389 protein-coding genes and 31 pseudogenes (2 of these 420 cut by a window edge) are annotated in these 461,373 nt (G+C 62.4%); 210 read left to right on the forward strand and 210 right to left on the reverse strand.

What is annotated here, in order from left to right:
- Window positions 1-962, forward strand: the 3' portion of a protein-coding gene (locus tag OKW30_RS01465) for an IS91 family transposase (RefSeq protein WP_429345668.1). The gene continues 208 nt to the left of window position 1, outside the view; 962 of the gene's 1,170 nt are visible here — the last part of the coding sequence; the start codon falls outside the window, past its left edge; its stop codon occupies window positions 960-962.
- 712 nt (window positions 963-1,674) lie between these two features.
- On the opposite strand, the gene OKW30_RS01470 is transcribed toward OKW30_RS01465, so the two are convergent.
- Window positions 1,675-2,988 carry a hypothetical protein gene (locus OKW30_RS01470; protein ID WP_429345778.1) on the reverse strand — a complete coding sequence of 438 codons (1,314 nt, stop codon included), beginning with the start codon at window positions 2,986-2,988 and terminating at the stop codon, window positions 1,675-1,677.
- Between the two features lie 146 nt (window positions 2,989-3,134).
- A complete protein-coding gene (locus OKW30_RS01475) occupies window positions 3,135-3,581 on the reverse strand; it encodes an AfsR/SARP family transcriptional regulator (RefSeq protein ID WP_429345779.1) in 447 nt (148 codons plus the stop codon).
- A gap of 119 nt (window positions 3,582-3,700) precedes the next feature.
- On the opposite strand from OKW30_RS01475, the gene OKW30_RS01480 reads away from it, so the two are divergent.
- Window positions 3,701-4,369, forward strand: coding sequence for an FAD-dependent oxidoreductase (locus tag OKW30_RS01480; protein WP_429345780.1), 669 nt, complete (start codon window positions 3,701-3,703; stop codon window positions 4,367-4,369).
- A gap of 38 nt (window positions 4,370-4,407) precedes the next feature.
- On the opposite strand, the gene OKW30_RS01485 is transcribed toward OKW30_RS01480, so the two are convergent.
- The 3 genes from OKW30_RS01485 to OKW30_RS01495 all read right to left on the reverse strand — a co-directional run bounded on the left by OKW30_RS01485 (window position 4,408) and on the right by OKW30_RS01495 (window position 6,451).
- Window positions 4,408-5,076, reverse strand: a complete 669-nt coding sequence (locus tag OKW30_RS01485; RefSeq protein ID WP_187630589.1) for a response regulator transcription factor — start codon at window positions 5,074-5,076, stop codon at window positions 4,408-4,410.
- Window positions 5,077-5,094: 18 nt separating this feature from the next.
- A complete protein-coding gene (locus OKW30_RS01490) occupies window positions 5,095-6,000 on the reverse strand; it encodes a S1C family serine protease (RefSeq protein WP_429345781.1) in 906 nt (301 codons plus the stop codon).
- Window positions 6,001-6,241: 241 nt separating this feature from the next.
- On the reverse strand, window positions 6,242-6,451 hold the full coding sequence (locus OKW30_RS01495) for a hypothetical protein (RefSeq protein WP_084754273.1): 210 nt from the start codon (window positions 6,449-6,451) through the stop codon (window positions 6,242-6,244).
- Between the two features lie 163 nt (window positions 6,452-6,614).
- Between OKW30_RS01495 and OKW30_RS01500 the strand changes: the two genes are divergently transcribed.
- Together OKW30_RS01500 and OKW30_RS01505 are read left to right on the forward strand one after the other, a co-directional pair.
- The gene (locus OKW30_RS01500) at window positions 6,615-7,037 is read left to right on the forward strand and encodes an ACT domain-containing protein (RefSeq protein WP_184044736.1); all 423 of its coding nucleotides are present in this window, start codon (window positions 6,615-6,617) and stop codon (window positions 7,035-7,037) included.
- 123 nt (window positions 7,038-7,160) lie between these two features.
- A complete protein-coding gene (locus OKW30_RS01505) occupies window positions 7,161-7,682 on the forward strand; it encodes a hypothetical protein (RefSeq protein WP_429345782.1) in 522 nt (173 codons plus the stop codon).
- A gap of 12 nt (window positions 7,683-7,694) precedes the next feature.
- Here the strand turns inward: OKW30_RS01505 and OKW30_RS01510 are convergent, their stop codons facing one another.
- A complete protein-coding gene (locus OKW30_RS01510) occupies window positions 7,695-10,448 on the reverse strand; it encodes a UPF0182 family protein (RefSeq protein WP_429345783.1) in 2,754 nt (917 codons plus the stop codon).
- Between the two features lie 295 nt (window positions 10,449-10,743).
- On the opposite strand from OKW30_RS01510, the gene OKW30_RS01515 reads away from it, so the two are divergent.
- Window positions 10,744-11,328, forward strand: a complete 585-nt coding sequence (locus tag OKW30_RS01515; RefSeq protein WP_184039470.1) for a glutathione binding-like protein — start codon at window positions 10,744-10,746, stop codon at window positions 11,326-11,328.
- Window positions 11,329-11,390: 62 nt separating this feature from the next.
- Here the strand turns inward: OKW30_RS01515 and OKW30_RS01520 are convergent, their stop codons facing one another.
- Both OKW30_RS01520 and OKW30_RS01525 read right to left on the reverse strand, forming a co-directional pair.
- Window positions 11,391-12,323 (reverse strand): hypothetical protein, encoded by a 933-nt coding sequence (locus OKW30_RS01520; protein WP_429290296.1) that lies wholly within the window; start codon window positions 12,321-12,323, stop codon window positions 11,391-11,393.
- 228 nt (window positions 12,324-12,551) lie between these two features.
- Window positions 12,552-13,595, reverse strand: a complete 1,044-nt coding sequence (locus OKW30_RS01525; protein WP_184069680.1) for an AraC family transcriptional regulator — start codon at window positions 13,593-13,595, stop codon at window positions 12,552-12,554.
- 368 nt (window positions 13,596-13,963) lie between these two features.
- Here OKW30_RS01525 and OKW30_RS01530 point away from each other — a divergent pair, with 368 nt between their 5' ends.
- The gene (locus tag OKW30_RS01530; protein ID WP_184069678.1) at window positions 13,964-14,128 is read left to right on the forward strand and encodes a hypothetical protein; all 165 of its coding nucleotides are present in this window, start codon (window positions 13,964-13,966) and stop codon (window positions 14,126-14,128) included.
- Between the two features lie 237 nt (window positions 14,129-14,365).
- Entirely contained in the window at window positions 14,366-15,082 is a 717-nt protein-coding gene (locus OKW30_RS01535) for a transposase (protein ID WP_429345784.1), read from the forward strand.
- Between the two features lie 71 nt (window positions 15,083-15,153).
- On the opposite strand, the gene OKW30_RS01540 is transcribed toward OKW30_RS01535, so the two are convergent.
- The 4 genes from OKW30_RS01540 to OKW30_RS01555 all read right to left on the reverse strand — a co-directional run bounded on the left by OKW30_RS01540 (window position 15,154) and on the right by OKW30_RS01555 (window position 17,711).
- On the reverse strand, window positions 15,154-16,377 hold the full coding sequence (locus tag OKW30_RS01540; RefSeq protein ID WP_429345785.1) for a polysaccharide pyruvyl transferase family protein: 1,224 nt from the start codon (window positions 16,375-16,377) through the stop codon (window positions 15,154-15,156).
- Window positions 16,352-16,786, reverse strand: coding sequence for a lysylphosphatidylglycerol synthase domain-containing protein (locus OKW30_RS01545; RefSeq protein WP_429290293.1), 435 nt, complete (start codon window positions 16,784-16,786; stop codon window positions 16,352-16,354). The genes OKW30_RS01540 and OKW30_RS01545 overlap by 26 nt, the downstream gene beginning before the upstream one ends.
- A 124-nt stretch (window positions 16,787-16,910) precedes the next feature.
- A complete protein-coding gene (locus OKW30_RS01550) occupies window positions 16,911-17,108 on the reverse strand; it encodes a hypothetical protein (RefSeq protein WP_184005715.1) in 198 nt (65 codons plus the stop codon).
- A 108-nt stretch (window positions 17,109-17,216) separates the two neighbouring features.
- Complete coding sequence (locus OKW30_RS01555; protein WP_429345786.1) at window positions 17,217-17,711, reverse strand: phasin family protein; 495 nt, start codon at window positions 17,709-17,711, stop codon at window positions 17,217-17,219.
- 457 nt (window positions 17,712-18,168) lie between these two features.
- Here OKW30_RS01555 and OKW30_RS01560 point away from each other — a divergent pair, with 457 nt between their 5' ends.
- Window positions 18,169-18,939 carry a DUF3047 domain-containing protein gene (locus OKW30_RS01560; protein WP_184069670.1) on the forward strand — a complete coding sequence of 257 codons (771 nt, stop codon included), beginning with the start codon at window positions 18,169-18,171 and terminating at the stop codon, window positions 18,937-18,939.
- A gap of 147 nt (window positions 18,940-19,086) precedes the next feature.
- On the opposite strand, the pseudogene OKW30_RS01565 reads toward OKW30_RS01560, so the two are convergent.
- Window positions 19,087-19,438, reverse strand: a pseudogene (locus OKW30_RS01565) (NAD(P)/FAD-dependent oxidoreductase); the annotation flags it as partial.
- A gap of 497 nt (window positions 19,439-19,935) precedes the next feature.
- Here OKW30_RS01565 and OKW30_RS01570 point away from each other — a divergent pair.
- Together OKW30_RS01570 and OKW30_RS01575 are read left to right on the forward strand one after the other, a co-directional pair.
- The gene (locus OKW30_RS01570) at window positions 19,936-20,247 is read left to right on the forward strand and encodes a hypothetical protein (protein WP_184069668.1); all 312 of its coding nucleotides are present in this window, start codon (window positions 19,936-19,938) and stop codon (window positions 20,245-20,247) included.
- A 464-nt stretch (window positions 20,248-20,711) separates the two neighbouring features.
- The gene (locus OKW30_RS01575; RefSeq protein ID WP_429345787.1) at window positions 20,712-22,430 is read left to right on the forward strand and encodes an alpha/beta hydrolase; all 1,719 of its coding nucleotides are present in this window, start codon (window positions 20,712-20,714) and stop codon (window positions 22,428-22,430) included.
- Between the two features lie 71 nt (window positions 22,431-22,501).
- Here the strand turns inward: OKW30_RS01575 and OKW30_RS01580 are convergent.
- Window positions 22,502-22,978 (reverse strand): annotated as a pseudogene (locus OKW30_RS01580) (FadR/GntR family transcriptional regulator); the annotation flags it as partial.
- An 8-nt stretch (window positions 22,979-22,986) separates the two neighbouring features.
- Here OKW30_RS01580 and OKW30_RS01585 point away from each other — a divergent pair.
- Window positions 22,987-23,616, forward strand: coding sequence for an ABC transporter permease (locus OKW30_RS01585; protein WP_429345788.1), 630 nt, complete (start codon window positions 22,987-22,989; stop codon window positions 23,614-23,616).
- Window positions 23,617-23,698: 82 nt separating this feature from the next.
- On the opposite strand, the gene OKW30_RS01590 is transcribed toward OKW30_RS01585, so the two are convergent.
- Window positions 23,699-23,923, reverse strand: a complete 225-nt coding sequence (locus tag OKW30_RS01590; RefSeq protein ID WP_018422453.1) for a hypothetical protein — start codon at window positions 23,921-23,923, stop codon at window positions 23,699-23,701.
- A gap of 598 nt (window positions 23,924-24,521) precedes the next feature.
- Between OKW30_RS01590 and OKW30_RS01595 the strand changes: the two genes are divergently transcribed.
- Window positions 24,522-25,853 (forward strand): NRAMP family divalent metal transporter, encoded by a 1,332-nt coding sequence (locus OKW30_RS01595; RefSeq protein ID WP_429345789.1) that lies wholly within the window; start codon window positions 24,522-24,524, stop codon window positions 25,851-25,853.
- 86 nt (window positions 25,854-25,939) lie between these two features.
- Here the strand turns inward: OKW30_RS01595 and OKW30_RS01600 are convergent.
- From OKW30_RS01600 to OKW30_RS01615, 4 genes and pseudogenes are all read right to left on the reverse strand, one after another.
- Window positions 25,940-26,167: pseudogene (locus OKW30_RS01600) on the reverse strand (acetylornithine deacetylase); the annotation flags it as partial.
- Entirely contained in the window at window positions 26,160-26,837 is a 678-nt protein-coding gene (locus tag OKW30_RS01605; protein WP_429345790.1) for a DUF1028 domain-containing protein, read from the reverse strand. The pseudogene OKW30_RS01600 and the gene OKW30_RS01605, both read right to left, overlap by 8 nt.
- A gap of 10 nt (window positions 26,838-26,847) precedes the next feature.
- On the reverse strand, window positions 26,848-27,279 hold the full coding sequence (locus tag OKW30_RS01610) for a RidA family protein (RefSeq protein WP_429290284.1): 432 nt from the start codon (window positions 27,277-27,279) through the stop codon (window positions 26,848-26,850).
- Window positions 27,279-28,637, reverse strand: coding sequence for a flavin-containing monooxygenase (locus OKW30_RS01615; protein WP_429345791.1), 1,359 nt, complete (start codon window positions 28,635-28,637; stop codon window positions 27,279-27,281). The genes OKW30_RS01610 and OKW30_RS01615 overlap by 1 nt, the downstream gene beginning before the upstream one ends.
- 178 nt (window positions 28,638-28,815) lie before the next feature.
- Between OKW30_RS01615 and OKW30_RS01620 the strand changes: the two genes are divergently transcribed.
- The 7 genes from OKW30_RS01620 (at window position 28,816) to OKW30_RS01650 (ending at window position 36,195) form a co-directional block, all read left to right on the forward strand.
- Window positions 28,816-29,739 carry a LysR family transcriptional regulator gene (locus OKW30_RS01620; RefSeq protein ID WP_090811864.1) on the forward strand — a complete coding sequence of 308 codons (924 nt, stop codon included), beginning with the start codon at window positions 28,816-28,818 and terminating at the stop codon, window positions 29,737-29,739.
- Between the two features lie 124 nt (window positions 29,740-29,863).
- Complete coding sequence (locus OKW30_RS01625) at window positions 29,864-31,015, forward strand: SRPBCC family protein (RefSeq protein WP_184069659.1); 1,152 nt, start codon at window positions 29,864-29,866, stop codon at window positions 31,013-31,015.
- A 43-nt stretch (window positions 31,016-31,058) separates the two neighbouring features.
- A complete protein-coding gene (locus OKW30_RS01630) occupies window positions 31,059-32,264 on the forward strand; it encodes an ABC transporter ATP-binding protein (protein WP_184069657.1) in 1,206 nt (401 codons plus the stop codon).
- A gap of 2 nt (window positions 32,265-32,266) precedes the next feature.
- Window positions 32,267-33,322 (forward strand): ABC transporter substrate-binding protein, encoded by a 1,056-nt coding sequence (locus OKW30_RS01635; protein WP_187630572.1) that lies wholly within the window; start codon window positions 32,267-32,269, stop codon window positions 33,320-33,322.
- A 39-nt stretch (window positions 33,323-33,361) separates the two neighbouring features.
- Window positions 33,362-34,618 carry an ABC transporter permease gene (locus OKW30_RS01640; RefSeq protein WP_184069653.1) on the forward strand — a complete coding sequence of 419 codons (1,257 nt, stop codon included), beginning with the start codon at window positions 33,362-33,364 and terminating at the stop codon, window positions 34,616-34,618.
- Between the two features lie 66 nt (window positions 34,619-34,684).
- The gene (locus OKW30_RS01645; RefSeq protein ID WP_090810989.1) at window positions 34,685-35,512 is read left to right on the forward strand and encodes an ABC transporter permease; all 828 of its coding nucleotides are present in this window, start codon (window positions 34,685-34,687) and stop codon (window positions 35,510-35,512) included.
- 233 nt (window positions 35,513-35,745) lie between these two features.
- Complete coding sequence (locus tag OKW30_RS01650; protein ID WP_184069651.1) at window positions 35,746-36,195, forward strand: SET domain-containing protein; 450 nt, start codon at window positions 35,746-35,748, stop codon at window positions 36,193-36,195.
- 158 nt (window positions 36,196-36,353) lie between these two features.
- Here OKW30_RS01650 and OKW30_RS01655 read toward each other — a convergent pair whose 3' ends face one another.
- On the reverse strand, window positions 36,354-37,130 hold the full coding sequence (locus tag OKW30_RS01655) for a maleate cis-trans isomerase family protein (RefSeq protein WP_429345792.1): 777 nt from the start codon (window positions 37,128-37,130) through the stop codon (window positions 36,354-36,356).
- A 312-nt stretch (window positions 37,131-37,442) separates the two neighbouring features.
- Here OKW30_RS01655 and OKW30_RS01660 point away from each other — a divergent pair, with 312 nt between their 5' ends.
- The 7 genes from OKW30_RS01660 (at window position 37,443) to OKW30_RS01690 (ending at window position 45,511) form a co-directional block, all read left to right on the forward strand.
- Complete coding sequence (locus OKW30_RS01660; protein ID WP_429345793.1) at window positions 37,443-38,645, forward strand: branched-chain amino acid ABC transporter substrate-binding protein; 1,203 nt, start codon at window positions 37,443-37,445, stop codon at window positions 38,643-38,645.
- Between the two features lie 25 nt (window positions 38,646-38,670).
- On the forward strand, window positions 38,671-39,570 hold the full coding sequence (locus tag OKW30_RS01665; RefSeq protein WP_018422469.1) for a branched-chain amino acid ABC transporter permease: 900 nt from the start codon (window positions 38,671-38,673) through the stop codon (window positions 39,568-39,570).
- A 3-nt stretch (window positions 39,571-39,573) separates the two neighbouring features.
- On the forward strand, window positions 39,574-41,382 hold the full coding sequence (locus OKW30_RS01670; protein WP_429345794.1) for an ABC transporter permease subunit: 1,809 nt from the start codon (window positions 39,574-39,576) through the stop codon (window positions 41,380-41,382).
- Window positions 41,370-42,101 (forward strand): ABC transporter ATP-binding protein, encoded by a 732-nt coding sequence (locus OKW30_RS01675; RefSeq protein WP_429345795.1) that lies wholly within the window; start codon window positions 41,370-41,372, stop codon window positions 42,099-42,101. Before OKW30_RS01670 ends, OKW30_RS01675 begins: the two co-directional genes overlap by 13 nt.
- 168 nt (window positions 42,102-42,269) lie before the next feature.
- Window positions 42,270-43,115, forward strand: coding sequence for an urea carboxylase-associated family protein (locus tag OKW30_RS01680; RefSeq protein WP_184069641.1), 846 nt, complete (start codon window positions 42,270-42,272; stop codon window positions 43,113-43,115).
- Window positions 43,116-43,222: 107 nt separating this feature from the next.
- Entirely contained in the window at window positions 43,223-44,467 is a 1,245-nt protein-coding gene (locus OKW30_RS01685) for a D-amino acid dehydrogenase (RefSeq protein WP_429345796.1), read from the forward strand.
- 351 nt (window positions 44,468-44,818) lie between these two features.
- Window positions 44,819-45,511 (forward strand): hypothetical protein, encoded by a 693-nt coding sequence (locus OKW30_RS01690; RefSeq protein WP_429345797.1) that lies wholly within the window; start codon window positions 44,819-44,821, stop codon window positions 45,509-45,511.
- Here the strand turns inward: OKW30_RS01690 and OKW30_RS01695 are convergent.
- Entirely contained in the window at window positions 45,493-46,041 is a 549-nt protein-coding gene (locus OKW30_RS01695; RefSeq protein WP_429345693.1) for an IS630 family transposase, read from the reverse strand. The genes OKW30_RS01690 and OKW30_RS01695 overlap by 19 nt on opposite strands.
- Complete coding sequence (locus OKW30_RS01700; protein WP_429346090.1) at window positions 46,038-46,448, reverse strand: helix-turn-helix domain-containing protein; 411 nt, start codon at window positions 46,446-46,448, stop codon at window positions 46,038-46,040. The genes OKW30_RS01695 and OKW30_RS01700 overlap by 4 nt, the downstream gene beginning before the upstream one ends.
- On the opposite strand from OKW30_RS01700, the gene OKW30_RS01705 reads away from it, so the two are divergent.
- From OKW30_RS01705 to OKW30_RS01720, 4 genes are all read left to right on the forward strand, one after another.
- Complete coding sequence (locus OKW30_RS01705) at window positions 46,438-47,268, forward strand: hypothetical protein (protein ID WP_429345798.1); 831 nt, start codon at window positions 46,438-46,440, stop codon at window positions 47,266-47,268. The genes OKW30_RS01700 and OKW30_RS01705 overlap by 11 nt on opposite strands.
- 124 nt (window positions 47,269-47,392) lie before the next feature.
- Window positions 47,393-47,584 (forward strand): hypothetical protein, encoded by a 192-nt coding sequence (locus tag OKW30_RS01710; RefSeq protein WP_429345799.1) that lies wholly within the window; start codon window positions 47,393-47,395, stop codon window positions 47,582-47,584.
- Window positions 47,585-47,857: 273 nt separating this feature from the next.
- Window positions 47,858-48,214 carry an STAS/SEC14 domain-containing protein gene (locus OKW30_RS01715; RefSeq protein WP_184024102.1) on the forward strand — a complete coding sequence of 119 codons (357 nt, stop codon included), beginning with the start codon at window positions 47,858-47,860 and terminating at the stop codon, window positions 48,212-48,214.
- Between the two features lie 181 nt (window positions 48,215-48,395).
- Window positions 48,396-49,298 (forward strand): NAD-dependent epimerase/dehydratase family protein, encoded by a 903-nt coding sequence (locus OKW30_RS01720; protein WP_184024092.1) that lies wholly within the window; start codon window positions 48,396-48,398, stop codon window positions 49,296-49,298.
- Window positions 49,299-49,472: 174 nt separating this feature from the next.
- Here the strand turns inward: OKW30_RS01720 and flgM are convergent, their stop codons facing one another.
- Window positions 49,473-49,784 (reverse strand): flagellar biosynthesis anti-sigma factor FlgM, encoded by a 312-nt coding sequence (gene flgM, locus OKW30_RS01725; RefSeq protein WP_429345800.1) that lies wholly within the window; start codon window positions 49,782-49,784, stop codon window positions 49,473-49,475.
- A gap of 850 nt (window positions 49,785-50,634) precedes the next feature.
- Here flgM and OKW30_RS01730 point away from each other — a divergent pair.
- A complete protein-coding gene (locus OKW30_RS01730) occupies window positions 50,635-51,102 on the forward strand; it encodes a CBS domain-containing protein (RefSeq protein WP_184069633.1) in 468 nt (155 codons plus the stop codon).
- A gap of 31 nt (window positions 51,103-51,133) precedes the next feature.
- Window positions 51,134-53,149, forward strand: a complete 2,016-nt coding sequence (locus OKW30_RS01735) for an acyl CoA:acetate/3-ketoacid CoA transferase (protein ID WP_187630563.1) — start codon at window positions 51,134-51,136, stop codon at window positions 53,147-53,149.
- A gap of 72 nt (window positions 53,150-53,221) precedes the next feature.
- Here OKW30_RS01735 and OKW30_RS01740 read toward each other — a convergent pair whose 3' ends face one another.
- A complete protein-coding gene (locus OKW30_RS01740) occupies window positions 53,222-55,552 on the reverse strand; it encodes a filamentous hemagglutinin N-terminal domain-containing protein (RefSeq protein ID WP_429345801.1) in 2,331 nt (776 codons plus the stop codon).
- Between the two features lie 555 nt (window positions 55,553-56,107).
- Between OKW30_RS01740 and OKW30_RS01745 the strand changes: the two genes are divergently transcribed.
- Entirely contained in the window at window positions 56,108-57,331 is a 1,224-nt protein-coding gene (locus OKW30_RS01745) for a YeeE/YedE family protein (protein ID WP_187630561.1), read from the forward strand.
- 18 nt (window positions 57,332-57,349) lie between these two features.
- On the opposite strand, the gene OKW30_RS01750 is transcribed toward OKW30_RS01745, so the two are convergent.
- Window positions 57,350-58,057, reverse strand: coding sequence for a DUF4410 domain-containing protein (locus tag OKW30_RS01750; RefSeq protein WP_429345802.1), 708 nt, complete (start codon window positions 58,055-58,057; stop codon window positions 57,350-57,352).
- A 566-nt stretch (window positions 58,058-58,623) separates the two neighbouring features.
- Between OKW30_RS01750 and OKW30_RS01755 the strand changes: the two genes are divergently transcribed.
- Window positions 58,624-60,276: an FAD-dependent oxidoreductase gene (locus OKW30_RS01755; protein ID WP_429345803.1), complete on the forward strand. Its 1,653-nt coding sequence runs from the start codon at window positions 58,624-58,626 to the stop codon at window positions 60,274-60,276.
- A gap of 42 nt (window positions 60,277-60,318) precedes the next feature.
- On the opposite strand, the gene OKW30_RS01760 is transcribed toward OKW30_RS01755, so the two are convergent.
- Entirely contained in the window at window positions 60,319-61,221 is a 903-nt protein-coding gene (locus tag OKW30_RS01760; RefSeq protein WP_429345804.1) for an ATP adenylyltransferase family protein, read from the reverse strand.
- A gap of 51 nt (window positions 61,222-61,272) precedes the next feature.
- Window positions 61,273-61,758, reverse strand: a complete 486-nt coding sequence (locus OKW30_RS01765; RefSeq protein WP_429345805.1) for an adenosine-specific kinase — start codon at window positions 61,756-61,758, stop codon at window positions 61,273-61,275.
- A gap of 413 nt (window positions 61,759-62,171) precedes the next feature.
- Here OKW30_RS01765 and OKW30_RS01770 point away from each other — a divergent pair, with 413 nt between their 5' ends.
- The 3 genes from OKW30_RS01770 to OKW30_RS01780 all read left to right on the forward strand — a co-directional run bounded on the left by OKW30_RS01770 (window position 62,172) and on the right by OKW30_RS01780 (window position 64,756).
- Window positions 62,172-63,479: a tryptophan leader peptide gene (locus tag OKW30_RS01770; protein WP_429345806.1), complete on the forward strand. Its 1,308-nt coding sequence runs from the start codon at window positions 62,172-62,174 to the stop codon at window positions 63,477-63,479.
- A gap of 68 nt (window positions 63,480-63,547) precedes the next feature.
- Complete coding sequence (locus OKW30_RS01775; protein WP_187631739.1) at window positions 63,548-63,877, forward strand: hypothetical protein; 330 nt, start codon at window positions 63,548-63,550, stop codon at window positions 63,875-63,877.
- A 33-nt stretch (window positions 63,878-63,910) separates the two neighbouring features.
- Window positions 63,911-64,756 carry a GNAT family N-acetyltransferase gene (locus OKW30_RS01780; RefSeq protein ID WP_429345807.1) on the forward strand — a complete coding sequence of 282 codons (846 nt, stop codon included), beginning with the start codon at window positions 63,911-63,913 and terminating at the stop codon, window positions 64,754-64,756.
- A gap of 114 nt (window positions 64,757-64,870) precedes the next feature.
- On the opposite strand, the pseudogene OKW30_RS01785 reads toward OKW30_RS01780, so the two are convergent.
- Together OKW30_RS01785 and OKW30_RS01790 are read right to left on the reverse strand one after the other, a co-directional pair.
- Window positions 64,871-65,035: pseudogene (locus OKW30_RS01785) on the reverse strand (chemotaxis protein); the annotation flags it as partial.
- A 16-nt stretch (window positions 65,036-65,051) separates the two neighbouring features.
- Window positions 65,052-65,948 (reverse strand): LysR substrate-binding domain-containing protein, encoded by an 897-nt coding sequence (locus tag OKW30_RS01790; RefSeq protein ID WP_409340040.1) that lies wholly within the window; start codon window positions 65,946-65,948, stop codon window positions 65,052-65,054.
- Between the two features lie 179 nt (window positions 65,949-66,127).
- Between OKW30_RS01790 and OKW30_RS01795 the strand changes: the two genes are divergently transcribed.
- The 3 genes from OKW30_RS01795 to OKW30_RS01805 all read left to right on the forward strand — a co-directional run bounded on the left by OKW30_RS01795 (window position 66,128) and on the right by OKW30_RS01805 (window position 70,418).
- Window positions 66,128-67,294, forward strand: a complete 1,167-nt coding sequence (locus OKW30_RS01795; protein WP_184069617.1) for a mandelate racemase/muconate lactonizing enzyme family protein — start codon at window positions 66,128-66,130, stop codon at window positions 67,292-67,294.
- 144 nt (window positions 67,295-67,438) lie between these two features.
- Entirely contained in the window at window positions 67,439-68,809 is a 1,371-nt protein-coding gene (locus OKW30_RS01800) for a dicarboxylate/amino acid:cation symporter (protein ID WP_184069615.1), read from the forward strand.
- Window positions 68,810-68,870: 61 nt separating this feature from the next.
- Entirely contained in the window at window positions 68,871-70,418 is a 1,548-nt protein-coding gene (locus OKW30_RS01805) for a methyl-accepting chemotaxis protein (protein WP_429346091.1), read from the forward strand.
- 34 nt (window positions 70,419-70,452) lie between these two features.
- Here the strand turns inward: OKW30_RS01805 and OKW30_RS01810 are convergent, their stop codons facing one another.
- From OKW30_RS01810 to OKW30_RS01825, 4 genes are all read right to left on the reverse strand, one after another.
- Window positions 70,453-71,976 (reverse strand): ATP-binding cassette domain-containing protein, encoded by a 1,524-nt coding sequence (locus tag OKW30_RS01810; protein WP_429345808.1) that lies wholly within the window; start codon window positions 71,974-71,976, stop codon window positions 70,453-70,455.
- Window positions 71,973-72,899, reverse strand: a complete 927-nt coding sequence (locus tag OKW30_RS01815; RefSeq protein WP_187613388.1) for a branched-chain amino acid ABC transporter permease — start codon at window positions 72,897-72,899, stop codon at window positions 71,973-71,975. Before OKW30_RS01815 ends, OKW30_RS01810 begins: the two co-directional genes overlap by 4 nt.
- 23 nt (window positions 72,900-72,922) lie before the next feature.
- On the reverse strand, window positions 72,923-73,798 hold the full coding sequence (locus OKW30_RS01820; RefSeq protein ID WP_184069609.1) for a branched-chain amino acid ABC transporter permease: 876 nt from the start codon (window positions 73,796-73,798) through the stop codon (window positions 72,923-72,925).
- A 91-nt stretch (window positions 73,799-73,889) separates the two neighbouring features.
- On the reverse strand, window positions 73,890-75,155 hold the full coding sequence (locus tag OKW30_RS01825; RefSeq protein ID WP_187615613.1) for an ABC transporter substrate-binding protein: 1,266 nt from the start codon (window positions 75,153-75,155) through the stop codon (window positions 73,890-73,892).
- A 569-nt stretch (window positions 75,156-75,724) separates the two neighbouring features.
- Here OKW30_RS01825 and OKW30_RS01830 point away from each other — a divergent pair.
- The 7 genes from OKW30_RS01830 (at window position 75,725) to OKW30_RS01860 (ending at window position 82,915) form a co-directional block, all read left to right on the forward strand.
- Window positions 75,725-76,981, forward strand: a complete 1,257-nt coding sequence (locus OKW30_RS01830) for an ABC transporter substrate-binding protein (protein WP_184069604.1) — start codon at window positions 75,725-75,727, stop codon at window positions 76,979-76,981.
- A 40-nt stretch (window positions 76,982-77,021) separates the two neighbouring features.
- A complete protein-coding gene (locus tag OKW30_RS01835) occupies window positions 77,022-77,891 on the forward strand; it encodes a carbohydrate ABC transporter permease (RefSeq protein ID WP_184069602.1) in 870 nt (289 codons plus the stop codon).
- Window positions 77,891-78,742, forward strand: a complete 852-nt coding sequence (locus OKW30_RS01840; protein ID WP_184069600.1) for a carbohydrate ABC transporter permease — start codon at window positions 77,891-77,893, stop codon at window positions 78,740-78,742. Before OKW30_RS01835 ends, OKW30_RS01840 begins: the two co-directional genes overlap by 1 nt.
- Window positions 78,743-78,844: 102 nt before the next feature.
- Window positions 78,845-79,693 (forward strand): phosphatidylinositol-specific phospholipase C, encoded by an 849-nt coding sequence (locus OKW30_RS01845; protein WP_429345809.1) that lies wholly within the window; start codon window positions 78,845-78,847, stop codon window positions 79,691-79,693.
- Window positions 79,694-81,165: 1,472 nt separating this feature from the next.
- Window positions 81,166-81,909 (forward strand): acetoacetyl-CoA reductase, encoded by a 744-nt coding sequence (gene phbB, locus OKW30_RS01850; RefSeq protein ID WP_184069596.1) that lies wholly within the window; start codon window positions 81,166-81,168, stop codon window positions 81,907-81,909.
- Between the two features lie 303 nt (window positions 81,910-82,212).
- A complete protein-coding gene (locus OKW30_RS01855) occupies window positions 82,213-82,479 on the forward strand; it encodes a hypothetical protein (protein ID WP_184024008.1) in 267 nt (88 codons plus the stop codon).
- Window positions 82,480-82,660: 181 nt separating this feature from the next.
- Complete coding sequence (locus OKW30_RS01860) at window positions 82,661-82,915, forward strand: hypothetical protein (RefSeq protein ID WP_090810919.1); 255 nt, start codon at window positions 82,661-82,663, stop codon at window positions 82,913-82,915.
- A gap of 119 nt (window positions 82,916-83,034) precedes the next feature.
- On the opposite strand, the gene OKW30_RS01865 is transcribed toward OKW30_RS01860, so the two are convergent.
- Window positions 83,035-83,412, reverse strand: a complete 378-nt coding sequence (locus tag OKW30_RS01865) for a DUF3022 domain-containing protein (RefSeq protein ID WP_184069594.1) — start codon at window positions 83,410-83,412, stop codon at window positions 83,035-83,037.
- A 603-nt stretch (window positions 83,413-84,015) separates the two neighbouring features.
- On the opposite strand from OKW30_RS01865, the pseudogene OKW30_RS01870 reads away from it, so the two are divergent.
- Window positions 84,016-84,558 (forward strand): annotated as a pseudogene (locus OKW30_RS01870) (ABC transporter ATP-binding protein); the annotation flags it as partial.
- Window positions 84,559-84,602: 44 nt separating this feature from the next.
- On the opposite strand, the gene OKW30_RS01875 reads toward OKW30_RS01870, so the two are convergent.
- Window positions 84,603-85,466: an alpha/beta fold hydrolase gene (locus OKW30_RS01875; RefSeq protein WP_429345810.1), complete on the reverse strand. Its 864-nt coding sequence runs from the start codon at window positions 85,464-85,466 to the stop codon at window positions 84,603-84,605.
- A 108-nt stretch (window positions 85,467-85,574) separates the two neighbouring features.
- On the opposite strand from OKW30_RS01875, the gene OKW30_RS01880 reads away from it, so the two are divergent.
- Window positions 85,575-86,426, forward strand: a complete 852-nt coding sequence (locus OKW30_RS01880) for a LysR substrate-binding domain-containing protein (RefSeq protein WP_184069590.1) — start codon at window positions 85,575-85,577, stop codon at window positions 86,424-86,426.
- A 128-nt stretch (window positions 86,427-86,554) separates the two neighbouring features.
- Here the strand turns inward: OKW30_RS01880 and OKW30_RS01885 are convergent, their stop codons facing one another.
- The gene (locus OKW30_RS01885; RefSeq protein ID WP_429345811.1) at window positions 86,555-87,685 is read right to left on the reverse strand and encodes an MBL fold metallo-hydrolase; all 1,131 of its coding nucleotides are present in this window, start codon (window positions 87,683-87,685) and stop codon (window positions 86,555-86,557) included.
- An 84-nt stretch (window positions 87,686-87,769) separates the two neighbouring features.
- Between OKW30_RS01885 and OKW30_RS01890 the strand changes: the two genes are divergently transcribed.
- From OKW30_RS01890 to OKW30_RS01905, 4 genes are all read left to right on the forward strand, one after another.
- A complete protein-coding gene (locus OKW30_RS01890) occupies window positions 87,770-88,384 on the forward strand; it encodes a TetR/AcrR family transcriptional regulator (protein ID WP_187626968.1) in 615 nt (204 codons plus the stop codon).
- A gap of 250 nt (window positions 88,385-88,634) precedes the next feature.
- Window positions 88,635-89,009 carry a hypothetical protein gene (locus OKW30_RS01895; RefSeq protein ID WP_184067907.1) on the forward strand — a complete coding sequence of 125 codons (375 nt, stop codon included), beginning with the start codon at window positions 88,635-88,637 and terminating at the stop codon, window positions 89,007-89,009.
- Between the two features lie 4 nt (window positions 89,010-89,013).
- Window positions 89,014-89,352 (forward strand): hypothetical protein, encoded by a 339-nt coding sequence (locus OKW30_RS01900; protein ID WP_429345812.1) that lies wholly within the window; start codon window positions 89,014-89,016, stop codon window positions 89,350-89,352.
- 23 nt (window positions 89,353-89,375) lie between these two features.
- Entirely contained in the window at window positions 89,376-89,867 is a 492-nt protein-coding gene (locus tag OKW30_RS01905; protein WP_187626966.1) for a lytic transglycosylase domain-containing protein, read from the forward strand.
- A gap of 74 nt (window positions 89,868-89,941) precedes the next feature.
- Here the strand turns inward: OKW30_RS01905 and OKW30_RS01910 are convergent, their stop codons facing one another.
- A complete protein-coding gene (locus OKW30_RS01910) occupies window positions 89,942-91,210 on the reverse strand; it encodes an RNA polymerase sigma factor (protein WP_184069580.1) in 1,269 nt (422 codons plus the stop codon).
- Window positions 91,207-91,575: a YciI family protein gene (locus OKW30_RS01915; RefSeq protein ID WP_184023933.1), complete on the reverse strand. Its 369-nt coding sequence runs from the start codon at window positions 91,573-91,575 to the stop codon at window positions 91,207-91,209. The genes OKW30_RS01910 and OKW30_RS01915 overlap by 4 nt, the downstream gene beginning before the upstream one ends.
- A gap of 428 nt (window positions 91,576-92,003) precedes the next feature.
- On the opposite strand from OKW30_RS01915, the gene OKW30_RS01920 reads away from it, so the two are divergent.
- Window positions 92,004-93,095 carry a glycerophosphodiester phosphodiesterase gene (locus OKW30_RS01920; RefSeq protein ID WP_311540086.1) on the forward strand — a complete coding sequence of 364 codons (1,092 nt, stop codon included), beginning with the start codon at window positions 92,004-92,006 and terminating at the stop codon, window positions 93,093-93,095.
- 572 nt (window positions 93,096-93,667) lie between these two features.
- Window positions 93,668-93,982 carry an alpha/beta hydrolase gene (locus tag OKW30_RS01925; protein ID WP_311540091.1) on the forward strand — a complete coding sequence of 105 codons (315 nt, stop codon included), beginning with the start codon at window positions 93,668-93,670 and terminating at the stop codon, window positions 93,980-93,982.
- A gap of 141 nt (window positions 93,983-94,123) precedes the next feature.
- Here OKW30_RS01925 and acnB read toward each other — a convergent pair whose 3' ends face one another.
- Complete coding sequence (gene acnB, locus OKW30_RS01930) at window positions 94,124-96,709, reverse strand: bifunctional aconitate hydratase 2/2-methylisocitrate dehydratase (RefSeq protein ID WP_184069577.1); 2,586 nt, start codon at window positions 96,707-96,709, stop codon at window positions 94,124-94,126.
- Between the two features lie 343 nt (window positions 96,710-97,052).
- Here acnB and OKW30_RS01935 point away from each other — a divergent pair, with 343 nt between their 5' ends.
- The gene (locus OKW30_RS01935; protein ID WP_184069575.1) at window positions 97,053-97,655 is read left to right on the forward strand and encodes a DUF1326 domain-containing protein; all 603 of its coding nucleotides are present in this window, start codon (window positions 97,053-97,055) and stop codon (window positions 97,653-97,655) included.
- Window positions 97,656-97,657: 2 nt separating this feature from the next.
- On the forward strand, window positions 97,658-98,449 hold the full coding sequence (locus OKW30_RS01940; RefSeq protein WP_184069715.1) for a DUF2182 domain-containing protein: 792 nt from the start codon (window positions 97,658-97,660) through the stop codon (window positions 98,447-98,449).
- Window positions 98,450-98,483: 34 nt separating this feature from the next.
- On the opposite strand, the gene OKW30_RS01945 is transcribed toward OKW30_RS01940, so the two are convergent.
- Together OKW30_RS01945 and OKW30_RS01950 are read right to left on the reverse strand one after the other, a co-directional pair.
- Window positions 98,484-99,434 carry an alpha/beta fold hydrolase gene (locus tag OKW30_RS01945; protein WP_184069573.1) on the reverse strand — a complete coding sequence of 317 codons (951 nt, stop codon included), beginning with the start codon at window positions 99,432-99,434 and terminating at the stop codon, window positions 98,484-98,486.
- Window positions 99,435-99,568: 134 nt separating this feature from the next.
- Window positions 99,569-100,126 (reverse strand): TetR/AcrR family transcriptional regulator, encoded by a 558-nt coding sequence (locus tag OKW30_RS01950; RefSeq protein ID WP_184069571.1) that lies wholly within the window; start codon window positions 100,124-100,126, stop codon window positions 99,569-99,571.
- A gap of 259 nt (window positions 100,127-100,385) precedes the next feature.
- Between OKW30_RS01950 and OKW30_RS01955 the strand changes: the two genes are divergently transcribed.
- Complete coding sequence (locus OKW30_RS01955; RefSeq protein ID WP_429345813.1) at window positions 100,386-101,915, forward strand: CHAD domain-containing protein; 1,530 nt, start codon at window positions 100,386-100,388, stop codon at window positions 101,913-101,915.
- Window positions 101,916-102,006: 91 nt separating this feature from the next.
- On the opposite strand, the gene OKW30_RS01960 is transcribed toward OKW30_RS01955, so the two are convergent.
- The 7 genes and pseudogenes from OKW30_RS01960 to OKW30_RS01990 all read right to left on the reverse strand — a co-directional run.
- The gene (locus tag OKW30_RS01960) at window positions 102,007-102,408 is read right to left on the reverse strand and encodes a hypothetical protein (protein ID WP_187626960.1); all 402 of its coding nucleotides are present in this window, start codon (window positions 102,406-102,408) and stop codon (window positions 102,007-102,009) included.
- 120 nt (window positions 102,409-102,528) lie between these two features.
- Window positions 102,529-102,702, reverse strand: coding sequence for a hypothetical protein (locus OKW30_RS01965; RefSeq protein ID WP_184069565.1), 174 nt, complete (start codon window positions 102,700-102,702; stop codon window positions 102,529-102,531).
- Between the two features lie 280 nt (window positions 102,703-102,982).
- Window positions 102,983-105,409 carry a filamentous hemagglutinin N-terminal domain-containing protein gene (locus tag OKW30_RS01970; protein WP_429345814.1) on the reverse strand — a complete coding sequence of 809 codons (2,427 nt, stop codon included), beginning with the start codon at window positions 105,407-105,409 and terminating at the stop codon, window positions 102,983-102,985.
- A gap of 188 nt (window positions 105,410-105,597) precedes the next feature.
- Complete coding sequence (locus tag OKW30_RS01975; protein WP_429345815.1) at window positions 105,598-105,717, reverse strand: DUF3562 domain-containing protein; 120 nt, start codon at window positions 105,715-105,717, stop codon at window positions 105,598-105,600.
- Between the two features lie 138 nt (window positions 105,718-105,855).
- The gene (gene pstS / locus OKW30_RS01980; RefSeq protein ID WP_187626959.1) at window positions 105,856-106,890 is read right to left on the reverse strand and encodes a phosphate ABC transporter substrate-binding protein PstS; all 1,035 of its coding nucleotides are present in this window, start codon (window positions 106,888-106,890) and stop codon (window positions 105,856-105,858) included.
- Between the two features lie 220 nt (window positions 106,891-107,110).
- Complete coding sequence (locus OKW30_RS01985) at window positions 107,111-108,913, reverse strand: thiamine pyrophosphate-binding protein (protein WP_429346092.1); 1,803 nt, start codon at window positions 108,911-108,913, stop codon at window positions 107,111-107,113.
- 354 nt (window positions 108,914-109,267) lie between these two features.
- Window positions 109,268-110,308, reverse strand: a pseudogene (locus tag OKW30_RS01990) (methyl-accepting chemotaxis protein); the annotation flags it as partial.
- 93 nt (window positions 110,309-110,401) lie between these two features.
- Between OKW30_RS01990 and OKW30_RS01995 the strand changes: the two are divergent.
- Both OKW30_RS01995 and OKW30_RS02000 read left to right on the forward strand, forming a co-directional pair.
- Window positions 110,402-110,515, forward strand: a pseudogene (locus OKW30_RS01995) (LLM class flavin-dependent oxidoreductase); the annotation flags it as partial.
- 133 nt (window positions 110,516-110,648) lie between these two features.
- Window positions 110,649-111,152: a flavin reductase family protein gene (locus OKW30_RS02000; protein ID WP_429345816.1), complete on the forward strand. Its 504-nt coding sequence runs from the start codon at window positions 110,649-110,651 to the stop codon at window positions 111,150-111,152.
- Window positions 111,153-111,172: 20 nt separating this feature from the next.
- Here the strand turns inward: OKW30_RS02000 and OKW30_RS02005 are convergent, their stop codons facing one another.
- A complete protein-coding gene (locus OKW30_RS02005; protein WP_429345817.1) occupies window positions 111,173-111,622 on the reverse strand; it encodes a hypothetical protein in 450 nt (149 codons plus the stop codon).
- Window positions 111,623-111,751: 129 nt separating this feature from the next.
- Here OKW30_RS02005 and OKW30_RS02010 point away from each other — a divergent pair, with 129 nt between their 5' ends.
- Window positions 111,752-112,258, forward strand: coding sequence for a PRC-barrel domain-containing protein (locus OKW30_RS02010; protein ID WP_429345818.1), 507 nt, complete (start codon window positions 111,752-111,754; stop codon window positions 112,256-112,258).
- A gap of 80 nt (window positions 112,259-112,338) precedes the next feature.
- On the opposite strand, the gene OKW30_RS02015 is transcribed toward OKW30_RS02010, so the two are convergent.
- A complete protein-coding gene (locus OKW30_RS02015) occupies window positions 112,339-112,578 on the reverse strand; it encodes a hypothetical protein (protein WP_184023905.1) in 240 nt (79 codons plus the stop codon).
- Window positions 112,579-112,927: 349 nt separating this feature from the next.
- Between OKW30_RS02015 and phaZ the strand changes: the two genes are divergently transcribed.
- A complete protein-coding gene (phaZ, locus tag OKW30_RS02020) occupies window positions 112,928-114,226 on the forward strand; it encodes a polyhydroxyalkanoate depolymerase (protein ID WP_429345819.1) in 1,299 nt (432 codons plus the stop codon).
- Between the two features lie 69 nt (window positions 114,227-114,295).
- Here the strand turns inward: phaZ and OKW30_RS02025 are convergent, their stop codons facing one another.
- The 3 genes from OKW30_RS02025 to OKW30_RS02035 form a co-directional block, all read right to left on the reverse strand.
- Window positions 114,296-114,610 (reverse strand): hypothetical protein, encoded by a 315-nt coding sequence (locus tag OKW30_RS02025; RefSeq protein WP_184023903.1) that lies wholly within the window; start codon window positions 114,608-114,610, stop codon window positions 114,296-114,298.
- A gap of 137 nt (window positions 114,611-114,747) precedes the next feature.
- Window positions 114,748-115,494: an acetoacetyl-CoA reductase gene (gene phbB, locus OKW30_RS02030; protein ID WP_187626954.1), complete on the reverse strand. Its 747-nt coding sequence runs from the start codon at window positions 115,492-115,494 to the stop codon at window positions 114,748-114,750.
- A gap of 64 nt (window positions 115,495-115,558) precedes the next feature.
- Window positions 115,559-115,906, reverse strand: a complete 348-nt coding sequence (locus tag OKW30_RS02035) for a polyketide synthase (protein WP_429345820.1) — start codon at window positions 115,904-115,906, stop codon at window positions 115,559-115,561.
- Between the two features lie 205 nt (window positions 115,907-116,111).
- On the opposite strand from OKW30_RS02035, the gene OKW30_RS02040 reads away from it, so the two are divergent.
- Window positions 116,112-116,951, forward strand: a complete 840-nt coding sequence (locus tag OKW30_RS02040) for a universal stress protein (protein ID WP_184069548.1) — start codon at window positions 116,112-116,114, stop codon at window positions 116,949-116,951.
- Window positions 116,952-116,974: 23 nt separating this feature from the next.
- Complete coding sequence (locus OKW30_RS02045; protein ID WP_429345821.1) at window positions 116,975-117,478, forward strand: universal stress protein; 504 nt, start codon at window positions 116,975-116,977, stop codon at window positions 117,476-117,478.
- A gap of 68 nt (window positions 117,479-117,546) precedes the next feature.
- Here OKW30_RS02045 and OKW30_RS02050 read toward each other — a convergent pair whose 3' ends face one another.
- Window positions 117,547-118,008 carry a universal stress protein gene (locus OKW30_RS02050; protein WP_184069544.1) on the reverse strand — a complete coding sequence of 154 codons (462 nt, stop codon included), beginning with the start codon at window positions 118,006-118,008 and terminating at the stop codon, window positions 117,547-117,549.
- A 666-nt stretch (window positions 118,009-118,674) separates the two neighbouring features.
- On the opposite strand from OKW30_RS02050, the gene OKW30_RS02055 reads away from it, so the two are divergent.
- The 3 genes from OKW30_RS02055 (at window position 118,675) to OKW30_RS02065 (ending at window position 121,104) form a co-directional block, all read left to right on the forward strand.
- Window positions 118,675-119,082 carry a response regulator gene (locus tag OKW30_RS02055; RefSeq protein WP_187626952.1) on the forward strand — a complete coding sequence of 136 codons (408 nt, stop codon included), beginning with the start codon at window positions 118,675-118,677 and terminating at the stop codon, window positions 119,080-119,082.
- A gap of 16 nt (window positions 119,083-119,098) precedes the next feature.
- Window positions 119,099-119,881 (forward strand): fumarate/nitrate reduction transcriptional regulator Fnr, encoded by a 783-nt coding sequence (gene fnr, locus OKW30_RS02060; protein ID WP_429345822.1) that lies wholly within the window; start codon window positions 119,099-119,101, stop codon window positions 119,879-119,881.
- Between the two features lie 122 nt (window positions 119,882-120,003).
- Window positions 120,004-121,104, forward strand: a complete 1,101-nt coding sequence (locus OKW30_RS02065) for a PAS domain-containing sensor histidine kinase (RefSeq protein WP_429345823.1) — start codon at window positions 120,004-120,006, stop codon at window positions 121,102-121,104.
- A gap of 33 nt (window positions 121,105-121,137) precedes the next feature.
- Here OKW30_RS02065 and OKW30_RS02070 read toward each other — a convergent pair whose 3' ends face one another.
- The 3 genes from OKW30_RS02070 to OKW30_RS02080 form a co-directional block, all read right to left on the reverse strand.
- The gene (locus OKW30_RS02070) at window positions 121,138-121,608 is read right to left on the reverse strand and encodes a universal stress protein (protein WP_184069536.1); all 471 of its coding nucleotides are present in this window, start codon (window positions 121,606-121,608) and stop codon (window positions 121,138-121,140) included.
- A 50-nt stretch (window positions 121,609-121,658) separates the two neighbouring features.
- Window positions 121,659-122,660 (reverse strand): universal stress protein, encoded by a 1,002-nt coding sequence (locus OKW30_RS02075; RefSeq protein WP_429345824.1) that lies wholly within the window; start codon window positions 122,658-122,660, stop codon window positions 121,659-121,661.
- Window positions 122,661-122,818: 158 nt separating this feature from the next.
- On the reverse strand, window positions 122,819-123,808 hold the full coding sequence (locus tag OKW30_RS02080; RefSeq protein WP_429345825.1) for a zinc-dependent alcohol dehydrogenase family protein: 990 nt from the start codon (window positions 123,806-123,808) through the stop codon (window positions 122,819-122,821).
- 342 nt (window positions 123,809-124,150) lie between these two features.
- On the opposite strand from OKW30_RS02080, the gene OKW30_RS02085 reads away from it, so the two are divergent.
- Window positions 124,151-124,525 carry a DUF3564 domain-containing protein gene (locus tag OKW30_RS02085; RefSeq protein WP_184069530.1) on the forward strand — a complete coding sequence of 125 codons (375 nt, stop codon included), beginning with the start codon at window positions 124,151-124,153 and terminating at the stop codon, window positions 124,523-124,525.
- Between the two features lie 46 nt (window positions 124,526-124,571).
- Here the strand turns inward: OKW30_RS02085 and OKW30_RS02090 are convergent.
- The 5 genes and pseudogenes from OKW30_RS02090 to OKW30_RS02110 form a co-directional block, all read right to left on the reverse strand.
- Window positions 124,572-124,694 (reverse strand): annotated as a pseudogene (locus tag OKW30_RS02090) (RNA polymerase sigma factor); the annotation flags it as partial.
- Window positions 124,695-124,749: 55 nt separating this feature from the next.
- Window positions 124,750-126,168 carry an FAD-binding oxidoreductase gene (locus OKW30_RS02095; protein WP_429345826.1) on the reverse strand — a complete coding sequence of 473 codons (1,419 nt, stop codon included), beginning with the start codon at window positions 126,166-126,168 and terminating at the stop codon, window positions 124,750-124,752.
- A 146-nt stretch (window positions 126,169-126,314) separates the two neighbouring features.
- Window positions 126,315-127,862: a UxaA family hydrolase gene (locus tag OKW30_RS02100; protein ID WP_429345827.1), complete on the reverse strand. Its 1,548-nt coding sequence runs from the start codon at window positions 127,860-127,862 to the stop codon at window positions 126,315-126,317.
- Window positions 127,863-127,910: 48 nt separating this feature from the next.
- Window positions 127,911-129,200 (reverse strand): MFS transporter, encoded by a 1,290-nt coding sequence (locus OKW30_RS02105; protein ID WP_429345828.1) that lies wholly within the window; start codon window positions 129,198-129,200, stop codon window positions 127,911-127,913.
- 131 nt (window positions 129,201-129,331) lie between these two features.
- Window positions 129,332-129,487: pseudogene (locus OKW30_RS02110) on the reverse strand (mannitol dehydrogenase family protein); the annotation flags it as partial.
- 333 nt (window positions 129,488-129,820) lie between these two features.
- Between OKW30_RS02110 and OKW30_RS02115 the strand changes: the two are divergent.
- A complete protein-coding gene (locus OKW30_RS02115) occupies window positions 129,821-130,531 on the forward strand; it encodes a FadR/GntR family transcriptional regulator (RefSeq protein ID WP_429345829.1) in 711 nt (236 codons plus the stop codon).
- A 44-nt stretch (window positions 130,532-130,575) separates the two neighbouring features.
- On the opposite strand, the gene OKW30_RS02120 is transcribed toward OKW30_RS02115, so the two are convergent.
- From OKW30_RS02120 to OKW30_RS02180, 13 genes and pseudogenes are all read right to left on the reverse strand, one after another.
- Complete coding sequence (locus tag OKW30_RS02120; protein ID WP_429345830.1) at window positions 130,576-131,553, reverse strand: N(4)-(beta-N-acetylglucosaminyl)-L-asparaginase; 978 nt, start codon at window positions 131,551-131,553, stop codon at window positions 130,576-130,578.
- Window positions 131,554-131,594: 41 nt separating this feature from the next.
- The gene (locus OKW30_RS02125) at window positions 131,595-132,305 is read right to left on the reverse strand and encodes an ABC transporter substrate-binding protein (RefSeq protein ID WP_429345831.1); all 711 of its coding nucleotides are present in this window, start codon (window positions 132,303-132,305) and stop codon (window positions 131,595-131,597) included.
- An 84-nt stretch (window positions 132,306-132,389) separates the two neighbouring features.
- Complete coding sequence (locus tag OKW30_RS02130; protein ID WP_429345832.1) at window positions 132,390-133,310, reverse strand: LysR substrate-binding domain-containing protein; 921 nt, start codon at window positions 133,308-133,310, stop codon at window positions 132,390-132,392.
- A 74-nt stretch (window positions 133,311-133,384) separates the two neighbouring features.
- Complete coding sequence (locus tag OKW30_RS02135) at window positions 133,385-134,632, reverse strand: amidohydrolase family protein (RefSeq protein WP_429345833.1); 1,248 nt, start codon at window positions 134,630-134,632, stop codon at window positions 133,385-133,387.
- Window positions 134,633-134,698: 66 nt separating this feature from the next.
- On the reverse strand, window positions 134,699-135,889 hold the full coding sequence (locus tag OKW30_RS02140; protein ID WP_429345834.1) for a M24 family metallopeptidase: 1,191 nt from the start codon (window positions 135,887-135,889) through the stop codon (window positions 134,699-134,701).
- A 73-nt stretch (window positions 135,890-135,962) separates the two neighbouring features.
- The gene (locus tag OKW30_RS02145; protein WP_429345835.1) at window positions 135,963-136,850 is read right to left on the reverse strand and encodes an ABC transporter permease; all 888 of its coding nucleotides are present in this window, start codon (window positions 136,848-136,850) and stop codon (window positions 135,963-135,965) included.
- A gap of 3 nt (window positions 136,851-136,853) precedes the next feature.
- Window positions 136,854-137,915, reverse strand: coding sequence for an extracellular solute-binding protein (locus OKW30_RS02150; protein WP_090810835.1), 1,062 nt, complete (start codon window positions 137,913-137,915; stop codon window positions 136,854-136,856).
- An 11-nt stretch (window positions 137,916-137,926) separates the two neighbouring features.
- Window positions 137,927-138,980 (reverse strand): annotated as a pseudogene (locus OKW30_RS02155) (ABC transporter ATP-binding protein).
- A gap of 2 nt (window positions 138,981-138,982) precedes the next feature.
- Complete coding sequence (locus tag OKW30_RS02160; protein ID WP_187626937.1) at window positions 138,983-139,846, reverse strand: ABC transporter permease; 864 nt, start codon at window positions 139,844-139,846, stop codon at window positions 138,983-138,985.
- Between the two features lie 261 nt (window positions 139,847-140,107).
- Complete coding sequence (locus OKW30_RS02165) at window positions 140,108-141,403, reverse strand: MFS transporter (RefSeq protein ID WP_429345836.1); 1,296 nt, start codon at window positions 141,401-141,403, stop codon at window positions 140,108-140,110.
- A 149-nt stretch (window positions 141,404-141,552) separates the two neighbouring features.
- The gene (gene treA / locus OKW30_RS02170; protein ID WP_429345837.1) at window positions 141,553-143,361 is read right to left on the reverse strand and encodes an alpha,alpha-trehalase TreA; all 1,809 of its coding nucleotides are present in this window, start codon (window positions 143,359-143,361) and stop codon (window positions 141,553-141,555) included.
- A gap of 353 nt (window positions 143,362-143,714) precedes the next feature.
- Window positions 143,715-144,695 (reverse strand): annotated as a pseudogene (locus OKW30_RS02175) (alkaline phosphatase family protein); the annotation flags it as partial.
- 292 nt (window positions 144,696-144,987) lie between these two features.
- Window positions 144,988-146,905: pseudogene (locus OKW30_RS02180) on the reverse strand (potassium transporter Kup).
- A gap of 404 nt (window positions 146,906-147,309) precedes the next feature.
- Here OKW30_RS02180 and OKW30_RS02185 point away from each other — a divergent pair.
- From OKW30_RS02185 to OKW30_RS02205, 5 genes are read left to right on the forward strand one after another with little or no spacing between them, the layout of a single operon-like run.
- Window positions 147,310-148,005, forward strand: a complete 696-nt coding sequence (locus tag OKW30_RS02185; protein ID WP_429345838.1) for a TetR/AcrR family transcriptional regulator — start codon at window positions 147,310-147,312, stop codon at window positions 148,003-148,005.
- Entirely contained in the window at window positions 148,002-148,967 is a 966-nt protein-coding gene (locus OKW30_RS02190; RefSeq protein WP_429345839.1) for an HlyD family secretion protein, read from the forward strand. The genes OKW30_RS02185 and OKW30_RS02190 overlap by 4 nt, the downstream gene beginning before the upstream one ends.
- Window positions 148,964-149,944 carry an ABC transporter ATP-binding protein gene (locus tag OKW30_RS02195; RefSeq protein WP_187626931.1) on the forward strand — a complete coding sequence of 327 codons (981 nt, stop codon included), beginning with the start codon at window positions 148,964-148,966 and terminating at the stop codon, window positions 149,942-149,944. Before OKW30_RS02190 ends, OKW30_RS02195 begins: the two co-directional genes overlap by 4 nt.
- A 32-nt stretch (window positions 149,945-149,976) precedes the next feature.
- Entirely contained in the window at window positions 149,977-151,092 is a 1,116-nt protein-coding gene (locus OKW30_RS02200) for an ABC transporter permease (RefSeq protein ID WP_184024287.1), read from the forward strand.
- 12 nt (window positions 151,093-151,104) lie between these two features.
- A complete protein-coding gene (locus OKW30_RS02205) occupies window positions 151,105-152,631 on the forward strand; it encodes an efflux transporter outer membrane subunit (protein ID WP_429345840.1) in 1,527 nt (508 codons plus the stop codon).
- 277 nt (window positions 152,632-152,908) lie between these two features.
- Here OKW30_RS02205 and OKW30_RS02210 read toward each other — a convergent pair whose 3' ends face one another.
- The 5 genes from OKW30_RS02210 to benA all read right to left on the reverse strand — a co-directional run bounded on the left by OKW30_RS02210 (window position 152,909) and on the right by benA (window position 158,031).
- On the reverse strand, window positions 152,909-154,174 hold the full coding sequence (locus tag OKW30_RS02210) for a benzoate/H(+) symporter BenE family transporter (protein ID WP_429345841.1): 1,266 nt from the start codon (window positions 154,172-154,174) through the stop codon (window positions 152,909-152,911).
- 165 nt (window positions 154,175-154,339) lie between these two features.
- Window positions 154,340-155,131 (reverse strand): 1,6-dihydroxycyclohexa-2,4-diene-1-carboxylate dehydrogenase, encoded by a 792-nt coding sequence (locus OKW30_RS02215; RefSeq protein WP_184069466.1) that lies wholly within the window; start codon window positions 155,129-155,131, stop codon window positions 154,340-154,342.
- On the reverse strand, window positions 155,128-156,150 hold the full coding sequence (benC, locus tag OKW30_RS02220) for a benzoate 1,2-dioxygenase electron transfer component BenC (RefSeq protein ID WP_429345842.1): 1,023 nt from the start codon (window positions 156,148-156,150) through the stop codon (window positions 155,128-155,130). The genes OKW30_RS02215 and benC overlap by 4 nt, the downstream gene beginning before the upstream one ends.
- A 25-nt stretch (window positions 156,151-156,175) precedes the next feature.
- A complete protein-coding gene (gene benB / locus OKW30_RS02225; RefSeq protein WP_429345843.1) occupies window positions 156,176-156,667 on the reverse strand; it encodes a benzoate 1,2-dioxygenase small subunit in 492 nt (163 codons plus the stop codon).
- On the reverse strand, window positions 156,664-158,031 hold the full coding sequence (benA, locus tag OKW30_RS02230) for a benzoate 1,2-dioxygenase large subunit (RefSeq protein ID WP_187626927.1): 1,368 nt from the start codon (window positions 158,029-158,031) through the stop codon (window positions 156,664-156,666). The genes benB and benA overlap by 4 nt, the downstream gene beginning before the upstream one ends.
- A gap of 458 nt (window positions 158,032-158,489) precedes the next feature.
- Here benA and OKW30_RS02235 point away from each other — a divergent pair, with 458 nt between their 5' ends.
- From OKW30_RS02235 to OKW30_RS02255, 5 genes and pseudogenes are all read left to right on the forward strand, one after another.
- Complete coding sequence (locus OKW30_RS02235; protein WP_187626926.1) at window positions 158,490-159,407, forward strand: LysR family transcriptional regulator; 918 nt, start codon at window positions 158,490-158,492, stop codon at window positions 159,405-159,407.
- A 286-nt stretch (window positions 159,408-159,693) separates the two neighbouring features.
- Window positions 159,694-160,467, forward strand: a complete 774-nt coding sequence (locus tag OKW30_RS02240) for an ABC transporter substrate-binding protein (RefSeq protein WP_429345844.1) — start codon at window positions 159,694-159,696, stop codon at window positions 160,465-160,467.
- Between the two features lie 83 nt (window positions 160,468-160,550).
- Window positions 160,551-161,240 (forward strand): ABC transporter permease, encoded by a 690-nt coding sequence (locus OKW30_RS02245; RefSeq protein ID WP_184069456.1) that lies wholly within the window; start codon window positions 160,551-160,553, stop codon window positions 161,238-161,240.
- Window positions 161,237-161,950: an ABC transporter permease gene (locus OKW30_RS02250; RefSeq protein ID WP_429345845.1), complete on the forward strand. Its 714-nt coding sequence runs from the start codon at window positions 161,237-161,239 to the stop codon at window positions 161,948-161,950. Before OKW30_RS02245 ends, OKW30_RS02250 begins: the two co-directional genes overlap by 4 nt.
- 37 nt (window positions 161,951-161,987) lie before the next feature.
- Window positions 161,988-162,756, forward strand: a pseudogene (locus OKW30_RS02255) (ABC transporter ATP-binding protein).
- Between the two features lie 100 nt (window positions 162,757-162,856).
- Here OKW30_RS02255 and OKW30_RS02260 read toward each other — a convergent pair.
- The 4 genes and pseudogenes from OKW30_RS02260 to OKW30_RS02275 all read right to left on the reverse strand — a co-directional run.
- Window positions 162,857-163,111 carry a hypothetical protein gene (locus OKW30_RS02260; RefSeq protein WP_184069452.1) on the reverse strand — a complete coding sequence of 85 codons (255 nt, stop codon included), beginning with the start codon at window positions 163,109-163,111 and terminating at the stop codon, window positions 162,857-162,859.
- A 195-nt stretch (window positions 163,112-163,306) separates the two neighbouring features.
- Entirely contained in the window at window positions 163,307-163,618 is a 312-nt protein-coding gene (locus OKW30_RS02265) for a YciI family protein (RefSeq protein WP_429345846.1), read from the reverse strand.
- 5 nt (window positions 163,619-163,623) lie between these two features.
- The gene (locus tag OKW30_RS02270; protein ID WP_187626924.1) at window positions 163,624-164,496 is read right to left on the reverse strand and encodes an intradiol ring-cleavage dioxygenase; all 873 of its coding nucleotides are present in this window, start codon (window positions 164,494-164,496) and stop codon (window positions 163,624-163,626) included.
- Between the two features lie 45 nt (window positions 164,497-164,541).
- A pseudogene (locus OKW30_RS02275) lies at window positions 164,542-164,868 on the reverse strand (maleylacetate reductase); the annotation flags it as partial.
- Between the two features lie 162 nt (window positions 164,869-165,030).
- On the opposite strand from OKW30_RS02275, the gene OKW30_RS02280 reads away from it, so the two are divergent.
- Window positions 165,031-165,342 (forward strand): high-potential iron-sulfur protein, encoded by a 312-nt coding sequence (locus OKW30_RS02280; protein WP_184069709.1) that lies wholly within the window; start codon window positions 165,031-165,033, stop codon window positions 165,340-165,342.
- Window positions 165,343-165,616: 274 nt separating this feature from the next.
- Window positions 165,617-166,768: an IS110 family transposase gene (locus OKW30_RS02285; protein WP_184074566.1), complete on the forward strand. Its 1,152-nt coding sequence runs from the start codon at window positions 165,617-165,619 to the stop codon at window positions 166,766-166,768.
- Between the two features lie 684 nt (window positions 166,769-167,452).
- Here the strand turns inward: OKW30_RS02285 and OKW30_RS02290 are convergent.
- Together OKW30_RS02290 and OKW30_RS02295 are read right to left on the reverse strand one after the other, a co-directional pair.
- Window positions 167,453-167,986, reverse strand: a pseudogene (locus OKW30_RS02290) (dihydroxy-acid dehydratase); the annotation flags it as partial.
- 359 nt (window positions 167,987-168,345) lie between these two features.
- Window positions 168,346-169,131, reverse strand: coding sequence for an IclR family transcriptional regulator (locus tag OKW30_RS02295; RefSeq protein ID WP_018422624.1), 786 nt, complete (start codon window positions 169,129-169,131; stop codon window positions 168,346-168,348).
- Between the two features lie 127 nt (window positions 169,132-169,258).
- On the opposite strand from OKW30_RS02295, the gene OKW30_RS02300 reads away from it, so the two are divergent.
- Together OKW30_RS02300 and OKW30_RS02305 are read left to right on the forward strand one after the other, a co-directional pair.
- Entirely contained in the window at window positions 169,259-170,602 is a 1,344-nt protein-coding gene (locus OKW30_RS02300) for an MFS transporter (protein WP_429345847.1), read from the forward strand.
- A 4-nt stretch (window positions 170,603-170,606) separates the two neighbouring features.
- Window positions 170,607-171,053, forward strand: coding sequence for a type II 3-dehydroquinate dehydratase (locus OKW30_RS02305; RefSeq protein ID WP_090810774.1), 447 nt, complete (start codon window positions 170,607-170,609; stop codon window positions 171,051-171,053).
- 84 nt (window positions 171,054-171,137) lie between these two features.
- Here OKW30_RS02305 and OKW30_RS02310 read toward each other — a convergent pair.
- Window positions 171,138-171,467 (reverse strand): annotated as a pseudogene (locus OKW30_RS02310) (NIPSNAP family protein).
- A 117-nt stretch (window positions 171,468-171,584) separates the two neighbouring features.
- On the reverse strand, window positions 171,585-171,857 hold the full coding sequence (locus tag OKW30_RS02315; RefSeq protein WP_429345848.1) for a hypothetical protein: 273 nt from the start codon (window positions 171,855-171,857) through the stop codon (window positions 171,585-171,587).
- Between the two features lie 302 nt (window positions 171,858-172,159).
- Here OKW30_RS02315 and OKW30_RS02320 point away from each other — a divergent pair, with 302 nt between their 5' ends.
- Window positions 172,160-172,975, forward strand: a complete 816-nt coding sequence (locus tag OKW30_RS02320) for a class I SAM-dependent methyltransferase (protein ID WP_090810770.1) — start codon at window positions 172,160-172,162, stop codon at window positions 172,973-172,975.
- 24 nt (window positions 172,976-172,999) lie between these two features.
- Here the strand turns inward: OKW30_RS02320 and OKW30_RS02325 are convergent, their stop codons facing one another.
- Window positions 173,000-173,305, reverse strand: a complete 306-nt coding sequence (locus OKW30_RS02325) for an acylphosphatase (RefSeq protein WP_429345849.1) — start codon at window positions 173,303-173,305, stop codon at window positions 173,000-173,002.
- Between the two features lie 19 nt (window positions 173,306-173,324).
- Here OKW30_RS02325 and OKW30_RS02330 point away from each other — a divergent pair.
- Window positions 173,325-174,901: pseudogene (locus tag OKW30_RS02330) on the forward strand (IS3 family transposase).
- Between the two features lie 197 nt (window positions 174,902-175,098).
- On the opposite strand, the gene OKW30_RS02335 reads toward OKW30_RS02330, so the two are convergent.
- Window positions 175,099-176,187: a hypothetical protein gene (locus tag OKW30_RS02335; RefSeq protein ID WP_429345850.1), complete on the reverse strand. Its 1,089-nt coding sequence runs from the start codon at window positions 176,185-176,187 to the stop codon at window positions 175,099-175,101.
- Window positions 176,188-176,209: 22 nt separating this feature from the next.
- Window positions 176,210-176,650 (reverse strand): hypothetical protein, encoded by a 441-nt coding sequence (locus OKW30_RS02340; protein ID WP_429345851.1) that lies wholly within the window; start codon window positions 176,648-176,650, stop codon window positions 176,210-176,212.
- A gap of 1,016 nt (window positions 176,651-177,666) precedes the next feature.
- Between OKW30_RS02340 and OKW30_RS02345 the strand changes: the two genes are divergently transcribed.
- The gene (locus OKW30_RS02345; RefSeq protein WP_429345852.1) at window positions 177,667-179,301 is read left to right on the forward strand and encodes an NADP-dependent glyceraldehyde-3-phosphate dehydrogenase; all 1,635 of its coding nucleotides are present in this window, start codon (window positions 177,667-177,669) and stop codon (window positions 179,299-179,301) included.
- 251 nt (window positions 179,302-179,552) lie between these two features.
- Here the strand turns inward: OKW30_RS02345 and OKW30_RS02350 are convergent, their stop codons facing one another.
- From OKW30_RS02350 to OKW30_RS02365, 4 genes and pseudogenes are all read right to left on the reverse strand, one after another.
- Complete coding sequence (locus tag OKW30_RS02350) at window positions 179,553-179,732, reverse strand: hypothetical protein (protein ID WP_429346105.1); 180 nt, start codon at window positions 179,730-179,732, stop codon at window positions 179,553-179,555.
- Window positions 179,733-179,742: 10 nt separating this feature from the next.
- Window positions 179,743-179,919 carry a hypothetical protein gene (locus OKW30_RS02355; RefSeq protein ID WP_184005448.1) on the reverse strand — a complete coding sequence of 59 codons (177 nt, stop codon included), beginning with the start codon at window positions 179,917-179,919 and terminating at the stop codon, window positions 179,743-179,745.
- Between the two features lie 317 nt (window positions 179,920-180,236).
- Window positions 180,237-180,683: an SRPBCC family protein gene (locus OKW30_RS02360; RefSeq protein WP_429345853.1), complete on the reverse strand. Its 447-nt coding sequence runs from the start codon at window positions 180,681-180,683 to the stop codon at window positions 180,237-180,239.
- Window positions 180,684-181,031: 348 nt separating this feature from the next.
- Window positions 181,032-181,397: pseudogene (locus tag OKW30_RS02365) on the reverse strand (transposase); the annotation flags it as partial.
- A gap of 206 nt (window positions 181,398-181,603) precedes the next feature.
- Between OKW30_RS02365 and OKW30_RS02370 the strand changes: the two are divergent.
- Both OKW30_RS02370 and OKW30_RS02375 read left to right on the forward strand, forming a co-directional pair.
- Window positions 181,604-182,545, forward strand: coding sequence for a sterol desaturase family protein (locus tag OKW30_RS02370; protein WP_429345854.1), 942 nt, complete (start codon window positions 181,604-181,606; stop codon window positions 182,543-182,545).
- Window positions 182,545-183,699, forward strand: coding sequence for an acyltransferase family protein (locus OKW30_RS02375; RefSeq protein ID WP_429345855.1), 1,155 nt, complete (start codon window positions 182,545-182,547; stop codon window positions 183,697-183,699). The genes OKW30_RS02370 and OKW30_RS02375 overlap by 1 nt, the downstream gene beginning before the upstream one ends.
- 36 nt (window positions 183,700-183,735) lie before the next feature.
- Here the strand turns inward: OKW30_RS02375 and OKW30_RS02380 are convergent.
- A pseudogene (locus OKW30_RS02380) lies at window positions 183,736-183,855 on the reverse strand (IS5/IS1182 family transposase); the annotation flags it as partial.
- A 297-nt stretch (window positions 183,856-184,152) separates the two neighbouring features.
- Entirely contained in the window at window positions 184,153-185,283 is a 1,131-nt protein-coding gene (locus OKW30_RS02385) for an IS110 family transposase (RefSeq protein ID WP_429345856.1), read from the reverse strand.
- Window positions 185,284-185,483: 200 nt separating this feature from the next.
- Here OKW30_RS02385 and OKW30_RS02390 point away from each other — a divergent pair, with 200 nt between their 5' ends.
- On the forward strand, window positions 185,484-186,218 hold the full coding sequence (locus OKW30_RS02390) for a haloacid dehalogenase type II (protein WP_429345857.1): 735 nt from the start codon (window positions 185,484-185,486) through the stop codon (window positions 186,216-186,218).
- Here the strand turns inward: OKW30_RS02390 and OKW30_RS02395 are convergent.
- Window positions 186,201-186,800 (reverse strand): NUDIX domain-containing protein, encoded by a 600-nt coding sequence (locus OKW30_RS02395; protein WP_184023738.1) that lies wholly within the window; start codon window positions 186,798-186,800, stop codon window positions 186,201-186,203. The genes OKW30_RS02390 and OKW30_RS02395 overlap by 18 nt on opposite strands.
- A gap of 79 nt (window positions 186,801-186,879) precedes the next feature.
- Here OKW30_RS02395 and OKW30_RS02400 point away from each other — a divergent pair, with 79 nt between their 5' ends.
- A complete protein-coding gene (locus OKW30_RS02400; protein ID WP_184068102.1) occupies window positions 186,880-187,635 on the forward strand; it encodes a DeoR/GlpR family DNA-binding transcription regulator in 756 nt (251 codons plus the stop codon).
- A 9-nt stretch (window positions 187,636-187,644) separates the two neighbouring features.
- Here OKW30_RS02400 and OKW30_RS02405 read toward each other — a convergent pair.
- Window positions 187,645-187,869 (reverse strand): annotated as a pseudogene (locus OKW30_RS02405) (aspartate transaminase); the annotation flags it as partial.
- Window positions 187,870-188,105: 236 nt separating this feature from the next.
- Here OKW30_RS02405 and OKW30_RS02410 point away from each other — a divergent pair.
- From OKW30_RS02410 to OKW30_RS02420, 3 genes are all read left to right on the forward strand, one after another.
- Window positions 188,106-188,906: a transporter substrate-binding domain-containing protein gene (locus tag OKW30_RS02410; RefSeq protein WP_184068106.1), complete on the forward strand. Its 801-nt coding sequence runs from the start codon at window positions 188,106-188,108 to the stop codon at window positions 188,904-188,906.
- 318 nt (window positions 188,907-189,224) lie between these two features.
- Entirely contained in the window at window positions 189,225-190,898 is a 1,674-nt protein-coding gene (treA, locus tag OKW30_RS02415; RefSeq protein WP_429345858.1) for an alpha,alpha-trehalase TreA, read from the forward strand.
- Between the two features lie 206 nt (window positions 190,899-191,104).
- Window positions 191,105-191,473 (forward strand): DUF2784 domain-containing protein, encoded by a 369-nt coding sequence (locus tag OKW30_RS02420; RefSeq protein WP_184068112.1) that lies wholly within the window; start codon window positions 191,105-191,107, stop codon window positions 191,471-191,473.
- A 160-nt stretch (window positions 191,474-191,633) separates the two neighbouring features.
- Here OKW30_RS02420 and OKW30_RS02425 read toward each other — a convergent pair whose 3' ends face one another.
- Window positions 191,634-192,071: a lipocalin-like domain-containing protein gene (locus OKW30_RS02425; protein WP_262421368.1), complete on the reverse strand. Its 438-nt coding sequence runs from the start codon at window positions 192,069-192,071 to the stop codon at window positions 191,634-191,636.
- 714 nt (window positions 192,072-192,785) lie between these two features.
- Here OKW30_RS02425 and OKW30_RS02430 point away from each other — a divergent pair.
- Window positions 192,786-194,621, forward strand: coding sequence for a S10 family serine carboxypeptidase-like protein (locus OKW30_RS02430; protein ID WP_187626912.1), 1,836 nt, complete (start codon window positions 192,786-192,788; stop codon window positions 194,619-194,621).
- Between the two features lie 51 nt (window positions 194,622-194,672).
- Window positions 194,673-195,071: a 2-oxoglutarate dehydrogenase gene (locus OKW30_RS02435; protein ID WP_429345859.1), complete on the forward strand. Its 399-nt coding sequence runs from the start codon at window positions 194,673-194,675 to the stop codon at window positions 195,069-195,071.
- A 114-nt stretch (window positions 195,072-195,185) separates the two neighbouring features.
- Here the strand turns inward: OKW30_RS02435 and OKW30_RS02440 are convergent, their stop codons facing one another.
- From OKW30_RS02440 to OKW30_RS02455, 4 genes and pseudogenes are all read right to left on the reverse strand, one after another.
- Entirely contained in the window at window positions 195,186-195,599 is a 414-nt protein-coding gene (locus OKW30_RS02440) for a VOC family protein (protein ID WP_184005430.1), read from the reverse strand.
- A gap of 111 nt (window positions 195,600-195,710) precedes the next feature.
- Window positions 195,711-195,977: pseudogene (locus OKW30_RS02445) on the reverse strand (amidohydrolase family protein); the annotation flags it as partial.
- Between the two features lie 2 nt (window positions 195,978-195,979).
- A complete protein-coding gene (locus OKW30_RS02450; protein WP_429345860.1) occupies window positions 195,980-196,609 on the reverse strand; it encodes an MFS transporter in 630 nt (209 codons plus the stop codon).
- Window positions 196,610-196,977: 368 nt separating this feature from the next.
- Window positions 196,978-197,511, reverse strand: a complete 534-nt coding sequence (locus OKW30_RS02455) for a helix-turn-helix transcriptional regulator (protein WP_429345861.1) — start codon at window positions 197,509-197,511, stop codon at window positions 196,978-196,980.
- A gap of 246 nt (window positions 197,512-197,757) precedes the next feature.
- On the opposite strand from OKW30_RS02455, the gene OKW30_RS02460 reads away from it, so the two are divergent.
- Window positions 197,758-197,889 (forward strand): hypothetical protein, encoded by a 132-nt coding sequence (locus OKW30_RS02460; RefSeq protein ID WP_260336466.1) that lies wholly within the window; start codon window positions 197,758-197,760, stop codon window positions 197,887-197,889.
- A 148-nt stretch (window positions 197,890-198,037) separates the two neighbouring features.
- On the opposite strand, the gene OKW30_RS02465 is transcribed toward OKW30_RS02460, so the two are convergent.
- Window positions 198,038-199,111: an AI-2E family transporter gene (locus OKW30_RS02465; protein ID WP_184061789.1), complete on the reverse strand. Its 1,074-nt coding sequence runs from the start codon at window positions 199,109-199,111 to the stop codon at window positions 198,038-198,040.
- Window positions 199,112-199,578: 467 nt separating this feature from the next.
- Here OKW30_RS02465 and OKW30_RS02470 point away from each other — a divergent pair, with 467 nt between their 5' ends.
- Window positions 199,579-200,856 (forward strand): hypothetical protein, encoded by a 1,278-nt coding sequence (locus OKW30_RS02470; protein ID WP_429345862.1) that lies wholly within the window; start codon window positions 199,579-199,581, stop codon window positions 200,854-200,856.
- Between the two features lie 39 nt (window positions 200,857-200,895).
- Here the strand turns inward: OKW30_RS02470 and OKW30_RS02475 are convergent, their stop codons facing one another.
- Entirely contained in the window at window positions 200,896-201,684 is a 789-nt protein-coding gene (locus tag OKW30_RS02475; RefSeq protein WP_187616462.1) for a hypothetical protein, read from the reverse strand.
- A 296-nt stretch (window positions 201,685-201,980) separates the two neighbouring features.
- Here OKW30_RS02475 and OKW30_RS02480 point away from each other — a divergent pair, with 296 nt between their 5' ends.
- Entirely contained in the window at window positions 201,981-203,567 is a 1,587-nt protein-coding gene (locus OKW30_RS02480; RefSeq protein ID WP_429345863.1) for a phospholipase D family protein, read from the forward strand.
- Window positions 203,568-203,575: 8 nt separating this feature from the next.
- On the opposite strand, the gene OKW30_RS02485 is transcribed toward OKW30_RS02480, so the two are convergent.
- Entirely contained in the window at window positions 203,576-204,130 is a 555-nt protein-coding gene (locus OKW30_RS02485) for a hypothetical protein (RefSeq protein WP_409258981.1), read from the reverse strand.
- Window positions 204,131-204,236: 106 nt separating this feature from the next.
- The gene (locus OKW30_RS02490) at window positions 204,237-204,620 is read right to left on the reverse strand and encodes an SHOCT domain-containing protein (RefSeq protein WP_429345864.1); all 384 of its coding nucleotides are present in this window, start codon (window positions 204,618-204,620) and stop codon (window positions 204,237-204,239) included.
- A 245-nt stretch (window positions 204,621-204,865) separates the two neighbouring features.
- On the opposite strand from OKW30_RS02490, the gene OKW30_RS02495 reads away from it, so the two are divergent.
- A complete protein-coding gene (locus OKW30_RS02495; protein ID WP_187616464.1) occupies window positions 204,866-205,081 on the forward strand; it encodes a hypothetical protein in 216 nt (71 codons plus the stop codon).
- An 82-nt stretch (window positions 205,082-205,163) separates the two neighbouring features.
- On the opposite strand, the gene tssH is transcribed toward OKW30_RS02495, so the two are convergent.
- The gene (tssH, locus tag OKW30_RS02500; protein ID WP_429345865.1) at window positions 205,164-207,851 is read right to left on the reverse strand and encodes a type VI secretion system ATPase TssH; all 2,688 of its coding nucleotides are present in this window, start codon (window positions 207,849-207,851) and stop codon (window positions 205,164-205,166) included.
- A gap of 614 nt (window positions 207,852-208,465) precedes the next feature.
- Between tssH and OKW30_RS02505 the strand changes: the two genes are divergently transcribed.
- The 8 genes and pseudogenes from OKW30_RS02505 (at window position 208,466) to OKW30_RS02540 (ending at window position 216,963) form a co-directional block, all read left to right on the forward strand.
- On the forward strand, window positions 208,466-209,083 hold the full coding sequence (locus OKW30_RS02505) for a TagK domain-containing protein (protein WP_429345866.1): 618 nt from the start codon (window positions 208,466-208,468) through the stop codon (window positions 209,081-209,083).
- Complete coding sequence (locus tag OKW30_RS02510; protein WP_429345867.1) at window positions 209,067-209,903, forward strand: type VI secretion system accessory protein TagJ; 837 nt, start codon at window positions 209,067-209,069, stop codon at window positions 209,901-209,903. The genes OKW30_RS02505 and OKW30_RS02510 overlap by 17 nt, the downstream gene beginning before the upstream one ends.
- Window positions 209,900-210,418, forward strand: a complete 519-nt coding sequence (gene tssE, locus OKW30_RS02515; RefSeq protein WP_429345868.1) for a type VI secretion system baseplate subunit TssE — start codon at window positions 209,900-209,902, stop codon at window positions 210,416-210,418. Before OKW30_RS02510 ends, tssE begins: the two co-directional genes overlap by 4 nt.
- A 1-nt stretch (window position 210,419) precedes the next feature.
- Window positions 210,420-212,300, forward strand: a complete 1,881-nt coding sequence (gene tssF, locus OKW30_RS02520; RefSeq protein ID WP_429345869.1) for a type VI secretion system baseplate subunit TssF — start codon at window positions 210,420-210,422, stop codon at window positions 212,298-212,300.
- A gap of 2 nt (window positions 212,301-212,302) precedes the next feature.
- Entirely contained in the window at window positions 212,303-213,370 is a 1,068-nt protein-coding gene (gene tssG, locus OKW30_RS02525) for a type VI secretion system baseplate subunit TssG (RefSeq protein WP_090811834.1), read from the forward strand.
- Window positions 213,367-214,429: pseudogene (locus tag OKW30_RS02530) on the forward strand (ImpA family type VI secretion system protein). Before tssG ends, OKW30_RS02530 begins: the two are co-directional and overlap by 4 nt.
- A gap of 72 nt (window positions 214,430-214,501) precedes the next feature.
- Complete coding sequence (locus tag OKW30_RS02535) at window positions 214,502-215,518, forward strand: fimbrial protein (protein WP_429345870.1); 1,017 nt, start codon at window positions 214,502-214,504, stop codon at window positions 215,516-215,518.
- A 41-nt stretch (window positions 215,519-215,559) separates the two neighbouring features.
- Window positions 215,560-216,963, forward strand: a complete 1,404-nt coding sequence (locus OKW30_RS02540) for a GlcNAc-transferase family protein (protein WP_429345871.1) — start codon at window positions 215,560-215,562, stop codon at window positions 216,961-216,963.
- On the opposite strand, the gene OKW30_RS02545 is transcribed toward OKW30_RS02540, so the two are convergent.
- The 24 genes from OKW30_RS02545 to OKW30_RS02660 all read right to left on the reverse strand — a co-directional run bounded on the left by OKW30_RS02545 (window position 216,868) and on the right by OKW30_RS02660 (window position 251,676).
- Window positions 216,868-220,302: an RHS repeat-associated core domain-containing protein gene (locus OKW30_RS02545; protein WP_429345872.1), complete on the reverse strand. Its 3,435-nt coding sequence runs from the start codon at window positions 220,300-220,302 to the stop codon at window positions 216,868-216,870. The genes OKW30_RS02540 and OKW30_RS02545 overlap by 96 nt on opposite strands.
- A 16-nt stretch (window positions 220,303-220,318) precedes the next feature.
- A complete protein-coding gene (locus OKW30_RS02550) occupies window positions 220,319-220,585 on the reverse strand; it encodes a PAAR domain-containing protein (protein ID WP_090810707.1) in 267 nt (88 codons plus the stop codon).
- 89 nt (window positions 220,586-220,674) lie between these two features.
- Window positions 220,675-223,008: a type VI secretion system Vgr family protein gene (locus OKW30_RS02555; protein ID WP_429345873.1), complete on the reverse strand. Its 2,334-nt coding sequence runs from the start codon at window positions 223,006-223,008 to the stop codon at window positions 220,675-220,677.
- A gap of 33 nt (window positions 223,009-223,041) precedes the next feature.
- Window positions 223,042-227,007: a type VI secretion system membrane subunit TssM gene (gene tssM / locus OKW30_RS02560; RefSeq protein WP_429345874.1), complete on the reverse strand. Its 3,966-nt coding sequence runs from the start codon at window positions 227,005-227,007 to the stop codon at window positions 223,042-223,044.
- A gap of 13 nt (window positions 227,008-227,020) precedes the next feature.
- Window positions 227,021-228,355 (reverse strand): type VI secretion system protein TssL, long form, encoded by a 1,335-nt coding sequence (tssL, locus tag OKW30_RS02565; protein WP_184068168.1) that lies wholly within the window; start codon window positions 228,353-228,355, stop codon window positions 227,021-227,023.
- Entirely contained in the window at window positions 228,352-229,701 is a 1,350-nt protein-coding gene (tssK, locus tag OKW30_RS02570) for a type VI secretion system baseplate subunit TssK (RefSeq protein ID WP_184068171.1), read from the reverse strand. Before tssK ends, tssL begins: the two co-directional genes overlap by 4 nt.
- A 5-nt stretch (window positions 229,702-229,706) precedes the next feature.
- Complete coding sequence (gene tssJ / locus OKW30_RS02575) at window positions 229,707-230,252, reverse strand: type VI secretion system lipoprotein TssJ (RefSeq protein ID WP_429345875.1); 546 nt, start codon at window positions 230,250-230,252, stop codon at window positions 229,707-229,709.
- A gap of 140 nt (window positions 230,253-230,392) precedes the next feature.
- On the reverse strand, window positions 230,393-230,875 hold the full coding sequence (locus OKW30_RS02580; RefSeq protein ID WP_184023663.1) for an Hcp family type VI secretion system effector: 483 nt from the start codon (window positions 230,873-230,875) through the stop codon (window positions 230,393-230,395).
- Between the two features lie 109 nt (window positions 230,876-230,984).
- Window positions 230,985-232,487, reverse strand: coding sequence for a type VI secretion system contractile sheath large subunit (gene tssC, locus OKW30_RS02585; protein WP_184068177.1), 1,503 nt, complete (start codon window positions 232,485-232,487; stop codon window positions 230,985-230,987).
- 46 nt (window positions 232,488-232,533) lie between these two features.
- The gene (gene tssB, locus OKW30_RS02590; RefSeq protein WP_184068521.1) at window positions 232,534-233,067 is read right to left on the reverse strand and encodes a type VI secretion system contractile sheath small subunit; all 534 of its coding nucleotides are present in this window, start codon (window positions 233,065-233,067) and stop codon (window positions 232,534-232,536) included.
- 205 nt (window positions 233,068-233,272) lie between these two features.
- Window positions 233,273-234,949: an OmpA family protein gene (locus OKW30_RS02595; RefSeq protein ID WP_429345876.1), complete on the reverse strand. Its 1,677-nt coding sequence runs from the start codon at window positions 234,947-234,949 to the stop codon at window positions 233,273-233,275.
- The gene (locus OKW30_RS02600; RefSeq protein WP_429345877.1) at window positions 234,946-235,701 is read right to left on the reverse strand and encodes a DotU family type IV/VI secretion system protein; all 756 of its coding nucleotides are present in this window, start codon (window positions 235,699-235,701) and stop codon (window positions 234,946-234,948) included. Before OKW30_RS02600 ends, OKW30_RS02595 begins: the two co-directional genes overlap by 4 nt.
- Window positions 235,682-236,242, reverse strand: coding sequence for a fimbrial protein (locus OKW30_RS02605; RefSeq protein ID WP_429345878.1), 561 nt, complete (start codon window positions 236,240-236,242; stop codon window positions 235,682-235,684). Before OKW30_RS02605 ends, OKW30_RS02600 begins: the two co-directional genes overlap by 20 nt.
- Before the next feature lie 73 nt (window positions 236,243-236,315).
- Window positions 236,316-238,967 carry a fimbria/pilus outer membrane usher protein gene (locus OKW30_RS02610; RefSeq protein WP_429345879.1) on the reverse strand — a complete coding sequence of 884 codons (2,652 nt, stop codon included), beginning with the start codon at window positions 238,965-238,967 and terminating at the stop codon, window positions 236,316-236,318.
- A 198-nt stretch (window positions 238,968-239,165) separates the two neighbouring features.
- Window positions 239,166-239,930: a fimbria/pilus periplasmic chaperone gene (locus tag OKW30_RS02615; RefSeq protein WP_260330353.1), complete on the reverse strand. Its 765-nt coding sequence runs from the start codon at window positions 239,928-239,930 to the stop codon at window positions 239,166-239,168.
- Between the two features lie 99 nt (window positions 239,931-240,029).
- Window positions 240,030-240,578 carry a fimbrial protein gene (locus OKW30_RS02620; RefSeq protein WP_184068186.1) on the reverse strand — a complete coding sequence of 183 codons (549 nt, stop codon included), beginning with the start codon at window positions 240,576-240,578 and terminating at the stop codon, window positions 240,030-240,032.
- A gap of 254 nt (window positions 240,579-240,832) precedes the next feature.
- The gene (locus tag OKW30_RS02625) at window positions 240,833-241,483 is read right to left on the reverse strand and encodes a response regulator (RefSeq protein ID WP_429345880.1); all 651 of its coding nucleotides are present in this window, start codon (window positions 241,481-241,483) and stop codon (window positions 240,833-240,835) included.
- A 726-nt stretch (window positions 241,484-242,209) separates the two neighbouring features.
- Complete coding sequence (locus tag OKW30_RS02630) at window positions 242,210-242,467, reverse strand: hypothetical protein (protein WP_429345881.1); 258 nt, start codon at window positions 242,465-242,467, stop codon at window positions 242,210-242,212.
- A 51-nt stretch (window positions 242,468-242,518) separates the two neighbouring features.
- Window positions 242,519-242,761: a hypothetical protein gene (locus tag OKW30_RS02635; protein WP_429345882.1), complete on the reverse strand. Its 243-nt coding sequence runs from the start codon at window positions 242,759-242,761 to the stop codon at window positions 242,519-242,521.
- Between the two features lie 316 nt (window positions 242,762-243,077).
- Window positions 243,078-244,505, reverse strand: a complete 1,428-nt coding sequence (locus OKW30_RS02640) for a basic amino acid/polyamine antiporter (RefSeq protein WP_429345883.1) — start codon at window positions 244,503-244,505, stop codon at window positions 243,078-243,080.
- Window positions 244,506-244,574: 69 nt separating this feature from the next.
- Entirely contained in the window at window positions 244,575-246,011 is a 1,437-nt protein-coding gene (locus OKW30_RS02645; protein ID WP_429346093.1) for a basic amino acid/polyamine antiporter, read from the reverse strand.
- 141 nt (window positions 246,012-246,152) lie between these two features.
- Entirely contained in the window at window positions 246,153-247,649 is a 1,497-nt protein-coding gene (locus OKW30_RS02650; RefSeq protein WP_429345884.1) for an efflux transporter outer membrane subunit, read from the reverse strand.
- Complete coding sequence (locus tag OKW30_RS02655) at window positions 247,646-250,705, reverse strand: efflux RND transporter permease subunit (protein WP_429345885.1); 3,060 nt, start codon at window positions 250,703-250,705, stop codon at window positions 247,646-247,648. Before OKW30_RS02655 ends, OKW30_RS02650 begins: the two co-directional genes overlap by 4 nt.
- Window positions 250,702-251,676: an efflux RND transporter periplasmic adaptor subunit gene (locus OKW30_RS02660; RefSeq protein WP_184068203.1), complete on the reverse strand. Its 975-nt coding sequence runs from the start codon at window positions 251,674-251,676 to the stop codon at window positions 250,702-250,704. Before OKW30_RS02660 ends, OKW30_RS02655 begins: the two co-directional genes overlap by 4 nt.
- 873 nt (window positions 251,677-252,549) lie before the next feature.
- On the opposite strand from OKW30_RS02660, the gene OKW30_RS02665 reads away from it, so the two are divergent.
- On the forward strand, window positions 252,550-254,838 hold the full coding sequence (locus tag OKW30_RS02665; RefSeq protein ID WP_429345886.1) for an esterase/lipase family protein: 2,289 nt from the start codon (window positions 252,550-252,552) through the stop codon (window positions 254,836-254,838).
- A 2,085-nt stretch (window positions 254,839-256,923) separates the two neighbouring features.
- Here the strand turns inward: OKW30_RS02665 and OKW30_RS02670 are convergent.
- Together OKW30_RS02670 and OKW30_RS02675 are read right to left on the reverse strand one after the other, a co-directional pair.
- A complete protein-coding gene (locus OKW30_RS02670) occupies window positions 256,924-257,898 on the reverse strand; it encodes a ParB/RepB/Spo0J family partition protein (protein ID WP_429345887.1) in 975 nt (324 codons plus the stop codon).
- Window positions 257,895-259,106 (reverse strand): ParA family protein, encoded by a 1,212-nt coding sequence (locus OKW30_RS02675; protein ID WP_184061762.1) that lies wholly within the window; start codon window positions 259,104-259,106, stop codon window positions 257,895-257,897. Before OKW30_RS02675 ends, OKW30_RS02670 begins: the two co-directional genes overlap by 4 nt.
- 1,047 nt (window positions 259,107-260,153) lie before the next feature.
- On the opposite strand from OKW30_RS02675, the gene OKW30_RS02680 reads away from it, so the two are divergent.
- On the forward strand, window positions 260,154-261,557 hold the full coding sequence (locus tag OKW30_RS02680) for a replication initiation protein (RefSeq protein WP_167368809.1): 1,404 nt from the start codon (window positions 260,154-260,156) through the stop codon (window positions 261,555-261,557).
- 124 nt (window positions 261,558-261,681) lie between these two features.
- On the opposite strand, the gene OKW30_RS02685 is transcribed toward OKW30_RS02680, so the two are convergent.
- Complete coding sequence (locus OKW30_RS02685) at window positions 261,682-263,178, reverse strand: GntP family permease (RefSeq protein WP_429345888.1); 1,497 nt, start codon at window positions 263,176-263,178, stop codon at window positions 261,682-261,684.
- A gap of 2 nt (window positions 263,179-263,180) precedes the next feature.
- A complete protein-coding gene (locus OKW30_RS02690) occupies window positions 263,181-264,224 on the reverse strand; it encodes a patatin-like phospholipase family protein (protein WP_429345889.1) in 1,044 nt (347 codons plus the stop codon).
- Window positions 264,225-264,792: 568 nt separating this feature from the next.
- On the opposite strand from OKW30_RS02690, the gene OKW30_RS02695 reads away from it, so the two are divergent.
- The 7 genes from OKW30_RS02695 (at window position 264,793) to OKW30_RS02725 (ending at window position 271,381) form a co-directional block, all read left to right on the forward strand.
- On the forward strand, window positions 264,793-265,164 hold the full coding sequence (locus tag OKW30_RS02695) for a GFA family protein (RefSeq protein ID WP_429345890.1): 372 nt from the start codon (window positions 264,793-264,795) through the stop codon (window positions 265,162-265,164).
- Entirely contained in the window at window positions 265,161-265,283 is a 123-nt protein-coding gene (locus tag OKW30_RS02700) for a hypothetical protein (protein ID WP_260336473.1), read from the forward strand. Before OKW30_RS02695 ends, OKW30_RS02700 begins: the two co-directional genes overlap by 4 nt.
- Before the next feature lie 7 nt (window positions 265,284-265,290).
- Window positions 265,291-266,031, forward strand: a complete 741-nt coding sequence (locus OKW30_RS02705; protein ID WP_018422680.1) for a response regulator — start codon at window positions 265,291-265,293, stop codon at window positions 266,029-266,031.
- Window positions 266,028-267,371 carry an ATP-binding protein gene (locus OKW30_RS02710; RefSeq protein ID WP_184068221.1) on the forward strand — a complete coding sequence of 448 codons (1,344 nt, stop codon included), beginning with the start codon at window positions 266,028-266,030 and terminating at the stop codon, window positions 267,369-267,371. The genes OKW30_RS02705 and OKW30_RS02710 overlap by 4 nt, the downstream gene beginning before the upstream one ends.
- Before the next feature lie 527 nt (window positions 267,372-267,898).
- A complete protein-coding gene (locus tag OKW30_RS02715; protein ID WP_184023610.1) occupies window positions 267,899-269,320 on the forward strand; it encodes a basic amino acid/polyamine antiporter in 1,422 nt (473 codons plus the stop codon).
- Between the two features lie 125 nt (window positions 269,321-269,445).
- Entirely contained in the window at window positions 269,446-270,636 is a 1,191-nt protein-coding gene (locus OKW30_RS02720; protein WP_409340033.1) for an arginine deiminase, read from the forward strand.
- 409 nt (window positions 270,637-271,045) lie between these two features.
- Entirely contained in the window at window positions 271,046-271,381 is a 336-nt protein-coding gene (locus tag OKW30_RS02725) for an RcnB family protein (RefSeq protein WP_184023606.1), read from the forward strand.
- A gap of 98 nt (window positions 271,382-271,479) precedes the next feature.
- Here the strand turns inward: OKW30_RS02725 and OKW30_RS02730 are convergent, their stop codons facing one another.
- The 4 genes from OKW30_RS02730 to OKW30_RS02745 form a co-directional block, all read right to left on the reverse strand.
- On the reverse strand, window positions 271,480-272,736 hold the full coding sequence (locus OKW30_RS02730) for an MFS transporter (protein ID WP_184068231.1): 1,257 nt from the start codon (window positions 272,734-272,736) through the stop codon (window positions 271,480-271,482).
- Window positions 272,733-273,296, reverse strand: coding sequence for a GAF domain-containing protein (locus tag OKW30_RS02735; protein ID WP_429345891.1), 564 nt, complete (start codon window positions 273,294-273,296; stop codon window positions 272,733-272,735). The genes OKW30_RS02730 and OKW30_RS02735 overlap by 4 nt, the downstream gene beginning before the upstream one ends.
- 38 nt (window positions 273,297-273,334) lie before the next feature.
- Window positions 273,335-274,762 carry an MFS transporter gene (locus tag OKW30_RS02740; RefSeq protein WP_184068236.1) on the reverse strand — a complete coding sequence of 476 codons (1,428 nt, stop codon included), beginning with the start codon at window positions 274,760-274,762 and terminating at the stop codon, window positions 273,335-273,337.
- Window positions 274,763-274,831: 69 nt separating this feature from the next.
- Window positions 274,832-276,616, reverse strand: a complete 1,785-nt coding sequence (locus OKW30_RS02745; protein WP_429345892.1) for a gamma-glutamyltransferase family protein — start codon at window positions 276,614-276,616, stop codon at window positions 274,832-274,834.
- Between the two features lie 220 nt (window positions 276,617-276,836).
- Between OKW30_RS02745 and OKW30_RS02750 the strand changes: the two genes are divergently transcribed.
- The gene (locus tag OKW30_RS02750; protein WP_184045149.1) at window positions 276,837-277,514 is read left to right on the forward strand and encodes a FadR/GntR family transcriptional regulator; all 678 of its coding nucleotides are present in this window, start codon (window positions 276,837-276,839) and stop codon (window positions 277,512-277,514) included.
- A gap of 40 nt (window positions 277,515-277,554) precedes the next feature.
- Here OKW30_RS02750 and OKW30_RS02755 read toward each other — a convergent pair whose 3' ends face one another.
- Together OKW30_RS02755 and OKW30_RS02760 are read right to left on the reverse strand one after the other, a co-directional pair.
- A complete protein-coding gene (locus OKW30_RS02755) occupies window positions 277,555-278,880 on the reverse strand; it encodes a type II toxin-antitoxin system HipA family toxin (RefSeq protein WP_429332594.1) in 1,326 nt (441 codons plus the stop codon).
- 2 nt (window positions 278,881-278,882) lie between these two features.
- On the reverse strand, window positions 278,883-279,356 hold the full coding sequence (locus OKW30_RS02760; RefSeq protein WP_429345893.1) for a helix-turn-helix transcriptional regulator: 474 nt from the start codon (window positions 279,354-279,356) through the stop codon (window positions 278,883-278,885).
- An 898-nt stretch (window positions 279,357-280,254) separates the two neighbouring features.
- On the opposite strand from OKW30_RS02760, the gene OKW30_RS02765 reads away from it, so the two are divergent.
- The 3 genes from OKW30_RS02765 to OKW30_RS02775 all read left to right on the forward strand — a co-directional run bounded on the left by OKW30_RS02765 (window position 280,255) and on the right by OKW30_RS02775 (window position 282,895).
- Window positions 280,255-280,632, forward strand: a complete 378-nt coding sequence (locus OKW30_RS02765) for a hypothetical protein (protein WP_184068248.1) — start codon at window positions 280,255-280,257, stop codon at window positions 280,630-280,632.
- A gap of 11 nt (window positions 280,633-280,643) precedes the next feature.
- Window positions 280,644-280,862 carry a YMGG-like glycine zipper-containing protein gene (locus OKW30_RS02770; RefSeq protein ID WP_187626878.1) on the forward strand — a complete coding sequence of 73 codons (219 nt, stop codon included), beginning with the start codon at window positions 280,644-280,646 and terminating at the stop codon, window positions 280,860-280,862.
- Between the two features lie 467 nt (window positions 280,863-281,329).
- Window positions 281,330-282,895, forward strand: coding sequence for an alpha/beta hydrolase (locus OKW30_RS02775; RefSeq protein ID WP_184068251.1), 1,566 nt, complete (start codon window positions 281,330-281,332; stop codon window positions 282,893-282,895).
- A 113-nt stretch (window positions 282,896-283,008) separates the two neighbouring features.
- On the opposite strand, the gene OKW30_RS02780 is transcribed toward OKW30_RS02775, so the two are convergent.
- Entirely contained in the window at window positions 283,009-284,163 is a 1,155-nt protein-coding gene (locus tag OKW30_RS02780) for an endo-1,4-beta-xylanase (protein WP_429345894.1), read from the reverse strand.
- 1,526 nt (window positions 284,164-285,689) lie between these two features.
- Between OKW30_RS02780 and OKW30_RS02785 the strand changes: the two genes are divergently transcribed.
- The 9 genes from OKW30_RS02785 to OKW30_RS02825 all read left to right on the forward strand — a co-directional run bounded on the left by OKW30_RS02785 (window position 285,690) and on the right by OKW30_RS02825 (window position 295,437).
- Window positions 285,690-286,844 carry a porin gene (locus OKW30_RS02785; RefSeq protein WP_184068257.1) on the forward strand — a complete coding sequence of 385 codons (1,155 nt, stop codon included), beginning with the start codon at window positions 285,690-285,692 and terminating at the stop codon, window positions 286,842-286,844.
- Between the two features lie 199 nt (window positions 286,845-287,043).
- The gene (locus tag OKW30_RS02790; RefSeq protein ID WP_184068260.1) at window positions 287,044-288,135 is read left to right on the forward strand and encodes a LacI family DNA-binding transcriptional regulator; all 1,092 of its coding nucleotides are present in this window, start codon (window positions 287,044-287,046) and stop codon (window positions 288,133-288,135) included.
- Window positions 288,136-288,324: 189 nt separating this feature from the next.
- On the forward strand, window positions 288,325-289,572 hold the full coding sequence (locus OKW30_RS02795) for an ABC transporter substrate-binding protein (protein WP_429345895.1): 1,248 nt from the start codon (window positions 288,325-288,327) through the stop codon (window positions 289,570-289,572).
- 129 nt (window positions 289,573-289,701) lie between these two features.
- The gene (locus OKW30_RS02800; RefSeq protein WP_429345896.1) at window positions 289,702-290,736 is read left to right on the forward strand and encodes a carbohydrate ABC transporter permease; all 1,035 of its coding nucleotides are present in this window, start codon (window positions 289,702-289,704) and stop codon (window positions 290,734-290,736) included.
- Complete coding sequence (locus tag OKW30_RS02805; protein ID WP_429345897.1) at window positions 290,733-291,563, forward strand: carbohydrate ABC transporter permease; 831 nt, start codon at window positions 290,733-290,735, stop codon at window positions 291,561-291,563. Before OKW30_RS02800 ends, OKW30_RS02805 begins: the two co-directional genes overlap by 4 nt.
- A 59-nt stretch (window positions 291,564-291,622) precedes the next feature.
- Window positions 291,623-292,960, forward strand: a complete 1,338-nt coding sequence (locus tag OKW30_RS02810) for a GH1 family beta-glucosidase (RefSeq protein WP_429345898.1) — start codon at window positions 291,623-291,625, stop codon at window positions 292,958-292,960.
- Between the two features lie 112 nt (window positions 292,961-293,072).
- Window positions 293,073-294,203: an ABC transporter ATP-binding protein gene (locus tag OKW30_RS02815; protein WP_429345899.1), complete on the forward strand. Its 1,131-nt coding sequence runs from the start codon at window positions 293,073-293,075 to the stop codon at window positions 294,201-294,203.
- A gap of 614 nt (window positions 294,204-294,817) precedes the next feature.
- Entirely contained in the window at window positions 294,818-295,048 is a 231-nt protein-coding gene (locus OKW30_RS02820; protein WP_008921569.1) for a type II toxin-antitoxin system Phd/YefM family antitoxin, read from the forward strand.
- Window positions 295,048-295,437, forward strand: coding sequence for a type II toxin-antitoxin system VapC family toxin (locus OKW30_RS02825; protein ID WP_090810623.1), 390 nt, complete (start codon window positions 295,048-295,050; stop codon window positions 295,435-295,437). The genes OKW30_RS02820 and OKW30_RS02825 overlap by 1 nt, the downstream gene beginning before the upstream one ends.
- On the opposite strand, the gene OKW30_RS02830 is transcribed toward OKW30_RS02825, so the two are convergent.
- On the reverse strand, window positions 295,416-296,492 hold the full coding sequence (locus OKW30_RS02830) for a LacI family DNA-binding transcriptional regulator (RefSeq protein ID WP_429345900.1): 1,077 nt from the start codon (window positions 296,490-296,492) through the stop codon (window positions 295,416-295,418). The two genes, OKW30_RS02825 and OKW30_RS02830, sit on opposite strands and share 22 nt — an antisense overlap.
- 245 nt (window positions 296,493-296,737) lie before the next feature.
- Here OKW30_RS02830 and OKW30_RS02835 point away from each other — a divergent pair, with 245 nt between their 5' ends.
- The 13 genes and pseudogenes from OKW30_RS02835 to OKW30_RS02895 all read left to right on the forward strand — a co-directional run bounded on the left by OKW30_RS02835 (window position 296,738) and on the right by OKW30_RS02895 (window position 311,801).
- Window positions 296,738-297,760 (forward strand): extracellular solute-binding protein, encoded by a 1,023-nt coding sequence (locus OKW30_RS02835; protein WP_429345901.1) that lies wholly within the window; start codon window positions 296,738-296,740, stop codon window positions 297,758-297,760.
- Between the two features lie 26 nt (window positions 297,761-297,786).
- Window positions 297,787-298,035 (forward strand): hypothetical protein, encoded by a 249-nt coding sequence (locus OKW30_RS02840; protein WP_429345902.1) that lies wholly within the window; start codon window positions 297,787-297,789, stop codon window positions 298,033-298,035.
- 60 nt (window positions 298,036-298,095) lie between these two features.
- Window positions 298,096-299,013: a carbohydrate ABC transporter permease gene (locus OKW30_RS02845; RefSeq protein ID WP_429345903.1), complete on the forward strand. Its 918-nt coding sequence runs from the start codon at window positions 298,096-298,098 to the stop codon at window positions 299,011-299,013.
- Window positions 299,014-299,016: 3 nt separating this feature from the next.
- Window positions 299,017-299,847, forward strand: coding sequence for a carbohydrate ABC transporter permease (locus tag OKW30_RS02850; RefSeq protein ID WP_184068281.1), 831 nt, complete (start codon window positions 299,017-299,019; stop codon window positions 299,845-299,847).
- Between the two features lie 69 nt (window positions 299,848-299,916).
- The gene (locus OKW30_RS02855) at window positions 299,917-301,047 is read left to right on the forward strand and encodes an ABC transporter ATP-binding protein (RefSeq protein WP_187626867.1); all 1,131 of its coding nucleotides are present in this window, start codon (window positions 299,917-299,919) and stop codon (window positions 301,045-301,047) included.
- Between the two features lie 279 nt (window positions 301,048-301,326).
- On the forward strand, window positions 301,327-303,732 hold the full coding sequence (locus OKW30_RS02860) for a glycoside hydrolase family 3 N-terminal domain-containing protein (protein WP_429345904.1): 2,406 nt from the start codon (window positions 301,327-301,329) through the stop codon (window positions 303,730-303,732).
- 65 nt (window positions 303,733-303,797) lie between these two features.
- Complete coding sequence (locus tag OKW30_RS02865; protein ID WP_429345905.1) at window positions 303,798-304,565, forward strand: SDR family NAD(P)-dependent oxidoreductase; 768 nt, start codon at window positions 303,798-303,800, stop codon at window positions 304,563-304,565.
- Window positions 304,562-305,446 carry an SMP-30/gluconolactonase/LRE family protein gene (locus tag OKW30_RS02870; RefSeq protein ID WP_429345906.1) on the forward strand — a complete coding sequence of 295 codons (885 nt, stop codon included), beginning with the start codon at window positions 304,562-304,564 and terminating at the stop codon, window positions 305,444-305,446. The genes OKW30_RS02865 and OKW30_RS02870 overlap by 4 nt, the downstream gene beginning before the upstream one ends.
- A 156-nt stretch (window positions 305,447-305,602) precedes the next feature.
- Entirely contained in the window at window positions 305,603-306,598 is a 996-nt protein-coding gene (locus tag OKW30_RS02875) for a LacI family DNA-binding transcriptional regulator (RefSeq protein ID WP_187626863.1), read from the forward strand.
- Window positions 306,599-306,765: 167 nt separating this feature from the next.
- Window positions 306,766-307,230: pseudogene (locus OKW30_RS02880) on the forward strand (MFS transporter); the annotation flags it as partial.
- A gap of 32 nt (window positions 307,231-307,262) precedes the next feature.
- Window positions 307,263-309,047 (forward strand): IlvD/Edd family dehydratase, encoded by a 1,785-nt coding sequence (locus OKW30_RS02885; protein ID WP_184023534.1) that lies wholly within the window; start codon window positions 307,263-307,265, stop codon window positions 309,045-309,047.
- Between the two features lie 84 nt (window positions 309,048-309,131).
- A complete protein-coding gene (locus OKW30_RS02890; RefSeq protein ID WP_429345907.1) occupies window positions 309,132-310,319 on the forward strand; it encodes a fumarylacetoacetate hydrolase family protein in 1,188 nt (395 codons plus the stop codon).
- Window positions 310,320-310,358: 39 nt separating this feature from the next.
- Window positions 310,359-311,801 carry an aldehyde dehydrogenase family protein gene (locus tag OKW30_RS02895; RefSeq protein WP_429345908.1) on the forward strand — a complete coding sequence of 481 codons (1,443 nt, stop codon included), beginning with the start codon at window positions 310,359-310,361 and terminating at the stop codon, window positions 311,799-311,801.
- 153 nt (window positions 311,802-311,954) lie between these two features.
- Here OKW30_RS02895 and OKW30_RS02900 read toward each other — a convergent pair whose 3' ends face one another.
- The 3 genes from OKW30_RS02900 to OKW30_RS02910 all read right to left on the reverse strand — a co-directional run bounded on the left by OKW30_RS02900 (window position 311,955) and on the right by OKW30_RS02910 (window position 314,014).
- Complete coding sequence (locus OKW30_RS02900; RefSeq protein WP_184068302.1) at window positions 311,955-312,221, reverse strand: DUF4148 domain-containing protein; 267 nt, start codon at window positions 312,219-312,221, stop codon at window positions 311,955-311,957.
- 198 nt (window positions 312,222-312,419) lie between these two features.
- The gene (locus tag OKW30_RS02905) at window positions 312,420-313,253 is read right to left on the reverse strand and encodes a DUF2182 domain-containing protein (protein ID WP_429345909.1); all 834 of its coding nucleotides are present in this window, start codon (window positions 313,251-313,253) and stop codon (window positions 312,420-312,422) included.
- Window positions 313,250-314,014 (reverse strand): DUF899 domain-containing protein, encoded by a 765-nt coding sequence (locus tag OKW30_RS02910; RefSeq protein ID WP_429345910.1) that lies wholly within the window; start codon window positions 314,012-314,014, stop codon window positions 313,250-313,252. The genes OKW30_RS02905 and OKW30_RS02910 overlap by 4 nt, the downstream gene beginning before the upstream one ends.
- 167 nt (window positions 314,015-314,181) lie before the next feature.
- On the opposite strand from OKW30_RS02910, the gene OKW30_RS02915 reads away from it, so the two are divergent.
- From OKW30_RS02915 to OKW30_RS02935, 5 genes are all read left to right on the forward strand, one after another.
- A complete protein-coding gene (locus tag OKW30_RS02915; RefSeq protein ID WP_429345911.1) occupies window positions 314,182-315,411 on the forward strand; it encodes a helix-turn-helix domain-containing protein in 1,230 nt (409 codons plus the stop codon).
- A 14-nt stretch (window positions 315,412-315,425) separates the two neighbouring features.
- Complete coding sequence (locus OKW30_RS02920) at window positions 315,426-316,100, forward strand: PQQ-binding-like beta-propeller repeat protein (RefSeq protein WP_184023520.1); 675 nt, start codon at window positions 315,426-315,428, stop codon at window positions 316,098-316,100.
- A gap of 612 nt (window positions 316,101-316,712) precedes the next feature.
- A complete protein-coding gene (locus tag OKW30_RS02925) occupies window positions 316,713-319,127 on the forward strand; it encodes an alkaline phosphatase family protein (RefSeq protein ID WP_429345912.1) in 2,415 nt (804 codons plus the stop codon).
- 123 nt (window positions 319,128-319,250) lie between these two features.
- On the forward strand, window positions 319,251-320,759 hold the full coding sequence (locus OKW30_RS02930) for a cytochrome-c peroxidase (protein ID WP_429345913.1): 1,509 nt from the start codon (window positions 319,251-319,253) through the stop codon (window positions 320,757-320,759).
- A 27-nt stretch (window positions 320,760-320,786) separates the two neighbouring features.
- Entirely contained in the window at window positions 320,787-321,458 is a 672-nt protein-coding gene (locus tag OKW30_RS02935; protein ID WP_429345914.1) for a hypothetical protein, read from the forward strand.
- Between the two features lie 87 nt (window positions 321,459-321,545).
- Here the strand turns inward: OKW30_RS02935 and OKW30_RS02940 are convergent, their stop codons facing one another.
- The 7 genes from OKW30_RS02940 to OKW30_RS02970 are packed head-to-tail and all read right to left on the reverse strand — an operon-like array spanning window position 321,546 to window position 327,101.
- Window positions 321,546-324,641, reverse strand: coding sequence for a complex I subunit 5 family protein (locus tag OKW30_RS02940; RefSeq protein ID WP_429345915.1), 3,096 nt, complete (start codon window positions 324,639-324,641; stop codon window positions 321,546-321,548).
- The gene (locus OKW30_RS02945; protein ID WP_184023510.1) at window positions 324,635-325,009 is read right to left on the reverse strand and encodes a sodium:proton antiporter; all 375 of its coding nucleotides are present in this window, start codon (window positions 325,007-325,009) and stop codon (window positions 324,635-324,637) included. Before OKW30_RS02945 ends, OKW30_RS02940 begins: the two co-directional genes overlap by 7 nt.
- 16 nt (window positions 325,010-325,025) lie before the next feature.
- Entirely contained in the window at window positions 325,026-325,730 is a 705-nt protein-coding gene (locus OKW30_RS02950) for a Na(+)/H(+) antiporter subunit B (RefSeq protein WP_184059171.1), read from the reverse strand.
- Window positions 325,727-326,071 (reverse strand): monovalent cation/H(+) antiporter subunit G, encoded by a 345-nt coding sequence (mnhG, locus tag OKW30_RS02955; protein ID WP_429345916.1) that lies wholly within the window; start codon window positions 326,069-326,071, stop codon window positions 325,727-325,729. The genes OKW30_RS02950 and mnhG overlap by 4 nt, the downstream gene beginning before the upstream one ends.
- Window positions 326,072-326,074: 3 nt before the next feature.
- Window positions 326,075-326,317 carry a hydrogenase subunit MbhD domain-containing protein gene (locus OKW30_RS02960; protein WP_018422732.1) on the reverse strand — a complete coding sequence of 81 codons (243 nt, stop codon included), beginning with the start codon at window positions 326,315-326,317 and terminating at the stop codon, window positions 326,075-326,077.
- 3 nt (window positions 326,318-326,320) lie between these two features.
- The gene (locus tag OKW30_RS02965) at window positions 326,321-326,581 is read right to left on the reverse strand and encodes a monovalent cation/H+ antiporter complex subunit F (RefSeq protein WP_018422733.1); all 261 of its coding nucleotides are present in this window, start codon (window positions 326,579-326,581) and stop codon (window positions 326,321-326,323) included.
- Window positions 326,574-327,101, reverse strand: coding sequence for a Na+/H+ antiporter subunit E (locus OKW30_RS02970; RefSeq protein ID WP_429345917.1), 528 nt, complete (start codon window positions 327,099-327,101; stop codon window positions 326,574-326,576). The genes OKW30_RS02965 and OKW30_RS02970 overlap by 8 nt, the downstream gene beginning before the upstream one ends.
- A gap of 460 nt (window positions 327,102-327,561) precedes the next feature.
- On the opposite strand from OKW30_RS02970, the gene OKW30_RS02975 reads away from it, so the two are divergent.
- Together OKW30_RS02975 and OKW30_RS02980 are read left to right on the forward strand one after the other, a co-directional pair.
- Entirely contained in the window at window positions 327,562-328,344 is a 783-nt protein-coding gene (locus OKW30_RS02975) for an ABC transporter substrate-binding protein (RefSeq protein ID WP_184023501.1), read from the forward strand.
- A 252-nt stretch (window positions 328,345-328,596) separates the two neighbouring features.
- Window positions 328,597-328,923 carry a DUF190 domain-containing protein gene (locus OKW30_RS02980; RefSeq protein WP_184023499.1) on the forward strand — a complete coding sequence of 109 codons (327 nt, stop codon included), beginning with the start codon at window positions 328,597-328,599 and terminating at the stop codon, window positions 328,921-328,923.
- Between the two features lie 50 nt (window positions 328,924-328,973).
- On the opposite strand, the gene OKW30_RS02985 is transcribed toward OKW30_RS02980, so the two are convergent.
- From OKW30_RS02985 to OKW30_RS03005, 5 genes are all read right to left on the reverse strand, one after another.
- On the reverse strand, window positions 328,974-329,402 hold the full coding sequence (locus OKW30_RS02985) for a VOC family protein (RefSeq protein WP_090810573.1): 429 nt from the start codon (window positions 329,400-329,402) through the stop codon (window positions 328,974-328,976).
- A gap of 141 nt (window positions 329,403-329,543) precedes the next feature.
- Window positions 329,544-330,023, reverse strand: coding sequence for an SRPBCC family protein (locus OKW30_RS02990; RefSeq protein WP_429345918.1), 480 nt, complete (start codon window positions 330,021-330,023; stop codon window positions 329,544-329,546).
- Window positions 330,016-330,351: an ArsR/SmtB family transcription factor gene (locus tag OKW30_RS02995; RefSeq protein WP_018422741.1), complete on the reverse strand. Its 336-nt coding sequence runs from the start codon at window positions 330,349-330,351 to the stop codon at window positions 330,016-330,018. The genes OKW30_RS02990 and OKW30_RS02995 overlap by 8 nt, the downstream gene beginning before the upstream one ends.
- Before the next feature lie 122 nt (window positions 330,352-330,473).
- Window positions 330,474-330,803: a hypothetical protein gene (locus OKW30_RS03000; RefSeq protein ID WP_184059163.1), complete on the reverse strand. Its 330-nt coding sequence runs from the start codon at window positions 330,801-330,803 to the stop codon at window positions 330,474-330,476.
- An 87-nt stretch (window positions 330,804-330,890) separates the two neighbouring features.
- Complete coding sequence (locus OKW30_RS03005; RefSeq protein ID WP_184068532.1) at window positions 330,891-331,343, reverse strand: MarR family winged helix-turn-helix transcriptional regulator; 453 nt, start codon at window positions 331,341-331,343, stop codon at window positions 330,891-330,893.
- A gap of 156 nt (window positions 331,344-331,499) precedes the next feature.
- Between OKW30_RS03005 and OKW30_RS03010 the strand changes: the two genes are divergently transcribed.
- Window positions 331,500-331,919: a PPC domain-containing DNA-binding protein gene (locus OKW30_RS03010; RefSeq protein ID WP_184023491.1), complete on the forward strand. Its 420-nt coding sequence runs from the start codon at window positions 331,500-331,502 to the stop codon at window positions 331,917-331,919.
- 39 nt (window positions 331,920-331,958) lie between these two features.
- Here the strand turns inward: OKW30_RS03010 and OKW30_RS03015 are convergent.
- From OKW30_RS03015 to OKW30_RS03035, 5 genes and pseudogenes are all read right to left on the reverse strand, one after another.
- Window positions 331,959-332,306 (reverse strand): annotated as a pseudogene (locus OKW30_RS03015) (LysE family translocator); the annotation flags it as partial.
- 56 nt (window positions 332,307-332,362) lie between these two features.
- Window positions 332,363-332,749, reverse strand: coding sequence for an MAPEG family protein (locus OKW30_RS03020; protein ID WP_184068340.1), 387 nt, complete (start codon window positions 332,747-332,749; stop codon window positions 332,363-332,365).
- A 187-nt stretch (window positions 332,750-332,936) separates the two neighbouring features.
- On the reverse strand, window positions 332,937-334,619 hold the full coding sequence (locus OKW30_RS03025) for an alkaline phosphatase family protein (RefSeq protein WP_429345919.1): 1,683 nt from the start codon (window positions 334,617-334,619) through the stop codon (window positions 332,937-332,939).
- Window positions 334,620-334,736: 117 nt separating this feature from the next.
- The gene (locus tag OKW30_RS03030; RefSeq protein ID WP_429345920.1) at window positions 334,737-335,123 is read right to left on the reverse strand and encodes a hypothetical protein; all 387 of its coding nucleotides are present in this window, start codon (window positions 335,121-335,123) and stop codon (window positions 334,737-334,739) included.
- A gap of 430 nt (window positions 335,124-335,553) precedes the next feature.
- Window positions 335,554-335,958, reverse strand: a complete 405-nt coding sequence (locus OKW30_RS03035) for a DUF427 domain-containing protein (RefSeq protein ID WP_429345921.1) — start codon at window positions 335,956-335,958, stop codon at window positions 335,554-335,556.
- A 348-nt stretch (window positions 335,959-336,306) separates the two neighbouring features.
- Between OKW30_RS03035 and OKW30_RS03040 the strand changes: the two genes are divergently transcribed.
- Together OKW30_RS03040 and OKW30_RS03045 are read left to right on the forward strand one after the other, a co-directional pair.
- Window positions 336,307-337,293, forward strand: a complete 987-nt coding sequence (locus OKW30_RS03040; RefSeq protein ID WP_090810559.1) for a hypothetical protein — start codon at window positions 336,307-336,309, stop codon at window positions 337,291-337,293.
- Window positions 337,294-337,525: 232 nt separating this feature from the next.
- Window positions 337,526-337,861 carry a hypothetical protein gene (locus OKW30_RS03045; protein ID WP_429345922.1) on the forward strand — a complete coding sequence of 112 codons (336 nt, stop codon included), beginning with the start codon at window positions 337,526-337,528 and terminating at the stop codon, window positions 337,859-337,861.
- Between the two features lie 42 nt (window positions 337,862-337,903).
- Here OKW30_RS03045 and OKW30_RS03050 read toward each other — a convergent pair whose 3' ends face one another.
- The 3 genes from OKW30_RS03050 to OKW30_RS03060 all read right to left on the reverse strand — a co-directional run bounded on the left by OKW30_RS03050 (window position 337,904) and on the right by OKW30_RS03060 (window position 339,233).
- Window positions 337,904-338,503 (reverse strand): hemerythrin domain-containing protein, encoded by a 600-nt coding sequence (locus OKW30_RS03050; RefSeq protein ID WP_184068351.1) that lies wholly within the window; start codon window positions 338,501-338,503, stop codon window positions 337,904-337,906.
- Between the two features lie 66 nt (window positions 338,504-338,569).
- Window positions 338,570-338,911 (reverse strand): hypothetical protein, encoded by a 342-nt coding sequence (locus OKW30_RS03055; protein WP_429345923.1) that lies wholly within the window; start codon window positions 338,909-338,911, stop codon window positions 338,570-338,572.
- A gap of 70 nt (window positions 338,912-338,981) precedes the next feature.
- Window positions 338,982-339,233, reverse strand: a complete 252-nt coding sequence (locus OKW30_RS03060) for a hypothetical protein (protein WP_429345924.1) — start codon at window positions 339,231-339,233, stop codon at window positions 338,982-338,984.
- A 1,053-nt stretch (window positions 339,234-340,286) separates the two neighbouring features.
- On the opposite strand from OKW30_RS03060, the pseudogene OKW30_RS03065 reads away from it, so the two are divergent.
- Together OKW30_RS03065 and OKW30_RS03070 are read left to right on the forward strand one after the other, a co-directional pair.
- Window positions 340,287-340,637 (forward strand): annotated as a pseudogene (locus OKW30_RS03065) (nitric oxide dioxygenase); the annotation flags it as partial.
- Window positions 340,638-340,715: 78 nt separating this feature from the next.
- Window positions 340,716-341,579 (forward strand): MBL fold metallo-hydrolase, encoded by an 864-nt coding sequence (locus OKW30_RS03070; RefSeq protein WP_184023474.1) that lies wholly within the window; start codon window positions 340,716-340,718, stop codon window positions 341,577-341,579.
- Between the two features lie 199 nt (window positions 341,580-341,778).
- Here OKW30_RS03070 and OKW30_RS03075 read toward each other — a convergent pair whose 3' ends face one another.
- Together OKW30_RS03075 and OKW30_RS03080 are read right to left on the reverse strand one after the other, a co-directional pair.
- Complete coding sequence (locus OKW30_RS03075; protein ID WP_184068538.1) at window positions 341,779-342,294, reverse strand: hypothetical protein; 516 nt, start codon at window positions 342,292-342,294, stop codon at window positions 341,779-341,781.
- A gap of 145 nt (window positions 342,295-342,439) precedes the next feature.
- Window positions 342,440-342,610 (reverse strand): hypothetical protein, encoded by a 171-nt coding sequence (locus OKW30_RS03080; protein ID WP_429345925.1) that lies wholly within the window; start codon window positions 342,608-342,610, stop codon window positions 342,440-342,442.
- A gap of 137 nt (window positions 342,611-342,747) precedes the next feature.
- On the opposite strand from OKW30_RS03080, the gene OKW30_RS03085 reads away from it, so the two are divergent.
- The gene (locus OKW30_RS03085) at window positions 342,748-345,039 is read left to right on the forward strand and encodes an FdhF/YdeP family oxidoreductase (protein ID WP_184068357.1); all 2,292 of its coding nucleotides are present in this window, start codon (window positions 342,748-342,750) and stop codon (window positions 345,037-345,039) included.
- A gap of 922 nt (window positions 345,040-345,961) precedes the next feature.
- Here the strand turns inward: OKW30_RS03085 and OKW30_RS03090 are convergent.
- Window positions 345,962-346,318 (reverse strand): hypothetical protein, encoded by a 357-nt coding sequence (locus OKW30_RS03090; protein ID WP_429345926.1) that lies wholly within the window; start codon window positions 346,316-346,318, stop codon window positions 345,962-345,964.
- A 512-nt stretch (window positions 346,319-346,830) separates the two neighbouring features.
- Between OKW30_RS03090 and OKW30_RS03095 the strand changes: the two genes are divergently transcribed.
- Window positions 346,831-347,013, forward strand: a complete 183-nt coding sequence (locus OKW30_RS03095; RefSeq protein WP_187620124.1) for a hypothetical protein — start codon at window positions 346,831-346,833, stop codon at window positions 347,011-347,013.
- Between the two features lie 216 nt (window positions 347,014-347,229).
- On the opposite strand, the gene OKW30_RS03100 is transcribed toward OKW30_RS03095, so the two are convergent.
- A complete protein-coding gene (locus OKW30_RS03100; RefSeq protein WP_429345927.1) occupies window positions 347,230-347,502 on the reverse strand; it encodes a hypothetical protein in 273 nt (90 codons plus the stop codon).
- Window positions 347,503-347,704: 202 nt separating this feature from the next.
- Here OKW30_RS03100 and OKW30_RS03105 point away from each other — a divergent pair, with 202 nt between their 5' ends.
- A complete protein-coding gene (locus OKW30_RS03105; protein ID WP_184068541.1) occupies window positions 347,705-348,760 on the forward strand; it encodes an AI-2E family transporter in 1,056 nt (351 codons plus the stop codon).
- Window positions 348,761-348,883: 123 nt separating this feature from the next.
- Here the strand turns inward: OKW30_RS03105 and OKW30_RS03110 are convergent, their stop codons facing one another.
- Window positions 348,884-349,639, reverse strand: coding sequence for a TetR/AcrR family transcriptional regulator (locus OKW30_RS03110; RefSeq protein ID WP_187631352.1), 756 nt, complete (start codon window positions 349,637-349,639; stop codon window positions 348,884-348,886).
- A 503-nt stretch (window positions 349,640-350,142) separates the two neighbouring features.
- Between OKW30_RS03110 and OKW30_RS03115 the strand changes: the two genes are divergently transcribed.
- The 6 genes from OKW30_RS03115 (at window position 350,143) to OKW30_RS03140 (ending at window position 359,739) form a co-directional block, all read left to right on the forward strand.
- Window positions 350,143-351,231, forward strand: coding sequence for an efflux RND transporter periplasmic adaptor subunit (locus OKW30_RS03115; protein ID WP_429346094.1), 1,089 nt, complete (start codon window positions 350,143-350,145; stop codon window positions 351,229-351,231).
- A complete protein-coding gene (locus tag OKW30_RS03120; protein WP_184068373.1) occupies window positions 351,228-354,401 on the forward strand; it encodes an efflux RND transporter permease subunit in 3,174 nt (1,057 codons plus the stop codon). The genes OKW30_RS03115 and OKW30_RS03120 overlap by 4 nt, the downstream gene beginning before the upstream one ends.
- 2 nt (window positions 354,402-354,403) lie before the next feature.
- Window positions 354,404-355,867: an efflux transporter outer membrane subunit gene (locus OKW30_RS03125; RefSeq protein ID WP_429346095.1), complete on the forward strand. Its 1,464-nt coding sequence runs from the start codon at window positions 354,404-354,406 to the stop codon at window positions 355,865-355,867.
- Between the two features lie 182 nt (window positions 355,868-356,049).
- Window positions 356,050-357,390 (forward strand): paraquat-inducible protein A, encoded by a 1,341-nt coding sequence (locus tag OKW30_RS03130; protein WP_429345928.1) that lies wholly within the window; start codon window positions 356,050-356,052, stop codon window positions 357,388-357,390.
- A gap of 67 nt (window positions 357,391-357,457) precedes the next feature.
- Window positions 357,458-359,053 (forward strand): intermembrane transport protein PqiB, encoded by a 1,596-nt coding sequence (locus tag OKW30_RS03135; RefSeq protein ID WP_429345929.1) that lies wholly within the window; start codon window positions 357,458-357,460, stop codon window positions 359,051-359,053.
- Window positions 359,050-359,739 carry a PqiC family protein gene (locus OKW30_RS03140; protein ID WP_429345930.1) on the forward strand — a complete coding sequence of 230 codons (690 nt, stop codon included), beginning with the start codon at window positions 359,050-359,052 and terminating at the stop codon, window positions 359,737-359,739. The genes OKW30_RS03135 and OKW30_RS03140 overlap by 4 nt, the downstream gene beginning before the upstream one ends.
- Window positions 359,740-359,910: 171 nt before the next feature.
- Here the strand turns inward: OKW30_RS03140 and OKW30_RS03145 are convergent, their stop codons facing one another.
- Window positions 359,911-360,654 (reverse strand): TetR/AcrR family transcriptional regulator, encoded by a 744-nt coding sequence (locus tag OKW30_RS03145; protein WP_184068385.1) that lies wholly within the window; start codon window positions 360,652-360,654, stop codon window positions 359,911-359,913.
- Between the two features lie 223 nt (window positions 360,655-360,877).
- On the opposite strand from OKW30_RS03145, the gene OKW30_RS03150 reads away from it, so the two are divergent.
- The 12 genes from OKW30_RS03150 to OKW30_RS03205 all read left to right on the forward strand — a co-directional run bounded on the left by OKW30_RS03150 (window position 360,878) and on the right by OKW30_RS03205 (window position 379,131).
- On the forward strand, window positions 360,878-362,458 hold the full coding sequence (locus OKW30_RS03150) for an FAD-dependent monooxygenase (protein WP_429346096.1): 1,581 nt from the start codon (window positions 360,878-360,880) through the stop codon (window positions 362,456-362,458).
- Window positions 362,459-362,515: 57 nt separating this feature from the next.
- Window positions 362,516-363,586 carry a VOC family protein gene (locus OKW30_RS03155; protein ID WP_429345931.1) on the forward strand — a complete coding sequence of 357 codons (1,071 nt, stop codon included), beginning with the start codon at window positions 362,516-362,518 and terminating at the stop codon, window positions 363,584-363,586.
- 35 nt (window positions 363,587-363,621) lie between these two features.
- Window positions 363,622-364,578, forward strand: a complete 957-nt coding sequence (locus tag OKW30_RS03160; RefSeq protein ID WP_184068392.1) for a fumarylacetoacetate hydrolase family protein — start codon at window positions 363,622-363,624, stop codon at window positions 364,576-364,578.
- Complete coding sequence (locus tag OKW30_RS03165) at window positions 364,575-366,551, forward strand: acyl-CoA synthetase (RefSeq protein WP_429345932.1); 1,977 nt, start codon at window positions 364,575-364,577, stop codon at window positions 366,549-366,551. The genes OKW30_RS03160 and OKW30_RS03165 overlap by 4 nt, the downstream gene beginning before the upstream one ends.
- Before the next feature lie 762 nt (window positions 366,552-367,313).
- Window positions 367,314-368,036 (forward strand): OmpW/AlkL family protein, encoded by a 723-nt coding sequence (locus OKW30_RS03170; RefSeq protein WP_429345933.1) that lies wholly within the window; start codon window positions 367,314-367,316, stop codon window positions 368,034-368,036.
- A gap of 145 nt (window positions 368,037-368,181) precedes the next feature.
- Window positions 368,182-371,160 (forward strand): molybdopterin-dependent oxidoreductase, encoded by a 2,979-nt coding sequence (locus OKW30_RS03175; RefSeq protein ID WP_429345934.1) that lies wholly within the window; start codon window positions 368,182-368,184, stop codon window positions 371,158-371,160.
- Window positions 371,161-371,170: 10 nt separating this feature from the next.
- A complete protein-coding gene (locus tag OKW30_RS03180; RefSeq protein ID WP_429345935.1) occupies window positions 371,171-372,034 on the forward strand; it encodes a 4Fe-4S dicluster domain-containing protein in 864 nt (287 codons plus the stop codon).
- Between the two features lie 413 nt (window positions 372,035-372,447).
- Window positions 372,448-373,125, forward strand: a complete 678-nt coding sequence (locus OKW30_RS03185) for a TetR/AcrR family transcriptional regulator (protein WP_184068406.1) — start codon at window positions 372,448-372,450, stop codon at window positions 373,123-373,125.
- A 573-nt stretch (window positions 373,126-373,698) separates the two neighbouring features.
- Entirely contained in the window at window positions 373,699-374,532 is an 834-nt protein-coding gene (locus OKW30_RS03190) for a MinD/ParA family protein (RefSeq protein WP_429346097.1), read from the forward strand.
- A 251-nt stretch (window positions 374,533-374,783) separates the two neighbouring features.
- Window positions 374,784-375,146: a DUF3331 domain-containing protein gene (locus tag OKW30_RS03195; RefSeq protein ID WP_184068553.1), complete on the forward strand. Its 363-nt coding sequence runs from the start codon at window positions 374,784-374,786 to the stop codon at window positions 375,144-375,146.
- A 228-nt stretch (window positions 375,147-375,374) separates the two neighbouring features.
- Complete coding sequence (locus tag OKW30_RS03200) at window positions 375,375-376,292, forward strand: LysR family transcriptional regulator (RefSeq protein ID WP_184068413.1); 918 nt, start codon at window positions 375,375-375,377, stop codon at window positions 376,290-376,292.
- A gap of 487 nt (window positions 376,293-376,779) precedes the next feature.
- Complete coding sequence (locus tag OKW30_RS03205) at window positions 376,780-379,131, forward strand: DUF3141 domain-containing protein (protein WP_429345936.1); 2,352 nt, start codon at window positions 376,780-376,782, stop codon at window positions 379,129-379,131.
- Window positions 379,132-379,255: 124 nt separating this feature from the next.
- Here OKW30_RS03205 and OKW30_RS03210 read toward each other — a convergent pair whose 3' ends face one another.
- From OKW30_RS03210 to OKW30_RS03220, 3 genes are all read right to left on the reverse strand, one after another.
- Window positions 379,256-379,882: a UPF0149 family protein gene (locus tag OKW30_RS03210; protein WP_429345937.1), complete on the reverse strand. Its 627-nt coding sequence runs from the start codon at window positions 379,880-379,882 to the stop codon at window positions 379,256-379,258.
- A gap of 237 nt (window positions 379,883-380,119) precedes the next feature.
- Entirely contained in the window at window positions 380,120-380,869 is a 750-nt protein-coding gene (locus OKW30_RS03215; protein ID WP_429345938.1) for a hypothetical protein, read from the reverse strand.
- Between the two features lie 103 nt (window positions 380,870-380,972).
- A protein-coding gene (locus OKW30_RS03220) for an IS630 family transposase (RefSeq protein ID WP_184074580.1) occupies window positions 380,973-381,967 on the reverse strand; the annotation gives its coding sequence in 2 pieces (ribosomal slippage) (window positions 380,973-381,502 and window positions 381,502-381,967; 996 coding nt in all).
- Window positions 381,968-382,358: 391 nt separating this feature from the next.
- On the opposite strand from OKW30_RS03220, the gene OKW30_RS03225 reads away from it, so the two are divergent.
- Complete coding sequence (locus OKW30_RS03225; protein ID WP_429345939.1) at window positions 382,359-384,911, forward strand: DUF3772 domain-containing protein; 2,553 nt, start codon at window positions 382,359-382,361, stop codon at window positions 384,909-384,911.
- A 67-nt stretch (window positions 384,912-384,978) separates the two neighbouring features.
- Here OKW30_RS03225 and OKW30_RS03230 read toward each other — a convergent pair whose 3' ends face one another.
- Window positions 384,979-385,356 carry a hypothetical protein gene (locus OKW30_RS03230; protein ID WP_429345940.1) on the reverse strand — a complete coding sequence of 126 codons (378 nt, stop codon included), beginning with the start codon at window positions 385,354-385,356 and terminating at the stop codon, window positions 384,979-384,981.
- Between the two features lie 511 nt (window positions 385,357-385,867).
- Between OKW30_RS03230 and OKW30_RS03235 the strand changes: the two genes are divergently transcribed.
- Window positions 385,868-386,290 (forward strand): DUF4148 domain-containing protein, encoded by a 423-nt coding sequence (locus OKW30_RS03235; RefSeq protein ID WP_429345941.1) that lies wholly within the window; start codon window positions 385,868-385,870, stop codon window positions 386,288-386,290.
- An 80-nt stretch (window positions 386,291-386,370) separates the two neighbouring features.
- Here OKW30_RS03235 and OKW30_RS03240 read toward each other — a convergent pair whose 3' ends face one another.
- Entirely contained in the window at window positions 386,371-386,535 is a 165-nt protein-coding gene (locus tag OKW30_RS03240; RefSeq protein WP_187630633.1) for a hypothetical protein, read from the reverse strand.
- Window positions 386,536-386,928: 393 nt separating this feature from the next.
- On the opposite strand from OKW30_RS03240, the gene OKW30_RS03245 reads away from it, so the two are divergent.
- The 3 genes from OKW30_RS03245 (at window position 386,929) to OKW30_RS03255 (ending at window position 389,227) form a co-directional block, all read left to right on the forward strand.
- Complete coding sequence (locus OKW30_RS03245; RefSeq protein WP_429345942.1) at window positions 386,929-387,489, forward strand: hypothetical protein; 561 nt, start codon at window positions 386,929-386,931, stop codon at window positions 387,487-387,489.
- A gap of 932 nt (window positions 387,490-388,421) precedes the next feature.
- On the forward strand, window positions 388,422-388,544 hold the full coding sequence (locus OKW30_RS03250; protein WP_429345943.1) for a hypothetical protein: 123 nt from the start codon (window positions 388,422-388,424) through the stop codon (window positions 388,542-388,544).
- 71 nt (window positions 388,545-388,615) lie between these two features.
- Complete coding sequence (locus tag OKW30_RS03255) at window positions 388,616-389,227, forward strand: recombinase family protein (RefSeq protein ID WP_184023420.1); 612 nt, start codon at window positions 388,616-388,618, stop codon at window positions 389,225-389,227.
- Window positions 389,228-389,392: 165 nt separating this feature from the next.
- Here the strand turns inward: OKW30_RS03255 and OKW30_RS03260 are convergent, their stop codons facing one another.
- The 8 genes from OKW30_RS03260 to OKW30_RS03295 form a co-directional block, all read right to left on the reverse strand.
- Entirely contained in the window at window positions 389,393-390,391 is a 999-nt protein-coding gene (locus OKW30_RS03260) for a UDP-glucuronic acid decarboxylase family protein (protein WP_429345944.1), read from the reverse strand.
- A gap of 51 nt (window positions 390,392-390,442) precedes the next feature.
- Entirely contained in the window at window positions 390,443-391,399 is a 957-nt protein-coding gene (locus tag OKW30_RS03265; RefSeq protein WP_429345945.1) for a glycosyltransferase, read from the reverse strand.
- A complete protein-coding gene (locus tag OKW30_RS03270; RefSeq protein ID WP_429345946.1) occupies window positions 391,389-392,528 on the reverse strand; it encodes a glycosyltransferase family 9 protein in 1,140 nt (379 codons plus the stop codon). Before OKW30_RS03270 ends, OKW30_RS03265 begins: the two co-directional genes overlap by 11 nt.
- Window positions 392,525-393,613, reverse strand: a complete 1,089-nt coding sequence (locus OKW30_RS03275; RefSeq protein ID WP_187630628.1) for a glycosyltransferase — start codon at window positions 393,611-393,613, stop codon at window positions 392,525-392,527. The genes OKW30_RS03270 and OKW30_RS03275 overlap by 4 nt, the downstream gene beginning before the upstream one ends.
- Complete coding sequence (locus tag OKW30_RS03280) at window positions 393,610-395,355, reverse strand: carbamoyltransferase family protein (protein WP_429345947.1); 1,746 nt, start codon at window positions 395,353-395,355, stop codon at window positions 393,610-393,612. The genes OKW30_RS03275 and OKW30_RS03280 overlap by 4 nt, the downstream gene beginning before the upstream one ends.
- A gap of 22 nt (window positions 395,356-395,377) precedes the next feature.
- Window positions 395,378-396,619, reverse strand: a complete 1,242-nt coding sequence (gene waaF / locus OKW30_RS03285; RefSeq protein WP_429345948.1) for a lipopolysaccharide heptosyltransferase II — start codon at window positions 396,617-396,619, stop codon at window positions 395,378-395,380.
- On the reverse strand, window positions 396,616-397,218 hold the full coding sequence (locus OKW30_RS03290; protein ID WP_429345949.1) for a D-glycero-alpha-D-manno-heptose-1,7-bisphosphate 7-phosphatase: 603 nt from the start codon (window positions 397,216-397,218) through the stop codon (window positions 396,616-396,618). The genes waaF and OKW30_RS03290 overlap by 4 nt, the downstream gene beginning before the upstream one ends.
- Before the next feature lie 123 nt (window positions 397,219-397,341).
- Window positions 397,342-398,649, reverse strand: coding sequence for a glycosyltransferase family 4 protein (locus OKW30_RS03295; RefSeq protein ID WP_429345950.1), 1,308 nt, complete (start codon window positions 398,647-398,649; stop codon window positions 397,342-397,344).
- A gap of 378 nt (window positions 398,650-399,027) precedes the next feature.
- On the opposite strand from OKW30_RS03295, the gene OKW30_RS03300 reads away from it, so the two are divergent.
- The gene (locus tag OKW30_RS03300; RefSeq protein ID WP_429345951.1) at window positions 399,028-401,724 is read left to right on the forward strand and encodes an ATP-binding cassette domain-containing protein; all 2,697 of its coding nucleotides are present in this window, start codon (window positions 399,028-399,030) and stop codon (window positions 401,722-401,724) included.
- Window positions 401,725-401,752: 28 nt separating this feature from the next.
- On the opposite strand, the gene OKW30_RS03305 is transcribed toward OKW30_RS03300, so the two are convergent.
- The gene (locus tag OKW30_RS03305) at window positions 401,753-402,685 is read right to left on the reverse strand and encodes a glycosyltransferase family 2 protein (protein WP_187630622.1); all 933 of its coding nucleotides are present in this window, start codon (window positions 402,683-402,685) and stop codon (window positions 401,753-401,755) included.
- Between the two features lie 58 nt (window positions 402,686-402,743).
- The gene (locus OKW30_RS03310) at window positions 402,744-403,451 is read right to left on the reverse strand and encodes a PIG-L deacetylase family protein (RefSeq protein WP_429346098.1); all 708 of its coding nucleotides are present in this window, start codon (window positions 403,449-403,451) and stop codon (window positions 402,744-402,746) included.
- Window positions 403,452-403,803: 352 nt separating this feature from the next.
- Here OKW30_RS03310 and OKW30_RS03315 point away from each other — a divergent pair.
- A pseudogene (locus OKW30_RS03315) lies at window positions 403,804-404,124 on the forward strand (phosphatidylserine decarboxylase); the annotation flags it as partial.
- A 28-nt stretch (window positions 404,125-404,152) separates the two neighbouring features.
- Here OKW30_RS03315 and OKW30_RS03320 read toward each other — a convergent pair.
- Entirely contained in the window at window positions 404,153-408,235 is a 4,083-nt protein-coding gene (locus tag OKW30_RS03320; protein ID WP_429345952.1) for a CheR family methyltransferase, read from the reverse strand.
- Between the two features lie 87 nt (window positions 408,236-408,322).
- Window positions 408,323-408,694 carry a hypothetical protein gene (locus OKW30_RS03325; protein WP_429346106.1) on the reverse strand — a complete coding sequence of 124 codons (372 nt, stop codon included), beginning with the start codon at window positions 408,692-408,694 and terminating at the stop codon, window positions 408,323-408,325.
- Here OKW30_RS03325 and OKW30_RS03330 point away from each other — a divergent pair.
- From OKW30_RS03330 to OKW30_RS03340, 3 genes and pseudogenes are all read left to right on the forward strand, one after another.
- A pseudogene (locus tag OKW30_RS03330) lies at window positions 408,588-408,933 on the forward strand (hemerythrin domain-containing protein); the annotation flags it as partial. The gene OKW30_RS03325 and the pseudogene OKW30_RS03330 overlap by 107 nt on opposite strands.
- A gap of 168 nt (window positions 408,934-409,101) precedes the next feature.
- Window positions 409,102-409,374: a DUF6723 family protein gene (locus OKW30_RS03335; RefSeq protein ID WP_184068463.1), complete on the forward strand. Its 273-nt coding sequence runs from the start codon at window positions 409,102-409,104 to the stop codon at window positions 409,372-409,374.
- 302 nt (window positions 409,375-409,676) lie between these two features.
- Window positions 409,677-409,955, forward strand: a complete 279-nt coding sequence (locus tag OKW30_RS03340) for a DUF2934 domain-containing protein (RefSeq protein ID WP_187618538.1) — start codon at window positions 409,677-409,679, stop codon at window positions 409,953-409,955.
- Between the two features lie 81 nt (window positions 409,956-410,036).
- Here OKW30_RS03340 and OKW30_RS03345 read toward each other — a convergent pair.
- A pseudogene (locus tag OKW30_RS03345) lies at window positions 410,037-410,538 on the reverse strand (CinA family protein).
- A gap of 229 nt (window positions 410,539-410,767) precedes the next feature.
- Here OKW30_RS03345 and OKW30_RS03350 point away from each other — a divergent pair.
- Window positions 410,768-412,798 (forward strand): protein-L-isoaspartate(D-aspartate) O-methyltransferase, encoded by a 2,031-nt coding sequence (locus tag OKW30_RS03350; protein WP_429345953.1) that lies wholly within the window; start codon window positions 410,768-410,770, stop codon window positions 412,796-412,798.
- A gap of 282 nt (window positions 412,799-413,080) precedes the next feature.
- Window positions 413,081-413,305 (forward strand): annotated as a pseudogene (locus OKW30_RS03355) (peroxiredoxin); the annotation flags it as partial.
- A 107-nt stretch (window positions 413,306-413,412) separates the two neighbouring features.
- Here the strand turns inward: OKW30_RS03355 and OKW30_RS03360 are convergent.
- Complete coding sequence (locus tag OKW30_RS03360; RefSeq protein WP_429345954.1) at window positions 413,413-414,147, reverse strand: ABC transporter substrate-binding protein; 735 nt, start codon at window positions 414,145-414,147, stop codon at window positions 413,413-413,415.
- Window positions 414,148-414,837: 690 nt separating this feature from the next.
- Here OKW30_RS03360 and OKW30_RS03365 point away from each other — a divergent pair.
- The 3 genes from OKW30_RS03365 to OKW30_RS03375 all read left to right on the forward strand — a co-directional run bounded on the left by OKW30_RS03365 (window position 414,838) and on the right by OKW30_RS03375 (window position 416,493).
- Complete coding sequence (locus tag OKW30_RS03365; RefSeq protein ID WP_429345955.1) at window positions 414,838-415,155, forward strand: hypothetical protein; 318 nt, start codon at window positions 414,838-414,840, stop codon at window positions 415,153-415,155.
- A 269-nt stretch (window positions 415,156-415,424) separates the two neighbouring features.
- Window positions 415,425-416,021 (forward strand): lysozyme, encoded by a 597-nt coding sequence (locus tag OKW30_RS03370; RefSeq protein WP_429345956.1) that lies wholly within the window; start codon window positions 415,425-415,427, stop codon window positions 416,019-416,021.
- A 199-nt stretch (window positions 416,022-416,220) separates the two neighbouring features.
- Complete coding sequence (locus OKW30_RS03375; RefSeq protein ID WP_260336484.1) at window positions 416,221-416,493, forward strand: lysozyme inhibitor LprI family protein; 273 nt, start codon at window positions 416,221-416,223, stop codon at window positions 416,491-416,493.
- Window positions 416,494-416,592: 99 nt separating this feature from the next.
- On the opposite strand, the gene OKW30_RS03380 is transcribed toward OKW30_RS03375, so the two are convergent.
- From OKW30_RS03380 to OKW30_RS03390, 3 genes are all read right to left on the reverse strand, one after another.
- Window positions 416,593-417,882 carry an MFS transporter gene (locus OKW30_RS03380; RefSeq protein WP_429345957.1) on the reverse strand — a complete coding sequence of 430 codons (1,290 nt, stop codon included), beginning with the start codon at window positions 417,880-417,882 and terminating at the stop codon, window positions 416,593-416,595.
- Window positions 417,883-417,933: 51 nt separating this feature from the next.
- Entirely contained in the window at window positions 417,934-419,262 is a 1,329-nt protein-coding gene (locus tag OKW30_RS03385) for an MFS transporter (protein ID WP_429345958.1), read from the reverse strand.
- A gap of 72 nt (window positions 419,263-419,334) precedes the next feature.
- Entirely contained in the window at window positions 419,335-420,609 is a 1,275-nt protein-coding gene (locus OKW30_RS03390; RefSeq protein WP_184068486.1) for a glucarate dehydratase family protein, read from the reverse strand.
- 205 nt (window positions 420,610-420,814) lie between these two features.
- Here OKW30_RS03390 and OKW30_RS03395 point away from each other — a divergent pair, with 205 nt between their 5' ends.
- The 3 genes from OKW30_RS03395 to OKW30_RS03405 all read left to right on the forward strand — a co-directional run bounded on the left by OKW30_RS03395 (window position 420,815) and on the right by OKW30_RS03405 (window position 422,550).
- The gene (locus OKW30_RS03395; RefSeq protein WP_184068489.1) at window positions 420,815-421,519 is read left to right on the forward strand and encodes a GntR family transcriptional regulator; all 705 of its coding nucleotides are present in this window, start codon (window positions 420,815-420,817) and stop codon (window positions 421,517-421,519) included.
- A gap of 292 nt (window positions 421,520-421,811) precedes the next feature.
- The gene (locus OKW30_RS03400) at window positions 421,812-422,069 is read left to right on the forward strand and encodes a hypothetical protein (protein WP_429290070.1); all 258 of its coding nucleotides are present in this window, start codon (window positions 421,812-421,814) and stop codon (window positions 422,067-422,069) included.
- Between the two features lie 133 nt (window positions 422,070-422,202).
- Window positions 422,203-422,550: a hypothetical protein gene (locus OKW30_RS03405; protein ID WP_429346099.1), complete on the forward strand. Its 348-nt coding sequence runs from the start codon at window positions 422,203-422,205 to the stop codon at window positions 422,548-422,550.
- Between the two features lie 97 nt (window positions 422,551-422,647).
- On the opposite strand, the gene OKW30_RS03410 is transcribed toward OKW30_RS03405, so the two are convergent.
- Entirely contained in the window at window positions 422,648-423,661 is a 1,014-nt protein-coding gene (locus tag OKW30_RS03410; RefSeq protein WP_184068495.1) for a Gfo/Idh/MocA family protein, read from the reverse strand.
- A gap of 176 nt (window positions 423,662-423,837) precedes the next feature.
- Complete coding sequence (locus OKW30_RS03415) at window positions 423,838-425,502, reverse strand: alpha-amylase family protein (RefSeq protein ID WP_429345959.1); 1,665 nt, start codon at window positions 425,500-425,502, stop codon at window positions 423,838-423,840.
- Window positions 425,503-425,550: 48 nt separating this feature from the next.
- On the opposite strand from OKW30_RS03415, the gene OKW30_RS03420 reads away from it, so the two are divergent.
- Window positions 425,551-427,164, forward strand: coding sequence for an alpha-amylase family glycosyl hydrolase (locus tag OKW30_RS03420; protein ID WP_429345960.1), 1,614 nt, complete (start codon window positions 425,551-425,553; stop codon window positions 427,162-427,164).
- 74 nt (window positions 427,165-427,238) lie between these two features.
- Here OKW30_RS03420 and OKW30_RS03425 read toward each other — a convergent pair whose 3' ends face one another.
- Window positions 427,239-428,096, reverse strand: coding sequence for a helix-turn-helix transcriptional regulator (locus tag OKW30_RS03425; protein WP_429345961.1), 858 nt, complete (start codon window positions 428,094-428,096; stop codon window positions 427,239-427,241).
- Between the two features lie 104 nt (window positions 428,097-428,200).
- Here OKW30_RS03425 and OKW30_RS03430 point away from each other — a divergent pair, with 104 nt between their 5' ends.
- Window positions 428,201-429,100 (forward strand): SDR family oxidoreductase, encoded by a 900-nt coding sequence (locus OKW30_RS03430; protein ID WP_429345962.1) that lies wholly within the window; start codon window positions 428,201-428,203, stop codon window positions 429,098-429,100.
- Window positions 429,101-429,156: 56 nt separating this feature from the next.
- Here OKW30_RS03430 and OKW30_RS03435 read toward each other — a convergent pair whose 3' ends face one another.
- A complete protein-coding gene (locus OKW30_RS03435) occupies window positions 429,157-429,849 on the reverse strand; it encodes a phosphatase PAP2 family protein (RefSeq protein WP_429345963.1) in 693 nt (230 codons plus the stop codon).
- Between the two features lie 247 nt (window positions 429,850-430,096).
- Here OKW30_RS03435 and OKW30_RS03440 point away from each other — a divergent pair, with 247 nt between their 5' ends.
- The 3 genes from OKW30_RS03440 to OKW30_RS03450 all read left to right on the forward strand — a co-directional run bounded on the left by OKW30_RS03440 (window position 430,097) and on the right by OKW30_RS03450 (window position 432,207).
- Window positions 430,097-430,969 (forward strand): endonuclease/exonuclease/phosphatase family protein, encoded by an 873-nt coding sequence (locus OKW30_RS03440; protein WP_187630603.1) that lies wholly within the window; start codon window positions 430,097-430,099, stop codon window positions 430,967-430,969.
- Window positions 430,970-431,108: 139 nt separating this feature from the next.
- Complete coding sequence (locus OKW30_RS03445; protein WP_184068515.1) at window positions 431,109-431,894, forward strand: COG4705 family protein; 786 nt, start codon at window positions 431,109-431,111, stop codon at window positions 431,892-431,894.
- 133 nt (window positions 431,895-432,027) lie between these two features.
- The gene (locus OKW30_RS03450; protein WP_262421625.1) at window positions 432,028-432,207 is read left to right on the forward strand and encodes a hypothetical protein; all 180 of its coding nucleotides are present in this window, start codon (window positions 432,028-432,030) and stop codon (window positions 432,205-432,207) included.
- Between the two features lie 310 nt (window positions 432,208-432,517).
- Here OKW30_RS03450 and OKW30_RS03455 read toward each other — a convergent pair whose 3' ends face one another.
- Window positions 432,518-433,702 carry a glycosyl hydrolase gene (locus OKW30_RS03455; protein ID WP_429345964.1) on the reverse strand — a complete coding sequence of 395 codons (1,185 nt, stop codon included), beginning with the start codon at window positions 433,700-433,702 and terminating at the stop codon, window positions 432,518-432,520.
- A gap of 1,879 nt (window positions 433,703-435,581) precedes the next feature.
- On the opposite strand from OKW30_RS03455, the gene OKW30_RS03460 reads away from it, so the two are divergent.
- From OKW30_RS03460 to OKW30_RS03480, 5 genes are all read left to right on the forward strand, one after another.
- Window positions 435,582-436,226 (forward strand): SCO family protein, encoded by a 645-nt coding sequence (locus OKW30_RS03460; protein ID WP_429345965.1) that lies wholly within the window; start codon window positions 435,582-435,584, stop codon window positions 436,224-436,226.
- A gap of 17 nt (window positions 436,227-436,243) precedes the next feature.
- A complete protein-coding gene (locus OKW30_RS03465) occupies window positions 436,244-438,202 on the forward strand; it encodes an RICIN domain-containing protein (RefSeq protein ID WP_429346100.1) in 1,959 nt (652 codons plus the stop codon).
- Window positions 438,202-438,636, forward strand: coding sequence for a hypothetical protein (locus OKW30_RS03470; protein WP_184074558.1), 435 nt, complete (start codon window positions 438,202-438,204; stop codon window positions 438,634-438,636). The genes OKW30_RS03465 and OKW30_RS03470 overlap by 1 nt, the downstream gene beginning before the upstream one ends.
- A 461-nt stretch (window positions 438,637-439,097) precedes the next feature.
- Complete coding sequence (locus tag OKW30_RS03475) at window positions 439,098-441,359, forward strand: polysaccharide biosynthesis tyrosine autokinase (RefSeq protein WP_429345966.1); 2,262 nt, start codon at window positions 439,098-439,100, stop codon at window positions 441,357-441,359.
- 228 nt (window positions 441,360-441,587) lie between these two features.
- Complete coding sequence (locus tag OKW30_RS03480) at window positions 441,588-441,860, forward strand: hypothetical protein (RefSeq protein ID WP_429345967.1); 273 nt, start codon at window positions 441,588-441,590, stop codon at window positions 441,858-441,860.
- 706 nt (window positions 441,861-442,566) lie between these two features.
- Here OKW30_RS03480 and OKW30_RS03485 read toward each other — a convergent pair.
- Window positions 442,567-443,826, reverse strand: coding sequence for a glycosyl hydrolase (locus tag OKW30_RS03485; protein WP_429345968.1), 1,260 nt, complete (start codon window positions 443,824-443,826; stop codon window positions 442,567-442,569).
- 1,043 nt (window positions 443,827-444,869) lie between these two features.
- On the opposite strand from OKW30_RS03485, the pseudogene OKW30_RS03490 reads away from it, so the two are divergent.
- Window positions 444,870-445,466: pseudogene (locus OKW30_RS03490) on the forward strand (sugar transferase); the annotation flags it as partial.
- Between the two features lie 105 nt (window positions 445,467-445,571).
- Window positions 445,572-446,696, forward strand: a complete 1,125-nt coding sequence (locus OKW30_RS03495; protein WP_429345969.1) for a glycosyltransferase — start codon at window positions 445,572-445,574, stop codon at window positions 446,694-446,696.
- Window positions 446,697-446,977: 281 nt separating this feature from the next.
- On the opposite strand, the gene OKW30_RS03500 is transcribed toward OKW30_RS03495, so the two are convergent.
- The 3 genes from OKW30_RS03500 to OKW30_RS03510 all read right to left on the reverse strand — a co-directional run bounded on the left by OKW30_RS03500 (window position 446,978) and on the right by OKW30_RS03510 (window position 450,108).
- Entirely contained in the window at window positions 446,978-447,898 is a 921-nt protein-coding gene (locus tag OKW30_RS03500; RefSeq protein WP_429345970.1) for a glycosyltransferase, read from the reverse strand.
- Between the two features lie 99 nt (window positions 447,899-447,997).
- The gene (locus OKW30_RS03505; RefSeq protein WP_184074550.1) at window positions 447,998-448,939 is read right to left on the reverse strand and encodes a glycosyltransferase; all 942 of its coding nucleotides are present in this window, start codon (window positions 448,937-448,939) and stop codon (window positions 447,998-448,000) included.
- A 257-nt stretch (window positions 448,940-449,196) separates the two neighbouring features.
- Entirely contained in the window at window positions 449,197-450,108 is a 912-nt protein-coding gene (locus OKW30_RS03510) for a polysaccharide deacetylase family protein (protein WP_090811951.1), read from the reverse strand.
- Between the two features lie 402 nt (window positions 450,109-450,510).
- Between OKW30_RS03510 and OKW30_RS03515 the strand changes: the two genes are divergently transcribed.
- From OKW30_RS03515 to OKW30_RS03530, 4 genes are all read left to right on the forward strand, one after another.
- Window positions 450,511-452,772 carry a polysaccharide biosynthesis tyrosine autokinase gene (locus tag OKW30_RS03515; RefSeq protein ID WP_429345971.1) on the forward strand — a complete coding sequence of 754 codons (2,262 nt, stop codon included), beginning with the start codon at window positions 450,511-450,513 and terminating at the stop codon, window positions 452,770-452,772.
- Window positions 452,773-452,840: 68 nt separating this feature from the next.
- Window positions 452,841-454,079 (forward strand): lipopolysaccharide biosynthesis protein, encoded by a 1,239-nt coding sequence (locus OKW30_RS03520; protein ID WP_184073888.1) that lies wholly within the window; start codon window positions 452,841-452,843, stop codon window positions 454,077-454,079.
- 82 nt (window positions 454,080-454,161) lie between these two features.
- Window positions 454,162-455,310: a hypothetical protein gene (locus OKW30_RS03525; RefSeq protein ID WP_429345972.1), complete on the forward strand. Its 1,149-nt coding sequence runs from the start codon at window positions 454,162-454,164 to the stop codon at window positions 455,308-455,310.
- Window positions 455,311-455,346: 36 nt separating this feature from the next.
- Window positions 455,347-455,529 carry a hypothetical protein gene (locus OKW30_RS03530; protein ID WP_429346107.1) on the forward strand — a complete coding sequence of 61 codons (183 nt, stop codon included), beginning with the start codon at window positions 455,347-455,349 and terminating at the stop codon, window positions 455,527-455,529.
- A 34-nt stretch (window positions 455,530-455,563) separates the two neighbouring features.
- On the opposite strand, the gene OKW30_RS03535 is transcribed toward OKW30_RS03530, so the two are convergent.
- The 4 genes from OKW30_RS03535 to OKW30_RS03550 form a co-directional block, all read right to left on the reverse strand.
- Window positions 455,564-456,394 carry an ATP-binding cassette domain-containing protein gene (locus OKW30_RS03535; protein WP_184073898.1) on the reverse strand — a complete coding sequence of 277 codons (831 nt, stop codon included), beginning with the start codon at window positions 456,392-456,394 and terminating at the stop codon, window positions 455,564-455,566.
- Window positions 456,394-457,398 carry an ABC transporter permease gene (locus tag OKW30_RS03540; RefSeq protein WP_184040728.1) on the reverse strand — a complete coding sequence of 335 codons (1,005 nt, stop codon included), beginning with the start codon at window positions 457,396-457,398 and terminating at the stop codon, window positions 456,394-456,396. Before OKW30_RS03540 ends, OKW30_RS03535 begins: the two co-directional genes overlap by 1 nt.
- Complete coding sequence (locus OKW30_RS03545) at window positions 457,398-458,507, reverse strand: sugar ABC transporter substrate-binding protein (protein WP_429345973.1); 1,110 nt, start codon at window positions 458,505-458,507, stop codon at window positions 457,398-457,400. Before OKW30_RS03545 ends, OKW30_RS03540 begins: the two co-directional genes overlap by 1 nt.
- Before the next feature lie 238 nt (window positions 458,508-458,745).
- Complete coding sequence (locus OKW30_RS03550; RefSeq protein ID WP_429345974.1) at window positions 458,746-459,291, reverse strand: DUF488 family protein; 546 nt, start codon at window positions 459,289-459,291, stop codon at window positions 458,746-458,748.
- A gap of 287 nt (window positions 459,292-459,578) precedes the next feature.
- On the opposite strand from OKW30_RS03550, the gene OKW30_RS03555 reads away from it, so the two are divergent.
- Window positions 459,579-460,979 (forward strand): MFS transporter, encoded by a 1,401-nt coding sequence (locus OKW30_RS03555; protein WP_187631605.1) that lies wholly within the window; start codon window positions 459,579-459,581, stop codon window positions 460,977-460,979.
- Between the two features lie 33 nt (window positions 460,980-461,012).
- Here the strand turns inward: OKW30_RS03555 and OKW30_RS03560 are convergent.
- Window positions 461,013-461,373, reverse strand: a pseudogene (locus OKW30_RS03560) (sulfonate ABC transporter substrate-binding protein); its annotated part runs 20 nt beyond the window's last position; the annotation flags it as partial.

A 461,373-nucleotide genomic window follows, 5' to 3' on the forward strand; every position in this document is an offset into this window, starting at 1 on the left:
GCAGTGCTGCGCATCGCTGGCTCCAGGCACGCCAGGCCGATCTGCTTCCGGTCGGGTACTACCATGTCGTCTTCACGCTGCCCGCGCCCATCAGTGCCATCGCCTGGTACAACAAGGCCGTCATCTACGGGCTGCTGTTCGATATCGCCGCCGAAACGCTACGCACCATTGCCGCTGATCCGAAGCACCTCGGCGCCCAGATCGGCGCGACGCTCGTGCTGCACACCTGGGGCTCGGCACTCACGCATCATCCGCACGTACACGGTATCGTCCCCGGTGGTGGGCTGTCGCCCGATGGTCAGCGGTGGATCGGATGCCGGCCCGGCTTCTTCCTGCCGGTACGTGTGCTATCGCGCCTGTTCCGCAGGCGCTTGCTCGAAGCGCTCACGGACGCGCACCGGCACGGCCACCTGCAGTTCTTCGGCCAGTACGCTGAACTTGCCGACCCAGCTGTCTTTGACGTGTGGCTTGCGCCGCTGCGTGCCTGCGAATGGGTCGTCTACGCAAAGCGTCCCTTTGCAGGACCCGAAGCAGTGCTCGCGTACCTGTCGCGCTATACGCACCGCGTCGCGATCTCCAGCCAGCGCCTGCTTGCATTCGATGAACGCGGCGTGACCTTCCGCTGGAAGGACTACCGTGCGAAGGGGCACACCCGCTACAAGACCATGACCCTCGAAGCCGGCGAGTTCATGCGCCGCTTCCTGCTCCATGTGCTGCCCGGTGGCTTCCATCGTATCCGTCACTACGGACTGCTCGCCAACCCGGTGCGCCGCGCCAGTCTCGCGAAGGTCCGCGAACTGCTGCACGTCGCGACCGACGTCAACACATCAGCTCACGAAACCGTCATCGAAACGCGCCCCGCCTTCATCTGCCGGCACTGCGGCGCGCCGATGATCGTCATCGATATCCTTGCGCGCATTGCACCGATCCGCGCACCACCCACGCGCCGGGGCGAGATATGAGCGCCACTGTTCCAGGACGAACAACCCGACCCTCGGCTTTGCGGCAACGCGGCCCACGAGCAGACCTTTGCGTCTGTCGCTTCGCACAGGCCCTTGCACGTCCGTTCCGCCATCACGATGGCGCCACTGCACCGCTTCGGCACAACCTCAGCCCTCAACCGGCCTCCCGCCTGACCACGCATCCCGCAACACCGCTCGCCATCCCGGGCAATCAATCGCCATAGCCCCGAAGACTCCATTGCATCAGAGCACTCCGCGGTTTCCTCCCTTCAGGTTTATTCAACGCCTGCCCGCACGCGCCGGCGCGCACCCCGAGTCCACGGACATGGGCAGGCATCGAACAAACCTCAAGAGGAGTCCGCGTTGAGTATCCGGCGGGTCACGAAGTGGAGCAGTCGTTCGAATGAGCGCTCGAAAATGCGGTCGAGCGGCAGAAACTGAGCCGGCTTCTGCCACAGCGTGGTCTATGGTTAGCACAACCCCACATACAACGCCCGCGCAATAGGTAGCGCGGTGAAAAGCGAACGTGTACGTCGATCCCAACGCGGGTCTTTCAGTATTCGCAGACATTTCTTCGGTCGAGAATCTGCGAGCGCAAGGTGGGATCAGCAAGGTGCTGCGTGCCCGGCGAGTGATCTTCGCGTTGCGGTACATCCGCGATGTACCGCGGCACGGTCTGGGCGGCTCGCAAGGCGAACCGACATCTTCGACGTCAGCTCGTCGCGCCGAAGTACACGGGTTGGCCGAAATGCTGATTGCGTGGCTCGTCGATTACCTGGCGGAACTGCTCGTAGCTGAGCGCCCACTGGTCGATCGACTGGATCTGGACCGCGTTGCCGTCAACCAGACGTTCGCCTTCGATGCGCCCGACCTGTATCTGCGCTTCGAGCGGATCAAGCACGGCATCGGCAGCCTGCCTGTCACTGTCGAAATGACCCTGGGCATACAGAGCGCGCTCGACGTTCTCGTGCCAGTCGCCGCCCATCTGGTAGCGCACCTGTTCGATAAAGGCGATCACGCCATGTCCGCGCGTCGGGCCGAGATGAATCCGGCGCAGCTTCAGACCGAACAGAAAATCTTGCAGTGCCACCTCGCGCACGCCGCGCTCGATGCACTGGTCCTGCACGCCGCCCATTTCGTTTTCGAGAAAGTCCTGGGTGTGCACCGCGTCGCCTAGCACCTTGAATGAATAGGCATACGACTGCGTGGCCAGGAACACGCCGGTGCGCTGCGTGCCGTTGACCGTGCAGGTGACGCGGGCCAGCAACACGTCGTTAGCGCGTGCCTGTTCCAGTTGGCTTCGAGTCCAGTGCATGATCAGAGCAGACGGGAATTTGAAGATCTGCTCGTCCTCGATCAGCGGAAAACCGACCGAAAGCTTCATGGTCTCGGCGACGCTCAGCACCGAGAACAGGCAGTTGTCACCCGACGCGCCCCGAAAGTACATCCGGTCCTTGTGCGGTGCCTGGCTGAATGGATGCCACGGCTGTCCCATGTTGTTGAGGCCGAGATCGACTCGGTTGAGCGCGCCACCGTGCTCCCTGACCGTCGCGAAGTCGCGCCCTTCGCCGCGGCATCCGATCGGTAGGATTAGGCGGCCACCGCCCGCCGTCCTCAGCCGCAGCTTGTTGCGGAAGTAGCGCCGCACCTCGAGGCCGCGCGCAATGCCCCCGGTTGCCAGGCCGCCCGGCATGTCTTTGAAGCCGATCTCGAGGGCGAGTTCCAGGACCGCCCGCTTGTCGGCGTCGGTGTCGGGCCAGGATGCGGCCTGCTGGACCACGATGGTCGCGCCGGCCGTCTTGCGCTGAACGAAGTTCATTGTCGGCAGTGTCGGATCGCGATAGACCCTGACAAACAACGCCTTGAGTTTCTCGTCACCCGGATCGAGCCGGCCGCCCGACGCACGCGCTTCCTTCCAGAAATATGCACACCACCAGCCGAAATCGAAATCCTGGTTGCTGGCATACAGTCGTTGCAGTCCCTTGAACTGATCGAGCTGCGGCTTGGTGATCCAGTCATGAGCCATTCCGGGTGCCTCCTGCAGGCCGTACGTGGTCGGGCGGTGCGATAAAGGATCGGCGCTGCCCGCAAACGCCGGTTGGCAAAATCGTGCGCGGTATCCATGAGGTCGCGCGTGATGAGGCTCGACGCATTGCGGCAACCCCAGCATGTTTATTTCCAGTCATGCGGCGAGACTGCCGACAAATTGTCTGACGCTGGCGAGGACGGCTCTCTGGTCGCCCGCGAAAACCCAGTGATCGACGCCGTCGAGTTCGACGTATCGCGCCTGTGCGATGTGGCTGGCAAGATGCCGGCCAGTTGCGAATCAATTTGCAGGTTGGTCGCTGATGACCATCGAAGCGTCGACCGGTCGGTGGTCAGGACGTCGTCGCCCAGCGTGAGCTGGAGGCGGTACATGAGGCGCCGCAGCCGAACGCGAACGACATCTTCGCCACTATCCGGCCACAACATGGTCGCGACGACGTCGCGCCCGACTGGGCCCTTCGCTTCCGCCAGATAGACCAGCAGGGCCAGACCTTTGCGCAAGCCTATCGGACACGGCTGGTCGTCCCGACGGATCTCCGGAAAACCAAGCGTCCGCACGCTGAATAGAGCCATCGTAGTGCGACCCTCCATGACGGCGTCCAGGGGACGCTCAGGGGACGCGTCGATCCTACCATGCACGGCAGACGATCATCGCTGCACTCATTGCGGCGGATCGCACTGGAGGCTTTGCCATGAAGAACCTGGGTAAGCATGCGATCGTGATAGGCGCCGGAATGGGTGGGCTGCTGGCCGCACGCGCGCTATCGGATTTCTATTCCACCGTGACCGTGCTCGAACGCGATGCGTTTCCGGCAGCGGACACCTGGCGCAAAGGCGTCCCGCAGGGTCGTCACACTCATGGGCTTCTTGCCCGCGGCAGCGCGGTGCTCGATGAATTCTTTCCCGGATATAACAGTGAGGTCGTCGCGGAGAGCGGCGGGTTGCTCGGCGATGTCGCTGACGATCTGCTCTGGATCGGACGCAACGTCACGCTTGCCAATGGCAAGAGCGACCTGACCGGTCTGCTTGCGAGCCGTCCCGTGCTCGAAGGCCATCTGCGACGGCGGCTCCTGGAACTGCCGAACGTGCGCGCCATCGAGAATTGCGCAGTGCGAGGGCTCGCCAGCAACTCTGCCCGCGAGCGCGTGACAGGTGTGCGCATACGTGCCGAAGGCAGGCCCGAAGAGACCGTCGGCGCGGACCTTGTCGTCGATGCGACTGGACGCGGCTCGTCCAGCGCGATGTGGCTCGAAGAGCTCGGCTACCGACCTCCCGTCAGCGAGAAGGTCGAGGTCGGCATCGGCTACACCACCCGGACCTATCGACGTCGGCCGACGTTGGTGGAAAACGTTCGAGCATGACGTCGTCTGGTGTCGTGGGTAGAGAAACGCGAGCTTGTCTACACCATGATGAATCCGTGCCGCATGCCGAGCATCACCGCTTCGGTGCGGTTGGTCGCACCGAGTTTGCCGAAGATTGACGAGAGGTGGAATTTCACCGTGTTGTCCGAGATGTCGAGGTGCCGCGCGATCTCCTTGTTGCCGAGTCCGTCGGCGAGCATCGCCAGCACTTCGATCTCTCGCAACGTCAAGGCTTCGAATGGTTCGCCGGATCCCTTCTGGCGCGACGGGCTTGTTTCGGCCAGCAGCCTTGCGAGGATGTCGGGCGTCAGCACGCAAAGGCCTGCGGCGACGGCTTCGATGGACACGACGATTTCAGCTGGCATCGCGTTGCGCGGCAGGATAGCCACCGCATCGGCCGGCAACGCATCGAAGATCCAGTCGCTGTCCGGGTCGTCGCTCAACAGGACGAGCGACGGTGACGCGGGCGAGAGTTCGAGTAGCGTCTTGAGCGCATCGCTCGCCTCCGGCGCGATGTCGGTGACGACCACATCCGGCACCGATCCGGCGAGGCAATCGACGAGCTTTTCGGCGTCGGGCGCGCTACCCAGGAACTCAAGTGCCGGGTTCGCCTCGACAAGCGCTTGCAGGCTTGCGCGCTCTTGCCACGATGCCGCAATCACCACGACCCGTAAAGGCGCCCTCCGTATCGTCTGTCCATCCGACATTTGGTCGCTTCCCGGACGTCACCTGCACGAATTCCGTTGGGGCCGTTCGCCCACCGTTACCGAACACGCGTGGCGTTCGCCGCCTCGGATCAAGGCGATGTGCAACTGCTGCCCAATGCTTGCGGAGCCCAGCGCCGCACTTACGTCACCCATGTCGCGGCAAGGCTTGCCGTCCAGTTCGATCAGTACATCGCCTATCAGCACGCCCGCCTGCTCCGCAGGGCCGCCCGGCGCAAGCGAATTGATCAGCAATCCACTGCTGAACGACAGGTTCATTTTATTGACCCAGGCGTCCAGCAGGCCGACCCGCTGCGTGCCGACACCAAGGTAGCCCCGCGAGACGCGCCCTTTAGCCAACAGTTCATCGGTGACACGCTCCACGGTCATCCCCGGAATCACGACGCCGGCGCCGCGCATCAGTGCCGAGGTGCAGATGCCGATGACCTGCCCGCGCATGTCCGCGAGGGCCGCCCCGGAGAAACCCGGGCGCAGACCGCCGTCCAGTCGCACGAACGCATCGAGTTGTCCGCCTTTCCATGTGCGCCAGGGACCACCTATGCTGCCGATCACGCCAAAATCAGCGCTGACGCCGGAATCGTCCGCACGTGCGACGGCGAGCGCAAGATGACCCGGCTTCAGTGAGTGGGCGTCGCCAGAATCGATCGGGTCGAGGTCCACGCCGTCCAGTTTCAGCACGCCGACGTCGGACCCCAGATCCAGGCCCGCGAGGACTGCGGCGACCGTACGGCCGTCGGTCAATGTGACTTCGATGCCGTCCTCACGCCTGAGCGTGTGTGCAGCCGTCACGACGACGCCACGTCGCCAGATTACGCCACTCGACGGCATGCGATGTCGGCCGTGTACTGCGACGACACTGCGCCCGACTCGCGCGACGATGTCTGCCAGATTGTCCGAGAGATCCATCAAAGGATTTCCGCTCGAGGATGTGGTTTCCATTTCAAGCCCCCTGTCAATTGCGTGCGACCTGCCAGTGCTTCGCGTCGACGTTTGCTCGCCTGTCCAGCTAGCGTTATGACGACGGGTTCACAATGACAGAACGACGGGGGGCGCACACCACCCAAATGGGTAGCCGGGTAGATGCAATGCGGACTTCACGATGCAACGAGTCTGGTCTGCGACCAGCACGTCCCTGATCACACTGCGGTTAGCGCCGCCCGCTACGGCCCCATACATAGCGAACCCACCGCTGCCACCGGCTTTGCGGTGGAGCGGGCGCGTGGCGCGCAGTCTGCGCTTCGCAGTCGCGCTGGACGGACTTCTGCACCTGTTCGTGGATCTGCCTCAAACTCATGCCGCCTGGGCCTTTCAGTTTGTCGGGATCGGTAGCAGGATCGCCATCGGGATCGTCTGTCATGAGAGTCGCCTGTCTGTGATGAGGCGACTTGATCTTGATACAGATGCTCAGTAGCAGCAAGTTGGACACGGATCGCCGACCGGCGCGTAGTCCGACAGTCCTTGCCGGCATGGCGTTCGTGAAGTAGATTTTTCTAATGAGGTTCGAGCCGGGAGGGACGGCCATGGAACTGAGCGTGGAACGGGTCGAGGTTTGGGCAGCTACCATCGACGATAAACCGGGAGGCCTTGCGAAGGTCTTAAGCGTCTTGCGGGATGCTGGTGTCGACTTGCAGTTCGTCGTGGCACGTCGAACGCCAGAGGCAGCGGGTAAGGGAGTCGTGTTTGTCGCTCCGCTACAGGGAGAAAGTGCGATCCGTGCCGCCACACAGGCGGGGTTCAGCGTCACCCCGAGCCTTCACTCCGTCCGTGTAATGGGTCTGGACCAGTTGGGCATCATCGCGCAATTGACCCAGATGTTGGCGGATGGGGGGATCAACCTTCGCGGCGTCTCGGCCGCTGTACTTGGCACGCAGTTCATTGCGTATCTCGCGGTCGACTCGTTGGACGATGCCGAAAAGGCGATTGACCTTCTACAAAGGGCCTGAAGTACCCGTACCGGACCGCGAACCGGCTTGGCTCTTGCTGACGAGGCAAGGGGGCCGCTCTGTCTGACGCGACTGCCGTCGACCATCTCAAATCCGTTGCGACAAAGCCGAGCGGCCATTTGAATGGCGAACGAAGCGCCGGGCATGGCGGCGAATCCCGATGCCGGTAGGAGGTCGACAGTGATGAAGACACCGACGACCCGAAGGCGGGTGCTTTGGGCGCTCTCGCTTTGCATTACCGCGACTTGCATGGCAGTTGGCGGGGCATTGCTGTTCGAGCTGTCGGTGGTCGGCCGTGCCGTGAGCGATTTCCGCCGGGACGCGACCCTGGCGCAAGCGGACATCGCGCGCGGCGAGCCGGCTACGCCCGACGAGCGCATCAACCCGCCCTATCTGAAGCGATACGGGTTGGACCGTAACCTGTACAAGGACATTCACGGAAACTTTTCGCCAACAGGTGCTGACTGGCGCCAATGGGGGCTGCGAACCAAGGTCGCAGCCACTGTGTTGTGGCTGGGTCACGATCCACCGGGAACGTGGTGGACCTACGTTCAGATCAAGTGCGTTGACCGGTTTCCTCGAGCTCACGCCGACAGCGAGCCGATCGTCGATGTTGCCGACGCTTGCCTCGGCGAGCCGCATTGATCGTCCCGTTGGTCACTTCCGATCATCGGAACGGCCAGCGCCGAGTGCCTCGAGCAACGGCCGGAGGGCATCCAGTTCCGCGCCGAAGCCACTCCAGTCTCCCGCCTTCAGTCGCTCGATGGCGCGGTCATAGTGGACAAGTGCCTCTCTCGCGCGAGCGTCCACGGTGCCTCGGGCTGGCGATGCCGCTTGTGCGGTCTCACTGAAAAGCGCCGCCAGCGCCTCATCCAGAGTGTTCTCCATCACCACACGGTCCCCATAGGCGGCAATCACCCGCTTCAACTCCGGCAACTGACCGGACGCCGCGCGCAAATAGAGCGGCGAAACGTAGAGGATCGAGTTCTCGATCGGCACGACCACGAGATGACCGCGAATGACGCGTGAGCCCATCTGGTTCCACAACGAGATCTGCTGCGAGATCTCGGTATTCTGCTGAATCCGCGCTTCGATCTGAAACGGCCCATAGATCAGCTTGTCCTTGGGAAAGGTGTACACGACGAGCTTGCCGTACCCGGGCGGATCGCAACGCGCCGCCAGCCAGGCAATCATGTTCTCCCGCTGGCTCGGCACCATCGGCAGCATGAGGATGAACTCGGCGCGTGCGTCGCCGGGGAGTCGCATGATCGTGTAATACGGCGGCATCGTGCTGGCGGTGCTTCCGCCATCCATTCCGACCAGCTCCCGGGGAAACTGCCACAGATCCTCGCGGTTGTAGAAGATCTCCGGCGCATCCATATGATAAGCGCGGTAGAGCTGCGCCTGGATCAGGAACAGATCTTCGGGATAGCGGATATGCTTTCGCAGCTCCGGTGGCATCGCGTCCAAAGGCTTGAACGAACCCGGGAAGATGCGCTCGTATGTGCGCAGGAGCGGATCGGCGGGATCGCTGACGTAGAAATCGACCGTGCCGTTATATGCATCGACCACGACCTTGACGGCGTTTCGGATGTAATTGGCGCCGTCGCCGAAACCCGGCCGGGAGTAAGGAAACCACTGGCTGACGGTGTAGGCGTCCTGGATCCAGAACAGGCGCCCATTGCTTGCGACGACATAGGGGTCATGATCGAGAGTCAGGAATGGCGCGATCGTACGCACGCGGTCCTGAATGTTGCGATGAAGCAGGATCCGGCTCTTGTCTGTGATATAGCCGCTCAGCAGGATGTTCGGATCGTCGAGCTGCCAGGCGAACAGACTCCGGCGTGCCACACTGCCGATGCTGACGCCATCGCGCCCGCTATATGTCGTGTAGGCATTAGTCGGCCGTTGGGGATAGTCGAACTCAGCTACGTTGCCATTCACGATGACGTAGTCCTGGCGGCCTTCGCTGAAATAAAGACGTGGTTCGCGAATGGCCGGGCCGCCGTTGGAGACTGGCGGAATATCGCGCAGATAGAAAAACGGTAAGCCCTCGGTGGATTTCTCGGTGACTGGCGACATCACGACGCCGATGCCGTGAGTAAAGATAAGGCGCAGGTTCACCCAGGTTTGGGCGTTGGTCGGAAGCATCGCCGGTTCCAGTTCACGCGCCGACAGCATTACCTGTCTGTATCCGGCGTCAAGCTGATAGCGGTCGATGTCCACCGAAATAAATTTGTAGTAAGTCCTGATCTCCTGCAACTGTGCATAGGTATCCATCAGCGGTTGCACATCCCATAGCCGGATGTTGTCGATGGTCGCCCGATTGGCCTGCAGCGAGTCGAGAGTCAGTCCCTGCTCGGCCTCAAACGGTTTAACCTCGATCTTTGCGAGGCCGTAAGCCTGTCGCGTTAGCGCGATAGTGTGCTCGATATAGGGTGTTTCCAGTTTCAGCTCGCTCGGTTTGACATAGAAGCGCTGAAACAGCGACGGATAGATCACAGCGAATACAAACGAACTGCCGAATACGAGCAGCGCGAGAACGACGGGTTGCAGATGGCTCCGTCGGCGCATGTTGATCCAAAGGGCAACGGATGAGGCCGCGGCAAGGCCGACAAGCATCCACAGGACCGGCAACTCGACGTGCACATCGGTATAGCTGGCGCCGACCACGACGCCGTTGTCGCCATAGAGCAGCAGAAAGCGGTCGAGCCACCACGACCAGGCCTTCACCGCAAAGAACAAACCGAGCAGTGCCGAACCATGAGTGAGGGGGGCGGCCGAGAGCGTGCGTGGTGGCCGCTCCAGCGCGATGTCACCGCGCAACCCGTAGACAGCACCTGCCACGATCGCGCTCCAGAAGATTAGCTGCAGCAGCCAGTTCTTGAGTGCGACATACGCGGGGAGCGAGAACAGATAAAAGCCGATATCCCTGTCAAAGATCGGATCGCGTTCGCCAACAGGGACCTGATAAATGAAGCGAAGCGCGAGGTCCCAGTTCGAGACTTCGCTAGCGGCAATAACCAACCCCAGGACGACCGCGGCGCAGGCAATACTGGAGCGCCAGGGAACGTGCGGCGCGATCAGTTCAGACAGTTCAACGGCAACTTCCGTCGGACCCGATCGATCAACAGATTGCGCTCGCAAGACATCGACGCGCCTCGCGTAACGATGCGCCAAAATCCCGGACAGCCATATCGCGCACGCCGAGACTGCGAACACCGCGGCAAACAGCAGCGCTCTCGCGCAGAGGATGGTCCAGAAAACGCCACCATAGCCGATCGAAGAGAACCAGAGCCAGTTGACCAGGATGCCGGTGATGCGTCCGACGACAAGCAGGCCAACGATGACGGCCGTCACCGCGATTGCATAACGTCTCAGGCGCACGCCGGACTTCACTTCCGACCGCATGGTCTCTCCTGTGCTGGCCGTCGCCGTGCCCTGCTGCGATTGCGATCCGGGTTCGGATGGCTACATTAATTCAAGCTATCTGAAGCCGCTCCACGAACCATGACGAAAGACCCTTGTGGACGTGGCGCGAGTCAAAACGGACAGTGCCCGGCGCAGCGATGCGGCAATTATGCCAAAGTTCATCCATCGCAATCGACGCTCGACGTCGAACTCTCGTTGCAGGTGTCGACGGCGGCGGCACGCCCTTTGCTGCGTTGAAACGGTTCAGTTCATCTCACGAAAAGGGACCCCTGTCATGAAGCTCTACTATTCGCCTGGTGCCTGCAGCCTCGCCGACCATATCGCAATGCACGAGGCCGATCTCACTTTCGAAAGGATTCGCGTCGACTTGAAGTCCAAGGAGACCGAGACTGGGGAGCAGTTCAATCGGATCAATCCAAAGAGTTACGTCCCAACCCTCGAAATGGATGATGGTCAACGGCTTACCGAGAATATCGCGATTCTTTCGTGGGTCGCACAGCGCAAGCCTGCCCTTGCGCCGAATAGCGAAACCGGCAGCCTGCGCCTGCTCGAGATGCTCGCGTTCATTTCGACGGAAATCCACAAACAGTTCAGCCGTGTTTTCAAGCCCACTTCGGATGCTGAAGCAACGGCAGCGCGCGAGAAGCTCGGTCAACGCTTCCAGTTGATCGCCACCATGTTCAAGGGCGAATACCTGTTCGGCAGCGAAGCGAGTGTGGCGGACGCCTATCTGTTCACGATGCTGCTCTGGGCCAAAAAGGTAGGAATCGAAGTGCCGGAGAAATTGCGAAACTTTGCCGAACTGATGCGCGCGCGTCCGGCCGTCCAGCTTGCCATGAAGCACGAGGGACTCGACTGATGAAACGCAGATCCTCGCCGCGCGCACCTTTAGCTGGATGATTCGTGTGCGTTCGGGCTCGCTCAATGCAGCGTGGCGAGTGCGGCGCGGATACGCATCCCCTGCTCTTCGGAGACGAGCCGATCGAGCACTTCCGCGAAATGGGGGTGATGCATACCGGAATGGAGGTACTGCCACCGGTAGGCATGATGGAAATTCGCTTCGATCGACACGGCTTCTGCCTCGACGACGGCACGCCCGCAGTTCGCGATGAAATACCGCGAGTCCGCTGTCGCCTGCCCGCGCAAAATGCCATCGATCGCAATCATCAGGTCGATGAACTCGTTGACCGCGTTGTCGCGCGCCGCATCTGTCAGCGTAGCGTCGTGCCGCTTCCATTCCAGCTCATCGAGAATGGCGTGCTGACTTTCTTCCTTCCAGTGGTACAGAAATACATCCTTGAACAGCTCGGATAACTGATCGTCAGGATGAATGCTCTGGCGGTAGTGAATTTGCGAGAAGAGTTCAATATGCAGCGTCATGGCCAGCACCGCCCACGTGCTCTTGCCGAGGACCACGGCGGCAAGCGCATCGGGATCGACGTCGAAGCGGTAACCCGCGGGCAGCGTTTCGCCGATCATTTTTTCGATGCGGCGAAACAGCGCCTGGTGTTTAAGCTCTTCGTCGCTGAAACGCACGAGCGCTTCGAGTGCCACCTGATCGCCGAGCCAGTAGTCGCGGCTCACTTCCAGCACCTTGGCGTTAATGAAGCGCTCGACGAGCCCGAACACGTTCGCGTATGTACGCCCCTGAATCTGGCTGACGAACCGCTTCTCAGCCTCCGAGAGCATGATGAAATCCGGCACCAGCGAGAGCCCGTCCGGCAAATACTTCTGGGACATGTCGAAGGTACGGCCTCCAATCACGTCACGGTCGATGTCCCAACTGACCATCTTCGAAGCGCGAATGCATCGGGCGTAGCGATCGCGATCGGACAGCCGCAATATTGCGTTCATGAAAGTTCTCCCAATATGGACCGCCACGCGGTCTAGCGTTGAGTGTCGATTCACCGGGCAGAGCCAGTCGAAGGATCTGGCTTTCCGGCACGCTCAATTTACGATTGGGAGTCTTGAAGTTCTATGATCGAGTCGCCGGACGATATGACTGAAACGCCGTTTCGTCACGTTGGTCGCACAGGTCGACGATTGAGTGGGTAGAGACAGCGCGGCGCGTCACGGCAGGCATCACTGATCCCGCAGTGCGGCAACGCCACGCGTAGGTTGCGCGTGCTGCGCTGATGTGGCCACGCCGTTCGTCTTTCCTTTGCTCTTGCGCCAGCCGGCCGGCGGCATGCCGAATTCGCGTCTGAACGCGCGACTGAATGCGGCTTCCGACTCATAGCCAATCTGTTCCGCAACGGCGTTGAGTGGCTTGCTACCGATCAGAAGTTCGTGCGCCGCAATCTGCATGCGCCATCTCGCGAGGTATTGCATGGGCGGCTGCCCCAGAAGATCGGTAAAGCGTTGCGCCAACGCGGAACGCGACAGGCCCACTTTGCGCGCAAGTTCCTCGACGGTCCACGCATGCGCCGCCTGCGCATGAAGCAGCGAGAGCGCGCGTCCAACGTAGCGGTCACGCACGCCGGCGAGCCACCCGGTCTGGTTATCAGGTAACGCTTCAATACAGCTACGGATTGCTTCGACAAACAGCAGTTCCGATAGCCTGGCAAGCACAATCGTGCCGCCCGCGCGCGAGTCGGCCGCTTCCGCGGCAGCAAGTTTGAGAGACGACTCGAGCCATGCCGCACGCGGATCCTGGCGCATGTCGATCTTGAACAGTCGCGGCAGCGATGAGAGCAGCGGATTGCTCAAAGTATCGTCGCAGGCCAGAAAGCCGCACACGATGCGCGTCACAGCGCCCCCGCCGCCATAGGACAGCGTCATCACTTCACCGGGTGCTGTCGCCATCTGCCCGGCCAGTAGCGAGTCCGACGGCACAGGGGAAATATCGATCGCGCTGCCGATGATGTGCGTTTCACCCTGAGGCACCACGATCAGTTCGCCGGCATGGACGTGAATCGCCGAACCGGGATCGTCGGCCAGCTTCGCCCAGCAACTCCCCTCTATGATCAGATGATAAGAAACGACGCGCTCGGAAGGCGGCAAGTAAGCGCCGCAGAGCGATGCATCGGTGCGACCGATCAGACACCACGGCGCGGTGAGTGTCCCGTTCAGAAACACGGCGCCGCTCAGACGAACAGCGCGCAGAACATCAGAAACTGCATCCATGGATAGCTCGCGTGAAATGCGTTTCCCGGGCGAGAAACCTGGCCGCCGTTCATTCGTCAGGATGGCCAAGGGCTCCATGTTATACCCGCAACCTCACTTGATGACAATTCCCTTACTGGCGTTTTGCGCGAGGCTTATCGGCAGGAAGTGGACGATCGGACAAGAAAGATCGACGCACGGACAGGACGGCAATGGCTTGCCGCGGGCAGAGTTCATGACAGGAAGGAACATCACGGATCGGCGTCATCCGTACTTCGCCAACAAGCCTTCCTCGGACTCTGGAAACCTGGCGCATCACCCAACTTGCACGAATCGGTTCAAGCACAGCAACTGACCGCTTCGCGCAAACACAGTAGCGTGAGACACCGATGAAACGCCTGATAAGCCGTGCGATGTACCACCCGATCATTGCGCTATCCGTTTTCCATCTGGCCGACGTTATGCATCACGTCGATTACAGCATCGCTGGTGCATTGCTGGTTCTGACCGCGAAAACGATCTCGCGGGTTTCAAGTCTGTTCGACAAGGGATAGAGTTGCGATGCGAAGCGTTCGTCGATCAATGTCCGAGCGCGGCGCTGCAATTCAGCATTGGCATAAGAGACACTGGCTGCGATCGGCAAATCGACGAACAGAGGCCATAAAAAAGGCCTGTTCGTGATGCAGATGGACGAACATGATCGATAGAATTTCCTCCAGCACGTTACACACGGTCCCGCGTCCGATATCTGTCGGACCGCTTTCTCACATCGGATCTCCGGTTAATTCAGCATGGCACGGCTTGCACGGCACTACGTCCCCGATCAACCGCAGCACGTTATCTTGCAGGGACTCGCGGGGCCCGCTTTCATGGACGAAGGAGACTACCTGTACTTCCTCGCCTGCGTGGCAGACGCAGCGCGCGTCGCCGATCTGGCGGTCCACGCGTGGGTGCTCATGCCTGATGCGGTACAGTTCCTCGTCACGCCTTCGTACGAGTCGAGCATCGCCATGGCAATGCAGGCGGTTGGCCGTCGCTATGCCGAGACCTTCAACCGCCGCCATGGACGCCGCGGTGCGGTATGGCGTGGCGAGTACCGGGCGACAGTGATTGAGCCCGACCGATATTTCCTGCTCGCGAGCCAGATCATCGATCAGGCGCCGGTGCGCAATGGCCTGGCGGCCGAGCCGGGAAACTACCCGTGGTCGAGCTGCGCGCACCACATCGGGCTGCGTGTCGATAGGTTCATCAAGGACCATCCACTGTACCGGGCGCTCGGCAATACGCCGTTCGAGCGCCACCAGGCTTATCGCGATCTGGGCGCACAGCCTGTCGACGAACGCGAGATCAATAACCTGATGCAGTCGACGCTCAACGGCTGGGTGCTCGGCAGCCCCGCGTATTGCGAATGGGCGGCGCAGACAGCCAATCGGCGCTTGATGCCACTGCTGCTGCGCGACCGGCCGTCCACGGTTCGCACCACACGCTCGCTCGTACACGTGGGCTGAGCAAAGAACGATCGAGCTTCGCGAGATTACACGACCGCGCCGACACCGCTCGTCGCGCGAGGCCCTGCATTTCACGCACAACACATTGCCGCTCGCGTCTGCGCGAATCCCTCGCGATAGCGAGCGGTGAGGTGTGTGGCCGTGCGCCGCAGCAACGTCCGGTCGATCGTCAGGGCATGGAGCATTGCTTGCGAAAGCGCCTCGATCCCGACGCTGCCCGGCACGCACGCTGGCTCCCACGTCGCGGCAAACGCGGACTGTTTCGTCGTGTCGTTCGCGCGCGCCGGATGGAAGAAGTTCACCCGCGGCAAGCCGCACGCCAGCGCGACGATCCGTCCGTGCAGGCTGCTTCCCGCGTAGGCCGTGGCGTCTGCGATCAGTGCGCAGATGTCCCATATCTCCAGCGAACGGAAGAGTTGCGTACGTGAGACTTTCATCCGTGCCGCAATCCGCTCGTAGCAGGCCATATCGTCATGCCAGGGCGCCGCACCCGCTCGAAAGAACACAATACCGAGCCCGCTCTCGTTCGACACGCGATCGAGCTCGCGCGCAAGCACACCGAGCGTTCCGTCGTCGCCGAAATCCGCACTGAACTGCACGGCGACATACCCCTCGGGAAACGCCCTTTGCAAATCCGCCACGCCGCTGCGTTCCCTGCACGCGCGAATGTTCGCGCCGAACAGCTCCGTCACCATCACCGCCGGATCCGGCACGAGCCGCGCGAGAATGCCTGCTGCGGCGAGCCCGTTCTGGGTGTGGATGTCACGCACGCTGACGTCGTCGGCTTGCGCGAGCTTCGACAGGACTTCTGCTCGCATCCCGGGATCCAGTCGCTCCACATCGACGCCGCCGGCGGCTTGATAAGTGACGCTCGACGCACAGGGAAACATCTCGCGAGACGTCATGTAGGGGGCAAGCGCATCGAGACGCGTCAGCGCACGTGCCCACGCGCGTCGCTCGTCGTTGTGCGTTTCCAGTCGCGCGATGATCTTCTGTGCCTGGTCCCACGGCAGCAGCATCACCGCCGCCTCCCAGTCGCCGCAAGTCAGGATCTCGCCGCCTGCGTGCACGATATGCACACGGTCCTTGCCGCGTTCGGCGGCCAGTTGCGCGAGCGCCTGAACAGCGTGGCCGCCGTGGACGCGCAGGTCGCGCTCCGCGAGCCCGGCGAAGATCACGTCGTCGCACGCAAGCAGTTTTGCGACGACGTGAGGGAACAGCAGGTCACCCAGGTTGTGGCGATCGAAGGCGCCGAACACCACGACCGCATCATGTTTTCCTGTGTCTCGCATCATGATTCGGGCCCCGACCTCCCTCGGTACGAAGTCGCCGCTCGTCGTGCCACTCCTCCACCTGCCAGGCGATGAGTCCAGGCAGAAAGACGATGATGTCACGAATACGGCGCGCACCCGCGAGCGCGAGGCAAAGCTGCGGATGGAAACCAGGCACCGTGCCGATCAGCAGAAATCCACCTTCCTGAACGCCGAGTGCGCCAGGCACAAAGAACGCGACGCTACTGAGCGCCTGGATGAGCGACTCGAGTACGACTGCCTGCAGGAAACCTGCTTTTGCCGACAGAAAATAGAGCGCGATCCATAGCTCGAGCGCCGTCGCGATGCATTGGAGTGATTGCCAGATGAGCAGGTAACGGATGATGACGCCGGGCTGATGCCAGAGCTCACTGATCGATTGATCGATGCGCACCGACTCGCCGACGAGCGAGCGGAACTTGCCGCTCGTGATGCGATTGAAAAGTTGATTGCCGAGCGGCGGCGAAGGCGGCCCACCCAACGTGTATAGGTCGTCAGATACGTTGTCTGCGCACCGGTCAGCGGACCCGTGCGAACGCTCGCAGCACGGCGTCGCCGCGCGGCGTCACGTGAGGTAACCGGAAGCCCGGCCCAGCTGGCTCATTCGCAATCAACTGCAGTTCGCGGAGCGCGCCAAGCTCTGCCCGATCCGAATCAATTCGTTCAGGCGCATCCTTCAACAGCAGCAACGTGGCCACTTCGTGCGGGCTCAACATGTCGTTTACCTCACGGCGGGAGCGAAGGAACGGGTGACCAGATCCGGCCACGGCTGCATCGGCAGCACGCGAATACCGGAACCGGCAGGATTGGCGGAAGCTCGTCGCCTATCGGGTTGACGAGCGACGTGTGCGAGGCGGACCTCGTCGTTCCGCCGTGTCAGGCGTCGCCTTTTCGACGCGCTCGAGAAAGGCACGGACCATTTCTCCGACCTGTGCCTCGGCGACGGACGCGCCGTCCGGCTGCACTTCCGGCGGCACGGCCGCGCGCATCATCGCGTCGACGCCCGTTGCGCAGACCGGCAGGCCAGCGGGCCTGGTGTCCTCGTGGAGCTCACGCTCGTCGTCGTGATCGCCGCCGGCGTGGCACGGTCTGATTGTTTCAGACGCGATGTCCATCCAGCCGCGGGTGTATCCGGCGAACTGCAGGGTAAGCCAAGGCATCACATCCGCTTGACGTCTGAGGAACTGTTCAGGCGTCTGGGCGCGCAATACGCTTTCCCAGTGCAGCGCGGCACCCGTGACCGCGGACCTGTATGTATCCACGTTCAGCCGTATCAGCGCGCAATAACCGGCGAGGAACTGGTTGGGCAGTTGCGACACGTCGGTCGGAACGGATAGGGTAAATGGCATCTGTTTTGGGCTGCTCACGGAATATCTCTCAGGTTCTCGCGGACACGGCGATCGCTGCCACTGCGATTCGTGAAGGTCGTTCCCACACCGGGCCGTTGGCCAGACAGCCGGTCTGAAGCCGTCTTAGAGTCGTCATTCTAACTTTGTTAAGTCGCACTACGATTTTTACGAGCCAGGGAGTTTCCCCAATATGTGGGAAATTGACGCCTGTGATGAGTGGCGGCGGCCATGGTCATTGATAGCGAACCCCTCGCGCGCCGCACGACGCGACGCGACGGGAATACCGCGCGGCGCGTTGCGAGCCTCGTCATGCAAACGCTACGACGCAGCAAACAGAACCCCAACCGCCGGCATGAAAGCTCCGCTGAAATGTCGCCCGAGGAGCCCATTACAATGGACGCTATCCAAAATACGAATGCGACCTGCCATGCATCTTGCCTCGCGCCGTCGAGCGCAAAAACGAACAGCCCCGTCAGCCTGGATCGCCGCATGCGTCGCGCTTCTTTTGTTGTCGCCACCCATCCTTGCCCAGGACGAAAAGCCCGGTATCGCCTTTTCCTCGATCGAGCCCGGCGCATCGCTGCCCGCGGGCTGGAAGAACATGCCGGTCGTGCGCGGCAAGCCCATCACGCAATACACGCTCGTTCGCGACGACCACACCACTGTGCTGCAGGCGGACGCGAACCGCTCTGCTTCCGCGCTGATGCACGAGGGTGATATCGACCTCGCTCGCACTCCCGTCGTGGCATGGCGCTGGAAAGCGGATAGACCGATCGAAGGCGCCGATAACCGCGTGGCGTCGAAGGAAGACGCGCCAGCGCGGCTGGTGTTCATGTTTGCCGGAGACAAGAGCAAGCTGTCGCTTTTCGACCGGGCAAAGATGGGGCTGGCCAAGCATCTGAGTGGCGAAGATCTGCCCTATGCCACGTTGATGTACGTGTGGTCGACCACCGCCGCGCCGGGTACCGTCATTGCCAACCCTCGCACGAACCGCGTACAGATGATCGTGGTCTCCGGTCTGCCTGGCGATGCGGGTCAGTGGCAAAGCCTGCGCCGCAATATCGTGCAAGACTATGAGCGGGTCTTTCACGAACCGCCAGGACGAATCACAGGCTACGGGCTGCTGACCGATACCGACAATACCGGTACCACGACACGCGCCTGGTACGGAGACGTCCAGTTCCTTCCCGGGCCTTGATCACCGGGTGCCGTCGAGTCGATCGAGCCCGTCGGCGCGGCGTGGCCGGCTGAGTGTCCCGCGCGCTTTCGTAAGCGGAGATGACGCGCCTTGCCGATCACCGGCTTGCTTTGGGGCGCAGCCATCGACCCTTCATTCCTCAGGCGCTCAGATGAGTTCCCGCAGTTTGTAGTACCACATGCCCAGAATCAAAGCCTGGGTGCGCAGCATCTTGCCGCCCGGGAACCGTCGATGCCTGATGCTGCTGAATACGTCGAATGGAGAAGCGTCGCCGCCGATCGCGTCCGCGAGAATTTTGCCGGCCATTCCCGCGAACACCAGCCCATGTCCGGAGAAGCCTTGTACATAGTAGAAGTAGAGGTTGTCGCCGACACGACCAGGATCCGGCGCGCGGTTCATCGTGACGTCGACAAAGCCGCCCCATGCAGTCGATGTTCACGCCGTCGAGCTGCGGAAAAACGCCCGTCATGCGACTGCGCATGCGGTCGATGACTTGCCGCATCGCTACCGAACCCGTGTCGATGCGCGTCCGCAGGCCAATGCCGTTCATGCGTACCCCATCGTGGTTCCGCCGGCTGCATGCCCTCTTCCACGAACGCGTCGACGGACCACGTATCGACGAACTCGCTTCGCGCCTTGCGGCGTTTGGCGACCTGGAAGTCCCGTTCCGCCACCTGAATCGCCTTGATGTTCAGCCGGTGCGCGAGCGCCGCGTCACGAAGATCGGGGAAATGGCCACGAGCGCAGCCGCGCTGCGGGCCGAGACGATGGTTGCCGCGCGGGAACGCGCGTTGCTCGATGTGCATCGTCAATACGAAATGCATAACGAGACACCCTTGGGCTGCGCGTTTTTCGCGGCCGAACGGCGCGACCAGCGGGGCGAGCGTCTATGTCCCGGTCGCGGACGAGATCGACTATCCCGCCGATCTGGAGGCCGCGCGCGACCGCCGGCAACGCAGACGTACGTGGCAAGCGTTCAGTTGTGGGAGAAAAGCGATGTCCATTCAGGAATATGCGCCGTATCGCGGCTGCAATATCGAGGTGAACGTTACGTTATCGAAGACGCATTGGCTCGGCGGCAAATATCGCCGTTATCGCGTGTCATGGACCGTGACGTTGCCCGGCAATCCGGAGCAGGAACTGCTGAGTTTTCCGGAACAGTTCGATTTTCTGACCGAGCATGAAGCGTTCAAGTATGGAGAAAATCGGGCGCACACCTTTGTCGATTCGATGTTGTCGACGCCTTCTCAAAGGCGCAGGCTCCGCGACGCGGTCGCTCGGCCCGCAACGCGCCAGGACGTTTTTTAATGCGCCGGCGCGCCCTTTCGGAGCGGGCTTGATCGTGCCACCGGGTGGCGACCAGCGCGACGAGCAAGCAGCGTGCGCGCAAGCTCCGTAAAGCCCTCGCTCGGGCGACGTCGCCACCGACAGGCCGGTTCATCGATGTTTGAACACGATGCGCGCAGAGCGACGATGTTGTTCGGGGGACAGAAAGGTAAATACAATGCGACGCATGGCCGGTTTATCGTTGACGTTTTTTCGACGCAGGAGAAACATCGCACGAGATCGGAGCAGCCCCGTCCATTCCGCTGCCCCGATGTGTCGCGCCGCGCGCGGTAATCTGGAAAACATCGTCGTGGTTGATCATGCGGCGGCATCTTCCATTACTGCCCTCCTGGCGGAGTCTGAATCAAGGCTGGTCGCGTCATCAACTCCTTTGCGGGTGACCCGCGGAAACGAGGTGCGAGTTGTGCCAATCCGAGCGAGCACGCATGCGGGACTCCCATGAGCCGGTAGCCGCCGGGCTTCGAAGCACGTCCTGGACGCCGACGCTCAGCGGCTCGCTGCTCGCGCTCGTGTTCTGGTGGCAGTCACTGACGCCGACACTGATTCCGCGGTCGTGGGGAACGCAAACCGTGGTCGGCGCGTTCTGTCTGGCCATCGGCTATGGGATAGGCACATTGGTCGGCCGCGGCGTGCATCGGCTGCTGGAGCGATGGGGGCGCGTGGCCGGCAGCGAGGTCCGACGGCGCAGCTGGATCGTTCTGGCAGCGGCGTGGCTCATTGCACTATTCGTTGGCTCGAAGCTATGGCTCGGCTGGCAGAACGAGCAGCGTAGTTTCATGGGGATGGCGCCGATCGCCTGGTTCGACGCCGTGCTGGTGATCGTCCTGTCGCCGTTGAGCGCGGTGTTGCTGGTAGTCATCGGGCGATTGACGGCGCGCGGTGCCGCCGCAGTCAAGCAGGTCATCCAGGGCCACGTGCCCCCGATCGTTTCGGTGCCGGCAACAGCGCTGCTCATCATCGTGATTGGCATGGCGCTCGGTCGCGGAGTGGCCTTTCCCGCCCTCACCACGGTCTCCAACTTCGTCCACGGGCGGGTGAACGAGAACACGACCGAGGGAATCGTGGCCCCCACGTCGCCAACGGTGTCCGGCAGCAGCACGTCGTTCGTCGCATGGGACACCTTGGGCCGCATGGGGCGCGGCTTCGTGGCGACAGCGACAACCACGCAAGAGCTCGCGAAGTTCCACGGGACTGATGCGAAACTGGTCGATCCGGTGAGGGTCTACGTCGGAGTGCGTTCCGCGGACTCCCTCGAGCAGCGTGCGCAGATTGCGGTCCGCGAGCTCGAGCGCGCCGGCGGGTTCGAGCGGAAAGTGCTGGTCGTGTGGATACCCACCGGCACGGGCTGGATAGTCCCCAAAGCCGCGGCTTCGCTGGAGCAACTGCACGGTGGCGACACGGCGATCGTGGCGATCCAATACTCTTTCCTGCCTAGCCGACTCGCCATTTTCATGGATGCTGGTCTCGCGAACGAGGCGGGTGTCACGCTCTTCAACGCGGTTCGCGCCCGATGGTCGATGCTCCCGCCGAAACGACGGCCAAAGCTCGTTCTGTTCGGCAAGAGTCTCGGCGCCGCGGGGGTGGAAGCGCCTTTCGTCGGGAAAGACGCCTCTGCCTCGGTAGCCAACATGATTGCCCGAACGGATGGCGTGCTGATCGTCGGCGCCAAACAAAGCAACCCGATCCATTCGCAACTCACTCGCGAGCGCGATAGCGGGTCGCCCTTCTGGCAGCCGATCTTCGATGGGGGGCGTTCGGTACGGTTCTTGAGCCGCGATCCGCATCAGATGGCATTGGACACCGACTGGCCGGCCCCGCGAATCGTGTACCTTCAGCATCCGGCCGATCCGGCCGTGTTCTGGAGTGCCAGTGCGTTCTGGTGGCCGCCCGAATGGCTGGCTCGGCCACGTGGCTTCGACGTGCCTGACGCCATGCATTGGTTTCCCATCGTCTCGGGCGTGCAGGCGGTGGGCGATCTGATTCACCAACTCGGCGTGCCGGCGGGTTTTGGTCACAACTACTCGTCGGAGGACTACGCCAACGGCTGGGCCAGCGTGGTGCCTCCCGAGGGCTGGACGCACGCCGATACCGAACGACTGGCCCGGTTCCTCGACCAGATTGCCGGCGATGAATCAGAGCCGTGACCGAGCTGAAGGCGAACGGATTGGGGCGGTGCCGCTGCAGCTTGCGGCGCGCACCACAGAACATGGTCTAACTAACGCCAGGCTCGTGTGAACTCGCCGACCACGCGCGCCAGATGCGCCTGCATCGCCGTGCGCGCGGCGGTCGCATCTCGCGCCATGATGGCCGCAAAGATGCGCTGATGGTCATCCTGTGACGCCGCCCGCAATGCGGGAGTATGAAAGTGCTCCTCGATCTTTTTCCACAACGGGTCGGCACGGGAATTGTCCCACATCGCTGTCACCACGAGCCGGAGCATTTCGTTTCCCGTCGCCCGCGCGATCGCCAGATGGAAATCACGGTCGGCGGCCTCGTTCGCAGCCTTGTCGTCCATGTTTTCGCGCATCGCGCGCAACGCGGCGAAGAGCCGGTCGAGGTCTGAATCTTTGCGCTCGGTAGCGGCTAAGGCCGCGATCCCGCTTTCGATCACCGCCCGCGCGCGCAGCGTCTCGATCGGGCCCAGTCCGCGCGGCAGTTTAAACATGGCGGAGCGCGCCTGCGGCGCTGCTGCTGCGCCCCGTGCCCGGCGGCTCGATCAACGAGGACCTCGCCGACGCACTGACCGGCAAGGTCGCGACCAATGCGGTCGCACAGGGCATCATGATCGTCGATACCGACGGATCGTCGCCGCAGGATTCCGCGCCACAGGTGATGCGGTGGCTCGCGGCGGGCTGGCTCGTACCGGGCGTGCCGAATGCAGTCGCGCTATGGCTCGTGATCGGCGGCGCCACGGTGTTCCTGTTGTCGCGTACGACCTTCGGCCGCACGCTGTACGCGATCGGCAATACCGAACGCGCGGCGTATCTGTCCGGCATCAATACGCGGCGCGTGACCGTGGCCGCATTCGCCGTGTGCAGCGCGTTCGCGGCGTTCGGCGGCGTATTGCTCGCCGGTTATGCGTCGAAGGCAGCGCAGTCGATGGGCGATGCCTACCTGTTGCCGGCGATCGCGGCAGTCGTGCTCGGCGGCACATCGATTCTGGGTGGACGAGGTTCATACCTCGGCACCGTGGCTGGCGCGATCCTCATCACGCTGCTGCAGTCGATCCTTTCAGTCGCGCAGATGCCCGAGGCGGGACGTCAGATCATCTACGGCGCGGTGATAGCGGCAATGTTGCTGCTGTATGGGCGCAGCAAGCGGGAAGCGTAGTTTGAGTCGATCCGCTGGCGCGTCCCTCCCGGCCCACCAACAGCAACGGCTCCAAGCCTCGACTACCCTGCCACGCGCAAGCTCATCCATGAGCATCCACCCACGCGCGCGCCCAATCCAGGCCTGCATGGTGGGCTTCCTCCTCGCTATCGAATAGTCCCAGAATGCCTGATGCTTCGATCAGCTTTCCGCCTCGCGTAATGGTTCCGCTCGCCGCATAGCGCTCCGGTTGCAGGATGCCTTCGCCTTCCTGCTGAAGGATGGCATGCCCCCACAACGTGTACCCGTCGTAGTCGATCGTTTCCATTAGCGCACGACCCTGACGGATGCGGCGCGAGTCGTCACTCGAAGCATGTTCGCGCGTGCCTCTGGTGGATTCCAGACCTCAGCGTAGTCCGATGCGTGCGCGCCCGTGCAAGGCGTCATGATCAGAACCGTGAATCCTGTCTTTTTCAAGATTTCTCCTTTCCAGCGATTTTCTTCAGCGGCTCGTCGCAACTGTCACTATGTCCGGCACATCCAGCATCCCTACCGAAGCAGGTCGGGAATTCAGGCAAACGCAGCGAGTCAGCTGCGATGCAGTATGGCCGAATGTGTCATTCACCGCTTTGAATCCGTTTCGATCGCCGCAGCGCGGAAAAGACGCGTGGGCATTGAGACCTCACTTGCGGGGAGCTATCGCGGAGACTGGTCGCTCGCTCGCCGCGGTCGACGAGCGTTTCGCGCTGGTCGGCGCGGTTGAAGATGTGACATTGTATCGTCAGCCTGCGGGAGTCCTGATAGTCGCCCCCGATAGCGTCACATCCGCTGAATATGTGTGCCAATATGTGTGCCGCGAAACGAGTCGACGAAGGAACGTTTCGTGCGAGCGCTACAGCATCCCTGGTTTCCCGACGGTCAGGCGAATGCACTCTTCCCCCGACAGGGGCGCGGCGCCCCGCGCCGCACAAGGTAATACGCACGCTGCCTCGTCGCAGCCCGCCCGCTCGTGGGCCGCCGATCTCGGGCCGGGGCTGGCAAGTCTCGGCTGCGATAACGATCCCAGCGGTATCGCGACATATTCACTCGCGGGCGCGTGGTACGGCTACGACCTGCTGTGGACCTGCGTGCTGTCGTTTCCGTCGATGGTCGCGTTGCAGCTGGTCTCGGCGCGTGTCGCCGCCGTCACCGGACATGGCCTGACGGCGAACATGCGCGCGCACTATTCGCCGGTGTTCTTCTATTTGGCGGTGGCGCGGTTCGTGATTGCGAACACGCTGAATATCGCCGTCAATGTGATGGCGATGGCCGCGGTCGTGCAACGCTTCACTCATGGGCCGCTTTGGTTACTTGCCCTCGCATGCGGTTGCACCTCGATTGCGTTGCAGTGGTTCATTCCCTATGCGCGCTATGCGCAGGTGCTCAAATGGTTGATGCTGCCGATGCTCGCGTATGCCGGTGTGCTGCTGATCGTCGATGTGCCGTGGCACACGGTCGTGCTGCGCTCGCTCGTGCCGCACGTCGAGTGGAAAGAAGATTTCGTCACGATGCTGATGGCCGTGCTCGGTACGACGATGAGTCCCTATCTGCTTTTTTCGCAGGCCGAGCAGGAAGCACAGGAACAGCATCGACAGCACGAACAGCGCGCGGCGCGGGGCGATCGGCATTCGTCAGAGCAGCTTCGCCGGTTGCGCATGCAGACCTTGACGCGCACCGCGCTATCGAGCGTGGCCGCATTGTGCATCATGATTGCGGCTGCGGCGACGCTGCATGGTGCACAGACGCGCCCCGGCGAGCCCATGGAGCTTTCCAGGGTGCTCGAGCCGCTAGTGGATGGCTACGGCGGCACACTGCTTGGGCTTGCACTGATCGGCTCAGCGCTGCTCGCACTACCTTCGCTCGGGGGTTCCGCTGCGCAAGCGGTCGCGAGTTCGTTCGACTGGCCCCACGGCCAACGGCGTGATCGGCGCATTGCTGTTCTGCTCGTTGCGCTCGCGGGGCTCGGCACGCTGCTTGGCGTTGCGCTCGGCCTATGGCACGTCGACCCTGTCAAGGCGCTGTACTGGAGCGCCATCGTCAACGGTATGACGATTACGCCCGTGCTGGTGCTTCTGGTGCTGCTGAGTGCGAAACGAGAAGCGGTCGGCGAAATCGTCGCGCACTGGTCGTTACGCGCGCTCTGCTGGCTCGCGACCCTGATCACCGGCATGGTCGTGGTCGCGCACTTCGTGCTCGAAGTGGCCGAGCGCGTGTCCTGATGAACCCCTCACGCCCGATTTGCACCGCAGACGCGCAGGCTACCTCACGCTTTTGAGATGTTCAGCGAGGCGAGCGAACATCGCGTCACACCATCGGTATGCCCGGACAGCACGATGCCACCACGCTCTCGCGGACCGTTCGTGGCGAACCGGTTCGCCTTGGTACGCTCGGCGTTATGGAACAGCTCGCTGTCCACACCTGGATCCGCGAGGTATTGCTGCACGAAGCCGATCAGTTCCAGATTGGAGTCGCGGCTGACAGTCGCAAAACCGGTCAGCCGTTCGAGCAGCGCACGGCTCGACAACTCACTCATCGCCGGGCACTCCGTAGCTCGGCGCCGCGGTTGGATTCAACGCGCGTGCGATGTAGTCCCGCATCTGCGGCCGATACGCTTGCCAAAGCGCGGCAAGTTTGCCGATCGGATCGTCGTCGGCCCAATCGACACGCAGATCGACGATCGGCCAGACCTGTGTATCGACGATCTTCAGAGCCGCCGAATTCACGGGCCCAGCTTCTCCGCCCGCTTCGACGGCCGCATGCATCGCGTGCAGCAGACGATCGGCGAGCGCGCCTTGTGCGCTCTCGAACGCTTTCACCATCGCGTCGATCACCGGCTTGCCGGCGAGCAGATTGCCCGCTGCCACACACTGATTTCCCGCGACGGCGTGATGCACGCCGAGTGCTTCCTTGCCGGTGAACATCGCGGTTCGCCCCTCACTGTCGACCACCGTCACCTGCCGGTATTCGCTCCATTCGCTCGCGCCTAGCGCCCGTTCGAGCGCCGTATCCGCCGCGATACGCCCGCTTTCCAGCAGATCGAGAATCTGCGGCCCGAGCGCGGGCAGCGTCACGTTCTGCGTCGCCACCGCACCGACGCCCGCGCGCGCCCACGGACACCTCGCACCCACCGCAATGCTCGACGAACTGATCGCGATACCGAGCTGACCGGTCTTGCCGCAACGTCCAACGATCGAGAATGTCATGGCTAGCTCCTCACGCCTGAGATGGCTTCCAGTTGTCCGGAATCACGGCGATCACGTCGATTTCCATCAGCCATTGCGGCTGGCCGAGCGCGCTGACGCACAGCCCCGTCGAAATCGGATACACGCCCTTCAGCCACTTGCCGACTTCCTGATACACCGGCTCGCGATAACGGGGATCAGTGATGTAAGTCGTCGTCTTGACGATATGCGACAGGTCGCTGCCCGCTTCCTCGAGAAGTTGCTTGACGTTCTTCATCGCCTGCTCGGCCTGCGCGCGCGGATCGCCGAGACCGACCAGCTTGCCGTCGAAATCCGTACCGACCTGGCCGCGCACATAGACCGTATTGCCCGCGCGAACCGCCTGGCAAAGATCGTTATCGAGCGACTGGTTCGGGTACGTATCCTTCGTATTGAACATGCGGATGCGGGTATGCGTAGGCATCAGTTCACTCCCACTTCTTTGGTCTTCGGCGCGTGCGATTCGTCGCACGCGGTATCGGTTGGATTCGCGCCGTGCACGCCGCGCGCGTCCTGCCGACGCTGCGACGCGTCGCGATACGCGAGGTATTTGCGCTGCGTGACGATGTGATCGGCGATGTGCTTTGCGTCGTGCCAGACGCCCCAGATAAACGACGACGCGCGCCGCGACAACCACGGCAAGCCGAGGAAATACACGCCCGGTTCCTTCGATACACCGCGCTGATGCTGCGGCTTGCCCTTATCGTCGAATGCGTTCACGTGCAGCCAGCTGAAATCGACGGCATAGCCGGTGGCCCAAATGATCGTGCTCACACCCGCCTTCTTCAGATCCAGTTCCGGGAGCGGATGCGTCACGCACTCCGGGTCTGGTGGAAGCAGGCGTGCGTCGGGGTCTTGCGGCAGGTCCACGCCGTTGCGCTCGACGTAGTCGTCGGCCGCGTCCAGTAGCGACATCAGGTTTTCGTCGCCACGCTTCAGATTGGCGGCGAGGTCCTGTTCGAAGGTCGCGACGCCATTCGCGAACGATTTCGTCGTGCCGACCAGCGTCATGCCCTGATGAGCGAGCCTGCGAAAATCGATGGTCTGGCCGCCGTACGCGCCGCTGACGGCAATGGTCACATGCTCGCGTCCCGGCACGGCGACTTCCTTGTCCCATTCGCCGAGTACACCGAGCCACCAGCAGAAATCGCGACCGCGATAGGCGCGCGGCGGACGGTCATGCGCACCGACGGACAGATAAACCTTGCGGCCCGCGCGTTGCAGTTCGTCCGCGATCTGCACGCCGGACGACCCCGCGCCAACCACGAGCACCGCGCCTTCGGGCAGCTGCGCCGGGTTCCGATAGTGGGCCGAATGAAGCTGCGTGAGCTCGACGTCCTGTGGCGCGATGGGGGGAATGACGGGCCGCTGGAACGGCCCCGTCGCAACGACCACGCGACAGGCTTCGATCGTGCCATCGGACGTTGCGACCGCAAATCCTGCCCGGCCCTTCAGACGCTCGACGCTCGTGACTTCGACGCCCGTGCGGATCGGCGCATCGAACTTGCGCGCATAGGCCTCGAAGTAATCGGCGACCTGATCCTTGGCGGCGAACCCATCAGGATCGAGTCCTTCGAACTCCATATTAGGGAAGCGGTCGTGCCAGGCGGGACCATTGGCGACCAGTGAATCCCAGCGGCAGGTACGCCAGCGTTCGGCAATGCGGTCGCGCTCCAGCACGAGATGGGGTACGCCGAGTTTGCTCAGGTGTTCGCTCATTGCCACGCCAGCCTGACCCGCGCCTATGACCAGCGTGTCGATCGACAATTTTTCAGCCGACATGGCCTTCTCCTTCTGAAAAGCGCTCTGGATTCAGGTCACTCTCTCTCTTCGGTCGGACAGAATGTACGCCGCGCGGCGGGCAACAAAAACTATATTTTAAAAATGCTTTGCATCGTTTTTCGCTATGCAATCGACAATTGGCGAGCGACAATCGGTTCGACCGAACACGGAGCAACTGATGGACGGCAACTCGATACGCTACTCGTTGCGTCAGCTCAGGTATTTTGTCGTCACGGCCGAGACGCTTTCGTTCACCGCCGCGGCAAAGCGCCTGCACATTTCGCAGCCGTCCATCTCGACGTCGCTCGCGGATCTGGAGGAATCGTTCGGCGTCCAACTGTTCATCCGCCATCACGCCAGCGGGCTGTCGCTCACGCAACCGGGCCGCGATCTGCTCGGCCACGCTCGCAATCTGCTTCAGAACGCCGAAGAATTGCAGCTGACCGCGAAGGAAATCGACGGCGGCATGTCGGGCTCCATCTCGCTGGGCTGCATGGTGTCACTGGCCCCGCCGCTGATGCCAGGCATCATCAGCCGCTTCGTGCGGGACTATCCGGCAGTCACCTTCCGTACGACGGAAGCGCATCAGGACACGCTTTTGAGCGGCCTGCGCGACGGCTCGCTCGATATCGCGCTGACCTACAGCCTCGATATCGCCGATGGAATCGCGTTTACCCCGCTGCTTTCGCTGCCACCGTATGTCATCCTGCCTAAAACACACAGGCTTGCACGGGCCCGCAAAGTGTCGCTGGCCGATCTGCTGCCCGAGCCCTATGTGATGCTGGACCTTCCGCATAGCCGCGAGTACTTCTCCGCGCTGTTCGACGCAGTCGGCAGCCGCCCTACCGCGGCTTTCCGGTCGTCACAGCCTGAAGTGGTGCGTGGCATGGTTGCCAACGGCTTGGGTTACAGCATACTCAACTTCCCGCTGAAGTCGACCCGAACAGTGGACGGCGAAGACTTCGTGATTAAACATTTCAAGGAAAGCGTCAATGCGACGACGCTTGGCATCGCACTATCGGGCGCCGTCAAGCCGCGCGAGGTTGTGAAGCGCTTCTCGGCATTCTGTGAAACGTATATTCGGCGCCTCCACATCGGTTAGCGGCCCGGAAAGCCTCTCGGCATAGGCTTGAGCTATGCACTGCATGCAAAAACAATATTTTACCTAGCAATTTGGATTGTTAGATTGGTGCTCATCGGATGCACACACTGATGGGGGGCCCCCTATGTCAGCCATTCTTCAGTCGACGGACGCTGAGCTCGACATCGTTCGCGCCCTGCGCGAGAACTGCGAGCGTCCGTTCGGGGATGCACACGCAATGCCGCCGGCCGTCTACACGTCGGAGGCGTTTCTCGCGCTCGAACGGCGCGACGTGTTTCGCAACGAGTGGTTGTGCGTGGGCCGCGCGAGCGCGCTCGCACAGAGCGGCGACTACCTGACCGCGCAAATCGACGACCAGCCGATGTTCGTGCTGCGCGATGCGAGCGGTGCGTTGCGCGCATTCTCGAATGTTTGCCTGCATCGGATGTCGATATTGCTTGAAGGGCGCGGCAACGTGCGCCGGATCGTGTGCCCCTATCACGCATGGAACTACACGCTCGATGGTTCGCTCGCGGGCGCGCCGTTGATGGATCGGCAGCCGGGCTTTTGCAAGGAACAATACAAGCTGCCTGCCGTGCGCTGCGAGACGTGGCAAGGCTGGATCTACGTAACGCTCAACGCGCACGCGCCTTCGGTGGAATCACATTTGTCCGGGCTGACGAAGCTGATCGAGCCGTACGGCATGAGCAACTACGTCGAGACCTTCCACGAAGAGCACGTGTGGGACACCAACTGGAAGATCCTCGCGGAAAATTTCATGGAGAGCTACCACCTGCCGATGCTGCATCGCGCAACGGTCGGGCCGCACTCGAAGCTCGAAGAAATGGAATGTCCGCCGGGCTTGCCCGCGTTCAACTATCACTGGATCACCAAGGAAGCATCGCTGCCGATCGGCAACGCGCATCCCGCCAACACGCGCCTGCAAGGGCACTGGCGCCGTACCACCGCGCTGCTGGCGATCTACCCGACACACCTGATCACGCTGACGCCCGGCTACTTCTGGTATCTGATCCTGCAGCCGCGGGGCGTCGGCCGCGTGCATATCCGCTTCGGCGGAGGCCTCGCACCGGATTTCGTCGACGATCCGCGGGCCGCCGATTACATGGCTACGCTGAAGACGCTGCTCGACGAAGTCAACGCCGAGGACCGGCGCGGCGTCGAGGCCGTGTTTCGCGGCGTGCACGCGCCACTCGCGAAGCCTGGCCATCTGAGCCCTCTGGAACGCCCGAATTACGACTTCGCCCGCTATCTGGCGGGACGCCTGGGCGCGAAGTGATTTGCCGCCCCACGTGGACCGCCAACACTCTGCCGAGTTACTCATGTCAAGCCAACCATTTATTTCGTTCGACGGCGTCAGCAAGTCATACGACGGCGTGCATAGCGTCGTCGAGGGACTCGATCTCGATGTCGCGCACGGTGAATTCGTTTCGCTGCTCGGTCCGTCCGGTTCCGGCAAGACCACGACACTGATGATGCTCGCGGGATTCGAAGCGCCGACGCGCGGCGAGATCCGCCTCGCCGGCAAGCGTCTGGACGACAAGCCACCGCATCGGCGCGATATCGGCATGGTGTTTCAGAACTATGCGCTGTTCCCGCACATGACGATTGCCGAGAACGTCGCGTTTCCGCTGTCGGTGCGCAAGATAAGCCGTAGCGAACAGAAAACGCGCGTGACGCGCGTGCTGGACATGGTGGAGTTATCGCATCTGGCGGCACGGCGTCCGTCGCAACTGTCCGGTGGCCAGCAGCAGCGCGTTGCACTTGCCCGCGCGCTGGTTTTCGAGCCGAGCGTGGTGCTGATGGACGAGCCGCTCGGCGCGCTCGACAAACGCCTGCGTGAAACCATGCAATACGAAATCATGCGGCTGCATCGCGAACTGTCGCTGACGATCGTCTACGTGACCCACGACCAGAACGAAGCGTTGACGATGTCGGACCGCGTCGCCGTGTTTTCCGATGGACGCATCCAGCAGGCCGCCGCACCGACCGAACTCTACGAAAACGCGGCGAATGCGTTCGTTGCCAATTTCGTCGGCGAGAACAATGGACTGACCGGTCGCGTCGATTCCTACGGGACGGAATGGGCTGCGATGCAGCTCGCCGACGGCAGCACCGTGTGCGGACGCCCAGGCGTCGGGCTCGCGTCAGGCGACACGGCGGTGCTGGCGCTACGTCCCGAGCGCGCGCACATCGCCGCGACGCCGGACGCTTTGCAGGAAGCGACACGGCAGAACATGAACATCGTGCACGCGCTTGTCGAGGAACTCGTTTACTGCGGCGATCATCATCGCGTGCATCTGAAGCTCGGCCATGGCGAAAGCATGGTCGTCAAGCTGCCGAACACACAGCACCATGACCTGCCCGCGCTCGGCCGTCAGACCGCCGTGACCTGGCGACGCGACGACTGCAAGGTGCTGCCAGCAATGGCGGCCGCGCCGCAATCCACCGCCGGGTCCGGCGGCGTCGACTATTCCACCGTTTCCGTTCCCTCGTCCGCCTCGCCACTTATCGCAGGAGCCAACTAGAAATGAAGACCACACTCTCGTCCTTCCGGACCACCATCGCGGCGTGCGCGCTCGGGGTGTTTGCCACGGCCACGGTTCACGCGGCCGAAACGATTTCCGTCGTCACCTTTGGCGGTGCGTATGAAGCTGCCGCGAAAAAGGCATGGTTCGAACCGTTCACTGCGAAAACCGGCGACCAGTTCTCCACCGAGTCCTACGATGGCGGCCTCGCCAAGCTGCAAGCGATGGAACAGTCGAAGAACCCGACCTGGGATCTGATCGACCTCGAAACCAACGACGAGATCACCGCGTGCGACGAAGGCCTCATCGCCAAGTTCGACAAGAAGTTGCTCGGCAACACCAGTGACTTCCTGCCGGGCTCGATCAGTGATTGCGCCGTCGCGGCGATGGTATGGTCCACCGTCTATGCGTATGACACCAGCAAGCTGAAATCTGCGCCGACCACCATCAACGATTTCTTCGACCTCAACAAGTACCCGGGCAAGCGCGGCATGCGCAAGTCGCCGAAGGTCGCGATGGAATGGGCCTTAATCGCCGATGGCGTTGCACCCAAGGACGTGTACAAGATCCTCTCCACGCCGGCTGGCGTCGATCGCGCGTTCAAGAAGCTCGACACCATCAAGCCGAGCATCGTCTGGTGGGAGGCGGGTGCGCAGGCGCCGCAACTGCTCGCCGACGGCGCGGTCGTGATGACGCAGGCGTACAACGGCCGCATCGACGACGCCGTGCACAAGGACAAGAAGCCCTTCAAGATCGTCTGGGATGCACAGGTGTACGACTACGAATGGTGGGCCGTGGTCAACGGCGCGAAGCATGCCGACGCGGCGCGGAAGTTCATCGTCGCATCCTCGACACCGCAGGCCTATGCGGACCTGTCGAAGTACATCGCGTACGCGCCGCCGCGCAAGGACGCCATTCCGCTGATCGACAAGGCGCGTCTGAACGATCTGCCGACAGCGCCGGAGAACTTCAAACGCCCGCTGCAAATCAACGCGACGTTCTGGGCCGACAACGCGGATGCGATCAACAAGCGGTTCCAGAACTGGCTGGCGCAGTAGCGCCAGATCGAACGAACGTCACCCGGGAGATCGAGCACGATGAACACGCAGCTGCCGTCCACCGCCCCTTTTGGCCGCGGCCCGCAGGCCGCGAACCGCGAGTCGTTCCGCGCCGCGCGCCGCAAGGCCGCGATGCGCGCGTTGCTGCTGGCTTTGCCGTTGCTCATCTTTCTGCTGGTGACGTTCGTCGCGCCGATCGCGAGCCTGCTCGCGCGCAGCGTGAGAAACCCTGAAGTACGCGCCGGCATGCCGCAATTGAGCACGGCGCTGGCCGGATGGGACGGTGCGGGCGTACCCGGCGAACCGGCCTTTGCCGCACTCGCGCACGACCTGAAGGACGCCAGCGAATCCGGCCAGCTCGGCAATATCGCGCGACGCATGAACTTCTCTCAACCAGAGTTCCGCAGCCTGCTGTTCAAGACGGCGCGTGCCACACGTTCGCAAACGCCCGCGCAATGGAAGCCCGCCCTGATCGATCTGGATGAACGCTGGAACACACCGGAAACCTGGCGGCTCCTCAAGCGTGCGTCGATCTCGCCCACGCCCGACTATTTGCTGAACGCCGTCGACGCGCAAGTCGCGCCCGATGGCTCGGTGACGTCCGTCGCGGCGGACAGCGCCATCTTCCGCGCCGCCTTCGGACGCACGGTCACGATCAGTGCGACGGTCACGCTGCTGTGCCTGGTGCTGGGTTATCCCGTGGCGTATCTGCTCGCGACATTGCCGGAGAACCAGAGCAACCGGCTGATCCTCTTCGTGATCGTACCGTTCTGGACATCGCTGCTGGTGCGGACCACCGCGTGGTATGTGCTGCTGCAACCGGGTGGTGTGATCAACAGCGCGTTGCTCCGCTTTGGGCTCATCAATCATCCGTTGTCGCTGATTTTCAATCGCACGGGTGTGTTGATCGGCATGACGCACATCCTGCTGCCATACATGATCCTCGCGATCTTTTCGGTGATGAAAGGTGTCCCGCCCGTGTACATGCGGGCGGCGAAATCCCTCGGCGCGCATCCGGCTGTGGCCTTCGTGCGAGTGTATATTCCGCAAACGCTGCCGGGTGTCGGCGCGGGATGTTTTCTCGTGTTCGTGCTCGCGCTCGGTTATTACATCACCCCCGCCCTGCTAGGCGGCGCCGGCGACGAAATGATCAGCCAGCTGATCGCGTCGCAGACCAACGATCAGCTCAACTGGGGACTCGCGGGTGCGTTGTCGTGCTATCTGATCGCATTCACGGCGGTGTTCTATTTCATCTTCAACCGGCTGGTCGGTATCGACCGCTTGCGCTTCGGCTAACGCGCCGCGCAACCGACGCTAATGGGTTGTCGCTCCTTCGTATGGTTGATCAACAGGCAGACTCGGATGAAAGACGGACGAACCCGGCTACTCTCGGAACGCATCGCGGGCGCGGGACTACGTGTGCATTGCGCGCTCATTTTCTTTTTCCTCGTCGCGCCGATCCTCGCGATCGTGCCGCTGTCGTTCAACTCCGGCTCATTCTTCTCGTACCCGATGCAGGGCTTCTCGCTGCGCTGGTACGCGCAGGCGCTGAGTTCGCCGGACTGGCAACGCGCGTTGGCGAACAGCATCGGCATCGGCGCTGCGTCGACGCTGATCGCGACGGTGCTCGGCACGCTCGCCGCGCTCGGCTTGAGCCGCACGCAGTTTCCTTACCGCTCGATCATCATGCCGATCATCGTGTCGCCGATGATCGTGCCTATCGTTGTCGTCGCGGCAGGGTTTTATCTGGTCTTTTCGCCGCTCGGCCTGGTCAATTCGTATCTCGGCGTCGTGCTTGCGCATGCCGCGCTCGGTACGCCCTTCGTGGTGATCACCGTGACGGCTTCGCTGCTGTCGTTCGATCAAAGCCTGCTTCGCGCTGCGTCGGGGCTGGGCGCGCAGCCGTGGGTCGCGTTTCGTCGCGTCACGCTCCCGCTGATCACGCCCGCCGTCGCAACGGGCAGTGTGTTCGCATTCGCGACGTCGTTCGACGAAGTGATCGTCATTCTGTTCATTGGCGGCCCCGAGCAGCGCACCGTGCCGCGGCAGATGTGGAGTGGCATCCGTGACCAGATCGACCCATCGATCCTTGCCGTGGCCACACTGCTGATGGCGTTCGCCATCGCCCTGTTCGCCTGCATGAACTGGTTGCGCAAGCGCGCAGCGGCGGCCAGCCGCTCGTTTGGCTGAGCCGACTGTTGTGCCAGCGTGATGCCGTGGACATGCGACTTGATGACCTCCCTGTAACCGTCGACCGTTGCCAGCCTCGTTGCGGCAAAGCCGGAACCCTTGGCGCGGTCCGTCCTTGGCTGTTAGTTGCGCTTTTAAAAAGAAAAATATTGAGCGCCTGACTGTGTGGCGATATGCTTCGCATCGCCGCTCAACCACATGCAACGACCGAGGGTCGCGAAGGAAACGACAAAATGCGATTGCGACGCATCACCGCACGACGCTCACCAGTGCATGGCATGGGACTGTTTGCCCTGCAGCCGATCGCCCCCGGCGAACGGGTGATCGAGTACAAGGGGGAAGTGACCAGCTGGCGGCGCGCCGCCGCCCGTCAGCGAGCCGACGCGGGCCACACGTTCGTGTTTGGGCTGTCCAGCGGACGAGTGATCGACGGCAGCCGCGGCGGCAACAGCGCCCGCTTTCTGAACCATGCGTGCGCCCCCAACTGCGAGGCCATCGAGACGGGCGACCGGGTGTTCATTCATGCGCTCGCCACGATCGCACCCGGGGAGGAGCTTTTCATCAATTACGGTCTGTCAGTGGACGGCGCGGTCACCGACGACATTCGTGCCCAGTACGCGTGTCATTGCGGCGCGCCGGCATGTCGTCGAACCATGCTGGGAAATGACGGACGGTCGTCGTAGTCCTGCCGCCGCGCAGACGCTTCGATGAGCGATTCCTGCGGCAGTTCATCCGACGCGCCTGCCGCGTCTGTGGTGCGCGTCGATGTCTGGAACATGGCCTCGGCGTCGATCGCCGCATGGTCGCCCCGTCGCGCTGCGTCGCGTTTCAAGGTACAACGTCACAGCGCAAACAGCCGCCCAAGATGAGGCTCGCAATCTCCCACGCCGGCGAGCCGCAACGCGTGCCACGCCATCGCGTAGTTGCTCGATATCACCGGCTTGCCGATCGCCGCCTCTAGCTCCGGAATCAACCCGGCGATGCGCAAGCTCGTGCACGATACGAAAATCGCGTCCACGTCACGATTGCGCGCAAGTCGCTCAACACCAGTTCGCAATGACGCCGCATCGATCCGCGCCACTTCGTTATCGTTCGCATGCTCGAACGACGCCATGCGCGTAATGCCGTGACCACGCGACTCGATATAGTCGCGCATGTATTCGTTGATCGAACGCACGTAGGGAGTAAGCAGGGCCATACGTTGGACGCCTAGTGCGCGAAGCGCCGCCAGCGCCGCGGTGATCGGCGTAGTGCACGCGGCGTCCGCACGCGCTTCGCGAATCCGCGCGAACACCTTTTCCTCCCCAATCACCATCGACGCGGACGTGCAGCCAAACGCCACCACATCGATACGCTCGGCCGGACGGATCAGCGCGACCGCCGGTGCAATGCGGTCCTCCATTTCCGCTAGCCGTTCGGGCGTGATGTCCGCGGAGTTATACACACGGCTTTCGTAGAACGCCACGCCGTCCTGCGTCAGCAAGCCCCGCCACTCATGCTCGATCGTATGATCGGTGGCGAGCACCACGAGCCCAATCGCGGCACGACGGCAGACGCCGTCGTCCAGCGTGAAATCGAGCTTCGTGTACACGTCGTCATGCTGTGCAATCGCACTCATTTCGGAGTCGTCCTGTCATGTCGCGTTCGCCGCTCGCGAGTCTCTGTCGTCACTGCCTCTTAAAGGTAGGGGATTGCCGGCGCCTTTGTGTAATGGTTTATACGCAAATACCCTATACCGTCCCAACGCACACCGGCTTCTATCATGAAAGAAGCGCTTTAGTGTCAGCGCTCCGGTGAAACCAGCAGTCACGCCGTTGACCTGGTGGGTATGAATCACACGCAATCGCCCCATTTCCGTCCGCTTTCCGATGTCACCGGTATACCCGTGCGGCGGATCGTCCGATCCCTCTCACAATAAGGAGTCTCTAACATGTTTGCTCAGACGATTGGCTGGTCCGGTGCAAAGCGGGGCTCGCGGCAAACGGCCTTTGCGGGCATGGCGGCCGCCGTGGCCCTGCTTGTCGGCATGGCTCCCGGTTCGGCGCTAAGCCAGGGCGCCACCATCAAGATCGGCGTGCCCGTCCCGCTGTCGGGCAGCAGTGCCAATGCCGGCACGGATATTGTCAATGGCGCGAAGCTCGCCGCCGCCAGAATCAACGCGGCCGGTGGCGTGCTCGGCAAGCAGATCGAGCTGGTGCCCGAGGACGACGCCTGTGATGCGCAGACCGCGGTGCAGGCGGCACAGAAACTCGTCGATGCGGGCGTTGTCGCGGTAGCGGGCGGATATTGCTCAAGCGCGGCGCTGCCGGAATCGACAACCTTTCATCGCGCCGGGATTCCCTACGTGCTGGATGCGTCGACGAATCCGCAACTGACCGAGATGGGCTACGACAACGTGTTCCGCACGATCGGCCGTGACGACCAGCAGGGCCCATTCGCGGCAAGCTTCATGAAAGACGTTCTGCACGCGAAGCGCGTGGCGGTGATCGACGACAACACGACCTATTCCAAAGGCCTCGCCCAGAACACCGTGCAAGCCCTGAAGAAGGACGGTGTCGATGTCGTGTACGCCAATTCGATCACGCCCGGACAGATGGACTATTCACCGACGCTCACGCGGGTCTCCTCACTGAAGCCTGACGTGATCTACTACACAGGCTATTTCTCCGAAGCCGGCCTGCTGGTCAAGGAGGCGCGGCAACTGGGTCTGAAAATGACCTTCATGGGCGGCGACGCCACCAATGACCCCACCCTGATGAAGACGGCCGGTCCCGCCGCCGACGGCATGATCATCACGACGGCACCGCTCGCGCAGTTCCTGAGCGGCGCGCACGCCTACGTCGATGACTATACGAAGGCTTACGGGCAAGCGCCGGGACCGTACTCGGTCTATGAATACGATGCTGTCGGGGTCACGGCGAAAGCCATCGCGGACGCGAAATCGGCACAGCCTGCCGCGATCACGGCTGCTCTGCACAAGATCTCGAACTACCCGGGCGCGACCGGAACGATTGCCTTCAATTCGAAGGGGGACCGCAGTAAAGCCGTGTACATCACCATCATCGTGCACAACGACAACTTCGAGCCCTACCAGAGGCAGGATGCGAGCGGACATTGGGTGGCGATGAAGTAGGCGTCATTACGCGCGCGCCCCCGTCATGAGCGACTTCTTCCAGTTCGTCATCGAAGGGCTGACGACCGGCTCGTTCTACGCGCTCGTCGCTCTCGGCTACACGATGGTCTACGGCATCATCCGGCTGATCAACTTCGCTCATGGCGACCTGTTCATGGTCGGCGCGTTCATCGGCTGGACCGGTCTGATGGTGCTTGCGTCCGCGCATCTGCCGCTCGCCCTGGCGCTGCTGATCGCCCTTGTGGCCGCCATGACGGTCACAGGCGCGCTCGGCCTGCTGATCGAGCGGCTCGCGTATCAGCCGTTGCTGCGCGCGCCGCGGCTGTCGATTCTGATTACGGCGCTGGGCGTCTCGCTGGCGCTGCAAAATGGGGTGCTGCTGATCTACGGCGCGGGCTTTCGCACCTATCCGCACGTGCTGAGCCAGGCCGGATTCGAACTCCACGGCGTGCAGATCACCTTCGCGCAGATCGGCATCATCGTGACGAGCCTGGCCCTGATGCTGGCACTGTATTTCTTCGTTCACCACACTTTCCTCGGCACCGCGATGCGCGCGCTGGCAATCGATCAGGACGCCGCGCGTCTGATGGGCATCGACGTCGAACGCCTGATCCAGCTCACCTTTCTGCTCGGGTCGGTGCTGGCCGCCGTGGCGGGCGTCATGGAAGGGCTTTACTACACGCAGATCAATTTCTTCATGGGCTTCGTGCTAGGCCTGCGCGCGTTCACCGCCGCCGTGCTCGGCGGCATCGGCAACATCCCGGGCGCGATGGCGGGCGGCATCCTGATTGGCCTGCTCGAAGCCTTCGGCGCGGGCTATGTCTCTTCGCAATGGACCGACGTGTTCGTCTTCGGCGTGCTGATCGCCGTGCTCGTGATCAAGCCGACCGGGCTGTTCGGCGAACGCGTTGTCGAGAGAATGTAGTCCATGAGCGCCAGTCAGGTCTCCGCGCGTTGGGCCAGGCCTGTCGGCGGTGCGCTGCTGGCCGCCGCCGTGGCGCTGCCCGCTGTCGTCAGCAACTATGTCGTCGATGTCGGCCTGACCATCGTCACCTATTCGATCCTGGGTCTTGGGCTGAACATCGTAGTCGGTTATGCCGGGTTGCTCGATCTGGGCTACGCGGCCTTCTTCGCGATCGGCGCGTACACGACGGCGTTGCTGGAAACCCTGCTGCACTTCTCGTTCTGGGAGACGCTGCCGTTCAGTCTGGCGTTCGCCGGGGTATCGGGCATCGTCATCGGCTATCCCACCCTGCGCCTGCGCAGCGACTATCTGGCGATCGTCACGCTGGGGTTCGGCGAAATCACGCGTATCGTCGCCACCAACCTCGACATCACGGGCGGCCCGAACGGCATCTTCGGCATCGCGAGCCCGAGCCTGTTCGGTTTCGAGATCAGTTCGCCGCTAGCGCTCTACGAACTGGGCATGGCGTTCCTCGTGCTGGTGCTCGGGTTCGCCATCCGGCTCGGCCAGTCGCGGCTGGGCCGCGCCTGGACCAGCATCCGCGAGGACGAGGCAGCTGCCGAGGCCGTCGGCGTGCCGACGCTGCGCGTCAAGCTGCTCGCCTATGTGATGGGCGCGCTGATCGGCGGGCTGGGCGGCAGCCTGTTCGCCGCCCGCTTCGGCACCATCGATCCGACCGGCTTCACCTATCTGCAGTCCGTCACGATCCTGATTGTCGTCGTGCTCGGCGGCCGGGGCAGCATTCCCGGTGTGCTCCTCGGCGCCATCATCGTCGCCGGCCTGCCGGAGATTCTGCGTTTTCTCAATCTCTGGCGCATCTTCGCTTTCGCGATCGGGCTCGTGATCCTGATGCTGTTAAGGCCGCAGGGGTTGTGGCCAGCGCCGTTGCGCCGCGTCGCACCGGCGCGCAAGGGCGCTGACGCCGATCGCGTCGCTGTGCCCGATCACGCCGTCACCGATGAGATCCTGCTGGAGGTGCGCGACATGCAGCGCCGCTTCGGTGGCGTGCTGGCGGTCGGCGGTGTCAGCTTCATGGTGCGAAGCGGCGAAATCGTGAGCCTGATCGGTCCGAACGGCGCCGGCAAGACCACCGTGTTCAACTGCCTGACCGGCGTCATCCGCCCGACTGGCGGCCAGATCGTCTGGTGCGGGGAACGGCTTGCCGGCGGCGCGCCTCATCGCATCGTCCATCAAGGCATGGCGCGCACCTTCCAGGGCATCCGCCTGTTCGGCCACATGACGGCCTTCGAAAACGTCCTGACCGGCATGGACCATCGGCTTCGGACACCGCTCGCAGCCGAGCTTCTGGCGTTGCCGTCCGCGCGCGCCGAGGCGGCGGACCATTCCACCGAAGGCCTGCGCTGGCTCGCCTTCGTCGGTCTTGCCGGCAGGGCGGGCGAGCGCGCCGCCGATCTGCCCTACGGCGACCAACGCAGGCTGGAGATCGCCCGTGCGCTCGCCAGCAGCCCTCGCCTGCTGCTGCTCGACGAGCCGGCTGCAGGCATGAACCCGACCGAGAAACGCGCGCTGATGGAACTGATCCGGCGCATCCGGGATCATGGCGTGACGGTGCTGCTGATCGAGCACGACATGATGCTGGTGATGGGCGTGTCGGACCGGATCATCGTGATGGACCACGGCGTCATCATCGCCGAGGGCCAGCCCGCCGCGATCCAGGCGGACCCGCGGGTGATCGATGCCTATCTCGGCACAGCCGGAAAGGACGAGGCGAGCGACGATACTGCCGGGGAGAAATCGCTGTGGGACTCCTAGAAATCCGCGATCTGCGTGTGAGCTATGGGACTGTCGAAGTGCTGCACGGCATCTCGCTGGACGTCGCGGAGGGCGAGATCGTCGCGTTGCTCGGCAGCAACGGCGCGGGAAAAACGACCACGCTGCGGGCGATTTCCGGATTGATCCGGCCGCGCGCGGGCGACATTGCGATGGCTGGCCAGCGCCTGACGGGCTTGCGCGCACACCAGATCGTGGCGCTGGGTCTGGGTCATGTGCCCGAGGGGCGGCGCATTTTCGGCGCGCTGACGGTGGAGGAAAATCTGCATCTCGGCGGCTATCTGATCCGGCGCGACAGTGCGGCATTGCAACAGCGAAGGGATCAGCTCTATGCGGCTTTCCCCCGGCTCGGCGAGCGACGCAGCCAGCTGGCTGGCACGCTCAGCGGCGGCGAACAGCAGATGCTGGCGATTGCCCGAGCCCTGATGCTGCGCCCGCGTATCGTGGTGCTGGACGAACCGTCGATGGGACTCGCGCCGAAGCTGGTCCGCGCGATCTTCGGCATGATCGCCGACATCTGCCGCGAAGGTACCTCGATTCTCCTCGTCGAGCAGAACGCCCGCCAGGCGCTGCGGATCGCTCATCGGGCTTACGTGCTGGAAAGTGGGCACATTGCGCTCGCGGGGTCCGCCCGCGAGCTGGCTCAGGATAGCCGGGTCCGCGCTGCCTATCTGGGCGGCAGTGCCATCTCGGCAGAGTAACCCGCCAACTGGGCAATCGACCTTGGCTGAAACGGGTCAGACGTAATGGAGGCAAAACATGTCGGAGATCGATAAGGAAAAGGTCGCTGCAGTGCTGCGTCGCCCGAGCGATGACGACGCCGCCTCGTCGCGGCACGGCGCCGGCCTGAGTTCGACGGAGCATGCATCATGCTGAATTATCCTGCTGCCTATCAGTCCACCAAAGGCTCAGCGCTCGACGTCGACAAGACGTTCTATCAGCGCATCGCCTCACAGCACGACACCCGCACGCTGGTCGAATCGATCGTCGTGCCGATCCGCTCGGGGCAAGCGTGGACCGTGCCGGCCGGCCACGTGTTTCGCATTGTCACGATCGAAGGCCCGCAGGTTGCCGACCTGAACATGTGGAACCGGCACAACCCGCGCGAGCGCATGTGGGCATCGCGCACGCGCCAGTTGCAGCAGGCGCACGTGAGCACGTTCGACCGTCTGTGGTCGACGCTGCCATTCCTGCGTCCGATGGTGACCATCACGGACGACAGTCTCGCAGGCTACGGCGTCGACGAGCACGGCGGCCGTGTCCACGATCTGCTCGGCACGCGCTGCGACCCCTACGTGAACCGCATGCTGACCGGCGAGGATTTTCATTTTCACTGCCACTCCAACCTGACGCGCGCCATCGCCCCGTATGGATTGACTGAGTACGACGTCCACGACGTGCTCAACGTGTTCCAGTGCACCGGCCTGAATCTCGAAGACAAATACTTCATGAAGGCGTGTCCGGCAAAGAAAGGCGATTACCTCGAATTCTTCGCGGAGATCGACTTGCTGTGCGCGCTGTCGACCTGTCCGGGCGGCGATCTGTCAGTGCCGATGTGGGGACCCGACGCGCGCGATCCGCTGGAAGTGTGCCGGCCGCTTGGCGTCGAGGTCTGGCAACTCGCGCCACAGATGCTGGATGGGTGGACGCCGCCGGCCGTGGCTGCCTACAAAGGGCAGCACGGAATGGTGCTGAATCAGCCGCAATGGAAGTGAGACTGGTGCTTCCTGTCCAGCAGGAATCGAGGGCGGCGCAGCACAAAAGCCGGAGCGAGACCGCGCCGCCTTGAATGCCCGCCGGCCCCCTTGTATCTGAGGACATCATGAAAGTTGTCGTGCTCGGTGGCGGGGTAGTCGGTGTGACAACCGCGTACCAGTTGCAGAAGGATGGCCATGAGGTCGTGATCGTCGAGCGGCAGCCTTTAGTCGCATCGGAAACCAGTTGGGGCAACGCGGGCATGATCGCGCCCGGGCATTCCTTTGTCTGGTCCTCGCCCAAAGCGCCGATGATTCTGCTCAAATCGCTGGTGCTGAAAGATCAGGCGTTGCGCTTCAAGTTCTCGGCGGATCCCAGGCTTTACAGCTGGTCGTGGCGTTTCCTGATGGAATGCACATCAGAGAAGGCACGCCGCAATACCCTGCTCAAGCATCGGCTTGCCGCGTACTCGCAACGCGTGCTACAGAATGTGATCGCTGAGGACGCCATTGAATACGATCGAAATGACCGCGGAATCCTGTATTTTCATCGGACGCAGGAAGCGCAGGATCGCGGAGTCGAACACATGAAGCTGCTGGAATCCGATGGGCAAGTCATCAGGGTTCTCAGCCGCGATCAGGTCGTCGCACTCGACCCGTCGCTGGCTTCGGCAAAAGACAGGATAGCGGGTGCCATTTACTGCCCGACCGATGAGACCGGAGACCCTGCGAAGTTCACCCGCGCCCTTGCGGAAAAGATTGTCGCGCGTGGCGGTACGCTTCTGACGCACACCACCATCGACGGCTTCGAAACCGCTGGGCAGGACGTGGTGGGCATAAGAACGAGTCGAGGCCTTGTAAAAGCCGACGCGTATGTGCTCGCCCTTGGCCCCTATAGTCCGGTTCTTGGCCGACAGATCGGCATCGATCTTCCGATCTATCCGATCAAGGGTTACTCCCTCACGATTCCGATCGATGGCCGGCCCTTGCCGCCCTCCGTTGCAGTGGTCGACGAGCACAACCTGGTCGCAGTCTCGCGCTTCGGCGACCGGATCCGGGTCACCGCAACGGCGGAGTTTGCCGGCTACGACACGAGCCATAAGCCTTCTGATTTTGCGTTTATGAAAAGCGTGACACAAGAACTCTATCCGGCCGGCGCCAACTACGATTGCGCCGAAATGTGGGCCGGTCTCAGGCCGATGACGCCGACGAACCTGCCGTTTCTTGGGCGCAGGAAGTATCGCAATCTTTATCTGAATACCGGTCACGGTCATATCGGCTGGACCATGTCGCACGGATCGGCTCGAATCACGGCCGACCTGATCGCGGGACGAACCCCGGCGATTCCGATGGTGGGGCTGCTTTGCGACTGATGGCGACGCGTTTTGCAGCCAAAACATGGGGCCCCAGCCGAACGATGCCAGCAAACTATTGCATCGACCGGTCGAATCCGCCGCGCACGACCCGTCGGTACACGTCGCGCTCAAGGAATTGCGACTTCGAGACGCGTTATCGCGCGTCGGTCGCGGTGTGTGACGGCATTGAAGTATCGGGAGACATTCCACCCTGATCTGTCAGACCGTTCGGCTCAGTATGGCATCATGAAGACGGGATTAAGCGGAGGCGGAAACACGGCAGCATGAAAACGCTGGCACGGCGAATGTCATCGCCAACGTAAACGCCGATTTCCTGATTGACACAAAAAACCTATATAGAATCGCAAGATGAACTCGAAGAATAGAACGGATGCAATGAAAATATTCGCATCCACCGTATGTTTAGTTTTGTTTTCAATATGGATAGTTTCTCTTAGAAAGGAAATAAACGCCGACGATGTCGTGTCATTCTCCCAAGCGAAAGATCTTATTGAGTTTGGCAGCCTGAGAGGATGGACTTACCCCGGTGCGCCATCGTTTTTTCCAGATATATTGCTATCAATACCATTTGAAATTCTTGCTCGAACTCCGTATTTTTTTCATCTGGTAACGGCGCCCGTTCAAGTACTGATATTTGTATTTGCATGCAGCCTTCTAACATCGAAGGAACGCCCTTTCGCCCAAACATACACAAATCTAACGATATCGTTAATCGCTATCGCGGCGAGCGGCCTGCTGGTGATCGGAAAAGACTTTTATTTTCTGATTGAAACGGTCTTTAGCTTCGAACATCACGGCTTCGCAGCGGTGCTAGCCGTAATCCTATATTTCTACGTAAAAAGCCATTTCAAGCTCACGGTCCTGAACAGTGCCGTTTTGGTAATCGTGATTTTTTTGCTCGGCATATCAGATCTTTATTTCGTTCTCTGGTTTGGAGCACTGTTGGCATCGGAGGCCATATTCGGCGAGAGAAAAAGATTTCTCGCCTTTACTGTGGCCTTCTCCGCTTTGGCAATAAGTGTTCAGGAAAAATTGATTTGAAAATCGGCGCCGTACCTGCTTAGCAGTGCTGCGAGTTCGGCATCGATGGTCTCGCGCGTCCAGGTGAGGGCTCGACGCCATCGGTATTTCAGGTGCCGCCAGACGATCTCGATCATGTTGAGCTCGGGGCTATAGGCAGGCAGGTAAAACAGGATGACCTTATGTTCGAGCAGCCAACGTTGGCGCGTCGCGTCGCTGATACCGTGATGGATGCTGGCATTGTCCAGCACGATCACCGTGGGCAGACCGTTCCCGGTGGCGAGCACACTGTCGATGAAGCACTCGACATCCTGGGCTTTAATGGTGCCGGTATGCGCGGCGTGGATCAGCGTGTTTTCGCCGAAGTCCAGTGCGCCGATCACGCTGCGGCGGCAGTGATGGTTCGGTTCGACCTGGTGAGGCAAGCCTCGTGGTGACCAGCTACGTTGAACCGGCGGCGATCCATGGAAGCCCGCCTCATCGAGATACACCAACCGCACGGCGTCCCCGCGTGCAGCCTGTTGGAGTTTCTCGAGTGTGGCCTGTTTCATTGCGAACGCTTCTTCGTTGCGCTTTTTTTGAGCGCGTAGCGGTTGCGCTTGAACGAAAAGCCGTTGCGCTTGAGAGCTTCGCCCAGCGTTTCGACCTTGCAGGGCAGCGGCTCGTTGAGCGCGGCTTCGACGCGCTGGGCAATGCCACCAAGGGTCAGCGGTTCGGCGCGGGCGATCTCAAGGGCCACAGCGATCTGGGCTTCAGTCAGCAGCGCATGCCGGCCGCCGTTATGTGCGCCCATCAAGCCGCATATGCCCCGCTCGCGCCATGCGTGCGACCAGTTGTAGACGCTCTGGCCACTCACGCCCAGTTGCGCCGCAATGGCGCGGGCCTTGAGGCCACGTCCGAGCATCAACAGGCCCGCCGCGCGTGTGCGCGTATCCCGATGACGGTGATTGATCGACATCTGCTGCAATGTCAGCTCCTCGACTGCCTTCAACACTACGACACACTTCATCCACGACCCCGGCACCGACCAAGACGCCAGGTTAGCCAAAGTCAAACCGTTTTACCAGGAACACTTATTTATCTTTCTTGTCTCGCTTGAAATTAATTCCTCGCTGGCCATTCAGGCTAAAAATTCCGCGGCCGAGGATTATACTGATAAATTTAGAAATTTATTTCATATTGCCATAATTTTGTTTTTCATGATTTCTATTTTTATAAAAACAAAATCGTTCAAATATAGCAAATCACTGTGCGCAGCCGCCATTTTTTCGATCGCCGTGGTCTGTGCCGCCGGATTGATTCATAACACATATGAATTTCGCTATCTATCCATAACCTACATAATTTCTGCCTGGATGTTTCATGATCTGATAGATCGCTCAATTAAGATTAAAAATATCGTTGCCCTGACGTCGATAATATTGCTGGTCGCGCTCGCGGCAGCGCCGAAGATCCCGCAAAACGAAAACTTCCAGCGAGAAATTGATTGCCTGTCTCGCCAGGGGATAAGTGGCAGCACCGTTTATGCAGAGTATTGGCCGGCGAAGATCATATTCGAAGGAACAAATAGAGTTTTTAACTTGATACAGATCGATCGAGATTTAAACGAGACGAGCTGGAATTACAACTCAAGATGGAAATCACTGCACAACGACAATGGGGTCTCTTATTACCTGACCGACCATTTAAGTCATAATGCCACACAACATTTGATCGACATTAAAGGCTCTGAACTGATTTGTGACGGAAAGATCGTTACCGTAAAAGCGCAACAGTAGGATCTGACGGTGACCGTCACACCAGGGCTCGACTTTTGCATCTTAGCCGAGCGCGATAGCGGCCTGTCACGCGCAGTTTTTCGCCATCAGAACCACTCCAACTATTCGTGATCGTGCCGCAGTCGTGAGCCACGCGCCCATCACGCCGTACGGCGGCCGGCCGGTGTGCGCGATCCTGCTGTACCGGGTCAGCCGCATCTGGCTGATCGCCCATCGCGGACAGATGCACGACGATCCAGTGCTGTTTGCCGCGAAGGACCGCGCGAGCTGGCTCATGATCGCACTTTGCGCGGCGTGTTTCTGGACGGCGATCTAGATGGGCGCCCTGCCGTGGCGCATCGCTGGGACATGGCGTGTTCATGGCGGGCGATCATGCGTCGGATGGTCCGCGCTCATGGCCGTCCTCTGCCCTTCTGCGATACGCTCGCAATCGCCCCGAAGGTGGCGCCGATGGCCTCGACTGCCTCTCAGGGGAAGATCGGCTCGTAACCTAACCGAGCGAGTGGAAAGAGGTACCATGGGTACGCCGTCGAACGCCAGGCTCATCCGTGCCTGAGCGTGTAACGTCTCTCTGGCTAGAGGTCCTGCCATGATCCTGTATCACACCGTCCCCGATTCGTCGGTCATCGAAATATCCGTCGAAGGCAAAATCACCGACCACGAACTGCGCGAAGCCATCGAGCGCATGCGTGGTGATCTTGAACTGAACGGTAAGACCCGCGTGCTCGAACGCATCGAGCATTTCAGCGGCATCGAGCCGAAGGCGCTATGGACCGACCTGACGCTCGGCGTCTCCGTCGCCCGCAAGGTCACGCGCGCCGCCGTGGTGGCCGACGCGGGCTGGATTCGCGCCTCGATGCATTTGGCCCGGTTCTTCACGAAGGCTGAAATCAAGGCGTTCCACGTCAACGAGCTGGAACAGGCGCGAGCCTGGATCAACGCCTGAACGTCGTCTCCGGCCGGCCGCATCGGGCGGAGGCCGGCCAGTTGGAGCCGCACGACTCAACATCAGAACTGTTACTGCCGAATCAAGGACACGGAGCGCAACGATCCTATGATGGAATGAGGCCGCGCGACACGCGCGGAAAAGCGCTAAAACATGTAGGAAAACAGGAGAAGAGGAGCACATGACGAAGCGAGTGATCGTGACCGGCGGCAGCGGCCTGGCCGGAAAATGGGTGGTCCAGAACCTGGTCGAGCACGGCTACGAGGTGATGAATCTTGATCGCGTGCCGATGGCGGCGCGCACGGCGCGCACGTTGATTACGGACATCACCGATGCGGGCCAGGTATTCAATGCGCTGGCATCGAGCACCGCGCCGGGAGAATTCGCCGACGACCTCGAACCAAAGCCGATCGACGCGATTGTGCATTTTGCGGCGATCCCTCGCATCATGATCACGCCCGACAACGAGGTCTACCGGATCAACGTGATGGGCACGTACAACATCCTCGACGCAGCGTCGAAGCTTGGCATCCGCAAGGTGATCGTGGCATCGAGCGAAACCACATACGGTATGGTGTTCGCGCACCGGGATCGCAGTCCGGAGTACTTCCCGCTCGACGAGGAATACCCGGTGAACCCGATGGACAGCTACGCGACGTCGAAGGTTATCAACGAAGTGACGGCGAAGGCGTTCCACGCACGCACCGGCTCTGACATTTACTGCTTTCGTATTGGCAACGTGCTCGAACCCAACGACTACGCGAAGTTTCCGGCGTGGCTCAAGGATCCAGCACTGCGCAAGAGGATTGCGTGGAGCTATATCGACGGGCGCGATCTCGCGAGCGCGTGCCGGCTTGCCATCGAAAAGGACGGCCTCGGCTTTCAGGTCATGAATGTCGCGGCCGACGACGTGTCGTCCGACGTACCTACCGCGGAACTGCTCCGACGCTACTACCCCGGCGTGCCGCTCAAAAAGCAACTCGGCGAGTTCGAGACCCTGCTCAGCAACGAGAAGCTCAAGCGCCTTCTTGGGTGGAACCAGCAACACTACTGGCGCGACGAAGCGAAAAAGGTCGTCCAGTAAGCATGGCGGGCCGGCCCCCGGCCGGCCAATCACGCCGTGCGAGTCTTCATGGACTGCCTTGCAACGACGCAGACCGGCGCAATGGCGTCGTTCCCGCAGTCGGGTGGTGGGTCTCGGGAAGAATTTTCGAACAAGCCCGCAGCGAAAATTCTCCCTGCTACGTTCAGCCGCCGGTCAGCGAGTAGTCGTTTGCAGCAGGTCGCGCGCGGTGCTTAGCATGCCGTCGGCGATCTTTCCGGAATCGACCTTGTAGCTGCCGTCACGCAGGGCGCCCTTGATCGACTCGACCTTCGCCGTGTCGCTATCCGAATCGCTGGACGTGTGCATCGCGAACACTGACGAGAGATTAACCGTCGAATTCTGCGCGCCGGCAGCGCTGACTTGGTGCGCGGACTCGACGGCATCCTTCGCATCGCTGTTGATCATTGCGCGTGGCGGACCGTTCTGCGAAGCCGCGAGCGGGTAATTGCTGGATTCAATCTTCATGGTGTGTGTTCCCCACTGGTTGAGTGCTTTAACGGTTCAGCGTTGGAAATCTTCACCCTGCCGTGGGAAGCGGAACCGTGTCCACGTTTCGCCGTGAGCCGCTAAGCCTTGCCGGGCGGGCACTCTAGCCGCCTGCAGCAAATTGCAACAAAGTGTGAGCAATACCACACAACGGCTATAAGCTGATCGAAGCGTCGACCCGCTCCGAACCAAAGGCGCAGGTATGCTTGAGAACGCGACGCCGCACCCCATTTTGCTTGCTGTGAACAAACGTACCCGCCGCCCCTTGCAGCCTCGATGGCCCTTTCCGCCAAGTCGCGATGTCGCTGGTCGCGCCTTTGGCGATCTCGTCGCGCTTCAATATTGCGGCGCGGACGTGTGGCTCTGGCGATGCCGATGCGGCGGCCATGTGACTTCCACCCTGAAGACGGTAGAGAGCGGTGCAGTGCGTGATTGCGGCTGCCGTGAGCAGCGTCGCGTGTGGCGGTCGCGACCGGGCTCACCTGCGCTGAAGAGCGGCGAGGTTTTCGGCCAGCTGACGACCGAGCGGTACGCTGGCGATGGATTGTGGGTTTGCCGGTGCGACTGCGGTGGTGAGGCGACAGTTAGCGCCGGACGGTTGCGAATGGGCAAGGCGCGCTCGTGCGGCAGGTGCCTCGTCGCTTCGACTCACCGAGTGGCGTAGCGCCGGAACGGAAAATGTTCGTTCGACTCAGGTCAAGCGATCTACACTGCAATTCAACGAATAAGAAAAGATCGCCAGCCTTGGCTGGGTCTGGACGATCGTATTCCGATTTCGCTTTGATCAAGCGTAGTCCGTACATGCTCCCCTTTCTGTCTGGAGGCGGTCATGAAAAAGGAAAGGAAGACAGCACGGCAAATTCTGTCCGGGAACCCTCGGGAGGTTATCTCAGTGGGCCCCGACGACACGGTGCTGAACGCGTTGCAGTTGATGGCCGACAAGGACGTGACGACGGTGCTGGTGCTGCAGGGCAGCAATCTGGTTGGCGTGCTGTCTCAGCGCGATTACGCCCGCAAGGTCGAGGTGCTTGGCCGCAACGCCGCGAACACCAGGGTTGGCGACATCATGACCACCCAGGTGCTTTATGTGACGCCCGAGCATACCTGCGATCAATGCCTCGCGTCGATGCATACCCGGCGGATCCGGCACCTGCCTGTGATCGAATCCGGGCGCGTCATCGGCGTGCTTTCCAACAGTGACGTGCTGGAGGAACTCCTGCAGGAGGACGAGCATTTCATCAGGATTCTCGAGGACGACATGCTCCATCTGACCATTGATACCGGTGGCGCCTATTAGCCAGTCGCGCTCGCATCAGGCGAGGTGAAACGTGAGCACGCAATCAACCGCGGGGGCGCTTTCACCGGCCATCCTTTCCCGCTCGTCCGGCAAAGTGGCGTCGGCGCGCGATGCCGTGCGCCTGATCCGCGACGGCGATACGGTCGCGACGGGTGGCTTCGTCGGCATCGGCTTCGCCGAAGACATCGCCATTGCCATCGAGGAACTCTGTACGGCGCGTGACGAGGATACGTTAGTCACCCTCCCAAAGCCCGCCAACCTCACGCTAGTCTATGCGGCCGGCCAGGGAGACGGCAAGGAACGCGGACTGAACCACCTGGCGACGCCGGGACTCGTCAAGCGCGTCATCGGCGGACACTGGGGCCTCGTGCCGAAGCTACAGCAGCTTGCGGTGGATAACCAGATCGAGGCGTATAACCTGCCGCAGGGCGTGATCAGCCACCTGTTTCGCGACATTGCGGCCGGAAAGCCAGGCCATCTCTCCCGAGTCGGCCTCGGCACCTTCGTCGATCCGCGCTTCGGTGGTGGCAAACTGAACGAGCGCACCACCGAGAATCTGGTCGAGTTGATGCGGATCGGCGACGAGGAATATCTGTTCTACAAGGCCTTCCCGATCAACGTCGCGATCGTGCGCGGCACCACTGCCGACCCGGAAGGCAATGTGACCATGGAGCGCGAAGCCCTGACACTGGAGGCTCTCGCGATCGCCATGGCCGCGCACAACTGTCACGGCCTCGTGATCGTCCAGGTGGAGCGCATCGCCGAAAGCGGCTCGCTCAATCCGCGACAGGTCAAGATCCCCGGCGTGCTGGTCGATTGCGTCGTGCTGGCGCCGCCCGAGAACCACCAGCAGACCTTTGCCACACCATACAGTCCGGCGTACGCCGGCGAAATCCGGATCCCCGCGAGCAGTGTGGCGCCGATGCCGATGAGTGAGCGCAAGGTGGTCGCGCGACGCGCGGCAATGGAACTCCAGCCAAACAGCGTGGTGAATCTCGGGATCGGCATGCCCGAAGGCATCGCCAGCGTCGCCAACGAGGAAAGGATCCTCGACCTGATGACGCTGACCACCGAGCCCGGCGTCATCGGCGGCATTCCAGCGGGAGGCTTGAACTTCGGCGCGGCGACCAATGCGCAGGCGATCATCGATCAGCCCGCCCAGTTCGATTTCTATGACGGCGGCGGGCTCGACGTCGCCTTTCTTGGCCTCGCGCAGGCCGATCGCATGGGAAACCTCAATGTGTCGAAATTCGGGCCGCGCCTGGCCGGTGCCGGAGGCTTCATCAACATCAGCCAGAATGCCAGGAAAGTCGTGTTCGTCGGCACTTTCATGGCGGGCCACAGCCAGATTGCAGTCGTCGACGGCAAGCTGCGTATCCACCGTGACGGCACCGCCAGGAAATTCATCGAGGAAGTCGAGCATCGCACGTTCTCTGGCCCGTATGCGGCGGCAATGGGCAAGCCGGTCCTCTACATCACCGAGCGTTGCGTGTTCGAGCTGGGCGCCGAGGGCATGGAACTCATCGAGATTGCACCGGGCGTCGATCTGGAGCGCGATATTCTGGCCAGGATGGACTTCGCACCGATCCTGCGTTCGCCCACGCAGATGGACGAGCGGATTTTCCTGCCTGAACCGATGGGCCTGCGCTCGAATGTTTTGCGACTGCCGCTGGAAGCGCGCTTCATCTACGACGACGACAAGAACATCATGTTTCTCAATTTCGCGCGCCTCGAGGTGAAGCGTCCCGACGACATCGCGGCGATCCGGACTCAGGTATGCCGCGTCTGCGAACCACTGGACCACAAGGTTTATGCAGTGGTGAACTACGAGGGTTTCGTGTTGGACCCCGCGCTGGAGGACGCGTACGTCGAAATGGTCGAGGATATGGTGCAGCGCTACTATCTCGGCGTAACACGCTTTACTACCAGCGCTTTCATGCGCGCCAAGCTGGGTGGCGCCCTTACGCGGCGCGGGCTGTCACCTTATGTCTATGAGACGGAGGCGGAAGCGCAGGCCTACCTGCGCGAACAGTCGTCAAACCGCTGAATCCGGCTTGCATCGTGATCGCGGCACCGAAGGCCGAGTGTGCCCGCGCCGGGTTCTGTCGGACCCTCGATGTCAGTGCCCTGCCAGCCAGCCCAACTGAGGCCCCGGATATCCCGCGACCCACGTGCCGTTCGCGCTGAAATCCCACGTCGGACCGAAGCTCGCCGGCTCGAGCAACTGGGTGTCCGTGAGTCCGCTCGAACTGGCCACCGCCGTGCCCGAACCGACACCCGCCGCTGCCCCCGACGATTGGCTGTTCCAGAACACGTTCGCCGCGATCCGGCCGCTGTTCGTGCCCGCGATACCGCCCTCCGTCGAGTTCGCGCCCGCCGTGAGTCTGGACGCGGCATACGACTCGCGGATGAAGCCCGTATTGATGCCGACAAGTCCGCCGACAGTCGCGCCGCCGTTCAGGAATTCGTAGGCATACGATCGGCCGATGACGCCATGGTTCGTGCCGACGAGTCCGCCGACCGTGCTTTGCGCACCGCCCGATGCGGGGGCGATCGCGAAAGACTGATCGATGCGGCCATCGTTGAGCCCGACCAGCCCACCGATCTGGCCCACGCCGATGATGTTCACGCCCGCCCACGAACGCTCGATGCGCCCAAAGTTCTCGCCGACCAGACCGCCGGCCACTGTGTTCGTGTTGCCCGGGGCACCGATGGCGCCCGTTGCGCCGACGTTCACCATGTATCCGTAGTTGATGCCGGCCAGCAAGCCGACCGTTTCTCCCGAGGACGTCGCGGTGCCGTCCGCGAGCGTGAAATTGCGCACGACGCCGCTCTTGCCGATCACGCCGAAGAGTCCGGTATCGGCCGCGCTTGAGAGACGCAGATCCGCGGGGAGATGCCCCATGCCGTCGAACTGACCGGTGAACGGATTCGCGGCGGTGCCGATGCCTCCGAACTCCGGCGCACCCGCGAATTCCAGCCCCCTGCTGCCCAACGCATAGTTGCCGGAGAGGTTGTTATTCACCGCGCTCAGGTCCGTCATGGAGTTGACGAGCTGATAGGCCGTGAACTGCGTGACGAGCCCAGTAAACGGCGCGGGGTGCCACGATACGTTGGTGTACACCGTGCCGGGCGTGTAGCTGCCGTTCATGTCGTACAGGCCGCTGACGATGCCCATGCTTCGCGACCAGTCGATCGTGCCCTGGTTGGTCAGACTGCCGCCGTTGTCGAAACCATAGGTGTCGGCGGACAGCGTGAGCGAGCCTGTGCCCCTATTGGCGATGGTCGCCTGCGGTGCGATCGTCAGCGAGTGCGCCGCGTCGAGCGTCAGGGAGGAGGCTCCGTGCCAGCGCACGCTCGCTTCGATCGCGATGTCTCCCTCGCCGGTCGCCCCGAGCTTGCCGTCCGCGCCGTTCGCGAGCACGGAGATGGACGCGCCGTTGCTCAGACTTGCGCCGAGCGTGTTGGCGGTGGGGACGTCCGCGGTGAAGTCCCCCGTGGTGATGTTCCATGCTTTCGCCCGCACATCCGCGCCGCCGACCTTGACGTCCTTGCCGGACATGTCGAGCGTGCCGCCGCTGCCGTCCGCGTTACGCGCGCTGATTTGCGCCCCGCGCGCATCGACGTTGCCGGCGTTGACGACGACCCCGTTGACGGTGGTGTTCGCGACGAGCCAGACGTGGCCGTCGCGCGTCGCGGTGCCGGTGGCGCGCAGGGCGCCCGAATGACCCGCGAGCGCGAAGATATTGCCGTCGGCGGCTTGCACGTTGATGATCGCCGCCCGTACCGTGCCTGAGTTCGTCACCGTGCCGCCGCTTCCCATGTCCACGAAGACTTGTTGAAAGTTGCCGTCGAAGAGCCGGACCTGACGGCCTGCGACGAGTTCGACATTGCCGTTCGGCGCATCGATCGTCCCTGCGTTCGTGACCTTGCTGGCCGATATCAGGAACACGTCCCCACCCGACGAACTGATCTTGCCGAGATTGACTACATCCGCCGTGGAACTGCCTGTGTAAGCCGAGCCACCGAACGCGGGCGGGTTGAGAAAGACGTCGTTGGGGACGTCGAGCGTCGACGCGACGAAACGCCCTCCCGTCGACACCACGCCGCCTGGCCCGATGAGCACGCCATGCGGATTGACGAGGTAGATGCTGCCGGTGCCCTTCAGCGTGCCGTAGATCGCCGACACATCGTTACCCGTCACGCGATTGAGTGTCGCGCCCGTGCCGTTGTTGATCGACACCGTGCGGCACGATCCGATCGAAAAACTGTTCCATTCGATGATGCCGCGCGAGCCCGCTTGCGTGATGCTCATGCCGGCATCGTTCTGAGTGATGCTTCCCGAGCCGGCGACGAAATGCCCGCCTTGCGGCAGGGTACCGGCCGCGCACGCGACGTGCGTCGTGGAAAGTCCGGTCAGCGAAATGGCGATGGCAAATGAAATTCGCACGCTTGCACGACGGCGTTGCGATGGACGTTGCCGCAGCAGAGATGGCCTTCGAGTGCTCATACATCCCCCTTCCACGCTCGCGCGAAACGGTTGCCAACGACCCGTGGAGCCGACCGGAAACGCGTGAGTCGCCGCGTATGAAGATTAGCAGTTCGCCTCGTCGCCACTTAACGACCGTGGCTGATTTGGTCGATATTTCGGCCCGAAATGTTGTTGCGCGACCGGGACGGGATTACCGTCGCCTTCCATCTTGATAACGATTTCAATGCCAGTTTGAAATACCGTTATTACGGGAGGTTATTAAGTCACTGGTTTCAAGCGCGGCCGACCACCGTCAAGCCCCCGTGCGGCGGGCCTTGCAGCCTGGCGGCACCGTGCGCGCCCGGAGTTGCCATCGGGCAGCGCGAACCTTGCTGGGCAACAGCCGCAACGCGACATTTCGGTATACTCGCGAGCTTTCCCAAAAACGATTATTCGCGGCCCTCCGCCCGAGCAGCGACCGCCGTTTCATAGGCGTGCCGCCCTCGCGCGACAAGCGTGCCCGCCCCGCTCACTATGTCCGATCTCTCCACGCCGTTCGGCGCGCCCCGCCGTCTCGTCAATATCAATCCGAAGCCGCTCGCCGTCGCGCTCGCGCTGGTCGTGCTCGGCGCGATCTATCTCGCGCAGACCGTCAGCGTGAAACAGGCCGCGCTGTACGTCCTCGGCGCGCTGCTCGGCGTCACGCTCTATCACGCCGCGTTCGGCTTCACGTCCGCATGGCGCGTGTTCATCGCCGACGGCCGCGGCGCCGGCCTGCGCGCGCAGATGCTGATGCTCGCGATCGGCGTGCTGCTGTTCTTCCCGGCGCTTTCCGCCGGCACGCTATTCGGTCATCCGGTCGTCGGCGAAGTGTCGCCGGTCGGCACGTCGGTCCTGATCGGCGCGTTCATGTTCGGCATCGGCATGCAGCTCGGCGGCGGCTGCGCCTCCGGCACGCTGTATACGGTCGGCGGCGGCAGCACACGGATGGTGGTCACGCTGATCGCGTTCATCATCGGCTCGGTGATCGGCACCGCGCACATGCCGTTCTGGTCCGCGCTGCCGCATCTGCCGCCGATCTCGCTCGTGCAGACGCTCGGCGTCGGCCCGGCGATCGCGCTGAACCTCGTGGTGTTCGCGGCCATCGCGGCGCTGAGCGTGCTGATCGAAAAGCGCCGTCACGGCCGTCTCGTCAGCGGCGTGGATCGCGCCCCGAACGCATCGCCGTGGCTGCATGGCCCGTGGCCGCTCCTCACCGGCGGCGTCGTGCTCGCGATCCTCAACTTCGCGACGCTCGCGCTGTCGGGCCATCCGTGGGGCGTCACGTCGGCGTTCGCGCTGTGGGGCGCGAAGGCGTTCTCCGCGATGGGCGTCGACGTCGCGAGCTGGCATGTGTGGAGCACCGGCCCGAACGCGGCCGCCCTTGCCGCACCGATCAGCCACGACGTGAAGTCGGTCATGGACATCGGCATCGTGATCGGCGCGATGGTTGCCGCTTCGCTGGCCGGCCGCTATGCGCCGGTGTGGCGTCTGCCGCTGCGCTCGCTGATCGCGGCAATCATCGGCGGACTGATTCTCGGCTACGGCGCGCGCCTCGCGTACGGCTGCAATATCGGCGCGTACTTCAGCGGCATCGTGTCGGGCAGCCTGCACGGCTGGCTGTGGCTCGTCTCGGCATTTTTCGGCAACGTGGTCGGCACGAAGCTGCGTCCGGTGTTCGGCCTCGCGGTCGAGCGCGTCAAGCAGACGGGCTGCTGAGCGGGCGGCTTCGGCCGCCTATCGGGCGGGGGCTGCGCTGCCGGCCTCCCTTGCACCCGTCTGAAGCCGTCGCGCGAGTTCGTCAGCGATCTGCTCCGCGCTTTTCCTGACCGCCGTCTTTTCATCGCGGCCGGACAGAACGACCTTCGCGGCGATCACGTACGGGTTGAGCTTGATCACGGCGCCCGGCATATCCCTGCTCGCCCCCTCTTCAACAGTTTCATAGAGCGGCGGTAACTCCGGCGTAGCCAGGTTATCGCAGGAAACCGCGACCTGAAACTGGCTTTGGCCCGCGCCCATACCCACCATCGCGCGACGCAGCCGATTACCCTCATCGACACTGATAAAAACGCCGCGCACCTGCCAGCCGTCGTGGGGCAGCGGTTCACCCGGCGTGACGCGGCGCGCGTCTACTCCGGCCTTCTTCAGATCGTCCGTCAGAGATTGCGCCATCAGCGCAACCATGTCTCGCGCACGCGCCTGCGGATCTTGCTGCTGACGCAGCGGGCCTTCAGGCACGAGATTGCCCAGGATGCCTCGCGCGCGGTGGCCTGGCCCGCTGTCAGGGGCGATGTTCGCGGCGTCGAGATCGAAATCGGAGACATAGACGACCGGCGGCGCGACAGGAGCCGCGAGCGCTGCCGACGAATCCGCGGCCAGACATCCTTGCGCGCTGGCAAACACGTACGTCGCCAGACATACCATTCGCACCCATCGCAACACCATTGCGCACCTCCACGCTGATCGCCTGGTACTAGGGTCTGTTTACATATGGAACGCACGTGCGTTGCCGCGAGAAGGGCCGCTCGCAAGGATTGCGACGCCGCGAATACTCGACGTATTCGCAAGGAGCATGACGCAGCGAGCGGCCCTTCTCGCGGCAACCCCAGTTCTGAATTTCATTCCAGGGGAATGCCCGCTATCGGCCGCATGGCGGCGTCGTGCGTCGCTCACGTGGCGCGGCCACGCAGCGCTCCTTACTCCTTGCCCTGCGGCCGATAGCGGGCATTCGCACGTGCGTTCCATATGTAAACAGACCCTAGTTGCATGGCAGCGACGAAATACGGCATTCATATCGCGGCCGTTCATCCAGCTTAGGTCTTTCAGAAGCGCACCCATGGCTCGATCGTCTGCATCGCGATCTGAAAATCCTATACTGGGTCGGTGCGGTTGCTGACTTCGCGCCTTGTCTGCACATCCGTTTGCGCGAGTCCAATCGTCCGACATGACGCCGCTGAAACCCGGTCAACCGCGCGTTGCGTCATCTGCCCGACAGAACGGAAAATCAAGCCATGCTGACGATCGACGACATCCGCGCCGTGCCGCTGTTCTCGACCCTCCCCGACAGCGAACTGGAAATCCTCGTGCACGCGTGCGCCGACCTGCATCTATGCGCGGGCGAGTTCGCGGTCCATGAAGGCGGCGAGCGCGCGTTATACGCCGTGCTGTCGGGCAAGATGGAAGTCATCAAGACGTTCGACGGCATCGAGCGAACCTTGGGCTGGCGTCTGCCCGGCACGATCTTCGGCGAAGTGCCGCTCGCGCTGAGCTCACCGTTTCCGGGCGCGTATCGAGCGGCCGAGCCTTCGCGCGTGATGCGGGTCGACGCGCCGCAATACTATGCGCTCGCGGCGGCGTCGCCCGACGTGGCGTTCAAGATGGGCGCGCTCGCGCGCGAACGCATCGGCGGGCTGCAAAGCCTTTCCGCCGAGCCGCCGAAGGCGCGTGTGACGATCGTCGGCAACCGTTGGGACAATGCGTGCACGCTGCTGCGTCAGTTCCTCGCGCGCAATCAGATCAGCGTCGACTGGCTGGCGCCGGATGCGCCCGAATTGGCCGCGCGCTGGCCTGGCACGTGTCCGACGGAAGGCGAGTGCCCCGCGTTGCGCCTCGTCGACGGCACAGTGCTGAGGCGGCCCGCGACCCGCGAGCTTGCGGGACTGCTCGGCCTCCAGACGCAGCCGCGTCTGGCCGGATACGACACGGCGATCATCGGCGGCGGCCCCGCGGGGCTGGCTGCCGCCGTATACGGCGCGTCGGAAGGTCTGCGCACGCTGGTGCTGGAGCGCGAGGCGCCGGGCGGACAGGCGGGCACGTCCTCGCGCATCGAAAATTATCTCGGCTTTCCCAATGGTGTTTCCGGCGACGAACTCGCGAGCCGCGCGCTGCAACAGGCACGGCGGCTCGGCGCGGAGATCCTCGTCACGCGCTCGGTCGAGCGCATCGATGTGCAGGCGCGGCGGATTCATCTCGATGGCGGCGACGCCGTGCACGCTCGAACCATCATTCTCGCGACGGGCGTCACGTGGCGGCGGCTTGCGATCGACGGCTTCGACCGCTTTATCGGCAAGGGGATTTACTACGGCGCGGCGCGCAGCGAAGCGAGCGCGACGCACGGCCTCGATGTCCATCTGATCGGCGGCGGCAATTCGGCCGGCCAGGCGGCGTTGTACTTCGCCAATCATGCGCGCAGCGTGACGCTCGTCGTGCGCGGCGATTCGCTCGAAAAGGGCATGTCGCGCTATCTCGTCGAACAGCTAGCGGGCAAATCGAATGTCGCGGTGCGGCTGCGCTCGGAAGTCGTCGGCGCGCATGGCGATACGCATCTGACGGCCATCAGCGTTCGCGACTCGACGAGCGACGCAGTGAGCCGACACGACTGCGGCGGTCTGTTCGTCTTCATCGGAGCGGATGCGCAGACGGAGTGGCTGCCGCCCGAAATCGCGCGCGATGTGCGCGGCTACGTTCTGACCGGCGATGACGTCGTCAAGGCCGGACGCTGGTCGCATCAGCGCGATCCTTCTCTGCTCGAATCGAGCGTGGCTGGCGTGTTCGCGTGCGGAGACGTGAGACTGAGTCCTGTGAAGCGCGTCGCTTCGGCCGTCGGCGAGGGCAGCATGGCGATTGCTTTCGCGCACAGGTATTTGCAGTCGGACGGAGCTTGAGTTCGTCGCGTGAGTCTGCTGCGCGATCGGGTTGCGCGGCCGCTATGTATTCGCAGGCAGCGCGACGCGTTCCAATACCGTCATCGGGCCGAGCCTTTCGATCACATCCAGTTGAGCCGCATCGCGCACGAACAGCGAACCCGCAAAGCCGAGCGCGTTGACCGACACGCCTTCGACTCGCTCTTGCGATCTCGGCACGAGCAACATCCAGCGCCGCGTGACCAGCAGGTTGTAGGGCGTCGCATGACAGCAGGCACGGTCGATTTCGAGCGCGCCGATATCCGCCGCGTCGAGCAGCGTGCGATAGCGGGAAAGCGCCAGCTTCGGCGCATCCGCGCGAGCCAGATCATCGGCGTGAAAGCGTGCGAACGCATGCCGAAACGGCAGATCCGGCAAGCCGTTCTCCGCACCGAGCAAGGGCTCGACAGGCACGGACGGATCGGCTTCCCCGAGCGGCAGCGGCACGATCTGCAGGTGCTTGTGCGGCTGGCTCGCGCCCGCCTGCGTGCCGGCGTTGTAAAAGCCGATGCCGTCGAATTCGGCCATGCACGCGAGCAGCGCTTCGAAATCGGCAAGATCGAGCAGCGCTTCCTGCGGTTCGAATTCGCGCGTGACGATCAGCAGATGATGATCGATCACGTTGAACTTGTTCAGCAACGCGAGGTGAGTATCGGAGATGTCGGCGACGAACAGATCCGGCTCATAGGGAAGAAATGGGTTCGCCTGAGGGTGCTTTGCCGTCTGCAGCTTTCGCGCTTGCTCGCGTTGCTGTTCCTTGCGCGTCAGGCTCGACACCTGACGCACGAGAAAGCGGATGCCGCCGCTGTCGATCACGGACTGTTGCGTGTCGATCGGTCGCAGCGCGCCGCAGCTCAGCGCATGTCCGGTCTGTCGCACAATGGCGGGCCATAGCGTGCCCGGAATCAGGCGTCGTTGTCGTTCCATAGCATGTCGGCAGGCGTGGCGGCGCGCGTGAAGCGGGTGAACGCGCAGCCGCTACAGCTTGTAGCCTATCGTGCGCAAAAGATCCTTGCGCCATTGAATGTCCTCCGCGCTTTCCGTGCCGACCGGCGAAAAACCATCGATCACGCCGACGATACCTCGCCCCTGATCTGTTTCAGCGATCAGCACTTCGACGGGATTCGCCGTTGCGCAGAAGATGCGGCAGACCTCCGGCACGGCCTTGATCGTGTTCAGCACGTTGACGGGGAAAAAGCCGTCGCCCAGAAACACGAAGAAGCTATGGCCCGCGCCGACGTTGGTTGCGTTCTGGCATGCCATCTCGACGAGGCTTTCGTCGGTGCCGGAGCGCCGCACGAGGCGCTTGCCGGAAGCCTCGCAAAACGCGAGACCGAACTTGATGCCGGGCACCGTGCCGACCATCGCTTCGTGAATATCCTCGACAGATTTGATGAAGTGGCTTTGCCCGAGAATGAAGTTGGTCGCTTCGGGCTTGACGACCTTGACGGCGGACAATTGCATGGTGGACCTCGCTCCATTGCGGCAACACGCCGATGAAAACACGTCGAACACAGGCCAACGCGACCGTGGATGGTTCGCGCGTCAGCCGGTCTTCGTCGATCCGGCTTCTAGCCTAGTACTAACCGCGCGTGAGCGAAACCTCGACCGACCACGAGCCGCGGGATTCGAACGCGCCCGGACACCGCTTCCGGGTCGCGCCGGTCCAGGATCGAGCAGGCAGAGAAAGCCTGGCTTATGGCGGCACTGATCGACCAAAAGCCGATTCATCCTCATAGCGTTTTGACCCGCTTTAAACCCCTTCGCACCGCGGCGACCTCTCCGGGTCAACAAGGTCAACCGCCGGTTTACGCCCCCGACCGAGTGTGCAAGTATCTTCACCAAGCCGCATCCCGCACACTCTTGCGAGGTTCACGATGGCCTGGAAACTTTGGAAGACCGAGAAGCGGTACGACGAGACGCGAAGCTGGCCGAGCGGCACGCATGAGTCGTTGAAGCAGCTTCTGGATATGTATCTGGGCAGCGACTCGCCGCCGTTTGCGAACTGGGCCGCGCCTGGAATTACTTTTACGCCCGAAGTCGAAACGCTCGCGCGAAACGGAGTCCGGGGGTATCAGCTTGCCCTCTGGTTGTGGCTTTTTGCCGAGAAGCACGGCACGATCGCGGCAAAAATGGTGCGCGAGTCTTTGTGCCTGCTCGCCGACGCGATGCAACCGTCGTCCGGCGACAAGATCGACTCGCTCCTCGACCTCGAAAACCGCCTCGCGCATTCTGTCGAGGACCTTTCCGCTCAACAGCGCACCTTCCGACTGGAGGGTCTGTCCGTCGAGCTACCCATGGAGTTTTTCCTCGCTACCGCCTTCCTCAGGCTCGCACCGGACTCGCCTTACGCCGGGAACGAAGGCACCGACCTGCAAGGCAACGACTTCAAACTGGCCGACTGTTTTGAGCATGCAACCGAAGAGGGGCTGGCGGTATTCCGGCCCATGATAGACGCGGTCGACTTCGACGCGAAATCGCTGCCCAACTGGAGATGGAGCGCTCATCCCGGCGCCGCCGAGCGACACCTGCAACGCCGCCACAAGAATCCCCTTTTCGCCCTTCATCGCCAGATGGTGACGGCTCACGAGGTCTATGAGGCACGGCTCGCCGACGCTCGGGCCATCGAGGACATCAGGACCGAGCTCAATGAGACTAGCCGGTCGTTCTCCGAGACGACCGAATTGCCGTTGAACTGGCAGCCCTTCCTCGAAGGATACCGGGACCACGTCGACAGGCTCGACGAACGCCGGCTCGTCGTTGGCGGACAGAGCACGTCGCTCGGCAATGCAATTGCAGCGTTGCGCGCCGACATACTTGCGACCTGGCGCGCTTCGATTCACAAGAACCGGCACAGTCTCGCGACTCTGGAGCAGGAAGAAGCGAAACGGGCTGAGCGACGGACGCTGCTGTATGGATGCGAGTGGACGGCCCAGCTTTTGAGCCACGGGTCGCTGATTCCGCCGGAAGAGGTGGTTCCCGCCCTGCTAAGCGAGCCCCCCTCCGAGCTGGAAAAGGTGGTGACCGGTCTGCGGGGCGAACCGCGACTGCATGAGACGCTTGCGCAGTGTTGTGCTACTGCGCATCGGCTTGTGAACGAGCTTCGCGCGGCTGGCCATCAGCTTCCCGACATCGACGACAAGCTTCGCATTCTGGATGGTGCGCCCGGCCAGTTGCCGGTCTGATCGTCTTCGAGGTGTGCCATGTCTTGTTACCTATTTGGATGCCACGCCCGACCCACAAAAGGCCACTTATGAACTCTTCCTCTCGCGACCCGCTCGATGTAGCGACCGAGGCGGTATCTACGCTTTCAGAGTACCTGGAGCTTTCGCTAGACAAAGGAAAGAGCCTGATTTTTGTGCTCTCTCAAGGCGAAAATTGCGAAGTCTACCTTGGTGATCCTGGCGAGCCAGACGCGGACTGGACAAGCTGCGCGGCCATTCCGAACAAGCTGGTCCACGCGCTTCTGGAGACCACGCGGTCAGGATTCAACCAGTTGGTCATTGAAGGACAGGCCTACCGCTTCGCTCGGACCTTCGCGCAAGTTGCCGAGCATGGCGCTGTCGTCTTCACACCTGCGTAGACGTTGTAGCCAATCACGTTGATGCATTTGATCATGGATGATCGTGACGATTTCCTTGTGCGCAACATGGCGTTCCGCGAGGTCGATCTGGCGGTCGAATGGGCTGCGGCAGAGGGGTGGAATCCGGGCCTCGACGACGCGAGGTGCTTCTGGAATGCAGACCCCAATGGCTTTTTCGTCGGTACCTGGCGTGGGGAGCCGGTGGCATGTATCTCGGCAGTCGCCTACGATGAGCGCTTCGGTTTCATCGGCCTTTACATCGTCAAGCCGGCGTTTCGCGCCAGGGGTTTCGGTCTGCGCACCTGGCAGCACGCGATGCGCTATCTGGGAGATCGTACGATCGGCCTCGATGGTGTCGTTGCCCAGCAGCAGAACTATCAAAAATCCGGCTTCCAGCTCGCCTATCGCAACATCCGCTTCCAGGGCGTCGTGCAAGCGGCGTCGACGCCAAGCCTGACGAACGCGCGGGAGGTACCCTTCGCGCAACTGGTTGCCTACGACAGCGCGTGTTTTTCGACCGCCCGTCCCCGCTTCCTGGCGGACTGGATCGCGCAACCACAGGCGCTGGCCCTGGCGGATGTGCGCAACGCTCAGATAAGGGGGTACGGCGTGCTGCGCCGTTGCGGGACCGGCTACAAGATCGGTCCGCTCTTTGCCGACGACGCACGGATCGCCAACGATCTGTTCGACGGACTGGTCGCGAGCGTCGCAGGCGAAGTCATCGCGTTCGACGTCCCGGAGGTCAACTCGGCCGCCATAGCGCTCGCTGAACGCTACGGCATGGTTAGCGCGTTCGAAACGGCGCGAATGTACACTCGCACCCCGCCGGCCATTCCCGTGCAACGCGTGTTCGGGGTGAGTTCGTTCGAACTAGGTTGACTGCAAAGATCGAGCCGCTGGCAAAAACCGGCGGTGATGCGCTAGACCTCCACTACGATCCGGGCGGTCCGCCCCGAAAGGGAACGATTATCGAGCGACCGTAAGCGACGACTCACGCATCTGTGCGTAGGTCGACTCGGCAAGCTTCACTTCGTCTCGCGAAGGCTTGGTACGAACGCTCAGATAGCCGACGGTCTTGCCGCCTTCAATCACCGGTGTGACGGTCGCGCATACCCGGTAATGGTCACCATTCTTGCGGCGGTTTTTCACGAGCGCTGTCCTCGCGACATGAACGTCACTTTCGCGAGACCCTCTTCTTCCTTTCCGGAACTTCGACGGTGGCGTCGACCGGTGTGAACGGTGCGTGAAAATGATCGACGAGGAAGTCGATGAAGGCGCGCGCCCGCGCGGTCTGATTGCGCTGCCTGGGGTAATAGACGAACAGGTCCGCGGACGGCAGCACGGTATTCGGCAGCACCAGCTTAAGGCGCCCGCTCTGTACATACTTGGCCAGATCCCATTCAGAGCGAATCAGAATCCCATGACCGTCGAGCGCCCACCGAAGGACAATGTCGCCGTCATTGCTCGATAGCGCGCCTTTCACCTTGATCGCCTCGATGTGGTCGTTCACGATGTAGCGCCACACGCCATAAGCGTCATCGTTCTGCCGATGAATGATGCAGCGATGCTGGTGCAGGTCCTCCACCCGCTCGGGCGTTCCAGAACGTTCCAGATATTTCGGGGACGCGCAAAGAAAGCGGCGATTGCTCATGATGCGCCTCGCGCTCAGGCGACTGTCGGGTAGCTCGCCGAACCGTATCGCCATGTCGAAGGCCCCTTCGACGAGATCGACCGGCCGGTCTGTCACCTCGAACTGAACTTCGACATTCGGAAAACGCTTTGCAAAGTCGGAGACGAGCGGCGCGATGGTCGTCCTGCCAAAACCGAGCGTCGCGTTGATGCGCAACGGCCCATGCGGATCGCGTCTGGCGCCGGATATGGCCTCCTCCATCTCGCGGACCTGCCCGACGATCTGGGACGCGTAGCGCAGATAGGTCTCGCCCTCGGGTGTCAGGCTGACGCTGCGCGTGGTCCGGTTGACCAGACGCGCGCCGAGCCGCTGCTCGATGATCCCCAGCCGCTTGGTCGCCGCTGGCGGACTCAGATCGAGCGCCCGGGCGGCGCCGGACATGCTCCTGAGATTCGCCAGGAGAATGAAGAACTCAAAGTCGGATGCGGGAGCAGTACTCACTTTTGGTGAAATATGTAATGAACGTAAGTGAATTCTAGCAAGCTCTTTCGCGGCTAAGCTATGCAACACATTGAAGCCGGTGTGGCTCAATAACTGTTCAAATCTCTGGAGACAGTGGCGTGAGAATCGTTGAAATCCGCGAAAAAACCGTTCCGATCAGTTCCCCGATCCGGAACGCCTACATCGACTTCAGCAAAATGACCTCGAGTCTCGTCGCGGTCGTCACGGACGTCATTCGCGACGGCAAGCCGGTGATCGGCTACGGCTTCAACTCGAACGGCCGTTACGGCCAGGGCAAGCTGATGCGCGAGCGCTTCATCCCGCGCCTGCTCGAGGCCGCCCCTGCCTCGCTGGTCGACGACTCCGGCGACAATCTCGATCCCCACAAGATCTGGGCGACGATGTTCATCAACGAGAAGCCCGGTGGCCACGGTGAGCGGTCCGTCGCCATCGGCACGATCGACATGGCCGTCTGGGACGCGGTGGCGAAAATCGCGGGCAAACCGCTGTTTCAGCTCCTCGCGCAACGGTACGGCAATGGCCAGGCCAACCGCAAGATCTTCGTCTACGCGGCGGGCGGCTACTACTATCCGGGCCAGGACCACGAAAAGCTCAAGGATGAGATGCGCAGCTACATCGACCGGGGCTACACGGTCGTGAAGAAGAAAATCGGCGGTGCCTCGCTCGACGAAGACCTGCGACGCATCGACTCGATCCTCAGCGTGCTGCAGGACGGCCAGAAGCTCGCGGTCGATGCCAATGGCCGCTTCGACCTCGATACGGCGATCAGGTATGCGAAGGCCCTGTCGCAGTACGACCTGTTCTGGTACGAAGAGGCGGGCGACCCGCTCGACTTCGAGTTGCAGGCGACGCTGCGCAACTACTATGACAAGCCGATGGCAACTGGCGAAAACCTGTTCTCGATGCAGGATGCTCGCAACCTGATCCGCTACGGCGGCATGCGCCCCGATCGCGACTGGCTGCAATTCGATTGCGCGTTGAGCTACGGCCTCGTTGAATATCTGCGAACGCTCGACATGCTGCATCAGCATGGCTGGTCGCGCAGCCGTTGTATTCCCCACGGCGGGCACCAGATGTCGCTGAACATCGCGGCGGGCCTCGGACTTGGCGGCAACGAATCGTACCCGGACCTGTTCCAGCCATACGGCGGCTTCCCCGACGGCGTTCGCGTCGAGAACGGATATATCACGATGCCGGAGCTGCCCGGCATCGGCTTCGAAGGCAAATCCGACCTCATCGCCGAGATGCGCAAGTTGGCTGAATGACGCGCGCGCAACGGCACCGACCAGTATTCCCGGTTGAATGGCTCATATAAAGACGGAACGAAGCCGGCTCAATGCGGCCTTTCCACGCTGCTGCGTGGGAGGGCCGCATTTTCCCTTTGAAGACGCCGTGCACAGGAGACAGACATGCCAGTATCGAAAGTAAGAAGAGCACTTTCCAAGCTGTACGTTCAGGTCCTCATCGGGATCGTGGCCGGTGTCCTGCTCGGCCACTTCTACCCCGAGCTCGCCTCGCAGATGAAACCGCTGGGCGACCTGTTCATCAAGCTGATCCGGATGCTGCTTGCACCGATCATCTTTGCATCGGTCGTGGTCGGGATTGCGCGCATGAACGACCTTCATCAAGCGGGCCGGGTTGGCGTGAAAGCCCTCCTGTATTTTGAACTGGCGTCGACCATTGCGCTCATAGCGGGAATGGTGGTCGTCAATGTCATCAAACCCGGCAGCGGAATGAACATCGATCCCTCGCAGATCGATGCCGCTGCGATTTCGACCTACACGCACGCGGCGCAGCAACACGGCATGCTCGACTTCTTCATGAGCATCGTTCCGAATAGCATCGTCGGGGCATTCGCCAAAGGCGAGATGCTTCCCATCATTTTCTTTTCAGTCCTGCTCGCCATCTCGCTGGCAAAGCTCGGCCCTCGTGCCGCGCCATTCGTCGACATGCTCGACATGTTCCTTCAAGGAATGTTCGGCGTCGTGCGAATCGTCATGTACGTTGCTCCGATCGGCGCGTTCGGGGGCATGGCCTTCACCATCGGCAAATACGGCATCGGCACCCTGGCATCGTTCGGCGAGTTGATGCTTTGTCTGTATCTGACTTCGTTCTTCTTCGTGTTCGTCGTGCTCGGCCTCGTCATGAAAATGTGCGGGCTATCGCTGTGGAAGTTTCTCCGCTACATCAGGGACGAGATTCTGATTACGCTCGGCACGGCGTCGACGGAAGCGGTGTTGCCGCAAATGCTGATCAAGATGGAAGCGCTGGGCTGCCCTCGCCCAGTGGTCGGCATGGTCTTGCCTACCGGCTACACGTTCAATGCCGATGGAACGGCGATTTATCTGACGATGGCGGCCTTGTTCATCGCCCAGGCGATGAACGTCCACCTGAGCATCTGGGACCAGTTGCTCGTGCTCGGCGTACTGCTGCTCACGTCGAAGGGCTCTGCGGGTGTGGCCGGGGCGGGATTCGTCGCACTGGCCGCGACGCTCGCCTCGATGCACAAGATTCCCGTGGAAGGCCTCGTGCTGCTGCTCGGCGTGGACCGCTTTCTCAACGAGGCGCGCGCAGTCACGAACCTGATCGGCAATGGCGTTGCCACCGTCGTCGTCGCTCGCTGGGAGGGGCAACTCGACAGGAAGCTGGCGCGCGCGGTGCTGGATCGCGACCATACGCCTCACTTCCACACACCTGGTCCTGCCGCGCAACCGGCGATCCCGCCGGCACCGACGACCGAAGCCGCCGCGGTTCTCGACGGCTCGCCGAATCATCGCTAGAACTGAACTTTTCCGGGTGGGTGCCGTTAATGCAGAGATATCTCACTCCACCGAGTTCAGCATGAAACTGACCATCAAGTTCCGTCTTCTCGCCACACTCACCTTGCTCGGGATCCTGCTGACGGTGAACGGCGTGCTGGGGATCGCCGGCATGCGTGGTTCAAACCATGCCGTTGCGCAGGCGTACACGAACGACGTGGCTGCCGCTACCGCGCTCGGCAGGTCCAACCTGAACCTGACGGTAGTGCGTACCACGCTCGACCGCGTGCTGCTGCACCCGGAAGCAGCGGACAGAGCCGCGCTCATCGATAAGGCGCGCAACTATCTTGCGGTCTCCGACAAGGCCTGGAAAGAGTACCGCGCACTGCCCGTTTCCGAGGCCGAGGCGGCCTTGTCGAAGGCCGTGGCCGACGCCCGTGAAGCGATGCTGCATGGCGGACTCGAGCCGATGATGGACGCGATGAGCCGTGGCGACCATGAAGCCGCCGACCACGATGCGATGGTCGTGATGCCACCGCTGTCGGCGGCTCTCACGCAGAAAACCGCGGCTCTGGACAAGTTTCGCAACGAGCAGGGCAATGTGCGTTACAAGACGGCACAGGACCGGTATGACACCCTCGTGACAATTACCGGAATCGCTATCGCCGTCGGTCTTCTGACCTGCGTCACCTGCGGTTTCACGCTGCTTCGCGCAATCGCGCGCCCGATCGATATGACGGTGCGCCATGTCGAGCGACTCGCTCAGGGTGACATGTCGCAGCAATTGCGCTTCGACAGTGATGACGAAATGGGTCGCCTCGTCAGAAGCGTCGGGCAGATGCAGAAGGACATCGGCACGATGATCGAACAGATCGCGCGCGGCAGCGAGTCGATCGCATCCGCGACCCAGCAGATCTCGGCCGGCAACGCGGACCTGTCGGCGCGCACCGAGACGCAGGCGGCGTCCATCGAGGAAACGGCGGCGAGCATGGAGCAACTCACCAATGCCGTCACGGAGAACGCCGCGCACGCGCGTGAAGCGCGCGAGCTGGCCGACGCGACGAAGACGACGGCCGGTGCGGGTGCGGACGTGGTGCGTCAGGTCATCGCCGCGATGAGCGACATTCACGACGGTGCGAAGAGGATGGGCGAGATCATTGGCGTGATCGAAGGCATCGCCTTTCAAACCAACATCCTTGCGTTGAATGCGGCTGTCGAGGCTGCTCGCGCCGGAGAGGAAGGACGTGGCTTTGCCGTCGTCGCTGGCGAGGTGCGCAATCTCGCCCAGCGCTCAGCGACAGCGGCGAAGGAAATCAAGGAGCTCATCGACGCCTCGACAGCCCGCGTCGCGGACGGTTCGCGCCTGGTCGGTCGGGCCGGTGAGACCATGGGCGAAGTACAGACGGCCGTCAGCCGCGTCACGTCGATCATGAGCGACATCGCGACGGCCTCGGCCGAACAGAGCGATGGCATCGAGGAAGTCAATCGGGCGATTACGCAGATGGACCAGATGTCGCAGCAAAATGCCGCGCTGGTCGAGCAGGCAGCCGCCGCGGCCGCGTCGCTGACCGAGCAGACCGGTCTGTTGACGAAGGCGGCGGGTCGATTTCGCTTTGCGTCCCTGTCCTGATGCCGCGCTACGGGCTCGCCTGCCGCTGCTGGCCTTAGCTGCGCGCGTCGCCGGAGGTCGTGGCGTCGGGCTCACCGGTAGCCACCGCCTCGAGAAAGCCGCGCCCCATCTCAGCCTCGAAGCGCGAAGCGCTGCCCTCCCAGATGATGCGTGCATGTTCGAGCACGTAGACACGGTCCGCCTGCGGCAGCGCAAACCTGACGTTCTGCTCGCCCAGCAGTACGGTAATGGGCGTGGACTTTTGCAGCGAATCCAGCGCTTTCGACAATTGCTCGAGAATCACGGGCGCGAGCCCCAATGTCGGTTCGTCGAGAATCAGCAGCTTCGGCCGGGTCATCAGCGCGCGCGCGATCGCGAGCATTTGCTGCTCGCCGCCGGAAAGCGTGCGCGCGGTTTGGCCCTGGCGCGATTTGAGGATCGGAAAGAGATCGAACAGCCACGACAGCTGTTCGGCGCGCACCGTATCGGCGAGATGATATCCGCCGAGTTCGAGATTCTCGCGTACCGTCATGTCGCCGAATAGCTCGCGCGTTTCCGGGCATTGCACGAGGCCGGCGCGCGAGATCGCGGCTCCGCTGCTGCCGCGCAGATCGCGCCCGTCGAAGCGAATCGTCCCCTTGTACGGCACGAGGCCCGAGAGCGCGTTGAAAAGCGTCGTCTTGCCCGCGCCGTTCAGACCGACAACCGATACGAACTCGCCCTCGCGCACCTGCAGACTGACGTCGTCGAGTGCGCACGCCTTGTCGTAAAGCACACGCACACCGGTCACCTCGAGGATCGTGGGCCTGGCAATGCCCGCGGCTCCGGTGCGCTGGCGCAACTCCAGCTTGCCGCCCAGATAGACCCGGCGCACTGTCTCGTTCTGCATCACTTGTCCGGCGGTGCCCTCGGCGACATGCTCGCCAAGGTACATCGCGAGCACGCGGTCGGCGAGCGCGGACAGACTTTTGACGTTGTGATCGACCAGCAGCACCGCGCGGCCTTCGGCGCGAAAGCCGCGAATCAGCTCGGAAAACGCCTCCGATTCCGCCACCGTCAGTCCCGCGAACGGCTCGTCCACCAGCACGACCTGCGGGTCGCGCGCAATCGCTTTGGCCATCTCCATGCGGCGCAGATCCGCAAATGGCAGTGTCGCGGGATGCCGATGCATGACGGCGGCAAGGCCCACACGCGAGGCAATTTCCTGCGCGCGCTGGTGCACGTGCGGTTCGGCGGCCAGCTTGACGAGCGAATCAGGAAGCAGCGCGAGCTTGATGTGTTCCAGCACCGTCTGCCGATGGAGCGGCCGCGAATGCTGAAACACGATGCCCACGCCCGCGCGCGCGATCCGGTGCGGCGCCCATCCGGCCATCTCCACGCCATTCACCTTGACCGACCCCGCGTTGGGCCGCTCGATGCCCATGATCAGCTTCATGACGGTGGACTTGCCCGAGCCGTTTGGTCCGATCAGGCCAAGGATCTCGCCGGGCCGGATGTCGAAGCCGATATCCTTGACTGCGACGAGACCGCCGAAGCGCTTGGTCAGTCCGCGTACGGAGAGCAGCGGCGTGTCGTTCATTGGCGCTCCCTCGCACGCAGCAGATTGCCGAGCAGACCGTCTGGAAAGAACAGCAGCGCCGCGAGCGCGACCGCTGCGACGACGAATGTGTTGAGCTGGCCGAGCGGGCGCAGAAACTCGCCGGCGACGATCAGGAAGATCGAGCCGAGCACCGCGCCGAGTATCGTGCGGCGTCCGCCGAGCACGGCCGCGATGATGATCTGTACTCCCACGCTGAGATCCACCACCGTGCTCACGGAGGCCGTGCCCTGGTAGAACACCAGCATCGCGCCGGCCACGCCGGAGAAAACGGCGCTGATGCAAAAGGCCACGAGCTTGTGTCGCGTGACATTGAAACCCAGCGCCTGCGCGCCGGTCGCGTCCTGGCCGCTTGCCTGCAGGATCAGACCGACTGCCGAACGCGACAGGCCGAACAGCAGGACGGCGCAAACGATCAGGAATGCGAGCGCGATCCAGTAGTTATGGTTCGCATCGACCGACATCACGTCCGGCACCATCATGCCGATCTCGCCGCCAGTTATGCCCGCAAAGATCACGATGGCGTTCTGCAGCAGCAGCACGGCCACGAGCGTAACCAGCCCGAAGTAAGGACCGCGCAACCGCAGCGCGGGCACCGCCAGCAGCAGGCCGCCCACCAGCGCGACGCCGCCGCCAGCGAGCACGCAAACGGGTATGGGCAGACCCCATCTGGCGTCGAGGATCGCGGCCGAATAGGCGCCGAGTCCGATCAGGAACGTCGGCCCGAAGTTGACCTCGCCGGCAAAGCCGAACAACAGGTCCCACGACATGGCGAACACGCCGAAGTAATACGCAACCGTGAGCACGCCGAGGATGTAGCCCGAAAGCCACCACGGCAACGTCGCCGCCATCGCGACGAGCGCAACGGCGATCCATGCGCCACGCGAACGGAGAAGAACGGACATGGGGGTACGCTCCATTCGCACTGTTAGCGGCGTCCCAGGAAGCCCTGGGGTCTTACATACACCACGAGCACCAGCAGCAGCAACGCGGGCAGCGGCCGCAGGGTCGGCGCGATCAGATAGGCCGTAACGGTTTCCAGATAACCGACGACATACGCGGCCATCAGCGAACCGGACACGCTGCCGAGCCCGCCCAGCACCACAATGGAGAATGCGCCGGCCGTGAGCTGCCCTGCATTGTTGGTGCTCACGCCGAGGAACGAAGCGAGCAGCACGCCCGCGATACCGGCCAGCACCCCATAGATGCTCCACGCGAGAAGATAGATTCGGGAGAGTTCGAAACCGAGCAGCGTGAGACCACGAGGGTTCATCGAAGCCGCGAGCAGCGCCTTGCCTGCGCGCGTGCGGTTCACGAACAGCCACAACATGGCGATCACGACCCAGCAGACCACCGCGATCATGATTTCGTTGAACGGCACGCGCACGCTGCCGACCATCGCCACACCGCTGATCAGCGGGCGCATCGTCACCGGGTTGTCGGTGAAGAGCCACGCCATGCCCTGCTGGATCATGATGCCCCACAGCAGCGTGCCGGTGAGCACGAAGATTTCCTTCTCTTCGCCGGGAATCGCGGCCGAGCGTTGAATGGGCCGCACCACCATCAGGTAGGTGACGAAGGCCGTCACGAGACCCGCCAACACGCCGAGCAGCGTGCCGAGATAGGTGCCAAGTCCCGCCTCGCCCGCGAGCATCCAGCCCATCAGCGCCGCGACCAGCATCACGCCGCCGTGCGCGAGATTCAAGATGCCGGAGACGCCGAAGATCAACGTGAAACCGATCGCGCCCAGCGCGTAGAGGGAACTGATTGCAAAGCCGTCGACGAGAATCTGCAGTAGCAACATGCCCGGCCTTTCATGTTGGTTAAGGTGTCGATGCGTGCGCTGTCCGGGCCTTCGCTATGTGCGGATCCGGACAGTCGCGATCTTCGCGCTGCTAGTTCGCGCTTGCCTGCTGCACCTTCATGAAGGTCGGGAATTTGACCACGCCGTTGGCAATCGACTTGGGCCAGATCGCAACCTGCTTGCCGTTTTGCCATTGCAGGTCGATGCCCGTGATATAGCCGGGCCCGTACTTCAGCGCGTGCGTGAACTGATCGCTCTTGCCGTAGAACTGCCAGCGTCCGATCGTCCCCACATAGTCGGTTTTCTCGAGTGCGTCGACCATCTGGTCCGGATCGGTCGAGCCCTTGTTGCGCTTGATCGCGTCCGCGAGGATGTAGACGAGGTCGTAGCTCGTGAAGCCGCAATACGCCGGAGAAACGCCGAACTTCTTCTGATACTCATCCGTAAATGGTACCGTTTTCGGCGTGATCGCCACGCCCGGCGCCGCGGCCGAGGCCGTGATCACGCCTTCCGTCGCGCCGTTCGTGTCCTTCCAGAAGCTCGTGGTCGTGGCCTGCGAGCTTTGGCCCGACATCGGGATCGGCACCTGCTGGTCGTGCCATTGCACGGTCGGCTGCACGCCAACGTGGCTGATGCCGGTGGTGATCGTGTCGGGGTGCTTCGCCTCGATCTGGTTGAAGATCGGCGTGAAATCGGAAGTGTCAGGATTGAAGCGGATGTGATCGAGCACCTGAAGTCCCGCTTTGGGCAGGCATTCGAGGTAGCGTTCGTCGAGCGGCTTGGTCCACGCCGCGTCCTCGCTCATGACGACCGTCGTTTTCATCTTGAACTGGCCGACCAGAACGTCGTGTGAGAAGTCGCAGATGGACTGTGCGATGAACGCCGACGTCATCCAGCCGTGGAACGTGTACTTGTAGTGGTCGTAGTCGTCGTGAACGTGCTTCGAAATGTCGTTGCTAGCCGCGCCGGGAGTGATGAAGGGCATCTTCAGGCGTGCCGACCACGGCTCCATCGCGAGCGCCACTTCGCTGATGTAGCTGCCGATCACAGCGACTACCTTGTCCTGAGTCGCCGCGCGCTGGAAGGCGCGCACGCCGTCCGAAGCCGATGAATGGTCGTCGTACGCGACGATCTGGATGGGCCGGCCATCGACGCCACCGCTGGCGTTGATCTGGTCCGCGGCGAGTTGCGCCGCCTTGCTGATCGAAGCGCCCGCCACCGAGGATTCTTCGCTGATCACGCCGATCTTGATCGGCTCTGCCGCCGCATGGGCGCCTGCCGCCAGACCTAGCCCCGCCGCTGCCATCCCCGTCGCGACGACGCAATGAAGGTTTCGCCACACATTGTTCCTGGACATCATGCATCTCCGATTCGAAAGGATCGTTGAGCAACACTTGCCCGCCACATCGCAGCATTCGAAGAATGCGCACACAACAATATTCACGGGCCTCGCAGCGCTCAATCGGTACAAACGATGACCGGGTCCCTACGGATTTCATGGTGCAGAGCGGAAAAAATTTTGCCGCCCGCGCCGCCGGACGCGGTTTGTCCATCGTGAGAGCGATGGCTATGGACCGCGAGATTAGCGGCCTTCATCCTCTCGCTCATTCGTCATCCGAAGCATTGTGGCCGCATCGCTTTGCGGGGTTGGTGCGGCGGTTCAATGGACCAACCCGCGCCATGATCAGCTGAGGGCGGTCGCGGCGCGGAAACGGACCACGCGGCAAGTGTGCCTGCGTGCGGGTCCGAACACTACCCGGCAACCCTGCTCGCTGACACATGTACGTCATGATAGGTTGCTGCAATTCCCGCTGCCGCATCTGGCATCTATTTTTCGCAACGCTGCGCGCGATCAAAAAAAAGCGGGGTGGGTTGCTCTGGACTCATCGTACGCATACGCCTTTCCCCTGGAGGAATTCAAGAGCCATGGCTTCAATGATCCAGCGGACGACCCTGTTCGCCTGCCTGCGCGCGGCTTGCGTCGCGGCTTGCCTGTCCGTCGCCGCCCTTGGTGCCCATGCCGCGGATCTCGTGATCGCAGGCCGGGACGACATCTACGGCCGCGGACTCGCGCAGGCGGTGGACGGCTACAAGAAACAGCACCCGGGCGTCGATATCGAGTTGCTGAAGCTGCCGAACAACGACCTGTATCAGAAACTGAAGCTGTCATTACGCGAAAACACGCGCGCCTATGACCTCGTGATGATGGACGACACCTGGTCCCCCGAATTCATCGCCAACGGATGGCTTCAGCCGCTGCCCGCCACGCTCGCGGATGCCGACATGGTGACGTCCACGATCTCCCTCGGACGCACGTCGACGGGAACCTTGTACGCGATGCCGATCGTCGGCAATGTCGAGATGTTCGCTTATCGCAAGGATCTGCTCGCGAGTCGCGGCCTGCAGCCGCCGCGCAGTTGGGACGACGTGCTGAAGATCGCGCAGACCATCGGCACTGCCGACAAGGACGTCTCGGCTGTCGTGTTTCGCGGCGTGAAGGGTAACCCCGTCGTCACCGGTTTTCTGCCGATCCTTTGGGCCTATGGCGGAGAGGTCGTCGACACCAACGGCAAGGTTACGATCGATTCGCCCGAAGCGCTGGCCGCGCTGAAGATGCTGCTCGCCCTGAAGAAGTGGGCGCCGAAGGACGTCGACGTATATGGCGCCGGTGAAGTGCGAGACGCCCTGCAAGGCGGCACGGCCGCGCAGGCCATCGAAGTGTGGCCCGCCTGGCTGCCCGCGCTCGACGATCCGGCGAAGTCGCGCGTCGTCGGCCAGGTCGCGCTGCAACCGCCGCCCGGTCAGGTCAAGGGGCCGGCGCCGATGCTCGGCATCTGGCAAATGGGCATTGCGAAAGATGCGGCACATGCGAAAGTGGCGGCGGATTTCCTCGCCTATCTGACTTCGTCGGCCACGCAAACACAACTGGCCGTGCTCGGCATTCCGCCGACGCGCAAGAGCGTCTTCGTCAATCCGACGCTCGTCAAGCAGTATCGCTGGTACCCGGACCAGCTGAAGGCGCTCGAAGCGGGCCGTGCGCGGCCTCGCGTGAAAGACTGGCAGCAGATCGAGGCGATTCTCGGCGACGCGTTGCAACTCGCGCTGACGGGGCAGGCCGCGCCCGACGCAGCCTTGCATCAGGCGGCGCAGAAGATCGCCCAGGCCAACGCCGCATTGCAGTGAAAGCGGCGGTGACAGCGCAGACAAGCGTGGGAAAGAGTCGATGAGCGGGTTGCGACGTTATCTGCCGCTGATCGTCCTGATGAGCCCAGCCGCCCTCGTGCTCGGCGTGCTGGCGCTCTACCCGATGGCGCGCGTGCTGATCGATTCGTTTTTCTCGGTGAATTACGCGTCGGGGCGTCGCTCGTTCATCGGGCTCGCCAACTATCGATCGGTCATTGCGGACGGCGAGTTCGGCACGAGTTTCGTCAATACGATCCAGTTCATGAGCGTGGCCTCGCTCGCTGAAGTCCTGTTCGGCCTCGCGCTCGCGCTGCTGTTCGTGCGCGGGTTTCCGGGCCGGCGCATCGCCTTGCCGCTCGCCGTGCTGCCGATGATGCTCTCCACGCTCGTGTGCTCCGCCATCTGGCGCAATTGGCTCAATTACCGCGGCTTCCTGAATGCGCTGCTCACGGCGGCAGGTCTGCCGGCGGTGCCCTGGTTATCCGATCCGCACCTCGCACTCTGGTCGCTGATGTTGGTCGATGTCTGGCAATGGACGCCGATGGCATTCCTGATCATTCTCGCGGGGCTGCAGTCGATTCCGCCGGAAATCGCCGAGGCGGCCCGCACCGACGGCGCGAACGAATGGCAGTGCCTGCGATACATCACGCTGCCGCTCGTTGCACCCCACGTCGCCCTCGCGATGCTGCTGCGCTCGATCGACACCTTCAAGCTGTTCGACAAGGTGTACGCATTGACGGGCGGCGGTCCGGGCAATGCCACGCAAACGCTGTCGACGTACATCTACGACACGGGTTTCCGGTTCTTCAACGTAGGACCCGCCAGCGCGGCTTCGGTACTGATGCTGCTCACGTGCGCGGTGCTGGTCTCGGGATACATATGGAAATCGGCCGTCAAGCGCGACCGTTGATGCCTCTCGCACGCTTGCAGGGTTTCGCGCGACGCTCGTCCGCTGCCGCGGTGCGAGGGCTGTTGCGGATCGCTGCGCTGGCGGTGTTGCTGCTGCCGTGCATATGGATGGCTGGCGCGGCCTTCACGCCGACGCTGGAACGCCTCGCCCATCCGCTCGCGTTGTGGCCTTCGGCACCCACGTTCGAGCACTTCGCGGCGGTGTGGGAAAGCGGCATGGCCCAGTCGGTGCTGAACTCCGTGTGGGTCGCGCCAGGCGCCACGTTGCTCGCGCTCGCGCTGGCTTTTCCGGCCGCTTATGCCCTCGCGCGGCTTGCGTTTCCCGCGCGCCTCGATCTGCTGTTCCTGCTGCTCGTGCTGGCACTGAAGCTGATGCCGCCGATTACGGTGGCCGTACCGCTGTTCTCGCTGGCCAAGTGGCTCCATCTGCTCGATTCGCTGTTTGGGCTGATACTCGCCTATCAGCTGTACGCCCTGCCGATGGCGATCTGGATGTTGCTGCCGTTCGTGCGCGACGTGCCGATCGAATTCGAGGAGGCCGCGGCGCTCGACGGCGCGAACCTCGCGCAGCGCATCGTCTTCATCGTCGTGCCGCTGTGCGCGCCAGGTCTCGTTGCCACCGCCATCTTCGTGTTCATCATCGCGTGGAACGAGTTTCTGCTGGCGCTGTTGTTCGTCTCGTCGCCGAGTCATTTCACGCTGCCGCTCGCCATGGCGGGTTATGTGACCGAGAACGGCATCGACTGGGGCGAACTGATGAGCGCGGGGCTGATTTCGTCGGTGCCGACGCTTCTGCTCGCGGGCTATGTGCAGCGCTATCTGCTGCAGGGCTTTTCGGGCGGGTTGAAGTAGGGGGCTCCGACTTCACGCCGCCGCTGCAGCAGACGCTTTGCTTATCCAGAGGTTCTCTTGCGCCCTGCCCTGACTGATCACACCGTTTCACCGGCTGACTGGATGTCGGCCATCGATGGCAGCCGCTTGCTGTCCGCACTGACGTTGCCGGGCAGCCATGACACCTGCGCCTACACGGTCGATGACCGGCTCGCGCGCACGCAGCATGCCACGCTCGACGATCAGTTGCACCATGGCGTGCGGGTCCTCGACATCCGCTGCCGCCATGAGCATGATCGCTTCGCGATTCATCACGGCGGCATCTCGCTGGGTCTGACTTTCGACGATGTGGTGCGGACATGCGCTCAGTTTCTCGCGCTTCACCGCGGCGAATGTATCGTCATGTCCGTCAAGGACGAATGGCCCGCGCGCGACTGCGCCCGCGCGTTTGCCGCGACCTTCGAATGGTATGTGGAAAGACATGCGGAGGTGCGCTGGCGGCTTGCTTCCGGGCGGCCGCGGCTGGAGGCGGTACGCGGGAGCATCGTGCTACTGCGGCGCTTCGCGAGTGAAGAGCCGCTCGGCATCGACCTGACAGTCTGGCCCGACAATGCGACGTTCGAGATCGACGTCGTGCCGACGCCATTCACCATTCAGGACGAGTTTCGCGTGCCGGTGCCGACATCGATCGCTTACAAATGGCGCGCCATCGATTCACTGTTGAACCTCGCCCCCGCTCTGTGCGGCGAGCGGTGGGTCATCAACTTTTGCAGCGGCACGGGGATGGCGGCGGCGCCGGTCGTCGTGGCGTGTGGCGATACACGGCATCGCGGCATTCACGAGCAACTTGCGGAGCGACTCGCGGCTCGTCCGGAACCAGGCGGCACAATGATGCTCGACTTTTGCGACTGGCAGGACTGGCGCCTCGTTGATGCTCGACTTTTGCGACTGGCAGGACTGGCGCCTCGTTGATGCGTTGATCGACTGCAACTGGAGCCGATAAGGTTTCGCTGCGGGTATGACGTTGCCCGCGAACGTCAGCGTGGTTCCTTGTTTGCCTGAGGCTGCCGCGGTGGCGGTTTCGATTCTTGTCCGCGTTGCGCCGGTTCACGCGTACAGGCGTCCGGCGGCGTGACATAAGGAACGTCGTCGCGGCAACACGCATAGATCGGAAACCCATACGCGTTCGTGCCGACGATGGTCGTTGGCCCGTGCAGCGGGCACACCGCCTTCATGGCGCCCCCTTGAAACTCATCGATCAATCGCTTCCATCTTACGCTCGCGTGCGAACGGTGTTTCATGTGCGCCTGCATTGCCTTCGAAACCCGGTCCCGTTCACCGCCGCCGACACGCATTCGCTATGCGTGCCGCGCCGCAGCGTTCGCCCTTCTCTACAGCACGCGCCGCGGACGAGCGACGCTGCCTGGGCAGCCGCCCCCTCGTGCAGCGAGCCGGCCGGGCCCAGGCAGGAGTGTCTGACAGGGTCGGCTGAATTGTCCTTTTCTTGCATAATATGCAATGATGCATCCGGTGGTGCTCACTGCAGTGTCCTGTCATTTCGGCCATTTTCGTGACATTGTTGGGGTGCTCTGCGAAGCAATCGGAGAGCGCACTCATCATCGCTGGCCATTCGCGTCCTTCGTTCGGACGTTCAAACGTCGACTTAGCTCGACTACGCCCCTGACAGCCGACCTTTCTGGATAGGGGTATTCACCTAGCCTTTCTTCTCAAAAATTTAACATTTCGAAGTTAGAATTAACCTTCTAAAATCGATTGTTATGTCATTTCATGACAGTTGAAATAGAGGGCGAAGCATCCGGTCAGTGGCACGGCAGGACTGACGAGGGTTATGGCCAACCGATCGGCCGCGACCCGATGATGGACACCGTGTCGTCATTCGACTGTTGAATACCGACGATCAGAAGTGCGATCCGGGCCGAACTGGTTTTGTGGTGTTTATTTAGTCTTACTTATAACACTTTTGCTCCGGAATCCTCTCCGACCGAGCACATTCATTGCGCATGTCGTCTCCGGGGCAAGCGGGTTCGAATTCAATTCAGGGAGAAGCAATGAAAGACCTTTCGTCCGAAGTTTTGCTGAAATTCTGCCGAACGAATGCGTCGATTTTTCTTTCGCTCGCCAGCGAAGCGTTTGAAGGGCACAGAAACTCGCCGCCCTGAACCGGCAGGCGAGAAACACCATTCGGGGCATCTGGAATCTTTGAGCAGTGCGCCGGCGCGGCATATCGCCGCGAGCTGACGCACCCGGCTCCATTCGCGCAATACCACAAGCCTGTAAAAACCCGCGCAGTTCAATCAATGCCGCAGCCGTTCCTCCCTCGACGCTGGAGGCGGCAGCGCATTGTGGCAAAGCGATGGCGGGTATGCGAGACGGCCATTGGGTATTCACGATCCTCGCAGACGTTACGATCACGGATGGAAAGGATGACGAAACGAATCGTAGTAGTAACGGGCGGCATGGGCGGCCTTGGAGAAGCGATCAGTACGAAACTGCACGACGCAGGGTATGCGGTGGTAGTCACGCACTCGCCGAACAACACCGGTGCGGACAAATGGCTGGCTGACATGGAAACTCAGGGCCGGAGCTTCCGCGCTTACCCGGTCGATGTGGCCGACTACGACTCATGCCAGCGTTGCGCGGACAAGATTCGGGCGGAGGTCGGCCCGGTCGACATCCTGGTCAACAACGCGGGGATCACCCAGGACATGACTCTCAGGAAGATGGACAAGGTGAACTGGGATGCGGTCATTCGCACGAACCTCGATTCGGTCTTCAACATGACCAAGCCGCTGTGCGAAGAGATGGTCGCACGAGGCTGGGGGCGCATCGTCAATATTTCGTCCGTCAACGGTTCAAAAGGCTCGGTCGGCCAGACCAACTACGCCGCGGCCAAGGCCGGCATGCACGGCTTCACCAAGTCGCTAGCACTGGAAGTGGCACGCAAAGGGGTCACCGTCAACACGATTTCGCCGGGCTACCTGGCCACCAGGATGGTCACCGCGATTCCACAGGAGATCCTCGATACGAAGGTCCTGCCGCATATCCCAATGGGCCGTCTCGGCAAGCCCGAGGAAGTCGCGGCGCTCGTGCTCTATCTCTGCTCGGACGATGCCGGCTTCGTGACCGGCTCCAATATCGCGATCAACGGCGGCCAGCACATGCAGTAACGCGACACACCGCGCCGGTACGCCCCGGAACATCGGACGAAACGGCGTGAACCATTCACGCAACACCGCTGTGCTTCCATGAGAGGAACGTGTCATGAGTGAGACCTGGATGGGCCTGATCATTGGGGGCTCGTCCCTCGGCATCGCAATGCTGATGGTGATTGATCACTATCGCCGTGAGCGCAGACGGGCACGACTGCTACGACATCTGGATCAACATGAGTGGTGGCATCAACCGCGCGGGCGAATGTAGGTGCATCGTTCGTGCCAGTAACAAATCAGATACATCGAGAGGGCTGAAGAATGACACCGGAAACCACCGGACAACTAAAGGCCACAGGCCATCAGATTACGGTTCGTGCGAGGCGCGGCTGCATGCGGGTCGCCGCAGTGTGGCAGGTATTGATGCCGGTCGCAGATGCCATCGAGGACGTACGGATTACGAGCAACCGTAAACGTGACGTCGAAGACATGACGATCGCGTTTGCCGACAGGCTCTCCGGATCGCTGCACACCGTTCTCAGGCAGTTCGAGACGATGCCTTGGGTGGCCGCCGCGGAGCTTTGCTGAACGCCGGGGCCGTGCCGCTTGCAATGGGTCGCGTCGCCACGCGACCCCGCGCGCGTCATGCTACCTGGCCCGCCAGGTAGCTGACGGGTGCGCGCCCCGCATGGGTTGTTTGGCACGAACCGGCCAATTGAAGTCGGACGTATACGACCGGACCCAGCCGCTCACCACCTGAGAGGAGTGGATGAAAACAACAATCAAGAAAGGGCCCCCGGACAGGGAGAGCCCCTATACACCCCTGACCGCTGGAGATGCGATTTCCCATCTCGAACGGATCCTGTCCTCCGATGGCGCGGATTCGCTGTTCAGCCGGACCTACTGGCGCGCGCGTGTTCAGCAGGTGAGCGCTACTCAAGGACTGACTCCGCAGCAGCAGGCAAGGCTCGTGAAGTTGCTCGAGTCGCTCCCGCCCCCGGTCCCAAGCGAAGAATCGTGCTAGGGCCTGTTCACTTTTCGACCTCGCTACATCGTGGAGATTCGGGCGCAACTCGATTGGCAGGCGGCCGCCGGCTCGGACAGCCAATCGCCAAGCCGCGGACGTACGCCGTCCGCGATGGATCAGAGCTGATCGTCGACATCCAGCAGCCGATCCTCCACATGCAGGTCTTCGGCGCACTCTCCCCGCAAGGGCAGCTCACCGCCTTCCGCTCGGAGTCGATCGCGGACCATTTGGCAGAGGCGTTCGCGCACGAGGATACGTTGTGCCGTGTCCATCTGCGCGTAACGCTGAATCTGCGAATCCGAAAAGTGGAGTGTGAACACGCATCGCGCATCCAGCGTCGTGTCGCCATGTGACTCGACGACCCAGGAGGCCTGGATGAAGAACGTCCGGCCGTCGTCGTAGCTGCTGATCGCGGGCGCCTTCGGCGACTCGAATAGTGTGGAAAGAGCCAGTTCGATTTCTTCTACGCGCTGGTTCAGATCGATGTCTTTCATTGAAAGTCCTCCTTGCGGTCGAGGGCCCGGTTGTGTGGGATCGGGCGTCGTCGTGACCGCGGGTTCGCTCGACGCTGCGCCCGAGTCGCCCGCTGGCACGACGGCGCTCGCGTGTCAGCACTATGCGTGCCGGCTTTGCGCCTGGCCCCGCCGAATTGATGAATCGATGAATACGCGAGCAAGAACTGTGTCCGGCTGCCGTTGGCCGCCCGATGAAGAGGCAGCGTGCTTCGGCTGAAGCCGTCGAAATCGCTGGCGCGTCCCGAAGTGGGCGCGCGGCTCGTGAAGCAAAGCGCGGACTCCGACCGTGCCGTCGAACAGATCGTCGGGTTGCAAGCCGAAGGCCTCCGTAGTCAGGCTATCCAAACCCTGAACGAGGAGCTGCTGACGATCTACATCGGTTACACGGCGACACTCGAGGACATCAACCAGTTTCAGGTCGCCGGGACAACGATGGCCACCGCCGCCATCACGGACATCGCCCAGAAGAGCTGTTTGATATTGGCCTGCCTGGGCGCGGCGGTCCTTGCCATGAGCGTTGGTTTCGGCTGGGTGATCACACGCAGCATCACACGCCCGCTCGCGGAAGCCTTCAAGGCTGGCATCGTCGGTCACACGCGTCGTTTTAGCGGACGGATCTGGCTCGATGGCAAGGACGTCACCGCATTCAAGCCGCACCGGCGCGCGCCGGCCGGCATCGGCTGGGTACCGCAGGAACGCAATATCTTCAAGTCGCTGACGGTCGAAGAGAACCTGACGTCGATCGCCGTGTCCGGTCCGTGGGATCTGGCTCGCATCTACCGGATGTTCCCGCGCCTGCAGGAGCGCCGCGCCAATATGGGCAACCAGCTCTCCGGCGGCGAGCAGCAGATGTTGGCCATCGGCCGCGCGCTGATGCTCAATCCCAAGGTGCTGCTGCTCGACGAGCCGCTCGAGGGCCTCGCGCCGATTATCGTGCAGGACTTGATGCGCATCCTCTCGGAGATCATCCGCGAAGGCCTCTCAGTGATTCTGGTCGAGCAGAACGCGCGCAAGGCGCTGGGCATCACGCACAACGCCGTGGTGCTCGAGCGCGGCTCGGTCGTTCATTCGAGTACGGCGGCCGAGTTGCTGGCCCAGGATCACAAGATCGATACCTTGCTGGCCGGGAAAACCAGCGTGCACGCCGGAGCACTCTCCCGTCAACCGGGCTACGCCGCGAAAGTCGCTACCGCCCTGTTGAACGCATCCGGTCTCGCGACATTCATCCCATGCGACGCACCGTCGATCGTTTCGCGTTCGGCAAACTCGATCCACTGTTCGAGCTTGTCGACCGTATTGCGGAACATACGGGGACTTTTCTGGCCGTCGATCAACAACGTACGGCACTTGATATCGCGCGCGACTCCCGGCGTATAGGCGGGAAGCGGATCGAGCAACTGCTTTGGCAGCGTGAGCGCGTTGTCGAGCGCCATGCGACGAAAGCTCTCCGGGCTTTTGTTCCAGAACCCCGGCATGCTCACCGAGTCGACGAACATCGACAAGCCGGCGTCGAACTCGCCCCGCTCGATCAGTTCCGCGACCCGTGCGCGCAACACGTTGGTCGCCGGCGGCATGAACGCGGGCTGCCCCCTCGGTTCGGTTTGCAGCGGGCCGCCGGGATCGGCTAGCGTCAGCGTTTTCACGAGGCGCGGAAATTCGCGCGCGAGATGGAAAGCCACGCACCCACCCCGCGAGTGACCGACCAGATGAACGGGAGCAAGGTCGAGCGCCGTGATGAATCCGGCAATTTCCTCGACGTGCGCCTCCCAACTGAAGTCGCTGTGTCCAAATGCATCGATCTCGGGCCAGTAATGGCTCAAGCTCGGCGCGAAGCAGCGAAACCGGCCCGACAGGGAGGCCATCTGGGCGTCCCAATAGCGATAGTCGCAAAGCGAGCCGTGCACGAACACCATCGGCTCGCCGCGCCCGGACTCGACATACGGTATCGCAAGACTCGATGCGGTGGTCACAAACGATGGCGCGGACGCGCCAAAGGCCGAGGCCAGAATCGATGGGCTGGTACGTGCATTCATCACAGGGCTCCTTTGGCGCCACTATCGAGGGTGTGCTCGCAAAAGAAAATCGCATAATATTGATGGAATCGATCTACTTTTCTGATATCAACCATCATGGCAACGGAAATGAAAGCGCTCGATCTGGACGTGCTGTCCATGATCATCGCGGTCGCGGACGCCGGCACGATCAGTCGCGCGGCGCAGGTCGTGCATCGTTCGCAATCGGCAGTGAGCATGCAGATCAAGACGCTCGAGACGGCGCTCGGCAAGGCGCTTTTCGTGCGCAAGCCTCGCAGCGTGGTGCCGACGCAGGACGGCGAAATGCTGTTGACCTACGCGCGGCGGATGATCGCCCTGCGCGACGAAGCGTGGGCAGCGGTGGTACGGCCCGACGTGACCGGACGCGTGGTGATCGGCGTGCCTGACGACTATGCGACGTCACTGTTCCCGCCGATCCTCAAGAAATTCTCGGCGACCTATCCGAAGGTGGAGATTCAGGTAGTGGGCCTGCCAAGCGTCGCTCTCGAGCCCATGTTGAAAGACGGCACGGTCGATCTCGTCTGCGCGACGCGCGTGAAAGGATTGCACGGCGAGTTCCTGCGTCACGAACCGATGGTCTGGGCCGCCGCGCCAGGCGCGACCGAGATCTGGCGTGAAAGGCCCTTGCCCATCGCCGTGTTTTTGCCCGGCAGCGTCGCGCGGGAGAAAGCCATCCGGAGCCTGGAGCGCGCGCGCATCACGTATCGAACCTCGTATGAAAGTCCGAGTCTGCTGGGTCTGCTGACGATGGCCGAGGCCGGACTCGCGGTGACCCCTTTGGCCAAGTGCGCGGTACCGGCTCACTTCTCGCTGCTGGGAACCGCGAACGGCCTGCCGGAAATCGGCACGCTTGAAGTCGTGCTGGCGCGAAGTGCCGCTTCGAAACGACCTGTGTGCGATTTTCTCGCGGAACGCATTCTCGCCGACCTGAAGAATTAACCCGCAGATCGACGGTTGCGGGCGTCATGCGGACCGGCCGTCCAAATACGGCCGGACGATTCAGGCCAGCAATCAGCACTTGTGACGGATGCCGACCACCGCCGAAAAACGTGGCCGTGCCAACGATCTCAGGACGACTCCCCTTCCCGAACTCCACGCGACGCGCACATCCGCCACGACGCCTTCGGCGCAGCGACGGTTTGCGCAACGTCGCGCCACCAGCGTTCGCCGCGATGCACCGCGGTCAGATCGAGCCGCTCGCCCATGCGCGGTGTCGACAGCGCGACGCCGCGCGCGAGCGCCAGCCCCGTCACCCTTTCGAACGGCTCCTGCCAGCGATGCATCGCGAGGTCGAAGGTGCCGTTATGGATCGGCACGAGCCAGCGGCCGCGCAGGTCGATATGCGCCTGCACGGTTTCTTCGGGCTGCATATGGACGTATGGCCACATCGCGTCGTACGCGCCGGTTTCGATCAACGTGACGTCGAATGGTCCGAGGCGCTCGCCGATCGCGCTGAAACCCTCGAAGTAACCGGTGTCGCCGCTGAAAAACACGCGCAAATCGTGATCGACGATCACCCACGACGCCCACAACGTCCTGTTGCCGTCGAACAGGCTGCGCCCGGAGAAGTGCTGCGCGGGCGTCGCGGTGAACTCGATGCCCTCGACCTCCGTGCCCTGCCACCAGTCGAACTGCCGGACCTTTGCCGCGTCGATACCCCATTCGATGAGCCGGTCGCCGACCCCAAGCGGCGTCAAAAACACCTCGGTACGCTGCGCCAGTATCAGCACGGTTTCGCGGTCGAGATGGTCGTAGTGATCGTGCGACAGGATCACGCCGTGCAGCGGCGGCAAATCGTCGAGCGAGATCGGCGGCGCATGAAAGCGCTTCGGACCGAGATTGCGGAACGGAGACACCCGCTCGGCGAACACGGGATCGGTCAGCCAGAACTTGCCGCGCAACTTCAGCAGCATCGTCGAATGACCGAGCCGGTACAGGCTGCGGTCGGGCGCCGCGTCGAGTTGCGCGCGCGTCAGCGTTTCGACCGGCAATGCGTCGGCCGGCACGGTGCCGCTCGGCTTGTTGAACAGCATCGTCCACGCGAGGCCGAGCGTTTTGCGCAGGCTTTCCGCCGGACGCGGCTTGACGTTGCGAAAGCGCTCGCCGTCATGCTGCGGCGACAGGCTGAACCTCGCGCGGCTGCGTTGTGCGGCGTTCACGCCGAGCATTCGGCGGACCAGGGCGGGAAGCGACGTCATGAAGTTGACCTTCCGAAGAAAATGTACACTCGGCAGTGTAGATTATCTTAAAGAAAAGTAAACTGCTCAGTGTAAAATCGTTGGATGGAATCCTGTGCCCGCCCCCAACGTCTGACTGACCGAAAGCGCGTCGCGATCGTCGCTGCCGCGATCGAGGAATTCCTCGCGGCCGGCTACGACGCTACCAGCATGGACCGTATCGCCGCCCGCGCGAACGTCTCGAAGCGCACGGTCTATAACCATTTCCCGAGCAAGGAAGCGCTTTTCGCGGCGATTCTCCATCAGCTGTGGGACGCGAGCCATGACGGCGATGCACCCTCTTATCGTGCTGACCAACCGTTGCGCGCGCAGTTGCTCGATCTGCTGAAGCGCAAGCTGCGGCTGCTTCACGACGAGTCCTTTTTGTCGCTTGCCCGGGTGGCGATCGCGGCTGGCATACATTCACCGGAGCGCGCGCGGGACATGGTCGCTCGCATGGGGGAACGCGAGGAGGATCTGACGGCGTGGGTCCGGGCGGCCGCCGCGGACGGCCGCATCAAGACCGATGACCCCGTCTTCGCGGCACTGCAGTTGCAGGGGCTCGTGAAGGCTTTTGCCTTCTGGCCGCAAGTGGCGATGGGGCAAGTGCCGCTCGATGCCAAGGAGCAGAAGCGCATCGCGGAGGCGGCGGCGGATATGTTTCTCGCGCGGTATGCGTGAGTTGGTTTGCCGGGTTGGGGCGTCACGTCGATCGCGTCCCGACGAGCCTACGCGTAGCAATCGCTGTGGCTGTACCCGACAGGGCAAGAAGTTCTTTGCTCGAAGACGGAGGGGCACGCAGCAACTTTCCGGGAAGCGGCGCCGCGAGAGCGAACTCTTTCTTTTTCGCAAACGTTTGCCGCCAGGTATCAAGTCTCAGCATCCCAAGCCGAAAACGCGTACATCGCTACGAAACTTTGGAGACCCCGACGTGACGCGCGTTGTGCTCTTACTTGCCGTAATGTTTGTAACAGGCTGCGCACAACTGCAGCAGCCCAATACGGCTCAAGCCGAGAAACCTGCGGTGTCGGACGTGATCATGAAGTTCGACATTCCCGCCGATGCACTCGGCGCGCGCGATCCGCAACTGACTACGGTCCTCGCCAAGGCGGGTGCGCTCGCTGCCGCGCAGAAGCAGCCCACTGTGATCCGCGTAACGGCGCTGGGCCAGGACTTCAAGTACATCAACCAGGCGATCTGGCGGGGCGTGCCGCAGCAGGGGCTCAAACCCACGCTCGAAAACCTTACGACCGGCGCGAACCAGACGTACAGCGTCTCGATCCAGCCGCTGCATGCGGGGAGCTGACACGATGCGCCTGATTGCTTTCGCCGCGGCATCGCTATGCTTAAGTTCGGCCACATGGGCGGGCCAGCCCGCTGCCAGCGCGCCTGCAACTGCGGCCAGCACTGCCACCACAGCCTCTGCGGACAAGGTCTACCCGCCGCTGCCCACGCTCGCCATGCTGCCGCCCTCCACCGGGGACGACGACGACCTTCCCGCGCCGCGCTCGACGTCGCACAACAAGAAGAAGACGCACCAGCACGATTGCCGCTGCGCGATGCCGACGCCGCGCCTCGTCGTCTCCGATGCGTCGCGCACCTATCTCACGGACATCGAGCGGCAGCTCGATTCCGCGCTGGCGCAGTAAAGCAGGACCTGGAGCTCCGACCCGTGGACCAGCACAAGACCAACGCCTTCCGCCCTTTGCGGTCGTGGGCCATATGCGCCTGGGCGGCGCTGCTGGCGCTCGGCAATTCGGCCGCGCAAGCGGCCCCGTCCGCCGACGATTGCTTCGACAAGGCCGGCGCTTACCAGGGCGTCAATCCGCACGTGCTGCGCGCCGTGGCATGGCGCGAATCGAAAGGCGACGCGACCGCCATCAACCGCAACGCCAACGGTTCGATCGACGTGGGACAATTGCAGATCAATTCGATCCACTTTCCGGAACTCGAGAGCCGGGGCATTCCGCACCGCGCGCTCACGGACCCGTGCGTGAATATCTTCGTGGCCGCCTGGCTGCTCAAGCAGAAGATGGTGCGATACGGCAACACATGGCGCGCAATCGGAGCGTATCACTCGGAATCGCCGCACGAGCGCGACGCCTACGCGCGCAGCATCCAGGCGATTCTCGTGAGCTGGGGGCTGTTGCAGCCGGAGCGGTGAGGTTCAGGCGCAGGCCTGTCGGGGCAAAGCCGCCACGCCCGACCTGGCGAAGCAGGCAAACGCAACCCGCTCCGCTAACTGCTCGTCGATGCAAGCTCCATTCGCTTGCGCTGCAGGAACCGGCGCACGGCCGGATCACGCTCAAGGCCGATTGCCAGATCGTACGCGTCGAGTGCTTGCGCAGTCGCGCCGGCACGCGCGAGCAAATTGGCGCGTGCGGCCCAGTAGGGCTGGTAGTCGGCCAGCCGCGGGTCGTCCGCATACGTTGCAAGTGCGTCGAGCGCCGCCTGCGGGCCGTCGCGTTCGGCCACGGCAAGCGCACGGTTCACGGCGACCACCGGCGACGCCGCAATGGCGAACAGCCCATCGTAGATCTGCACGATTTCGTCCCAGTTCGGGCGACGCGTCCGGCAGCGATCCACATGCGCCGACTGCAGCGCGGCCTCGAGCTGAAAGCGCCCGATTGCGTTGAGCGCGTTCGCGCGCCGCAGCAGTGCGTTCGCCGCCTCGATCATCGGCGCGTTCCACGTTGCAGGGTCCTGGGCCGACAGCGGCACGTAGTCGCCAGCCGCATCGCGTCGCGCATCACGTCGCGCCTGTGCAAACAGCATCAGCGCGAGCAGGCCCAACGTCTCCGGTTCGTCGGGAAGCAACTCGACGAGCAGTTGCGCGAGATACAGCGCCTCGTCCGCGAGGTCGCGTCGCTCGGTATCGCCGCCGACCGGGTCCGTCCAACCTTCCGCATACGCCGCATAGACCGCTTCGAGCACCGCGTCGAGCCGGCCCGGCAGCTCCTTGCGCTCGGGCACGCTGAACGGAATGCCCGCTTCGCGGATCTTGGTCTTCGCCCGCACGAGACGTTTGCTCATCGCGGCGGGCGACATCAGGAACGCCGACGCAATCGTCTTCGCTTCCAGCCCCAACACCACTTGCAGCATCAGCGGCGTCCGTATCGCGGCCTCTAGCGCAGGGTGCGTGCACGCGAACAGCAGCGCAAGCCGCCGGTCGGGCAACGCGCCTGCCTCACTCTCGTCGATCTCGTCGGCGAGGATCATCAGTTGGTTCGCCACGTCGTCGCCGACCTGGCGATGACGCGCGCCGTCGATCGCCCGGCGGCGCGCGACCGTCATCAGCCACGCTTCCGGACTCGCGGGACAGCCGTGCTCCGGCCAGTCCGCGAGCGCGGCCGCGAATGCGTCGGCGAGCGCGTCCTCGGCTGCGGCGACGTCGCGCGTGCGCATTGCCAGCAGCGCGACGAGCTTGCCGTAGCTGCGGCGAGCGACCGCCTCGGCAATCGAACGCGCGGCGCCGTCATCGCCAGGGGCGCCGCCGGACGCACTCATGCAGTGGGTGCCTCGTAAGGGGCGGTCCAGACCGGGCGCACCTCCATGACGCCGTGCGCCGCGCCGGGACAACGCGACGCCCACGACATCGCCGCGTCGAGGTTCGGCACGTCGATCAGGTAGTAGCCGGCGAGTTGCTCCTTCGAATCGGAATACGGTCCATCGAGCACCTGCGGCTTGCCGTCGACGAGCCGCACCGTGGTGGCCGTGTTCGTGTGCTGCAGCCGGTTGGCCCCCACCAGAGCCCCCGCTTTCTTCAACGATTCGGTGTACGCGTGATAGGCGGCAACGCCTTGCTGCCGCTCGCTTTCGGTCATCTTGTTCCAGCCGTTTTCTTCCGAGTAGATCATCAACAGGTATTCCATTTGAGCCTCCGTCATGAGGTTGAGGCGGATGAATTGCATCGGCCGCCATCACAATGACGCGCGGGCCGTATGCTGACGGACAGGGGTAGGGGTAAGGATTCGTGCGGAAATGCGTAACATCACCCGGAGAAGCTCGTCGTTCAAGCTTTTCGCCCGGATGCAGTTATGCAAACAACGAGTCTGGCAGCTGTCCCCATTGAAGCTGTCGAGAAAACTGCCCGCAGTGGCAAGCCCCGTCGGGCGGGATGTTGTCCCGTTCAAAGTAATCTTTAACTGGGACATCGTTTCGATCGTACGCATTTTCGCACGAATCCTTACCCCTACCCAAGCCGCTACGGAACTGCAGCGACGCCTCAATTCTTTCATCTCATAATATATATTACATAATCATAACGGAAACTCCCGGCTTCTTTTAAGGGAGCCCAGTCGTGACAAAAAGTAATATCAAGCGGGGATTGTTCGTCTGTGCCGTGTCGGCATTGCTAGGCGGTTGCGGTGGTGGCAGTGACAAAGTCGCCTCGGTTGATCCCACGCAGCATCTGTTTTTCCAGCCGCGCCAGTTCGACTTGCAGGCGCACCGCGGAGGTCTGGGCCTTGTTGTGGAAAGTACGCTGCAATCGTTTGCGAGCGGACTGGAGACCGGTGTCACCACACTCGAACTCGACACGCAAATTACCAGTGACGGCATCGCGGTAGTCACCCACGACCGTCAGGTCTCGAAAAACAAATGCCTGGACACTGGGCCTGTTACGCAGGGTGATCCTCTGTACCCCTACGTCGGACGTTATATCAAGGAGTTGACTCTCGCCCAGGTCAAGACGCTGGATTGCGGCTCGCTCAGACAAAGCGACTTCCCCACTCAGCGACTGGAACCGGGAGCTCGGATGCCTACGTTGCGGGAAGTATTCGATCTTGTGAAGTCGTATAAGGCGGATCAGGTCATGATGAACGTTGAAATCAAGGTGGAAGCTGGAGCGCCATCCGAAACTGCGCCGCGCGACATATTCGTGCGTACGGTGCTGGACGAGATCCGTGCTTCAGGACTCACGCGCCAGATCACCATTCAGAGTTTTGACTGGGGGGCACTGATGCTGGTCCGTAAGCTCGAACCGACCCTCCCGATTGTCGCACTTACCAATGGTCAACAGTTCCTTCAGGTCGGAGTCCCCGGGGCCTCGCCATGGCTTGGAGGGATCGATATCGATGACCCGCAATTCGGTGGTGATCTTGTTAAGGCCGCTGCCTCGTTCGGCGCCGATGCGATATCGCCGGTCGCGGGCGACCCGCAAAACGGTGTGTACGGCCAAGAGGGATACGTTCCTTATACAACGCCAGAACTGGTTGCCCGCGCTCACGCTGCGGGAATGAAAGTCATTCCGTGGACGGTCGATGCCCCCGCAACGATGAACTATCTGATCGATGCGAAGGTAGATGGATTGATCACCGACTATCCGGATGTTCTGCGTCGAGTGATGGCTTCGCGCGGTATCGCGTTGCCTTCGCCAGTCGCGAAACCTTAGGAGCTTTATCGACACCTAGGTCTAGGTAACCGTCAAAAGTGGGTGCGGCGGGAGGCATCGAGGTCCTCCCCGGCTCCAGATACTCAGAACTGCTCAAGGTCGTCTGTGCGTTGTACTCCGTCCGATGATGGACTAAGTTCGCGTTGACCCTGCAGGGTCGGCGTGATATGGCGGATCAGTCAAGCCGCTTTACAGCGAGGTCCGCCATGCGCCGTCTGTTTATCGTTCTATGCGCCGTCTTCTGCGCAGCCTGCACCCTCATCCATATCGAGGGGGACTCGAACAACGTCAGCGACATCGAAGGCCACACTGGCACACTGAAGGTGCCTGGGTAGGGGTAAGGATTCGTGCGAAAATGCGTACGATCGAAACGATGTCCCAGTTAAAGATTACTTTGAACGGGACAACATCCCGCCCGACGGGGCTTGCCACTGCGGGCAGTTTTCTCGACAGCTTCAATTGGGACAGCTGCCAGACTCGTTGTTTGCATAACTGCATCCGGGCGAAAAGCTTGAACGACGAGCTTCTCCGGGTGATGTTACGCATTTCCGCACGAATCCTTACCCCTACCCATACTCGCCGATGCCGCCGCCGCGTACCTTGGGTCAGCCGATCCCGCGGACCGACGCGCGTCGCCGCTGTACCACGTTCCCGCACATCTGCCGCCGATCGCCATTCAGGTCGGTACGGACGAACTACTGCTCGACGACGCCCGGCGCTACGCGGCTGCCGCTGCGCAGCGGGGAAACACGGTGCAGTTGGAAATCTACGAGGGACTCCATCACGCGTTCCAGCGCTCGACCGACGAGCTTGCAAGCGCCCGATACGCGTTGGACCAGGTCGCGGGGTTTGTCTTGCGATGCGGATCGGCTATCGCCAGGCCCTGAGATTCCTCTGCGATCCCGGCGAGGCTGGCCCGCGCGGACCTCGACTCGAACGCCGAAAAAAAATGGCGCCGCAGGCATTCAGCCCACGGCGCCATTTCTGGCGCTACGACGCGAACCACACGCCGTAGTCCGACAGCACACTTACATCGTCACGGCGTCGGCGACTTCCTTGAAGTCCTCGATCTGGTCGAAGTTCATGTATTGATAGATCTTGTCGCCGTTGGCGTTGAGCACGCTCATGTCGGCCATGTACTCTTCCTTGGTCGGGATCTTGCCGAGGCGTGAGCAGATCGCCGCCAGTTCCGCCGAGCCGAGGTACACGTTCGTGTTCTTGCCGAGGCGGTTCGGGAAGTTACGGGTCGACGTCGACATGACCGTCGCGCCTTCGCGCACCTGCGCCTGATTGCCCATGCACAGCGAGCAGCCCGGCATTTCGGTACGCGCACCAGCCGTGCCGAAGACGCCGTAATGGCCTTCCTCGGTCAGCTGCTTCTGGTCCATCTTGGTCGGCGGGGCCACCCACAGCTTGACCGGGATGTCGCGCTTACCTTCCAGCAGCTTCGACGCGGCGCGGAAGTGACCGATGTTGGTCATGCACGAGCCGATGAACACTTCGTCGATCTTCGCGCCGGCTACGTCGGACAGCGTCTTCACGTCGTCCGGATCGTTCGGGCAGGCCACGATCGGCTCGTGGATGTCGGCGAGATCGATCTCGATGACGGCTGCGTATTCGGCGTCGGCATCCGGCGACAGCAGTTGCGGGTCGGCCAGCCACTGCTCCATCGCCTTGATGCGGCGCTGCAGGCTGCGCGGATCCTGGTAGCCCTGGGCGATCATCCACTTCAGCAGCGTGACGTTGCTGTTCAGGTATTCGATGATCGGCTCCTTGTTCAGGTGCACCGTGCAACCGGCGGCCGAGCGCTCGGCGGAAGCATCCGACAGTTCGAACGCTTGCTCGACCTTCAGATCGGGCAGGCCTTCGATTTCGAGAATGCGGCCGGAGAAGATGTTCTTCTTGCCTTGCTTGGCAACCGTCAGCGTGCCTTGCTTGATCGCGTACAGCGGGATTGCGTTGACGAGGTCACGCAGGGTCACGCCCGGCTGCATCTTGCCCTTGAAGCGGACCAGCACCGATTCCGGCATGTCCAGCGGCATCGTGCCGGTGGCGGCCGCGAAGGCGACCAGACCCGAACCGGCCGGGAAGCTGATGCCGATCGGGAAGCGCGTGTGCGAGTCGCCGCCGGTGCCCACGGTGTCGGGCAACAGCATGCGGTTCAGCCACGAGTGGATCACGCCGTCGCCCGGGCGCAGCGCGATGCCGCCACGGTTGCTGATGAAGTTCGGCAGCGTCTGGTGGGTCTTGACGTCCACCGGCTTCGGATAAGCGGCGGTGTGGCAGAACGACTGCATGACGAGATCGGCCGAGAAGCCGAGGCACGCCAGGTCCTTCAGTTCGTCGCGGGTCATCGGGCCCGTGGTGTCCTGCGAGCCGACCGAGGTCATCTTCGGTTCGCAGTACGTGCCCGGACGGACGCCCTGGCCTTCCGGCAGACCGCAAGCGCGGCCGACCATCTTCTGCGCCAGCGAGAAGCCCTTGCCGCTGTTGGCGGGCTGCTGCGGCAGGCGGAACAGCGTCGACGGGGCGAGGCCCAGCGCTTCGCGTGCCTTGGCGGTCAGGCCGCGGCCGATGATCAGCGGAATGCGGCCGCCGGCGCGCACTTCATCGAACAGCACGTCGGACTTGACCTGGAACTCGGCGATCACTGCGCCGTTCTTCAGGGCTTTGCCTTCGTACGGGCGCAGTTCGACCACGTCGCCCATTTCCATCTGCGACACGTCGAGTTCGATCGGCAGAGCGCCGGCGTCTTCCATCGTGTTGTAGAAGATCGGGGCGATCTTGCCGCCGAGGCACACGCCGCCGAAGCGCTTGTTCGGGATGAACGGGATGTCTTCGCCCGTGAACCACAGCACCGAGTTGGTGGCCGACTTGCGCGAGGAGCCGGTGCCGACCACGTCGCCCACGTACGCGACCAGGTGGCCCTTTTCTTTCAGCGACTCGATGAACTTGACCGGGCCGCGCTTGCCGTCCTCTTCCGGGGTGATACCGGGACGCGCGTTCTTCAGCATTGCCAGTGCGTGCAGCGGGATGTCCGGACGGGTGGTCGCATCCGGGGCCGGCGACAGGTCGTCGGTATTGGTTTCGCCCGTCACCTTGAAGACGGTGATGGTCAGGCTTTGCGGCACTTCCGGACGGCTCGTGAACCATTCGGCGTCGGCCCAGCTCTGCATCACGGCCTTCGCATTGGCGCTGCCCTTGTCGGCCAGTTCCTTGACGTCGTGGAACTGGTCGAACATCAGCAGGGTTTTCTTCAGCGCGTCGGCGGCCACGGTGCCCACTTCGGCGTCGGACAGCAGTTCGATCAGCGGCTGGATGTTGTAGCCGCCCAGCATCGTGCCGAGCAGTTCGGTGGCACGGGCGCGCGAGATCAGCGCGCAGGCGGTCTGGCCGTTGGCCACGGCGGCGAGGAAGCCTGCCTTCACGCGGGCGGCTTCGTCCACACCGGCGGGCACGCGGTTGGTGATCAGGTCGAGCAGCGTCTGCTCTTCGCCGGCGGGCGGGTTCGTCAGGAGTTCGACCAGCTCGGCGGTCTGCTGAGCCGTCAGCGGCAGGGGAGGAATACCGAGCGCGGCGCGTGCGGCCACGTGAGCACGAAAATTTTCAAGCATGGGGGACCTGCTGGTATTTGCGTTTCAGGGAAAGGCTTTTAAGGCACTCCAAGCTGTGCCGGGCACTGCTTCGATCGCGATTTTAATTGCAATACCCATCCAAGGTCAAATGTCTTATGTCTTATATAAGAGTTGCGCGCGAAAATCGTCGATGCGCCACGCGCTTCAGGACCGCCAATCTGACTCCGCGCCCCCTCCTGCACCGCAAAAGCACCGACTGTGTAAGCCGCTTCAATCATTCGCAGTGCCCCGAACACTTTGATTCCTGCCCGCTTAACGGCTACAACAGAGGATGTCCGGCGATGTTCTTCCCGGCCGGATCCAACCGGCAGCGGAGGCGCGAATGAGCTATCAACTGATGGGCAGCATCCTCGAAGTGTGTGAATGCAAGGTGCTGTGTCCATGCTGGATCGGGGAAGATCCCGATAACGGCGTTTGCCGCAGCGCGCTTGCGTACCACTACGAGCAAGGCATGATCGACGGCGTCGATGTATCGGGCCTGACGATCGCGTTCGCGGCGTTCATTCCCGGCAACGTGCTCAAAGGCGGCTGGCGCGTCGCGATGTTCGTCGACGAGCGCGCGAGCGACGCGCAATTCGACGCCCTGGTTAGCGTGCACCGTGGCGAGCGCGGTGGCCCCCTCGCGGATCTCGTGCAGTTGATCGGCGAAGTCGTGTCCGTGGAACGCGCGCCGATCGAATACGCGGTCGTCGACGGCAAGGGCAGGATGAAAGTCGGCGAAGCCATCGAGGCCGAGTTGGAGCCCTATCGCGGCCCGACCGGCGAGCCGACCAAACTGGTCGAAAGCATCTTTTCGACGATACCCGGCTCCCCTGCTTTCGTCGGCAAGGCGAACGCATTCCGCCTGCGGCACGAAAAGCTCGATCTCGACCTCGCCTTGACCGGACATAACGCCATTCAGGGATCGTTCAGCTTCGCGTCGTGAAGATGCTCGCACGCTCGCGGCTGTTCGCGCCGCTCTTCGTCGCATTGACGGGCAGCGCGTGGATCGCGTTATGGATATGGGACGCGGGGCCCTATGCGCGTTTTCTGCGTCATGCGAGTTGGGCCGAACTGCCGCTCGTCGGCACGATATGCCGTGAGGTGCCCGGCGCGAGCCTCACGATTGCGGCATTGCTGCACAGCGTCGCATGGCTGCTGATGATCGCGGCGATGATGCTCCCGACCGCCTTCCCGCTCTTCGACACCTTTCGGCAGATGACCGTCGCGCGCGCAAACCGGCGCACGCTGATGGCGCTTCTGATCGTCGGTTATGTGACGATGTGGGCGCTGTTCGGCGTGCTCGCGCACGGCTTCGACGCGGCGCTCCATCTGGTCGCGGACCAGTCTGCGAGCTTGCTTGCAAACGGCTGGCTGATCGGCGCCGCGATCGTCGCGCTCGCGGGCCTTTATCAGTTCAGCAGCCTCAAGCACCGATGTCTCGACAAATGCCGCTCGCCGCTGATGTTCATCACCGAGCATTGGCGCGGCAGGAGCGCGCGTCGCGAGAGCTTTGCGCTCGGCATCAGTCACGGCGCTTTCTGCATCGGCTGCTGTTGGGCCCTGATGCTGCTGATGTTCGCGGTCGGCACTGGCAGCGTCGGCTGGATGCTGGCGCTGGGCGCGATCATGTCGGCCGAGAAGAATTTCCGCTGGGGCAGCTCCATCGGCAAGCCGCTCGGCATTGCGTTGCTTGTGTGGTCCGCATGGATCGTCCTACAGCACGCCCCCATCGCCTGAGCCATGCGCGGCATCTTGCGCCCACGTAGCCCCGTTACCCCTCTGCGCTTCCAAAGAACGCGGTGAGTTCGTCGGCGACCGCGCGCGGTTGTTCTTCTGGAATGAAGTGCCCGCAGTGACTGATGGTGCGGCCTTGGACGTCGGTGAAAAAGGCTCTCAAAGGTGTTGCCATATCGGCGATGGAACCTTGATCGGAACCGAGCGTCAGCAGTGGCAGGTCGAGCATGCCTCGTTGCTTCAGTTCTGCATTCTGTTGGGCGGACACATGCGCGGCCCGGTAATACGCAAGGCCCGCGCGTAAGCCGCCGTCTTTCTTGAGAATGCGTAGATATTCATCGATATCGGCGTCAGTGAAAGTATCGGGATTGGCCGCCTTTCGCCGCAAAAACCAGTCGAGGTATTCACGTTCCTTGCCGGCGAGCAGCACTTCCGGCAGGTCCGGTAGCCCGTGAAATGCGAAATGCCAGGTACGCCATGCACGCTCGGGCGCGCTCGGCAACGCATCAGGCAACGTCACGCCGGGGATCCCCGCATCCAGCAGCGCGAGTCGCCGGACCTCGTCGCCGAACATTACGGCGTAAGGAAAAGCCACCCACGCTCCAATGTCGTGTGCTGCAAGAAAGTACCGGGTCATCCCCAGTTGCTGGAGCAAACCGTGAACATGGCTCGCAAGGGTTTGTGTGTCGTAGCCGTCCATCGGACGATCCGAATCACCTTGTCCGGGAAGGTCCGGTGCGACGACTCGGTAGGTCTTTGCAAGCAGTCCCATCACTTTGCGCCAGGCGAACCAGCTCTCGGGAAAGCCCGCGAGCAACACGACCACGTCGCCCTGTGGGTTTCCACCGGTGACGTAGTGCAGCCTCAGTCCGTCGACGGTCGCGAACTTGTGCTCGAATCCTGCTAGCCCCGCAACGGGTCTTGCTACTGGCAACGTGCTTACGATTCCGGAACTCCCTGATGGTACCGGCGAGTGATGTGTTTTCACGAACGAAACTCCTCTGCGTTGAGGAATGACACCGTTGAGCGGCTTTTCTCATTGGCGGATGATGTTAGGAAATGGACGTTTCCTAATAGGGTGACCGGCACGCGGAGGTCATGCGATGCTATGTCTTGCTGTGCTTAGTCCAGCAGACGCATGGCCTGATCCGCCGCCGCCATCATGTGTGCCCGGGATCGCCCGACTTTGCCGACGACTCTCAAACCTTGCGTCAGACTCAGCAGTGCGCGGCCGGTAGCGTCCGGATCCACGGCGGACGCGATCGAACCGTCTGTCTGGCCCACTCGGATCAAACGACACAACAGACGCTCCGTTCGCTGCAAAGACGCGACCACATGACTCGCGACCTCATCATCGAAGGCCAGCAGGTCGACTGCACTTCCGACTACGAGACAGCCTCGCTTGCCCTCTTCGCCAATTGCAGACTCAGCATAAAACCGCAGAATGGCCCGTACCTTGTCGCGGCCGGTCTGCTCCGCGTCGAGCAGGCTCTGCAACTGGCCATTTCGTAGATGGATGTAGCGCTCGAGCGCGGCAAGGAATACCGCTCGCTTATCGGCGAACGCCTTGTAGATACTGCCGGCCGTGAGCCCCATCGCGGACCCAAGGTCGCCAAGAGACGTCCCTTGATAACCGCGCTCGCGAAAAATCTGGATTGCGCCGTCCAGCGCGACGTCCATTTCGAATTCGCGTGGACGACCTGGAGCACGTGGCTGTCTGGCAGCATGGTTGCGTGTAGTCATACGGCGATTATAGGAAATGATCATTTCCTAATCAAGATGTCCCAACGTGTTCAGGCATTCGCGCCAGGCTCGTCCACCGTCTCATCCACTTTTTCCGTGTACGACTTTTATCTGAGGCCGCTGGGGACGATCGGCCGTGACGCGCTCCAGGCAATCCGGTGTAGTCTGACAGTCTGGTGCTCATTTCGGAGGCAGCATGGAACGGGAGCTGAAGCTGCGCGTTGCGAATGAAGATCTCGGCAAATTGCGTAACGCGTCGATGCTTGCGCAATCAGAAGCCACAGCGGGAACGCCTCACCTGCTGACGAGCACCTATTTCGACACGCCCGATTTTTCATTTCACTGGTGCGGGGCTTCGCTGCGCGTGCGCACCGTCGGCAACGACAAAATCCAGACGCTGAAGCGCGAAGGATCGGCCAAGGCGGGGTTGTTCGAGCGGGACGAGTTCGAGATGCCCGTGAATAGCGACGCGCCCGATCTGACGCTGCTGTACGACCAGATCCCCGACGACAGCGACTGCGGAAAGCTGATTCGCGACGAGACCGTTGCGGCCCAACTGAAGCCGGTGTTCGTCACGCGGATCAACCGGTCAGCGTTTGTGCTGCGCCAGCCGTCCGGAGACGAACTCGAGCTTGCTCTCGACGAAGGAAGCGTCGAGGCGGATTCTGGATCAGTGCAGATCGCCGCGGTGGAACTGGAACTGAAACAGGGCAATCCGGATGTGCTGTACCGCGTCGCGCTGGAAATGCTCGAAACTGTGCCGCTGCGTATCGATCATCGCAGCAAGGCAGATGTCGGGTATGCACTGCTCATTGACGAGCACACCGAGGCCGTGAAAGCGCAACCAGTGCGACTGAACAAACGCGATTCGGTCGAGGATGCGTTCTGCGTGATTGTGCGCAACTGTCTGGACCAGGTCCACGCGAATGAACGGGGCGTCGTGTCGGGCCACGATCCATCGAGCGTCCATCAGATGCGCGTGGGACTTCGTCGCTTGCGTTCGGCTCTCGACCTGTTTGCGAAGGTCATCCCCGCCTCGTCCGGATTCGACGAGGAGTTGCGCTGGATTGCCTTGGAACTCGGTGGCGCGCGCGACTGGGAAGTGCTTGCGGGATCGACGCTCGACCATGCCGGCGCCGACGGCAATGCGGACGAGATCCGGCCCGTCAGAAAGGCTTGCGAGCAGATTGCCGTCAACAACCGGCAGCGCGCGGCTGCCGCGGTCGAGTCGGTTCGCTACACGCGGCTCGCGCTCCAGTTCGCGCTTTGGGTGAACCGCAAAGGTTGGCGAGATGAGATGTCCGACGAACAGCGCAACGCAATCAACGGCCCGGTGAAGTCATTCGCCGCCGATGTCCTGTGTCGTCGGCACAAGAAACTGATCAAACGTGGCAAGGGTTTGGCCGATCTGGACGATCACCGTCGTCACCGCGCCCGCATCGCGGCGAAAAAAGTTCGATACGCCACCGAGTTCTTTGCGTCGCTATGCCCGAAGCAGGCCGTTCGCCATTATGTCGACGCGCTCACCGCGCTTCAGGATGATCTCGGCTGGCGCAACGATGCCGTCGTCGCCGATCAGCTTCTGAAGTCGTTGTTGAAAACGTCGCCGGAAGCCGCCTCGGGCGCGGCCTTCGCACGCGGCTTCCTCGCGTCACGCGTCGCTGCCGATCATCAGACATTGAAGAAGCTGTGGAAGCGCTTCAAACTGCTTTCGTCACCGCACTGACGCGAACAATTCACCGCGATGTATCCGGGCACGAACGTGTCACGCGCAACACTGATCGTGAGGTCTCACGATGTTCGAGATCGAAGTCTTATTATCCGAACAAACGCGACCACGCCGCGCGTACGCGGCGCGCGCGGTCCTCGAACAGGTACGACGCAGCGAGCGCGAACAGGCCTGACATGACCCCCGTCGCGACGTGTTCGAGAACATGAAAGCGGTACTGGCTGAAATGAGAGTAGGCATCGCCGATAGCGGTCAGGCAACCGACGAGCAGTGCGTTGCTATAGCGATTCCCGTACCACTTCGCCGCCGGCGTGAAGGTGAGCAGCAGGGCGAGCACACCGGTGAGCAGCCCGGTTTTGAATGCGATCGCCCAGTGCGTGAGGCTCATGATGTTGCCCCAGCTCCCCGGCATACAGGTCATGCACGCGCTGGTTGGCTGCCAGAAACGCTGGATAAACAGTTTGAAGCGGCGTTTCCATGCGCTTCCCATGATGTACTCCACGATATCCAGCGCGAGATTTCACGCAGACATGGTACATCGCGAGCGTGCCGTAGCGTGGCGTGTGATGAGCGTTCTCACCTGATGGATCCGACAAGCAAACGCCAATGGCTATGACGACCGATCGCGATTACGCGCACGCGTGGCGCCCGTAATCACCGCAATGCCGAGCAGGATCACGGCCACGATTGCGATGACGTGCTGCGCGACATGCAGCGCCATCAATCCCCACGCGACGCCGCCAATGAAAATGATCCATCCGACCAGATAGATGAGCAGGGTCATCGATTTCTCCTTGTGGTTTCGGCCAATGACGCCGGTTGCCTGCGCTGCACGATTTACCGTGCGCTCCGATGATCCGCTGACAGCACTTCTAGCGGCGCATGGCGCGGTGCACACGGCGCCCTCGCCGCAAAAGCGATCAACGGGTCTATCTCCCAGCACATTGCGCGCCTGCCGCCATGTCGCGTTATGTCTGGCATCGTCAGACGCAAGGACGAGCCGAGCTAGCAGGGCACGTTCACGGGCGCGCGTCGGTACTGCTGCCGCGGCCTCACAGCAGCGCTTACTGGCCGAGTTGCCAGCGCAGGATGGGGTGGGTCGCGCCGGCAGGCATGACCCACGCGCCGGTTGGACTGAAATCCCACGATGCGTCGAAGCTCGCCGGGTTGCTCATTTGAGCAGTCGTGAACCCGTTTGACGCGGGCAGTTGCGACACGTCTCCAGTGCTCACCATACGTGTCGTCGTCTCTTTGTCCCAGTAGACATTGCCCGCAATCGTTCCGCTGGCGCCGTATGCCACGATTCCCCCGTAAGTGCCGTAGCCCGGGCCTTGGTAGGAAGGTCCTAGCACCGGACCAACCGCGAACGACTGCTCGATCACGCCGCTATTTGCGAACGCCAATCCGCCAGCCGCAAAAAGCCCTAACACCCTGCCGGCGGCATAAGACTGTGACACCGTGCCACTGTTGATGCCGACGAGTCCGCCCGGTTCCATTCGCACATCTCCGCTAACATCCGCAGTAGTAAATGATTGAACGATCCGGCCGGTGTTGACGCCGACGAGCCCCCCTGCCTCGCCGGCATCATTCACTGAAACGCTGCTCCACGAGCGCTCGATGAGACCATCATTGGTGCCCACCAAACCGCCGATCGGAACGTTCCCATAGTGGGGCGACGTGCGCAGGCCGGTTGTATATGCGTAGGTGATCAACCCCTGGTTCCGGCCGGCCAGTATGCCGTACGTGACAGAGATGGGATCGTTGAACGAAATGTCGAAGATGGCCGTAAGTTCGCTGTTCGTCATGCCGACGTTGCGTACGACGCCCGTGCTCCCGATTTCGCCGAACAGGCCAAGCGACCGGGTACCCGACGGCGAGTAATACTCCTGCTGACTGAAGTGGTCGATCACATGTCCCATGCCGTCGAACTGGCCTGAAAAAGGTGTTGCCGCGCTGCCGAGCGAGATGAAGTCGACGCCGCCGGCGGGAGTGGAAGAGAGATTTGTCGCACTCGCGTTAATATCCTTGCCGAGCGCATAGTTGCCGGTCAGATCGAGCGATATGTTCTGCAGGTCGGAAAGCGAATTGACGAGCTTGTAGCCGGTCACTTGCGTCAGAAGACCGCTATAGGGCGCGGCAGTCCACGCGGTATTCGAGCGGATGGTCCCTGGGCTGTAGCTGCCGTTCATGTCATAGAACGAACTCACCGAACCAGTACTTACCGACCAGTCGATCGTGCCGCGGTTGGTCACGCTGGCTGCGTTATCGATGCCCATCGCGTCGGCCCGCAAACTCAGGTTGCCACTGCCGGTGCTCCTGAGCATCGTCGCAGGTGCGATCGTCACGTTGCCAAAAGCCGCGAGCGATAACGACGCCGGTCCTCGCCAGTTGAGATTCGACGCAACCGTCATGTCGCCGCTTGCGCCGTTCGTGCCGGTCGCGGTTGCATCGACGGATGTGCCGGCGTTCAGACTGCGCATGAAAGCGTCGGCTGTGCCGCGATCGATCGTGAAGTTTGGCGTCGACGCGTTCCAAAGCCCTGCTCGCACGCGGGCGCCATGCGCCAGCGTGAGTGTGTCGGCAAGCGTATCGACGGTGCCGCCGCTGCCGTCGGCATTCGTCGCGGCGATCGTGCCTTGCTGCGTCACGTGCCCGTTGTCGGCGACCAGCCAGATGTGGCCGCCGCGCATCGCCGTGCCCGTCGCGCGGATACGCGAGCCACCACCTGCAAGGGCATAGATATTCCCGTCGGCCGCTTCCAGATTGATCTGCGCGGCTTGCGTGGCACCGCGATCTATCACGGTTCCTGTGCTGCCTATCTGCACGAATACCTGCCTGCTGCCCGACGATTCGAGCAACGCCACTTGCTGCCCCGTGACGAATTCCGCGGTGCCGTTCGGTGCGCTGACCGAGCCCGCATTGACCACGACACCGCGTGCAATCAGGAAAACATCGCCTCCGCTGGAACTGATCTTGCCGAGATTCACCACATTGCCATTCGATGTGCCCGTTAGCGTCAGCGTCCCGCCATTCACGAAGGGTGTGTTCGGCAGATCGAGCGTTGAAGCAACGAATCGTCCGCCGGTAGTGATAGTCCCGCTACGACCCACCACGATGCCTTGCGGGTTGATCAGATACACGCTGCCAGTTGCCTTCAGGCTGCCGAGAATCGCGGAAGGCGCGCAGGCCGTCACGCGATTGAGCGTTGCGCCCGAACCGTTGTCGAAGTTGACGGTGCTGCCTTTGCCGATCGAGAAGCTGGTCCAGTCGATCACGCCGCGAGTCGAGTTCGGCTGCGTGACGGTGATCGCGTTGCCCTGACCGGCGATGGTTCCCGCCCCGGCAACATAGTGCCCGCCCTGCGGAAGCACGCCACCGGCAAAGGCCGCGTGCGCCAACGACAATCCGGCGATGAAAGGTGAGATGTGTTGAAACGGATGTCGGCGATAGAGCGCGCGCAGTGTCGGACGACTTAATGACAAAGGTGTCATATGTCCCCCTTCCGCGGAAGTTGGACGCCATCGGCCCGCAATCCGACCGGAGTCGCGTGAACCGTGGTGGGCCCACACGCAGAATATTAGTCAGCTTGTCCGAGAGATACCAGCGAATCCCGCACTTGCCGCCTACGCAAGTCGTCCCGCACACGACGAGCGACCAGCACCGTCAGGTAGTCCGTGATTCATGCACCTTCGCTGTATTCAATCCACGTCTGCGCGTACATCTGCGAGACCGTTTCCTCAGGAGTGTCGGCAGCGGCGGCAATCTGCCTGATGACATCCTCGACGTTGCGCGTGACCATGGCTTGCTCCGGGCGTGCGGTGATAAAGGACCGTCACACACACGTTACCCGCCTCTATGCGTCAGTCAATTGACCCGCGTCAATTGACTTCCTCCATGATCGCTTACAAGCTGTTTGAGGCGGGTGGCATCGAGACCTTCACTGAAACACCGGTTTTCCCGACGCGTCCTTGACCTTGGTCTTCCATTGCGCGCGGATTTCCGACACGACCGAGTCCGGCAGCGAAATGTAGTCGAGATCGCTGGCAGCCTGCTCGCCGTTCTTGAACGCCCAGTCGAAGAACTTCAGCGTTGCCGCGCCTTGCGCCGGCTTGTCCTGCGTCGCATGCAGCAGCACGAAGGTCGCGCCGACGACCGGCCACGCGTCCTTGCCGGGCTCGTTCGTCAGGATCTGGTAAAAGGACGTCTTCCAGTCCGCGCCCGAGGCGGCCGCCTTGAAGGTTTCGGTCTTCGGCGCAACCACGATACCGGCCGAATTCTTCAGGCTGGTGTAGATCATGTTGTTTTGCTTCGCATATGCCCACTCGACGTAACCGACCGCGCCCGGCAGGCGTTGCACGAACGCAGCAACGCCGTCATTGCCCTTGCCGCCCGTACCGGTCGGCCAGTTCACCGTCGTGCCTTCGCCGATCTTCGACTTCCACTCCGGGTTCACCTTCGACAGAAAGTTCGTCCAGATGAAGCTCGTGCCCGAACCGTCGGCGCGGCGCACCACGGCGATGTCCGTATCTGGCAGCTTCATACCCGGATTCAGCGCGGCGATCGCCGGATCGTTCCATTTCTTGATCTTGTTCAGATAGATGTCGCCAAGCACGGCACCCGACAGAATGAGTTGACCCGGCTTCACGCCGGGCAGGTTCACGACCGGCACGACGCCGCCGACCACGGTCGGGAATTGGAACAGGCCAGTCTTCGCCAGTTCGTCGTCCTTCATCGGCGCATCGGAACCTGCGAAATCAACGGTCTTCGCGATGATCTGCTTGATGCCGCCTGCTGAACCGATGCCTTGGTAGTTGACCTTGCCGCCTCCCGCCTTATGGTAGGCGTCAGCCCACTTGTTATAGATCGGGGCCGCAAAAGTGCTGCCCGCCCCGGTGATGTCGACGGTTTGCGCTTGCGCGGCCGCGAGCGGTAGAGCAACGGCAAGAACTGCAATTCCGCGTTTTAACAGCATGGTTTGCCTCCACGAGATTGACTGACCGGTTCAATGGTTGCAGCAAGCTACGCGCCGCGACCCCTCTCTTGCGCCTTCCGCAGGCCGGGCGTGCCCATCGCCGCGTCGAGCCTTGCCATCGGCCCGAACGTCTAAACTTAGGCGGTTCGAATGACATTTCGTTGACAACCGCGGCGCGGCGTTCAATGCGGTTGGCTTTGTCGCGTTGAAGGATGGAATCTCACGGACAGGCTTCGGCTTCTGCATAGTACCGGTTCGGCGCGGGAAAAACTCCGGTGATGACTTCAATCAGAAAGGGGCCGTCATATTGACAAGCTTCACTCAATACACCATCAAGCTCGTCGATGCGCTCAACCGCGCGCGCGGCCACACCGATCGACGATGCAAAAGCCGACCAGCTATGACAGGGCAATTTGGTGAACTGCTCTGAAATCGAACCACTCCTGATAGCGTCGATATGGATTGCGCCATGTGCGGCGTTGTTCAGAACCACATAGATCACCTTGACTCGGTATCGAGCCGCGGTCTGAATCTCCATGCCGTGCATCATCATGCACCCATCGCCGGTCACCACGACACACGGGCGTTCCGGGGCTGCAAGCTTGACGCCGATTCCGGCTGCGATGGCCCAGCCCATCGGGGCGAACGAGCTCGACGAAAAGTAGTTGCCCTTACCTGACGACAGCCAGTAATGGGCCATGAAGATGCGGTGGGCTCCGGAATCCACCACGACGTTGCTGTCCTTCGGCAGCATTCGGCACAAGTGCTTAACTACGTCTCCAGGATATAGCGCTTCGTCGCCGCTGGAAACTCGGGCTCCTAACTGCTCGAACCGGTGGTCGTACAGGGGGGTCTCGTTGATCTCGGCAATCCACCCCTTTCTTCTTTGCAGTGCTTGCGGCAGCCCGGGAGGGTTGTCCGCGGCTTTCTGGGCCAGCAACCGGAAGCTCGCGGAAATTCCGGAGAAGATTCCTTGACGCGAAATGTGCCCCATCGCCGGTGAATCGAAGCTGTCATCAAAGATGAATAGCTCCTTCCCCCCTGTCAGCCTCCTGCTCCAGTTCATGCTGTCTCGCTGGTTCAGGTCGCTACCAAACACGACTAGTACATCAAGTTCGTCGGAGTTGATCACCCGTGCAGCGCGCGAATGACTTGAAAATCCGTACACACCCAGTGCAAGGGCATGTTGCTCGGGAAATGCGCCTTTTCCCGATAGTGTCGTTGCGACTGGAATGTGAAAGCCTTCGGCAACCTCGAGAAGAAGCTTTGCAGTTTCCGCATCATTGCCACGACTTCCGACCAGAAACGCGACTCTCTTCGACTGAAACAAATACTGATCGCACAGCGCATCCAGAGCGGCGCGGTTCGCGGGCACTTCGCATGCGTTAAATTCGCGGTGAGCGTAGGGTTGCCGTGCCACGTCCTGACCGGGCAGGACATCCTGCTTTTGAACGTCTACGGGGATACTGATGAATGACTGCGCTCGACGCATCCAGTTCAACGCTTCGATCGCACGACGCATCTCGGCCTGAGTATTTTCCTTGTTCTTTAGCTCGACGATATCCGTCACCAGACTTCTGACCACGCCGCTTTCAAAAATGCCTCCGGGCGTGGCATCCTGGAACGCCCCTTTGCCTTCCGCATGCGACGAGATCCCGCCGGCAATATAGAGCATCGGAATCCGGTCTGCGTGAGCGGCTGCCATGCCGGGAACGAAATTCATCGTGCCTGGGCCGGAAATCCCTGCGCAAACGCCGAATTTCCGGCTGGCGCGGGCATAGCCATCGGCCATGAAAGCACTGCCAGTCTCATGAGCGCCGACGATTCCGCGAGTCAAAGGGGAGTTGTCGATTGCGTCCAGCAGCGGATAGATCAGTTTTCCCGGGACCAGGAACACGTGGTCTATTCCGACGGACTCCAACGAGTTCACAACCATTGTCGAGACATTGAGCGGAGCGTTTGATCCCATAGTTTTGATTACGATCTCACGAGTTACCGTTAATCGAATCTCACCGCTGCGCATCTGCCCGTCACGCGCTGCATGTCGGAGCGGCGCGAGACGAGATCGGCGATGGCCGGTGCGCGGAGACGGCGAGACGACATTCAAGGCGCTGCACGTCGAGTGCAGTCGCGCATCACGCTATTTCCTCGAACCCGCTTGACCGGCGGGCACGGGTGTCTCCGTCTACAATCACACGCCCTGGCTGCACCGTTGATCATCCACGCTGCCTGCGTGCCCGAGGCAGTCGCCGCGGCGAATTGATAGCCATCCGGCGCACGTGTATCGCGGATCTTCGCCCGCTCGACTCCCGCGGGGCTGGCACGCGCCGACGGTATGAATCGACGTCATCCAGCACCCGGAACCGGTCGGAATCGCTCAGAATTTCTGCCAGTCCGTCTCAGTCGCGGCGGCGACGACTACCGGACCTTCTGAAGAGGGGACTGGTCTCCTCGCAACCTTTGCCGGGGTTACAGCAGAGGACGGGGCGCGGTTCAGGGCCGTCCGTTGCGGTACTGCCGCTTGCGTCGTCGCTCGCGATGAAGCAGCCTTCTCGCCATCGACCTTGAAAAAAGCGACCGTCTTGCGCAGGCTTTCCGCTTGCCGGGCCATTGTCTGGGCTGCCGCCGACGCCTCTTCGACAAGCGCAGCGTTTTGCTGTGTGACCTGGTCCATCTGGTTGACTGCCTGATTGACCTGTTCGATACCGGTGCTTTGCTCGCTCGATGCCGACGAGATTTCGCCCACGATGTCGGTCACGCGCTTCACTGACTGCACGATTTCCTTGATCGCACCGCCCGCTTCTTCGACGAGCATCGAGCCTGCCTCCACCCGGCTGACAGAGTCCGAGATCAACTCCTTGATTTCCTTCGCGGCAGTCGCACTGCGCTGCGCGAGCGTGCGGACTTCGCCCGCAACGACAGCGAAGCCCCGCCCCTGTTCTCCCGCGCGGGCCGCTTCGACCGCTGCGTTCAGCGCGAGGATGTTGGTCTGGAAGGCGATGCCTTCGATGACGCCGATAATCTCGGACATCGTGGCCGAGCTGGTGGAGATGTCACGCATTGTGTCGACCACGCGCCCGACGATCTCGCCGCCATGTTGCGCGACGCTCGAGGCGGTACCCGCGAGCGTGGCAGCCTGGGTTGCATTGTCCGTGTTGTGGCGGACCGCCGCAGTCAGTTCCTCCATGCTGGAAGCCGTTTCTTCGAGCGACGCCGCCTGTTGCTCCGTGCGACTCGACAGATCCAGATTGCCTTGTGCGATCTGCGCACTCGCAGTCGCGACACCTTCGGCGTTCTCGCGCACCTCTGACACGACCCGCACCAGGGCGTCGCACATGGCTTTCAGCGACGCCATCAGGCTGTTGGTATCGCCGGGCCGCAGGGCGATACTGATGTTCAGGTCGCCGGCCGCACTCGCTTGGTGCAAAGCTTTGGGTCGCCCCGAACATTTATCGTTTGCATAACCCGGTGATAGCCTGAATTCGTCCCACAGGCGTGCACCGCGTCACGTCTGCTTCCGCGGGCCTGGACCGAAGAGCGGCCGTTCGATCACGAGGGCCGTTTCTACCGCTTCGAAAAAGCCTTCTCCGATGTGAAGCCGAAACAGACGCCCCACCTGCCGATCTTGGCGACGAACAACCGCGCTGAGATTCATTCTATTTCGATATGTTTATATCGATTCAATATTTAAGTTTTGCATCTTCCGGAGCAGCCGCACAGGCATGCAACACGCGACGAAATTTTATCCAGGAGGCCCTATGAGCAATTGGATCGCGCAGCTTTTCCGGCATTTGACTGCGGGTGTATATGTGATCGGCGTAGCGGACGGCGAGCGCCGCAATGCGTTCACCGCAAGCTCGGTGATGCAGGTTTCGTTTGCACCATTGCTGATCGCGCTCGGCATCAGTCCCGAGCATGAATCGTACGAACTCCTGCGCAGCGGCGCGGTGTTCACGATCAGCGTGTTGCGCGCGGATCAACAGAAGCTCGCCGAGCACTTCGGCACGCAGTCGGGCCGAGCCGTCGACAAGCTCGCGGTGGCTCGCTGGCGTACCGGCGTGACCGGCGCGCCGCTGCTGCTCGATGCGCTCGCGCATTTCGACTGCCGGGTGACCGGCGACATCGAGGCGGGAGATCATCGGCTGATAGTTGGGCGTGTCGTCGATGGCGCGCTAGCCGGCGCGGACGGCGACCCGCTGATCTACGCGCAGACTGGCAATCTCGACATGAGCGAGGATCTTTATCCGGAGACGTTTTCGTAGTTGGCTGGCGTGCTGGCTGCTCAATGCCCGTGCCCGCCATGTCCTCCGTGCCAGTGGCCGTAATAGCCGCCACGGCCATAGCCACCGCCCCAGTAGCCTCCGATCACCACTGACGGTCCCCACCATCCGTAGTAGCCCGGCCATGAATAGCCATAGGGATAGCCGTAATAGCCCGGATAACCGTAATACCCGGGATAGCCGTAATAAGCAGGCGCAGGTACCGCGACGTACGTGCAATTCTGTCCCGACAACGGCAAGTCGTTTGGCGCCGCATTCGCGGCCGCCGTACCGCTCGCCGGCACAGGCGCGTTGCCAGACGATGCTTGCGCGGGGCCAGTGGCAGTGGCGCTGGTGCAGGCGTAATAGCCACCGGCTCCCGGATAGTACGAATAAGGACCGTAATAGACGCAGCCAGACAACACACATACGCCCGCCACGCCAGTGCATAGACCAACGATTCCACAACGCATGATCGCTCCCCCTATCCGGGCGCAGCGCAGCCGTCTCGACACGGCCTGTTTTTATTCTAGTCTTCGAATCCGGTCTCGGGTACGGGTCTTGCAAACGGCAGGTATTCCGTGGAAATCAGGAGTTTCGACATGAACCCGCTCGATCCTCTCGACCCGAACGCCTCCGCGACTCCCGTACAGCCCAGCGCCGGCGCACGTATCGCCGGCAGCGGCGTCGGCGACGGTCCCGGACCCGAGGTCATGGCCGCCGCGACGCTCGACGGCAACAAGGTGATCTCTTCCGATGGCCAGGACCTCGGCAAAATCTCCGACATCATGCTCGACGTGCGCAGCGGCCGCATCGCGTATGCGGTGCTGACGGAGGGCGCTTTTCTCGGCATCGGCGGGACCTTGCACGCGATCCCGTGGCGTTCGCTGACGCTCGACACGGACCGCAAGCGCTTCCAGCTGGACGCCACGGCCGAGCAGGTGAAAAGCTCGCCGGGCTTCGACAAGGACCATTGGCCGGCGATGGCCGATCGCGCATGGGGGACGTCGGTCCATCAGTTCTATCATCGCGAACCGTACTGGGAAGCGACGCGCAGTGTCGTCGAAAGCGATCCCGCGACACGTGTCGATCCGACGAGCGGAATCTGAAGACACGCATCGCGACGCTCGAGCACCGCTACCTCGCACGCGTTGCCTGTTACGGCGAGCACGCGAGGCGCGGTGCGCCGTTACACCCCGATGGTCCGCGTCGTCTTCAGCGCGATCCACGTCATGCCTTCGCGCAAGCCTTCGAGTACCGCTTCTCTTTCCACGGCGAACACCTGCGACTGATGAAAGGTGCGTTCGAAGTCACCCTCGGGCGACACATGTTTGACATGGATCGTCGACAGAAACCCGCCTTCCTGCGCCTCCCGCGTCTCGACGCTCACGGACCAGGTTCCTTCCTGCGCGTTTGCTGATATGGTCATTGGATGCTCCTCGGGGTTGTCGCGAGCGACTGGCATCGTCAGCGTAATGACCCGCAACGCCTCTCTCGTTGATCCACGTCAACCGTCAACACGAACCATGAGTCACGCTGGACGTCGTTCGCTTTCCCCGATACTTTCAGCTCCGTTTCAGACGCACGCCATCGCGTGAAAACCCTGCCGGGAAAACGCGCAACGCCTCTTGCACGCGGCGTGCTTAGCGCGCCGCGCGCACCGATTTCGCGCCCCTCGCCCCGACGTTTCGCGGTAAGCTTTGCGACGGTATCCGCGTCATGAGTTCGTGCCGGTGCGGCAACGCTGCCCTCATGATCGACGAATGTCGGAGTTCATCATGTGGTACGCCTTCATCGATGCACAGCAACGCCTCGCGCGCGCGATGGTCGGGGGAGTTCTGTCCGAACCGGAGTCGGGGCCGCGCCCGCAAGCAGGCTGGCTCGGCCCGGAACAGGCGGCCGACGCGCTCAGCAACTGGCTGCTGAGATCCGCCTGCGCTTTCGAACGAACGCCGACATTCGCGATCCACTCCGTTGCCGGCAACGGTAGCCGCGTTACCGTCGACGAAAGCGTCGTCGCCTCCTTGCCGCTCGGCGCGCTGCTCAGGTTCAAGCGCAACCACTCTACACCCCCTACCGACGCAAAACTGCCGGTGCTGTTGTGCGCGCCCCTCGCCGGACATCACTCAGTCATGCTGCGCGAGACCGCCGAAACGCTGCTCGAGGAACGTGACGTGTTCGTGACCGATTGGGCCGACGCGCGCGACGTGCCGCGCGAAGCGGGCCCGCTATCGCTCGACGACTACGTGCAGGCGCTCGAAAGCTTCGTCGGCGCCGCCCGCGCGTTCGGTTCGCCGGTTCATGTGATCGCGATCTGTCAGGCGAGCGTGCCTGCGCTCGGCGCCGCGGCGCTGCTCGCCATGGACGAGGCGGCGCCGATCGCGAGCCTCTCGCTACTCGGCGGCCCGATCGATACCCGTTTGAACCCGACCATCACCGACCGCTTCGCCAGTTCCCATTCGCTCGAGTGGTTTCACGACCATGCGATCGATATCGTTCCACCGCCCTACTGCGGCGCGGGGCGTCTCGTGTATCCGGGCTTCATCCAGCAGACCGCGATTTTTGCCGCGCATCCGGAGCGGCAGTTGCGACTCGAAGCGGATTACTGGTCCCGATGGCTCGCCGGCGATATGCCCGGTGCGCAGCAGGCGCTGCGCTCGGCAAACGAATATGCCGCGGTGCTCGACATGGCGGAGTGCTACTTCCTCGACATGCTTCGGGTGGTGTTTCACGAACATCTGTTGCCGCGCGATCTGTGGTCGGTCGCCGGGCGCCGGGTACGAATCGCCGCGCTGCGCGATACCCCGCTGTGCACGATCGAGGGTGACAGCGACGAGATCACGGGCGCGGGGCAAACGCATTGCGCGCATGCGCTGTGCGATGCATCGCCGATGCGAGCCGCGCGGCAGCTCACCATCGAGCAGTGCAATCACTACGACCTCTTCATCGGGCCGCGTTGGCGCGATGCGGTTCATCCGGGGCTCTGCGAATTCTGGCGCGATGTCGAGCACGCCGCGTTGAAGGTTTGCCGGCCGCGCCGCGCGGCCAGGGGTTCGGCAAACCGCAAATCGGCGTGAGGTGGCCGGGGAAAACGTCAGCAGTCCGCATCTGACGAACGCCGAGCGTCACGTCACGACGCAAGTTCGTCAGTTCCCACGCTCGGTGCCGATCGCTGTTTCGAGGGTCATTTCCGCCACATCGAACGCGCGACGGATCGCCGCTTTGGCGTCGTCGTCAGTGCAGTGCGCGACGGGCTTGAGCTCGTGCGCGGGCGTGACCAGATCCAGCCTCACGTCATACAGCGGATGCGCCGATCCCGGACGCAACGCCTCGATGGCGAGATGGCAGTGCGACACGAGCGCGCCAAACCGCGCGAGACGCACCAGTTGCGCACCTGCTTCCGCTTCGAGCGGAGCGGCACCCGCAAAGCCAAGGTAGACGATCTGCATGTCGATGCCCATCTTCGCCTCCCCTTGCGAGTGTCGATCGAACCTGTTGCGCGCAGACTCAGGGTCCGGGCGCCTGCTATGGGGCTTATCCTGTTCTTGCCAGAAAGGCGGTCATTGACGTGGGTCAAGCGCGGTGAAGGCGAGCACCCTCACTGCATATGCATACCCCCGTTAATCGCAATGTCCGCACCGGTGATAAAAGCCGCCTCCTCTGAGCATAGAAACGCGATCAACGCCGCCACCTCGTCCGGACGTCCCAGCCGGCCGAGCGGAATCTGCGGCAGGATCTTCGTGTCGAGGATCTCGCGCGGCACCGCTTCGACCATCGCGGTCGCGAGATAACCGGGCGACACCGTGTTTACCGTGACGCCGTGCTTCGCGGTTTCGAGCGCAAGTGCCTTCGTGAAGCCGTGCACGCCCGCTTTGGCAGCTGAATAATTGGTTTGCCCGTAGGCGCCGCGCGAACCGTTGACCGACCCCACGTTGACGATGCGGCCGTGGCGCCGCTCGAGCATGCCGGGCAACAGCGGCTTGCTCATGTTGAACAGGCCATCGAGATCGGTGCGCAGCACGGCGTCCCAGTGCTCCTTGCTCATCTTCGCGAAGCTCGTGTCGTGCGTGATGCCCGCGTTGTTGATCAGCACGTCTACCGCGCCCAGTTCGGTCAGCACGCGTTGCGCGCAGCGCGAGCATGAATCGAAGTCGGCGATGTCGGCTTCGTAAGCGTGAAAGTCGCGCCCCGTGTCGCGCTCGTGCTGCAGCCATGTCGACACGTGATCGTTGTGCGTCGAGTGCGTCACCGCGACCGTCATGCCCGCGTCATGAAGCGCCCGGCTGACCGCCGTGCCCAAACCGCCCATCCCGCCTGTGACCAATGCCACGCGATCCGTTCCCATCTGAACTCCTCCTTGCCGTGTCTGCCATTGACGGTGCGCGCGCCTGCCTTGCCGGCGCGCGCGGCTAAACGACGCCCGCGAACGGCAGCGCGTTCTGCGAGCTCCACCACCATGCGCTCAGGCCGCCCGCGAGCGGCGCGACGCCTGGCGCGATCCCGTACACCGTCTGCCACCACGCATACCAGGCGGCGCAAGCGCGGTTGGCCTCGCCGAACCAGTCCGCCTCGCGCTGCGCGACGAAAGCGATCGACTTGCTCCAGTCGCCGAAGCACCGCTCGGCGTACTCGTGTGCCGCGCCCTGTGCGGTCTGATACGCCGCCGCGTAGTCGAGCCAGCCTTCGGGCGGTCCGGACGCCGTCGAGGTCCACGGTGAAGCGGGGCGCCCGGGCGGCGCATCGGATTCGGCAACCATGATCGCTGCCCTCCAGAGCACAGCATAGGATTGCCAGGCGCGGTTGCAAACCGTCGAGCGCGCCTGCTACTGTAATTTGAGCGCGCGGCGGCCCCCGCTTGATCTGCATCAACAGCCGCGGCCGCCGGGCCCTTAGACTCCATTTGACGACGGGCTCGAGCCTGCTTGCGCCCGTTTCCCCACGTTCTGTCACGGAGCTTTGGCGATGAGCTACAAAAGCATTCTCGTTCACCTCGATACGAGCGTTCGTGCACATCCGCGCCTCGAAATCGCATTGCAGCTCGCACACCGCTTTCATGCGACGCTGACCGGCCTGTTTTCGACGTACGTGCCACCGCGGCACGCGTTCTTCGTGATGGCCGGCACCGCCGACTACTACGCGGAGCACGAGCGTCTGCGGCACGAGCGTGCCAGCGCGCTCGAGCGGCTGTTTCGTGCGGAACTCGCGCGCGCGAACGTCGACGGTCACTGGATCGCCGCCAACGGCTACGCGAACGACGTGGTGCCGCCCTATGCGCGTCTCGCCGATCTGATCGTGCTCGGGCAGACCGACCCGACCGACCCCGAGGCGTTCGTCGCCGAACAGTTCGTCGAGCACGTCGTGCTGTCGGCCGGGCGGCCGGTGCTGCTGGTGCCGTCGGGCGGCACCTTCGCGGCGCCCGGCCGCCACGTGCTGATCGCGTGGGACGGCAGCCGCGAAGCCACCCGCGCGATCCACGACGCGCTGCCGTTCCTCGCGCACGCGTCCAAAGTGACGCTGCTGACGGTTCATTCGTCGGGCGATCGTCCGCCGCGCGACACGGTTCCGGGCGACGACATCGCACTCACCGTCGCGCGTCACGGCGTCAAGATCGACGTGCGCGAACTGAGCGTCGCGGACGGCACGCCGGTCGGCGACGCGCTGCTGTCGCAGGCGGCCGACCTCGGCTGCGACATGATCGTGATGGGCGCTTACGCGCATTCGCGTCTGCACGAAGTCGTACTGGGCGGCGCGACGCGCACGATGCTCGAGTCGATGACCGTGCCGGTGCTGTTGTCGCACTGAAGTGCGCGCTTAAGGAGTCCGCCATGTTTCACCGCCTACTCGTCGCGCTCGACGGCAGCGACACTGCCTCCCGTGCGTTCGACGCCGCGCTGACCCTTGCCGCCGAATCGGGCGCCGAGCTGCAGCCGCTGTACGTGATCGACGTGCCCGTCATCGCCTACGACGCGCCCGGCTTCGACCCTTGCGTGATCCAGGACGCCTTCATCGAGGAAGGCAAGCGGATCGCGGCCGATGCCCAGAGCCGGATGACCGCGCGCGGGATCAAGGGCACGGCCCGCACCGTCGAAGCCGCGATCACCGGCGAAGACGTCGCGCATCGCATCGTCGAGGCGGCGCTCGAATGGCACGCCGACGCGATCGTGATGGGCACGCACGGCCGCCGTGGTGTTCAACGACTGATGCTCGGCAGCGTCGCCGAGCGCGTGCTGCGCAGCGCCAGCTGCCCGGCGCTGATGGTTCCCGCGCACGCGAACGGCGCGACGCGCGCTCAGTCAGTCCCGGCCTGCGCCGAAAACGAACTCACCTGAGCGGCGAAAACCAGGCTGCTGCGCGGCCGCTCCGACGCGATCGCGCCACGGCTCCGCGACGCGGCGCTTCAGGGCCGCGCGTGCCCGTGTTCGTCATGCCGCACGATCAGCACCGGCTTGTCGGTCGCACGCACGAGCGACTCGGCGACGCTGCCGAGCAGAAAGCGCTGCACGCCGCGGCGACCGTGCGTGCCCATCACGATCAGATCGGCTTCGATCTCGTCGGCGACGCGCGCGAGCACCGCGGACACGCTTTCGGCGTACGCGTCGATCACCCGCACGCCGCCGGGCACCTGCGCCTCGCGCATCAACTCGCGCGGCGCATCGAGCGCGCGGCTGGCGAATTCTTGCGCCGCGGTCGCCGGTTCCGGCTCGAAAGCCACATCGGCATTGTCCGACCACTTGCCGTGCCCTACCACGCAGCAGGCTTCGAGTGTGGCGCCCGTCAGCTTCGCGAGCTTCAGCGCCTCGGCAAAGGCGCGCTGCGCGCTGGGACTGTCGTCGAGCGCAACCAGAATTCGTGCATACATGTTGGACTCCCTGTGAAAGCGCTGGCATGAACCGAAGCGGTGCCGTCGCGTGTCCGCGCCGACAGTGTGAAGCGCGCGCCGCCGCGCGGCTTGACGCAGGTCAATGGCTCGCCGCTCGGGAGCTGGTTGCGCACGTCCACCGGGATCGTGACCTGGCCCTTCGAAGTGATAGTTGCTGCTGCCATAGTGGCACCTCCGATGCTCCTAGCATTTAGGTAAGGAGAAGAAAAAGGCAAGGACGAAATGGCCGCACGCCGATGAGGTATTTAACAGCAGACAGGCTAGAAACGCCGGGCAGCCTCGGAAGGCAGCGTCCAGACGTTATCGTCTATCGTGCCAGCACGGTCGACGATGAGCAGGAGTGGGAAATATCGATAATTTGCATCGTAGGCACGTCTTCCCCGGCAGTAACAAGCCCACTCAGATACTTACTATTCTTCGAATAATTGAAAATACATAATGGCCGGTCTATCGCACAGCTTTCCACTTCTTTAATGCCACTTCGTATTAATATATTTTCGACGCCGATATGTTCGCCCGTCACTTCTGATTGAACAGCAAAGCAGCCACACCATAGGAATATTCCTACAACATTACCCGAACTCCTAGCGCCGCTTAAATCCCCGCCGATATATTTCTGAGATGAGGTTGCCAATACTGGTCGGTATGGACACCGCCCCGCCAGCCACCTTATCGAGAGTCTTCCTCGTCGACGATGCGACCGAGGTCCGACGCCGGCTTGCTTGCCTGATCGCGCTGATTCCCGGCATCGAAATCGCCGGCGAGTCCGCCGGCGTCGAGCACACGTTCGACGACATCGTCGCGAGTCGCGCCGATGTCGCGGTGCTGGACCCGTGCTTCTCGGGCAAGACCAATCTGCTGCTGCTCGCGGCGCTGTCGCGGGTGCGGCCGTCCATCGTCAGCATCGTGTTGACCAATCATTGCGCGACGGCGTTTCGCCGAGCGTGCGAAGCGGCGGGCGCCGACTTCTTCTTCGACAAGACCTCGGAGTTCGAACTCGCCTGCCGTGCCATCGAAGCGATTGCCTATGCGCGTCGTGCGCATCCGGTCTGACCGCCAGGAGCCGATCATGCAAGTTGCCGCAGTCTGTGAACCCCGCCACGACGCGCCCCGCACTTCGCACGTCGTACCGATCCACGTCGTGCCACGCACCGCGGCCACACGCTACGCCGTGCCGCGCTGCTCCACCTGCGCGATGCGCGCGATCTGCATGCCGCTCGAGCTGACATCCGACGAACTGAGCCGACTCGACACGTTGATCTGCTCGACGCGCTCGATCAAACGCGGTGATCCGCTGTATCGCGCGGGCGACGCGTTTCAAAGCATCTACGCGATCCGCGCCGGATCGTTCAAGACCGTGGTCATGCATCGCGACGGCCGCGAGCACGTGACTGGCTTCCAGATCGCCGGCGACTCGCTCGGCCTCGACGGCATCAGCGAGGGCAAGCAGAATTGCGATGCGATCGCGCTCGAAGACAGCGTCGTGTGCATCATTCCGTTCGCGCAATTCGAGGCGATCTGTCGCGAGATGAAGCCGATGCAGCATCACATCTACCAGATGATGAGCAGCGAGATCGTGCGCGAATCGAGCCAGATGATGCTGCTCGGCACGATGAGCGCCGAACAGCGCGTCGCGACGTTTCTGCTGAATCTGTCGAAGCGCTTCAAGGCGCGCGGCTTTTCCGCGGCGGAGTTTCATTTGCGCATGACCCGCGAGGAAATCGGCTGCTTTCTGGGCATGAAGCTCGAAACGGTGAGCCGGATGTTCTCGAAGTTCCAGCGCGAGCGCCTCGTCAAGGCGAACGGCAAAACGATCCGCATCGAAGACGCGGAAGGACTGGCTCGGGTTTGAACGCCGACGCGACGCTCGCCTCACGTTCGTTCGCGGGACATGCGGGGTGGAACAAGCGCTCCCGAACTGATATAACTCGGTGCGTTGCGGTGCGCGACCTTGCGTGACCACCCGGAGGAGCGATGGGTCTGTCGAGCGGCGAGTCTTCCTGCTTCACCGGTGCGGCGTCCGTGTCGGACGTGCCAGTAGAGGATCGCTATTTCATGTTGATCGATGCGGTTCAGGACTATGCGATCTTCATGCTCGACGTGTCCGGCCGCGTGACCAGCTGGAATCCCGGCGCACAGCGCATCAAGGGCTACGCGCCCGAAGAAATCATCGGCCAGCATTTCTCGAAGTTCTATACCCCGGAAGACATCGCGGCCGGCAAGCCCGCCCGCGAACTGGAAATCGCCGCAGCCGTAGGCCGCGCCGAGGACGAAGGCTGGCGCGTACGTCGCGACGGCTCGCGTTTCTGGGCCAACGTGGTCGTTTCCGCCGTGCACGACGCGTCGGGCGCGCTGCTCGGCTTCGCCAAGATCACGCGCGACCTGACCGAACGTATGCGCCTCGCGGAACTCGAACGCGCGAATCAGGTATCCACGCACGTGCAGATCGCCCGCGAAAACGAACAAAAACGTATGGCGCGCGAACTGCACGACGATCTCGGCCAACGGCTGACCGCGCTGAAAATGAGCGTCGCGCTGCTCGAAGCGAAGCTGAAAAGCCAGGCCGACACCGAGCCGCTGGCCGCGCAGACGCACGAACTGCAAAAGCAGATCGACTGGATGGCCGCTTCGCTGCGGCGTATCGCCGCCGATCTGCGGCCCCCGCTGCTCGACGACCTCGGGCTCGCCGCCGCGCTCGACTGGCTGGCCGAAGACTTCACGAAACGCTACAACGTGCGCTCGAGCGTGCATCTCGAACCGGCCGAGCCGGTATGCGGCGAATTCGCGGCGACGGCGCTGTTTCGCATCGTTCAGGAGGCGTTGACGAACGTCGCGCGGCACGCCAAGGCCAGCCGCGTACGCATCGACATGACCTGCGCGGGCCCCATCGTATCGCTCGATATCGAGGATGACGGCGTGGGTGTCGCGCTGGATCGGTCGCAGGGAACAGATTCATTCGGTTTGCTCGGCATTCGCGAACGCGTGCGGCAGTTGCGCGGCAACGTGTCGTTCACCAGCTCGCCGGGCCATGGCTTCAGGATCTCGATCCAGATACCGGCCGACGCGCTCGCGTAATGCTCACGCGCTGTCGCGCCCCGCTGTCGCGGGTTACTCTGCAGGCGCATCCTCGGTGCTTTGCTCGCGCATGAGCAGCACCGGACAGGTCGAGAAACGCAGCACCCGCTCCGCCACGCTGCCGATCACGAGGCGCCGCACGCCGCGTCGCCCATGCGTGCCCAGCACAAGCAGATCGGCGTGGATCTGCTCGCCGTGGCGCAGCACGATCGCGGCGACGTCGTCGGACAGGCTCTCCGACTCGATCATTTCAGGGCGGCAAGGCACATCGGCGGCGGCGCAGGCCTGTTCGGCCTCCTCCAGCACCAATTGGCCGTCCTGGCGCAAGGCTTCGACGAGCGTGAGCGGGTCGTAATAGCCGGCATAGGAAAAGAGCGGGGTCTTGTCGACCACATAAACCGGATGCACGACGCCCTTCGTCAACGCGGCGAGATTCACCGCTTCTTTCAGCGCGCGTTTCGAGAAAGTACTGCCGTCTAGCGCGACGAGGATATGTTGGTACATGCCGATTCTCCACTGAGGTTGGATTTGTCAACGCGCGTGGCGCGCTCCTGCTACAGATAAAACGGCCCGCCCGGACTGCCCGGATACGGCTCGCGCCACTCGCCGTGCGGCACGTCGTCCGCCCGCAACGACGACGCGCCGCGCGGACACACGAGCACGGGACACGCCGCGTCGCGCAGCGTGCGCGACGTCACGTGCCCCGGCAACGGGTGCGGCGCGCCGCGCATGCCGTGCGAACCCATCACGATCAGGTCCGCGTGCCAGCGTTGTGCTTCGTCGAGAATCGCGCTCGACGCATCGCCGGAAGCATCGTCGAACTCGAGCAATGCGGTTTCGGCCGCGCGCCGGCTTTGTTCGAGCATCGCCGCGCCGCGCCGCAAGACATCGATTCGATGCTGCGACACGACTTCGAACGGTAACCATTCGCACCACGCGAAGCGGTCGTCGGCCGCGTAGACGACCTTGATGCGCGCGTCGGGCGGCGCTACCGCGAGCGCGGTGCGCAGCGCGTCGAGCGCGGTGTCGCTGCCATCGATCGCGACCAGCACGCGGCTGACCGCCGAGGCATCGCTCGCGTCGGTCGACCTCGCCTGCATGTACAGCACCGGACGCCCGATCGACGCGACCAGTTCCTCGGGATCGATACGGCTGTCCCAGCGATGTTCACGCGGATGCGCGGCCACCGCGACCAGATCCGCGTCCCATTGCGTCGCCGTGTGGGCGAGCGCTTCGGCCGCGCCCTGATGCAGCGCGGTGAGATCGACGATCTCGGCGTCGGTCGCCGCGACGACGCCGTGCAACGCGATCACCGCGTCGCGCAGCGCGGCCTGCGCGCCGTGCAGCATCGCGCGATGCGCCTCGCACCAGTCCGGATAGCTGAGCATCAGCGTCGGATAAAGCGCGGCAGGATTGCAAACGATATCGACGAGACGAAAGCGCGCATCCGCCGCGACCAACTGCCGGGCGACGCGCGTGCCGAGCGGCAGTCCGCTGCCGCCCGCGGACGCGATCATCACGCGGTGGAAGGTGTTGCGCTCGGCAGCAGTGTTCATCGGCTCTCCTCGGATCGTCGCACCGCGAGGCGGCGCGCCGACCGCATCGCTTCACACCTCGGGCCGTGACGGGGACGCCAACGGTTCGCGCTTACATGATGAACGCCGACGCGGCGCGCGGCTTGATCTGTATCAAGCGCCAACGGCTCGCTAGCGGATCACGAGCGGACCGCGAGCACGGCCGCGCCGGTCAGGTTGCCGTTGCGCAGATCGTCGAGCGCGCGGTTCGCGTCGCGCAACGCGTAAGTCGTGGTCTCGATCGCGAGCTGCATCTCGGCGGCGCTGCGCATGAACTGAAGCCCATCGTCGCGGGTCAGATTCGCGACCGACACCACGCGCCGCTCGCCCCACAGAAACGCGTACGGGAACGACGGAATGTCGCTCATATGAATGCCGCCACACACCACCACACCGCCTTTCGCGACCGCCTGCAACGCCAGCGGCACCAGTGCGCCGACCGGCGCGAACAGCAGCGCGGCGTCGAGTTCGCCGGGCGGTGCCTCGTCGCTGCCGCCGGCCCATGCCGCGCCGAGGCGCAGCGCGAGTTGCCGGGCCGCGTGGTCGCCGGGACGCGTGAACGCATAGACGGTGCGCTGCTGGTGACGCGCCACCTGCGCGACGAGATGCGCGGCCGCGCCGAAACCGTAGATGCCGATCCGTTCGGCGTCGCCCGCCATGCTCAACGTGCGATAGCCGATCAGACCCGCGCACAGCAGCGGCGCGGCCTCGATATCGCTGTAGTGCGGCGGCAGATGAAAGCAGTAGCGGCTATCGGCGACCGTGCGCTCGGCGTAGCCGCCGTCGATCGTGTAGCCGGTGAAGCCGCCGTCGTCGCAGAGATTTTCGCGGGCGGACAGACAGTAGCGGCAGTGGCCGCAGGTGCGCCCGACCCACGGCACGCCGACCCGCTCGCCCACCGTGAAACCGCTGACGCCCGCGCCCAATTCGGCCACCACGCCGACGATTTCGTGGCCAGGAATCACCGGCCGCTTTGGATGCTCGAGCTCGCGGTCGACCAGATGCAGGTCCGTGCGGCACACGCCGCACGCATGAACGTCGATCAGGATCTCGCCGGCACCGGGCCGCGGATCAGGCACTTCCCGCTCGGTCAGCGTCGCCGAGCTGCCGTCGAACACCATCGCTCGCATCGGGTTCTCCTTCAGACTTCGGCGGCGACAAGCTGCCGTCATGGCAGACAGCGAGGCGCGCGCCGTTCTCATCAGCGTAGGCGCGCCATTGTGTCGCGCGATCGGCCCGCGCCGTAGACCGTTTGATCGAAGTCAATGAGGGCGGTTTCGCCGCCCGTACACTGATCTTATTCCTGATACGGGAGTACGTGCCGTGATTGCGCGAATCCGAAACTGTCTGCTCGTGTGCTCGGCGTCCGCGCTGACGGCCGGCGTTGCCTCGATGCGCACGCAGCGGGCCCGCTGCCGACGCGCGATGGCGCCGGCAATGCGAATCAGTTGTATACATTGCGGAGACATGTCATGCGTTTGACTGTTCATCTCGACACGTTCGATCGTGTCAACCCGATGGCCTTCGCCATTCTCTGGCTCGACAAGGACACGCGGCAATGGTCGCGCGAAGGTCATTTCGGGCTCGAGTTGCCCGAATGGGGCGCGTTGCATATGGATTGCGGCAATACGCTCGTGTGCGCGCCGCATAGCTCCGCGCCGGTCTGCGCGCTCGAGGGGCTCGATCTGAATCAGCTCGACGGGCCGTTCGAAGGCGAGGTCGGCCGCGTGCAGTGGTGCGCCGAGCACGGCCGCATCCTGGTGAGCGGGCACTGGCGCGTGCAATGCATCGACGTCGAACGGACGGCACCGGAAAACGGCGTATTCGCAACCGGCGAAGACGCCTGAATCGGCACAGCTCCGGCGTACCGCGTCGCCGATGCCATGACTCGCCGCCGGATATTTCCGTGAGTACGCTCGCAACGATGCGATCGCACTGCGCCCCGCCGAATTCGAACACGTCGCGCTCGGCGAGATCGAGTGCCTGAGCAAGCGACTCGCGCAACATGCTGCGCGCGTTCCCGAGCGGCTGAAAGCGCCGTGGCTGCGCACGCAGATTCGCGCCGCGCACACTACATCGCGATCACCTTGCCAGGGTTCAGGATATTGTGCGGATCGAGCGCGAGCTTGATCGCCTTCATCGCGGCGAGTTCGGCCGGCGAGCGTGACAGGCCGAGCACGCCCAGCTTCTCCTCGCCGATCCCATGCTCGGCCGATACCGAGCCGCCCATTTCCCCCGTCAGTTCATAGACGACGCGCTTGACGTCGTCGATGGCCTCGTCGGTCCAGCCAGGTTCTTGCACCACTACGTGCAGATTGCCGTCGCCGAGATGCCCATAGACGAGGATCGTCGCTTGCGGCCAGCGCGCGCGCAACCGCTCGTCGCAACGCTGCGCCGCGTCGCCCGCCTGCGCGACCGCGAAGCTGATGTCGAACGAGATGCGTCCCGGGATCAGGCGCGGATATTCGGCTGGCGCGTCGCGAATCGCCCAGAACGCCGCGGCGTCCGCGTCCGATTGCGCGATTGCGGCGTCGGCGATCACGCCGGCGTCCAACATGTCGGCGAGGAATTCCTCGAAAGCCGCAGACTGCCGTTCAGGGTCCGCGCCGCAAGTCTCGAGCAATACGTAGTAGGCGTGATCGCTCGCGAGCGGCACGCGCAGTTCGGGCAGGCGTTGCCGCACGAAGTCGCAATAGCTCGGCCACATGACCTCGAACGCGGACACGCCGGCCGGCAGCCGCTCCTGCGCGCGGCCGAGCAGCGTGGTCACCGCCGCGTAGTCCGGCATGCCGCACCATGCGGTCGAGATCGCGCGCGGCTTGGCCCGCAGGCGCAGCACCGCGCGCGTGATGACCGCGAGCGTGCCCTCGCTGCCCGTCAGCAGGTTGCGCAGGTCGTAGCCGGTATTGTTCTTGATCATCTTGCGCTCGCCGCCGATTACGCTGCCGTCGGCGAGCACCGCTTCGACGTCGAGCACCTGGTCGCGCATCATCCCGTAGCGGATCACGCGATTGCCACCCGCATTGGTCGCGATGTTGCCGCCGATCGTGCAACTGCCGCGCGCGCCGAGGTCGAGCGCGAACATGAAGCCTGCGTGATCGGCCGCTTCCTGCACGACCTGCAGCGGTGTGCCCGCGAACACGGTCATCGTCGCGCTGACCGGATCGATGTCGATGACGCCGTTCATCCGCTCGACGCTCAGCGCGACCTCCCCGCCAAGCACGCAGGCGCCGCCCGCGTGCCCGGTCATGCCGCCTTGCGTGACGACCGGCTGCCGGAATTGATGGCAGATCCTGAGCGCGGTGGCGACCTCTTCGGTCGTGCGCGGGCGGATCAGCGCGATCGGATCGGTCGATGGCGTGCCGCTCCAGTCCGCGAACTGCCGCCCGCCAAATTCGGCCGGCAGGCTCACGATGTCCGCGCCGAGCGCAGCGCGCAGCGCGGCGGCGGCTTCGTTACCGCGGGTCGCGGAGATCGGTTCGTGCTGCATCTGGTATCTCCAGTTCGTCAGACGGGCAGAGCCGCTGCGCGCGCTTCACTTCGCGGCCTGAAGCCTGAATAAAGGCGGCGTTCCAATTGCATCCTCCAGTGCGTGATCCATTCGGCTGTTCGGCTGTGTCGCTGCAATGCACCCGCTCAGGTCACCGCGCCGACCTGCCACGGCACGAACTCGCTTTGCCCATAGCCGTGCAGCTCGCTCTTCGTGCGCGTGCCGGACGCGCAGTCGAGCATCATGCGAAAGATCGCTTCGCCGAGTTCGTCGATGCTCGCGCTGCCGTCGATCACGCCGCCGCAATTGATATCGATGTCGTCCTGCTGGCGCTCCCACAACGCGGTGTTGGTCGCCAGCTTCAACGACGGCGACGGCGCGCAGCCATAGGCGGAGCCGCGCCCGGTCGTGAAGCAGATCAGGTTCGCGCCCGAGGCGACCTGTCCCGTCGCCGACACCGGATCGTAGCCGGGCGAATCCATGAACACGAAGCCCTTCGCGGCGATCGGCTGCGCGTATTCGTAGACGTCGACCAGATTCGTCGTGCCGCCCTTCGCGACCGCGCCGAGCGATTTTTCGAGGATCGTCGTCAGGCCGCCCGCCTTGTTGCCCGCCGATGGGTTGTTGTCCATCGCGCCGCCATTGCGCGCGCAATAGTCCTGCCACCATGCGATGCGCGCGAGCAGCTTGTCGCCGACCGCGGCGCTCACCGCACGCCGCGTCAGCAGATGCTCGGCGCCGTAGATTTCCGGCGTCTCCGACAGGATCGCGGTGCCGCCGTGCCGCACGAGCCGATCGACCGCGGCGCCGAGCGCCGGATTCGCGGAGATGCCGGAGTAGCCGTCCGAACCGCCGCACTGCAGACCGACGCATAGATGCGAAGCCGGCACCGGCACGCGCTGCACGCGGTTCGCGTCGGCGAGCATCTCGCGCACCATCGCGATACCGAGTTCGATCGTCTTGCGCGTACCGCCGCTGTCCTGGATCGTGAAGCTGCGCAGCTTCGTCGTGCTGGCGTCGAGACCGCCCGCGGCGAGCACGCCGTCGATCTGATTCGTCTCACAGCCTAGCCCGACGAACAGCACCGACGCGAAGTTCGGATGCACCGCGTAACCGGCCAGCGTGCGACGCAGGATCGCAATGCCCTCGCCTTGCATGTCGATGCCGCAGCCGAGCCCGTGCGTCAAGGCGATCACGCCGTCGACGTTCGGATAGTCGGCGAGCGCGTCGGGACGCACGTCGCGCCGGAAATGATCGGCAATCGCGCGCGCGACCGTCGCCGAGCAGTTCACACTGGTCAGAATGCCGATGTAATTGCGCGTCGCGATGCGGCCGTCGTCGCGGCGAATGCCCATGAAATGCGCGGGTTCGTCGACGTAGACGGTCAGCTGCGCATCGACGCCGAACGCGTGCTCGCGCGCGAACTCCGACATGCCGAGATTGTGCGTGTGAACATGCTGGCCGCGCGCGATCGCCTCACGCGCGACGCCGATGATCTGGTTGTAGCGCTTGACCGGCTCGCCTTGCGCGATGTCGCGCGTCGCGATCTTGTGCCCCGGTGGAATCAGTCCGGCGACGACCAGTTGTTCCGCCTCGATGCGCGTGCCCGGCAACAACTGCCGGGTCGCGATGATGACGTCGTCGCCGGGATGCAGGCGGATGATCGCGGACGCGACGCTAGCTTGAGTCGACATGAAAAGCCTCGAAAACAGGGTTGTCCGTATGCGTTGACACAGAATACGTCAGATCGTGGAGCCCGCGCCCTTCGGCAGATCGCGGCTTTCCGATTCCAGCGGCAGCGGCTCGATGCGTCCCACGATGAAAAGATAGCTGAACGCGCCGAGAAAGCAGAAGCCGCCCGCGACGACGAGCGGGATCGTGAACGAGCCCTTCGTCATCGCGACCATCACGCCGGTGAACGTCGTGATCACGATCCCCGCCAGATTCGACGCAAAGTTCTGGATGCCGCCGATCGACGCGACATGGCGCGGTGTCGGCGCGACGTCGCAGGGCAGCGACCAGATGCTCGCCGCGGCGAACGCGAGGCTGCCATAGGCGATACCGAAGAACGCGAGCATCAGATACGTGTTCTCCGTGAACGCCGACAGCGTGATCACCGACGACACCAGCATGCCGCCGACCATGCAGGTCTTGCGCGCAGCCGTCAGGCTCCAGCCGCGCCGGAACAGCGCGTCGGACACATAGCCGCCGAGCCAGCCGCCCGGAATCGCGATCAGCGCCGGAATCATGCCGAGCGTGCCGAGCGATTTCAGCGAGAAACCGCGCGTCTGCACGAGATAGCTCGGAAACCACGTAATGAAGAAGTAGATCACGAAGTTCAGGCAGAAGAAGCCGAGCATCATGCCCCACAGCGTGCGATGGCGAAACAGCGATGCCCACGTCACGTCGTCCTGGCCGCCTCTCGCTCGAGCCGCCGGCGCAGCGTTGCGCGCGGTCTCCATCGCGTCCTGCACGGGATTCCGATAGATCACGAACCAGCCGACGATCCACACCGCGCCGAGCAAACCGGTGAGGACAAAAGCGGCCTTCCAGCCGAGCGTGCCGATGATCAGCGCGACCACGGGAATCGACAGCGCGGAGCCGACCCGCGAGCCGCTATCGAAGATGCTCGTCGCGATCGCGCGCTCCTTTGGCGCGAACCATTGGCTGACGAGCTTCGTGCAGGATGGATACGCGCCCGCCTCGCCGACGCCGAGCAACAGGCGGCAGCCGAACATGCCCGCGACGCTGGTCGTGACCGCGGTGGCCGCGGTAAACACCGACCACCACCCGACCGCGAGCGGCAACGCGATGCGCGCGCCGACACGATCGACGAACCAGCCGAACGGCATCTGCATCAACGCGTAGGTCCAGAAGAATCCGCTCAGGATGAAGCCCATCTCGGCGGGGCCGATGCCGAGCGCCTTTTCGATTTGCGGCGCGGCGACCGCGAGATTCGCGCGATCGATGTAGTTCACCGCGATCGCGAGAAAGCACAGAAAAATCACTACCCAACGCATCTTCTTCTTCATGAAACCGTCTCCTCCTGGGCTGGCATCTACTCTATTTGGATGAACCATGCGGCCTCGTGGCCGCCGGTGTGCTGCCGGGGTGTGCTGCCGGGGTCTGCTACAGATCTACTGCGGATTTGCGGCCCGCGTCGTTAGCCGTCGTGCGTGCACGCGGCAAGCGCCGCGCTTAGACGCGGTTGCTCGACACGCACGCCAAGCTCGCGCGCGAGTTCGATCACCGGCTTGAAACGCCGCTCTTTCTTTTGCTCGTGATTGCGCGCGATGTCGGCGAGCCGATGATCGAGGAACCGCCGGCATCGCGCGTTCGACGAGCGCGAGTTGGCCGGGTTGTTCGCAAATGACAGTCTTCATCGTCATGGAGAAATTGATCGGGTATCGGGATGCGGAGCGACCAGCAGGGCTGCACGGCTGGCGTCTCCGTGGCGTCAATCCGGCCTTACCAATTTGCAAAAATAACGGCGCGTGCGATACTGGTCAAGCCAATTTACACGGAGTTGGGGAAATCCCGAACACTGTCAGCGCGCCGCCGAGGGCGCGCGGTTTGCGTGCCGGGCGCTTCGATCTACAATCGGCGCTCGCCTTATCGGGCTTGCACAAGCTACATCGCCGGGAATCGTTTCGTGACCGCCAAACCTGCCGACACTCGCCGTCTCTATCTTCAGATCGCCGAAAAATTGCGCGATCTGATCGCTCAGCCGGACTTCGCGCCGAACGGCCGCCTGCCGCCCGAGCGCGCGCTGGCGGAGACGCTCGGCGTGTCGCGGCCGTCGGTGCGTGAGGCGCTGGTCGCGCTGGAACTGGAAGGGCTCGTCGAGATTCGCATGGGCTCGGGCGTCTATCTGTGCGCGACGCCGTCCGCGCAGAATGATGCGTCGCTGTCGCAGGCCGAACTCGGCGATAGCCTGCTCGACATCCTCGGCGCGCGCTGCCTGATCGAAGGCTCGATCGTCGCGAGCGTCGCACCGTTCTGCAAACCGAAAGATCTGAAGATGCTGCGCGCCATCTACAACGAGATGGAGCGCGAAGTAAAGGCCGGCAGAATTCCGGTCGCGGCCGATCGCGCGTTCCATCTCGCGATCGCGCAAATGTCCGGCAATGAGGTGCTCGTGCGCACCGTCAGCTCGCTCTTCGATGCGCGGCATAGTCCGCTGTCGGAAAAGCTGCGCGGCCACTTCGAGAACGAGACGACGTGGGGCGCCGTGCCCGACGAACATCTCGTGATTCTCGAAGCGCTGGAGGCGCACGATGCGATTCAGGCGCAGGCGGCGATGCAGCGTCACTTGAAGCTGTCGTTGGAGCGGGTGATTGCGGGGGGGCAGCGGACGTCTTAGGTGCCGCTGCGGGAATACCGCTGATTCACCAGTGCGCGTCACCCTCAAACGTCGGTATAAACCTGCATCGCAATCCGCTTGCTCTGCGGCTCACCCTCCGAGATCCGGATCAGCTCGCAAGCACGGCTCTCCGGCTGCGCCATGACTGGCGTCCACACCCAGTAGTGATTGCCCGGCAAGCCATTGACCGCCACCACGCGGTGATTGCCCGCGGCATCGATCGCATGGATCGTCACGCGGCTGATCAAGCCGCCCTTGAGCGCGCGCATATCGTCGACCGCTTCGCTGACCGCGCGCTCGACGCTCATGCCCATTTTCATGTAGAGCACCACCGCGCGCGCCGTGCCGGCGCGAATCGTCATCTCGCCCGCGCCCGTGCATGCGCAGGCGCCGTAACGGCTATCGGCATAGGAGCCCGCGCCGATCACGGGGCTGTCGCCGAGACGGCCCGGATATTTCCAGCCCCATCCCGATGTACTCGTGCCGCTCACGACATTGCGCGCGCTGTCCATTGCGAGAAACACGGTCGTGTCCTTGCCGATCTCCGGATCGACCGCGTCGTGGCAATAGCGTTCGAGCGGCACGTTCGGCCACGCGGCCCTGTCGGTCGCGCTGACTTCGCCGTCGAACCAGCGCGCGTATGCTTTGCGCGAATGTTCGGCGAGCAGCTCGCAGCGCTCCGCACCCGTTTCGGCCGCATAGCGCGCGGCGCCCTCGCCGATCAGCAGCTCGTGCGGCAGCCGTTCCATCACCGCGCGCGCGACGCTGACCGGATGCCTGAACCCCTTCAGGCCGCCGACCGCGCCGGTCCGCAGCGTCGAGCCATCCATCACCGACGCATCGAGCTCGACTTCGCCGAGCAGATTCGGCCAGCCGCCACGCCCGACCGTGCGCACCTCTTCGTCATCTTCGACGAGCCGGATGCCTGCCTCGACCGCGTCGAGCCCGGCACCGCCATTGCGCAGCAGTTCCGCGGTCAAGCCGATGCCGGATTTACCTTCGTTGTTGGTCAGAATAATCATGTGTTTGGGTCTTGCAGGCAGAAATGTGCGGAGCCTCAGGGTCAAAGTCCAGCGCGGAAATCCTTGTTCCAGAAGTCGAGCATTTCCGTTTTGTGTTTCATCAGCATCGCGAAGTCGACCGGCACGATCCGCTCCAGCTCCTTGCCCGAGAAGCCCACCGCCTGTTGCAACGACGGCGGCAGGTTCGCGTTCGCGATCGTCGGCGCGTAGCCCATCGATTCGGCGAACGCGCGCTGGGAACGCGGATCGAGCATCGCATTCAGATAGGGAAACGCGCAGGCGGACGATTTACTGCCCGCGGTGACCGCGGCCTCGAACGTGGCCGGTAATGCGCCCTCCTTCGGGAACACGTAATCGACCGCGAGGCCCGCTTTTTTCCACTGCAGCGTGCGCGCCTTCCACGTGACGGTCACGACGATCTCGCCGCTCTTGAGCGCCGACGCCAGTGCATCGACCGACGGATACACTCGCGGCGATGCCTCGCGCAGCGCGCGCAAATACTTCTGCCCGAGCGCGAGATCGCTCGCTTGCCCACCCGAGGCAAGCGCGCCCGCGAGCGTCAGATAGTCATACTGATCATCGACCAGGCCGATTTTGCCCTTGAATTGAGGGTCCAGCAGCGCGGCGAGACCGTCCGGGCGCGTGCGCACCTTGTCGGTATCGTAGACGAGCACGAGCGCGCTGAAGATGTGCGGCACCGCGTAGCTGCGACGAAATTGCGGAATCACGTTGGCAAGGTTCGGCAGCCGCAACAGACGACGTCAGGCCTCGGTGGCCCGATCTGTATTTCATTGGATAGGTGGGGAACGCCGCTGCCGCCGCGAAGCGGCAATCGGTCAGCTCGCTGCCGTCAAGCGCGTATTCACGGCCGCCAGCACTTCTTCGAGCGTCTCCTCCATCACCTTCGACAATTCGTCGAGATGCGGAGCCGGCGCGGCGCCATGCGGCGTGATCTTCAGCGTATAGAAAGGCATTGCGTGTTCGAAGCGGCGCAAGATCAGATTCGAGTCGAGAAAGTCGTACGCCGACACCGGATGCAGCAACCCGATGCCGAGGCCTTCCTTGACCATCGTCGCGATGTTGACCGAATACGGCGCGGTCGCCACCACCTGCGATTGCAGCTGACCGGTCGCGAACACCTGATCCATGCCCCAGCGCACGAGGTCCGGCAGATCGTACGACACGATCGGCTGATTGCGCAGATCCGCCACCTTGATGACCTTGCGCTTGCCCAGCGGATAACCGGCCGGCAACGCGCAGATCGCGTCGAGCTGCGCGAAGGCGGTCGAATCGGTGCCGGTCACGTCGACCGTATTCGTGACGAGACCGAGCGCGAGTTGACGCGACACCACCTGATCGCGAATCAGCGACGATGCCCCGGTCGTCAACGCAATCTGCACGGCCGGATGCCGGCGATGAAAGTTCGCCACGACGCGCGCAAAGTAGCCGAGCCCGAACGATACGACCGAGCCCACGCGAATCACCGCGGTCGACGGATTGCGCAAGCTCAGCGCGAACTCGCGGATGTTGTCCAGGCCGGCATAGCGCCGCTCGACTTCCTCGAACAGCGCCAGGGCTTCGACGGTCGGTTCGAGCCGGCCGCGGCTGCGATCGAACAGCGTGAGACTGGTCGAGCGCTCCAGATCGGTAATCAGGCGGCTGATGCCCGACTGCGAAGTGCCGATGACCTGCGCGGCGCGGGTCGTCGTGCGCGTGAGCATCAGCGCCCTGAATGCGTCGATGTGCCGAAAGTCCATCCGTTCTCTCCGGATTGCATGGGCCGCCGGCGCTTCCCGCTGTCAACCTCGCTCGCAAGGGAGCGCTGCGCATGTCACGCCGGCAAATCAAAGGCATGGATTCTACCGCCCTTCATCACGACCGGAATGCGCTCGCCCTGCCCCAGCAGACAGTCGAGCGACGCAAGCGGATTGCCGTCGACGACGAGCATGTCGGCGTGCGCGCCTGCCGTGATCTGCCCGAGCTGCCCGACCTGGCCGAGCACCTGCGCGCCGACCACCGTTGCGCTACGCAGGATCTCGAGCGGCGTCAGCACTTCGCTGCGCAAGCGGAATTCATCGCTTTGCAGACGCTGCGATTCGCCGAGCAGATCGCTACCGAAGCCCATCGGCACGCCCGCCGCGCGGAAGATTTCGAGCGAACGCAGGCCCGCCTGGCGCACGCTCCCGATCTTCGCGACGCTGTCGGCGGGCAGGCCGAGCGCTTCGCCTTCGTTCTCGAGCGCGTCGTAGGTGACGAGCGTCGGCACCGCGAACGCGCCGTGCTCGGCCATCACCCGCGCAGCCGCTTCGTCGACCAGATTGCCGTGCTCGATCGTGCGAACGCCGCAGCGTACCGCGCGCGCGATCGCCTCGGCCGTGTACGCGTGTGCGAGCACGTAGGTGCCGCGCGCCCGCGCCTCGTGGACGATCGCCCTGATCTCGTCTTCCGAATAGCCCCATGCGCCGACCGGATCGGTGGGCGAGGCGACGCCGCCCGAGGCCATGATCTTGATCTGGTCGGCACCCATCTGCAGCTCTTCACGCACTGCGCGACGCACGGCATCGACGCCGTCGGCGACACGCGATATCGCGCCGACCCGTGCGCAACACGCGCATGGGCTGTCGGTGCCGATGTAGTCGCTGCGGCCGCGCATGTCGCCGTGTCCGCCGGTCTGGCTGATCGCGCGGCCCGATACGAACAGGCGCGGACCTTCGGCGAGCCCCTGTTCCAACGCCTGTTTGAGCGCGAAGCCCGCGCCGCCCGCATCGCGCACTGTCGTGAAGCCACGCCGAAGCATGCCTTGCAACAACGGCAACGACTTCAGCGTGACCAGCACGTTCGGCAAGTTCACCTGTGCCGCGAGATTGAGCTGCGTCGCATGCACGTGCACGTGCAAATCGATCAGGCCAGGCATCAGCGTCTTGCCGCGCAGGTCGATTTCGCGTGCGGACGCGCTGCGGATCGGCCGGTCCGAGACCTCCTTGATGCGTCCGTTTTCCACCAGCACCGCGTGGTCCTCACGCAATTCGCCGGCAGCCGGATCGAGCAGCGCGCAGTGCGAGAACAGAATCGACTCCATCAGGTCTCCTCCCGGTACAAGATCCGGGTCATCTCCAACGTTGAAGGGTGTCGCGCGCTGCGCGACTCAATCGATGGTCGCGTGCGCAAGCGTGCGCGGGGTCTTCGTGAGCAGCTCCGGCGTCGGGCCGGTCACGACCGAATCGTCGAGCCGGAAACCGCCGAGGCCGTACACATAGATGCCGGGCTCCGCCGAGTACACCTCGTTGTCCAGCAGCGCGCGGTGATTGAACGCCATGTCGTCCGGATACTCGTGACCGATGATGCCCATGCCATGCCCCGTGCGATGACGGATGTACTTCGCGCAGCCGGCCTGCTCGATCACCGCCTGCGCGGCCGCGTCGATACCCGAAACCGGCTGACCCGTGACGGCCGCCGCGACGGCCGCCTCGTTGGCCGCGCGCGCGACCTCATGAAAACGCGCCTGCTCGGCGCCCGGTTTGCCGCAGAACCAGGTGCGCTCGTTCTCGATCACGAGACCGTTCAAACGCGGAATCACGATATTGACGAGACCGTCGCCCGCCTTGATCTGCGCGCCGCATGACGCGCCGTCGCCGTGCGGCGACGCCGATGCCGGTCCCGACAAAGTCCAGCAACGCATCACTTCGAGGTTCTCGCCAGGAAAGCGGCGCGCGCCTTCGGTCACCATCAGGGCGGCCATCTGATAGTCGAGTTCCTGAACGAGCCGTCCGGGCCGAATGTTCTCGCGATAGCGGTCCTGCACCCAATCGGCGAGGCTTGCGGCGGCCCGCATGATGGCAATCTCCTCCCGGTGCTTGACCCAGCGCAACGAGCGCAGCTCGGCGAGCATCGGCAGGAACTTCGCGTCCGGCAGCAGCGCCGCCGCGCGGCCGAGCGGACCGCCGGCGGCTTCGACGCCGATTCGCGATGCGCCCAGCCCGGCGGCACGCAAACGCGCGGCGATCAGTTCCGGGACTTCCGCGAGTAGCGGCTGCCGCTCGACCACGCGCGGATGCTCGGAGTAGAACGAGATATCGTCGAGCCACAGATGTCCACGCTCGCGCGCCATCATCACGTGATGCGTCGACAGCTCGTTCATGATCGCGAACGGCTCGCCCGACAGCGGCACGCACACGGCGATCGGCCGCTCCCAGGTCTGCACGTCGACGTGGAAATTGGTCGCCCACTGGAAGAAGTCGGCGGACGTGAAGATCAGCGCATCGACTCGCTGACGTTCCATCAGTTTTTGCATCAGGTCGTGACGGTAAGCGCGAGTCTTGTCGGTGAGGATTGGCATCTGTCGTTCCTTCAGGAAGAAGAATTAAGGAGAGGCGCATCCCACCCACCAGCCCGCGGCGCGCCCTGCCAGTTCAGGTCATCATCGTCTTCGCGTAGCGCCGCTGGATGATCCAGTGCGACGACAGCGCCAGCGCAAACGTGACGACCATCGATACGATCGACAGCACGGCCCCGAACGGCCAGTTGTTCGCCTTGGCGATCTGGTCGTAGATTGCCGGCGTCATCATCGTGATGCCGGTGCCGCCGAGCAGAACCGGTGTCGCGTACGCGTTCATGCACAGAATGAACACGAGCATCGTGCCGGCCGCGACGCCGGGCGCCGCGATCGGCAGCACGACGCGCGCGAGCGTCTGAGCGAAGTTCGCGCCGAGATTGCGCGCGGCTTCCTCGATCGAGAAATCGAGGCCTTCGAGCACGCTCTGCAAGGTCAGGATCATGTACGGCAGAACCACGGCGGTGGTGCCGGCCACCACCGCGAACGGCGTATACAGCAGCCGCACCGGTTGATCGACGAGGCCGAGCGCCATCAGCATCGCATTGACGAAACCCGCGTTGCCGAGCATGACCATCCAACCCGCCGCGCGCACGACGTTGCCGACCAGCAGCGGAAACACCAGCAGCATCACCAGTTGGCTCTTGAAGCGGCTCTGCGTTTTAGCAAGCACATAGGCGACCGGAAAACCGAGTACGAGCGACAGCGCCGTGCACAGCGCGGCCACCTTGATCGTGGTCCACAGCACCGCGTGGTAGTACGGATCGGTCAGAAACTGGACGTAGTTCTCGAGCGTGAACGCCGCCTGCATCATCTGGACCGAGTCGAAATGATTGAAGCTGTAGCGCACCAGTTGCACGCCCGGCAGCACGATCACGAATAGCACGACCAACACGGCGGGCGCAGCGAGCAGGCCCCCGGCGAAGTCGCGGCGCCGCGGCGCGGCGTTCAGTGCGCTCGTCGTCATGGTTCAAAGTCCCGGCTTGAATTCCTTGTTCCAGAAGTCGAGCAGCGCCGGTTTTTCCGCAGTGAAACGCGCGTAGTCGACTTTCACGAGGCGATCGAGCTCGGCATTCGTGAAGCCGACGCTCTGTTGCAGCGTCGGCGGCAAGGCCGCATCGGTGACGGTCGGCGCATAGCCCATCGTCTCGGCGAAGCCGACCTGCGCGCGCGGATCGAGCATCGCGTTCAGATAGTTGAAGCCGCACGCACGCGTCGGCGCGTTCTTCGGCACGGCGGCCTCGAACGTGACCGGCACGCCGCCCTCTTTCGGGAACGCGTAGTCGACCGGCACGCCGCCTTTTTTCCACTGCAGCGCGCGCGCTTTCCACATGCAGGTCATCCAGATTTCGCCGCTTTTCAGCGCCGCCGCGACCGTTTCGTTCGACGGATAGACCTTCGGCTGCTGCTTGCGCACCTCGCGCAGAAACTGGATACCGGCCGCCGTGTCGCCATTGTGCTGGCCCGCCGCGAGCGAAGACTGCAGCACGTTGAAGTTGTACAGAATGTCGGAAAAACCCACCCGTCCCTTCAGTTTCGGATCGAGCGCGACCGCGAGCGAATCGGGCTTCGCCTGAAACTTCTCCGGGTTGTAGACGATCACCATCGCACTGAAGATGTGCGGAATCGAATACGGGCGGCGCAGCGCTTCGATCGTGCGCGCCGAGTTCGGCACCAGTTTCGTGTCGAGCGGTTCGAGCACCCCAGAACGGTTGACGTCGAACATGTCGATGTCGGCGAGACAGGCGACGTCGAGCGAACCGTGACGCGACATCTTCTCCGCGCGCAGCTTCGTCATGCGGCCGATCTGATCCGCCGAGTCGTACGTGACGCGACCGCCAGCGGCCTCGATGATCGGCTTGCCGATGTTCTGTTCGAGCAGGTTCAGATAATCGCCGCCCCACGTGCCGACGACGACGTTGGGGCAAGCGTCGGCCGCCAGCGCCGTACGCGGATCGAAACCGAGCGACGGAGCGACGAGCAGACCGGAAGCAGCTTTCAGAAACGTGCGGCGCGTGATGGGATAGCTCATTTAATGGTCCTTCAGGCGGAAAAAAGCAGGCAGTCTTCGGTTCTGAAGCACGCGTGCAGCGTGTCGCCCGGCGACCATGCGCCGGCACCGGCGTGCGCGGTGTTCGGCACGAGCGCGACGAGGCTCTGGCCGCGCTCGCTCGTGAGGCGCAATTCGACGGTCGCGCCGAGATAGATCCGGTCGGCCAGCCGGACCGGGATCGACGCTTCGCTGTGCTCGGGCCGCCGCGGCGAGACGCAGGCGCTCGGGTCGGATGCCGAGCGTGTTGGCATTGCGCGCGGCCGCGTTGACCGTGATCTTTTCGCCGTTCGCGGTGATGAACTGGCCGTTGTCGACGTGGCCCGCGAGGAAATTCATGCGGCCCAGGAAGCTCGCGACGAACGGATTGGCGGGCCGCTCGTACAACGCGTCCGCGCTGCCGATCTGCTGCACGCGTCCGTCGTGCATGACGGCCACGCGGTCCGCCATCGCAAGTGCTTCCTCCTGATCGTGCGTGACGAAGATCGTCGTGAGACCGAGACGCTGCTGGAGCGCGCGAATTTCTTCTCGAACCTCGACGCGCAGCTTCGCGTCGAGGTTCGACAACGGCTCGTCGAGCAGAAATACGTCGGGCCGGATCGCGAGGGCGCGCGCAATCGCGACGCGCTGCTGCTGGCCGCCGGACAACTGCCGGGGATAGCGTTCGGCGAGCGAGCTCAGCCGCACCATGTCGAGCGCCTCGCGAATGCGCGTGTCGCGCTCCGCCTTCGGTACACGCCGCATTTCCAGACCGAACGCGACGTTCTGCGCGACGGTCATGTGCGGAAACAACGCATAGCGCTGAAACACCATGCCGGTATTGCGCTTGTCGGGTGCGAGCCGGGTGACCTCGGTGTTGCCGATCCAGATTTCGCCGTCGCTCGGCTCGACGAAGCCCGCGACCATGCGCAGCGTCGTCGTCTTGCCGCAGCCGCTCGGGCCGAGGAACGCGACCAGCTCGCCCTCGGCGATATCGAACGACACGTCGGCGACCGCGGTCGTCGCACCGTACTGCTTGCGCAGATTGCGCAGGGATACCTGAGCCATGATCAGATCACCTTGCCGAGCTTCACGAAACGATCGGTGATCAGCATCACGATGCCAAGCAGCACGATCTGCGCGGCCGATACCGCCGCAATGGTTGGGTCGAGATTGAATTCGAGGTACTGCATGATTGCGATCGGCAACGTCGTCTTGCCGGGGCCGACGAGCGGCAAGGTCATCTCGAGGTTCTCGAACGAGACGATGAAGCCGAACAGCGTGGACGCGACGATCGCCGGCCGCAGCATCGGCAGCGTGACGCGCCACAGCGTGCGCCACGCACCGGCGCCGAGATTGCGCGCCGCCTCCTCGACGGTAGTGTCGAGCTGGCCCAGGCTCGCGGTGACGAGCCGGATCGTCCATGGGATCGTCAGGCAGATATGCGCGAGCAGCAGGCCGCCGAATGTGCCGACGATGTCGGTGTCGAGCGCATTCTCGGCGCGCAGGTAGAACAGATAGGTCGCAATGCCGGCGACGATACCAGGCACGACTAGTGGCAGCAGCAGCGTGTTGCTGACGAGGCGACGCCCAGCAAACCGGTAGCGCGCAAGCGCGAGCGAGGCGGCGACACCGAGCACCACGCCGCCGATCGCGGCGCCGACCGCGAGCTTCAGCGACAGCACGAAACCATGCGCGAACGCGTCGTTACGCCATGCGTTGACGTACCACGACAGCGTGTAGCCGGACGGCGGGAACGTGATGATCGCGTCCTTGAAGAAGCTCAGCCAGATCACGAAGATCAGCGGGCTCAGCATGAACAGATAGATGAGCGCGACGCCCGCCCTGACGAACCATTTCGCCGGGGACAGACGTGGGTGGGACAAAGCGCGCGCGGAAACGATGCTGCTACCGTCGATCGGAACCTGCGTCACCGCGCTTTCTCCTTGGTCGGGATTACACGTTGGGGTGTGTCCGGCGGGGTGGCGACGTCAGGCCACGCCCGCTTCGCCTCGGCTGGTCACAATGTAAATTTGCATAGCCTGACGAACTGTGATTCACAGTAGCATGAATAAAAAAAGGAGCAAAGCGGGTTCTGGCTAGACGCGCGCTGGGGTTTACGCGGGCGCCGGTCGCCCAGGGAAAAGGTGTTTGCGCCGGAATGGCAAACGTGTTGACCGTCGAGGTGGCTTGTATCAGCGCGCCACCGCTGCCCGTGCCCTGCCCGACTTCACGCGCCAGTTCGCGAGCGCGCCGAGCGCCATCAGCACGCTGGTGCCGAGAAACACCGCGCGCATGCCGACGTGTCCGCCGACGAAACCGCCCAGCAACGGGCCGGCCACCTGCCCCGCGTATTGCGACGACACCGAGTACCCAAGGATCGCGCCCGTCACGCTCGCCGGCACGTTATGGCGGATCACGCTCGCGATGCACGGCAACAGGCCGCCCAGTGCCATCCCCATCAGGAAACGCAGCACGATCAGCTGCCAGCTCGCGCTGACGAACGCCTGCGGAACGAGCAACACCGCCGATACGGCGAGGCAGCCGACGATCACATTCCAGTGCCCGGCGCGATCGGCGAACTTGCCGAGACGCGACGACGAGATCACGCTGCCGAGCGCCGCGCCCGACATCACGAAGCCCGCGACCATCGTCACGCTTTGAGGCTTCGTGAGCTGGGCGACGTAGACGGTGATGATCGGCTCGATCGACATATTCGCGACCATCAGCAGCAGACCCGTGGCAAGCATCGCGATGGCCGGCCGCTTGTCGTCCACCGAGGCCCACGCGCCCTGCTTCGGCGCGCTGTCCGCGCGCTTGCGAACCGGCATTTCGCGAATCAGAAACGCCGTCGCGAGAAAGGCGACGAAGATCGCCGCGCCCGAGGCCCAAAAGGTCGCGCGGATGCCGATCAGCGGCGGCAGGAAGCCGCCGATCAGCGGGCCGACCAGATTGCCCGCCATGATCCCCGACGACAGCACGCCGAGCGCCCAGCCCGAACGCGCCTTCGGCGTCTGCGTCGCGACGAGGATCATCGAGCCCGACGCATAGCCGCCGAGCAATCCGGCGAGCAGCCGCAACGCGACCAGCTGCCATGCCGAGTGCGCCATGCCGATCAGCGACATCGCGACCGCCATGCCGAGGCTCGAGCGGATCAGCATCAGCTTGCGGCCGTAGAGGTCCGCGAGCTTGCCCCACAGGGGCGCGACGAGCGCGGCGCTGAAGAAGGTCGCGCCGAACGCGGCGCCGGACCACTGCACGATCGCCGCATGACCCTTTACGCCGAGCTGCTCGACATAGAGCGGCAGGAACGGCAGCAGCAGCGTCATCGCGACGATGGTCGTGAACGAGCCGAACACGCACACGCACAGATTGCGCTGCCAATGCGCGGCGGCTTCATCGCCGGCCGGCGGGGCGGCCTTGGCTGTCGCCGTGGCCTGCGCCTGCGGCGGCACCGGTTCAGCCGATGGTACGTCGAGCTTGCGATTCATCTTCGAGGCTTTCCAGGGTGACGAGGGTCTGTTCGAGCTATCCAAAGCATCGTAACGGGCTGCGCCGCCGCCAGGCAGTCAACCCATCATCCTGGTATCGCGACTACCTCTTCGGAACGCGCGGGCCTGGCTGCGCGCCTCGTTTGCAACTAGTGGCCCGCGGGCGACGTGCTGTGCGACGTCTGCGGCGCGGCCGCCGCCGATGCCGCCGCATCCGACACCCCCACCGCGCCGCCCGGCAGATCGGCCGGCCGCGTCGAACTCACCGCATCCGGATAGAGCTGCATCAGCACCCGCAGCACGCCATTGGTCCAGCCGAAGCCGTCCTGCAGCGGATACTCGCCGCCCCCCGCCGACTTGCCGCTCGCGTCGACGTCGTACTTCTCGACCAGCTTGCCGGTGCGCTGGTAGTACGCGACGTCGGTGCGGATCCAGCGCGTCGCGATATCGCGCGCGAGCTCCGGCTCGCTATAGCGGCGCAGCCCGATCACCGCGAGGTACTGCAGCGGCGCCCAGCCGTTCGGCTCGTCCCACTGCTGGCCGGTGTTGGTCCGCGTCGTCGCGAGACCGCCCGGACGCAGCAGATCGCGCCGGATCGTCTGCGCCACTTCGCGCGCGTCGTTGCGTGTCGCGACGCCGGCGTAAAGCGGGTACACCGTCGCGGCAGTAAGCCGGTGCGTGAGCGTGCGGTGCACGAAGTCGTAGTCGCCGAAAGCGTGCAGTTGCGGATCCCACAGCACCCGGCGGATCGCATCGGCGCGCACCCGGGCGCGTAGTTCGAGGTTCTCGGCGTGGCCTGCATCGCCGGTCACACGGTAGGCTTTCGCGAGCGTGCGTTCGAGGTCCACCATCAGGCAGTTCAGGTCCACTGGCACTAGCGAGGTCACGTCGATGCTCGCGAGCGTCCTGCCGTCGGCGAACCAGCGCGAGCTGAAGTCCCAGCCGGTTTCGCCGCCCGCGCGCAGGTTGCGCCACAAATCCTGCGCATCGCGTTGCGGCATCCGCTGCGCCGTCATCACATCCTCGCGGTACGACTCGTCGCGCGGCGCCGCGCGCTCGTCCCAGTAGCGATTGAGCAGCGTGCCGTCGGCGAGGCGCACGAGATGGTGGGCCGCGTTGCCCGGTGCGAGATGGTCGCTGCCGGCCATCCAGTACGCGTATTCACGGCGCAGCTCGGGCAGATAGCGGGCGTAGACCTGATCGCCCTCCTTGCGCGCGACGAGCTGCACCATCTGCGCGAAGAACGGCGGCTGCGAACGGCTCAGGTAATACGTGCGATTGCCGTTGGGGATGTGGCCATAGCGGTCGATCAAGGTCGAGAAATTGTTCAGCTCGTCGTCGACGAGCGCGTGCTGGCCGCTCGCGTCGAGCCCCAGCAGGATGAAGTACGAGTCCCAGTAGTAGATCTCGTCGAAGCGGTCGCCCGGCACGATGTACGGCGACGGCAGCGGCAACAGCGACGAGTACGGGCTCGCGCTCGCATCCGGTGCGCGGCGCAGCACGCTCCACAGCGTATCGATGTGCGCGGTGACGCTCTCGTCAGGATCGGACGCGTAGCGCTTCGGCGCGCGCGGGGGCAGCGTGAAGCGCTGTTCGACAAATTGTTTCAGGTCGAAGCGCGGCTGAGCACGCTGGCTGTCGTAGTCGGCGATGACCTGGGTCGGCGGCTCGCCTGGCGACATATCGGCGAACGTCTTGCTGTCCGGGTAAAGATGCGCGAGTTCGACGTCGCGATACAGCTCGCCGTACAGCTCGGACGGCGGCGTCGGCACGACCGGCGACGGCTGCGCGTGATTTGTGTTTTCGACGTGCCGGTCCGCTGCGCTGCTGGCGGCATTCGCGGCGGCGGCCGATGCGGGCAGCGTAACGGCCGGCACGGCCGGCTGGGTCTGCGCAACCGTCGGCGCGGATTGCGCAATGACGCTGGTGCTTGCGGCGAGCGCCAGCGCGGCGGCCACGTTGGCTACAACGCGGTGGTACGGCCGCTCGCGGGAACACCAAACGGGAAGATCGTAACGAAATGGCATCGGCGGACCCGTTGAGGACGACGCGGTGACGTCGACGTAGGCGGCCCGCCGCGCGCGCCGATGACATGCTGCACGCTGCCGCGGGGCTTCGAGACGGTCTCGCCAGCAAGTGCGGGGCCCGCTTCGCAAAACGATGTCGCGCGCCAGCGTTTCTCACCAAACTGCGCTCAAGGCATGAGCCTTCATCAGGCCGTGCATCCCGCCGTGCGCGCTGCCATTCAGAATCCAGCGCGGCCCGGTCCGGCGCCGGCTTGCGGCCCGCTCATTTTAAGCGGAAACCCAGCTTAGCCTCCGGTCCGGAATCCTAGTGACGCCGCCTTCGCGCGCAGATCCGCGAAGCGGTCCGCCGTCGGGTTGATCGCCAGCTTTTGCGACTGATCGATCGCCGCTACGGAGCTTGAGGGCGAAGGTGCCGCCGCCCCCAGACAGATCCCGCCGAACGGCCCTTGGGCGACCGTGAACGCGGGAGCGTCGGTGCGCGGCGCGTCGTCGAGATCGAGCGCGTAGGCAAGATTGAACGTCGCCGGATCGCTGCCGCGCACGCCAAGCGGCTGTAAGTCGAAGCGCCATTGCAGCAGCGCGTGAATCGAGCTGGGGTCGAACGGATAGCGCGTGATCGAGTTCGCGCGCACGCGCGGGCCAAGCAGCGCGAGCGGCACGCGAAAGCCGAGCTTGCCGTCGTTGCCGAGTGTGAGCTCGCCGTTGCTGATCGGCCTGGTGGGCGGCACCACGTGCTCGAGAAAGCCGCCCCATTCGTCGTAGACGACGATCATCAGCGTGCGGCTCCACGTCGGGCTCGTGCGCAGCGCCTCGTAGACCTGCGCGAGAAACGCCTCGCCGTCGCGGATGTCGGCATGCGGATGATCGTCGGCGGAAACACCTTCCGGCTCGCCCGCGAAGGACGGATCGACCATGCAGAACGGCGGCAGCGTCCCGGCCGCGGCATTCACGAGGAAATCCGCAAACGGGCGCGAAATGCCCAGATAACGCGTGCCATAAAGCGCCGTGAACGGCACGTCGTGGTAGTAGTAGCGACAGTCGATATTGCCGTCGCTCAGCTTGTCCCAGATCGTGGCGAGCGACGAAGTGTCGGTGCTGTCGTCGAGCCGATCCGTTGCGCCGCTATGCAGATAGAGGCGATTGGGAAAGGTGCTGGTCAGGATGCCGCTGAAGTAGAAGTCGCCGATCGTATAACTGCTCGCCACGGCGTTGAAAAATTGAAGATCGGCCGACGTGTAGTAGCCGATAGGCAGCAGGTCGCACGTGCGTTGCCGCGAGAAGGGCCGCTCGCAAGGATTGCGACGCCGCGAATACTCGACGTATTCGCAAGGAGCATGACGCAGCGAGCGGCCCTTCTCGCGGCAACCCCAGTTCTGAATTTCATTCCAGGGGAATGCCCGCTATCGGCCGCATGGCGGCGGTTACGGTGCTCACGCAGCCTGGTCACGCCAACCAGACTGACGAACTTACAGGAGACCACTCCTACTCGATGCCCGAATTGGCCGAGGAGTATCGAAGCAGGCCCGCCGCTGCTCCACGCTGGCTGAACGGCGCGCTCTAGATCTCCACGCGCGCGCCGACTTCGATCACGCGATTGGCCGGTAGTTTGAAGAACGCCGCGATATTGCCCACGTTGTGCAGCATCACCGCGAAAAGCCGCTCGCGCCATAGCGCCATGCCATGGCCGCGTTTGGGTACCACGGCCGCGGCGGCTCAGGAACCACGATGTGTCGTCCAGGTTGAAGGCCAGTTCCGGCGATTTGTAGGCGGCCAGCGTGCGCGGCAAGTCCACTTCGTCCTTGAATCCGTACTTCACCGTTGCGTGCCAGCAACCCGTGCACAGCGGCCTGATCTGCACGCGCTCGCTGTCGGCCACCCACGGCACGTTCTTCGTTATGACGCTCAGGAAAACCGTGCGCTCGTGCAGCACACGGTTGTGCCGCAGGTTGTTGACGAGCGCGTGCGGCACCGCGTCGGCGTCCGGCGTCAGGAAGATCGCCGTGCCGCCCACGCGCGTCGGCGAACTTTCGAGCAGCGCAGCGAGGTACGGCTTGAGCGGCGTCTTTCCCGCCCGCACGCGCGCTTCGGCCAGCATCATTTCCCAGCCGCGTCCCCACGTCGCCATGACCGTGAACACGATCGCGCCGATCACGAGCGGGAACCAGCCTCCATCGACGATCTTGAGCAGATTAGCCGAGAAGAACAACGCGTCGATCACGAAGAAGAACGCGGTGGACAGCAGGCACAGCAGCCAGTTGTAGCGCCACGCGTAACGCACGACGAAGAACGTCAGGAACGTGGTGATGAGCATCGTGCCGGTCACGGCGATGCCATACGCGGACCCGAGCGCCGTGGACGAGCGGAAGCCCAACACCGCCCCAACCACGGCGATCAACAGGATCCAGTTGATGCCGGGCACGTAGATTTGCCCGATCTCGCGCTCCGACGTATGCACGACGTTCATGCGCGGCAGGAAGGAAAGCTGCATGGCCTGCATCGTCATCGAATAGGTACCCGAAATAACGGCCTGCGAGGCGATCACGGTGGCGATCGTCGCCAGCACGATCATCGGCACGATGGCCCACTGCGGGAACAGGCGGTAGAACGGGTTTTGCACCGCGCCGGGATTCGCCAGCAGCAGCGCGCCCTGGCCCAGATAGTTGAGCGCGAGCGCGGGAAAAACGACGCCGAACCAGGTGAGGCGGATGGGTCGCTTGCCGAAATGGCCCATGTCGGCGTAGAGCGCCTCGGCGCCCGTCAGCGAGAGCACCACCGCGCCGAGCGCGACGAACGCGAGCCAGCGGTGATGCATGACGAAGCCGAGCCCTTCCAGCGGATTGAGCGCATACAGCACGACCGGCGCGGCCATGATGTTCGAGACGCCCGCCACGCCGATCACGACGAACCAGAGCACCATCACGGGCCCGAACACGGCGCCGATGCCGCCCGTGCCGTGCTTTTGCGTGACGAACAGGATGATGAGCGCGGCGAGCGTCACTGGAATCACATAGGTCTTGAGCCCGGGCTCGACGACTTGGAGCCCTTCCACGGCGCTCAGCACGGAAATGGCCGGCGTGATCACGCTATCGCCGAAGAACAGCGCCGCGCCCATCACGCCCACCACGAGGAGGCCGCGACGCAAACGCGGCCGCGACGCGATCGACGACGCCGCGAGCGCGAGCAGCGCCATGATGCCGCCTTCGCCATGATTATTCGCCCGCAGGATCAGTACGACGTACTTGAGCGAAACGACGATCATCAGCGACCAGAAGATCAGCGAGACGATGCCGACGATATTGAAAGCATTGAGCGTGAGACCGTTGCTGGGATCGAACACGGTGGCGAGCGTATAGAGCGGGCTCGTGCCGATGTCGCCATAGACCACGCCGAGCGCGGCCAGCGCGAGCGCTGGCAGAGCCGGCGAGGCTTCGCCGTGGCCTTCCTTCGCCGGCGCGGCGGTTGAGGAATGTGCCATGTCTGCCTCCTCATACGAATCGCGCGTGAGCCGTGAGGGCCGCGCCGCGGGTTCGCTTCGATTCTTTCGTTTCGTTGATGTGAATTCGTTTGGGTCGTACGGGCTGGATCGTGCCGGGTGTGCGCTAGAGAAAGTATAGAAATTTCCGGCGAAAATGCGCTTCGCGCGGGGATGCCAGCTACCGTCCATTGTCAGCTTAACGTCAGGCGGAACGGCGAAAGCGAAGCTACCCAGGCAGTGACGTCGCGCGTTTCCTGACGCGGATCAACGAGAGAATAAAGGCCGCCCGCCGCCAGGGATTTCCCCTCCTTCGCCATACCGGGAAATATCCTAGTATCAACGAATTAAAACTAACTAACTCATCAATTAGTCTGGTGTCCATGCCGCAAGCCGCCCGTTCCCGAATGGGTCGCCGTCCTCATCCGCAGGACTTCGACGCACGCGAACATCTGCTCGATGTCGCGGTGGCGCTGTTCGCCGAGCGCGGTATCGCCAACACGACGGTTGCGCAGATCGCGGCGGCGAGCGGCGTGACATCCGCGATGGTGCACTACTGGTTCCAGACGCGCGAAAAGCTGCTCGACGCGTTGTTCGAGGAAAGGCTCGTCGCCGCGTTCGGCGCGATCTGGGACCCGGTCGATCCCGAACACGACGAACCGCTCGCGCTGACGCAAGGCATCGTCAAGCGCATGTTCGATGTCACCGAAACCATGCCGTGGCTGCCTTCGCTCTGGCTGCGCGAGATCGTCAACGAAGGCGGTTTGCTGCGCGAGCGCGCGTTTGCGCGCATCCCCGTGCAAAAGCTCGCCGCGTTCGGTCAGAACATCGCGCGTGGCTGCGCGTCGGGTCAGTTGAACGCCCAGCTCGAACCGTTGCTGCTGTTCAACTCGGTGCTCGCTCTGGTGATGCTGCCGCAGGCAACCGCGAGGATCTGGCAGCGCCTGAATCCGCGTACCTCGTTCGATCGCGCGACGCTCGAACGCCATGTCGTCGCGCTGCTCGCGCAGGGCATGAGCGCAACCACGGCGGTCGAAACCAACGCCAAGGCCGGAACCGGGGCGACGTCCACCGCACGCCGCGCGAAGGGGAAGCCGTCATGATCGTGTTCGCCAGCTCATCCCGACGTGCCGCGTTGCTCGCGCTGTGCATCGCGTGCGCAAGCTGTTCGCGACCACCGGCGAACACGTGGCAAGGCTATGTGGAAGGCGAGTTCCTGTACCTCGCGTCTTCGCAGGCGGGACAGTTGACCGAGCTCGCGGTCTCGCGCGGGCAGACCGTCGTGCAGAACACGCCGCTCTTCGCGCTCGAAGCGCAGAACGAAACCGACGCCGTCGCGCAGGCGGGCGAGCAACTGCGCTCGGCCCGCGCCCAGCTTGCCGACCTTGGAACCGGCAAGCGTCCGCCGGAAGTCGATGTGACGCGCGCGCAACTCGTGCAGGCCGAAGCCGATGCGACGCGCGCCGCGACGCAGTTCCGCCGCGACCAACAGCAATTCGGCGCGGGCGGCATCGCGCAAAGCCAGCTCGACGACTCGCGCGCGACCGCGTTGTCGAGCGCCGCGCACGTGCGTGAGTTGCAAAGCCAGCTGGCCGTCGTGCGTCTTCCTGGGCGGATCGAACAGATCCGCGCGCAGCAGGCGCAGGTCGACGCGGCGCAGGCCCAGCTCGGCCAGGCCCAATGGAAGCTCGATCAGAAAAGCGTGCACGCGCCGCACGCCGGCCTCGTGTTCGACACGATGTATCGCAGCGGCGAATGGGTGCCGGCCGGCAGCCCCGTCGTGCGCATGCTGCCGCCGGAGAACGTCAAGGTGCGCTTTTTCGTGCCCCAGGGAGTGGTCGGTTCGCTCGCGCCGGGCCGTCGCGTATCGATTCATTGCGACGGTTGCGCGGCCGATGTGCCGGCCGTGCTCAGCTTCATTTCGGACCAGGCGGAGTACACGCCGCCGGTAATCTTCAGCAACGAAAGCCGCGCGAAACTCGTGTTCATGGTCGAAGCCCGACCCCGGACCGCCGATGCGCCGAAGCTGCGGCCCGGCCAACCCGTCACGGTCACGCTGCAATGAGTGCGCCCGCGCCCCCCGGCAATGCCAGCGACCCCGTGTACGCGATCGACGTGCAGGGGCTGAACAAGCATTTCGGCACCAGGCACGTGGTCAACGATGTCACGATGCGCGTGCAGCGCGGCGAGATTTTCGGCTTTCTCGGCCCCAACGGCAGCGGCAAGACCACCTGCATCCGCATGATGTGCGGACTGCTGACGCCCGACTCCGGCAGCGGCACGTGTCTCGGCTACGACATCGTGCGGGACAGCGCGCAGATCAAGCGGCGCACCGGTTATATGACGCAGCGCTTCTCCTATTGGGAAGATCTGACGATCCGCGAAAACCTCGACTTCGTCGCGCGCCTCTACGAGATGAAGAACCGCCGCGAGGCGGTCGATCGCGCGCTCGAACAGCTTGGCCTTCAAAGCCGTGCGAAGCAGTTGGCCGGCGCACTGTCGGGCGGATGGAAGCAGCGTCTCGCGCTGGCCGCGTGCATGCTCCATGAGCCGGCACTGCTGCTGCTCGACGAACCGACCGCAGGTGTCGACCCGAGCGCGCGCCGCGACTTCTGGGAAGAGTTGCATCGCCTCGCGGCGCGCGGCATCTCGGTGCTCGTCAGCACGCACTATATGGACGAAGCGGAACGCTGCCACAAGCTCGCTTATATCGCCTACGGCAAGCTGCTCGCGCAGGGCACGTCGAAACAGGTCATCGATTCGCAAGGGCTCGTGACGTGGGCCGTGTACGGCCAGAATCTCGTCGAGCTCGGCGACCGGCTGCGCCGCTCGCCCGGCGTCGAGCAGACGGTGGCGTTCGGTTCGTCGCTGCACGTGAGCGGTCCGGACACGCCCGAACTCCACGCCACGATCGACCAGCTGGCTCATTCGGACCCGGCGTTGCGGATCGAAAGACAGGAAACCGGCCTCGAGGACGTGTTCATCTTCATGATGAACCGCTCGACCGACAATTACGCCACCCCTTCGGGCAAAGCATCGTGAATTCCGCCCGCCGACTTCCACGCTTTTCGCTGATGCGTTGGTGGAGCGTCGTGCGCAAGGAGTTTTTGCAACTGAAGCGCGACCGCATCACGTTTGCGATGATGATCGTGCTGCCGATCATGCAGATGGCGCTGTTCGGCTTCGCGATCAATACTGACCCCAAGCATCTGCCGACCGCCGTCATCGCCGCCGATCACAGCGAGTTCACGCGCAGTTTCCTGATGGCGATGCGCAACTCCGATTACTTCGACATCGTATCGACGCTGCCCGACGAAGAATCCGGTCGCCGCGCGCTCGCGCAGGGCAAGGTGCTGTTCGTGCTGAATATCCCCGTCGGTTTCACGCGCGATCTGGCCAAGGGCGCGCGGCCATCGCTGCTCGTCGAAGCCGACGCGACGGACCCCACCGCGGTGGGCACCGCGCTCGGCGCGCTGCCGTCGATCGCGCAGTCGGTGTTGCGGAAGGACCTCACGGGTCCGCTGTCGACGCTCGCGGTCGGCCCCGCCGCTTTCGACGTTCAATTGCACCGGCTCTACAACCCCGAAAGCCTGACCCAGTACAACGTGGTGCCCGGCCTGATGGGCGTGATCCTGACGATGACGATGGTGATGATGACGGGCCTCGCGATCACGCGTGAACGCGAGCGCGGCACGATGGAAAATCTGCTCGCCACGCCGGTGCTGCCGCTCGAAGTGATGACCGGCAAGATCGTGCCTTACGTGGCGATCGGCCTGGTGCAGGTCAGCATCATTCTCGCGGCGGCGCGCTTCGTGTTCAACGTGCCGTTCGAAGGCAGTCTGATCGCGCTGTATCTGTCCGCTCTATTGTTCGTTGCGGCCAATCTGACGATCGGCATTACGCTGTCGTCGCTCGCGCAGAACCAGTTGCAGGCCATGCAACTGACGATGTTCTATTTTCTGCCCAACATCCTGCTGTCGGGTTTCATGTTTCCGTTCGCGGGCATGCCGAAGTGGGCGCAGTACATCGGCAACCTGTTGCCGCTCACCTACTTCAACCGGCTGGTGCGCGGCATTCTGCTCAAGGGCGTCGGTTGGGCCGACATGTGGCCGCATGTATGGCCGCTGCTGATCTTTCTGTTCGTCGTCATGGGTATCGCCGTGAAGTTCTATCGGCGCACGCTCGATTGAGGAAGGCCTGCAATGTGTTCCGCTCCTGGCTTTCGTGACGCGGTTTTTCATCGCGCGGCTTGTTGGTCCCAGCGTTCCGCCCTGCGCCGGCTGGCCGTCTTCTGCGCAAGCGCGGCATTGTGCGCGTGCAGCGTCGGCCCGGATTTCCATCGACCCGACGTGACCCGCGTGTCGAGCTATACCGCCGCGCCGCTTGCGGCGAGCACCGTCGCAGCCGATGGTCCCGGCGGCGCCGCGCAACACTTCGTGCCGACAGACGTACCCGGCGACGGCTGGTGGCGCGCTTTCGGCTCGCCGGCGCTGAACGCGCTCGTGCAACAGGCGCTCGACGATAGCCCGACTCTCGCGCAAGCCCGCGCGAAACTCGACGAAGCGCAGCAGGACTATCGCGCGCAGGCGGGCGGCACGCTATGGCCGCAAGTCGATGCGAACCTGTCGACCACGCGCGAGAAAATCGATCCCGAGGCGCTCGGCTTCGGTCAGCTGACGCAGGGCCGCGCGTTTGCGCCGTTCACACTGTACAGCGCACAGGTCACGGTGTCGTACACGCTCGATCTGTTCGGCGCGAATCGCCGCGCGCTCGAAGCGGTGGCCGCGCAGGTCGACTATCAGCAATACGAACTCGAAGCCGCGCGTTTGACGGTCGCGGGCAATGTCGTGACGGCGGCGATCCGGCGCGCCTCGCTTGCGCGGCAGATCGCCCTCACCGAAGCGCTGCTCGCCAACCAGATGCAGCAACTCGATATCGCCGAACGCCGCTATGGCGCGGGCGGCATCTCCGAGGTCGATCTGCTGAGCCAGCGCACGCTCGTGCAGCAAACCCGCGCGACGTTACCGCCATTGCGCACGCAGCTTGCGCAGACCGATCATCAACTCGCGATCTATCTGGGACGCGCGCCGGCGGAATTGGCCACCACCCACGACCTCGCCGCGCTCGACCTCGACACGCTAGTGCTGCCGGCCGATCTGCCACTGACCTTGCCGTCGACGCTCGCGCAGCAGCGGCCCGACATTCGCGCGTCCGAGGCGCTGTTGCATCAGGCGAGCGCGAACATCGGCGTCGCGACCGCCAACCTGTATCCGCGCATCACGCTGTCGGGCAGCGCGGCGACCGAACGCGTCAACGTGTCCGATCTGCTGACGGGCTTCAACGTGTGGAATTTCGGAGCGGGTCTCACGCAGCCGCTGTTCCACGGCGGTGAACTGCTGGCGCGCAAGCGCTCGTCGGAGGCGGCCTGGCAAGCGGCGCTCGCCGTCTACAAGCAAACCGTGCTGCAGGGACTGCAACAGGTCGCCGACGCGCTGCGCGCGCTCGATCAGGACGCGATTGCATTGCAGGCACTCGACGCCGCGCAGCGCAGCGCACAACACAGCGCCGGGATCGCCAGCCAGCGGTATGCGGCGGGCGGCATCAGTCAATTGACACTGCTCGATACGCAGCGCCAGGAATTGCAGACCGGACTCGATCGCACCAAAGCCGCCGCGCAGCGTTATGCCGATACCGCCGCGCTCTATCAGGCGCTCGGGGCGCGGCCTTGAGTCGATCGGTTGGTCATCGGTTTGCAGGCGTCTCGCGCCGCACCTTGTTCAGCACTAGGGTCTGTTTACATATGGAACGCACGTGCGTTGCCGCGAGAAGGGCCGCTCGCAAGGATTGCGACGCCGCGAATACTCGACGTATTCGCAAGGAGCATGACGCAGCGAGCGGCCCTTCTCGCGGCAACCCCAGTTCTGAAATTCATTCCAGGGGAATGCCCGCTATCGGCCGCATGGCGGCGTCGTGCGTCGCTCACGTGGCACGGCCACGCAGCGCTCCTTACTCCTTGCCCTGCGCCCCGAAGGAAGTCCCCTTGGGGGACGGCCGATAGCGGGCATTCGCACGTGCGTTCCATATGTAAACAGACCCTAGGTACGCGAACGAGCCGATCACGATGCCCCAGAACGCGGAGCCGAGCCCGAGGAACGTCATACCGGATGCGGTCGCGAGAAACGTGATCACGGAGGCCTCGCGATGGTCTTCGTCCTGGATCGCGCCCATCACGTTCGACGTGATCGCACCGATCAACGCGAGGCCCGCCAGAATCGCGACGAACTCCTTCGGCAGCATCGTGAACAGCGCGACGATCGCACCGGCGAACGTGCCGCCGATCAGATAGAACACGCCGTTCGCCATGCCCGCGATATAGCGCTTGTCCGGGTCGTCGTGCGCATCCTTGCCCGTGCACAACGCCGCCGTGATCGCGGCGATCACGATCGTGATGCCACCGAAAAACGCCACGCCGATCGACGCGATGCTCGTCGCGGTGATGATCGGCCGGGCCGGCGTGTGATAGCCGGACACGCGCAGAATCGCCATCCCCGGCAGAAACTGCCCGGTCAGACTGACGACCACGAGCGGCAACGCAAGACTCAGCGTCGAACTCAGTGTCCATTCGGGTTTGATGAAGATCGGCCGCGTGACTTGCAGCGGCAGCGCGCCCAGGTGCGCGGCGCCGAGCGCGATGGCGAGCACCGTGCCCGTCAACAGCACCAGCACGATGCAATAGCGCGGCAGCAGGCGCCTGAACACGATGTACGCGCCGATCATGCCGAACGCCAATGCAGGCATCGACGCCGCCGCCTTGAACGCATGCGTGCCGAACTGCAGCAGAATGCCGGCCATCATTCCGCAGGCGATGCCCTTCGGGATGCTGCGCACCATGCGGTCGAAATAGCCCGAGATACCGATCAGCAGAATGATCACGGCGGCGCTCAGATACGCGCCCACCGCCTGATGCAGCGTCAACGCGGGAAACAGTCCGACCAGCAGCGCGGTGCCGGGCGCCGACCACGCGGTCACGACCGGCACTTTCAGCTTCCAGCTCGCGAAGATGCCGGAGACGGCCGCGCCGATCGAGATGCCCCATACCCACGACGCAACCATCTCGTTGGGCATGTGGGCCGCTTGCGCCGCCTGGAAGAAGATCACGAGCGGGCCCGCGTACGAAATCAGCACGGCCAGAAAGCCGGCCACGACGGCGGACACGGACCAGTCCGCCGCAACGGCGCGCGTGGTCGGCGCCTGGCTAGGGGTGGGATTCATCGTCGATGTGGGTCAGGGCGGCCCGCTGTCGGTGACACGCGCCTCGCGGCGCAGGTTGCCGCTGGCCGCCGCAAGTCACCGTCAGAGCGCGGAGTCATTCCGGGCCGATAGTATGAAGGACGATCGCCGCGCGGCCTATCGGCATTGTTCAGCCGCAGCCGCTCGCTAGCCCTGATCCCCGCCGCCGACCGGCAGCACGGTGCCGGTGATATACGACGCATCATCGGAAGCGAGGAACAGGATCGCGCCGACCTGTTCGTCGATCGTGCCGTAGCGATGCATCAGGCTCGACGCGATCGTTTGATCGACGATGCCCTGATACCACGTCGCTTCCTGCTCGCTTTGCGGTGCCGTATTGCGCGGCACGCGGCGCGGCGGCGCTTCGGTGCCGCCGGTCGCGACCGCGTTGATGCGGATGCCGTGTTCGGCATGCTCGAACGCGAGGCTCGCGGTCAGCGCGTTGACGCCGCCTTTCGAGGCCGCATACGGCACGCGATAGATACTGCGCGTCGCAATTGACGACACATTGACGATCGCGCCGCTCGCGCGCTTCAGCATCACGGGCAACACCGCGTGGCAGCACCATAGCGTCGGGAACAGCGAACGCCGCACCTCGGCCTCGATCTGCTCTGCTTCATATTCCTCGTACGGCTTCGCCCAGATCGTGCCGCCGACGTTGTTGACGAGCGCGTCGATGCGGCCGAACGCCTCGATCGCGAAGGCCGTCATCGCGGCCGCGCCCGCATAGGTTTCGAGGTCGGCGATGAACGCGCGCGCTTCGCCGCCTGTGCGTGCGATCTCTTCGGCCACCTCGTGCACGATCGGGGAACGGTCGACCAGCACCAAAGCCGCGCCCTCGCGCGCCGCGCGCAACGCGACGCCACGGCCGATACCCTGGCCCGCGCCGGTCACGAGGAGCACCTTGCCCTTGAAGCGATCAATAAAGGTCGAAGTCATGCTACGTTGCTCGCCGAGAATTTTTCGTAGTAGAAGTTCACGGGCTCGACGCTGCTGTCGCGCAGCCAGTCCTGCACCGCTTCGACCATCGCGACCGGGCCGCACAGGTAGACGTCGACGTCGCCGTCGTTCAGCCATTCGCTATCCACATGCGCGGTCACGTAGCCCTTGCGCTCGTGGCTGCTCGCGGAATCGACGACGCAGGTGCGATAGCTGAAATTCGGCAGTGAGCGCTGCGCCTCTTCGATCTGTTCGAGCGCGACCAGATCGATGTCGTTGGTCACGCCGTACACGAGGCGCACCGGCTGCAGGTTGCCGCTCGCCTTCAGCACGTCGAGCATCGACAGAAACGGTGCGATGCCGGTGCCGCCCGCGAGGAACAGCACCGGACGCTGCGGATCGCGCAGATAGAAGCTGCCATACGGACCCGTGAAGCCGATCTGCTGACCAGGCTGCGCATCGTTGCTCAGAAAGCCGCTCATCTTGCCGTCCGGCACGTTGCGCACGACGAACGCCGCGCGCGTCGCGCCCGGCGCCGAGCTGAACGAGTACGACCGGCTCTCGCCGCTCGCGCCCGGAATCTCGACGTTCACGTATTGACCCGCGAGGAAGCTCGGCGCGCTCGCGCCGTCGATATCGACCGAGAAATGGATCGTCGAATCCGACAGCCGTTCGACCGCCGCGAGCGTGCCTTCGAAACGCGACACCCCGGTCTTGCACGCCGCCGACGACGCCTGCACGCGAATCACCAGATCCGAGCGCGGCCGCGTCTGGCACGCGAGGATATAGCCCTGGCTCGCTTCCTCGGGGCTCAACGCATCTTCGACGTAGCTCGACTCGGGCATGTCGTACGCACCCGATTCGCACAGCCCCCGACAGGTGCCGCACGCGCCTTCACGGCAATCGAGCGGAATGTTGATCTTCTGCCGGTAAGCGGCATCCGACAGCGTTTCGTTCTCACGGCAGCTGATGAAGCGCGTGACGCCGTCTTCGAACTGAAGTGCAATAGTGTGTTCCATGACCTGTCTCCTGCAACCGCACCGGCTAGATGTGGTAGATGTCGATGACCTGATTGATGTAGTCGTTCTTCAGCACGGCGTACTTGCTCAGGATTTGCGGCTGCGCGCCGTTGAAGTCGATCACGTAGCGCGACATGCCGAAGTAGCTGTAGTTCGTCTTGTAGCGATGGCTCAGCGTGTGCCAGTTGAAGCGCACCGTGTACACGCCGTTGTCCGCGCTCTCCACTTCGACGTTGGCCACGTTGTGGCTCGTGCGCGTGTCGGGCATCGTCGCGCTCGAACGCTCGGTCTTGATGCGGAACACGCGGTCTTCGAGGCCCTGGCGGTTCGGGTAGTAGATCAGCGAAATCTCGCGCTGCGGATCGGTGACGAGCTTGTCCTCGTCATCCCACGACGGCATCCAGAACGACGCGTCCGGGTGATAGCAGGCGAGCCACTCGTCCCATTGCTCGTCGTCGAGCAGGCGGCTTTCGCGGAACAGGAAAGCCTGAATATCGGTGATGGCGATGTTGCTCATGCGCGGCTCCCCGGCGCATTCAGCGCCTTTTTCATCGTGTCGATCCAGTAGCGGTGCTGCACCGTGTAGAGGCCCTCGTCCTCGGTCTTCACACCGCTCATCACCGGATTGAGGCCGATCTTTTGCGCGGCTTCGTCCGCGCCGTCGATCCAGTGCTTCGAACCGCGGCACATGTCGTTCCATTCGACCGCGCGGCCCGCGTAGCCCAGCTGGCAGGCGCGGAATTCCTCGAGGTCGTCGGGCGTGGCCATGCCGCTCACGTTGAAAAAGTCCTCGTATTGACGGATGCGGCGCGAGCGCGCTTCGTCGGACTCGCCCTTCGGCGCGATGCAGTAGATCGTCACCTCGGTCTTGTTGACCGACAGCGGCCGCAGCACGCGAATCTGCGAGCCGAACTGGTCCATTAGATACACGTTCGGGTAGAGGCACAGGTTGCGCGAGTTCTGGATCATCCAGTCCGCGCGCTCGGCGCCGCAGCGCGCGGCAAATTCCTCGCGGCGGCTGAAGTTCGGACGGTCTTCGGGATTCGCCCAGCGCGTCCACAGCAGCATGTGACCGTGCTCGAACGCGTAGAAGCCGCCGCCCTGACGGCCCCAGCTGCCGGCATCCATCGCGCGGATCTTGTCTTCGCGCGCGTTCTCTTCCTTGCGATGATTGGTCGTTGCCGCATAGTTCCAGTGCACGGCCGACACGTGATAACCGTCCGCGCCGTTTTCGGCGGTCAGCTTCCAGTTGCCTTCGTACGTATAGGTCGACGAGCCGCGCAGCACTTCGAGACCGTCTTCCGACTGGTCGACGATCATGTCGATGATGCGCGCGGCCTCGCCGAGGAACGTCTCGAGCGGCGGCACGTCATCGCTGAGGCTGCCGAACAGGAAGCCGCGATAGTTGCCGAAGCGCGCGAGCTTCTTCAGGTCGTGCGAGCCTTCCTTGTTGAAGCAGTCGGGATAGCCGGCGTCCGCGGGGTCCTTGACCTTCAGCAGCTTGCCGCTGTTGTTGAAGGTCCAGCCGTGGAACGGGCACGTATAGGTCGCCTTGTTGCCACGCTTGTGGCGGCACAGCATCGCGCCGCGATGGGTGCACGAGTTGATGAACGCGTTCAGCTCGCCCTGACGATTGCGTGCGATCACGACCGGCTGACGGCCCATGTAGGTCGTGAAGTAATCGTTGTTGTTCGGAATCTGGCTTTCGTGGGCCAGGTAAATCCAGTTGCCCTCGAAAATGTGCTGCATTTCGAGTTCGAACAGACGCTCGTCGGTAAACGCGCTGCGATGCAGGCGGTAATCGCCGCGCTCGCTGTCTTCGACGAGAAAGTCGTCGATGTTCTTCAGTTGCGGAGTGTGATCCGGGTAGATCGGAATCATGCCTGTCTCCTGATTCGGACTGTTGGTATGCGTGCGACGCACGCGTATAGGGAGCGGCCTGCCTGCCGGGAGGCCGGTGGCCGGTTGGTCTTTCACGTCGGGAAGCGGAGGCGGTGCGCCTCCGTATGGCGTCAGGCCGTGGCGCGCAAGCGCTCGACCTTCGGCACGGGAGGCGGGACCTGGTGCCTGGGGGAATCGGCGCACAACCCTTGCATCGGGGTTGCGATATCAGCATGTCTCATTGCTGCTCCTGAACTCTTTCTAGGTCTTGGATCCCATGCGCGAGGATTTGCCTGCGCCGTCTCCGGGGGCCGACCGACGCTTCAGACCCGGCCGAGTTATCGATGCTCGGGAGGTATAATTTTGTGGGGCGTCTACGGTAACTGAAGGATAGTTCTACGCCATTTGCATCGTCCAACACTGATTTGGTATCGCGACGATACTTAAAAGGTATTTCTATGGAACTGCGCCATCTGCGCTACTTCGTGGCCGTCGCCGAGGAATGCAATGTCACCAAGGCCGCCAAACGTCTGCATATTGCGCAGCCGCCGCTGAGCCGGCAGATCCAGCAGCTCGAAGACATCCTTGGCGTGCAGCTGTTCGAGCGCAACTCGCGGCCGCTGAAGCTGACCGAGGCTGGCCGCTTCTTCTACTCGCACGCCGTGCAACTGCTCGCGCAAACGACGGAAATCGAGGCGATGACGCGGCGCGTCGGCAAGATCGAGCGCAGTTTGTCGGTGGGCTTCGTCGGCTCGACGCTGTACGGCATGCTGCCGAAAATCATCCGGCGCTTTCGTACCGAGAACAGCACCGTCGAGCTGAGCCTGCACGAGATGTCGACGATGGATCAGATCAAGGCGCTCAAGGAAGGCCGCATCGACGTCGGCTTCGGCCGCATCCGTCACGAAGACCCGAGCATCCGGCGCATCGTGCTGCGCGAAGAACGGATGATCGTCGCGCTGCCGCTCGGCCATCCGCTGATCGCCGCGAAGCCGGTGCTGTCGCTGCACGACCTGACCGGCGAAACGCTGATCATTTTCCCGAAGGCGCCACGGCCCAGTTACGCGGACCAGGTGCTCGCCGCGTTTCACGATCGCGGTCTGAAGCCGCAGCGGCTCTACGAGACGCGCGAATTGCAGATCGCGCTCGGCCTCGTCGGCGCGGGCGAAGGCATCTCGATCGTGCCGGCGAGCGTGTACGGCTTGCAGCGCGGCGACGTCGCCTACAAGGACCTCGACGATCAGAACCTCGTGTCGCCGATCATCATGAGCATGCGCATGCTCGATGAATCGGCCGACATCCAGCGCATGCTCGAACTGATCTACGCGCTGTACGACGAAGAGCACATGACCTATCTGCCGCCTTCGCATTCGTAGAGCGGATTGCGCGGTTCGCGGCCCGACGCCCAGGCGGGCGTCGCCGTAACGAAGTTGTATGGACAAGATATCCGCCACGGTATAGACCGCGGGTATACGCGAAAATTCCGGCTGCGCCCGCAGCCCTTCAACTAGCCTTCCAAGCTTGTCCACAAGGGCTTTCACGCCTATTCTCTGTCTCCTTCCCGGGTGCCCGTAAGCACTAACCCTGATTGCCGCTCATCGCTCGTACGGGATAATTTGTCTATACAACATCGCACCTCGCAGCATCCCTCCCGGAGACTTTATGAAGAAACTCGCCTTGTCCCTCGCCCTCGCGCTCGCTGCCACCGGCGCCTTCGCCAAAGATTGGTCCACGGTTCGCTTCGGCGTGGATGCGAGCTACGCGCCGTTCGAATCGAAAGCGACCGATGGCAAGCTGGTCGGCTTCGACGTCGACCTCGGCACCGAAATCTGCCGCCGTTTGAACGCGAAGTGCGTGTGGGTCGAGCAGGACTTCGACAGCATGATTCCGGCACTGAAGGCAAAGAAGTTCGACGGCGTGCTGTCGTCGATGTCGATGACACCGCAACGCGCCGAACAGATCGCCTTCTCGTCGAAGCTGTTCAACACGCCGACACGTCTCGTCGCGAAGCAGGGTTCGGGCATCCTGCCGACCGCCGACTCGCTGAAGGGCAAGACGGTGGGCGTCGAACAGGGCACGATCCAGGAAACCTACGCGAAGACCTATTGGGAGGCGAAGGGCGTGAAGGTCGTGCCGTATCAGAACCAGGACGCGGTCTATACCGACCTGCAGTCGGGCCGTCTGGACGCAGCGCTGCAGGACGCCGTGCAGGCTGACCAGGGTTTCCTGAAGACGCCGCGCGGCGCGGGCTTCGCGTTCGTCGGCAAGGACCTCGACGATCCGAAGATCCTCGGCAACGGCGCCGGCATCGGCATGCGCAAGGAAGACACCGATCTGAAGGTGAAGGTCGACAAGGCGATCGCCGACATGATCAAGGACGGCACCTACAAGAAGATCGAGCAGAAGTACTTCAACTTCGACGTGTACGGCAGTTAAGTCCGCCCCCACGAGCCCGCCCCACCCGATCGCCAGGCCCCGCGCGCATGCGCGCGGTTCGCTCCTTCAACAAGGACACTCCCATGCTGTTTCAAGGCTTCGGTCCGCTGCTCCTCGCGGGCACGTGGGTAACCATCAAGCTCGCGGTGCTGTCGCTCGCGGCGTCGTTTGCGCTGGGACTTCTCGGCGCCGCCGCGAAGCTGTCGACCAACCGTGCGATCTCGCGCATCGGCACGATGTACACGACGCTGATCCGCGCCGTGCCCGATCTCGTGCTGATGCTGCTGCTGTTCTACAGCATCCAGATCTGGCTCAATGATCTGACCGACATGTTCAGCATGGAGCAGATCGACATCGATCCGTTTCTCGCCGGTGTGATCACGCTGGGCTTCATTTACGGCGCGTACTTCACCGAAACCTTCCGCGGCGCGTTTCTCTCCGTGCCGCGCGGGCAGATCGAAGCGGGCTTCGCGTACGGCATGAGCGCGCGGCGCGTGTTCACGCGCATCCTGTTCCCGCAGATGATGCGCTTCGCGCTGCCCGGCATCGGCAACAACTGGCAGGTGCTCGTGAAGGCCACCGCGCTCGTGTCGATCATCGGTCTCGCGGACGTGGTCAAGGCATCGCAGGACGCCGGCAAGAGCACGCAGTCGTTCTTCTTCTTCACGCTGGCGACCGGAGCCATCTACCTCGCCATCACCACGATTTCGAATCTGCTCTTGAACCGCCTCGAGAAGCGCTACTCGATCGGCGTACGGAGGGCCGCGCTGTGATCGAACTGACTCGTCAATACTGGCAGAACTACCTGTTCACGGACGGCTTCAACTACACCGGCCTCGTCATCACGCTGTGGTTGCTGGTTGCGTCGATCGTGCTGGGTTTCGTGCTGGCCGTGCCGCTCGCGATCGCGCGCGCGTCGCGCAACCGCTACATCTCCGGACCCGTCTGGCTTTACACCTACATCTTCCGGGGCACGCCTTTATACGTTCAGTTGCTGTTGATCTACACGGGCCTCTACAGTCTGCATTTCGTCCATTCGCACCAGATGCTCGACAGCTTCTTTCGCAATGCGATGAACTGCACGCTGCTCGCGTTCGCGCTGAACGAATGCGCGTATGCCACCGAGATCTTCGCGGGCTCGATCCGGGAGACCTCGCACGGTGAAATCGAGGCGGCCCAGGCTTACGGCATGTCGAAGTTCAAGCTGTACACGCGCATCATCCTGCCTTCGGCGCTGCGCCGGGCACTGCCCTCGTACAGCAACGAGGTGATCCTGATGCTGCACGCGACGACACTCGCGTTCACCGCAACTGTGCCCGACATTCTGAAGGTGGCGCGCGACGTCAACTCCGCGACCTACGCGACGTTCCAGGCGTACGGCATCGCGGCGATCCTGTATGCGACGATCGTGTTCGCGCTGATCTGGGGCTTCCGCAAGATGGAAATCCGATTGCTGGCTTATCTGAAACCGCAAGCGCATTAAACCCGGGCGCATTCGCGTCATGATGGAGCATACGAGCATGTACAAGCTGACGGTCGACGACCTGCACAAGAAGTTCGGCGACAACGAGGTATTGAAGGGCGTCTCGCTGAAGGCGAAGGCGGGCGACGTGATTAGCCTCATCGGGTCGAGCGGCTCCGGGAAAAGCACCTTCCTGCGGTGTATCAATCTTTCTCGAATCGCCGTGCTCCGGGCGCATCACGCTGAACGGAGAGGAAATCAACACGAGCAGGGATCGCAACGGCTCGCTACGCGTGACCCATCCGAAGCAGTTGCAAACGATGCGCACGTGTCTGTCGATGGTGTTCCAGCATTTCAATCTGTGGGCGCATATGACGGTGCTCGAGAACATCATCGAGGCGCCGATCAGCGTGCTGGGATTGAGCCGCGCGCAAGCCGAGGAACGCGCTCGGAAGTATCTGACCAAGGTCGGTTTGCCGGCCAGCACGGAGAAAAAATATCCGTCGCATCTGTCCGGTGGTCAGCAGCAGCGCGTCGCGATTGCTCGCGCGCTTGCGATGGAGCCGGAAGTGATGCTGTTCGACGAACCGACTTCGGCGCTCGATCCCGAACTCGTCGGCGAAGTGCTGCGTGTGATGCAGGCGCTCGCAGAAGAAGGCCGCACGATGATCGTCGTCACGCACGAAATGGGCTTTGCGCGCAACGTGTCGAATCATGTCGTATTCCTGCACAAGGGCAAGATCGAGGAGCAAGGGCATCCGCATCAGGTGCTGACGAATCCGCGCAGTGAGCGGTTGCAGCAGTTTTTGGCGGGGCGGTTGAAGTAGCGGCGGCGGGGTATGGCGCGTCGACCGGCGTCGCGCCTTACCTCGAATCATTTCCAGAACGACTGCGCCACTCACCCGATCGCACTGGTCTGCGCGCGGTTCACAGATACACCGTGTGTTCGCTCTCGCCCTCCGGCAGCACGAGGATCACGCCTGACTCGTGTGACCGCGCCGCGAGGCTGCCCGCATCGCCGCTTTGCTGCGAAAAGAAGCGCCACGTAAAGAGCCCGGTATCGAGCTGTCGTTCGCGGTTCGATACGTCACGCGGCGCCACGTGCACGAGCAGTTCGTCGCCGACGATCTCCACGCTGTGCGGTGCCGCCGAATACGACACGTTCAGGCCGTCACGGATCAACCAGTTGCCATCGCGGAGCGAGCCCGATGCGCAAGGCCATAACGGTACGTCACCGGAGGGCTGCTGTCGAGACTCGAACGAGACGGCTTGAATGTCCTCGACAGGGTCAGGCGAGCGTCGACTAAGGGTTCAACACGACCCACGCGTTCCCGTCGACCGCGATCTTCACCGCATCGAGGGTGTTTCGTTCATCGCTCAGACTCTCCGTTCCGGATTGCCGAGGCTCCAGTCCCACGGACGGATCTCGACGCAATCGAACAGCCCCGCCTGCATATACGGATCGTTGCTGACGAACTCCATCACATCGTCGATACGCTCCGCTTCGACGACCAGCAACGTGCCATTCATCGCATCGCATTGCGGCGCGAGCGTCGGACCGCCGAGGCGCACGAACACGCCACGATGCGTATTGCCGCGCAACCACGTCCGATGCACCGGACGCACCCGTTCGCGCACTTCGCGCATGCCGGGCTTGTCGGTCGCGAATACCGCGAAAAAACGTGCCATCGTCATCAACTCCGATCGAGGATGAAGTCGTAGCGCGCTTCGCGGAACGGTCCATCGAAACCGAAGCGGCGCGCGAGTTCGTGATCCGCGGAGCACTCGCGATAGTCGACCATCAGCGAGGGCTTCACGCCGAACACCGCGTCCGAATCCAGATACGGATCCTCGCGATCGAACACATGCGTGACCAGTGTCCGATGCCCCGGCGCATCTATCATGAAGTGCAGATGCGCGGGTCGCCACGGATGCCGTCCAGTCGCTTCGAGCATGCGGCCGACCGGGCCGTCGGTCGGAATCGGATAACTGACTGGCACGATCGTCGAAATCGCGTAGCGGCCTTCGGCGTCGGTGCGAAAACGTCCACGCAGATTGCCGTGCGGCTGCTCGGTGTCCTGCCCCGAGTACATGCCGTTATCGGCGGTCTGCCAGACGTCGAGCACCGCGTTGGCAAGCGGCTCACCGTCCGTCGACAGCACGCGCCCATGCACGAGTGCGGGCGTGCCCGGCGTGAACGCGATGTTCTCGCCGTACGCGCGCTCGGGCATGCCGCGAATATAGAACGGACCGAATACGGTGGTGTCGGTCGCGCCCGTCGCGAGACGGTGATTGATCGCGTCGACGAGCATCGATACGCCGAGCGTATCCGACAACAGGATGAATTCCTGACGCACGAGTTCATCGCACATCTTGCCGGTGTCGGTCAGAAAGCGAATGGCCGACATCCATTCGGCCTCGGTCGGCTCGACTTCACGCACGAACGCATGCATGTGCCGCACGAGGCTTTGCATCAGCGTGCGCAGCCGTTCGTCGGGCGTGCCCGCGAAGCTTGCTACCACCTGCTCGGTCAGGGCCTGCTCGGCCTCTTTGCTGTCTGTCGACATGTCTTCCTCCATCGATTGTTCTGGCGGCGCTGCGTTGGCCAATGCTCAGGCGGGTTCGACGCCCTGCCACGCAAGTTGCAGCAGCGCGCGGATCGCGTCGCGCGCCACGGGACGCGGGTTCGCATACGGATTCTTGCACGCGAGATCGGCCGCTTCGTCGAGTCCCTGCTCGGCCATGCCGATCTGCGCGAGCGCCATCGGAATGCCGAGCGCGCGGTTCAGTTCGAACAGCAGCGGACCCGCGTCGGCCGCGCGCTTGCCGCCGAGCGCGCGTGCGACGCGCGCAAGCGCATCGGGCGCGGCGTCGTGGTTGTAGTGTGCCGTATGCGGCAGGTTAAACGTACCGCCCAACGTATGACACAGCTTGTGATGGGAAGTGAATGCTGTTTCGCTGCTAATCGCTGAATCTGTCAATCCGTCACGCTGGATCGTGCAGGTATGCTGATTGCTCATGTTATGACGAGATGGTTTGCGATTGACCGGTTCACCGTCACTTTGCCACCGTCTGATTGTGTCTCGAAAGGAGTTTCGATCGTGTCGCTCTCTCGCCGTCATTTCATGATACTTGCCGCATCCGTTGCCTCAACGACGGTTCTCTCGACAAAGTCAAACGCGGACGCGCCTGTGCTGTCCGAAAACGATCCGACCGCACTGGCCCTCGGATACAAGATGGACGCATCGAAGGTCGACAAGGCGAAATTCCCTCGGTACCAGCCAGGGCAGACCTGCGCCAATTGCCAACTGTATCAAGGCAAACCCGGTTCCACGAATGGACCGTGTCCGACTTACGGGGGCAAGCTGGTCGACGCAAAAGGGTGGTGTAACGCCTACGTGAAAAAGGCGTAATTTACAGGCCGTCGTTGTCATTGGGCATACCGCTGTGTACAGCGTCAACCTACGGGTGTGGAGCGCCGTCGGATGGACGTCGCGCCCCTTAACTGCTCTTCCAGCTGTCGTCACGTCACCGTTCGCTTCATCGTAGCTCGCGCCGATAGCCGCGATCCAGTGCGCCGTTATGACAAGGAATAACAAGCTAGATACTATGGAAGGGCGCCACGGAAGTAAGCCTCCTGGAGTAAAACGAGGATCCCGACACCCGTTTTCCGAGAGGAGTACGCAAATGAATGCGCCTCGCACGGCCCTTCGCGGGCAGGATACAACCATCACCGGATCGCTGTATGTCGCCTTCGAACTGGGTGACAGGAGCTGGAAGCTCTCCCTGGGCGATGGGGTGCGCGCGCCGAGCCGCTGCACCGTGGCCGCCGGCGATACGGCCGCAGTTTTCACGGCGATTGCAAAGGCCAAAGCGCGCTGTCATCTGGCGGCCGATGCTCCGGTGCGGAGCTGTTACGAAGCCGGGCGTGACGGCTTCTGGCTGCACCGCTGTCTGGAAGCACATCAGATCACGAACCTGGTGGTGGATTCAGCCAGTATCGAAGTGAACCGGCGCAGACGTCGCGCCAAGACTGACCGGCTTGACAGCGACAAACTGCTGTCGATGCTGATGCGTTACTACGCTGGTGAACGCCGGGTGTGGGCGGTCGCGCGCATCCCGACTCCCGAACAGGAAGATGAGCGGCGGGTACACCGTGAACTCGATCGCCTGCGCCAGGAGCGCACTGCCCATAGCAACCGCATCCGCTCGCTGCTGGTACTTCACAACCTGCGGCCCGAGCGAATCGGTGGCCGCGCGTGGGCGCACTGGTGGGCCGAGCACACCACTCAGCTGTTGCCAGCCCTGCGCGCCGAGATCGAGCGCGAATGTGAGCGGCTGTCGCTGGCTGCCAGGCAGATCAGGACGCTCGAGGCACAGCAGCAGCGCGAGGTGCGCAGCGGTGTGCAACCCGCGATTGCGCGGCTCGCGCACCTCGCGGGTATCGGAACGGGCAGTGCCTGGGTCCTGGTCAGGGAACTGTTCGGCTGGCGACAGTTTCACAACCGCCGTGAAGTGGCCGGCTGCCTGGGCCTGGCCCCGACGCCCTATGCCAGCGGTACCAGTGAAGTTGAGCAGGGCATCAGCAAGATCGGCAACAAGCGAGCCCGATGGCTGATGGTGGAACTGGCGTGGAGCTGGTTGCGCTTCCAGCGCAGCAGCCAGCTAAGCGACTGGTTCAACGAGCGCTTTGCAGGCGGTGGCAAGCGTATGCGACGCATCGGCATTGTGGCACTTGCCAGACGTCTGGCGGTCGCGCTATGGCGCTATCTGGAATTCGGCGAGATTCCCCTCGGGGCAACCCTCAAGCCGCCTGCGAAGAAGGTGACGGCGACCTGAACAGCCAACGTCGAGCGGCAGCAGCGTTTGAAGGTTTGGCGCGCCCGGAACGGAGGTGGGTTGTCCGGCGGATAACCGTGGTTCTAGATGGGGCGCGTCCGTAATGGGGTGGTTCCAGCGCCTTGCGCATGCGGTATGTGGTGACCGGTCTGGTGGCCGGCACGGATAGAAGTTGGTCCGGTCAACTTGTCCGGACTTCAGACACCCCGACCTCACTGCTGTTCTCGCTTGATATGGAGGATTGCAAATCATCTTATCGAGAGGTTATCCACCACCGGCCAGCGTCATGGTCGTGACAGGCGACCCGTTGGCCGGTGGTGGATAACCTCTCGCGCTCTCGAATGGGAGATAACTGACGGGAAAATGGATCGCGAAAGGGCTTGACTTCCAATGCCCCATAGAAGCCTCCGTTCAGCACCATCTCGCCTGGTCATATCCAACAGGATCGACGGTCTAGTCCGGCCACTTGCGAGATTGAGCCGCGATACCAATGGGCGTTACACGCCTCGAAACACTGGGGCCGTGGCAATCCGCCATAGTCGGGAATCACATCCGAAACGTTGTTTCGGCGCGTCTTGACGACTGCCGGAACGCGTCCGAAGCCGGAACTCTGAGCCGGAACGACCCGTTCCCGATCGAATTCGACGATCGAATCTTCGACGACACCTCTGATGGGGGATGAACTTACTTAAGCTCTTCGGAAGGAAACGCGGTGAGAAAATCAAAGTCGCACCCTGCGGCGACAGAGAGCACGTGATCGTGATAGAGCCGCTGGTAACCGCGCGCATACATCCCTTGCGCCTGACGAATCTCAGCGGCACGACGCGCCAGCTCGACCTCGTCGACCAGTAGATCGATCCGCTTGTCCCGCGCCGAGAGCCGGATCCGATCACCGTTGCGCACCAGCGCCAGCGGGCCACCGAGCGCCGCTTCTGGCGTCACGTGAAGCACGATGGTCCCGTACGCCGTGCCCGACATGCGCGCATCTGAAATCCTCACCATGTCCTTCACCCCCGCCCGTGCAAGTTTCTGCGGGATCGGCAGATAGCCGGCCTCGGGCATGCCTGAAGCACTGCGCGGCCCCGCGTTCTGCAATACGAGAACGTCGTCCGCGCGAACGTCCAGACCGGGGTCGTCGATGCGCGCGGCCAGATCTTCGAGCGAGGTAAATACCACGGCACGCCCTTCGTGTTCGAGCAGTTCGGGAGTAGCGGCGGCCACGCGTGAATGTCGGCATCGTCGATCACGGTCGCGACGGCCACTTCGCTTTGCGCGCGCGCCATGTTGTGCGCACGGCAGATGAGCGACGTGTTTGCTGTACGAAAGCGAAGTCGCTTCGATGGAAGCGTGCTATCCCGGTGCCAACCAGACATAACGCAGCGACGGCAAGTCGTCGTGGCCGCCTTTGTCAGCGGGTTTTGGGGCAAAGCCCGGGTGTCATGGCAGCATGGCGCCCGACCGTTAGTTGCGCATCCGACAGGAAGACGTTCGGTCATCTGCGCCAACGTATCGGAGGCCGCAGGTCGGCGCGAAGCGCACGAAATTCGCCGGTCGGATGGTTTTACACTTGTGTCTCGTCATCCCTTGCCGAGCGGCGGCCGACTCGGGAATCCCGCCATATTGCTTAGCTGGGCCAGTTCATTCGCCGCCTCGCGCAGCAGCATCGAGTACTCGTGAATCTTCTCGGTCGTCAGCCGCACCCGCGGACCGGCCAAACTGATGACGCCGACGCAACGCGAGCCGCTCACCACGGGCACCGCCACCGCTGACATGCGCGGGGCAAACACCTCGTCGATCATCGCGTAGCCACGCACGCGCGCAGCGTGCAGGAAGCCCAGCAGCGCCTTGAGCGTCGTCGGCGCATTGGGTCCAAACTCATTGGGCTGTCCAAAACCCTGCTTCAAAACCAGTGCCGCCGCCTGTTCGTCAGTCATTGTCATCAGCCATGCGTGTCCGGTCGACGTGCATGAAAGTCGTGCTGCCTGGCCCATGTCAGGATCGTAGCGAAAGCCGATGCGCTGTCCGTCCGCCTTCCCCACCCAGATGATTGCTTCGCCGTCCACCAACGACAGCCGCGCCAGTTCGCCTGTCTGCGCAGCGACGCGTTCGATGATCGGCTGGGCGATATCCGCGATGCCCGTCAGGCTCAGGAATTCCAGCCCGTTCGACGTCATACGCATTGTCAGAATGTAGCGGCTGTGATCGACCAGTTGCCTGACATAGCCGCCTTCGATGAGCTCGGCGAGCACGCGGTGGCACGTGCTGCGGGGCAGGGACAAAGCGTCGGCAATCGCCAGAAGACCCGCGCCTTCGGCTTGCGTCGCCAGGAAATCAAGAATTCTCAGGCCGTTTTTGAGCGACATTTCGCGTGATTTTCATTATGCGCAATGCAGTTCCGGTGCGGAACGCCTCGCTTTCTGAGCGCAAACAATAGCACTTGTTCGTCGCCAGATACGAACGGTTCGACATATGAGGAATTCAGGAGACAACATGTCATTTTTTGCTGATTCAGGCCTTGCCGCGGAACAACAGTCCGCGCAGGCTCACTTGATGGCGCGTCGGGCGGTGGCAGGCGCAACCGTCGGAACGGCACTCGAATGGTTCGACTTCGCGCTGTATGGTGTGGTCGCGGCCACGATCTTTCCAAAGCTGTTTTTCCCATCGCTGGACCCGACCGCCTCGCTGCTCGCGTCGTTGGCTAGTTTCTGGGCAGGGCTGGCCGCACGCCCGCTAGGCGCGGTGATCTGCGGGATGCTCGGGGACCGTTGGGGACGCCGCAAACTGATGCTTATCACCGTGTCGGTAATGGGAGCTTCATCGTTCCTGATGGGGCTGTTGCCCACTTACCACCGGGTTGGCATCCTCGCGCCGACGTTGCTGGTGACACTGCGCATCATCCAGGGATTCGCGCTTAGCGGCGAGTCGACGGGCGCGCAACTGATGGCGGTCGAGCATGCGCCTGCTAACCGACGCGGTTTGTATTCGGGCCTGCTTGGCATCTGCTCGCCACTCAGCCAGATTCTCGCCAACTTCTCGCTCTTTACACTGGCCGCGTTGCTTTCATCGGACGACTTCGACTCCTGGGGATGGCGAGTCCCGTTCCTCGCAAGCTTTGTGCTGGTGCTGCTGGGCATCTACATCCGCAGGAAGGTTAGCGAGACACCCGCCTTCGAGGCGCTCAAGAGGACTGCCGTTCCCACACGCGCTGCCAATCCGCTAGGCACCGTTTTCAAATATCACTGGCGCACCGCGCTTCGCCTGACGCTGTTCTTCTGTGGCCCGGCCGCACTGTTTTATCTGATCGTGGTTTTCTCGCTCAGCTATCTGACGAAACACCTCGGCGTACCAAAGCAGACCGGTTTCATGCTGCTGATGGTTGCGAATGTCTGTGCCATCGCGGGAGCGCTGGCGGGCGGTTATCTGAGCGATCGGATCGGACGCAAACGTGCGCTGATGATCGGCTCGTTCTGCACGCTGATCTGCTGCCTGATCTACTTTCCGATTCTCAACCAGAACTCGATCGCCATGACGATGGCCGTGATGGGCGCCTTCCTCGGCTTCACACAGTTCCAGAGCGGCATCCAGCCGGTGTGGTTCGCCGAGTCATTTCCGACCGATGCGCGCTACACGGGGTCCGCACTGTCGTACTCGGGAGCCAACCTGCTCACCGGCGGCCCGATGCCAATCGTCGCCGTGGCGCTGCTCAATGCCTTTAACGGTTCCCCTTGGGCCATCGTAGCGGTCTGCGGCTCGCTGAACCTGATCTCCTTCCTGATGATCGCAATATCCCGGGAAACCAGAGACACGGCCCTGGAACGCTCTTCTACACACTGACACCATGACTCGCAAACTCTACATCCTCAATGGCTCCAACCTGAACATGCTGGGCGCGCGGGAGCCTCATCTTTATGGCAGCACTACGCTGAAGGACATCGAACAGAACTGCCTCGCGCTGGCCGACGCCCTCGAGTTCGACTGCGTATTCCGACAAACGAACAGCGAAAGCGAGTTGATCGACTGGATCCAGGAAGCGTTCTTGCAGGACGCCGCGCTGATCATCAATCCAGCCGGCTTTTCATTCGGTCGGATTCCGGTGCTCGACGCAGTCAAGCTCATCCGCCGACCAGTAGTGGAATTGCATATCACCAACATCCACCGACGCTCGGAGGAATATCGTCACTCGACGATTTCGGTGGCGGCTACCGCGGTAATTTGCGGGGCTGGCGCAAACGGATACTTGCTAGCAATCCGCGCGATTGACGATCTGTGGGGCAACCAGACCTGAGCCGGCTCCTCGATTCATGAAGCACGCGGGCTCCTCGATGGAGCCCGCTTCGGCCGCAGCACCGGCTTACTCTGCGACGCTATCCTACGCGGAGGCACGAATGAGCCGTGTCTGCTGTGCCGTGATCAGATGGCCCGATGCCTTGAGAGAGGCGGGGAAATCCGGATGCGTATCGCGTGCAAGGCACCGTCGTTCGTAGTCTGCCAGATCGTCATACCCCCACAGGTGGGTGAACTGGTTCTGCGGCCCGACCAGACTGGTTCAAAAACCGAGCGGATGTCCAAGCGTCTCGAGCAGGATTGGCATGGCGAGCCTGTCAAACACGTCGATAAACTCGGGCATCTTGCGCAGCGCGATCGTGTAGACCCGGAAATTCAACAGGGGCTTTGCCAGATAGATGGGGCGGGTGCTCATGCGTACACCTTCTCTTTGGAGGTCATGGTTTTGGTGGCGATCGCGTTACCGGTGAGCCCGGACCGCTGGCTGACGGTGGCGTTCACGCGCGACCCGCGCTGGTTGTAACTTTCGCGGCTAGTCCCCGAAAGGGTTGCCGGTGTCCTTCACTTCGGTACTGAGGTTGTATTCCGCACGCATGGCCTTGAGTACGCCCTCGATGTCGCGCTCGAAGCCGATCGCGTTACCGAAGTGGGTCATATCCCAGTTGCAGCCTGTCTTGTCAGCCTCTTGCAATTGCGGCCGCGGCACGCGAATCTTCACGCCATCCTCGACGATTTCCTGCAGTCGATGGATTCGCCGACTGACCTCCTGCTGAAGCTGCGAGGCATTAAGCGTCTTGCGTATCATCCAGGTCTCCTCCCGGTTGCTCGAGCCAGTCTAACGCAAGTGAGGCGTTTCGCGACCTGGCGCTGAAATGCGAAGCGCCAGAGAGAAAGCAGGCGTATCGGTTCGTGGGGGTACGTCAGCCAGCGCCGACGCGCGCGAAAGTCTGGCGGCTTTAGACGACGTTGGTTGTGCGTCGCACCACACATTCGTTCGCTTTCTCTGTCGCCGGCCTGGATTGTTTCCCCGATAGCCAGACATACGGATTACGAGGAACATAGGCATGCGCTAAAGGTTGCCAACGTGTAAAACCGGTGGGGGTAAGCATGGGACAACTCGACTTCAGTACCTTCGAGCACGAAGGTTGGGAGCGGGTCGCGCAGGCCTATCATGAGTATTTTGGTGATTTGACCGCCCAGTCGAACCAGGCCATGCTCGAAACCCTCTGCATTCGGCGGGGAGCCCGTTTTCTCGACGTCGCCTGCGGCCCGGGCTACCTCGCGGCGGCCGCCGCGCGCAGCGGCGCGGATGTCGCCGGGGTGGATTTCTCGGTCGCGATGGTCGACAAGGCGAGACGCGTCTTTCCGGCACTTGAGTTCCGCGTCGGCGACGCGGAGGATTTGCCATTTCCCGACGCAAGCTTCTCGGCAGTGGGGATCAGCTTCGGAATGTTGCACTTTGCGCACCCCGAGCGCGCGCTCGCGGAGGCGTTTCGTGTACTGCAACCTAACGGCAGAATCGCCTTCACGGTATGGGCGACACCGAACAAGGCGGTTGGCTTCGGCATGGTATTGAAGGCAATCGAGGAGCACGGGACGACCGACGTACCCGTCCCGCCGGGACCACCCTTCTTCCGATTCAGCGATTGGGAGGAATCGAAGCGCCTGTTGCTCGATGCCGGGTTCGTCCAACCGGAGGTGCGGGAGTTGGACCTCACGCTCGTGCTTCGTGCTCCCAATACACCTTTTCATGCACTCCTGCGTGGTGGCGTGCGGGTTTCCGCGTTGCTACACGCGCAGACGCCGGCGGCGCTAGCGTCTATTGAACGGGCCGTCGCACACGAGGCGCAGGCGTATCGCAGCGATACGGGGGACCTCAGGCTTCCGATGAGCTGCGTTCTGGCTTCCGCACTCAAGCCTTAGGGCGAGCGGGTTGACTCAACTCAACTAGACCGTCGCGGCGAGCTTGAATTCATCGAACCTGGCTACTGGTGGCGATAGTTCCTGGACTTCCAGACGGTCCACCAGAGCTGCATGCGCACCGTCAACCAGCCAATGGCAGATTCGCTCGAGTTCTTCAGCGTGTCCTTGCAACACAGCCTCGACCGAACCGTCCATCCGGTTGCGCACCCAACCCGTGATGCCTCGAGCCGTGGCCTCGTCGATGCAAGCCTGCCGGTAACCTACCCCCTGCACGTGACCATATACCCCCCCGGCGTCATAGTAGTTGTCGCCTCTGAACTTTCTTATCAAGAAGAGTCAGAGGTACAAGTTGAAGACGAAACAAACGTATTCTGTTGAGTTCAAGGAGCAGGCGCTGTCGAAGGTTCTGCAGCGCGGGAGCCGAACGGTTGGCGCCGTGGCTGACGAATTGAACGTGAACGTACTGACATTAAGGAATTGGATGAGAGGCACCGCCGCCGCGAACCGGAGCTCGAGTTCTGGGCACACAAGGCGTCCGGAAGACTGGTCGCTGGAAGAACGCCTGATTGCCTTGCAGGAGAGCCACGGCCTGGCGGACGAAGCATTGAACGGCTGGTGTCGGGAGCGCGGCCTGTTTTTGCATCATCTCGCGCAGTGGCGAGCGGATTTTTGCGCCGTTGGCGCAGCCGGTAGCCGACGTGAGAGCGCCCAGGAAGTACGGGATCTGAAGCAGGCCAATGTTCAACTGCGGCGCGAACTGAAGCGCAAGGAGCAGGCGCTGGCCGAAGCTGCGGCGCTACTGGTGCTGCAAAAAAAGTACCGCGCGCTCCTCGGGGACGAGGCCGAATGACGGCCCCTGAAGAGCGCAAGGCATTGATCGGCCTCATCAACGAGGCGACCCTGGCCGGGGCTCGGCAGGCGCACGCGTGCGAGATTCTGGGGCTCAGCGCGCGCACAGTTCAGCGCTGGCAGCGGGGCGAGCCTGACGCGATGGACGGGCGCTCGTTACGGCACCACGAGCCGCGCCACAAGCTCTCTGCCGAGGAACGCGCCGAGCTTCTGGCAGTCGCGAACTCGGCCGAATTCGGTCATCTGCCGCCAAGCCAGATCGTGCCGCGACTGGCAGACCAGCAACGCTATATTGCCTCCGAATCGACGTTCTACCGGGTACTGAAGGCCGAGAAGCAACTCGCCCACCGGCGCAGCGAACGGCCGGCCCACGCTCGCAGCAAACCCCGTTCAGTTTGCGCCGACGCGCCGAACCAGCTGTATTCCTGGGACATCACGTATTTGCCGACGACGATCCGTGGACAGTATTTTTATCTCTACCTGTTTCTGGATGTCTTCAGTCGCAAGATCGTCGGCTGGCAGGTCTATGCCGAGGAAAGCAGCGTACTGGCCAGCGAAGTCCTCAGGGACCTCTGCGCGCGCGAAGCGATACGGCCCAACCAGGTGATTCTGCATTCGGATAACGGCGGCCCGATGAAAGGCGCGACGATGCTCGCCACCCTCCAGGCGCTGGGCGTCATGCCGTCGTTGAGTCGCCCGGGCGTGAGCAACGACAACCCTTATTCCGAGTCGCTGTTCAAGACCCTGAAGTACCGGCCCGCTTACCCGCTCAAAGCGTTCGATACCCTGCTGGCCGCACGTACCTGGGTCGGCGCACTGGTGCGCTGGTACAACGATGAGCATCGTCACAGCGCAATCCGGTTTGTGACGCCCGCGCAGCGTCATGCCAACCTCGATCAGGATATTCTGGAACGACGCACGGCGCTTTACGCGAGTGCTCGGCAGCGCAATCCGCTTCGATGGAAGGGCCGCACGCGCAACTGGCAGCGCGTCGATGCTGTGCATCTGAACCCTGATCGCATCGATGACCAGGGCATCCATCAACAACGCCGCAATCTGGAGCGAAAGGCCGCCTGAAATTTATTCGTTGAGGCGACAACTAGCTTGAAAATTTCCGTACCCTGACCAGTCTGGTCCGTAAATCGGTATCGAACTGTGGCGTCATGATGCACGTAACTCCAGGTCGGATAAGACGCAGCGCAATTGCCTCTGGTCGCTGTCGCTGTCAGTCCGGAAGCAAAAGCTCTGCTCGACACGAATCGCAGGTTCGACAGTCAACCTCCGCGCACCTCGTCGGTTTCGCCTGCCGAGTCTGTCGCCTCCCAATCCGCCTTCGTCGTTGCTGCTGGCGTCACCGGCTTGATACGTGTCCACCACGCGGTATTTGCCGGCGCATGGAAGCGGAACTGCGTGCTCCATGCCGCCCAGAACTCCCGCTGTGCGGCCTGGGACGTCGGGAGAACAAAACCTAACTTCTCAGCGAGTGCCGGAAGATAAAGGTCAAACGCTGATTTGACAACGTCGCCCCAGCTTCTTGCCTCAAGAATCGCAAGCCGATACGCAATTGCCGCAATGGCGGCCGCAATCGCAGCGTTCTGAAAAAGATCCGCCAACAGGTAATTACCGGACAGTCCGTCCGCAAGCCAGATGTCAATCGCTCGCACCAAGGTAAAGATGGACGTAAAGGTACCCAGAACGACGAGTCCGACCAGAAAGTCAACTGGAGCTCTCGCATCCGCAATGATTGCCTGATAGTCCTTTGGGATGACTGCAAGAAGACGCGGCCATACGAATATGCTGTCAACCTTATAGACTTCGCTCGAGTAACCCTCGAATGCACGCAACGTGTTCCCAAAGGCCGTAGGAAGAACGAGATTTTCATACCGGGGGAAATCACGGGCGTTCCGCTCCTGGTTGCGGTACAGCCTCGCCCTTACGGTGGCTAGGTTCGATTCAGCCTTTCTGTATTCCAACGATTCCTTTGAGGCTTTAAGCCGCTCGATTGTACTGTTCTCTGTAGCGAGTTCCGTACGGAGGCGTTCTATGAGGTCCAGCTGACGATTGCGGCGATTTCGCTCATCGCGCTTCCATGCCTCGCGATTGAATGGCCATTTGTATCCTTCGAGAACCTGATAAAACCAGTTGTTCAATACCAACAGGATCAGCGATAGGACCCATACGATGATGAGGAAAGAGAACAGGCTTCCAACCTTGTCGCTGTCCGAGGTCGCTTTGTGTAGCAAATCGCAAAATGCCGGGATATCGGCGTTTGCCGCGAGAAAGCCTGTAAAGCCAAGCAGGGCCGGCAAAAAGAAGCCGAGGATAAATGCTTTGTCCAGCAGTTTCGATAGGCCCGAGAGCATCGGAGATTATCCCTTGGCAAGTTCAGCGACGCACTGGCGGTGGGTTGTCGTCATCTGGGTCCTGCTGCGACTGTCCCGGAAGACCTCCGAATTGAAGAGCCCGGTGAACCGCATTCAAATCGACGCTTGCCAGTTTGCTCGGCGGCGTTGCTGAGCCGGAGTCGTCTACAAGATGCTGATAGAGGAAATCGACAACCGCACTGAGGGCATTGAGGGCGCTCGCGTAATCTCGTGCAATCGCCAGGTCGTGGACTTCTACGGCCCGCCTCATCACCAATTCGCGTAGCGGTTCCGGTGCTGATTCGTATTGGCGAGCAAACGCGGCGTTCCGTTTGATTTCTTCAAGCCGGTCGATCGCTTTTGAGGCACTGCGGCGGCTCTGCCCCCTAGGTACATGCGTGGCGCTGCGCCCGACCACTTTTGTCAGCAGTTCGACGATTTCACGAGATGAGTTTTCTTTCATCCTGGCTCTCCAAGGGGAAAACACACTCGCCTCCCCGGCCCCGCCCGGTCGTCAATGCTCGAACCGTTACTCGATGTTAGTACAGCTGTTCGGTAGGAGGAAACAGTATATCGGTGCGCACGCCACAGAAGTGTCACGTGGACTTCGCAACAAGTGAACTATCGCCGGGTTCCTCGCTGCCTCGCACATACGGTTGTTCGAGCGAGCGGCACAGGACAATCCCTGAACGCTTGCCGGGCAATGTTCAGGAACATGCGGGCGCAATTCTCCGCAGCGAAATGTTGGTTTCGGACCGTCACTGTCCGGTCAAAGTGTAGGGCGAGTCCCACCACCGAGTCCACGTCGCCACTGTCACGCGAGCATTCAACGCCTACGCAGCCGGTTAGCGGCACGCTTGCCTGACAGCCCCTCCGTCGGCACGGTCTTTGCGTCCAGAAACTGCGTCAACCGGAGATAGCCATGATGCGATGTTTTGCGGACTTCGCTCCCAAGCAAGCGCTGCGCGGCAGTGCAGCCGTACTTGCTGCCACCTTACTCCTAACAGCATGCGGGACGGGAATGGCGGCATTCGCCGGACTGCTTCCGAAATCCGACGGGGTAGCGACCGCAGTGACCGCTACGCCGTTGGTCGAACTGCAGACCACGATGACGAATCTAATCGAATCCGGTTACGAGGACATTTCCGCAGCTGCTGACTAAGCTCGCCCGCAAGCTCGGCGGTGCCGCGCCGCGCCACGTGATATCACTGTCGGAACCGACTTCACCGTTCATCAGGTGTTGAACACGGTTCGTCTTCAACTCTGTTCTCTGCCATTAGCTATGCTTCTCTCTGTGTCTTGCGCCCGCCGCGAAGCACAGCCACCAAACACCGGCACAGTCGCTTGCGCACGACCCAATGATCGGTCCGACAGGTACCGTTACGTCACCAGCGGGTAGGCACGGTCGCATTGATTGCGTTTGAGCAATCCCCAACACCTGGCGGACCACCGCGTACTGCACGAACATAGGAGCGAAACGTGGCAAATATTGACTTCGAGAACCTCTGGCAGTTGTTTCCAGTCACCGACGATATTCCCGATTCCGCCCGCCTCGCGGAGCCGATTCATCAGCGCGTCTCGCTCGTCGATGGAGAACTGAAGGCATGGGATGGCGCCTGCAAGAGCGTGCAGTCGCCAGTCTGCGTGCGACAAGCCTCCGGCGACGCTGAACAGGTCGTCATTGGCAGTTATCCGGTCATGGGCGAGGTCGAGAGCGATGCCGCGCTGAACGCGGCCGTGCGAGCCTACGATCACGGCCGCGGTGAGTGGCCAACGATGACAGTCGCGCAGCGCATCGGCTGCATGCAAGACTTCATTCGTCTCATGGCGGCCAGGCGCCATGAGATCGTGAATCTGATCATGTGGGAAATCGGCAAGAGCCTTGTCGATTCGCAGAAGGAGTTCGACCGCACCATCAGCTATATGCAAGACACTATCTCGGCGCTCAAGGAGCTAGACAACAGCAACTCGCGCTTTGTCATCGCCGAGGGCACCATCGGCCAGATTCGCCGCACCCCGCTGGGCGTCGTGCTGTGCATGGGGCCTTACAACTATCCGCTGAACGAAACGTTCGCGACGCTCATTCCCGCATTGCTGATGGGCAACACCGTCGTGTTCAAGCCGCCCCAATATGGCACGCTGTTGTTCTTTCCACTGCTCGAGGCTTTCCGCTCTGCTTTCCCGAAAGGCGTCGTCAACACGATTTATGCACCGGGTGCGGTGGTGGTGCCACACATACTCGCCTCAGGAAAGATCGACGTGCTTGCCCTCATCGGCTCAAGCAAGGTTGCAGACCACCTGAAAAAACAGCACCCAAAGTCGCATCGGCTACGCGCCGTTCTCGGCCTTGACGCCAAAAACGCCGCGATTGTGTTGGCTGACGCCGACATAGACCTCGCCGTGAAGGAATGTCTGCTCGGTACGTTGTCGTTCAATGGTCAACGGTGCACAGCGCTCAAGATATTGATGGTGCACCGCTCGATCGTCGATACGTTTCTTCAGCGCTTTAACGCAGCGCTCAAAAATCTCAAGGTCGGCATGCCGTCGGAACAGGGTGTGTCCATTACACCGCTGCCGGGGATGCATCGCACGGCCTACATGACTCAGGCAATTGACGATGCGAAAGCGAAAGGCGCGGCGGTCGTGAACGAAGGTGGTGGCGTGTTCTGCAAAACTCTTTTCTATCCGGCCGTGGTGTACCCCGTGAAGGAAGGGATGATGCTCTATCGTGAGGAGCAGTTCGGACCGATCATCCCAGTCGTGCCGTTCGATGACATCGATACACCACTCGAGTATGTCATCACTTCGGACCACGGTCAGCAGGTCAGCATTTTCGGCACCGACGCTGCCCAAATTGGCTCGCTGGTCGACCCGCTCGTCAATCAGGTGTGCCGCGTCAATCTCAACAGCCAGTGCCAGCGAGGCCCAGACGTCTTTCCGTTTGCCGGCCGCAAGGATTCTGCGGAAGGTACGCTATCGGTCACCGATGCGTTGCGCGCGTTCTCGATTCGCTCTATGGTCGCGGCCAGGGAGACCGACCTGAACAAGACGCTGCTCGATACGATGGTCACGAATCATCACTCGAAGTTCGTGAACACCGGTTTTATCTTTTAGCGGCTCGACGGGTATCGAACTCGAGTCCCGGTGCGGAGATTCAGCGCGCGATGCCGTAAAGGTCAGCGCATCGTGCGCATGGTTGAGTGAAAGGGTCCATTCGTCAGTTGGGGCGATTTCGCACGACGTCCGGCCAGTCGATGCCCGTCGAAAAGCATAGGTTTAAAAGCGACGAATATTTGCGACGTCCTATGGCGCTGCTTCATGCATCGACCCAACGCTTTTCCCTGGTGCAGGATGCGCGGAGCGGGTCACTGCGGGTCCGGATGAGCCACGCCCGCTTGCTCGATAATCTGCTCGTATTGTTCCACACCGACTACGGCTCGGTATTCCTGCATCAGCCGGATGAGCGCCTGCGACGCCCTGGAAATCACACCGTAGACTTCCAGCTGCTCGGCGTGCACCAGCGCCTGCCCCAAAGTCATGGCCACGTCAGTCTCCTTATTGCAGTTGAACAGCGAGCAAGTCGTTGGCGAACGCGGGCCGGGCGGAGGCGAACTCCATCAGGTCGAGGAAGCCCTCGCTGACCGCAAACTCATGCAGCGCATCATCGCCGCTGTCAGCTTTGATGCGACCGTAGCTTTCGACCATTTTCAGGTCGGTAATCAAGTACATCATCTCAACCTCTTTCTGTCTGGGAATGCCCCGAGTTGTCGCGCTCATACCTCGACGGAAAGAATGCGCCCCGTCGGGCCGTTGTCGTCTCATGCTTCGGTCCGAAGAGTACGTAGCGTGGCTTAATTCAAGCTTAAACAATGCCAACGATGAGAATGCCTCGCCGCAACGAAGATTCGGCGGCGCCCAATCGGAAAACCTCGCGGAATAGCATTCAATCCGTCGCGAAGCGGTTGAACACTGGACGGTCGTTTGGCGGGGAGAATAAAGTGCCATCGGGTCACTTGCTCGATGGCGGAGCAAGCGGCTGTTATTGAATGTCAGTCCGCAATCTCCGGCTCGACCAGCTTCGCCAGTTGCGCGAGCGACTCCTGCCAGCCGAGGTAACACATCTCGACCGGAATCATCTCGGGGATGCCTTCCTGCACGATGTTCAGTTCGGTCCCGCACGACACCTGCCGCAACGAAACGGTCGTGTGCATCTGACCGGGCACATTCGGGTCGTCGAAATGGTCCGAATAGCGGATCTTTTCGAACGGCACCAGTTCGACGTACTCGCCGCCGAACGAGTGCCCCTTGCCCGAGCCGAACTTATGAAACGACATCCTGTAGGTGCCGCCGACGCGCGCATCCATCTGATGCACGTCGCAGGTGAAGCCATACGGCGGTAGCCATTTCGCCATCGCGGCGGGTTCGAGGAACGCGCGATAGATACGCTCGGGCGTCGTGCGCAAGACACGGTGGAATTTGACGGTTCCGGTAGCCATGATGAGTGTGCCTTTCACTGGAGGGGTTGGACATACTGTCACGACGCGCCCGCGTTGCGGGAATCGACACGCACGAGACCAGGCAAAACCCGTAGACGGTTGACACTCGTTTAACAGGTATATCGCCCCATACGGACTGCGTTGCGGTCGAAGCGTCCCCGGTCGCCATAGCGTCCCGGTCCTTTTTAGAGGATCGATGATTGCAACGCATCAGGGACCGCCGGCCTACGCCGCCATTGAAGTCCGGATGCATGGCTGCAATCGTTACCTTCAATCCGTTCCAAACGAGAACCTGGCAAGCCGGGGGCGTCCATGCATGGTGTATAGGCAACTTGATGAGCAGGGACTTCAGGCGGCGAGTTCCTGCTGAACCGGTTGATCGTCTTTCACCGGTTCGCCATCCCTGAAGGCAATGCCTTCCAGCAACAGCTTGATCTTTTCGGGCCCGTTGACGCGGCGCCAGGTTTTCTCGGCTTCCTCGATCAGCTTGAATGCCAGACCAAGGAAGGTTGGTCGCGACACACAGTTGCGCGTGCGCGTCGTACGGTGTCGCACCGTCGCGAACGTCGACTCAATCGCATTCGTGGTCCGCAAATGCTGCCAGTGCTCAGCCGGGAAGTCGTAAAACGCCAGCAGGCTTTCCCGGTCCGTCTTCAACGTTTCCGTTGCCTTCGGATATTTCGCCGCGTAGACCGTCACGAAACGATCAAACGCGCCTTCCATTCGCCATTCGAGGTCTTTGCCGCAACACTTGCTTCAGCAGCTCAACCTCAAGGCTCTAAACATTAAATCCGCCGTTGCGCTTCGACCTTGAAACCGCCGTTTACGTACGGCCATAAAACATAATTCGTATTACGATTAGGGAATACCCGCTGAATGATGGCCGAAACTGACGGTGTGATGCGCCCCCGAGAGCACCCGTGTCCCACTATCCTCATCCTCATGGCAGCGTTGTGCAGCACAGCATTCGAAGACCTCCACATCTCGAATCGGGGAAAAAGATGCAAACGTTCGATGTGTTGACTTATGTTGCTCATACCTTGCGTGCGGGAGAGCGCGTCGCTGTTGCCTCTATTCTCTGCGTCGCCGTCGAGATCATGCTGCCGTATGGCAAGGTGTCGTTTGCATCACGCGCGCGCGGCATTCTGTTTCACATTTGTTATTTGTTTATAGGTGGGCTTTTCTTCGAACTTTATCATTCTGTGATCGTCGCACTGCATATCCGACCGCTTTTCTCGATATCGCTTGACGGCGTATTGGATTCGCCGCGGCCAGTCTGGCACGCCACCGGCATCGCCCTTGCTATCGCTGGGGCGATACTGATTGGTGATTTGCTGTACTACTGGTTCCATCGCGCGCAGCATACGTTCGGTTTCTTATGGCGGTTCCACCAGGTCCACCATTCGATTCGCGAGATGAATGTGTGGAACTGCAATATGCATGTATCGGAGGAGTTGCTCCGTCCCCTCGTTGTCACGCTTCCAATGGCACTACTGATCGACTTCCATCCTCCATTCCTATGGTCGTTGATTGGCATGGTGATACTCATTCAGGGCACCTTCGAGCACGCCGATACACGCATCAGCTTTGGCCCGATTTCCTATCTGTTCCCAGACAATCGATTTCATCGAATTCACCATTCAGTCGAGTTGCGCCATTACAACCGAAATTACGCTGCAGTCGTGACCTTATGGGACGTATTGTTTGGGACCGCACACTTCCCGAAGAAAGGCGAATGGCCCGAGGTCGGTCTTGACTACACTGATGAACCTGACGGTCTGGTTGATTATCTGCTGATGCCATTCACCGTCAGGCTACCCGCCACCGCTGTACAAGACCCATCCCCACGGAGGACGGAGTGATGTCCCCACTCGCAACGACACTCGGATCGCGGCTTGCCGATGCGAAAAACAGGCCATCGGGTTTCGACTACATGCGTCTCGTGCTCGCCGTCCTCGTGGTCGCGAGCCACACCATTAACGTCTGTTATGGTCACAAGTTCACTCAAGCGGTATGGTCCGGGCCTGCACGAGCACCGCTCGCGCTAATCTTGCCAATGTTCTTCGCTCTGAGCGGTTTCCTGGTTGCTGGCAGCTTCGAACGTTGCCGCACGATCGTTTCCTTCTGCGGGCTGCGGGTACTGCGGCTGCTACCCGCATTGGCGGTCGACACGCTGATCGCCGCATTGCTGATCGGGCCGTTCTTTACCACGCTTCCACTTCATCAATATTTCACTGATCCCGAGTTCCGGGCGTACTTCCTGAACATTCTCGGAGACGTCCATTTCGCGCTGCCAGGTATGTTCGCCAACAATCCTTGGCCGGATGCGATCAATCAGCAATTGTGGACGTTACCGTTCGAACTAGCCTGTTACGTCGCATTGACTATTGCGTCGTATGCCGGCATGGCACAACGACCGCATCTTTTACTCGCCGCATCGATTGGTGCGAACGTCTTACTCGTTGCGCTTGCGCACCGTTCCGGTTCGGCCGGTATGACCGTACACGGACCGATGCTCGTTCTCTGTTTCTTCTATGGCGTTTGCGCGTACCAGTTCCGCAACCGGATCGTCTGGAGTTCATGGCTCTGTGTGCTATCTGGCCTCGTCGCAGTGATTTGCCTATCCGTTCGCGGCGCGGATTACTTCGCGGCGCTGCCCGCCGCCTATCTGACCGTCTTTCTCGGACTCACGCAACCAAGACGCCACCGCTTTGTCGCAAGCGGTGACTACTCATACGGCATCTTTCTTTACGGTTTCCCGATACAGCAAACTGTGGCCGCGCTGCTTGCCCCGGCCGCCCTCACCTGGTACGTTCATTTTCCGATTTCCCTCGCCCTCACGCTTCTCTTTGCAATGATGTCGTGGCATGGCGTCGAAAAGCGTGCCCTGAAACTGCGCGGCTTGCTAGACCGTATCGAAACCGGTGCGTTGCATATCGCCGCCGCCGTGCCGGGGGGGCGATATCTCGTACCGGCGCCCGCGGTCCGAATCACGAAGTCGCCGACGCTCGAATGATCGTCAGAAAGCGGGGAGAGGCAGCCGCAGAGATTCAATCTCGCGCAATTCGTAGCGGCGCTGCGGTGCGTCTTTGCTCACCAAGGTCAGATACGGAGCAGCGAAATACCACTCTTCATCCAATACATCCGTTGGGTAGGGCCCGCGTTTTTTCATGCCGCCAGGATGATATGACTTCTCGTGTCAATATGATCGGTTCTGTGTTTTCGGTGTTTGAATTTCCTGAGGGCGACGTAGCAGTAAATCTCGACGGTGGATCAAGCTGATATCCGCGGATTGGCTACCGCATTACAGATGTCCGCCCAATGAGCCTTCCGCTACCTACCACCGCAAGTCGGATGAGATCCGTTGCCTACCCTGGTCGCGGGTTACTCGTGTGCCGGGCTACGCCGCCTTCAGGAAACTCCTGCACGTGTGGTTACGGTGGATGCAGACGCAGGGCATTGCTGTACATCATGGCATCTGTGTCTCGCGCGGTATGGCCAGCGACAAGGAAAGCCGGCAGATGTCCCAGATGAATCCGCTGAGTTCACGGGCAACTGCGACTACGGCGATATTCTTCTGCTTGCCGCGCGCGACGAGTTTGCGATAGCGTCGGCACAAGCGCACCTGTGCGTCCCATGCTCGATCTACAATCGGTTTAGGCAGACCTTCGTGGCGACGCTGAATATCGGGGCTCACACGCGCAGGGTGGCGATAGCTCCATGCAGCTTCAACTAGCAGCTTTCTTGCATAACTGTTGCCGCTTTTAGTGATGCTGCCCTGACGACGCTTGCCGCCAGATGAGTGCTCGGAGGGCGTCACCCCGAGCCACGCCATCAACTGGCGTGGGTGCACGAAGCGTGAGAGATCGCCCAGCTCGGCGAGCATGCCCACTGCCGTGGTGAACTGGACACCGCGCATTGCCTGCAGGCCCAGGACGGCGGGATAGAAGCGCCAGTTGACGACTGCCTCACGCAGCGCAGACTCCAGCCGGTCACATTGGGCGAGCCGGTCTTCGATCGCGCGACGTAGCTCTTCAAACGCAAACTGCTGCCACGCACTGTCGAAGCTGTGTGCGCTCAGCCAGCGTCGGTGCGCCGGCCCCCAGTCGGCAGAGCGGGTGTAGCGCACGCCGTGCGACAGCAGAAAGGCTTTTACCCTTTGCCGTGCACGCTTGAGGTCGTCCTTGGCAATCACCCATGCGCGGGCCAGATCCCGGAATGCTTCATCGTCGACGCTGGGGACGTATACGGCCGACAGGTCGCCGGCACGCAGCGATCGGACGAGCTTGACGGCATCACGTCTGTCAGTCTTGATGTGCTCACCTGGCTTGCGGGGAATCAGCGAGGGCGCGCAGACCATGCACTGGAATTCTTTCTGGACAAGCTGCCGGTAAAGCCCATATCCGCACGGACCGGCTTCGTAGACGATGCTGACGCATCGCGCTTTAGATTGCAGTCGCTTGCACAACCGTTCCACGTCGGCCTGCGTAGTACCGATCTTGCCGAGCAGTTCAACCTCGCCCGTACCAATGGCATAGGCGACCGTGATCGAATCCTTATGAACATCAAGACCCACGTAAAGAGTGCTATCGTGCTCCATGCTGGCCTCCGCGTCGGAAATCGCCGGGTGCGGCACGTCCGCACCGTGCGGCTCTGACAGCAATGCTAACCCGCGTTTGATTCCGTTGCGGCAGGCCAGCCTCTGTCCCGCAGGAAGTCATACTGCCTACCAGGTCTGGCGCGAGGTTCCTGACACGCATCCAAGATGGGTGGTTCCCGTCAGAGCCACAAAGGAAGGTCATGGGCATCGACTCGACACATCAAACCGCCATCAAAGCTTTCGTGTTCGATGTCTTCGGAACCGTGGTTGACTGGCGAAGCGGCGTCGCGCGCGAAGCGCAACCGTTTCTGCAGCGGCACGCGCCGAATCTCGACGCATCCGACTTCGCGGACGCATGGCGACGCGAGTATTCGCCCGCGATGGAAGAAGTGCGTAGCGGACGCAGACCGTATGTGCGTCTCCACGTGCTGCACCGGGAAAACCTCGTCAAAGTGCTGGCGCGTTTCGGCATCGCCAACGTTCCCGAGCCGGAGATCGATGAGTTGAACCTGGCCTGGCATCGGCTGGACCCCTGGCCCGATGCCGTCGACGCATTGCGGCGCCTGAAGGCGCGCTTCATCATCGCACCGCTATCCAACGGCAACATTCGCCTGATGGTGGACGTGGCAAAGCGTGCCGGTCTGCCTTGGGATGCCATTCTCGGTGCCGAAGTCGTCCGCGCCTATAAACCCTCGCCGCTGGTCTATAGCGAAACGGCGGAAATTCTCGGCATTGCGCCCCGCGAATTATGCCTCGTGGCCGCGCATAACAACGATCTCGCCGCTGCCCGGCGCGTCGGCTTGAGCACCGCGTTCGTCGTGCGGCCCACCGAGCATGGCCCTCAACAGACGAGCGATCTGAACGCGCACGAGGCGTGGGACTTCATCGTCGACGATCTGCACGAACTCGCGACGCAACTAGGCTGCGCGCGCTGACGCAAACCCGCGCAAGGCGACGTACTGCAACAGCATGATCGTCTTGCCGTCGACGATTTCCCCTGCGTCGACCGCTCGCAACGCGGCTTGCAACGGCATTTCGATCACCTCGAGATCTTCCCCTTCATCCTCGACGCCGCCGCCGTCGTTGACCCGCATCGACGCGTCGTACTCGCCGACATAGAAGTAGAGCTTTTCGGTTACGGATCCCGGGCTCATGTAGGCCTCGAAAATCTTGTGGACCTGACCCACGCGATACCCCGTTTCCTCCTCGACTTCGAGCCGGATGCGTTCTTCCGGCGAAGCGTTGTCGAGCAACCCGCCCGGCGCTTCGATCATCATGCCGTCGTGACCGTTCACGAACGCGGGCATGCGGAATTGTCGCGTGAGTATCACGTTGCCGGTGCGCGGACTGTGCAGCAGGATCGTCGCGCCGTTGCCGCGATCGTAGGTCTCGCGGTTCTGCCGCTGCCATGTGCCATCGCGACGCAGGAAGTCGAACGTCACCTTCTTCAGCGTGTACCAGTCGTCGGATAGCAAGGTCGTTCCGACGATGCGAACCCGGTCTTTCGTTGCGGTCATGGCGCCTCCTGTCGACCATGGACAATGATTCATGGTATCGTGCAACTTCGTGCAATTTCAAGATATTTCATGCAATGCAATGTTGACGGCCCAACGCAAGAAAGCGATCCTCGACGAACTCGCGCGCAACGGGCAGGTCCTGGCAGGCGAGCTGAGCGCGGCGTTTGGCGTGTCGGAAGACACGATCCGCCGCGATCTACGCGAACTGGCCGCGCAGGGGCGCTTGCAGCGGGTCCACGGCGGCGCGCTGCCCGCGTCGGCGGCGCTCGCGTCATTCGAGCAGCGTCAGGACATCGAGACGCTCGCCAAGCGGCGCATCGCTCGGCGAGCGGTCGAGCTGATCGCGCCGGGGCAAACCGTGATCGTCGACGGCGGCACCACGTCGGCGCTATTGGTCCAGGCGCTGCCGTCCGATTTGCACGCGACCATCGTCACGCATAGTCCGAGCGTCGCCACGGCGCTTGCCGCGCATCCTTGTGTCGAGGTGATCCTGATTGGCGGCCGGCTTTACAAACATTCGATCGTGGCCGTCGGCGCCGCGGCGATGGAAGGCATTTCGCGCATCCATGCCGACCTGTACTTCATGGGGGTGACCGGCGTGCATCCCAGCGCTGGGCTGAGCACCGGTGACTTCGAGGAAGCCGCGATCAAGCGCGCGCTCGCCGCGCGGGCGGCGGAAACGGTCGTGCTCGCGTCATCGTCGAAACTGAACGCCGCATCGCGGTTCGTGATCGGCGAGATCAAACTCGCGCAGACCATCGTGGTCGAGAAGAAGACCCGCGCGGAATTGACGAAGCCGATCGAAGCGGCTGGGGTGACTGTGGTGAGAGCGTAGAGGTGGCGCGCCCTGGATCACGCCGACGTCCTGGCTTTCGAGCAGGTACATGACGAAATCGCTGTCGTTGGCGATCACGCGTGCGTCGGGCGTACGCCGCCCGATCACACCCGCGCATGACGGATAGACATAGAAGGCGCCGGTCGGACGAGGACAATAGAGTCCATCGATCGCATTCAGTCTATCCACCACGAGATCGCGCCGCCGCTGGAACTGCGTGCGCCAGTCGGCGAGAAAATCTTTCTTCGCCGATTTCGTCCGGCAAGGCGAGTTCGCGGTACTGTATTCGCAGCCGGAGTTTCATCCGCGCGCGGCCGCTTCCGAACAAAGATAAAACAGGCGACTTCTGGAGTGCTAGGATGACGCGCGCAACCCGGCTTGTTCCACGAAGCGACACTGCCGGGTTGCCGACACGATGGTGAAATCGTTGCGTTACGCAGCCTGATACTCAAGTACAGAGGAGACACTCAATGAAACTTTCGAAGCTGCTTATAAACGCGTTGGCGCTCTCGGCTCTCAGCTTTACCGCGGTCGCGGCTCATGCCGAAGATCTGCTCGACTCGGTCAAACAGGCCGGAGTCCTGAAGATCGGTCTCGAAGGCACCTATCCGCCGTTCGACTCGCGCAACAAGGACGGCGAGCTCGAAGGCTTCGACGTCGATGTCGCGAAAGCCGTGGCGGCGAAACTCGGCGTAAAGCCGGTATTCATTCCGACCGAGTGGAGCGGCATTATCGCGGCGCTGCAGAGCGGCAAATTCGACGTGATCGTCAATCAGGTCACCATTACCCCGCAACGCAAACAGGTTCTTGATTTCAGCCAGCCGTACACGTACTCGGCCGCGCAGCTGATCCAACGGGCGGACGACAAGCGTGAGTTCAAATCGCTCGACGAATTCAAGGGCGACAAGAAGATCGGCGTGACGCTCGGCACCAACTACGACCAGATGGCGCGTGCGGTACCTGGCATCAACGTGCAAACTTATCCGGGTGCGCCCGAGAAACTGCGCGATCTCGCCGCCAGGCGTATCGATGCGACGATCGATGACCGGCTGATGCTGCCGTACATCATCAAGAACTCGCAGTTGCCGTTGCGTACGGGCGCGGTGCTGAAAGGCGCCGAGCAGGAAATGGGCATCCCGTTCCGCAAGGACAATCCGAAGTTCGCGAAAGCACTCGACGACGCGCTGACCCAAATGAAGCAGGACGGCACGCTCAAGAAGATCTCGATGCACTGGTTCGGCACGGACGTGACTCAGCCTGTCGCGCAGTAATTTTCTCGTTGGTCTCGCGTACCCGCGCCGACCTGCCGAATGGTCGACGCGGGTACGCCGCTTGCTCGCTAAGCGGTTTTTGCCGCGGAATCGCTCGCGATCAACGCTTCCATTGCTTCGAATCACGAAGCAAGCGCGGATACGCATGCTGAATGCATGCACGCTCTGCTGCGCCGCAGTTGCCTGATGCTTCGAAAGCGTGCGATGCTTTCGGAGCCATTGATCCGGCCACCTCGTGTCGGACTCGCATGTCGCCGGGAGACGACCTCGAATGGCACGCGATGAGACCAGTGAAATGCCCACAACCTTGGAGGCATCATGAGCATTCAATCACTGTCTCGCAGCAGCACCGCATCAACCGCCCATCTCTTCTCCAGCTCAAGTAAGTATTTCGTGCCGCGGCGTTCGCCGATCACGCTCGGCGTCGCCTGCATCGCCTCGCTCGTCTTCGCATCCGCGAGCTGTCTGGCCGATACCCAGGTGGGCGCCACGCTGCCGCCGGCGCCCGACATTCTGTACGGCGATCTGTTCGTCGCCGTGCAAACCGCGCAGATCTTCGCCGACCAGAAGACGTTCGTCGACGCAACGCCGAATGGCAATCCCGCCGCGATCGTCCAGCTATACGAAACGCAGAAGAATCAGCCCGGCTTTTCGCTGCAGAAATTCGTCAGCCAGTACTTCACACCGCCGCCCGATCAGAGCATCACGCCGCCGCCGAACCAGAGTCTGCGCGAGCACATCGACTGGCTCTGGAACGGCCTCACGCGCACGACGACGAGCGCGCCCGACTACAGCTCGCTGATCCCGCTGCCCAAACCATACGTCGTGCCGGGCGGCCGCTTTCGCGAAGGCTACTACTGGGATACCTATTTCACGATGCTGGGGCTGCAGGAGTCCGGGCGTGAAGATCTCGTCGACGATATGCTCGACAACTTCGCGTACATGATCGACACGTTCGGCCACATACCGAACGGCAATCGCACGTACTATCTGAGCCGCTCGCAGCCGCCGTTCTACTCGTATATGGTGGAGCTCGCGGCGCAAAAGGAAGGCAACAAGGTTTATCAGAAGTACCTGCCTGTGCTGCGCAAGGAGTACGCGTACTGGATGCAAGGCTCGTCCAGCACGCCGCCCGGCGGCGCTACGCGCAATGTGGTCGTGCTCAACGATGGCACCGTGCTGAACCGCTACTGGGACGATCTGGACACGCCGCGCGACGAGTCGTACCTCGAGGACGTGCAGACCGCGCACGCGAGCGGCCGGCCGGCCAACCAGGTCTACCGCGATCTGCGCGCGACCGCCGAAAGCGGCTGGGATTTCAGCTCACGCTGGTTCGGCGACAACCAGACGCTCGCAACGGTGCGCACGACATCGATCATCCCGGTCGATCTGAACAGCCTGTTGTTCCATCTGGAGACGACGATCGCGCGCGGCTGCTCGGAGACACGCGACTTCCGTTGCGTCGCGCAGTTCATCGGCTACGCGGCGCGGCGCGCGGAAGGCATCAACCGCTATCTGTGGAATCGCAACGGCTACTACGGCGACTACGACTGGCAACTCGGCAAGTCGCGCGACAACCAGACACCGGCGATGCTGTATCCGCTGATGGCCGGCGTGGCGTGGCCCGATCGCGCGTGGAAGACCGCCCAGACCGTGGAGAATGTGCTGCTCAAGCAGGGCGGCCTCACGACGTCGACCTATAACACCACACAGCAATGGGACGCGCCGAACGGCTGGGCGCCGTTGCACTGGATCGCGATTCAGGGCCTCAAGCGCTACGGACGCGCCGACCTCGCGCAGCCGATCGGCACGCGCTTTCTCGCGGACGTCGAGAACGTCTACAACACGCAGCACAAGCTCGTCGAGAAGTACGTCGTGGAAGGCGCGGGCGAAGGCGGCGGCGGGGGTGGCGAGTATCCGCTGCAGGACGGCTTCGGGTGGACCAATGGCGTAACGTTGATGCTGCTCGATCTGTATGGCAATGGGCAGTGAGTCCCCGCGGCATTTTCAGGCGAGTGCCGTGAGGTAGGTCTTACGATTGCAGACACATGATGCCTACGAGGTCGTGAAAACCTCGTAGCCAGAATTTCACGCCTCGGCCACTCGATACACCGACCCGGATTCGCCGCACGAATCGCTCTGCGGGCAGTCCAAATCTGATCGACGTCGTCAGTAAGATCATCTCCGGTGGAAGCAGCATGATCTGGCTCGCCAATATTGTTCTCGTGCTGCACGCGCTGATCGTGCTGTTTATCGTCGGCGGACTATTCGCGATCTGGATCGCCCACGGTTTGCAACTCCGGTGGGCGCGCAATCGCGCATTCCGGACGACACATGTTCTCGCCATCGGTATCGTGGCGACCCTTGCAGTGCTCGATGTGCCGTGCCCGTTGACCGTTCTGGAGGACTATCTGCGCACGGGCGCGTCCGGTCCGCAAGGCTTCATACAGCGCTGGGTTAGTGCCTTGCTCTATTACGACTTTCCGGGCTGGGTGTTCGTGCTCGCATATGTCGCGTTCTTGCTGGCGGTGCTTCTCACGTGGCGCCGAATTCCGCCACGATCGTAACTGGGACATGGCCGCCCGAGCACCTGATCCGCTTGCGCAATTGCGCAGCTGACCTGCTCGATGCCAGACGATTGCTCTTCCGAGGTCTACTGGACGGCGAGCGGCTTCGCTTCGCCCGTTGGTTCACGCCAGGAAGCGCCGGCTTATCGCAAGCGATTTTTTATTTGGCCGCCTTGTCGACGGATTTGACCTTGGTCCATACCAGCACTGAAGTACTTTGCTTTCCCGTTACCGGGTTCTTGTCCGGCAGCGTCGTGATGTACAGATGCTCGCCGTCGATTCTGAATCGACGCACCTGCACCGTGCCGGTCCACGACTCGTTCCACGACGCGTCGACATGATGACTGACGAGGTCGCCGTCGGTGTTATACGTTCCCGCGTAGGCGCTGAGTCCGCTATAGAGTTCGATGCGCTCGGCGTCGGTCGGTACGACACCCGCAGGTGCCTTTCGTCCTTCCTTGAGCACAATCGCGTGCATGCGGCCGTCGGCGCTATAGCTCAGATAACCGTCCGGGTGTGCGCCGAACAGATCGGTCTTTTCGCCATTGGCGAGGTCTTCGGTCGTGAAAGACCGCAGCTTCCAGGTTCCCAGCAGCATAGTGTTGCCGTTACGCCGATCTCGTGCCACCGCCGCCTCCTTTTCCGGAAACGAAGTACGCAACTCGCTTCAACATCGCGATCGTTGGATTCCCACGACACTACGCGCAACCGCTCGCCCACGCAATCACCGCCACCCGAACGGAATTTCCGCAACTTACCTTTTAATTCTATTGAGAACATATTTTCACCGGTTAAATTTACCATTTAATTAGATTTTACAAGCGCAATTAATTCCGACAACGTATCCCACGAAAATCCGCAGTTCATCGTCGCTATTCAATGCGATTCGAATAAACGCCGCCGGCATTTTTCCGCCCCATGCCGCCGCAACCGCACCGATGCTCGATCACAGCGCCCTATTCCTCGACAACGAGCCGACTTTATTCTGAATCACATAATTGCCGCTTGATCCTTGACAAGACCGCATTTCACATCCTATTTTCACTCTTGCTGTAAGCATCGGAAAGATTCAATTTTAAATTTCTCTTGAAATGTCGAGATAAATCGACAGGGAATTCCTTTATCCGTTCAATTAGCAATTGCAGAAAGCAAATCGAAATATTGATGCAGGCATTTTGAATTAATGCATTGCGAAAAACTGTCCATGCAACCGCTGCGTGCCATCGAGTGCGGTGCGGGTTATTCGATCTCCCATGCGCGCGACCGGCGAAAAGCGGCCTTTGTGTAGCGGTATCACTCACCAGGGAACGAGATGAAACCAGACAGAAGGAATACCGACGATGGTCGCGTCCGTCGTCATGGCCGGCTCGCCGCGCTAAGCGCGCTGACACTCGGAATCGTTATCCTCGCCGGATGCGGCGGCAGCGACGGAGGTTCGTCGGCGTCGGCGGTACCAAGCGGCATGGCGCAGGTCGCCAATCAGGCGCAAGCGGCGTCGGCGCCGCAGACGCCATCCGCCAATCAGCCCTACACCGATCTCACCACCTATTCGACGAGTGCGACGTCCGGGATAGCCGCGTCGCTGGTCGCGGAGAAAGCGGCGATCATGCATTACCAATGGACGTCCGGCAGCACCACCGTCAATTACACGACGACCACCGGCCACCTGACCGCAATGGATCTGACGAGCGGCGCACCCGAAGCGACGATGTCCTACGTGGCCTACACGGCGCCGAGCACGAATGGCAAACCGCGCCCCGTTACGTTCGTCTATAACGGCGGGCCGGGTTCTTCGTCGATCTGGCTGCGTCTCGGATCGTTCGCGCCGACGCGCGTCGCGACCACCGATCCGCTGCTGAACGGCACCAGCTGGCCGAACTATCCGCTTGTGAACAACACCGAGAGCCTGATCGACACGACCGATCTCGTGTTCATCGATCCGCCGGGCACGGGCCTCTCCGAAGCGATCCTGCCGAACACGAACCAGACCTACTGGAGCACCGATGCCGACGCGAACATCATGCGCGACTTCATCATCCGCTACCTGACGGTCAATTCACGCAGCAGCTCGCCGATCTATCTGTACGGCGAATCGTACGGCACGCCTCGCACCGACATCCTCGCGCTCGCGCTCGAATCGGCCGGCGTGCAACTGACGGGGATCACGCTGCAGTCTTCGATCCTGAACTACTTCGCGGATGCGATCGAGGCGGTGGCAATCACGGGTTCGCCCGACCAGCTCGCGCTCGAAACCGATACATTGAGCGGCTACATGCCGGGCTACGCCGAGGTCGCGGCGTACTACAACCAGGTATCGCCAGCGCCAGTGAGTCAGGCGACCTACGCGCTTCGCAGCGAGGCGTTCGTGACCGCCAACTACAACCTGTTCAAGAATTATTCGCTGTACTGGACCTTGAGCCAGCTCGGCGCGCCCACCTACGCGGGACCGCCGAACTTCCCGCCGACGTGGCTGGAGAAGGTCTGGGACGCCGAATCCGGTCTCACGTTGCAGGCGATGCAGGGCTACTTCAACATCAATCCGTTCAACCTCACGCTGGTGCCAGGCTCGACGATAGGCCGCTACGATGGTCGCGTGTCGTTGCCCAACTCGGACTCGCGTCTGCAGAGCGACGGCGACCCGTCGGACATCCTGATCTCGCTGCCATTCACCAATGCATTGGCGACACAGATGCCGGATTACCTCGGCTACACGGCGCCGAACGCGGCGTACATGCCGCTGAACGACGCGATCATCGAGGTGTGGGATTTCTCGCACGGCGGCCAGCCGCTGCCCGACACGATCCCCGATCTGCTCGGCGCGCTAAAGCTGAATCCGCAACTGAAGGTGCTGGCGGAAAACGGCTTCCACGATCTCGCCACGCCGTTCTTCAATACCGAGAAGCAGCTCGCGCGGCTCAAGACGGTCCAGGGTCTCAACCCGAATCTGCAGGTCAACTTCTTCCAGGGCGGACATATGATTTATCTGGATGACGTGGCGCGCCCGCAGATGAAGGCGGATCTCGCGGCCTTCTATGGCGGCACGCCGATAGCGGGCGCGCTGACGCTCGCGACGCTGCCTCAGCCGTGGGCCGACGAAGCGTCAGCCGCTACGCCGACGAGCGAGGCGCTCGCCGCGGCCGCGCCCTGATCGATGGTGGTTTCGCTTCGCGCGAAACCCTCTGACTACTTTTTATGGCGAATGATCATGTCTTCAATCGATATCTTGCGACGTACTCTGGCGTTGATCGTCCTCGGTGTGATCGTCGGCAGTGCGCATGCGTTGCCGCCCCAGCCGGTGGCGCCCGTGACGCTGCCCAACGGCGGACACGGCGTGGACGGTCCGTTCTTTCCTCATAACCGTGCCAACGCGGTCGCGCCGACCACCGGCTCGACGCTGCAGCAGCAGGCTCAGCAGCGCGTGAAGAACAGACTGGGCGCGAAATCGGTGCTCAGCAACGGCTCGTCGATCACCAAGGCCCAGGCGCAAAGCGATGGGCTCGGCTATATCGCCAGGCATTTTGACGAGATCGATACCGCGCATTCGGGCCGCGTGACGTTGAACGACGTTCAGCAGTATCTGCAGCAGCATCAGCAGTGAGAGTCAGCTAGTCCAGTGGTCCGGGATGACGGCCGGCGGTGCGTCGCGATCGTGCGACGCACCGCCGGCAGTATGCAGCTGCGCGCCGCGCCGCGCGCGGCGGATCGCTCACGCTCACTTGCCCGTTGCCGCCTGGATCATCTTCCATCCATTGCCCGCCGGATCGCGAAAGCCCGCATCGACGCTGCCGAAACGATCCACCGGCTCCTGCGTGAATTCCACGCCGCGCGCCTTCAACTGCTCGTAGCTCGCGCGACAGTCGGCAACGGACAGCACCAATGGCGGCATCGCCCCCTTCGCGACCATCGCGCGCAGCGTTTGCGCGGTCGCTTCATCGTGGACCGGCGGCCCCGGCGCGAACAGTCCCAACTGGAAAGACGGCTGTTCCGGGTGCTGGACCGTGAGCCAGCGGTAAGCACCGTTGCGCACGTCGGTGTGGACGCGAAAGCCGAGTTTGTCGACGTAGAACGAAAGCGCCGCATCCTGATCGTCGACGTACAAACCGACCACATTGATACCCTGATTCATAACTCCTCCCTCGCTGGTTGAGGGTTCGACTGTATCGCTGGCCACGCGGCGGCGCTTCTCCAAAACTGCGATCGGCAGGTTCGGGCGTTTGCCCGGCCTTCGGCACGTTGGCGCGCCGGCTTCGGCGACGACCGCGCGAATCTCGTCCTCCGAGTAACCGAGCGCGCCGATCGGATCGGTCGGCGACGCGACGCCGCCGGAGGCCATGATCTTGATCTGGTCGGCGCCCATCTGCAGTTCTTCGCGCACGGCGCGGCGCAACGCGTCGACGCCATCGACGACCCGGCTCAATGCACCGACGCGCACGCAGCAGTTGCAAGGCGCATCGCCAGGCATGAAGTCCGTGCGCGCGCGACCTTCGCCATGGCCGCCGGAGCAGTTCAGCGGTTCAGGCGCATCGCGGCGATTTCTTCGAGTGACCGGCCGCGGGTGGACACGCCCATGGTCAGAACCGCGAGCGCACCGATGATCAGCACCAGCGTCGTGCCGCCGAAAACCCCGCCGAAGCCCAGACGCGGATACAGAAAGCCGACCAGGATCGGCGCGGCGATCGCGCCGAGGCGTCCGATCGCCGAAGCGACACCCATGCCGGTCGTGCGCACTTCGGTAGGGAACACCTCGGGCGCGTAGGCGTAGACGCCGGCATAAGTCCCGTTCATGAAGAACGACAGCAAAAAGCCCGATGTCAGAATTTCGGCATCGCTGTGCGTGAGCGCGAGCCCTAACGCGGAGAACCCGCCGCGCGCCATGTACGTGACGATGGTCGCGCGGCGGCCGATCTTTTCATTGAGCCACGCGCCCGAGAAGTAGCCGGGAATCTGCGCGAGGTACATAACCAGTGAATACGAAAAACTACGCGTGATCGTCATGCCGCTTTGCACCAGCAGACCGGGAATCCACGTAAAGAACGCGTAGTAACTGAACGTGATCGACAGCCACATCAACCAGGCCATCGCGGTGATGCCGGCCAGTTGTCGCGACCAGAGCGCCTTGAGTTTCGCCAGTGGCATGCCGGACGCGACGGGGGCTGGGGCGCTCGCCCCGACCGCTTGCTCCGGCAGGAGTGGCAAGCCGGCGGCGTGTACCACTGCTTCCATCCGTTCGACGATCACCGCGGCTTCGGCGGTTCTGCCGCGGAAAGGACAGCGCCGTGGCGCCGGGCATGGTCGAACGAGTATAGGAAGTCGGAATGAGCGGGTCTTGGTTGGAAACCGCATCGAACATGCGGATTCCGGCATCAGGGCGCGGCGTGCCGCGAGATGCTAAAGCGCTTCGCAAAGGCAGCGGGGCATCGGTATCGCGGCGCTCGCGCGTCGAACGCGAGCGCTGCGTCCCTTCTGATCGTCGACGTGCGCGCCGACCACATCGATACCCTCATTCACGACGTCTCGCTGGTAGGAGGCTCGACGGTGTCGCCGACCACGCGGCGGCGCTTTTCCAGAACTGCGGTCGTCAGATCGGGGCGTTGTGCGGCCTTCAGCACGCAGGCGGGCACGCGATCGAGTTCAGCGGGATTGGCGCGTGCCTGCACGCGCATCTCGCTCGGGCTCAGGCCGGTAATGTCGCGAAAGACGCGGCCGAACGTGCCGAGGCTTTCCCAGCCGGTCGCGAACGCAATGTCCGTCATGCCGAGGTTGGTGTCACGCAGAAGCGTGGTGGCCTGTTCGATACGCCGCGTCAACAGATAGCGGTGTGGCGGCACGCCGAAGGCCCGCTTGAACGAACGCGCGAAGTGCGCCGCCGACACGCCGCTGACTTCGGCCAGCCGCCGCACGGGCCAGGCTTCGTGCGAGGCGGCATCGATGCGGTCTTTCGCACGCAGCAGGCGACGCAGCAGCGCCGGGTCTTCGAGTGCTTCGGCGCCGCCCGAGACGGGGGTCGGTTGGACTGCAGGGTCGTGTGAGCCGGGCATATGTTCGCGTTAGAACCGATAGCCGATGCGCGGCCGCCGCCGCGCCAGGAACGATCGCGGCCATGAGGAGCGTCCAGGCAGGCTTTGTCATCGAGCGGCAGGCCTCGTGTTGATGGAACGACGCACAAGCTGCGGCCCCTGGCCCTGACCGCAACCCGAGGCCATTGTTGCACGGCTTTGCGTGAACCTCGCGTCAAAGGCCGATCGAAAATTTCTCGATTTATTTAAAGAGATGGCAACGGTGCTGTGGACGATACCGCGAAGAACACCGACGCGTTCGACGGCTACCTGAAGAACGTCGTGTTCGCCTACAACATCAGCACCGGCGACGACCGGCCAGACGTGGTCGGGTTCTTCGCAGTAAGCAGCAAGCGTTAAACGCTGATGGCAACAGCGTGCGGCGGCGGCAAGCCGCACGCGTCGAGATAGACGTGTTTCATTCGACGGCCCGCGCGGACTATTCCGCACGGGCCGTTTTCATTTCATGCGCCTGGTCGACGATCATATGTCCGCCATGGTGGGCGCTTCACGCGGTCTGTTCGGTCTTGCCGTAAGTGAGCCGGCCGTTTTTCGACAGCAGCACCGCAACCGGCCGCGTCATTTCGAACTCGGAGAAAATGATCGTCATGCTGGCGGTGATCGGCACCGCGAGAAAGGCGCCCGGCACGCCCCACAAAGCCGACCACACGGCCATGCTCGCGAGAATCGCGAACGGGCTCAGGTTCAGGGAGTTGCCCGTCAGATACGGATCGAGAATATTGCCGATCACGAAGTGAATCGCGGTCAGCGACACCAGCACGACAAGGATCGAATTCAGGTCGCCGAACTGCAGCACCGACATCAGCACCGGGAACACGATCGCGAGCACCGAGCCGATATAGGGCACGTAGTTCAGCAGCGCGGTCAGTATCGCCCACAGCCCGGCGAACTCGAGGCCGACGCTGCGCATCGCGAGCCAGCAGATCCCGCCTAGCAGCACGCCGAGGAACGTCTTCAGCGCGAGATACGCGCCAATGCGCCGGTTGATGTCGGTGACCACGCCCCGGATACGCGCCGCGTTGGTCGAATTGGCGGTCATGTTCGTCAGCTTGTCGCCGAACGTCCGGCGCTCGACCAGCAGAAAACTCGCATACAGCACGATCACGAACAGGTCGATGATCACCGACGAAAGCGACGCCAGCATGCCGGTCACCATCGCCTGAATATTCAACTGTGTGAGCATGTTCCGCCGCAGCGATTCCCACGTCGGCTCGCTTTCGAGGTGCAGCAGCGTCGAAATCTTGTGGATCATCAGCAGGACCGAGTCCTGGTAGCGCGGCGCGAGCGCGACGAGCGCGTCGTAGTTCTCGACGAGCATGTCGACCGCGAAGAAGATCGCGGCGCCGATCAGAAACATCGAGAGTCCGTAGCGCAACTGGACCGGCAGCCGCGGGCCGATCACCGGAATGCGTTGCAGCAGCCGCGTGAAGTCGACCACCACGTATACCGCGATCGCGCCGAACACGATCGGCACGAAAACCGCGCGCCCGATATACAGCACCCAGCCCACAATCAGCAGCAGCACCACTACATATACGGACGCTTGCAATCTGTCGGTCATTGGTCAGTGCTCCATGAATCCGCAAACAGGTGCGCCAGAGAGTCACCCCAGGGTCACCCGAGGACGAAGGCGATGGCCGGGCACGCGCCCGCCGTGCGATCCCCTTACCAGCCGGTCGCGCGATGGACAGCACTGATCTTCGCACAGAACGATGACAGCTCACATAAAAAGCGCGCCAGATCGCTCCGCCGGCAAACTCCGGGCCGACACCTCGAAATGCGCCAGCAGAATGTCGCGAAACGTTGCGATGCGTCGGATTCGCTCGTGAAACCCATCTGCTACGCTGCCCTAATCGGTTTCAATCACCTGACGTGATCCGAAGCGAGCGCCTGCGTCACGCGGTGGCAGCGCACGGCCGAATCCATGCAGTGAAGCCGCGCCGCGCGTGCCCGTGCGATGTCCGCGCTATATCTGTGCGTGATGTCCGATTGCACGCATCCTCTCACCTCACGACATGGGAGTACGAGATGCTGCAACGGCTGGGGTCGCGATTCGTCGCAGTGGGTCTGATGTGGACATTGTCCGCCTGTGGCGGTGGTGGGGGCGGCAGCGGCGCCGACCCGGCCAGCACCGGCTCGAACGGCGCGGCTGGCGCGACCACGCCAGCATCGAGTCCCGCGCCCGCGTCGAGTCCGACACCGGCATCTAGCCCGGCCCCCGCGTCGAGCCCGTCGAGCGCATCCGACGCGAGCGCCACGACACCGAAGCTCGCCGCCGCGACGCCGATCATCGACGGCACGACACTCGGCGCCGCCATCTGGCCCGCGGGCGTCACGGCTTCGGGCGGAACCGGTCAGCCCGTCAGCGGACTGAACTGCGGGTTGCGCAGTACCGCGTACACGTACGCGCATCTGTCGATCTACCAGAACGGGCAACTCCTGACGCTGCCACCCAACATCGGCATGGTCGAGCCGACCCTGACCACGCCGACCGGCTGCGCGTATCCGGTGCACACGGTCGATTCGAGCGGCAAGATCCATATGGACGCGACGACCGGCGCGACCTATACGCTCGGCCAGTTCTTCTCGATCTGGGGCGAGACGCTGAGTGCGTCGAACGTGGCGGGATTGACCGCCTCGCCAATCGCGATCTACGTGAACGACGGCGGCACGCTCACGCAATATACGGGCGACCCCGCGAGCCTCGTGCTGAAGCCGCACACCGAAATCACGGTCATGGTCGGCACGCCTGTCACCCAAGTGCCCACCTACACCTGGACCGATCCGCCGCCGTTCGACCCGAACCCGATCACGCTCGTCTTCGGAGGCGTGGTCGGCTCGTCGTTCTGGCCGAACGGCACGACCTCGACGGGCGGCACCGGCACGCCGGTCGACGGCCTGACCTGCGCGCCGGACATGAGCGTGCTGTACCACGTGCACGCGCACCTCGCGATCATCAAGGACGGGCAGTGGCTCGCGTTGCCGATGAACGTCGGCATCCTGTCGCAATGCACGTATGAGATGCATACGCACGACAACACCGGCATCATCCATATCGAAGCGCCGAACCTCAAGACCTATACGCTCGGCGACTTCTTCGATATCTGGGGCGAGCCGCTGACGAACACGAACGTCGCGGGCATCATGGGCGACGTGGTCGCGTATATCAACGACAACGGCGATTCGCGCCGCTATATGGGCGACTTGCGCAGTATCGAGCTGACGTCGTTGCGCGACATCACGCTGCAAATCGGTACGCCGCCGGTAAGCACGTTGGCGACGTATTCGTGGTACGAACCGCAGTGACGTCGGCCGGAGGCCGCGTCACTTCGCCATGGCGCGGCTTCAACGCGACGTACCCGAATGCCCGATACCGCCCGGTCCGCGCGGCACGATGCCCGCGACGGAGCGCGGCGCCGCGTTCGCGACCAGAATCATCGCCGCGCCGGCGAGACCGCTCGCCACGTGCTTCAACGCATGGCCGGCGATCACGTGATGCGTCAGCTCCCATATCTGCCAATCGAGGCTTTCGAAAATCTTCGCGACCCCGTAGAAGACGATCACGAGCGTCCATGCGATCACGCCGTCCACCTTGCGCGTGAGCGTCAGGCCGACGATCAGCATGAGCCCGCCGAACTGAAGAATCGCGTAAGGCCACAGGCTGTTGAACACGAGCCAGTAGCCGACGGTGGCGGGCGACACGACCACCATGATCAGCATCTGCGCCCAGCCGACGCGCTGTCCGCTCCACGACGTCCATAGCATGGCGAGGATGCCGGCGAACACGATGGTCATCGGCAGGCGGTCCCAGACGAGCGTCGCATCGTTGGGCGCCATGTGGTAGTAAGCCGAGCCGAACGCGGTGAAGAGCAGCCCGAGCGCGGCGACGACCATGCCGGGAAATTGCGCCGGCTGGTCGGACGCATGGCGCCGGACCCAACGCAGACAGAACACACCGGCGATCAGAATGACGACGTTCGACAGCACGTCCGCCGCATGGTGCAGCGGCCCCAGCGAGCGTTGATCGGCGAAGTGGTGATACGAGGCCGGCTGCGCGAGCGGCCATATCATCTGCAGCGCGGTGCCCACCACGAAAAGCAGCACGCTAGCAAGCAGCAAGCGGGAGATCTTCACGTTGCTCGACTCCACAGTGGGCGAAACGCTCGAAGGCGCCGTGAACCGGACCCTTTATGACCCTTTACGCTGACACGGAGCGGATCACGCTCGATTGCATGGAAGCCATGCGGTCGATGCGCAGCCGGGTTGGCCCCCGTTCGAATTCGCGCAGCCTGCTCGTATCATCGGACAAAGCGCTCTGCGCAACAAGAGCGTCGGGCGGCGCACCGATGGGCATGCGCCCATAGTATTCTTCTCAACCAATGCAAGTTGCGTGCAAGCATGCGCGCGGCCCAAATGAAGACCTGGACTCCATGCAAGCGCAGATACACCACCCGTCGTTCCCGCATCGCCGATGGAGAAGCGCGCTGTGCGCGCTGCTGTGCGCAAGCCTGCTGGCCGGCTGCGCGCCGTTACCGTCGCTCGAGGGTCGCCAGGAGTCGCATGCGTTGTCGCCCGCGGTGGCGGCCACCACGGATCTCGGTCGCGCGGTCGCGCCCGAGCTGGCCGCGCACGCGGGGCTGGCGGGCATTTATCCGCTGGCGGATGCGCATGTCGCGTTTGCCGCGCGCATGGACCTGATCCGTTCCGCGCAACGCACGCTCGACATCCAGTACTACATCTGGCGCGACGATCTGACCGGCACGCTGCTGCTAGAACAGATCCACGAAGCGGCGGACCGGGGTGTGCGGGTGCGCCTGCTGCTCGACGATCTCGGCATCGCCTCCGCGCTCGACCCGACACTGGCGGCGCTCGACGCGCATCCGAACATCGAGGTGCGCCTGTTCAACCCGTTCGTCGTGCGCAGCCCGAAAATCCTCGGCTTCGTGACCGACTTTTCGCGCGCCAATCGGCGCATGCACAACAAGTCCCTGACCGCCGACGCCACCGCGACGATCCTCGGCGGCCGCAACATCGGCGACGAGTACTTCGATGCCACGGACGGCGTCGTCTTCGCCGACCTCGACGTGCTCGCGGTCGGACCGGCCGCGACCGACGTCTCGCGCGATTTCGACCGCTACTGGGCAAGCGCGTCGGCGTATCCGGTCGGGAAGATCCTGCCGCACGAGAGCGTCGATGAGCTGGCCACGCTGGAGCGTAATGCGCAGGCGATCGAGCAGGATCCTGCCGCCGCTGAGTATAAGCAAGCGCTGCGCGGCCCGCGCGTCGTGCAGAACCTGCTCGACGACAAGTTGCCGCTCGACTGGGCCAAAACGAAGATGATCAGCGACGACCCCGCGAAAGGCCTGAACGACGCGCCGCCGGAAGCGCTGATTTCCCACCAGCTCCGCGAAGTGATGGGCCAGCCGACGAAGTCGCTCGACCTCGTCTCCCCGTACTTCGTGCCGGCAAACACGGGCACGCAGTATCTGAGCGGGCTCGCCGCCCAGGGCGTCGACGTGCGGGTGTTGACGAACGCGCTCGAAGCGACCGATGTCGTCGCCGTGCACTCGGGCTATATGAGGCGGCGCGTCGAGTTGCTGCAAAACGGCGTGCACCTGTATGAATTGCGGCGCGTGGCGGGCGCCACCTACAAGAAAGAACAGTCGCCGGGGCCGTTCGGCAGCTCCGGGTCGAGCTTGCATGCGAAGACTTTCATCGTGGACTCCCAGCGGGTCTTCGTCGGTTCGTTCAACTTCGATCCGCGCTCCGCGCATCTGAATACCGAGCTTGGACTCGTCATCGACAGCCCCGATCTCGCGACGCGGGTCGATCGCAAGTTTCTCGCGCTGCTGCCGACAGTCGCGTACGCGGTGCATCTCGACAAAAACGGCAAGCTGTACTGGATCGAAACCAACGGCGACGTCGAAACCCGCCACGACACCGAACCGAATACGACGTGGTACGCACGGCTCGGTGTTTGGATGCTGTCGATTATGCCAATTGAGTCGCTGCTATAGCTCGCAGTTCAGAATCGTCGCAAATCGCGATCTCGCAGTGGATCGGGCGTGCGCTGCGTCTCGCGCAACACGCCGTTGGTGTCGAACGCGAAATTGAACAGCATGTGGTGGATGTTGCTTTCGATATAACGGTATGACCAGACTTCGCGTTGCGAGAGCCGGAAGAACTGCGTTTGCACGGGGCGGCCGAAATTGACCAGCACATCGTCGCGCGTCCATTTGCCGATTTCCGCGCGATTGAATTCGCTCAACTGCAAGACCTGACGCACGTTCACGATCTTGCCTGAAGCGTCGATATCGGCGGCGACGGTGGTCGAGCCCATCGGCTGGGTCGGCCACATCAGTCGGCGGCCGCCCCCCGGCAGGTCATAGACTTCGCGCGGCGGACCCATGCGGGCGACGATCGCCGCTTGATCCTGACCCGCCTGGAATTGCTGCCACGGTTGCGCGCAAGCCGCGAGCATCAACGCCGTCGCGCACGTGAGCGCGGCGCGGCGCAATGCCAGCGGCGCGCGCGCGGTTCGCGCGGCAGCGTTCCGAACGTGGGCGAGGCGGGTAAGCAAGGGTTCCTCCCGTTACGTTCGATCGCACGATCCCTCACCGCGCAAAAGCCGAGGCGACACGGGCTGCGCGCCCGCTCGCCCATGGCTGCAGTCAGGTAACCGACGCTTACTGCACGAGCTTCGCGCGCAGACGCGAGTGCTCTTCCTCGGAAATTGAACCGGACGCTTTCAGCTTGTCGAGCTTGTCGATTTCGTCGGCGACACTGAAGCCCACCACATTGCGCAGATCTTCGCGCACCTGCTTGACCCGCGCCTGATCGCGTTCCGCCATGCCGCGATGCTGCGTGAGCAGATACGCGAAGATGCCGATATACGGCAGGATGATGAGAAAAATCACCCACAGAACCTTGCCCCATCCGGACACGTCATGGCGGCGGAACAGGTCGCTCGACACCGTGATCAACAGCCAGAACCACAGGATAAAGATGAAGATGGAGAAAACGTCGGCCAGAAAATTCGGGAATGTGAAACCATCATTAAAGAAAAGCATTGTTGTTCTCCAGTCATTCCGGTTGCAATTGAAAGGCTTAACGGATTTCGACCTATGGTTGCCCCGCTATGGACGACGCATACGATCAGCACGGCAGCGCCGAAACCTACCATGACCGCATGTCGATTGCGCACGCGCATTCATACTGTATGAAAGACATGCATGAGTTTCAATGGCTCGTTTAAAGCCGCAAACCCGCTGTTCGTCACGTCTTTCATTTGTGCTCCTCACTTCGGGCGCCGCAAATGCATGATGCGGATCTTTTTGTCTTTATAGCTTATCCCGATCGTGTAACGCGAGCAATTTTTAAGGATTCCGTTCGATTGACGATTTCTGGTGGTGTGGCGATCATGCCGCGTGGCATTGAACATGCATATGTGAAAATGATGTCAAAAACCAGCGCTTTGGCCCGCAAAAAAATGCCAAAAGAGGCGTTTGCGATGCATCCATGCAGCCCCTGACCGGCCGGCTATGCGCCTCGTCACGCCGCTGCACGATCAACGACTCGTCATTCGCGATGCAGGTCACCGAGTGCGAAGCCGACTACACATGGCAGGACGACCGAACCACGAGCGCTTCAACAGGTGCCGCGGCTGGATCGGTCACCTCGATCGTCATATGCGTGAGCGCGCTTTTCGCTGCAAACGCATCGAGCCACTGCCGGGCGAGGCGCGGCAACACGTGCTGTTCGATAAAGCCGATCAAAAGACGCGCACCGGTCTCCTGCACGAGGCAGCGCCCGACGATGTAGTCGACCACCTCCGCCGCATAACTCAGCGCGATGCGGTTGTTGTCCGCCATCCGCCGAACGACTCGATCGAGATGCAAACGCACGATCCGCGCGAGCGAATCCGAGCCCAGCGGACGATATGGCACCAGCGTCACGCGTCCGAGGAAGGCGGCCGGAAACGCCTTCAGCAATTCCGTCGAAAGCGCGGAACGCAGACCGTCAAAGTCCGGCGCAAGCATTTCGTCCGCGCATAGGCTCGCGGTCAGATCGGAGCCGACATTGCTGGTCATCAGGATGGTCGTATTGCGGAAATCGATATAGCGACCATCGCCGTCTTCCATGTAGCCCTTGTCCAGCACCTGGTAGAACATTTCGTGCACGTCGCCGTGCGCCTTTTCAATCTCGTCGAGCAACACGACCGAGTACGGACGTCGGCGCACCGCTTCGGTCAGCACGCCGCCATCGCCGTACCCGACGTAGCCAGGCGGCGCGCCCTTGAGTCCCGAGACCGTATGCGCCTCCTGGTACTCGCTCATGTTGATCGTGATGAGGTTCTGCTCGCCGCCATAGAGCGCCTCCGCCAATGCGAGCGCGGTTTCCGTCTTGCCGACGCCGGACGGCCCCGCGAGCAGGAAAACGCCGAGTGGCTTGCGCGGGTCCGCGAGCCCGGCGCGCGCCGTCTGCACGCGCTCGCCGATCTGCTGCAACGCGTCGGGCTGGCCGATCACGCGCGCTGCCAGCGTGGCGGGCAGCACCTGAACGGCGCTGACCTCATCGGTGATCATGCGTCCGACTGGAATACCGGTCCAGTCAGAGACGATGTCGGCGACGATCGCTTCGCCGACTTCCGGGAACACGAATGGCGTATCCGCCTGCAGGTTCGATAACGTCCGCTCCAGCTCGCGCAACGTCTCCAGCGCGGTCGCCGCGCGATCGCGCCCTTCGGCCTCGGGTCCGGCGGCGCGCTCGCTTTCGACCTCGCGCGCGTGCGCCAGCGCCTTCGCCACATCGGACTGGGCCTGCCAGGCGGCTTCGACAACACGTTCCTCGAGCTCGAGCGTCGCGATGGTCGCCTTGACGTCGGCCAGCGCGGCCTCGCTGCCGAGCCCGATGCGCACCTCGTTACCGAGCAGCTCGGCTTCGACGCGCGCGGCTTGCAAGCGCTCGCGTATCCGCTGCAACTCGCGCGGCGGCGCATGCTGCGATAGCGCGACGCGCGCGCAAGCGGTGTCGAGCAGGCTGATCGCCTTGTCCGGCAACTGACGCGACGGGATGTAGCGATGCGACAGTGTCACGGCTGCGCGAATCGCTTCGTCGAGAACCACGACGCCATGATGGCTCGCGAGCGTGCGCGCGAGTCCGCGGACCATATCGATCGCGGACGGCTCCTCGGGCTCGGCGATCTGCAGCACCTGAAAGCGCCGCGTGAGCGCCGGGTCCTTCTCGATGTGCCGCTTGTACTCGGCCCACGTCGTCGCGCCGATCGTGCGCAACGTGCCGCGGGCGAGCGCCGGTTTCAGCAGGTTCGCCGCGTCGCCGGTGCCGGCCTGGCCGCCGGCGCCGACCAGCGTGTGAATCTCATCGACGAACAGCACGACCGGCGCCGACGACTTCGCCGCCTCCTCGAGTACCGACTTCAGCCGGGCCTCGAACTCGCCCTTCATGCTCGCGCCGGCAAGCAGCGCACCGACGTCGAGGCTCAACAGCCGCACGTCGGCAAGTTTCGGCGGGACTTCGCCGGCCGCGATCGCGCGCGCGAGTCCTTCGACCACCGCCGTCTTGCCAACCCCGGCGTCACCGGTCAGCAACGGATTGTTCTGACGCCGGCGCAACAGCACGTCGATCATCGTGCGAATCTCGACTTCGCGCCCAACCACCGGATCGATTTCACCGGCGCGCGCGCGTGCGGTCAGATCCGCGCAAAACTGCGCGAGTGCCGCGCCCTTCACCGATGCAGCGAGCGCACCGGACGCCTCGCCCGGCACCGCCGACGAAAAGTCACTCTGGTCGTACGGGGCGTCCTCCGCTTCGGGGGAGCCGGCAATCCACGCCGGCAACGCATCGTGAAGGCCGTCGACGGCAATCTTGCCGAATTCCGGCGAAATGGCCAGCAGCAAGCGCCGCAACTCAGGCGTCTCGACAAGCGCCGCCATCAGCCATGCGCCGCGGATCCGACCGTCGCCGAATGCCAGCGTCGCGACCACCCACGCGCGCTCGATTGCCGTCTCGACGTGATGCGAAAAATCCGTGAGCGCGCTCGCGCCTGACGGCAGCGCGGCAAGCGCGGTCTGCAGGTCCCGCTCGAGCAGTTCGCGGCTGATGCCGCAGTGTCTGACGATGCGGTGCAGGTCGCTATCAGACTGCGCGAGCAACTGGTGCAGCCAGTGCGCGAGCTCGATATACGGGTTGCCGCGCAGCTTGGAAAACGCCGTTGCGGATTCGATGCTCCTGAAGAGCGTTGCGCCGAGCTTGCCGAACAACGCGTGGCGTGAAATGGACATGATGACGTTGCAGGTAAAGATGTTTGTAGCGGAAAGGCGTGGCCTCGCGTCGGCATCCCGCGCTCCGCGGGCAGGTATCCGAAAAAGCGCGCCGGCCAGACTGATCGAGCGACAAAGGATAGCCGGTCGATCGCTGCGTGTATTTGGGCCGTCGCCCATATTCCGCTCAAGGAGCGCGAAGTAGCATTCATATCTTCCACGCGCCAACCCACATTTTCAGTTGGTGATTTTTTTATTTCTGCGGCGAGAGAGTTTTTACAAATGCGCGCTTTCCAGGCAAATCTCATTCGCCGTTTCATACCGGTCAGGCCATGACTGGATATCACGCACGCTGGGACCATTCGCCCTTCGAAGCAAGCGCGCTCAGGACCTTCGCACGAACGATCCAGTCTTTCCGGCTCGCTCCAACCGTTTCGCGAATCGATCTGTCGGAAATGAGTGAGGCAAGCCAGCGGGCCTTCGTAGGCGAGAACAGTCACGCCGGCGTGGAGTGTTCGCCTCGCGCTAGGCCGAGCACGCATACCGACCTTCAGCCTATGCCCGATTTATTACGGAACCCGCCTCTCGAAATAGCGAATACGTCTGGAGACTTTGTCCAGGCACCACCGTCGAGCGTGAATTCTGCCGCGGACCGGATCGAGCCCGTGCTCATGCAGCCGGACGACTTCAGCGACCTGATCGCACTAGCCGACGAGGACGATAACGATGCGCTGCAGTTGCGGCGCGAACCGAATCCAGCGGAACCCGGCGCACACGACGGCATGGCAAAGCTTCTGACAGCCGACATCGACGCAGCGGACCCGCTCGCCGCGCTCACGCTGGAATATCGTCAAGCGCTGTTGAGCCAGGAGAGCGGCAACGCGCACGAGCCCAAGGCGTCGGCCGAAGATCACGGCGAGTCGATCATCGGCTCACCTCACGATCCGTTCGCCGAGCTTGTCGATCCGTCGCGTGCTGAAGCGTCGGTGTTCGACCTGCTGACGAAGGGGAAGAACATCGACACCCTGCTCGATAGCCTTGACTCGTTCAGTGCCGAGCAGATTTTCGAGGCGGACGAAACGCACGAGATCCTCGCGCTGCTCGCGCCGCGCGGAATTCCCGCGCACCGTGCGAGCAGAACCGCGCAGCTTGCGCGCGAAGAACATCACATGATCAGTATGGACAGCCACATCGCCATGCCTGAATCGATCGAATACGAAGAGCCTGAATTTTCAGATGAAAATAACCGCTGACCTGCCCAAGTCGGACTCGCCAACACTTCGCAGCCTGCTCGACGCGCAGACTTACTGCGAACTCAAGGAGCAAACCATCGACAACCTGCGCAAGCATCCGTCGAACGTGCGCGAACGCTGGCTGTTGTTCGAGCTGTTGTGCCTCGACGGCGAATGGAAACGCGCGTTACAACAGCTGCAAACCTGGGCCACGCTAGAGCCGGAAGGCACATCGCGCGCCCAGATGTATCGCGGGCTGATTCGCAGCGAGATGTTCCGCGCCGAGGTGTTCGCGGGTCAGCGCGCGCCGGGCGAGATCAATCCGCTGCCCGAGTGGGTGAAATCGCTGCTGCAAGCCAACGTCATGCTGGGCGAGGGCAACCTCGCCGCCGCCGACGAACTGCGCGGCGCCGCGTTGAACGCCGCGCCGGCCACGCGCGGCGACAGCACGCAGATCGGCGCATTCGAGTGGCTGACCGATAGCGATAGCCGGCTGGGCCCCGTGTGTGAGCTGACCGTAGCGGGCGGGTATCGCTGGGTGCCGTTCGACTCGATGAAATCGCTGACACTCGGCCCGGTCACCGCGCTGACCGACCTCGTCTGGCGCTCGGCCGTCGTGGGCCTACGCGACGCGACTATCCTGCGCGGCTACCTGCCGGTGCGCTATCCAGGCTCGGAAAGTGGTCCCGCCGCCACCCGGCTCTCGCGCGAAACTACCTGGAAAGACGTAGGGGAAACCGGCGTGATCGCGCTCGGCCAGAAAACCTGGAGCACCGACAAGGGCGACGTCGGCCTGCTCGACATCGGCGAATTGCGGTTCAATCACGACGAGCACGTATGACCACGTCCGACGCGCGACACCGGCAAGCCTACATGCCGTCGCTGATCGACCGCCTGCTCGACGATGCGCCCGCGCGCCACAGCGAGCGGCCGGAGGCCTATGCGCCCAACAGCGAAGGCATGCGCCGCATCATCCAGCGTGATCTCGGCCTGCTGCTCAACACGACGAACCTGGACGACGAAATGGACATCGCGCGCTACCCCATGCTAGCCGCGTCGGTCGTCAATTACGGCATTCCCGCGTTGTCCGGTAGCTACCTCACCAGTCGCAACTGGGAAACCGTCGAGAAGATGGTCCGCAACGCGATCGTTCGCTTCGAGCCGCGGCTGATTCCGGAGTCGCTGCGCATCCGGCCGCTCAATAGCAAGAACCCGGTACGTTACAACCAGCTCGAGTTCGAGATTCATGGCCTCATGCGCTGGTCGCCCTATCCACTGGAATTTCGCATCCAGAGTGCATTCGACATCGAAATGAATCACGTCGCGTTCGAGCTGGGCTCCGGCAAGGGAAGTTGACATGGACCCACGATTTCTCGACTACTACAGCCGCGAACTGACCTACATGCGGGAAATGGCCGGCGAGTTCGCCGCCCAGCACCCGAAAATCGCGCGCCGCCTTGGCATGGAGGGCATCGACGTTGCCGACCCCTACGTTGAGCGGCTCATCGAGGCGTTTTGCTTCATGTCGGCGCGCACGCAGATCAAACTCGACGCCGAATTTCCGCGCTTTACGCAGCGCCTGCTCGAAGTGGTCTATCCGAACTATGTCGCGCCGACGCCGTCGATCGCCGTCGCGCAATTGCGTCCGAGCCTGCGCGAAGGCGATTTCACGAGAGGGCTGAAGGTGCCCCGGCAAAGCATGCTGCGCTCGGCGATCCCGCCCGGCGAGCAAACCGCGTGCGAATTCCGCAGCAGCCAGGACGTCACGCTATGGCCTATCGAGATCGCTGAAGCCCGGCTCAGCGCCGTGCCGCCGGATATCCCCGACACCGATCGCCATCTGTTGCCGCACCTGCAATTGCGCGGCGCGTTACGGCTGCGCCTGCGCACAACAGGCGAAGTGAAGTTCAACCAGATGACAGACTTCGACCGGCTGCCCATTTACATCGGTGGCGACGAACGTATCGCTTCGCATCTGTTCGAGCTGATCCACGCCGGTAGCGTCGCCTCCGTCGTGCGCGCGTACGGCGCGTCGAGAGACGAAGGGCACGTGGTCGCGAAAACACCGGTCGAATTTGAAGGTCTGCAAGCGCAACAGGGTCTGCTGCCGCTCACGTGGAATACGTTTCACGGCCACAACCTGCTTCAGGAATACTTCGCATGCCGCCAGCGCTTCTATTTCTTTGCGCTGACGCAGCTCGCGGCGGGTCTCGCGCGCGTGGACAGCAAGGAGGCCGAGGTCGTGCTGCTGCTCGACCGCCTGCCGGAAGAGCTGGCCGCGCACGTCGACGCAGCGCGTTTCCTGCTGTTCTGTACGCCGGTCATCAACCTGTTTCGCAAGCGCACCGACCGCGTCGAAATCAATCGCGCGCAAACCGATTTTCATCTGCTCGCCGACCGCACCCGGCCGCTCGACTACGAGATTTTTTCGGTATCGCGCGTATTCGGTCAGCGCGCGCAAACATCGCTCGAAGTCGAGTTCAATCCGCTTTATCAGACGCTGCATAGCGACGTGGGCAACCACGGCCGCTATTTTTCGGTGCGCCGTGAGCAGCGCGCGCTGTCGGCCAATGCACGCAAGTACGGCACCCGTACGCCGTATATCGGGACCGAGGTCTACGTGTCGCTCGTCGATCAGGCGGAGGCGCCGTACGCTGACGACATCCGCTACCTGTCGGTCGAAGCGTGGGTCACGAACCGTGACCTGCCGCGCCTGATTCCGCGTAACGGCAAAACCGACCTCACGATGTCGGACTCCGTGCCGATCGAGGGCGTGCGCCTCGTGCATGCACCGAGCGCGCCGCGCGCGCCGTACGCGAGCGGTGAAACGGCGTGGCGTCTGATCAGGCAGCTGAGCTTCAACTACATGCCGCTCGCCGAACTCGACCACGGCGACGGCGGCCAGGCGCTGCGCAACATGCTCGGCCTCTTCATCGCCCCAGGCGAGCGCGAACAGGCACGGCAGATCGAGGCACTCGTCGGCGCACGCACTGAACCGGTGGTCCGGCGTCTGCCGGGCGACGGACTACTCGTGTATGGGCGTGGCGTGCGCTGCGAACTGACGGTCGACGAAACCGGCTTCTCAGGCGTCAGCCCGTATCTGCTCGGCCTCGTGCTCGAGCATTACCTCGCGCGCCACGTCTCGATCAACGTGTTCACCGAAACCGAACTTCGTTCGATGCAACGTGGCCTGATCACCCAATGGCGGCCACGCATGGGCGGCCGCGGAGCGGTATGAGCATGGATGGGGCAATGGCGAGCGCCGTCGCGCCAACGCGATCATCGCTCGATCCGCAATCGCTCGACGCGTGGTTCGATCCGGACACGCCGTGGCAGTCCGGCTTCCTGAGCCTGCTGCGGGCTATCGCCGCGCGCGACCCGCTGATGCCGTTGCCGGGCACCGCGAGTCTGCCGCAAGAAGAGCCGTTCCGGATCGGTCAGCAACCCACTCTGGCGTTTGCGCCACGCGAAATCGCGTCGCTCGGCATGCGAGACGGTCGCCTCGACGTGCGGCTGTTCGGGCTCGGCCTGTGGGGGCCGCAGGGGCCGCTGCCGCTGCATATGACGGAGCTGGCTCACAGTCGTGTGGAAAGCCACCAGGATCATGCGCTCGTCGGGCTGGTCGATCTGTTCCATCACCGCGCGCTGTCGCAGTTTTATCGCGCGTGGGCATCGGGGCAAGCCACCGCGTCGCTCGACCGTGCCGGCGACGAAACGTTTTCGTTCTACGTCGCCAGTCTGATCGGCGTCGACCCGGCCGAGGCGGAGCAGTCCTGTCTGCCCACGCACTCGCGCTACAGCGCGGCGGCGCACCTCGTGCGCGAGGCGCGAACTCCGCACGGCATCGCGGCGACGCTCTCGCATTACTTCGGTGTTCCGATGACGATCGAAGAATTCGTGCCGCACTGGATCCATCTGTGCGCATCGGAACATACGAGGCTCGGGGTGCCGGGGCCCGCGGCGATCATCGGTGAATGCGCACAGCTGGGCGAGGCAATTCCCGACCGGCAACACAAGTTCCGGCTCGTCGTGGGTCCGCTCGACCTCGATCAGTATTTGCGCCTCACGCCGCACGGCGAGGACTTGCCGACGTTCGTCGAATGGGTGCGAGCCTTCGTCGGCCACGAATACGCGTGGGAGGTCAAGCTGCTCGTCAACCCCCGCGCGGCGCCACCCGCCTGCATCGGCACGTCGCAGAGACTCGGCTACTCGACGTGGCTCGGTGATTCCCTCGACGACCTGCCGGTCGTCGGCATGGTTTTCGAACCTGAACAGTACAACGACCGACCCCGGAGTTCCCTCGCATGAACGCCAACACTCCCGCCGTCGTGCTGCGCTACGCCGATCTGCTCGAACCGGTCTCCGCACACGCGCCTTGCGGTCCCGATCTCGAATACGATCCGGCCTTCGTGATGCTGCAGGCGGCCGCGGCCCCACGCGCCGAAGCGCAGTACGGCGACTTCGTCGACGTGCCGCCAACGGCCAATTGGGCCGACATTGAACGCGACTGCCGCGCGCTGCTGCTGCGGACAAAAGACATCCGCCTCGCGGTGATCCTGCTGCGTTGCCGAACCGCGGCTCGACGGCGCGGCTGGCCTGCGCGACGGACTGGCATTGCTGATGGCGATGCTCGAATGCTATGGCGAAGCGCTCCACCCGCTGCCCGTGTTCGAAGGCGAGCGAGACCCGGCGATGTTCGCCAACGCGATCGGTGGACTCGTCGAACCGGATGGCCCGCTGGCCGATGCGCGCGACATCCCGATGCCGAGGGCCGCGGGACTTCAACTGCATTTGCGCGATATCGAAAAATCATTCGCGACGCCGCGCCAGAAGGACGCGCTCGCCCCTGAATCCGTCGCCCGGTTGCTCAAGGAATTGTGGGGCCGACGCGACGCGGCAATGGCCGCACTAGTCGAAGCGCAGTGTCTGACGCAGCGCATTGCCGCATGGTGCGATGAGATGCTCGACGCCGACGCGCCCGATCTCGGCGCGTTGTCCCGAGCGCTGGAGCCATTCGCGCAGCATCGGGTGGGCGGCGGCGGGTCCGCGCCAGCGCCCGCCCGAGCCGTCAACGAGCAGGACAACGACAGCGTGCGTGGATCGGCGTCGGCGATCGTGGCTACGGCGACGCTACCGCAGTCCGACGCGCCGACCGATCTGCCAATCACTGCGCCTTCTCCAATGGATCGCTGGAGCGCGCTCGCAGCCATTCAGGAAACACGCATGTGGTTCGAGCAAAACGAACCGAGCAGTCCTGTCATTGTTTTGCTGCGCCAATCGGAACGAATGGTGGGCAAACGGTTTTCAGAACTCGCCCATATCATTCCCGCCGATTTACTCGCTAAATGGGACGTAGCCGACAGTTGAGGCGACGTGCGCGCATGTGCGACTTTCCCCGCTGTCAGCCCATTCAGTCCGCCGGTCAACCAACAACTTCCAATGAAAAGACTCATTCATTTTCTTATCCTGGTTTGCTTCGCGATACCCCATTTCGCGTTCGCCACCTGCATCCAGTTGAAGCCTTCGCAAATTTCCGAACTGCTGTCTCAAGGCTACATCGCGGGACAACCATTAGCGGTCAACATACCGTTCCGGGAAAGCTCGGTATCGATCGATCCGGCGTTACCGGTCGGCTCAGTGATCGCCACGGGCTTGTCGCCGGCGTACGCGACCTATGCGAACTTCGCGGCCTGCACCGACGGGGGCACGATATCAATGCAGTATTCCAACGCAACGCCGTCCGTTGTATTGGGGGCTACCGTCTATAACACGAACGTCCCAGGCATCGGCTTTCGTTTGACCTATCTTCGTGCAACCGGCGTGAACTCGCCACTTCCGTTTACGTCGTCCTATCCCGCGGGCGACCCCAATCAGGTTATCTATGCGCGCTTCGGCATTGGCTCGCAATTCGAGATCGAACTGGTCAAAACGGGCGACATCGCAAGCAACGTCAACGTGATACTCAACACCGTGGGAGCCGGCTTCGCCGAGGGTGACGGCACTCGGGTCGTGACCATCACGGGCGGCAGCATCAACGTCAAGGTTCTTCCAAGTTGCTCGGTCAATACCAGCACACTGAACATCGATTTCGGCACGTTCGGCCCAAGCGATGTGTCGACCACAAGCGGGCCAACCCAGCCAGTCGACTTTACGGTGCTCTGCACCGGGCCCACGCCACCGGCTTCGATTACTGCCGTACTTTCCGGAACCCCCGATACAGAAGATAGCAGCCTGTTGAAGAACATCGGCGCGACGCATCTCGCGATTCGTTTGCGGGATGTTTCAACCAACACAATCTTCAGGCCCAACGATCCGACGAGCACCCTCGTCCACACACCGCAGGGCGCGATGCAATCGCCGTTTGCACTCGAGGCGACGGTGCTGCGCGTCGGAACAGCAACGCCGAGCGCAGGCAGGATCCAGGCAACCGCAACAGTCACGATGACCATTCTTTGAATCGACTATTCAACGACGAAGGTCCACCAGAATCAACGCGCATGACCCAGTTATCCGTCACACCGCCGAACTCGATCTTCGTGCAAATCGCGAGTTATCGCGACCCGCAGTTGATCCCCACCCTGCTGGATTTGATCCAGAAAGCTAGAAAACCTGATCTACTACGGATCATCGTCTGCTGGCAGCATGCGCACGACGAGACGATGATCCAATTCTGGCAGCAAGGCTTTGGCAATTGGCGAACCGAGCAGACCGACAGTTGGACCATCCAACATCTCAGTCATCGTGAAGCGAAAATCGAATTGATCGACGTGCCCCACATGATGACGCAGGGCGCATGCTGGGCTCGCAATCTGGTCCAACAGCGATACGGCGGCGAGCGCTACACGCTGCAACTCGATTCGCACCACCGCTTCGTCGACGCATGGGACACGCTCGCAATCGAGATGCTGGAGTCTTTACGCGATGCAAGTCCGAAACCCGTGCTGACCGCCTACCTTCCGATGTACGACCCCGAGAACGACGACGCTCGATCCAGCGACGAGCCGGGGATATTGGCCTATGCAAGGTTTTCCAGGGAAGGGGTGGTCCTGTTTCGCTTGAAGACACTCTCCGACTGGAGAACGCGCATTCGCCCGGTCCGTTCGCGCTTCTTCAGCGCGCACTTCGCATTTGCCGACGGTCACTTTGCCCAGGCGGTCCAGCACGATCCTGACTATTTCTTTCACGGCGAGGAGATTTCGCTTGCCGTCCGTGCGTTCACCCACGGCTATGACCTGTACAGTCCGCACAGGCTGATCGGTTGGCACGAATATCTGCGCTCATACCGCGTCAAGATGTGGAACGACCACAATCACGAGGCCAAGGAACGGGGTGAAATCGACGAGCCCTGGCACGAGCGCAACGAGCGCTCGTTGCAGCGCAATCGTGCTCTGCTCGGTATCGACGGAGAAACGGTGGCTGACGTTGAGTTCGGCAAGTATGGACTCGGAGCGGAACGCACGCTCGCCGATTACGAAGCCTACGCGGGCATCGGCTTCAAGTGGCGCGGTGTCCAGCAGTCGGTATTGAATGATGTTCCACCAGTCGGGGGCACGCAACGTCCCGACGAAGCGACATGGAAAGCTTCTCTGCTACGCGCAAACGACGTCCGTGTGTGCGTACATCAGAATGGATTCGACAGGCATCTGGTCACGCCCGGCGTCGAGCACGCGCTGCGGGCCGCGACGTCAGTCACCGTCGTGATTTACGGCAACGACGAGACGGTACTGCGCCGCGAGACCGTCGACGGCAGCGGTCTTTCCCGATACCGGAAAAACGGCTGGCTCGACTTCCATGTGATTTTCGAATCAGAACTTGGCCAGCTCCCAGCCTGCTACGTCGTGGAGTTGTTCGACGACGCCGGCAAGGTATTGAGCCGGGTCCGGTGCGCCATCGATGCATGACGCATCCGCAACGACGACGCACGGAAACGCCTCCGGCGTCGCGCGGCCGACAGGACTGCACCACGTCAGCGGATTCGGCGCGTAGCGATACGGACTGGCTCCGCCTTCGCCGTTGCGATCGGGGCTGATGTAGCGGCCCGCGTGAGGATCATAAAAACGCGCACCGTTGTAGTACAGCGTGGTTTCATCGTCCGCGTATTGGCCGGCATAACGAAGCGGCTGCGCAAACGCGTCGCTGCTTGGCCACTCCGGCGTCACGAGACTGCCCCACGCCCGGTAACGCCCGCGCCATGCCACCTGGCCGGTCTCATCCGTGAGCGCGACGGCCGTACCGGCGACGTCAGTGTGATAGTGATAGACCTGCGTGTTCTTGATCGCGCCATCATCGGTGAGGGTCTGGTCCACGCAAGCGAGCGGCGCGAAGCCGGTTGAGCGGTCGGGCTCGGGTTGATACAGGTACGTGCGCAGTTCCATCGCGCGCTGCTGCTGGATCAGTCTGTGTCCTTGCCACAAATAGCGCGTGACCTCGTCCTGTTCCGGCGTCGATGACTGCTGCGCGCGCCGTGACGAAGCGGGTTCGACACGCCTGCCGATACGCCGACCGATCGCGTCATACTGATAGCGCACGGTATAGCCCTTGCGATGCGCGGCGATGACGTGCCCCTCCGCATCCCAATCGAGCGTTAGCGTATGGTTGCGGCCACGCCTACGCACCAATTGCCCCCACACATCATAGTCATAACGATGTCCGCGGCATTCCCGTAACCGGTGGTCGGGATACGCGGCCGGGAACCAGCTGCCGCCAGGCGTATCGAGCAGATTGCCAGCGGCGTCCCACGTGAAATACTCGATGTCCCCCTTCTCCGACACCGAGCGCAACAGACAGCCACGCCGGTCGTAGTCGTACCACGTCTGACCGTCGGCCTCGGCGCCCGTTCTGACGATCACGTCAGCGAGACTGTAATCGGCTTCGCGCCACAATCCGGCGACAGGTTCTGTCGCGCAGCCCGGCGTATCCACGTCGCGCCCCGTCACCGAACGCCACCACACCGGCAAGCCGAGCGGCGAATAGCCCGTATGCGTGCGCAAACGGCCTTGCGTGCGCGCAACCGGACGCCTCATCGCGTCATACCAGAAGCGCGCAATCTGTCGATCGTCCAGTTCGACGAACGCGACAGCGCCAGTTTCGAAGCGACGCATACGCAACTCCTGCCCCTGTGGCAGCTGAATCGCGACAAGGCGGCCAACGACGTCGTACGTGTAGCGCAGTGTGCCGTTTGCGCCGTGCTCGGCGATCAGACGGTCACCGGCGTCGTGTTCGAAGCGGATCTCATCCGCTCCGATTCCGAGTAGCTCGCCTTCTCGTGTTGGCTCGCGGCTCACGCAGTCGAGCAATCCGCGCGGCCCGTAGCGATACATATAGCGGTTGTGCGCGGTCTCACGCCGGATCAGACGGCCCGCGCGGTCGTAGTCGAACGTTTCGCGACGCTGTTGCGCGCCCGCCTGCCACGTGAGACAACGGACCTGCCCGGTATTCGCATAGTCGAAGTTGCGTTCCACGCCATCGGCATCCGTGATCGACAGGCAACTGCTCGCATTCCACCGAAGCAACTGCACCGCGCCGTTCGCGCTTTCGATTCGAACCGGGCGCCCATGCGCATCGTATCGACGCACGATCACGTGCCCCTCTTCGTCAACCGCGCGTACGACATTGCCGCGCCGGTCTCGATACCAGTGCCGGCTTCGGTCACTCGGGCCGACGAACGACGTCCGCTGGCCAGCCGCATTCCACACATGACGCTCGGCCTGTCCGTCCGGACGCGTGATGGTCAACGGTCGGCCGAGCCCATCGCGCTCGATTCGCGTGACCGCGCCGAGCGCGTCGGTCACACTGACTACGTAACCATTGACGTCATACTCGTAATCCGTCGTGCTTCCGCCAACTCCGGTGCGACGTGTCACCTGCCCCCACGCGTTATGCGCGAAGGTCGTGGCGACCCCCTGCGCATCCGTCGAGCACACGACATCGCCATCGTCACCATATTCGAAACGCGTGAATTCTCCAGACGGGGTTTGATAGTGCAACGGCTGCAAGCGATCGTTGCGTGCCCACATCCACACACGGCCATCGCTCAACGCGACTGACACGGGCTCGCGTGACGCAAACGCATACTGCGTCGAGCGGGTTGCGCCCTGGAGATCCGTCTCACACGCGACGCGTCCGAGCCCGTCGTATTCGACGTGAACCACCCGCTCGCCGGGCAGTTGCATGGTGAGCGGCGCGACGGCGTCGCCGTAGTCGAACCGGTAGCGCCGGTCGTCGAAGTCTGTGTGCGACAGCACGCGGCCCTGCTCGTCGTATTGCCAATGCGCCCTGTTGCCGAAGACGTCGCTGACCTCACTGGTCCGGCTATCGAAGTCGTAGGCGAAGCGCTCACGCGCGCCTTCTGACGTGACTCGTCGAATCACCCGCGCGGCGCCGCCGATCGTCTGCCACACATAGCGTGTCGCCATTCCGAGCGCGTCTGCTTCTTCGACGATCCGCCCATCGCGGTATGCAAAGCGACGCACGATTTCGCCGACCCGGTTGCGTACCTCGGTGAGTTCGCCGCGCTGGCTGTAGCCGTACTGGACCAGCGCGCCGGTGGGACCGCCGTCGACACACTCGACAGCGCTCAGACGCGCGCCCATCCGCGCTTCGTAGTGCATGCGCAGCTCGTGGCCGCAGGTTCCACGCATGCGCAGCAAGCGCCCACCGGCGTCCCAGATCAGGCCGATCCGCTGCTGACGAAGATCCTCGACGTATTTGAGCCGTGCGATTCCGTTCGCGTCGAAGTCGCCGAACACGCGGTAATGCGGCGTCAGATCCGCGACGACGAGGCGTCCGTCGCTCAGATGCGCGATGTGCAACTGCGCAGCCGACGCAATCACCTGCGACCCGCGCTCGGGAAACGGCACGCTGAGCGTGCTGCCGTATTCGTCGGTGTAGAGCAGTCGATCGTCCCGCTTGTGCAGCGTGACTTCCCAACTCGTGCGCCAACCGACGCCGAGCAGCCCGAGCGCGTGCTGCTCGCTCGAATAACAACGCGACCATACGAGCGGAAGACGGCCTCGCAGCCTGAAGTCGGTTTCGTCGGTAGGTAGGCAGATTTTGCTGCCGCTGATTACCTCGACCGAGCCGCACAGAATGCCCGACAGCGCACGACGCGTCCGAAAGCGGTCGACGACGTCGCCGAGCCGCTCACAGCGATCGAGCAACGGTCCGACACTGGCGAGGGGCAATACGACGCCGGGCAAGCCGACCAGCTCGCCGCCGATTCCCGCGACTCCCGTCGTCACATGGCCCCCATCGTCATCATGAACCGATGCGCACGTCTGGCGAGCCAGCGGAACACGGCGCGCCACACGAAACCTTGCCGCCAACCAATGCCGCCGGCACGTTGTTGATCAACACCGTACCCGAACCCGCGACCACAGCTTGCGAGCACGGGTGCAGCGCGCAAACGGCAGAGCTCATACCGACGAGCGCCGCAGGCAATCGATTGATGAAGACCGTCGGGGAACCCGAGACGATCGAACCGCCATGTCCGATCGCATCGCCTTTGCGAGCCGCTGGAAACATGATCGATTTTCTCCTCATGGAAACTGAACGTCCGTGCAGGGCGATGTGCGAAGGCATTCGCCGTCTGCACGGTATTGCGAAATACGCTGTTATATGTCAATGCCGGTTTTCGGCGGCTCTTCGGACGGCGGCGGCTCCTCCGACGGTGCCGGCTCTTCCGATGGCGCCGGCTCTTCCGATGGCGGCGGCTCTTCCGACGGCCGTGGTTCTTCCGTCGGCAGCGGATCTATCGTCGGAAGCGGCTCGTCCGATGGAGGTGGCGGAATAACTGGAACGTCCAGCGCATCGAGCACCACTACAGGAACTGGCACCGTCACTGCGCTGCCGCATACCTTGTCACCGGGGTTAAGGTCCAGCGGCGTGCCTTGCACCACGACACGGGTGTCACCCTGGATGCGGATCGACTTACCAATGAGCTTGATCTCGCCATGCTTGTTCATGGTCAGCGACGACTTGCCGCACACGATAGACAGCGCCCCCCCGGCCGACAGCGAATAGGCTCCGCCTACCGCGTGCGTCGACGCGCCACCAACCGTGACCGTACGTGCACCGCCCACCGTCAGAAGGGAGGCACCCCCAACCGCGGTTTCCTCCGCCCCGCCAATCGAGACAAAGTGTGCAAGACTCACGGAATAGAAGGAAACACCCTTCACCCTTACCGAGTACTTGCCGCCGACGATCGTGCTGGACGTCGCCCCGACGGTCATGCTGTGCGCCGCGGCCACGCCGATCGTGTAGTCGGCACCGACGACGTGTGACTCATTCAGCTTCGTCAGGCGGTTCATGTCCCGTTCCGCCTGCAACGTGAATTCCTCGGCACCCGCCTTGTCCTCGAAGCGGATGCTGTTGTAGTTCTGCAGGCCCCCTTCCATCGACCGGCTCATGAAACCGCTCTGCGTCGCGTTGCCTGGCAAGTCATAGGGCGGACGCGTCGCCGCGTTGTACAGGCTCCCGGTGATCAGCGGACGATCCGGGTCGCCGTTCCAGAAGTCGACGATGACTTCCTGGCCGATGCGCGGAATGTAGATACCACCGAAACCCTGACCGGCCCACGCCTGGCTCACACGGACCCAGCAGGAGTCGGTTTCGACGTTTTGGCCGTAACGGTCCCAGACGAAGCGGACCTTCACGCGGCCGAATTCGTCGGTCCACAGTTCCTTGCCCTCGGGACCCACGACGACAGCCGACTGCGGCCCGTTGACGACCGGCTTCGAGGTCTCCCGCGGCAGTCTGAACACTTCGCTTGTCGGTTGCACGTCGAACTTGTTGCTGCAGGTGTATTCGTAGCCGCTACCCGATTCGTCCGGCGTACCGGTCAGGTCGAGCTTTGTACCGATGACGAGGTATTCGCAGTTCGCGGCCGTATAGTCGTAGTTGGTCAACACGAACGTCTGCCCGCACGCGAGTCCCCGCACGTTACCTTCGCCCTTCGCTCGCGTACCCGGCGCGCGCAGTGCTTCCATGCGCGTACGCGCCAGCAGTTCACCGTGGCTGCTGTCGGTGTAGTCGCCCGGCCAGTCGTAGCGCTCGAGCAGGTTCCAGCTGGTGTCGCGCGGTTGCTGATTGATCGCCCGCATGTCGGCGCGCGAACGCGTGAAGTCGAAGTCGCTCGTCACGTAGTGACCGGTGCACAAGACTTCGGCCGTCGAAAACGCGCTGATGTATTCGGTGTCGGTCTTGCCGCCCTGCGGTTGGAACGCCAGTGTCCGGTATGACGGGTTCGGCGAGTGGCGGTGCGCGCCAATGTGATCGCACAGCACGAGCCGGTGCTTGCCGTCGGCATGCTCGAAAAACCAGTAGATGCCCCACTCTTCCATCAGGCGATGAATGAAGTCGTAATCGGTCTCGCCGTACTGGACCTGGAACGCGCGCGGTTCGTTGGTCGGACTCTCACCCTCGAGCGCATAGCGGCTCACGTCGAGGCGCTTTTCGACCGGGTACGGATAGTCCTTCAGCACCTCGTCGATGATCTCGATGACCGTCCTGTTCTGGAAAATCTTGTAGTCGGTCGTCAGGGTCGCCAGCCACAGCCACGGCTTCAGCACGACACGATAGACGTTGTAGCGGCCTTCCCGACGCAGGTATTGCGCGGCGACGACGAGTCCGGTGATTTCGCGCTGACATGCTTCGGTGTCGGCGCTCGGCTGGAGGTCGATCGCGACGGTCATTTCCTTGCCTAGCAGCGCCTTCAGGTCGAGGTTGGCACTGACGGCAAGCGGTACCGTGTAATCGTCAGGCGTGCGCAACAGCAGTTCGTACTCAAACAGCTTGCCGAGATGCTCGTCGCCGTTCAATGACATGAACTCCAGCGCCGGCTGCGTCTGTCCGTCCGCGGTCTGCCCCGGCCACCGCGGTATCGCCGCGCTGGATACGGTCACTGAGCGGCTTTGCACACTTATCGCGTTCAAGGGATTACTTGACATGCACTCCTCTAAATTCTCTATATCGAAAAGACGCTACTGTTCGTCGGCGAATGCGGAGCCTGACGACGCGTCCGCTCCCCTTCCCATCGCGCTTCCGCTACCGGGACAACGAAAATCGTGCAGCAACGCCGTGAGTTGCGGTCCTGACTGTCCGCCCGATGTCAGTTCGATGACCGCGTGCCGGTCGTCGAAATTGAAGTCCACCGCCGAGCGGCTCGACGACAACGTCGACGTCACGCGGCCCCGGTCGATCAGACGGAACAGCGCCCACGGACCTTCGGTCATGACGGTCGACGTGTCCGGACGCACGCGCGGATTCGCGGTGAGGCCGGCCATCGAACCGCCGCGCGGCCCCGGCCAGGTGATCGGGGACGTCGTGACCGGACCATGCGCATAGCGCAGGTTTTGCCCGTCGACGTCGATGAGCAGATCGGTAATCTCGGGGTCCAGCGACACGACCTTGAGGCCCGCGTTCCACGACATCCGGGTCGCGCCGGGATCGCGGAAAAATGTCTGACGGATCGCCGCGGCGCGCTCGAACGGTTCGAGGCCCGGTCCCTGCATGGGCGGCATGCCGGGGCTGACCGGCTTATAGCGCCATGGCCGCATGCTCGTATCGACGCGGCTGGCGAGCGTCTTGTGGAAGAAGTCGTCGAGCAGGCCGCCGGCCGCGAACACGCGATTGAAATCGTCGATGTCGACTTCCTGGGCGCTCGCGGCAAACGGATATTTGCCTTCGACAGCACGGCGGCATTGCGCGCCAACGCTCGATTCGACCTGCATCGTGAGCAGGGAGCCGACATTGCGGTCCACCTTGCGCATCGACTGCGACGCGAGGCCCACGAGCACGGCCCGAAACGGCGGCGGAAGCTTCTGCGCCTCGAGCTGCATCGTGGAGCCGAGGTCATCCGTGGGCGGCATGCTGTTGGTGGCGAGCACGTCGCCGGCCGTCATCAATCGCGTGTACTGCTCGTTGATCAGCCCGATGACGCCGCCCAGCTGCAGCACGCCGCTGCCGCCAGGCAGCGCGCTCCCGCTATCGGCCTGGCCGGTCACGACTTCGCGCAGCGCGGCAAAGCGTCTGTCGACCAGTTCACGTTCCATCTTCTGTTGCGCGAGCTGACCGATCGTGGCGGTTGCGGCCACGGCGCTCGCTGCGCGCGCCGCCTGCGAGCGACGCATGATCACGTTGATGGCACTACCGGCGGCAGACGGCTCGTCCGCGCCATCAACGATCGACAGCGACGTCTCGCGCGCGGCCGTTCGCGCGAGTCTCGCCAGCGGCGAATCCGGCGCAGCCAGCGTACGCAGCGTCTGCAGATCGGGCGCCAGGGTGCCTTCGCTGCCGGACACCGGTCTCACGTCGTCGAGAAACTGGCTCCAGTAATTGCCATAGTCGGTCAGGTATTGGCGACGGATATCGTCGGCGAGCCTGTCCTTGCGCGGTGCGTTGCCGTTTGCCATCCGCCGCCGCCGCGCCGATGCATCGGCCTCGCCCATCACCCAAGCGTCCTGTTTTCGCGCCTGCTCGAGAAAATCAGGGAGGCGCTTGTTAAAAACGGCGTGATAGCCGTCGTAGGTATAGAGACCGGGGATACCTCGCGCGAGCGTCGAACCGCCGGCCAGCATGAACACGGTAGTGGCCTGCGGACCCGCGGCGCTCAGCAGCGTGACGTTCTCGGGCGCCTCGGGAGCCATCGCGTTCATCGCACGTTCGTAGAGCCGTCCGGACGCCGGATTGCGGCCAAGGAACTCGCGCGCGCGGCGCACGAGCTGTGCATTCACCGGTCTTGCCGGCACCGCGGGCACCCCGTCCACGATCAGCGCATCGAGGTGACGCGCCATCACGTTGCGCTCGCCGAGCGATGCGACGCTGTTGGCGTGTTCCCAGTCGCCGAGCACCCATGCCTTGATCGCTTTCGCGTCGTAGTACGAGCCATCGAACAGCATCAGGTAGACCATCAGCGTGCGATAAACGCCGTCCGCGTCCTGTACGCCGATTTGCGTATCGAGCACCGTTTCGAGCCGGCCGACGACTTGCGGCAGCAGCATCTGTTTCAGCAGATTGTTGTAAGTCTCGCCGGCCGCGGCGCGGATGGCGGGCACCGTGTAGAGCCCGTAGTGCCATGCGACACCGGGACTGTCGAGGTCCATGCCGTCGAACTGAGGCAGCTCACGCGACGCCGACAGAAGCGTCCCCATCGTCCCGGGCTGCGGCGCCTTCCGTTGCGACAAGACCCGCGCGGCGAGCGCATTGGCCTTGCCATCGATCGCGGCGAGATACTCGCGGTTGTTGCCGAAGCTCACGACGAGCGCACCAATCAGCCACACCGCCACGACGATCGCGAGCAGATGTCCGATAAGACGCAACGCGCGGAAGCGGACTTCCCAGTACAGGTTCGGCCGCACCAGATGCGCTTCGGCCAGGATCACGCGCTGAAACAGATTGCGCAAGAAATAGCCGCGATAGCCGGTAGGCGTCGCGTCGCCGGACGACGGCGAGACCGTTTTCGGCGCGGCACCAAACAAACCCGCGAGCCCGCGACGCAGCCGCTGCAAGAGCGTGGAGCTGTCGGCGGACACGGCCTCGTGAGTTTGCGCCGCGCTCGTGAAATAGACGCCGCGCAGCGTGCTGTTCAACTGCGTGTCGTCGTATTTCGAATCGAGAAACACCAGCGCGAGCAATTCATTGAGTTCCGCGCACAGGCTACGAAATTCTGACGGCAGCGCATAAAGTTTCTTGCGCAGATCGACCTCGTACACCTCTTGCAGCCTCGTGTTGACGCCGTCTTCGAGTCCCTGCTCCAGCTCACGCATTTCGGCCGCGCAGTTCAGGCGCAGTGTGTCGCGGCCGTGTTCTTCCGCCGCTTCCTGATAAGGCAGTGTGAAGCCGAAAATCTGCGCGCGGCTTTCCGCCGTCAACGACTGGAAATACTCCCCGAAGCCGGGCAGCAGATCGAGCTTCGTAACGAGCACGTAGACGGGGAATCGAATCCCCAACTGCTGGCGCAACTCGCCGAGCCGAGCGCGCATGGACGCGGCGAGCGCCTTTCGTTCGGGCGCTGGGCGCGTCAACAACTCTTCGACCGAAACGACCAGCAACGCACCGTTGATCGGCGCGCGCGGGCGCCGCTTGCGAAGCAGCCCCAGAAGGCCGCGCCACTCGGCCTCGTTCTCGCTCTTCAGGTCTTCCGGATCGACGTCAACCTTCGCGGCGTCTTGCGACGTTGCGTCCTGAACCGTATAGCGGCCAGCGGTGTCGATCAGCACCGCTTCGTTCGCGAACCACCAGTCGCAGTTCGCCGTTTCGACGCGGCTTCTCAGCGACGCCGCGACCATCTGATCCGCCTCCGGAAAATCCAGACCCGAGTTCAGGACCAACGTCGTCTTGCCGGCGCCTGGCGAGCCCACCACCATGTACCACGAGAGTTCGTACAGATAGCGCTGGCTTTCGAGCAGACGACGCAGCCCTGCCGGTCCGCCGCGCATGCGTTTGAGCTTGTCGATGGCCTTCGCGACGACCGCGTGAAGCGCGCGGATTTCGTCTCGTGCGACAGGGCTCGCGGCCGACTTCTTCGTGAACGGGTTCAGAACGCGCTGCAGCAGCACGTCATCGCTGCGCACTGCCCGCCACAGACGATACAGCCCATAGATCGCGTAGCAGGCAAGCAGCACCGAGATCAGCAGCACGCGGGACCATGTGGTGCCGAGTGGATGCGTTTGGCCGAACGCGAGTATCGGTCCGAAATACCAGAGCGCGAGACACAGCAACGCGACGCCGATGACGCCAGGCGACCAGCCGAGCAGCCAGAACAGCAGCAGCAATAACAGCACGACGATCGACAGCGTGCGCGAGAGCACGCTCTCGAGTGGGCGGTAGTCGCCAAATGCAATCAGAGGTCCCACGAACCAGACGGCCACAGCCGTCACGAGGATCGCGGCGAGCACCAGCGTCTGGCGCGTGAGCACAAGTTTCGATAAGCGGTTCAAATAAGACATCAAGGCTTTCCCGTTAATGCGTGACGAAGACTTCCACGCGTCGATTGCGGGAACGACCTTCCGCTGTACTGTTGTCCGCGACAGGTTGTGTATCGCCCTTGCCGACAGCCTCGATGCGATTGCCGGGCATGCCGTGCGCCTTCAATACGTCGGCGACGAACGCGGCGCGCTTTTCCGATAGCACCAGGTTGTCAGGAAACTCCGCCGTATGAATCGGCTGGTTGTCGGTGTGCCCGGTCACCGTGACATTGCCGCCGACCCGGACGACCTCCTGCGCGACCTTGGTCAACACCGGATCCAGTTCCGGTCGAATGCGGCTTTGCCCCGGCAGGAACACGTAGTCGCCACGGAACACGACCCGGCTGCTGCTCGCGTTCTCTTCGACGGAGACCTGGCCGCGAGCGATCTCGTCTTTCAGCAAAATCGACAGGCGCAAGCGCTCGTGAACGACCGGAGCCGCGACCTTGATCGGCTCTCCGATCGCGAGAATCTTCGCTTCCAGCGCATTGCTTTGCGCCAGAAGCCGATACTTGTACCAGGCGAACAGCGAGAACACACATAGCGCAGCGACGCCCGCCGTCGCCCAGACCGGCACGCTTTTCAGCAGCCGCATCCTGCCCGGCTCCTCGCCGCGCCAGTGCGGCGACAGTTCGAGCCGCATCGTGTCCCGCGTGCCGCTGATAAGCGTCAGCATCCGCTGCCGGATCTGCTCCAGATGACGTGGACCGTCCGCGGCAACGCTGTAGCGTCCTTCGAATCCAAGGCTGAGAATGCGATACAACACCTCGAGGACGTCGAGGTACTCCTGGGGATCCGTTGCCATGCGGCCGATCAGCAGGAAGAACTTCTCGCCGCCGTCCACTTCTCCTTCGAACTTGAGCAGCAGCCCCCCCGCGGCCCAAATTCCGCCGCTCCCCCAACGCGTGCGATTGGCGGCTTCGTCGAGCGCGGTGCACAGCGCGTAGCGGACAGCCGCTACGTGCTTCCACGGCAAACTCGCTTTGTCGCAGACCTTCTGGAATGCGGCGACCTCGCGCACCAGCAGCGAGCGCAAGCTCGCGACCGCAGCCAACGAATCGAGCGAAGCCGGCATGTCCGCCAGCATGCGCAACAAAGGCTGCGCGGCTTCACACAACGGATTGCGCGCAGCCTTCATGCGCTCCAGACGCGTCTGCACTTGTTCCGGCGGATCGAACGCGGCCGCATCGACCACCGGTTCCTGATTGGCGACGCCCGCGGTTGTGGGACGTCCAGCGGGAACGGCAGACGGCTGGCTCCGGCCAGAAGCAGAGTTGTCGGGGTTCAACAGAAACTCGAACGCGTCGTCCCCGTATGCACCGGTACTCATTTTTGACGCACGCCCCACAGCTCAAGCTTGAGTTCCGGGAAGTGCCCGGCGACATGCATGGCAAGCCCTCCGTGCCGCGCAATCTGTTCCCAGAACGGTCCGGTACGCGACAGTTCGAAATAGATAAAGCCCGAGTTGAACGGAATCTGGCGCGGAGGAACCGGCAGCGCCGCTACTGCCAGACCCGGCAGGTGCGAACGGATCAATTCCGGCAAGCGCTGCGGATGACTGATCTTCGTTTGGGCAAGAAACTGCTGCTGCAGCAATTCGGAAGGCATCTGCGCGCCCACGGCGAGCACGAGGCTCGAATAGCCGGCCAATTCGTTCGGCAGCATGGCGGCCGTACGGATGCCATGCGCCTGCTCCGTAAGCGGAATGGGCTGCGCACCACGAATCAACACCTGGTTCAACAGATAGTGAACCTCCTCGACGAGGGGCCTGATACTGCGGTAGAGCTGCGCATGGTCATAGCCCGGCGCCGCCCGCGGACGCCGCGTTTGCGGACGCACGAAGGTCGAAAGCTCGCCCGCGAAAAGCGCGAGCTCGCGATACAGGGTCACCGGCGCGGTCTCCTCGAGTTGGCAAAAATGCTCGAGCAGCGGCTCATAGCGATTGAGCACCTGGAGCAGCAGATAGTCGGCCACTTCGGCCGCCGCGCCCGTACGGCCATCAGCACCTGACAGACGGGCGGCGAGCGCGTCGGCGCGTAGTCGCGCGAGGCCGTGCAGCTGCATCGCCCATTCCCGCAGCAGTGGATTCGCGCCGTAACCGGTCACGGGCGGAATGTGGTCGGCGCTGTGCAGCGACACGGCGCCGTCGGCGTGCAGCGCCTTCACGCGCGTCAGCGCAAGCCCGATCCACGACTGCGTCAGCTCTTTCTCGGGCAACAGCCGCAAGCGCAGATTCGAGAGTTGGACGGGCTTCGGACCTTGGCCGATCGCGTTGCTGTCGCGCAGTTCGGCGTCGTACGCATGGTAACGGGCCAGCGATCCGCTCTGCTCGGTGAAGGCGGTTTCCTCGGTGTTAGGCAAGCGAAGCGGGACCGCCAGGTAAATCACCTGCTCCTGATGTTCCGGTCCGATCGTCAGTGGGGGCGGGGGCAGCGTCAGGCCAGGCACCTCGAACGGTGTGCCGTCTGGAAATACGCCGAGCCCGCTCTTGAACACCAGCTTGCCGAACGCGAGCGATTCCTGATCGATTTCATAACGGCTGAAGCCCCAGAAAAACGGGCTCAGCGGCGCGCTCCGGCGATGCGCGAACGACTCGAAATACCGCTCCTGCTGCTGAAACAATTGCGGGCGCAGGAAGAGTCCTTCGCTCCAAACAACTTTGCTATACCAACTCATCGAAATTAGTCTGACTTTGAAATCGAAACAGTGCGCTGATCGAGCTGGATCGTCAGCTTCTGTTCCTTGTCTGGAAGAGCCATCCTGTACCATGCGGCGTCGGGCGCGATTGGCAACCGGTAAACCGCGCGCCAGACCGATTTCCCGAGATTCCGGTAGCCGGCCAGCACGCCAATTGCGGTAGTGGCGGGGTTCGACTTCCGGACGATCTCGCGTGTATCGCCGGGACGCAGAATAAATTCATCAACGACCAGCACATCGTCGCCAAGGACTTTTTTGTCGTCGCTTTGCAGCGTGAAAAAGTCGCCGGTTTGAAACGCCGTCGGCGACTTCAGTTCGTAGATCCGCACGAGGATCGGCGCCGCCGTTCCCCACTCGTTCGGATTGACGTTCTCGTTTGCCGCGATCTGAAGCCGGAGGGTCGTTCGCTCCTTGACAACGGGAGCCGACGCGGTAGCGCACCCGGACAGCCATGCGCTCGCCCCGCTTAGGGCTAGCCAGCCCCCGATACGCAGCCATATCGCGAAGCGGGAAAAAAAGATCGAAACCATCTGACGGTATCAAGGTGATCTCGCACATCGCCCTGAATGAACCAGGATGCCTGCATCCAGCCGGGCATCCCGGTTAACAACCTTGACACGGCGTCCCGGACAAAAGGGTCGTCGTGCCAAGATTCAGGAAAATGTGCGATTTAGGCCGTGTTCTTCTTGATATCGAAGGTCGCCGTGATCGCACCGCCGCTACCGCCTTGCGCGTTCTGCACCACATATTCCTGCTTCAGGCGAGCAAAGGACAGACGCACCGTTTCGCACGGACGCGATTCACTGTCGCTGACGCCGGACGGATGCACCGAGGTAACCAGCACGTCGTTCATCGTGAATTTGATGTATTCGAGCGGATTACCGCCAGCCTTGCGCACGACGAGTTTGGCTTCGTCGATGTGCTTACCGGTCAGGCAGTATTGCGTCAGGTTGGGCGTTGCACGATCGATGAAATGCTCAAACGTGAAGTCGTCGACCGTGGCTCGGCCAGCGCCACCACCGGAACCAACGTGCATATTCGATTGCTGCGTAACGCCCCACGCCCAGCTCAGAACATCGATTTCGTCCTTGTGGTTAGCGTCTGCCGACTCACCATCAATCCCGTTAATCTTGAGAAAGATGTCTTGCGCCATAAAAATACTCCTTGGTACCGATTAGTTTTAAAGATGCTCAATGAAAGTCAGGCATATTTAGTGAGCGCCTGTCCGTCGCTCATTCACCGAATGAACGGTAGACGTCAGATCAGGCTGCATCCTTCACGAGCGGCAGCTTCGCGACGAGACGCAAAGAAACCGTCAGACCTTCAAGTTGGAAATGCGGACGCAGGAAGAACTTCGCCTGGTAATATCCCGGATTTCCCTCGACGTCCTCGACGACCACTTCGGCCGCGGCCAGCGGTCGACGTGCCTTGGTTTCCTGCGACGAATTCGCGGGATCGGCGTCAACGTAGTTCATGACCCATTCGTTGAGCCATTGCTGCATTTCGTCCCGCTCCTTGAATGCGCCGATCTTGTCGCGCACGATGCACTTCAGGTAATGCGCAAAGCGCGAGCACGCGAACAGATACGGAAGACGTGCCGATAGATTCGCGTTCGCAGTTGCGTCGGGATCGTGGTACTCGACCGGCTTCTGCAACGATTGCGCGCCGATGAACGCCGCGTAGTCAGTGTTCTTGCGGTGAATGAGCGGTATGAAACCACTCTTCGACAATTCCGCTTCGCGGCGGTCGGAGATCGCAATTTCCGTCGGGCACTTCATGTCGATGCCACCGTCATCCGTCGGGAACGTGTGACACGGCAGGTTTTCAACTACCCCACCGCTTTCCACGCCGCGAATCAGCGTGCACCAACCGTAGTTCTTGAACGAACGGTTGATGTTCACCGCCATTGCGTAGGCCGCGTTCGACCATACATAGCGTTGATGATCCGCGCCGGCGGTCGCCTCTTCGAAATTGAATTCGTCGACCGGATTCGTCTTGACGCCATACGGCAGACGTGCAAGGAAACGCGGCATTGCAAGGCCGATGTAGCGCGCGTCTTCCGAACTACGCAGCGAGTTCCAAGGTGCGTACTCGAGGTTTTGCGTAAAAATCTTCGTCAGATCGCGCGGGTTGGCGAGTTCCTGCCACGAGTCCATCTGCAGCACGGACGGTGCCGCGCCCGTAATGAACGGCGCATGCGAAGCTGCCGCCACCTTTGCAATCGAGCCTAGTAGGTCGACGTCGGCGGGCGTGTGATCGAAGTAGTAGTCGGCGACGAGACAGCCGTACGGCTCGCCACCCAACTGCCCGTATTCTTCCTCGTAAATTTGCTTGAAGAACGGACTCTGGTCCCACGCAATCCCTTTATAGCGCTTCATCGTGCGACGCAGGTCGTCCTTCGACACATCCATAAAGCGGATCTTCAGCTTCTCATCCGTTTCCGTGTTCGCGACGAGGTGATGAAGCCCACGCCATGCGCTTTCAAGACTCTGAAAATCTTCATGGTGGAGAATCAGGTTGATCTGTTCGGATAATTTGCGATCGATCTCCCCAATAATTGACTCTATGTTTTTGTACGCGTCGTCGGACACCGTTGCCGATGTAAGCAGTGCTTGTTGAGCGAGCGTCCGGACAGCCCCCTCGACAGCCTCGCGCGCGCGCTCCGTTTTGGGCTTGAATTCGCGCGATAGGAGTGCATTGAAATCGGACTGATTGGTCACGCTCGCCGTTGCCTTGGCGCGCGTGTTCGCTTGAAGTTCGGCCATCATTTCCCCATTGTTTCAGGCTGTGCTTTCGTGCGGAAAGCAAAAATCATTCGTTGGTCACCGGTTCGCCGGCGGATGCCGCTTCCGGCTTTGGCGCCTTTGCGAGCGCTTCGAGTAACGCTGGGTCTCTCAACACCTTGCTGACCAGGTTTTCCGCGCCACTTTTGCCATCCATATACGTTTGAAGATTGGCGAGTTGCGTACGCGCCTCGAGTAGCTGCGCAAGCGCGTCGACCTTCTTCGCGACGGCTGCGGGCGAGAAGTCGTCCATGCTTTCGAACGTGATATCGACCATCAGATGACCTTCGTTCGTCAGTGTGTTGGGCACCGCGAACGCGACACGCGGCTTCATGGCCTTCATTCGCTCATCGAAGTTCTCGATGTCGATATCGAAGAACTTACGATCGCCGACGGCGGGCAACGGTTCGAGCGGCTTGCCCGACAAGTCGGCGAGGACGCCCATCACGAACGGGAGTTCGACTCTCTTTTCCGAACCGTAAATTTCGACGTCGTATTCAATCTGGACGCGGGGGGCACGATTACGTGCGATGAATTTTTGAGAACTGGTAGAAGCCGACATAGTGCTCTGAGGTTGTTCGCTCAAGTAAAAGAAGGAGCGGCGACACCGCTCGCTTTCGTATGAAGTCCGCAAGCTGAAGATGTTATGTCTCGGAGCAGCGCGGCGATATGGGCGGTTGCCCAAAAGTCTGTCCCGTTCGCAAAAGCGAGGCCGGGTTGGCGTGTGCGAACGCAGGCTCCGAGAGGGCTACCCGCGACGAGTACTTTCAGTGCGTGCCTGAATCGGGAACAACGGTGATTTCGACACGACGATTCATCTCGCGCCCCTGACTAGTTTCGTTGCCGGCGATCGGCCGGGTATCGCCATACCCCTGAATTGCGAAACGTGTGACGGGCAACGTAGCCGTGTTGACGAACCAATCGCGGATGGCCCGCGCGCGTGCCTCGGAGAGCTTTTGATTCGCGACGCTGGCACCCACGTTGTCAGTATGACCCGCGATGAGAATTCGCTTGTCGGGATTCGCGCGAATCAGATCGAGAACCGCGTGGAGCCTTGGCTCTGCACCTGACTTGAGCGTCGTCTTGCCGCTGTCGAATAACAAGAGGCTGTCGATCGTCACAGCAAGGGGCGGGGAATGCGCGGCGATCGTCGGGGAATGCGATGTCGCGGTCACGCGTTCAAGCGCGACTTGCAACTGCTTGCCCCGATACAGTCCCCAGCCGAGCCCGGTCGGCACACCGTTGCTCGCATAGCGAGCCAGCTCGGCGGATTGTCTGCGCAACGATTCGAATCGCTCACGCTTCGCATCCGCGCGGGCTGTGGGTATATGCGTGTAAGCCTCGAGATCGTCGGCGACTCGCGTGACCAACCTGCTGTTCGACCATGCGGAGACACCAATCGACACCATCAGGACGACCGCCGACGCAGCCAACGCGTGCAAGCTTCCGGAATACGACCGGGCCCACTCGCTCTTCGAAACCCGGAATCTGTCGTTCCGCGCGATGGTCGTAAGTAAAGGCAGAGACAGCGGCTTCGGTTGAGCCTTCGGCCTCGTCAGCAGCGGCCGCAGCGCGGTCTTGCCGGTGAGCCATCGCGTCCATGCGCCTGGACGCATCGGCGGGTGTCCGATGTCGGCCAACAGCAAGCCGCGCAGCGAGAACGGCGCGGTGTTCGCGAGCGATGAAAGTATCGATAGCAGCGCCTCATCTTCTAGCCAGTCGAACACTGCATGCCCCAGACCGGCGCGCGACGCACGTTCCGGGGCGACAGCGAGCCAAGCCTGATCCAGCTGTTGCCTGAGCGCTTGCACATGTTGCCGCGCGGTTGCGGTCGCGGGTTGCATCGTCGAGATATTCATGGCATCGCCGAACCAGACCGGTTCCACTGCGTGGTCGCTATTCGAGCCGAGGTACGCGTAGATCGCGATATAGCAGGGTAATACGAACGCCCGGGGACCGATGCAGGCGTCGATTTGATGCTTCCAGCGGGAAAATTCGCGGCGAATCACAGCATCGTCGCACTCACCGTCGGGAACAACGGGCATCAACACGGCATCCGGCGGACGTTGATGCGACTCCATCACCGTGTCCAACACGCTGGACAACTGCTGCGGGGACCGGACACGCAACCACAGCGCATCACCGTTACGTCGCAGTGTGGATGTCTGGCCATCGTGTGCAAACAACGCGCCGGCATGCGGCCCGACGACGAGAACAATCGATAACTGACGCACGTTCCCGAGCTGAAAATCCTGATCCTCGTGGGTCGGATGCGATCGCCCGTAAGCTGGCAAAACGGCGGCGCCCACCCCCGTCAACAGAACAAGACTGAGCACAACGGGCCACGATGGTTGGAGAGCAAGCGGCAAACATAGCCATATCAGTCCAACTACGGAGACAGCGATCCAGATCAGCGCCGCCCGGCAGCTGTTTCCGGAAATCATTGCGAACGCTCCGTCTGCATAGGACTACTCTGCGGCGACGACGTTTGAGGTAGACCGCGTGTCGCAACGTCCAGACTAAGGTCCATCGCCGTCCATAGTGACGCGATGGCAACCGCGCCAGCAATCACCCCGCCGGCGGTTCTGCGTGAATGTGAGATCCGTGACACGTCCGACGGCCGAAGCGAATTGGTCAGTGGCATGCTGTTATCCGGTGCGTCGGGTATGGAGAACGCCGCCTTATTACGCAGATGCCCGTTCAACGCCGATTTCGCACGCTCCAGATATGCGTTGGCGTTTTCGCGTCCGCCGTCGAAGCCCAGCCCCAGCAACATGGTGTAGAACTCAAGTCCGGCGGGGTCCGGATCGCCGCCGTCCACCACCGCCTCGATCCGGTGCCATACCCATGCGGCGCCATCGCGCACGCCATGAAAACGCATTTGCAGCGGGTCACGCAACCATTCCTCGCGCTGCCTGGACGGCAATGCATGCAACGTCAGTTCATCTAGCAGAACGCATTGTGCGAGGCTGACTTCCCGGATGTCCGTTGCCGGAAAAGTTCGATCCAGCATTTGCTGCTGTAGCGTCTCGACCAACGTACTGCAACGCGCGCGCCAAAAAGGAATAGCCGGCAGCTCCGCGCCGTCGGACAGCAGTGCTGCATGCAACGCAGTCGCTCGCATGAGCGCGACTGTTGAGTCAAACATAATAAGAGACGTATTCGCGCCGGCACCCTCAGGGCATTTCGACGACATAGGTGACGAATGTATTGACGGTGCCAGCCGTGGCCCGACCGGTTGCGTAGTAGCTGGCAATGAAATCCACCGGCGTCGGATCCGTGGACGTGATCGGAACGACTCTCATCGTAGACCGGTCGCCGACCTTGATCCGCGATCCGTCCGCATTGGCCAACATGACCTGTACATTCGTTGCCGACGCCGCCCCGCTCGCATTCTGCAGGTCCAGATTCCCGGTGTTGGGATCGGTCGACGAACCGCTCTCGAAATACACGCGCGCCCCCGTTACACCGCTTGGACATTGGATCGTGATGGTAAAGAACTTTGAGCCATCTATAACTCCGGCCGTCGGCAGCGATCGCGTCGAAAGCGTCGGCAACGTGACCGTCATGTCGGGCGAACTCACCAGCGCACACGTCGTCGCGTTATAGGTGCCACTAAAATTGAGCGTGACCGAAGGCGAGCCTTGCGCATGTACGCAAACCGATCCCAACAGCGCACCTGCGATCAATCCGGAAACTAGCCCGGCAATCCGAAAGTATCTGCAAATATTTTTCATTTTCTGACCTCTACTGTCGGCGGAATCATCTAAGCCGCAGCGCTGGAGCTGACCGGGTATCGACCTTCGCACTTCAGCGAAGCGAACTGACAAGCGCCGCGCCCGCTGAACGTCGCGCTACGGGCTTTGCCGGCGGAGACCAGACTAGCGCTGGATCACAGCTCAGCTTGATGCGCGCAACGATGCCCGCGCGCTGACCGCTGTCCGCCTTGTCGTCGTCCGGCACCGTGTAGGGCATCACGCACTGCTCCGCTGCGCGATTGCCCCAGCGCACCAGCAGCTTGCCTTCGTGTTCGAGGCCGCGCAGGTACGAGAGGCCACCCTGACCGACGATGCCCACCGATTTCTCGGACTCGTCGAATAATTCGGTGCCCATTGGCATGGCTTTGCCTTCGCGATCCAAAACCTCGGCGAAAATCGGCGTGCCCTGCGTGGTCGCAATCTTCACCTTGACGAGCGAACTCGCGCGCGGCACGACTTCCTCACTCGTGTTGCCCAGTTCAACGTCGAGCGACACGTCGCTCGGATCCAGCGCGACCGTGTTGACCCGGTATGGCATCAGCGAAGACACCACCGCATAGCCGTTAGCGTCAATCCTTGCACCCTGGCCATTGACGATCCGGCCACCTTCTGCGCCTTTCGCCTCGACGAGCGCGAACGCCTGCCCAAGCGGCGGGCTCAGCGTCATGCCGCCACTGTGAACGACGACCGCGCCGTCGGCATTGAACGCGGCTTGACGGGTCTGATTGCTGATCGATGCATTGACGTTGTAGGTACCGAACGGCGCGCGATACATCGCATAACCACCCGCGGAAACGGTCCGATTGTCGCCGGCGACGATCCGTGACGCGTTGACACCGTAGGTGATCGGCGTGGCTCCGCTCGTGTTGCCCGACGCAGTGGCCTGAATTGTGCTATCCCCGTTCGAGCCGCGCGAAACGTTGGTGGTCAGATAGTCGAACATATGATGCTCGTTCGAGTCGACCTTGCCGAGCGGAATCGTCAGGTTCAAACCTACCTGCGTGCTGATCTTCGAGTTTTGCAGGCGCGTGCGTTGCGCATATAGCGAGTAGGACACCCGCTTGTACGCGCTGTTGAAACCAACCTGATATTGCAGATCGTAGCCCTTCGACGCGCCCCAGTAGTTCTGCGAACTGCCGGCGATATAAAAAGAACTCGACTCGCCGATTGGCTGGTTGATATTCAGCTGCAGACGGCTGCGCGTACGGTAGTCATACTGACCCGTGGTGTCTCGGGAGCCATATCGCGCGTACATCGCGTCATGCAGGCTATAGAACCGTGAGGTCGAGTATCGGTAAGCCGCAACCGAAAAATTCGTGTTGGGCCCTGGAAGGAGCTTGCTGTAGCTGATCCGCGTACTGTAGCCGGGACGACCACCAGACACGCCGGGAATATTCGTTCCCGCCGCCGTTACGTCAAACGCGAATGCGCCGAGCGGCGTATTGAGCGCGACACCCACCAGGCCAGCCCAGTAACCTTCCGCAAACTGTGCACCGGTGTAGCCGGTCAACAGGTTTGTCAGGCCGCGCTGATAAACCGCCTGCGCCACCCACGGATGGTTATTCAGCACGGTATCGCGATAGACACCGGTCGTCAGATTGAAACGTGCAACACCAGGCCGCAGCAACTGCGGGACGGACGCAAACGGCACCAGAAAAGTCCGCTGACGGCCGTCGGATTCTGTAATAGTGACCTGAAGGTCGCCGCCATAACCCGTAGCCGGCAGGTCGTTCAGTTCAAATGGCCCCGGCGGCACGCTGGTCTCGGCCACGATGATGTTGTTCTGACGCACGATGATGCGTGCATTGGTATCAGCCACGCCACGTACAACCGGCGCGTAGGAGCGCATGGAATCCGGCAACATGCGGTCGTCGCTCGAAAGCTGGACGCCACGCACGTTGAATGAGTCGAAGACGTCACCGCTCGTCGAGCTGTCGCCGATCGTCAGTTGGCTCTTAAGCGCCGTGACATCGTGTTGCGCAAACAGCGCGACACTTTGCCAATGCGTGCCGGAACCCCGGTTCTGCGAGCTTACCGTGGACCACTGGCGGAAACGCCAGCCGTTCACGTTGAATCCGCTTTGCAGACCGAGGTAGACACTGCTGAAGTCTCCGCTACCATTGTTCTGGTGAGTCGTATAGCCGGCGAGACTGTATTGCACGAAGCCTGCGTTGATCCCGTTGTCCCAACGGGACGGATCAACGTAACCGGCAGCCTCCTTGCGCAATTCGATCTGTGGAATCGACAGATCGAGTTGCAGATCGGCGGTGTTGAACGATGCAACCGATCCCGGTACGGCTTCAACCAGTGGGACGCATTGCACTGACGCGTCCGTATCGTCGAAGTCGCCCTTTCCTGCTTCCTTCAACCGCTGGGCCACGCGCTCGGTATCTACGCCAGCGCGGTCGAGGCCAGGCATCGTGAAACAGGGCGTTGCGATATCCGAGCCCGGCACTGCCTGAAACAGGACATCGAAGCGTCCACGCTTCTTACCATTGACGAGCAGTTCGAGCGGATAAACACCGGGAGCAACAGGATTGCCTCGCGTATAGCGTGACAAATCGGCGACGTTGCCCGTAAAGAATGCTGGATTGAACTCGACTTCTTGCGGAACTTCCGCAGCGGGCGCATTTGATGTCGCCGCGGTAGATGACGCATCCGTACGCGCAGCCTCTCCGTCGACACCGGCTGCCTGTTGCGGCAACTCGGACGCCGAGCAGTCGCTGGATGGCGTCGCCGCTGAGTCCGGCGCGCACGCGGCGACCGCGGAATTTGAGCAAAAGACCCAGCCCGACGCTATGATTGCCGCCCAAGCCAGTGGGTGAAACCGGAAAGGGACATTACTGAATACTCTTTCAACCGCCGTCTTACTATTCCGCACGCCCGACATCCCGTATTTCAATTATTGATTCTTTTGCGCTTCCGCGCTTTGAGCACCTGTCACTTCCGCCGAGTCCTTGATCGCTGTACCGAAGTCGTTCAGAACCGTATAGGAAACGGTGGCAGGAGCTTTGATATCCAGCTTTCCATCTTGTGGACGGAGATCGACGTGCCCGAACGGCGGTGCCATATCGGGCAAAAGAGCGACTTTCCTGCCTGCCGTTTCTACCTCTGCCGTGCCGACGGAAATGTAGTAGGGCGATGGGTTGTCCAGACGAACGATGCTCTGACCTTTGTCATTTGCCTCGACATGCCACTTCAGCTGGGCCCGCCCCGCCGTTGGGTCATCGAGCAACGATACCGGCCGGTAGAACATCTTGATACGCGTTCGGAACGCGAGCTGAATCATGTTCCGGTCATCAGCGTCCTTGGGCTTCGGCGGAATTTCGAGAACGTTCAGCCAATAGACAGCCTCACGGTCCTTCGGCATGTCGCCGCCTGTGAACATGATGCGCAAAGCCTGCCCTCTGTGAGGCTCGACCCGAAATACCGCCGGCAGTAACGTGAACGGCACCTTGATTTCATTCGGGGCAGCTGCCGCATCGCCGTCGTCCAACCACGCCTGGACCAGGACCGGACGGCTGTCAACATTGTTCAAACGAACATTGACTTCACGGTTTTGCGCCGGATAAATAACTCGGGTACCGGTAATGGTGATAGCAGCTTGTGCAGCAAACGAGGTCACACTTAAGGCGACAGCTGCGGCGAACAACATTGGAAACTTCATTGAAGACACTCGCTCCTCCACGCGACAGATAAGCGGAATGCCACTTCGGGTTGCCTTCGAACTAGAAGAGCAACCCGATGCCATTCGGCTTAGATTCGCTTACTGGTATGCCAACGTGTAGCGAACAACAGCCGTCACGTTACCGGCCGTGGCTCTGTCTGTTGCATAGTACTGGCCGGCGTAGTACATCGTTGCCGTACCGTCGTTCCCAACAGCAACGAACTCGCCCGTGCTGCCCAGCGGAAGCACCTGCGCCGCGCCACTCGTGACATTGTGGTCAAGCAATTGCACTTCGACGTTCGCGGCCGGCGAGGTAGTTGCCTGGTTAATGGCATTACGCGTAACCGGGTCCATGTTCGTGGTCTCGAAATGCGCCGCGACATGGGTCAGCGTTGCCGGGCACTGCGACACCGAAATGTTGAACGGCGTGGACCCGCCCACTACGCCAGCCGCAGGCAGCGTCTGCGAAGACACCCGAGGCAGCGTGACCGTTTGGTCCTCGTCACCCGAGTTGATCACACAGGTGTCGTCATACAGTTCTCCATTGAACGTTACCTGACCTGTGCCCGGTACAGCTTGAGCGAAAACCATCGGCGCGACGGACAGGCCCATCAGCGCGATCATGAGTTGCGTTACTTGTTTTTTCATGAGATTCCTCTTTGTTGCCATTTCAGAACTACAAACCCTTGTGAAGCCGGGACGTCCAGCGATCGTCAAGGCAGAGGAATGATCTCATTGAAGAAGATCGGTGTTAATGGGCCAATACCCAAAATGAAAGACCAAATAGGTCAGTCGAGAAACGACGTGTCGATTCCTCGAACTGAACAGGTGACAGGACCACCATACGATAGGGAGAAGGCGCCACGAGAACGACAGAATCCGCCTGAGAATCGCGGCAATTGCTACGAGCAGGACCACTCGCGCACGATTGTGACGAGTTCTACGTCGTTTCTGGCACCGAGCTTCTTCATGCCAGCGTTCTTCTGATTGCTCACGGTCTTGGGACTGCGATTGAGCCGCTCGGCAATTGTTGCGATCGACATCCCGTCGCAGATCATTCGCACGACCGTCGATTCTTTTTCAGATAGCAAATTGAGAGAAGATCCGCCTTGCGCTGCGCGCCCCGTTGCGCGCAACATCTTGTCCGCAATGGAATCAGGCAGAAACACGCTTTTATTTTTGGCAACGCGAACGGCAGCGGTAAGGCTGACAAAGCCCTCGGGACCCTTGCCGACGAAGCCGGCCGCCCCCGCGTTGAGCGCAGCTGAAATGATGTGCGTGGAAGAATGCGTGCTCAGAAAAATGACTCGTATGGCTGGGGCGACACGCCGGATCCGGTCAAGAAGGTTGAGACCGTCGGCATACGGATCGCCTTCGAATTCGTAGTCGCACACAAGAACATCGACTGGCACTTCAACCAGCCGCTGGAGAAGCAGGCCAATACTTTCGCTTTTGAAGCAGACCTGGATGTCAGGACAACGCTGAAGAAGATGCTCGACGCCGAGGAGAATAAATGGATGATCGTCGGCGATACCCACTCTTATTTTGTTCACTCACACTCCATACCACGCAGGTGAATACCTTTTCCTTGCCGAAACACCCTGCATGATTTGTCACCAAAGTACCATGTCATTTCACGCCGTTACATGATGAGAAATGGCGCAGGGCATCTCGTCCCATCCACTCGCCGACTTCCCTGATCCTGTGTGTCGCCACGGGACGCTGCGTTTGCGTGGGCCTAGCCGCACACCTCAGCAGCAAGATCGAGAGCCGCAACCTTCCTGCTTCTAATGAAGCGAACGGCGTGGGGAACGCCTATCATCTAAGCGCACCAGTCGGTGCAGTCCAAATAGCGCATATCAAATTGTCTTGATCGTTCCAGAAAAGCATTTTGGCACCACGCAAATAGAAGTTTTCGAACCACTGTTTTTTAAAACGATGCAAAATAGGTGAGAAAGCCGGTGTGCTTTGGTAAAGACAAAGCAATTTTTGGGCATACAACCTAGCATGGATCAATCATGAAGATGGGATAGCGCAACGCACCCCAACTCGTCGGCGAGGAATTAAAACATCTTCGCCTTGCGCAGAGGCGGATTGTACGATGCGCTAACAAGAAAAAAGTCAGCAGAGTCCTATATGCGTCATAGGTGCAAGAAGTGCTTTCAAGATCCAGCCCAGTCGGCCCGTCGCAATGCCCCATCGCCGCCGGCGTCACCGCCGTGTTTCTTCTAGCGGACCGCGCGACAGCAGGTCCGTGGTCGGCGCGCTGCCCGTCAACGTCACGACGCCGTTATCCGCGCGCACTGTAATGTTGCTGGCCCGTAGTCCCTGGCTTCGTGCGTTTCTGAATGCGCGGGGCGTAGGTCCCGCATGAGTTGCCGGTTGGTAGCCTTGATCTCGCCCGCGGTTGGCGCCGAACTCGCCGCAGCTTGTGCCGCGGGACCCGATCCGCCCGCTTGCGGCTGCGCGTGCGCATTCAGGCAAGCGAACACGACCGCGCTCGCGCAAACCAGCTTCAGCCATTTCTGTGCGTTCATTTCGTTCTCCTGTTGTGTATGGCCGGATGACATCGACGGTGACTCCGGTCACTAATCGGTAATGCGCTCGTCGAATACGGTCAGCGCGGCGAGACTGACGAGACAGCACGCGCTCATGTACCAGGCCGGCGCATAGGCGCTGCCCGTCACGCCAATCAGCCACGTCACGACGAACGGCGCGAAACCGCCGAACAACGTCACGCCGACGCTATAGATGATCCCGAGCGATCGCCCGCGCAGTTCGCGCGGGAATCCTTCGAGCAGCAGCAGAAACCCAGCCGGATTGCCGAGCACCCACAGGCCGATCCCCGATATGGACGTAGTCTGGCCGCCGGCCCGGCAGCCCGCCGGGTCGGCGAAACGCGAATTGGCGAAGTTCAGGCTGTAAGGTATTGCTCGACGAGCGTGGCCCAGTAGGCGGCGCCGATCGGCAGTGCCTGATCGTTGAAGATGAAAAAACTGGATTTCATTGAAACGTCGCGCACGGCGAGACTGCATCTGATGCAGCGCGAAGGCGCGATTCACACGCGCCCGGCCGACTATTTCATCCGCTGCATTCGCCAGGCCGCGATCATGTGAGCCGCGCGGCGCGCGAGCGGGAGCGGGAGCCTTAGGCCGCAAAATGATTGCGCACGAGATCGACGAACGCGACCAGCCCGGTAAGCAGAACCACGATGAACAGCCAGCGTTCGAGCAGCGCAAACACAGGCCGTTTCCCCTTGCGACGCTCGGCGATGTAAAACCACACGGTCGCCGCCGTATAAAGCACGGTCGACATCAACAGATAATGCAGGCCGCCCGCGTACACGAGAAAGAGCGCGTAGCCGCAGCCCAGCAGCGCGAGCATGAAATCGATGCGCCGTGACCACGGCTGCCCCGCATACGATTCGCCGCTCGCTGCGAGCTTCAACCCATAGCCGGCGACGAGCAGATACGGGATCAGGTTCATCGACGTCGTGAACTCCTTGGCCAGCGTGAACGCTTCTTTCGAAAACAGCGTCACGATCAGAAAGGCCTGAATCACGAGGCTCGTCATCCACAGTGCGGCGACCGGTACGTGGTTGCGGTTTTCTCGCCCGAGAAACGCGGGCATCGTGCGGCTCTTGCCCGCCGCGTGCAGAATTTCGGCGGCGAGCAACGTCCATGCAAGATAAGAACCGAGTACCGATATCAACAGGCCGAGCTTGACCAAGACCGCGCCCCAGGCGCCGACCGCGGCGCTCAGCACGCCAGCCATCGACGGATTTTTCAGCGTGCCCAACTGCTCGAGCGGCAACACGCCATACGACAACAATGTGACCATGACCATCAACGCAAGCACGCAGAGAAAGCCGAGTACGGTCGCGACCCCGACGTCGCGCCGTTCGCGTGCATGCCGTGAATAGACACTCGCGCCTTCGACGCCGAGAAACACGAATACCGTGCCCAACATCGTCTTGCGCACCTCGCCGAACAGACCGGTCGCCGACGGCTCGGGAACGGTCCACAGGTTTGCGACGAACAACTGCCACTTGACACTCGATAGCACGAGCACCGCGAACAGTCCAAGCGCGAACAGCTTGGCGGCCGTCATCGACGCATTCACTACCGACGAGCCCTTCACGCCGCGCAGTATCAGAAAGTGAAACACCCAGATCATCAGCGAGGAACTGACGATCGCGCTAAACGTATTGCCAGCGCCGAATGAAGGCGCGACGATCGCGAGCGCGGACTTGATCAGCACGAGATAGGCCACGTTGCCGAGACAGCTGGCGCACCAGTAGCCGAACGCCGACAGAAATCCCGTGTAGCGTCCAAACCCGACGCGCGCATACGTGTAGACGCCAGCGTCGAGTTCCGGCTTGCGCCATGCGAGCCGTTGAAAGATCAGCGCGAGTATCAGCATGCCGGAGCCGGTGATGGTCCAGCTGATCAACGAACCGACTACGCCGGTATATTTGCCGAGCGCCTGCGGCAGCGAAAAGACGCCCACCCCGACCATCGAGCCGATCACCATCGCCATCAGGCCCGGCGTTGAAAGTCTGACGCGCTTGTCCATTGCTGCGATCGCTCTCCCGCGAACACGTTCCGATCGAGCCGCGCTCGTGCGACTACGATGATCGACCGCTCAGATGACGATCGTGCCGGTCGCGAGGCCGATCAGCGCGCCAATCGCGCCGCAGGCCGCGACGGCAAAGATGACCCACTCGACTTTCGAAAACACCCGCTGGCCGCGCTCGCGTTTGGCCACGACATACAGCACCGTACCGGGCGCATAAAGCAGCGCCGATAGCATCAGGAACTTCAGGCCGCCCGCGAACAGCAGAAAGGCCGTATACAACGTCGCGAACATCGCGACGAAATACTCGGTGCGCAACGCGCCGCTCAAGGTGCCGCCATTCTGTCCACTATCGTCACGCGCGGCCTTGATGCCGTATGCGGCCACGAGAAAATAAGGAATCAGCGCCATCGAGCTCGTGAGATTGAGCATCAGCGCAAACGCATCGGTCGACCAGTACGTGCTGATTATGAAACACTGCACCACGGTACTCGTGAGCCAGATCGCGGCGACCGGCAGCTTGCGCTCGTTTTGTCGCGCGAAGATACGCGGCATCGTCTCGAGACGCGCGGCGGCGAACAGCACCTCGGCACAGATCAGCGACCATGCGAGGTATGCGCCGAGGATCGAAATGATCAGACCGGCGCTGACGAACACGACACCGAATGGGCCGAGCAGCGCGCCGAGTACCGCGGCCATCGACGGCTGGCGCATCACCGCGATATCGGCGCGCGGCAAGGTCGCGTAAGGCAGCAGCGTCACCAGCACCAGCAGACACAGCACGGCGACGAAGCCGGTGATCGTCGCGGCGCCGACGTCCGAGCGCTTTTTCGCATAGCGCGAGTACACGCTCGCACCTTCGATACCGACGAACACGAAGACGGTGACGAGCATCGTCGCGCGAACCTGCGAGAACAAGCCCTTGCCGATCTGATCGCTGCGTTCCCACAGATTCGCGCGAAACATGTCGGCGCGAAACAACGCGATCAGCATCACGATGAACAGCACGATTGGAATCAACTTCGCGACCGTTACGATCGTGTTGATCATCGTGGCCTGCTGGACGCCGCGCAGCATCACCAGATGAAACAGCCAGATGCCCACCGACGACACGATGATCGCGGTCGCCGTATTGCCGTTGCCGAAGGCCGGCACGAAAGCGCCGAGCGTCGATTTGATCAGCACCCAGTACGACACGTTGCCGAAGCAGCCGGCCATCCAGTAGCCGAATGCCGATAGAAAGCCCGCATAATCGCCGAAGCCCGCTCGCGCGTACGCGAACACGCCGGCGTCGAGCTCGGGCCGTCGCTGCGCGAGCGCCTGAAAGACGCGCGCCAGCGCATACATGCCGATGCCCGCCACGCACCATGCAATGACCGCGCCGAACGGTCCGGTCGCGCGCGCGAAATTGCGCGGCAACGAGAAAATCCCTGCGCCCACCATTGAGCCGACGACCATCGCGGTCAATGCGGGCAACGACAGTTTCGTCTCGACCTGGCTTGCCATCGTCCACCCTTCAGAGAAGCTGATTTCTTCCAGACAGGGACTTACGCAGAGCAGGTACGCGTGCATTGCGCATCTCCTGTCAGTCCTCCCCGACTGAAGCCAACGGCCTTGCGAGTACCGGACCGCACTCCTCCTGGTCGTTCACTGTGCGGCCGGCGCCGGCGCGGTGGCGGGCGCGAGTTCCGTCGGCGCTCGTGTATTCGAGGCCACTGGCGGATTGGCCAACCAGCCGCCTCCCAACGCCCTGAACAGCGCGAACTGTGCCTGCAGTTCGCCGACCTCTTCCCTCGCCTGCGACGACTGGCTTTCGAGCAGCGCAACCCGCACCTGATCGATATCGACGCGGCCGGTATCGCCGAGTTCGTAGCGACGTCGCACCTGGCTCAACTGCGTGGTGCGACGCATGACTTCTTCATTGCGTGCCTTGAACAACTCGTCCTGCCGGTTCAAACGCGCCAACGCACGGTCGACGTCATAGAACGCGCCGAGCGCGGTCTTTTCGTAGTTCAACATGGCCTGCTGCGCCTGCGCATCCGACGACTCCACCTGCGAGCGCCGCGCGCCAAAGTCGATCAGCGGCAGCGCCATCGCCGCGCCGAATAGCCAGAACGTGCTGGGCCCGAGGCCTTGACCCGCGATCTCCCAACCATTGCGTGCAAGCAAACCGCTCAACGACATGGTCGGCCAGTAGTTGAGCCGCGCGACATCCGACTGCCTGAGCGCCGCATTCACGCGTGCCTGCGCCGCGATCAGATCCGGGCGCCGCATCAGCAGGTCGACCGGCTGGCCGGGCTCGATATGCGGCAGCGCGGTCATCAGCGTGTCGCTTTCATCGAGAATCCCAGCGAATTCCGCGGGCTGCACGCCGCATAGATTCTGCAAATTGAGTCGTGCCTGCGCGATGCCGTTCTCCACGTCCTGCAAACGCGCATCGACCTGCGCGCGGCCGGCGCGCGCTGCTTCGATGTCCGTACTCAGCACGAGACCCGCGTTAAAGCTCTTCTCGGCGATGTTGACGAAGTCGTCCGCGATCGCGCGGCTCTGCAGCAAAATCGTGCGCTGACGCAGCAGCCCGCGATAGGTGACGTACAGATCCGCGACACCCGACACCACGCTCAGCCGTACCGCCTCCGCGTCGCCCGCGGCCGCGCGTGCCTGTTCGCGTGCCGCCGAGAGCCTTGCGCGTCCCTGACCGAACAGGTCGATCTCCCATTGCGCCTGCAAGCCGACACGCCAGAACTGCGCATCGGTATTGTTGATGCCGAGGAATTCCGCGAATTCGAGCTGCGTCTCGCCGCCGTGGTACTTCGCAGCGCTCACGCCAGCACCGACCGACGGCAGCAGTTGCGAGCGAGCCAGCCGGATCCCGGCCTGCACCTGATCGACGCGTGCGTAAGCGGTCGCGATGTCGAAGTTGTGCGCGAGCGCGAGATCGATCAGTTTGTTCAGCGTCGGGTCGTTGTACTGGGTCCACCATGCCGCGAGCTGCTGCTCGGACATCGGCGTCGCCACGCCCGGTTGCGCCTCCGAATACTGCGGCGGAAACGCGGCGGGCTTTTGCAGCTGCAATGAACCCGTACAGCCGGCTTCGAGCAGCAGGGCCGCGATGGCGAGAAGATAAGAGCGCGCGCGGATCATTTTTCTTCCGGGTGTCGACCCGGCTCCCATTCCGCCTGCCTGATCGAGAACAGCATCGCATACAGCGCCGGCACGGCGACCAACGTCAGCACGGTGGCAAAAACAAGGCCCGCCATAATCGTGATCGCCATGTCCTTGAAGAAAGGATCCCACAACAACGGCGCCATGCCGAGCGCCGTGGTACCGCCCCCCAGTATCACCGGCCGCAGACGGTTCATCGCGCCGTGGGTCACCGCCTGCATGCGCGGCACGCCCGCGGCGATCTGCGAATCCATCTCTTCGACGAGCACCACGCCGTTCTTGATCAGCATGCCGATCAGACTCAATAGACCGAGCAACGCCATGAAGCCGAACGCGCCGCGAAATAGCAGCAGACCGAGCGTGACGCCGACGATCGACATCGGCACGACGAGCAGCACGACGAGCGCCGGCTTCAGGCGTCCGAACATCATCAGCACGAGCAGCGCCATGCCGATGAAGCCGAGCGGCAGTTGACGGAACAGGCTCTGCTGCGCGCGCGTCGACGATTCGTGCTCGCCGCCCCATTCGAAGCTATAGCCCGGTGGCAGCTTGATGTTCTCGATGCTGGAGCGTATGCGGTTGAACGCGTCGACACTGTTCTGCCCATAGATCGGGTTGGCCGAAACCGTCAGCGTGCGAATCCGGTTTTCGCGCGCAATCTGGCCTTCCTCGGTACCGACCGTGAAGCCGTTGACCACGTCGCCGAGCGGCACGTAACGGCGCAGCCCCGCGCTGAACACCTGCAGGTCCTGCAGACCCGCGACGCCACGCGTGTAGTCGGGCGAACGCAGCACGATCGGCAGTAGCTGATCGCCTTCGCGATAGATGCCCGCCCGCAGGCCTTCGGTTGCATAAGCCATCGTGTCGCTAACCTGACGGCGCGTCACACCGAGCGAGCGCGCCCGCGATTCGTCGAATTCCGGCCGCACGATGCTGATCGGGTTCTCCCAGTCGTCGCGAATCGCGATGATGCGGCCGTCGGCCTTCAGCACGTTCTGTGCTTCCTGAGACAAGCGACGCAGCACGATCGGGTCGGGTCCGGAGAAACGTGCCTGAATGGCCGCGCCACCGCCAGGGCCGAAGTTCGGCCGCGTGACCGTCCAATGCTGTTCGGGGAAGCGCTTCTTCAGATCCGCTTCGATCTCCGGAATCATGTCGTCGATCAGGCCCTGGTCCTTCACGCCGACGATGAACTGCGCGTACGACGGATCACGCCCCTCCGGATCGTAGACGAGGAAGAAACGCGTCGCGCCCGAGCCAATATACGTCTGCACGTTGGTGACGTCCGCATGCTTGAGCAGCACCTTCTCCACCTCGCGGCTCTTTTCGACGACCGCGCGAATATCGGCGCCGCGCGGCAAACGCATGTCGACATAGAAGATCGGCGTGGTCGACGCGGGGAAGAAGCTCCGCTCGACGAAACGGAACGCCCACCCGGCCAGCACGGTCAGCGCGACGAGGCCGATGACCACGAACACGCGCTGTCGGGTGACCCATGACAACAGCTCGCCGTAACGCTTGTACAGCTTCGACTTGAACGGGTCGTCATCGATGATGTCCGCGGGCTTGAAAAGATACGTGCCGAACAGCGGTGTCAGGGCGATGGCGATCACCCAGCTGAATAGCAGCGAAATCGCAGCGACGGCGAACAACGAGGCACAGAATTCGCCGACCGCATCCGGCGACAGGCCGATGCCCGAGAAAGCCAGAATCCCCACAATGGTCGACGCGAGCAGAAGCCATTGGCTTTGTTTGAGAATCTCGGTCGCCGCCTGGAGATGCGACTTGCCTCGTTGAACCTTCACGAGCATCCCCTCGACCACCACGATGCTGTTGTCGGTCAGCATGCCCATCACGATGATCAGCGCGCCGAGTGAGATACGCTGCAGCTCGATGCCTGCCGCGTACATGACCAGCAGCGTGCCGAGGATCGACAGGAACAGCTCGACGCCCAGCACGATGCCCGCGCGCCAGCCGAGCGCAATGCCCAGCGCGACACCGACGATCGCGACGGACAGGAACACGTCGAAGATAAAGCCGCGCACGCTTTCGTCGACGACCTGCGGCTGATCGTAAAGCGAGTGCAGCTTGATGCCGATCGGGCGGTTACGCTCGAGTTCGGCGAGCCTCGCCTTGATCTCCTCGCCGACCCTCACCACATTGACGCGCGGCCGCGCGCTGATACCGATCGTAACCGCCGGCTGGCCGTTATAGTGAATGACCTGGTTCGGAATCGTCGCGTAGCCGTGGCTTACGCGCGCGATGTCGCCGAGCAGCAGCGGGCCGGGCGTAATGTTGACAGGCAGCGAACGAATGGCCTGCAGCGAATCGAGCGAGCCGGTCGGCGCAATCCGCAACGACAGGTCGCCGACACGTTCGCGGCCCGCGGGCCGAACCTCGTTCTGCACGAACAGCGTCTGCGCAAGATCGTCGGTGGACAGGTTGTTGGCGATCAGTTGCGACTGGTCGACGTCGACCGAGATCTGCTCCTGCTGCTCACCGGCGATCACGATGTCGGACACGTCGCCTAGTGTCAGCAGTTGGCGGCGCAGTTCGCGCGCGTACTCATACAGTTGCGCCTGCGTGTAGCCCTCGCCGGTCAGCGCGTAGAACACCCCGTAGACGTCGCCGAAACGGTCGACCACGAGTGACGGTCCCGCGCCCGGCGGAAGCCGGGGCTGTGCATCCGATACCGACTTGCGCACCTCGTCCCACACCTGCGGCAATTGCGCCGACGTGTACTGGTCGCGAATCTCGACGCGGACTTCAGAGTAGCCCGGTGTCGAACGCGAGGTCAGCTTGTCGACCTGCGGCATCTGCTGGATCGCGCTTTCGAGCCGGTCCGTCACTTCCTGCTCGACCTCGTGCGCACTCGCGCCCGGATACAGCGTCACGACGACCGCGGTCTTGATCGTGAACTTCGGGTCTTCGAGCCGCCCGATGTTGTAGTACGCGAAGATCCCGCCCAACAGCGAGATGAGCGTTAGAACCCACGCGATCAGCGGCTTTTCGATAAGGGGGCGCGCGAGATTCATTGAGGCGCATCCATTGGACGGACCGCCATTCCCTCTTTCATGAACTGCGAGCCGCCGGCCACCACGCGGTCGCCCGCCGCAACCGCCCCCGCGACGACCACATCGTCGTTGCGAATTTCGCGCACGCTGACCGGCACCGCATGCACACGGCCGGACGCGGCGTCGTAGCGCCACAGACTGCGCTGACCGTCCGCGCCGATCGACACCGCGGCGATCGGAATCGCGAAGTACCCTTTGTTGTCGTTTTGCGCGACCTGACGCGCCGTTTCGGAAATCTGTACGCGCATCGCCATGCCGGGGAACAGCATCGCGCTTTGCGGTCCTTCGATCGAGAACACGAGCCGGTAGGCCGCCGAAGTCGGCGAGGTCTGCGTGGTCCGTTCGCGGAACACTAGCGGGAAGCGGTTCTGCGGCCGCTCGGGCAGCCACGCCTCGGCTCTCAGCGTCTTGTCGACGAACAGCCGTTCGGCAATGCTCTGAGGCAGATCGACGCCGACATCGACACGGCCGATGTTTTCCAGATTGAACGCGGGCGCCCCAGCCTGCACGAGCTGCTGGATCTCGATGTTGCGGCGAGCGATCCGGCCGTCGAATGGCGCGACGAGCTGGGTATTGCGCAGGTCGCGGCTCGCCAGGTCGCGTGACGCGCGTGCGGCGTCCGTGGCAGCCGAGAGCTGCTCATAAGCAGCCTGAGACAGAATGCCGTCCTTGCGCAGCACCGCCTGGCGCTTCAGGTTGTCGCTCAGCTGCTGATACTGCGCGTTCGCGCGTTGCAGTTGCAGCTTGTAGGGTTCCTCGTCGATCCGCGCGATCAGTTGCCCGCGTTTCACCGACGCGCCTTCGAGCACCGCGATCTGCACGACGCGGCCCGATACTTCGAACGCGAGCGGCGAGATGCTGGTCTGCTCGACCCGCCCGGTAAAAATGCGAATGGCGGAAGCGTCGGCCGGTTCGACCCTGGTGAGCTGCACGGCTGGCCTCGTATCGCCACTCTGTGTTTCGGTCTGCCTTTGGCAGCCCGACAGTGAAGCGACAAGCGCGCAGGTCAACGCGCACGACACTGCGCCGGTCAGTGCGATTCCGCCTGATCGGCGGGGCCGCGGTGCATCGGAGCGGTTTGCATTCATGACGTTCTCGGCTGACTGCTGGCGCAACCCATGTCGTAAGCCCGGCGGCAACGTAGCTCACGGGCCGGCGAATACGAGACCCTACAGGTTGCTCAGCAATTCATAGGGGCCCATAACAGTGGACCGATGGGTGCATCCGCTTCGACTTCCGCCGCCAGGTCAGACTCGAGGAACAGCGGCATCCCTTCTGTCGGACCGGCAACGTCGTTCAAACCAGTCTATCGGCGACAATGGTTTTGTGGCCGTCGGGACTACAGCCGCGACCCATGTGTCGTCATTCCGGCTCCGTTCATCAGGCATCGTGTCGAACTGCCAAACTGCTTCGCCATGCCGAAGCAAGACTGAGGAAATTGACGAATCCGCCCTGTATGGAATGCACGACGATTCCGCAAAACCTGAAGACGAATGAATATGCGGGCGGATTGCAGCGTTGAATCAGATCCCTTCGATTGAACCTTGCTGCAAAATTATTAAAGTTCCCAAACAATTCGTTGTCAAGAGCCTCGCAGGCGCAGCACGATCGTATCGATTGCTTACCTTAAGTGGTATATCAAAGCCGTCATAGGGTTCATGACTTCGCGCAGTTCACTGGTGGTTTGCCCGTGTCATGCGTGCGTCATTGCCCCCTTTCAGTTCGTCACAGGCATCATGGCCGAACAATGCGCAAGCCGTCAATCGATTCGCGACTTGCTACGGTCATACCGACTCGTTCTATGGTTGCTTCGGCTTCTGTTAATATACGCATGGCTATTCTGCTGTACTAGTGACGAAATGCCATGGGGAAAAAACGCTATAGGTTTCAAGGAATTTTTGTTTCGCCGATGGGTGACGCAACTCTGCGTGAAAAGAAAGTTGGCAATTGCAACGTCGCGGGCCGCCGCCAGCGTTCATCGTTTGCATCGGCGTAGCGCGGCTGCCCTCTCGCACGAACCGGTTCGACGCATCATGACGCGCTCGCTCGCATCGTGGACATCGCGGTGCGCGGCACTTGCGCTGCTCACTGGCGGTCTTCTGTGCGGCTGCGCGATGGTCACCGTCAGCTCACAAGGCCCGGAGCAGTACATCGCGATGCGCCGCGGCGACATTCTATCGACCGACCGTCTGAGCGCCGCGACGCGAGATACCCTGCACATCGCGGCACTCGATGGGAACACCTGCCAACGTGAGCCGCTCGATTGCATCAATACGATCTCGACCGTCGGCGGAATCAATACCGACCGGCGATTGTCGAGCCTCGCCGAACTGTCGTTGCAGATGGCCATCACCAACACGCCGCCCAACGCCAGCGATTGGAGCGACGCGCAATTCGATCTGTGGCTTAGGGCCGCGCGATTCGCGTATGCGTTTCTGTTCCTCGGTGAACGCACTGCTGGCGAACGTGCATTCGAAGATCGTCAGACCCAGGTCCGTGACTACTACAACTACGCGGTGCAGGAACTTGCCCACGCGCTGTTTCTGCGTGGCGCGCTCGCTACCGATGCCGGCAACGGCGTGCCGGGCACGCAGTACATCGCAGGCTGGTCCATTCATCTCGACCTGAGCCGAACCCGGTTACCCGAAGGCGTGCGCGAACCGCGCGAAGTCATCCCGGCGTCGCGGCTGTCGTTCGCGGGGATACGTAGCATTTATCGACGCGATGGTTTGGGGGCGGAACTCGTTGCTGTGATGAACGTGCCGACGCCTGAAGATGATGTCGATGCGGGTGGCAATGCCAGCGCCGACACGAATGTGTCCGCCCGCGTCGATGGTCCCGCGAGCGCACCGTTCAACCCCGGCGTGTCGTCAGCAGCCGCGGGTCGGCCAAGGCCGGCGTCGCGCTTTTTCCGCGAGATGCCGTCGCCGAACGTCACCGCGTTGATCTGGTTCAGCCAGGGCACGCTCGAACAGGTGCTTGCCTCGCATGAGGTCGTGCTGTCCGTCTATGATCCGTATCGCGAAGACAGTGTCGAGCGACACGGCCAGACTGTGCCACTTTCGGCCAACTTCAGCGCCGGCTACGGCATCTGGCTCGCGCGCTCGGGCTTCGCCGGGCAATCGTTGCGCACGCTGTTTGGACGCGCACACGGTATCGATACGCCCCGCATCTACATGATGCAACCGTTCGATCCCAATCGACGGATCATTCTGATGCTGCACGGCCTCGCGAGCAGCCCCGAGGCATGGGTCAACGTCGCCAACGATATTCAGGGCGATGAAGTGCTTCGCCGGCATTTCCAGGTGTGGCAGGTCTACTACCCGACCAACGTGCCGATTCTGGTCAACCTCGCGCGCATCCGCCGCGCCACGCAGCAGACGCTCGCGCACTTCGATCCAGACGGTACGGCGCCGGCGTCGCATGGCATGGTGTTGATTGGTCACAGCATGGGCGGCGTTCTGGCGCGGCTGCTCGTGTCGACTTCCGGCGACGCGCTTTGGACGACGTTCGAGGACAAGTACGTGCCCGAGGGCACCGATATCGATCGCGAGGACGAGCGGCTCGATCGGCTACTGAACTTCACGCCGATGCGGCAAATCGAGCGCGCCATATTTATCGCGGCCCCCCATCGAGGCACGCCGTTCGCGAGCAACCGGCTGTCGCGCTGGGCGGCCAACCTCGTGCGTCTGCCGCTTGCCCTGCTCAACGAGATCGAGGAAGTGATGCAGACGGCGACGAACATCGAACCGCAGGGACGGACCTTCCATGTGCCTAACAGCATCGAACAGCTGCGCGAAACCGATCCGTTGATTCGCGCGACGTCGCAGTTGCCGATCAGCCCCCGGGTTTGCTTCCATTCGATCATCGCACGGCGCCGCGAAAACGGGCCGCTCGAAGATTCCGATGATGGCGTGGTCCCTTATCGCAGCGCGCATCTCGTGGGCGCGCTGTCGGAGAAGGTGATTGTTGCTGGACACAGTGTGCAGGAGACGCCGCGGGCGATCCTCGAGATTCGGCGGATCTTGCATGAGGATATTGCGCAGATCGATCAGCGCGGGGAGGTTTGCGGGGAGGCTGGGATAGCGAAGTGATGGCGGAGGGGCCGGCTGTCTTTTGCGGCGGCCCGGACTTGACGAGGTTGCTGTTGCAGGGCGCTGTTCGAATCACCGGTTCAGCGTTCCGACTCAAGCCAGCGTGATCGAGGCAGGCGCGGAAGATTGGTTCGAATGAGCGGTCAGGTCAGCGGAACGCTCGAAAGATCGCGACGGCCGCTCGAAATTCTTTCGCTACAAATTACGTATTGAATGTTACGGATTGGCGGGGCACGTGTGTTCATTCTGACGTGTTGTCGCCGTTTGGTGGGAGTAATCGGGTATCGTGCACCAATTTGACTGATTGGCGTGAAACAATGGCGCGCATTGGTCAAAAAAGTCTTTTAAAACAATAGGTTGACACGCATAGAAGACGTTTCGCCATGTTTCACGCCGTGTCGGTTGGCGAGATTGGCCGAAGAATCGAAAATTCTCGCTCGTATTGGCTAAGAGTCACTTGTTTTTCGATATTTAGTTCGCAAAAGTTGATCGGATGTTCTGCCCCCGTATATTGTTAGGTTGCCGATGCGGGACTGCTGCCCCTGCTGAAGTTCAACTTGGCCACGCGCGTGGCGACTGACAGTCGCTCGCATTGCGGATGCGCGATCGTCTTGCTAATCAATATCACAGGGCGGGCCGGGAGAGACTCTTTACGTTCGCGAGATTTGCGCGCTTGCCCTCACCTATCCTGCCGTCCATCGTCCGACGGATTTCTTGCGGATGATCTGAGAGCAGCGATGTTGATTTCGCGCTGAACGAGTGGTCTGACGCAGGCCCATCCGGGTGGCATGACATACGATCGGACGGAGATCATTCGTTGCGGTCGAGTCACTCATTACTCCGGTGCTTGCCCAAAAATGATCGGCGCGGTCGCGATGCATCCCTTCGAATACTTCTATCTGGGTGGCTCCCCGGCGGGTGGGTAGATCGGTAGGCGTGACGACCGACATCAACTACCCTTAGAGTGTCCTCTCTTGACGACGGTGGGATGTCGGTTTAACGCGATTACGGCCAATTCATCGCGGCCGGCAGGCGTTCGCGATTGACTTTCTGGTCGTCGATCGTGACGCTGGATCAGCAACGGGATCTGATTTGAGGACAAGCTTGTGCCGTGGCGAACACCGTTTGCGGAACGGCGATGCATCGTTTGAGAGAACGCGCGATACATGATTCGGGATCCCTTAACGCGACGTTCCAGTAATAACTGGCTCCCGCCGGATCTTGACGCATGTCGTCTGTTCGCTGAGGCAAGCCCCATTCACAGCCTTCCTTTGCGCGTTTGTTCGTGCCGCTTTCATTGCTAATCGTACGGAACAGCTTTTCCGGCAGAACGACTGCCGACTTTGCGGTCGATAATCGGTGGCCTCAACGCTGCGCGCGTTCATTGCCTGAGGTACACCGGGAGAGTGAAGCATTCTTGCGGGATGTCGACGATCTTCGCCGAGGTTTGCTGCGGCCGACAGCGCCATCATGAACACAGCTGTTCATGGACAACCATGTGCAATGCACGTCGCGCACTAAGGGCCGCGGCCTTTCTCATTGAGAAGATTGGAACCGACGATAGCGGAGTCGAGTCGTCTCGGGGAAACGCGCTGATGCGGCGTTGGGTTGAGAACGACCGTGGATGGTACGTTTATAGGACAGAGGGCTGGCCCTCCATCCCGTCCGTCATATGTCGCCTGTGCGATTTTGTATGTATTCCGGGTAATGCGACCGTCAACGAAGCAGCCGAACCCGGCTCAATGGATGCATCAGAAATCCCCAGTCATTGGCTGTCTCGCTCATGACGAGCGGTTGACCCCGCCGCAGGTGCCTGCGAGATCGCTGCGAACGCAATACTGCGCGAATCGCTCCGCGGGTCGTGCAAGGCACGAAGGATGTGCGTTCGCGCGGACGCGGCACGCTTTCATCGGCATCGGGGGTGCGTCGTCGAGAGTGTCTAGAGTCTAGACACCGGATGGCGCAAAGGTAGGGCTGCGGAGTGAGTGTCTAGACTCTAGACACTCTTCGAGGTGGACCGATTTGATTGACCCAAAAAAAAGCCCGCACTAAGCGGGCCCTTTAACACTACAACCGAACCACCGATTAGCTCGTCTTCGGCTGCGATTGGAACATCTGTCCGATCAACTGTCGTATCTGAACTTCTTGCGCCTCGGTGATCACTCCGGTCTTGATCTTGATCGTGAAGTTACTCACATCCTTGGTGATGCTCCCAGCGTGCTCTCGTCCCGCGAAAAATTTCTCGATGCTGCGTCCGCTGGTACCACTCGACGTCGTCTGCCGGGTCGCCAGGGCGGTGATTCCCGCCGCGACCTTGCCCTGATCCATTTCGCCTCTCACCAACAGAGGCCAAATTTCGCGAGCGGCTTTAACGCCATCCTCGCCATGCTTTTTGATAGCCGCTGCAATTGCTTGCGCCGCAGTCCCGCCCAATAGTCGCGGTTGAATATCGAGATCTTTCTTGATGAAGTCCGGCAGATTGTCGAACGACAAGAACTGATACAGACCTGCCCGCGACAATCCCATCGCTTCCGCCAGTCGTTTGCGATTCGGGAACTCTGTTTCCGATCGACGAATCGCCACGCCGATTTCATAGTCAGCAAGGTCGTCGCGGCTAATGTTTTCGACCATTGCGAGCACGGCCATATCCGAGTCGGAGCAATCCGCAACCACGGCCTTGATTGTGTCCAGCCCCAACATCTTGTGCGCACGCCAGCGTCGTTCGCCGGCGACGATCTGATAGTCTTCCGCAACACGACGGACCACGATCGGCTGCATCAGTCCAACTTCCCGGATCGACTCCGCAAGCTCGGCTAACTTTGCTTCGTTGAACACGCGACGCGGCTGCCAAGGGTTCGGCAAGATGCCAGCAACTGCCAGTTGCGATGCGACGCCAGTCGATTCCAGTTCCTGCACGCGAATTTGCGCAACGGCCAGCGCGCCGGCAAGGCCGGGCGCCGTTTGCGTGCGGTTGCTGCGCTTCACCTCGTCCTCGTTGATCGACGAAGTTTTGCGAATGCCGGACGTCTTGGCCAGCAACTGTTCTCGCATATTGCTCATTGCGCGTTCCTCCATTTTTCCGAATAGATCTCGTCGATCCAGCGACAGTAGTCGACGAGAGGTTGCCGCACGCGTTGCAACGATTTGGCCGCGCTGTGATTGCTGCTGATGTCGAAGACGGTCGAGAACGCCAACGCCCCGGTGCTCATCACCGAGCTCGCCGGTACCTCGATCGAATGCAGCCAGTTTTCGTACGCGCTTTGCGCCCACGCACGCACGATCGGCGCCGACGAGTTCCGCCCATAATCGACCCGCGACAACACTAGCGATACGAAGTCGTACTTCTTGTCCGTCTCGAATTTGATAAAGCTTTTGGACACGTCCGAGAAAAGTCGCCAGAACGACAGCGAGCTGATGAAGTCCAGGTTTTCCGGCACCATCGGCATCACCATGGCATCCGCGGCCATCAGCGCATTCAGATTGAGGTACGACAGCGACGGCGACGTATCCATGAGAATGTAGTCGTACTTCTTGCGCAGCGGCTCGAGCCCTTGACGAAGCACGGTCCAGAAGCGAAAACCCGGTCGCATCTTTTGCATCGCCGGCAGATGGAACTCTGCTCCAATCAGTTCTGTGTGCGCAGGAATCACGTCGATGCCATCCCAGTACGTCGACTGGACCCGCCCCTCGAGGCCACCTTCGCTGTCCTGGTCGTAGACGTACGGCAATACTGTGTCTTCAGGCGTCACGTCTTTTTCCGCGTACAGTCCACACAGTTCCGAAAGCGACGCCTGCGGGTCGAGATCAACCACCAACACTTTGCGTCCCCGCAGCGACAGCCCCTGGGCGAGGCACATCGTCGTCGTCGTCTTGGCGGAGCCACCTTTGAGCTGCGCGGTGATAATGATCTTCCCGTCCGGCTCCTTCAGGCGCGTGACCAGTGGAGTCTGGTAGATGTCGGAAATCTTTTGTACCCAGATCCGCGCCTCTTCCAGCGTGAAGGTCCGGGTACGGCCCGTGCCTGCCGCCGTGCCCGACGGCAGTTCTCCGTCGCCTTTTGTCGCGAGATACTGAACCTGCGAGTGTGAGACGTTGCACATCTCGGCAATCTCGCCGGTCTTGAAAACGGGAGCCGTTTTTCGAGGACGCGGAGCCAGAATCGTGTCACGCAGCTCATTAGTGAAGATGGTGACTTTTTCTGCGAACTCACTGATCTGCTCAAAGTGAACGGTTCGGTCTACGGCAGGAAGTTGGCTCGTTCTGACCATTCTGAGGTTTTTCCATAAAATTCCAGAAACCTCAGAATACAGGAAATACTTGAAAATAGCTTTTTAAATTACTGTTTTTATGCGGATTTTCTGCAAATTTCTGTATTTCCAGACCGTTTTCGGTTGCGGAATCGCCGTGGAAACTAAACGAGCCTCGAAACACTGCGTCCTCGAAGGCACAAATGACCTCACCTTTCTTCGCAATCCGGGTAGCGGAGTCGGCACTCCTGCTCGAGACTTAGGCACTTGGTGAGGTCATTTGTGCACTTTCTCATTTTCTGAAAGACCGGTCCGGCGATCTTCTGCACAACCGACCTCACCATTGTTAGATTTTCGCCACCTCCCTGCGAGCGCTCCCCGCACTTGGAACGCAAATGCACAATCAACCTCACCCACAGAAGCGGCGATACACCGGCGCCAGGCCGTCAGCCAGAGGTTCAGCTCATCGCCAAGGGTTGCCAATCACCGTATCAGCACAACCAACCTCACCTTGGCAACAGCTCTTCCAAACCCGCTCAACGTTTCGCACAATCAACCTCACCATGCCGCATCGCGCAATCTTCAGCCGCATTTATTTGTGTGTGCCGGGTTGGTAGGTTTTTTTTAAAACCGAGAACAAACCCACAAACCAACGCAACCAAACACTATTCAATCCGTTCAAGCACTTAAGTTCCAAAAGGTGAGGTGCGTTGTGTCGAAGGTGAGGTTCGCTGTGCTCAGAGGTGCGGTTGGTTGTGCAGCAAGGTGAGACCGATTCCCCACCAAGGTGCGGTTCGATGTGTTTGCCACTGCGTCAAATCACGAAGGTGAGGTGGGTTGTGCAGCTACTGGGAACGAGGTTGAAAGGGCCGTCGCATAAGGCCTTGCCGCGCGAACGCCCGCCCGCAAGGTGAGGTTCTTTGTGAACATGGTGAGGTTCTGTGTGCCGAAACGCGGAAGGGACGCCGAAACGGCCTCCGTCGCGGTCGTTTGATGGTGAGGTTCTGTGTGTTGACAGCTCACCACCGCATGCTTACAGTCCCGGGAGCGAAAAAGTGGATGAAGAACATGGCCGCGGACAATCCGGAAGAGGGCAGGTCGAAAGCGACGTCACGCCAGATGGCGCTCGCGCTGTTCGAAGACATGTTCGATCAGGGATTGCGCATCAACGAGGCCAATCGCGAGATCGGTTATCAGCGCAACGATTTCTTCACCGAAATCGTCAATATGGGGCTGCCGGCGCGGCGCTTTCTCGATGCCGCGTACTTCATCGTCGCGCAGGAGCCCGAGCAGCGCGATCAGTACGACGTCGAACTCAACTACTTCAAGTGGCTGATGCGTTACGACAGCCGCAACCTGAAGCACTTGCGCACGATCGCCGACGAAGCTCAGAACGCGAAAGTTCGCGTGACGAATACGCCCGCGGACCGCGATCCCAACGAAAACGATCTGTGGGTGCAGGTTCAGTTGATCGGCATGGTCGGTTTTCATCGCGGACGTATGCGTTTCGACGTCCATCCGCGGCTCGTGCCGCATATCCGCGATCCGCAGAAATCGCATTGGCTGAGCTTGCGCATTTCCACCGCCTTCACGCGCAGTCTCGCGCGCGCGATCTACGACAAAGTGTTGCCCAACGTGCCCGCGGGACGCACCGACTGGATCCAGCTCGAGGAAATGCGCAACTGGCCCGGCAAAATGGGCGCGAATGCCGCCATCTTCAAATACTTCAAGCGCGATTGGCTCGAGCCGGCGGTGCGCGAGATCAACGAAGTGTCGGACGTCGAGATGTCCTATGAGACGCGGACTGCATCCACGACGTCGAAGAAAATCGACCGCATCCGCTTCCTGCTCAAGCGCAAGGACACAGCCGACGCGGTACTCGCGAGCCTCGCCGACGCGAGCCATCTGTACAAGATTCTCACCGACGAATTCGGGCTCTCGACCAAGCAGTTCAGCGAGATTTCGGAGAACCGCGAACTCTGGACCGACGAACGTATCCAGCAGGCCGTCGAATACACGCGCTTCAGGGTCAAGCGCGGCCAGGTCAAGAAGAGCCCCGCGGGCTACCTGATGCGCGCGCTACGCGACAACTGGAAGATCTCCGACGCCGAGCGCACGATGGTCGACGTACAGGCCAAACTGCTCGCCGACGAAACGCAGGAACAGGCGGTCAAGACCGAAACGAGAAAGACCGTGGCGCACAGCATCGCGACGCGCGAAGAAGAAGTGCGCGCGCGCATGAACGAGGATTCGCGCAAGGGCCGCGACCATTTCAACGCCGCCGATGCGAAGACGCGCAAGGAACTGATGCATGCGTGGACGACGTCGCGCGAAGGCAAGCTGATGCTGCGTCGGATGAAGCTCGAACCGTCGACGGTCACCGAAGATGCGATTTTCGCGAATACCGAGCTGGTCTGGTATCTGGGGCAGTTCGTGTTCGGCCGGATGAATGCGGCGCGCGCGGCGGCGTGAAGTGAGCCGGAAATCGGCTGCAAAGCAGCCCAAACTGAGCCGACCGGCAAATAGAAAGGGGTCTTGCACTGACGGATAGCAACGTCAGTGCAAGACCCCTTGCTACTTCAGACGCTCAGAACGCTCAGAACGACCCGAACAGCGAGCCCAGCACGATCACCACCCCCAGCGCGAGTAACGCGCCGAGAATCCCGACGATCACGATGTCGCGATAGCTTTCGCGGTGGTTCGACCCACACACGGCAAGCAGCGTCACGACCGCGCCGTTATGCGGCAGGCTGTCGAGTGTGCCTGAGGAAATCACGGCGACCCGATGCAGCAGCGCCGGGTCGATGCCGTATTGCGCAGCCAGTTGCAGATAGGTGCTGCCGAGCGCGTCGAGCGCAATGGTCAGACCGCCCGAGGCCGAGCCGGTCAGCGCCGCGAGCAGATTGGTGGCGACCGCGAGCGATACGAGCGGACCACCGCCGATACCCAGCACCCATTCGCGCACGAGCGCGAACGCTGGCAGCGCGGCGATCACCGCGCCATAGCCGACCAGACTGCCGACGCTGAGCACCGGCAGCACCGATGCATTCGCGCCCGCATCGATCGTCTCGCGCAGCGCTGGCAGGCGATGCCGATTGAGCAGCACGAGCACGACGATCGCGACGGTGAGCGCCACGCACACGCCCCACACACCGCCGACCGCCGCAAGCGACGTCTCGCCCCAACGGACCTCGGCCAGATAGTCGGCGTCGATGCGCGGCAGCACGATCACGTTCATGACGAAGTTCGTCAGCACGACGAGCACGAGCGGCGTGAGCGCGACGCCGAACGAGGGCAGACTCTCGCTGACATGCCCGCGCTTCGCTTCCTCCGGATCGAAACTCTGCGATACGCTCGCGCGCTCGCGCACGAGGTTGTCGCTGGCCGGCGCCCCGGTGGATTTCACCGCCGCCTCGAGTCCGTCGAATCCTTCATTGGCCGCCTTTGCGCGCGATTGCTGCAAGGACAACCACCAGAGCCCGAACACCACCATCACGATACTCGCGATGATGCCAAGCCCAGGCGCCGCAAACGGCGTCGTACCAAAGAACGGCATCGGGATCGCGTTCTGGATAGACGGTGTGCCGGGCAGCGCGGACATCGTGAACGTCGACGTGCCGAGCGCGATCGCGGCCGGCATCAGACGGCGCGGAATATTGGCGGCCTGGAAGAGGGCGGTGGCCATCGGCGCGAGCACGAAGAACGCCACGAAGAGGCTGACGCCGCCATAGGTGACGAGTGCGCCACCGATCACGACCGCGAGAATCGCCCGATGCGCGCCAAGCTTCTCCGTCATGTAACTGGCGATCGCCTTCACGGAGCCGCTGTCTTCCATCAGCTTGCCGAACAGCGCGCCGAGCAGGAACAACGGAAAGAACTGCGCGAGAAAGCGCGCGGCGCTGAGCATGAAGGTTTGGGTCCAATGCGCGAGAATCGGTTCGCCCGAAATCGCGGCGGCCAGCATCGCGGCGAACGGCGCGAGCAGCAGCACGGTCCAGCCGCGGTACGCGAAGCCGATCAGCAGCGCGAGACTCGCGAGCATGCCGAAAAGCCCTAGACCGATCGCGAGCGGTGACAGGGTGATGACTTCCATGGTCAGACTCCGTCGAGCAACGCGTCGAGATCCAGCGAGGAGCGCACGCCGATCGAATCGCCGTGCTCGGCGAGGAACGCGTCGGCGGCACGCCGGCCTTCGTCGCGCAGCATCGTCAGAAAGCTCCACTCGGCGTTCAGCTTCGACGAGTAGCCGAGTTCGGTCATCAGCTCGCTCGCGATCCGATGGATGCGCATCGCCGCCCAATGGCGGCCTTCGTCGCTGCCGGGGTCCGCCGCGCGGCGCAGCAGCGCGATCATGCGCAGCTCTTTCAGCAGCGGCGCGTTGAAGGCAACTTCGTTCAGGCGACTGATGATGTCGCGCGCGGTGCGCGGGGTTTCCTCCCGCACGACGGGATTGACCTGGATCAGCAGCGTGTCGCTCGACGTGCATTCGCGTACCAGCGGCGTCATGGTCGGATTACCGGCATAGCCGCCGTCCCAGTAGTCTTCACCGTCGATCTGCACGGCCTGAAACAGCGTGGGCAGGCAGCCGGAGGCGAGCAGCACGTCAGGCGTCAGGTCGCCATTGCGAAACACACGCGCCTGGCCCGTGCGCACGCGCGTCGCGGTGATGAACAGCTTGATCGGCGCGTCGCGCAGATGCGCGAAATCGATCGAGTCCTGCAGAATCTTCGCCAGCGGATGTACGCCGCGCGGGTTCAGGTCGTATGGAGAAAACACGCGCGCCGCGAGGTCCATCGCGATGAAGAGCGGCGAGTAGTCGAGCGTCCAGCGGCCCATCAACACGTCGAACGGGGTACGGCGAAACGGGCTGTACACCGATGCTTCGAATACTCGCCGCCAGAAGGCTTCGAGCGCGGCGCGCGCGCCGGCCGCGCCGTCTGCCTGATAGCCGCTCACCAGCACCGCGGCGTTCATCGCGCCAGCCGACGTACCCGATATTCCTTCGATCTGCAGCCACGACTCTTCGAGCAAACGGTCGAGGACGCCCCATGTAAAAGCACCGTGCGATCCGCCGCCTTGCAATGCGAGGTCGATAAGGGCGGGTTCGCGGTGGGTGGGTTGGTTTTTTGTTGCAGCCAAGACGACTCCGTAGTGAGGAGTGCTCCATTTCGCTAGCTGACGCCGCATGCACGGCGGACGAATGAACTGCTGGCCAATGCTGTGAACTACCGAATGACGTGAGGCGTGTTTCAAAGGCGAAACATCGCACTGCACCATTGGTATTGGAAGTGGCCGGTGACTAAAAGTCAAGCGTATTCAACTTGATTCACAGAGCTTGCGAGCAACCGGCTCGTGGCCGTCATCGCCCGCTTGCTGGTCACGCCGAGGTCACAAACAGCGTGTAGGGAGCCCGGCCGGCGCGCCCCGTCGCGCCGCTTACATAAGCCGCTCACATAATCATGGATAGGCGGAGTATCTTTGCACGGTTGAGCGCGATAATGCGGTGGCAATCATGCAATCTGCGTTATCCGTTTGCGCGTGCCGCTTAAATGCTAACTCGCGTGTATATCTTCGCTGTTTCGCCTTGCGCTAATCGCCGCGGCGTATTGCAATGTAATGTATCGTCTCGGCCGCCGGATACATTACGACATAATTCGACTGATGAACCGGGCTATAAAGCAGGCATCGTCAAATCACGGAGAGCATCATGAACGCCGGGTGGCTGCAAGGGTCCTGTCACTGCGGGGCCGTCAAGTTCGAAGTTCGCACCGAAATCGTTCCGGCTGGTCGTTGCAACTGCAGCCTGTGCCGCCGCAAGGGCGCGCTGATGACACCGCTCTTTCCCGCCAGTCAGTTGAAGATTCTGAGTGGCGAGGATTCGCTGACGCTATACCAGTTCAACACGAAGGTCGCGAAACACTACTTCTGCAAGCATTGCGGCATCTATCCTTTTCATCAGACGCGCAAGGATCCGCAGCAATGGCGCGTCAATATTGGCTGCCTCGACGGGGTCGATCCTTACGCGCTCGAAGCCGGCGTGGCCGATGGCGCGAGTCTTTCCGTGCTGGAGGACGCATGAAACGCCTGTTTGCCATCGCTGTATTCGTGGCGGGCGGCTTCACGGCCGAACTCGCGCATCCGTTGCAGTGTTCATTGATCCAGTCGAGCGACGTGCAACTCAAACGCCGCAGCAGATAATCCGTCGATGGAAACCTCCGACCACGTACTGATCGTCGATGACGATCGCGGTATCCGTGAACTGCTCGCGGGATACCTCGAGAAAAACGGCGTGCGTGTCTCGCTCGCGGCCAATGGCCGCCAGATGCGCGCCGCGCTCGAGAACGGCGCGCCCGACCTGATCGTGCTCGACCTGATGCTGCCCGGCGAAGACGGCCTCGTGCTGTGCCGTGAGTTACGCGCGGGCAAGTTCCGCACAGTGCCGATCCTGATGCTGACGGCGCGCAGCGAGGAAGCGGACCGGATCGTCGGCCTCGAAATGGGCGCCGACGATTACCTGACCAAACCGTTCGCCGCACGCGAGTTGCTCGCGCGAATCCGTTCGGTGCTGCGCCGCGCGCGCATGCTGCCGCCCGGCATGGAGGTGACGGAGTCGGCGCCGATGCTGTGCTTCGGCGACTGGCGGCTCGACACGACCGCGCGCCATCTGCTCGACGCGGACGGAACCGAGGTGGCGTTGAGCGGCGCGGAGTACCGTCTGTTGCGTGTGTTTCTCGATCATCCGCAGCGCGTGCTCACGCGCGATCAGTTGCTGAACCTCACCCAGGGACGCCAGGCCGATCCGTTCGACCGCTCGATCGATCTGATGGTGAGCCGCCTGCGTCAACGCCTGCGGGACGGCGCGCGCGAGCCGCGCTACATCAAGACGCTGCGCAGCGAGGGCTATGTGTTTTCAGCGGCCGTGACCGCGATCGGAGATCCGCAATGAGCGCATCTCCATCACCGTCGTTGCTGCGCTGGCCGCATTGGCCGCGCACGCTGTTCGCGCGGCTCGCGGTGATTTTGTTCGTCGGGCTCGCGCTCGCGCAGGCGCTGTCGTTCTGGCTCACGATGACCGAGCGCGACCAGACGATGACCAACATCATGATGGGCTACATCGAGCGCGAGGTGGCGAGCTCGGTCGCGCTGCTCGATCATCTGCCGCCCGACGAGCGCGCCCAGTGGCTGCCGCGGCTCGCGCGGCGCAGCTATGAGTTCGTGCTCGGCCCGGGCGTGCCAGGCACTCCGGTCGACGCGAGCCTGTCGGCGCGCGTCGCGCAGTCGATCGGCGATGGCATCGGCACGCGTTATCCGTTGACCGTCAACGCAGTGCCGGGCGATCGCGAGCGTCTGCAGGTGCATCTGAAACTGAGCGACGGCACGCCGCTCACCATTGACCTGCGGCCGATGCCCGGCGCCCCGTTGTCGCGCTGGCTGCCGCTCGTGCTGACGCTGCAGCTGCTCGTGCTCGCGGCCTGCTGCTGGCTGGCGGTACGGCTCGCGACGCGCCCGCTCAATCAGCTCGCAGTCGCGGCCGACACGCTCGGCCCCGACCTGAAGGCCGCGCGTCTGCGCGAAGCCGGTCCGTCCGAAGTGGCGCGCGCCGCGCGCGCGTTCAACGCGATGCAGGACCGGATCGCCACCTACATGACCGAGCGCATGCAGATTCTCGCGGCGATTTCGCACGATTTGCAGACGCCGATCACGCGCATGCGTCTGCGTGTCGACACGATGGACAACGACAGCGAGGCCGCAAAGCTGCGCCAGGATCTGCAGGAAATGGAGGCGCTGGTCAAGGAAGGGGTCACCTATGCGCGCACGATGCATGGCACGACCGAGGTGCCGCGCCGCATCGATCCCGATGCGCTGTTCGACAGCCTGGTGTGCGATTACGTCGACGCGGGTCAGCAAGTGTCACTGCAGGGCCACTTCGGCCAGTCGCTGACGATGCGTCCGCAGGCGTTGAAGCGCATCGTCGGCAATCTGGTCGATAACGCGCTGAGGTACGGCGGCGCCGCGCAGATCCATATCGGGGCATTGCGCGATGGCGAGGCTACCGTGTCGGTGCTCGATCGCGGTCCCGGCATTCCGGTCGAGTCGCTGGAGACGGTGTTCGAGCCGTTCGTGCGGCTCGAAGGATCGCGCAATCGTCAAACGGGCGGCACGGGTCTGGGGCTCGCGATCGCGCGGCAACTCGCGCTCGCGATGGACGCAACGCTCACGCTGCACAACCGCGTCGGCGGCGGTCTCGAAGCGCGGCTGACGTTGAGGAAGTTGCGCGAATCATAGTTGGACCTCTTGCGGCGCGGAGACGCGGGCGATTCCGTCAGAAAAATTCACAAAGCGCGCCATTACGAAATCGTCATTGGGTTTGGACTATTAATGACCCCCGCGCGCCATTTCGAACTGTGACTCTGGCGCTTCTCAGTAGTTCTGAACGGCCACCGGTTCAGCTCGCTTCAGCGATTCCCCATCATTTGAGAAAACCGGTGCGGTGATGCGGCAGGTCGCATCGTTGTTAAATCATCGATATTCAAAGCGACTTATCGATGCGAGCGATTGAGATGCGTGGTGAATTGTTAATTCGCAAATTCAACCAGATTCGGCAACGCAGCATCGATGGATTCGATCGCATAGCGAGCCACAGTCCGTTACCTTGTCTTCGATAAATTGACAAACGCCAACGGACAGACCATTCTTTTCGTGTGGTGGTTGCAGAGTAGCGCGGCTGATCAACAGCAAGATTGGCCGAGAGACACGTTTCGTTCGAATCTGATTACAGATCCTTGTTAAAAAGGTAACTAAAAGGAATCCGAATGGCGTCCACTCCACAAAAGATGTCAAAAATGCAACTCACCGGGATGGTGGTGGGCGGCATGGTCGGAGCCGGGATCTTTTCCCTGCCGCGCACTTTTGCCAATGCCACCGGTCCGGTGGGTGCCGTGATTGCCTGGCTGATTGCGGGCACGGGCATGTATATGCTGGCGCGCGTGTTTCAGGCGCTGGCGGAACGCAAGCCCGAACTGGACGCCGGCGTGTTTGCGTATGCGAAAGCGGGCTTTGGCGACTATCCGGGCTTTCTCTCCGCATTTGGCTATTGGATCGGTAGCTGTATCGGCAACGTTTCTTACTGGGTGCTGATCAAGTCGACACTCGGCGCGTTTTTTCCCGTGTTCGGCGACGGCAATACGGTCGTCGCGATCGTCGTTGCATCGATCGGCATCTGGCTATTTCATTTCATGATCCTGAAGGGCGTGCAGCAGGCGGCCTTCATCAACAGTATCGTCACGGTCGCCAAGGTCATTCCGATTCTGGTGTTCATCGTGATCCTGATCTTCGGCTTCCGGTTGGACCTGTTCCAGGCCAACCTCTACGGCGGAGGACTCGAAGGCAATATCCTCGAGCAGGTGCGGGCCACGATGCTGGTCACGGTGTTCGTGTTCATCGGTATCGAAGGGGCGAGCGTTTATTCCCGTTATGCGAAGAAGCGCTCCGATGTCGGCCAGTCGACGATTCTCGGCTTCGTCGTCGTGACCTCGCTGATGGTGCTCGTGACGATGCTGCCTTACGCAGTGCTCCAGCGCGCCGACATCGCGGCCATGCGGCAGCCGTCGATGGCGGCGGTGCTCGAAGCGGTGGTCGGTCATTGGGGCGCGGTTTTCGTCAGCATAGGTTTGCTGATTTCGGTACTGGGCGCTTATCTCGCCTGGTCGCTGATCTGCGCCGAAGTGTTGTTCACGGCGGCAAAGACCGAAGACATGCCCGCCGTATTCGCGAGGGAAAACGCCAACAAGGTACCTGCCAATGCGTTGTGGCTGACCAACATCGTGGTGCAGCTGCTCGTCATCAGCACCTACTTCTCGCGCGATGCGTTCGCGCTGATGCTGAATCTGACGAGCGCGATGTCGTTGATTCCGTACCTCTTCGTCGCGGTGTTCGGCTGCATGAACGCGAATCGCGGCGACGGTTACGACGTGCGCGCCGACGAGCGCCGGCGTGACTTCATCATGGCCGCAATCGCCTCGATTTATACGGTCTTCATGATCTGGGCGGGTGGCCTGAAATTCATTCTGCTTTCCGCCGTGCTGTATGCGCCAGGAACGGCGCTTTATATCTGGGCTCGGCGCGAGCAGAACAAGAATGTCTTCATCGTTTCCGACTGGATCATTTTTATCGTTGCGATCATTGGCGCGATCATCGGCATCTATGGCCTCGTAACCGGAAGGATCGCGATTTAGCTTTAATGAAATCCGATTGAACAGAGCGGGCCAACATTGGCATTCAGGAGATCATCATGGCGAACACGGACGCGAAAGCGGGTGAATTGGGTGTCTACTCGGAAGTCGGGCAGCTGCGCAAAGTGATGGTCTGCGCACCGGGGCTCGCGCATCAGCGTCTTACCCCGAGCAATTGCGATGAACTGCTGTTCGACGACGTACTGTGGGTCGAGAACGCGAAGCGCGACCACTTCGACTTCGTCACGAAGATGCGCGACCGCGGCGTCGAAGTGGTGGAGATGCACAATCTGCTCGCCGAAACGGTCGCGGTGCCCGAAGGCAAGAAGTGGATTCTCGACAACCAGGTGGTGCCGAATCAGGTCGGCCTCGGCTTTATCGATGAATTGAGAAGCTATCTGCAAGGGCTCGACAATCGCAAGCTGGCCGAAACGCTGATTGGCGGGCTATCCACTCACGACTTCCCGGAAGCGCATGGCGGCAAGGCGCTGGAGGTCGCGAAAGAAGCGGCGGGCGGCACCGAATATCTGCTGCCGCCGCTGCCGAACACGCTGTACACGCGCGACACGACGTGCTGGATCTATGGCGGCGTCACGCTGAATGCGCTGTACTGGCCGGCCCGCCACGAGGAGACGATCCTGACCACGGCGATCTACAAGTTCCACCCCGATTTCGCGGGCAAGGTCAACGTGTGGTGGGGCGACCCGACTCAGGACCACGGTCTCGCCACGCTGGAAGGCGGCGACGTGATGCCGATCGGCAAGGGCGCCGTGCTGATCGGCATGAGCGAGCGCACCTCGCGGCAGGCCATCAGTCAACTGGCGGCAACGCTGTTCAAGAAGGGCGCGGCCGAGCGCGTGATCGTCGCGGCGATGCCGAAGATTCGCGCGGCAATGCACCTCGATACCGTGTTCACGTTCGCCGATCGCGATTGCGTACTGGTCGCCCCGGACTTCATGGCGAAGACGCGCACCTATTCGTATCGGCCGAGCAGCCATCCGAGCGGCGTCGAGTTGCACGCCGAAAACAAGCCGTTCACCGACGTCGTCGCCGAGGCGCTCGGGCTGAAGCATCTGCGCGTGGTCGAGGCGGGCGGCAGCGACTATCAACGCGAGCGCACGCAGTGGGATAGCGGTGCGAACCTCGTGTGCGCGTCCCCGGGCGTCGTCTATGCATACGACCGCAACACGTACACGAACACGCTGTTGCGCAAGCAGGGCATCGAGGTGATTACGATCGTCGGTGCGGAGCTGGGCCGTGGACGTGGCGGCGGTCACTGCATGACCTGCCCGATCATCCGCGATGCGGTCGACTATTGATCAGTCAAGCGAATCAATCTGGCCGGTGACTGGCAAAGTGTCGCCCACTCGCTGAAGTGGCGAGCGGGCGACAGCGCCGCGTGCGCTTCCGCCGCCGCCAGGAACGGCGCGATCCGTCCAGATGATCGACGCGACGAATCGAATCGCCCCGCTAATCGCCGGGTTGACGCACGCGGTAGTGGTGGGCAGGTCCGGCTTGAAGTCGAACTTCCTTTTACTATACTTTTTAACGACTTCGCGCCTGAATTATCGAATTTGATATCTCGCGATTTGCAAGGATTACATTCGATAGACCAGCGATCGCTGCAATGAAGTTCGAGTTAATGAATCTGCGAGTAGCTGGACGATCACGTTTCACGTCAATCGCGTGAATGCTCGGAGCTTTCTTCCACCGCACGGAGGTTCGAATATGAATAATCGCTTTGTTGCGCAACTCGTCGCCTTGTCATTTGCCGGTATGTCCGCGCTCGCGATTGCGGCTGGGCCCCCCAAGGACGAGGGCGGCGGCCAGATGGCCGGTACGGGCCGTCAGCAGGTGATGCCGACGATTCCGCACCGTGACTGGCATAAAGGTCAACGTGTGCCGGCCGAATACCGTAACTACAACTTCATGATGGACGACTGGCGCGGACATGGCCTCAACGCGCCGCCGCGCGGGCACAAATGGCTGGGTGTCAATGGCGACTATGTGCTCGTAACGACGAACAACTGGACCATTTCAGACATTGTCGCCGGAACGCAGTAATGCTTCCTCTTGGTGCCCGGGCTATCCGGCGACCAGTTTTAGCGCCGGAACCTGGGCCATTCATCGACACGACATGATTTCGTCATTTTGGCGTCGATTTAATGCTGCGTGTCGTATAGCCGGTCGGGAACGAACAATGCAGTCACGCCGCTCAAAAAGAACACCGCGCCGACCACGAGAAAACCAAGTCCGATTGAGAACTGCGTCGCGATAAAACCGATGACGATCGGCGCCGCCCCCGAACAGAAGCGCCCGAGATTATACGAGCCGCCCACCGCGGTGCCGCGCACCGACGTCGCAAAACTCTCCGACATGAATGTGCCGATCGTGCCGAGCGGCACGCCGTACAGAAAGCCGAAGACAAGCATCAGCGTGGAAATGTTGTCGTGGGTGTGCCAGAAAATGATCACGGGCAGAAAGAGTGCCGCACCGATACAGCCGAGCACGTACACGCCGCGCCGGCTCCAGCGGTCACCGAGCCAGCCCGCGAAGATCTTGCCGATGAAGGCGACCACGTATGTGCCGATCATATAGCCGGTCAGCGAGCTGAACTTGATGTGCAATTCCTTCTCGAGATACGTCGGCAGCCAGTTGTTCAGGCCGTAAAAGCCGGACAGCACGAAGACTGACGCGAAGGTCCACAGGATGAACATCGTGCGCGCCTGGCGGTCGCGGAAAATCTGCGCGTAGCGATTGTCGACGAGCCGCGTTTTGCTCGCATGGTCGGCAGCCCGGCTCGCGAGCCATGCCGCCGGTTCGGGCACCGCGAACTTGATCGCGAATGCGAGCAGCACCGGCACGGCAGACACGTAGTACAGCGTGCGCCAGCCGTACTGCGGCAGGATCCAGTTGCTGAGTGCGATCACGACGATATAGCCGGCCGAAATGCCGGTTTGCAGCATGCCGAGTACCAGCGAGCGCCGTTCTGTCGGCACATATTCGGCTACGAGCGTGGTGACCAGCACCATGCAGCCAATGCCGAGCGAACTGATAAAGCGCACCGCCGCGAATTCGACGAAGCTGTGCGTGAACCCGAGCATCCCCGCGCCGAGCGAGAACAGCGCGAGCGCCCATGCGATGACCCGCACGCGGCCGAGACGATCGCTCGCCCAGCCGCCGACAATGCCGCCGATCGCCATGCCGAGCAAGGTCAGACTGCCGAGCGCGCCCGCTTCGACATTGGTCAGCCCGAAGTCGTCCTTGATGCGCGACAGGGTGAGGCCGTACATCATCACGTCGGCGCCATCGGCGATCAGCGCGAGGTAGGCGAGCACGAAGACCAGCACCCAGCGGCCTTGCGAGACGGCGGAATGGGTCACCGCTCGATAGTTTTGCAGGTCGGATGGTGTTTTCATGAACGGGCGGCGCAAGCGGGGGATGCCGTATTCTGCTTGAGCAGAGCGGGGACAAGGAAGGCGCCGATCAGGAGGCCTATGCTTTCATGACGGCTGGTGTACCAGCCTTCCTTGTGGGTCAGGTTCATCGTACCGATGCACACGCCATCATAGGCGATCGGAATGTTCAGGATCGAGCCGAGACCGATACCTGTCATCACCGCGTGATCGTCGAAGGCCTCGCGAATGCCTTGCGACGTGGCGGCACGAAACGGCTTCAGATCCTGAAGTATCTGTCGCGCCCACGCGGTGCCTTGCTTCTTTTTGCGGCCGCCCAGTGGATAGACGTCCGGCATGTTCGTGTAGACCCGTTCGACCTCGTGACGCCGCGCATCGTAGGACATGATCGTGAACAGGCTTAGGCCTATCGCCTTTGCCGCCACCGCGTGAACCGCGCGGAACAGCTCGAGCGGTTGATTCTTCAGGCGCATCGCCAGCGCGAGACGCTCGAGGTCTGCGATATCCAGCATCTGCGTATCGTGCGGTGCGGGTTCGGTCAGGTTGCCTTGCATCATTTGCATCGCGTTTGCATCGGAAAGTGTGAAAAGTCGCAGTGCGTTCAGCCGTGCATGCGGGTGGAGTTCAGCTGGCCTCGCGCGTCGCGAGCCGGTTCGAGTTCGCTCGCCTCGATATCTTCGAGCGAGCGGTTGCGCGTTTCGATGCCGAGGAAGAACACCACGCATGCGCCGATCACCAGCACCGTCGTGGTCATCGCGAATACACCGAGGAAACCGGACAGCGGATAAACGAGGCCGACGAGGATCGGCGCGCTGACCGAGCCGATGCGGCCGAACGATGACGACGAGCCCGTGCCCGTCGTGCGTACCGCGGTGGGAAACACTTCCGGCGTGTAAGCGTAGACGCCGGCGAATGCGCCGTTCATGAAGAACGACAGCGCGATGCCCGCGGTCATGATCTGTATGCCGGTATGAGAAAACGCGAGCGTGATCGCGGCGATGCCGCCGAACAGCATGTAGGAAGCGACCACCGCCTTGCGGCCGATCTTTTCGTTGAGCCACGCCGCCGAGAAGTAACCGGGAATCTGCGCGCCATAGATTGCAATCGAATAGCCGAAGCTCTTCGTCATCGTCAGCCCTTCCTTGACGAGCAGGCTCGGGATCCACGCGAAGAACGAGTAGTACGCGAACGCGACCGAGAACCACATCAGCCAGCTGACCGCGGTCGTGCGCGCGAGTCGCGGCGACCACAGCGTGAGCACGTTGCGCCACGCGTTGGCGCGCGCCGGCGTCGAGGCCGGCGTGGGCAGCGCGTGAAGCGCGTGGTTCGCAGTCACGGGCGCAAGCGCAATGCCGCGCTCGACGAACGCCGCTTCGATGCGGCCGACGATGCCGTTCGCTTCGGCCGCGCGGCCCTGGCTTTCGAGCCAGCGCGGCGATTCCGGCAGCGTCCGGCGCCACCACAGCAGCATCACGACGGGCAGCGACGTGATCACGGCCAGATAGCGCCAGCCGTCGACGAAGTTGCGCACCACCGCGAAGCCGAGAATCGACGAGGTCAGATAGCCGAACGACATGAAGCCGACCAGCGCGCCGCAGAAAATGCCGCGATAGCGGCGCGGCACGAACTCGGCGAGAAACGGCGCGATCACGACCGTCTCCGCGCCCGAACCGAAGCCCGCGACGACGCGCAGCGCGAAGAACGTGTGCCAGTCGTGCGCGGTCGCGCTCGCGAGAGACGCGACGCAATAGATGGCGAGCGCGCTCATCATGATGCGGCGCCGGCCGATCACGTCGGCGAGCACACCCGACAGGAACGCGCCGAAAAAGTAGCCGATATAGGTGCTGCTCGCGACGAGCCCGGTCTCAGCGCTCGTCAATTGCCACAGCTTGCTGACGACCGGCAGCAGAAACGCGAGCGACGACGAATCGAGCCCGTCGAACATGTACCCGAGCCCGCCGATCAGCAGCAGTCTGCGGTGAAAGCTCGACAGGGGAAGTCTTTCAAGACGGGCGGCGACGGCGGACACGGCAACTTCTCCTGAAGGAAATGGCGCGGCGAGGCCGCGCGTTCTGCGCTGATGGATGCTTCGGGCCGCTTATCGGCCGATTGCGTAGGCCTGCATCTGACGCGGTGTAGCGGCGCCTCGCATCAAACCGTTGCGGATCGCGACCGCGCAGACCCGGCCGAGCGCCCACGGTTCCGCGACGGTGAGGTCGTGGCCCCGCGCGTGCAGTTCGGCGAGCGTGCTGTCCGGAAAGCGCGACTCGGCTGACATCTTGCCGAGCTGCATCGCGCGCGGATAGAACGAGCCGGGGAAGTGCGCGGTCTGGAACGAGGGCGCATCGGCGGCGGCCTGGAAGTTCATGCCGCCATGCACGTGTTTGAGGAACAGCTGCAGCGACCACTGATCCTGCTGGTCGCCACCCGGCGTGCCGAAGGCCGCGTACGGTTTGCCGTCGCGCGTGACGAGCGTCGGCGACAGCGTGGTGCGCGGCCGGCGGCCCGGGCCGAGTGACGAAGGCAGGCCTTCTTCCATCCAGAACATCTGCGCGCGCGTGGTGACGTTGAAGCCAAGCCCCGGCACCGCCGGCGACGCCTGCAGCCAGCCGCCCGACGGCGTAGCCGACACCATGTTGCCCCAGCGGTCGACCACGTCGAGATGCACGGTATCGCCGCGCAATTCGGGCAGCGGCGCGAAGGTCGGCTCACCTTGGCCAAAGCCGCCGGCCTGCTCGCGCCCGGCATTCGCGACGATGCGCGCGGCGCGTTGCTCGCTGTCGCCGAGCAGCCCGGGACGGAATTCGAACGACGCGCGGCGCGGATCGACGAGGCGGCGCCGCTCGTCGTTGTACGCGTCGCTGAGCAGCACGTCCATCGGCACATGCGAAAACGCCGGGTCGCCGTAGAACACTTCGCGATCGGCGAATGCGAGCTTCGAGCACTCGATCACCGTGTGCACGAAATCGGGCCCGAGGGGGTCCATCGCGCCGAGATCGAAACCCTTCAGCAGCGCGAGCTGTTGCAGGAACATCGGGCCCTGGCCCCACGGGCCGGTTTTGTGCACGCGCATGCCCGCGTAGTCGTAAGACACCGGGTCTTCGTAGGTTGGCTCCCAGCGCGCGAGATCGCCCGCATCGAGCAGACCGCTATTGCGCAGGCCCGAGGTGTCGAGCACGGCGGTCGAACGGAAGTACTGGTCGATCGCGTCGGCGACGAAGCCGCGATAGAAGACATCACGCGCGCGTTCGCACTGCTCGGCGCGATCGCTGCGCGTATTTGCCTCGCGCAGGATGCGCTTGTAGGTTTCGGCGATCGCGGGATTCGCGAACAACTGGTTCGGCATCGGCGCCTCGCCGTTGCGCAGCCATTGCTCGGCCGAGGTCGTCCATTCGGTGCGGAAGAAGTCCTGAATCGCGAGAATCGACGATGCCATGCGTGGCAGCACCGGATAGCCGTTTTCCGCGTAGCCGATCGCATAGCTCAGCACTTCTTCGAGCGGCAACTGGCCATAGTCGCGCAGCAGCGCCATCCACGCGCCGAATGCGCCCGGCACGACCGCGGGCAGCAGGCCCGTGCCCGGCACCACGTCGAGCCCCATCTTGCGCATCCGCTCGATCGTCATGCGCGCGGGCGTCACGCCTTGTCCGCACAGCACGCGCACGCGTTCTTCGCGCGCGCTGTAGAACACCACCGGCAGCTCGCCACCCGGACCGTTCAGATGCGGCTCGACGATCTGCAGGACGAAGCCGGCCGCGGCGGCGGCGTCGAACGCATTGCCGCCTTTTTCGAGGACCGCCATCGCCGATGCGCTCGCGAGCCAGTGCGTCGAGGCCACCATGCCGAAGGTGCCGATCAGTTCTGGACGGGTTGTAAACGACATGCGCGACTCCTTGGCGACGACGGTCCGAATGGCGGAACCAATATGAAATGGTTCAATTGGAAAAAATGAAAGCGTAAAACTAACGAAGCCGGGTTGCACCCGGTGTTAACCATCAACATGCGACCCAGTATAGCGAATCAAAAATCACCGGGTGCTGGTATGTCATGCCGCCGCGATTCTGGTATCGTTTGGACCAATACAAATTGGTTCAGTGGACAACATGGACAAACCGGTACTGGATGCGCTGCTCGACTACATCGCCGATCATCAGTTGAAGGACGGCGACGCGCTGCCGCCCGAACGAAAGCTCGCCGAGGAACTGGACGTGAGCCGCCGCGAGCTGCGCGCGGCGCTGGCTTCGCTCGAGGCGTCGGGGCGCGTGTGGCGCGGCGTCGGCCGCGGCACCTATCTGGGCGCGCGGCCGCTGAAGTTTGCGCCGACGCTGCGCGGCTTGCGCGCCGGCACCAGTCCCGCGGATATCGCCGAAATGCGGCTGCTGTTCGAGCCGGCGCTGGCCGCGCTGGCCGCGACGAAAGCGAGTGGCGACGACCTGCAGGAACTGGAGAAATGCGCACGCAAAAATGCCGCCGCGAAAAACGACGACGAGTGGCAGCAATGGGATCATCGCTTTCATTTGCTGATCGGACATGCCACGCGTAATCCCGCGTTGATTGCGTTGATGGAGGTGATCAACGGTATGCGGGTGAAGCCGGAGGTGCGCGAGAAAACGTCCGCGCAGGAGACGCGGCAGTTTTTCGCGCAACAGCATCAGGCGATCGTCAATGCGCTGAAAGCGCGCGATGCGGATGCGGCCGCGCAATGCATGCGCGAGCATCTGCTGAGCGTGCAGTGGCGTGCGTCGGCGAAGACCGATGGTGCGGCGGCGCGGCGTGCGTGAGGTTGCCGTGGTGCCGCGCGTCGATCGGGATGGCGGCGCTTTACTGCGCAAGCTTCCGGTTCAGCCGGCGCATGCCGTCGAAGACCGCATCGGCCACGTCCAGCGGAAAGTCGGCGGGCAGTTGCGACGAGACTGTGTCGATCACCGTCTCCGTTTGCGCGGTCAACTGATCGATCAGCGTATCGACGTCCGCGGCGGAAAAACCGACGCGCTGTCCTTCGGCCACCCAATGCCGGCGCTGGATCTGATTGAGCAGGTAGTGGACGTTCTTGCCGCGAACCGCCATCGCCAGTTTCACTTTTTGCGCCGCGAGGCGCCCCGCGCCGCTGCCGATGATCGGATGCGCGGACAGCACGTCATAAAGCGGCGTGGATTCGTAGCGATTGCCGGGCAGATGCGCAATGCTGAAGTTCTTCGCGTGGCCATCGGTCGCGGCGAGCAGCCAGAAAACCAGCTGCGTCGCGAAGAAGTTGCGCCGGTCCGTCGTCGCGCGTGTGGACCTCGCGAGTATCTCCATGATCGCCTCGATGCCCGGACCGCCATCGGACTCGTACTTGTGCAGCGCCGACGTGCCAGTGGCCTGGCACATGTCCTCTTGCGGCAGACGCACGATCCACGTGGCGTCGCTCGACAAACGGCGATCGAAGCGCTCGACGATCAATACCTTCTGCTCATCGAATCGCGCGATTTCGCAACGCGCGACGGGCAGCCCGTAGGCCGCGACGATCTGCGAGCACAGCCATTCGTTTTCCACCGACGTGCGCATATCGGCGCGCATGTTGCCGACGAGCCCGAGCGGCAGCTTGAAGATGTGCGTGGTCGGCGTGCTGCCTTCGGGCAGCAGCCAGCGATTGCGATGACGGAGCAGCGCGGTTTTTTCCTGCGCGCCGGCGATCGACAGACGCAGGTCTTCGAGCGGATCGTGCTGCCCGAGCGGCGCCGCCGTCGTCGTGCCGCGTAGCAACGCCGCGATGTCGCTGTCGCTGAGTTCGCGACCGTGGATGCTCGTCAGATCGCTCGGCTCTTCGTCCGGCGACAGCAGTTGCAATGCGCCGACGCAGTCGCGGCCGAGCGCGGTGAGCAACGCAAACGGCGCGGCGCTGCCGGTCCGGTAGCGCGCGGCGATGCGGCGCCGGATCGGTTCGCTGTCGGGCAGCAGGTTGTCGAAATAGTCGGCGACGATCTGGCCGCGATACGCCTGATTGCCCGGTGTGAACGGCAGCGACAGCGATAGCGGACGTCCTTGCGGATCGTCGATCCATTCGTCGGCATAGCTCAGACGTTCGCCGCTGCGTGTCGTTTCCCAGGCGCCGACCCGCAGGCCGTTCATCCACAGATTCAGACGGTTCGGTGTGCTGCGCGCCATGCTTACCAGTCCTCCCGTTTCTTGCTGGTGCTGGCCGCTTTGGTTGCCTTGGCGGGTTTGACCGCTTTGGGCTTTTGCGCCGACGCTCCCGGTTTGAGCGGCACGCGCGTGGCGCGTTTAGCGTTGCCTTTTGCGTCGACCGGCGTTCCGGCGACTGGCGTTCCGGCGACCGGCGCTCCGGCGGCCGGCGTTCCGCTCCCGGCGCGGCGGGAGCGGTTCGGCGCCGGCGCGGCGTCTTCCACGGCCACGCTTTGCGTCGATCCGCTCTGCGCGAGCTTCAGATCGACCTGCAAGACCCGCAACACCCTGAAGAGCCGTTCGACGCTGACGGTCGCCGGATTCGCTTCGAGTTGCGCGTAGGTCTGTTGCGTGACCCCGAGATGCGCGGCCATCGCGGCCTGAGTGAGGCCGGCGGCCTTCCTGAAGCCCTGCAGGATCGGTCTGAGCTGGCTCAGTGTCTTGATGGCGTAGTCCACGGTCGATCTCCGGTTCGGCTGCGGCGGCGTAACAGCCTAAAACCTGTAAATAACAGATACAGTCTATACTCTGTATTTAGCAAATACAAGCTAGAGACTGTTAATGACGAGCACGGACGCATTTGAAACGGCGTCCCGTCACGCTACTCATCACGCAACTAACGGTCAACCGCACACCGCCACCCCCTTCGCTGCTGCGCAGCCCCTCCGCCGCAGGCAACATGTGATCCGCCGAAAATAAAGATGATCGACAAACGCAACCATAAAATCGCATCTGTTTCACTGCTGGTTGGTGCTGCCACCAGAAGAAGCAACGCCTCGACCGGAAATAGATAAATCCGAATCGTTTTCGATTGACGATCTAATCAGGAAGCCGAACATTCAGGCAAAACAAAAGCTGTTTTCGCATTGCGTGGCCAGAACACTGAATGGCCGTCGATAACGAATCGCTAGCAATATCACGGGCGCTCAAATCGAGCGCAGGATAACTGACGAGTGTCGACGCGCATTGCATCGTATCCTTTCGCTCGCTGAATGAAATTTGACACAAATGTCACGCGCCGCGCATCGAGAGGAAACGGGCTTGGAAATTACAGAAAAGGCTGTAGACTCTATAGCGTGTATTACGCGGCGACGCCAACACGAGTCCAATCGTTGCGCGCACACAGCATGTGTGCAAATCACTCCAATCCGCCACGAGATTTTTCTGCCATCAAGGTGTCTATTCGCTGATACGACCCAACGCCAATAGAAGCCGAACCGGCGAACCACGCCGACCGGTGAACCTGAAAGGAGATTCGACGAGACACACAGACCATTCTTCCAAATAACGCGATCGACGCCGCCGGATGCGGTCGCCGGCGGGCCGCTGGAGAACATAACTTCTTTGGAGTATGTGATGGCAAGCAAACCACAATGGCGAACGCTGTTATCTCTGACTTTTCTATCGCTGGCAATGATGGGCAACGTCGCGCGTGCGGAGAGCATTCCAATTGTCACAGGCCAGCAATGGATGCAGTCGACCGATGAGCAGAAGAAAGCGTATCTGGTCGGCATCTCGAATTTGATCGACGTCGAGCGCGCCTATGCCGGCAACACGGCGAACAGCAATGACATCGCACAGCGCTTCGGCAAGGGCATGCAAGGCCAGACACTCGACAGCGTGCGTCAAGGCCTCGACGGCTACTACGCCGCCAATCCCACGATGATCCAACACCCGGTGATCGAGACCCTCTGGTTCCAGATGGTCGTGCCCGGCCTGAAGAAAAATCAGTAAGGAGAACGATCATGAAACGACTTGGGTGGATCGTCAGTATTGGCGCACTGGCCGCGATCATCGGTTGCACGGACATGAGCCCGCAGACGCAGGGAACGGTGAGCGGCGCGGCACTTGGCGCGGGCGCCGGTGCGGGCATCGCGGCGATCTCCGGCGGCGATGCGTGGACCGGCGCGATCATCGGCGGCGCGGCGGGCGGCGTGGCCGGCAATATCCGCGGCCGTCAGTAATTACCGGCGAGCAGGCAAGGCTGGGGCGCGACCTGGGTCACGTCCCGGTTTCGTTACTGAAGCGCACGGCCCGATCAGGCCTTGATCAGGCATTCCACGGCCGTCGAGTGAAGCGATTTCCGAGGCGTCGCTGAAGGACCGTTCTTCCATGAGGCACCTCTCCCTTCCCCGCGACGCCGTATGCATTCCGTGCCATTTTCCTCACGTCGAATGTCAAGTAGCGAAGCGAATGGGGCGAATTCATTCGCGCTCGCGACATCGCGCATCCCCAGTTCGTCATGAAAATAATCCGTTCATACTCGAGCCGCTGTCGACGTCGCGTTGGCCGCCCGGCCGACAAAGTTTGAACCGGTGATTAAAAGCCCTTAGGATATCCACATCGGAAGCCGCCGCGATGGCGGCATGCGCACACCACGCAGAGAGCAGTCTGCGCGCGGTGCAACCTTCATCTCATCAAGAGAACACGAATGCTGCGCACGTCACTGAAGGTGATAAAGATAAGTGCATGGGTTCTGGTGCTGCTGGCGGTGCTCGCATTGGGGCTACGCGCGTGGTATTCGCAGCGCGGGCCGGAGCTGTCGGTATGGCACACCTATGTGCCGCGCGAAATGACCGTCGAGGAAATGGACACCGCCGACTGGAACGCATACATCAAGGCGGAAAATCGGATTTTCGACGACGTGCGCGTCAATGTCGTTGAAAAGCTGCGGCCGTCCGAGCGCATTCCGGCGAACCGCTATTACGAGGGCTCGCCGATTTTTCCGTGGCATTTCGCCGAAAACTGGAATCACTCGTACATTCTCGAGCCGTCGGGGCCACCCGTCGGCGCGGTCGTGCTGCTGCACGGCATGACGGATGCGCCGTACAGCATGCGGCATATCGCGCGCCGATATCGTGATCGCGGTTTCGTCGCGATCGGCATCCGCTTACCCGGACATGGCACGGTGCCGGCGGGGCTCGTCGACGTGCACTGGCAGGACTGGACCGCGGCCACTCGGCTCGCGGTGCGTGAAGCGCGCCGTCGCGTGGGGCCGGACAAGCCGATCGAGCTGGTCGGGTTTTCGAACGGCGGCGCGCTCGCACTGCAATATGCGCTCGACGCGATCGAGAATCCCGCGCTCGCGCGTCCGACGCGCGTCGTGCTGATCTCGCCGATGATCGGCGTCACGCGTTACGCACGCTTTGCCGGTCTCGCCGGATTGCCCGCGGTGCTGCCGGCCTTCGCGCGCGCCGCGTGGCTCGGCATCGTGCCGGAGTTCAACCCGTTCAAGTACAACTCGTTTCCTGTGAATGGCGCGCGACAGTCCTTTCTCCTCACGAGCGTGATTCAGGAACAGATTGCGCGGCTCGAGCGCGAGAACCGGCTCGATAAGTTGCCGCCTATCCTGACGTTCCAGTCGGTGACGGATTTCACGGTCAGCACGCCAGCGGTGATGTCGGCGCTCTACGACAAGCTGCCGGAGAACGGCAGCGAAATCGTGCTGTTCGACGTGAACCGCAGCGTGCGCTTCAGGACCTTCCTGCGCTCCGCGTCGTACACGGCGCTCTCGCGCCTATTGCGCATCGGTCCGCAGAACTATCGCACGACGGTGATCGCCAACGTGTCGCCGGATTCAGCGCGTACTGTCGAGCGCAGCGTTTATGCGGGCGAAGTGCAAACGCGTGTCAAGCCGCTGGATATCGACTATCCGCAGGATATTTTCTCGTTGTCGCACGTCGCGATTCCATTCCCGATCACCGACGCGCTGTACGGCATCGCGCCGGACGATTCGGAGAACTTCAACGAGAACCTCGGCACGCTCGCGCCGCGCGGCGAACGCGGCACACTGATTCTGACGCTCGATTCGATGTTCCGCATCGCGTCGAATCCGTTCTTCCCGTATCTGCTGCAGCGTATCGACGAAGGCATCGGCAAGATGCCGCCGCCGGTCGTCAAGTCACCGCCGCGCACGCATGAAACCGCCGACGGTTCGCCCGACGATTTCGCCGAAAATCTGAATGCGCTCGAGCAGGTCGGCTCGGACGAGCCTTGAAATCTCGATGCTTTGAATCAAGCTGACGGCAATTGCACTGCCACCCTCGCGAGATGTGACCAGACGGCCCGCACCTACCGCGGGCCGCCTGCTTTTCGGCTCGAAGATCGACGTTACGGCTGATACGACGAATCGACGATCGTCCACAGCGCCGCTTTCGGCTGCAGGTTCGCATCGAACAGTAACGGCAGGTTGTTGCGCGGCACCGGCGTCGACGTCAGCCACGTGTGCTTGTCCGAATAGCCCCAGAACGTGACCGCCTTGATGCTCGGCTCCTGCTCGAACAGAGCGAACACGGCGCGATAACGCTCGGCCTGCGCGCGCATGATGTCGTTCGGCACTGGATGCCCGAGGTCCGGCAGACATGCATGCGGATCGCTCCAGCATTCACCGGGATCGGCATAGAGACTCACGTCGAGCTCGGTCACCTGGTTTTCGAGGCCGAGCGCGGCGACGTCGTCGAACGCCTGCTTGATGTTCGGCAGCGGCGGCCAATTTACGCTGATATGCATCTGATGCCCGACACCGTCGATCGGCACGCCCTGCGCGCGCAAATCGCGGATCACCGCGAGCAGCTTTGCGCGCTTGCCCGGATCGTCGGTGTTGTACTCGTTGATATAGAGCTTCACGTTCGGGTCCGCCGCGCGCGCCGCGCGGAAGGCGATCGCGATGTAGTCCTTGCCGAGCGTCCGATACCACGGACTGTCTTCGCGATACACCTGATGCGGATCGTCGCTGATCACTTCGTTGACTACGTCCCACGCGTAGACCTTGCCTCGGAAGTGTGTGACGACGTCGGTTACATATCGATCGAGCCGCTTCGCGACGATGTCGTAATAGAGCGGATCTTTCGGATCGCCGGCGAAGAACCAGTCCGGCGCCTCGGTCCAGTCGCCGGCCTTGAAGTGCCACAAGAGCGTGTGCCCGCGCACCGCAATGCCGTGCGCTTGCGCGAACGCGACGATCCTGTCGGCCGGTTCGAAGTTGTACTTGCCTTCCGCGACGCCGATCGTGCCCGGCTTCATCTTGTTCTCGGCGGTCAGGCTCGAGAACTGGGCGGCGACGAGCGCCGCGTCGGCGGGACTGTCGATTGAATCAGGTTCAATCGCCGCGCCGACCTTGAAGTGCGCGGCCATCACACTGCGCAACGGCGGCAGCGCTTCAGCGGGCGCCGCGGCGAGCGGTTGGCCGTCATGAGCGACGGCGGCCTGGTTGTGCGCGCAGCCTGCGGTTGCGAGCGCGCAAACGGCGACGGCTGCGCAGAGCATGCGCATTGAAGTCCTCAAAGGACGCACTCCTGGTCTCCTTGTGACGGAATGCCGGTTCGGATGTCTTCTCTAACTATGCTTACCGTTACCGGTAACAGAGAAGATGTTAAGCAGCCTCTGTCAGCCCCGCTATGAGGGATTTACCTGACATATCGACGAGACATGGATGGTGAATCAGCGTCGAGTCGACCGGCTTGACACGGCGTGGGTTGAAAGCGCTTTCAGATGGGGATTGCACGGAACCGCCGCGCGGCTAACGGCGCGAAACAGGGCGCCAGTCACTGAATCCCAACTGGCGAGACAGGAAAACCGAATCCGTTCAACGCGCGGGTTTGCTTCAATCGTCGTCCGCGCGGCGATTCAGTTTGATTTCAATGCCCGTTCAGCGAGCCAGCGTCGGGCGAGAGCCGGTTGTCCACCGAGGTGACACCCGGAACCGACATCGCACTCTGCTCGGCACGCGCGACATGGTCCCGTGCTCGGGCACCCATCCGACCAGCGTGATCCGCCCCGAGTGGGCAAAGACGAACACATGTGACATCCCGACTCCGCTGTGCGCCTCCGCGACCCGCACGCTATGGGCGAGTTGTTGGTCGGTGGCTTGCGAATCCTGGGCATGGGCCGCCGGCGCTATTGCGCTTGAAATCAGCAGCGCGAGTGTAGAAACAAGGGCTGTTTTCACGATACCTCCTTAGAGTGCCAAGGTGTGCCGGCAAAATCCGCCGGCAAATCTTCCGGTTCGACTCGATGCGAGGCGTCGGAAGTGCACTGGACAAAATCCTCTTTCCACTGCACGCGTCGCGGTTATCGCGGTTGCGCGCCGAGGTTTTGCCAGTCGGGGCGATGGGCGGTCGTGCCTTCGCCCGCAGAAAAGTTGCAAGGGCAGCGTGTTCGAACGGGACGTCGCATGTGCGGCGTGGCGGGGGAACAGCGAGAGCCGAGGGATGGGAGCTGGTTGGAGCGGTCGTGATGGAGCGCGAGAGCCAGACGGATGCGCCGACAATCCTGCACCCAGCCTGCTACGCGGCTGAGCCCGGCTCGTTGCCCGGCATCGTATGCATTGATGATAGTCGCTAATGTCCACCACTGCTGGCGGCTCCTGCGCCAGTTCGTCAAGCCCAAACCGGCAATGCAAGCGGGGCGGCTCGTTGCATCTTCGCAACATCAAGCGCGAAATTTTGCTTGCATTCGAGCGTGTCTTCCTTGTTAAGCAAGCGCTGAGCGACGCGCGAGACGGATTGGCGCATCGTTTCGGTGCATGAGTTCAAACGGATTTCCGACGCTTGTGACCATCACGTAATGGTCACAAAGCAGGGCGCTACTGCGGGATCGTCCGGCGCGCAACTGTTATCGATAACAGCGTTTTCCCTAAGCAGTTAGTTTGATGCGCGGCGCAAGGTCATTCCTATAATCGCCTCGAAATGTGAAGCAAATAAGTAGCGAACATTTCGGCAAGAGGGGAAACGTGTGAGAACGCGTGCGTCCTGTGCGGCTTGGAGACGCCAAAATATATATAGGATATCTAAATGAAGAAGAAGCTTATTGCTGTGTCGGTGATGGCAGCCGCGACGACGGTGGCCCATGCGCAGAGCAGTGTCACGTTGTACGGCCGTATCGACAACGGCATCCAGTTTGAAACCGGCCTCCCGGGCGGCCACGCGTGGTCAGCCCAAAGCGGCGACTGGGGTTGCTCGTGGTTCGGCCTGCAGGGCGCCGAAGATATCGGCGGCGGCACGAAGACGGTCTTCCAGCTCGAAGGACAGCTCAACACGATGACCGGTGCATCCGCGGGCAATCTGTTCGGCCGTCACGCAACGGTGGGGCTGACGAACGACCACTGGGGTTTGTTCAAGATCGGTAACCTCGGCGCCGGCGAACTGGCGCAGGACAGCTGGGGCACCGACCCGCAGGTGATGCAGCGCTACGCGATCTCGACACTGGTGCGCGGCCGCAACTGGACGAGCACCAGCAACGGCGCGGAGTACAACTCGCCGGTGCTGTTCGGCGGCCTCGTGCTGAAGGGCCAGTATTCGCTGACCAACAACACGAGCTGGAACTCGGCGCCTGTCAACTCGGCTGGCGTGCCGACCGGCCAGGGTCGTACGAACGCGGTCGAAGGTGTGTACACGTGGGGCAACGGCGACGTCCGCGTGATCTATGACGAAGTGCGCGGCGCCAACGGCTCGTTCAACAACGTCTACTCTGCTTCGCGGATGGCCCTTGTCGGCGGCACGTACGTGCTAGGTCCGGTCAAGCTGTACGCGGGCTACCAGCACCTGAGCGCGCCTGACGCGACCAACGCGAGCGTGGGCGTAACCGATGCGTCGCAGCCTCTCGGCGTGAGCGCGCCGACCAGTGTGAACCACGAATGGTTCGGCGCCGCATGGCAAGTCACGACGCCCACGCAGGTGACGGCTGCGGTCTACCACGCGAACGCGAACAACGGCAACGGCAATGCAACGCTGTTCACGCTCGCCGCGACGTACGCGCTGTCGAAGCGCACGTTCCTGTACACGGAAGCCGGCTACGTGCACAACAGCTCGACATCGAACCTGAACCTCGGCAACGGGCCGTACGGCAACAACAACTTCGATGCGGTGACGGGCACGTCGTCGAACAGCAACCCGAACTATGGTCATAGCCAGACCGGCGTGTTCGCCGGGATCATGACCTCGTTCTGAGTTGAGGTTGCCTGATCAGCAATCGCAGTGATCTCTTTGTTTCAAGGACTGTTTATTTCTCTTTCATAGAGAGGCCGGTGCGACGCCTCCTCCACCCTCGTCGCATCGGCTGCTTTTTGTTTTTTTCGAATTCATCACCGGACGTAGTGCGCCTCTTCATATCTGAAAGCGCTTTCATCACAGGATTCAGGCAGAACTCATGACCCACGACGGCTCCAACGATAAACCCGGCGCGCCCAAGGTATCCAACGTACCCCCTGCGCCCAACGTGACGCTCGAAGCCATCGCGCGCGCGGCTGGTGTTTCTCCGAGCACCGTATCGCGGATCCTGAACGGTTCTGCGCGCGTGCTTCCCGCCAAGCAGCAGGCGGTGGAAGCGGCGATCGCGCGTTTCAACTATCGGCCGAACGTGCTCGCGCGCAGTCTCGCGAGCGGGCGGACCGAAACGATCGGCGTATTGACGCAGGCGGTGTCGAGCCCGTTTTACGCCGAGTGGCTGCGCGGCATCGAGGAGTCGTTGTACGAGCCGGGCTTTACGCCGATCTTCGTGAGCAGCCGCTGGAACATCGACGACGAAAAGGCGCGCCTCGAGCAGTTCATCGCGCGGCGCGTCGATGGAATCATCTTGCTGCACGCGCAACTCGATGAGTCGACGTTGACCGACTACTCGCGGCACGCGCCAATGCTCGTACTCGGCCGCTCGGTACAAAACAGCGCGACGCTCGCTGGCCTGCCGATCGACAACATGCAGGGCGCACGCGACGCGACCCATCATCTGATCGAGCAAGGCCATCGCGAGATCGCCTTCATCGCCGGGCCGGCAAGTCACGAGGATGCGATCGAGCGCCTCGTCGGCTACCGGACCGCGCTCGAGGAAGCGGGCATCGGTTTCGATGCCGATCTCGTCGAGCAGGGCGATTACCTCGAAACGGGCGGCGTCGCAGCGATGGAGCGCCTGATGGCGCGCCATCCATCGTTCAGCGCGGTGTTCTGCGCAAACGATCAAACCGCATACGGCGCGCGCCTCGCGATGTTCCGCCGCGGCGTGCGGGTGCCGGACGACGTGTCGCTGGTCGGCTTCGACGATTTGCCGACCTCGTCGTACATGACGCCGCCTTTGACGACGGTCCGCCAGCCGACTTACGAAATCGGCCGCCTCGCCGCACAGGGCATCGTGCAGATGATCCGCAAGCAGTCGATCGCGCTAAGCCCGATTCCGCTCACGCTCGTGACGCGTGAAACCACGCGGCGAATCACGCCGCCGGTAAAACAGGGGGATACGCCTACGTAGCGGCTGTTTTTTCGCCTCAACGTGAAAGCGCTTTCAGGTATCGGCAGTCAAGCAGAAATTCAGCAGAGCATTCAGCACCAGGCAAAGCAGCACCAAGCAAAGCAGCAACAAAGACAACAGGGGAAGAAGGTCGCAGCAACCGGGTATTCATCGAATGCAATTCAAACAGGGTTCTTCAGGAGACGAGTAATGAAATTCCGCTTTTCAGGCTCTGCCGCCGCCGTTCTGCTCAGCCTGGCCGCAGTCGGCGCGCACGCCAACACCACGTTGACGGTCGCGGTCTTTCCGAAGCTGGATCAGGAAATCAAGGACGCGCTTCCGGCGTGGAAGAAGCTGCATCCGGACGTCGACATCAAGGTGTCGTCGCTCGCGATTGCCGATCACCACAACGCAATGACCACCGCACTCGCGACGAGCTCCAATCTGCCCGACGTGATGGCGGTGGAGGTCGGCTTTATCGGCCGCTTCGCCTCGGGCGGCGGTCTCGAAGATCTGTCGAAGGCGCCGTATAACGCGGGCCAGTACAAAAGCCAGTTCATCAACTACACGTTCGCGCAGGCGACCACGCAGGACGGCACGATCGTCGGCATGCCGGCCGATATCGGTCCGGGCACGCTGTTCTATCGCAAGGACCTTCTCGACAAGGCGGGCGTGACCGAAGCCGACCTGACGAAATCGTGGGACTCGTACCTGGCGGCGGGCGTGAAGATCAAGAAAGCGACGGGTGCGTACCTGATGGCATCGTCGCGCGATATCGAGGACATCTACATTCGCGCCGACCTGAAGGAAGGCGATGGCGTGTACTTCGACAAGGCCGGCAATCCGGTCGTCACGTCGCCGCGTTTCGTGAAGGCGTTCGAGCTCGCGAAGAAAGCACGCGACCTCGGTCTCGACGCGAAGATCGCGCCCTGGTCGAACGAATGGGCCGAAAGCTTCAGGCGCGGGACCGTCTTGACGCAGATGATGGGCGCGTGGCTCGGTGGCCACCTGTCGTCGTGGATCGCCCCGGACACGAAGGGTCTGTGGCGCGCGGCCAATCTGCCGAACAACGCGTACGCATCGTTCGGCGGCACGTTCTACTCGATCCCGGCGAAGGCGACGCAAAAGCCGATGTCGTGGGAATTCATCAAGTTCCTGACGACGCGCCAGGACATGCAGCTCGCATCGTTCCGTTCGATCGACGCATTCCCCGCGCTGCTTGCCGCGCAGAACGACACGTTTTTCGCGGAGCCGGTCGCATTCCTCGGCAACGAGAAAGCGCGTCTGATCTGGCGTGACGCAGCCTCGCACATCCCGGCGATCCAGCGTAGCAAGTACGACCAGGTCGCCGAGGAAGCGGTGCACTCGGCGCTCGACAAGGTCGTCGACGACGGTGCAGACGTGCATACGGCGCTCCAGGAAGCGCAGGACCAGATCGCGCATCGGGTCCGCCGTTAAGCGGTATCGATGCAAGGTCGCGGCACGCTGCGTACCGCGACCGAAGTGTGTCGCAGTGCGCTGCAAGTCTGCTGCAAACAGCGTGGCCGGTCATCGATCCCGGCTACGCCCGACTGGACGGAACTATTGATGAACACCCCGCTGCCCACGACCCCAGAGGTCGCCCGCGATGCGCGCGCGAGCGACGTGCTGAGCTCGCCCGCGCCGTTCGCCGCGCCGCGCAGAACTTCGCGGCTCGATCCGGTGAAAGTCGCACCCTACCTGTTTCTCGGTCCATTTTTCCTGCTGTTCGCGCTATTCATGGCGTTCCCGCTGCTGTTTTCGCTGTACCTGTCGTTCCAGAGCTGGGACGCGACGGCGGGGCTCGCGAGCATGAAGTGGGTGGGTCTGTCGAACTTCACGTTCACGCTGACCGACCCGTGGTACTGGAAGTCGCTGTACAACACCGCGTCGATGGCGATCATGTCCGGCGTGCCGCAGCATCTGGTGGCGCTGCCGCTCGCATTCTTTCTGCAAACCGCGTTTCGCCGCTGGCGCAACCTGGTGGTCGGCCTGTACTTCCTGCCGTTCATCACGTCGAGCGTCGCGATCGCGCTGATCTTCTCGTCGCTGTATTCGACCGACTTCGGCATGATCAACCTCGCGATCGCCGAGCTCGGCAAACTGCCCGGCCTGCACTGGATCGTCCCTGCGCATCCGATCGAGTGGCTGTATAACCCGAAGAACGTCAAGCCGGCGGTGTCGGTGGTGATCTTCTGGCGCTATGTCGGCTGGAACACGGTGCTGTATCTGTCGGCGCTGCAAACCATTCCGAAGGACCTTTACGAGGCCGCGCGCATCGACGGCGCGAACGGCTGGCAACAGTTCACCCGCATCACGATTCCGCTGATCAAGCCGATGATTTTCTTCGCGGTCACGCTGTCGATCATCGGTGGGCTGCAACTGTTCGAAGAGCCGTTCATCCTGCTGCCGAACGAAGGCATGGGTACCAGCCAGTCCGGTCTGACGACGGCCGTCTATATGTATCGCACCGCATTCCACGACGGCGATTTCGGCACCGCGAGTTCGATCGCATGGCTGCTGTTCATTTCGATCGGCGCGTTGATGTGGTTGAACACGAGGATCTTTCACCGCAGCGGCATGAACGAGGAGACACAGCGATGAAATCGTCGAACAACAAGGGCCGTTATATCGGCTACGCGATCGTGGCGGCCGGCGCGCTGCTGATGTTCTCGCCGTTCTACTTCATGTTCGTGTTCGCGACGCACACGAGTTCCGAGATTTTCTCGATGCCGCCCCCGCTGTGGTTCGGCAGCGCGTTTCTCGACAACATGGCCTCGCTGATGCGGCACATTCCGTTCTGGCGAAATCTCGGCTGGAGCTTCTATACGGCCACGATGCAAACCGTGCTGACGCTGCTCGTCACGTCGATGGCCGGCTACGCGTTCGCGATGTACGAATTCCGCTTCAAGAAGACGCTGTTCGCGATCGCGCTGACCGCGATGCTGGTGCCGCCGTTCCTCGGCATGATTCCGACCTTCATGACGATGAACCTGCTCGGCTGGATCGATCAGCCGCGCGCGCTGTACGTACCTGGCGCGGCCGCCGCGCTCGGCGTGTTCCTGATGCGCCAGTACGTCGCGGCGGCGATTCCGTCCGAGCTGATCGAGGCGGCGCGCATCGACGGCTGCAGTGAATTCCGCATCTACCGGAGCATCGTGATGCCGCTGCTGGGACCGGCGCTGGGTACGCTTGGACTGATCAGCTTCATTCAGGCGTGGAACAACTTTCTGTCGGCGCTCGTCGTGCTGCGTTCGCCGTCGATGTACACGCTGCCGCTCGCTCTGCGCATTCTGCAAAGTCCGACCAATTCGGATTGGGGTGCGGTGATGGCGGGCTCAGCGGTCGCGGTGCTGCCGTTGCTGGTGCTGTTCGCATTCACCTCGCGGCGTCTGATCGACGGTCTGACGACCGGCGCGGTCAAGGCTTGAGATTCTCTCTTTCATTTTTCACGCCCTAGCAGGCGTGACCATTCAGGACAACAACATCTATGTCGACGTATCGATTCAACGAAGACTTCGTCTGGGGCGTCGCCACCAGTTCCTACCAGATCGAAGGCGCAGCGCATGAGGACGGCCGCGGCCCGTCGATCTGGGACGCGTTCTGCAACGTGCCGGGCAAGGTCGTGAACGGCGAGAACGGCGATGTCGCATGCGATCACTATCACCTGGTCGAGGAAGACCTCGACCTGATGGCCGAACTCGGGGTCAAGGCTTATCGCTTTTCGATCGCCTGGCCGCGCGTGCAGCCGACTGGCCGCGGCGCATTCAACGACAAGGGCCTCGCGTTTTACGAGCGCCTCGTCGACGGTTTGCTCGAGCGCGACATCCAGCCGTTCGCAACGCTGTATCACTGGGACCTGCCGTTGTCGCTGCAGCATACGCAAAACGGCTGGGAAAGCCGCGACACTGCTTATCGCTTCGCGGACTACGCACGCAAGATCGGCAGCGTGCTCGGCGATCGCATTGGATCGATCGCGACGCACAACGAACCGTGGTGCACCGCGTGGCTCGGCAACGCAACCGGCTATTTCGCGCCGGGCAACGCCGATCTGAAGAAGGCCGCGCATGTCGCGCACCATCTGCTGCTGTCGCACGGTCTCGCGTTGCAGGCACTGCGCGCCGATGGCGTGAAGGCGCCGCTCGGCATCGTGCTGAACCAGTCGCCGGCGCATGGCGCGACGGATGCGCCCGAAGATCAGGCCGCCGCGTCGCTCGAATACGCGAAGTTCGTGCGCTGGTACATGGACCCGCTGTTCAAGCGCGAGTATCCGGCCGAGGCGCTGGAATGGTATGGCGCGAACGGTCCGCAAGACGTGATCCGGAGCGGCGATTTCGACGTGATCGGTACGCCGATGGACTTCCTCGGCGTCAACTACTACACGCGGATCTTCGCGAGCGCATCGGGCGAGAAGCGTCCGCCGGGCGCGCTCGGCTTCACCGACATGGATTGGGAAGTCTATCCGCAAGGTCTCACCGAATTGCTGACGCGCATCAACGCCGACTACAAGCTGCCGCCGATCTACATCACCGAGAACGGCTGCGCGGCGAAAGACGTGCTCGATAACGGCCGCGTGCACGACGCCGAGCGCGTGCGCTTCTACGACCTGCATCTCGCCGCCTTGTCGGACGCGGTGAAACAGGGCGTCGACGTGGCGGGCTATTTCGCCTGGAGCCTGATGGACAACTTCGAATGGGCGTCGGGCTACGACAAGCGCTTCGGCATGGTCTACGTCGACTACGCGAGCCAGGAGCGCACGCTGAAGGACAGCGCGTTGTGGTATCGCGACGTGATCGCGCAACACGCCGGCGTCGCGGCCGTGCGCTGAGGCGCACGCCCGACGACGGGCGCATCGAACCTCGCGTGGCGCGACAGTAGTACGGCAGTGGGATAGCGTCACGCGGGGTCTGCAAGTACAAGGATTGAGGAGGAGGCATCAAATGGGCGAACTCGTATTGCGCAACGTCACGAAGACGTATGGCGAAGGACCGCAGGTGATCCAGGGCATCGACCTGCACATCCCGGACGGCCAGTTCACGGTGTTCGTGGGACCGTCGGGCTGCGGCAAGTCGACAATGCTGCGCATGATCGCGGGGCTCGAGTCAGTGACGGGCGGCGACATTCTGATCGACGGCGTACGCGTCAACGATCTGCAGCCCACGGACCGCGGCATCTCGATGGTGTTCCAGAGCTACGCGCTCTACCCGCACATGACGGTCGCGGAAAACATGGGCTTTTCGCTGAAGCTGTCGGGCAAGTCGAAAAAGGAAGTGCGCGAGGCGGTGGGCCGTGCCGCCGAGATCCTGCAGATCACACATCTGCTGGAGCGCAAACCGAAGGCGCTGTCGGGCGGCCAGCGCCAGCGCGTCGCGATCGGACGGGCGATCGTGCGCAAGCCGCGCGTGTTCCTGTTCGACGAACCGCTGTCGAATCTCGACGCTGCGCTGCGCGTGCAGATGCGTATCGAACTCGCGAAGCTGCATCGCGAACTCGGCACGACGATGATCTACGTCACGCACGATCAGGTCGAGGCGATGACGCTGGGCCAGCAGATCGTCGTGTTCAACAAAGGCCGCATCGAGCAGACCGGCGCGCCGCTCGACCTGTATGAGCGGCCGTCGAACCGCTTCGTTGGCGGCTTCATCGGCTCGCCGCAGATGAACATGCTGACCGCGACGCTGGTGTCGCGAAGCGATGCGCAAACCGTCGTGGCGCTCGCCGGCGCGAGCCAGCGCATCGTGCTGCCCGGCCGGCCGGCGCAGCCGGTCAGTGGCGAATTGACGCTCGGGGTGCGCGCCGAGCATCTGGGCATCGGCTCGCTCGACGAAGGTCTCGCCGCGCGTGTCGAACTGGTCGAGCATCTCGGCGACGTCTCGATCCTGCATGCTCGACTCGATGGCATGGCGCACGCGATCGCGCTGAAGCTCGACAAGAAGGACGCGCAGCACGCGGTCGGCGCGCGTGTCGGGATCAAGGTGGCGTCGTCGTCGGTCACGCTGTTCGATGCGAACGGCGCCGCGGTGAGCCTCGCGCGACCCGAAGTCGGCGAGGACGTCGGCGCGGTGGTTTGACAGGCCGATGTCGGCGGGTGAGCAGCGGTACACCGATGGCGGATAGGAGCCTTCATCCGGGCCCCCTGCATCGAACGACGAAGACTGACGCAAGCAGCGATGACGTTAGCCAGTTCGCATTAAATATTACGCAGTACTTTCGACGCCTTGCATGGAGCTTTCTCCTTGCCGGGCTTGATTTAGAGGGTCCAGTCGAGGGGTCGGATAGTGATTTGGAGCTTAGGTAAACTCCGCATGGCGGCCGCAAACATGGGCCATTAACATCCGCTAACGTTAAGGGTAACGTTAAGCAAGTTTGCATCTATTCGAAGATCTATAACACGGGGCAAAACATTGCAAGCCAAGACGCGCCGCGCCGCTATCCGGCACGACCCGGTATGGCCAGAGCGGTCTGTGTAAAACCAATTGATTAGATGAACGTGCATCGGTTGCGCGCAGGAATTGGCGCTACCGATGCAGGCTGTGTCGCGGTTACGGTAGTTGTCGCCGCTGGGAAGCAACGACTGAGAGCAAGGTTGATAAAGAATGTCGGGCACGCATCGCGGGTGTTCGCCTGCGGGCGCACCGGCCCGATACAAAAAATACCGTTGGAATTTTGCTGGGTGGAGAGCGTCATGGAAAAGCGAGTATCTAAAGCCATTTTCAAGTCCCGGGCCTGCGAGTTGTTCCGTCAGGTCGAGGCATTGGGCGAAACCGTGGTCGTCACCGACCGCGGGCAACCCACCATCGAAATCCGGCCGTATCGCAGCAAGCAGGAAAACCCGCTCGAACTGCTGCGCGCGTCGATTACGCATTTCAACCTGAAGCACGCGTTGCAGCCTGTCACTGCCGAGCAGGACGAGTAATGATCACGCTCGACACGCTTGCGCTCGTGTGCTGGCTCGGCAGGCAAAAAGCGCTGAGCCAGGCCGCGCACGATGCGATCGATCGGGAGCTCGCCGGCGGCGAGATCCTGATTTCGGCAATCAGTGCGTTCGAAATCGCGGAGTTCGTGAAGGTCGGCAGTCTCGGGCTGTCGATGGACGCGCGCAGCTGGATGTCGACGTTTCTGTCGCTCGACGGCGTGCGGATGATTCCGGTCGACACCGAGATCGCGTTTCGCGCGGCCACGCTGCCGCCCACGCTCGCCTTGCATCAACGCCTGATCGTCGCGACCGCGCGCACGCATGGCGGCGCGCTCGTGACTTCGGATGCGAAGGTGCGCGCGTCGACTTACGTCGAAACGATCTGGTGACGGCCGCGGCGCTGCCTGGTGCGGACTGGGCCGGTGGAATCGCGCACCACCAGTTCCGCCGGGAGCGTGATGCGCTGCGAAGCGGCGTCGATCCCGGCGATCTGCGCGAGCAGCGTGTTGACCGCCGAGCGCGCCATTTGCTGGAACGGTTGGCGGATCGTGGTGAGCGCCGGGTGAAACTGCTCGGACATCGGGATGTCGTCGAAGCCGATCACCGAGATGTCGTCCGGCACGCGCAGACCTGCTTCGCGGATCGCGGCGATCACGCCGAACGCGCTCTGGTCGTTGGCCGTGAAGATCGCGGTGGGCGGCTCGGCGAGGTTCAGCAGGTCGAACGTGACGTCGAACGCCATCATTTGCGACAGGTCGCCCGTGGCGACCAGCGCGTCTTCGCGCGGCAGGCCGAGGCGAGCCAGCGTGTCGTGATAGCCGCGTTGCCGGTCGCGCACGCCTTCGATCGTTTCGTCGCCGGCCAGAAACGCGATGCGCTTGTGACCGAGCTCGGCGAGGTGCTCGACCGCGAGACAGGCGCCGCCGTAGTTGTCGACCGACACCGACGGGAAGCCCGTCAGCGTGCCGCGCTGATCGACGACGACGACCGGTACCTTCGCGGTGGCGAGCGCCTCGAGGCACAGCGACTCGCGCGGAAGAATGGCGAGGATACCGTCGGAGAATTGCTGGATGAGCCCTAGCAGGTCGTGATGCGTATGACGATCTTCGTCGAACACGGTGTAGACCAGCATCTCGCAGCCTGCGCCACGCGCCGCGCGGCCCGCGCCGAGAATCAGTTCGCTGGAGAATTGCGTGTCGAGTGTCGGCGTGATGATGCCGATGATGCCGTTGCGGCCGCCCGACAGTTTCTGCGCGGTGCGGTTGACGACGTAACCGATGTCCGACGCGATTCTCAGGACTTCGTCGCGGGTTTCGCGCGACACGCCGGGACGGCCGTTGAGAGCGCGCGACGCGGTCATCTGGGACACCCCGGCAAGCTTGGCAACGTGCTCAAGCGTTGGGGTCTGTCTTGCCATGCGGGTCGAAGGTGTGCGAGAGGTCATTGGATGGGTCGACTCGCTAGTCGCGTTAGCGATAACGTTTATGTAGTCGTTATTCTAGCAGAACCCTTTATATTTCAGCTTTCCCACAATCGGTCCATCTTATCCGGCAGTTGCGTCGCAGCCCGCCGGGACCAGGTAAAATCCCGCATAGCCTTACTTCACGCATCGACCTAACATTCACTAACGTTAAGGCTAACGTTAATGTTTCGGTGATTTCTTATAAATCCAGAAGAGGGGACACACCCATGGCGTACCCGGCTTTGTTTAAAGCGCGGTCCATCATCGGCGCGACGGCGCTGCTGTTTTCGTTGTCTGCAGTTGTTTCGAACGCCGTAGCGGCGGACTCCAAAACGATCACGGTATGGGACCAGCAGACCAATGCGTCGTCGAGCAAGATCATTCGCGACGCGTCGGATCGATTCGAAAAGGCGGTTCCGGGCTACAAGGTCGAGAATTCGCACGTCCTGAACGAGGCGTACAAGACCAAGCTGAAGGTCGCTTTCGGCGCGAACCAGCCGCCGTGCGTGTTCGAGAACTGGGGCGGCGGCGGGCTGCACGAGTACGTGAAATCCGGCCAGATCGCCGACCTCACGCCGTACCTGGAGAAGGATCCGGCGTACCGCAGCCGCTTCATGCAAGCGTCGTGGAATGTCACGACGTTCGACGGCAAGACCTACGGTGTTGCCGCCGAAAACGCGGCGGCCGCAGTGATCTTCTACAACAAGGAAGTGTTCAGGAAGTACGGCATCACGCCGCCGAAGACGTGGGATGAACTGATGCACGTCGTTGAAGTGCTGAAGTCGCACAACGTTGCAGCGTTCTCGCTCGCGAACAAGAACAAGTGGACCGGTTCGATGTACTACATGTACCTCGTCGACCGTATCGGCGGTCCGCAAGTCGTGAAGGACGCGATCGAAGGCAAGGGCAAGGGCTTCGAAGATCCGGCGTTCGTCGAAGCCGGCAAGCGCATTCAGGAACTCGTGAAGGCTGGCGCGTTCGCACCGGGCATCAACGGTCTCGATTACGACTCGGGCGCCTCGCGCCGCCTGCTGTACACGGGCAAGGCTGCCATGGAGCTGATGGGCGCCTGGGAAGCTTCGACGATCGCGAACGAAAATCCGACGTTCTCGAAGGATCTCGACTTCTTCGCGTTCCCGAGCGTGCCGGGTGGCAAGGGTGATCCGCGCGACCTGATCGGCACGGTCGGCGACGGCTTCCTCAGCATCTCTCGACCGAGTGCAAGACGCCGGACGCAGCGTTCAAGCTGATCCAGGCACTGACCGACGAGCAGGCGATGCAGGCTCGCGCGTCGGATGACCACAAGCTCCCGCCGGTCAATAACGTCAAGATCGACGATCCGTTCACGCAGCGTCTGCAGCAAATGCTTGCCGCCGCTCCGAGCGTGCAGCTCTGGTACGACCAGGCACTGCCGCCGGCCCTCGGTGAATTGCACAAGGACACGACGCAAGCACTGTTCGGTCTGTCGCTGACGCCCGAGGCTGCTGCGCAGCAAATGGAAGCCGCTTCGAAGAAGGGCGGCTGATCTCCAGTCTTAAAGAAAAGTCCGACCGGCACCGCGAGGTGCCGGTCGGCATACAAGCCCGTGAATATCGCACTTTCCGCTACACCCGAACGCCGGCTGAGATTTTCATCGCAAACGCTCGTCACCGTTGTGTTTCTTGCGCCGTCGCTGCTGCTGCTGGCCGTGTTCCTGCTTTATCCGCTCGTCTCCAGCCTGCGGCTGTCGCTGCTCGACTGGAACGGTCTCGGCAACACTGCCCGTTATATCGGGCTCGCGAACTGGGCGCGGCTCGCGCACGACACGGTGTTCTGGCAATCGCTGAAGAACAACGTGATTCTTGCTGTCGCGTCGATCGTCGTCCAGCTTCCGATCGCGCTCGCGCTCGCCGTGCTGCTGGAGAAGGCCGGTCGTGGCTCGCGCTTGCTCAAGGTTCTCTATTTCCTGCCGCTGCTGATGTCGAGCGTGGCGATCGGTGTGCTGTTCAAGCAAATCTACGATCCGAATTTCGGTCCGATCAACGTCGCGCTGCAGGCTTTCGGGCTTGATGGCCTCGCGAAGGACTGGCTGGGCGATCCGCATTTTTCGCTGGCTTCGACCATCGCCGTGATCATCTGGCAGAACGCGCCTTTCTACATGATTCTGTTTCTCGCCGGCCTCTCGTCGATGCCGGCCGAGGTCAACGAGGCTGCGCTCCTCGACGGCGCATCCGAGTGGACCATTTTCTGGCGCATCAAGCTGCCGCACCTGCAAGGCACGGTGCGCACCGCTGTGCTGCTGTCGGTGCTCGGGTCGCTGCGTTACTTCGATCTCGTCTTCGTCATGACCGGTGGCGGCCCCGAAGGCTCGTCCGAGGTGATGGCCACCTACATGTATCGCACGGTGTTCAGTTCGTTTCAACTCGGCTACGGCAGCACCATCGGCTCGGCGATGTTCCTTATCGTCATCACGGTGGCGGCGGTGTCGATGTACTTCACCCGCCGTTATGCAACCGAGGTCTGAACCATGAACAAGAAACTACGCTTCCCCCGTGTGGGGGTTCCTCTGCTGGCACTGATCTGGCTGGCCGTCACGACGATTCCGTTTCTCTTCATGGTCGCATCGAGCTTCAAGAGCCAGGAAGAGACCTTCGCGACGTCAGTATGGGCGCCGCCGAGCCGCCTGTATTGGGGTAACTACGCGGCTGTGCTGCAGGGGCCGTTTTTCACTTATTTCCGTAACAGCGTGTTCACGGTGGGCGTGTCGGTGCTGCTGATCGTCATCATCAGTGCGATGGCGGCCTACGTGTTTGCGCGCTTGCGCTTCTCGCTGAACAAGACGCTGTTCGGTCTGGTGGTCGCCGGCATGATCGTGCCGCTGCATGCGACGCTCGTGCCGATCTATCTGCTCACGCGCAACCTCGGCCTTTACGACACCGCGTTCGCGCTGCTCGGCCCTTATGTGGCCCTCAGTTTGCCGGTGTCGATCTTCATCCTGACCGAGTTCATGCGCCAGATTCCGCGCGAGCTCGAAGAAGCGGCGCAGCTCGACGGCTGCAGTCCGTTCCGCATCTTCTGGCGTATTTTCTTCCCGCTTTCGGCACCGGGGCTCGCCACCGTGACGATCTTCAACGGCATTGGTCTGTGGAACGAGTTCATCTTCGCGTACATGCTCACGTCGACGGCCGAGCACCGTACGCTGCCGCTCGCGATTTGGGACTTCATGGGGCAATACGCGTCGAACATACCCTCGATGCTGTCTGTCCTCGTTCTCACGTCGCTGCCGCTGATCGTTGCCTACGCGTTCGGTCAGGAGCGCGTGATCAAGGGGATGATGGCCGGCTCGCTCAAGGGCTGATCCGCATCGCACCTCACCTCGAATCGTGTGGGCCAAAGTGGCCCGCACACCGAACTTCGCATAAACGATATGGCAAGCATCTCTCTCACTAACGTACAGAAGTCCTATACGAGCGGTAACTCGGTGATCCGCGACGCCAACCTCGAAGTCGGCAGGGACGAATTCTGCGTGTTCCTCGGGCCGTCGGGCTGCGGCAAGTCCACGCTGTTGCGCATGATCGCCGGTCTCGAATCGATCACCGACGGCGAACTGCGCATCGACGGTCAACTGATGAACAACGTCGAACCCGCGAAACGCCAGGTCGCGATGGTGTTCCAGAACTACGCGCTCTATCCGCATATGAGCGTGTACGAGAACATGGCATTCGGCCTGCGTCAGGCGAAGGTCGATAAGGCCACCATCGACAAGAAGGTGCGCAGCGCCGCTGCCGCACTGCAACTCGACAGCTACCTCGAACGCCGCCCCGCTGCGCTGTCCGGCGGCCAGCGCCAGCGCGTGGCGATCGGGCGCGCCATCGTGCGCGAGCCGGGCGTGTTCCTGTTCGACGAGCCGCTGTCGAATCTCGACGCCGCGCTGCGCGTGCAGACGCGCACCGAAATCGCCCGTTTGCATCGCGAGTTCAACCGCGCGAGCGCGGTGTACGTCACGCACGACCAGATCGAAGCGATGGCGCTCGCCGACAAGATCGTGCTGCTGCACGCCGGCGCGGACATGGAAAAGCACGGCAGCATCGCGCAGATCGGCGCGCCGCTCGATCTGTACCACCGGCCGAAGAGCCGCTTCGTCGCTGGCTTCATCGGTTCGCCGAAGATGAACTTCATGCCGGCCACGGTGCTCGCGGTCGACGACAAGGGCATTCAGGTCGAGCTGACCACGGGCGAGCGCGTGCGCGCCGAGGTCGACGGCCGCAGGCAGCGCGTCGGTTCGCAGGTCACGCTCGGCATCCGGCCGGAGCATCTTGCCCTGCCGTCGGCGCAGGCCGGCGTGCAGACAATCCGCTGCGCTGTGCGCCTGGTCGAACGGATGGGCGAGCACAGCTACGTGCATGTGGACGGTGGCGTGCGCGACGGCAACACGATGATCGCCAAGCTGCCCGGCGACGGTGGCGTGACGCACGACGAACGCGTCGAACTGGCGTTCGCACCGCACGCGTGCCACGTGTTCGACGACAAGGATTTCGCGCTGCCGCGTCTGCACTGATCCGCTTGCGATCGCGCCGCTTGCACGACGCGAGCAGGCGCGGTCCCATTGCATCGGGTCGCTAGACGCAACGAACGACCCGTAGTCGATCAAACACGGCGAATTCGAGTCGCGGCTGCGTTCGATCGATTAGCAGGACTGCGAAGTCTGGAAAGGTATCTGAAATAGAAGGGATGGCATCCGGGCTGAAGCAACGCCATGCCGCACGCTTGTCAGAAACAACGGATTTGTCGGCGCTTCATGCGCTTCGTACCCCAGGATAAAAAAAAGGAGTTTTCGATGTTGCTTCGCCAAAGTGAGGTCCCGCTCTACCGCAATCCAGCGGCAGCCGTGGAAGAGCGCGTGGCCGATCTGCTCGCGCGCATGACACTCGACGAAAAGATTGCGCAGCTTCACGCCGCGTGGCTGAAGCTGTCGGCCGATGGCAATCACAAGGCGCGTAGCATCGATTTCGCGCAGAGCGCCAACCAGATCACGGTCGACGAGATCCTGCAGCATGGCCTCGGCCAGATCACGCGTCCGCTCGGCACGCATACGGTCGATCCGAAAGAAGGCGTACGCGCGCTCAACGAGCTGCAGCGCAAGATGGTCGAAGACACGCGCCTCGGCATTCCGGTGATGTCACACGAGGAATGCCTCGTCGGGCTCATGATCAAGGACGCGACGCTGTTCCCGTCGCCGTTGAACTATGCGGCGACGTGGAATCCGCAACTGGTCGGCGAAGTGGGCACGATCATCGGCGAGCAGGCACGCTCGATCGGCTGTCATCAGGGGCTCGCGCCGGTGCTCGACGTGTCGCGCGACCCGCGGTGGGGCCGCACCGAGGAGACGCTCGGCGAAGACCCGTATCTGGTTGGCGTGCTCGCGTGTCATTACGTGACGGGCCTGCAGGGCGAACAGCGCGATCTGCTCGCGACGCTCAAGCATTTCGTCGGTCATTCGGCGAGCGAAGGCGGCCGCAATCATGCGCCGGTGCATGTCGGTCCGCGTGAGCTCAACGACGTGTTCATGCTGCCTTTCGAAATGGCCGTGAAGCTTGCGAACGCGGGCTCGGTGATGCCCGCCTATCACGACGTCGACGGCGTACCCTGTCATGGCGATCGCGCGCTGCTGCACGACACGCTGCGAGAGAAATGGGGCTTCGACGGTCTCGTCGTCGCCGATTACGCGGGCGTCGACCTGCTGTTCAGCCATCATGCGGTGGCGCGCGACAGCGCGTCGGCCGCAGCCCTCGCGTTCAACTCCGGCCTCGACGTCGAGCTGCCGGGTCACGAGTGCGCGGTGCATCTGAAGGAAGCGCTCGAGCGCAACGAGATCAGCGAAGCGACGATCGACACCGCCGTCTCGCGCGTGCTGCGCGTGAAATTCCAGCTCGGCCTGTTCGAGAATCCGTACGTCGATCCCGAACGCGTCGACGTGAAAAGCGCGACCGCGGGCGATACCGCGTATCAGGTTGCGCTCGAATCGGCGGTGCTGCTGCGCAATCAAGGCGACGTGCTGCCGCTCGACGCGCACGGCCCGGAAAAGATCGCGGTGATCGGCCCGACCGCCGACGATCCGCTCGCGCTGCTCGCCGGCTACAGCTTCCCGGTGCACCTGATCAACAGCGGCGAGCAGTCCACTGCTTCGATCGCGACGCCGCTGCGTTCGCTGCGCGCGTTGCTCGGCGACGAGCGCGTCATTCACGCGCAGGGTTGCGACATCATCAAGGAGCGCCGCGCGGGCGCGCCGGTGTTCCCGGGCGACGTGTCGCTCGATCTGACCGGCGACGCGCATTGCGACGAGCTGATCAGCAAGGACACCGACGGCATCGCGTCCGCGGTCGAGGCCGCCCGGCAAGCGGGCGTCGCGCTGGTGTTCGTCGGCGATCTGGCGGGCCTGTTCCAGTCCGGCACGGTCGGCGAAGGGTCCGATACCGACAGCCTCGACCTGCCGGGTGTGCAGCAGGCGTTGCTGCAGGCAGTGGTCGATAGCGGCACGCCGACGGTCGTCGTGATGACCGGCGGCCGTCCGTACAATCTCGGCGGCCTCGAAGACCGCATCGCCGCGCAGATCATGGCGTTCGCGCCGGGCGAGCGTGGCGCCGAGGCGCTGGCCGATCTGCTGGTGGGCCGCGCCAATTTCAGCGGCCGTCTGCCGCTGTCGGTGCCGAAGAGCGCGGGCGCCGTGCCGTACGTGTATAACCATCGTCTGAAGAGCGCGGGAACGCCGATTGCATACCATTTCGGCTGCCGCTATCCGTTCGGTTTCGGTCTCGGCTATACGCAGTTCCGTTACGGCGATCTCGCGCTCGCGCACAGCGAAGTGCCGATCGAAAGCGGTACGATCGAGTTGAGCTTCACGGTCGACAACATCGGCGCGCGCGACGGCACCGAGATCGTGCAGATCTACGTGCGCGACCGGCACGCGTCGGTCGCGCGGCCGGTCCGCGAGCTGAAGGCGTTTGCGCGCGTGCCGCTCGCGGCCGGTGCGTCGGCGCGTGTGCGCGTGAAACTGCCGGTCGACATGCTGAACTTCACCGACGCGTGCGGCGAGCGTATCGTCGAGCCCGGTGACTTCGATCTGCTGGTCGGCAGCTCGAGCCGCGACATTCATCTGAGCGGCACGGTCGCCGTCGCGGGCTCCGCGACGAGAACGCTCGAACGCAACTGGCGCATGCTGAGCGAGGTCGAGATCGTGGCCTAAGCGGCGGGTCAGGGCGGCGAGCGCCGTCCTGTATGTGGTCCTACTCGTAACAAGTGGAAAATCTGATGTCGTACGCAACCTATCCAAGTCTGTCGGACAAAACCATCGTCGTGACCGGCGGCGGCGGCGGGATCGGCGCCGCGATCGTCGAGGCCTTCGCGCAGCAAGGTGCGCGCGTGTTCTTCCTCGACGTCGCCGAGCACGGTTCGCTCGCGCTGCAGGAAACGCTTCGCCACGCGAAGCATCCGCCGCTGTTCCGCTGCTGCGACCTGAAAAATGTCGACGCGATCGAAAACACGTTCGCCGACATCGTCGATGCGGTGGGCCCGATCGACGTGCTCGTCAACAACGCCGGCAACGACGACCGGCACGAAATCGGCGAGCTCACCGCGAGTTACTGGGACGACCGTATCGCGGTGAATCTGCGCCACCAGTTCTTCTGCGCGCAGGCCGCCGCGAACGGTATGCGTCGCGCGGGGCGGGGCGTGATCCTGAATCTGGGCTCGGTGTCGTGGCATCTCGCGCTGCCGAACCTCGCGATCTATATGACCGCCAAGGCCGGCATCGAAGGGCTCACGCGTGGTCTCGCGCGTGATCTGGGCAGCGCGGGCATCCGCGTGAATTGCATCATCCCCGGGGCGGTGAAGACGCCGCGGCAGATGCAGCTGTGGCAATCGGCGGAAAGCGAAGCGAAAGTCGTCGCGAGTCAGTGTCTGCAACTGCGCATCGAGCCCGAGCACGTCGCGCGTATGGCGCTGTTCCTCGCCTCCGACGACGCGTCACGCTGCTCCGGCCGCGATTACTTCGTCGACGCAGGGTGGTACGGAGAATGAGCATGCCGGTCCCAGCATGCGTATGGGCGGTCGGCGCCGAACTGGCCGAAGGGCCGCTATGGCAGGCCGCCGAAAACGCGGTGTATTTCGTCGATATCAAGGGGCGCCGGATTCATCGGCTGTCCGTCGCGACCGGCGAGCAGCGGACGTGGCAGGCGCCCGACCAGCCCGGTTTTCTGGCGCCGCTCGCGGACGGCACGTTCGTATGCGGGCTGCCATCCGGCTTGCATCGCTTCGATCCGGCGAGCGGCGAGTTCAGCAAGCTCGCCGAGGTCGAACCGCATCTGCCGGGCAACCGCCTCAACGACGGTTTCGTCGATGCACGAGGACGCCTGTGGTTCGGCTCGATGGACGATGCGGAAGAGGCGCCGAGCGGCACGCTGTATCGCGTGAACGAGCAAGGCGCGGCAATCGCGCAGGACGACGACTACGTGATCACGAACGGCCCGGCGATGAGCCCGGACGGCCGCACGCTGTATCACAACGACACGATGCGGCGCGTGGTTTATGCCTTCGACGTCGCCGCGGACGGCACGCTGTCGGGCAAGCGCATCTTCGCCGCCATCTCCGGCGACGGCCATCCCGACGGCATGACAGTCGATGCCGACGGCTTCGTGTGGATCGCGCTGTTCGGCGGCTGGCGGATCGAGCGTTACTCGCCGGCGGGCGAGCTGGTCGATCAGGTGCCGTTGCCGTGCGCGAACGTGACGAAACTCGCGTTCGGCGGCGACGATCTGCAAACCGTCTATGTGTCCACCGCATGGAAGGGACTGACGGCGGTCGAGCGCCAGCATCAGCCGCAGGCGGGCGGGCTGTTCTCGTTCCGCGCGCCGGTGGCGGGGCAGGCTCAGGCGCGCTGCACGGTGGGCTTCGAGCGCTAGACGACAAAAACACAGCGACAGGACAGGCCGCAAAACGCAACCCTGACGTTGCCTGGTCGCTCCGCAAGGAGCGGCCCGCTATCATGTGCGTTCCATGACTTTCGCGCATTCGCCCCGATACCTATCATGACGTCCAGGCCGCCAGTCCCGCCCCGCATGTCCGATGTTGCCGAACGCGCGGGCGTCTCGAAGATGACCGTGTCGCGCGTGCTCGCCGGCCGCAACGTGTCGCAGGCGACTCGCGAACGCGTGCAGAAGGTCATCGACGAACTCGGCTACGTCGCCGATGCGGCGGCGGGCGCGCTGTCGTCGGGACGCTCGGCGTTCGTCGCGGTGCTGGTGCCGTCGCTGTCCAGCTCGAACTTCTCCGACACCGTGCGCGGACTGAATGCCGCGCTGGGCCCGCACGGTCTGCAACTGCTGCTCGGCGACACGGACTACCGTCTGGAACAGGAAGAACTGCTGGTGCGCTCGATGCTGCGCCACCAGCCGCGCTGCGTCGCGTTGACGGGCGGCCGGCACACCGAGGCGACGCGCATGCTGTTGCAGCGCGCCGGCATTCCGGTCGTCGAAATGTGGGATTTGCCCAGCGATCCAATCGATAGGGTCGTCGGCTTTTCGAACTCGTCGGCGGCGCGCGCGATGGTCCGGCATCTGCACGAGCGCGGTTATCGGCGGATCGGCTTCATCGCGGGTGCCAGCGAGCGCGACCGGCGCGGGCACGACCGGATGCGCGGCTACGTCGCCGAAATCAAGGCGCTCGGCCTCGGCGAGCCGCGCGTGATCCGGCTCGGCGATTCGCCGATCACGATGAGCCACGGCGCACCGGCGATCGGCGCATTGCTCGACACGTGGCCCGATACCGAGGCCGTGATGTGCGTGAGCGACATGTCGGCGTTCGGGGCGATCATGGAGTGTCACCGGCGCGGGCTGTCGGTGCCGGGCGACATCGCGGTCGCCGGGTTCGGCAACTTCGAGGTGTCGTGGTGCTGTCAGCCGAGCATCACGACGGTGTCGGTCGACGCGTACGGCATCGGCCTGCGCGCTGGCGAAACGCTGCTCGCGGCGCTCGCCGATCGCGAAGCGGGCGAGGTGCAGCGCAGGAAAGCGGTGAAGATCGATTTCACGGTGATTGCACGCGATAGCGCGTAGAGGGCACGCTGCGAGCATCAGCGGCGCGACGCTGAATTCGCAAGCCGCGAACACCTCGAACTACCCCTCAATTAAACAGCTCAGGGATATCCCTTGGTTGCCCGGACCATAAGCCGGGCGTAACATCCACAGTCAGAAATGTTACCGGTAACGTCACGGCGAGGTTCGCCGGCACGGCGCATTCAAAGAAAACCGGTGAGCGGCGCCTGCATGCGGCGATTCCCGCGCTGAGCGGCGGAATCGGTCTGATCATGAGTGCGGCTTTGGCGCATCATGTGGTGTGGGCGATCACGTTTCTGACGATCGCCACCGCCGGCATCCTTGCGCTGATGCCGATTTACTGGACGTTCCCGGGACAGCTGCTGTCGGGCGCCGCCGCGGCGGCCGGCATCGCGATGATCAACGCGTTCGGCAATCTGTCCGGCTTTACCGGTTCGATGATCACCGCCGTGGCGAAAGATTTGACCGGCGACATCAACAACGGCACTTACGCACTCGGTGCGTGTCTGCTGGTCAGTTGCGTGCTGATCCTGCTCGTGCCGCGCACGATGCTGACGCGGGCCGCCTCGAATGAAGGCAGCGGCCCCGGCCGCGAGACAGCGCGGGCACAGAAACACGCAGAGCACGCATAAGAAACCCTCACCCAGATAGAGAGACAAGCATCATGTCAGCATCCACCCCGCGCCGGCTGCGCAGCCAGGAATGGTTCGACGATCCCTCGCATGCGGATATGACGGCACTGTACGTCGAGCGTTTCATGAACTACGGTCTGACGCGCGAAGAGCTGCAGTCGGGCCGGCCGATCATCGGCATCGCGCAGACCGGCAGCGATCTCGCGCCGTGCAACCGGCATCACATCGAGCTCGCGGCGCGCACGAAGGCCGGTATTCGCGACGCGGGCGGCATTCCGATGGAGTTTCCGGTGCATCCGCTCGCCGAGCAGAGCCGCCGGCCGACCGCAGCGCTCGATCGCAATCTCGCGTATCTGGGCCTCGTCGAAATCCTGCACGGCTTCCCGCTCGACGGCGTCGTGCTGACCACCGGCTGCGACAAGACCACGCCCGCGTGCCTGATGGCGGCGGCCACCGTCGATATGCCGGCGATCGTGCTGTCCGGCGGTCCCATGCTCGACGGCTGGCACGACGGCAAGCGCGTCGGGTCGGGCACCGTGATCTGGCATGCACGCAATCTGCTGGCGGCCGGCGAGATCGACTACGAAGGCTTCATGGAGCTGACTACCGCGTCGTCGCCGTCGATCGGTCACTGCAACACGATGGGCACCGCGCTGTCGATGAACAGCCTCGCCGAAGCGCTCGGCATGTCGCTGCCCGGCTGCGCGAGCATTCCGGCTGCTTACCGCGAGCGCGGCCAGATGGCCTACGCGACCGGCAAGCGCATCGTCGACCTCGTGCGCGAGGACCTGCGGCCGTCGAAGATCATGACGAAAGAAGCGTTCGAAAACGCGATCGTCGTCGCATCGGCGCTCGGCGCGTCGACCAACTGCCCGCCGCATCTGATCGCGATTGCGCGGCACATGGGCGTCGAGCTGAGTCTCGAAGACTGGCAGCGCGTCGGCGAGCAGGTGCCGCTGATCGTCAACTGCATGCCCGCCGGCGAATATCTCGGCGAGAGCTTCCATCGCGCGGGCGGCGTACCGGCCGTGATGCGCGAGCTCGCGAAAGGCGGCCTCGTGCACGAGGATTGCCTGACCGTGTCGGGCCGCACGATGGGCGAAATCGCGGCCGCCGCACCCGCGCCGGATCGCGAGGTCATCAAGACGACCGACGATCCGCTGAAGCACGGCGCGGGCTTCATGGTGCTGTCCGGCAACTTCTTCGACAGCGCGATCATGAAGATGTCGGTGGTCGGCGATGCGTTCCGCAAGACCTACCTGAGCGAGCCAGGCGCAGAAAACAGCTTCGAAGCGCGCGCCATCGTGTTCGACGGCCCCGAGGATTATCACGCGCGCATCAACGACCCGTCGCTTGAAATCGACGAGCATTGCATCCTCGTGATTCGCGGCACGGGTACGGTCGGCTATCCGGGCAGCGCCGAGGTCGTCAACATGGCGCCGCCGGCGGCGCTCGTGCGCCAGGGCATCACGTCGCTGCCGACGCTCGGCGACGGCCGTCAGAGCGGCACGTCGGCGAGCCCGTCGATTCTGAACATGTCGCCGGAAGCGGCGGTGGGCGGCGGCCTTGCGCTATTGCGCACGAACGACCGCATCCGCGTCGATCTGAATTCGCGTAGCGTCAAAGTGCTGGTGGACGAAGCGGAACTCGCGCGACGTCGCGAAACCGTGCACTTCGAGATTCCGCCCGCGCAAACGCCGTGGCAGGAGCTGTATCGCAAGACGGTCGGCCAGCTTTCGACCGGCGGCTGCCTCGAACCGGCGACGCTGTATCTGAAGGTGATTGCCGAGCGCGGCAACCCACGGCATTCGCATTGACCTGCAGGTGACAAGGCCGGGCTTCGCACGCAACGCGACGCCCGGCCTTGCCCGCTTTCCCACTTATCCGAAAGAGCCCATCCCATGTCCGCAACTTTCCCCTCCAGCTTTCTTCCCGGCGATCTGAACGACGCACTGCTGATCGGCCGCGTGTGGCGCAAGACCGAGCAACATGAAGGACCGTGCGTGGTCGTCGTGCGCGGCGGCGAGGTGTTCGACATCACCGCGGTCGTGCCGACTACCGCCGACCTGTTCGAGCGCGACGATGCCGTGCAATTTGCGCGCAGCGCGCCGGGCGTGCCGCTCGGGCCGGTCGCGCAGCTGATCGAGGCGAACCTGCCGGGCGCGAGCGCACCGGCCGTGCGCGTGCTCGCGCCGTGCGACGTGCAGGCGATCAAGGCCTGCGGCGTCACGTTCGCGGTGAGCCTGATCGAGCGCGTGATCGAGGAGCAGGCCGGCGGCGATCCGGCGAAGGCGAAGGAAGTGCGCGAGACGATCGCGTCGACGATCGGCACCGATCTGTCGAAGATCAAGCCGGGATCGGAAGCGGCGATGAAGCTGAAGGCCGAGCTCGAGCGTCGCGACGCGTGGTCGCAATACATGGAAGTCGGCATCGGTCCGGACGCCGAAGTATTTTCGAAATCGCAGCCGATGTCGGCAGTCGGCTTCGGCGCGGACGTCGGTCTGCTCGCCGCGTCGGTGTGGAACAACCCGGAGCCGGAGATCGTGCTCGCGGTGAATAGCCGCGGCGGCATCGTCGGCGCGACGCTCGGCAACGACGTGAACCTGCGCGACATCGAAGGCCGCTCGGCGCTGTTGCTCGGCAAGTGCAAGGACAACAACGGCTCGTGCGCGATCGGCCCGTTCGTGCGGCTGTTCGACGACACCTTCTCGCTCGACTCGGTGCGCGCGGCGAGCGTGTCGCTGCGCGTCGAAGGCGCCGACGACGACTTCGTGCTCGACGGCGTGAGCCACATGAGCGAGATCAGCCGCGACCCGGCCGACCTCGTCGCGCAGACCTGCGGCCGCCACCACCAGTACCCGGACGGCTTCATGCTGTTCCTCGGCACGATGTTCTCGCCGATCAAGGACCGCGACGCGCCCGGCGGCGGCTTCACCCACCACCTCGGCGATCGCGTGACGATTTCGACGCCGCAGCTCGGCGCGCTGACCAACACGGTGCGCCTGTCCACCGAAATCGAGCCGTGGACGTTCGGCGTGCGCGCGCTCTATCGCAATCTCGCGGCCCGTGGCCTGCTCGTTGCTGAATAACCGGATTGTCGCTGCAATTTTCGAAAGGAGAATCAGGACATGAGTCAGTTCGCAAACTACATCGACGGACAGTGGGTCGACGGCGCGAGCGTGTCGCGCAACGTCAATCCGTCGAATCTCGACGACGTGATCGGCGAATTCGCGCAAGCCGACGCCGAGCAGACGCATCGCTCGATCAGCGCCGCGCGCAAGGCCTTCGCGCAGTGGTCGTTGTCCACGCCGCAGCAGCGCTTCGACGTGCTCGACCAGGCGGGCAGCGCGATCCTCGCGCGCAAGGCGGAGCTCGGCAAGGTGCTCGCGCGTGAAGAGGGCAAGACGCTGCCCGAGGCGATCGGCGAAGTGGGCCGCGCCGGGCAGATCTTCAAGTTCTTCGCGGGCGAAGCGCTGCGCGTCGGCGGCGAAGTGATGCCGTCGGTGCGGCCGGGCATGACGGTCGAAATGACGCGTGAGCCGGTTGGCGTGGTCGGCCTGATTACGCCGTGGAATTTTCCGATTGCGATTCCGGCGTGGAAGATCGCGCCGGCGCTTGCGTACGGCAACACGGTCGTGATCAAGCCGGCCGATCTGGTGCCGGGCAGCACGTGGGAGCTGGTCAAGATCATCGCCGAGGCGGGCGCGCCGGCGGGGGTGATCAACCTCGTGATGGGGCGCGGTTCGGTGGTTGGCGAGGCGCTCGTGTCGTCGCCGGATGTCGATGCGATCAGCTTCACCGGTTCCGTTTCGACGGGCCGCGCGATCGGCGCGAAGTGCTTCGATTCGGGCAAGAAATTCCAGCTGGAAATGGGCGGCAAGAACCCGATGGTCGTGCTCGACGACGCCGATCTCAATGTTGCGATCGAAGCGTGCATCAACGGCGCGTTCTACTCGACGGGCCAGCGTTGCACGGCGTCGAGCCGGCTGATCGTGACCGCGGGGATCTATGACCGCTTCATCGACGGCATGAAGGCGCGCATGCGCGCGCTGAAGGTCGGCGATGCGCTCGCGGACGGCACGCACATCGGCCCGGTCGTCGACGACAAGCAGTTGGCACAGGACGAGCGCTATCTGGCGATCGCGCGCGAAGAGGGCGGCACGGTGTTCGGCGGCGAGCGCGTCGAAGGCTCGACGCGCGGTTATTTCCTCGCGCCGGCGCTGGTCACGGAGACGACCCCGGCTATGCGCATCAACCGTGAAGAGGTATTCGGGCCGGTGGCGTCGGTCATCAAGGTCAAGGACTACCAGGAAGCGCTCGCGGTTGCCAACGGCACCGAGTTCGGGTTGTCGGCCGGCATCTGCACGACATCGCTGAAGTACGCGAGTCATTTCCGCCGCCATGCGCAGGCCGGCATGGTGATGGTCAACACCGCGACGGCGGGGGTCGATTATCACGTGCCGTTTGGCGGGCGGAAGGGGTCGAGCTACGGTCCGCGCGAGCAGGGCGCCTACGCCCGCGAGTTCTATACGTCGGTGAAGACCGCGTATATCAACCCGGGCGCGGTCTGACGCAGAACTAACAACAGAGCTCCCCAAAACGGAACTGGCCCGCCATCGCATTCAGTCGCGATGGCGGGCCAGTAGGGGAAGCTGCGAGAGCGCCAAGCCGAGCGCTCCGGCAGGTACAGCTACATCAACAGCAACTTGCCAACCTGCAACGCCTTACTGCGCTGCGTGACCTTGCTGCGACGAACCGCTGGTCACGCCGCCGACCGCGGTGTTTTGCGCCGCGACGCGGGCTTCGGCAGCCTGAATGTTCGACGGATATTCGTTCGGGTTCGAACGTGCCGGGTTGTAGCCGGCTTTTTCGATCTGAGCCAGCTCTTCACGGACTTGCGCGCGGGTCAGCGGCTGGTTCGATTGAGCGAAAACGGCAACCGGAGCAGCGAGGGTAGCGGCGATAACGACAGCTTGAACGAGCGATTTCATTTTTACTACCTCCAGGTTTTGTCTTGTTAGGCTGCGAAACCATTGGTTTGCAGCAGTGATGACAGTCTAGGGGGAGCGGAAAGTAGGGTAAATACCTAATTTCTGAACTCACTGTTTCCGAAACCAAAACAATAATGAGAGAGCAAGGCCGTCGAGCGTCGATTTGCGAAGCGATCCGCGACAGCTGGCGCGCATGAGTCAGCCGGCTGATAGGGCCTTGATGAACAGCAAGCCCGCGCCGGCGACGGCTATGGCGCCGCTCGCCCGGGCGACGAGTGCGCCGTCCGGCGCAAGTCGCTCGGCCGTAATGGCGGCCGTCACGGCGGCCATCAAGCGCAAATCCGTCATGCCGACGACCAGCACAATCGCCGTGAGACCCCCGCAGCAACCGGCGCAATCGATGCCGATGCGCAGACCGTATCTCCACGCGCTCGGCGCATCGGCAGGAAGGCTGGGTGTCGTGCGGCTGCAGGCGAGGCGGCGGGCTTTCCATGTGCTGAACTGCAACGCGCCCGCGAGCAATACGACCACGCTGACCGCCAGCGGCATCGAACGCGCGAGCGCTGGCCACCGCAACTCGAGCGCCGCGAGCGACGCGCCCAGTGCAAACACGGCCACGCCGAGCGCCGTCCATACGACCGCATACGCGCCACTCACGAGCATCGTCAGCAGGGCCAGTCGCTCCGCACTTGCGCGCGAGCCGATCGCGTCGCGATAGCGCAGCAGCGTCGGCATCAACGACGGCAGCATCATCGCCGCCATCATCACGATCCACATGCCGATGAACGATGCCGCGGCGCGGGCCCACGTGCGCCCGCAGGTCGGCATCCACAGCGTCGACATCGACCAGCCGCCGGGCATCGGCAACGCGCCCATCGCCGCCATCGACGCGCCGTGGGCCAGTGTCGCCGCGACGCTCGCGCCGAACATCAGCAGGCAGACGCCGACGAACACGCGCTGCGATGAGCGCGCCGCGCGCCGTGTGGCAAGGCGCTGCCCGCTCGTGCAGACAGCGCGCACGAGCGGGCTCATGACCGCTCGTACTCGTCGTGACGGCGCCACCAGATGCCCGCCTCGTTGCGCCCCTTCGGCGCGCGATCGAGCCACTGGTACATGCCCCACAGCGCATCGACACCGCGCGCGTAAGTCGAGTACGTGTGATAGACGACGCCGTCTTCGAGCACGAACGCGCTCATGCCTGGCCGGTCGCGCGAATAGGTGGCCGCGTCGGTGCCGCAGGTCGCCGCGAACTGCGCGACCGGTTCGGGCGCGGGACTCACGTCCATTGCGTGACTGTTGCGTGCGTAGTTGTACTCGATATCGCCATCGCGCTGCTGTGCCTCGGTGAACGAGACGTTGAAGTCGAAATTGAAATCGCCGCTTGCCGACGAAGCCCATGGAAACGTCCAGCCCATGCGCTGCTTGTACGTCTGCAGCTTGTCGAGCGGCGCGCGCGACACCGCCGTCAGCATCACGTCGTGATGCGCGAGATGCACGGCGAAGCCGGCGAAGCCGTCCGCGATCGACGAGCATGACGGGCAGCCCGCCTTGTAGTCGGGGCCGAACATGAAGTGGTAGACGAGCAGCTGCGAACGTCCTTTGAACAGATCGGCGAGCGACGCGCTGCCTTGGTCGGTATCGAATCGGTAGGCCTTGTCGACCCTGACCCACGGCAGCGCCTGGCGTTGTCGCGCGAGCTCGTCGCCGTGTCGCGTGTGGGTTTTTTCCGCGTCGAGCAGCGCGCGGCGCGCGGCGAGCCACTGTTCGCGTGTTCCGATCGGATGCGTAGTCATCGTGGGTACCTCCGTGAGTCGTGCCGCGCCGCGCGAACCCTTGCCCGACGGCGTCGGTGACGGTTGATGGTCGTGCTAGATTAGGGCCGGGCATCCATCGGGTGGGAGTGACAAGTGTGGCGGGATTCACTTGATGCATTGACGTGCTACGCGCGGACTCGCACGCCGTGGACGCGCTGATTTCCGCGGCGGCGCGCGCGCTCGCGGCCGGCGATCCGCTTGGCGCGCTCGACCACGTCGCGTTACGCGACGACGCGCCGGCGCTCGCGCTGCGCGGCATCGCGATGGCGCAGCTCGGCGATTTCGGGCGCGCAAAGGCGCTGGTGCGCGACGCCGCGCGCGCGTTCGGCGCGCAGCATGCGGTGGCGCGCGCGAGATGCGTGGTCGCCGAAGCGGAGATCGCGCTGGCGTCGCGCGATCTCGCGTGGCCCGCCAAAACACTCGACGCCGCGACCGCCACGCTCGACGCGTACGGCGATCGCGTCAATGCCGCGCATGCGCGGTATCTCGCAGCGCGGCGTCTGCTGCTGATCGGCCGTCTCGACGAAGCGGAGTGCAAGCTTGCCGCGCTCGATCCGCGGCCGTTTCCGCCCGCGCTGCGTGCCGCGCATGAACTGGTGGTCGCGGGAGTCGCGCTGCGGCGTTTGCGCAGCAGCGCCGCCCGTGACGCGCTGGCGCGGGCCGGACGCGCGGCACGCGAGGCCGGCATTCCGGCGTTGATCGCGGAAGTCGAAAGCGCGTCGGTGGCACTGGGCAAACCGGCGGCGCGCATGATCGCGCATGGCGAAGAAGAACCGATCCTGCTCGATGAAGTCGAGAAGCTGTTGACCTCGAATCGCGCTGGCGGCGCGTTGATCGTCGACGCTTGCCGCTACGCGATCCGCGATGCGAACGCGGCGGTTGCGCTCGCGAGCCGACCGGTGCTGTTTGCGCTCGCCCGCATGCTCGGCGAGGCATGGCCCGACGACGTGCCGCGCGACGCGCTCGTCGCACGGGCGTTCCGCGCCAAACGCGCCGACGAATCGCATCGCGCGCGGCTGCGCGTCGAGATCGGCCGGCTGCGCACGGCGCTCGGCACGCTCGCGAGCGTCAGCGCGACGACGCGCGGCTTCGCGCTCGCGCCGCGTCACGCTCGCGAGGTCGTCGTGCTGGCGCCGCCGGTCGAAGGCGAGCATGCGGCGCTGCTCGCGTTTCTGTCGGATGGCCAAGCGTGGTCGAGTTCCGCGCTTGCCCTCGTGCTCGGCGCGAGTCAGCGCACCGTGCAGCGCTCACTCGACTCGCTCGCTGCGGCCGGCAAGGTGCAGCCAGTGGGCGAGGGGCGCGCGCGCCGCTGGATGACGCCGCCCCTGGCCGGATTCGCGACGGCTTTGTTACTCCCTTCCCCGTTCCCTTCATGATTAGGATGGCCACCATGAACCGCTCCGCCGCCAGAATCGTCCGTGAATATGGGCCCTTTACGGGCGTCGATAAAGTGCATGGCGTCACCTACGACGGCCGACAGGTGTGGATCGCGACCGGCGAACGGCTCGACGCGTTCGATCCGGCGAGCGGCGAGACGCTGCGCTCGATCGCGGTGCCCGCCGACGCGGGCACGGCCTTCGACGGCGAACACCTGTTCCAGATCGCGCACGGCCGCATCCAGAAGATCGACCCGCAGAGCGGCCGCGTGCTGTCGACGATCGCGGCGCCCGGCGACGGCGGCCAGTCGGGGCTGACATGGGCCGAAGGTTCGCTGTGGGTCGGTCAGTATCCCGAACGAAAAATCTATCAGGTCGATCCGGACACTGGCGCGGTGCTGCGCACGATCGAATCGAATCGCTTCGTGACCGGGATCACGTGGGTCGACGGCGAGCTATGGCATGGCACGTGGGAAGGTGACGAGAGCGAGCTGCGGCATCTCGATCCGCGCAGCGGCGAGGTGCTCGAGCGCGTCGAGATGCCGGCCGGCGCGGGCATTTCCGGACTCGAATCGAACGGCGCGGATCTGTTCTTCTGCGGAGGCGGCGGCAGCGGGCTCGTTCGCGCCGTGCAGCGTCCCTTGCGAGAGAGCGACTCGCAATTGCCGGTCGATTCGACGAGCGAGTGATTCGTCATGCACGCAGCGCGTCCTCGTTATCCGGCGCTGGTATTTGGCTCACTTGTACTCGCCGATAACGTAAGTCATCGTTGGTAAACGAAGTATTCCATTGCGTTACTCTTATCGCGAGACTACTCCCCATACGCGGGCCGCCTGCAGCGACTTCCAGCAGGCCGTGGCAAAGCATTCAGCCACCGCCGGATAGCGGTCCCGTCATCTCGCTTCTTCAGCCTCGCCCCACCAGTGCTCGCATCAGACCCACCGACGCGGCGCATGCGCCACCACCCGGGACTCGAAAGTCCAAACCGCAACACACTCGGATGCTGCACCGCACACGCGAAGTACTCCGAGTGTTTTTCAATCGTAGCGGGGAATTGAGAGCATTTTCGCTGCACCCGCAACAACTGCGACGGTTGGTTCTCAGCTTTATTTTCGTCTTCGTTGCTTGCCCGTGCATGGCGGCTGTTCGAAAAGATGTGATCAGAACCAAGCCAGGTTCACACTCCAATCCTTACCGTTAGCAGACATACGCGTTACACAAACCCTTCATATTATTCGCTCGTTGTACTAAGTCTTGCCCCACACAAGCGGTTGCCGATACAACTAACAAAGGGTCCCCAAATGTCATCGCATCACAAAATGCGCCCAGCGCTTTGTCTAACGTCCGTTGCCGCTGCCTGCGTGCTCGCAGCTTGCGGCGGAAATTCGGATAGCCCCTCTGCCAGCAACAACAACGGTGGCACGACCGCCGGCACGACTTACTCGGGCGTGGTCGCCGCAGCCGCCTTCATCCCGGGCAGTTCGAGCGGCAACCCGACCTTGAAGGCCGGCTACTACTCTGGCGCCACCGTGTTCGTCGATGCCAATGGCAACGGCGTGCTCGACAGCGGCGAAGCCTCCGCGAAGACCGACGGCAACGGCCATTTCTCGCTGACCACGACCGCCACGGGTCCGCTCGTCGCTGACATCACGACCTCGGCCACCAACACGGCATCGGCCGCCAAGGTCGCCAGCCACCTGATCCTGCGCGCTTCGGCCGACCAGATCGCCGACCAGGGCGCCACCAAAGTCGTGATCAGCCCGATGTCGAGCGAAGTGCAGCGCCTCGTCGAAGCCAACGGCACCAAGTACGCGACCGAGAAGGCTAATCTGTCGACCCGTCTGTCCGGCCCGGCATTCAACAACGCCTCCGTGACGGTTCCCGCCGGCGACGTCCTGGCCGACGCCAACACCCTGTCCGGCGCCGAGCAGTACGCGGTGCTGTTCGAAGAAAACGCACTGACGAACCGCTACACGTACGCCACCACGAAGCTCGATCGTGGCGACAAGTACCCCGATGCGCTGGCCGTTGCCGGTGGCGACCCCACCCTGACCGGCGTTTCCGGCATCACCGCTGGCGAAACCATTCCGACGGATACGCGTAAGGCGATCACCTTCGCACAAGCCCAGCAGGCTGCGTTCAATGTCGAGGCGATTCCGCGTTACGACAACGTCTTCGTGATCATGCTGGAGAACAGCAGCACGAACCGCGTCAAGGGTTCGGCGTACATGCCGGCGGTCAACTCGATGATCACCAACGGCAACTACTTCTCGACCTACTTCGCGACCGGCAGCCCGTCCGAGCCGAACTACACCGCCCTGGGCGGCGCCGACGACTTCGGTATCGGCGACGACAACTGGTGGGGTTGCGCCGCCGCCGGCGCCAACGCCCCGACGGACAAGGCTTTCGCCGGCGGCACGGCTTCCGACGGCCAGCCCCTGCCGTCCCACGTCGCGCTGACGCCGAACGACCCGATCATCGGTACCACCGCCGGCGGCGCCACGGTGGCCGTTGGATCGCTGCTGTCCAATTACACGGCGGCCGCCAACAAGGCGTGCTCGACGGACGGCACCGGTTCCGTCGCCAACCACAACATCATGAACGCGCCGAACCTGTTCACGCAGATTTCGAGCGCGGGCCTGACGTGGCGTACCTACAGCGAATCCATGAACCCGGGTCAGGATCCGCGCGCCGACAGCCTCGGTGACACGGGTGTATCGCAGGCCTACAACCAGACGGACGGTAGCATCACCGTGACGGGCACGCCGTTCGCCATGCCCGGTTCGCTCTACAAGACCAAGCACCATCCGGGCATGGCCTATCAGAACGTGCGTAACCAGCCGGAGTTCTTCGCGAACAACCGCACGATCTTCGGTACCCAGTACTACACGAACGCGGCCGACCTGACCAACACTACGCTTTACAAGGTTCCGACCGGCTACAACGTCGACCAGTTCAGCACCGACCTGGCCAAGGGCGACGTCGGTACGCTGAACTTCATCATGCCTGACCAGTGTGATGACCTGCACGGCGCCGGCAGCGACGGCACCTGTAAGGACAGCGCGACCGCCTCGGGTACCGTTCCGGCTCACGCGCTGCTGACCCGCGCCGACTACTACACCAACGCCGTGGTGCAGAAGATCAAGGCCTCGCCGCTGTGGCAGAACAAGCAGCGCAACGTTGCCATCGTGGTCATGTTCGACGAAGGCAATGGCGCGTCCAACGGTGCCGGCAGCTCGTGCTGCGGCTGGGACGTGGGTGGCAAGGCTACGCAGATGCAGAACGCGGACGGCAGCTGGACTCCGGTTCAGGCGAAGTACGGCAACGGCAACAAGGGCCATGGCAACTCGATCTTCGTCCTGATGACCAACCAGCAAGACGTGGGCGCCGCGCCGAAGGGCGTCGCCGACAGCGATACGTACAGCCACTTCTCGTTCGTGCGCACGGTGCAGGACATGTTCCAGCTGGCCGACCCGGCTGTTCCGACCTCGTACGCCAACCGCTCGAAGTACACGGAGTCGTACATTGCGCAGAACATCGCCAACCTGCCTGAGTACGCTGGCAGCGCCGACACGCACTACGACGCGGTTCGTCCGATGAACCACGCCTACGTGATTCCGGCCGGCTACACGCAGAAGTTCCAGACGGGTGACGTGAGCGATCCGGCGCAAGTTGGTCCGGACGCGACCCAGAAGAACCTGTGGGCGACGAAGTAATAAAAAGCACTAAACGGTAAGCACGCGCAAGCGTGCCATTCATCAAGCAGTAGCCTGCGCGGGGGAGCGGTTCGGCGGCTCCCCCGCCAGCTGTTTTATCGAACAAAGCCGGGGGGAGTAGCGATGCGCAAGGTTTATGCGGGGGCGCTGTATGTCATCTTGTCGACACTGGCCGCTTGCGGGGGCGGGAGCTCGTCACAGTCTGCTTCGACGGACGCAGGCACGGGCTCCACGGGCTCCACGGGCTCCTCGGGCTCCTCGGGCTCCACGGGGTCGGCGCCCACGAGCAAGCTGAGCGCTGCGGCCCAGGTCGGCGAGAAAATGTTCTTCGACAAGAACCTGTCCGGCGGCAAGAACCAGGCATGCGCGAGCTGCCACGATCCGGCGTATGCCTACGGCCCGCCCAACAGCCTGGCGGTGCAGCTGGGTTCCGATGGCGTATCGGAAGGCCAGCGCGCGGTTCCCTCGCTGCGCTACAAGGCCATGACGCCCGCCTACGACGACAACGCCTCGAACCCCGACGGCATCACGGCGAACGCGCCGGGCGGCGGATTCATGTGGGACGGCCGCGGCAAGACGCTGGCCGACCAGGTGGCGCTGCCCCTGCTCAATCCCATCGAGATGAACAACGCCTCCAAGGACGCGGTGGTGCAGGCGGTAAAGAGCTCCTCGTATGCCGCACAGTTCACGGCGGCGTACGGCCCGGCCGTGTTCGGCGATACGGACACGGCGTTCCAGGACATCGGACTCGCGCTGCAGGCCTACCAGAATGAGGACCCGAGCTTTGCGCCGTATTCCAGCAAGTTCGACCTGTATGCGAACAACAAGATCGGCGGCACGTTGACCCCGGCCGAATTGCGCGGGATGAACCTGTTCAACGATACCGATCACGGGGCCGGCTGCGTGGCCTGCCATTTCATGGGCGCCAACTTCAACGGCTCGAACGCGCTGGGGACCGACTTCACCTATCAGGCGATCGGTGCGCCGCGCAACGACACGTCGATCCCGGACAATCCGAACCCCATCGCGGCCAACCTGAACGCGAGCTACTACGACATGGGGCTGTGCGGCCCGATCAATAACGGCAGCTATGACAGCCACACGCCGCTTTCGGCCTCCAGCGGCGCCGGCCCGGACCCCTTTACGGGCGTGAACAACCCGGATCCGTATTGCGGCCGCTTCAAGGTGCCGACGCTGCGCAACGTCGCCGCGCGCAACGCCTTCTTCCACAACGGCGTGTTCCACTCGCTGGAGCAGGTGGTGCGCTTCTACAATACGCGCGACACCAACCCCGAGTACTGGTATCCGTCCACGGGTGGCGATTCGACCAAGCTGACCAGCAACCCGGGCTATGCGCTGCAACCCACCTATGCAGCGGGCGCGACGGTGAACATGTTCAACGATCTGCCGGCCGCCTACCAGGGCAATATCGACGAGGAACTGCCGCTGGGGCAGGGCCAGACCGACGCGGGCGGCACCACCGCGTTGAACGGTGCGCAGCCGCGTGCTGTCCATTCGGCGCCGCAACTGTGGGATCAGGACGTGCAGGACGTGATCTGCTTCCTGAATACTTTGAGCGACGGCTACCAGCCTCCCGCGACCCAGCCCACGAGCGGTAGCTGCGTGAATTGATCTTTTTGAATACCTGAACTATCCACGATGATGCATTTTTCGAATCCGGTGCGCGGCACTGCCATTGCGGTTTCCCTGACGGCGTCGTTCCTGCTGGGCGGTTGCCAGAACAAGGCCGAGCCTACCGCGGAGAACTTTACCAACACCATCACGCACTACCTGGCCGATCGCGGCCACCTGTGCGTGGCGAAATACGATTGGCCCATCCACGTGGCCGATCAGGACATCGTGGTCACGCATTCCCGCGATGCGCTGCAATTGCCGGTGATGGAAAAGCTGGGCCTCGTCAAGAGCACCGTCATGACGGTCGAGCGCACTGGCGAGGACGGGGCCAGGATCGAGGCGCCGGGACGCGAGTATGTGCTGACCGACGAAGGCAAGCAGTTCTACCTGCACAAGCCGGTGGTGGTGGCGACGCCCGGCAAGACGGTCACGCACGACGCCGATTTTTGCGTGGCCACGCTGACCCTGGACAAGGTGGTGGGCTGGGAGCCGCCCCAGAGTCACGACGGGGAGACCAGGACCTCGGTGCTCTACACCTATAAGATCGACCCGGCGCCCTTTGCCAGGACTCCCGAGTTCCAGCGAGTGTTTCCCATGGTGGCGCGCGTGATCGAAGGCGCGGGCACCATGCAACTGCGCGAAGGCGTGCGCTTGACCAAGGACGGCTGGGTAGCGGAAGAATATCTCGTTCGATGATCGTTGAGTTCGCCGACGCCGTGCTCCAAGGCGATCGTTCCCGCACGTGGGCCGGTCCATGCCGGTGTGCCAGGACCAGGTGCACCCTTACGGTGTCCCCGCTGGACTCAGCCCCGTGCTCGCAAAATAGATGGCGAGAAAATACAGCAGCACATAGAGCGCGTAGGTCTGCCCGTTGCCGGTATAGACGCGGCGTATCCGAGCCGCCGCCACGAGCGCGAAGTGCGATATGCCGCGCCAGAACATCTGCGCGACCGGCGGCACCGTGCGGCTCAGGATCGGCCGGTAGAAGTGGTAAAAATCCGGGGCGTTGCGCGCATTGCCGCGGCGGCTGCGGTAGTACAGCACACCGAGCCCGAACACGATCGCCGTGACGATCAGCACGACGATCACGACCGGCGTCGGATTCCAGAACCCGTAGATGCTTTCGAGCGACATGCCGCCCCACACCAGTGTCGCCGCGAACTGCGGATCGATCGCGGCCGACACCGGTTCGAGCAACACCTTCGGAAAGAATGACAGGATCACGATACCGACCACGAACAGCAACTGCGGCACCAGCAGCATCACAGGCGCTTCGCGCACCTGCGGCCGCTGCGGCGGGCGCGGTTTGAGGAAGACGCCGTTCAGCAGGCGCAGCATGTACAGAAAGCCGGCGCAGGTCGCGATCAGCCCGCACACGGCGAGCCCGTACCAACCCTTGTCGGTCATTGCGCTCAGCAGCAGCCATTTGCCGCCGAAGCCCATCAGCGGCGGCAGGCCCGACATCGACACCAGCGCGATCACGACCATCGCGAACGTGAGCGGCATCTCGCGCGCGAGGCCGCCCACATCGGCGAAGTTGCGCGTGCCGGTGCGCGAGATCACGCCTGCGAGCGCGAGGAACAGGATGCCCTTCACGAACATGTGATTGGCGACCAGATACAGCGCGGTGACCCAGCCGAGATGGCTCATCAGGCCGATCGCGGCGACGATATAGCCGGTCTGGCTCATGCTCGACAGCGCGAGCATCCGTTTGAAGTCGTTCTGCCGCAACGCCATCAGCGCGCCGAACAGGGTCGTCAGCATGCCTATCCAGGTCATCGCGTGCGCGAGTTCGAGGCCGACCTCCGAGCGTATCGTCAGATAGGTGCCGATCAACAGGCCGAACATCGCGACCTTGCTGACCACCGCCGACAGCATCGCGGTCACGTCGTCTTCCGCTTCGGTGTAGGCGCCCGGCAGCCATACGTGCACGCCGATCGCGCCGGCCTTGATCAGGAAGCCCGCCGCGAGCAGCACGAACGCGCGGTTCGCCTCCGGTCCCGAATGGATCAGCGCCGACAGCGCGATGCTGTCGTCGATCGCCGCGACGTTGGCGAAGCCCGCCAGCAGGAAGAACGCAGCCAGCAGCGAAAACAGCAGGAAGGTCAGCACGTGCGGTCCCGCGCGCCGGCACTTCGCGATCAGGAAGCACGACGACAGCGTGATGATTTCCCAGCTATAGAAGAACTCGAGCGAGGTGGATGAGCGCAGCAGCGCCGGAATCGACAGCGACAGCACGACGAGCATCGGATAGAAGCCGGCGCGCACGTCGTCGCGATAGAGACTCGCCGCTGCGATCACGAGGCTGCCCGCGAGCAGCAGCCAGGCGAACAGTCCGGCGATACCGCGCGAGCCCTCGCAGAGCAGACTGCCGATCAATCCAATCGCGATCACCGCGAGCACGCCTTTCACGCGCCCCGGCAGACGATCGGCCGCATAGAACAGCGCACCCGCCGCGAGCGGCGAGAAGATCCACGCCGACACGACGCCCGAGAACACGGCTGCCATATAGGCCGCCGCGATCAGCAGCACGGCGACGCCGAACAGCGGCAACAGCGCGGCGATGTTCGGCCGGGCTTTGGCCTCGACGTCGGACGGAGCCAATGCGCGCACGAACCAGTGGAACATATAACCCGCTTCGAGCAGCGAGCCGGTCAGGATCAACACGATCCAGTACGGCTTGCCGGCGGCGGTGAGGCGCATCACGAGTTCCCACTTCGCCCAGAAGCCGGGGAATGGCGGCAGTCCCGCGATCGCGACCATGAAGAGGCCGAGCAGGCCGATCAGCAACGGGCTGCGCGACAGGATCGCGCGTGCATCGTCGCCGTGCCGCCGCAGCACGCCGATCAGCCAGAACAGCCCCGCCTTCGCGAACAGATGGTTGATGAAGAGCCCGCCGACGACGAGCGGGATCGATGCGTCCGCGCCGATCTGGCGCAACAACGCGAGCGACAGCATCAACAGCGCCATCTGCCCGATCGACGAATAGCCGAGCAAGCGTTGCGGCTTCGTCTGCTTGATCGCGAGCAGGTTCGAGAACAGGAACGTGACGCCGCCCGAGACGGCGAGCAGCGTCAGCAGGCCGTCGAACAGCGGCAGCATTTTCAGCAGCGCGAAAAACACGCCCGCCGATACGCCGACCGATATCATTGCGCCGACGCCGCTCGGCGCGGTCTCGTAGACGTCGAGCCCCCAGCCGTTGGCCGGAAACGGCTTCAGCTCGATCACGAGACTCGCGAACACGAGCAGGATCGCGGTCGTGCCGATCGGGCCGCCGAGCTGGTCGCGCAGCGACAGCAGTTCGTCGATGTTCAGCGTGCCGCTCACGTAGTAGAGCAGCACCGCGCCGAGCAGAAAGAGCGTCGACGCGATCACGGTCGCAAAGATGTACTTGAATGCGGCGGCGAGCGCGGCGGGCGTGCGCTCGAGCCCGAACAGGCCGTATGTCGCGATCGACACGATCTCGAGAAACACGAACAGGTTGAACAGGTCGCGGGTCATCACCATGCCGTCGATGCCCATCACCAGAATCAGGTACAGCAGCAACGCCGCGTAGTTGCCGCGCAGACGGTCCCACAGATGCAATGCGCCGAGCAGCGCGACCACATTGACGCTGAACGTGAAGAAGCCTTCCCACAGGCCGAAGCGCAGATTGATCGACACCGGCGGCAGCGCGCCCGCGGTCAGCACCTCGATCGTGTCGCCGCCGTCGAGCAGGCCGTAGAACGACACGCCGGAGACGAGCACGATGCCGCACAGCGCGATGAAAAAGCCGAGCGTGAGCCATGGCTTGCCGAGCCGGTACAGCAGCGGAATGACGAAGCCGCCGCCGAGCCCGAGAATGAAGATGTGCAGCGGATGAAACAGCGCGGCTACCATTTCGACTCGGTGAAGGCGTCGATGGAAAGCGTCTTTTTGGCGGCATGAAGACGGATCGCGAACGACAGCATGATGGCGGTGACCGATAGCCCGATCACGATCGCCGTGACGACGAGTGCCGATGGAATCGGATCGATCGCGCGGTGCGCGGCGGCGGATTTGCTGAGCGCCGCGTCGATGATCGGCGCGGTGCCGCCCGTGACGTAACCGGTCGCGACCATCACGATGTGCAGGCCCGTGTCGATCACCGCGAAGCCGATGATGATGCGCAGGATGTTGCGGTGGGTCAGCATGCCCCACAGGCCGATCAAGGAAAGGCAGAAGCCCGTGATCAGCAGGATCTTCGAAACCGGGATGCCCGTGCTCATGCGCTCTCCTTCTCGTTCAGCTTCTGAACCGGTCGATGATGACGCTTAGCTCCGCGCCGACCTTGACGCCGAGCAGCGTGGAAATCAGCGGGATCGCGCCGGCGCTGAAAAACGCGCCGAACTCGCCGCGCGGCAGAAAGCGCGGGTCGAGAAAACCGCCCGCGAGCACGAGGCCGAGAATGCCGATGCACACGTAGATCACGCCCGCGAGCGACTCGACGACGCTCAGCAGCGCGACGTTCAGCGTCGAGCGGGGCCGCGCGAGCAGCATCAGCATCACGGCGGACGCGACGATCGCGCCGCCCTGGAAACCGCCGCCCGCCGACAGATGGCCGTTGACGATCACGTAGCCGCCGAAGGTGAGGATCATCGGCAGCAGCACCTGCTTGCCGGTATGTACGATCTCGCCGGCTGGGCGGCGCGCGGGCGCGGATTCGTCTGCCGCAGCGGCGGAGGTCGCGTTGCTTTCCTCTTTCAGCAGCACCCCGACGCTCGCCGCGACCATGAACAGCACCGCGACTTCGCCGAGTGTGTCGAAGCCGCGAAAGGTGATCAGAATGCCGGTCACGATGTTCGGCGCGCCGAGTTCGAGCGGCCCTCTGACGACGTAGTACCAGGCGAGCGGGCGCAGCGCCTGCAACTCCGTGTAGCCGCCGACCAGCCGCCAGAACACGACCGCGAACAGCAGCACCGTCAGCAGCGCAAACGCGCGACGCATCATGATTCGGCCTCCCCGGCGGTGCGCCCGCCTTCGTCGGCGAGTGCGTCGGTGATCATGGACGAGGTCATCGGCGTGCGGATCAGCCAGGCGGCGCGCGATAGCGCATGCGAGGACACCGGGTTGGTCACGAGCACGAAGTAGATCAGCAGGATCAGACGGAAGGTCCAGCTCGGGTGATAGAACGCGAGGCCGATCAGCACGAGCATGTTGCCGAGCGTCGACGCCTTGGTGCCGGCCTGAATGCGCGTATACGCATCCGGCATGCGCAGCAGCCCGAGGCCGGCGGAGAACAGAAAGACGGCGCCCACCAGGATGAACACGCTGCCGATCAGTTCGAACATGCGCTAGCCCTTCTGATAACCGGTTTTGCGGATCGCGTACAGAAAGATGAAGGTCGCGAGTCCGGAACCGATCGCGGCTTCGGCCATCGCGACGTCGGGCGCGGCGAGCAGCAGGAAGGCTATCGCGGCGAACAGGCTCGCGAGCCCCGAGCTCACCATCGCGGCCAGCAGATTCTTCAGGCAGACGGCCAGTACGCCGCTCACGAGGATGCTCGCGCACATCAGCAGCAGAAGCAGTTCGAGCATGGCTCACAGCCCCCTTTCGAGAAAGCGCGCAATCGCGAGCACCGCGAGAAAGCTCAGCAGTGCATAGACAAGTGCGACGTCGATATAGACGAAACGACCGGAGACTTGCGCGTACAGCGCGATCAGCGACAGCGAGACGACCGTCAGCATGTCGATCGCGACGATGCGGTCGACGAGGGTCTTGCCGATCACGAGACGGATCACGCCGAACAGGATCGCGAAGAAGATCAGCACGGCGGCGATCCGGAGCATGATCTCAGCCAAAGATTTTCTCCAGATGCTTTTCGAACGGTGCGACGAGTGCCTCGGTCGCTTGGTCGATATCGGTCGTCTTCACGTCGAGCAAGTGAATGAATAGTATGTCGTCCCGAATATCCACGACGAGCGAGCCCGGCGTGAGCGCAATCGAATTGGCGAGCGCGAGACGGCCAAGCGGTGTTTGGAGGCGCGTGCGAACCTTGACGATGCCGGGCTTGATGTCGATACGCGGCGAGTACACCAGCGCCATCACGTTCAGATTGGCGCGTACGAGCTCGATGACGAAGGTCGCGCTATACGCGGCGAAGTGATACGGTGCGCCTGGCGTTAGACGTAGGCGCTGCCATGCTTCGCTCGATGATACGAAGACACGCGCGATGACGAAGGTAATGACGAGACCGACGAGTGCGGGTTCGACGGCGAGCGATGCATTGGCGATCATCCAGATGACGAACAGGACGACCCAGAGGCCAGGCATTCCCCGAGGAAAGAACGACGACACCGGTTTTCCGTTGTTCGCAGCCATGTCATCGGTTCCTCAGGAGGCCTTGCGGAAAATTCTAAGTGACAACCTATGGCAAAGCAACCGGCGCACGGTTGTCCGTTGGTGGTCGTTTTGTGTGCGTAAATCCGCGCGGCGCTTATCGGCTGCTCATCGAGTGAATTAGTGTCATTGCGATCTGTTCAATAAAATGGCGCGCGAAAAGCCGACGCCGATCGGCGCGCATTTATTTTGAAACAGACTGCGTTGCCGCGATAAGACGCGACGTTGAATCTCTAAGCGGCGCCGTACCGTTTTTTAATCACCTGTGACTGATCGGAATCTGGAAGTCTAGTCGCCAATCTATGCGCGCGCTGCATAAATTGATTTTTTTAATGAATTTGCGCCGGCGACCAGATCCCGGTCGAATGTCGGGTTTCGCGCGGTCCGTGTGTGTCGCCATGCCGCCGGTTTGAATTCTTCAAATGACCAATAAGGAGCAACAATGAAAGCCATGCTGGCAACCCTGACGATTGCGCTGCTGGCCGTCTCGTCCGGAAGCGCAATCGCCAAGGATTGGTCGACCGTGCGGTTCGGAGTCGACGCGAGCTACCCACCGTTTGAATCGAAAGCGGCCGACGGCAAGCTCGTCGGCTTCGATATCGATCTCGGCAATGAGATCTGCCGCCGGCTCAACGCGAAATGCGTGTGGATCGAGAATTCGTTCGACGGCATGATTCCCGCGCTGAAAGGCCGCAAATTCGACGGCGTGCTGTCGACGATGTCGATGACGCCCGCGCGTCAGGCGCAGATCGCGTTCTCGTCGAAGGTGTTCCGCATTCCGACGCGTCTGGTCGCGAAGAAGGGCTCGCCGATCGAGCCGACGCCGGAAGCGCTGAAGGGCAAGCGCATCGGCGTCGAGCAGGGCTCGATTCAGGAAACCTACGCGAAGACGTATTGGGAGCCGGCCGGCGCCGCGATCGTGCCGTATCAGGATCAGGATCTGGTGTATTCGGATCTGCTTGCCGGCCGTATCGACGCGTCACTGCAAAACGCGGTGCAAGCCGATATCGGCTTTTTGCGCACCGCGCGCGGCAAGGACTTCGGATTTGCCGGCAATCCGCTTTACGACGCGAAAACGCTCGGCAGCGGCACAGCGATTGGTTTGCGTAAAGAAGATACCGATCTGCAGGAAAAGATCGACAAAGCCATTGCCGAGATCCGCGCCGATGGCACTTACGACCGCATTGCGAAAAAGTATTTCGATTTCGACGTGTACGGTCAGTGAGCCGGGGCCGCGCCGCACGTGACCAGTTTCGACCTGGCACTCGCGCGGCCCGACACCTAAACTTGTGTCATGACCGTCCTGAGCCGTGCTGCGGCAAGCCGGGATGCCCGAATCGGTTGCAACCGGCGCCTCACGCGGCGCTGCAGGTTTCCGCTTACAAAAGTAAGCGGGCAGGGGACGGCGCAATGCGGCCACCGGCTCGCGTGCGGATCGCCTTGCGCACGGCGCGATCCGCATCGGGGAGGCACCGACATGCACGGCTTTCAGATCACGTTCTTCACCCAGCAGGGGCGCAGCCATCATGGCAAGCCGCTTGCCGACTGGCTCGTGCGTCTCGCGAGCGAACTCGGCCTGCGCGGCGCGACCTTGATCCCGGCTTGCGAAGGCATCGGCCATCATCATCGCATTCACTCCGCGCACTTCTTCGAGCTTGCCGATCAGCCGTTGTCCGTCGTGATGGCGGTGACGAGCGACGAAGCCGATCGGCTGTTCGATCGACTGCGCGCGGAGGGGTTGCATCTGTTCTACGTGAAGACGACCGCCGAGTTCGGCGTCGTCGGCGAGGCCGACGGGGCTTGAACGACCGGACCTCGAGTGCGTGTGAGATGGAACGCCGGCCCGCTTCAATGCTATGCCGTGGGCTCCTCGTGCCGCACATTGACCATCCAGGGCACGCCGAAGCGGTCGATCAACGTGCCGAAGCCGCTGGTCCAGAAGGTCTGCTGGAATGGCATCGTGATCTGTCCGCCGTCCGCCAGCGCGTTGAAGTACTTTACGCCGGACGCCTGGTCGTCGGCGGTGACCGACAGGCTAAAGCCCGCATGCACGGCATTGCCGCCGCGGCAATCGCCATCCGACATCAGCACGTGCGTGTTACCGATGACGAGCGTCGCGTGCAGGATCTTGTCGGCGTGTTCGGGCGCCACCGGGCGAGCGGGATCGGGCGGCGCGTCTTTCGCGCGCAGCTTCAGCAACTCCTGCGCGCCGAGCGCCGAACGATAGAACTCAATGGCTTCCTCACAACGGCCATTGAAGAACAGATAGGGCTGGATTTCCATGCTGATTTCCTGAGACGGGCGAGGGTCGGGCAGACGATTCTATCAGCGTGATCTCGCGGATGGACGGCTGTCGAACCTGGGATGCATCGTTCGGCCCCACGATGAAGCCACACACCTGATGCTCTACAGCGTATCCCCGCATCAGGCCTTCCCGGCATGACTCCCGCCATCGGCCGGATAAGCCTCCTGCAACGCGATCGAGCCTGTCTCCAGCAGCGATTTGAGGTTGGACATGATCTTCGGCCAGCCACCCGACACCGCCTCGATGAATTTCGATGGATCGCGCTCGATCGTATGCGTGAGCGTCAACTTGACCGCCGTTCCGCTCGGTTCGAGCTCCATCGTGCAGCGCGAATCGCCTTCGGCCTGCAACTCGGGACGAATCTGGTGCTGCCAGCGGATCACCAGACGCCGCGGCGGATCGGCCTCGACGATCTCGCCCGCGTCGAAGATCTGGCCGCCGCTCGACACGAGTTTCCACGACGAGCCCGCCGTCCATTCGCTTTCGCAGTGCATGCCGAACCAGTACTGCTTGATGAACCTCGCGTCGGTGAGCGCCGACCACAACTGTTCCGGCGTAGTGCGGATATAGGTCACATAGACGAACGTCGATCTAGTCATTGCCTTTCTCCAGGCGTCGTTTCAGGGTCGAGAGCGCCTTCAGGCGCGGCTTTTCGAACTTGGCAATCCAGCGCTCGTAGATCTGCTGCAGCGGCACCGGATTGAGGAAGTGCAACTTTTCACGCCCGCTGCGTACGGTAACGACGAGGTTAGCCGCTTCCAGCAGGCCCAGATGCTGGGTCACGCCTTGCCGCGTCATGTCGAGGTGGTCGCACAGGTCGTTCAGAGTCTGGCCGTCGTGCGCGTGCAGCACATCCAGCAGCTTGCGCCGGCTCGGATCGGCGAGGGCTTTGAATAGCACGTCGGTGTCGTCGGGGCGCTCGGCCATGAACGGCTACAGGCAAGTAATTTGTTGCGTTTACTATAGGCAAGAGATTGCTTGCATGTCAAGGCGACGTGAGGGACACTCCGCAGGTCCGACACATGCGCCGACCACCGTTTACGAGGCGCTCAAGTACGTTTCGGAATGTTGCCGCCATGCAAAGGACCGAACAGCCGCGCACAGAGCATGCCCATCGCCAGGATACCGAGGCCGAATGGCACGGCATCGCCCGTTGCCTCGATCCGAAAGTCGCCAACACGAAAAACCAGAAGATAGCCGACGACCATATTGAAGAAGCCCCACAGTACATTGACGGTCGATGACGACAGCCCTTTTCCGGACGGCTTCGCGAACGGGCTCTGAAACGGCTCGCCCATCACACCGCTGACGAAATGCGGCACGGCATTCGCGAACAGGACACCGCCGAAAAAATAAGAGACGACATGCGGCCAATCCATTTCAGTTGCTCCTTGAATCGAGTAAATCGATGAGGTCGCGGGCTGTGCCCGTTTCGATGCCGGTTCGGATGAAGCACCTGCAAACGTTCAGGAGTCAGCGAGCCGCTGCAGCAGTTCCACCGCGGCGGCGAGCGTGGCCTGTTCTCGCGGCGATAGCTGCGCTTGCAAGGCACCGATCAGCCAGTCCTCTTTGGCCGCCCGACTTGCCTTGAGCGTTCGTCTGAACGTGGGGGTGAGATGGATAAGAGTTTTGCGTCCGTCGGTTGGATCCGCTTCGCCTTTGACGACGCCCAGCGTCTCCAGACCGGCAACGGTAATGCGCATGGACTGGGGCTTTACGCGCTGCGCTCGCGCTAGCGCGGAAACTGTGGCTGGGCCGCCGCGCTCCAGATGAAACAGCACCGACTTCTGCGCCGACGTAAAGTCGCTCGATTGCGAATGTTCTCGCGCGCGGCGAACCAGTTTGCTCACGGCAATGCGCAGTTCGCCCGCAAGGGCGGCTAGATCGGTAGATTGGGAAGACGGTGATTGTCGTGACATGCCGAAAACATAGCATATGTACAGTTTAACTGTACATATAAACTGAATATATTTTCGCCGTCGAGTCCGCACGAACCCAGCATACACAAGCGCCTGTGAGATACTTCCTCGTTCACGCATAATCCCTGAGTCCACCACGTCTCAACCGGCCAAGGCATGCAAGCCCATCCCCTCCGACTCGCGCCCGGCGACGACCTTCGCGTCGCCGTCGAAGACGCGCTTCGTCAACGCGACCTGCAAGCGGCCTTCGTCGTCCAGGGCATCGGTAGCCTCCACGTTGCGGCATTGAGGTTCGCTGGCGCGCAAGCGCCGACGGAAATTCGCGGCGACCTCGAAATATTGACCCTCGCAGGCTCCGTCTCGCCCGATGGCGCTCATCTGCACATGTCGATCGCGGATGCGCGCGGGCAGGTATTCGGCGGTCATGTGGCGCGCGGCTGCACGGTACGCACGACCGTCGAGTTGTTGCTCGTGTCGGTTCCGGGCTATTCGTTCGCGCGGGAGCCTGATCCGCAGACGGGTTTTATGGAACTCGTGATTCGCGGCGGCGGCGCCCCGCAGTCCGGCTCCGCCTGATCACGCAAAGGCGCTATCGCTTCGCGCGCCGGTAGTCGCTCAACGCCCCGCCAATATCCGCCCGCCGACCCCCACCAACAGCACACCCGCTGCCGTACCCAGCACGGCCTTGCGCCGAACCAGCGTGCGCCGAACCGACGGGTGCGAGGCAAGCAACGCCATCGCGCAGTACCACGCGCACGAAATGCCGATCGACAGCGCCACGACCGCGATATCGAGCCACAACGGCGCATGCGCGGGCACCATCAACGCAAAGATGCTGCCGTAGAACGCGATCGACTTCGGGTTCGTCATGCTGACGAAATAGCCTTTCTTCGTCGCAGCCCAGCCGGACGCGGTGCTGCCGACGTCCGCGGACAACGGCCGCCGCGTGGTGGGGCTTATTTTCTTTTGGACTGGCGCGGGAAGTCATCTATCCACTGTGCGTCGGTCCCGGCCTTGCCTCAGCGCATTAGCGCCAGACACAACCCAATCCCCGCCCCATAAGTCCCAAGCGCACCGACCAACCGCAAAGGATTGGGCTTCGCCATCGTCGGAAATGCAAGCAGTCCAACGACGAGCAAACACCGGCACGCGGTCGCGATGACCATCAGCGACACGGACACCGCGGACGGCGATCTCGCGCCAAGAAAAAGAAACAGCACCGCCAGGAACGGCGCGTATTCCGCGGTATTGCCATGCGCTCGAACCAGCTTGTGCAGCAGGTTGGCCGGATCGTCGGCGCAGCCCGCATTGGTGCGTTCGCGAAAACGCGTCATCGATACCGACAAGCCGAGGCCGAATAACAGCAGCCCCAACACCGCTACGCATCCGAGAGCAATGTCGTTCATGGCATTGCGGCTCCTTGTCAGGCAATCGACGCACGCCTGATTGGCGAGAATCAGGCGGCTCCCATTCTCGCACGGGCCGGCACGCGAGGTCCGCGCGGCTGGACCCCGCAAAAACGACTGCGCCGCGGTCGTTCCAACACCGATCGCGGCGCAGCTTACTACTCAAATACGTGGACTACGGCCATGCTTAGTCTTCGTGATCGAATTCCGGCAGCGCACGCGTTCCTTCAATCGCGACCGAATGCAGCAGCTCAGGCTTCAGATCGAGCAGACGCAAGATCGTCGGCGCGACCTGCGTGGTCAGCACCGGCTGGTCGTTGACCTGCCCGGCGTGATGCGTGTGAGGCACGTACATCACGAGGCCGAGATGGCTGTCGTCAGGCGCGTTGCCGCCATGCTCTTCGTCCTTGGACGTGCTCGACGTGTAGATGACGCCCGGGTTCGGTTGAACGATGATATCGGGCGTACGTCCGCGCGACGGGTCGCCGAACCGGTTAGCCAGTTGCGGGCCGGACAGGATGTACGCCTGAGGGCCGTCCGCGCAAATGCCGGGTGCGTTGCAGCTCAGATTGGCTTTCAGCGTCTTCACGACCGAAGACACCTGGCTTTGATCGCGCAGCCAGATCAGGCCGACGTCGTCGGTCTGCACGAAACCCGTGCCGACAAGTCCGGTGCCGTCGTTGAGGTTGCCGCTCTTCGTAGCGGCCTGCCCAAAATTGCCGCCCGAATCCAGGTAGTTGTTGGCTTCGAGCAACTTGGTCAGCGTATCGCCGTTCTTCACGAGCTTCGAATGATCGGTCGGCGACTGGCCATGCTTCGCGGTCACGATGATCGCCGTCGACGAATAGAGATTGCGTTGCTTCAGTTCGGACACGACGCGTCCCAACGCGTCGTCGATATACGCGATCGCGCCGGCGACTTGCGGACCCGGCGTGAAGCTCGCATCCAGATAGCCGCCGCCCGACGCGACCGTGGCCTTCTGCGCGACGCTCAGCGTCTGGAAGTTGGCGCCGAACACGGTCGGCACCGCGACGTTCTTTTGACCTGTCGAATCCTTGCCATCGATTTCGTTGATCAGCGATTGCACGTGGTAGTTGTCGAACTTCTCCGTGTGCGTGTACGTGTCGAGGTAGTAGGTATTGGTATCCGGATCGATCGAATTTATTTCGGTGCGCGAAAGGTCGTCGACGCCCGCGCCCGACGGTCCGTTGAGCCAGTCGTAGCCCCACGCGTGCTTGTCCGCCCACGCGGTGCGCGCGCCGTTGACGTTGCCCTTGATCACTTCGAAAACCGTGTTGGTCTTCAGATAGTTGTGCGGATAGACGGGCGTACAGACGCCATTGACGAGCGCATGCGGAATCGCCTGCGGATTGAACGCGCCGCCGCCGTCGAGATGGATCAGCGCGCCGCCGTTCTCGCCGTCGATGCCGGTCGTTTCATCGAAGACGACATTCCAGCCGGTCGGGCCCGTGCACTGGGTATCGGACGGCGCATAGAGCGTGCGGTCGTAGGAGACGTCGTAGAACAGCCCCGCGGACTTCGGCGAGCCGCCGGTCACGAGCGCGGCGAGGCCCGGAAACGAATCCGACAGTCCCGGTGTATGCGCGTTCGTATAGGTGGTGCCTGACTTCGCGAGCAGCGCCAGGTTAGGGCACGTATTCGCGCCGATGCAACGCGCGACGTCCTGCTCATGCAGACCGTCGAAGCTGATCAGCAGCACATGCTTGACAGACGCGCGATCGCGATCGTGATCGCGGCCGTGGTCGTGATCGTCGCCGGCTGTTGCGACTGCCGAGTACAACCCGGCGAGCAGTGCGACGGCGGCGCACATTGCGCTTTGCTTACGCTTCCATTTCGTGATCGGTTTCATGTCTCGTCCTTTTGTTTGACAACAAATTTGGGTAGTGCGGGACGAATTTGAACCGTAAAAAAGTCATTGGCGTGACCTGAAATTAATATTTGGCAATACTGAGGTGTTAAGGTCTTGTTAAGGTCTTGTTAAGGTTGGGGTGATCCATTCGACGCGCATGCGCTGTGAACCTGATTCGATTCCGCGCGTGATTTTTCGCGAGTCGGCAAGCATAAAAATGGCACGGGCTATTACAGACCCTGCCGTTTCGCCGGTCGGTAGTCGAATATCGCCAGGCGTCATCCCAGTGAATGCCGTCACCTGCACCGGCCTGACGTTGATCGATTGACTATAGAGCGGCGGCAGCGTCGTCAGCAGCTTGCTGCGTAGCCGCGCGTGACTTCGAGAAAGGCGCGCCGAATTTTCGACAGCCCCTCGACGCCCGGCAGACACAGCAGCAGATAGCCGGGTGTCGAGCATCGCGACCGCGTGCCCCGCGCCGCCGTTCTTCAGGTCTTCGGCCACCGCTTCCTTCAGAAATGGCGCGTGCCCCGTTATCATCGACCAGCGCGCCGCTAACGCTGAACGAGCCGGCGCAGTTCGCCGTCATCGCCTGGAGCGCGGCCTGTGTCATCGCGGATTCCGTCGATGTAACTTTTTCAGCCATGTTGATTCACCTCTGTAGCGCGGATTGAATACCGACTGCAAAGAGAATGAGCGGCACCGGCGGTCGGATGTGCGCCCATTTGGGTGGCGCCGGCATGAAAGCCGAGTGAGGGAGCAGGCGTGACGATAGATTCTGTTACTTCGAACGCGAGAGGGAAACCCGCTCGGATTGATAGCTTGCGTGGTGCGAGCAGCGGCCGCCGCGCGGCGCCGCCGCCGTCCGTGCCGCTCGCGCCATGCCGGTCGCCGCGATCGCCGCGCCCGCACGCGGTATGACGCGCGCGTTCGCCTAGTGCGCGGCCGGCTCCTGCGTGATGGAATCCACGCGGTCGGGATAGAACGCAAGGTGCTCGCGGATCGGCGCGACAGCGTCATATGGGTGCTCGTAGGTCCACACCGCGTTGGTGCCGCGCTCGCCGGCCGCAGGAATCGAGAAGTATGCGCATTCGCCCTTGTACGGACAATAAGTGGCGTGCGCCGTGCGTTCGAGCCGGGTCATGTCGACGTCCTTGCGCGGGATGTACAGCACGGCCAGATAGCGGGCTTCGAGCAGCGTCAATGCGTCGTGCGTATCGGCAATCACGTGACCGCCTGCCATGACGATCACGCGCGCCTGGTGGTGCTCGATCATGATTGGATGATCCGGGCCGGGGATCTTGACGGGTTTGTCGTTCGGGACCGAATGAGTGGACATAACGAGGCTCCCTGCGAAAGTGGGGCTGCGAGGTTTCGTGAGTCGACGGCGATGTTCGTCGCCGAACGCCACGCAAGCGACTGAAGATCGCCCGTATTGCCGTACTACTTCCTTTCAGGTATTTCTATCACATACTAACGCAGACCTTCCAGGTGCTGTGAGCGGCGCAATGCCCGTCGGAATTGCATCAGTTGCGTGCGCGTGCTTTTGTGCAACGGGATGGCGACTTCGCGGAAGACGAACACGATCAGCCGACTGACAGGAGCGCGTCATGCTCGTTGGATATGCCGTGTATGACCCTGCAAGTGAGCCTGCAATCTCGTCAACAAATGGCGAGGTTGTTTGACTATGCCGGCGCTTCGGAAGTGTTGGTCACTTCGCGCATTTGGGGCGTGTGCCGCTCTAACCTTGAACCTGTTGTCCTGCCCTTCGCACGCACAGGTCGCGCCGAGGCAATTGTCGAGCAATACCGTGATTGGCGGCAATGTAAAGCAGCACGCAGACGCTGTGCTCGCGATCATGACCTACACGACAGTCCCGGACGTTACGACCAGTAACCTGTCGGTCAACAACGGCCTGACGGGTAATCCCGGCTTCGGGCAGACGCAATTTGGCGGCGGCTTCACCCTCAGCAGGTCGTTTCCGTTGTACATGGAGGGCACGCTCGCCTACAGCCGCTACGATCCGATCTTCATTGCCACGGATGGCGCCCAGCAGCGTGCGGTGCCGACGAAGTGGAACACCTTCAGTGGCACGGTCGGCTTGGGGTGGGATTTCCGCATCACGGACGAACTGGTGTTCCGGCCGATCTTGAACGGCACGATTGGGCGTGTCTCGAGTGACCTGAAGGTGGGGCAGACCCTCTTCAATCATGTCACCGACAGCAACCTGCAGTTCCTCGAAAACGGCTCGCTGAACGCCTACGGCTATGGCGGCTCCCTGATGCTCGACTACGAGCATTACCGCGAAAACTACGAAATCGACGCCGAATTGCGGGCAACCGATATTTACCTGCGCAGCTTCGGCGGTTCGTCGGAGGCCGTTCAGGGCTCGGCCATGGCGCAGCAGGTGAGCCTATGGACGCGCTGGCGCGCGCCCACCGGCTGGCACGCACTGGACCGGCCGGTCCGCTATGTGCTCGAAGCCGCTTACTCGCACTATTTCGGCGACAGTGCAGGCGTGCTGGGTTTCAACGACCTCACGTCGCTGGGAGTCGGCCTCGAACTCGACAGCAGCAGGTATCCCGTCATCGTCACCCGTACGCGCGCGATGGTGCGCTATGTGTTCGGTCGCAACGTGCACGGGGTGTCGTTCGGATTCGCGATGAGTTTCTAGCCGGGCCAGCTTGCCGGTCCAGCAACGAGGCTCGAACTCATGCGCGCGATCCAATGCTTCTGGTTCGCGCTTGGCCATGCGGTATAGCGCTTGCTCGGCCCAGACATGAATCGATCAAAGGAGCCGTGATGAACGACAAACCGAAACAGCCCGATGCCGGCGGCAATCTGCCGGGCAACGTTGTAGCAGAATTAGGCCCTGAACGAAGGGCCAAAACGAAGGACCTCGTGCCATGCGTACATTCGGACAGAGCCGGTCGACGAAGCGGATCGACAGCGAGCCGGACATGCGCCTGCAGAAGATAGAGATTGCCGACTTCCTCGTAAGCTGGACCGTCATCCGGGATTCGGAAGGCGCTTTCCAGTGGGTCGTGACGGAGCGTGGCGGCGAGCATCACACGATCTTCGAGCGACGCGGGACGTGCGGCCACGTGTCATGGGACGACGCGCTCGACATCGCGGCCGAAACCGCGCGCCGCGTCGCGGCCGGGCTCGTCGAGCCGGGTGAACCGGCGAAGACGAAACAGCGGCGCGGGCGCACGCCGGGTGCATCGCGACCGAATCGTTGATGCGCGATCGCGGGCGGCGCCCCGTGGTGTCAGTAGAACGTGCTAGTTCCATTGACGCCGCGTCTGTGTCGCGCGACGCGACCTCGGCAGCCAATGCCGCAACGCGAGCAATACAGTCGATCCCAGCAGCAGCGTGGCGATCGGAAACGTGCCCGCGGCATTCACCGCAATGTCCATCGGGCGCTCTCCGAGCAACTGCATCCGGCGGCGCGTCATCGCGGCGCCGAGCGACTGCAGTTCGTTCTTCAGCACGCGCTCGGCGTCAGGCAGCAGGATGGTTTCCTCGTCGGCGACATGATGAGCGACTTCGCGGATCAGTTGATAAAAGAGCCCGTCGTAGGCGGCGTTTTCGGGGCCCATCCCGCGCAGCTTCGCGATCGTTGCGCGCATCTCGTCGTGCTCGGGACGGCTTTTTCTCAGTGCCTCGTCATTGCCGAGCGCGCGGTCGAGCGCCGGGTAGAAAATTTCCTCCTCGAGCTGCGCGTGGATATCGAGCGCGTCGCACACGCCGTTGACGATCGCGCGTTTGCGCCACCACGGCGTGGACGCGTGGTATCGGTGCGAAGCGGCGAGCACGTGCATATGGTCGAGGCGGATCATCGACGTAATCGACGGCGACAGCGATGAGGCGTCATTGGACATGGCGTTTCTCCAGGGAAAGGGTGCCGGCGGTTACCGCATGCGCCATTCCCGCTGCCCAGCAATCGATCAACGCGGTGCCGGCTGCCGCGAGCGCACTGCTTTGCTGCTCGTGAGGGCGCTCAACGCGGAGTCCGCGGCATCCGCCGCACGGGCGAACAGGTCGTCGACGAGTCGGCGCGCCGCGCTATATCCGCCCATCAACGCATCGGCCTCGGTGTCGAACGGCCGGCTGCCTCCAATGTCGACGCGCAGCGGCGAGAACGTTGCGACCGCAGCACCCGCCTGATAGATGTGAACCACCGCCGCGTAGCGTGTGCGTACCGCCGCGCGCCCGGCGGGGCGCAACGTGAAATCCGCCTCGACGGTCACCTCGATCGTGAACCCGTGGTATTCGTAGGTCCGCATCATCATCATGTCCTTCGTCGCGTGAGTGTGTGATTGTGCCGGTGCGCGATGATAATGCGCGACGGGCGCGGCGCTAATTGCCGCCCTGCGCGCTCGAGCGGCGCTGGCTCCGTGCTTCGAGCGTAGCGAGCCGCGCTTGCGGCTGCAGCGCCGGCGGCAGTTCGGCGTTGGCCTCGATGCGCGCGCGCCAGTAAGCCGGCGTCGCAATTCCCGTGCCCTGCCAGTCGACGCGATCGCATTGAACGAGTTGTTCGAGGCGCTGGACAATCGCGCTGATGTGCGTCAATTTCCTTGTGACGTCGTTGTGATTACGCGCGGCTTTCACAGGTTCTCTCCCCGTTTTGTTATCTCCAGCTTACTCGTCGTTCACAGTAAGTCATACCGGCTTGATGACATGTCCGAAAACGCCGGATTCAGCATGCTCGCATTTGCAAAAAAAAAAGTACATCGCAGTGAGTTGTCCGAGACAGCCGCATTGTGGACAGCCCCGTCCACTCTCGCGCCGCAGTTTGCGGAACCCACATTCGACGAACCCACGCGCCGGATTGCTTCTACGCTCGACTGTTGGTGTGACGTCGTGATGACAGCGTGTGCAAATGAAGTTCGCGCCGTCGTCGGTTGGTCGGTCAACTTCTGATCTGGATCAAAATAGCAAAAGGCGGTGTGGTGATCGCGCCAGCGCTCGGGTACCCTCGTTGGAAATCCCTTTGTGCGTGGCACGATGAACGTGGTGACTATCGCGAGGGAGGGCGAAATGCCTGATGTCGGACAAGGCTCGTGCGCTACCGATGCACGCAAGCGCGGCGCATCCGCGCGTTGCGATGGTGATCGCAACGCGACTCACGCAGCGAAGAATCGGCGCGCGGCAGCGCTGCGCGGAACGCTCGTGATGACATTTGCCGTCGCCATGATGGGTGGATGCGCGACGTCGGCCGAGCGCACCAATGTGCAGCCTTCGGGTCAACAGACGTGCAATGTGGCCGGCAAATTCTGCAACACGTTTTTCGGACCTTGACGGAAACGCTCCCAGCGCGTGTCGGCGCGCACGGCACGTTTCCTGACCGGCCCACGTTCGTCTGCAATCGGACGACCGATGTTGGACGTGTCGCGGCGTGCGTTTGCTCGGGCGTGTCCATGGCCTTCAGCTTGTGGACAGCGAGCATCGGTTGGAGGAGCATGGTCGCCTGGATACGCTTGAAGGGGTATGCGCGATCGGACAATTCCACCCCACCATTTACGCGCACGATCGAGGCGACCAGTCGTCCTATTGCAGGAGGAAAGAAATGCGGACGCAGAAAACCAAGGACATCGTCAAGGCCACGGCCCCGGTTCTGGCCGCGCACGGCTATACGATCATTCAACTTTTCGTGAAGGCGGAGCACTATCCGATCGTCGGCGGCGCGTGGTGTTCATTCACGGTGCGCGCAACGGCGCGGTGCATGCGATGCGCGGCCGTCTGCAGCAGACTGCCGCCACCCAGCCGAATTTCCGCGCGATCGTGTTCTACGACGCGCCGCTCGATACCGACGTACAGGGCCGCGACTACGACAACGCGGGTTTCATCGACCTCAGCAAGCTGCGCGACGAGATCCTGTTGTCCGAGCCCGACTACTACATCTGCGGTCCCGTTCCTTTCATGCGGCTGCAGCACGACGCACTGAAAAACATGGACATTCACGAGTCGAAGATTCACTACGAGGTGTTCGGACCGGATCTGTTCGCTGAATGACGCATACGGCGCGTGCCGCGCGACGGCTGCCGCGGAAGCGACAAGCACGAATGCAGTCACCGTGACCGGGAGCGCGGCATGAAAGTGCACCATCTGAACTGCATTTCGACTTGCCCGCTGTGCGGCAAGCTGTTCAACGGCCACCCCGATTCGTTGATCCGCCGCGGGCATCTGACCTGCCATTGTCTGCTCGTCGAAAGTCCGGCGGGGCTCGTGCTCGTCGATACCGGTTTCGGTTTGCGCGATGTCGCCGATCCCTATTCGCGCCTCGGCAAATTCTTCCTGAGGCTGCTGAAGCCTGAGTTCCGAAATGAAATGACGGCGATCAGGCAGATCGAGCGGCTCGGTTTCGACCCGGCCGACGTGCGCCACATCGTGATGACCCACCTCGATTTCGACCATGCGGGCGGGCTCGACGACTTTCCGCACGCGACGGTGCACATGCTCGCGAGCGAGCGCCAATACGCGGCGCAGCAGAAGACGTGGCTGGACCGGCAGCGCTTCAGGCCGCAGCAGTGGTCGTATCAGAACATGTGGCGCGTGCATTCGCCGCAGTACACCGAGCGTTGGGAGGGCTTCGCCAAGGTCCATCCGATCGAAGAACTCGCGAGCGAGATCGCGCTCGTGCCGTTGCGAGGCCATACCTATGGTCACGCGGGCGTCGCGGTACACGGTGATGGCGGCTGGTTGCTGCTCGCGGGCGACGCCTATTTCGACAACGGCGAGCTCGACCCGGTGCGTCCGCATTGCGCACCCGGTTTGCGCTTCTATCAGTGGATGCTCGAAAAGGATCGCGCGGCGCGACTGTACAACCAGCGCCGCCTGCGTGATCTGGCGAAGCGGGCGAGCCCCGCGTTGACGATTTTTTGCAGCCACGACGTCGACGAGTTCGAGCGGCTCGCGGGCCGTTCGGTGGCGGTGCCGGCGGAGCAGATGGCGTGATGCTCGCAGGCTTGCGAGCGCGCCCGGTGCTTCGCGGATCGCTCACGTCTTGCGCCTGGCCCAGGCATCGTGCGCGGCGGGGCGCGTTTCCTATACTGCCTTTGTCCTCCGTTTGGATTCCAGGGGACATCGTTCTCAAATGCGCTTGCGGCGACCATGCCGGTTGAAGGCGGGTGGCTCTTTTTTGCGCGAGCGCATTTCATCGATCCGGCCGCCGCAGCAGCGCGGCCGCGAGCAGGCCCGCGCCGAGCGCCACGTAGACGTTCCCGAGCGAGCGGCGCGACAGGTGCGCCTCGAATCCAGGGGTGAGCCTGTTGGGCACCACCTTGTAGTCGACCACATACGCGCTCGCCACGGTCGTGGCTGCGGCCACCGCGGTCGCGCCGGGCCGTCGTGACGGGTCGGGGCCGGCCATCCGGTCAACCAGTTGCTCGAACATCATTGCCCAGAAGATCGCGGCTGCCTGATGGATCGCGAAGCCGGTCACCGTATGCCGGATGCTGAAGCCGCGTTCACGCAGCGCGCGTTGCGGCCACAGGCAGTGGGTGACGGCATTGATCGGCGCGAGCGGGCTGCCCGATGCGTCCGTGGATGCCGCCGCGGCTGTCGCCGCCGACACGCAGCCGGCCAACAGCCCCGATGGGACGGCTCGGCGTAGCGTCGCACGGGTGGCCTGATACCACGGAGAACCGATTTTGTGCTCGAGCGTTTTCATGGCAGGCTCCGGTTCGGGCGCGCAAACGCACGCCCCATGATCGCGGACGGCGGTACGCGCGAGGAGCAGCATGGCGCGTTCCGCGCGGACGATGCGCAGGAATGCCGGCCGAAAATCGTGGCCCCACCGCGATACGTAGTGCGCTTCATCGACGACGACGAGTTCGATGCGTTGCCGAGAGCGCGCCCGCAATGACGCTGCGGATGATGTCCCGTTGGCCGGGGCGCAGCCGGCTGATCCCGAACACTTCGCGCAGCGTCCTGCGCATCGCGTTCAGACTGGCGGACGTGTCGCGCGGGATGGAGGTGTCGGTCATGAAGTTGGCGGTTGGCTTGCGGCACGGCGAGTCAGCCTGCGACGCAGCAAACATCGTACCGCGACGCGGCGCCGCAGCCGGGAACGCGATGTGCTGATACGTCATGACGTGACATTTATGGCCAAACGGGTGGACTCATGAACAAGGAAGACAAAAACGACGCGTATCCCTACGCGTCGGGCGGATGGGGGTCGGTCAAGGCGGTGGCGACAATCCTGCTGCAGGAAAAAGCACCGCTGAAGGATAGCCAGGTTCTGATGCATCAGAATAAGCCCGGCGGTTTCATGTGTGTCAGCTGCTCGTGGGCGAAGCCGGCCGATCCGCATACGTTCGAGTTTTGCGAAAGCGGTGCGAAAGCGACCGCGTGGGATCTGACGGCCAAACGCGTAACGCCCGATTTCTTCGAGGTCCACACGGTCAGCGAGCTCGCCAAATGGCACGACCACGATCTCGAGGAAGCGGGGCGGTTGACCGAGCCGCTGCGCTACGACCCGGCTACCGACCGCTACGTGCCGGTGCCGTGGCAGGAAGCATTCGATGCGATCGGCGCCGAGCTGCGCACGCTGGACCCGGCCAGCGTGGTGTTCTACACGTCGGGCCGCGCTTCGCTGGAAACCTCGTACATGCTGCAGCTTTTCGCGCGCATGTACGGCACCAACAATCTGCCTGACAGCTCGAACATGTGCCACGAAAGCACCAGCGTCGGCCTCAAGGAAGCGATTGGCGTGGGCGTCGGTACGGTCTCGCTCGACGACTTCGAGAAGACCGACCTGATGTTCTTCTTCGGCCAGAACGTCGGCACCAATAGCCCGCGCATGCTGCATCAGTTGCAGGACGCGCGCAAACGCGGCGTGCCGATCATCACGTTCAATCCGCTACGCGAGCCGGGGCTGCTGCATTTCGCAAACCCGCAGTCAGCGTTGGAGATGCTCACCCCCACGGATACGCAGATCAGCACGCAATACCACCAGGTGAAGACGGGTGGCGATACCGCCGCGATCCTCGGCATCTGCAAGCTCGTCATCGAAGCGGACGATCGCGCGGTGAGCACGGGCGACGCGCGCGTCGTCGACGTCGATTTCATCCGCGAGCATACGAACGGCTACGAGCAATTCGCTCAGTACGCGCGCGACGCGAACTGGGACGACATCGAGCGAGTGAGCGGATTGCCGCGCGACGCGCTCCGGGCAGCCGCCGACGAGTACATGAAGGCGAACGCGGTGATCATCCATTACGGCATGGGTCTCACGCAGCATCGGATGGGCGTGCAGAACGTGCGCATGCTGTGCAATCTGCTGCTGCTGCGCGGCAATATCGGCAAGCCGGGCGCGGGGCCGTCGCCGGTGCGCGGGCATTCGAACGTGCAGGGGCAGCGCACGGTCGGCATTACCGAAAAGCCGGAGCTCGCGCCGCTCGATCAACTGGCCAGACAGTTTTCGTTCGAGCCGCCGCGCGAGAAAGGCATGAACATCGTCGAGGCCTTCGAGGCGATGCTCGACGGCAAGGTCAACGCGATGATCAACCTCGGCGGCAACCTCGTGCGCTCGGTGCCCGACCGGGTGCGCACCGAACCGGCGTGGGCCGCGCTCGGGTTGACCGTCAACGTGGCGACCAAGCTCAATCGCAGCCACCTGGTGCACGGCCAGCGCTCGTATCTGCTGCCGTGTCTGAGCCGCATCGAGATCGACCGGCAGGCGGGCGGCGCGCAGGCGGTGTCGATGGAAGACAGCACGGCGCACTTTCATGGCTCGCGTGGCATGGCCGAACCGGCCGCGCCGACGATCCGCTCGGAGCCGTTCATCGTCGCGGGCATCGCGAAGGCGACGCTCGGCGAGCGCTCGAGTGTCGACTGGGATGCATGGCGCGACGACTATTCGCGCGTGCGTCTGGAGATGTCGAAGACATGGCCCGAGATGTTCGGTGATTTCGAGGCGCGTATGTGGACACCCGGCGGCGTGATCCGGCCGCTGCCGGCGCGGGAGCGCAAGTGGAAGACCAAAAGCGGCAAGGCCGAATTCATGGTGCCGACTTCGATCGGCGAAGATCCGGACATGCCCGCGCGTGAGCCCGATTCGCTGCGGTTGATGACCTTGCGCAGCGACAGCCAGTTCAACACGACCATCTATGGCCTCGACGACCGCTTCAGAGGCATCAAGGGTTCGCGCATGGTGATTCTGATGAATCGGGTCGACATGGAGAAGCGCGGACTCGCGCACGGCGACCGCATCTGCCTCGAGACGATCGCGGACGACGGCGTCGAGCGGCACGTCGACGGACTGACCGTCGTGCCGTTCGACGTGCCGCAGGGATGCATCGGCGGCTATTACCCGGAATGCAATCCGCTGCTGCCGCTATGGCACTACGCGAAAGAGAGCAAGGTGCCGGGCGCGAAGTCGATTCCGGTGCGCGTACTGGCGGCCACGCGGTGATCAGTGCTTCGTGGATACAAAGAGGCCGGCATCGTTACCTGCGCCGGCCGCCGAATTACACCCGGGCAGCGCGTGAAGGGCATGATAAGCGCGTGCCCATCTCCTTCTTCATAGTCGGGCCAGCGGCCCGCAACGCGTGATGTCCGTTACCCAGCACTGAAGGACAGCGCACGACGCCACATAGTGTTCGGATACTGCGACGTCCCCTACGGATTCGGGGATAGCGTTTCTCCGGAAGCGCTCATGGCGTTCCATCGCTGCCTCCGGGCTGCGGTTCGATTTGCCGGCAACCCGGCATCGTCCGTTTCATCGCGTCGGCAGCCCCCGCACGCGACACGCAGTCCATGCGATCGCCGAAACCCGCAGGCGGCCGGCGAAGATGCCGCGCCTTATCGAATTGCTGAGGAATTGCTGAGGAAGGGTTGAGAGCAGTCTATTGCTCAACCAACCACGGTCTCGCGGCCAGCGATTTGCCGACGACGTGAACGAATCGCCGGCAAACGCCGTCGTGCATCACATGCGCCTACGGCGATGAACAGAATCCGGCTAGCCGCGACATTCGCCGGTCTCCCAGGTATGGCTGCGCGGGTTGCGCAGCCATACGGGGTTATTTCGAAAGCTGGGTCGGGACTTGCGTCGACGCTTGTGTCGGGAGCTGGTTCGGAAGTTGCGTCGACGCTTGTGTCGGAAGTTGCGGAAGCTGTGGAGGTTGCGGAAGCTGCGGCCCACCCTGTGAAAGCTGCTTCGTGGACGGTTGCCCGGCGGACGCTGGCTGCTGCGACGGCAATTGCTGCGGCAGATTGCTTTGCGCAAGCACGGATGTGCTGGTAAGGAAGGCGAACAGTACAAGGAAGGTCTTTTTCATTTCAATTCTCTACAGTTGGTTGTTTGATTTTGATGCGATTAGCAGCCGCGGGCCGTATCAACGCGCGGCCAAGGTTGCCTTGTAACGCCAGGACGCTGTTGCGGTACTGAAGTCGACGGGGCTACCCGACGCTACGTTGTCTGACGGGAGGGGAGCGGACGAACTAGTCACCCCGCCGCAGTTGTTGAACGCTTGCCGCTGGGCTTCCACGCGGGCTAACGCCGCCTGAAAGTCCATTGCATGTTGTGTATTGGCGCCCGTGTGGTCATGGTAGCCGACCGTTTGACGCTGAACCGGTTGCACAGCCGCTTGCTCATAGGTTTGGGGACCGCTGCTGCTAGCGAATGCGGCGGTCGAGAAGGACAGGATCGACGCGACAACAGGGACGGGGATGAAGGTCTTCGACTTTGGCATGATCAGACTCCATATCGAGCGTCGGATTCAGGAGACGCGGTGTTTGGGGAACAACGGTCTGGCGAGGCATGAGTGCTGTTTGCCAGTTCGTTGGTGCCAGTCTAGTCACTTACGGTCGGCTTACAAGCATCTACGGGGCAACGGATAGTTGCCGTCGCTGCAAGGTTGTAGCCGATTGCGCTGAAGCAGTGTGTGCTTCTTTAGTGTGTCCGGAGGCAAGGGCGGTGCGGGCTGTCTGAATGACACGCAGCAATTCGCTTCGACTGTATCCGCTGGTCGTTACACAAACGAGATCAGCCGTCGAGCATGCGCGCTTCCATCGCCGTTCGTCGACAAGACGCTACGTGGGTATCGGAATACGTCCGCTTGCTGTTCTTACGTCAGCGATTCGCGATTCACGCAAACCGTGTATTGAAGATCTCGCAACTCATAATTGCGCGCGTCGAATGGCGGCGCGCTTTGCTTATACTGCGTCCACCTGAAACAGGCTTCGTTTTTACGCAGGAATACTTATGGCACACCAACTTACGTTCCACGCCGGTTCATCGAACACGGACGTCATTCACGAAATCGTTCAGCACGCGTTGCGCAGCGCTGCTACGGCCTCCACCACGAATGGAGCTATCGATGTGCTTGGTCAGGCGCTACTCGAGGTCGAGCGCCTCGCCGCGCACCCGAGCGTCCTGACGCACTGAGCCCGCTGCGCGTCTGCGAACTGGCCGGGAGTCGGACCGGCAGCGCGCACGGCGTACCGCCGATGGCGGATGCAGTGCGGCTCGATCTTTAGAATCAATATTGACCGATCGCGCGAATGTGATAATATTATCACATAGTGGCCCGTCCGCGAAGTTGCTGTAGGCGAGTCGCCGCAATGCCAGCGCACGCTGAATCAACCGTGGAGATGTCACCCATTACTGCTCAACCAGACCTGAACGATTCGCTGCATCGGTGGCGGGAATGACGCGCCGACCGCGCTTCTGTTTCGCCTTGCTGTGCTCGTTCCCGCTTGTTGCGACGGTCTGCGGTTGTTCCACGACCGTGATGCCCACGCCGCGCGTCATCGCGATTGTCGTTCCCGCGATGCAAGCACCGGCAATGATGTCGCCGCCCGATCCGATGGCGCTTCCATTGTGGATCGAAGTCACCGGGCAACCCGGCGGCCAATCGCAGACAGGCACCAGCAAACCGGCGACGCCGCAAGACCCGTCGCGCCAGCACGGTGATGACAGGCGTACCCACAGCGCGGCTAGCGGCGCGACGCCGATCTGACGGATGCGCCGCGCGGCGACGCGGCATCGCCGGCTCCTGCGGTTAAGACGGATACTTCCGCCGATGCTTCGGCTCAACGACGAAAGCCACTCGATCACTCGCCCAGTGGGCGCGCTTATGACTGTATACCATCGTCAATCTCTGTTTTGGGGCGCCGTTGCATTAGCGGCCGGCGTGTTGCTGTGGAACCTGCGTGCCGTTCTCACGCCGTTTCTGCTCGGTGCGCTCGTCGCATATATTTTGCAGCCGGGCGTGGAGTGGCTGGTACGCCATCGCATTCCGCGCGGCCTTGCGGCGCTGGTGATGATGTCTTTGTTTGCTCTGTCCGTCGCACTCGTCATGCTGCTCATGTGCGTAGTTGTCCAGAAGGAAGGGCCGGAACTCATCAGGCAAATTCCATTTATCGTCGCAAAACTCGATGGATGGCTGAAGCCGCGTCTGGCTTTTCTGGGACTGGATTATTCGCTCGATGTGACGAATATCCGCGAGGCGCTGGCGGCCCGTCTCAAAGCGGACGGGCAGGGCGCGATGCTTGCCGTATGGCAGTACCTGCGCACCAGCAGCAACGTGATGATCAATGTCGTGAGCAATGCGGTGCTGATGCCACTCGTCCTGTTCTATCTGCTCTACGACAGGCACGAGGCGTTCGCGCGCATGGCGAGCTTCGTGCCGCGGCGCTGGCTCGGCAAGACACGGGAATTCGTCGGAGAGATCGATCGCATGATGTCGCAGTATCTGCGCGGGCAATTGCTGGTGATTGCAGTGCTCGCCGTGTTCTACCCGACTGTGCTGACGATTGCAGGGTTGGATCTGGCGGTGCCCGTCGGCTTGTTTAGCGCGCTTGCAGTATTCGTCCCTTACATCGGCTTTGCGACCGGCCTCGCGTTCGCGCTGCTGGCGGCGCTGCTGCAATTCGGTGACTGGTATGGCGTGGCCGTGGTGGTCGCGGTGTATGGCGTCGGCCAGATTCTCGAAAGCTTTGTGCTGTTGCCGAGACTGGTTGGCGAGCGCATCGGCCTTCATCCGCTCGCGGTCATCTTTGCGTTGCTGGCGTTTGGGCGGCTGTTCGGATTCTTCGGCGTGTTGCTCGCGTTGCCGGTCAGCGCCATCCTCGCATCGGCATTGCGGGAACTGCGCCGCCGCTATCTCGCGAGTGCGCTTTACCAGGGCTGACCGGCATCGCGATCGCCCGATTCGATGTCCGGGCACCCGCCCCGCCCACCCACCAACCCCACACCGCACCGCACCGGGCGGCCGCACCTGCGATGGCGCGGAAACGCCGCGCTAGTTGCACTGTCACGGCAAGGTCGGAGCATCGGGAACGGTGGGCAGTGGACGTCGCGCGATCCGCTCGGCCTCTACACGTGTGAGACCGAACGCCTGCAACACAATGGCGGCGGTTCGCTGGGCAAACTTGTCCTCCTTCGAGCGAAGCACCTTTCGCGCACGAACGGTCCGCTTCGACGAGTTGGCCAGTTGCAGTTCGGCGGCAATTCCCGCGAGCACCGTGCCAATCACGGTGATAACGGACATGAGCCGGTCCGCGATCACAAAGCGCCTTTCTGAAATGCCCTTCTCGCTATCGCGCAGCAGGCGCAGGCCGAGACCCCTGCTGAGCAGGCGCGGCGACAAACCTTCGCGAATGAGAAGTTGCCCCCACACTGGCTCGCGGTAGGCCCGCAGGAGCGTGTGACGGACTGAGACGGCGATCACTTCCGCTGGATCGGACAACCCCGCGGCGAGGCGATCGAGCGTATCCGCAAATTCCTCGAACAGCCATTCGATGAGCGCCGTGAAGATGCCTTCCTTGGATTCGAAGTGGTTATAGAAGGAGCCGAACCCGACGTCGGCTGCCTCGGTGATTTCGTTAATGGTGACGGAGCTCAAACCCTTGGCCGCCACCAGTTTCAGCGCAGCGTCGAGCAGGCGCGCGCGCGTCTCGCGTTTGCGACGGGCACCGCGCGGATAGCTTCGATTGATCGCGTCGCGGGACGCACTTGGCGCCTTGAGAGAGCGTCCGCGGCTCGCGCGCGGTGTGGGGGCTTGTGGCATGTCGGCTTCGTAGTCGTGATTATTCGATATCCGTATTCTAGATTTTTATGTCATAGTTGACAATATACTCAGTATTGGGTCTAATCTCACCCTCGACGCCGACAACCGGACGTACGAAGGACCCAACGATGCCGACGGAGCGAAAAAATTCCGTTAGCGGTCGATCCCAAGTCCTCGGCCGGAACTGACAGACCCGCAGATCACCGGGCGGTAGGCATGAACGGGCGCTGCCCCACGTACTGGTTGCGTGGAGGCACATCGAGATGGCAAGTACCGACATGCACGTCGATAAGTAGGACTAACGTATCAACGAAGCTTGTTTTATGCGTCCGCGCTGATAGCGAACCGTGCTTGCTGGCACTCGGGTTTGCACGGCATCGGGAAACTTTCTTACCAGGGTTATCACCCGTCTTGTGAACATCGTGAAACATTCCGGCCCTATCGCGCAGGCGCCTGCGCGTCGCTTCTTACCTTCCCTCGTCCAATCTCCGCAGTGCGCACGCATGGTGCTTGCGGCTTGCTGCGCGGTCATGCTCACGGCATGCCACCAGCGCGAAGCCGCCGCTCCAGAGCCGAAGCCCGTGGTCGCCCTGGCCGTCCATGCTGACGGGCGCACGGCAAGTGCGTCGCTGCCGGCTCAGGTGCAGGCGCGCTACTCCACGGCGCTTTCGTTCCGGGTGGGCGGCAAGATCATCGAACGGCGCGTTCGCCTCGGCGACGCCGTCAAGGCGGGACAGGTTGTTGCGCTGCTCGACCCGACCGATCTGCGCAGTAACCTTGCCAACGCGCGAGCGCAGCTCGATGCCGCCGAACACCGGTTCGTCTACGCGAAGCAGCAGCTCGATCGCGATCAGGCGCAGGCGCAGGCAAACCTGATTGCACCGGCGCAGCTCGAACAGACGCAGGACGCGTACGCATCCGCTGTTGCGCAGCGCGACTCGGCGCGCGCCCAGATGGCGCTCGCCTCGGACAATCTGCGCTATGCGACGCTGACAGCGGACCACGACGGCGTGATTACCTCGGAGGACGCCGACACGGGCCAGAACGTTCAGGCAACCCAATCCATCTATCACCTCGACTGGACGGGCGACGTAGACATCGTCTGCGACGCGCCCGAGCGCACGCTGAGCTCGCTGACAGTCGGCAGCATGGCGCGCGTAACGCTGCCGGCGCTACCCGGCAAGACCTTCGAGGCCCGCGTGCGCGAGGTGTCGCCTAGCGCTGATCCGCAAAGCCGCACCTGGCGCGTCAAGCTCACCCTGAACGCGCCCAGCCCTGCAGTGCGCCTCGGCATGACGGCCACCGTTGCGTTCGATGTCGTCGGTGACGCGTCGGGCGCACAGCCGTTCACTGTGCCGGTGACGGCGCTCTTTCATCAGGGCGAGAACCCTGCTGTCTGGGTGGTGCGTACCGGCACCGACACACTCGAGCTGCGTCCTGTGACGGTGCAGCGATACGACGAGCGCACGGTCTCCATCGCATCGGGCCTCCACGACGGCGACCGCGTCGTGGTGCAGGGTGTGCACGCCGTTAGCACGGGCCAGCACGTGCAGGTGGTGGCGCCCCTGCATCGGGAGGATTTCCCGTCATGAACTCCCGTGACCAAGAACCCGTGCGCGAGAGCGCGCCTGTCCCGTCTTCCGGGGCAGACAAATCTGGCGAAGGCGGCTTCAATCTTTCCTCCTGGGCGCTGCGTCATCAGCAGCTCGTGATCTTTCTGATCGGGCTCGTCACGCTTTTCGGCGTGATCGGTTATACGAAACTCGCTCAGTCGGAGGACCCGCCGTTCACCTTCCGCACGATGGTGATCAAGACCTATTGGCCCGGTGCGAGTGCGCGCGAGGTGCAGGAACAGATCACGGACCGGATCGGCCGCCAGCTACAGGCCGCGCCGAACATCGACAACATCAAGAGCTACTCGCGGCCTGGCGAGTCGATGATCTTCTTCGCCATGAAGGACTCCGCGCCCGTCAAGGAAGTGCCGGAAACCTGGTATCAGGTGCGCAAGAAGGTCGGCGACATTGCCGCGACGCTGCCGAAGGGAACCGTCGGCCCGTTTTTTAACGACGAATTCGGTGACGTCTACACCAACATCTATGCGCTTGAAGGCGACGGCTTTTCGCCGGCGCAACTGCACGACTACGCTGACAAGCTGCGAACAGTCCTGCTGCGCATACCCGGTGTGGCGAAGGTCGACTATTTTGGCGACCCCGATCAGCACATCTTCGTCGAGATATCGAATGCGCAGCTCACGCGGCTTTCGATCACGCCGCAACAGCTCGCGCAGGCGATCGACGCACAGAATGCCGTGGCGCCCGTCGGCACCATCACGACCGCGGACGACCGCGTGTTCGTGCGGCCGAGCGGCGCGCTCAAGGATGTGCAGGCGCTCTCCGACATGCTGATCACCATCAACAAGCGCACGTTCCGGCTGGGCGACATCGCGAAGGTCACACGCGGTTATGACGACCCGCCGGCGACCCAGATGCGCGTCGGCGGCCAGGCGGTGCTCGGCATCGGCGTGACGATGCAAAAGGGCGGCGACGTGATCGACCTCGGCAAGGCGCTCGACGCAAAAGCCGCCGAACTGCAGGCCACGCTGCCGGCGGGTCTGAAACTCGCGGCGGTTTCGAGCATGCCGCACGCGGTCAAGCACTCGGTGGACGAGTTCGTGAAATCGGTTGGCGAAGCGGTGGCGATCGTGCTGGTCGTGAGCCTCGTCTCGCTCGGCTTGCGCACCGGCATGGTCGTCGTGATCACGATTCCGATCGTGCTGGCGGTGACGGCGCTTTGCATGCACATCTTCAATATCGGGTTGGACAAGGTCTCGCTCGGTACGCTCGTGCTCGCGCTAGGCCTGCTCGTCGACGACGCGATCATCGCCGTCGAAATGATGGCGGTGAAGCTGGAACAGGGCTGGAGCCGGGCGCGCTCGGCAGCGTTCGCGTATACCAGCACTGCATTCCCGATGCTCACAGGCACGCTCGTCACCGTATGCGGCTTCCTGCCGATTGCGCTCGCCAAATCGAGCACGGGCGAATACACGCGTTCGATCTTCGAAGTGTCGGCCATCGCGCTGATCGTTTCGTGGTTCGCGGCCGTCGTGCTGGTGCCGTTGCTGGGTTATCACCTGCTGCCGGAACGCAAGCCTCAACCCGGCGGTGCACACCATGATCCGCATGAAATCGGCAACACCGGCTTCTACCGGCACCTGTCGGGATGGGTTGCGTGGTGCGTCGAGCGTCGCTGGGTCGTGCTCGGCGTCACCGTCGTGCTTTTCGCGATTTCCATGCTGGCCTTCACGCGCGTGCCGCAGCAGTTCTTCCCGAACTCGGAACGGCCGGAACTGCTGGTCGATCTGCGATTGCCGGAAGGCGCCTCGTTCGAAGCGACGCTGCGTGAAGCGAAGCGCCTGGAAAAAGTGCTCGACGGCAAAGCCGGGATCGACCACTTCGTCGACTTCGTCGGCACCGGCGCGCCGCGTTTTTACCTGACGCTCGACCAGCAGCTTCAACAGCCGAATTTCGCGCAGTTCGTGATTACCGCAAAAAGCGTGGAAAACCGCGAGGAACTGATGCGTTGGCTCGACGGCAAGCTCGAGAAGGACTTCTCCGGCGTGCGAGCGCGCGTCTCCCGGCTCGAGAATGGTCCGCCGGTCGGCTTCCCGATCAAATTCCGCGTGAGCGGCGACGATATCGCGACCGTCCGATCGATTGCGCAGACGGTGTCGGACAAGGTCCGCGCCGATCCCCGCACGCGCAACGTCCAGTTCGACTGGGACGAGCCGGCGGAGCGCTCGATCTCGTTCGAGATCGATCAGAACCGCGCGCGCCAGCTTGGCGTCACGTCGGAAGATGTGTCGAACTTCCTCGCGATGACGCTATCGGGCTACACGGTGACGCAGTACCGCGAGCGCGACAAGCTGATCAACGTCGATCTGCGTGCGCCCAAGAGCGAACGTGTCAATCCGGCGCAACTCACGAGCCTCGCGATTCCGACACCCCACGGCCCGGTGCCGCTCGGTTCGCTCGGCCACGTGCGCAATACGCTTGAGTACGGCGTCATCTGGCAACGCGACCGCCAGCCGACCATCACGGTGCAGGCGGACGTGCGCGGCGACGCGCAGGGCATCGACGTGACCCACGACATCGAACGTGCGCTCGCGGCGGAAACCGCCAAGCTGCCGGTCGGCTATCGCATTCAGGTGGGCGGCGCGGTCGAAGAAAGCGTGAAAGGCCAGACTTCGATCAATGCCGAAATGCCGTTGATGATCATCGCCGTGCTGCTGTTGTTGATGATCCAGCTCAAGAACTTCGCGCGGACCTTCATCGTCGTGCTGACGGCGCCGCTCGGCCTGATTGGCGTCGTGGCCGCGCTGCTGCTGTTCGGCAAGCCCTTCGGCTTCGTCGCGCTGCTGGGCGTGATTGCCATGTTCGGCATCATCATGCGCAACTCCGTGATTCTGGTCGACCAGATCGATCAGGACATCGCGGCAGGGCAGCCGCGCTTCGACGCGATTATCGGCGCAACGATAAGGCGTTTCAGGCCGATCATGCTGACGGCCGCCGCCGCCGTCCTCGCGCTGATTCCGCTGCTGCGCTCGGGCTTCTTCGGTCCGATGGCGACCGCACTGATGGGCGGTATCACGATTGCGACGGTACTGACCGTGTTCTTCCTGCCCGCGCTGTACGCGGCGTGTTTCAGGGTCCGGCACGACGAGCGCGGAACGCAACCGGTCGTCGCCGAGCAGATGGAGGTTTGATGATGAGCTTCGCCTACAAGACATCCGTGATGGCCGTGGCTGTGGCCATCGCACTGACGGCCTGCACGTTCGGCCCGAACGGCGCGCCCCCGGCGATGCCTTCGCCTGCGCACTACGGTGCCGAGGCACAGCCGGCGAAGACCGTCGCAGCGGGCGGCGTGGCGCAGCAGTTCGATATCGGCGCAGTGGGCGTTCCGCAATGGTGGCAGCTTTACCGGTCGGACGCGCTGAGTGCACTGGTCGAGGAAGGCTTGCGCAACAGCCCCACGCTCGGGGCTGCGCAGCGGACGCTCGCAGCCGCGCAGCACGAGCTGCGCGCCCAGGTCGGCGCATCGACGCTGCCTTCAATCGATGCTGCCGCACAAGTCGATCGCGGGCGTTCACCGCTTGTGCCCGGCATTGGCCCCAGCGAGGTTCGCTATAACTTTTTTGCCGGACAGTTTCTCGCGTCCTACACCTTTGACCTGTTCGGTGCGACGCGTTCGGCGAATGCGGCCAGCGCCGCTCGCGTAGACGTGCAGGCGTATCAACTGGAGGCGGCGCGGCGCGCGCTGGCGGCAAACATCGTCGGTACGACCATCAGCGTGGCGGCACTCGATCGCCAGATCGCGCTCACCGAACGGCTCGTCGCCGTGGCCAGGACGGCCGCGGACGAGGACCAGCACCGCTACGCACTCGGCTCGGTCTCGCGTGCGCAGGCGCTTGCGTCGACGCAGGATGCGGCTTCGGCTGCGGCGAGTCTTCCTGCGTTACGCCAGCAGCGCGCCACAGCCATCCATGCGCTCGCGGTGCTGATGGGGCGCACGCCGGACAACGCCCCGGCCGTTCCCGATCTCGACAGCCTGACGTTGCCCGAACACGTGCCCGTCGTGGTGCCGTCGGACCTGCTGCGTTCGCGCCCCGACATTCAGGCAGCCGACGCCGCCGTGAAGGCCGCCGCCGCCGATGTCGGCGCTGCGACCGCGCAGCTCTTTCCGAGCCTGTCGCTGACGGCCTCGATGGGCCGCGGCGCCTTTAGCTGGCCGGAGCTTCTCTCGGGCGCGGGCGGGCTGTGGGCGATCGGTGCGGGACTGTCGCAGCCGATTTTCCATGGCGGCGCGCTGTTCGCGCACCGCAAGGCGTCGATCGATGCTTACGATGCGGCGGTGCTGAACTACAAGTCCACCGTTCTGTCGGCGTTCCAGAATGTCGCGGATTCGCTTGCCGCGCTGGATAACGACGCACAGACACTCGCGTCGACTGAAGCAGCGGCACAGGCAGCGCAGGCGGGATTCGACGATACCGCGTCGCGCCGCCGCATGGGTTCGCTGCCGTCAACGGCACAGTATGCCAGCGAGCAGCGCTTTCTCAACGCACAGATCGGCGCCGTGCGCGCGGCAAGCCAGCGCATGAACGATACCGTCGCACTGTTCCAGGCGATGGGCGAACTGCCGCCGGGCCAGCCGCAAACAGCGTCGTCGCAATGATCGCGTGTCGATGAAGACGGGAAGAGCGACCTGCCGATCAGGCCGCTCTTCCTCGACTGTACCGGCGGGTATCGGAGCAGTCGTTTTCTATCCGAAATCAGAATGCGCCCACGCACGGGAAGGTCAAGCCGGACTTCACGTGCATCGAACGCGCCAGAACTTCAGGTTGTCCAGTTCCCTGTATGGAATATAAGAAACTGATCGCCTGTCACGAGTGCGATCTGCTGTTTCGCAAGCCTCTGCTGCGGGGCGGGCAGACGGCGAGCTGCTCGCGCTGCCGTGCGGGCCTGGAAGGAACGCAGGGAGCGGGCGTGCCGCTCGACCGGATTGGTGCGCTCACCGTTGCAGCTTTGATCACATTCTGTATTGCGCAGGCTTTCCCGGTCATACAACTGCAGACCAACGGTATGACGTCGGCGGCGACGCTATTCGGCGCGGTGCGCTCGTTGTGGACGGGGGACATGCGCATCGTCGCAACGATGGTCTTTTGCTCGGCGATCCTGTTTCCGCTGATCGAACTCCTCGCCCTTCTCTATGTGCTGGTTCCGCTGCGCCTTGGCAAGGTAGTACGTCATTTCAATCGAATGCTTCGCGTCGTGCAGCTCATCCGTCCATGGGGCATGATCGAAGTGTTCATGCTCGGCGTGGTCATCACGATCGTGAAAATGGTCAGCATGGCGCAGGTGATCCTTGGGCCAGGACTGTTTGCATTCGGTGCACTCACGTTGATGTTGGCGTTTCTCGCCACTTTCGACCCGCGCGTGCTCTGGTCGACGCGGGACGAAATAAAGTTTCGACAACCCGCTGAGATCCGCTGGACCAGAGTGAAGCGCAGGTGCACCGCGCGAGCCCCGACGTTCTTCGGCCTGAAGCCCGCGCCGGCGGCGCATATGACGGCGCGCAGCGCCGGGCTCATAGCCTGTCATACCTGTGGACTGGTGCAGAAGCACATCGCGGCGTCGTCAGAGCAGCGCTGCTCGCGGTGCGAATCGGTGCTGCACACGCGCCATCCCGATAGCGTGACGCGCACGTCGAGTCTGGTTCTTGCCGCCGCGCTCGCCTACATACCCGCGAATCTGTTGCCGATCATGCACGCGTCATCCCTCGGCCACTCGGAGGACGACACGATCCTCGGCGGCGTGGCGTACTTCTGGACTTCAGGCGACTGGCCGCTCGCCGTCGTCGTGTTCGTAGCCAGCGTCGTGGTGCCGATGCTCAAACTCGCCATTCTCACGCTGCAGATCGTAGCGGCCCGTCGCAGTCCGGACTGGCAGCCGCTCGAACGCGCGAGGCTGCATCGGCTCGTCGAGTGCGTGGGCCGGTGGTCGATGCTCGATATCTTCGTTGTCGCACTGACGGTCGCGCTGGTGCATTTCGGTTCGTTTGCGGTTGTCACTGCCGGTCCGGGCGCGCTGGCTTTCGGCGCGGTGGTGATTCTCACCATGCTCGCGTCGCATCAATTCGATCCGCGGCTGATCTGGGACAACGTCCGCTGCGGGCCAGCGCGTGGTTCACGGCGATGAACGAATACCGTTCTAGCGGCGTCCGCACTCCTAAATAACCTCACATTTGCGAACTACTCTCCGAGCGATGCATCTTCCCACGCCACCCAGACCTGACATCAAGCCGCGAAAACGCTGGATTCCCTCCCTCATCTGGTTAGTGCCGCTCATCTGTGCGCTGATCGGTGTGGCGCTGGTAGTCAAATCCGTCACCGACAAGGGACCGACAGTGACGGTCACGTTCGGCAACGCTGAGGGCATGGAGGCGGGCAAAACGAAGGTCAAATACAAGGACGTGGAGATCGGTTCGGTACAGGCGGTCGCGCTGTCAAAGGACCTGCAGCACGTCATCGTCACGATCGAGCTGACCAAACAGGCAGAAAAATTCGCAAGCCGCGGCACGCGCTTCTGGGTGGTTCGCCCGCGCGTGGGCGCTAACGGCATCTCGGGCCTCGGTACGCTGCTCTCCGGCGCGTATATCGGTGTCGACGTCGGGAAGTCTTTGGAAAGGCAAACCACATTTGTCGGCCTCGAAAGTCCGCCGATCGTCACGTCCGGGCAGCCGGGGCATCAATATACGCTGAGGGGCGACTCCTTGGGCTCCGTCGATATCGGCGCGCCGATTTTCTACCATCGCATCCAGGTAGGCCAGGTGGTCGGCTTCTCGCTCGATCCGCACGGCACCGGTGTCATCGTCAATGTTTTCGTCAATGCCCCGTTTGACCAGTATGTCGGCACCAATACACGGTGGTGGCACGCAAGCGGTGTTGACCTCCGTCTCGATTCGAATGGATTGAAGCTCAATACACAATCTCTGGCGACGGTGGTCGTCGGAGGCCTGGCGTTCCAGTCGCCGCCGGGTCAGGACGCCGGACAACCGGCCGCTGACAAGGCGGCGTTCCGACTCGCATCGGACGAGTCGGACGCGATGCGCGAGCCCGACGGCGCGCCGCTCAATGTCGTGATGCGGTTCAACCAGTCGCTGCGCGGCCTGTCTGTCGGCGCTCCTGTCGACCTTCGAGGCATCGCGCTGGGGCAGGTGACGGACATCGGTATCGAATATAACGAAAAGGAGAAGAGTTTCAGCATGAAGGTATCGCTGGCGCTGTATCCCGACCGGCTCAGCCGGCGCTCCAACGAAGCGCTACCGGCTCCGAACTCGCAGGGTGGTCATGCGTTGCTGCAAAACCTCGTCATGGAGGGAATGCGCGGTCAGTTGCGAACCGGCAACCTGCTGACAGGCCAGCTATTCGTGGCGCTCGACATGTTTCCGAAAGCGCCTCGGGCGAGCGTCGATGTTCATCGCAATCCTATTGAACTGCCGACTGTGCCTAACACCCTTGACGAACTTCAGGTGCAGATTGCCGATATTGCGAGGAAGCTGAATCAGGTGCCGTTCGACAAGATCGGAGCCAATCTTAACGGCGCACTTGAAAACGCCAACAAGCTGTTCGGGCACATGGACACAGAGGTCGTTCCGCAAGCCCGCGACACCCTGGCGGCCGCGCAGAAAACCTTCAGTACCGCCGAAACGACGCTCCGGCAGACCGCGCCCCTGCAGTCGGACATCCAGGATGCGATGCAGGAACTGACGCGCACCCTGCAATCCCTCAATGCGCTCGCCGATTATCTGGAACGTCATCCCCAGGCGCTCCTGTTCGGCAAGAAAGGAGACCAACGATGAAACTGATCCAATCCCGCGTGTGGCGCGCGATCGCCCGTATTGCGACCGTCATGGGTCTGGCCGCGCTGAGCGCCTGTGCTTCCCCGCCGGCCCGCTTCTATACCCTCGGCACTGACAGCGAACCGACGCGCGCAAACGTTACGGTCAGTCCGGCCTTCCGGATCGACATGCGCATGGTGAAGGTGCCGGTTTCAGTGGCAAGGAGCCAGCTCGTCGTACAGGTCGATGCGGCGCGCGTCAGGATTCTGGAAGACGAGCGCTGGGCATCGCCGCTTGCAGACGAGATCCGCAATGCGCTGCTCGCGGCCGCGACTCGACAGGCGGGCGGCCCCGACACGTACCGGTCTGGTCACGCCGAGGACGCTCGCACGTATCAGGTCTCCGTCGACGTGCAGCGTTTTGAATCGTGGCCGAGCTCACACGCGCTGCTTGACGTCACCTGGAGTGTACGCAAGTCGAACGACTCACGAACATTGACCTGCCGCAGCATAGTCAGCCAGCCCGTATCGGCCGGCTACGATGCACTCGTCAACGGCCATCGAGTCGCAGTGAGAAGGATAGGCACTCAAATTGGCGAAGTCGTCCGGGAATTTTCGGCGGCGCCTAGCGTGTCCGCCGTTGCACCGGCGCGCATCCCTGCGAGTACGAGAAGTTCGGCGTTGTTATGCCCGGCGCTAGCAGGCTGAACCGATTCTGGAATTGGTGCATCACGCCGACAAGGAGCGCGAGCTGATTGCTAGCGTCGAGGCTTTAGCAGGTGATTGAGCTTAATCGCTAGCGGCCCGACCGGGCTTCTTCGCCGGGCCGCACCCGGCTGACTTCAGGCCGATCAGACCGATGGCGCCGGACCTCTTGATTCAATCGGCGTCGACAGTCTCCTCCACGACCGGCAGCGGACGCGCTGCAATCTTCTCCGCCTCCGCGCGCTTGAGTCCGAGTGTCTGCAGCAGCACTGCTGCAGTACGCTCAGGGAAGTGCTCCCCGCTAAAGCCAAGCTCCTTGAGTACGCTTGCCGCGGGCGCGCCCGGTGCGACGAAGTTCAGCTCGGCGGCGATTGCACAGAGGACCGTACCGGCTACCGCAAGAAATCCGATGAACGGGTCGGCGACCACAAAGCGCTTCACGGCAATGCCATTCACAATGTCGCGCAGCAGCCGCTGGCCCAGTCCGCGGCTCATCGCATGCGTCGGAATAAACCCTTCACGTACCAGGAAACGTCCCCACACGGGGTCTTGCTGCGCACGCAGGACCGTATGACGCACGGCGACAGCGATCACCTCGGCCGGGTCGGAAAGGCCAGCGGCGAGGCGATCCATCATGTTAGCGAAATCCTCGAACACCTCGTCGACAAGCGTCGCGTAAATCGCCTCCTTCGATTCAAAGTGGTTGTAGAACGAGCCAAAGCCGACATCAGCGGCTTCGGTGATTTCATTGATCGCCACGCCCTCCATGCCTTTTTCGGCCATCAGTCTGAGGGCGGCGTCGAGCAGACGGGCACGCGTCTCGCGCTTGCGACGCGCACCGCGCGGCTCGCGTTGTTCGGGAACGGCAACCGGGGCGACTGGCGCCGCACGGGTAGGACGCTTTGTAGTGTTCGGCATGATGGATCCAAGCTTGGTTATGCCTAAGTATAGATCGTAATGTCTAGGTTGACAAAACGGTCAAGAATGACTTTAATGTCATTAAAGACGACCCGAAGGCCGGCCTTACATACAAGTACAACAGACAACATCTGGAGTGACTGTGGAGACAGCAGCAAAGGACGACGCCGCGCCGTGGAGCCGGCATGAACAGGTTCGTCCGCCGATTGGCGCATTACCGTCGGTGGTTGACGTCTTACTGGTGGGTTGCGGACCTGTCGGTGCAACGATTGCCAATCTACTGGCGCGCTACGGCGTGCATGTATTGATTGTCGACAAGTCGACCGAGGTTTCCATCGCGCGCCAGGCAATCGAGTTGGATAACGACGCGCTGCGCATCCTTCAGCTTGCGGGCATTGGGGAGCCCGATTTCGAGACCAGCACCATTCCATATGTGCGGATGAGAACGCCCAGCCTGGGGCAGGTCGGCCAGATCAGTTCGGCGAGCCGCCAGGATGGCTATCAGAAGCCCGTCACGTTGTACCAGCACGAACTTGAGCGGTGCCTGCGGGCCCGGCTCGAGAAATACGACTGTGTGCATATCGCGCCAGGTGTCGAACTGGGGAGCTTCACGGAAGAAGGCGACCATGTGCTCGTGTCGCTGGAGCTTGATCACGGCCGCCCTCACATCGTCCGGGCGCGCTACGTGGTCGGTGCAGACGGGGCGTATTCACTGGTTCGGCAGACTATCGGGCCGCACTTCTGGGGTAAGACATTTGCCGAGGAATGGCTCGTTACCGCTGCGCGGCATCTTTCGCGCCCAGCCGATGATATCGAGTTCATCTCCGATCACCGTCCGCCAAACCGGTGCATGGTCGGTCGCAGCGGGCGTGAGCGCTGGAAGTTCATGCTGCAGCCGGACGAGCGCCACGAGAACATGAAAGCCGAGGTCCGCATACGCGAGGTGGTCGCTCCATCGGGCAACCCGGAAGACTCGATGATCGAGCGCAAGGCGGTGTATCGCTTCCGATCGCGAACCCTTAATGCATTCAGCCGGGGGCGTGTGTTCTTCGCGGGCGACGCCGCGCACATTGGGCCTCCATCCGTCGGCCGAGGGTTGGCCGCGGGACTGCGAGATGCCGCCAACCTGTGCTGGAAGCTTGCATGGGTGGTGCAGGGGCGAGCGGATTCACGCATTCTCGACACTTACGACGAGGAGAGGCGGCCCCACGAGAAGGCGATAACAAAGCTCGCAAGGTTCATGAGAAAGCTCGTCACGCCGCGCAATGGCGGCATTGCCTTGTGGGCTCATGGGCTAATGCAATTGTCGCCACCGGTGCTCCCGCTGCGTGCGCAGCCCGAGGAATCGCAGATCCAGCCGAAAAAAACAACTAGAAGAGGTGTGTTTGTCAAAGGCCGCTCGCCGACGAAGCTTGTGCGCGGCGCAGTCATTGGGCAGGGGCGGGTACGTGGTTCGGATGGCAAGGCGCGTCCGAGCGACGAGGTGTTCGGGCAGGGTCTGGTGCTGATTGGATTTGGCACAGATGCCCGAGCCTCGCTTGATTCTTCTGAGGCAGCAGCCTTCGCGCGTGCCGGCGGAAGCACTGTGCAGATCGCACACCGTGGAGAGCGGCCGCATCTCGCTCGGCATGACAGCTGGGAGGACCTCGACGGTGTGTTCCTTCCGCGTCTCGTACCGGTTGGTTGGGCCGCCGTGGTGCGGCCCGACAAGACCGTCGTTCACGATGGCCCGGCGACCGATGCGTCGCGGCTCGTGCGCGAGAGTCTTTCCTTGCTAGGTCAGCACTGCTGGGTCATGCAGTGATCGCGAAGCCGCATGCCATCTCGAAACCCCATTCACACCGTGTGATCTCTTATCGCCATGAACCTGACCACAGTACAACCAGCCCGTCACCCCGATCCTACGACGAAAGCGTCGGCATTGGCCTATCTGATATTCGACCGGCCAGATCTCGAGAAAGCCGAGCAATTTCTCAGTGACTTCGGGCTCCGAACGGTATCGCGCGGTGAAGCGCTCCTGCTGCTGCGGGGAACGGGTGCCTCACACTTCTGCTATGTCGTCCGGAAGGCCTCGAAATCCCGGTTCGTTGGTTTTGGGCTACAGGTCGACAACAGGGCCGAGCTTGATGCACTTGCAAAACTGCCGGGCGCCTCGGACGTCGAACGCTCGCCCCTGCCCGGCGGCGGCTATACGGTACGGCTGACCGATCCTTCAGGCTTTCGCGTCGACGCGATATGGGGCCAGCAGCCAGCTTCGACGTTGTCTCATCGGCCACCCTTGCCGTTCAACTCCGTGGATGCGACGGTCCGGATCAACGGGACGCAGCGACCGCCCGAAGGCGCGCCGGAAATTATCCGGCTCGGACACGTCGTGCTCGAACTCGTCGACTATCAGGAAACCTGCGCGTGGTATACGCGGCATTTCGGCTTCATCCCCAGCGATGTGCAGGTGCTTCCCGATGGTTCGCCCGCCGTCGCGTTCATGCGGCTCGATCTCGGCGACAAGCCAGCCGATCACCATACGCTCGCGCTTGCACAAGGCTTCGTGCCCACCTACAGCCATAGCGCGTACGAAGTCGTTGACGCCGACGCGGTTGGCATGGGCCAACGCATTCTGCGCGACAAAGGTTGGACGCACGCATGGGGGATCGGCCGACATATCCTGGGCAGCCAGGTGTTCGACTACTGGCAGGATCCGTGGGGAGACAAGCACGAGCACTATTGCGACGGCGACCTCTTTACGGCGGACGCGCCGACGGGTGTCCATGCCGTGAGCCGCGAAGCGATGGCGCAATGGGGACCGACGATGCCACGCAGCTTCACGAAGCCCAGGTTCACACCCGCGAGCGTCGTGGCACTTTTCAGAAACCTGCGCCGCAGCCCCGACCTGACGTTGAGCAAGCTGCGCACGTTGGCGAAGCTTTTCGCCTGAACCACCCCACTTTCATCGAATCCGGAGATCGATAAATGGCACTTCACGTTCTGCATTACCTTCATGATGGCCGCGCCCAGTGGGGCGTAGTCGCCAATGGCGCCATCACGCCGATTCATGGCGAATTCAAGTCGACCGCCGAGTTTATTGAAGCCAATCCCGTCGAACGGCTGGCGGTACTGGACGGTTCTCCGATTCCCGAATCGGATGTGCAATGGCTGTCACCCGTGACGGCCAACCAGCAGTTCATCTGTCAGGGCGCGAATTATCGCCAGCATATGATCGACTCGGGCATGGACCCGGATGTGAAGAAATTCAACATGATCTTCACGAAGGCGACGAGCTGCATCGTTCCTGCCGACTCGCCCCTCGTGAAACCCAGGGAGGTGCAGTTGCTCGACTACGAGATCGAACTCGGTCTTGTGCTCAAACGCGACGTCACGTCCCGCGAAACGGTCACCGACGAGAACCTGCATGATTACATTGCTGGCGCCGTGATCGTCAACGACTACTCCGCGCGCGATATCCAGATTCCGCAGATGCAGTTCTACAAGGGCAAGAGCTACCGCACGTTTGGCCCTGTGGGCCCTTACCTTTGCCTCCTTGAGAAACATGATATTCCGAAGTTGAAGGAGCTCGTGCTGACACTGACGGTCAATGGAACCGTCCGCCAGAATGACACGACGGCGGGTCTCGTCCATGGGCCGGCAGAGACCTTGACGGAGCTTTCCGGCGTGCATGATCTGCGCATCGGTGACCTGCTCGCGACGGGCACGCCATCTGGCTGTGCACTGAGCATTCCATCGCCCGAAAAGCAACGCGCCGCGGCGCAGCTGCCTGAAGCGGAAAAATGGCGTCTGTTCCTGAAGATGCAGGCGGAAAGGCCGCAGTACCTGAAGGTGGGGGACGTCGTGGAGGCGCATATCGTCAGCTACGATCGCTCGATCGATCTGGGCGTGCAGCATAACGTCGTTGTGGAAGAGGCAGCATGAAAGGCATCGCAAACGTAGACGAAGTCCTTGCCATCGAAACGCAAGGGCTGCCGGCGGATCTCCCGTCGAGCACCTACGAGATGATCTGCCGGGGCGCGGCGATTAATCCATCGGCACCGGCACTTTCGTTCTTTGCAACGGCCGACGACTATCGGAACGCCGAGTGCTGGACGTATAGTGAACTCGTCCGAGATATCACGCGCACCGCGAACATGTTCTCGCGCCTCGGAGTACAACGCGACTCAGTCGTCGCATATGTTCTGCCTAACCTCCCTGAAACGCACTTCGTGATCTGGGGTGGGGAGGCCGCCGGAATTGTCTGCGCGATCAATCCATTGCTCGAGCAGGAAGCCATCGGCCAACTCCTCAACGCTGCAGGCGCCAGCGTGCTGGTAACGCTGGCGCCGTTTCCCGGAACTGATCTTTGGCAAAAGGTACAAGCGGTGCTGCACAAGGTTTCTTCGCTGAAGAATCTGGTGCTCGTGAATCCGGCCGAACGTGTGACGGGTTCAAAACAGTCCGCGACGCGGATGCTGCAGCGTAACGAGTGCTCAAGGCTGCACGGCGAGGGCGGCGTGCGGGGCGCGGTTCCTGCGCATATCGAGATCCACGACTTCGGCGTTGCCATCGCGCAGGAGTCGGGAACGGCACTTCAAGGCGCGCGGCACTTTGGCGCCGACGACGTGTCGTCGTACTTCTGTACGGGCGGGACGACCGGCCTGCCGAAAATTGCGATGCGCCGCCACGGCAATGAGGTGGCTAATGCCTGGAGCACGGGTCAATTCTTCGGCGACAGCGTTGGGCCAGGCAAGACGCTTTTCTGCGGACTGCCACTCTTCCACGTGAATGCCGTCATGGCAACGGGTCTCCTGCCTTTTTCCAAAGGCGCCCAGGTCGTGCTCGGCACGCCACAAGGTTATCGCGGCGATGGCGTTGTCAAACGTTTCTGGGAAATCGTCGAGCATCACCGCATCAATTTCTTCAGCGGTGTCCCGACGCTTTATGCGGCCTTACTCGATATTCCTGTCGGCGAGCACGATGTGAGTTCGCTGGAGTACGGACTGTGCGGTGCGGCTCCCATGCCGGTCGAAGTTTTCCGGACCTTTCAGGAAAGGACGCGCATCCGGATTCTCGAGGGCTATGGCCTGACCGAGGGGACCTGCGTGAGCAGCGCCAATCCGCCGCTGGGGGAGCGCAGGCTGGGCTCAATCGGGCTCCGCATTCCGGGCCAGGCGATGAAAGCCGTCATCGTCGACGCTGACGGGCGATATGTACGGGATTGCGAGATCGATGAGGTCGGCATGCTGACTATTTCCGGCCCGAACATTTTCCTCGGGTATACCGTGCCCGAGCAGAACAAGGGGCTGTGGCTGGATCTCGGCGATGGCAGGTGCTGGCTCAATACCGGCGACCTCGGTCGATGCGATGTCGATGGTTATTTCTGGCTTACCGGTCGCAAAAAGGAAGTGATCATTCGTGGCGGTCACAACATCGATCCGGCAGCGATCGAGGAACCGCTCTATCGCCATCCCGCCGTCAACATCGCGGCGGCGGTCGGTCGTCCCGATGCACACGCCGGGGAGTTGCCGATTGCCTATGTCCAGCTCAAACCGGGTGCAACCGCGACTGAGGACGAACTCGCCGAGTTCGTGCGACTCGAGATAGGCGAGCGCGCGGCACTGCCTAAACGGATCAGAATCCTGGATGCGATGCCGTTGACAGGCGTGGGCAAGATTTTCAAGTTGGCGCTGAAACAGCGCGAAACGGTAGACGCGTTACAGTCGGCACTCGTGGAGGCTGGCGTCGAGGGAGCAACCGTTAGGATCATTGAAGATACTTCGCGCGGGCTTTCGCTTCACGTCGAACTTCCCGACCCCGCGCTCGAAGCATTGGCGACTTCCGCGCTCGGGCGCTTTCCGTTCGCATTTTCGCTTTCGGTTGCCGCGAGGCCATCACGGAAAGAGCAATGTTGATGTACCAGCGGCGATAGAGACGCACAGCAGGCCAAGGTGATAGGAGCCTGACATCAGCGGGGGCGCTCAGTCACGCGCACGCGGCTCGATGCGGCGTTTCAAACGCCAGTGTCATGAGTTAAACGCTCGCGTCGGTTTGGAGGAAAGAAGATGAATACTGCTTCAGAAAGGTCCTTGCGTTCGCTTGTTGAAAAATGGCTCGGGCCAATATCGGCGAGTGCGGTTCGGATTACCCGGTTCGGTCGTGCCGGCTCAAACCAGAGACCCTATGTGCATATCGAGCTACTGCTGCCGAAAGGACCGGTTGGGTTATTTTTCTTCCGGCACCCCGACGGTGCGTGGTGCGTATTCCCGCCCGAGACTGAACGTTTGGCAATGCGCGCTTACTAGCGTGCAGGGCGATGGAGGCATGCTGTACCAGCAGTTATTCCAAAGGCAGAGAACGAATAATTGAACGGATTAAAGTCTCGACACCAGGAGGTACGAAGAATAGAAAGGATGGTAAGGATAACGCGAAAGCGTATTTCCACATAACGTGTACGAGGCAGTAGCAGTGTTCTAAACATTCGTGCCTGTTTCATGTCATTTAGTAAAACCACCTAATCAGACATAACCGGCGGACCTGATAAGCGGTCGAAGCCTATGAGGAACGACGCAACGACCCCAGACGGAGCGCCGCATCGGTTCCACAGGAAGCGCCACGGGTTCACAAAAATGCCCGGGCAACGAGACAGGAGAAGACACGTGAGGAATTACAGGCGAATGGTCAGCTCTGCCGGTATGGCGGCTTGCCTCTGCTCGGCTGCGCTTACCGACAACGCAAACGCCCAGTCGGCGGGAAGCATTACGCTGTCCACAGGATGGCTTCACATCGCGCCACAGGGCGACGCAACGCCACTCACCGTGGAGAGTATTGGCGGCGAAACGGTGAATCGCCAACTAGCCGGTAGCGGGGGGCATGCGACGTCAACGAATACGGTGGGAATTACCACCGAGTACTACGTCACGGACAACATTGGCGTCGCTATGCTTTTGGGACTGCCATTGACAGTAAATCTGGTTGGCGATGGGACGCTGGAGAAGTATGGCAACCTCGGCTCGACGAGGCCAATGCCGCCAGCCATCGAACTTCGATACCACCTGTTTTCAGCCGAATCGAAATTCCGTCCGTTCATGGGGCTCGGCGTGAACTATACGTGGTTCACCCAGGTTCGGATAACCAATAGCCAGTTTGTCACTGATAGCGTTGGTCCAGGCGGTTCGGCACACGCAACACTCAGTTCATCGTGGAATCCGGTATTCGAGATCGGGGCAAGTTACGCCATTACAAAACACTGGTCTGTCGGAACCTCTGTGAACTATATGCCGGTGAAGACCCACCTTACGTTAGACGGACACACCGCGACTGGAACGCAGATCGTTTCCAAATCGACGCTCCGGCTCGATCCCCTGAGCGTCTTCCTGAACGTCGCCTACACGTTCTAGCGCGTACGACTCGTTAATGCACCGATCGAGAGATCTGAATGCCCATCGAACACATCGACAACGTTATTTTTCGCGCCCCGGGCCTGGCTGCGGTCCGCGACGTCATGCCACCGCTAGCGCACCCCGCTTCCCTTCGGATCGAATAATGAAACGACAGGTCCTCAAGACTATTCTTTTTGCTTTGCCCAAGGTTCTTGACCTGACGGCACGCCGCTTTCCCGCTTATCGTGATCGCCTGAAGGAGCGCGATCTCGTGGCCTGGATCGGACTTGCGGATCAAAGCATCGGTCGCGTCATCAGGTTAAAGAACGGACGTGTTCGGTCCAGCGCCGGCAGGCATCCTCGGCCCGACGTGAGCATGGTCTTCAAGGATGTCGCCACCGCCCTGAAGTTCCTTTCTCCCACTCCGGACCAGGGCGAAATCATCCACGCTGCCAAGAACTTCAAGGTGGTCACCGAGGGCGAGGACGAACTGTTGGTCTGGCTAATGCAGACCCTGAGCATGATGCGGACCGTCGGCCTGCCGATGGGCACGCCTTTGCGCGACGGTACCCGCCGCTACACCACCTGCACCAACGGCGGGCCTCTGTTCGTCTACGTCAAGGATGGCCGCGTCGTTCGGGTGACGCCCATCGAGCTGGACAGCACGGATGCGCCAAGTTATGTGATCGAGGCGCGCGGCCGCCGTTTCAGCCCGCCACGGCGTGGCCTGGTCGCGCCCCACGCGTTGACGCTCAAGTCGCTGGTCTATTCCGACAAGCGCATCCTTCACCCCATGAAGCGGGTCGACTTCGACCCTGACGGCGAACGCAATCCCCAGAACCGGGGCAAATCCGGCTATGTGCGTATCAGTTGGGACGAGGCCCTGGACATTGTCGCCAGGGAAATCAACCGGCAGAAGCGCGTTCACGGTCCCGGTTCCATCACCTTCCCGATGTCGTCCCATCACCAGTGGGGCAACGTGGGTTACTACCTCAGCGCGCTGACGCGCTTTGCCAACCTGATCGGCTTTACCCGGGTCGCGGCCAATCCGGATAGCTGGGAAGGCTGGTACTGGGGTGCCATGCATCATTTCGGCAACTCGATGCGCGTCGGCGTGCCATCCGGCTATGGTGGCGTCGAGGATTGCCTGAAGGAAGCCGACATGATCGTGTTCTGGTCCTGCGACCCCGAAAGTACCAACGGGGCCTATGCGGGATTCGAGGGGACTCCGCGACGCCTGTGGGCAAAGGAACTCGGCATTGAGTTCGTTCATATCGACCCACACTGCAACCCCACCGCGCAGTTGCTGGGCGGGCGCTGGATTCCGGTCCGACCGCAAACCGATGCTGCTCTCGCCACCGCCATCATGTACGTATGGGCCATGGAGGGCTTGTACGACGAGGATTACATCGCCACCCGCACGACCGGTTTCGACGAGTGGAGGGCCTATCTTCTGGGCGAATCCGACGGCGTTCCCAAGACGCCCGAGTGGCAGGAGGGCGAAACCGGCGTGCCCGCCAAGGACGTCCGTGCGCTTGCGCGCCGATGGGGGAACAGGAAGGTCCATCTCGCGGTCGGGATGACCGGCGCGGGATTCGGCGGCGCGGGCCGCGGCGCGACCGGAGCGCAATGGGCGCGCTGCATGATCATGATGATGGCGATGCAGGGCTGGGGTAAGCCGGGGGTCAATTTCGGCTGCCTCGAGGCCGGCGTGCCCCACGACCTCCATTTCTATTTCCCCGGCTACGCGGACGGCGGCATATCCGGCGACCTGGCGTGGACCGCCAATGCGGTGAACAATTACCAGCGCATGCCGCACATTCTGTCCATGAATCCGGTCAAGCAAATGGTCCCGCGGCAGCAATTGCCCGACGCCATCATCAACGGCCATGCGACGGGCTACCTCTGGGACGGCATGTCCCAGGAAGCCCAGTTCGCGCCGTTCAGCTACCCCATGCCCGGATATTCGCCGATTCACATGATCTACCGCTACGGCGGATCCGCCTTCAGCACGGTGACGAATTCCGGACGCTGGGCTGAAGCCTACCGGCACCCGAGCATCGAGTTCGTGGTCAACCAGTCGATCTGGATGGAGGGCGAGGCCCAGTTCGCCGACATCATCCTGCCGGCGTGCACCGCGCTGGAGCGCTGGGACATCGGCGAATGGGCGAATTCCGGCGGCTACGCCCACCATGGGTTTAGCACGGTCAATCATCGCGTGATGACGCTGCAGCACAAGTGCATCGAACCTTTGGGCGAGTCCCGTTCCGACTACGACATCTTCACTGCCATCCTGACCCGGCTGGGCCTTGGCGGGGTGTTCACCGAGGGATGCAGCGAGCTGGACTGGGTCAGGCGGGTCTTCGACTCGTCGGATCTGCCCGATCGCATTTCGTGGCGCGAGTTCTGCCGCAAGGGCTATTTCGTCGTGCCGGCCGAGAAGCCCGAGTTGCGCCATCCGGTGGACATGCGCTGGTTCGCGGAGGGACGGCGCAAGGACCTGCAGGAACCCCATCCGCTGCCGTCGCAGTTCGCCGAAAAATTCGGCATGGGCCTGCAGACGCCGAGCGGCAAGCTGGAGTTCGTGCCCGAGTTGCTGAAGCGGCACACTGCGGACAATCCCGAGCGACCACCGCTCAACCGATACATCCCGTCCTGGGAGGGGCTGCGTTCGGACCTGGCTCAGCGTTATCCGCTGCAGTTGATCGCCACTCACAGCCGTTACAGCTTCCATACCCATTGTGATGGCAAGAACTCCTCGGTCAACAGCATCGATGACCATCGCGCGCTGATTGGTGGCCATCGCTTCTGGCTGCTGAGGCTAGGTCCGGCCGACGCGGCCATTCGAGGCATTGCCCACCGCGACCTCGTCAAGGTGTACAACGACCGCGGCGCAGTGATCTGCGCGGCCGACGTCTCGCCGCTGGTTAGCGCGGGAGTGGTCAAGTCGTATGAGGCGAGCGCCGAATTTCAGCTGGTCGAAATAGACGGCGAGTGCGTCGAGATTGGCGGTTGCATGAACATGCTCACCCCTGACCGGCCTCAAACCGCCGGCACGAGCAGCATGAGCCCAAATTCCTGCCTGGTGCAGGTCGAGAAGTGGCTAGGCACCGAAGCGTTCATGCTCGGTCGCGCCGCGTGAGGAATTTCGAATGAGCAAGTGGAACCTGATTATCAAAGTGGGGCGTTGCGAGAACTGCCAGAACTGCGTGATCGCCGCGCGGGACGAGCACGTCGGCAACGACTTCCCCGGTTATGCCGCGCCCGCCGCCGCCAATGCCGACAGCCCCATCCGGATCCTGCGCCGCGTCCAGGGCGACTCGCATATGGTCGAAACCACGTATCTGCCGGTCATGTGCAACCACTGCGACGAAGCGCCTTGCATGCGGGTGGGCGGCGACGCCATTCGCAAGCGCGCCGACGGCGTCGTCATCATCGATCCGGACAAGGCGCGGGGCCGCAAGGACATCGTGAAGTCCTGCCCCTACAAGGCGATCGTCTGGAACGATGAGCTGCAACTGCCGCAGACCTGGATTTTCGATGCCCATCTACTCGACCAGGGCTGGCCGCAGCCGCGTTGCCAGCAGTCGTGCCCCACCGACGTCTTCGAGACGGTCAAGCTCGATGATGCTGCGATGGCCGAGAAGGCCCAGCGCGAGGGGCTCAAGGTATTGCGGCCTAACCTGGGCACGAAGCCGCGCGTGTGGTACAGCGACCTCGAGCGCTGGGAAACCGCCTTCATCGGCGGAAGCGTCAGCGCGCGGATGGGAGATGTGGTCGAGTGCGTCACGGATGCGGTCGTAGCCCTTTACCTCGGCGATCAGAAGGTGGCGGAGACTGTCTCTGACGGCTTCGGCGATTTCCGCTTCGGTGGTCTCACCAAGGGAAGCGGTCTTTACAGGGTCGAAATACGTCATGCCCTCGGCAGCGCCTGGCGCAAATGTGAATTGGGCGAAAGCGTTTACCTTGGGGAGCTCAGCCTCGCACAGTCGACAAACGGTATGGAAGTCGCGTGATCATGGGCACCGCAACGAAGCTGCTTGGCATGAGACGGGCGGACCGCTCACGCTTCAGGATGGGCGACGTATGCAGTCGCCGGCCGACTCAAGGCCGCACGCTATCGCCCGAAGATCTTCCAACCGGACGAGGGAGCTCATGACGTCCTCGCGCGGCGCGCCTCTGCGCTTTTCCGAAGGGCTTTGGATGCCTTGGTCCGGAATACCAGTGCGCGGTATGACGGTTCCGATTTCCTCTCACGTGTGCCAGATTTCGTCAACTTTGTTGACAACAAAATCAGATATGAGTCTAATGTCACATAAACCGCGAGGCGGCCTGATCGGGCGTCGACGGATCATTGCGAAACCCGTCATCTGACAAGCATGCCGATCTGGCGGCACCGCAGATGTCGGCCTGACCGGTACTTTATGCCATGAAGCGGGAACGCCTGACACGGGCACAGCGCAGAGAGCAGACGCGCGAATGCCTGCTTGAGGCTGCGCGGAAGATGTTCGTTAAAAAGGGATTCGCCGCGACAAGCGTGGAGGACATCGCTGAGGCGGCTGGCTATACGCGCGGCGCGTTCTACTCAAACTTCGGCGGCAAGCCGGATCTGCTGATCAGGTTGTTGCGCCGCGACGACGATAGGGCGCGGACGAATCTCCTGGCGATGATGGAGAAGGGCGGCACGCCCGATGAAATGAAGGACCGCGCCATCGCGTACTACAGCCAATCTATTGTTGAACACGATTGCTTTCCACTTTGGGTCGAGGCCCAGTTGCTCGCGTGCCGGGACACCCCGTTTCGGGAGCGCATTAACGCCTTCCGGCAGGAGAAGCTGGAACAGATCAGCGCGCACATCTGCATGCTTTCGGAGCGCAACGGCAGGCCGTTGCCCCTGCAGGCCGAGGCTCTCGCGGTTGGCCTGGTGAGCCTGTGCGAGGGCGTGCAGTTCTTCAGGATGTGCAGTCCGCAAACGGTGAGCGACAAGGTGCTTCAGACAGTGCTTGCCGGATTTTTTTCGTGCGTGTTGTCGCGACAGCCGGAAGAACCAGTCTACGACAATCATCGCCCGGACGTACCCATGGGCGCACCATGGCGACTCATATGACTGAATGGACTGGCACAGCCCAATTCCCGCGGCAGCCCCTTCCGAGTGAACGCGGCATGGCGGCGCCGAGCTGTCGCCAAGGCGACGCAACCGCTCGATAAGTTACCGCGGGCATCAGTCGGAGGCATCGACAGGTGTCACTCCACCCCCGCTCGCCACAACAGCACATTGGCGCACCCCAAGCGCCTTCGGCTGTTGATCGAGACGACCCGAAAGGCACGGCGTCAAGCCTTGCTGTAGCCGGCTAGACGTACCGCTACCTCCATTTTCAGGCAGCGCGCAGCATTTCAATTCCCGACGTGCAAGAAAGAACCGGATGAGTTCGGGGCCAACCCGCCGTTCGCGCTTTTTGCATCTGTCACTCATATCTGACACATAGACCATATATGATTGCATTGTCAGTAGTGACGCGAAGGCGTACAATCCACGCGTCGATGAAACGTGCGATCCGAAAGTCGTTATGACTGACGGCGCGCGGGCCGTCAACGCTACTCGTGATGGGCGCGGAGGTCTCGATACGTGGGGGAATCAGTGAAGGATATAGTCTCCGGACAGGCGCTCGGGTTGCGCCAGATGCTCGCCAAAAGTGCTACGCGTGTGGTCGCTGTCACAGGCGGCTCGAAAGGAGTCGGCCGTACAACTGCCGTTGTCAACCTCGCGATGGTGCTGACCAGACAGGGTATGGACGTGCTGGTGGTGGACGAATGTCCTGGCGCGCGCTCGGCGAGCACAATGCTTCAATACATTCACGCCGCAGGCGTGTTCGCTCCCGCGATACATCGCAACTTGCCGCGCGTGCTGGCCGTTGACCGTGGTCGACGTCAGTTCCACTCGACTGGCACCGGCCATACGGATCACGAAAACGTCGCTGGCCTGCAGTACGACGCGGTGCTCACGAGCCCGCCGAACATCGTGCTGATCGATGCCGCGCTTGCCGGCAACGGCGCGTTTTCACCACTTGCGTTGCAAGCCCACCACGTCATCGTCGTCATGCACCTGTCGGCCGCTGCAGTAGCAGACACTTACGTTTGCATGAAGCGCCTGCGTCTCGCACAGGGCATCGAGGAATTCCGCATCATTGTGAATCTGTTCGAGGGTGAAGCGGACACTCACGCGCTGCTGGAAAGTCTCGGAGCCATCGCCCGCGATTATCTGGCTGTCTCGGTTCTCAAGGCAGGCTGCATCTCAATCGATCCGTGTATCGCGCAAGCGGCAGAGCTTTCGCGCTGTGTCGTCGATGCATTTCCTGGGTCCCCGGCGGCGAGCGATTTTGCACGCGTTGCTGCCGATATGCAGTCCTGGTCGAGGCGGCCCGCAGCGTCCTGGCTGCCACCTGCGACAACGCACATGGCGGCACGGGGGCAGCGCACGCATAGGACTTTGGGCTCGGCAGCAGCATACCGGTAAAGCCTCGAAGAACGATCTCCCCGACCCGGGGGACTTGCCGGGGCCGCGGTGTTTTTCGGGTAGGCGCCGTTCATGAAAGCGTGACTATGTTCGTAGGGCAAAGACATCAAAAAGGTCTTTGCCGACGCAATCGGACCGGTAATTATCGACGGAAGGGAGCAGCTATGGTGGGCAGCGCTCACGCGAAGCGCAAGCGTTCGAGCTTGCACGGAGGGAGCCGGGTTATGAATCGCGCTGTTGATCCGTGGAGTATGACCGTCACAAGGCTTGGCGATTGGAGTCTTGACGAACGAGCCACTGCGCACAGATCTGCCTTGAACGGTTCCTCGGTTCGACAGTCGATCGCTTCGACCAGCAAGCCAATCGTACGGGTACTCGACCAACCGACCGCGCAAACACTGATCGTTTCATGGTGCGATGCGCGCTCCGGACACTATGGATACCAGACATGGTGCGAAGCCGTCGCGCGGGTGCCAGGCATCTGTGCGCTGACCGGTCGGCTAATCGAAGTCGGAGATGCCATCTACAGGCCGCGCCTCACTGGGCCCACACCGGCTAATGCTCACGCAATGATCTGTGCGAGAAGCGTTAGCCTGATAGAACAGCCGACCTGATGTGATTCGGTTCTTTGGTGTCTTTACGGCAGAATGCTCAGCGCTTTCATGTGCGGCGGTGACACCAGGCGCATCCACGCGCGCAAGACGTGACCGGACAGTACCCCTGGTCGCGGTTGCACGGCATTGGACTATGTTCCACGGCGTGCGGTGCGGTAAAGGTCCACGAACAGGACTGATATCAAGGATATCTACACAAGTCGTCAGATAGCAGATGGAACGTGAACCATGGAATACATTGAAAGCTTGCGCCTGTTCCGGACTATCGTCGAAGTCAAACACTTCAGACGTGCCGGGGAAATGATGGATCTCTCGCCATCGGTCGTTTCGCGGGCGATCGCATCGCTGGAAGAGCGCCTGGGCGCGCGACTTTTCCATCGCTCGACCCGACAGTTTTCGCTGACGGAAGCCGCGGAGCGCTTTTACGATGGATGTTGTCGCATCCTGGATGACCTCGATTGCCTGGAAGCCAGTGCGGCGGGCCACGGTCGACTGCCGGCGGGCGTACTGCGACTGGTCGCACATGCGACCACCGCATTGACGTGGCTCGCACCGCTGATTGCGTCCTTTAAACGCAAGCATCCGAACGTCACCCTGGATATCACATTGACCGAGCGGCCCGTGGACCTGACGGCCGACGGTTACGATCTGGGTATCGTCCTGCCTTTCATGCTGGCGACGGATCTGGCTGTGACGCGGCTGCTCCAGCGGTTGCCGCTGGTCATTGTCACAACGGAAGCTTATCTGGGCAGGCGTCCTCGGCCCCGGCATCCGGCTGACCTGGCCGACCATGTGTTCGTCACGGTCCCTCCTTCGATGCACAAACCATGCGTCACCTTTCGAATGGATCAGGAAAACATCGCGGTCCCGATCAGCTACGAAATTGCGTCGAACAATCCCATATTCAATCGCGACATCGTACTCGAAGGATTCGGTATTGGTCTGCTTCCAATCGCCCTTGTTGAGCAGGACATAAAGGCCGGACGGCTCGTTCGTCTGCTGGAAGACTTCGAGATCGCCGATAATGTGGCCGAGGTCCGTCTGGCCTACATCGGACGCGCACTGTTGCCCGCGAAAGTCAGGGCGTTTATCGACCATACCGCGGAGTTCTTCGAACAGGGCATGGGACCTTGCGCTGCTGATTAGGTGGCGCCGCATTGCTGCCGCATGTGGTCGAAGCATGAAAGAACGCCTGCGTGCGACGTGTGCTGCGATAGGGGGCGTTTGACGAAAGGGGCGACAAAGTACGTTGTGGTTAGTATCCCGATGGATTTGGATGTCCTGGGTATCGACCTCCCGCGCTCAGACTTGCCGCGGTTGAAGCGGTCCGAGTCCCAGCATCGTGAGCCAGTGCGGGTGGTCCCGCCCCGTCATCAACTCACCCGGACTTTTGCCTTGACGCTCGGCCCGGCGGCTGCGCACGAAGCGCCGATGCTTCAGGAAGAAGCGCAGTAGGTCGAGGTAAGGGGCGCCCAGATGGCGACGCAGCGTGAAATGACATAGTTGTCACTTGAAGGATTGTTTGTGCTTGATGCTGCCCGTAATCCAGTCGGCATCCAAGCTTCTCTGCAACCAGGCAACGGAATGAGCAGTTGTGCCAGGTTAAGTTGCTTCGCTTAAGGAGATTCATGAGATGGACCAGGTTTCACAGCTGACACGCAATCACGAGATCGCATTGAAAATCCTGCGCCTGTTGCACAATCGCCTGGAAGAGGCCCGGCAACGGTTCGGGCAGAGGACGAGCGACGCAATCAAGGGGGGCGACGGCACGTCCGCGCTCACCATTCCCAACCTGGCGCAGTTCACACCATGGGGTGCCTGGCACTATACGGCCGATTTCGCGCAGCGCTCCGTCCTGTTCTGGGATGCCTTGCGTCAACGCGGCAACGAGTTCATCGAGCGCAACAAGGCCGGCATCAAGCCGGCGTTGCATTTCGACTATGACACAGTGCTCGACGCGAGGCACTTTGAGCGGCCCGTCAACTACGCTCTGCTGTCGATACGGCCGCCGGAGGGTGTCGTGGTCGACGTGAAGAAGCGCCCGTATCTGATCATCGATCCGCGCGCCGGGCACGGTCCCGGCATCGGGGGCTTCAAGGACGATTCGCAGGTCGGCGTTGCCCTGCGCGCCGGTCATCCCGTCTATTTCGTCGTGTTCTTCCAGGAGCCAGAGCCCGGCCAGACCCTGCTCGACGTGTGCGCGGCCGAGCAGCAGTTCCTACGGAAGGTGCGCGAACTGCATTCAGAGAGCCCAAAGCCCGCGATCGTCGGAAATTGCCAGGGCGGCTGGGCCGCGATGATGCTTGCCAGTTCGTCGCCGGAAGACACCGGTCCCATCCTGGTCAACGGCGCGCCCATGTCTTACTGGAGCGGGGCGTGGAGCGAGAGCGAGGTGCCCAATCCAATGCGTTATGCCGGAGGCATTCTGGGCGGCACGTGGCTCTCGTCCCTGGCGGCCGATCTTGGCAACGGCAAGTTCGACGGCGCGCATCTCGTGAACAACTTCGAGTATTTGAACCCCGCCAACACGTTCTGGGACAAGTACTACAACCTGTTCGCCAACATCGATACGGAACCGGCGCGCTTTATCGAGTTCGAGCGGTGGTGGGGCAGCTACTACCTGATGAACCGGGAAGAGATCGAGTGGATCACCCGTAACCTCTTCATCGGCAACAAGCTGTGGTCCGGCGAAGTGTCCGGCCCGTCGGGCAAATCCTTCGATCTGCGTGCCATCCGCTCGCCCATCATCCTTTTCGCATCGATGGGCGACAACATCACGCCGCCGCAACAGGCGTTCAACTGGGTCGCTGACATTTACAGCAGCACCGAGGAGATCAAGGCGCGCGGCCAGGTCATCGTCGCCTTGATGCACGAGGACGTCGGCCATCTCGGCATCTTTGTTTCCGGCAAGGTGGCGAAGAAGGAATACACGCAAATCTTCAACGTGCTGGAGACAATCGAGACGCTCGCGCCGGGCCTCTACGGCATGTCGATCAAGGAGGGAAAGGGCGCAGACGGCAAAACGGAATACGAGGTCTCGCTCACCGAACACCGGCTGGAAGAAGCCGTCGAGCATTTCAACGAGTTGCGGCGCGAGGACGAAAAGCCGTTCAAGGCCGTGGCGGTGGTGTCGGAGTTCAACCAGCGAGCCTACGAACTGTTCGTTCAACCCTTTGTGCAGCATGCGTCGAACGAGACGACCGCGCGGTTGCTGCGCGACTTTCATCCGTTGCGTCTCCAGCGCTGGGCATTCTCGGACCTGAATCCGTGGGTGGCCGCGCTGCGTCCGATGGCCGATGCTGTCAGAGCCAGCCGGCAGCCCTCGAGCGACCTCGAACCCTGGCGCAAGGTGGAGCAGCGCGGCTCAGAACTGATCAGCGCCTCGCTCGATCAGTTCCGGGCGGTAAGAGACGCCAGCATCGAAGCACTGTTCTTCTCCATCTACGCGAATCTTTTCGCAATGTACGACCCGGACCGCCTCGGCGAGCATGGGGCCGGCACGTCCGCCGCCGCCGATCCTCGCAGCCTGCCGTTCGTCCAGGCGGCGCTCGCCTCGCTAAGGCAGGGCGGCTACAACGAGGCGGTCGCGCGCACCGCGTTCCTGCTCGCGCCAAAGGGCGAGCCGCTGCCGCTATCGCGCATCGAGACAGTCAAGCAACTGGTCGATGAATACGCCGACGACCTGCCGCATTTGCCTCCTGCCGACTGGCGGCGCATTCGCGGGGAGCAGGAACTCATCGCGACTTTTGAGCCGCAACAGGCTATCCAGACGTTGCCCGATCTGCTCGCCAGCCCGGAAGACCGAAACCGGCTCCTGACCTTGCTCGACAAGCTGCTGGCCGACCGGCGGGTGCTGCGCATCCCGCCGACACCCGCGCAGGAAGAGGCGCTGCGCGCCATCCGGTCAGTGCTCGGCGCGACAACCGCGCTCGAGTCGCAGCCCCAAAAGGCCCGCGCACCGCGCGTTCGGGCCACGGCATCGTGAGTGCCGCCAACCCGTCAGTGAGGGAACCCGCCATGGAATCCAGACACGTCAAGTACCACGAGCTCATTGCGCAATGCCGCAATCTTGCGCCCATGCTTCTGGCCGTCGTCGCTGTCGATCGTGTTCAATGCCTGCGCGAGTGCGGCACTGTCGGTAGGACCTGCTGTATCCAGAAGTGATGGATGCGGAGTACCGAGTCTGCCAGGGAGTCCGCGAAGGCCTGATGCTGGTCGAGACCGTCCTTGCGTCTCTTGAGCTCATCCCAGCCGGCCTCGGTGCCGTACAACAGGATCACCGTGAACCATTCAGGGTGCTGCGCCATCAAGGGCGACCACGTTGCCTGATCCAGCGTGATGCCCTTGTAATACCCGACACACCACTCGTCGATGATCGACAGCGCCCGGCCGTCATCCCCGTCACGCTCAAGGACCAGGGGTTCATACACGCAGGGCGTCTCGCGCAGCGTGGCATTGACATCATTCCAGTGCCGGATGATCAGGCCGACGATGCGGTCGGCATCCTCGGCGTTCGCGAACGCGGGTTGGTCCACGCCTTGCTCTGCATCCCAGATCCAGCGCAGCATCGTGGTAGGCATGACGAGGTTCGGACTCGATGCGAGCGCGGTCATGAAACCATCCATCATCGAGACATCCATCGCCTCTTCCGGAGCCGAATCGCTGATCAGGAAATCATCGAGTTGCTCGATCTCCGTGTCAGTCAGCGGCAGCGCGAGCAATGCATCTTGCTTCATTCATTCCCCCTGTTCGTCGGCGCGCGCCCTTTTTACGATGGCAAGCACCGTATTCTTGCTAATGGAAAGCCTCTGTCCAATCTCGCGATACGACTGTCCCATCGCAACGAGTGTCAGAACTTTTGGCGCGAGCTTGTCGACCTTGACACGCTGCCCGGGTTGCAGGCCAAGTGCAATCCTACGAGCCTGAGCGCGGCCGCCTCGCTTCGTCAGTCGCCGCGGCCGATTGGACTGGCGTCAATCATAAGGCCTTGGTCGAAAATCGTGGACCTCGATCGCGACGAGAGTCGGAGCTGGCAGTGGAGCATTGCCAACCGGCAGCGGCTTCACCGTCCTGCGAGTCGGTATCAGGAATCCATCGAATTCGCGAAAGTCCTCGCAGATGTGAGCGGCCCGCGCCCAGCGTCCGATAACCATGGCGGTGTAATCGATCCTGCAAAGGCGATGTTGCCTATCGAAATAGAAATCCTGGACCCGGCTGTGCGTTGGAATGTCGCTGGGAAAGGTCGCCCGGATTCTTGGCCATATCCCGGCCGAAGTCGCCAGTGGCGGAAGTTCTTGGAACGTAAAGCCGCCGCGCAAGAATAAGAAAGGTGCTGTCAGATAGTTCCAGAACGCGTAGGCGCCGAAATAGACAAAGTCGAGGTCGTCCCAGTAGATTTGCCGTCGCCAGCCACGAAATGCTGTTCGCGGTCCGTCGCGGCGAGCCAGGATAGCCCCGTCTCGCCCGACGACGCGAACAAGTTCTTCTCCTTGAAGTTCACTCGTTTCGCCAACATGCGGAAAATCGTTGAAAGCGAAACGAGGCTCGTGTGTCGACGCGCGAACCTGCACTTGTCGCAGTATTGGCCGTCGCTTTGCGGTGAACAGAAGGCCGCAGGCGGAAACCGTCGCCTCGATCTCCGCCAGTTCGGCCCATCGCGCTGCACCGCCGTGCGCCTCAATCGCTGCTCGGATCGAATCCGGCAATGCGTTGCTCTGTTCCATGTCGATGCTCCTCCATTGCCGCGTTGCCTGCGCGCCAACCCATGAGTCGAGGAAACGATGGTTTGATAGATGCCAATTATTGAGACTTCCATAATTCATGACATCACCACAGCGTAGCCTGCATCCAGCAAGCGGCAATGATCGAAGGCCGCTTTTGAGCGCTCTTGAGCTTGTTGCGGGCGCTCGCGTGCAGTTCGCCGAGATCATTGGGGCAGTAGTTGGCCAGCGCGTGGCGCTTCAGCCAGGCCCACAGGTATTCGACCGGGTTCATGTCCGGCGCGTACGGCGGCAGGAACGCGATCTGGATGTGTCCGTCCAGGCTGTCCAGGTACTCGCGCACCAAACGACTGCGATGCGCCTTCAGGCCATCCCAGATCACCAGCAGCGGCTGCTTCAGGTGGGCCTTGAGCGCCTTGAGGAATTGGACGATCTCTTCCTTCTTGATGCTCCCCTCGTGCAGCCGGAACAAACAGTTGGTGCGCGTGAGCCCGGCGATGACCGAGACGTGATTCCAGTTGAAGTGAAACTGGATGATGGGCGTCTGTCCCTTGGGCGCCCAGGTGCGGACTCTGGTCGGGCGCTCGCTGATGCCGGACTCGTCCACGAAGACAATCAGCCGGCCTTCTCGTCGGGCTTTTTTTTAAGGGCGGGCCAGGTGCGGCGCTTCCAGTTGCGCACGGCATCCTCGTTGCGCTCGATGGCCCGTTTCTCGGGCTTTTGCGGGCTAAAGCCCAGTGAGCCCAGGATGCGCCAAACCTGCGTCTGGCCAAAGCGAATGCCGTGCATGCGTTCGATGACCGCGCCCACGCGCTTGAGAGTCCACAGTTCAGTGCCAAATCCATGCTCGACGGGGCTTTGCAGCAGGGCGGCGCGAACAGCCGCCAACTGTTGCTCATCGAGTTGGGCCGGGCGCCCTCGCTCGCCCACCTCTCGCAGCGCATCGATGCCGCCTTCATCGAGCAGCCGCTTCCATGTGTACACCGTCTGCCGAGCCACACCCACCGCCAACGCCACCTCGGCGCAGCCCTTGCCCGCCAGCAGCAGCCGACCCGCCTTCAATCGCTTCTTTGCTGCTTCGCTCATTCGCCTTTGCGCCATGCCAACTTGTCTCCAGGACCGTCCTGAAAATATAACGCTTGAGACACTCAACGGTTGTCATGATTTACGGAAAAATCAATAGTCGGGAGCCCGATATCGCGGGAAGCCTTGTAAAAAGCATCCAGGATCAGCTTCCATCTTTCAACGTCCCACTATACCGAACGTTTCTCGCACAAACTGGATAGCGCACGCCGATGCTCAAGCGGCCGCCGTCGCAAATCAGCGGGCCAAGCGCTGACCGTGCACCACCTTTCATATTTGCCGTTACTATCATATATGATATTATGATCACGTATGATTCATTAAGCTTGCTCTCCTACCGCAGTGCGGCTCCCTCATTTCACGCCCGGCCGCGACCGAATGCAACACCGCTTACCTAGGTATCGCGTGCATGAGCCAGATCTCTCAAATGCATACTCTTCGCCGCGCTTGCGCCGCGCGACAAATAGTTGCAGTCATTTTTCACCTTATCGCGCTGACGATGTTCGGCCTGATTCCGGTTGCCGCCAACGCAGCGACGCTGCCACCCCTTAGCATAGATGCTCCTGCTGATTCTTCGCCATCCATGGGCGCGGGCTCCGAGGCATTACCAAGGCTCGGTGCGCTTCAGGAAAAACAGGACCAGATCCGGCAGCGTGCTTCGACGGCAACAAGCGATGCGCAGCTGTCCGAGCTGGACGCATTGAGCCGGCGCGTCGCCGAAGACGTCGACAGGCTCATAACCACGTCGCTGGAGCCTGATCGCGCGAAAACGCATGCCCAGCTCGACGTACTCGGAACAGCACCCGCTTCCGAATCCGCCGCGGAAACTCCCGCGGTCGCCCAACAGCGCAGCGTTCTCGCCGCTCAGCAATTGCAACTCGATGCCGAACTCAAGCAGGCGGCAACGATCAAGGAGAACCTTGCCAACCTGAGCGCCCAGATCACGCGACTGCTGCAAAACCATCTGAAAGATCAACTGGCTCTTCGTTCCGACAGCATCGTCAGCGCCGCGTTCTGGGCGTCGGCGCTCCACCCGGACACGGCTGACTATCAGCGTCTGCGAGACTTCAAGGCGCAGATCGACAGGCAGATTCAAACGACATGGCAAACGGGGCAGCGGGTTGCAACGTCCCTGCTTGTGCTGCTCGCCCTGGCCGTTGCAACGATCGGAACACGGCTTCTTGACAGAGCATCAGAACGGTTCTACCTACGCCGCCTTCCAGAAGGCCGGATACGGCGCAGCGCGATGGCGATCTCGACCGTCGTCGCGTCTTTGGTGACCACCATATGTGCCATTGATCTGCTCTACTTCGCGTTGACCCGTCAGCAGGCGCTGCCTCCTGCGCTGCAAAGCTTCGCCAGCGAAATCATCAAACATGTTGTGACCTGCGCGCTGGTCGCTGCTCTCGGCCGGGCATTGCTTTGCACACGACATCCGTCATGGCGGTTGCCGGCCATCGCGGATCCCGTCGCTCGCGCGCTACGCCCTTTCCCACGGACACTGGCCGCACTGCTGCTGTTTTCAGGAGCCATCGAGCAGATCAACCGGGCCGTCGATACCAGCGTGCAACTTACGCTCTTTACTCGCGGCGTGGTGGCGTTGGTCGTCGCTCTGACCATCGGGATGTCGCTTTTACGCGCAAACCGGGTACTCACTGCGCTCGCCGCTGCCGGAGAATCGCCTGAGGCGCGTTCTACCCTCGCTGGCATTATTCATGCCGCCGTCAGCCTTGCCGTCGGAGCCTCTCTGATTGCATTGCTCTGTGGTTATGTTTCGTTCGCGCGGTTCCTGACTTACGAACTGGTCTGGTTCGATCTCGTACTGAGCAGCGTTTATCTGCTGACGAAGCTCGCTCATGATGTTTGCGAAACCGTATTTTCGCCATGCCACGCCAGCGGCAAAACAATCAGGCATCTATTCGGGCTGCAAGATGTTCATCTCGAACAGGTGGCAACGGTACTCTCTGCGATCCTGCGCAGCGCATTGATGCTCGCCGCAGTCATCGCACTGCTTACGGGCGGCCTCGGGACAACGCCCCGAGATCTGGTCGATAGCATTCTCGGCGTATTCGGTGGCGAGCGATTACATGCGCTCAATATTGTTCCCGCCCATATCTTCAGCGCTATCTTTACCTGTGCAGTGTGCCTGTATCTGGTTGGGCTCATGCGCAAATGGCTGGACGCCGAGTTTCTGCCCAAGACGCAAATGAGTTCGGGTATGCGCGCGTCGCTGGTGACGGTCTTCGCCAACGTCTGCTATGTCCTCGTCGCGCTGCAAACCTTGTCCGTACTCGGCGTGAAATGGCATAACCTGGCGTGGATCGTCAGCGCATTGTCGGTAGGCATCGGCTTTGGTCTGCAGGAAATCGTTAAAAACTTCATTTCCGGGCTGATATTGCTTGCTGAACGGCCGGTCAAAGTAGGCGACATGATCAGTATCACCGGCATTGAAGGCGATATCCGGCGCATCAGTGTGCGTGCGACCGAAATACAACTCGCAGACAGATCAACGGTGATCGTTCCCAATTCGCACCTGATTTCTCAGAATGTGCGCAACGTGACAATGGGAAACAAAACGCAGGGGGTTGTCACACTGGCCCTTACTTTTGCGCTGGACGTCGATCCGGAGCAGGTGCGCGATGTTCTTCTGCAAGCTTACCTGGATCACCCATCGGTTCTCGATCGTCCCGCGCCATCGGTGATCTTTAGCCAGTTGACGCCTGACGGTATGACATTGACTGTTACCGGCTATGTCGGTAGCCCGAGAATCGCCGGGGATACCAGAAGCGATCTGCTATTTGCAATCCTGAAGCGACTACGTGCTGCAGAAATACCGCTGTCGATCTCTCGAACCGTTGTAGTCCGAAGTACGAGCGATATCATCTCGAACCAGGAACCCACCGATCGCAATTCCGGTCCGGTAGAGCTCCGTGTCCTGTCTGCAATCAGCGAGAATAGATAGTCGTCGACGTGATTTCTCGCACTCATGGGACTGGTAAAAGCCGTTATCGGTGGCTTGCTGGCCCTCGTTACACCGGTGATCGCAGCTCTACGCTATCGCCCACGCGGAACCGCTTTCCGCCGGGCGAATCCAGCGAAACACGTTCCTTGGTGTAGGTTCCGTTCGCTTGCAGGCATTCCGAGTAACTGATAACTGTCATCCATTCATAGACTTTTCCGTCCTGGGTCACTGCAGCGATGCGCTCTGCCATGCCACGCGGCGCACGCGCAGTCTGCTGCAGTACACCGTAGTAACGGCACTTGCTGTCCGCTGACCGTAGCACTACGAGTCCGCCGAGTTGATTCATACCTGCGACGCTTTCAACCGTTGCGCTCATCGACGAATCGCCGGCTGCATGCGAACTCGCTGCGAATAAAATCAGCAGCGCGGCAAACCACTTTTTCATTGAAGACTCCTATGGGTTAAAGAAAGGGTAGCGGCTGATTTTGCGCCGAGGTCCGATTGTCTGCGCTTGAACGTGAATCGTTGCGCTGGCTAATCCTTTGTAAATAACGGAGCCGGTATCCACCGCAAAACTGAGCACATGCTGTGTCAGATGTGGGTTGCAGTATATCGACAGCGCGTCGTTATTCGACGCGCGCAATTGTGAGTTGCCATTTCATGAACATGGAGGTTGGGTGGCTCGCGAATCGTTTACCGGACAAGGTAGACCCCGAGTTATCCAAGCGTATCGGTTCTTGACGCGCCTATACATTCGCCGTCCGCTCGCAAATTACGTCGGTTGGGCGGCCTTCATCAAATGCACGTCGCAGCACGAGGGCTCCGCGCCCCGAGATCGCCGTTCGGTCCGGCGCCCTGTCGTTTCGCGACCGCTGCGCGCGGATAGATGCCTCTCGACGTTGCAAGCTCGGAAACAATGTATTGAAGAGAACTATTTGTAATCAAACGATAAGAAGATGACGGACCTCAACGGAACGGGCACACGGACTTCAAGACCTTGCCTGGTCGTTGTTTCGCTAACCTGGCGTCTGTTGTTCCCGGCGCTCGAGACTGGAAGCTTCATCATGGCTAAAGCGTTCATGCCCGTTCTCACTGTCGTGTCAGTCATCGCTCTCCCCACGGCCACCTCTGCTCAGGGTAATGGTCCTCTGACGCGTGAGCTAGTGCACGAAGAAGTCATCCGACTGCAGCTAGCGGGCTCTGACCACCCCAACGGTGACGCACACTATCCGGCGAACATCCACGCGGCCCTGGCGAGCGTGGCGGCTCAACAGCAGGCGTTCAGTGAGCACGGTGGCGTGAAACTGGGCTCCGCAGTTTCGGGGGTACCGGCAATGGCTCAGCTGGCCTCGTATCGTTCTATCTACGACGAATGTTGATTGGACATCACGGCGGGGCAAGCCGCAGCCTTGTCTGGCTTTCCATAGCGACGTCGGCGTACCCCCTCCGGACGCGAGGTTCAGCGGAAGGCGTAGATGTCGGGAATCTGCATTCGGGGTCGGCCGGCCCCGGAATCACCAGGTTCGGCCACGCGGGGATTCACTTCAACCAGCACCAACGAGATTCCCTTTTTTGTCGCGCAGCGGAATTCGCCAGGTTGAACCCGTTCGGTCTTTTGCGCCATGGCCTTACCGTTTTGCGCCGGATCGCGGCAGGCCCGCTTCATCGAATAGGAGAAAGTTTGTGAGATTCAGGATAGTTTTGCTTGCGCTGATCGCGACTACGGCCGTATGCCTGAATAGCACCGCGCAAGCGCATGTGCGCGTCGGTGTCCTTGTGGGTATCCCGCCCCCCATGATGATGGCGCCCCCCGTCGTCTACTACGCTGCGCCCGCCCCAGTCGTCGTCCAGTCGGTCCAGCCAACCCCGAGCACCGTCTACGTCGAAAAAACGCAGACGAGTCCGCCGTCGGGTACCTGGTGGTATTGCCCGGTGACAAAAAAATATTACCCGTACGTGAAGGGGTGTTCGAGCGGCTGGGTGGAAGTGCCGGTGAGGCCAACCGGGCCGAAATGACATGAGCAAAATGAATTCCCTCTCTCTGGCAATGCGCACGAAACGGGGCGTATCCGCGCTAGTCACCGCCGCGGTCAGCCTGAGCTGCATCATCGCGCTCGACGGCTGTGCTGGCATGCCGACAGGTCCCACAGTGATGGCCCTGCCCGGCACGGGCAAGTCCTTCGATCAATTCCGCGCCGACGACGCGACTTGCCAGCAATTTGCTTCCCAGCAGACCGGCGGCGTGAGCACCCAACAGGCCGCAGCGACAGGCGCCCTCGGCGGTACGGTCGTCGGCACCGCGCTCGGGGCGGCGGCCGGTGCGGCGTTCAACGGCCGCCGCGGCGCAGCGGTCGGCGCAGGCGCAGGTCTGCTCGGCGGCAGCATGATCGGCGCCGGCATGGCGCAAAGCTCGGCCGCCAGCCTTCAACAACGCTACGACCAGGCGTACGTTCAGTGCATGTACGCAAATGGCGAGCGTGTGCCGGTCCCGCGCAGCGCCGCCAATGTGTACCGGACGCACGACGCAGCGACGCCTCCGCCGCCGGCCTACGATACGGCGCCTCCACCAGGTTACTGAACCAGGCACGCCGACGTTTCGTGGCGCGTCAGGCTGGCTTGGCAAGACCCGTCAATCGAAGATCTCCGCGGATATCTGCACCGCGAACTTTCGAGCCAGAGGCGCCGACCATCGAATTCGCCAATTGTCGCGCTGCGCGCGATGCTGCGGTTTCTCACCGTGATGGGTCTTGTGCCGTCCGGTCTCGAGGAAGCACTACCTCGAATCCGGAGATGGCGTCACGCGACGCTTCCAGCCAGCCTGACGAACGATGATGTGGAACGGCTCATCAAGTGCGGGTCGACGCTGCGACGTTTCAGCCGCTGCGGAACACAGCAATCATATTGTTGCTCGCCAGGACCGGGATGCGGGCTGCTGAAGTCATGCACCTCGGTCTGGATGCGTAAAACGAACCAATGTTGTCACCGCATATAGCCCACAAGGGAAGGGCGTAAGCCCGGCCGCCGGTTGTCCGGCACGGGGAGCTTCGATGGTAGTAATAGAACGGATAACGATGACGATGCGCAGCGGGCTTCAGTAAAGAGGCGAGCGAGCCGTCGCGTTCTTCGCGTCGGCTCGTATCTGCATGGCCGCTGTGGCGCCGAGCTTTGAGCAGGGCGCTACATGCCTTCCCGTCAGACGGATTCCTCGGTCGTCCCCGATTGCGGTTCCCGATGCGCGGCCGTCACTTGCCGCGCCTCCACCGCCCACGCAATGACAGTTCAATCGCGCCAATACCGACGCCAACCGTATTGGACGTTCAACGCGATTGATACACTTTGAAAATTCCTTCACCGGGCTGCTCGCATCGCCAGCGGAAGCGTCATAGCCAGGCGCTTGCATGCCCGCGCCGCAACGCTCTGGCGCGGGCAGGACCGGGAACGCTGGTTGCGGGTTGATCACGACGGCCGCGGTTAGCCACGGTCACCCGCAATCTCACGTAGGAGAGCGTCATGACTTCGGACAAGAATTCGAATCGTCAGCCGTCGAATCCGGCGCAGCCCGGCCGCGACAGCGGACAGCAGCAACAGAACCAGACTCCTCCGACGCATCAGCGCGTCCAGCGGCAGCCCTGAGCGCGATGAGTGACGGCGTGTCCAGGCGTCGTCGCTCGAAAAACGGGAACCCCGACGTAATAGCGCCGCTAATGGCGGATCGTCACTACGAAGGCGAAGTGGAAAAACTACACATCTATCTGTTCGGCGCGCACGATGCGGTTCGGCACGAGCAGGCGCTGATCCGGCTCGACAAGGCCGGCTACATGGTCACGCTCGCGCGGGTCGTGGTCGAAGATCTGCCGACCTATGCGCAGGCGCGCGACCGCCCCGAGCTGCAGAGTCTGATCCGACGAATCGCGCCGCGCGACACGCTCGTCGTGCTCGAGCTGGCCGCGCTCGGCTGCAACGCGCGCGACATCCTCGCCACCGTGATGCAGTGCCGGAAGGCCGGCGTGGCGCTGCGTTGCGTCGAAGTCGGCCATACCGATCTGGCCGGGCGCCCCGAGCCCTCGGCGGTGAAGGCATTGCGCGCGCTGGTGCGGCTCGACGCCGCGTGCCGCAGCCTGCGCAGCCGCGACAGTCTCGCGGCCGTTCGCGCGAGCGGCAAGCATACGGGCAGGCCGCCGTCGCTTTCCGAGCAGCAGCGTCAACGCGTGCTGCAATCGCTCGGCAGGGGACAGTCGGTCAGCGAGGTCGCGCGGCGCTTCGGCACGTCGCGTCAGACCGTGATGCGCATTCGCGCGGACACGCCAGCCGTGTAGAAATTGCGTGCCGGAGCCCGGGATCACTGCGAGTCGTCGAGGTCTGGAAAAGCCTGATCGAACATCGTGCGCAAGTGTGCGGCTGGTCCGCCCACGTGAACAACGCGGGCGGACGCGAGTCGCTGAGCGTCGATCTGGTCGATTGCCCTGCGGATCGCCTCGCGATTATCTCGGCCGCGTTGAGCTCGGGACCGATGACCGTGCTGGCGACCGACACTGAATGCGTGCGCGGAAATAACGCGCGGTGCGCGGCAGCCCTTCGTCAAGCGACGTGCCCGGCTGCCAGCCGAGCAGTTGTGTCGCCAACGAGATGTCCGGCTGTCGATGCCACGGATCGTCGGCCGGCAGCGGCCGTGTTTCGAGCGGCGACGCGGAGCCGGTCACCGCGACGATGCGCTGCGCGATCTCGCGCATCGACACTTCGTGCGGATTGCCCAGGTTGACCGGGCCGCCTGGATCGTCGGCGCTGTTCATCAGCAGAATGAAGGCGTCGATCATGTCGTCGACATAGCAGAACGAACGCGTCTGCGAGCCGTCGCCATAGACGGTCAGCGGCTCGCCGCGCAGCGCCTGCATCATGAAGTTCGACACCACCCGGCCGTCGGCCGGATGCATGCGCGGGCCGTAGGTGTTGAAGATGCGCGCGATGCGGATCGACAGACCATGCTGACGGCGATAGTCCATGAACAGCGTTTCCGCGCAGCGCTTGCCTTCGTCGTAGCACGAGCGCGGACCGATGGGATTCACGTGGCCCCAGTAGTCTTCTTTCTGCGGATGGACGAGCGCGTCGCCATACACCTCGCTCGTCGACGCCTGGAAAATCCGCGCTTTCACGCGTTTGGCGAGCCCGATCATATTGATCGCGCCGTGCACGCTGGTCTTCGTAGTCTGCACCGGATCGTGCTGGTAGTGGATCGGTGACGCGGGGCACGCGAGGTTATAAATTTCATCGACTTCCACATACAACGGGAACGTCACGTCGTGACGCATCAGTTCGAAGTTCGCGCAGTCCAGCAGATGCGCGATGTTGTCCTTCGTACCGGTATAGAAGTTGTCGACGCATAGCACGTCGTGTCCCTGCGCGACGAGCCGTTCGCACAGGTGCGAGCCGAGAAAGCCGGCGCCGCCGGTGACCAGAATGCGCTTGCGGGTAAGTTCTTTCATGGTGCGTGATCCTGTGGTTGGACCGCATGAACGTTGAAAATCAGCATGGCATCACGCCGTGACGTGCAGCAGCGCGTCGTGCCAGTCCTGCGCGAAACGGTCGATATGAAAGCGTTCGAGCGCCGTGCGCCGCGCGCCTTCGCCGAGCCGCCGCGCTTCGCCGGAATCGCGCAGCAGCCCGAGCATGGCGTCGACGAGCGCGTCGAGGTCGGTATGCACGAAGCCGTTTTCGCCGTTGCGGATCACGGTGGCGAGCTCGGCCGTCGCGAGACCGACGATCGGCATGCCGATCGTCATCGCCTCGACGATCGCGAGGCCGAGGCTGGTCCAGCGGATCGGATTGAAAAAGAAGCGGTAGCGCGCGCTGAACGAGGCCAGATCGAGGTTGCCGATTTCACCGATGCCGTCTAGCCGCTGTGCGTCCATGCCGACGAGATCGAGCGGCACGCGCGTGCGCGTTTCGCTGAAGACATCCGCGCCGAGCCGCCGGCCGCGCTGCGCGAGATGATTGACGACCACGATGCCGCGCTGCAGTTCGCCGCTGTAGCGCACGCCGTCGGGCACCACGACGCCATGTTCGATCACGCGCGTCGGCGTGACGCCGCTGTCCCACATCAGCCGGTTGAAGTGCGTGACGTGGACCAGCAGCGTGCCGGGATCGTCGACCCAATGCCATTGCTCGAACGGGTTTTCCTGCGGCGGGTCGTGCTCGACATAGACGCGTGGCAGACGTTGCTGCGCGGTGCTTAGCACGTGCTCGCGGTCGTGGTCCCAGTGGATGCGATGCTGGTACAGCACCACGTCGAACTCGTGGTTGGCCACGTCGTCGATTGCGATCTCGTGCACGTTGTCGCCCCACGGCAATACGCCGACCTTGCCGGCATAGCCGGGCGGATGACCGGGTTTCGTGACCAGATAGAAATCGTGCGGCGTCTGGCTCAGGTAATACATGTAGTTGCCGTGCACGTGCCAGGTCAGCACGCGCAGCCGGCGGCAATTACGCAACATGGTCCAGATCCTCGAAAGACAGCGAAACGGTTCCCTCATGCAGACTGCCGGGCGTGCCTGGTCGCGCGCCGGGCGCGCGCGCAAGCTGCTCGCGGGCGGTCTCGACCACCTGTTCGACCTGCACGTTCAGCGCGCACGGATGACCATACGGGCAGTCGCGGAACATGCACGGCCGGCACGCCGGATAGTCGGCCAGCACGCGATGCCGCGCATGATCGAGCGGCGCCCAGCGTCGCGTGTCGCTGCCGCATGCGATCACAACCGACGCGCTCGCCATCGCCGTGGCGATGTGCGAGATGCCGGTGTCGTTGCAGACCACGAGCCGCGCACGCGCGACCAGCGCGGCGAGTCCGCCGAGCGACGTCGCACCCGCCAGATGCAGCGCGGGCGCGCTCATCGCGCCGAGCACCGCGCAGGTCAGCGGCGCTTCGGCGGCCGTGCCGGTGATCGCGATCTGCCAGCCGTCGGCGGCGAGGTGGTCGGCGACGGCCGCGAAGCGCTCGGCGGGCCAGCGGCGCGACGGCAATTGCGAACCGGGGTGAACCAGCACGAGCCGCCCGTCTTCGATGCCGTGATACGTGCGCAGCGCGGTGTACTCGTCGAGGTCGAGCTCGGTGAGCGGGAACGTCAGACGCTGGTCGTGCGACGGCGCGCCGAGTGCGCTCATCAGCGCGAGATAGCGCTCGGGCTCCGGCAGCGCATCGGGCCAATCGATGAAGCAACCCTCGCGCGGTACCTCGTCGGGCTGCACGAAGCCGGCGTCGGCACATGCGCCGAGTTGATGCAGCAGATCGTTGGCGATGCCGCCGCTGCCGTGCAGCTGGACCGCCAGATCGAAACGCCGCTCGCGCATCCGCGCGAAGAACGCGGGCAAGCCATGGTTCGATTCGGGCTGCTCGGGAAAACCGACCGCGCCCGGAAACACGATCAGCTCGTCGACGAGCGCCGCATAGCGCTCGACGAACGCGCGTGCCCACGGCAGTCCGATCAGCGCGATATGCGCATCCGGCGCGGCCGCGCGCAGTGCGCGCAAGGCGGGCACCGCGCACAGCATGTCGCCGAGCTGCAGCGCGCGAAACACGGCGATACGGCGCGGCGCGAGCGCCGCCAGCAGCGAGGGTGGGGTCATGGAAAGAACACCTTGAAACGGATGGCGCCATAGAGCCGCCAGTAGATCGATAGACACGGAATGGGGATCGACGTCCAGAGCATTTCGGCGACGTGGCGCCAGCCGTGGTTGCGCCCGCGCAGCCGCCGCGCGCAGAAATAGCCGGTCAACCCGCACCACGCGATCAAACCCGCGCCCGCGAGCATCGGCTGATCCGCAAACGAACCGCCGATCGCCAGCAACGCGGCGCAGAGAATCGCGTAGTACAGCAGCGGCGGCCGCGAGCGGATGCGCGTTCGAAACAGTTCGGGATGCTTGCGATAAAGCAGCGCATCGAACTGGCTCTTTTTCTGCTGCGCGATGCTGACGCCCCAGCGCGCGGGCCGCACCGGATGCACGACCACCGCGTCGCGGGCGCGCACGATCTGGGCGCCCGCGGTAAGCAGCGTGAACTGCAGGTCCGAATCCTCGCGCCACGCCGACGTGAACCGTTCGTCGAAGCCGCCGGTCGCGACGAGCGCCGCACGCGTGACGAACACGTTCGCGGTCGCGAATTCGGCGCGCGCGAGGCCGCTCGCGTCGGCTTCGTAATCGGTCGGCAGATCGGGCGGCGAGGGCAGCGGCACGACGATCGTGCCGGCGGCCGCCATCGCGCCTTGCGCGAGGGCCGCGACGCCAGCCGTCAGCCAGTGCGGATCGGGCAGCGTGTCGTCGTCGGTGAATGCGATCAGCGAAGCGCGCGCATACTGCCAGCCCGCGTTGCGCGCGCCGGCCGGCCCCTGGGTGCGCGTGACCGGGAGGTAGTGCACTTCCAGCCCGCGCGGCGCCATCTCGCGTGCGAATCGTTCGACGCAGGCGCGCGTGGCGTCGTCGGGACCGTCGTCGCAGACCACGATCTCGTAGCGGTGCGGCGCGAACTGCTGCGCGCATAGCGCGGCAAGACAGTTCGCGAGCATCGCGGGACGGCGGTAGGTGGGCACGACCACCGACACGTCGGGCCTCGACTGCGTGCGCAACGTGCGGCCGGTTTCCTCGTCATCTTCGCTGCTGTAGCGCGCGGCCACGCCGCCATGCAGGGGCGACGGACACATGACCGAGGCGTTCATGCGCGGCCCCCCGCCTTGTCGACGAGGAACGGGCCGATCACGAGCGCGTCGAGCGGCGAGGTCCAGAACGACTCGACCGCGTCGCGCGGCGAATTCACCATCGGCTCGCCGCGCGTGTTGAACGACGTATTGACGAGAATCGGCACGCCCGTGCGCTGCTTGAACGCCGCCAGCAAGTCGTAGTACAGCGGGTGCTGCGCGCGGTTGATGGTCTGCACGCGCGCGGTGCCGTCCACATGCCGCACGGCCGGAATACGCGCGGCCTTGTCGGCGCGCACGTCGAACACGAACAGCATGAACGGCGCGGTTTGGCCGTTCACGAACCATTCGTTGGCTTCCTCTTCCATCACGACCGGCGCGACCGGGCGAAAGTCCTCGCGATCCTTGATCTCGTTGAGCTTCGCCTGCATCCGCGGATCGACCGGCGACGCGAGGATCGAGCGCGCGCCGAGCGCGCGCGGCCCGAATTCGGTGCGCCCCTGATACCAGCCGATCACCTTGCCCTGCGCGAGCAGATCGGCGGTCTCGCCGGCGATATCGGCGAGTCGCCGGTACGGTACTTTCGACCAGCCCAAAAACTGCTCGATTTCCGCTTCGCTGTATTCGGGCCCCAGGTACGCGTGATCCATTTTCCAGTGACGCTCGCGGTCGCCGCGCGCGGCACGTTCGCGATAATCGGTCCACAGTGCCGCGCCAAGCGCGGTGCCAGCGTCGCCGGCCGCCGGTTGCACCCACACTTCGCTGAACGGCCCCGCGTCGCGCACCTTCGAGTTCATCACGCAGTTCAGCGCGACGCCGCCCGCCATGCAGAGCCGGCTCAAGCCGGTCTGCCGATGCAGCCAGTGCGCGAGTTCCAGCACGGTCTCCTCGAGCACGCGCTGCAACGAATTGGCGATATCGAAGTGGCGTTGTTCGAGCGGCCCGCCGCGTTCGCGCGCGGGACCGAAGCGTTCGGTCAGCCGCGGGGCGTCGACGGTATAGCTGCCGTCCTGCCGATAGCGGACGATCTCGCGGAACACCTCGACATAAGCCGGCTTGCCGTACGACGCGAGCGCCATCACCTTGTACTCGTCCGACGAGTGCAGGAAGCCGAGCCAGTCGGTGACCGCTTCGTAGAGCAGCCCGAGCGAGTGCGGCAGCTCGACCTGTTTCAGACGCTTGTACTCGCCGCCGACGAATTGCCCCATGCTGGTCGTCACGCCCTCGCCGCGGCCGTCCATCGTCAGCACGGCGGTGTCGTCGAACGGCGCGGCGAGAAACGCGCTCGCCTCGTGCGCGAGATGGTGCTCGACGAAGTGCCATGCGAAGCCGTGCTCGCGATCCACGCCCTGGAAGCGCTTGCGCAGATGATGCGGCGCGCCGTCGAGCAACTGGCCCTTCGCGTTGGCGATATAGCTGAGGAACAGCGGGTCCCACGCCGACGCGGACGGGTTGTTCGGGCGCGTGCCGGCCGGATCGAACGGCAGCTCGATCGTCGCGCCCGGCCTCTTCGGCATGCCGCCGAAGAGCGTGGGGTCGTACGAGTAAGCGATGTGAGCGATCGCGGCGAGCGTAATGCCGGCGGCCTTCAGGCAGTAGTCGATCGCATCGAACGGGAGCTGCCAGGTCGAGAACGGCACCGGACGTTTCGCATGCTTGACGTGCGTGAAGCGTTCGTCTTCGGCGGCGGCGAGCACCACGCCGTCGCGCAGCAGCGCGGCGGCGCTGTCGTGATAGACCGCATTGATTCCGAGTGTGTACATGGCATTAGCAGTGGAAGTGGGTTCAGGGGACGCTTGGCTGATCGATCAGCGACGGCGTGCTCGTTGTATCGGCGCGACCGGCGCGCTCCGATACACCACGACGTGGCGCATGCGCATGCGCTTGCCGCAATTCGAGTGCCGCGTGCACGACCTCGTCGGTCGGAACGCCGAGCAGGCAGGCGTGATGCCCGTGCGGACACACGCTGCGATAGCACCAGCGGCATTCGACGTCGCGATACAGCACGCGTTGCGGTGTTTGCCACGGCGTGTGCTGCGGGTTGGTCAGCGCGTAAAGATCGACGACCGGCGTGCCGAGCGCGGACGCGACATGCACGGGGCCGCTGTTGTTGGACACGAGCACGCTCGCGCGTTCGAGCAGCGCGGCGAGTTCGGCGAGCGTCAGCGCACCGCTCAGGTCGTACAGCTGCGCGCGCGCGCCGGGCGCGGCCGTGCGCATCACGGTCTCGACGAGCGCTCGCTCGCTCGCGCCGCCGGTCACGAGCACCGAGGCGCCGGTTTCGCGCGCGAGCTGCGTGGCGACCTCGCCGAAGCGCTCGGGCGGATAGCGGCGCGACGCAGCGGTCGCACCTGGATGCAGCACGATGCACTCGGTGTGGCGGCAGATGCCGAGCGTCCTCAGTTTCGCGTCGAGCGACTGGCGCGCGGCCGGCGGCACGCGAAAGCGCATGCCGGTGTCGCCCGTCTGCGCGCCGACGTGATGCACCAGATCGAGCTGGCGTTGCACCTCGTGCCGTGTGCGCTGCTGCGGCTCCGGCTCGCGCAGCCAGTCGGTCAACAGCGCGTACGGATTTTCACGGCAATGCGCGAGGCGGCGCGGAATCCCCGCGAGATAGCACAGCATCGCGGCCGGCAACGGGCTCTGGCTATAGACGGTGAAAATCACCGCCGCGTCGAAGCCGCCGCGCCGCAGCCGCTGCTGCATGCGGTGATCGTCGAGCAGATCGCGCGTCACGGTCGACGCGGGCGCGACCCACGGCGCGTCGTATTCGATCACATCGTCGACGTCGTCGAGAAACGGCGCGAGCGCGACGCCGCTGCGCGACGCGAGCAGCGTGATATGGCGGTCTTCGGCGGACTCGCGCAGCGCGTGCAGCGCGGGCGTGGTCATCAGCACGTCGCCGAGATTGTCGAGGCGCACGCACAGAATCCGTTTGACCTCGCCGCCCCAGCACACCGGCTGCGACGTATCGGGGGCGCGCGCGTGAGCCAGCTTGGGCGGCGCAAGTGGCAGAGGTGCGTTCACCGTGGCGCCTCCTTGCGGCGCGCCGCGGTGTCCGGCGGCAGGCCGTGCAATACGACGCGTTGCGCAGCCTCGTGGAGACCGGCGGCGCGCGCGCTCGGCGTGCGCTGCGGGCCGGTTCGCCATTCGGTCTCGTGGCCGTTGTCGAGCAGGATCGTGCGGCAGCCGGCGCGATTGCCCGCTTCGACGTCGTCGAGAATGTCGCCGATGAACCAGCTGTTGGCGAGATCGAGCTCATGCTCTTCGGCCGCGCGCAGCAGCATGCCGGGCGCGGGCTTGCGGCAGTCGCAGACGATCGCGTAACGCGCGACGCTGCCCTCGGGATGATGCGGACACCAGTACGCGCCGGCGAGCGTGGCGCCGCACTCGGCGAACATCTGCCGCAGCCGGCGTTCGACGTCGAATAGCGCTCCGTCTTCGAACTTGCCGAGCGCGATGCCGGACTGATTGCTGATCACGAACAGCGCGTACGGGTACGCGGCGAGCAGCGCGAGCGCCTCGCGCGCGCCCGGCGCGAAACGCATCAGCGCGGGATCGGCGTTGTAGGGCACGTCTTCGAGCAGCGTGCCGTCCTTGTCGATGAACACAGCGGGTAGCGTCATGATGGTTCGTGGTATGCGCGAGCTTCGGTCAAAAGTTGGAAAAAGGCGCGCCGCAGCCGCTGGACCGGCCGCGGCGTGTTCCAAATGCGCACACCGTGCGGGTTCGCGCGGCGTGCGCCGTCGTCAACGGGACGACGCTCCGGCTGCTGCTCGCAGCGGTAGCTGCGCCGGCTCGGGCGCGGTGTCGAGCGATGTTTGGGTCGGTGCGAGCCTTGCCGCGCGTGCATAGATTTGCGCGAGCGCATCGCTGACGCCGCGCCAGGTGAAGCCGGTCCGCGCCCGGTCGAGGCCCGCTTCGCCCATCCGGCGCGCGAGCGCGGGGTCGCGCCGCAAGCGGTCGAGACGCGCGGCGAGCGCGTGCGGATCGCGCGGCGGCACGAGAAAGCCGGTCACGCCATCGAGGATCGAAGAGCGGATGCCGCCGACATCGGCGCCGATCACCGGCGTCGCGCAGGCCATCGCCTCGATCGGCGTGATGCCGAACGGCTCGTACCAGGGCGTCGTCACAAACACGTCGGCGGCGCTGTAGAAGTAGCGCAGCCGCGTGCGACCACGCCGGCCGACGAAGCTCGTCTGCTCCGCGACGCCGCACTCGCGTGCGATCTCGCGCAGGCGCGCGATCTCCGGCGTCGCGATTTCGTTGGGCGCGTCCGAATTGCCGCCGACTACGTACAGCCGCGCCGCCGCGTTAAACGTGTGCTTCAGCACGCCGACGCCGCGCACCACGTTGTCGATGCCTTTGCGCTGCACGAGCCGGCCCAGTTGCAGCACGATGAAGTCGTGCTGGCGCCAGCCGAGCGCATCGCGGGCGGCTTCGCGCTCGACGGGCCGGAACTCCTCGGCATCGAAACCGCACGGCACGATCTGGATGCGCGCTGGATCGGCGCGATAGTGTTCGAGCAGATCGGCTTGGTCCTGCGGACATTCGGCGACGAGCACGTCCGAGCCTGCGACCAGTTCGTCTTCGATCGCGAAGCGCTCGTCGGGGAAGCCGTCATCCGTTCCCTGATGGATACGCCGCACGCGGCCGAGCGCGTGAAAGGTCGTGACCAGCGGCACGCCGAGCGCAGCCTTCACTTGCAGCGCGGCGAGGCCGGACATGAAGAAGTTCGCGTGCATCACGTCGTAGGACTGCGGTTCGCGGCGAAAGAACGCGCTCAGAAACGCGGCGAACTCGTCCATGAACGGCAGCAGTCGTTCCTTTGGCAATTGCCGCGGCGGTCCCGCGGGCACATGAATCACGCGCACGCCGTCCATGTCGACGCGCTCGGGCAGCAGTGCGCGATCGCGGCGCGTAAACACGTCGACCTGATGGCCCATTTCCACCAGTTGACGCGCGACGTTCGCGACGTAGATGTTCTGTCCGCCGCTGTCGACGCCACCGGCGACAGCAAGTGGCGACGCGTGTTCGCTGATCAGGGCGATCTTCATTGGCATTCCTTCCTGCGATGCGCGGCTATTGATGTTGACTTTCGTAAGCGGCGCACAGCATGCGGTGTGCCATTCGCATCCTGCGGTGCGGACAAACGACGCAAACGTCGCGCGGAACCGTACGAAGCGCTGTAGCGTGCCCTTTTTCGTGGGTAGAGAAGCGCTGTGGCGTCCCCTGTTTCTACATACGGTCATGTAACTTCGAACCGCTCGCGCCGTGCCGGTACTAGGATGGGCGAAGGACCCCGCCCAATTAATAAGTAAGAAGTGCGCGGAAAAGGGCTGGAGCCAGCGCCTTTTTTGCTTGCGCCCGGGCGCGCCGCTTGCGCGACGCCACACTTGTGCGACGTTTCTTCCGGGTGCCGCCACCACGACCTCATGCCGAATTCCGCCCCGCCGCCTCGCTCCGAACTGACGCGCCGAATCGTCGGCGATCTCGCGCATGCGGTATGGCGTTATCGCTGGCAGACCAGCGGGGCGCTCGCGCTGATGATCGCCGCGCGGCTCGCGACCGTGCTGATGCCGCTCACGCTGAAACACATCGTCGACGAACTGAGCCATCCGCTCGCGCATGTGGCGTTTCCAGTGTTCCTCGTGCTCGCCTATGCGCTGCTACGATTTTTCGGCGACGCGCTGAACGAGGCGCGCGACGTCGTGTTCAGCATCGTCGTGCAACGCACGGTCGCGGCGCTGACCGAGCGGACCTTCGCGCATCTGCATCGGTTGAGCGCGCGCTTTCATGCGCGGCGCGAGACTGGCGCGATCGTGCGCGACGTGCAGAAAGGCGCCGACGGCATCGGCTTTCTGCTCGGCACCGCGCTGTTTACGATCGTGCCGACCTTCTTCGAGATCGCGGTGATCGTCGCGATCATGGTGCATAGCTACGCGCGCGAATTCATGCTCGTGATCGTCGTGACCTTCGTGCTGTATGCGGGCTACACGTTCGTGTTCACGCGGCGGCGCGTCGCATTCCAGCGCGCGGTCAATCTGCTCGAAGCGCAATCGGACGGGCGGCTCGTCGACAGTCTGCTGAACTACGACACGGTCAAATACTTCGCGACCGAAGAGAGCGAGACGCAACGGCTCGGCAACGTGCTGGAGAAGTGGGTGCACGCGCGCATCGCTAACCAGAACGCGTTGACCGCATTGCACGTGGGACAGAGCGCGGTGATCGCGCTCGGGGTAGCGGCGGTCATGCTGCTCGCCGCGCAGCACGTGGTGGCCGGCAGCATGAGCGTCGGCGATCTGATTCTGGTGAACGCCTACCTGATCCAGATCTGCATGCCGCTGAATACGCTCGGCTTCGTGTTTCGCGAGACCAACGACGCGCTCGTCAACGTCGAGCGCATGTTCGTGATTCTGGCGGCGCGCGGCCGCGTCGGCGAGGATATCGATGCGCGCGACGCGCAGCCGCTGAAGGTCGGCGCGGGGCTGATCGAGTTCGAACATGTCGATTTCGGCTACGACACGGCGCGTCGGGTGCTGCGCGATGTCGACTTTCACGCGTATCCGGGCAAGACGCTCGCGGTGGTCGGCGGCAGCGGCTCGGGCAAATCGACGCTCGTGAAGCTGCTGTTTCGCCTCTATCGGCCCGAGCGCGGCATGATCCGCATCGACGGGCAGGACATCAGCATGCTCACGCAGCGCAGTCTGCGCGAGGCCATCGGCATCGTGCCGCAGGACACCGTGCTGTTCAATGAAACGATCGCCTACAACATTGCCTATGGACGTCCGTCGGCGACGCGCGCGGACGTCGTGCGGGCGGCGCGGGCCGCGCAGCTCGACGAGTTCATCGAGCGCTTGCCCGACCACTACGACACGCGCGTCGGCGAGCGGGGCGTGCGGCTATCGGGCGGCGAGCGGCAGCGCATCGCGATTGCGCGCGCGATTCTGAAGGACCCGCGCATCATCGTGTTCGACGAGGCGACCTCGGCGCTCGACACGCGCTCCGAGCGCGCGATCCAGACCGAGCTGACGCGCCTCGCGCAAGGCCGCACGTCGATCGTGATCGCGCATCGACTTTCTACCGTCGTCGACGCGGACTGGATTCTGGTGATGGAGCACGGCCAGGTGGTCGAGCAGGGCACGCATCGGGAACTGCTCGCGCGCGAGGGCGTGTACGCGAAAATGTGGTCGCTGCAATGGCAGCAGGGCGAACTCGAACACGCGCAGCGCCGGCTGACCGCGCGATCGGTCAGCGTCAGCGCATTGACGGCGGGTGTGATCGATGCATTGCACGACGAGATCGCCGAGCGGCGCGTCGTCGTCTACGCGGAGCCGTCCGACCACGAACTGCGGTTGACCGGCGATCCGAGCGTGCTGCAACCGTTGATCGCCGAGTTGTGCCGCAATGAGATCGCGCAGGCGAGCCCGGGGCAGCGCATCGCGTTGCGCGCGCAGCGGCACGGCAATCATGTGTGGTTCAGCGTGCTCGGCATGGGCGACAAGCCGGCCGAGCTATCGCAGGCGACGGCGCGGCAGATAGAAAGCGCGCTGGCGGCCGCGGGCGGCAGCTTCACGCTGACGCCGCTGAACGGGCGGCTCGCCTATGTGGCGATGCTGCCGCTGCGGCCGGTCGCGGATGCGCAACCGCCACTGGCGTCGGCGCCCACGGCGTCCGATTCGGCGGAGCCCGCTCCGCTCGATGGCCTCTTCGTGCTCGCGATCGACGACCAGGAAGAAGCGCGCGACGCGCTCGAAGCGGTGCTGAGCACGAGCGGCGCACGCGTACGGCTATGTGCAGCGGGCACCGAAGCGCTGGACTGGCTGCGCGCGACGGACCCGCTGCAATGGCCGCACGTGCTGCTCTGCGATCTGATGCTGGCCGGCGAAGATGGCCATGACGTGCTGAGCCGTTTGCGCGCACTGGAAGGCGGCCGCCCGTCGATACGCGGCGGGCCACTGCCCGCGATCGCGCTGACCGGCTACACGGACGCACTCGACGAACAGCGTGCGCGCACCGTGGGTTTCGACGCGCACTTGCACAAGCCCGTGGCGCCCGCAGAACTGATCGCCGCGATCCGGCGGCTCGCGCAGGCGCCGTCGCGCACGGACACGGCGTTGCCGCGATCATGATGCGCGCGATTCAGGTCTGGGCGAGGTCTCAGATCGGCGCGTCGAACTTGCCACCAACAGTCGTCGTTGCGGACGCGTCGAGATTGCGCTCGGCCGCGCGCACGCGGTCGCGCATCGCGAGGATCGACCGGGGGACCACCCGGCGTTCTCGCACGGTCCACGCCAGCCCGGCCAGTAATTCGGTGCCGTCGCGCATCAGCGTGCCTTCCCGCGCGAATACGTCGAGGGCGCGCAGAGTCGCGCTCAACGCTTCGCCCAACGGCAGACGCAGCCACGCGACCCACGCGGCGTTGCGCGCGAGCATGCGACGGCGCAACGCGCTGTCGCGCACCGGCGACGGATGGTGATGGAGCGTCAACTGCTCGCAGTAGACGATCGCATGTCCCGACGCGAGCACGTCGAGCGAAACGAGTGTTTCCTCACCGCCGATGAAAAGACGCGGCTCATAGCCGCCGATCTCGCGATACAGCGCCGCGCGAAACACGCACGCGCCCGCCATCAAGCCGATCAAGGAGGGCCCCGGCAGACCGACACGGCCGAGCGGGCTTGCGCGCATCAACGCACAGGTCGGATCCGTCGTGTTGTCCGCGCCGACCGCGACGCGCGCATTCAGCACGCCGACGCGCGGCCATGCATCGAGCAATTGCACCGCGCGTTCGAGCGAGCCCGGGCCCCACCAGGTGTCGTCATCGCAGAACGCGACATAGTCGGTCTCGACGCACGCGACCGCGTGGTTGCGGCCCGCCGCGCCGAGATTGCCGTTGCATTCGACGACGCGAACGCTCGGATAGCGCGCTTCGACGAGTGCGACCGTGTTGTCGGTGGAACCGTTGTCGGCGACGATGATCGGCGGGTTTTCGGGTAACGCGAGCAGACGTTCCAGGGTGGTGAGCAATTCGCCCGCACGGTTATACGTGAGAACGACGACCGAAATGCGCGGGTGGGGGGCTTTGGTTTGCATGCTGTGCAATCGCTTCGACGGTTGGACTGCGACGACGAAGCAAACCTCGTGCCGTGCGTCACGCGTTTTGCGTAGATCGACACGATTCGTCGCGGCCAAGCTGCCAATAGCGTTCGGACGAAAAAAGGCTTGCCTGTCCTTCGGGACCGAATGCGCGCAATTGGCTGCGATAGGCGTCGAGTGCCGCGCGCTTCATGCGCTCGTGTTGCGTGGTGCCGGGCACGTTCAACGCATGCGGCGTGTTGGCGGCATAGCCGCGTTTCGCGAGGTCGGACAGGCGCGCTTGCACGACGCCGGACATGCGCCGGTAGGGCACATCTTCATAGGCGATGAACGGAGTGGCTGGCTGACGCTGCATCAGTGCGAGACAGGCATTGGACACGAGAACGTGATCCGAATGGAACAGGCCCAACGGCATCACGACGCGCGTCGGTTTTGCGTGAGAAACAGTCTGGCTCAACGCGGTGAACAGCTCATCCGCACCGGGCGACGCATGGTATTGCGCGTCGCGGAACAGCAGATGCACGGGAATCGCCGACAACAACCCCAGCGCCTCCCGGTCTTCCGCCTGACGTGCGCGCATCGCTTCGAGCGCGTCGGCGAAACCGGCCGCGCGGTCCCAATCGGTCGTCATGTTCCAGGCGGGCGGCGCGGTGAAAACCGTGCAGACGACCGTGCCGGGATGCGCGGCGATCAGAAGTCCGCAGCTGAGGACCGCATCGTCGAGATGCGGTGAGATGACGAGCAAGCGCTGGTTCGATTCCATACCGGCGATTAGCAAGCTACATTCCGCCGGCGCGGTGCGCGGAGGGTCGGTGCGGGAATAGCACTTGCTCCCATTGCGGTTCTGCTACCCGCTTGCCACTTCAGCTATGAGCCCCCCTGTAAAACCGCCCGACCACATTCGCGCGGCGGGCGCAAGGAACCGGACGATTGCCTCGGCACTCCGCGCGCCAAATGATCCGCCACTCACTTCAGAAGGGCGAAGCATGACGAACGACGAAGTGGCGAGCCCGCGCACGCAACGGCGGCGGCTTGGAGGATGGCTGCCGCGCGAGGAAGCGCAGCTCGCGCACTACCGGACCATGCTGGTCGCCAAAGCGCGCGAACGTGCGCGCACGGCGCCACGCACGCGCGCGGTGATCGTGATCGAGTGCGACGATCCGGCGGTGGGGCAGGTGGCGTGCGTGTTCGTTGGCATGGCGGACGTGTCGTCGTGCAGGATCGAGGCGTTGCCTGGTCAGCGCGTCAGAAAGGGCGATGAGTTGGGGTTTTTCCAGTACGGCGGATCGACCTGCTGCCTGGTGTTCGAGCCGGGCGTGATAGATCGCTTCGTCGTGGAACCGCCGTTCGGCGACAGGCAGCCACCGATCGAGGTCAACGCGGCCGTCGCGAGGGTCGCGTCGCGCAACGCGTCGTCGTCGCAAAGCAACGGATAGACCCGTTGCGCCCCGTCAAGCTGCCAGTTCAGCCGCGCAGCCGCGCGAAAATACTCATCAGGTCTTCGAGAACCACCGGCTTTTTCAGGTGCGCGTCGAAGCCCGCGTCTTCGGCCGCGCTGACGTCCGCCTGCTGGCCGAAGCCGCTGACCGCGATACAGATCACGGACTTCATCGCCGGCATACCGCGCAGCTTGCCGATGAACTCCATACCGTCCATGCCCGGCATGCCGATGTCGGACAGGATGATATCGGGCGCGTTGCCGTTGATGATCGTCAGCGCTTCCTCGCCGCTCGTCGCGGTCCGCACTTCGGCGCCCTCGCTTTCCAGCAGCAGCTTGAAGGTTTCGACGGTCGCGGCGTCGTCGTCGACCATCAGAATGCGCGTGCCTTTCAACGGCTCGGCGGTGACGTCGATACCCGCGCTCGTGCGGGTGGCGAGCCGGTGGGTGGGCAGGGTCACCGTGAAAGTCGCGCCGCGGCCGACGCCGTCCGACTCCGCACGCACCGCGCCGCCGTGCAGGTTGACCAGATCACGCACCAGCGCGAGGCCGATGCCGAGGCCCCCGCGGCGCGAGCCCGGATCGCGGCTCTGCTGGAACATCTCGAAGATATGCGGCAGCAGCGACGCCTCGATGCCGATGCCGGTATCGCTGACGCGCAGCACGGCCTCGGCGTGATCGTTGACCTGCAACGACACATGGATCGAACCGCGCTGCGTGAACTTCAGCGCATTGCTGATCAGATTCCACACGATCTGCTCGATCCGCGTGAGGTCGGCGTGAACGATCACGGGCGCATCGGTCATCTCGACGCTGAGCGTGATGCCGCGTTGCGCGGCATCGTCCTGCACCGCGTTGCACACGCGCTGCACGATCTCGCGCATGTCCACTACGGTGCGCACGACCGACAGCTTGCCCGTGCGCACGCGCGAAATGTCGAGCAGATCGTCGATGATTTGCGCCTGGCCCATCACGGTGCGGCGGATCGTATCGGTCGCGCGCGACACGTTCAGGTTCTGCCGCGCTTCCGGCGCGCGCGCGATCAGCTCGGCACTGGCCGAAATCAGGTTCAGCGGATGCTTGAGCTCGTGCGACACGACCGCGAGAAATTCGTCGCGGCGCCGCTGCGCGTCGCGCTCGCTCGCCGCGCGCAGCGTTTCGACATGGGTGCCGCGTCCCGAGGTCGGTTCGTGCACATATTCGCCGAGATCGCGCGTGATCTTCGCAAAGCCGCTGATGCCCGGTTCGTCGAGACGGGACAGCACGCCGCTCGCGAAAAAGCGCGTGCCGTCCTTGCGCAGATGCCAGCACTCCTCTTCGGCGCGGCCGTTCAGACGCGCTTCGGCGAACTCGCGTTGCGCGACGTTGCCGGCGCGGTCCTCGTCGGTGTACAGGATGTCGGCGGACCGGCCGATCATTTCGGCTTCCGAATAGCCGAAAATCCGTTCCGCGCCCGCGTTCCAGCTAGTGATCACGCCGTTATCGTCGAACGTGATGATCGCGTAGTCCTTGGTGCCCTCCGCGACGATGCGCATGCGCCGCTCGCCTTCGCGCAGCCGGTCTTCCGCCTGACGGCGATCGGTGATGTCGATGAACGACAGCACCGCGCCGTCGATGCGGTCTTCCGTCGTGCGGTAGGGCACGAAGCGGGCAAGATACCAGCGCCCGTCGTTACTCTTCAGCTCGCGTTCGATCAGGCGCAGCGAGTCGAACGCTTCGGCCGCGTCGTCGGCGAGCCTGTCGTATTCGAGCCGGTGCGTGATGTCGAGCAGCGAGCGGCCGATGTCCGATGGAATGATGCTGAAGACGTCGGTTGCGCGCGGCGTGTAGCGCTTGATGCAGAAGTTGCGGTCGACGAAGATCGTGCCGATGTCGTTCGCGGCGATCAGGTTGTGCAAGTCGTCGTTGATCTTGCCGGTTTCCTCGACCTTCGACTTCAGTTCCGCGTTGACCGTGGTCAGCTCCTCGTTGATCGATTGCAGCTCTTCCTTGCTGGTTTCGAGTTCCTCGGTCGCCGAGCGCAGTTCCTCGTTGATCGCCTGCAATTCCTCGTTCGACGCCTTCAGCTCCTCGGTCGAGGTTTCCGACTGCTCGATCGTGGACTGCAACTGTTCCTTCGTGCGTTGCAGCTCGCGTTCGAGCTGGCTGACGATCGGGTCTTTCTGCACGTCGGCCGAGGCCGTTTCCGCGTTGGCCATGCTGTCCTCGACCTCGTCGAACAGCACCAGCACGAAGTCCGCGTTCGCTTCCGGATCGTGCACCGGCCGCGCGGTCATGTTGACGAAGTACGAACGGCCATCGCGTTCGATGTGTACACGGCGCGCTTCGACACTGCGGTTCGTGTGCAAGGCCTGATAGATCGCGGTGCGCAGTTCGAGCCGCAGTTCCGGGCGCACGGCGGCCACGATGTGATGCGACGGCTCGCCGCCGGAATATTGCAGAAAACGCCCGGCGCGATCGGACAGATGAACGATTTCGGATTCGCGGCTCACCAGCACGCTGGGCGGCGCATATTGCTCGACGAGCCGCTGATGCAGATCGCCGAACGAGAAGCGCCGGCGCCCTGTCGGCTGCACCGTGGTCACCACGGGCCGCGATCTCATCGTGCCCGACATCGCGATCGGCACCGGCGTGTCGCCGCGCCCGGCCAGGTTCGCGCGATAGATGCGGTTGCGCTTGTCGACCACGGTGAACATCGAGCTCACGCTGTCGGCCGATTCCGAGCTGCCGAGAAACAGCACGCCGCCGGGCCGCAGCGCGAAGTGGAACATCCGCAGAATTTCCATCTGCGCTTCGCGGTCGAGGTAGATCAGCAGGTTGCGGCAGCAGATCATGTCGAGCCGCGAGAACGGCGGATCGCTCAGCACGTTATGGTGCGCGAACAGCATGCGTTCGCGCAGTTCCTTCTTGATCCGGAAGTGCGCGGCGTCCTTCGTGAAGAACTGGCGGATGCGTGCCGGCGTCAGGTCGGCGAAGACCGAGTCCGGGTACAGACCGGTGCGTGCGAACGAAATGGCGCGCTCGTCGATGTCGGTCGCGAATACCTGAAACGACACGCCCTCGTGTGATTTTATCGAGCGCTCCTGCATCAGCATGGCCAGCGAATACGCTTCCTCGCCGGTCGCGCAGCCCACCGACCAAACGCGGATACGGCCCTGCTCGCCGCGCTGTTCGAACAGGGGCGGCAACACCTCCCGCTCGAGCACGTCGAACGCTTCCTTGTCACGGAAGAAATTGGTGACGCTGATCAGCATGTCCTGCAGCAGCGCCTGGGTTTCTTCGGGATGCAGATGCAAATAGTCGCGATACGCCTGCAGCTCGGTGATGCCGTTGACCTGTAGCCGGCGTTCGATGCGGCGCAGGACCGTAGCCCGCTTGTAATGGCGGAAGTCGTGCGCGGTGCGGGTGCGCAGGATCACCATGATCTCGCGCAACGCGCGTTCCGCCGACTCGTTGACCGTGTCTTCGTCGGGCTCTTCCGCCTGCGCGGCCGGCAAATGGATTTCCCGCGCGGTGGACCACAGATCCATCAGCCGTTGCGGCATCTCGGCCGCGGTCATCACGAAGTCGGCCATGCCGGTCGCGATCGCGCTGCGCGGCATGCTGTCGTATTCGGCCTCGGAAGGGTCCTGCACGAGCGTAATGCCGCCCATTTCCTTGATACGCGACAGGCCGACCGAGCCGTCCGAGCCCGCGCCCGACATCACGATGCCGATCGCGCGTTCGCGGTGCGCCTCCGCGAGCGTGCGGAAGAACAGATCGATGCTCGCCCGGCGTCCTTCCTCGGACTGCTTCTGCGTGACGCGCAGGTAGCCGTCGACCATGATCATCTCGAACGAGGGCGCGACCAGATAAACGTGATCCGATTCGATTGGCGTGGGGCCCGTGACCTGCTGCACCGGCATGCTGGTGACTTTCTGCAGCAGCGAGGCCAGATTGCTTTCGTGATCCGGCGACAGGTGAACGACCACTACGAAGGCCATCGACGTGTGCGCGGGCAGCGCCTCGAAGAATTCCGTCAGCGCGTTGAGCCCTCCCGCCGATGCGCCGATACCGACGATCGGATAGTGTGCCTGGCTAGGCAGAGACTGCCCTCGCTTTTTTGACATGGCTGCGCGTCCCTTCTTGGAAAAGGATAGTCCAGCGGTGGATTTTTATAGGGCAACGAGCCCATTTCCTGCTGGGCCAGACACCCATTATCTCGCATTGGACTTATATTTCCAGCAGCATGGAATGCAGGAGTTCGGCCGCGTGGCCCCGCGCGCCGCGCGTTGTCCTCCTCGCGCTGTTGCGCCGCGGTGTCTCCTGTCCTGGCGAAATTGGCCAAGCTCCAGGCTGAACATTTCGCGCTCGCGCAGCGCACGCAGCGCCTTGCGCAACGAGTCCCCGGCATCGACCTTGCGGCCGTCGTCGAGCGATGCGCCCGAGTGGGCATGACCGAGGCCGATCACCGCGCCGTGGAAAAACTCGCTGGCGCAGCGCGCGTGCGAAGAGCTGACGACGCATACAATCATCGAGGAAGATCTGTTGTATCCGGCCGCGCAACAGGCGCTGCCCGACGACGACAAGCTCGATGTCGATGAAGCCGACGCTGAAGCCGGGCGACAAAGGCTTCGACGCGACGTTCAAGGTCATGTCCGAGCTCGTGCGGCATCACGTCGAGGAAGAGGAAGGCGAACTCTTTCCGGCATTGCGGCGCACCGGCTGCGATCTCGCCGCGCTCGGTGAAAAGATCGCGGCGCGCAAGCAAACGCTGCAAGCCAGGCTGGATCAGGCGGGCAGTCGCGCGGTCGGCGACAAGACCTGATGGGAGCCTTGAATTTGCGCGCGGCGCTCGCACTGATTCGTTTAAAACGTCGCTGCGACAGTCTTGTCTATAAGTCGACACTTACGGACGTCCGCTCCCTGTTACATGTCCATTAACATCGATTTCAGGAGGGTACAACAGGATCGCCTGATGCAGCAGGGGAGAGCCATGTCAAGGAGAAAGCTGAAACTGACGCAGTATCTGGCGGCAGGGGTCGCCTCGCGCGACGACTTTTCCATCTACGTCACCGCGCGCCGCAGCGCCGATGGGCGATTCTATGCCGATCTGCTGGTGAGCCGTAAAGTGGATGGCCGCCGTCTGTTCCCGTTCGATGGCGCGCCCGAAGTCGGTCCGTTCAACAGTATCGAGGAAGCGCGGCTCGCCGCCGAGGAGTACGGTGCGCGAATCGTCGCGGCCGACCTTGCCTGTCCCGAGGCGTGAGCGCGCGGCCCGCCGCGATATCGCCTGGCGACACGATCCCCTTCAAACGCTTGCCCTGGTTCACGACCGGCACGCGGTGGATCTGTACGCCCGCCGTTTTCGTTCTGACGTCGTCGACGTCGCCTTCCTCGAGCACCAGTCCGGCGGCGCGCTGATTTGATTGGCTCGTCGAATAGCGGCGTGACATCGAACGAACGCGCGCCGCGCGGAACAACGCTTGCTAGCCTGTGGCTCGCCGTCATTCGGGCACGGTGCATGTGGCGCCGTACCGCGGCATCGCTCACGTTCACGGAGAAGCACTTATGGACAAGGAACTCGAAGCCCGCATTCGCACGCGGGCGTACCAGATCTGGGAAAACGATCCGTCGCCGGAAGGGAGAGCCGACGACCATTGGGAAGAAGCGCGCCGGCAGATCGAGGCGGAAGGCGCGGCCGACGACGCTGCCGTGCCGCAGGAGCCGACCGATCAGTCCGCGGAGCGCGAGCGCGGCTCGCGCATCGCGCCCGAAGAGCAACTGCAGGAAATGTCGGACGATGACATGGAACCGCCGAAGCGCGCCACGCGGCCGCGCGCCGGATAAGCGAGCGCCGCCCCTTTACACCGACGCCGACGATGGCGTCGGTGCCACCGGCCATGCGCGTTGGTGGCGCGTCGCGGTCTCTCATCGGTGGTCCCGCTCGACGCGCTGGAGTTGATCGAAGTAATGCTCGACGCGCGACAGCGCATACAGCGCGGCGGCCGACCGCACGTCGTTGCGGTCGCCCGAAAAGCGCCGCGTCTCGGCGAAGGTGGTGAACTCATTGCCGAGCCGTCGGAACGACCACGCGAAGCATTGCGTGCCTGGTGGCGGATCGTCATCGGAGCCGCCATGCGCGCAGCTATCGGCGAGCCCCGTGTTCGATACCGCGATGTCCGCGCAGCAGCCTTCCTGGCGCAGCGCGCCCTCGGCCATTTCGCGCGCGACCGCTTCGCTGGTAAGCCCGTATTGCTTCATCGTGCTTTGCCGATGGCGAGTAGCTGACGAAGCCGACATCGAGACACGCGCCGCTACCCGGCACGCTCGCCAGATACGACGCGATCTGGCCGCCGGTGCAGGATTCGGCGGTCGCGAGCTTCAGACCTCGCGAGCTGAGGAAGGACACGACCTGCATGGGAATGTTCATGATTTTCGCTTTGGTTGTGCGACGGATTCGGACGGCATTTTGTTCGTGCAATCGCTCCCGAGAAGCGCGCAGCAAAGATCGGTCCGGGCGCGCTTCACGTTTCGCGCATCGCCACGAGCACCTGCCGGCGGTATGCTCATTGCTGAAGCGTGAAAGAGCAGCGGACTCGCGCGCGGCCTCGTCGCAATGCGTGGCGCGCGCCGCGCCGCGCATTCGCGAGGAGGCGGCGATGAGCGATTTCGACGAAGCGCGCGCATGGATGGTCGAACGGCAGATCGTGCAACGCGGCGTGCGCGACGACTACGTGATCGAGGCGATGCGGCGCGTGCCGCGCGAGGCATTCGTACCATCCGAACTGCGCGAATTCGCGTATGACGATACGCCGCTGCCGATCGGCGGCGAGCAGTCGATCTCGCAGCCGTACATCGTCGCGAAGATGCTCGCGGCCGCCGAGTTGCAGCCCGGCGATCGCGTGCTCGACATTGGCACGGGCTCCGGCTATGCGGCCGCGATCGCCGCGGAGATCGCCGGCCGGGTGGATTCCATCGAACGCGACCCGAGCCTCGCCGAGGGCGCGCGCGAGCGCTTGCAGCGGCTCGGCTACGAGAACGTCGAAGTGCATGTCGGCGACGGCACCGCAGGTCTTGCCGCGCATGCGCCCTATAACGCGATCATCGCGGCGGCGGGCGGACCGCGTGTGCCGCGAGCGCTGCGCATGCAACTCGCCGTGGGCGGACGGCTCGTGATGCCGGTCGGCAGCAGTCAGAGCCGTCAGCGGCTCGTGAAGATCGTGCGGCGCGATGAACACGACTACGACGAACATGCGTTCGGCGACGTGCGCTTCGTGCCGCTCGTCGGCGACGATGGCTGGCCGGAGCCAGGCGGCGCGCCGCGCGCGGATTTGCGGCCCGCATCCACGCCCATCCCGCTCACGCCTACGCCGGCCGCACCTATGCCGGCCGCGCTCGAACTCGCGATTCGCGACGCGGCCGAACCGTTGCCCGACATCGATTCCGCGGAATTCGCGGCATTTTTCGACCGCTTCGCCGGGCATCGCGTCGTGCTGCTCGGCGAGGCCAGTCACGGCACGTCGGAGTTCTACCGTGCGCGCGCGGCGATCACGCGGCGCCTCGTCGAGCAGCACGGCTTTTCGATGATCGCGGTCGAGGCCGACTGGCCCGACGCCGCGATCGTCGACCGGCATGTGCGCGATCGGCCGATGCCCGGCGGGCGGTCCCGACCGTTTCGCCGCTTTCCGACCTGGATGTGGCGCAACACCGACTTCATGGGCTTGGTCGCGTGGCTGCGCTCGCACAACGCCGCGCACCCCGAGCGCGAAACGCGCTTTTACGGGCTCGATATCTACAGCCTTTCCGAATCGATCGACGCGGTATTGCGCTATCTCGACAGCGTCGACCCTGCCGCGGCGCGCATCGCTCGCGAGCGTTATGGGTGCCTCAGTCCGTGGCAGAAAGATCCGGCCGTGTATGGACGCGCCGCGTTGAGCGGCGGCTACGCGCAGTGCGAAGAACACGTGGTCGCGCAACTCGGCGATCTGCTAAAAAGCCGGCTCGACTATGCGCGCGAAGACGGCGAGCGCTTCCTCGACGCGGCGCAGAACGCGCGGCTCGTGGCGGTCGCCGAGCACTACTATCGCGCGATGTACTACGGCGGGCCGCAAAGCTGGAATCTGCGCGACACGCATATGTTCGACACGCTGCGTCATACGCTCGACAGCCGCGGGCCGCAGGCGCGTCTGGTCGTGTGGGCGCACAACTCGCATATCGGCGACGCGAGCGCCACGCAGATGGGCCGCATGCAGGACGAGATCAATCTCGGCCAGCTGTGCCGCGCGCAGTTCGGCGACGCCGCGGCGCTGATCGGGTTTGGCACGCACAGCGGCACGGTCGCCGCGGCGAGCGATTGGGGCGGACCGATGGAGGTCAAAACCGTGCAGCCATCGCTCGAGGGCAGCGTCGAATTCAGCATGCACGGCACGGGTCTCCCGCGCTTCCTGCTCGACCTGCGGCCCGGCATGCACGACACGCTGCGCGAACGGCTGCGCGCGCCGCTATTGGAGCGCTTCATCGGCGTCATCTACCGTCCCGGGACCGAGCGGTATAGCCATTATGCGGAAGCGTCGCTGGCCGAGCAGTTCGATGCGTTCGTGTGGTTCGATCGCACGAGCGCGGTGAGCGCGCTGCCCGTTTCCGCCGACGAAAAGAACCACGCGGCGGAGACTTTTCCGTTCGGTGTGTGAGGGCGGTCGGCACGCTCACGCCTCAGGCGAGGAACGCGGCTTGCAACGGAACGGACAGGGCATTCCAGCTGGTCCGAACCGAGGGGTCGCTCATGAACAAGGTTGTACAGCGCCTTGCCATCGCCGCGAAGTTGGGTGTTGCCAGTGGCGTCGTCTGCGCGCAAGGCGCCCGGCGAGCTGAGCCGCGACCAGGCGAACCATGAACACGCGGCCCGGCTGCCACCGTCGCCGCGCGGGCTCGCGATTCCGCCATGAAGGACGAACCGGTCTGGTTCCTGCTGATCGGCGCGCGCGTTGCACCTGTCGTTGCCGGCCGATACCAGCGTCGATGCGGAGATCGATCTCGGCACCACCGATGGCGCCTATTTCCTTCAGGCGCGGCTGTTCGTCAGTCTTCCCGGTGTCGAGCGTGACGTGGCGCAGGGGTTGATCGAGCGAGCGCATCTGACCTGCCCGTATTCGAAGGCGTTGCGCGGTAATGTGGATGTGCAGACTACGCTCGTTTGAGCGTCGCTGAAGGTGGTGGCGGGGCCGCGCCGAAGCATCGCGCGGCCCCGCGTATCTGCTATGCCAGCAGCTTCGAAAGCTACGCGGTGTCGGGTTCGAGCGGCCCGCTACGCCGCAGGCGCAACCGACGCTCCCGCGATCTTGTGCCGCGCGAGCGATTGCGCCACAAAACCCGAGGCCTTCATCTCTTCGACAAACGAACGCAGCGCGTGAGCCGCCGCTTCGCCGCGGCTCTTCGGCACACCCATCGCCTGCCGGATCACCATGAAGCGCTCGTCTAGCAGCCGCAGACCGGGAGTTTGCTTCGCATCGGCCTCGAGTTGCTGCTTCACGCCTGCCGCCACTTCCAGATGCTGCTCGATAAACGTCGGCACGACGCTCGGCGAGCTCGGCGCGCGCACGATTTGCGCGGATTTCAGCTCGCGCGTCAGAAACAGATCGTACGCACTGCCTTGGCCAACGACGACCCGGTTGTGCGCCTGATCCACATCCTGATTCGAGCGCACCGGCGAGTCGTCGCGCACCAGGTAGAAGCCTTCGATCAACACATACGGCGCCGTGAACGCGATCGTCTCGCCGCGCAACGGATCGATCGCGAAGAAGCCGAAATCCGCGCGCTCCTCGCCGACGGCCTGCACCGATTTGCCGGCCGTATCGAAGACCACCAGCTCCAGTTCGACGCCCAGTTTCGCGGCGAACGCGCGCGCGAGATCGATCGATACGCCGAACGGCTCGCCGGAGTCGGCGTGACGATTGGCCAGGATTGGATTGCCGAGATTGATCGACGCGCGCAGCTTGCCCGTGGGCGTGAATGCGGCGACGACGGAGGGATCGATGGTCATAACGGTTCTCGTGGCGACGGCGTTGGGGCGAGCGAAGTCTCAGGGTTCGAGGATTTCGCTGATGCGGGATAGCGCGTTGAGAGTATGCAGCAGATGCTCGCGCGTTGCTTCTGACACTTCTTCGTTGCGCTCGCGCTCCAAGAGTTCGGCAGATGGTCGATCTCAAGCCTGAAGGTCAATTATTGATAAATCTATCTGATGCACATGGACTGTGATCAATTTTCAGAGTTGGTTGATTGCGGTCCGCACAAATCTGACGAACGATCGAAGCGGATGCGGCGGAATCATTGCCATCATTCTCAATAGGCGCCTGACTTGCGTCACTGGCGCATTTTTCATTAAGGAACACTGCAAAATGCCGGACACGCGACAACGTAATAGCAAGTTATATCGGTTGGTCGCAGGGGGGCGTTATCGCAAGCCCGAACGACGGAATGTGATGGACATAGGTAGCGGGTCGGCCAGCAGCGTCGCACACGCGACATCAGCGATCAGCATTGCGGGCAACTTCGACCAGCGGTTCGCGCTTCGCGATGGCAACGGCCGTGCGCTTCTTGAGACGCTCCATGCGGTCCGTTTCCGACCGGGCGAGCTAAAGCATAGCGTCACCGATCAAGCGGGAGGTACAACCAGATACGCAACAGACGGCGGGCGAAATCTGGCCGTGTACCCTGGACATAGGGAGGCTTGATGCCGAGCGTCTATTACGCAGCGGTCGAAGGCGATCCGCTGACGAGCGGCGACGGTAGTCGCGTGTTTGCAAGCGAGAGGGTTGGAACTATCGCAGACCAAAGCGGTAGACAACGCCGCATGGCATTTATCGGCGATCACGCATATTGCGGAAAGTGCAAGAACACGGGCCCGATCACCTGTGGTGCGGGTGTGGACGACATGCGCCGCATGATTGATCTTGCAAACGGCGGGCGACGTCAGGCGGTGGGCGGTGACATCGTTCTCTGCAAATGCAGCGAACCACCGCGAATCATTGCAGTGCATGGGCGTCGATGAATGATCCACGATAGCGGTGCCGCCGACCGGATCGTCGCACGGTCCAACACGTCTACCTCTTTGTTTACGTCTCCTGTCGAGACTATTCCATGACCAGCAATTCACGCTGAAGGATGCAGGCGGTAACGCGCTCGCCGATACCAATTACACGGCCCGGCTTCCATCGGGCGCACTTGTTCACGGTATCACCGATTCGCAGGGACGCACCAGGCGCTATAGGACAGACGGCGTGCGGTCCATTCACATTTATCTTGGTCATAGGGGGCGTAATGCCTGATGCGCTTGGCACAGCACTAACAAATACCGACCCGAATTCGAGCGTAACAGTCCGATCGGACAGGCTCGGCAAGCCTTGGCGTTTTTCGACAGACGGGTATCAGTTTATGGCCGTCCTCGAAAGTGGCGTAGTAAATGGAACCTATCTTGGCAAACCCGTCGTAAACGGCTTTATTGTGAAGGTCTATGACGACGGTTACGGAATTCCGACAGTTGGTTTGGGGCATAAAGTGCTCCCACAGGACAATCTCAGAATTGGCGATGTAATACCCGTGGAGCGAGCACAGTCTTTTTTTGAAGTAAATTTGCAGCCAATCGAGAAAGCCATAAATAACGACGTGCGGGTGCCAATCTATCAATACGAGTATGACGCGCTTGTGTCGATCCTTTATAACTCGGGGCCGTATCCACGTGATGGCGATGCGTGGTATCCGAAATCTCGCTGCAAGTATCTCGCGGATTATCTAAACCGCGGTGAATATGACAGAATGCGCGATGTAATTCGCTCGTTCGTCGCGCATCGAGTGCCGTGGCGTCGTCGCCTGGAAGCGCAACTGTTTGTAACGGGGGTTTATGATGCGCGCCACTAGTATATTCGCGTTGCTCTGCTTGACCGCGCAGCTGACTTATGCATCCACATCGATCTACGGGTCCGCCTTCGACTATAAAAAGGCTCAGCCCACAAGCATATATTTCACGGGAAAAAGCCCCGCGGAGATTGCGTCGTATTGCAAGAAGGAATATCTTGGGGCGACGGATATATCGGCTTGTGCGCAATTCGATTACGAAATGGAAGCTAAGACCCTGAACAAGAAGATTGCCGAAATAGAAAAGGTAACGAAAGACTATGATCGCGAGCATCGAGCAAACGGAGAACCTGAGGCACTTCCTTTTTTCGAAAAGGCGCAAGCGAACTGGCAACGTTACAGGGACAATAATTGTTACTCAGAGGTTTATCAGGTTGGGCAAGCATCATTGCACTTTGTATACTTTTGGGACTGCATGACCCGAATGACAAAGAACAGGCTTGACGAATTGACCAGGCCGGACGCTGACGAATGACAAGAAGCGGCCCCGCGCCTGCGGGGTCGTGCCTGCAAGGGCAGGGGACGCCAGTTATCCGTGCCACGTCCCCTCACCCTTTCACCCGCCAGCGTTACTTCAATCGCGCAACTTAACCGCCGTCATCCGCGGCATCAACAGATGAATGATGCCCAGCGCAACCAGATACGCCGACGCGCCGACCGTAAAGAGCGCCCAATACTGCCCCGTGCGCTGCAAGGTCTCGCCGATCACGCCGGAAAAGAAGAACGAACCGACCATCCCCGCCACGCCGCCGATACCGACCACCGTGCCGACCAGCCGCTTCGGAAACACGTCGCCGACGGTCGTGACGAGGTTCGCCGACCAGCCCTGGTGCGCCGCTGCCGCGAGACCAACGGCGAAGACCGCCCACCACAGGCTCTGGAAATACGACAACGTTGCGATCGGCACCACGCACAATGCACAAATGAGCATCGTGAGCTTGCGCGCGAAATTCGGCCTGTTGGTGCGGGCCATCAAACGCGACGACAGCCAGCCGCCCGCCACGCTGCCGACCGATGACATCGTATAGATAGCGATCAGCGGCAGGCCCATGTTGCCGATGTCGATATGGCGCGACTCATTGAGCCACTTGGGCAGCCAGAACAGATAGAACCACCACACCGGATCGGTCAGCAGCTTGCCGAAGACAAACGCCCACGTTTCGCGGTACTTGAGCACCGACAACCAGCCGACTTTCTGCTCGATAACTTCCTCGCGATCCGCATTGATGTAGTCGAGTTCTTCCTTCGACACCGATGGATGCTCCGAAGGCTGCCGATAAACGAGCATCCACACCGCCAGCCAGATGAAACCGGTCGCGCCGCCCGCGATGAACGTCGCGCGCCAGCCCCACATCACGGCAGCGATCGGCACGAAGGCCGGCGCCACGATGCCGCCGATCGTCGCGCCCATGTTCCAGAAGCCCGTCGCTAGCGCGCGTTCCTTCTTCGGAAACCACGTGGCGGTAGTGCGGATCGCAACCGGAAAATTGGCCGCCTCGCTGAAGCCGAGCAGACCGCGCACCGCCGCGAAGCCCGGCACGGTCGATGCCACCGCGTGGAGCATCGCCGCGAGACTCCACAGCGCCATCGCGCTGCCGTAGACCTTCTTGGTGCTGACGCGATCCGCGATGCGGCCGAAGATCGCGAGACCCACCGCATAGGCGACCGTAAACACCATCACGGTCTGTGCATACTGCACCTGGCTCCAGCCGATATCCTTTTGCAGCAGCGGCGCGAGCAGCCCGAGCATCTGACGATCCATGTAGTTGATCGTCGTCGCGGCGAAGATCATCGCGCAGATGGTCCATCGGTATCGTCCGACGGCCGTGCGTGCGACGGCCGTCGTGGCTTCTATCGTTTTCATCGTGTCTCCTAAGGTTTCTGGAAATAGTGTCTATACGGTTGTTCGATGCAGTTAATGCGCGGAGGCGGGCATTCCTTCGCGCGGGCTCATGCGGGAGAAGAACACGACCCCGGCGGCCACCACCGACATCACCGCGAGTCCAGTGAGGCCGCCCTCGATCGAGCCGGTTTTCTGTTCGAGGAAGCCGAAGGCCGCTGGCGCGACGAAGCCGCCGAGGTTGCCGATCGAGTTGATCAGCGCCAGCACCGCGGCGGAAATCCGCGCGTCGAGATAACCCTGCGGGATCACCCAGAACAGTGACGAGGCGGCCTTGAAGCCGATCGCCGCAAAGCAGATCGCGACGAACGAAAACACCGGGCCGCCCTGGCCGGCCGCATACATGCCGAGCGCGGCGATCAGCAGCGCGCACGCGACCCACGCCTGCTGGAACTTGAAGCGCGCCGCGAGCATCGCGAACAGATACATCGCCGCGATCGAGATCAGCCACGGAATCGAGTTGTACAGGCCGACCTGGAAATCGTTGAAATGGCCCATCTTGCGGATGATGCTGGGCAGCCAGAAGGTCGCGCCGTAGATGGTCAGCGATACCGCGAAATAGATCAGGCAAAAGATCAGGATTTGCGGATCGCGCAGCAGCGCGCCTATCGATGGCTTGACCGGGTGCGCGGCAGCGCGCTGGCGTTGCTCTTCGCCGACCGCATCGAGCAAGGCGTCCTGCTCGGCGCGGGTGAGCCAGGCGGCGTCGCGCGGCTTCGAGTCGAGCCACAGCAGGATGAAGCCCGCGAGCACCACCGAGAACATGCCTTCGATGATGAACATCCACTGCCAGCCGCGCAGCCCCGCGCCTTCGATCAGCATCAGCCCGCCGGAGATCGGCCCGGACAGCACCGACGCGAGCGCCGAGCCGCTCAGGAAGATCGCCATCGCCTTGCCGCGCTCGCTGCTCGGCAGCCATTGCGTGAAGTAGTAGATGACGCCGGGAAAGAAGCCCGCTTCGGCCGCGCCGAGCAGGAGCCGCATCGCGTAGAACGACGTCTCGCCGCGCACGAACGCCATGCCGGCCGCGGCCAGCCCCCACGTGAGCATGATGCGCGCGAGCCACAGCTTCGCGCCGTAGCGCTGCAGCAGGATGTTCGACGGCACTTCGAAGATCGCGTAGCTGATGAAAAAGAGCCCCGCGCCGAGCCCATAGGCCGCCGCCCCGATGCCCAGATCGGCGCTCAGATGCTGGCGCACGAAGCCGATGTTCACGCGGTCGATGTAGTTGACGATGAACATCACGACGAACAGCGGCAGCACGCGCCATTTGATCTTGCGCACCGCGCTCGCCAGCGCGCCGGCGAGCGCGGGCCGCGCCGTGTCGGCAATCGGGCTACTCATGGGAGTTGTCTCCTTCGATGGCGACGCGCGTTGCGCGTCGCAGGGCTCGTAGGCGCGGATTGGAAGCGGGAGCTAAAAGCGCGGATTCTTGCCGGTGAAGCCCGGCTCGTACTTGCGCATCTGCGAGAGGTCATCGCGATTGCGCACGCCGCACGACAGATACTGCGCATGCAGTTCGGCGAGCCGCTCGCGGTCGAGCTCGACGCCGAGGCCCGGCGTGGTGGGCACGCGCACCGAGCCGTTGTCGAACTCCACGCGGCCGCCCTTGATGACTTCTTCCTCCTGCCACGGATAATGCGTGTCGCACGCATAGGTCAGGTTGGGGATGCTTGCCGCGACGTGCGTCATCGCCATCAGGCTGATGCCGAGGTGCGAGTTCGAGTGCATCGACATGCCGAGATCCCACAGCTTGCACATGCGCGCGAGCGTCTGCGTCGCGCGCAGGCCGCCCCAGTAGTGGTGATCCGACAGCAGGACCTTGACCGAACCCATCTCGGCGCCGCGCCGGAAATCATCCATCGTCGTGATGACCATGTTGGTCGCGAGCGGCAGGCGCGTGTGCTTCGCCAGTTCGGCCATCCCTTCGAGACCCGGGCACGGGTCTTCGTAGTACTCGAGCAGCTCGTCGAGTTCAGGGGCGGCGGCGATGCTCGTTTCGAGCGTCCAGTTGGCGTTCGGGTCGAGGCGCAGCGGCACGCCGGGGAACGCCCGATGCAGCGCGCGCATGCACGCGATTTCGTGTGCCGGTTCGAACACGCCGCCCTTCAGCTTGATGCTCTGGAAGCCATACAGCTCGATCATTCGCCGCGCCTGCGCGACGATCTGCTCGGGGCTCAGACCTTCGCCCCAGGCATCGGGTGCATAGGGCTTGTCGACGTGCTCGGCGTATTTGAAGAACAGATAGGCGCTGTAGGGCACGGCGTCGCGCACCTTGCCGCCGAGCAGGTCGACGACCGGCGCGCCGACGATCTGCCCTTGCAGATCGAGCATCGCGACTTCGAGCGTGCTGATGACCTTCGGCGCGTTCTTCGCCGAGTGCGAGCCCGGCGCGAGTTCGAATTCGACCGCGCCCGGGCTCGCCTTGATCGACGCTCGCACGCGCTCTTCCATCCGATTGAGGTCGAACGGCGACAGGCCGGTCACCAGCGACTTCGCCTGTTCGAGCACGCGCAGCATCGGTTCGTCGCCATAGGTCTCGGAGATGCCGACGCGGCCGTCGCTCGTCTCCAGTTCGACGATGGCGCGCAGTGCCCAAGGTTCGTGGATTCCGGCGGCGTTGAGCAGCGGGCCGTCGCGGAAGGCGATCGGGGTGATGCGCACCTGCGTGATGGTGATGTCGCGAGTCATGATGGCAATCGGCATAAGAGGAGTTTGATGGGACGGATGGTAAAGCACTAATGTATTAGTGCGTTACTGGGGTAAGTACCCATGTGCACTGTTCGCGGAATTCCGCTCGCAAGCCCGCTGGCAAGGGCGTGCGTCGGCTATAGTACTAGTGCCTCAGCGGACCGCCATGCCGGGTCACGCCTGCTTCCATGCTTCAGTTTCTGCCATGAAAAACCACGCTCATTCGTCGACGGTAACCCGGCTCGACCGCTCCCGCCACGCCGCGCCGCAAGTATTCGAACGACTGCGCGAAATGATCCTTTCCCTCGAACTCACGCCGGGTACGGTGCTGTCGCGCACCGAGCTGGCGAACCGCTACGGGCTCAGCCAGACGCCCGTGCGCGACGCGCTGATGAAGCTCGGCGAGGAAGGTCTCGTCGACATCTATCCGCAGCACGCGACGGTCGTCAGTCAGATCAACGTGACGTCCGCACTGCAGGCGCATTTCCTGCGCCGCTCGATTGAACTCGAAGTGGTGCGCACGCTCGCGCAGCAGCGCGACGCCACGCTGATCGCTGAACTGCGCCTGACGATCGCGCGGCAAACGGAAGTGCTCGACCTGAAGAACTACGAGCAGTTCTCGCTGCTCGATCAGGCGTTTCATCGGCAGATGTACGAGGCGGCCGGCGTGCCGCAGCTATGGGATCTGGTGCGTAGGTTGAGCGGCCATATCGACCGGCTGCGGCGCCTGAATCTGCCGGTGGAGGGCAAGACGATAGCGGTCGTGCGCGATCACACCGAGATCGTCGATGCGATCGACAAAGGCGATGTCGAGGCGGCGCAGGCAGCGCTACGCAAGCATCTGTCGGGGACGCTGAGTCAGATCGATCAGATCCGCACAAGTCATCCGAATTTTTTGGCGGACGAGTGAGCGTTCGCTGAATCGCTGGCTACGGCTGGTTCACGGTCATTCTGAATGGACCGCCGTTCGCGGCCGCGTGGGATACCGCTTCGTTGAGCGGACCGCAACATCCTCGTTTTCATGTTCATCGAACCGGAAGCACGGCGGCTGTTCGGACCCGCCTGGGAAAACGAAGCGCGCCGCATGTGGATCGCGCACGACGCGAAGGCCCTAAGACCTTGGTCCGATTGACGCGACAGCCACGCGTGGCACCCTTGTACAAAGCCGGAATACTCATATTCAACCTGTCAGGGAGGTCGCCATGTTTTCATGGAGCCGGGAGTTCGCGGTCGCGGTCACGGCTGTGTTCGTGATGGCTTGCGCGGGAAGCTCCTGGGCAACCGAACAGGCTCAGCAGCGTCGCGCCGGACGTGACGTTCGCCAGGAGACACGCCAGGGTTCCCGCCACACGAAGCAGGAGTGCCGGGCCACGGACCAGAAGAGCAATTCGCAATGCCGGCAGGACAAGCGGCAAACCAAGCAGAACGGCCGTCAGGCGGCCAGGAATATCAAGTATTGAGCGTTTGCATTCGCGTGCGCCAGCTGGGCACTGAACCAGCGACAGCAGGGGATGGCAGACACCACGTCCACCAGATCAAGCGGGGAAGCTGATGCGAGCCTGCCGATACGTAGCGCTTTGCACCTTGCCGTTCATGATCGTCGGCTGTAACACGCCTCCGATCGCACCGGGCAAGCCGGTCGATATCCCGACTGCCCTCGAGCAGGTTCTCCAGGGCCTGTGCAATTTCCGCAAAGATCAGGCCGGCCGGAAGCAGGATCTGGGCGCTGCAATCGACTCTATCACCGTGGAACTCGACCTGACCGTCGACGGAGCGAGAAATCCCCCGGTGGCGGTGGCACCGGATATCCAGTTCATTCCCACGGTTAGCTATGGTCAGATCATGACGGCAAACAGGGGTAGCAGACTCGTGCTTACGCTGAAAAACACCGTCAGCGGTGCCCACGGCGGCGACTGCGATGTCACCGCGCCGGGCAGGTAAAGACCACTTTCGCTCGCCATAGTCTATGGCTTTGCGAAAGCGGACAACTGGGCACTTGCCGCGCGTCGAACAGCGCGGCAAGTGCAAGCGTTGCACGTCAACCTTGGGCGATGCTCTCCCACGCGCCCGATTGAGCCGAGCGGAACACGGCATCGATCACCCGCATATTCGCGCGCGCATCTTCTAGCGGAATAGCCTGCGAGCCCCCACTCAGGATCGCCTCCGCGAACGTGGCGGCGGCTACGCCATATTGATCGCACACCGCAAGCTCCAGCCAGCGATCAGTCGCGACACCGTCGCTATTGTGCTCACTGATTAGCAGGCGCGTCGGTCGATCGTTTGGTGCATTGAATGGAATTTCGACTTCGATTCGCCCCTTGGTACCGTGAAATTGCATCCGCTGGTACGGATAGGTCTGAGTCGAGTAAAAGAAACTCGCCTGCACGCCATCGAAGTCCATCAGCACGGAGCCGAGCCGGTCCACTTTGAAGGTGGGATCCTGCTCCACCAGTGCAACTACGCGCCGTGGCTCACGCCCGATAGTGAAGCGCGACGTCGTGATCGGATAACAACCAATATCGAGCAGACCGCCGCCGCCTAGCTCGCTCTTGTTGCGGATATTGTGTTCGTTCGTGTTGTGATAGGTGAAACCGCCGGTCACTGCCCGCAATTCGCCGATCGCGCCTTCGTCGATCAAGGTCCGCACCTTCAACCATTGCGGATGCGTGCGAACCATGAACGCTTCCTGGATGTATCGGCCGTTCTTGTCGCGCGCGGCGATCAGCCGTTCAACCTGTTGAGCGTCCAGGCTGATCGGCTTCTCACACAGGACGTGCTTGCCCGCCTCGACCGATTTGATCGTCCATTCCACGTGGAGATGATTGGGTAATGGAATATAGACCGCGTCGATTTCCGGGTCCGCGAGGAGCGCCTCGTAACTATCGTATGCGACAGCCAGACCATACCTGGCCGCGGCTTCCCGCGCCTTCTCCGGAGAGCGTGACGCGATGCCTTTCACCCGACACTTCGGCGCGTTGTGCATGGGCACGACCACCTTGTCGTTGATCTTTGCGGCGCCCAAAATTCCCCAGACTATTTCATCCTTTGCCATGACATCCCTTCATTCGATTGCGTATCCGATGAGTCGAGCAGGCGGAACATTCGCGTGAGTCGACAAGTCGCGTGAGTCCGCGAACGACCAGAAGCACGCGATCGTATCAGTTTAACCGTGTCGCCCCGCGATACCCGATACCCGGTCCGACCGAAGGCACGATCGCGACTCGTCAGCTAGACCTCGGTCCGCCTGAGCAGATAGCCGAGGCCGCCCACCCGATACCATCGGTAGCCGAACGGCTCGAGCACCACCGCGTGGCGGCCGCCATCGTCGGACTCGCTGTGGTCGTCGGACAGAAGATTGATCAGCGACTGTCTACCCGGTTCGTCGGAGCTTAGGCGGAATTCGACGGTACACGCTTCGGCGCGGAAATTATGCAGAAACAGCACGGAGTTGTTACGCCACTGATAACTGAGCGCGAGCACATTGATTCGCGAGGTAGGCAGCACTTCGAAGTCCCCCCAGCTGATTTCCGGCACTTCCTTGCGCATGCGAATCATCCGCTCCGTCCAGTTGAGAAACGAATCGGGATCGCGTCGCTGCTTCGCCACGTTGACCCGCTCGAAGCCATAAGCCCCGCTGCAGATCGTCGGGACGGGCGGGTTTGAATGACTGGTAAAGCCGCCTTGCGGCTCGCCCGACCATTGCATCGGCGTGCGCGCACATTGGCGCTCGGGCAGGCGCAGGTCGTCGCCCATGCCGATTTCATCGCCGTACCGGAACACGGGCGTGCCGGGCAAACTCAACATGAGGCTGTAGGCAAGTTCAAGGCGGCGTCTGTCGCCCGACAGCATTGGCGCAAGTCTGCGGCGGATGCCGCGCCCATACAGCTGCATGTCGGGGTCCGGAGCGAACGCGGCGAACACTGCCGCGCGCTGAGCGGGCGTCAGCCGGCCCAGATCGAGTTCGTCGTGATTGCGCAGAAACACCCCCCATTGCGCGCTCGGCGGCCGTGGCTTCGTCGCAAGGAGCGCGTCCTTCAACGGCTTCGTGTTGCCCGTCGCGAGCGTGTAGAACGTGTTTTGATTGACCCGGAAGTTGAACATCATCGGCAGGCGCTCGCCCTCGTCGCCGAAGTAGTGGAGGTCGGTTTTGGGCGGCACGTTGGCTTCGGCCAGAATGATCGCATCGCCCTCGCGCCACTGCAGAAACTCGCGAAACGTTCGCAACATGTCATATTGCTCGACGGGGCGGCGCACCTTCGGGCCCTTCGTCGCGATGACGAAGGGCACCGCGTCCATGCGGAATCCGGAAACCCCCAGCTGGATCCAGAAGCCCATGATCTTCAGCAATTCCGCCTGCACATGCGGATTCGATGTATTCAGGTCCGGTTGAAAATCATAGAAACGATGAAAGTACCAGCGTCTCGCCCGCTTGTCGAAACTCCAGGTCGACTTCTGCACGCCCGGAAACGCGACGCCACGTTGCGCATCGGGCGGTTTGTCGTCCGACCAGACATACCAGTCGCGATACTTCGAAGCGGGATTGCTGCGTGCTTCCAGGAACCACGGATGCTGATCGGACGTGTGATTGACCACCAGATCGATGATGACGCGCAAGCCCCGCTCGGCGCACGCATGCGTAAGCTCGGCGAAATCGCCGAGCGTGCCGTACTTCGGGTCGACGTTGTAATAGTCGCAAACGTCGTAACCGTTATCGCGTCCGGGCGAAGGGTGGAAGGGCATCAGCCAGATCGTCGTCATGCCAAGCCCTTGCAGGTAATCGAGCCTGCGCATCAGGCCCTGGAAGTCGCCGACGCCGTCGCCATTCGCATCCATGAAGGTGCCTACCGAGAGGCAATAAATGATCGCGTTCTTGTACCAGAGGTCATTGAGCATAGGTTCCGCGCGTAGCGCCAAAACGATCGATCGCCAAGAGGAATTGCAATGTCGGAGCTTGCGTGGTGGCAACGCGGCGTGATCTATCAGATCTATCCGCGCTCGTTTCAGGACAGTAACGGCGATGGCATCGGCGATCTACCCGGCATCAGCGCGCGGCTTGAATATGTCGCGGCGCTAGGCGTCGATGCGGTGTGGATCTCCCCCATCTACCCGTCGCCCATGGCCGACTTTGGCTATGACGTCGCGGACTACTGCAACATCGATCCGATATTCGGCACTCTGGACGGGTTCCAGCAATTGATGGGCCACGCACATCGGCTTGGGCTCAAGGTGCTGCTCGATTTCGTGCCGAATCATTCGTCGAGCCGGCATCCGTGGTTCGAGGAAAGCCGCTCGTCACGGGACGATCCGAGACGCGACTGGTATCTGTGGCGCGATCCCGCGCCTGATGGCGGCCCGCCGAACAACTGGTTGAGCCGCATGGGAGGCTCGGCGTGGGAGTGGGACGAGGTGACGGGACAGTACTACTATCACGCGTTTCTGCGGGAGCAGCCTGATCTGAACTGGAGAAACCCGCAAGTACGCCGCGCGATGGATCAAGTGCTGCGATTCTGGCTGGAACGCGGGGTGGACGGCTTCCGCGTGGACGTGCTGTGGCTGTTGATCAAGGACGCGCAGTTTCGCGACAATCCGCCCAATCCCGGCTATCGGCCCGGCGAGCCGGAACATCATCGGTTCTTGCAAAGTTACACGGAGGATCAGCCGGAAGTGCATGAAATCGTCCGCTCGATGCGAGCCACCCTGGACGAGTACGGCGAGCGCGTGCTGATCGGCGAAATCTATCTGACTGTCCCGCAACTGGTGAAGTATTACGGCGTGAACGGCGAAGGTGTGCACATGCCGTTCAATTTCCAGCTGCTCAACGCGAGATGGGACGCGCAGAACATCGCCCGCATGATCCGGGATTACGACATCGCGTTGCCCGAATACGGGTGGCCGAACTGGGTGCTGGGAAACCACGACAATCCGCGCGTTGCATCGCGCGTCGGCGCGGCGCAGGCGCGGGTGGCCGCTGTGCTGCTGTTGACGCTCCGAGGGACGCCGACGCTCTACTACGGCGATGAGATCGGCATGACGGATGGCTATATCGCGTCAGATGAGATCCAGGACCCGGCGGAACTCCGGCAACCGGGCATTTGCCAAGGGCGCGATCCCGAGCGCACGCCTATGCAATGGGATGGCTCGCTGGCGAATGCGGGCTTTACGGACGGCAAACCGTGGTTGCCGATAGCGACGGCGACGAGCGTGCGCGAACAGGACGGCGACATGTCGAGCGTGTTGTCGCTCTATCGGCGCCTGCTGAGCCTGCGCCGCAGCAACGCCGCGCTCGTGCGGGGCACGATCGAGAACGTCGTTGCTGACGGCGACGTGCTGACCTATGAGCGGCGATACGGCAATCAACGCCTTTTCATCGCGCTGAACATGGGGGTCGAAGATGCCACCGTGCAGTCGCGCCCGGGCATGGTGTTGCTATCGACGGTGAGTACGCGCATCGGCGAAACCTTCGTGCAGGGCGCCAATTTGCTTGCCGCCAGCGAGGCGGTCATCGTGTGCGATGCCGTGCGGCCAATTAATGGGCCGAACGATGCAGTTCGGTAGTCGTTCCACGAGCAATTGCGGAGTCGCCCGAGTGCGATCCGGCGGCCGCGCTCGCGCTCGAGCGTCAAAGCCGATCACGCAGCGGTCAAAGGCGCGGCGCTGGCACTCTCATCCATCGATGAAACGGTACTGCGGATGCGCGCCGCGATTCGCGCGTCGAGCGGCGTGTACACGAGCATGCTCAGGTCTGGCCGACCATCGACGGCGAACAGCGAATACTCCATTTCGATGGTCCCGAACGCAGGATGCAGCAGGCGCTTAACGTGCTGTCCTTCGCTGTGGCCGAATACCTGGTTTTCGCGCCACATGCGTTCGAAGTCCGGGCTCGCGCGACACAGATCGTCGACCAGATCGCCCACCTCGGAAGCGAGCCTCGCGCGAGCAACGTCCGCTCGGAACGTCCCCACGACGAAGCGCGCGACACTCTCCCAGTCGTGCTGTTTTGCCCGGACGGCCGGATCGCCGAACAGGAAGCGCAGGATGTTGCGCTGGCCCGGCGGCAGCGCGCTGTAGTCGGTCAGCACCACGGCTGCGGCGCGATTCCACGCGACGACGTCCCACGTCGCGGTCTTGATGATCGACGGGCTGGCATCGAGTGAATCGAGCACGCGCTGCAAGCGCGGGTCCACTGCGTCGGTGGACCGGTAGCGCACTTCCGGGGGGCGTCCGAGACCCAGCATGAAAAGATGTTCGCGCTCGGTATTCGTCAGCATCAGCGCCGCGCAGATCCGCTCGAGCACCGCGACGGATGGCGCGCCGCCGCGGCCCTGCTCGAGCCACGTGTACCACGTCGAGCTGATATTCGCGCGCTGCGCCACTTCTTCCCGGCGCAATCCGGGCGTGCGCCTGCGGCCCGAGAAGCCGAAGCTGGCCGGCTCGAGCCGCGTGCGGCGGCTGCGCAGAAAGTCCCCGAGGGTTTGGGCGGTGTTCACTGGGATGATTAACCTGTTAGTCGCTTTACCGGGATAAGCTCACTACTTCAATAGCATAGTGAATGATCGCATAGTGCGTCGGCGGCTATTCTGGAGACTTGACCATGCGAATCTTTCTGACGGGCGCAACCGGGTTTATCGGCTCGGCTTTGGTGCCCGAACTTATCCACGCCGGGCATCAGGTCATCGGCATGACCCGGTCCGATCAGGGCGCGCAGGCTCTCAGCGCAGCTGGTGCGGAGGTCCATCGCGGCACGCTAGAAGACACCGACAGCTTGCGCAGCGGCGCCGCGAAGGCGGACGCCGTCGTTCACCTTGCTTTCGACCACGATTTCTCGCACTTCGTGGAGAACTGCGAGAAGGACAAGCGTGCTATCGCTGCACTGGGCACGGCGCTGGCCGGCTCGGATCGGCCGCTTCTGATCACGTCGGGCACGGGCGTCGGCAGCCGCGATAACGGGCAGCCGGCCACCGAAGACGTGTTCAACACCAGTCACCCGAACCCGCGCATCGGCTCGGAGCTGGCCGGCAACGTGCAGCTGGAGGCGGGCGTCAACGTGTCGGTGATGCGCTTGCCGCAAGTGCATAACCCGTACCGGCAAGGCCTCATCACGCCGCTCATCCAGATCGCGCGGGACAAAGGCGTGTGCGCATATGTGGAGGAGGGACGCAACCGCTGGCCGGCGGGGCATCTGTCGGATGTCGTGCGGCTGTACCGGCTCGCGATCGAGAAGGGCGAACGCGGTGCGCGCTATCACGCGGTCGGCGAAGAAGGTGTTAGCGCCCGCGAGATCGCCGAGGCGCTCGGACACGGCCTGAAGTTGCCGGTCGTCTCGATCGCGCGCGACGAGGCGCAGGCGTACTTCGGATGGATGGCGATGTTCGCCGCGCTCGATATGCCGGCATCGAGCGCGCAGACGCAGGCGCGTTTGGGCTGGCGACCGACAGGTCCGACGCTTCTCGCGGATCTGAACGAAGCGCGTTACGTTCAGGTGTCCGCGTAGCTTTCGCTGTCAGCCGCCGTCGCACGAGAACAAACCTGGAGCAACCATCGCCGCCATCATAGGTGTTTCATTACGCCACTCGCCAGCTTGCGCAATTCGTCGAACTGCGTGACGAGCTGGAGGCACAGAATAAAGGCCAGCGTCGCTGCGGGCGCCGGGTGGCGTTCGGTCCATCGCAGCACCGGCGTCGCGTAGCGTACGCGGATCGCATCCCGCGTCATCACCGATGTAATCACGATTCCCACCGCGGCGCCCACCAGCAAATCGGTCGGATAGTGAAAGCCGAGATAGGCGCGCGGAAGGCAAATGAACAGCGCAGTATAGAGAAGCGCCAGCACGCCGACGCGCCGCGACATCAGGAAGATGCCGGTGGCGACCGCCATCCATAGCATCGCGTGATCGCTCGGGAAGGAACTCCAGTTGGTCAGCACTGCGTCCTTGATTTCGCCGCTGGCAAAGCGCAGATGCAGTTCGGTGTCGTAGACGGGGCGCACCCTGAATGGCAACCAGTGAGTCAGCAGTCTTCCGACGACGAGCGCCACGATGCCGCTGACAAGCGTCGCGAGAACCATTTCTCGCCGCCATTCGCGGCACTCGTCTTGCTGAAACCACATCCACCACAGCACGGGAATGAGTACGAGGCCTTTGAAGGTGTACAGGTTGTCGATGGCCTGGATGGATAGAGTCGCGAAATGGCCGAAGTGTATGTTGGACAGATATGTTTCGATGGACAAATCGAAGCTATTCATTGTTTTCTAAAGAAATTGAGCCGGTCGCGGATGAGGGTCAGCATAATTCATCGCATGCACGGCATTTTTTGGCGCTTACTTTCACTGACAATTTTTACCGCGAAATTTCATCGCTAACTTTCAGTGACCCTGTGGACGCTCATAACAAGGGGAGGCGTGTGATTGAAATGCGCCCGTCCTGTCCAGCGCTGAGTCACCGCGCAGGATGCGGCGATACACTGTAGCCGGATCTTTCAAGGAGGCCGTCATGAAACTGGTCGACTGGAACATTCAGTGGGGATGCGGCGTCGACGGCCGCGTCGACCTCGGACGGATCGTGCGGGAAGCACGCGCGTTGTGCGACTTCGACGTCCTGTGTCTGCAGGAAGTCACGCGCGGCTTCAACGAAGAACCGGCGGCCGGCGGGCTGAAAGGCGCGCCATCGTCCGATCAGTTCGCCGAACTTGCCGCTCTGCTGCCGGAGATGACCGTGCTCGATGCGATCGGCTCCGATCTGCCCTCGTTGGGCGCGAGCCGTCATCGGCGGCAGTTCGGTAATGCCATCGTGACCCGTTTGCCGGTTCGTCAGGTGCTGCGCCATTCTCTGCCGTGGCCCGCGGACCCCGCCAAGCCGTCGATGCTGCGCGTCGCGCTCGAAGCGGTGCTCGAAGCCGACGTCGGTCCGCTTCGTGTCATCACCACGCACCTCGAGTTCTATTCGGAGAAACAGCGGCTCGCACAAGTGGCGAGACTGCGCGAGTTGCATCAGGAGGCGTGCGCTCACGCGCGCGCTCCCGCGCGTGGCGAGAAGCCGGACAGTCCGTTTGCCGATACGGCGCGCCCGGTCAGCGCGATTGTCTGCGGAGACTTCAACAGCGCACTCGAAGACACCGCCTTTTGCCGAATGCTCGAACCGATCACCGACGCTCCGGCGTTCGTCGATGCGTGGGCCCGCGCGCACCCCGGCGAGCCGCGTGCCGCGACGGTCGGCCTATACGATCGCGAGCAATGGCCCGACGGAGCATTCGCGTGCGATTTCGTTTTCGTCACGGAAGACCTGAGCGCACGCATTGCATCGTGCGATGTCGATCAGCACAGCCGCTCGTCCGATCATCAGCCGATGTGGCTGGAACTGCGTTGAAGGGACTCGGCGTTACCGCCCCGTTATTGGCGCAGGAAAATCTGACCGCGTGATTCGGCGGGATGCTTAAGGTGCTGTTAAGGGTTGCTCTGCGATGGTTGAGCCTATGTTCAAGCCATGAGAATAGTGAGCACGTCACATGAATAGCAACCCGTCGCAAACTCGCGCGCATGCAGTCAGTAAAGTCCCGCAGATCACGCTGGGCTTCTGGATCATCAAAATCGCCGCCACGACGCTTGGCGAAACGGGCGGCGATTGGGTGACCATGTCGCTCAAATTGGGTTATCTGATCGGCACCGCGATTTTTGCGGTTATTTTTATTGGGCTGGTCGCAGGGCAGATCAGGGCGGAGCGGTTCAATGCCTCGCTCTATTGGGCGACCATCGTTGCAACGACCACGCTCGGTACCACGCTGGCCGACTTCTTCGATCGTTCGGTGGGAGTCGGCTATCCGGGCGGTGTAGTCATCGTCTTCGCGCTTCTGCTTGCGAGCGTGGGCGTCTGGTACAAATCGGAAGGTACGGTGGCGGTGCAGAGCGTAACCACGCCCAAAGCCGAGTGGTTCTATTGGGTGACGATCCTCTTTTCGCAGACACTGGGTACGGCCTTGGGCGATTGGGTGGCGGGATCGGACCGAGGCGGTCTGGGGCTTGGCTATGAGTACGGCGCTTTGATCTTCGGTGGGGGGCTGCTGATCGTCGGTGCGCTTTATTACTGGTCGCGGCTGTCACGGACCGCTATATTCTGGGCGGCGTTCATCCTGACGCGTCCGCTCGGCGCGACCTTGGGGGACCTGCTCGACAAACCCATTTCCCAAGGTGGGCTCGAGATCAGCCGACTCTATGCGTCGGTGATTCTGTGTTCGTTCATGGCGCTCTGCGTGATTTTCTTACCGCAACGTCCTGCTGGGCGAGCGATGCGGTAGATGGCGCGAAGAGGCTACGAATGTTCGGGAATAGCCATTGCGTGCCCGCTTTCGCCGCGACACCGACGCGCAGAACGAGCGCGTCGACCTATCGGTAGCGCGCCCGCTCGACGTCCATTCAATCGAGGCCGACATGAAGAATCCGTGGACGAAGAAGAACCCGTTCCTGAGCATGTGGTTAAGCGGCGCCAATACCGTCGCCAACTCAGCGCGGGTAAGAACGACAGCGGCAGCCAAACGCGCGACCTCCGCATTCTGGAGCGCCGCACTCACCTCACCGAAGCCGAAGAAAAGCAGAAAGACGCGCCGCTGAGCGGACTCGTCCGCTGTCGGGCGAATATGCCGGCTGGCGTGCGCGACCGGACGCACGGCGTATCTGGATCGGGCGTTTCTCGACTCTCGGGTGGCGCGGCGTTGTTTGCCGTGTCTGCTCCTTCGATTACGGCAGCGACGAGTTTGACGCAACGCATTGGCACAGTGCCAGTTCATCCTCGCGAAGCTCGGCCTCGGGAATTTCGCTGCGCGCTCAAACTGGATGCGGTCCTGTCAACCCGGCCAAAACGGAAAAACGAAGGAGCGCCATAGTCGGCGCTCCGTTCATTCATGGGTTACAGCAGGCAGGCTTACTTGATCGCAGTCAGGTAAGAGCCGGACAGGAAGCGTTGCGAACGCGGAATGGTCGCCGTGTAGGCCTGAATCGCGGCGGCAAGCTGCGGACGAATCAGGTTACGGTTGTAGTCGTAGATCGAATAGCCGTCGCCTTCGCCATTGCTCGGATCGCCGTTACGCACGACATACCAGAACGCCTTTGCCACCGAACCGTTGTTCATCAGAACCTTCAACTGGTTGAATGCGGCCGTTTGTCCGGCGTCCGTACCGTTGGTGCCATTGTTGGTCTCGGTCAGCCAGATCGGCTTCGCGCCACTGCTGACGAGGTTCGACACCGTGGTCATGAATGCCTGCACCATCATGTCGTATTCGGCGCTGCCGAAGTAGGGGTGAACGTCGACGACATCGATCGTGGTGTTCAACGGGCTGGAAGCACTCTTGGTGTTGTTACCCATTGCCTTGATGTAGTCGGTCGCCTGGATCAGCTCGCTGCCCGCGGGCGGTTTCCAGCCGTTATTCGGGTACGCCGAGTTGTAGAAGTACGAGATGCCCTGAGTGTGCAGAACCGTTTTGTAGCCCGACTGGCTTTTCGTGTTCAGGATCTGCCGGGCTTCCGAATAGAGCGTCTTGCTGCGATTCAGAATGTATCCGGAGATACCGTTCGGATCGCCGTAAGACGGGTCCGAAGCGGAGAACGACCAGTTGGTCTCATTGAACAGTTCGATGTCAGCCGTAAAGGGCAGAACGACGTCCATGAGCGAGCCGAGATACTTCGTGAACGTCGCGTCGCAGAAGTCGAGTCGCGGTGACGATGCGGTCGGCGGATTTTTGGTGGCCGGGCATTGGTATGCGCTAGACGGCGCGTACATGCCCACCTGGAAAAGAATCTTCATGCCGCGCGTGCGCGCGGCGTTCAGAAGCGACTTCAGAAAGGCCACTTTGTTGGGGTCCAGCGTGCTGCCGTCGGCCAGCGTCATGAAGTCCCACGAAACGCCGAGGCGAACCGTACCGACGCCCAATCCGGCAATCAGATCGAGGTCCTTTGAGCATTCGTTCAGCGCCGTCTGATCCGCACTCCAGAGATTGCAGTTCACGTCCATTGCAAAACGGTCGTTTCCGCTTCCGGTGGGCGGGGGCTGCAGCGCCGCGAGTTGCTGGGCGGTGGCGGCGGTCGAACTCGTCTGGGAGAACGCTGGCATCGATTGCCCGCACAACAGGGCTAAAACGGCGAATAGTGAGTAGAGTCTGAGTTTCATGGCTTAGCTATAAATTGCTACTGACCGGGGATGGGCCGAGAACGTTGGAATTACGTTTGCCGATGACCATCAGTGCCTGAAGCGATGGCATACGTAACGCAAACACGTCAAACGCGTGAGTCAACGGTCGCTGACATCACGATTGAAAATGCTCTTGCACGGGATATGCGGGTTTCGTATCGATCGTCGCGAAACGGTTCAATCGCCTTGTCCCGCCCGTTGCACCAGGGCGCGGTTATAAGGCTGACCGTTCGCCTGAACCGGCGGAGAGCCATTGTCGGGGGGCACTACGCCGTTGCTGTATGGATCTGTAGCGGCGTTCGCGACTGTGTCGGCAGGCAGGGAGTTGGCGGTCACGGACGCGGTGCTGCCATCATCGCTTGTTTCACCGCCACAACCTGCAAGGCTTAGTACGCCTGCGATAAATGCAAGCGCCGAAGCAGTTTTTGCGATCTGGGGAAGCCGACGAAATGACGGTTTCAGTCTTGGAGAGAGTCTGCTGGAGAAGGACATCTGTCTATCAAGGCCGATGGAACCTGGCCGCTAAAACGAACAACGTTCGCGTGAGAAGGACGTCGCCACGAAAAAATACGCAACAACACGAAGTACAACTGAATAATGATCGGCTTTTGTCAAGAGCCGCCCGCTGCCGCACTCGCGTGGGGCATTAATCACGTTTTAATCTTCAGATTTCATCCTACTGAAAACCCGCTTTCATCATTTTCAATCGGAAGATTCGGTAATTCGTCGCAAATTGCGAAGTTTTTCCAATTGAATTAAAATCGACAAGGTTTTCCCTGAGTGATCTGATGAATACGAATGATACAGAATTGGAACAATTCTTTCCCCATCGGACGTAACTAAGCGTAACAACGAAATTTGTGCTATGTGATCCTATCGGTAACGTGTCCCTCCTCCCTTCCCACGCTTATCCAGACGCGTTCTCACGCCCGAGTTCGAGATTCACAAAACAACAAAAAACCCGTTACAAAATTGTTACTTGTCGCTTTTAGACAGTCGGGGTGCTTTAATTTCCGTCAATGTATGGTTCTTATCGGATGGCTCGGGACCTAATTAAATGACAATTAAATGTTTCGGTATGGTTTTAGAAAGAAAAATAATGTTGCCGAGGCATTTATATGCGCCGCACCGCTCGCACCAAATAAATCGCGGAATGCGAATTTTGCCACGGTTTGACTTTGGGCTTTGGAACAAGGAGACAGCCGGGAGCCAGGGGCGCGGAACCTGCATATCATCGCCAGCGAAACACGCGCAATGGCTCGCCGTGGTCGCGGCGAAACTCGAAGCCGCCGGAACACCGGCGCTGCTTGCTATTCGCCATCGCGGACTTGCCATCGTGCCGATGCTGAGACCTTGTTGGGCAACCCCTTCGTTGTAGGAGCAGGGCTTGGCAGTTCGGTAACGGTCAGCCGAGTCTCTTCGGCCAGGCCGACCTGGTCCGCCTGCCTGACGCGTCTTGCCGCCACGTTTGAGCGCGCAATCCATTTTCGCGACTTCGCCATTTCCGCCGCCTCACGACGAATCTCAGGACGGCATAGGGTTTTGCTCGGGCTTTCTAAAACACCCAGTTTTTGAAGTTTCATTGTTATGTGGCCGACCTCACAAAGCGGAGCAAGTCGGGGGCCTGACGCTGTCATTTTCCGGAAGGTTCTCTGCTACGCTCCCGAATGCCGTTGATTCGCAATTAGAAAGCGAACGTAGCCGTCGCGCGACTCGTGCGCATTATCGCGCGGGTAACACGCAATAAAAGATGGCGACAAATGGTTCTGCGAGCCATTACACGTTGCGGGAGATCATAGTCATGTTCCATCAACACGCGCCGACTCGCGCGGCATTGCGTGCGTGCGCGCCGGTCCGAAGTCCGAGGCGCCGCGCGCTGCTGCGTGGCGTATCGGCCGCGGCGTTAGCAGGCGTTTCTTTTCCGCTATACGCGCAGCACGCAAGCGTAGGACTCGTCACGCCGCCCATTCGTCTCGACGACTTCTGGCTGGTCGATCAAAGCGGCCAGAAACGGTTGCTAACCGATCTGTTGCGTCAGAAAGTGACTGCGTTGCAGACGATTTACACAGGATGCACTTCAGTTTGTCCTTTGCAGGGTGCGCTGTTCAGCACCGTTCAGCAACGGATATCGCAGTTGCAGCACCGCTACCCCGTTCAGTTGGTGTCGATCGGAATCGATCCGCTTTCCGACTCGCCGCCCGCGCTGCACGCATGGCTCATGCGCTTCCAGGCCGGACCCGAATGGCGGGCGGCCACGCCGACGTTGCAGGACGTCGACCGGATGCGCAAAGCGCTTTCGGGCAGCACCCTGCCACTCGGCAACATTGCCGATCACTCGACCCAAATCTACTGCTTCGACGCGAACGCAATGTTGCGCTGGCGAAGTGATGACCTGCCTCGCGCGGATCAAGTTTGCGATGTACTGGGCGCATTAGGGCGTGTGTAACCTATTGGACTGAGGCTATGTCACAAAACCGATCGTTTGGAATCCTCTTGCAATTGTTCGACAGGTGCGTGAAAGCGTTGCTGCCAATCACATTCATGGCGGCGCTTTCGATGTTCTCCACAACTGCCGACGCGCAGACATCGAGCACGCTCACCGTCAACGGCACGACCTTGTGCGCCGATGTGAACGCCGAATCGAAGACGCCTGGCGCCTCGGTTATCGAGTGGACGTGCAATGGCGGGAATAACCAGCACTGGACACTGACGCAGAACAACGGGCTTTATCAGTTCGTCAACGTCAACAGCAACCTTTGCCTCGACATCTACGGTGTCAGCACGGACGCCGGCGCTGGGGCGGACCAGTGGACCTGCAATGGCCAGGCGAATCAAAGCTTTCAGCTGATCCCGCAAGGTGGCGGCTTTGCAATCGTCGCGTCGCAGAGTCACCTGTGTCTGGCTGTTGCCAGCCTCACGGCGAAGGGCTCGCAGATCACGCAGCAGCCTTGCAGCGGAACCGCTCTGCAGACGTGGCAGATCAGCGGCATGACCGCGAAAACATTGCCGGCAAAGTGGACTACACCCTATAACCTGTCGATCGTGCCGGCAGCCGCGGCGAATCTGCCCGATGGCACCGTGGTAGTGTGGTCCGCCGACCAGAAGCTGGACTTTACGGCTGGCGAAGTCACCCCCGGCAACACATACACCGCAATCTTTAACCCGACTACAGGCACGAGCAAACAGGTTCTCGTGACGAATACCGGCCACGATATGTTCTGCCCGGGCATCGTCAATCTTCCGGATGGCCGTATTTACGTCACTGGTGGCTCGAGCAGCGACGCGACGAGTTTCTACACGCCTTCGACTGGAAAATGGACGTCGGGTCCTCTAATGAATATTCCGCGCGCCTACCACGGCAGCGTAACGTTGAGCAATGGCAACGTATTCCTGGTGGGCGGCTCGTGGAACGGAGGCGAGGGCGGCAAGACCGGCGAAACCTGGTCACCGAGTACGGGTTGGCAGCTCAATAGCGCCATTCTCGCCGACTACATCCTCACGAATGACGCGGCTGGCATTTTCCGCTCCGACAATCATGCATGGCTGTTTGCGGTGGCAAATGGGCGAGTCTTCCACGCCGGTCCGAGCGTTGCCATGCACTGGTTCGATACCGCCGGCGCGGGCAGCGTGACGCCTGCCGGCAACCGGGGCAGCGATGCCGATGCGATGAACGGCAACGCCGTTATGTACGATATCGGCAAGATCCTGGCTGTAGGCGGTGCGCCGAGCTACGAGTATGCCAACGCGACTGCGGACGCCACGCTAATCGACATCAGCAGCGGCACCGCGGTGACGCAAACGCTTACGCCGATGAATTACCGCCGCGCCTTCAACACCAGCGTGGTCTTGCCGAACGGTCAGGTGGTAGTCCTGGGTGGAGAGGCGTACCCGGTAACGTTTTCGGACGACACCGCCGTGCTGGCGCCAGAGTTGTGGGACCCTACCACCAAGACTTTCTCGGTGCTCCCGCCGCAAGCCGTGCCGCGTAACTATCACAGCATCGCACTGCTGTTGTCGGACGGTCGCGTACTGAGTGGTGGCGGTGGACTGTGCGGAAGCTGCTCGACAAACCATACGAACCTCGAAATACTGACGCCGCCGTACCTGCTCAACGCGGACGGCTCGGCGGCAACACGACCGAGCCTCACAGCCGCGCCCACTACGGCACAGCTCGGGACATCGATCGCCGTAACGGGCAGCAGTGGCATCACGGCCTTTGCGTTGATGCGCATGTCTTCGTCGACCCACGCGGTCAACAACGAGCAGCGGCGGGTACCCGTGACTTTCACGGTAGGAACGGCGGGCGAATATCTGATCAATATTCCTTCCGATCCGGGTGTCGTCGTGCCTGGCTACTACATGCTGTTTGGCCTGAACGCGAAGGGCGTGCCGAGCGTTTCGCGCACGGTGCAGATCCAGTGATGGCGTTACGGTCACGGCGAACCGCGGCGCGTGCGCTGGCGCTGGCGCTGGCGAACATCACGTATGTCGCGCATGGCGCGCCGCCTTGTGAGTCGAACGATCTCGGGTGTTCGATCTTCAACGGGCAGCATTCGGTTGAGGCGCAATTGCGCGACGACGATCGTCTGTTGCCCGGCTCGACCACCCGTTGTGCGAACTGCCATTCGCAAACCGGCTCGGGCGACGCATTCGCACCACCCTTGACCGCCGGCAACCTGTTTCCTGCGAAGAGTCGAAGGGACGGTCCGGCGAGCAGTTACGATCAGGCAACGTTCTGCAGGGCGCTGAGGGAAGGCATCGACCCGGTCAACGTAATGTTGCGCAAAGCCATGCCTCACTACCGGATATCCGAGACAGAGTGTGCGGCGCTCTGGCATTTCGTGACGAAGCGCTAGCACCTTTGCGTGCGGTTGCGCGAATTCGGCGCCATTTGCTCCATCAGCTTTTGTCGGTGTTTTCACGCTATACGGGCGCTTGTTCGAAATGATCGAAATAGTGACATCGCAATTGCGCACGACCCCGTTGGTGCGAAAAATGCGAATGTGCGGCAGCGTACGGAGGTGCGGCAAGCCGTCAGATAGGCTGCGATGACTTCTGCTATGAATAACTCGATTTCTGTTTGCTGGCGCAATACATAGGATGCGGAAAAATTAGAAGTCTGCGCCAGATCTGGCGGAAGTCTCTTTTAGACCATAAGACGATTCATTTCGAGCACGCTTGCGAGCAGGACTGACGTACTCGGCCTGTGCGTCCGATTTCAGCTGTCCCGTGACAAAAAGCGAGATCTGGCAACGCCGCATCGCCTGCACATTAAATCGAGCTTCCACCCTTTTCGTACACCCGCCCTGGGGTTTCGATGAATCAGAACTCTCTGCTTACGAATGCTGCCGTGCTCCGGAATAACGATGTAAGTCTTTCGCGTTATTTCGACGTTCTAATGGCCAACCGTTGGCTGGTCGGTGGAATCGCCGGCGGCGTGCTCGCCGTGGGCGTGGCCTACGCGTTTATCGCGCCGTCGGTGTACCAGGCCGATATTCTCGTGCAGGTGGAAGACAGCATTCCGACCAGCAATTCAAAAAGCCCGCTGGGCGACGTCTCCAGCATGTTCGACGTCAAAACAGAGGCGACGGCTGAAATGGAAATCCTGCAGTCGAGAATGGTGGTCGGAAAAGCGGTCGACGATCTGCACCTCGACGTCAGCGCAAAGCCCAGGCGCTTTCCATTGATCGGAGACTGGTTGGGCCTGCAAGCCCGGAGTCTTTCCGAGCCAGGTATCTTTGGATTTGGCGGATATGCATGGGGCGATGAAGCGATCAAGGTGTCCAGCTTCGACGTCCCGGAAGCATTCGAAGGCGAGAAGTTCGTTCTGACGGTTCTGGAGGGCGAACGCTACCGGCTGGAGCAGTCGGATCTCAGCGAGCCGATCGAGGGTCGCGTGGGCGAAAAGCTCGACACGAAACTGGCCGATGGCGCGATCACGCTGCAGGTCGATTCGCTGAACGCAAAGCCGGGCACGCAATTCATTCTGGAGAGACAGTCGCGCGAAAAGACGGTGGAAAGCCTGCAAAACCGGCTGACCGTGTCGCAGAAGGGTAAAGACAGCGGCATCATCGGCGCGTCGCTGATGGGCTCTGAGCGGCTGCTGACGGCCAGCACGCTCGCCGAAATCGGCAATGCGTATGTTGACCAGAATCTGAAGCGCAAGGCGGCGGAAGCCGAGAAGTCGCTTGCGTTCCTGAGCGAGCAGCTGCCGCAACTCAAGAGCGACCTGGAGCGCGCCGAGGGACGCTATAACGACATGCGCAACCGCATGGGCGTGTTCAATCTGAGTGAGCAGGGCAAGGCCTATCTGGATCAAAGCGTAGCCGCGCAGCGCAGCCTGCTCGAACTGAAGCAGAAGCGCGCGGAGATGGGCGCGATCTACGCGCCGGGTCACCCCGCGATCCAGGCGATCGATCAGCAGATCGGCATGCTGAGCAGCAGGATCGGAAGCTTGTCGCAGCAGGAACAGGCGTTGCCGGACCTGGAGCAGAATGCGGTGCGCCTGACCCGTGACATGAACGTGAACAACGAGCTTTACGTCGGCATGCTGAACAACATGCAACAGCTCAGACTGGTTCGCGCCGGCAAGGTTGGAACGGTGCGGTTGATCGATAACCCGGTGGTGCCGAAAGAGCCGATCAAGCCGAACAAGCTTCTGGTGATTGTCTATGCTGCGTTGGGCGGCCTGATTCTGGGCGTGGGTGCTGCGTTCGGGCGTACGGCGCTGTATCGGGGCGTGACCGACGCGCAGGAGATCGAGGAGCAAACGGGCCTGAACGTCTATGCGAGCGTGCCGCTGTCGCAGGCGAAAGTCGCGCGAATCGGCAAGACGCCGAAGCTGCCCGCCGGCGAGAAGTTCCTGCTGGCGAGCGAGTTTCCGCGCGACCCGTCGATTGAAAGCCTGCGCCGACTCAGAACCGCGCTTCATTTTGCCATGCTGGAATCGGAATCGGGCGACAATCGCGTGCTGCTGACGGGGCCGACGGAACAGGTGGGCAAGTCGTTCCTTTCGGCGAATCTGGCGGCGGTCGTATCGGCGGCCGGCAAGCGGGTGTTGCTGATCGACGCGGACCTGCGCAAAGGTCATCTCGAGCAATACTTTGGTCTCGACTCGACCCCCGGCCTGGCTGACTATCTGTCGTCGGACGTGACGTCCGACCCGGTGATCACGCGTGACGTGCGTCCGGGCCTCGACTTCGTTGCGCGCGGAGCGATACCGGAGAACCCGGCCGAGCTTCTGGTGAGCGAACGCATGCAGCAATTCCTCGCGAAGACGAGCGAATACGACGTCGTGCTGATCGACACGCCGCCGGTGCTCGCCGTATCCGACGCGACCGCGCTTGCGGATAGCTGCGGCACCGTGTTGCTGGTGACCCGCTTCGAGACCACTTCCATTGCGCAGGTGGTGGAGGCGACCGCGCAGCTCAAGCAGGCGAATGCCCGGGTGAAGGGTGTGATCTTCAACGGGATCGATACGGATGTCTATCGCTATAGTCTGGGTGCGCGCGCAGACCTCTATCGCAGTGCTTCCTATCTCGATGCACTGCCGGCCAGTGGAGAGACAAAGCAAGGCTAGCCTTCACGGCGCGAGGGCCGTCGTCACGAATGACGATGAAGAATCAGCCGACTTTCGGCTTGGATGATTGGCGGATATCAAAGACTCATTTGTCAGTGTCGCTGGAGTTGTACTGAGTCAGGCGCTCAATTTCGTTTCGATTCTATTGATCGGGAAGTTCTGCGGGCCGATGGCTCTCGGGTACTTTTTATCCGCTCGTTAATCGGCTTGCGTCTGGAGGTTGCGTGCATGGCGGCGGACAAGGCCCAGGCCGTGCGTGCAATGACGAGTTCCAGCGCCGTCGCCATACCGATCGGCCCGCGCTTGGTGGCCACGATCATTTCCGGCCCCTCCGATTCGATTCCGGTGATCGCCCTCGCATTCGGCGTGTTTCTGCAACAGACGCTGGGTGAAGCGCTGACCAGCGAAAGGGAGTACACGAAGATCGCCACGGTCCGTTTCTTATCGATCACTGCGTTCGCCGGGCACTTCATCTGCCTGATGGCGCTTTTTGAAAGCTGAGCGCGCGGGCACCGGCGTCTTCATCTATGGCGGGATCTTTCCGACCTCTCTGTTTGTGCCGGCCGGCGTCTGCCATTTTGATGCTGATGATATTCGTCCATCGCGACGCCGGCAGCTTCGCGGTCGCCTACCGCGTCGGCTATTTTCGTACGTCACGTTCTTCTGAACCCGCGCGCCGCCGGCGATACAATGCGCTTGCCATTCTGAAGTTTGGCGCCGAAAGCGTGGCTAAACCCGTGGTATAGTGAGTTCGATTATTAGGTCGGCATCCATCCGCAAGCGGGACATTGCGCCCTTGTCAATCTCTGCCGGACTTTGGATCGCCTTCATCACACTGTCCGGTGCCGCTAGGGAAGATCTCAAGCCATAGCTACGCCACCGATGACATCGTGCTGTTCAACTTCTCAAAAATTCGATGTGGTCGTAAAGGGAGTGGAAGATGGTAACTTTCTTGACGCATGCCGCCTGTCTGCTGATCGGCGTGGCGATTGGGGTCTTCGCGTGTGCGCTTTGCGTTGCGCGCGCGAGAGGATCAAAGGAGGAGAATTAGTCTCATCGCCCTCTTATGATTCATCCGTCATTGCGGATGTCCGCTGCTTCCTCTTTGCAACACCATCAAGCACGTTGGAGCAGGGCAGAATAGCAAAATGACGCAAACGGCGGAGTCGGCGTTCGCGTTCATGTCATCGATTGCAATTAGACGCCTTCACTGGAGCGGGGTCAGGTAGGGACCCGATAGGAATCGCTGCGCTCGCGGGATGCTCGCGGTGTAGGCCCGAATAGCGGCAGCAAGCTGCGGACAAATCAGGTTACGGTTGTAATCGTAGATCGAATAGCCGTCGCCTTCGCCATTGCTCGGATCGCCGTTACGCACGACATACCAGAACGCCTTTGCCACCGAACCGTTGTCCATCAGCACCTTCAACTGATTGAATGCCGCGAGTTGTCCGGCGTCCGTACGGGTCGTCCCGTTGTTGGTTTCCGTGATCCAGATCGGCTTGGGACCGCTAGCGACCAGATTCGAAACGGTCGTCTTGAACGACTGCATCAGCGTTTGGTAGTCGGCGCTGCTGAAGTACGGATGAACGTCGACGACGTCGATCTCGACGTTCAACGGGCTGGAAGCACTCTTGGTGTTGTTACCCATTGCCTTGATGTAGTCGGTCGCCTGGATCAGCTCGCTGCCCGCGGGCGGTTTCCAGCCGTTATTCGGGTACGCCGAGTTGTAGAAGTACGAGATGCCCTGAGTGTGCAGAACCGTTTTGTAGCCCGACTGGCTTTTCGTGTTCAGGATCTGCCGGGCTTCCGAATAGAGCGTCTTGCTGCGATTCAGAATGTATCCGGAGATACCGTTCGGATCGCCGTAAGACGGGTCCGAAGCGGAGAACGACCAGTTGGTCTCATTGAACAGTTCGATGTCAGCCGTAAAGGGCAGAACGACGTCCATGAGCGAGCCGAGATACTTCGTGAACGTCGCGTCGCAGAAGTCGAGTCGCGGTGACGATGCGGTCGGCGGATTTTTGGTGGCCGGGCATTGGTATGCGCTAGACGGCGCGTACATGCCCACCTGGAAAAGAATCTTCATGCCGCGCGTGCGTGCGGCGTTCAGAAGCGACTTCAGAAAGGCCACTTTGTTGGGGTCCAGCGTGCTGCCGTCGGCCAGCGTCATGAAGTCCCACGAAACGCCGAGGCGAACCGTACCGACGCCCAATCCGGCAATCAGATCGAGGTCCTTTGAGCATTCGTTCAGCGCCGTCTGATCCGCACTCCAGAGATTGCAGTTCACGTCCATTGCAAAACGGTCGTTTCCGCTTCCGGTGGGCGGGGGCTGCAGCGCCGCGAGTTGCTGAGCAGTGGCGGTAGTCGCGTTCGTTGTCTTGGCGCGACCGTTCTTCGCGAAGGCCGACATCGGCTGCCCACACAAAAGTGTTAAGACAACGAATAATAAGAAAAGTGTGAGTTTCATTTCTCAACTATAAATGCTGTCGCCTGGAATTGGTCCGAAAACGTCAGAGTTAAGTGTGCCGATGAACATCAATTGTTGAAGCGACCGCATTGACGGCACGGATATGTCGAACACGCGCGTCGAATACCGTGTCGACGTCAGAGTCCCGCACAGACACTACACTTCAGAACAGAGCGACTCAATCTTCCTAAGGATGCGCCCCCTTGTTCGGCATCAGTCCCAGCTGAAGTCTGTTGTGTGACGCAATGCCTCACTATCAGATTTCCGACGCCGGTTGCGCCACGCTTGTCGGCATATCACGAAGTCTTCGCGTCGAACTCCGCAATGAGCGAATCGTCCCATCATGTACGGGAACGCACATCGATTCGTAGTGCCGAGCCGGGATACTTGCGACTTCGATGTGCAGCGCGAGTCATCGCATAGAAGACCTTGCCGCGCTCAGTCATTACACAAGTTGTTCCTTCATCAAATTTTCTTTTTCCTAAAGATGAAAACTGTCGTCTCTCTTTAGACAAATTCGAAATCACGAGCTTTCGAAAGAACGGTTACACGTCTGATAAAAGTATGCGTCTGACCTGAACGCTTTGTCATGATATTTACGAGTGATACATGGCGATAAGACCAATCAAAGAACGAAGCCATGATTCGAATTCTGCGTATTTGATTGTCAGAAGAACTGTTGGTGCACCTGATGAAGGCGACGTGTCGCGATCGAACTGTACGATGGCGACTTTATGCGCTATTGCTAACATTCGGTCTTTGAGTGAGATGTTACGCTCGTCGTGACTCGTCAGTGAATCAATGAAATTAGCTTCACTAAACGATTCACTTCCACACCAAAATCTGTTTTGCAAGCGCAGGGTGCCTACGCCGGCATCGTTTCCCACGAGTTTCCGAACTGAGGAGATAGTATGTTCGAATCCAACGCCACCGCGGATCCGAAACTGGAAGAGGCGTGCCTTGAGGCGAATTCAAAACAGGTCGCCCTGGATGACTCGAACCCGCAAAGCGAGAACATCTTCGTCGCAAGGTGGGACGACGCAGTGAAGAGAACGATGGACGTTTGCGGGGCGTCGGTTCTACTCATCCTGCTCTTCCCGGTTCTTCTGATAATTGCGCTGGCAGTCATGAGCGATCACGGAAACGCCGTATATGGTCATCCAAGAATTGGCCGAGGAGGACGTACTTTCAAGTGCCTGAAGTTCCGCTCCATGGTGAAGAACTCGGATGAAGTTCTCGCCAAACTGCTCGCAACCGATCCGCAGGCTCGTGCGGAATGGGACCGCGATTTCAAGCTTAAAAACGATATTCGTGTGACGCCGGTTGGCCGCATTCTGCGCAAGACGAGCCTCGATGAGTTGCCGCAACTATGGAACGTGCTGCGCGGCGATATGAGCCTGGTGGGACCCCGTCCTATCGTGCAGAAGGAGCTGGTGCGATATGGCCGCGATGTTCGTTACTACCTCGCGCTAAAGCCGGGAATGACAGGCTTATGGCAGGTCAGCGGCCGGAACGATGTGGACTATCCGACGCGGGTTTCGCTCGATGTTAAATACGCAATGAACCGCTCGCTGACATTCGATATGTCGATTCTTCTGAGAACCGTCAAAGTGGTGTTCGCGAAAGACGGCGCCTACTGAGCCGGCTGAGGTCCTTTCCCTGTCGTAGATTGCATGTCGTTCCGATCGCCGTGACCGATCGGGGATGTGTTCCGCTATTGCTGCGCAATTCACGAGAAACATGTTATGAGAGTGGTCCACGTAATCGAATCGACTGCTACAGGAACGCTTGCAGTTGTGAGCACGCTTGCGACGCGCCTCGCCAAGGAAGGTCACGAGGTGTATGTGATCTATTCAGAGCGCGAGGAAACACCGAAGAATTTGCGCGCGATGTTTCACTCTGACGTCGTCCTGCGGCATCTGCAGATGAAAGGGCCATCATTGGCACGGATCATGTCTGTCTTGCGCCAACAACTCATCGAATTGAACCCGGATATCGTCCATCTGCACTCGTCATTCGCAGGTTTCCTGGGACGAATGTCGACCTTGTTTGCGTTGCCGTCAACGGCGCTTCTTTATAGCCCGCACTGCATCTCTTTCGTACGGCGAGACATAGGCGGGTTGAAGCGATACTGTTTCGCCGCATTGGAGTTGCTTGCGTGTGTGAAGAACTGCACATACGTTGGCTGCTCCGAGAGTGAATGCGCCGCTATTCGCCGCTATCTTCGGCGAGATGCAGTACTGGTCGAGAACGCGATCGATCGGGCTGTTAGTGTCCAGGGCAACAATCGTTTGGAAAGCGCCGGAAAAGTCGGATCGACGAAACGGCGAAAAATTGTGACCGTCGGCGGCATTCGTGTCCAAAAGAATCCGCGATTGTTCGCGGAGATTGCACGCTCGTTTGATCGGGACGGCGTCGAGTTCGTATGGATCGGCGACGGCGACGCAGATCTCAGGAGGACGCTCGAGGACGCCGGCGTGCGTGTGACCGGTTGGCTTACGCGTGCTGACGTAATCGCGGCTGTGGCGCAAGCGGATATCTATTTGTCGACAGCTTCCTGGGAGGGAATGCCGATTTCTCTGATTGAAGCAATGACGCTCGGCACACCCGTTGTGGCGTCAGATTGTCCCGGCAATATAGACACCATTCGTCACAATTCGACCGGCGTTCTTTATCGGACGGCTGCGGAAGCGACTTCGCTGATCCGGAAGATGATAGCCGAGCATAAATTTCGTGAAGGTTTATTGCGGCGCGCGCAGGAGGAAGCGCGCAACAGATTCAGTGAAGATCGTTTCTTCAACAACATCGCGCTGCTTTATTCGGCCCAGTTGAGAAGCATTCGCCAGGGCCGTTCGGTGCTGAGCGAGTGACTACTGAGCGATTTGCAGCAAGCCGTCGTCTGGGACCGATTGCATACAGTGCTCTTGCCGAAGTGAAGAGTAGCGGACAAAAGCCGCTTCACGCGCGTGACCATCAACTCTTCATCGATTCGCGCAGTCGGGACGGGCGAAGAACTGGCCCGAACGTGCCGATGGGGCGCGGCAAGAATCGAAGCACCACTCCGTAACCAACGTTCACGGAACGCCGATCGCGACGAGACTGACTTTTAAGAAATGGTTTGCGCGTGTCATCGCGCAAACCATTTTAATTTTTAGAGCCGCGCGAGATATCGCTCCACGCCCGAGGCGGCGATTATATCTGTCCACCGCAAATGCAGCAGCGTGGAGGGGTCATTTTTCGGCACCATATCGCCGTGGAAATTGCAGATGCTAGAGAATACGTCTGGGCCCGTTACTTTACATTGAATTCCAAACTTGGCGGCGGCGTTCAGATTCGAAGGCGAGTCATTGCAGATGATTCTTTTGCCGAGCGCAGCATATTCCAGAAGCTTGGTCGGCGTCTGCACGTCGTACGGACGCTTGTACGGGATGGTTGAAATAGCAATCTCGCAGTTGCGAACCACCGCGAGGGCATCGCGTTGCGCAAGACGTCCCGTGAACAGGATGCCGGGCGATCGAAGATATGCGTCGGAGATTTCCTTTTCAACAGGCCCAATCAGAACGAGGGTATCCGAGTCGCGCTTGGCGGCCAGGAAGTCGCTGATGAAGCCGACAAAGCCGCGTTCCCGCGTTATCTCGCCCAGATAACAATACGTTCCCGACGGAAGCGCCTGGTTGCGGTCAGCATCCGTCGTGAAAATCCAATCTGGTACGCCCATCGGCAGGAAAACGGTATCTACGCCGTCGCGGAAGCCCATGACTGCACTCATTGAGTCGTTCTGAAATATTCGAAGATCGGGCCGTGGTTGAAACGTTTTCTTGATGCTGTCCTTTAGCGCACTGTTACGCCCGACAGACAGCGAGCGGTAATCGTGGATAACGTATTTTGCAGCAGGGATCTTGGGGTAAAAGCCCATGATGCACCAGAGAATGTACTCCTCCGGATTCTTGACTTTTTTGTAATCATCCAGTGTCCCTGACGTTACCTTACAGTCGTTTCTCACAAAATACTTCGTGTAGGCGTCGATCTCAGGATAATTCGCCTTGCCGGGGTGAAGAATGAATATCTGCATGTCATTGCCACCGTTCAAATGTCGTCTCTTCGGCTGACTCAGTGCTACCAAGGGCAGTTCGAGTCGCATTCGTTGAAATGTCGCACGTCAATGGATTGGTCAAGCGTTGGTTAGCTTGATATCCGTTGGCAGAAATGTCGCGACGTTGGACTGCTCTATCACCCGGTCCCAAATGAGGTCTGCGAAGTCCGTCCGACGATTCGCTGTCGCACCGCGCGCGGCGTCTTCATCGATTCCGTCAAAGATGTTCGCCGTGGTGATCACACTATGGATGCCCATCTCTTCACAGCATCTGATATTCGACGGCGAGTCGTTGCACACGATTTTCTTGCCGAGCGCAGCATACTCGAGCAGCTTGGTCGGCGTTTGATAGCAGTGCGGCCGGTGATAGGGGAAATAGCACACCGCAACATCGGATTCGACCACGTGCTTCAGCGCCTCACGCTGCGGCAACGGCCCAGTGAAAATGATATTTTTTGCATTCGAAAATCTTTCGTAGATGCGCGGGTCCGGTTTTCCCACCAGGAGGAGGGAGACGTCGCGCTTCTGAAAGTTGTTTATAAATGCTTCCAGCACGCGATCGAAGCCCCGCTCGACGCTCATTTCGCCGATATAACAGAAATCAGCTTTCTTTTTGGTCTGACCGCCATCCTGTACCTCGAAGATCCAGTTCGGCACGCCCATGGGCAGGATCACACTGGGTACGCCGTGACCGAAACCCATGATCTCCTGTTGCCGTTTGTTCTGAAATATCCGCAGATTCGGCTGGCAATTGAAATACCGCTTCGCGACGTCTTTCATCGCCGGCCAGCCGCCAACGGAGAGAGAACGGTAGTCATGGATGACAAAGTCCGATTCAAACCGGTTCGGATAGAAACCCATGATTTCCCACAACACGAAATTTCGTTTGTTATCGAGCGCGCGGTAATCGCTGATTGTTCCGACCACCACATCCACGCCGCGCGCTTTAAAATAGTTTTGATAGGCAGTAATTTCCGGATAATTGGCGGTACCCGGAGACGTGATGAAGATTTTACGCATGCCGCCTTCCTTTTTAACCGTGGAGATAAGGAACAATAAGGCCGTTACGAATAATGCACTGGTGGTCCGGTTGCGCCTTTGATTGACAGGTGCTCGAACGTTGACCGCTTGTTTTGCTCGAAGCCGAGATCGCGCGCGATAGTATTTTTATTAGCGAATACCTTATCGTGACGATTCGCCGCCCTGGGTTGGATGCAGCGCGGCGCACGACGGTGTCGTACGCCGCTGCGCGAGCTGTCGCGGCGGCGCTGTGCTTTCTACGCCTGGTTCAATGCACGTGGTCTGCTAAAGATGCGCTGAGCCAGGCGCCTGACGCGTCCCAGTCGCAGATAGCGCGGCACCAACGTCAGGCCCGTGAGCTGCGCGGCGAACCACGACACGGAAGAGTCATCGTCAATGTCGAACGCCTTGAGTCGGAACGGGTCGCTTCCTTCGTCATTCCAGCCCACGTCGGTCGTGCGTGCGGTCTTGTAGCCGGCGGCCTTCAGCAGCTCGACTTCGCGCGGACCATAAATGCCATAGGGATACGCGAAATGCTCGCAAGGCTTACCGACGATCCGTTCTACCTCCGACTTTGACAGCGCAAGCTCTTCAAAGCATTCGTCATCGTCACAGAAGGTTAGTGTCGGGTGATAGCGTGTGTGAGACTGAAAGTCGACATAGGGGCGCATCTCTTCAATATGGGCGGCGCTGAGGCCACTAATCGTCGCCGCTGGGTCTGGCAAGTCCTGACGAAAGCCTCGCGCGTCGAGTTCAGCCAGGCGCTCGTGGTTTTTCATGCGAATCAGCCGCTTCACACCTGCATCCCTCGCGACAGGATGCAGGAACCAGTGAGTACGATCGTGCGCCACGACACTGCTGCAGATGTAAATGGTCGGGTACACCCCGTACTTGATGAATACGGGCAGCAGATTTGCATTGCCGATATGGCCGTCGTCAAACGTGACGGCCACGCGCGGGCGACCACTACCTCGCGAATTTGCCTGCGACAACGGCACGAACTCGACCTTGTCTTTCAGGTACTCAAAATGAGCCTCGAGCGTGGCGGGCGACGGATCGTGATAGAGCAGAATCGCGGTGCGATCGCGCCAGAGAAAGGCTCGAATCGCCGCGGGGGTTCCACTGAAAAGCAGCGCGCGTGTGAATATCTCACGCATCAATTGTTTCATATGCATCCCAAGCTAACGGCGTTAAACGGGATTGTGCCGTCACGGTCACAAAAGCGATGTGCGTTAGCGTACGGAGGTGATGACCGTCTTCAGATAGTCTGGGATACTAGTTAGTGTGAAATATACGCTAATTTTCCACCGAAGAATCTACTGCGGGGAAACAGTGGTTCAGCGGAGATTTAGGCAGTCTTATCTTTGTACGGTAAGACGATTATTCTGAAGTTGGTGGCGCGCAAAGCAGAGGAATTGTTGACAGATTGCGTTGCACACCGAACTGACGCGCGCAGCGCCCGCACCCAAAATGTTGCCGTCCCGTGACAAAAAGCGAGATCTGGCAACGCCGCATCGCCTGCACATTAAATCGAGCTTTCATCCTTTTCGTACACCCGCCCTGGGGTTTCGATGAATCAGAACTCTCTGCTTACGAATGCTGCCGTGCTCCGGAATAACGATGTAAGTCTTTCGCGTTATTTCGACGTTCTAATGGCCAACCGTTGGCTGGTCGGTGGAATCGCCGGCGGCGTGCTCGCCGTGGGCGTGGCCTACGCGTTTATCGCGCCGTCGGTGTACCAGGCCGATATTCTCGTGCAGGTGGAAGACAGCATTCCGACCAGCAATTCAAAAAGCCCGCTGGGCGACGTCTCCAGCATGTTCGACGTCAAAACAGAGGCGACGGCTGAAATGGAAATCCTGCAGTCGAGAATGGTGGTCGGAAAAGCGGTCGACGATCTGCACCTCGACGTCAGCGCAAAGCCCAGGCGCTTTCCATTGATCGGAGACTGGTTGGGCCGGCAAGCCCGGAGTCTTTCCGAGCCAGGTATCTTTGGATTTGGCGGATATGCATGGGGCGATGAAGCGATCAAGGTGTCCAGCTTCGACGTCCCGGAAGCATTCGAAGGCGAGAAGTTCGTTCTGACGGTTCTGGAGGGCGAACGCTACCGGCTGGCGCAGTCGGATCTCAGCGAGCCGATCGAGGGTCGCGTGGGCGAAAAGCTCGACACGAAACTGCCCGATGGCGCGATCACGCTGCAGGTCGATTCGCTGAACGCAAAGCCGGGCACGCAATTCATTCTGGAGAGACAGTCGCGCGACAAGACGGTGGAAAGCCTGCAAAACCGGCTGACCGTGTCGCAGAAGGGTAAAGACAGCGGCATCATCGGCGCGTCGCTGACGGGCTCTGAGCGGCTGCTGACGGCCAGCACGCTCGCCGAAATCGGCAATGCGTATGTTGACCAGAATCTGAAGCGCAAGGCGGCGGAAGCCGAGAAGTCGCTTGCGTTCCTGAGCGAGCAGCTGCCGCAACTCAAGAGCGACCTGGAGCGCGCCGAGGGACGCTATAACGACATGCGCAACCGCATGGGCGTGTTCAATCTGAGTGAGCAGGGCAAGGCCTATCTGGATCAAAGCGTAGCCACGCAGCGCAGCCTGCTCGAACTGAAGCAGAAGCGCGCGGAGATGGGCGCGATCTACGCGCCGGGTCACCCCGCGATCCAGGCGATCGATCAGCAGATCGGCATGCTGAGCAGCAGGATCGGAAGCTTGTCGCAGCAGGAACAGGCGTTGCCGGACCTGGAGCAGAATGCGGTGCGCCTGACCCGTGACATGAACGTGAACAACGAGCTTTACGTCGGCATGCTGAACAACATGCAACAGCTCAGACTGGTTCGCGCCGGCAAGGTTGGAACGGTGCGGTTGATCGATAACCCGGTGGTGCCGAAGGAGCCGATCAAGCCGAACAAGCTTCTGGTGATTATCTATGCTGCGTTGGGCGGCCTGATTCTGGGCGTGGGTGCTGCGTTCGGGCGTACGGCGCTGTATCGGGGCGTGACCGACGCGCAGGAGATCGAGGAGCAAACGGGCCTGAACGTCTATGCGAGCGTGCCGCTGTCGCAGGCGAAAGTCGCGCGAATCGGCAAGACGCCGAAGCTGCCCGCCGGCGAGAAGTTCCTGCTGGCGAGCGAGTTTCCGCGCGACCCGTCGATTGAAAGCCTGCGCCGACTCAGAACCGCGCTTCATTTTGCCATGCTGGAATCGGAATCGGGCGACAATCGCGTGCTGCTGACGGGGCCGACGGAACAGGTGGGCAAGTCGTTCCTTTCGGCGAATCTGGCGGCGGTCGTATCGGCGGCCGGCAAGCGGGTGTTGCTGATCGACGCGGACCTGCGCAAAGGTCATCTCGAGCAATACTTTGGTCTCGACTCGACCCCCGGCCTGGCTGACTATCTGTCGTCGGACGTGACGTCCGACCCGGTGATCACGCGTGACGTGCGTCCGGGCCTCGACTTCGTTGCGCGCGGAGCGATACCGGAGAACCCGGCCGAGCTTCTGGTGAGCGAACGCATGCAGCAATTCCTCGCGAAGACGAGCGAATACGACATCGTGCTGATCGACACGCCGCCGGTGCTCGCCGTATCCGACGCGACCGCGCTTGCGGATAGCTGCGGCACCGTGTTGCTGGTGACCCGCTTCGAGACCACTTCCATTGCGCAGGTGGTGGAGGCCACCAAGCAGCTCAAGCAGGCGAATGCCCGGGTGAAGGGCGTGATCTTCAACGCGATCGATACGGATGTCTATCGCTATAGTCTGGGCGCGCGCGCAGGCCTCTATCGCAGTGCTGCCTATCTCGACGCATTGCCCGGCAGCGGCAAGACGCAGAAAGGCTAGCCTTCAGACGACAACCATCGTCGTGTAGAGCGATGAAAAATTCACCCGGACCTCGACGTAGATAAATTGTGAATATCAAACATTCGATCGTCAGTATCGCTGGAGTCGTACTGAGTCAGGCGCTCAATTTCGTTTCGATTCTATTGATCGGGAAGTTCTGCGGGCCGACGGCTCTCGGGTATTTCAGCCAGCTCATGGCCGGTGGTCTTTTTATCGGGTCGGTGATCGGCTTGCGTCTGGAGGTTGCGTGCATGGCGGCGGACAAGGCCCAGGCCGTGCGCGCAATGACGAGTTCCAGTGCGGTCGCCATAGGGATCGGCGTGGCGCTCGTGGCGGCCACGGCAGCGGCCGGGCATACGGAATACATACCTGTTATCGGTCTGGCACTTGGCGTGTTCCTGCAACAGGCGTTGTGCGGAGCACTCACCACCGAAAGAAAGTACGCGCAAATCGCGACGATCCGGTTCTTCCCTAATGCCGCGTTCGCCGTCTACTTTGTCTGCATGATGATGTTTTCGAAAGGGGAGTGCACAGGCACCACCGTATTCAACATCTATAGCTGGATTTTTCTGGCCTCGACCGTTGTGCCCGCCGCGATCTGCCTTTACTCGGCGCGCCGGATGATCCCGTTGGCCTTCATCAGGTTCTCCGCGCTTCAGATCCAGTATGCAAAATTTGGTGTGCCGACCACTACGCTGAATTCATTCGTGATCTATGCGTCCGCCATTTTGATGCCGATGATCTTCGATCATCGTGAAGCCGGCATCTTTGCGCTGGCGTATCGTGTGGGGTACTTCCCTGCATCCCTCTTGTCGCAAAGTTTGGGCGCTGTCTTCCGCCGCGATCTGATCGATTATTTCGACGGCCACAGAAAAGACAGAGTGAATCCCTCGAAACAGTTTTTTACTATGCTGACGTTTATCAGCATTTCTCTGGTGGCAGCGTGCTATGCAGGCCTTAGCCTCATTATCCACATGAAGATGGGCGACGAATGGGAACCGTCGATGTCCGTGTACCTGATCTTTGTTCCCTATTTCATCACGATGGCGATCTATGGCTCGATGGCTCAGGTATTCATTGTCGCGAACCGGCTGAAGATCGACTTGATGATTCAAGCAGTCAATGCCGTATCGATCTTCCTGATCTTTGCGACGGCTCAATTCCTCGGCGTCGGGTTCATCCACTCGCTTCTTCTGCTCAGCGTCTGTGGAACGATCGTGGCAAGTGTGGGTACTTACCAGGCGCTCAAGATCGGCAAGGAGCCGGACGCTTATTTGAATCGCCAACCTAGTTTTGAAGCGCCGTGATCTCTGCGCTCAAAAATCAGCGACGCTGCAAGTTTAGCTCCTCCACCGCGAGGCGAGTCGCTCACTTGTTCAGGGAAAGAGAATGCGCATTGTAAAACTCCCCGGCATCATCGGCAGGAATGCGAGTCCAGGCGTGTCGGCCGCGGTCTGGTTCATTCTGTTCATCGCGCTTTATGCGATCTCCGCGTTTCACGACAGCACGTTGCCGGCGCGTTTTCTGTTGGATGAACTGGTGATTTTCGACCGGATGAAGACCGTCACGGCTTTCAGGGCGTTTGGCGACTCATTTGACAATCTCGCGTGGCTGTTCAACTTTTTCGGTCTCCAGAGTTTCTCCATTTCTTTGATAGGATTTCTCGCATCGACAATCGGCATGTTTGTCGCCATCTGGCGTTCCGGTGTCACTTCGCTAAAGCCGGCCGAGTTCTTTCTGGTTGCCTTCTGGCTCGCCAATCAGACCGTCTACATCGGCGTTCCATCGAAAGAAATCATCATTTCGATTCTGGTTCTTTTGATGCTCTTTTACAACTCGTCGCGTGCGATATTGGTTTTGTTTGTCGTCCTGGCAGCGGTGGTAGCCGTGTACTTCAGATCGTATTGGGGCATTACACTGGCCGCAACCGTGTTTCTTTATTTCGCGCCAAACGGCTTCAGAAGGCCGATTTCATTGATCTTTTTCGCGCTGGCCATGTTTGTGATGGTCGCCTTCGTGTTCCAGAAGGCCTATGGCGAATCACTGGATTTCGCAAGGCAGAATGCCAATGAGTGGCGGGACCCGGAGGAAGTGGGGTCGATGATCGTACAGTTCATTCCAGGCAGTGGTATGTTCATTGGCGTGGCGAACGTCGCCATCACGCTGGCGACCTTCGTTTTGCCGGTGCGGTTGATTACGTCGGGTTCTCCGCTGCAAATGCTGGGCGGCATTGGCGTGTTTTTCACTTTTGCGACTGTGTTTGTGCGTTATCGCTCCGCGGCGGCGCTATTTCCGGTGGGTCGATTCGAGACACTTTGTTTTTGTTTTCTGGTCAGTTTCCTGTCAACGCAAGCTATTTTCGAGCCGGACTACGGGTCATTTCTGCGGCATCTTTCGCCGGTGTCGCCGATGATAATGTTTCTCGTCCTGCGGCTCCCATACGATGAACATATAACGGTATCGGCGCAGAGTGCGTCGCGAGTGAACGACGGCGCCCGTCACCAGTCCACATTGTCGAAGCATCGCAGCCCCTCCTGAATCGCAATGACGGTCCGCTGATTCAGTAGGCCGTCGATGAAGCACATGATCGTAAACATCGGGGCGAACTATCCGACGCGCATCGGTGGGCACGACTTGACGCTGCGCGCGGCGATCGACAACATCACGAATCGCCGCTACTGGATGTTCCAGTACTCGGACTACATCGCGCCGGGTGATCCGCGCATGGTCAGCGTGAACGCGAAGATCGATTTCTGATCTGAGTTGCGCGGTGTCGCGGGCCGTGGCGGCCTCACTGTGCGCCGCCGGCGCGCATGGCCCGGTATTCCCGCTGCACGATGTCCATCAGCTCCGCCACCGAAGTCAGCGCGCTCTGTTGCTCGTAGGTCACGCGCCCTCGCTGCATCAACATGATGCGATCCGCGATATCGAGCGTCTGCGCATAGTTGTGCATGATCATGATGATCGAGAGGCCGCCTTTTTCCTTCAAGCGCATCAGTAGGTCGATGATGAGTCCCGCCTCGCGCGCGCCCATCGCGGCGAGCGGTTCGTCGAGCAACAGGATTTTCGCGTTCGAATGCACGGCGCGCGCCACGGCGATCGCCTGGCGCTGGCCGCCCGAAAGACGCTCCACGGGCAAATCCACCGAAGGCACGTGCACGCCGATATCGTCGAGGCATTGCGCCGCGCGCTCGCGCATCCGTTTGTGGTCGAGCAGCCTGAACGGCCCGCGCCGCACGATTTCGCGGTTCAGGAACATGTTGTGGTAAATACTCAGCGAATTCGCGAGCGCGAGATCCTGATACACGCATTCGATGCCGAGCGAACGCGCATGATCGACCGAGCGCAACAGCGTCTCCTCGCCGTCGATGTGGAGCGTGCCGCTCGTTTGCTGATGAAAGCCCGTGAGGATCTTCACGAGCGTGGACTTGCCCGCACCGTTGTCGCCGAGTATGCCGAGGATCTCGCCCTTGCCGAGCGTGAGCGAGACGCCATCGAGCGCCGTGACCGCGCCGAAGCGTTTGACGAGGCCGTCGCCGCGCAGCGCGAGCGGGGCGTTCGGCGCGCTGCGCGCAGCGGCCGTGGCATTGGCGCCCGCGGAGGAGGTTTGCGATTGGTCCATCATCGTCCACCCTTGCGGCGAATGCGCCCGACGTGGATGTTGAAGATCATCGCCGCCAGAATCGCGGCGCCAAGAATGATGTTGAACGTAAACGCGTTGATACCGATCAGTGTAAAGCCGTCGTTCAGAATACCGAGCACCGCTGCGCCGATGAGCCCGCCCACGATGGTGCCCGAGCCGCCCGTGAGCGGCGTGCCGCCGATCACGGCGGCGGCCACGGCAAGGAACATGATCTGGTTGCCGCCGGCCTGCGGGTCGATCGAGGTAATGCGAAAGGCTTCGAGCATGCCAGTGAAGCCCGCCAGCACCGCGGCGAGGACGAAGTTGCCGAGGCGCAGTCGCTTCACATGTATGCCGGCCTCGCTCGCGCCGAGCGGATTCGCACCCGCGGCCTGCGTATGCAGGCCCCAGCGTGTATGTCGCAACAGCACGTGCATCGCGGCCGCGATCACCAGGGTCCAGATGATCTCGCTGTAGCCCCACGCGCCCATGAACCCGGCGAAGGTGGGCGATCCCGGCGTGGCGGCGGGCGTGCCGCGCGAGATCGTGAGCGTGATACCGTTGATCAGAAAGAGCGTGCCGAGCGTCGTAACGAACGAGGGCAGCCGCAGCCAAACCGACACCGCCCCGTTCACGAAGCCGACGATTCCCGCGGCCACGAGCCCCGCGATCACGGCGAGCCACATCGGCGCGCCCGCGTCATTCGCGAACACCATCATGAATGGCGCGAACGCGAACACCATGCCCGCCGACAGATCGATGTCGCCGCCGATCATCAACATGATTTCGCCGAACGCGATGATCGCCACCGGCGCGATGAACTGCGACAGGTTGACGAGGCTCGCGTTGGTAAGCAGGAAATCGTGGTTTGCGAATTCGAAGTAGGCGGCCAGCAGCACGGCCACGAGCAGGATGCGCAGCTCGGCCGCCCATTGAGACGCGAAGGAAACGCCCGCGCGCCGGGGCGCGCGGACCGCTTTGCTGGTTTCGTTCACTGTATTCATCAGGACTTGATTGGGCCGGATCTCGGAACGATTTGCTCCTTGTCGGTCTTGCCTTCAAAGCGCGTCGAGGTATTCAGGTACGGCTCGACGTTATCCTTGGTCACGAATTTCAGGCCGGTGTTGATTTCGGCCGGGCCGACGAGGCCGCCGGAGCTGAGGAACACGAACGCCTCCATCACCGTATAGAAACCCTGGACGTAGGGCTGCTGATCGATGGTGAAGTCGAGGAAACCTTCGTGGATCAGCTGGATCGTGGTCGGCAGCAGGTCGAAGCCGCCGCCGTGCACGCCTTTGGACGGCAGGTTCGACTCTTTCATCACCTGCGCGACGCCCTGCGTGCTGCCCGCATCCACCGCGAACATGCCCTTCAGGTCCTGGTGGCCCAGGTAGAACGCCTTGATCTTCGACAGCTCCTCGTTGACGGTCGCGCCCGTGGCCACGGTCTGGATGTCGATCTTCTTGCCGGACTTCTTGATGGCGTCGCTCGCACCGTCCAGACGCGGCTGGATGTTGAGCTGCCCCGGCGTGGCGATGAACAGCCCGACCATGCCGCTGTCGATCAGACTGACGATGCGCTCGCCCATCTGGTAGCCCGACAGATACAGGTCCTGGCCGATATACGCGAGGCGCGGATTCTTCTTGCCGCGCGGCGCGTCGGCGTTGTACGCGAACACCGGAATTCCGGCGTCGAGCGCGGCCAGGATGGGCTTGTCGAAAGCGCTCGGATCGACGATCGGCACCGCGATGGCGTCGGCCTTCGCGGCAATCGCCGAGTTCACGGCGCGGACCATTTCGCCGGCATCGGACGTGGCCGAGCCGGTCCACTGATAATCCATGTCGAGTAGTGAGCAGGCATCCTGAATGCCGTACTGCGTGGGCACGAAGAACGGGTTGGTGGTGACGTGATTGACGAACACGATCCTCCACTTCTTGTGCGACGGAAAAGCCGTCTGCGCTGCCTGCGCGGTGCCGATCAGACCGCCCGCGCCGCCTAGCGCGCCCATCAGCGAAAGCGCTGCGCCGAGTCCCGCGCCCTGCATCAGCCCCCGCCGCGCCGTGCTGAAACCGTTGCCGCTGTTTTTCTGATCGTCATCCCGTTGCTGTGCCATCTGATCCTCCGGTTCTTGTCTTCATTGGTCGATGTGGTCGACGTTGCGTCGATTGCGTGCAGATGCTGGACGGCACCGGGAGTTCGCGGGGCAGCGCGAGAGTTTGGCGTGGGACGTGCAACCCCGATTCGGAAGCGCTCGATACGAGCCGTGCGGTACCGCAAAAATGTTAGTGCAGTGCGGTTGCGACTCCTAATCCATGTATACCCGTAACCGTTCCGAAGATTGGGACGCCGGGTCAGGATGCGTGTTTACCACGAGCGGCTGATCGCGCGGATGGGTGCGCGGCGCCCGGTGTCATCGTGGCGGCGTTCGTGTGATGAGCGTCCATGATGTGCAGCACGGTTTCATCGTGCATCAGCAGATAGTCCGTAATGATACGCCGGTGGCAGCGCCACCAGACCGCCTCCGAGCACATGATCGTGCAGCGCTGCCGATGACCGAGCGTCAGAAGTTGCGCCAGTCCCTCGCGGAACGCGTCGCTCATTGCATAGTCGGCATAGTTGCGAAAGGCCGGATGCGTCCAGTACGCATTCGGCGACGGCGCGTCATCCTTGCGCCTGCTGCGGCGTCCGCCGAGCGCGGCGAGATGCATGTAGTCGATATGTTCCGGCGCGAGCGAGGCGGGCAGCGTGTCGCGATTGAACTGCGGGTTGGTCCGCGAGCGCGGCATGCTGCGCACGTCGACGAGCAGGGCGATCTGCTCGCCTTTCAGTAAGTCGACGAATTCCTGCAACGGACGCGTCGAGTGGCCGATCGTGAAAAAAGGGCGTTTCGTTTCCATGCGCGCTTCGCCGGCGCCGATAGCGGCGACGATCCCTACAGACTTACAACGTGTGGCGCAGTAACGTCAACTTTGTTTCGATTCAGGTGTTGCACGTGTCATGCCTGACGAGCGCGCGTATGCACGCGCTCGCGAATCGCAAGACCCCGGGGAGACAAGCCGGGTAGCCATCATTCCGGTATCGAGTGCAACCTTGCTCCCGCGAGTCGGAGTTGCAACAATGCACCCGCGACGGCGCCCGCGCCGCACGCAGTCGCCCGCGCATTTTCTTTCGACCCGCTTGCACCATGACCGACGGCCTGCCCAATCCCCAACGTGCGTTTGCGTACATCGCGATCGCCATCGCGATGACGATGTCGGTGCTCGACACTTCGATCGTCAACGTCGCGCTGCCCACCATCAGCAACGACCTCGCGGTATCGCCCGCAAACGCGATCTGGGTCGTCAACGCGTATCAGCTGGCGATAACGGTGTCCTTGCTGCCGCTCGCGGTGCTAGGGGACAGCCTCGGCTACAAGCGGGTCTACTGCTACGGACTCGCGCTTTTCACGCTGGCGTCGTTCGCCTGCGCGAATGCGCACACGCTGCTGGCGCTTGCGGTCGCTCGCGTGTTTCAGGGCTTCGGCGCGGCCGGCATCATGAGCGTGAATATCGCGCTGGTGCGCTTCGTTTTCCCGAAGGCGCGGCTAGGCGTCGGCGTCGGCTATTCGTCGCTGGTGGTGGCCGTTTCGTCGGCGGCGGGGCCGAGTATCGCGTCGGCGATTCTGGCGGTCGCGCACTGGCAGTGGCTGTTCCTCGTCAACGTGCCGCTCGGCGTGCTGGCGCTGTCGATCGGCGCGCGCACGTTGCCCGCGACGCCGACCTCGGGGGCTCGCCTGAGCGGCCTGAGCGTCCTGCTCAACGCGCTCACATTCGGCCTGCTGATCTCCGGTCTCGCGGCATTCAACCAGGCGGGCGCGACGCAGCGGGGCGCCGTGATGGTCGCGATCGCCTTGGTGGCCGGCGTGCTGTTCGTGCGACGCGAAAGCCGGCTCGCGACACCGATGCTGCCCATCGACCTGCTGCGCATGCCGGTGTTTTCACTGTCGATGGCGACGTCGATCTGCTCGTTCGCGGCGCAGACGATGGCGTACATCGTGCTGCCGTTCTACTTCGAGCAGACGCTGAAGCTGTCGGAAACACAGACCGGCATTCTGATGACGCCGTGGCCGCTCGTGACCGCGTTGATCGCACCGGTCGCGGGCCGGCTGTCCGATCGGTGGGCGCCGGGACGCATCAGCAGCGTCGGGCTCGTCGTGTTCGGGTGCGGACTCGCGATGCTCTGCCAGCTCGGCGAGACGGCGACGCGCTTCGACATCGTGTGGCGGCTCGCGGTCTGCGGCCTCGGCTTCGGTATCTTTCAGTCGCCGAACAACCGCGTGATCATCGGCAGTGCGCCGCGGCATCGCAGCGGCGGCGCGTCCGGCCTGCAATCGATGGGTCGTCTGCTCGGCCAGTCGAGCGGCGCGGTGGCGGTGTCCATCGTGTTCGGACTCGTGCATGGCCAGCACCTCACGTTGATTGCCGGCATTGCCGCGGCGCTCGCGTTGATCGCGGCCAGCGTGAGTTCGGTGCGGCGTATGACGGAGCACAGCGACGCCCCGCAGGAACAACAGGCTACGCCAACGCGACCGCTCTCCGAGCGTTGACGCGGGTGCGGCGTCGTTCCGCCGCCCATACGCCTACGCGAGATTCGAAGGCGCCGCCTTCAGCACGTCGACGTGCTTCGGAATCAGGCCGAGATCGAGGAACGTCTCGGCGATCTGTTGCTGCTCGCCGAGAATCGCGCGGGTAATCGGCTGCGTGCCGAACTGCTGGCGCTGCACCGCCACGTCCACGACCTGCTTCGGCAGACCCCTTAGCTGCGCGAGTTCGCTGGCGAGCTGATCCTTGTTCTGCTTGCCCCACTGATCGACCTTGTCGAGTTCTTCGATCAGGATCCGGACCACGTCGGGATTGTTCGCCGCATAACTCTGCGACGAGAAGTAGAACGCCCGATTGCCGACTACGCCGCTTGCATCGGCAATCACGCGAGCGCTGAGC

Source organism: Paraburkholderia sp. Clong3 (assembly GCF_050436485.1).
In the GTDB taxonomy this organism is placed as follows: domain Bacteria; phylum Pseudomonadota; class Gammaproteobacteria; order Burkholderiales; family Burkholderiaceae; genus Paraburkholderia; species Paraburkholderia tuberum.

Excerpts from the sequence above, each read along its gene's own strand:
- OKW30_RS01470 (WP_429345778.1), bottom strand. The coding sequence starts at position 2,988 with ATGGCTCATGACTGGATCACCAAGCCGCAGCTCGATCAGTTCAAGGGA.
- OKW30_RS01475 (WP_429345779.1), bottom strand. The coding sequence starts at position 3,581 with ATGGCTCTATTCAGCGTGCGGACGCTTGGTTTTCCGGAGATCCGTCGG.
- OKW30_RS01480 (WP_429345780.1), top strand. The coding sequence starts at position 3,701 with ATGAAGAACCTGGGTAAGCATGCGATCGTGATAGGCGCCGGAATGGGT.
- OKW30_RS01485 (WP_187630589.1), bottom strand. The coding sequence starts at position 5,076 with ATGTCGGATGGACAGACGATACGGAGGGCGCCTTTACGGGTCGTGGTG.
- OKW30_RS01490 (WP_429345781.1), bottom strand. The coding sequence starts at position 6,000 with ATGGATCTCTCGGACAATCTGGCAGACATCGTCGCGCGAGTCGGGCGC.
- OKW30_RS01495 (WP_084754273.1), bottom strand. The coding sequence starts at position 6,451 with ATGACAGACGATCCCGATGGCGATCCTGCTACCGATCCCGACAAACTG.
- OKW30_RS01500 (WP_184044736.1), top strand. The coding sequence starts at position 6,615 with ATGGAACTGAGCGTGGAACGGGTCGAGGTTTGGGCAGCTACCATCGAC.
- OKW30_RS01505 (WP_429345782.1), top strand. The coding sequence starts at position 7,161 with ATGGCGAACGAAGCGCCGGGCATGGCGGCGAATCCCGATGCCGGTAGG.
- OKW30_RS01510 (WP_429345783.1), bottom strand. The coding sequence starts at position 10,448 with ATGCGGTCGGAAGTGAAGTCCGGCGTGCGCCTGAGACGTTATGCAATC.
- OKW30_RS01515 (WP_184039470.1), top strand. The coding sequence starts at position 10,744 with ATGAAGCTCTACTATTCGCCTGGTGCCTGCAGCCTCGCCGACCATATC.
- OKW30_RS01520 (WP_429290296.1), bottom strand. The coding sequence starts at position 12,323 with ATGAACGCAATATTGCGGCTGTCCGATCGCGATCGCTACGCCCGATGC.
- OKW30_RS01525 (WP_184069680.1), bottom strand. The coding sequence starts at position 13,595 with ATGGATGCAGTTTCTGATGTTCTGCGCGCTGTTCGTCTGAGCGGCGCC.
- OKW30_RS01530 (WP_184069678.1), top strand. The coding sequence starts at position 13,964 with ATGAAACGCCTGATAAGCCGTGCGATGTACCACCCGATCATTGCGCTA.
- OKW30_RS01535 (WP_429345784.1), top strand. The coding sequence starts at position 14,366 with ATGGCACGGCTTGCACGGCACTACGTCCCCGATCAACCGCAGCACGTT.
- OKW30_RS01540 (WP_429345785.1), bottom strand. The coding sequence starts at position 16,377 with ATGATGCGAGACACAGGAAAACATGATGCGGTCGTGGTGTTCGGCGCC.
- OKW30_RS01550 (WP_184005715.1), bottom strand. The coding sequence starts at position 17,108 with ATGTTGAGCCCGCACGAAGTGGCCACGTTGCTGCTGTTGAAGGATGCG.
- OKW30_RS01560 (WP_184069670.1), top strand. The coding sequence starts at position 18,169 with ATGCATCTTGCCTCGCGCCGTCGAGCGCAAAAACGAACAGCCCCGTCA.
- OKW30_RS01570 (WP_184069668.1), top strand. The coding sequence starts at position 19,936 with ATGTCCATTCAGGAATATGCGCCGTATCGCGGCTGCAATATCGAGGTG.
- OKW30_RS01575 (WP_429345787.1), top strand. The coding sequence starts at position 20,712 with ATGCGGGACTCCCATGAGCCGGTAGCCGCCGGGCTTCGAAGCACGTCC.
- OKW30_RS01590 (WP_018422453.1), bottom strand. The coding sequence starts at position 23,923 with ATGGAAACGATCGACTACGACGGGTACACGTTGTGGGGGCATGCCATC.
- OKW30_RS01595 (WP_429345789.1), top strand. The coding sequence starts at position 24,522 with ATGCACTCTTCCCCCGACAGGGGCGCGGCGCCCCGCGCCGCACAAGGT.
- OKW30_RS01605 (WP_429345790.1), bottom strand. The coding sequence starts at position 26,837 with ATGACATTCTCGATCGTTGGACGTTGCGGCAAGACCGGTCAGCTCGGT.
- OKW30_RS01610 (WP_429290284.1), bottom strand. The coding sequence starts at position 27,279 with ATGCCTACGCATACCCGCATCCGCATGTTCAATACGAAGGATACGTAC.
- OKW30_RS01615 (WP_429345791.1), bottom strand. The coding sequence starts at position 28,637 with ATGTCGGCTGAAAAATTGTCGATCGACACGCTGGTCATAGGCGCGGGT.
- OKW30_RS01620 (WP_090811864.1), top strand. The coding sequence starts at position 28,816 with ATGGACGGCAACTCGATACGCTACTCGTTGCGTCAGCTCAGGTATTTT.
- OKW30_RS01625 (WP_184069659.1), top strand. The coding sequence starts at position 29,864 with ATGTCAGCCATTCTTCAGTCGACGGACGCTGAGCTCGACATCGTTCGC.
- OKW30_RS01630 (WP_184069657.1), top strand. The coding sequence starts at position 31,059 with ATGTCAAGCCAACCATTTATTTCGTTCGACGGCGTCAGCAAGTCATAC.
- OKW30_RS01635 (WP_187630572.1), top strand. The coding sequence starts at position 32,267 with ATGAAGACCACACTCTCGTCCTTCCGGACCACCATCGCGGCGTGCGCG.
- OKW30_RS01640 (WP_184069653.1), top strand. The coding sequence starts at position 33,362 with ATGAACACGCAGCTGCCGTCCACCGCCCCTTTTGGCCGCGGCCCGCAG.
- OKW30_RS01645 (WP_090810989.1), top strand. The coding sequence starts at position 34,685 with ATGAAAGACGGACGAACCCGGCTACTCTCGGAACGCATCGCGGGCGCG.
- OKW30_RS01650 (WP_184069651.1), top strand. The coding sequence starts at position 35,746 with ATGCGATTGCGACGCATCACCGCACGACGCTCACCAGTGCATGGCATG.
- OKW30_RS01655 (WP_429345792.1), bottom strand. The coding sequence starts at position 37,130 with ATGAGTGCGATTGCACAGCATGACGACGTGTACACGAAGCTCGATTTC.
- OKW30_RS01660 (WP_429345793.1), top strand. The coding sequence starts at position 37,443 with ATGTTTGCTCAGACGATTGGCTGGTCCGGTGCAAAGCGGGGCTCGCGG.
- OKW30_RS01665 (WP_018422469.1), top strand. The coding sequence starts at position 38,671 with ATGAGCGACTTCTTCCAGTTCGTCATCGAAGGGCTGACGACCGGCTCG.
- OKW30_RS01670 (WP_429345794.1), top strand. The coding sequence starts at position 39,574 with ATGAGCGCCAGTCAGGTCTCCGCGCGTTGGGCCAGGCCTGTCGGCGGT.
- OKW30_RS01680 (WP_184069641.1), top strand. The coding sequence starts at position 42,270 with ATGCTGAATTATCCTGCTGCCTATCAGTCCACCAAAGGCTCAGCGCTC.
- OKW30_RS01685 (WP_429345796.1), top strand. The coding sequence starts at position 43,223 with ATGAAAGTTGTCGTGCTCGGTGGCGGGGTAGTCGGTGTGACAACCGCG.
- OKW30_RS01690 (WP_429345797.1), top strand. The coding sequence starts at position 44,819 with ATGAACTCGAAGAATAGAACGGATGCAATGAAAATATTCGCATCCACC.
- OKW30_RS01695 (WP_429345693.1), bottom strand. The coding sequence starts at position 46,041 with ATGAAACAGGCCACACTCGAGAAACTCCAACAGGCTGCACGCGGGGAC.
- OKW30_RS01700 (WP_429346090.1), bottom strand. The coding sequence starts at position 46,448 with ATGTCGATCAATCACCGTCATCGGGATACGCGCACACGCGCGGCGGGC.
- OKW30_RS01715 (WP_184024102.1), top strand. The coding sequence starts at position 47,858 with ATGATCCTGTATCACACCGTCCCCGATTCGTCGGTCATCGAAATATCC.
- OKW30_RS01720 (WP_184024092.1), top strand. The coding sequence starts at position 48,396 with ATGACGAAGCGAGTGATCGTGACCGGCGGCAGCGGCCTGGCCGGAAAA.
- flgM (WP_429345800.1), bottom strand. The coding sequence starts at position 49,784 with ATGAAGATTGAATCCAGCAATTACCCGCTCGCGGCTTCGCAGAACGGT.
- OKW30_RS01730 (WP_184069633.1), top strand. The coding sequence starts at position 50,635 with ATGAAAAAGGAAAGGAAGACAGCACGGCAAATTCTGTCCGGGAACCCT.
- OKW30_RS01745 (WP_187630561.1), top strand. The coding sequence starts at position 56,108 with ATGTCCGATCTCTCCACGCCGTTCGGCGCGCCCCGCCGTCTCGTCAAT.
- OKW30_RS01750 (WP_429345802.1), bottom strand. The coding sequence starts at position 58,057 with ATGGTGTTGCGATGGGTGCGAATGGTATGTCTGGCGACGTACGTGTTT.
- OKW30_RS01755 (WP_429345803.1), top strand. The coding sequence starts at position 58,624 with ATGCTGACGATCGACGACATCCGCGCCGTGCCGCTGTTCTCGACCCTC.
- OKW30_RS01760 (WP_429345804.1), bottom strand. The coding sequence starts at position 61,221 with ATGGAACGACAACGACGCCTGATTCCGGGCACGCTATGGCCCGCCATT.
- OKW30_RS01765 (WP_429345805.1), bottom strand. The coding sequence starts at position 61,758 with ATGCAATTGTCCGCCGTCAAGGTCGTCAAGCCCGAAGCGACCAACTTC.
- OKW30_RS01770 (WP_429345806.1), top strand. The coding sequence starts at position 62,172 with ATGGCCTGGAAACTTTGGAAGACCGAGAAGCGGTACGACGAGACGCGA.
- OKW30_RS01775 (WP_187631739.1), top strand. The coding sequence starts at position 63,548 with ATGAACTCTTCCTCTCGCGACCCGCTCGATGTAGCGACCGAGGCGGTA.
- OKW30_RS01780 (WP_429345807.1), top strand. The coding sequence starts at position 63,911 with ATGGATGATCGTGACGATTTCCTTGTGCGCAACATGGCGTTCCGCGAG.
- OKW30_RS01790 (WP_409340040.1), bottom strand. The coding sequence starts at position 65,948 with ATGTCCGGCGCCGCCCGGGCGCTCGATCTGAGTCCGCCAGCGGCGACC.
- OKW30_RS01800 (WP_184069615.1), top strand. The coding sequence starts at position 67,439 with ATGCCAGTATCGAAAGTAAGAAGAGCACTTTCCAAGCTGTACGTTCAG.
- OKW30_RS01805 (WP_429346091.1), top strand. The coding sequence starts at position 68,871 with ATGAAACTGACCATCAAGTTCCGTCTTCTCGCCACACTCACCTTGCTC.
- OKW30_RS01810 (WP_429345808.1), bottom strand. The coding sequence starts at position 71,976 with ATGAACGACACGCCGCTGCTCTCCGTACGCGGACTGACCAAGCGCTTC.
- OKW30_RS01815 (WP_187613388.1), bottom strand. The coding sequence starts at position 72,899 with ATGTCCGTTCTTCTCCGTTCGCGTGGCGCATGGATCGCCGTTGCGCTC.
- OKW30_RS01820 (WP_184069609.1), bottom strand. The coding sequence starts at position 73,798 with ATGTTGCTACTGCAGATTCTCGTCGACGGCTTTGCAATCAGTTCCCTC.
- OKW30_RS01825 (WP_187615613.1), bottom strand. The coding sequence starts at position 75,155 with ATGTCCAGGAACAATGTGTGGCGAAACCTTCATTGCGTCGTCGCGACG.
- OKW30_RS01830 (WP_184069604.1), top strand. The coding sequence starts at position 75,725 with ATGGCTTCAATGATCCAGCGGACGACCCTGTTCGCCTGCCTGCGCGCG.
- OKW30_RS01835 (WP_184069602.1), top strand. The coding sequence starts at position 77,022 with ATGAGCGGGTTGCGACGTTATCTGCCGCTGATCGTCCTGATGAGCCCA.
- OKW30_RS01840 (WP_184069600.1), top strand. The coding sequence starts at position 77,891 with ATGCCTCTCGCACGCTTGCAGGGTTTCGCGCGACGCTCGTCCGCTGCC.
- OKW30_RS01845 (WP_429345809.1), top strand. The coding sequence starts at position 78,845 with ATGTCGGCCATCGATGGCAGCCGCTTGCTGTCCGCACTGACGTTGCCG.
- phbB (WP_184069596.1), top strand. The coding sequence starts at position 81,166 with ATGACGAAACGAATCGTAGTAGTAACGGGCGGCATGGGCGGCCTTGGA.
- OKW30_RS01855 (WP_184024008.1), top strand. The coding sequence starts at position 82,213 with ATGACACCGGAAACCACCGGACAACTAAAGGCCACAGGCCATCAGATT.
- OKW30_RS01860 (WP_090810919.1), top strand. The coding sequence starts at position 82,661 with ATGAAAACAACAATCAAGAAAGGGCCCCCGGACAGGGAGAGCCCCTAT.
- OKW30_RS01865 (WP_184069594.1), bottom strand. The coding sequence starts at position 83,412 with ATGAAAGACATCGATCTGAACCAGCGCGTAGAAGAAATCGAACTGGCT.
- OKW30_RS01875 (WP_429345810.1), bottom strand. The coding sequence starts at position 85,466 with ATGAATGCACGTACCAGCCCATCGATTCTGGCCTCGGCCTTTGGCGCG.
- OKW30_RS01880 (WP_184069590.1), top strand. The coding sequence starts at position 85,575 with ATGAAAGCGCTCGATCTGGACGTGCTGTCCATGATCATCGCGGTCGCG.
- OKW30_RS01885 (WP_429345811.1), bottom strand. The coding sequence starts at position 87,685 with ATGACGTCGCTTCCCGCCCTGGTCCGCCGAATGCTCGGCGTGAACGCC.
- OKW30_RS01890 (WP_187626968.1), top strand. The coding sequence starts at position 87,770 with ATGGAATCCTGTGCCCGCCCCCAACGTCTGACTGACCGAAAGCGCGTC.
- OKW30_RS01900 (WP_429345812.1), top strand. The coding sequence starts at position 89,014 with ATGCGCCTGATTGCTTTCGCCGCGGCATCGCTATGCTTAAGTTCGGCC.
- OKW30_RS01910 (WP_184069580.1), bottom strand. The coding sequence starts at position 91,210 with ATGAGTGCGTCCGGCGGCGCCCCTGGCGATGACGGCGCCGCGCGTTCG.
- OKW30_RS01915 (WP_184023933.1), bottom strand. The coding sequence starts at position 91,575 with ATGGAATACCTGTTGATGATCTACTCGGAAGAAAACGGCTGGAACAAG.
- acnB (WP_184069577.1), bottom strand. The coding sequence starts at position 96,709 with ATGCTTGAAAATTTTCGTGCTCACGTGGCCGCACGCGCCGCGCTCGGT.
- OKW30_RS01935 (WP_184069575.1), top strand. The coding sequence starts at position 97,053 with ATGAGCTATCAACTGATGGGCAGCATCCTCGAAGTGTGTGAATGCAAG.
- OKW30_RS01940 (WP_184069715.1), top strand. The coding sequence starts at position 97,658 with ATGCTCGCACGCTCGCGGCTGTTCGCGCCGCTCTTCGTCGCATTGACG.
- OKW30_RS01950 (WP_184069571.1), bottom strand. The coding sequence starts at position 100,126 with ATGGACGTCGCGCTGGACGGCGCAATCCAGATTTTTCGCGAGCGCGGT.
- OKW30_RS01955 (WP_429345813.1), top strand. The coding sequence starts at position 100,386 with ATGGAACGGGAGCTGAAGCTGCGCGTTGCGAATGAAGATCTCGGCAAA.
- OKW30_RS01960 (WP_187626960.1), bottom strand. The coding sequence starts at position 102,408 with ATGGGAAGCGCATGGAAACGCCGCTTCAAACTGTTTATCCAGCGTTTC.
- OKW30_RS01965 (WP_184069565.1), bottom strand. The coding sequence starts at position 102,702 with ATGACCCTGCTCATCTATCTGGTCGGATGGATCATTTTCATTGGCGGC.
- OKW30_RS01970 (WP_429345814.1), bottom strand. The coding sequence starts at position 105,409 with ATGACACCTTTGTCATTAAGTCGTCCGACACTGCGCGCGCTCTATCGC.
- OKW30_RS01975 (WP_429345815.1), bottom strand. The coding sequence starts at position 105,717 with ATGGTCACGCGCAACGTCGAGGATGTCATCAGGCAGATTGCCGCCGCT.
- pstS (WP_187626959.1), bottom strand. The coding sequence starts at position 106,890 with ATGCTGTTAAAACGCGGAATTGCAGTTCTTGCCGTTGCTCTACCGCTC.
- OKW30_RS01985 (WP_429346092.1), bottom strand. The coding sequence starts at position 108,913 with ATGCGCAGCGGTGAGATTCGATTAACGGTAACTCGTGAGATCGTAATC.
- OKW30_RS02000 (WP_429345816.1), top strand. The coding sequence starts at position 110,649 with ATGAGCAATTGGATCGCGCAGCTTTTCCGGCATTTGACTGCGGGTGTA.
- OKW30_RS02005 (WP_429345817.1), bottom strand. The coding sequence starts at position 111,622 with ATGCGTTGTGGAATCGTTGGTCTATGCACTGGCGTGGCGGGCGTATGT.
- OKW30_RS02010 (WP_429345818.1), top strand. The coding sequence starts at position 111,752 with ATGAACCCGCTCGATCCTCTCGACCCGAACGCCTCCGCGACTCCCGTA.
- OKW30_RS02015 (WP_184023905.1), bottom strand. The coding sequence starts at position 112,578 with ATGACCATATCAGCAAACGCGCAGGAAGGAACCTGGTCCGTGAGCGTC.
- phaZ (WP_429345819.1), top strand. The coding sequence starts at position 112,928 with ATGTGGTACGCCTTCATCGATGCACAGCAACGCCTCGCGCGCGCGATG.
- OKW30_RS02025 (WP_184023903.1), bottom strand. The coding sequence starts at position 114,610 with ATGGGCATCGACATGCAGATCGTCTACCTTGGCTTTGCGGGTGCCGCT.
- phbB (WP_187626954.1), bottom strand. The coding sequence starts at position 115,494 with ATGGGAACGGATCGCGTGGCATTGGTCACAGGCGGGATGGGCGGTTTG.
- OKW30_RS02035 (WP_429345820.1), bottom strand. The coding sequence starts at position 115,906 with ATGGTTGCCGAATCCGATGCGCCGCCCGGGCGCCCCGCTTCACCGTGG.
- OKW30_RS02040 (WP_184069548.1), top strand. The coding sequence starts at position 116,112 with ATGAGCTACAAAAGCATTCTCGTTCACCTCGATACGAGCGTTCGTGCA.
- OKW30_RS02045 (WP_429345821.1), top strand. The coding sequence starts at position 116,975 with ATGTTTCACCGCCTACTCGTCGCGCTCGACGGCAGCGACACTGCCTCC.
- OKW30_RS02050 (WP_184069544.1), bottom strand. The coding sequence starts at position 118,008 with ATGTATGCACGAATTCTGGTTGCGCTCGACGACAGTCCCAGCGCGCAG.
- OKW30_RS02055 (WP_187626952.1), top strand. The coding sequence starts at position 118,675 with ATGGACACCGCCCCGCCAGCCACCTTATCGAGAGTCTTCCTCGTCGAC.
- fnr (WP_429345822.1), top strand. The coding sequence starts at position 119,099 with ATGCAAGTTGCCGCAGTCTGTGAACCCCGCCACGACGCGCCCCGCACT.
- OKW30_RS02065 (WP_429345823.1), top strand. The coding sequence starts at position 120,004 with ATGGGTCTGTCGAGCGGCGAGTCTTCCTGCTTCACCGGTGCGGCGTCC.
- OKW30_RS02070 (WP_184069536.1), bottom strand. The coding sequence starts at position 121,608 with ATGTACCAACATATCCTCGTCGCGCTAGACGGCAGTACTTTCTCGAAA.
- OKW30_RS02075 (WP_429345824.1), bottom strand. The coding sequence starts at position 122,660 with ATGAACACTGCTGCCGAGCGCAACACCTTCCACCGCGTGATGATCGCG.
- OKW30_RS02080 (WP_429345825.1), bottom strand. The coding sequence starts at position 123,808 with ATGCGAGCGATGGTGTTCGACGGCAGCTCGGCGACGCTGACCGAGCGG.
- OKW30_RS02085 (WP_184069530.1), top strand. The coding sequence starts at position 124,151 with ATGCGTTTGACTGTTCATCTCGACACGTTCGATCGTGTCAACCCGATG.
- OKW30_RS02095 (WP_429345826.1), bottom strand. The coding sequence starts at position 126,168 with ATGCAGCACGAACCGATCTCCGCGACCCGCGGTAACGAAGCCGCCGCC.
- OKW30_RS02100 (WP_429345827.1), bottom strand. The coding sequence starts at position 127,862 with ATGTCGACTCAAGCTAGCGTCGCGTCCGCGATCATCCGCCTGCATCCC.
- OKW30_RS02105 (WP_429345828.1), bottom strand. The coding sequence starts at position 129,200 with ATGAAGAAGAAGATGCGTTGGGTAGTGATTTTTCTGTGCTTTCTCGCG.
- OKW30_RS02120 (WP_429345830.1), bottom strand. The coding sequence starts at position 131,553 with ATGATTATTCTGACCAACAACGAAGGTAAATCCGGCATCGGCTTGACC.
- OKW30_RS02130 (WP_429345832.1), bottom strand. The coding sequence starts at position 133,310 with ATGGACTTTCGGCACATCGACGCATTCAGGGCGCTGATGCTCACGCGC.
- OKW30_RS02135 (WP_429345833.1), bottom strand. The coding sequence starts at position 134,632 with ATGGAGTCGATTCTGTTCTCGCACTGCGCGCTGCTCGATCCGGCTGCC.
- OKW30_RS02140 (WP_429345834.1), bottom strand. The coding sequence starts at position 135,889 with ATGCCAATCCTCACCGACAAGACTCGCGCTTACCGTCACGACCTGATG.
- OKW30_RS02145 (WP_429345835.1), bottom strand. The coding sequence starts at position 136,850 with ATGACGACGAGCGCACTGAACGCCGCGCCGCGGCGCCGCGACTTCGCC.
- OKW30_RS02150 (WP_090810835.1), bottom strand. The coding sequence starts at position 137,915 with ATGAGCTATCCCATCACGCGCCGCACGTTTCTGAAAGCTGCTTCCGGT.
- OKW30_RS02165 (WP_429345836.1), bottom strand. The coding sequence starts at position 141,403 with ATGAATCGCAAGCTCGACGTACCATCGGCTGAACCGGTGCCGCCGCAG.
- OKW30_RS02185 (WP_429345838.1), top strand. The coding sequence starts at position 147,310 with ATGGGTCGCCGTCCTCATCCGCAGGACTTCGACGCACGCGAACATCTG.
- OKW30_RS02190 (WP_429345839.1), top strand. The coding sequence starts at position 148,002 with ATGATCGTGTTCGCCAGCTCATCCCGACGTGCCGCGTTGCTCGCGCTG.
- OKW30_RS02195 (WP_187626931.1), top strand. The coding sequence starts at position 148,964 with ATGAGTGCGCCCGCGCCCCCCGGCAATGCCAGCGACCCCGTGTACGCG.
- OKW30_RS02200 (WP_184024287.1), top strand. The coding sequence starts at position 149,977 with ATGCGTTGGTGGAGCGTCGTGCGCAAGGAGTTTTTGCAACTGAAGCGC.
- OKW30_RS02205 (WP_429345840.1), top strand. The coding sequence starts at position 151,105 with ATGTGTTCCGCTCCTGGCTTTCGTGACGCGGTTTTTCATCGCGCGGCT.
- OKW30_RS02210 (WP_429345841.1), bottom strand. The coding sequence starts at position 154,174 with ATGAATCCCACCCCTAGCCAGGCGCCGACCACGCGCGCCGTTGCGGCG.
- OKW30_RS02215 (WP_184069466.1), bottom strand. The coding sequence starts at position 155,131 with ATGACTTCGACCTTTATTGATCGCTTCAAGGGCAAGGTGCTCCTCGTG.
- benC (WP_429345842.1), bottom strand. The coding sequence starts at position 156,150 with ATGGAACACACTATTGCACTTCAGTTCGAAGACGGCGTCACGCGCTTC.
- benB (WP_429345843.1), bottom strand. The coding sequence starts at position 156,667 with ATGAGCAACATCGCCATCACCGATATTCAGGCTTTCCTGTTCCGCGAA.
- benA (WP_187626927.1), bottom strand. The coding sequence starts at position 158,031 with ATGATTCCGATCTACCCGGATCACACTCCGCAACTGAAGAACATCGAC.
- OKW30_RS02235 (WP_187626926.1), top strand. The coding sequence starts at position 158,490 with ATGGAACTGCGCCATCTGCGCTACTTCGTGGCCGTCGCCGAGGAATGC.
- OKW30_RS02240 (WP_429345844.1), top strand. The coding sequence starts at position 159,694 with ATGAAGAAACTCGCCTTGTCCCTCGCCCTCGCGCTCGCTGCCACCGGC.
- OKW30_RS02245 (WP_184069456.1), top strand. The coding sequence starts at position 160,551 with ATGCTGTTTCAAGGCTTCGGTCCGCTGCTCCTCGCGGGCACGTGGGTA.
- OKW30_RS02265 (WP_429345846.1), bottom strand. The coding sequence starts at position 163,618 with ATGGCACGTTTTTTCGCGGTATTCGCGACCGACAAGCCCGGCATGCGC.
- OKW30_RS02270 (WP_187626924.1), bottom strand. The coding sequence starts at position 164,496 with ATGTCGACAGACAGCAAAGAGGCCGAGCAGGCCCTGACCGAGCAGGTG.
- OKW30_RS02285 (WP_184074566.1), top strand. The coding sequence starts at position 165,617 with ATGAATGCGCCTCGCACGGCCCTTCGCGGGCAGGATACAACCATCACC.
- OKW30_RS02295 (WP_018422624.1), bottom strand. The coding sequence starts at position 169,131 with ATGTCGCTCAAAAACGGCCTGAGAATTCTTGATTTCCTGGCGACGCAA.
- OKW30_RS02300 (WP_429345847.1), top strand. The coding sequence starts at position 169,259 with ATGTCATTTTTTGCTGATTCAGGCCTTGCCGCGGAACAACAGTCCGCG.
- OKW30_RS02305 (WP_090810774.1), top strand. The coding sequence starts at position 170,607 with ATGACTCGCAAACTCTACATCCTCAATGGCTCCAACCTGAACATGCTG.
- OKW30_RS02315 (WP_429345848.1), bottom strand. The coding sequence starts at position 171,857 with ATGATACGCAAGACGCTTAATGCCTCGCAGCTTCAGCAGGAGGTCAGT.
- OKW30_RS02320 (WP_090810770.1), top strand. The coding sequence starts at position 172,160 with ATGGGACAACTCGACTTCAGTACCTTCGAGCACGAAGGTTGGGAGCGG.
- OKW30_RS02335 (WP_429345850.1), bottom strand. The coding sequence starts at position 176,187 with ATGCTCTCGGGCCTATCGAAACTGCTGGACAAAGCATTTATCCTCGGC.
- OKW30_RS02340 (WP_429345851.1), bottom strand. The coding sequence starts at position 176,650 with ATGAAAGAAAACTCATCTCGTGAAATCGTCGAACTGCTGACAAAAGTG.
- OKW30_RS02355 (WP_184005448.1), bottom strand. The coding sequence starts at position 179,919 with ATGATGTACTTGATTACCGACCTGAAAATGGTCGAAAGCTACGGTCGC.
- OKW30_RS02360 (WP_429345853.1), bottom strand. The coding sequence starts at position 180,683 with ATGGCTACCGGAACCGTCAAATTCCACCGTGTCTTGCGCACGACGCCC.
- OKW30_RS02375 (WP_429345855.1), top strand. The coding sequence starts at position 182,545 with ATGTCCCCACTCGCAACGACACTCGGATCGCGGCTTGCCGATGCGAAA.
- OKW30_RS02385 (WP_429345856.1), bottom strand. The coding sequence starts at position 185,283 with ATGGAGCACGATAGCACTCTTTACGTGGGTCTTGATGTTCATAAGGAT.
- OKW30_RS02390 (WP_429345857.1), top strand. The coding sequence starts at position 185,484 with ATGGGCATCGACTCGACACATCAAACCGCCATCAAAGCTTTCGTGTTC.
- OKW30_RS02395 (WP_184023738.1), bottom strand. The coding sequence starts at position 186,800 with ATGACCGCAACGAAAGACCGGGTTCGCATCGTCGGAACGACCTTGCTA.
- OKW30_RS02400 (WP_184068102.1), top strand. The coding sequence starts at position 186,880 with ATGTTGACGGCCCAACGCAAGAAAGCGATCCTCGACGAACTCGCGCGC.
- OKW30_RS02410 (WP_184068106.1), top strand. The coding sequence starts at position 188,106 with ATGAAACTTTCGAAGCTGCTTATAAACGCGTTGGCGCTCTCGGCTCTC.
- treA (WP_429345858.1), top strand. The coding sequence starts at position 189,225 with ATGAGCATTCAATCACTGTCTCGCAGCAGCACCGCATCAACCGCCCAT.
- OKW30_RS02420 (WP_184068112.1), top strand. The coding sequence starts at position 191,105 with ATGATCTGGCTCGCCAATATTGTTCTCGTGCTGCACGCGCTGATCGTG.
- OKW30_RS02425 (WP_262421368.1), bottom strand. The coding sequence starts at position 192,071 with ATGCTGCTGGGAACCTGGAAGCTGCGGTCTTTCACGACCGAAGACCTC.
- OKW30_RS02430 (WP_187626912.1), top strand. The coding sequence starts at position 192,786 with ATGAAACCAGACAGAAGGAATACCGACGATGGTCGCGTCCGTCGTCAT.
- OKW30_RS02435 (WP_429345859.1), top strand. The coding sequence starts at position 194,673 with ATGATCATGTCTTCAATCGATATCTTGCGACGTACTCTGGCGTTGATC.
- OKW30_RS02440 (WP_184005430.1), bottom strand. The coding sequence starts at position 195,599 with ATGAATCAGGGTATCAATGTGGTCGGTTTGTACGTCGACGATCAGGAT.
- OKW30_RS02450 (WP_429345860.1), bottom strand. The coding sequence starts at position 196,609 with ATGCCACTGGCGAAACTCAAGGCGCTCTGGTCGCGACAACTGGCCGGC.
- OKW30_RS02455 (WP_429345861.1), bottom strand. The coding sequence starts at position 197,511 with ATGCCCGGCTCACACGACCCTGCAGTCCAACCGACCCCCGTCTCGGGC.
- OKW30_RS02465 (WP_184061789.1), bottom strand. The coding sequence starts at position 199,111 with ATGACCGACAGATTGCAAGCGTCCGTATATGTAGTGGTGCTGCTGCTG.
- OKW30_RS02470 (WP_429345862.1), top strand. The coding sequence starts at position 199,579 with ATGCTGCAACGGCTGGGGTCGCGATTCGTCGCAGTGGGTCTGATGTGG.
- OKW30_RS02480 (WP_429345863.1), top strand. The coding sequence starts at position 201,981 with ATGCAAGCGCAGATACACCACCCGTCGTTCCCGCATCGCCGATGGAGA.
- OKW30_RS02490 (WP_429345864.1), bottom strand. The coding sequence starts at position 204,620 with ATGCTTTTCTTTAATGATGGTTTCACATTCCCGAATTTTCTGGCCGAC.
- OKW30_RS02495 (WP_187616464.1), top strand. The coding sequence starts at position 204,866 with ATGCATGATGCGGATCTTTTTGTCTTTATAGCTTATCCCGATCGTGTA.
- tssH (WP_429345865.1), bottom strand. The coding sequence starts at position 207,851 with ATGTCCATTTCACGCCACGCGTTGTTCGGCAAGCTCGGCGCAACGCTC.
- OKW30_RS02510 (WP_429345867.1), top strand. The coding sequence starts at position 209,067 with ATGAAAATAACCGCTGACCTGCCCAAGTCGGACTCGCCAACACTTCGC.
- tssE (WP_429345868.1), top strand. The coding sequence starts at position 209,900 with ATGACCACGTCCGACGCGCGACACCGGCAAGCCTACATGCCGTCGCTG.
- tssF (WP_429345869.1), top strand. The coding sequence starts at position 210,420 with ATGGACCCACGATTTCTCGACTACTACAGCCGCGAACTGACCTACATG.
- tssG (WP_090811834.1), top strand. The coding sequence starts at position 212,303 with ATGGATGGGGCAATGGCGAGCGCCGTCGCGCCAACGCGATCATCGCTC.
- OKW30_RS02535 (WP_429345870.1), top strand. The coding sequence starts at position 214,502 with ATGAAAAGACTCATTCATTTTCTTATCCTGGTTTGCTTCGCGATACCC.
- OKW30_RS02540 (WP_429345871.1), top strand. The coding sequence starts at position 215,560 with ATGACCCAGTTATCCGTCACACCGCCGAACTCGATCTTCGTGCAAATC.
- OKW30_RS02550 (WP_090810707.1), bottom strand. The coding sequence starts at position 220,585 with ATGTTTCCAGCGGCTCGCAAAGGCGATGCGATCGGACATGGCGGTTCG.
- OKW30_RS02555 (WP_429345873.1), bottom strand. The coding sequence starts at position 223,008 with ATGTCAAGTAATCCCTTGAACGCGATAAGTGTGCAAAGCCGCTCAGTG.
- tssM (WP_429345874.1), bottom strand. The coding sequence starts at position 227,007 with ATGTCTTATTTGAACCGCTTATCGAAACTTGTGCTCACGCGCCAGACG.
- tssL (WP_184068168.1), bottom strand. The coding sequence starts at position 228,355 with ATGAGTACCGGTGCATACGGGGACGACGCGTTCGAGTTTCTGTTGAAC.
- tssK (WP_184068171.1), bottom strand. The coding sequence starts at position 229,701 with ATGAGTTGGTATAGCAAAGTTGTTTGGAGCGAAGGACTCTTCCTGCGC.
- tssJ (WP_429345875.1), bottom strand. The coding sequence starts at position 230,252 with ATGGTTTCGATCTTTTTTTCCCGCTTCGCGATATGGCTGCGTATCGGG.
- OKW30_RS02580 (WP_184023663.1), bottom strand. The coding sequence starts at position 230,875 with ATGGCGCAAGACATCTTTCTCAAGATTAACGGGATTGATGGTGAGTCG.
- tssC (WP_184068177.1), bottom strand. The coding sequence starts at position 232,487 with ATGGCCGAACTTCAAGCGAACACGCGCGCCAAGGCAACGGCGAGCGTG.
- tssB (WP_184068521.1), bottom strand. The coding sequence starts at position 233,067 with ATGTCGGCTTCTACCAGTTCTCAAAAATTCATCGCACGTAATCGTGCC.
- OKW30_RS02595 (WP_429345876.1), bottom strand. The coding sequence starts at position 234,949 with ATGATTTCCGGAAACAGCTGCCGGGCGGCGCTGATCTGGATCGCTGTC.
- OKW30_RS02600 (WP_429345877.1), bottom strand. The coding sequence starts at position 235,701 with ATGTCGTCGAAATGCCCTGAGGGTGCCGGCGCGAATACGTCTCTTATT.
- OKW30_RS02605 (WP_429345878.1), bottom strand. The coding sequence starts at position 236,242 with ATGAAAAATATTTGCAGATACTTTCGGATTGCCGGGCTAGTTTCCGGA.
- OKW30_RS02615 (WP_260330353.1), bottom strand. The coding sequence starts at position 239,930 with ATGAAGTTTCCAATGTTGTTCGCCGCAGCTGTCGCCTTAAGTGTGACC.
- OKW30_RS02620 (WP_184068186.1), bottom strand. The coding sequence starts at position 240,578 with ATGAAAAAACAAGTAACGCAACTCATGATCGCGCTGATGGGCCTGTCC.
- OKW30_RS02630 (WP_429345881.1), bottom strand. The coding sequence starts at position 242,467 with ATGAACGCACAGAAATGGCTGAAGCTGGTTTGCGCGAGCGCGGTCGTG.
- OKW30_RS02640 (WP_429345883.1), bottom strand. The coding sequence starts at position 244,505 with ATGGACAAGCGCGTCAGACTTTCAACGCCGGGCCTGATGGCGATGGTG.
- OKW30_RS02645 (WP_429346093.1), bottom strand. The coding sequence starts at position 246,011 with ATGGCAAGCCAGGTCGAGACGAAACTGTCGTTGCCCGCATTGACCGCG.
- OKW30_RS02650 (WP_429345884.1), bottom strand. The coding sequence starts at position 247,649 with ATGATCCGCGCGCGCTCTTATCTTCTCGCCATCGCGGCCCTGCTGCTC.
- OKW30_RS02655 (WP_429345885.1), bottom strand. The coding sequence starts at position 250,705 with ATGAATCTCGCGCGCCCCCTTATCGAAAAGCCGCTGATCGCGTGGGTT.
- OKW30_RS02670 (WP_429345887.1), bottom strand. The coding sequence starts at position 257,898 with ATGAGCAATATGCGAGAACAGTTGCTGGCCAAGACGTCCGGCATTCGC.
- OKW30_RS02675 (WP_184061762.1), bottom strand. The coding sequence starts at position 259,106 with ATGGTCAGAACGAGCCAACTTCCTGCCGTAGACCGAACCGTTCACTTT.
- OKW30_RS02680 (WP_167368809.1), top strand. The coding sequence starts at position 260,154 with ATGGCCGCGGACAATCCGGAAGAGGGCAGGTCGAAAGCGACGTCACGC.
- OKW30_RS02685 (WP_429345888.1), bottom strand. The coding sequence starts at position 263,178 with ATGGAAGTCATCACCCTGTCACCGCTCGCGATCGGTCTAGGGCTTTTC.
- OKW30_RS02695 (WP_429345890.1), top strand. The coding sequence starts at position 264,793 with ATGAACGCCGGGTGGCTGCAAGGGTCCTGTCACTGCGGGGCCGTCAAG.
- OKW30_RS02700 (WP_260336473.1), top strand. The coding sequence starts at position 265,161 with ATGAAACGCCTGTTTGCCATCGCTGTATTCGTGGCGGGCGGCTTCACG.
- OKW30_RS02705 (WP_018422680.1), top strand. The coding sequence starts at position 265,291 with ATGGAAACCTCCGACCACGTACTGATCGTCGATGACGATCGCGGTATC.
- OKW30_RS02710 (WP_184068221.1), top strand. The coding sequence starts at position 266,028 with ATGAGCGCATCTCCATCACCGTCGTTGCTGCGCTGGCCGCATTGGCCG.
- OKW30_RS02715 (WP_184023610.1), top strand. The coding sequence starts at position 267,899 with ATGGCGTCCACTCCACAAAAGATGTCAAAAATGCAACTCACCGGGATG.
- OKW30_RS02720 (WP_409340033.1), top strand. The coding sequence starts at position 269,446 with ATGGTCTGCGCACCGGGGCTCGCGCATCAGCGTCTTACCCCGAGCAAT.
- OKW30_RS02725 (WP_184023606.1), top strand. The coding sequence starts at position 271,046 with ATGAATAATCGCTTTGTTGCGCAACTCGTCGCCTTGTCATTTGCCGGT.
- OKW30_RS02730 (WP_184068231.1), bottom strand. The coding sequence starts at position 272,736 with ATGAAAACACCATCCGACCTGCAAAACTATCGAGCGGTGACCCATTCC.
- OKW30_RS02735 (WP_429345891.1), bottom strand. The coding sequence starts at position 273,296 with ATGCAAATGATGCAAGGCAACCTGACCGAACCCGCACCGCACGATACG.
- OKW30_RS02745 (WP_429345892.1), bottom strand. The coding sequence starts at position 276,616 with ATGTCGTTTACAACCCGTCCAGAACTGATCGGCACCTTCGGCATGGTG.
- OKW30_RS02750 (WP_184045149.1), top strand. The coding sequence starts at position 276,837 with ATGGACAAACCGGTACTGGATGCGCTGCTCGACTACATCGCCGATCAT.
- OKW30_RS02755 (WP_429332594.1), bottom strand. The coding sequence starts at position 278,880 with ATGGCGCGCAGCACACCGAACCGTCTGAATCTGTGGATGAACGGCCTG.
- OKW30_RS02765 (WP_184068248.1), top strand. The coding sequence starts at position 280,255 with ATGGCAAGCAAACCACAATGGCGAACGCTGTTATCTCTGACTTTTCTA.
- OKW30_RS02770 (WP_187626878.1), top strand. The coding sequence starts at position 280,644 with ATGAAACGACTTGGGTGGATCGTCAGTATTGGCGCACTGGCCGCGATC.
- OKW30_RS02775 (WP_184068251.1), top strand. The coding sequence starts at position 281,330 with ATGCTGCGCACGTCACTGAAGGTGATAAAGATAAGTGCATGGGTTCTG.
- OKW30_RS02780 (WP_429345894.1), bottom strand. The coding sequence starts at position 284,163 with ATGCTCTGCGCAGCCGTCGCCGTTTGCGCGCTCGCAACCGCAGGCTGC.
- OKW30_RS02785 (WP_184068257.1), top strand. The coding sequence starts at position 285,690 with ATGAAGAAGAAGCTTATTGCTGTGTCGGTGATGGCAGCCGCGACGACG.
- OKW30_RS02790 (WP_184068260.1), top strand. The coding sequence starts at position 287,044 with ATGACCCACGACGGCTCCAACGATAAACCCGGCGCGCCCAAGGTATCC.
- OKW30_RS02795 (WP_429345895.1), top strand. The coding sequence starts at position 288,325 with ATGAAATTCCGCTTTTCAGGCTCTGCCGCCGCCGTTCTGCTCAGCCTG.
- OKW30_RS02800 (WP_429345896.1), top strand. The coding sequence starts at position 289,702 with ATGAACACCCCGCTGCCCACGACCCCAGAGGTCGCCCGCGATGCGCGC.
- OKW30_RS02805 (WP_429345897.1), top strand. The coding sequence starts at position 290,733 with ATGAAATCGTCGAACAACAAGGGCCGTTATATCGGCTACGCGATCGTG.
- OKW30_RS02810 (WP_429345898.1), top strand. The coding sequence starts at position 291,623 with ATGTCGACGTATCGATTCAACGAAGACTTCGTCTGGGGCGTCGCCACC.
- OKW30_RS02815 (WP_429345899.1), top strand. The coding sequence starts at position 293,073 with ATGGGCGAACTCGTATTGCGCAACGTCACGAAGACGTATGGCGAAGGA.
- OKW30_RS02820 (WP_008921569.1), top strand. The coding sequence starts at position 294,818 with ATGGAAAAGCGAGTATCTAAAGCCATTTTCAAGTCCCGGGCCTGCGAG.
- OKW30_RS02825 (WP_090810623.1), top strand. The coding sequence starts at position 295,048 with ATGATCACGCTCGACACGCTTGCGCTCGTGTGCTGGCTCGGCAGGCAA.
- OKW30_RS02830 (WP_429345900.1), bottom strand. The coding sequence starts at position 296,492 with ATGACCTCTCGCACACCTTCGACCCGCATGGCAAGACAGACCCCAACG.
- OKW30_RS02835 (WP_429345901.1), top strand. The coding sequence starts at position 296,738 with ATGGCGTACCCGGCTTTGTTTAAAGCGCGGTCCATCATCGGCGCGACG.
- OKW30_RS02840 (WP_429345902.1), top strand. The coding sequence starts at position 297,787 with ATGCAGGCTCGCGCGTCGGATGACCACAAGCTCCCGCCGGTCAATAAC.
- OKW30_RS02850 (WP_184068281.1), top strand. The coding sequence starts at position 299,017 with ATGAACAAGAAACTACGCTTCCCCCGTGTGGGGGTTCCTCTGCTGGCA.
- OKW30_RS02855 (WP_187626867.1), top strand. The coding sequence starts at position 299,917 with ATGGCAAGCATCTCTCTCACTAACGTACAGAAGTCCTATACGAGCGGT.
- OKW30_RS02860 (WP_429345904.1), top strand. The coding sequence starts at position 301,327 with ATGTTGCTTCGCCAAAGTGAGGTCCCGCTCTACCGCAATCCAGCGGCA.
- OKW30_RS02865 (WP_429345905.1), top strand. The coding sequence starts at position 303,798 with ATGTCGTACGCAACCTATCCAAGTCTGTCGGACAAAACCATCGTCGTG.
- OKW30_RS02870 (WP_429345906.1), top strand. The coding sequence starts at position 304,562 with ATGAGCATGCCGGTCCCAGCATGCGTATGGGCGGTCGGCGCCGAACTG.
- OKW30_RS02875 (WP_187626863.1), top strand. The coding sequence starts at position 305,603 with ATGTCCGATGTTGCCGAACGCGCGGGCGTCTCGAAGATGACCGTGTCG.
- OKW30_RS02885 (WP_184023534.1), top strand. The coding sequence starts at position 307,263 with ATGTCAGCATCCACCCCGCGCCGGCTGCGCAGCCAGGAATGGTTCGAC.
- OKW30_RS02890 (WP_429345907.1), top strand. The coding sequence starts at position 309,132 with ATGTCCGCAACTTTCCCCTCCAGCTTTCTTCCCGGCGATCTGAACGAC.
- OKW30_RS02895 (WP_429345908.1), top strand. The coding sequence starts at position 310,359 with ATGAGTCAGTTCGCAAACTACATCGACGGACAGTGGGTCGACGGCGCG.
- OKW30_RS02900 (WP_184068302.1), bottom strand. The coding sequence starts at position 312,221 with ATGAAATCGCTCGTTCAAGCTGTCGTTATCGCCGCTACCCTCGCTGCT.
- OKW30_RS02905 (WP_429345909.1), bottom strand. The coding sequence starts at position 313,253 with ATGAGCCCGCTCGTGCGCGCTGTCTGCACGAGCGGGCAGCGCCTTGCC.
- OKW30_RS02910 (WP_429345910.1), bottom strand. The coding sequence starts at position 314,014 with ATGACTACGCATCCGATCGGAACACGCGAACAGTGGCTCGCCGCGCGC.
- OKW30_RS02920 (WP_184023520.1), top strand. The coding sequence starts at position 315,426 with ATGAACCGCTCCGCCGCCAGAATCGTCCGTGAATATGGGCCCTTTACG.
- OKW30_RS02925 (WP_429345912.1), top strand. The coding sequence starts at position 316,713 with ATGTCATCGCATCACAAAATGCGCCCAGCGCTTTGTCTAACGTCCGTT.
- OKW30_RS02930 (WP_429345913.1), top strand. The coding sequence starts at position 319,251 with ATGCGCAAGGTTTATGCGGGGGCGCTGTATGTCATCTTGTCGACACTG.
- OKW30_RS02935 (WP_429345914.1), top strand. The coding sequence starts at position 320,787 with ATGATGCATTTTTCGAATCCGGTGCGCGGCACTGCCATTGCGGTTTCC.
- OKW30_RS02940 (WP_429345915.1), bottom strand. The coding sequence starts at position 324,641 with ATGGTAGCCGCGCTGTTTCATCCGCTGCACATCTTCATTCTCGGGCTC.
- OKW30_RS02945 (WP_184023510.1), bottom strand. The coding sequence starts at position 325,009 with ATGAGCACGGGCATCCCGGTTTCGAAGATCCTGCTGATCACGGGCTTC.
- OKW30_RS02950 (WP_184059171.1), bottom strand. The coding sequence starts at position 325,730 with ATGATGCGTCGCGCGTTTGCGCTGCTGACGGTGCTGCTGTTCGCGGTC.
- mnhG (WP_429345916.1), bottom strand. The coding sequence starts at position 326,071 with ATGTTCGAACTGATCGGCAGCGTGTTCATCCTGGTGGGCGCCGTCTTT.
- OKW30_RS02960 (WP_018422732.1), bottom strand. The coding sequence starts at position 326,317 with ATGCTCGAACTGCTTCTGCTGCTGATGTGCGCGAGCATCCTCGTGAGC.
- OKW30_RS02970 (WP_429345917.1), bottom strand. The coding sequence starts at position 327,101 with ATGGCTGCGAACAACGGAAAACCGGTGTCGTCGTTCTTTCCTCGGGGA.
- OKW30_RS02975 (WP_184023501.1), top strand. The coding sequence starts at position 327,562 with ATGAAAGCCATGCTGGCAACCCTGACGATTGCGCTGCTGGCCGTCTCG.
- OKW30_RS02980 (WP_184023499.1), top strand. The coding sequence starts at position 328,597 with ATGCACGGCTTTCAGATCACGTTCTTCACCCAGCAGGGGCGCAGCCAT.
- OKW30_RS02985 (WP_090810573.1), bottom strand. The coding sequence starts at position 329,402 with ATGGAAATCCAGCCCTATCTGTTCTTCAATGGCCGTTGTGAGGAAGCC.
- OKW30_RS02990 (WP_429345918.1), bottom strand. The coding sequence starts at position 330,023 with ATGACTAGATCGACGTTCGTCTATGTGACCTATATCCGCACTACGCCG.
- OKW30_RS02995 (WP_018422741.1), bottom strand. The coding sequence starts at position 330,351 with ATGGCCGAGCGCCCCGACGACACCGACGTGCTATTCAAAGCCCTCGCC.
- OKW30_RS03000 (WP_184059163.1), bottom strand. The coding sequence starts at position 330,803 with ATGGATTGGCCGCATGTCGTCTCTTATTTTTTCGGCGGTGTCCTGTTC.
- OKW30_RS03005 (WP_184068532.1), bottom strand. The coding sequence starts at position 331,343 with ATGTCACGACAATCACCGTCTTCCCAATCTACCGATCTAGCCGCCCTT.
- OKW30_RS03010 (WP_184023491.1), top strand. The coding sequence starts at position 331,500 with ATGCAAGCCCATCCCCTCCGACTCGCGCCCGGCGACGACCTTCGCGTC.
- OKW30_RS03020 (WP_184068340.1), bottom strand. The coding sequence starts at position 332,749 with ATGAACGACATTGCTCTCGGATGCGTAGCGGTGTTGGGGCTGCTGTTA.
- OKW30_RS03025 (WP_429345919.1), bottom strand. The coding sequence starts at position 334,619 with ATGAAACCGATCACGAAATGGAAGCGTAAGCAAAGCGCAATGTGCGCC.
- OKW30_RS03035 (WP_429345921.1), bottom strand. The coding sequence starts at position 335,958 with ATGTCCACTCATTCGGTCCCGAACGACAAACCCGTCAAGATCCCCGGC.
- OKW30_RS03040 (WP_090810559.1), top strand. The coding sequence starts at position 336,307 with ATGCCGGCGCTTCGGAAGTGTTGGTCACTTCGCGCATTTGGGGCGTGT.
- OKW30_RS03045 (WP_429345922.1), top strand. The coding sequence starts at position 337,526 with ATGCGTACATTCGGACAGAGCCGGTCGACGAAGCGGATCGACAGCGAG.
- OKW30_RS03050 (WP_184068351.1), bottom strand. The coding sequence starts at position 338,503 with ATGTCCAATGACGCCTCATCGCTGTCGCCGTCGATTACGTCGATGATC.
- OKW30_RS03055 (WP_429345923.1), bottom strand. The coding sequence starts at position 338,911 with ATGATGCGGACCTACGAATACCACGGGTTCACGATCGAGGTGACCGTC.
- OKW30_RS03070 (WP_184023474.1), top strand. The coding sequence starts at position 340,716 with ATGAAAGTGCACCATCTGAACTGCATTTCGACTTGCCCGCTGTGCGGC.
- OKW30_RS03075 (WP_184068538.1), bottom strand. The coding sequence starts at position 342,294 with ATGAAAACGCTCGAGCACAAAATCGGTTCTCCGTGGTATCAGGCCACC.
- OKW30_RS03080 (WP_429345925.1), bottom strand. The coding sequence starts at position 342,610 with ATGACCGACACCTCCATCCCGCGCGACACGTCCGCCAGTCTGAACGCG.
- OKW30_RS03085 (WP_184068357.1), top strand. The coding sequence starts at position 342,748 with ATGAACAAGGAAGACAAAAACGACGCGTATCCCTACGCGTCGGGCGGA.
- OKW30_RS03090 (WP_429345926.1), bottom strand. The coding sequence starts at position 346,318 with ATGCCAAAGTCGAAGACCTTCATCCCCGTCCCTGTTGTCGCGTCGATC.
- OKW30_RS03095 (WP_187620124.1), top strand. The coding sequence starts at position 346,831 with ATGGCACACCAACTTACGTTCCACGCCGGTTCATCGAACACGGACGTC.
- OKW30_RS03105 (WP_184068541.1), top strand. The coding sequence starts at position 347,705 with ATGACTGTATACCATCGTCAATCTCTGTTTTGGGGCGCCGTTGCATTA.
- OKW30_RS03110 (WP_187631352.1), bottom strand. The coding sequence starts at position 349,639 with ATGCCACAAGCCCCCACACCGCGCGCGAGCCGCGGACGCTCTCTCAAG.
- OKW30_RS03115 (WP_429346094.1), top strand. The coding sequence starts at position 350,143 with ATGGTGCTTGCGGCTTGCTGCGCGGTCATGCTCACGGCATGCCACCAG.
- OKW30_RS03120 (WP_184068373.1), top strand. The coding sequence starts at position 351,228 with ATGAACTCCCGTGACCAAGAACCCGTGCGCGAGAGCGCGCCTGTCCCG.
- OKW30_RS03125 (WP_429346095.1), top strand. The coding sequence starts at position 354,404 with ATGAGCTTCGCCTACAAGACATCCGTGATGGCCGTGGCTGTGGCCATC.
- OKW30_RS03130 (WP_429345928.1), top strand. The coding sequence starts at position 356,050 with ATGGAATATAAGAAACTGATCGCCTGTCACGAGTGCGATCTGCTGTTT.
- OKW30_RS03135 (WP_429345929.1), top strand. The coding sequence starts at position 357,458 with ATGCATCTTCCCACGCCACCCAGACCTGACATCAAGCCGCGAAAACGC.
- OKW30_RS03140 (WP_429345930.1), top strand. The coding sequence starts at position 359,050 with ATGAAACTGATCCAATCCCGCGTGTGGCGCGCGATCGCCCGTATTGCG.
- OKW30_RS03145 (WP_184068385.1), bottom strand. The coding sequence starts at position 360,654 with ATGCCGAACACTACAAAGCGTCCTACCCGTGCGGCGCCAGTCGCCCCG.
- OKW30_RS03155 (WP_429345931.1), top strand. The coding sequence starts at position 362,516 with ATGAACCTGACCACAGTACAACCAGCCCGTCACCCCGATCCTACGACG.
- OKW30_RS03160 (WP_184068392.1), top strand. The coding sequence starts at position 363,622 with ATGGCACTTCACGTTCTGCATTACCTTCATGATGGCCGCGCCCAGTGG.
- OKW30_RS03165 (WP_429345932.1), top strand. The coding sequence starts at position 364,575 with ATGAAAGGCATCGCAAACGTAGACGAAGTCCTTGCCATCGAAACGCAA.
- OKW30_RS03170 (WP_429345933.1), top strand. The coding sequence starts at position 367,314 with ATGGTCAGCTCTGCCGGTATGGCGGCTTGCCTCTGCTCGGCTGCGCTT.
- OKW30_RS03175 (WP_429345934.1), top strand. The coding sequence starts at position 368,182 with ATGAAACGACAGGTCCTCAAGACTATTCTTTTTGCTTTGCCCAAGGTT.
- OKW30_RS03180 (WP_429345935.1), top strand. The coding sequence starts at position 371,171 with ATGAGCAAGTGGAACCTGATTATCAAAGTGGGGCGTTGCGAGAACTGC.
- OKW30_RS03185 (WP_184068406.1), top strand. The coding sequence starts at position 372,448 with ATGAAGCGGGAACGCCTGACACGGGCACAGCGCAGAGAGCAGACGCGC.
- OKW30_RS03190 (WP_429346097.1), top strand. The coding sequence starts at position 373,699 with ATGCTCGCCAAAAGTGCTACGCGTGTGGTCGCTGTCACAGGCGGCTCG.
- OKW30_RS03195 (WP_184068553.1), top strand. The coding sequence starts at position 374,784 with ATGACCGTCACAAGGCTTGGCGATTGGAGTCTTGACGAACGAGCCACT.
- OKW30_RS03200 (WP_184068413.1), top strand. The coding sequence starts at position 375,375 with ATGGAATACATTGAAAGCTTGCGCCTGTTCCGGACTATCGTCGAAGTC.
- OKW30_RS03205 (WP_429345936.1), top strand. The coding sequence starts at position 376,780 with ATGGACCAGGTTTCACAGCTGACACGCAATCACGAGATCGCATTGAAA.
- OKW30_RS03210 (WP_429345937.1), bottom strand. The coding sequence starts at position 379,882 with ATGAAGCAAGATGCATTGCTCGCGCTGCCGCTGACTGACACGGAGATC.
- OKW30_RS03215 (WP_429345938.1), bottom strand. The coding sequence starts at position 380,869 with ATGGAACAGAGCAACGCATTGCCGGATTCGATCCGAGCAGCGATTGAG.
- OKW30_RS03225 (WP_429345939.1), top strand. The coding sequence starts at position 382,359 with ATGAGCCAGATCTCTCAAATGCATACTCTTCGCCGCGCTTGCGCCGCG.
- OKW30_RS03230 (WP_429345940.1), bottom strand. The coding sequence starts at position 385,356 with ATGAAAAAGTGGTTTGCCGCGCTGCTGATTTTATTCGCAGCGAGTTCG.
- OKW30_RS03235 (WP_429345941.1), top strand. The coding sequence starts at position 385,868 with ATGACGGACCTCAACGGAACGGGCACACGGACTTCAAGACCTTGCCTG.
- OKW30_RS03240 (WP_187630633.1), bottom strand. The coding sequence starts at position 386,535 with ATGGCGCAAAAGACCGAACGGGTTCAACCTGGCGAATTCCGCTGCGCG.
- OKW30_RS03245 (WP_429345942.1), top strand. The coding sequence starts at position 386,929 with ATGAGCAAAATGAATTCCCTCTCTCTGGCAATGCGCACGAAACGGGGC.
- OKW30_RS03250 (WP_429345943.1), top strand. The coding sequence starts at position 388,422 with ATGACTTCGGACAAGAATTCGAATCGTCAGCCGTCGAATCCGGCGCAG.
- OKW30_RS03255 (WP_184023420.1), top strand. The coding sequence starts at position 388,616 with ATGGCGGATCGTCACTACGAAGGCGAAGTGGAAAAACTACACATCTAT.
- OKW30_RS03260 (WP_429345944.1), bottom strand. The coding sequence starts at position 390,391 with ATGAAAGAACTTACCCGCAAGCGCATTCTGGTCACCGGCGGCGCCGGC.
- OKW30_RS03265 (WP_429345945.1), bottom strand. The coding sequence starts at position 391,399 with ATGTTGCGTAATTGCCGCCGGCTGCGCGTGCTGACCTGGCACGTGCAC.
- OKW30_RS03270 (WP_429345946.1), bottom strand. The coding sequence starts at position 392,528 with ATGACCCCACCCTCGCTGCTGGCGGCGCTCGCGCCGCGCCGTATCGCC.
- OKW30_RS03275 (WP_187630628.1), bottom strand. The coding sequence starts at position 393,613 with ATGAACGCCTCGGTCATGTGTCCGTCGCCCCTGCATGGCGGCGTGGCC.
- OKW30_RS03280 (WP_429345947.1), bottom strand. The coding sequence starts at position 395,355 with ATGTACACACTCGGAATCAATGCGGTCTATCACGACAGCGCCGCCGCG.
- OKW30_RS03290 (WP_429345949.1), bottom strand. The coding sequence starts at position 397,218 with ATGACGCTACCCGCTGTGTTCATCGACAAGGACGGCACGCTGCTCGAA.
- OKW30_RS03295 (WP_429345950.1), bottom strand. The coding sequence starts at position 398,649 with ATGAAGATCGCCCTGATCAGCGAACACGCGTCGCCACTTGCTGTCGCC.
- OKW30_RS03300 (WP_429345951.1), top strand. The coding sequence starts at position 399,028 with ATGCCGAATTCCGCCCCGCCGCCTCGCTCCGAACTGACGCGCCGAATC.
- OKW30_RS03305 (WP_187630622.1), bottom strand. The coding sequence starts at position 402,685 with ATGCAAACCAAAGCCCCCCACCCGCGCATTTCGGTCGTCGTTCTCACG.
- OKW30_RS03310 (WP_429346098.1), bottom strand. The coding sequence starts at position 403,451 with ATGGAATCGAACCAGCGCTTGCTCGTCATCTCACCGCATCTCGACGAT.
- OKW30_RS03320 (WP_429345952.1), bottom strand. The coding sequence starts at position 408,235 with ATGTCAAAAAAGCGAGGGCAGTCTCTGCCTAGCCAGGCACACTATCCG.
- OKW30_RS03335 (WP_184068463.1), top strand. The coding sequence starts at position 409,102 with ATGTCAAGGAGAAAGCTGAAACTGACGCAGTATCTGGCGGCAGGGGTC.
- OKW30_RS03340 (WP_187618538.1), top strand. The coding sequence starts at position 409,677 with ATGGACAAGGAACTCGAAGCCCGCATTCGCACGCGGGCGTACCAGATC.
- OKW30_RS03350 (WP_429345953.1), top strand. The coding sequence starts at position 410,768 with ATGAGCGATTTCGACGAAGCGCGCGCATGGATGGTCGAACGGCAGATC.
- OKW30_RS03360 (WP_429345954.1), bottom strand. The coding sequence starts at position 414,147 with ATGACCATCGATCCCTCCGTCGTCGCCGCATTCACGCCCACGGGCAAG.
- OKW30_RS03365 (WP_429345955.1), top strand. The coding sequence starts at position 414,838 with ATGCCGAGCGTCTATTACGCAGCGGTCGAAGGCGATCCGCTGACGAGC.
- OKW30_RS03370 (WP_429345956.1), top strand. The coding sequence starts at position 415,425 with ATGCCTGATGCGCTTGGCACAGCACTAACAAATACCGACCCGAATTCG.
- OKW30_RS03375 (WP_260336484.1), top strand. The coding sequence starts at position 416,221 with ATGGAAGCTAAGACCCTGAACAAGAAGATTGCCGAAATAGAAAAGGTA.
- OKW30_RS03380 (WP_429345957.1), bottom strand. The coding sequence starts at position 417,882 with ATGAAAACGATAGAAGCCACGACGGCCGTCGCACGCACGGCCGTCGGA.
- OKW30_RS03385 (WP_429345958.1), bottom strand. The coding sequence starts at position 419,262 with ATGAGTAGCCCGATTGCCGACACGGCGCGGCCCGCGCTCGCCGGCGCG.
- OKW30_RS03390 (WP_184068486.1), bottom strand. The coding sequence starts at position 420,609 with ATGACTCGCGACATCACCATCACGCAGGTGCGCATCACCCCGATCGCC.
- OKW30_RS03395 (WP_184068489.1), top strand. The coding sequence starts at position 420,815 with ATGAAAAACCACGCTCATTCGTCGACGGTAACCCGGCTCGACCGCTCC.
- OKW30_RS03400 (WP_429290070.1), top strand. The coding sequence starts at position 421,812 with ATGTTTTCATGGAGCCGGGAGTTCGCGGTCGCGGTCACGGCTGTGTTC.
- OKW30_RS03405 (WP_429346099.1), top strand. The coding sequence starts at position 422,203 with ATGATCGTCGGCTGTAACACGCCTCCGATCGCACCGGGCAAGCCGGTC.
- OKW30_RS03410 (WP_184068495.1), bottom strand. The coding sequence starts at position 423,661 with ATGGCAAAGGATGAAATAGTCTGGGGAATTTTGGGCGCCGCAAAGATC.
- OKW30_RS03415 (WP_429345959.1), bottom strand. The coding sequence starts at position 425,502 with ATGCTCAATGACCTCTGGTACAAGAACGCGATCATTTATTGCCTCTCG.
- OKW30_RS03420 (WP_429345960.1), top strand. The coding sequence starts at position 425,551 with ATGTCGGAGCTTGCGTGGTGGCAACGCGGCGTGATCTATCAGATCTAT.
- OKW30_RS03430 (WP_429345962.1), top strand. The coding sequence starts at position 428,201 with ATGCGAATCTTTCTGACGGGCGCAACCGGGTTTATCGGCTCGGCTTTG.
- OKW30_RS03435 (WP_429345963.1), bottom strand. The coding sequence starts at position 429,849 with ATGAATAGCTTCGATTTGTCCATCGAAACATATCTGTCCAACATACAC.
- OKW30_RS03440 (WP_187630603.1), top strand. The coding sequence starts at position 430,097 with ATGAAACTGGTCGACTGGAACATTCAGTGGGGATGCGGCGTCGACGGC.
- OKW30_RS03445 (WP_184068515.1), top strand. The coding sequence starts at position 431,109 with ATGAATAGCAACCCGTCGCAAACTCGCGCGCATGCAGTCAGTAAAGTC.
- OKW30_RS03450 (WP_262421625.1), top strand. The coding sequence starts at position 432,028 with ATGAAGAATCCGTGGACGAAGAAGAACCCGTTCCTGAGCATGTGGTTA.
- OKW30_RS03455 (WP_429345964.1), bottom strand. The coding sequence starts at position 433,702 with ATGCCAGCGTTCTCCCAGACGAGTTCGACCGCCGCCACCGCCCAGCAA.
- OKW30_RS03460 (WP_429345965.1), top strand. The coding sequence starts at position 435,582 with ATGTTCCATCAACACGCGCCGACTCGCGCGGCATTGCGTGCGTGCGCG.
- OKW30_RS03465 (WP_429346100.1), top strand. The coding sequence starts at position 436,244 with ATGTCACAAAACCGATCGTTTGGAATCCTCTTGCAATTGTTCGACAGG.
- OKW30_RS03470 (WP_184074558.1), top strand. The coding sequence starts at position 438,202 with ATGGCGTTACGGTCACGGCGAACCGCGGCGCGTGCGCTGGCGCTGGCG.
- OKW30_RS03475 (WP_429345966.1), top strand. The coding sequence starts at position 439,098 with ATGAATCAGAACTCTCTGCTTACGAATGCTGCCGTGCTCCGGAATAAC.
- OKW30_RS03480 (WP_429345967.1), top strand. The coding sequence starts at position 441,588 with ATGGCGGCGGACAAGGCCCAGGCCGTGCGTGCAATGACGAGTTCCAGC.
- OKW30_RS03485 (WP_429345968.1), bottom strand. The coding sequence starts at position 443,826 with ATGAAACTCACACTTTTCTTATTATTCGTTGTCTTAACACTTTTGTGT.
- OKW30_RS03495 (WP_429345969.1), top strand. The coding sequence starts at position 445,572 with ATGAGAGTGGTCCACGTAATCGAATCGACTGCTACAGGAACGCTTGCA.
- OKW30_RS03500 (WP_429345970.1), bottom strand. The coding sequence starts at position 447,898 with ATGCAGATATTCATTCTTCACCCCGGCAAGGCGAATTATCCTGAGATC.
- OKW30_RS03505 (WP_184074550.1), bottom strand. The coding sequence starts at position 448,939 with ATGCGTAAAATCTTCATCACGTCTCCGGGTACCGCCAATTATCCGGAA.
- OKW30_RS03510 (WP_090811951.1), bottom strand. The coding sequence starts at position 450,108 with ATGAAACAATTGATGCGTGAGATATTCACACGCGCGCTGCTTTTCAGT.
- OKW30_RS03515 (WP_429345971.1), top strand. The coding sequence starts at position 450,511 with ATGAATCAGAACTCTCTGCTTACGAATGCTGCCGTGCTCCGGAATAAC.
- OKW30_RS03525 (WP_429345972.1), top strand. The coding sequence starts at position 454,162 with ATGCGCATTGTAAAACTCCCCGGCATCATCGGCAGGAATGCGAGTCCA.
- OKW30_RS03530 (WP_429346107.1), top strand. The coding sequence starts at position 455,347 with ATGAAGCACATGATCGTAAACATCGGGGCGAACTATCCGACGCGCATC.
- OKW30_RS03535 (WP_184073898.1), bottom strand. The coding sequence starts at position 456,394 with ATGGACCAATCGCAAACCTCCTCCGCGGGCGCCAATGCCACGGCCGCT.
- OKW30_RS03540 (WP_184040728.1), bottom strand. The coding sequence starts at position 457,398 with ATGAATACAGTGAACGAAACCAGCAAAGCGGTCCGCGCGCCCCGGCGC.
- OKW30_RS03545 (WP_429345973.1), bottom strand. The coding sequence starts at position 458,507 with ATGGCACAGCAACGGGATGACGATCAGAAAAACAGCGGCAACGGTTTC.
- OKW30_RS03550 (WP_429345974.1), bottom strand. The coding sequence starts at position 459,291 with ATGGAAACGAAACGCCCTTTTTTCACGATCGGCCACTCGACGCGTCCG.
- OKW30_RS03555 (WP_187631605.1), top strand. The coding sequence starts at position 459,579 with ATGACCGACGGCCTGCCCAATCCCCAACGTGCGTTTGCGTACATCGCG.